At 71.6% G+C, this 451,502-nt stretch carries 436 protein-coding genes, 3 tRNA genes, 5 pseudogenes and 4 riboswitches (1 of these 448 cut by a window edge); of the genes and pseudogenes, 246 read left to right on the top strand and 198 right to left on the bottom strand.

Going from position 1 to position 451,502, the window contains the following annotated elements:
- Together BT341_RS08270 and BT341_RS08275 are read left to right on the top strand one after the other, a co-directional pair.
- On the top strand, positions 1-909 hold the 3' portion of the coding sequence (locus BT341_RS08270; RefSeq protein ID WP_072475715.1) for a glycosyltransferase family 2 protein. 114 nt of this gene lie to the left of the window's left edge; only the last 909 of its 1,023 coding nucleotides appear in the window; the start codon falls outside the window, past its left edge; its stop codon occupies positions 907-909.
- Positions 910-917: 8 nt separating this feature from the next.
- Complete coding sequence (locus tag BT341_RS08275; protein WP_072475716.1) at positions 918-2,195, top strand: polysaccharide biosynthesis protein; 1,278 nt, start codon at positions 918-920, stop codon at positions 2,193-2,195.
- Positions 2,196-2,205: 10 nt separating this feature from the next.
- On the opposite strand, the gene BT341_RS08280 is transcribed toward BT341_RS08275, so the two are convergent.
- A complete protein-coding gene (locus BT341_RS08280; RefSeq protein ID WP_072475717.1) occupies positions 2,206-4,260 on the bottom strand; it encodes a DUF6541 family protein in 2,055 nt (684 codons plus the stop codon).
- Between the two features lie 253 nt (positions 4,261-4,513).
- Here BT341_RS08280 and BT341_RS08285 point away from each other — a divergent pair, with 253 nt between their 5' ends.
- The 8 genes from BT341_RS08285 to BT341_RS08320 all read left to right on the top strand — a co-directional run bounded on the left by BT341_RS08285 (position 4,514) and on the right by BT341_RS08320 (position 12,326).
- Entirely contained in the window at positions 4,514-5,215 is a 702-nt protein-coding gene (locus BT341_RS08285; protein ID WP_084743187.1) for a glycosyltransferase family 2 protein, read from the top strand.
- 12 nt (positions 5,216-5,227) lie between these two features.
- Positions 5,228-5,662: a DUF2304 domain-containing protein gene (locus tag BT341_RS08290; RefSeq protein WP_072475718.1), complete on the top strand. Its 435-nt coding sequence runs from the start codon at positions 5,228-5,230 to the stop codon at positions 5,660-5,662.
- 52 nt (positions 5,663-5,714) lie between these two features.
- Positions 5,715-6,203 carry a uridine kinase family protein gene (locus BT341_RS08295; RefSeq protein ID WP_425426466.1) on the top strand — a complete coding sequence of 163 codons (489 nt, stop codon included), beginning with the start codon at positions 5,715-5,717 and terminating at the stop codon, positions 6,201-6,203.
- A 328-nt stretch (positions 6,204-6,531) separates the two neighbouring features.
- Positions 6,532-8,202 carry an ABC transporter substrate-binding protein gene (locus BT341_RS08300; RefSeq protein WP_245804912.1) on the top strand — a complete coding sequence of 557 codons (1,671 nt, stop codon included), beginning with the start codon at positions 6,532-6,534 and terminating at the stop codon, positions 8,200-8,202.
- An 86-nt stretch (positions 8,203-8,288) separates the two neighbouring features.
- Positions 8,289-9,290, top strand: coding sequence for an ABC transporter permease (locus BT341_RS08305; protein WP_072475721.1), 1,002 nt, complete (start codon positions 8,289-8,291; stop codon positions 9,288-9,290).
- On the top strand, positions 9,287-10,216 hold the full coding sequence (locus tag BT341_RS08310) for an ABC transporter permease (RefSeq protein ID WP_072475722.1): 930 nt from the start codon (positions 9,287-9,289) through the stop codon (positions 10,214-10,216). Before BT341_RS08305 ends, BT341_RS08310 begins: the two co-directional genes overlap by 4 nt.
- A gap of 5 nt (positions 10,217-10,221) precedes the next feature.
- Positions 10,222-11,217, top strand: a complete 996-nt coding sequence (locus BT341_RS08315) for an ABC transporter ATP-binding protein (RefSeq protein WP_072481846.1) — start codon at positions 10,222-10,224, stop codon at positions 11,215-11,217.
- On the top strand, positions 11,214-12,326 hold the full coding sequence (locus tag BT341_RS08320) for an ABC transporter ATP-binding protein (RefSeq protein WP_072475723.1): 1,113 nt from the start codon (positions 11,214-11,216) through the stop codon (positions 12,324-12,326). Before BT341_RS08315 ends, BT341_RS08320 begins: the two co-directional genes overlap by 4 nt.
- Before the next feature lie 39 nt (positions 12,327-12,365).
- Here the strand turns inward: BT341_RS08320 and BT341_RS08325 are convergent, their stop codons facing one another.
- The gene (locus BT341_RS08325; protein ID WP_072475724.1) at positions 12,366-13,559 is read right to left on the bottom strand and encodes an RNA polymerase sigma factor; all 1,194 of its coding nucleotides are present in this window, start codon (positions 13,557-13,559) and stop codon (positions 12,366-12,368) included.
- Entirely contained in the window at positions 13,556-13,927 is a 372-nt protein-coding gene (locus BT341_RS08330; RefSeq protein ID WP_072475725.1) for a YciI family protein, read from the bottom strand. Before BT341_RS08330 ends, BT341_RS08325 begins: the two co-directional genes overlap by 4 nt.
- An 82-nt stretch (positions 13,928-14,009) precedes the next feature.
- On the opposite strand from BT341_RS08330, the gene BT341_RS08335 reads away from it, so the two are divergent.
- Both BT341_RS08335 and BT341_RS08340 read left to right on the top strand, forming a co-directional pair.
- Positions 14,010-14,432, top strand: a complete 423-nt coding sequence (locus tag BT341_RS08335) for a YybH family protein (protein ID WP_072475726.1) — start codon at positions 14,010-14,012, stop codon at positions 14,430-14,432.
- Between the two features lie 174 nt (positions 14,433-14,606).
- On the top strand, positions 14,607-15,251 hold the full coding sequence (locus BT341_RS08340) for a DedA family protein (RefSeq protein ID WP_072475727.1): 645 nt from the start codon (positions 14,607-14,609) through the stop codon (positions 15,249-15,251).
- Between the two features lie 271 nt (positions 15,252-15,522).
- Here BT341_RS08340 and BT341_RS08350 read toward each other — a convergent pair whose 3' ends face one another.
- Complete coding sequence (locus BT341_RS08350) at positions 15,523-16,422, bottom strand: EamA family transporter (protein ID WP_072481847.1); 900 nt, start codon at positions 16,420-16,422, stop codon at positions 15,523-15,525.
- Positions 16,423-16,509: 87 nt separating this feature from the next.
- On the opposite strand from BT341_RS08350, the gene BT341_RS08355 reads away from it, so the two are divergent.
- Positions 16,510-17,421: a LysR family transcriptional regulator gene (locus tag BT341_RS08355; RefSeq protein WP_072475728.1), complete on the top strand. Its 912-nt coding sequence runs from the start codon at positions 16,510-16,512 to the stop codon at positions 17,419-17,421.
- Positions 17,422-17,474: 53 nt separating this feature from the next.
- Positions 17,475-18,377 (top strand): SDR family oxidoreductase, encoded by a 903-nt coding sequence (locus BT341_RS08360; RefSeq protein WP_072481848.1) that lies wholly within the window; start codon positions 17,475-17,477, stop codon positions 18,375-18,377.
- Here BT341_RS08360 and BT341_RS08365 read toward each other — a convergent pair.
- Entirely contained in the window at positions 18,368-19,345 is a 978-nt protein-coding gene (locus tag BT341_RS08365) for a helix-turn-helix transcriptional regulator (RefSeq protein WP_072475729.1), read from the bottom strand. The two genes, BT341_RS08360 and BT341_RS08365, sit on opposite strands and share 10 nt — an antisense overlap.
- Positions 19,342-21,105 carry a 2-isopropylmalate synthase gene (gene leuA / locus BT341_RS08370; RefSeq protein WP_072475730.1) on the bottom strand — a complete coding sequence of 588 codons (1,764 nt, stop codon included), beginning with the start codon at positions 21,103-21,105 and terminating at the stop codon, positions 19,342-19,344. Before leuA ends, BT341_RS08365 begins: the two co-directional genes overlap by 4 nt.
- Before the next feature lie 215 nt (positions 21,106-21,320).
- Here leuA and BT341_RS08375 point away from each other — a divergent pair, with 215 nt between their 5' ends.
- Positions 21,321-21,701 carry a hypothetical protein gene (locus BT341_RS08375; RefSeq protein WP_072475731.1) on the top strand — a complete coding sequence of 127 codons (381 nt, stop codon included), beginning with the start codon at positions 21,321-21,323 and terminating at the stop codon, positions 21,699-21,701.
- Positions 21,702-21,773: 72 nt separating this feature from the next.
- On the opposite strand, the gene BT341_RS08380 is transcribed toward BT341_RS08375, so the two are convergent.
- Positions 21,774-22,364, bottom strand: coding sequence for a nitroreductase family protein (locus BT341_RS08380; RefSeq protein WP_072475732.1), 591 nt, complete (start codon positions 22,362-22,364; stop codon positions 21,774-21,776).
- Positions 22,365-22,593: 229 nt separating this feature from the next.
- Between BT341_RS08380 and BT341_RS08385 the strand changes: the two genes are divergently transcribed.
- Together BT341_RS08385 and BT341_RS08390 are read left to right on the top strand one after the other, a co-directional pair.
- Positions 22,594-23,859: an aspartate kinase gene (locus tag BT341_RS08385; protein WP_072475733.1), complete on the top strand. Its 1,266-nt coding sequence runs from the start codon at positions 22,594-22,596 to the stop codon at positions 23,857-23,859.
- Positions 23,859-24,899: an aspartate-semialdehyde dehydrogenase gene (locus BT341_RS08390; RefSeq protein ID WP_072475734.1), complete on the top strand. Its 1,041-nt coding sequence runs from the start codon at positions 23,859-23,861 to the stop codon at positions 24,897-24,899. Before BT341_RS08385 ends, BT341_RS08390 begins: the two co-directional genes overlap by 1 nt.
- A 13-nt stretch (positions 24,900-24,912) precedes the next feature.
- On the opposite strand, the gene BT341_RS08395 is transcribed toward BT341_RS08390, so the two are convergent.
- The gene (locus BT341_RS08395) at positions 24,913-25,896 is read right to left on the bottom strand and encodes a hypothetical protein (protein ID WP_072475735.1); all 984 of its coding nucleotides are present in this window, start codon (positions 25,894-25,896) and stop codon (positions 24,913-24,915) included.
- Positions 25,897-25,949: 53 nt separating this feature from the next.
- On the opposite strand from BT341_RS08395, the gene BT341_RS08400 reads away from it, so the two are divergent.
- The 3 genes and pseudogenes from BT341_RS08400 to BT341_RS08410 all read left to right on the top strand — a co-directional run bounded on the left by BT341_RS08400 (position 25,950) and on the right by BT341_RS08410 (position 28,398).
- A complete protein-coding gene (locus tag BT341_RS08400) occupies positions 25,950-26,729 on the top strand; it encodes an arginase family protein (protein WP_072475736.1) in 780 nt (259 codons plus the stop codon).
- Positions 26,730-26,819: 90 nt separating this feature from the next.
- On the top strand, positions 26,820-28,001 hold the full coding sequence (locus BT341_RS08405) for an RtcB family protein (protein WP_072475737.1): 1,182 nt from the start codon (positions 26,820-26,822) through the stop codon (positions 27,999-28,001).
- A gap of 17 nt (positions 28,002-28,018) precedes the next feature.
- Positions 28,019-28,398: pseudogene (locus BT341_RS08410) on the top strand (hypothetical protein).
- 18 nt (positions 28,399-28,416) lie between these two features.
- On the opposite strand, the gene BT341_RS08415 reads toward BT341_RS08410, so the two are convergent.
- Entirely contained in the window at positions 28,417-29,556 is a 1,140-nt protein-coding gene (locus tag BT341_RS08415; RefSeq protein ID WP_072481849.1) for an MFS transporter, read from the bottom strand.
- A 184-nt stretch (positions 29,557-29,740) separates the two neighbouring features.
- On the opposite strand from BT341_RS08415, the gene BT341_RS08420 reads away from it, so the two are divergent.
- The 3 genes from BT341_RS08420 (at position 29,741) to BT341_RS08430 (ending at position 32,900) form a co-directional block, all read left to right on the top strand.
- Positions 29,741-31,267 carry a DHA2 family efflux MFS transporter permease subunit gene (locus BT341_RS08420; RefSeq protein ID WP_245804913.1) on the top strand — a complete coding sequence of 509 codons (1,527 nt, stop codon included), beginning with the start codon at positions 29,741-29,743 and terminating at the stop codon, positions 31,265-31,267.
- Positions 31,248-31,847, top strand: a complete 600-nt coding sequence (locus BT341_RS08425; RefSeq protein WP_177328765.1) for an acyl-CoA-like ligand-binding transcription factor — start codon at positions 31,248-31,250, stop codon at positions 31,845-31,847. The genes BT341_RS08420 and BT341_RS08425 overlap by 20 nt, the downstream gene beginning before the upstream one ends.
- A 519-nt stretch (positions 31,848-32,366) precedes the next feature.
- Positions 32,367-32,900, top strand: a complete 534-nt coding sequence (locus BT341_RS08430) for a hypothetical protein (protein WP_072475738.1) — start codon at positions 32,367-32,369, stop codon at positions 32,898-32,900.
- A gap of 66 nt (positions 32,901-32,966) precedes the next feature.
- Here the strand turns inward: BT341_RS08430 and BT341_RS08435 are convergent, their stop codons facing one another.
- Entirely contained in the window at positions 32,967-34,061 is a 1,095-nt protein-coding gene (locus BT341_RS08435) for an alpha/beta hydrolase (protein WP_072475739.1), read from the bottom strand.
- 127 nt (positions 34,062-34,188) lie between these two features.
- On the opposite strand from BT341_RS08435, the gene BT341_RS08440 reads away from it, so the two are divergent.
- From BT341_RS08440 to BT341_RS08460, 5 genes are all read left to right on the top strand, one after another.
- The gene (locus tag BT341_RS08440) at positions 34,189-34,761 is read left to right on the top strand and encodes an NADPH-dependent FMN reductase (protein ID WP_177328766.1); all 573 of its coding nucleotides are present in this window, start codon (positions 34,189-34,191) and stop codon (positions 34,759-34,761) included.
- A gap of 134 nt (positions 34,762-34,895) precedes the next feature.
- Complete coding sequence (locus BT341_RS08445) at positions 34,896-35,318, top strand: organic hydroperoxide resistance protein (RefSeq protein ID WP_072475741.1); 423 nt, start codon at positions 34,896-34,898, stop codon at positions 35,316-35,318.
- A gap of 46 nt (positions 35,319-35,364) precedes the next feature.
- The gene (locus tag BT341_RS08450) at positions 35,365-35,841 is read left to right on the top strand and encodes a Dps family protein (RefSeq protein ID WP_072475742.1); all 477 of its coding nucleotides are present in this window, start codon (positions 35,365-35,367) and stop codon (positions 35,839-35,841) included.
- Between the two features lie 73 nt (positions 35,842-35,914).
- Positions 35,915-37,303 (top strand): glutamate decarboxylase, encoded by a 1,389-nt coding sequence (gene gad, locus BT341_RS08455; protein WP_072475743.1) that lies wholly within the window; start codon positions 35,915-35,917, stop codon positions 37,301-37,303.
- A 90-nt stretch (positions 37,304-37,393) separates the two neighbouring features.
- On the top strand, positions 37,394-38,020 hold the full coding sequence (locus tag BT341_RS08460; protein WP_072475744.1) for a TIGR03085 family metal-binding protein: 627 nt from the start codon (positions 37,394-37,396) through the stop codon (positions 38,018-38,020).
- Here BT341_RS08460 and BT341_RS08465 read toward each other — a convergent pair.
- The 5 genes from BT341_RS08465 to BT341_RS08485 are packed head-to-tail and all read right to left on the bottom strand — an operon-like array spanning position 37,986 to position 43,983.
- The gene (locus BT341_RS08465; RefSeq protein ID WP_245804914.1) at positions 37,986-38,678 is read right to left on the bottom strand and encodes a hypothetical protein; all 693 of its coding nucleotides are present in this window, start codon (positions 38,676-38,678) and stop codon (positions 37,986-37,988) included. The two genes, BT341_RS08460 and BT341_RS08465, sit on opposite strands and share 35 nt — an antisense overlap.
- Positions 38,675-40,474: a carbamoyltransferase family protein gene (locus BT341_RS08470; protein ID WP_072475745.1), complete on the bottom strand. Its 1,800-nt coding sequence runs from the start codon at positions 40,472-40,474 to the stop codon at positions 38,675-38,677. The genes BT341_RS08465 and BT341_RS08470 overlap by 4 nt, the downstream gene beginning before the upstream one ends.
- 16 nt (positions 40,475-40,490) lie before the next feature.
- Positions 40,491-41,738, bottom strand: a complete 1,248-nt coding sequence (locus tag BT341_RS08475; RefSeq protein ID WP_072475746.1) for a hypothetical protein — start codon at positions 41,736-41,738, stop codon at positions 40,491-40,493.
- Positions 41,735-42,976, bottom strand: coding sequence for an ATP-grasp domain-containing protein (locus BT341_RS08480; protein WP_072475747.1), 1,242 nt, complete (start codon positions 42,974-42,976; stop codon positions 41,735-41,737). The genes BT341_RS08475 and BT341_RS08480 overlap by 4 nt, the downstream gene beginning before the upstream one ends.
- Complete coding sequence (locus tag BT341_RS08485) at positions 42,973-43,983, bottom strand: glycosyltransferase family 2 protein (RefSeq protein ID WP_072475748.1); 1,011 nt, start codon at positions 43,981-43,983, stop codon at positions 42,973-42,975. The genes BT341_RS08480 and BT341_RS08485 overlap by 4 nt, the downstream gene beginning before the upstream one ends.
- Positions 43,984-44,306: 323 nt before the next feature.
- Between BT341_RS08485 and BT341_RS08490 the strand changes: the two genes are divergently transcribed.
- From BT341_RS08490 to BT341_RS08515, 6 genes are read left to right on the top strand one after another with little or no spacing between them, the layout of a single operon-like run.
- A complete protein-coding gene (locus tag BT341_RS08490) occupies positions 44,307-45,014 on the top strand; it encodes a hypothetical protein (protein ID WP_072481853.1) in 708 nt (235 codons plus the stop codon).
- Positions 45,011-46,042 (top strand): GNAT family N-acetyltransferase, encoded by a 1,032-nt coding sequence (locus tag BT341_RS08495; RefSeq protein ID WP_072475749.1) that lies wholly within the window; start codon positions 45,011-45,013, stop codon positions 46,040-46,042. Before BT341_RS08490 ends, BT341_RS08495 begins: the two co-directional genes overlap by 4 nt.
- Entirely contained in the window at positions 46,039-47,103 is a 1,065-nt protein-coding gene (locus tag BT341_RS08500) for a hypothetical protein (protein ID WP_072475750.1), read from the top strand. Before BT341_RS08495 ends, BT341_RS08500 begins: the two co-directional genes overlap by 4 nt.
- On the top strand, positions 47,100-48,143 hold the full coding sequence (locus tag BT341_RS08505) for a GNAT family N-acetyltransferase (RefSeq protein WP_072475751.1): 1,044 nt from the start codon (positions 47,100-47,102) through the stop codon (positions 48,141-48,143). Before BT341_RS08500 ends, BT341_RS08505 begins: the two co-directional genes overlap by 4 nt.
- Positions 48,137-49,174 (top strand): GNAT family N-acetyltransferase, encoded by a 1,038-nt coding sequence (locus BT341_RS08510; protein WP_177328767.1) that lies wholly within the window; start codon positions 48,137-48,139, stop codon positions 49,172-49,174. The genes BT341_RS08505 and BT341_RS08510 overlap by 7 nt, the downstream gene beginning before the upstream one ends.
- Positions 49,175-49,189: 15 nt before the next feature.
- Positions 49,190-49,375 (top strand): tautomerase family protein, encoded by a 186-nt coding sequence (locus BT341_RS08515; protein WP_020642058.1) that lies wholly within the window; start codon positions 49,190-49,192, stop codon positions 49,373-49,375.
- Positions 49,376-49,428: 53 nt separating this feature from the next.
- Here BT341_RS08515 and BT341_RS08520 read toward each other — a convergent pair whose 3' ends face one another.
- A complete protein-coding gene (locus BT341_RS08520; RefSeq protein WP_072475752.1) occupies positions 49,429-51,279 on the bottom strand; it encodes a prolyl oligopeptidase family serine peptidase in 1,851 nt (616 codons plus the stop codon).
- 39 nt (positions 51,280-51,318) lie between these two features.
- Here BT341_RS08520 and BT341_RS08525 point away from each other — a divergent pair, with 39 nt between their 5' ends.
- On the top strand, positions 51,319-52,083 hold the full coding sequence (locus BT341_RS08525) for a methyltransferase domain-containing protein (protein ID WP_072475753.1): 765 nt from the start codon (positions 51,319-51,321) through the stop codon (positions 52,081-52,083).
- A 51-nt stretch (positions 52,084-52,134) separates the two neighbouring features.
- On the opposite strand, the gene BT341_RS08530 is transcribed toward BT341_RS08525, so the two are convergent.
- Both BT341_RS08530 and BT341_RS08535 read right to left on the bottom strand, forming a co-directional pair.
- A tRNA-Pro gene (locus BT341_RS08530) sits at positions 52,135-52,208 on the bottom strand.
- Positions 52,209-52,237: 29 nt separating this feature from the next.
- Complete coding sequence (locus BT341_RS08535; RefSeq protein WP_177328768.1) at positions 52,238-53,218, bottom strand: metallophosphoesterase; 981 nt, start codon at positions 53,216-53,218, stop codon at positions 52,238-52,240.
- 371 nt (positions 53,219-53,589) lie between these two features.
- Between BT341_RS08535 and BT341_RS08540 the strand changes: the two genes are divergently transcribed.
- Positions 53,590-55,287: a serine/threonine-protein kinase gene (locus BT341_RS08540; protein WP_072475754.1), complete on the top strand. Its 1,698-nt coding sequence runs from the start codon at positions 53,590-53,592 to the stop codon at positions 55,285-55,287.
- Between the two features lie 183 nt (positions 55,288-55,470).
- Here BT341_RS08540 and BT341_RS08545 read toward each other — a convergent pair whose 3' ends face one another.
- Complete coding sequence (locus BT341_RS08545) at positions 55,471-57,639, bottom strand: transglycosylase domain-containing protein (protein WP_177328769.1); 2,169 nt, start codon at positions 57,637-57,639, stop codon at positions 55,471-55,473.
- 344 nt (positions 57,640-57,983) lie between these two features.
- Here BT341_RS08545 and BT341_RS08550 point away from each other — a divergent pair, with 344 nt between their 5' ends.
- The gene (locus BT341_RS08550) at positions 57,984-58,280 is read left to right on the top strand and encodes a WhiB family transcriptional regulator (RefSeq protein ID WP_072475756.1); all 297 of its coding nucleotides are present in this window, start codon (positions 57,984-57,986) and stop codon (positions 58,278-58,280) included.
- Between the two features lie 69 nt (positions 58,281-58,349).
- On the opposite strand, the gene bagB is transcribed toward BT341_RS08550, so the two are convergent.
- Genes bagB through BT341_RS08565 form a run of 3 tightly spaced genes read right to left on the bottom strand, consistent with a single transcriptional unit; the run spans position 58,350 to position 60,733 of the window.
- A complete protein-coding gene (gene bagB, locus BT341_RS08555) occupies positions 58,350-59,459 on the bottom strand; it encodes an ATPase BagB (RefSeq protein WP_143168506.1) in 1,110 nt (369 codons plus the stop codon).
- A complete protein-coding gene (bagA, locus tag BT341_RS08560; protein ID WP_072475757.1) occupies positions 59,456-60,463 on the bottom strand; it encodes an ATPase BagA in 1,008 nt (335 codons plus the stop codon). The genes bagB and bagA overlap by 4 nt, the downstream gene beginning before the upstream one ends.
- Positions 60,464-60,484: 21 nt before the next feature.
- Positions 60,485-60,733, bottom strand: coding sequence for a hypothetical protein (locus tag BT341_RS08565; RefSeq protein ID WP_072481857.1), 249 nt, complete (start codon positions 60,731-60,733; stop codon positions 60,485-60,487).
- Positions 60,734-60,933: 200 nt separating this feature from the next.
- Between BT341_RS08565 and sp36 the strand changes: the two genes are divergently transcribed.
- The 7 genes from sp36 to BT341_RS08600 all read left to right on the top strand — a co-directional run bounded on the left by sp36 (position 60,934) and on the right by BT341_RS08600 (position 65,282).
- Positions 60,934-61,095, top strand: a complete 162-nt coding sequence (gene sp36, locus BT341_RS44150) for a Sp36 family protein (protein WP_003068074.1) — start codon at positions 60,934-60,936, stop codon at positions 61,093-61,095.
- Positions 61,096-61,100: 5 nt separating this feature from the next.
- Positions 61,101-61,556: a RidA family protein gene (locus tag BT341_RS08575; protein WP_072475758.1), complete on the top strand. Its 456-nt coding sequence runs from the start codon at positions 61,101-61,103 to the stop codon at positions 61,554-61,556.
- Positions 61,556-62,182: a hypothetical protein gene (locus BT341_RS08580; protein ID WP_072481858.1), complete on the top strand. Its 627-nt coding sequence runs from the start codon at positions 61,556-61,558 to the stop codon at positions 62,180-62,182. Before BT341_RS08575 ends, BT341_RS08580 begins: the two co-directional genes overlap by 1 nt.
- 36 nt (positions 62,183-62,218) lie before the next feature.
- A complete protein-coding gene (locus tag BT341_RS08585; protein WP_072475759.1) occupies positions 62,219-63,337 on the top strand; it encodes a hypothetical protein in 1,119 nt (372 codons plus the stop codon).
- A 108-nt stretch (positions 63,338-63,445) separates the two neighbouring features.
- A complete protein-coding gene (locus BT341_RS08590) occupies positions 63,446-64,264 on the top strand; it encodes an NUDIX hydrolase (protein WP_072475760.1) in 819 nt (272 codons plus the stop codon).
- Positions 64,261-65,031: an MBL fold metallo-hydrolase gene (locus tag BT341_RS08595; RefSeq protein WP_072475761.1), complete on the top strand. Its 771-nt coding sequence runs from the start codon at positions 64,261-64,263 to the stop codon at positions 65,029-65,031. Before BT341_RS08590 ends, BT341_RS08595 begins: the two co-directional genes overlap by 4 nt.
- Positions 65,028-65,282 (top strand): glutaredoxin family protein, encoded by a 255-nt coding sequence (locus BT341_RS08600; RefSeq protein ID WP_072475762.1) that lies wholly within the window; start codon positions 65,028-65,030, stop codon positions 65,280-65,282. Before BT341_RS08595 ends, BT341_RS08600 begins: the two co-directional genes overlap by 4 nt.
- On the opposite strand, the gene BT341_RS08605 is transcribed toward BT341_RS08600, so the two are convergent.
- From BT341_RS08605 to BT341_RS08625, 5 genes are all read right to left on the bottom strand, one after another.
- A complete protein-coding gene (locus BT341_RS08605) occupies positions 65,260-66,435 on the bottom strand; it encodes a carboxylesterase family protein (protein WP_072475763.1) in 1,176 nt (391 codons plus the stop codon). The genes BT341_RS08600 and BT341_RS08605 overlap by 23 nt on opposite strands.
- 82 nt (positions 66,436-66,517) lie before the next feature.
- Entirely contained in the window at positions 66,518-67,579 is a 1,062-nt protein-coding gene (locus BT341_RS08610; RefSeq protein WP_072475764.1) for a DNA polymerase III subunit beta, read from the bottom strand.
- Between the two features lie 69 nt (positions 67,580-67,648).
- A complete protein-coding gene (locus BT341_RS08615; RefSeq protein WP_072475765.1) occupies positions 67,649-68,914 on the bottom strand; it encodes an MFS transporter in 1,266 nt (421 codons plus the stop codon).
- A 390-nt stretch (positions 68,915-69,304) separates the two neighbouring features.
- Complete coding sequence (locus BT341_RS08620; RefSeq protein WP_003081747.1) at positions 69,305-69,979, bottom strand: Crp/Fnr family transcriptional regulator; 675 nt, start codon at positions 69,977-69,979, stop codon at positions 69,305-69,307.
- A 149-nt stretch (positions 69,980-70,128) separates the two neighbouring features.
- Positions 70,129-70,380, bottom strand: a complete 252-nt coding sequence (locus BT341_RS08625) for a hypothetical protein (protein ID WP_013230551.1) — start codon at positions 70,378-70,380, stop codon at positions 70,129-70,131.
- Between the two features lie 226 nt (positions 70,381-70,606).
- On the opposite strand from BT341_RS08625, the gene nth reads away from it, so the two are divergent.
- The 4 genes from nth to BT341_RS08645 are packed head-to-tail and all read left to right on the top strand — an operon-like array spanning position 70,607 to position 73,767.
- On the top strand, positions 70,607-71,290 hold the full coding sequence (gene nth / locus BT341_RS08630) for an endonuclease III (RefSeq protein WP_072475766.1): 684 nt from the start codon (positions 70,607-70,609) through the stop codon (positions 71,288-71,290).
- Entirely contained in the window at positions 71,287-71,883 is a 597-nt protein-coding gene (locus tag BT341_RS08635; protein WP_072475767.1) for a TlpA family protein disulfide reductase, read from the top strand. Before nth ends, BT341_RS08635 begins: the two co-directional genes overlap by 4 nt.
- Positions 71,880-72,578, top strand: coding sequence for an NUDIX hydrolase (locus BT341_RS08640; protein ID WP_072475768.1), 699 nt, complete (start codon positions 71,880-71,882; stop codon positions 72,576-72,578). The genes BT341_RS08635 and BT341_RS08640 overlap by 4 nt, the downstream gene beginning before the upstream one ends.
- 4 nt (positions 72,579-72,582) lie before the next feature.
- Complete coding sequence (locus tag BT341_RS08645; protein ID WP_072481859.1) at positions 72,583-73,767, top strand: MarP family serine protease; 1,185 nt, start codon at positions 72,583-72,585, stop codon at positions 73,765-73,767.
- Here the strand turns inward: BT341_RS08645 and BT341_RS08650 are convergent.
- Positions 73,764-74,645: a TetR/AcrR family transcriptional regulator gene (locus BT341_RS08650; RefSeq protein ID WP_072475769.1), complete on the bottom strand. Its 882-nt coding sequence runs from the start codon at positions 74,643-74,645 to the stop codon at positions 73,764-73,766. The genes BT341_RS08645 and BT341_RS08650 overlap by 4 nt on opposite strands.
- Before the next feature lie 109 nt (positions 74,646-74,754).
- Here BT341_RS08650 and BT341_RS08655 point away from each other — a divergent pair, with 109 nt between their 5' ends.
- Entirely contained in the window at positions 74,755-75,843 is a 1,089-nt protein-coding gene (locus tag BT341_RS08655; RefSeq protein ID WP_072475770.1) for an FAD-dependent oxidoreductase, read from the top strand.
- On the opposite strand, the gene BT341_RS08660 is transcribed toward BT341_RS08655, so the two are convergent.
- Genes BT341_RS08660 through nhaA form a run of 3 tightly spaced genes read right to left on the bottom strand, consistent with a single transcriptional unit; the run spans position 75,836 to position 78,623 of the window.
- Positions 75,836-76,756, bottom strand: a complete 921-nt coding sequence (locus BT341_RS08660) for an alpha/beta fold hydrolase (protein ID WP_072475771.1) — start codon at positions 76,754-76,756, stop codon at positions 75,836-75,838. The two genes, BT341_RS08655 and BT341_RS08660, sit on opposite strands and share 8 nt — an antisense overlap.
- A 4-nt stretch (positions 76,757-76,760) precedes the next feature.
- A complete protein-coding gene (locus tag BT341_RS08665; RefSeq protein WP_072475772.1) occupies positions 76,761-77,255 on the bottom strand; it encodes a phage holin family protein in 495 nt (164 codons plus the stop codon).
- Between the two features lie 42 nt (positions 77,256-77,297).
- A complete protein-coding gene (gene nhaA, locus BT341_RS08670; protein ID WP_245804915.1) occupies positions 77,298-78,623 on the bottom strand; it encodes a Na+/H+ antiporter NhaA in 1,326 nt (441 codons plus the stop codon).
- 190 nt (positions 78,624-78,813) lie between these two features.
- On the opposite strand from nhaA, the gene BT341_RS08675 reads away from it, so the two are divergent.
- Entirely contained in the window at positions 78,814-80,271 is a 1,458-nt protein-coding gene (locus BT341_RS08675) for a peptide MFS transporter (RefSeq protein WP_072475773.1), read from the top strand.
- Here BT341_RS08675 and BT341_RS08680 read toward each other — a convergent pair.
- On the bottom strand, positions 80,268-80,996 hold the full coding sequence (locus tag BT341_RS08680; protein ID WP_072475774.1) for a VIT1/CCC1 transporter family protein: 729 nt from the start codon (positions 80,994-80,996) through the stop codon (positions 80,268-80,270). The genes BT341_RS08675 and BT341_RS08680 overlap by 4 nt on opposite strands.
- 117 nt (positions 80,997-81,113) lie before the next feature.
- Between BT341_RS08680 and BT341_RS08685 the strand changes: the two genes are divergently transcribed.
- Positions 81,114-81,467 carry a cupin domain-containing protein gene (locus tag BT341_RS08685; protein ID WP_072475775.1) on the top strand — a complete coding sequence of 118 codons (354 nt, stop codon included), beginning with the start codon at positions 81,114-81,116 and terminating at the stop codon, positions 81,465-81,467.
- 71 nt (positions 81,468-81,538) lie between these two features.
- Here the strand turns inward: BT341_RS08685 and BT341_RS08690 are convergent, their stop codons facing one another.
- From BT341_RS08690 to BT341_RS08700, 3 genes are all read right to left on the bottom strand, one after another.
- Positions 81,539-82,003 carry a DUF6319 family protein gene (locus tag BT341_RS08690; RefSeq protein ID WP_072475776.1) on the bottom strand — a complete coding sequence of 155 codons (465 nt, stop codon included), beginning with the start codon at positions 82,001-82,003 and terminating at the stop codon, positions 81,539-81,541.
- A gap of 136 nt (positions 82,004-82,139) precedes the next feature.
- Positions 82,140-84,122, bottom strand: coding sequence for an acetate--CoA ligase (gene acs, locus BT341_RS08695; RefSeq protein ID WP_072475777.1), 1,983 nt, complete (start codon positions 84,120-84,122; stop codon positions 82,140-82,142).
- A 100-nt stretch (positions 84,123-84,222) separates the two neighbouring features.
- Positions 84,223-84,825, bottom strand: a complete 603-nt coding sequence (locus BT341_RS08700; RefSeq protein WP_072475778.1) for a GNAT family N-acetyltransferase — start codon at positions 84,823-84,825, stop codon at positions 84,223-84,225.
- A 112-nt stretch (positions 84,826-84,937) separates the two neighbouring features.
- Here BT341_RS08700 and BT341_RS08705 point away from each other — a divergent pair, with 112 nt between their 5' ends.
- From BT341_RS08705 to BT341_RS08715, 3 genes are all read left to right on the top strand, one after another.
- Positions 84,938-85,435 (top strand): phosphoribosyltransferase, encoded by a 498-nt coding sequence (locus BT341_RS08705; protein ID WP_072475779.1) that lies wholly within the window; start codon positions 84,938-84,940, stop codon positions 85,433-85,435.
- Positions 85,428-86,150 (top strand): Fic family protein, encoded by a 723-nt coding sequence (locus BT341_RS08710; RefSeq protein WP_072475780.1) that lies wholly within the window; start codon positions 85,428-85,430, stop codon positions 86,148-86,150. Before BT341_RS08705 ends, BT341_RS08710 begins: the two co-directional genes overlap by 8 nt.
- A gap of 66 nt (positions 86,151-86,216) precedes the next feature.
- The gene (locus BT341_RS08715) at positions 86,217-86,678 is read left to right on the top strand and encodes a hypothetical protein (protein WP_143168507.1); all 462 of its coding nucleotides are present in this window, start codon (positions 86,217-86,219) and stop codon (positions 86,676-86,678) included.
- On the opposite strand, the gene BT341_RS08720 is transcribed toward BT341_RS08715, so the two are convergent.
- The gene (locus tag BT341_RS08720) at positions 86,666-86,995 is read right to left on the bottom strand and encodes an ArsR/SmtB family transcription factor (protein WP_072475782.1); all 330 of its coding nucleotides are present in this window, start codon (positions 86,993-86,995) and stop codon (positions 86,666-86,668) included. The two genes, BT341_RS08715 and BT341_RS08720, sit on opposite strands and share 13 nt — an antisense overlap.
- A gap of 54 nt (positions 86,996-87,049) precedes the next feature.
- Between BT341_RS08720 and BT341_RS08725 the strand changes: the two genes are divergently transcribed.
- On the top strand, positions 87,050-88,243 hold the full coding sequence (locus BT341_RS08725) for an MFS transporter (protein ID WP_084742803.1): 1,194 nt from the start codon (positions 87,050-87,052) through the stop codon (positions 88,241-88,243).
- On the opposite strand, the gene nicT is transcribed toward BT341_RS08725, so the two are convergent.
- The 7 genes from nicT to BT341_RS08760 form a co-directional block, all read right to left on the bottom strand.
- Complete coding sequence (gene nicT, locus BT341_RS08730) at positions 88,179-89,264, bottom strand: Nickel transporter NicT (RefSeq protein ID WP_072475783.1); 1,086 nt, start codon at positions 89,262-89,264, stop codon at positions 88,179-88,181. The two genes, BT341_RS08725 and nicT, sit on opposite strands and share 65 nt — an antisense overlap.
- 61 nt (positions 89,265-89,325) lie before the next feature.
- Positions 89,326-90,255, bottom strand: coding sequence for an N-acetylmuramic acid 6-phosphate etherase (locus BT341_RS08735; protein ID WP_072475784.1), 930 nt, complete (start codon positions 90,253-90,255; stop codon positions 89,326-89,328).
- 20 nt (positions 90,256-90,275) lie between these two features.
- Positions 90,276-91,280: a MurR/RpiR family transcriptional regulator gene (locus tag BT341_RS08740; RefSeq protein WP_072475785.1), complete on the bottom strand. Its 1,005-nt coding sequence runs from the start codon at positions 91,278-91,280 to the stop codon at positions 90,276-90,278.
- A 211-nt stretch (positions 91,281-91,491) separates the two neighbouring features.
- The gene (locus BT341_RS08745) at positions 91,492-93,258 is read right to left on the bottom strand and encodes a serine hydrolase domain-containing protein (protein ID WP_072475786.1); all 1,767 of its coding nucleotides are present in this window, start codon (positions 93,256-93,258) and stop codon (positions 91,492-91,494) included.
- A 10-nt stretch (positions 93,259-93,268) separates the two neighbouring features.
- Positions 93,269-94,528, bottom strand: a complete 1,260-nt coding sequence (locus tag BT341_RS08750; protein ID WP_072481861.1) for an exo-beta-N-acetylmuramidase NamZ family protein — start codon at positions 94,526-94,528, stop codon at positions 93,269-93,271.
- Positions 94,525-96,282 (bottom strand): glycoside hydrolase family 3 protein, encoded by a 1,758-nt coding sequence (locus BT341_RS08755; RefSeq protein ID WP_072475787.1) that lies wholly within the window; start codon positions 96,280-96,282, stop codon positions 94,525-94,527. Before BT341_RS08755 ends, BT341_RS08750 begins: the two co-directional genes overlap by 4 nt.
- A 655-nt stretch (positions 96,283-96,937) precedes the next feature.
- Complete coding sequence (locus tag BT341_RS08760; protein ID WP_072475788.1) at positions 96,938-97,768, bottom strand: HAD family hydrolase; 831 nt, start codon at positions 97,766-97,768, stop codon at positions 96,938-96,940.
- Between the two features lie 607 nt (positions 97,769-98,375).
- Here BT341_RS08760 and ssd point away from each other — a divergent pair.
- From ssd to BT341_RS08800, 8 genes are all read left to right on the top strand, one after another.
- Positions 98,376-99,449, top strand: a complete 1,074-nt coding sequence (gene ssd, locus BT341_RS08765; RefSeq protein ID WP_072475789.1) for a septum site-determining protein Ssd — start codon at positions 98,376-98,378, stop codon at positions 99,447-99,449.
- A gap of 702 nt (positions 99,450-100,151) precedes the next feature.
- Entirely contained in the window at positions 100,152-101,303 is a 1,152-nt protein-coding gene (locus tag BT341_RS08770; RefSeq protein WP_072475790.1) for a TadA family conjugal transfer-associated ATPase, read from the top strand.
- Positions 101,304-101,367: 64 nt separating this feature from the next.
- A complete protein-coding gene (locus tag BT341_RS08775) occupies positions 101,368-102,126 on the top strand; it encodes a type II secretion system F family protein (RefSeq protein WP_072475791.1) in 759 nt (252 codons plus the stop codon).
- A complete protein-coding gene (locus BT341_RS08780) occupies positions 102,123-102,845 on the top strand; it encodes a type II secretion system F family protein (RefSeq protein WP_072475792.1) in 723 nt (240 codons plus the stop codon). The genes BT341_RS08775 and BT341_RS08780 overlap by 4 nt, the downstream gene beginning before the upstream one ends.
- Before the next feature lie 14 nt (positions 102,846-102,859).
- Positions 102,860-103,036, top strand: coding sequence for a DUF4244 domain-containing protein (locus BT341_RS08785; RefSeq protein WP_072475793.1), 177 nt, complete (start codon positions 102,860-102,862; stop codon positions 103,034-103,036).
- A 20-nt stretch (positions 103,037-103,056) separates the two neighbouring features.
- A complete protein-coding gene (locus BT341_RS08790; RefSeq protein WP_072475794.1) occupies positions 103,057-103,392 on the top strand; it encodes a TadE family type IV pilus minor pilin in 336 nt (111 codons plus the stop codon).
- Complete coding sequence (locus tag BT341_RS46305; RefSeq protein WP_245804916.1) at positions 103,379-103,894, top strand: Rv3654c family TadE-like protein; 516 nt, start codon at positions 103,379-103,381, stop codon at positions 103,892-103,894. Before BT341_RS08790 ends, BT341_RS46305 begins: the two co-directional genes overlap by 14 nt.
- A 778-nt stretch (positions 103,895-104,672) precedes the next feature.
- A complete protein-coding gene (locus tag BT341_RS08800) occupies positions 104,673-105,290 on the top strand; it encodes a bifunctional DNA primase/polymerase (protein WP_072475796.1) in 618 nt (205 codons plus the stop codon).
- A gap of 82 nt (positions 105,291-105,372) precedes the next feature.
- Here the strand turns inward: BT341_RS08800 and BT341_RS08805 are convergent, their stop codons facing one another.
- Positions 105,373-108,147, bottom strand: coding sequence for a DEAD/DEAH box helicase (locus BT341_RS08805; protein ID WP_425426468.1), 2,775 nt, complete (start codon positions 108,145-108,147; stop codon positions 105,373-105,375).
- 349 nt (positions 108,148-108,496) lie between these two features.
- Between BT341_RS08805 and BT341_RS08810 the strand changes: the two genes are divergently transcribed.
- From BT341_RS08810 to BT341_RS08820, 3 genes are all read left to right on the top strand, one after another.
- On the top strand, positions 108,497-110,794 hold the full coding sequence (locus BT341_RS08810) for a sodium-translocating pyrophosphatase (protein WP_072475797.1): 2,298 nt from the start codon (positions 108,497-108,499) through the stop codon (positions 110,792-110,794).
- Positions 110,795-110,940: 146 nt separating this feature from the next.
- Entirely contained in the window at positions 110,941-111,525 is a 585-nt protein-coding gene (locus BT341_RS08815) for a hypothetical protein (RefSeq protein ID WP_072475798.1), read from the top strand.
- Between the two features lie 51 nt (positions 111,526-111,576).
- Positions 111,577-112,218 carry a hypothetical protein gene (locus tag BT341_RS08820; protein WP_072475799.1) on the top strand — a complete coding sequence of 214 codons (642 nt, stop codon included), beginning with the start codon at positions 111,577-111,579 and terminating at the stop codon, positions 112,216-112,218.
- An 18-nt stretch (positions 112,219-112,236) separates the two neighbouring features.
- Here the strand turns inward: BT341_RS08820 and BT341_RS08825 are convergent, their stop codons facing one another.
- On the bottom strand, positions 112,237-113,043 hold the full coding sequence (locus BT341_RS08825; protein ID WP_072475800.1) for a S1 family peptidase: 807 nt from the start codon (positions 113,041-113,043) through the stop codon (positions 112,237-112,239).
- Positions 113,044-113,338: 295 nt separating this feature from the next.
- Between BT341_RS08825 and topA the strand changes: the two genes are divergently transcribed.
- The 6 genes from topA (at position 113,339) to BT341_RS08860 (ending at position 123,141) form a co-directional block, all read left to right on the top strand.
- Positions 113,339-116,224 carry a type I DNA topoisomerase gene (gene topA, locus BT341_RS08830; protein WP_177329051.1) on the top strand — a complete coding sequence of 962 codons (2,886 nt, stop codon included), beginning with the start codon at positions 113,339-113,341 and terminating at the stop codon, positions 116,222-116,224.
- 557 nt (positions 116,225-116,781) lie between these two features.
- Positions 116,782-117,573: an ESX secretion-associated protein EspG gene (locus tag BT341_RS08835; RefSeq protein ID WP_072475801.1), complete on the top strand. Its 792-nt coding sequence runs from the start codon at positions 116,782-116,784 to the stop codon at positions 117,571-117,573.
- A 188-nt stretch (positions 117,574-117,761) separates the two neighbouring features.
- Complete coding sequence (locus BT341_RS08845) at positions 117,762-118,553, top strand: hypothetical protein (protein WP_072475803.1); 792 nt, start codon at positions 117,762-117,764, stop codon at positions 118,551-118,553.
- 460 nt (positions 118,554-119,013) lie between these two features.
- On the top strand, positions 119,014-119,631 hold the full coding sequence (locus tag BT341_RS08850) for a hypothetical protein (protein ID WP_245804918.1): 618 nt from the start codon (positions 119,014-119,016) through the stop codon (positions 119,629-119,631).
- 148 nt (positions 119,632-119,779) lie between these two features.
- Entirely contained in the window at positions 119,780-121,939 is a 2,160-nt protein-coding gene (locus tag BT341_RS08855) for a bifunctional MFS transporter/dTMP kinase (protein WP_072475805.1), read from the top strand.
- Positions 121,936-123,141 (top strand): DNA polymerase III subunit delta', encoded by a 1,206-nt coding sequence (locus BT341_RS08860; RefSeq protein ID WP_072475806.1) that lies wholly within the window; start codon positions 121,936-121,938, stop codon positions 123,139-123,141. The genes BT341_RS08855 and BT341_RS08860 overlap by 4 nt, the downstream gene beginning before the upstream one ends.
- Before the next feature lie 52 nt (positions 123,142-123,193).
- Here BT341_RS08860 and BT341_RS08865 read toward each other — a convergent pair whose 3' ends face one another.
- Positions 123,194-124,861, bottom strand: coding sequence for a hypothetical protein (locus BT341_RS08865; RefSeq protein ID WP_072475807.1), 1,668 nt, complete (start codon positions 124,859-124,861; stop codon positions 123,194-123,196).
- A gap of 134 nt (positions 124,862-124,995) precedes the next feature.
- Here BT341_RS08865 and BT341_RS08870 point away from each other — a divergent pair.
- Positions 124,996-125,069 (top strand) — tRNA-Thr (locus BT341_RS08870).
- A 227-nt stretch (positions 125,070-125,296) separates the two neighbouring features.
- On the opposite strand, the gene BT341_RS08875 is transcribed toward BT341_RS08870, so the two are convergent.
- Entirely contained in the window at positions 125,297-125,752 is a 456-nt protein-coding gene (locus tag BT341_RS08875; protein ID WP_072481864.1) for a GreA/GreB family elongation factor, read from the bottom strand.
- 123 nt (positions 125,753-125,875) lie between these two features.
- On the opposite strand from BT341_RS08875, the gene BT341_RS08880 reads away from it, so the two are divergent.
- The 7 genes from BT341_RS08880 (at position 125,876) to BT341_RS08910 (ending at position 132,530) form a co-directional block, all read left to right on the top strand.
- Positions 125,876-126,463, top strand: a complete 588-nt coding sequence (locus BT341_RS08880) for a TetR/AcrR family transcriptional regulator (RefSeq protein WP_072475808.1) — start codon at positions 125,876-125,878, stop codon at positions 126,461-126,463.
- Positions 126,464-126,552: 89 nt separating this feature from the next.
- On the top strand, positions 126,553-127,773 hold the full coding sequence (locus tag BT341_RS08885; RefSeq protein ID WP_072475809.1) for a M14 family metallopeptidase: 1,221 nt from the start codon (positions 126,553-126,555) through the stop codon (positions 127,771-127,773).
- A gap of 151 nt (positions 127,774-127,924) precedes the next feature.
- Entirely contained in the window at positions 127,925-128,449 is a 525-nt protein-coding gene (locus BT341_RS08890) for a gamma carbonic anhydrase family protein (RefSeq protein WP_072475810.1), read from the top strand.
- A 33-nt stretch (positions 128,450-128,482) separates the two neighbouring features.
- Complete coding sequence (gene rplK, locus BT341_RS08895) at positions 128,483-128,911, top strand: 50S ribosomal protein L11 (protein ID WP_072475811.1); 429 nt, start codon at positions 128,483-128,485, stop codon at positions 128,909-128,911.
- A gap of 1 nt (position 128,912) precedes the next feature.
- Complete coding sequence (locus tag BT341_RS08900) at positions 128,913-129,317, top strand: ABATE domain-containing protein (RefSeq protein ID WP_072475812.1); 405 nt, start codon at positions 128,913-128,915, stop codon at positions 129,315-129,317.
- A 5-nt stretch (positions 129,318-129,322) separates the two neighbouring features.
- A riboswitch (ZMP/ZTP riboswitch) is annotated at positions 129,323-129,407 on the top strand.
- A gap of 21 nt (positions 129,408-129,428) precedes the next feature.
- Positions 129,429-130,697 (top strand): serine hydroxymethyltransferase, encoded by a 1,269-nt coding sequence (locus tag BT341_RS08905; protein ID WP_072475813.1) that lies wholly within the window; start codon positions 129,429-129,431, stop codon positions 130,695-130,697.
- 177 nt (positions 130,698-130,874) lie between these two features.
- Positions 130,875-132,530: an MDR family MFS transporter gene (locus tag BT341_RS08910; RefSeq protein WP_072475814.1), complete on the top strand. Its 1,656-nt coding sequence runs from the start codon at positions 130,875-130,877 to the stop codon at positions 132,528-132,530.
- A 57-nt stretch (positions 132,531-132,587) separates the two neighbouring features.
- On the opposite strand, the gene BT341_RS08915 is transcribed toward BT341_RS08910, so the two are convergent.
- The gene (locus tag BT341_RS08915; RefSeq protein WP_072475815.1) at positions 132,588-133,100 is read right to left on the bottom strand and encodes an inorganic diphosphatase; all 513 of its coding nucleotides are present in this window, start codon (positions 133,098-133,100) and stop codon (positions 132,588-132,590) included.
- A gap of 174 nt (positions 133,101-133,274) precedes the next feature.
- On the opposite strand from BT341_RS08915, the gene dacB reads away from it, so the two are divergent.
- From dacB to folK, 13 genes are all read left to right on the top strand, one after another.
- The gene (dacB, locus tag BT341_RS08920) at positions 133,275-135,896 is read left to right on the top strand and encodes a D-alanyl-D-alanine carboxypeptidase/D-alanyl-D-alanine endopeptidase (RefSeq protein WP_072475816.1); all 2,622 of its coding nucleotides are present in this window, start codon (positions 133,275-133,277) and stop codon (positions 135,894-135,896) included.
- Between the two features lie 93 nt (positions 135,897-135,989).
- A complete protein-coding gene (locus BT341_RS08925) occupies positions 135,990-137,000 on the top strand; it encodes a zinc-dependent metalloprotease (RefSeq protein WP_072475817.1) in 1,011 nt (336 codons plus the stop codon).
- Positions 136,997-137,956 (top strand): tRNA lysidine(34) synthetase TilS, encoded by a 960-nt coding sequence (gene tilS, locus BT341_RS08930; RefSeq protein WP_072475818.1) that lies wholly within the window; start codon positions 136,997-136,999, stop codon positions 137,954-137,956. Before BT341_RS08925 ends, tilS begins: the two co-directional genes overlap by 4 nt.
- A 3-nt stretch (positions 137,957-137,959) precedes the next feature.
- Positions 137,960-138,511 carry a hypoxanthine phosphoribosyltransferase gene (gene hpt, locus BT341_RS08935; protein ID WP_072475819.1) on the top strand — a complete coding sequence of 184 codons (552 nt, stop codon included), beginning with the start codon at positions 137,960-137,962 and terminating at the stop codon, positions 138,509-138,511.
- Positions 138,512-138,655: 144 nt separating this feature from the next.
- Positions 138,656-139,021: a hypothetical protein gene (locus BT341_RS08940; RefSeq protein ID WP_072475820.1), complete on the top strand. Its 366-nt coding sequence runs from the start codon at positions 138,656-138,658 to the stop codon at positions 139,019-139,021.
- A gap of 23 nt (positions 139,022-139,044) precedes the next feature.
- Complete coding sequence (locus BT341_RS08945) at positions 139,045-140,418, top strand: hypothetical protein (protein ID WP_072475821.1); 1,374 nt, start codon at positions 139,045-139,047, stop codon at positions 140,416-140,418.
- A 58-nt stretch (positions 140,419-140,476) separates the two neighbouring features.
- Complete coding sequence (locus BT341_RS08950) at positions 140,477-141,253, top strand: ESX secretion-associated protein EspG (protein WP_072475822.1); 777 nt, start codon at positions 140,477-140,479, stop codon at positions 141,251-141,253.
- Positions 141,254-141,353: 100 nt separating this feature from the next.
- Entirely contained in the window at positions 141,354-142,181 is an 828-nt protein-coding gene (locus BT341_RS08955) for an ESX secretion-associated protein EspG (protein WP_072475823.1), read from the top strand.
- A 202-nt stretch (positions 142,182-142,383) separates the two neighbouring features.
- A complete protein-coding gene (ftsH, locus tag BT341_RS08960) occupies positions 142,384-144,795 on the top strand; it encodes an ATP-dependent zinc metalloprotease FtsH (protein ID WP_072475824.1) in 2,412 nt (803 codons plus the stop codon).
- The gene (folE, locus tag BT341_RS08965; RefSeq protein WP_072475825.1) at positions 144,764-145,378 is read left to right on the top strand and encodes a GTP cyclohydrolase I FolE; all 615 of its coding nucleotides are present in this window, start codon (positions 144,764-144,766) and stop codon (positions 145,376-145,378) included. The genes ftsH and folE overlap by 32 nt, the downstream gene beginning before the upstream one ends.
- A gap of 35 nt (positions 145,379-145,413) precedes the next feature.
- Positions 145,414-146,220 carry a dihydropteroate synthase gene (gene folP, locus BT341_RS08970; RefSeq protein WP_072475826.1) on the top strand — a complete coding sequence of 269 codons (807 nt, stop codon included), beginning with the start codon at positions 145,414-145,416 and terminating at the stop codon, positions 146,218-146,220.
- Positions 146,213-146,572 (top strand): dihydroneopterin aldolase, encoded by a 360-nt coding sequence (folB, locus tag BT341_RS08975; protein ID WP_072475827.1) that lies wholly within the window; start codon positions 146,213-146,215, stop codon positions 146,570-146,572. The genes folP and folB overlap by 8 nt, the downstream gene beginning before the upstream one ends.
- Positions 146,569-147,063, top strand: coding sequence for a 2-amino-4-hydroxy-6-hydroxymethyldihydropteridine diphosphokinase (folK, locus tag BT341_RS08980; RefSeq protein WP_072475828.1), 495 nt, complete (start codon positions 146,569-146,571; stop codon positions 147,061-147,063). The genes folB and folK overlap by 4 nt, the downstream gene beginning before the upstream one ends.
- A gap of 254 nt (positions 147,064-147,317) precedes the next feature.
- On the opposite strand, the gene BT341_RS08985 is transcribed toward folK, so the two are convergent.
- Together BT341_RS08985 and BT341_RS08990 are read right to left on the bottom strand one after the other, a co-directional pair.
- The gene (locus BT341_RS08985) at positions 147,318-147,599 is read right to left on the bottom strand and encodes a hypothetical protein (protein WP_072475829.1); all 282 of its coding nucleotides are present in this window, start codon (positions 147,597-147,599) and stop codon (positions 147,318-147,320) included.
- A gap of 78 nt (positions 147,600-147,677) precedes the next feature.
- On the bottom strand, positions 147,678-148,613 hold the full coding sequence (locus BT341_RS08990) for a helix-turn-helix domain-containing protein (protein WP_072475830.1): 936 nt from the start codon (positions 148,611-148,613) through the stop codon (positions 147,678-147,680).
- A 98-nt stretch (positions 148,614-148,711) separates the two neighbouring features.
- Between BT341_RS08990 and BT341_RS08995 the strand changes: the two genes are divergently transcribed.
- The 7 genes from BT341_RS08995 (at position 148,712) to BT341_RS09025 (ending at position 156,362) form a co-directional block, all read left to right on the top strand.
- Positions 148,712-149,173 (top strand): DUF3180 domain-containing protein, encoded by a 462-nt coding sequence (locus BT341_RS08995; RefSeq protein ID WP_072475831.1) that lies wholly within the window; start codon positions 148,712-148,714, stop codon positions 149,171-149,173.
- Between the two features lie 69 nt (positions 149,174-149,242).
- On the top strand, positions 149,243-151,663 hold the full coding sequence (locus BT341_RS09000; RefSeq protein WP_072475832.1) for a DUF6779 domain-containing protein: 2,421 nt from the start codon (positions 149,243-149,245) through the stop codon (positions 151,661-151,663).
- 351 nt (positions 151,664-152,014) lie between these two features.
- Complete coding sequence (locus tag BT341_RS09005) at positions 152,015-153,118, top strand: PrsW family intramembrane metalloprotease (RefSeq protein ID WP_072475833.1); 1,104 nt, start codon at positions 152,015-152,017, stop codon at positions 153,116-153,118.
- Between the two features lie 90 nt (positions 153,119-153,208).
- The gene (locus BT341_RS09010) at positions 153,209-154,168 is read left to right on the top strand and encodes a Rossmann-like and DUF2520 domain-containing protein (RefSeq protein ID WP_425426469.1); all 960 of its coding nucleotides are present in this window, start codon (positions 153,209-153,211) and stop codon (positions 154,166-154,168) included.
- Complete coding sequence (gene panC / locus BT341_RS09015; protein ID WP_072475835.1) at positions 154,165-155,070, top strand: pantoate--beta-alanine ligase; 906 nt, start codon at positions 154,165-154,167, stop codon at positions 155,068-155,070. Before BT341_RS09010 ends, panC begins: the two co-directional genes overlap by 4 nt.
- A 9-nt stretch (positions 155,071-155,079) precedes the next feature.
- Positions 155,080-155,577 (top strand): aspartate 1-decarboxylase, encoded by a 498-nt coding sequence (gene panD, locus BT341_RS09020; RefSeq protein ID WP_072475836.1) that lies wholly within the window; start codon positions 155,080-155,082, stop codon positions 155,575-155,577.
- Positions 155,578-155,582: 5 nt separating this feature from the next.
- Positions 155,583-156,362, top strand: coding sequence for a type III pantothenate kinase (locus BT341_RS09025; RefSeq protein WP_072475837.1), 780 nt, complete (start codon positions 155,583-155,585; stop codon positions 156,360-156,362).
- A 517-nt stretch (positions 156,363-156,879) separates the two neighbouring features.
- Here the strand turns inward: BT341_RS09025 and BT341_RS09030 are convergent.
- Both BT341_RS09030 and BT341_RS09035 read right to left on the bottom strand, forming a co-directional pair.
- Positions 156,880-157,281: a DUF6640 family protein gene (locus tag BT341_RS09030; protein WP_072475838.1), complete on the bottom strand. Its 402-nt coding sequence runs from the start codon at positions 157,279-157,281 to the stop codon at positions 156,880-156,882.
- A 93-nt stretch (positions 157,282-157,374) separates the two neighbouring features.
- Positions 157,375-157,441: riboswitch (guanidine-III (ykkC-III) riboswitch) on the bottom strand.
- Positions 157,412-158,164: a class I SAM-dependent methyltransferase gene (locus tag BT341_RS09035; RefSeq protein ID WP_072475839.1), complete on the bottom strand. Its 753-nt coding sequence runs from the start codon at positions 158,162-158,164 to the stop codon at positions 157,412-157,414. (Overlaps the previous riboswitch by 30 nt.)
- Before the next feature lie 75 nt (positions 158,165-158,239).
- On the opposite strand from BT341_RS09035, the gene lysS reads away from it, so the two are divergent.
- Positions 158,240-159,751 carry a lysine--tRNA ligase gene (gene lysS, locus BT341_RS09040; protein ID WP_072475840.1) on the top strand — a complete coding sequence of 504 codons (1,512 nt, stop codon included), beginning with the start codon at positions 158,240-158,242 and terminating at the stop codon, positions 159,749-159,751.
- Positions 159,752-159,898: 147 nt separating this feature from the next.
- The gene (locus tag BT341_RS09045; RefSeq protein WP_072475841.1) at positions 159,899-160,249 is read left to right on the top strand and encodes a histone-like nucleoid-structuring protein Lsr2; all 351 of its coding nucleotides are present in this window, start codon (positions 159,899-159,901) and stop codon (positions 160,247-160,249) included.
- A gap of 106 nt (positions 160,250-160,355) precedes the next feature.
- Here BT341_RS09045 and BT341_RS09050 read toward each other — a convergent pair whose 3' ends face one another.
- A complete protein-coding gene (locus tag BT341_RS09050) occupies positions 160,356-161,219 on the bottom strand; it encodes a helix-turn-helix domain-containing protein (RefSeq protein WP_072475842.1) in 864 nt (287 codons plus the stop codon).
- Between the two features lie 35 nt (positions 161,220-161,254).
- Between BT341_RS09050 and BT341_RS09055 the strand changes: the two genes are divergently transcribed.
- Complete coding sequence (locus BT341_RS09055; protein WP_072475843.1) at positions 161,255-161,824, top strand: TIGR03086 family metal-binding protein; 570 nt, start codon at positions 161,255-161,257, stop codon at positions 161,822-161,824.
- 4 nt (positions 161,825-161,828) lie between these two features.
- On the opposite strand, the gene BT341_RS09060 is transcribed toward BT341_RS09055, so the two are convergent.
- Complete coding sequence (locus tag BT341_RS09060) at positions 161,829-162,644, bottom strand: (2Fe-2S)-binding protein (protein WP_072475844.1); 816 nt, start codon at positions 162,642-162,644, stop codon at positions 161,829-161,831.
- Between the two features lie 371 nt (positions 162,645-163,015).
- Between BT341_RS09060 and BT341_RS09065 the strand changes: the two genes are divergently transcribed.
- Both BT341_RS09065 and BT341_RS09070 read left to right on the top strand, forming a co-directional pair.
- Positions 163,016-165,574, top strand: coding sequence for an ATP-dependent Clp protease ATP-binding subunit (locus BT341_RS09065; protein WP_072475845.1), 2,559 nt, complete (start codon positions 163,016-163,018; stop codon positions 165,572-165,574).
- 89 nt (positions 165,575-165,663) lie between these two features.
- Positions 165,664-166,788 (top strand): annotated as a pseudogene (locus BT341_RS09070) (Hsp70 family protein); the annotation flags it as partial.
- Between the two features lie 30 nt (positions 166,789-166,818).
- Here the strand turns inward: BT341_RS09070 and BT341_RS09075 are convergent.
- The 3 genes from BT341_RS09075 to BT341_RS09085 are packed head-to-tail and all read right to left on the bottom strand — an operon-like array spanning position 166,819 to position 168,740.
- The gene (locus BT341_RS09075) at positions 166,819-167,292 is read right to left on the bottom strand and encodes a YbaB/EbfC family nucleoid-associated protein (protein ID WP_072475846.1); all 474 of its coding nucleotides are present in this window, start codon (positions 167,290-167,292) and stop codon (positions 166,819-166,821) included.
- Positions 167,285-168,352: a hypothetical protein gene (locus BT341_RS09080; RefSeq protein WP_072475847.1), complete on the bottom strand. Its 1,068-nt coding sequence runs from the start codon at positions 168,350-168,352 to the stop codon at positions 167,285-167,287. The genes BT341_RS09075 and BT341_RS09080 overlap by 8 nt, the downstream gene beginning before the upstream one ends.
- A 7-nt stretch (positions 168,353-168,359) precedes the next feature.
- Entirely contained in the window at positions 168,360-168,740 is a 381-nt protein-coding gene (locus BT341_RS09085) for a hypothetical protein (protein WP_072475848.1), read from the bottom strand.
- Positions 168,741-169,069: 329 nt separating this feature from the next.
- Between BT341_RS09085 and BT341_RS09090 the strand changes: the two genes are divergently transcribed.
- Entirely contained in the window at positions 169,070-169,567 is a 498-nt protein-coding gene (locus BT341_RS09090; protein ID WP_245804919.1) for a hypothetical protein, read from the top strand.
- Here the strand turns inward: BT341_RS09090 and pcp are convergent.
- A complete protein-coding gene (gene pcp, locus BT341_RS09095) occupies positions 169,564-170,202 on the bottom strand; it encodes a pyroglutamyl-peptidase I (RefSeq protein ID WP_072475849.1) in 639 nt (212 codons plus the stop codon). The genes BT341_RS09090 and pcp overlap by 4 nt on opposite strands.
- A gap of 71 nt (positions 170,203-170,273) precedes the next feature.
- Complete coding sequence (locus BT341_RS09100) at positions 170,274-171,710, bottom strand: M1 family metallopeptidase (RefSeq protein ID WP_072475850.1); 1,437 nt, start codon at positions 171,708-171,710, stop codon at positions 170,274-170,276.
- 148 nt (positions 171,711-171,858) lie between these two features.
- Between BT341_RS09100 and BT341_RS09105 the strand changes: the two genes are divergently transcribed.
- Positions 171,859-175,020: an AfsR/SARP family transcriptional regulator gene (locus BT341_RS09105; protein ID WP_072475851.1), complete on the top strand. Its 3,162-nt coding sequence runs from the start codon at positions 171,859-171,861 to the stop codon at positions 175,018-175,020.
- A gap of 74 nt (positions 175,021-175,094) precedes the next feature.
- Here the strand turns inward: BT341_RS09105 and BT341_RS09110 are convergent, their stop codons facing one another.
- Complete coding sequence (locus BT341_RS09110) at positions 175,095-175,901, bottom strand: ABC transporter permease (protein WP_072475852.1); 807 nt, start codon at positions 175,899-175,901, stop codon at positions 175,095-175,097.
- Entirely contained in the window at positions 175,898-176,875 is a 978-nt protein-coding gene (locus BT341_RS09115) for an ATP-binding cassette domain-containing protein (protein ID WP_072475853.1), read from the bottom strand. The genes BT341_RS09110 and BT341_RS09115 overlap by 4 nt, the downstream gene beginning before the upstream one ends.
- Before the next feature lie 163 nt (positions 176,876-177,038).
- Here BT341_RS09115 and BT341_RS09120 point away from each other — a divergent pair, with 163 nt between their 5' ends.
- Entirely contained in the window at positions 177,039-177,998 is a 960-nt protein-coding gene (locus BT341_RS09120) for an endonuclease/exonuclease/phosphatase family protein (protein ID WP_072475854.1), read from the top strand.
- On the opposite strand, the gene BT341_RS09125 is transcribed toward BT341_RS09120, so the two are convergent.
- Genes BT341_RS09125 through BT341_RS09135 form a run of 3 tightly spaced genes read right to left on the bottom strand, consistent with a single transcriptional unit; the run spans position 177,995 to position 180,539 of the window.
- Entirely contained in the window at positions 177,995-178,801 is an 807-nt protein-coding gene (locus BT341_RS09125) for an SIR2 family NAD-dependent protein deacylase (RefSeq protein WP_072475855.1), read from the bottom strand. The two genes, BT341_RS09120 and BT341_RS09125, sit on opposite strands and share 4 nt — an antisense overlap.
- Positions 178,794-179,105, bottom strand: a complete 312-nt coding sequence (locus BT341_RS09130; protein ID WP_072475856.1) for an antibiotic biosynthesis monooxygenase family protein — start codon at positions 179,103-179,105, stop codon at positions 178,794-178,796. The genes BT341_RS09125 and BT341_RS09130 overlap by 8 nt, the downstream gene beginning before the upstream one ends.
- Before the next feature lie 18 nt (positions 179,106-179,123).
- On the bottom strand, positions 179,124-180,539 hold the full coding sequence (locus tag BT341_RS09135) for a M1 family metallopeptidase (protein WP_072475857.1): 1,416 nt from the start codon (positions 180,537-180,539) through the stop codon (positions 179,124-179,126).
- Between the two features lie 75 nt (positions 180,540-180,614).
- On the opposite strand from BT341_RS09135, the gene BT341_RS09140 reads away from it, so the two are divergent.
- Positions 180,615-181,361 carry an alpha/beta fold hydrolase gene (locus BT341_RS09140; RefSeq protein ID WP_072475858.1) on the top strand — a complete coding sequence of 249 codons (747 nt, stop codon included), beginning with the start codon at positions 180,615-180,617 and terminating at the stop codon, positions 181,359-181,361.
- Between the two features lie 66 nt (positions 181,362-181,427).
- On the opposite strand, the gene BT341_RS09145 is transcribed toward BT341_RS09140, so the two are convergent.
- The 4 genes from BT341_RS09145 to BT341_RS09160 form a co-directional block, all read right to left on the bottom strand.
- Positions 181,428-182,384: a peptidoglycan recognition protein family protein gene (locus tag BT341_RS09145; protein ID WP_072475859.1), complete on the bottom strand. Its 957-nt coding sequence runs from the start codon at positions 182,382-182,384 to the stop codon at positions 181,428-181,430.
- Positions 182,385-182,446: 62 nt separating this feature from the next.
- Complete coding sequence (locus BT341_RS09150) at positions 182,447-183,322, bottom strand: HhH-GPD family protein (RefSeq protein WP_072475860.1); 876 nt, start codon at positions 183,320-183,322, stop codon at positions 182,447-182,449.
- Positions 183,323-183,331: 9 nt separating this feature from the next.
- Positions 183,332-183,823 (bottom strand): beta-class carbonic anhydrase, encoded by a 492-nt coding sequence (locus BT341_RS09155; protein ID WP_072475861.1) that lies wholly within the window; start codon positions 183,821-183,823, stop codon positions 183,332-183,334.
- Between the two features lie 101 nt (positions 183,824-183,924).
- Positions 183,925-185,025: a LacI family DNA-binding transcriptional regulator gene (locus tag BT341_RS09160; protein WP_072475862.1), complete on the bottom strand. Its 1,101-nt coding sequence runs from the start codon at positions 185,023-185,025 to the stop codon at positions 183,925-183,927.
- A gap of 178 nt (positions 185,026-185,203) precedes the next feature.
- Here BT341_RS09160 and BT341_RS09165 point away from each other — a divergent pair, with 178 nt between their 5' ends.
- The 3 genes from BT341_RS09165 to BT341_RS09175 are packed head-to-tail and all read left to right on the top strand — an operon-like array spanning position 185,204 to position 187,846.
- Entirely contained in the window at positions 185,204-186,112 is a 909-nt protein-coding gene (locus BT341_RS09165) for a metal ABC transporter solute-binding protein, Zn/Mn family (protein WP_072475863.1), read from the top strand.
- A gap of 2 nt (positions 186,113-186,114) precedes the next feature.
- Entirely contained in the window at positions 186,115-186,960 is an 846-nt protein-coding gene (locus BT341_RS09170; protein ID WP_072475864.1) for a metal ABC transporter ATP-binding protein, read from the top strand.
- A 4-nt stretch (positions 186,961-186,964) separates the two neighbouring features.
- The gene (locus tag BT341_RS09175) at positions 186,965-187,846 is read left to right on the top strand and encodes a metal ABC transporter permease (RefSeq protein WP_072475865.1); all 882 of its coding nucleotides are present in this window, start codon (positions 186,965-186,967) and stop codon (positions 187,844-187,846) included.
- On the opposite strand, the gene BT341_RS09180 is transcribed toward BT341_RS09175, so the two are convergent.
- Together BT341_RS09180 and BT341_RS09185 are read right to left on the bottom strand one after the other, a co-directional pair.
- Positions 187,843-189,051, bottom strand: coding sequence for a DUF445 domain-containing protein (locus tag BT341_RS09180; RefSeq protein WP_072475866.1), 1,209 nt, complete (start codon positions 189,049-189,051; stop codon positions 187,843-187,845). The genes BT341_RS09175 and BT341_RS09180 overlap by 4 nt on opposite strands.
- Before the next feature lie 41 nt (positions 189,052-189,092).
- Positions 189,093-190,268, bottom strand: coding sequence for a DUF445 domain-containing protein (locus BT341_RS09185; RefSeq protein WP_072481865.1), 1,176 nt, complete (start codon positions 190,266-190,268; stop codon positions 189,093-189,095).
- Between the two features lie 185 nt (positions 190,269-190,453).
- On the opposite strand from BT341_RS09185, the gene BT341_RS09190 reads away from it, so the two are divergent.
- Together BT341_RS09190 and BT341_RS09195 are read left to right on the top strand one after the other, a co-directional pair.
- Positions 190,454-191,323: a coiled-coil domain-containing protein gene (locus tag BT341_RS09190; protein WP_072475867.1), complete on the top strand. Its 870-nt coding sequence runs from the start codon at positions 190,454-190,456 to the stop codon at positions 191,321-191,323.
- Positions 191,324-191,416: 93 nt separating this feature from the next.
- Positions 191,417-192,067 carry a class II aldolase/adducin family protein gene (locus BT341_RS09195; RefSeq protein ID WP_072475868.1) on the top strand — a complete coding sequence of 217 codons (651 nt, stop codon included), beginning with the start codon at positions 191,417-191,419 and terminating at the stop codon, positions 192,065-192,067.
- On the opposite strand, the gene BT341_RS09200 is transcribed toward BT341_RS09195, so the two are convergent.
- The 15 genes from BT341_RS09200 to BT341_RS09270 form a co-directional block, all read right to left on the bottom strand.
- Positions 192,064-192,735: an HD domain-containing protein gene (locus tag BT341_RS09200; protein ID WP_072475869.1), complete on the bottom strand. Its 672-nt coding sequence runs from the start codon at positions 192,733-192,735 to the stop codon at positions 192,064-192,066. The genes BT341_RS09195 and BT341_RS09200 overlap by 4 nt on opposite strands.
- 73 nt (positions 192,736-192,808) lie before the next feature.
- Positions 192,809-193,447 (bottom strand): hypothetical protein, encoded by a 639-nt coding sequence (locus tag BT341_RS09205; RefSeq protein WP_072475870.1) that lies wholly within the window; start codon positions 193,445-193,447, stop codon positions 192,809-192,811.
- Between the two features lie 2 nt (positions 193,448-193,449).
- The gene (locus tag BT341_RS09210) at positions 193,450-194,463 is read right to left on the bottom strand and encodes a hypothetical protein (protein WP_072475871.1); all 1,014 of its coding nucleotides are present in this window, start codon (positions 194,461-194,463) and stop codon (positions 193,450-193,452) included.
- A gap of 183 nt (positions 194,464-194,646) precedes the next feature.
- On the bottom strand, positions 194,647-195,228 hold the full coding sequence (locus BT341_RS09215) for a transglutaminase domain-containing protein (protein WP_072475872.1): 582 nt from the start codon (positions 195,226-195,228) through the stop codon (positions 194,647-194,649).
- A gap of 73 nt (positions 195,229-195,301) precedes the next feature.
- A complete protein-coding gene (locus tag BT341_RS09220) occupies positions 195,302-195,907 on the bottom strand; it encodes a histidine phosphatase family protein (protein ID WP_072475873.1) in 606 nt (201 codons plus the stop codon).
- A gap of 3 nt (positions 195,908-195,910) precedes the next feature.
- Positions 195,911-196,273: a hypothetical protein gene (locus BT341_RS09225; protein WP_072475874.1), complete on the bottom strand. Its 363-nt coding sequence runs from the start codon at positions 196,271-196,273 to the stop codon at positions 195,911-195,913.
- Positions 196,274-196,281: 8 nt separating this feature from the next.
- On the bottom strand, positions 196,282-197,715 hold the full coding sequence (locus BT341_RS09230) for an MBOAT family O-acyltransferase (protein ID WP_072475875.1): 1,434 nt from the start codon (positions 197,713-197,715) through the stop codon (positions 196,282-196,284).
- Between the two features lie 53 nt (positions 197,716-197,768).
- Positions 197,769-198,725 (bottom strand): 23S rRNA (guanosine(2251)-2'-O)-methyltransferase RlmB, encoded by a 957-nt coding sequence (rlmB, locus tag BT341_RS09235; protein ID WP_072475876.1) that lies wholly within the window; start codon positions 198,723-198,725, stop codon positions 197,769-197,771.
- Between the two features lie 28 nt (positions 198,726-198,753).
- Positions 198,754-200,142: a cysteine--tRNA ligase gene (gene cysS / locus BT341_RS09240; RefSeq protein ID WP_072475877.1), complete on the bottom strand. Its 1,389-nt coding sequence runs from the start codon at positions 200,140-200,142 to the stop codon at positions 198,754-198,756.
- Positions 200,143-200,185: 43 nt separating this feature from the next.
- Positions 200,186-200,872, bottom strand: a complete 687-nt coding sequence (locus BT341_RS09245) for an HAD family hydrolase (RefSeq protein ID WP_072475878.1) — start codon at positions 200,870-200,872, stop codon at positions 200,186-200,188.
- 21 nt (positions 200,873-200,893) lie between these two features.
- Complete coding sequence (locus BT341_RS09250; RefSeq protein WP_072475879.1) at positions 200,894-201,289, bottom strand: PPOX class F420-dependent oxidoreductase; 396 nt, start codon at positions 201,287-201,289, stop codon at positions 200,894-200,896.
- An 11-nt stretch (positions 201,290-201,300) separates the two neighbouring features.
- Positions 201,301-201,696, bottom strand: coding sequence for a PPOX class F420-dependent oxidoreductase (locus tag BT341_RS09255; protein ID WP_072475880.1), 396 nt, complete (start codon positions 201,694-201,696; stop codon positions 201,301-201,303).
- Positions 201,697-201,724: 28 nt separating this feature from the next.
- Complete coding sequence (ispF, locus tag BT341_RS09260) at positions 201,725-202,192, bottom strand: 2-C-methyl-D-erythritol 2,4-cyclodiphosphate synthase (RefSeq protein WP_072475881.1); 468 nt, start codon at positions 202,190-202,192, stop codon at positions 201,725-201,727.
- A complete protein-coding gene (locus BT341_RS09265) occupies positions 202,189-202,803 on the bottom strand; it encodes an IspD/TarI family cytidylyltransferase (protein WP_072475882.1) in 615 nt (204 codons plus the stop codon). The genes ispF and BT341_RS09265 overlap by 4 nt, the downstream gene beginning before the upstream one ends.
- A 53-nt stretch (positions 202,804-202,856) precedes the next feature.
- A complete protein-coding gene (locus BT341_RS09270) occupies positions 202,857-203,348 on the bottom strand; it encodes a CarD family transcriptional regulator (RefSeq protein WP_004559016.1) in 492 nt (163 codons plus the stop codon).
- A 274-nt stretch (positions 203,349-203,622) separates the two neighbouring features.
- On the opposite strand from BT341_RS09270, the gene BT341_RS09275 reads away from it, so the two are divergent.
- Positions 203,623-204,318 (top strand): copper chaperone PCu(A)C domain-containing protein, encoded by a 696-nt coding sequence (locus BT341_RS09275; protein WP_072475883.1) that lies wholly within the window; start codon positions 203,623-203,625, stop codon positions 204,316-204,318.
- A 60-nt stretch (positions 204,319-204,378) separates the two neighbouring features.
- The gene (gene radA, locus BT341_RS09280) at positions 204,379-205,737 is read left to right on the top strand and encodes a DNA repair protein RadA (protein ID WP_072475884.1); all 1,359 of its coding nucleotides are present in this window, start codon (positions 204,379-204,381) and stop codon (positions 205,735-205,737) included.
- A gap of 94 nt (positions 205,738-205,831) precedes the next feature.
- Here radA and BT341_RS09285 read toward each other — a convergent pair whose 3' ends face one another.
- The 8 genes from BT341_RS09285 to BT341_RS09320 form a co-directional block, all read right to left on the bottom strand.
- Positions 205,832-206,890 carry a hypothetical protein gene (locus BT341_RS09285; RefSeq protein WP_072475885.1) on the bottom strand — a complete coding sequence of 353 codons (1,059 nt, stop codon included), beginning with the start codon at positions 206,888-206,890 and terminating at the stop codon, positions 205,832-205,834.
- Positions 206,883-207,476, bottom strand: coding sequence for an RNA polymerase sigma factor (locus BT341_RS09290; RefSeq protein WP_072475886.1), 594 nt, complete (start codon positions 207,474-207,476; stop codon positions 206,883-206,885). The genes BT341_RS09285 and BT341_RS09290 overlap by 8 nt, the downstream gene beginning before the upstream one ends.
- A 52-nt stretch (positions 207,477-207,528) precedes the next feature.
- The gene (locus tag BT341_RS09295; RefSeq protein WP_072481866.1) at positions 207,529-208,794 is read right to left on the bottom strand and encodes an alpha/beta hydrolase family protein; all 1,266 of its coding nucleotides are present in this window, start codon (positions 208,792-208,794) and stop codon (positions 207,529-207,531) included.
- Positions 208,795-208,842: 48 nt separating this feature from the next.
- Positions 208,843-209,409, bottom strand: coding sequence for an ArsR/SmtB family transcription factor (locus BT341_RS09300; RefSeq protein ID WP_072475887.1), 567 nt, complete (start codon positions 209,407-209,409; stop codon positions 208,843-208,845).
- A 109-nt stretch (positions 209,410-209,518) separates the two neighbouring features.
- Positions 209,519-210,046 (bottom strand): hypothetical protein, encoded by a 528-nt coding sequence (locus BT341_RS09305; RefSeq protein ID WP_072475888.1) that lies wholly within the window; start codon positions 210,044-210,046, stop codon positions 209,519-209,521.
- Between the two features lie 88 nt (positions 210,047-210,134).
- Positions 210,135-212,666, bottom strand: a complete 2,532-nt coding sequence (gene otsB, locus BT341_RS09310) for a trehalose-phosphatase (RefSeq protein ID WP_072475889.1) — start codon at positions 212,664-212,666, stop codon at positions 210,135-210,137.
- A 39-nt stretch (positions 212,667-212,705) separates the two neighbouring features.
- On the bottom strand, positions 212,706-214,145 hold the full coding sequence (locus BT341_RS09315) for an alpha,alpha-trehalose-phosphate synthase (UDP-forming) (RefSeq protein ID WP_072475890.1): 1,440 nt from the start codon (positions 214,143-214,145) through the stop codon (positions 212,706-212,708).
- Between the two features lie 136 nt (positions 214,146-214,281).
- On the bottom strand, positions 214,282-215,781 hold the full coding sequence (locus BT341_RS09320; protein WP_072475891.1) for a threonine/serine exporter family protein: 1,500 nt from the start codon (positions 215,779-215,781) through the stop codon (positions 214,282-214,284).
- 184 nt (positions 215,782-215,965) lie between these two features.
- Between BT341_RS09320 and BT341_RS09325 the strand changes: the two genes are divergently transcribed.
- Positions 215,966-216,038 (top strand) — tRNA-Thr (locus tag BT341_RS09325).
- Positions 216,039-216,112: 74 nt separating this feature from the next.
- Here the strand turns inward: BT341_RS09325 and BT341_RS09330 are convergent.
- Positions 216,113-216,439: a hypothetical protein gene (locus BT341_RS09330; RefSeq protein ID WP_072475892.1), complete on the bottom strand. Its 327-nt coding sequence runs from the start codon at positions 216,437-216,439 to the stop codon at positions 216,113-216,115.
- A 408-nt stretch (positions 216,440-216,847) separates the two neighbouring features.
- Between BT341_RS09330 and BT341_RS09335 the strand changes: the two genes are divergently transcribed.
- Entirely contained in the window at positions 216,848-217,528 is a 681-nt protein-coding gene (locus BT341_RS09335; protein ID WP_072475893.1) for a hypothetical protein, read from the top strand.
- 65 nt (positions 217,529-217,593) lie between these two features.
- Positions 217,594-218,310 carry a hypothetical protein gene (locus BT341_RS09340; protein WP_072475894.1) on the top strand — a complete coding sequence of 239 codons (717 nt, stop codon included), beginning with the start codon at positions 217,594-217,596 and terminating at the stop codon, positions 218,308-218,310.
- An 82-nt stretch (positions 218,311-218,392) separates the two neighbouring features.
- On the opposite strand, the gene BT341_RS09345 is transcribed toward BT341_RS09340, so the two are convergent.
- Complete coding sequence (locus BT341_RS09345) at positions 218,393-218,704, bottom strand: hypothetical protein (protein ID WP_072475895.1); 312 nt, start codon at positions 218,702-218,704, stop codon at positions 218,393-218,395.
- 305 nt (positions 218,705-219,009) lie between these two features.
- Here BT341_RS09345 and BT341_RS09350 point away from each other — a divergent pair, with 305 nt between their 5' ends.
- Positions 219,010-219,822 (top strand): CPBP family intramembrane glutamic endopeptidase, encoded by an 813-nt coding sequence (locus tag BT341_RS09350; RefSeq protein ID WP_072475896.1) that lies wholly within the window; start codon positions 219,010-219,012, stop codon positions 219,820-219,822.
- Positions 219,819-220,994, top strand: coding sequence for a sensor histidine kinase (locus tag BT341_RS09355; RefSeq protein ID WP_072475897.1), 1,176 nt, complete (start codon positions 219,819-219,821; stop codon positions 220,992-220,994). Before BT341_RS09350 ends, BT341_RS09355 begins: the two co-directional genes overlap by 4 nt.
- Here BT341_RS09355 and BT341_RS09360 read toward each other — a convergent pair.
- On the bottom strand, positions 220,956-221,198 hold the full coding sequence (locus BT341_RS09360; RefSeq protein ID WP_072475898.1) for a hypothetical protein: 243 nt from the start codon (positions 221,196-221,198) through the stop codon (positions 220,956-220,958). The two genes, BT341_RS09355 and BT341_RS09360, sit on opposite strands and share 39 nt — an antisense overlap.
- 212 nt (positions 221,199-221,410) lie before the next feature.
- Between BT341_RS09360 and BT341_RS46310 the strand changes: the two are divergent.
- The 3 genes and pseudogenes from BT341_RS46310 to BT341_RS09370 form a co-directional block, all read left to right on the top strand.
- Positions 221,411-221,491 (top strand): annotated as a pseudogene (locus BT341_RS46310) (TetR/AcrR family transcriptional regulator); the annotation flags it as partial.
- A gap of 203 nt (positions 221,492-221,694) precedes the next feature.
- Positions 221,695-221,955 (top strand): hypothetical protein, encoded by a 261-nt coding sequence (locus tag BT341_RS46315; protein WP_245805401.1) that lies wholly within the window; start codon positions 221,695-221,697, stop codon positions 221,953-221,955.
- Between the two features lie 14 nt (positions 221,956-221,969).
- Complete coding sequence (locus BT341_RS09370; RefSeq protein ID WP_072475899.1) at positions 221,970-222,836, top strand: alpha/beta fold hydrolase; 867 nt, start codon at positions 221,970-221,972, stop codon at positions 222,834-222,836.
- A 17-nt stretch (positions 222,837-222,853) separates the two neighbouring features.
- Here BT341_RS09370 and BT341_RS45210 read toward each other — a convergent pair whose 3' ends face one another.
- Entirely contained in the window at positions 222,854-223,012 is a 159-nt protein-coding gene (locus BT341_RS45210; protein ID WP_177328771.1) for a hypothetical protein, read from the bottom strand.
- A gap of 713 nt (positions 223,013-223,725) precedes the next feature.
- Between BT341_RS45210 and BT341_RS09375 the strand changes: the two genes are divergently transcribed.
- Positions 223,726-224,634 (top strand): hypothetical protein, encoded by a 909-nt coding sequence (locus BT341_RS09375; protein WP_072475900.1) that lies wholly within the window; start codon positions 223,726-223,728, stop codon positions 224,632-224,634.
- A gap of 123 nt (positions 224,635-224,757) precedes the next feature.
- The gene (locus tag BT341_RS09380; RefSeq protein ID WP_072475901.1) at positions 224,758-225,606 is read left to right on the top strand and encodes a hypothetical protein; all 849 of its coding nucleotides are present in this window, start codon (positions 224,758-224,760) and stop codon (positions 225,604-225,606) included.
- 106 nt (positions 225,607-225,712) lie between these two features.
- Here the strand turns inward: BT341_RS09380 and BT341_RS09385 are convergent, their stop codons facing one another.
- Positions 225,713-226,426: a TioE family transcriptional regulator gene (locus BT341_RS09385; protein WP_072475902.1), complete on the bottom strand. Its 714-nt coding sequence runs from the start codon at positions 226,424-226,426 to the stop codon at positions 225,713-225,715.
- Positions 226,427-226,443: 17 nt separating this feature from the next.
- Here BT341_RS09385 and BT341_RS09390 point away from each other — a divergent pair, with 17 nt between their 5' ends.
- Positions 226,444-227,448, top strand: a complete 1,005-nt coding sequence (locus BT341_RS09390) for an erythromycin esterase family protein (RefSeq protein ID WP_072475903.1) — start codon at positions 226,444-226,446, stop codon at positions 227,446-227,448.
- A gap of 52 nt (positions 227,449-227,500) precedes the next feature.
- Here BT341_RS09390 and BT341_RS09395 read toward each other — a convergent pair whose 3' ends face one another.
- Positions 227,501-229,825, bottom strand: coding sequence for a chitobiase/beta-hexosaminidase C-terminal domain-containing protein (locus BT341_RS09395; RefSeq protein WP_072475904.1), 2,325 nt, complete (start codon positions 229,823-229,825; stop codon positions 227,501-227,503).
- A gap of 269 nt (positions 229,826-230,094) precedes the next feature.
- Between BT341_RS09395 and BT341_RS09400 the strand changes: the two genes are divergently transcribed.
- Positions 230,095-231,324: a S53 family peptidase gene (locus BT341_RS09400; protein ID WP_072475905.1), complete on the top strand. Its 1,230-nt coding sequence runs from the start codon at positions 230,095-230,097 to the stop codon at positions 231,322-231,324.
- On the opposite strand, the gene BT341_RS09405 is transcribed toward BT341_RS09400, so the two are convergent.
- Positions 231,313-232,491, bottom strand: coding sequence for a DUF2716 domain-containing protein (locus BT341_RS09405; protein ID WP_072475906.1), 1,179 nt, complete (start codon positions 232,489-232,491; stop codon positions 231,313-231,315). The two genes, BT341_RS09400 and BT341_RS09405, sit on opposite strands and share 12 nt — an antisense overlap.
- A 77-nt stretch (positions 232,492-232,568) precedes the next feature.
- On the opposite strand from BT341_RS09405, the gene BT341_RS09410 reads away from it, so the two are divergent.
- On the top strand, positions 232,569-233,213 hold the full coding sequence (locus tag BT341_RS09410; RefSeq protein ID WP_072475907.1) for a hypothetical protein: 645 nt from the start codon (positions 232,569-232,571) through the stop codon (positions 233,211-233,213).
- Here BT341_RS09410 and BT341_RS09415 read toward each other — a convergent pair.
- A complete protein-coding gene (locus tag BT341_RS09415) occupies positions 233,202-236,039 on the bottom strand; it encodes an alpha-L-fucosidase (protein WP_072475908.1) in 2,838 nt (945 codons plus the stop codon). The genes BT341_RS09410 and BT341_RS09415 overlap by 12 nt on opposite strands.
- Positions 236,040-236,191: 152 nt before the next feature.
- Here BT341_RS09415 and sigJ point away from each other — a divergent pair, with 152 nt between their 5' ends.
- The gene (gene sigJ / locus BT341_RS09420) at positions 236,192-237,073 is read left to right on the top strand and encodes an RNA polymerase sigma factor SigJ (protein ID WP_072475909.1); all 882 of its coding nucleotides are present in this window, start codon (positions 236,192-236,194) and stop codon (positions 237,071-237,073) included.
- A 372-nt stretch (positions 237,074-237,445) separates the two neighbouring features.
- On the opposite strand, the gene BT341_RS09430 is transcribed toward sigJ, so the two are convergent.
- Positions 237,446-240,583: an RHS repeat domain-containing protein gene (locus BT341_RS09430; protein WP_072475910.1), complete on the bottom strand. Its 3,138-nt coding sequence runs from the start codon at positions 240,581-240,583 to the stop codon at positions 237,446-237,448.
- A gap of 181 nt (positions 240,584-240,764) precedes the next feature.
- Between BT341_RS09430 and BT341_RS09435 the strand changes: the two genes are divergently transcribed.
- From BT341_RS09435 to BT341_RS09450, 4 genes are all read left to right on the top strand, one after another.
- Complete coding sequence (locus tag BT341_RS09435; protein ID WP_072475911.1) at positions 240,765-242,372, top strand: S8 family serine peptidase; 1,608 nt, start codon at positions 240,765-240,767, stop codon at positions 242,370-242,372.
- Positions 242,369-242,944 carry an RNA polymerase sigma factor gene (locus BT341_RS09440; RefSeq protein WP_072475912.1) on the top strand — a complete coding sequence of 192 codons (576 nt, stop codon included), beginning with the start codon at positions 242,369-242,371 and terminating at the stop codon, positions 242,942-242,944. The genes BT341_RS09435 and BT341_RS09440 overlap by 4 nt, the downstream gene beginning before the upstream one ends.
- Positions 242,941-243,426, top strand: coding sequence for a hypothetical protein (locus tag BT341_RS09445; RefSeq protein WP_072475913.1), 486 nt, complete (start codon positions 242,941-242,943; stop codon positions 243,424-243,426). Before BT341_RS09440 ends, BT341_RS09445 begins: the two co-directional genes overlap by 4 nt.
- Before the next feature lie 124 nt (positions 243,427-243,550).
- Entirely contained in the window at positions 243,551-246,097 is a 2,547-nt protein-coding gene (locus BT341_RS09450) for a CHAT domain-containing protein (protein ID WP_072475914.1), read from the top strand.
- A gap of 179 nt (positions 246,098-246,276) precedes the next feature.
- Here the strand turns inward: BT341_RS09450 and BT341_RS09455 are convergent, their stop codons facing one another.
- Positions 246,277-246,870 (bottom strand): dihydrofolate reductase family protein, encoded by a 594-nt coding sequence (locus tag BT341_RS09455; protein WP_072475915.1) that lies wholly within the window; start codon positions 246,868-246,870, stop codon positions 246,277-246,279.
- Between the two features lie 21 nt (positions 246,871-246,891).
- Positions 246,892-247,872 carry a small ribosomal subunit Rsm22 family protein gene (locus tag BT341_RS09460; RefSeq protein ID WP_072475916.1) on the bottom strand — a complete coding sequence of 327 codons (981 nt, stop codon included), beginning with the start codon at positions 247,870-247,872 and terminating at the stop codon, positions 246,892-246,894.
- A gap of 145 nt (positions 247,873-248,017) precedes the next feature.
- Between BT341_RS09460 and BT341_RS09465 the strand changes: the two genes are divergently transcribed.
- From BT341_RS09465 to BT341_RS09480, 4 genes are read left to right on the top strand one after another with little or no spacing between them, the layout of a single operon-like run.
- Positions 248,018-248,452, top strand: a complete 435-nt coding sequence (locus BT341_RS09465) for a YciI family protein (RefSeq protein WP_072475917.1) — start codon at positions 248,018-248,020, stop codon at positions 248,450-248,452.
- Positions 248,452-248,802 (top strand): YciI family protein, encoded by a 351-nt coding sequence (locus tag BT341_RS09470; protein ID WP_072475918.1) that lies wholly within the window; start codon positions 248,452-248,454, stop codon positions 248,800-248,802. The genes BT341_RS09465 and BT341_RS09470 overlap by 1 nt, the downstream gene beginning before the upstream one ends.
- Positions 248,803-248,841: 39 nt before the next feature.
- Complete coding sequence (locus BT341_RS09475; RefSeq protein ID WP_072475919.1) at positions 248,842-250,107, top strand: RNA polymerase sigma factor; 1,266 nt, start codon at positions 248,842-248,844, stop codon at positions 250,105-250,107.
- Positions 250,108-250,111: 4 nt separating this feature from the next.
- Positions 250,112-250,888 (top strand): hypothetical protein, encoded by a 777-nt coding sequence (locus BT341_RS09480; RefSeq protein ID WP_072475920.1) that lies wholly within the window; start codon positions 250,112-250,114, stop codon positions 250,886-250,888.
- Here the strand turns inward: BT341_RS09480 and BT341_RS09485 are convergent.
- From BT341_RS09485 to BT341_RS09500, 4 genes are all read right to left on the bottom strand, one after another.
- Complete coding sequence (locus BT341_RS09485; RefSeq protein ID WP_072475921.1) at positions 250,885-251,436, bottom strand: HD domain-containing protein; 552 nt, start codon at positions 251,434-251,436, stop codon at positions 250,885-250,887. The genes BT341_RS09480 and BT341_RS09485 overlap by 4 nt on opposite strands.
- Before the next feature lie 10 nt (positions 251,437-251,446).
- Positions 251,447-253,132 (bottom strand): L-lactate permease, encoded by a 1,686-nt coding sequence (locus tag BT341_RS09490; protein ID WP_072475922.1) that lies wholly within the window; start codon positions 253,130-253,132, stop codon positions 251,447-251,449.
- Between the two features lie 2 nt (positions 253,133-253,134).
- The gene (locus BT341_RS09495) at positions 253,135-253,917 is read right to left on the bottom strand and encodes an IclR family transcriptional regulator (protein WP_072475923.1); all 783 of its coding nucleotides are present in this window, start codon (positions 253,915-253,917) and stop codon (positions 253,135-253,137) included.
- 294 nt (positions 253,918-254,211) lie between these two features.
- Positions 254,212-254,790, bottom strand: a complete 579-nt coding sequence (locus BT341_RS09500; RefSeq protein WP_072475924.1) for a TetR/AcrR family transcriptional regulator — start codon at positions 254,788-254,790, stop codon at positions 254,212-254,214.
- Positions 254,791-254,864: 74 nt separating this feature from the next.
- Between BT341_RS09500 and BT341_RS09505 the strand changes: the two genes are divergently transcribed.
- The 7 genes from BT341_RS09505 to BT341_RS09535 all read left to right on the top strand — a co-directional run bounded on the left by BT341_RS09505 (position 254,865) and on the right by BT341_RS09535 (position 261,666).
- Positions 254,865-255,785 carry an NADP-dependent oxidoreductase gene (locus tag BT341_RS09505; protein ID WP_072475925.1) on the top strand — a complete coding sequence of 307 codons (921 nt, stop codon included), beginning with the start codon at positions 254,865-254,867 and terminating at the stop codon, positions 255,783-255,785.
- Between the two features lie 370 nt (positions 255,786-256,155).
- Complete coding sequence (locus BT341_RS09510) at positions 256,156-257,349, top strand: Mur ligase family protein (protein WP_072475926.1); 1,194 nt, start codon at positions 256,156-256,158, stop codon at positions 257,347-257,349.
- On the top strand, positions 257,342-258,058 hold the full coding sequence (locus BT341_RS09515; protein ID WP_072475927.1) for a type 1 glutamine amidotransferase: 717 nt from the start codon (positions 257,342-257,344) through the stop codon (positions 258,056-258,058). The genes BT341_RS09510 and BT341_RS09515 overlap by 8 nt, the downstream gene beginning before the upstream one ends.
- A 60-nt stretch (positions 258,059-258,118) precedes the next feature.
- Positions 258,119-259,507 (top strand): sensor histidine kinase, encoded by a 1,389-nt coding sequence (locus BT341_RS09520; protein ID WP_245804921.1) that lies wholly within the window; start codon positions 258,119-258,121, stop codon positions 259,505-259,507.
- The gene (locus BT341_RS09525; protein WP_072475928.1) at positions 259,507-260,187 is read left to right on the top strand and encodes a response regulator transcription factor; all 681 of its coding nucleotides are present in this window, start codon (positions 259,507-259,509) and stop codon (positions 260,185-260,187) included. The genes BT341_RS09520 and BT341_RS09525 overlap by 1 nt, the downstream gene beginning before the upstream one ends.
- 316 nt (positions 260,188-260,503) lie before the next feature.
- Positions 260,504-261,064 (top strand): GvpL/GvpF family gas vesicle protein, encoded by a 561-nt coding sequence (locus BT341_RS09530; protein ID WP_072475929.1) that lies wholly within the window; start codon positions 260,504-260,506, stop codon positions 261,062-261,064.
- A gap of 74 nt (positions 261,065-261,138) precedes the next feature.
- On the top strand, positions 261,139-261,666 hold the full coding sequence (locus BT341_RS09535) for an NHL repeat-containing protein (RefSeq protein ID WP_072481868.1): 528 nt from the start codon (positions 261,139-261,141) through the stop codon (positions 261,664-261,666).
- Here the strand turns inward: BT341_RS09535 and BT341_RS09540 are convergent.
- Genes BT341_RS09540 through BT341_RS09550 form a run of 3 tightly spaced genes read right to left on the bottom strand, consistent with a single transcriptional unit; the run spans position 261,663 to position 263,220 of the window.
- Positions 261,663-262,064 (bottom strand): CoA-binding protein, encoded by a 402-nt coding sequence (locus BT341_RS09540; protein ID WP_072475930.1) that lies wholly within the window; start codon positions 262,062-262,064, stop codon positions 261,663-261,665. The genes BT341_RS09535 and BT341_RS09540 overlap by 4 nt on opposite strands.
- A gap of 23 nt (positions 262,065-262,087) precedes the next feature.
- Complete coding sequence (locus BT341_RS09545) at positions 262,088-262,660, bottom strand: hypothetical protein (RefSeq protein WP_072475931.1); 573 nt, start codon at positions 262,658-262,660, stop codon at positions 262,088-262,090.
- A 56-nt stretch (positions 262,661-262,716) separates the two neighbouring features.
- Entirely contained in the window at positions 262,717-263,220 is a 504-nt protein-coding gene (locus tag BT341_RS09550; protein ID WP_072475932.1) for a VOC family protein, read from the bottom strand.
- A 139-nt stretch (positions 263,221-263,359) separates the two neighbouring features.
- On the opposite strand from BT341_RS09550, the gene BT341_RS09555 reads away from it, so the two are divergent.
- Positions 263,360-264,151 (top strand): 2-keto-4-pentenoate hydratase, encoded by a 792-nt coding sequence (locus BT341_RS09555; RefSeq protein ID WP_072475933.1) that lies wholly within the window; start codon positions 263,360-263,362, stop codon positions 264,149-264,151.
- Positions 264,148-264,909, top strand: a complete 762-nt coding sequence (locus BT341_RS09560; RefSeq protein ID WP_177328772.1) for a 2-keto-4-pentenoate hydratase — start codon at positions 264,148-264,150, stop codon at positions 264,907-264,909. The genes BT341_RS09555 and BT341_RS09560 overlap by 4 nt, the downstream gene beginning before the upstream one ends.
- Positions 264,910-265,580: 671 nt before the next feature.
- On the opposite strand, the gene BT341_RS09565 is transcribed toward BT341_RS09560, so the two are convergent.
- Together BT341_RS09565 and BT341_RS09570 are read right to left on the bottom strand one after the other, a co-directional pair.
- A complete protein-coding gene (locus tag BT341_RS09565) occupies positions 265,581-267,506 on the bottom strand; it encodes an ATP-binding cassette domain-containing protein (protein ID WP_072481870.1) in 1,926 nt (641 codons plus the stop codon).
- A 329-nt stretch (positions 267,507-267,835) separates the two neighbouring features.
- Positions 267,836-268,339: a DUF1579 family protein gene (locus BT341_RS09570; protein WP_245804923.1), complete on the bottom strand. Its 504-nt coding sequence runs from the start codon at positions 268,337-268,339 to the stop codon at positions 267,836-267,838.
- Positions 268,340-268,388: 49 nt separating this feature from the next.
- Here BT341_RS09570 and BT341_RS09575 point away from each other — a divergent pair, with 49 nt between their 5' ends.
- Complete coding sequence (locus BT341_RS09575) at positions 268,389-268,832, top strand: MarR family winged helix-turn-helix transcriptional regulator (RefSeq protein WP_072475935.1); 444 nt, start codon at positions 268,389-268,391, stop codon at positions 268,830-268,832.
- On the opposite strand, the gene BT341_RS09580 is transcribed toward BT341_RS09575, so the two are convergent.
- Positions 268,829-269,284, bottom strand: coding sequence for a winged helix-turn-helix transcriptional regulator (locus BT341_RS09580; protein WP_072475936.1), 456 nt, complete (start codon positions 269,282-269,284; stop codon positions 268,829-268,831). The two genes, BT341_RS09575 and BT341_RS09580, sit on opposite strands and share 4 nt — an antisense overlap.
- Positions 269,285-269,371: 87 nt before the next feature.
- Here BT341_RS09580 and BT341_RS09585 point away from each other — a divergent pair, with 87 nt between their 5' ends.
- Together BT341_RS09585 and BT341_RS09590 are read left to right on the top strand one after the other, a co-directional pair.
- Entirely contained in the window at positions 269,372-269,959 is a 588-nt protein-coding gene (locus BT341_RS09585) for a dihydrofolate reductase family protein (protein ID WP_072475937.1), read from the top strand.
- Between the two features lie 25 nt (positions 269,960-269,984).
- Positions 269,985-270,368 (top strand): TIGR03618 family F420-dependent PPOX class oxidoreductase, encoded by a 384-nt coding sequence (locus BT341_RS09590; protein ID WP_072475938.1) that lies wholly within the window; start codon positions 269,985-269,987, stop codon positions 270,366-270,368.
- A gap of 81 nt (positions 270,369-270,449) precedes the next feature.
- Here the strand turns inward: BT341_RS09590 and BT341_RS09595 are convergent, their stop codons facing one another.
- The gene (locus tag BT341_RS09595) at positions 270,450-271,031 is read right to left on the bottom strand and encodes a TetR/AcrR family transcriptional regulator (protein WP_072475939.1); all 582 of its coding nucleotides are present in this window, start codon (positions 271,029-271,031) and stop codon (positions 270,450-270,452) included.
- Between the two features lie 72 nt (positions 271,032-271,103).
- Here BT341_RS09595 and BT341_RS09600 point away from each other — a divergent pair, with 72 nt between their 5' ends.
- From BT341_RS09600 to BT341_RS09635, 8 genes are all read left to right on the top strand, one after another.
- Positions 271,104-273,542, top strand: a complete 2,439-nt coding sequence (locus BT341_RS09600) for a beta-glucosidase H (RefSeq protein WP_072475940.1) — start codon at positions 271,104-271,106, stop codon at positions 273,540-273,542.
- A gap of 149 nt (positions 273,543-273,691) precedes the next feature.
- A complete protein-coding gene (locus tag BT341_RS09605; RefSeq protein ID WP_072475941.1) occupies positions 273,692-274,594 on the top strand; it encodes a GNAT family N-acetyltransferase in 903 nt (300 codons plus the stop codon).
- 80 nt (positions 274,595-274,674) lie between these two features.
- The gene (locus tag BT341_RS09610; protein ID WP_143168511.1) at positions 274,675-275,112 is read left to right on the top strand and encodes a hypothetical protein; all 438 of its coding nucleotides are present in this window, start codon (positions 274,675-274,677) and stop codon (positions 275,110-275,112) included.
- A gap of 32 nt (positions 275,113-275,144) precedes the next feature.
- A complete protein-coding gene (gene boxC, locus BT341_RS09615; RefSeq protein ID WP_072475942.1) occupies positions 275,145-276,764 on the top strand; it encodes a 2,3-epoxybenzoyl-CoA dihydrolase in 1,620 nt (539 codons plus the stop codon).
- A gap of 5 nt (positions 276,765-276,769) precedes the next feature.
- Positions 276,770-278,191 (top strand): benzoyl-CoA 2,3-epoxidase subunit BoxB, encoded by a 1,422-nt coding sequence (gene boxB, locus BT341_RS09620; RefSeq protein WP_072475943.1) that lies wholly within the window; start codon positions 276,770-276,772, stop codon positions 278,189-278,191.
- Between the two features lie 8 nt (positions 278,192-278,199).
- Positions 278,200-279,744: a benzoate-CoA ligase family protein gene (locus tag BT341_RS09625; RefSeq protein ID WP_072475944.1), complete on the top strand. Its 1,545-nt coding sequence runs from the start codon at positions 278,200-278,202 to the stop codon at positions 279,742-279,744.
- Positions 279,741-280,595, top strand: a complete 855-nt coding sequence (locus BT341_RS09630) for an amidohydrolase family protein (RefSeq protein WP_072475945.1) — start codon at positions 279,741-279,743, stop codon at positions 280,593-280,595. The genes BT341_RS09625 and BT341_RS09630 overlap by 4 nt, the downstream gene beginning before the upstream one ends.
- Positions 280,596-280,604: 9 nt before the next feature.
- Positions 280,605-281,525, top strand: a complete 921-nt coding sequence (locus BT341_RS09635; RefSeq protein ID WP_072475946.1) for a S41 family peptidase — start codon at positions 280,605-280,607, stop codon at positions 281,523-281,525.
- A gap of 24 nt (positions 281,526-281,549) precedes the next feature.
- On the opposite strand, the gene BT341_RS09640 is transcribed toward BT341_RS09635, so the two are convergent.
- Positions 281,550-281,930, bottom strand: coding sequence for a VOC family protein (locus BT341_RS09640; RefSeq protein ID WP_072475947.1), 381 nt, complete (start codon positions 281,928-281,930; stop codon positions 281,550-281,552).
- A 46-nt stretch (positions 281,931-281,976) separates the two neighbouring features.
- Positions 281,977-282,435: a MarR family winged helix-turn-helix transcriptional regulator gene (locus tag BT341_RS09645; RefSeq protein ID WP_072475948.1), complete on the bottom strand. Its 459-nt coding sequence runs from the start codon at positions 282,433-282,435 to the stop codon at positions 281,977-281,979.
- Positions 282,436-282,520: 85 nt separating this feature from the next.
- Here BT341_RS09645 and BT341_RS09650 point away from each other — a divergent pair, with 85 nt between their 5' ends.
- The 4 genes from BT341_RS09650 to BT341_RS09665 are packed head-to-tail and all read left to right on the top strand — an operon-like array spanning position 282,521 to position 285,769.
- A complete protein-coding gene (locus BT341_RS09650) occupies positions 282,521-283,486 on the top strand; it encodes a ring-cleaving dioxygenase (RefSeq protein WP_072475949.1) in 966 nt (321 codons plus the stop codon).
- Positions 283,483-284,085, top strand: coding sequence for an alpha/beta hydrolase (locus BT341_RS09655; protein WP_072475950.1), 603 nt, complete (start codon positions 283,483-283,485; stop codon positions 284,083-284,085). The genes BT341_RS09650 and BT341_RS09655 overlap by 4 nt, the downstream gene beginning before the upstream one ends.
- A 42-nt stretch (positions 284,086-284,127) precedes the next feature.
- Positions 284,128-285,267: a dipeptidase gene (locus BT341_RS09660; protein WP_072475951.1), complete on the top strand. Its 1,140-nt coding sequence runs from the start codon at positions 284,128-284,130 to the stop codon at positions 285,265-285,267.
- A gap of 46 nt (positions 285,268-285,313) precedes the next feature.
- Positions 285,314-285,769, top strand: coding sequence for a LapA family protein (locus tag BT341_RS09665; protein ID WP_072475952.1), 456 nt, complete (start codon positions 285,314-285,316; stop codon positions 285,767-285,769).
- Positions 285,770-285,772: 3 nt separating this feature from the next.
- Here the strand turns inward: BT341_RS09665 and BT341_RS09670 are convergent, their stop codons facing one another.
- Positions 285,773-286,594 carry a maleylpyruvate isomerase family mycothiol-dependent enzyme gene (locus BT341_RS09670; RefSeq protein WP_072475953.1) on the bottom strand — a complete coding sequence of 274 codons (822 nt, stop codon included), beginning with the start codon at positions 286,592-286,594 and terminating at the stop codon, positions 285,773-285,775.
- Positions 286,595-286,676: 82 nt separating this feature from the next.
- On the opposite strand from BT341_RS09670, the gene BT341_RS09675 reads away from it, so the two are divergent.
- From BT341_RS09675 to BT341_RS09710, 8 genes are all read left to right on the top strand, one after another.
- Entirely contained in the window at positions 286,677-287,468 is a 792-nt protein-coding gene (locus BT341_RS09675) for an Abi-alpha family protein (protein WP_072475954.1), read from the top strand.
- Positions 287,469-287,472: 4 nt separating this feature from the next.
- Positions 287,473-288,708: a DUF445 domain-containing protein gene (locus BT341_RS09680; protein WP_072475955.1), complete on the top strand. Its 1,236-nt coding sequence runs from the start codon at positions 287,473-287,475 to the stop codon at positions 288,706-288,708.
- A 114-nt stretch (positions 288,709-288,822) separates the two neighbouring features.
- Complete coding sequence (locus tag BT341_RS09685) at positions 288,823-291,765, top strand: patatin-like protein (RefSeq protein WP_072475956.1); 2,943 nt, start codon at positions 288,823-288,825, stop codon at positions 291,763-291,765.
- A gap of 230 nt (positions 291,766-291,995) precedes the next feature.
- Positions 291,996-292,505, top strand: a complete 510-nt coding sequence (gene ectA / locus BT341_RS09690) for a diaminobutyrate acetyltransferase (protein WP_072475957.1) — start codon at positions 291,996-291,998, stop codon at positions 292,503-292,505.
- A gap of 15 nt (positions 292,506-292,520) precedes the next feature.
- Complete coding sequence (ectB, locus tag BT341_RS09695) at positions 292,521-293,774, top strand: diaminobutyrate--2-oxoglutarate transaminase (RefSeq protein ID WP_072475958.1); 1,254 nt, start codon at positions 292,521-292,523, stop codon at positions 293,772-293,774.
- Between the two features lie 11 nt (positions 293,775-293,785).
- The gene (locus BT341_RS09700) at positions 293,786-294,178 is read left to right on the top strand and encodes an ectoine synthase (RefSeq protein ID WP_072475959.1); all 393 of its coding nucleotides are present in this window, start codon (positions 293,786-293,788) and stop codon (positions 294,176-294,178) included.
- A gap of 120 nt (positions 294,179-294,298) precedes the next feature.
- On the top strand, positions 294,299-295,201 hold the full coding sequence (thpD, locus tag BT341_RS09705; protein ID WP_072475960.1) for an ectoine hydroxylase: 903 nt from the start codon (positions 294,299-294,301) through the stop codon (positions 295,199-295,201).
- Between the two features lie 405 nt (positions 295,202-295,606).
- Positions 295,607-298,354, top strand: coding sequence for an AfsR/SARP family transcriptional regulator (locus tag BT341_RS09710; protein ID WP_072481872.1), 2,748 nt, complete (start codon positions 295,607-295,609; stop codon positions 298,352-298,354).
- A gap of 289 nt (positions 298,355-298,643) precedes the next feature.
- Here the strand turns inward: BT341_RS09710 and BT341_RS09715 are convergent, their stop codons facing one another.
- From BT341_RS09715 to BT341_RS09740, 6 genes are all read right to left on the bottom strand, one after another.
- Entirely contained in the window at positions 298,644-299,312 is a 669-nt protein-coding gene (locus BT341_RS09715; RefSeq protein WP_072475961.1) for a DUF4190 domain-containing protein, read from the bottom strand.
- A gap of 250 nt (positions 299,313-299,562) precedes the next feature.
- Positions 299,563-300,447, bottom strand: coding sequence for a hypothetical protein (locus tag BT341_RS09720; RefSeq protein ID WP_072475962.1), 885 nt, complete (start codon positions 300,445-300,447; stop codon positions 299,563-299,565).
- Positions 300,444-300,920: a DUF6932 family protein gene (locus tag BT341_RS09725; protein ID WP_072475963.1), complete on the bottom strand. Its 477-nt coding sequence runs from the start codon at positions 300,918-300,920 to the stop codon at positions 300,444-300,446. The genes BT341_RS09720 and BT341_RS09725 overlap by 4 nt, the downstream gene beginning before the upstream one ends.
- Before the next feature lie 57 nt (positions 300,921-300,977).
- Positions 300,978-301,370, bottom strand: a complete 393-nt coding sequence (locus BT341_RS09730) for a hypothetical protein (protein WP_072475964.1) — start codon at positions 301,368-301,370, stop codon at positions 300,978-300,980.
- A gap of 14 nt (positions 301,371-301,384) precedes the next feature.
- A complete protein-coding gene (locus BT341_RS09735) occupies positions 301,385-302,128 on the bottom strand; it encodes an OmpA family protein (RefSeq protein WP_245804924.1) in 744 nt (247 codons plus the stop codon).
- 316 nt (positions 302,129-302,444) lie between these two features.
- Entirely contained in the window at positions 302,445-303,257 is an 813-nt protein-coding gene (locus tag BT341_RS09740; protein WP_072475966.1) for an SGNH/GDSL hydrolase family protein, read from the bottom strand.
- Positions 303,258-303,510: 253 nt separating this feature from the next.
- Here BT341_RS09740 and BT341_RS09745 point away from each other — a divergent pair, with 253 nt between their 5' ends.
- Positions 303,511-304,173 (top strand): DUF3159 domain-containing protein, encoded by a 663-nt coding sequence (locus tag BT341_RS09745; RefSeq protein ID WP_072475967.1) that lies wholly within the window; start codon positions 303,511-303,513, stop codon positions 304,171-304,173.
- 45 nt (positions 304,174-304,218) lie between these two features.
- On the opposite strand, the gene BT341_RS09750 is transcribed toward BT341_RS09745, so the two are convergent.
- Together BT341_RS09750 and BT341_RS09755 are read right to left on the bottom strand one after the other, a co-directional pair.
- On the bottom strand, positions 304,219-305,241 hold the full coding sequence (locus BT341_RS09750; protein ID WP_072475968.1) for an N-acetylglucosamine kinase: 1,023 nt from the start codon (positions 305,239-305,241) through the stop codon (positions 304,219-304,221).
- Positions 305,238-306,284, bottom strand: a complete 1,047-nt coding sequence (locus tag BT341_RS09755; RefSeq protein ID WP_084742812.1) for an SIS domain-containing protein — start codon at positions 306,282-306,284, stop codon at positions 305,238-305,240. Before BT341_RS09755 ends, BT341_RS09750 begins: the two co-directional genes overlap by 4 nt.
- 148 nt (positions 306,285-306,432) lie before the next feature.
- Between BT341_RS09755 and BT341_RS09760 the strand changes: the two genes are divergently transcribed.
- Both BT341_RS09760 and BT341_RS09765 read left to right on the top strand, forming a co-directional pair.
- The gene (locus BT341_RS09760; RefSeq protein WP_072475970.1) at positions 306,433-307,188 is read left to right on the top strand and encodes a GntR family transcriptional regulator; all 756 of its coding nucleotides are present in this window, start codon (positions 306,433-306,435) and stop codon (positions 307,186-307,188) included.
- Between the two features lie 39 nt (positions 307,189-307,227).
- On the top strand, positions 307,228-308,751 hold the full coding sequence (locus BT341_RS09765) for an MFS transporter (protein ID WP_072475971.1): 1,524 nt from the start codon (positions 307,228-307,230) through the stop codon (positions 308,749-308,751).
- 101 nt (positions 308,752-308,852) lie between these two features.
- On the opposite strand, the gene BT341_RS09770 is transcribed toward BT341_RS09765, so the two are convergent.
- Positions 308,853-309,803, bottom strand: coding sequence for a threonine ammonia-lyase (locus BT341_RS09770; RefSeq protein WP_072475972.1), 951 nt, complete (start codon positions 309,801-309,803; stop codon positions 308,853-308,855).
- Positions 309,804-309,949: 146 nt separating this feature from the next.
- Between BT341_RS09770 and BT341_RS09775 the strand changes: the two genes are divergently transcribed.
- Positions 309,950-310,699: a hypothetical protein gene (locus BT341_RS09775; RefSeq protein ID WP_072475973.1), complete on the top strand. Its 750-nt coding sequence runs from the start codon at positions 309,950-309,952 to the stop codon at positions 310,697-310,699.
- A gap of 5 nt (positions 310,700-310,704) precedes the next feature.
- Here BT341_RS09775 and thiE read toward each other — a convergent pair whose 3' ends face one another.
- Positions 310,705-311,364 carry a thiamine phosphate synthase gene (gene thiE, locus BT341_RS09780; protein ID WP_072475974.1) on the bottom strand — a complete coding sequence of 220 codons (660 nt, stop codon included), beginning with the start codon at positions 311,362-311,364 and terminating at the stop codon, positions 310,705-310,707.
- A 31-nt stretch (positions 311,365-311,395) separates the two neighbouring features.
- Positions 311,396-311,501: riboswitch (TPP riboswitch) on the top strand.
- Here thiE and thiO point away from each other — a divergent pair.
- The 4 genes from thiO to BT341_RS09800 all read left to right on the top strand — a co-directional run bounded on the left by thiO (position 311,496) and on the right by BT341_RS09800 (position 314,058).
- Positions 311,496-312,572 (top strand): glycine oxidase ThiO, encoded by a 1,077-nt coding sequence (gene thiO / locus BT341_RS09785; RefSeq protein WP_072475975.1) that lies wholly within the window; start codon positions 311,496-311,498, stop codon positions 312,570-312,572. It overlaps the preceding riboswitch by 6 nt.
- The gene (gene thiS, locus BT341_RS09790; protein WP_072475976.1) at positions 312,572-312,772 is read left to right on the top strand and encodes a sulfur carrier protein ThiS; all 201 of its coding nucleotides are present in this window, start codon (positions 312,572-312,574) and stop codon (positions 312,770-312,772) included. Before thiO ends, thiS begins: the two co-directional genes overlap by 1 nt.
- Before the next feature lies 1 nt (position 312,773).
- A complete protein-coding gene (gene thiG, locus BT341_RS09795) occupies positions 312,774-313,532 on the top strand; it encodes a thiazole synthase (RefSeq protein WP_072475977.1) in 759 nt (252 codons plus the stop codon).
- A 97-nt stretch (positions 313,533-313,629) separates the two neighbouring features.
- Positions 313,630-314,058, top strand: coding sequence for a MarR family winged helix-turn-helix transcriptional regulator (locus tag BT341_RS09800; protein WP_003101725.1), 429 nt, complete (start codon positions 313,630-313,632; stop codon positions 314,056-314,058).
- Here the strand turns inward: BT341_RS09800 and thiD (BT341_RS09805) are convergent.
- Positions 314,055-314,882 carry a bifunctional hydroxymethylpyrimidine kinase/phosphomethylpyrimidine kinase gene (gene thiD, locus BT341_RS09805; protein ID WP_072475978.1) on the bottom strand — a complete coding sequence of 276 codons (828 nt, stop codon included), beginning with the start codon at positions 314,880-314,882 and terminating at the stop codon, positions 314,055-314,057. The genes BT341_RS09800 and thiD (BT341_RS09805) overlap by 4 nt on opposite strands.
- A gap of 160 nt (positions 314,883-315,042) precedes the next feature.
- Between thiD (BT341_RS09805) and BT341_RS09810 the strand changes: the two genes are divergently transcribed.
- A complete protein-coding gene (locus BT341_RS09810; protein ID WP_072475979.1) occupies positions 315,043-316,053 on the top strand; it encodes a phosphatidylinositol-specific phospholipase C domain-containing protein in 1,011 nt (336 codons plus the stop codon).
- 56 nt (positions 316,054-316,109) lie between these two features.
- Here the strand turns inward: BT341_RS09810 and thiD (BT341_RS09815) are convergent, their stop codons facing one another.
- The 3 genes from thiD (BT341_RS09815) to BT341_RS09825 form a co-directional block, all read right to left on the bottom strand.
- A complete protein-coding gene (thiD, locus tag BT341_RS09815) occupies positions 316,110-316,916 on the bottom strand; it encodes a bifunctional hydroxymethylpyrimidine kinase/phosphomethylpyrimidine kinase (protein WP_072475980.1) in 807 nt (268 codons plus the stop codon).
- Complete coding sequence (gene thiC, locus BT341_RS09820) at positions 316,913-318,550, bottom strand: phosphomethylpyrimidine synthase ThiC (RefSeq protein WP_072475981.1); 1,638 nt, start codon at positions 318,548-318,550, stop codon at positions 316,913-316,915. The genes thiD (BT341_RS09815) and thiC overlap by 4 nt, the downstream gene beginning before the upstream one ends.
- Positions 318,544-318,665, bottom strand: a riboswitch (TPP riboswitch). Its footprint overlaps the gene before it by 7 nt.
- A gap of 48 nt (positions 318,666-318,713) precedes the next feature.
- The gene (locus BT341_RS09825) at positions 318,714-319,625 is read right to left on the bottom strand and encodes a S1C family serine protease (protein WP_072475982.1); all 912 of its coding nucleotides are present in this window, start codon (positions 319,623-319,625) and stop codon (positions 318,714-318,716) included.
- A 203-nt stretch (positions 319,626-319,828) separates the two neighbouring features.
- Here BT341_RS09825 and BT341_RS09830 point away from each other — a divergent pair, with 203 nt between their 5' ends.
- Positions 319,829-321,994, top strand: coding sequence for a glycoside hydrolase family 15 protein (locus BT341_RS09830; RefSeq protein WP_072475983.1), 2,166 nt, complete (start codon positions 319,829-319,831; stop codon positions 321,992-321,994).
- 106 nt (positions 321,995-322,100) lie between these two features.
- On the opposite strand, the gene BT341_RS09835 is transcribed toward BT341_RS09830, so the two are convergent.
- Entirely contained in the window at positions 322,101-322,679 is a 579-nt protein-coding gene (locus BT341_RS09835; protein ID WP_072475984.1) for a peptide deformylase, read from the bottom strand.
- A 155-nt stretch (positions 322,680-322,834) separates the two neighbouring features.
- Between BT341_RS09835 and BT341_RS09840 the strand changes: the two genes are divergently transcribed.
- Together BT341_RS09840 and BT341_RS09845 are read left to right on the top strand one after the other, a co-directional pair.
- Positions 322,835-323,143: a DUF3263 domain-containing protein gene (locus tag BT341_RS09840; protein WP_003101701.1), complete on the top strand. Its 309-nt coding sequence runs from the start codon at positions 322,835-322,837 to the stop codon at positions 323,141-323,143.
- Positions 323,140-323,796, top strand: a complete 657-nt coding sequence (locus BT341_RS09845; protein WP_245804925.1) for a LytR C-terminal domain-containing protein — start codon at positions 323,140-323,142, stop codon at positions 323,794-323,796. Before BT341_RS09840 ends, BT341_RS09845 begins: the two co-directional genes overlap by 4 nt.
- Positions 323,797-323,802: 6 nt before the next feature.
- Here BT341_RS09845 and BT341_RS09850 read toward each other — a convergent pair whose 3' ends face one another.
- Positions 323,803-326,070, bottom strand: a complete 2,268-nt coding sequence (locus BT341_RS09850; RefSeq protein WP_072481874.1) for an AAA family ATPase — start codon at positions 326,068-326,070, stop codon at positions 323,803-323,805.
- Between the two features lie 5 nt (positions 326,071-326,075).
- The gene (locus BT341_RS09855; protein WP_072475985.1) at positions 326,076-326,699 is read right to left on the bottom strand and encodes a nitroreductase family protein; all 624 of its coding nucleotides are present in this window, start codon (positions 326,697-326,699) and stop codon (positions 326,076-326,078) included.
- 28 nt (positions 326,700-326,727) lie between these two features.
- On the opposite strand from BT341_RS09855, the gene BT341_RS09860 reads away from it, so the two are divergent.
- Entirely contained in the window at positions 326,728-327,372 is a 645-nt protein-coding gene (locus BT341_RS09860; protein ID WP_072475986.1) for a TetR/AcrR family transcriptional regulator C-terminal domain-containing protein, read from the top strand.
- Here the strand turns inward: BT341_RS09860 and pssA are convergent.
- Together pssA and BT341_RS09870 are read right to left on the bottom strand one after the other, a co-directional pair.
- The gene (pssA, locus tag BT341_RS09865) at positions 327,340-328,293 is read right to left on the bottom strand and encodes a CDP-diacylglycerol--serine O-phosphatidyltransferase (RefSeq protein WP_072475987.1); all 954 of its coding nucleotides are present in this window, start codon (positions 328,291-328,293) and stop codon (positions 327,340-327,342) included. The two genes, BT341_RS09860 and pssA, sit on opposite strands and share 33 nt — an antisense overlap.
- A gap of 3 nt (positions 328,294-328,296) precedes the next feature.
- Positions 328,297-329,022: a phosphatidylserine decarboxylase gene (locus BT341_RS09870; RefSeq protein WP_072475988.1), complete on the bottom strand. Its 726-nt coding sequence runs from the start codon at positions 329,020-329,022 to the stop codon at positions 328,297-328,299.
- 258 nt (positions 329,023-329,280) lie between these two features.
- On the opposite strand from BT341_RS09870, the gene BT341_RS09875 reads away from it, so the two are divergent.
- Positions 329,281-329,493 carry a hypothetical protein gene (locus BT341_RS09875; protein ID WP_072475989.1) on the top strand — a complete coding sequence of 71 codons (213 nt, stop codon included), beginning with the start codon at positions 329,281-329,283 and terminating at the stop codon, positions 329,491-329,493.
- Between the two features lie 39 nt (positions 329,494-329,532).
- Here BT341_RS09875 and BT341_RS09880 read toward each other — a convergent pair whose 3' ends face one another.
- Positions 329,533-329,817 carry a GlsB/YeaQ/YmgE family stress response membrane protein gene (locus BT341_RS09880; protein WP_072475990.1) on the bottom strand — a complete coding sequence of 95 codons (285 nt, stop codon included), beginning with the start codon at positions 329,815-329,817 and terminating at the stop codon, positions 329,533-329,535.
- Positions 329,818-329,889: 72 nt separating this feature from the next.
- Here BT341_RS09880 and BT341_RS09885 point away from each other — a divergent pair, with 72 nt between their 5' ends.
- Both BT341_RS09885 and BT341_RS09890 read left to right on the top strand, forming a co-directional pair.
- The gene (locus BT341_RS09885) at positions 329,890-330,450 is read left to right on the top strand and encodes an ArsR/SmtB family transcription factor (protein ID WP_072475991.1); all 561 of its coding nucleotides are present in this window, start codon (positions 329,890-329,892) and stop codon (positions 330,448-330,450) included.
- Positions 330,447-331,700 carry an MFS transporter gene (locus BT341_RS09890; RefSeq protein WP_072475992.1) on the top strand — a complete coding sequence of 418 codons (1,254 nt, stop codon included), beginning with the start codon at positions 330,447-330,449 and terminating at the stop codon, positions 331,698-331,700. Before BT341_RS09885 ends, BT341_RS09890 begins: the two co-directional genes overlap by 4 nt.
- Here the strand turns inward: BT341_RS09890 and moeA are convergent.
- Positions 331,654-332,847, bottom strand: a complete 1,194-nt coding sequence (moeA, locus tag BT341_RS09895) for a molybdopterin molybdotransferase MoeA (protein WP_072475993.1) — start codon at positions 332,845-332,847, stop codon at positions 331,654-331,656. The two genes, BT341_RS09890 and moeA, sit on opposite strands and share 47 nt — an antisense overlap.
- 160 nt (positions 332,848-333,007) lie before the next feature.
- On the opposite strand from moeA, the gene BT341_RS09900 reads away from it, so the two are divergent.
- The 5 genes from BT341_RS09900 to groL all read left to right on the top strand — a co-directional run bounded on the left by BT341_RS09900 (position 333,008) and on the right by groL (position 338,050).
- On the top strand, positions 333,008-333,685 hold the full coding sequence (locus BT341_RS09900; protein WP_072475994.1) for a TIGR00266 family protein: 678 nt from the start codon (positions 333,008-333,010) through the stop codon (positions 333,683-333,685).
- Positions 333,685-334,305 carry an AIM24 family protein gene (locus BT341_RS09905; RefSeq protein ID WP_072475995.1) on the top strand — a complete coding sequence of 207 codons (621 nt, stop codon included), beginning with the start codon at positions 333,685-333,687 and terminating at the stop codon, positions 334,303-334,305. The genes BT341_RS09900 and BT341_RS09905 overlap by 1 nt, the downstream gene beginning before the upstream one ends.
- A gap of 112 nt (positions 334,306-334,417) precedes the next feature.
- Positions 334,418-334,624, top strand: a complete 207-nt coding sequence (locus tag BT341_RS09910; protein WP_072475996.1) for a cold-shock protein — start codon at positions 334,418-334,420, stop codon at positions 334,622-334,624.
- A gap of 65 nt (positions 334,625-334,689) precedes the next feature.
- Complete coding sequence (locus BT341_RS09915) at positions 334,690-336,168, top strand: serine/threonine-protein kinase (RefSeq protein WP_177328773.1); 1,479 nt, start codon at positions 334,690-334,692, stop codon at positions 336,166-336,168.
- A gap of 253 nt (positions 336,169-336,421) precedes the next feature.
- Positions 336,422-338,050, top strand: coding sequence for a chaperonin GroEL (gene groL, locus BT341_RS09920; protein WP_072475998.1), 1,629 nt, complete (start codon positions 336,422-336,424; stop codon positions 338,048-338,050).
- Positions 338,051-338,110: 60 nt separating this feature from the next.
- Here groL and BT341_RS09925 read toward each other — a convergent pair whose 3' ends face one another.
- Together BT341_RS09925 and BT341_RS09930 are read right to left on the bottom strand one after the other, a co-directional pair.
- Positions 338,111-338,434, bottom strand: a complete 324-nt coding sequence (locus BT341_RS09925) for a hypothetical protein (RefSeq protein ID WP_072481875.1) — start codon at positions 338,432-338,434, stop codon at positions 338,111-338,113.
- 166 nt (positions 338,435-338,600) lie between these two features.
- Complete coding sequence (locus BT341_RS09930) at positions 338,601-338,819, bottom strand: PspC domain-containing protein (RefSeq protein WP_072475999.1); 219 nt, start codon at positions 338,817-338,819, stop codon at positions 338,601-338,603.
- 122 nt (positions 338,820-338,941) lie between these two features.
- On the opposite strand from BT341_RS09930, the gene BT341_RS09935 reads away from it, so the two are divergent.
- Entirely contained in the window at positions 338,942-339,712 is a 771-nt protein-coding gene (locus tag BT341_RS09935) for a nucleotidyltransferase domain-containing protein (RefSeq protein ID WP_072476000.1), read from the top strand.
- 14 nt (positions 339,713-339,726) lie between these two features.
- On the opposite strand, the gene BT341_RS09940 is transcribed toward BT341_RS09935, so the two are convergent.
- Entirely contained in the window at positions 339,727-340,656 is a 930-nt protein-coding gene (locus BT341_RS09940; RefSeq protein ID WP_072476001.1) for an o-succinylbenzoate synthase, read from the bottom strand.
- Between the two features lie 73 nt (positions 340,657-340,729).
- On the opposite strand from BT341_RS09940, the gene BT341_RS09945 reads away from it, so the two are divergent.
- Positions 340,730-343,543, top strand: coding sequence for an AfsR/SARP family transcriptional regulator (locus BT341_RS09945; RefSeq protein WP_072476002.1), 2,814 nt, complete (start codon positions 340,730-340,732; stop codon positions 343,541-343,543).
- A 111-nt stretch (positions 343,544-343,654) separates the two neighbouring features.
- Here the strand turns inward: BT341_RS09945 and BT341_RS09950 are convergent, their stop codons facing one another.
- From BT341_RS09950 to BT341_RS09965, 4 genes are all read right to left on the bottom strand, one after another.
- Positions 343,655-344,500, bottom strand: coding sequence for a DUF72 domain-containing protein (locus BT341_RS09950; RefSeq protein ID WP_072476003.1), 846 nt, complete (start codon positions 344,498-344,500; stop codon positions 343,655-343,657).
- Positions 344,501-345,446: 946 nt separating this feature from the next.
- Positions 345,447-346,208: a DUF4253 domain-containing protein gene (locus tag BT341_RS09955; RefSeq protein WP_072476004.1), complete on the bottom strand. Its 762-nt coding sequence runs from the start codon at positions 346,206-346,208 to the stop codon at positions 345,447-345,449.
- A 181-nt stretch (positions 346,209-346,389) separates the two neighbouring features.
- Positions 346,390-347,124, bottom strand: a complete 735-nt coding sequence (locus BT341_RS09960) for a hypothetical protein (RefSeq protein ID WP_072476005.1) — start codon at positions 347,122-347,124, stop codon at positions 346,390-346,392.
- A 94-nt stretch (positions 347,125-347,218) separates the two neighbouring features.
- Positions 347,219-348,865, bottom strand: a complete 1,647-nt coding sequence (locus BT341_RS09965; RefSeq protein WP_072476006.1) for a DNA repair helicase XPB — start codon at positions 348,863-348,865, stop codon at positions 347,219-347,221.
- A 72-nt stretch (positions 348,866-348,937) separates the two neighbouring features.
- On the opposite strand from BT341_RS09965, the gene BT341_RS09970 reads away from it, so the two are divergent.
- Positions 348,938-349,573 (top strand): LppU/SCO3897 family protein, encoded by a 636-nt coding sequence (locus BT341_RS09970; RefSeq protein ID WP_072476007.1) that lies wholly within the window; start codon positions 348,938-348,940, stop codon positions 349,571-349,573.
- On the opposite strand, the gene BT341_RS45850 is transcribed toward BT341_RS09970, so the two are convergent.
- From BT341_RS45850 to BT341_RS09980, 3 genes are read right to left on the bottom strand one after another with little or no spacing between them, the layout of a single operon-like run.
- The gene (locus BT341_RS45850; RefSeq protein WP_218177724.1) at positions 349,461-350,357 is read right to left on the bottom strand and encodes an FAD-dependent monooxygenase; all 897 of its coding nucleotides are present in this window, start codon (positions 350,355-350,357) and stop codon (positions 349,461-349,463) included. The genes BT341_RS09970 and BT341_RS45850 overlap by 113 nt on opposite strands.
- Positions 350,249-350,797, bottom strand: a complete 549-nt coding sequence (locus tag BT341_RS45855) for an FAD-dependent monooxygenase (protein WP_218177725.1) — start codon at positions 350,795-350,797, stop codon at positions 350,249-350,251. The genes BT341_RS45850 and BT341_RS45855 overlap by 109 nt, the downstream gene beginning before the upstream one ends.
- 56 nt (positions 350,798-350,853) lie before the next feature.
- Positions 350,854-351,819 carry an ABC transporter substrate-binding protein gene (locus BT341_RS09980; RefSeq protein ID WP_072476008.1) on the bottom strand — a complete coding sequence of 322 codons (966 nt, stop codon included), beginning with the start codon at positions 351,817-351,819 and terminating at the stop codon, positions 350,854-350,856.
- A gap of 185 nt (positions 351,820-352,004) precedes the next feature.
- Here BT341_RS09980 and BT341_RS09985 point away from each other — a divergent pair, with 185 nt between their 5' ends.
- The 6 genes from BT341_RS09985 (at position 352,005) to mdlC (ending at position 360,530) form a co-directional block, all read left to right on the top strand.
- On the top strand, positions 352,005-354,692 hold the full coding sequence (locus BT341_RS09985; protein ID WP_072476009.1) for a sensor histidine kinase: 2,688 nt from the start codon (positions 352,005-352,007) through the stop codon (positions 354,690-354,692).
- Positions 354,693-354,704: 12 nt separating this feature from the next.
- Entirely contained in the window at positions 354,705-355,382 is a 678-nt protein-coding gene (locus BT341_RS09990; RefSeq protein WP_072476010.1) for a copper homeostasis protein CutC, read from the top strand.
- The gene (locus BT341_RS44160; protein WP_143168513.1) at positions 355,379-355,561 is read left to right on the top strand and encodes a hypothetical protein; all 183 of its coding nucleotides are present in this window, start codon (positions 355,379-355,381) and stop codon (positions 355,559-355,561) included. Before BT341_RS09990 ends, BT341_RS44160 begins: the two co-directional genes overlap by 4 nt.
- 253 nt (positions 355,562-355,814) lie before the next feature.
- On the top strand, positions 355,815-357,017 hold the full coding sequence (locus tag BT341_RS10000; RefSeq protein WP_483860507.1) for an NsdA family TPR-like regulatory protein: 1,203 nt from the start codon (positions 355,815-355,817) through the stop codon (positions 357,015-357,017).
- A 168-nt stretch (positions 357,018-357,185) separates the two neighbouring features.
- Positions 357,186-358,829 carry a S53 family peptidase gene (locus tag BT341_RS10005; protein WP_072476012.1) on the top strand — a complete coding sequence of 548 codons (1,644 nt, stop codon included), beginning with the start codon at positions 357,186-357,188 and terminating at the stop codon, positions 358,827-358,829.
- Positions 358,830-358,943: 114 nt separating this feature from the next.
- The gene (gene mdlC / locus BT341_RS10010) at positions 358,944-360,530 is read left to right on the top strand and encodes a benzoylformate decarboxylase (RefSeq protein ID WP_072476013.1); all 1,587 of its coding nucleotides are present in this window, start codon (positions 358,944-358,946) and stop codon (positions 360,528-360,530) included.
- Positions 360,531-360,596: 66 nt separating this feature from the next.
- Here the strand turns inward: mdlC and BT341_RS10015 are convergent, their stop codons facing one another.
- The 4 genes from BT341_RS10015 to BT341_RS10030 are packed head-to-tail and all read right to left on the bottom strand — an operon-like array spanning position 360,597 to position 364,086.
- On the bottom strand, positions 360,597-361,457 hold the full coding sequence (locus BT341_RS10015; protein WP_072476014.1) for an ABC transporter ATP-binding protein: 861 nt from the start codon (positions 361,455-361,457) through the stop codon (positions 360,597-360,599).
- A gap of 19 nt (positions 361,458-361,476) precedes the next feature.
- Entirely contained in the window at positions 361,477-362,310 is an 834-nt protein-coding gene (locus tag BT341_RS10020; RefSeq protein WP_072476015.1) for an ABC transporter permease, read from the bottom strand.
- A complete protein-coding gene (locus BT341_RS10025; RefSeq protein ID WP_072476016.1) occupies positions 362,307-363,077 on the bottom strand; it encodes an ABC transporter permease in 771 nt (256 codons plus the stop codon). The genes BT341_RS10020 and BT341_RS10025 overlap by 4 nt, the downstream gene beginning before the upstream one ends.
- Before the next feature lies 1 nt (position 363,078).
- Complete coding sequence (locus BT341_RS10030) at positions 363,079-364,086, bottom strand: ABC transporter substrate-binding protein (protein ID WP_072476017.1); 1,008 nt, start codon at positions 364,084-364,086, stop codon at positions 363,079-363,081.
- A gap of 727 nt (positions 364,087-364,813) precedes the next feature.
- Between BT341_RS10030 and BT341_RS10035 the strand changes: the two genes are divergently transcribed.
- The 6 genes from BT341_RS10035 (at position 364,814) to BT341_RS10060 (ending at position 371,487) form a co-directional block, all read left to right on the top strand.
- Positions 364,814-367,936, top strand: a complete 3,123-nt coding sequence (locus tag BT341_RS10035) for a sensor histidine kinase (protein WP_072476018.1) — start codon at positions 364,814-364,816, stop codon at positions 367,934-367,936.
- A 20-nt stretch (positions 367,937-367,956) separates the two neighbouring features.
- Positions 367,957-368,418 carry a roadblock/LC7 domain-containing protein gene (locus BT341_RS10040; RefSeq protein WP_143168868.1) on the top strand — a complete coding sequence of 154 codons (462 nt, stop codon included), beginning with the start codon at positions 367,957-367,959 and terminating at the stop codon, positions 368,416-368,418.
- Between the two features lie 25 nt (positions 368,419-368,443).
- Positions 368,444-369,226: a DUF742 domain-containing protein gene (locus tag BT341_RS10045; protein WP_072476020.1), complete on the top strand. Its 783-nt coding sequence runs from the start codon at positions 368,444-368,446 to the stop codon at positions 369,224-369,226.
- A complete protein-coding gene (locus BT341_RS10050) occupies positions 369,207-369,815 on the top strand; it encodes a GTP-binding protein (RefSeq protein ID WP_003085371.1) in 609 nt (202 codons plus the stop codon). The genes BT341_RS10045 and BT341_RS10050 overlap by 20 nt, the downstream gene beginning before the upstream one ends.
- A 382-nt stretch (positions 369,816-370,197) precedes the next feature.
- Positions 370,198-370,614: a roadblock/LC7 domain-containing protein gene (locus BT341_RS10055; protein ID WP_072476021.1), complete on the top strand. Its 417-nt coding sequence runs from the start codon at positions 370,198-370,200 to the stop codon at positions 370,612-370,614.
- Positions 370,615-370,620: 6 nt separating this feature from the next.
- Positions 370,621-371,487 carry a DUF742 domain-containing protein gene (locus tag BT341_RS10060; protein WP_072476022.1) on the top strand — a complete coding sequence of 289 codons (867 nt, stop codon included), beginning with the start codon at positions 370,621-370,623 and terminating at the stop codon, positions 371,485-371,487.
- Here the strand turns inward: BT341_RS10060 and BT341_RS10065 are convergent.
- Positions 371,484-373,721: a helicase-associated domain-containing protein gene (locus BT341_RS10065; protein ID WP_072476023.1), complete on the bottom strand. Its 2,238-nt coding sequence runs from the start codon at positions 373,719-373,721 to the stop codon at positions 371,484-371,486. The genes BT341_RS10060 and BT341_RS10065 overlap by 4 nt on opposite strands.
- A gap of 137 nt (positions 373,722-373,858) precedes the next feature.
- Between BT341_RS10065 and BT341_RS10070 the strand changes: the two genes are divergently transcribed.
- The 4 genes from BT341_RS10070 (at position 373,859) to BT341_RS10085 (ending at position 377,649) form a co-directional block, all read left to right on the top strand.
- Complete coding sequence (locus tag BT341_RS10070) at positions 373,859-374,044, top strand: hypothetical protein (protein WP_072476024.1); 186 nt, start codon at positions 373,859-373,861, stop codon at positions 374,042-374,044.
- A gap of 98 nt (positions 374,045-374,142) precedes the next feature.
- The gene (locus BT341_RS10075; RefSeq protein ID WP_072476025.1) at positions 374,143-375,534 is read left to right on the top strand and encodes an NAD-dependent malic enzyme; all 1,392 of its coding nucleotides are present in this window, start codon (positions 374,143-374,145) and stop codon (positions 375,532-375,534) included.
- 727 nt (positions 375,535-376,261) lie between these two features.
- Positions 376,262-376,732: a cyclic pyranopterin monophosphate synthase MoaC gene (gene moaC / locus BT341_RS10080; protein WP_072476026.1), complete on the top strand. Its 471-nt coding sequence runs from the start codon at positions 376,262-376,264 to the stop codon at positions 376,730-376,732.
- Positions 376,729-377,649, top strand: a complete 921-nt coding sequence (locus BT341_RS10085; RefSeq protein ID WP_072476027.1) for a molybdenum cofactor biosynthesis protein MoaE — start codon at positions 376,729-376,731, stop codon at positions 377,647-377,649. The genes moaC and BT341_RS10085 overlap by 4 nt, the downstream gene beginning before the upstream one ends.
- 103 nt (positions 377,650-377,752) lie before the next feature.
- Here the strand turns inward: BT341_RS10085 and BT341_RS10090 are convergent, their stop codons facing one another.
- The 3 genes from BT341_RS10090 to moaA form a co-directional block, all read right to left on the bottom strand.
- Entirely contained in the window at positions 377,753-378,391 is a 639-nt protein-coding gene (locus tag BT341_RS10090; protein WP_072476028.1) for a transglycosylase family protein, read from the bottom strand.
- A 1,076-nt stretch (positions 378,392-379,467) separates the two neighbouring features.
- Positions 379,468-379,728: a MoaD/ThiS family protein gene (locus tag BT341_RS10095; protein ID WP_072476029.1), complete on the bottom strand. Its 261-nt coding sequence runs from the start codon at positions 379,726-379,728 to the stop codon at positions 379,468-379,470.
- 1 nt (position 379,729) lies between these two features.
- A complete protein-coding gene (gene moaA / locus BT341_RS10100) occupies positions 379,730-380,737 on the bottom strand; it encodes a GTP 3',8-cyclase MoaA (protein ID WP_143168515.1) in 1,008 nt (335 codons plus the stop codon).
- Between the two features lie 150 nt (positions 380,738-380,887).
- On the opposite strand from moaA, the gene BT341_RS10105 reads away from it, so the two are divergent.
- Genes BT341_RS10105 through BT341_RS10125 form a run of 5 tightly spaced genes read left to right on the top strand, consistent with a single transcriptional unit; the run spans position 380,888 to position 384,537 of the window.
- Positions 380,888-381,367, top strand: coding sequence for a MarR family winged helix-turn-helix transcriptional regulator (locus BT341_RS10105; RefSeq protein ID WP_072476031.1), 480 nt, complete (start codon positions 380,888-380,890; stop codon positions 381,365-381,367).
- A gap of 33 nt (positions 381,368-381,400) precedes the next feature.
- Positions 381,401-381,805 (top strand): TOBE domain-containing protein, encoded by a 405-nt coding sequence (locus tag BT341_RS10110; protein ID WP_072476032.1) that lies wholly within the window; start codon positions 381,401-381,403, stop codon positions 381,803-381,805.
- A complete protein-coding gene (gene modA, locus BT341_RS10115; RefSeq protein WP_072476033.1) occupies positions 381,802-382,647 on the top strand; it encodes a molybdate ABC transporter substrate-binding protein in 846 nt (281 codons plus the stop codon). Before BT341_RS10110 ends, modA begins: the two co-directional genes overlap by 4 nt.
- 58 nt (positions 382,648-382,705) lie before the next feature.
- The gene (locus tag BT341_RS10120) at positions 382,706-383,473 is read left to right on the top strand and encodes an ABC transporter permease (protein ID WP_072476034.1); all 768 of its coding nucleotides are present in this window, start codon (positions 382,706-382,708) and stop codon (positions 383,471-383,473) included.
- The gene (locus BT341_RS10125; protein ID WP_072476035.1) at positions 383,470-384,537 is read left to right on the top strand and encodes a sulfate/molybdate ABC transporter ATP-binding protein; all 1,068 of its coding nucleotides are present in this window, start codon (positions 383,470-383,472) and stop codon (positions 384,535-384,537) included. Before BT341_RS10120 ends, BT341_RS10125 begins: the two co-directional genes overlap by 4 nt.
- A 64-nt stretch (positions 384,538-384,601) precedes the next feature.
- On the opposite strand, the gene BT341_RS10130 is transcribed toward BT341_RS10125, so the two are convergent.
- Positions 384,602-386,374: a multicopper oxidase family protein gene (locus BT341_RS10130; RefSeq protein WP_084742814.1), complete on the bottom strand. Its 1,773-nt coding sequence runs from the start codon at positions 386,372-386,374 to the stop codon at positions 384,602-384,604.
- 191 nt (positions 386,375-386,565) lie between these two features.
- On the opposite strand from BT341_RS10130, the gene BT341_RS10135 reads away from it, so the two are divergent.
- Together BT341_RS10135 and BT341_RS10140 are read left to right on the top strand one after the other, a co-directional pair.
- A complete protein-coding gene (locus BT341_RS10135; RefSeq protein ID WP_072476036.1) occupies positions 386,566-387,360 on the top strand; it encodes an HAD-IIA family hydrolase in 795 nt (264 codons plus the stop codon).
- Between the two features lie 94 nt (positions 387,361-387,454).
- Complete coding sequence (locus BT341_RS10140) at positions 387,455-388,267, top strand: metallophosphoesterase (RefSeq protein WP_072481878.1); 813 nt, start codon at positions 387,455-387,457, stop codon at positions 388,265-388,267.
- Here the strand turns inward: BT341_RS10140 and BT341_RS10145 are convergent, their stop codons facing one another.
- The 12 genes from BT341_RS10145 to BT341_RS44165 form a co-directional block, all read right to left on the bottom strand.
- Positions 388,268-388,642, bottom strand: coding sequence for a YccF domain-containing protein (locus BT341_RS10145; RefSeq protein WP_072476037.1), 375 nt, complete (start codon positions 388,640-388,642; stop codon positions 388,268-388,270). It lies immediately after the preceding gene.
- Positions 388,642-389,397: a PhzF family phenazine biosynthesis protein gene (locus BT341_RS10150; RefSeq protein WP_072476038.1), complete on the bottom strand. Its 756-nt coding sequence runs from the start codon at positions 389,395-389,397 to the stop codon at positions 388,642-388,644. The genes BT341_RS10145 and BT341_RS10150 overlap by 1 nt, the downstream gene beginning before the upstream one ends.
- A gap of 51 nt (positions 389,398-389,448) precedes the next feature.
- The gene (locus BT341_RS10155; RefSeq protein ID WP_072476039.1) at positions 389,449-390,897 is read right to left on the bottom strand and encodes a hypothetical protein; all 1,449 of its coding nucleotides are present in this window, start codon (positions 390,895-390,897) and stop codon (positions 389,449-389,451) included.
- 14 nt (positions 390,898-390,911) lie between these two features.
- A complete protein-coding gene (locus BT341_RS10160) occupies positions 390,912-391,472 on the bottom strand; it encodes a DUF3558 family protein (protein WP_084742816.1) in 561 nt (186 codons plus the stop codon).
- Positions 391,469-391,966 (bottom strand): hypothetical protein, encoded by a 498-nt coding sequence (locus tag BT341_RS10165; protein WP_072476041.1) that lies wholly within the window; start codon positions 391,964-391,966, stop codon positions 391,469-391,471. The genes BT341_RS10160 and BT341_RS10165 overlap by 4 nt, the downstream gene beginning before the upstream one ends.
- A 71-nt stretch (positions 391,967-392,037) precedes the next feature.
- Positions 392,038-392,730, bottom strand: a complete 693-nt coding sequence (locus BT341_RS10170) for an ESX secretion-associated protein EspG (protein WP_245804926.1) — start codon at positions 392,728-392,730, stop codon at positions 392,038-392,040.
- 34 nt (positions 392,731-392,764) lie between these two features.
- Positions 392,765-394,015, bottom strand: coding sequence for a helix-hairpin-helix domain-containing protein (locus tag BT341_RS10175; protein ID WP_072476042.1), 1,251 nt, complete (start codon positions 394,013-394,015; stop codon positions 392,765-392,767).
- Positions 394,012-394,449 carry a hypothetical protein gene (locus BT341_RS10180; protein ID WP_072476043.1) on the bottom strand — a complete coding sequence of 146 codons (438 nt, stop codon included), beginning with the start codon at positions 394,447-394,449 and terminating at the stop codon, positions 394,012-394,014. The genes BT341_RS10175 and BT341_RS10180 overlap by 4 nt, the downstream gene beginning before the upstream one ends.
- Positions 394,446-395,021 carry a 4Fe-4S single cluster domain-containing protein gene (locus BT341_RS10185; protein ID WP_072476044.1) on the bottom strand — a complete coding sequence of 192 codons (576 nt, stop codon included), beginning with the start codon at positions 395,019-395,021 and terminating at the stop codon, positions 394,446-394,448. The genes BT341_RS10180 and BT341_RS10185 overlap by 4 nt, the downstream gene beginning before the upstream one ends.
- A complete protein-coding gene (locus tag BT341_RS10190; protein WP_245804927.1) occupies positions 395,009-395,212 on the bottom strand; it encodes a DUF2997 domain-containing protein in 204 nt (67 codons plus the stop codon). Before BT341_RS10190 ends, BT341_RS10185 begins: the two co-directional genes overlap by 13 nt.
- 8 nt (positions 395,213-395,220) lie before the next feature.
- Positions 395,221-396,849, bottom strand: coding sequence for an AAA family ATPase (locus BT341_RS10195; RefSeq protein WP_072476046.1), 1,629 nt, complete (start codon positions 396,847-396,849; stop codon positions 395,221-395,223).
- A gap of 30 nt (positions 396,850-396,879) precedes the next feature.
- On the bottom strand, positions 396,880-397,149 hold the full coding sequence (locus BT341_RS44165) for a hypothetical protein (RefSeq protein WP_143168516.1): 270 nt from the start codon (positions 397,147-397,149) through the stop codon (positions 396,880-396,882).
- A gap of 47 nt (positions 397,150-397,196) precedes the next feature.
- Between BT341_RS44165 and BT341_RS10200 the strand changes: the two genes are divergently transcribed.
- Positions 397,197-398,855, top strand: coding sequence for an AMP-binding protein (locus BT341_RS10200; RefSeq protein ID WP_072476047.1), 1,659 nt, complete (start codon positions 397,197-397,199; stop codon positions 398,853-398,855).
- A 14-nt stretch (positions 398,856-398,869) separates the two neighbouring features.
- Here the strand turns inward: BT341_RS10200 and BT341_RS10205 are convergent, their stop codons facing one another.
- Positions 398,870-399,838, bottom strand: coding sequence for a R2-like ligand-binding oxidase (locus tag BT341_RS10205; RefSeq protein ID WP_072476048.1), 969 nt, complete (start codon positions 399,836-399,838; stop codon positions 398,870-398,872).
- Between the two features lie 21 nt (positions 399,839-399,859).
- On the bottom strand, positions 399,860-400,444 hold the full coding sequence (locus BT341_RS10210) for a TetR/AcrR family transcriptional regulator (protein WP_072476049.1): 585 nt from the start codon (positions 400,442-400,444) through the stop codon (positions 399,860-399,862).
- 95 nt (positions 400,445-400,539) lie between these two features.
- Here BT341_RS10210 and BT341_RS10215 point away from each other — a divergent pair.
- Positions 400,540-401,151 (top strand): annotated as a pseudogene (locus tag BT341_RS10215) (HAD family hydrolase); the annotation flags it as partial.
- A gap of 2 nt (positions 401,152-401,153) precedes the next feature.
- Here BT341_RS10215 and BT341_RS10220 read toward each other — a convergent pair.
- Positions 401,154-401,390, bottom strand: a complete 237-nt coding sequence (locus tag BT341_RS10220) for a hypothetical protein (RefSeq protein WP_072476050.1) — start codon at positions 401,388-401,390, stop codon at positions 401,154-401,156.
- A gap of 131 nt (positions 401,391-401,521) precedes the next feature.
- Here BT341_RS10220 and BT341_RS10225 point away from each other — a divergent pair, with 131 nt between their 5' ends.
- Positions 401,522-401,908 carry a cold-shock protein gene (locus BT341_RS10225; protein WP_007033367.1) on the top strand — a complete coding sequence of 129 codons (387 nt, stop codon included), beginning with the start codon at positions 401,522-401,524 and terminating at the stop codon, positions 401,906-401,908.
- A 6-nt stretch (positions 401,909-401,914) separates the two neighbouring features.
- On the opposite strand, the gene BT341_RS10230 is transcribed toward BT341_RS10225, so the two are convergent.
- The 3 genes from BT341_RS10230 to BT341_RS10240 are packed head-to-tail and all read right to left on the bottom strand — an operon-like array spanning position 401,915 to position 405,088.
- Positions 401,915-402,391, bottom strand: a complete 477-nt coding sequence (locus tag BT341_RS10230; RefSeq protein ID WP_143168517.1) for a DUF2771 family protein — start codon at positions 402,389-402,391, stop codon at positions 401,915-401,917.
- A gap of 11 nt (positions 402,392-402,402) precedes the next feature.
- Complete coding sequence (locus tag BT341_RS10235) at positions 402,403-404,271, bottom strand: MFS transporter (protein ID WP_072476052.1); 1,869 nt, start codon at positions 404,269-404,271, stop codon at positions 402,403-402,405.
- Positions 404,272-404,320: 49 nt separating this feature from the next.
- Positions 404,321-405,088, bottom strand: coding sequence for a glutaminyl-peptide cyclotransferase (locus BT341_RS10240; protein WP_072476053.1), 768 nt, complete (start codon positions 405,086-405,088; stop codon positions 404,321-404,323).
- A 51-nt stretch (positions 405,089-405,139) separates the two neighbouring features.
- Between BT341_RS10240 and BT341_RS47255 the strand changes: the two genes are divergently transcribed.
- Together BT341_RS47255 and BT341_RS10250 are read left to right on the top strand one after the other, a co-directional pair.
- Positions 405,140-406,963 carry a DUF3027 domain-containing protein gene (locus BT341_RS47255; RefSeq protein WP_072481881.1) on the top strand — a complete coding sequence of 608 codons (1,824 nt, stop codon included), beginning with the start codon at positions 405,140-405,142 and terminating at the stop codon, positions 406,961-406,963.
- Positions 406,953-409,763, top strand: a complete 2,811-nt coding sequence (locus tag BT341_RS10250; protein WP_072481882.1) for a sacsin N-terminal ATP-binding-like domain-containing protein — start codon at positions 406,953-406,955, stop codon at positions 409,761-409,763. The genes BT341_RS47255 and BT341_RS10250 overlap by 11 nt, the downstream gene beginning before the upstream one ends.
- On the opposite strand, the gene BT341_RS10255 is transcribed toward BT341_RS10250, so the two are convergent.
- Positions 409,760-409,987, bottom strand: coding sequence for a DUF2530 domain-containing protein (locus BT341_RS10255; protein ID WP_072476054.1), 228 nt, complete (start codon positions 409,985-409,987; stop codon positions 409,760-409,762). The genes BT341_RS10250 and BT341_RS10255 overlap by 4 nt on opposite strands.
- Positions 409,988-410,069: 82 nt before the next feature.
- Between BT341_RS10255 and BT341_RS10260 the strand changes: the two genes are divergently transcribed.
- Entirely contained in the window at positions 410,070-411,539 is a 1,470-nt protein-coding gene (locus BT341_RS10260) for an NCS2 family permease (RefSeq protein ID WP_072476055.1), read from the top strand.
- Here BT341_RS10260 and BT341_RS10265 read toward each other — a convergent pair whose 3' ends face one another.
- Positions 411,540-412,124 (bottom strand): hypothetical protein, encoded by a 585-nt coding sequence (locus tag BT341_RS10265; protein WP_072476056.1) that lies wholly within the window; start codon positions 412,122-412,124, stop codon positions 411,540-411,542.
- Between the two features lie 104 nt (positions 412,125-412,228).
- Here BT341_RS10265 and BT341_RS10270 point away from each other — a divergent pair, with 104 nt between their 5' ends.
- Positions 412,229-412,660, top strand: a complete 432-nt coding sequence (locus tag BT341_RS10270) for a MarR family winged helix-turn-helix transcriptional regulator (protein WP_072476057.1) — start codon at positions 412,229-412,231, stop codon at positions 412,658-412,660.
- A 116-nt stretch (positions 412,661-412,776) separates the two neighbouring features.
- Entirely contained in the window at positions 412,777-414,033 is a 1,257-nt protein-coding gene (locus BT341_RS10275; protein WP_072476058.1) for an MFS transporter, read from the top strand.
- Positions 414,034-414,263: 230 nt separating this feature from the next.
- Here the strand turns inward: BT341_RS10275 and BT341_RS10280 are convergent, their stop codons facing one another.
- Positions 414,264-414,551 (bottom strand): hypothetical protein, encoded by a 288-nt coding sequence (locus BT341_RS10280; protein ID WP_072476059.1) that lies wholly within the window; start codon positions 414,549-414,551, stop codon positions 414,264-414,266.
- 129 nt (positions 414,552-414,680) lie between these two features.
- Here BT341_RS10280 and BT341_RS10285 point away from each other — a divergent pair, with 129 nt between their 5' ends.
- Entirely contained in the window at positions 414,681-414,872 is a 192-nt protein-coding gene (locus BT341_RS10285) for a hypothetical protein (RefSeq protein WP_072476060.1), read from the top strand.
- A gap of 141 nt (positions 414,873-415,013) precedes the next feature.
- Here the strand turns inward: BT341_RS10285 and BT341_RS10290 are convergent, their stop codons facing one another.
- The 6 genes from BT341_RS10290 to BT341_RS10315 form a co-directional block, all read right to left on the bottom strand.
- On the bottom strand, positions 415,014-415,244 hold the full coding sequence (locus tag BT341_RS10290) for a hypothetical protein (protein ID WP_072476061.1): 231 nt from the start codon (positions 415,242-415,244) through the stop codon (positions 415,014-415,016).
- A 154-nt stretch (positions 415,245-415,398) separates the two neighbouring features.
- Complete coding sequence (locus BT341_RS10295) at positions 415,399-416,208, bottom strand: arylamine N-acetyltransferase family protein (protein ID WP_072476062.1); 810 nt, start codon at positions 416,206-416,208, stop codon at positions 415,399-415,401.
- Positions 416,209-416,314: 106 nt separating this feature from the next.
- Entirely contained in the window at positions 416,315-416,938 is a 624-nt protein-coding gene (locus BT341_RS10300; protein WP_072476063.1) for a superoxide dismutase, read from the bottom strand.
- Between the two features lie 193 nt (positions 416,939-417,131).
- Positions 417,132-417,797: a biliverdin-producing heme oxygenase gene (locus BT341_RS10305; protein ID WP_072476064.1), complete on the bottom strand. Its 666-nt coding sequence runs from the start codon at positions 417,795-417,797 to the stop codon at positions 417,132-417,134.
- Between the two features lie 73 nt (positions 417,798-417,870).
- On the bottom strand, positions 417,871-418,467 hold the full coding sequence (locus BT341_RS10310; protein ID WP_072476065.1) for a TetR/AcrR family transcriptional regulator: 597 nt from the start codon (positions 418,465-418,467) through the stop codon (positions 417,871-417,873).
- Positions 418,468-418,491: 24 nt separating this feature from the next.
- On the bottom strand, positions 418,492-419,988 hold the full coding sequence (locus BT341_RS10315; RefSeq protein ID WP_177328775.1) for a glutamate-cysteine ligase family protein: 1,497 nt from the start codon (positions 419,986-419,988) through the stop codon (positions 418,492-418,494).
- A 210-nt stretch (positions 419,989-420,198) separates the two neighbouring features.
- Here BT341_RS10315 and BT341_RS10320 point away from each other — a divergent pair, with 210 nt between their 5' ends.
- Positions 420,199-421,005 carry a TrmH family RNA methyltransferase gene (locus tag BT341_RS10320; RefSeq protein WP_072476067.1) on the top strand — a complete coding sequence of 269 codons (807 nt, stop codon included), beginning with the start codon at positions 420,199-420,201 and terminating at the stop codon, positions 421,003-421,005.
- A gap of 47 nt (positions 421,006-421,052) precedes the next feature.
- Positions 421,053-421,664 carry a DUF2537 domain-containing protein gene (locus tag BT341_RS10325; protein WP_072476068.1) on the top strand — a complete coding sequence of 204 codons (612 nt, stop codon included), beginning with the start codon at positions 421,053-421,055 and terminating at the stop codon, positions 421,662-421,664.
- Here the strand turns inward: BT341_RS10325 and BT341_RS10330 are convergent.
- Complete coding sequence (locus BT341_RS10330; RefSeq protein ID WP_245804928.1) at positions 421,661-423,109, bottom strand: hypothetical protein; 1,449 nt, start codon at positions 423,107-423,109, stop codon at positions 421,661-421,663. The genes BT341_RS10325 and BT341_RS10330 overlap by 4 nt on opposite strands.
- Positions 423,110-423,166: 57 nt before the next feature.
- Here BT341_RS10330 and BT341_RS10335 point away from each other — a divergent pair, with 57 nt between their 5' ends.
- A complete protein-coding gene (locus BT341_RS10335; protein ID WP_072476069.1) occupies positions 423,167-423,520 on the top strand; it encodes an MmcQ/YjbR family DNA-binding protein in 354 nt (117 codons plus the stop codon).
- Here BT341_RS10335 and sepH read toward each other — a convergent pair.
- The 3 genes from sepH to BT341_RS10350 all read right to left on the bottom strand — a co-directional run bounded on the left by sepH (position 423,517) and on the right by BT341_RS10350 (position 426,359).
- Positions 423,517-424,362 (bottom strand): septation protein SepH, encoded by an 846-nt coding sequence (sepH, locus tag BT341_RS10340; protein ID WP_072476070.1) that lies wholly within the window; start codon positions 424,360-424,362, stop codon positions 423,517-423,519. The two genes, BT341_RS10335 and sepH, sit on opposite strands and share 4 nt — an antisense overlap.
- 189 nt (positions 424,363-424,551) lie before the next feature.
- Positions 424,552-425,700: a sensor histidine kinase gene (locus BT341_RS10345; protein WP_072476071.1), complete on the bottom strand. Its 1,149-nt coding sequence runs from the start codon at positions 425,698-425,700 to the stop codon at positions 424,552-424,554.
- Positions 425,697-426,359, bottom strand: a complete 663-nt coding sequence (locus tag BT341_RS10350) for a response regulator transcription factor (RefSeq protein WP_072476072.1) — start codon at positions 426,357-426,359, stop codon at positions 425,697-425,699. The genes BT341_RS10345 and BT341_RS10350 overlap by 4 nt, the downstream gene beginning before the upstream one ends.
- Positions 426,360-426,473: 114 nt before the next feature.
- Between BT341_RS10350 and BT341_RS10355 the strand changes: the two genes are divergently transcribed.
- The 6 genes from BT341_RS10355 to BT341_RS10380 all read left to right on the top strand — a co-directional run bounded on the left by BT341_RS10355 (position 426,474) and on the right by BT341_RS10380 (position 433,051).
- A complete protein-coding gene (locus tag BT341_RS10355; RefSeq protein WP_072476073.1) occupies positions 426,474-427,013 on the top strand; it encodes a hypothetical protein in 540 nt (179 codons plus the stop codon).
- On the top strand, positions 427,010-428,104 hold the full coding sequence (locus BT341_RS10360; RefSeq protein WP_177328776.1) for a peptidoglycan-binding protein: 1,095 nt from the start codon (positions 427,010-427,012) through the stop codon (positions 428,102-428,104). Before BT341_RS10355 ends, BT341_RS10360 begins: the two co-directional genes overlap by 4 nt.
- Positions 428,101-428,787, top strand: a complete 687-nt coding sequence (locus tag BT341_RS10365) for an ABC transporter ATP-binding protein (RefSeq protein ID WP_072476074.1) — start codon at positions 428,101-428,103, stop codon at positions 428,785-428,787. Before BT341_RS10360 ends, BT341_RS10365 begins: the two co-directional genes overlap by 4 nt.
- Positions 428,784-429,989 (top strand): ABC transporter permease, encoded by a 1,206-nt coding sequence (locus BT341_RS10370; protein ID WP_072476075.1) that lies wholly within the window; start codon positions 428,784-428,786, stop codon positions 429,987-429,989. Before BT341_RS10365 ends, BT341_RS10370 begins: the two co-directional genes overlap by 4 nt.
- A gap of 249 nt (positions 429,990-430,238) precedes the next feature.
- Entirely contained in the window at positions 430,239-431,765 is a 1,527-nt protein-coding gene (locus BT341_RS10375; RefSeq protein ID WP_245804929.1) for an amidohydrolase family protein, read from the top strand.
- A gap of 119 nt (positions 431,766-431,884) precedes the next feature.
- A complete protein-coding gene (locus BT341_RS10380; RefSeq protein ID WP_072481886.1) occupies positions 431,885-433,051 on the top strand; it encodes a glycosyltransferase 87 family protein in 1,167 nt (388 codons plus the stop codon).
- On the opposite strand, the gene serC is transcribed toward BT341_RS10380, so the two are convergent.
- Complete coding sequence (serC, locus tag BT341_RS10385; RefSeq protein WP_072476076.1) at positions 433,044-434,168, bottom strand: phosphoserine transaminase; 1,125 nt, start codon at positions 434,166-434,168, stop codon at positions 433,044-433,046. The two genes, BT341_RS10380 and serC, sit on opposite strands and share 8 nt — an antisense overlap.
- 68 nt (positions 434,169-434,236) lie before the next feature.
- Here serC and BT341_RS10390 point away from each other — a divergent pair, with 68 nt between their 5' ends.
- Both BT341_RS10390 and BT341_RS10395 read left to right on the top strand, forming a co-directional pair.
- Positions 434,237-434,938, top strand: a complete 702-nt coding sequence (locus BT341_RS10390) for a hypothetical protein (protein WP_084743193.1) — start codon at positions 434,237-434,239, stop codon at positions 434,936-434,938.
- A gap of 10 nt (positions 434,939-434,948) precedes the next feature.
- Positions 434,949-435,266: a hypothetical protein gene (locus BT341_RS10395; RefSeq protein WP_072476078.1), complete on the top strand. Its 318-nt coding sequence runs from the start codon at positions 434,949-434,951 to the stop codon at positions 435,264-435,266.
- A 47-nt stretch (positions 435,267-435,313) separates the two neighbouring features.
- On the opposite strand, the gene BT341_RS10400 is transcribed toward BT341_RS10395, so the two are convergent.
- Genes BT341_RS10400 through BT341_RS10420 form a run of 5 tightly spaced genes read right to left on the bottom strand, consistent with a single transcriptional unit; the run spans position 435,314 to position 440,125 of the window.
- A complete protein-coding gene (locus tag BT341_RS10400) occupies positions 435,314-436,654 on the bottom strand; it encodes a serine hydrolase domain-containing protein (RefSeq protein WP_072476079.1) in 1,341 nt (446 codons plus the stop codon).
- 45 nt (positions 436,655-436,699) lie between these two features.
- Positions 436,700-437,320: a response regulator gene (locus tag BT341_RS10405; protein WP_072476080.1), complete on the bottom strand. Its 621-nt coding sequence runs from the start codon at positions 437,318-437,320 to the stop codon at positions 436,700-436,702.
- Complete coding sequence (locus tag BT341_RS10410; RefSeq protein WP_072476081.1) at positions 437,317-438,474, bottom strand: sensor histidine kinase; 1,158 nt, start codon at positions 438,472-438,474, stop codon at positions 437,317-437,319. Before BT341_RS10410 ends, BT341_RS10405 begins: the two co-directional genes overlap by 4 nt.
- The gene (locus BT341_RS10415; RefSeq protein WP_072476082.1) at positions 438,471-439,289 is read right to left on the bottom strand and encodes an ABC transporter permease; all 819 of its coding nucleotides are present in this window, start codon (positions 439,287-439,289) and stop codon (positions 438,471-438,473) included. The genes BT341_RS10410 and BT341_RS10415 overlap by 4 nt, the downstream gene beginning before the upstream one ends.
- Positions 439,286-440,125: an ABC transporter ATP-binding protein gene (locus tag BT341_RS10420; RefSeq protein WP_143168518.1), complete on the bottom strand. Its 840-nt coding sequence runs from the start codon at positions 440,123-440,125 to the stop codon at positions 439,286-439,288. The genes BT341_RS10415 and BT341_RS10420 overlap by 4 nt, the downstream gene beginning before the upstream one ends.
- A gap of 204 nt (positions 440,126-440,329) precedes the next feature.
- Between BT341_RS10420 and BT341_RS10425 the strand changes: the two are divergent.
- Positions 440,330-441,217 (top strand): annotated as a pseudogene (locus BT341_RS10425) (alpha/beta fold hydrolase); the annotation flags it as partial.
- Between the two features lie 29 nt (positions 441,218-441,246).
- The gene (locus BT341_RS10430; RefSeq protein ID WP_072481887.1) at positions 441,247-441,843 is read left to right on the top strand and encodes a TetR/AcrR family transcriptional regulator; all 597 of its coding nucleotides are present in this window, start codon (positions 441,247-441,249) and stop codon (positions 441,841-441,843) included.
- A 6-nt stretch (positions 441,844-441,849) separates the two neighbouring features.
- Here the strand turns inward: BT341_RS10430 and BT341_RS10435 are convergent, their stop codons facing one another.
- On the bottom strand, positions 441,850-442,998 hold the full coding sequence (locus tag BT341_RS10435) for a citrate synthase 2 (RefSeq protein WP_072476085.1): 1,149 nt from the start codon (positions 442,996-442,998) through the stop codon (positions 441,850-441,852).
- A 290-nt stretch (positions 442,999-443,288) separates the two neighbouring features.
- On the opposite strand from BT341_RS10435, the gene BT341_RS10440 reads away from it, so the two are divergent.
- From BT341_RS10440 to BT341_RS10465, 6 genes are read left to right on the top strand one after another with little or no spacing between them, the layout of a single operon-like run.
- A complete protein-coding gene (locus BT341_RS10440; protein WP_020641633.1) occupies positions 443,289-443,591 on the top strand; it encodes an urease subunit gamma in 303 nt (100 codons plus the stop codon).
- A 10-nt stretch (positions 443,592-443,601) separates the two neighbouring features.
- Complete coding sequence (locus BT341_RS10445; protein ID WP_072476086.1) at positions 443,602-443,907, top strand: urease subunit beta; 306 nt, start codon at positions 443,602-443,604, stop codon at positions 443,905-443,907.
- On the top strand, positions 443,908-445,623 hold the full coding sequence (locus BT341_RS10450) for an urease subunit alpha (protein ID WP_072476087.1): 1,716 nt from the start codon (positions 443,908-443,910) through the stop codon (positions 445,621-445,623).
- Positions 445,623-446,294: an urease accessory protein UreF gene (locus BT341_RS10455; protein WP_072476088.1), complete on the top strand. Its 672-nt coding sequence runs from the start codon at positions 445,623-445,625 to the stop codon at positions 446,292-446,294. Before BT341_RS10450 ends, BT341_RS10455 begins: the two co-directional genes overlap by 1 nt.
- Positions 446,284-446,970: an urease accessory protein UreG gene (ureG, locus tag BT341_RS10460; RefSeq protein WP_072476089.1), complete on the top strand. Its 687-nt coding sequence runs from the start codon at positions 446,284-446,286 to the stop codon at positions 446,968-446,970. Before BT341_RS10455 ends, ureG begins: the two co-directional genes overlap by 11 nt.
- The gene (locus BT341_RS10465) at positions 446,967-447,659 is read left to right on the top strand and encodes an urease accessory protein UreD (RefSeq protein WP_072476090.1); all 693 of its coding nucleotides are present in this window, start codon (positions 446,967-446,969) and stop codon (positions 447,657-447,659) included. The genes ureG and BT341_RS10465 overlap by 4 nt, the downstream gene beginning before the upstream one ends.
- A gap of 48 nt (positions 447,660-447,707) precedes the next feature.
- Here BT341_RS10465 and BT341_RS10470 read toward each other — a convergent pair whose 3' ends face one another.
- Positions 447,708-448,808 (bottom strand): lipase family protein, encoded by a 1,101-nt coding sequence (locus tag BT341_RS10470; RefSeq protein ID WP_072476091.1) that lies wholly within the window; start codon positions 448,806-448,808, stop codon positions 447,708-447,710.
- 89 nt (positions 448,809-448,897) lie between these two features.
- Between BT341_RS10470 and BT341_RS10475 the strand changes: the two genes are divergently transcribed.
- Positions 448,898-449,608, top strand: coding sequence for a TetR/AcrR family transcriptional regulator (locus BT341_RS10475; RefSeq protein WP_072476092.1), 711 nt, complete (start codon positions 448,898-448,900; stop codon positions 449,606-449,608).
- A gap of 43 nt (positions 449,609-449,651) precedes the next feature.
- Here BT341_RS10475 and BT341_RS10480 read toward each other — a convergent pair whose 3' ends face one another.
- Complete coding sequence (locus tag BT341_RS10480; RefSeq protein ID WP_072476093.1) at positions 449,652-451,319, bottom strand: purine-cytosine permease family protein; 1,668 nt, start codon at positions 451,317-451,319, stop codon at positions 449,652-449,654.
- Positions 451,320-451,502: the final 183 nt, after the last annotated feature.

A 451,502-nucleotide genomic window follows, 5' to 3' on the forward strand; every position in this document is an offset into this window, starting at 1 on the left:
TGGCCGATCGAGGTCGTGGTGGTCGACGACGGCAGCACGGACGCGACCCCGGCCCGCCTCGACGAGCTGCGCGAACGCCACGGCATCACGGTGATCGGCCAGGCCAACAGCGGCCGCTTCGAGGCCCGGCGGGCGGGCATCGCGAAGGCGTCCGGGCAGCAGGTCCTGCTGCTCGACAGCCGCGTGGTGGTGGACACGGGCGCGCTGACGTTCCTGCGCGACCAGCTGGTCGACCACCCCGAGCGGACGGTCTGGAACGGGCACGTCAACGTCGCCTCCGAGAACAACCCGTACGCGGGCTTCATGGCCGGCCTGGTGAAGATCCCCTGGCGCCGCTACTGCGCGAATCCGCGCCTGATGTCCTTCGGTATCGAGGAGTTCGACCTCTTCCCGAAGGGGACCGGTTTCTTCTCGGCGCCGCGAGCCGTTCTGGAAGCGGCTTCCGACGCGTTCGTTTCGCTGTTCGACGACGTCCGCTTCGCCAGCGACGACACCGGAGTCCTGCGCTGGATCGCCGAGCGGCACCGCATCTTCCTCGCCCCCGAGTTCTCCGCGACCTACCACGGCCGCGACAGCTTCAAGAAGTTCGCCGCGCAGGCGTACTTCCGCGGGACGACTTTCGTGGACTCCTACCTCGGCTCGCCCGGCCCGGCCCGCAACGGCCTGTTCGCCGCGTTCGGCGTCGGCGTGTTCGGGCTCGGCCTGGCGCTGCGCCGCCCGAAGACGGCCGTGGTGCTCGCGGCCGCCGGGTCCGCCGCGGCGGGCGCGGCGGTGACCCGCTTCGGCGCGACGACCGCGGAGGCCAAGGCCGTCGCGAAGCTGGCCCCGGTGTTCGGCGCCGGCTTCGGCGCCGGTGCCCTCCGTGGCCTCGTGATGGCACTGCGTGCTCGCCGGCGGCGGGGACGATGAGCTCGCCGATGGCCGAAGCGGACGGGCGCAGCCTGGCGAGGGAAACCGGGCGCTCAGCCGGGAAGATCGGCTTTTCGCTGCTGGTCGCGATCGCGCTCGGGTACGTGCTGACGCTGCTGGCCACACGCTGGCTCGGGCCGCAGAACAGCAAGGTCTACCTCTCGTTCTGGGGCATCCTGATGGGCCTCGGCAGCGCGCTTTCGCCCCTCGAGCAGGAGTTGTCCCGCCAGTCGGCGGTCGCGGCACTCGACGGCGGCCGGGCGGGCAAGCCGGCACTCCGTGCCCTTACCGTCGGCGCGGTGACCGCCGCCGTGGTCGCCGCGCTGACGCTCGTCGTGCCCGTGCTGTCCGACCGGCTCTACGCCGGGAACACCGGCCTCGGCGTCATCGTGCTCTGCGGAGCTGTCGCGTTCGCCTGCCAGTTCGCCGCCCGCGGACTGCTCGTCGGGCAGCAGCGGATCAAGCCGTACTCGGGGCTCGTCGTCGCCGAGGCGGCGGTCCGCGTGCTCGTCCTGTTCGGCGTCTTCTTCGCCGGGCTGACCGGCCTGACGTCGTTCGCGATCGCCGCGGCGACCGGCTCGTTCGCCTGGCTGTTGTTCGTGCGCCCGGTGTCCAGGCTGGTCGACCCGCACGCCGACGGCGAGGGGTGGCGGCCGGTGACCGGCCGCATCCTCGTCCTGATGACCGGCGCCGCGCTGACCGCGAGCGTCATCACCGGCTACCCGGCGATGGTCAGCCTGCTCGCGCCCGGCGGGTCGGACGCCGCGGTCGGCGTCTTCTTCGCGACGCTGACCGTGTCCCGGGTGCCGCTGCTGCTGCTCTCCCCGCTGCAGGCGCTGGCCGTGCCCACCGTCGTCCGGCTCTCGGGCACCGAGGACGGCAGGCACCGGCTCCGGAAGCTGCTCGCGGCCGGCGCGCTCGGCACGGTCGTGGTCGGCGTCGTCGGCGCGCTGGCCGGCTGGCTGATCGGACCGTGGCTGGTCAAGCTGCTCTACGGCGCCGACTTCGTCGCGCAGGGCTGGTGGGTGGCCTGGATGGTGTGGGGTGCCGTGGTGCTCACCGCCCTGCAGCTGATGACCGCCGTGCTGGTGGCGCGCAAGCAGGCCAACAAGGTGCTCGTGACCTGGGCGGTCGTCGCCGTGGCGACGGCGGTGGTGCTGCTGGCCGCCCCGGGCGACCCGGTCTTCAAGGCCGTCTCCGGGCTGGCGGTGGCCCCGACGTTGGGCCTCGCCGTGGTCCTGGTCTTCGTCCTGCGCCGCCCGGCGGCCCAGTCCCAGCAGGGCTGAGCCGGGCCGGTCAGCCCTGCGGCGGGTTCCGCGGCGGCAGGTCCAGGTGGTAGACGCTCACGGTGCCCCGGCTGAACACCTTCGTCAGGCCGGGCAGGCCGTTCAGCCGCTCCAGGCCGGGGGCCAGGCTGAACGACCGCTGGCCCGTCCAGTGGTTGCCGTCGGTGCCGACCGTCGGGGCCTGCGAGTCCGCGTACACCCACTTGACGTTCTTGCGCCGCAGGATGTCCTGGACAGCGGGGTTCTCCGGGAACGAGTTGAACATCGCCAGCAGCGTCACGTTGTCGGTGATCGGGCTGTGGCCGTCCGGCACGATGTTCAGGATCGGCAGGTCGTAGTCGACGTACAGCAGCGTCGAGCCGTCGTTCGCGTTGTTGAGGATGGTTTCGCCGGGGGCGACGTGCTCGTGCAGCCACGCCGCGGCGGCGTCGTCCGACGCGTCGTAGCGGACGAACTCCGGCGTCGCGTACCGCTGGCTCAGCGAGCGTGCGCCGGTGTTCATGTAGCCGCGGAACGTCGTCACCGTCAGGGCCGCCAGCACCACCACCGCGAGCGCCGCCGCGAAGACCGGCCGCGTCCGCAGCGGGACCGGGATGCGCAGGCGCTGTGCCGCCAGCGCGAGCCCGACCAGCGCGAACAGGGCGCCGGCCAGCACCGGGATCATGAGGTAGATGTGCGTGTCGACCCGCCCGGCCGCCCGGTAGTAGTACCGCGCGACGGCCGCGCCGAAGCCCGTGTTGGGCGAGACGTGGAAGCTGACGATCACGGCGACCCAGAAGGCCCACGCCGTCACCAGCGGCCAGCACCGGCGCGACACGATCGCGACGACGGCGCCCACGAGCCCGAGCACGCCGAGCACGACCTGGCCCATCGTGCCCGTGAGGTCGAAGTAGCCGCTGTAGGGCAGCCGCACGACCACGCCCACCGCCGTGCCCAGTGACTGGGGCGGGATGGTGGCCGGCGCGTCGACGACCGTGCCGCCGCTGAGCCGCAGCAGGGCGAACACGTCCGGCAGGGCGGCCACGACGGTGACCACCCCGGCCAGCACCAGTGGCAGCAGCGCGCCGACGAACGCCGTCCGGCCCCGCCGGGTGAACAGCAGGCCGACCATGGCCGCGACCGTGGTGAGGGCCGCGGTCGTCAGCGCGCTCGGGTGCACGTTGATCGAGCCGGCGAGGGCGATGCCCACGAGCACCGCGCGGCCCCAGTGGCGGCGGCCGATCACCAGCGTCACCGCGGTCAGGCCGGGGGCGAGCGCCATCGCGGCCGCGTTGGGCAGGACACCGCCGTCGTGGGCGAAGGCGATGCCCGGCCGGTACAACTGCACGGCGACCAGCGCGGCGACGCCGGCGCCGAGCTCGACCCAGCCGCGGCCGAGCCGCGCGTGCCGCAGCACCGCCGCGGTCAGCGCGGCGGCCGAAAGCGGGAGGACGACGACCGAGAACACGACCGTGACCAGGTTCAGCGCCAGCATGGTGTCGCCGAAGACGTCGGTGAGCAGGGCCGCGAGATTGGTGAAGCCCGGCGGGTAGAACTGCACCGCGGTGTCGTGCACGACGTCCACGGGCAGCACCTGCCACGGCGCCGCCTGGCCTGTGAAGTGCGTGAACGCGGTCAGGACGGCGTGGGTGACGGTGTCGTGCTCCTGGGTCGGGGTGCGCCACGAACCCAGGCCGGTGTGCCAGGTCCGGACGCCGAGCAGCACCCCGACGACACCGATGGCCAGCCCGGCCAGCTGCACCCAGGTGCCGGTCCGCCCGGCGACCGCGCGCAGATCGGGGTCTTCTGCGGGCTGCACGACCACGCGCCGGCGCCGCAGGAGGAACCGCACGAGCACGGCGGCGGCGACCACCACCACGAGGGACACGGTGACCGAGAGCAGACCGTAGCGCAGCCCGGTGCTCCCGGTGACGAGCGAAACGAGCAGGACGAAGCCGGTGGTGAGCGGGGCGCTGAGGCCGGCCAGCCAGAGCCGTTCCCGGACGCCGAAGGCGAGCAGCACGGCGGTACCGGGGACGAACACCACCAGTACGCCGACAAGAAGCCGGAGGCCTTCGGTCAGCATCTGTCTCCGATCATCGTCACCAAGAGTCGCCGAGCACCACGGGAGCCGCGAAAAGTCTATTCAGGAGGCCGGTGCCGCCCGCAGGGGGATGAACGCCGCCACGTCAAACACCGACCCTGTGATCTGTGACATGGTCCCGCGCGGCCGGCGGCCGGGGCCACGTGCCGGGGTCCGCGGCCGGTGACGGCCGGTGAAAGGCTAAAGTGATCCCGTGTCCAGCGCCTCCGTGACCAGCCGCCGCGTGCTCATCGTGATGCCCGCGCTGAACGAGTCGGCGAGTGTCGCTTCGGTCATCGAGCAGGTGAAACGCGCCCTGCCGAGCGGTGATCTGCTGGTCGTCGACGACGGCTCGGTGGACGACACGGCCAAGCTGGCCCGCGCGGCCGGGGCCGAGGTGGCCCGGCTGGCGGTCAACCTCGGAGTCGGCGGCGCGATGCGCACCGGCTTCCGCTACGCCGCCGCCCGCGGGTACGACGTCGTCGTGCAGGTGGACGCGGACGGCCAGCACGACCCGGACGAGCTCGACGCCCTGCTGCGCGGCCTCGACGACGCGGACATCGTGATCGGCTCCCGGTTCGCCGGCAAGGGCTCGTACAAGGCCAGCGGGCCGCGCAAGTACGCCATGGTCGCGCTGTCGCTCGTGTTCTCGCGGCTGGCGAAGACCAAGCTCACCGACGTCACGTCGGGGTTCAAGGCGATGGGCCCGCGCGCGATCAAGCTGTTCGCCGGCTACTACCCGGCGGAGTACCTCGGCGACACCGTGGAGTCCCTGGTGATGGCCATCCGGGCCAAGCTGACCATCAAGGAGATCCCCGTCATCATGCGCGAGCGCGCGGGCGGCACGCCCAGCCACTCGCCCGTGAAGTCGGCCGTCTACCTGAGCCGGGCCGGCCTGGCGCTGCTGCTGGCGCTCGTGCGCCGCCGTCCCGCGGTCGACTCCTCCGACTCGGCGTAAGGGGAAGTGGAAATGGCCGGTTGGCGCATCCTCAGCATCGTCGTCGCGTGCATCGTGCTCTTCGTCGTCGTCGAGATGATGCGACGGCGGAAGCTGCGGGAGAAGTACGCCGGCGTGTGGCTCGTCGTCGCCATCGGCGTCGTCGTCCTCGCGGTGCTGCCGCAGGCGGCCGAGTTCCTCGCCAAGCACACCGGCGTCCAGACGCCGTCGAACTTCGTCTTCCTCCTCGCCGGTGTCGTGCTGGCGCTCGTCTCGCTCCACCTGTCCACCGAGGTCGGGCACCTCGAGGAAGAAGTGCGCACGTCGGTCGAGGAGATCGCCTTGCTGCGGTGTGAGCTCGAGGACGCCAAGCGGGAACTCGCCGGGCGGATCGCCGAGCTGGAGGCGCGGACCGCCGCGCCGGATGATGTCAAAGGGCTTCCCGAGGTCGAGCGCGTCACCAAGTGACCGCTTGATCGACGCCCTGCTGGCCGCGCCCGCGCGGCTCGGGCGGGTGCGGATCCTCGCCGTCGATGGTCCTTCGGGGGCCGGCAAGTCCACTTTGGCCGCTCAGGTCGCCGATCGGCTGCGTGCTCGTGGCTGCCGGACCGAGCTGGTGAGCACCGACGCCTTCGCCACGTGGGACGACCCCGTCGCGTGGTGGCCGCGGCTCGTCGACGGCGTCCTGCGGCCCCTCGCGGACGGCGTCGACGGCGCGTACCGGCGAATGGACTGGTCCACCGGGACACCCCGGCCCGGCGAGCTCGTGCGCGTGCCCGTGCCGGACGTCCTTGTGCTGGAGGGCGTTTCGAGCGGCCGCGCTTCGGTAAGACCTCTGCTTTCGCACCTCTGCTGGCTCTCCGGCGGCTCGGCGGCGCAGCGGCTGGCCCGAGCGGTGGCGCGCGACGGCGAAGCCGCGTACGCGGAACTGAGCCGGTGGCAACGCTTCGAGCGCGGCTGGTTCGCCGTCGACGGCACCCCCGAAGCCGCGGACACCCGACTTTCGTAGGGGATCGTGCGGTCACGCTGCGTATACTGTCCGATCCGGATCGATCCAGCCGACCGGTCGGCTGCAGCACGACCCGACGCGCGTGGGTACCGCCATCTGAGTTAGTGATCGGGCACCGCACGGAACGGTCTGCCCCAAATGGTCACATTCTGTCGCGATTTACGGACACATTGCGGTCAAATCGACGCCCACGTAGCGCGATCGTAACCTCACGTACTTAAGCCCGGGCCGACTTCCCGCTAGTGTCGGCGGGCACACCGATCGTCCGTCGAGTTCCTGACCGACCGGACGGTGACTTTGAACCCGAACATCTCCCAAGGGGTGCCAGATGCAGCAATTGCGGCTGACCCGAACACGCCGCGTGGCCCTGATCGGGCTCGCCGGCGCGCTCGCGGTTTCGCTGTCCGCCTGTGCGGAATCCAAGCGTGAAGAGGGCGCCGGGGGTGGTTCCGGAGGCACGATGATCTTCGGTGCGGCCGGCAACCCGAAGATGTTCGACCCCGCGTTCAACGACGAGGGCGAGACCTTCCGGATCACGCGGCAGATCTACGACACGCTGATCCAGAACAAGCCGGGCACCGCCGACCTCGAGCCCTCCCTCGCCGAGAAGTGGGAGCCGAGCAACGACGGCAAGACCTGGACGTTCACCCTCAAGTCGGGCGTGAAGTTCTCCGACGGCACCCCGATGGACGCCGCGGCGGTCTGCTTCAACTTCGACCGCTGGTACAACATGAAGGGCGCCGCGGCCCAGAGCCAGATGATCTACTACGGCGACGTCTTCGAGGGCTTCGCCAAGAACGAGGGCGACGCGGGCGGCGACCCCGTCTACAAGAGCTGCGAGGCGAAGGATCCGACGACCGCGGTCCTCAACCTGAACAAGGCCAAGGGCGCGTTCCCGGCGGCGTTCACCCTGCCGTCGTTCGCGATCCAGAGCCCGACCGCGCTCAAGCAGTACAACGCGGACCAGGTCACCCAGAGCGGTGACTCGTTCACCTACAGCGAGTACGCGAACAAGCACCCGGTCGGCACCGGCCCGTTCAAGTTCGAGAGCTGGGACCAGGGCAAGGGCGAGATCACGCTGGTCAAGAACGAGACCAGCCCGACGCCGGCGAAGCTCGACAAGCTGATCTTCAAGGTCATCCCGGACGAGAACGCCCGCAAGCAGGCCCTCAAGGCCGGCGACATCAACGGCTACGACTACCCGAACCCGGCCGACTACGGCCTGCTGCGCAACGACGGCGAGCAGGTGCTCATCCGCCCGTCGTTCAACGTGCTGTACCTGGGCATCAACCAGGCGGGCAACCCGAAGCTGCAGGACGTCAAGGTCCGCCAGGCGCTGGCCTACGGCATCAACCGCGAGCAGTTCGTGAAGAGCAAGCTGGCGGAGGGTTCCGAGGTCGCGACCGAGTTCGTCCCGAAGGTCATCTCGGGCTACACCGACGACGTCACGAAGTACCCGTACGACCCGGAGAAGGCGAAGCAGCTTCTCAAGGAAGCCGGCGCGGACAACCTGACGCTGAAGTTCTACTACCCGACCGAGGTCACCCGGCCGTACATGCCGAACCCGGCGGACACCTTCACCGCGATCTCCGAGGACCTCAAGAAGATCGGCATCAAGATCGAGGCCCACGCCGAGCCGTGGAACGGTGGCTACAAGGACGACGTGCAGAAGTTCGGCAAGCAGGACCTGCACCTGCTCGGCTGGACCGGTGACTACAACGACGCCGGCAACTTCGTCGGCACGTTCTTCGGCCGCGAGAAGAAGGAGTTCGGCTTCAACAACCCGCAGCTGTTCTCGGCGCTGGCCGCCGCGGACGCCTCGCCCGCCGGCGACGCGCACGCCAAGGCGTACCAGGAAGTGAACAAGCAGATCATGGACTACCTCCCGGCGGTCCCGATCGCGTACCCGACGCCGGCGATCGTGGTCGGCCCGAAGGTGAAGGGTCTGGTGGCGAGCCCGCTCACCGACGAGCGCTTCAACACCGTGACCGTGAGCTGATTCCGGCTTCGAGCCGGACGCAGGGGGTGGGTGCTACCGCGCCCACCCCCTGCGCCTGATCCCGGGCTGCCACCAAAGGACTGCACGTGCTCCGTTTTCTCGTGCGTCGGCTGCTACAAGCGATCCCGACGCTCCTCATCCTGTCCATCCTGGTCTTCGCATGGCTGCGTTCCCTGCCCGGCGGTCCCGCCACCGCGCTGCTGGGTGACAAGGCAACGCCCGAGAAGATCGCCGACCTCAACCACGTACTCGGGCTCGACCAGCCGATCTTCCTGCAGTACTTCAAGTTCCTCGGCCGGGCGCTGACCGGCGACTTCGGCAACTCGCTCGTCTCGGCTCAGCCGGTGATGGGCGAGATCACCACGTTCCTCCCGGCGACCATCGAGCTGGGGCTCTCGGCGATGATCATCGCCGTCGTCATCGGCATCCCGGCGGGCTACCTGTCCGCGCGGTACCGCGGTGGCGTCGTCGACAACGTGATCATCGTGCTGAGCCTGGTCGGCGTCGCCGTGCCGGTGTTCTTCCTCGGCTACATGATGCAGGACATCCTGGCCTCGCCGCTCGGCCTGCCGTCGCAGGGCCGCCAGACCGCCGGCCTCGACGCCACGTCCATCACGAACTTCGCCCTGCTCGACGGCATCATGACCCAGGAGTGGGACGCCGTCTGGGACGCGTTCAAGCACCTGATCCTCCCCGCGTTCGCGCTCGCCACCATCCCGCTCGCGGTGATCACCCGGATCACTCGCGCTTCGGTGCTCGAGGTGCTCAACGAGGACTTCATCCGCACGGCCAACTCGAAGGGCCTCACGCAGCCGGTGGTCCGCCGCCGGCACGTGCTGCGCAACGGCCTGCTGCCGGTGGTCACCACCATCGGCCTGCAGACCGGCGCGCTGCTCGGCGGCGCCGTGCTGACCGAGCGGGTGTTCAACTTCCGCGGTCTCGGCTTCCTGCTGGCCGAGGGCATCGAACGGCGTGACTACCCCCGGCTGCAGGCGCTGCTGCTCTTCGGAGCCGTGGTGTACGTGCTGGTGAACATGCTGGTCGACATCTCGTACGGGATCATCGACCCGAGGGTGCGTGTGCGATGAACACTCTGCTCAACAAGAAGAAGGAACCGATCGACAAGCTCGCGGCGGCGAGCGGGCGCAGCCTCGGCGGCGAAGCGTTCCGCCGGATGCTGCGCAACCCGGTCGCGATCACCGGTGGCGTCATCACCGGCCTGTTCCTGCTGCTGGCGATCTTCGCACCGCTGCTCGCGCCGAAGGACCCGCTCGAGCGGTCCATGCAGGACCACGTCCAGCTCGGCCGGGGCATCATCCCCGGCTCGATGCCCGGCTACCCGCTCGGCGTCGACGACTTCGGCCGCGACTTCCTCTCCCGGCTGATCGTCGGCGCGCAGCAGACACTGATCGTCGGCGTGCTGGCCACGGTGATCGGCGTGCTGCTGGGCGTGCTCATCGGCGGTCTCGCGGGCGCGTTCGGCGGCTGGGTCGACACCGTTCTCATGCGACTGGTCGACGTCATGCTGTCGTTCCCGTCGCTGCTGCTGGCGATCTCGATCGCGGCGCTGTTCGCGAAGCCGAGCCAGTGGACGGTCATCCTCGCCGTGTCGATGATCGGCGTCCCGATCTTCGCCCGGCTCCTGCGCGGTTCCATGCTGGCCCAGCGCGACGCCGACCACGTGCTGGCGGCGACGTCACTGGGCGTCAAGCGCGGGACGATCGTGTTCCGGCACATGCTGCCGAACTCGCTCGGCCCGGTCATCGTGCAGGCGACCCTGACGTTGGCGACGTCCATCCTGGAGGCCGCGGCGCTGTCGTTCCTCGGTCTGGGCGACCCGGACCCGTCGCGGGCGGAGTGGGGGCTGATGCTCGGCAAGGCCGCGCGCCAGTTCCTCGACATCCGCCCGGAGCTCGCGTACTACCCGGCCATCGCGATCATCGTGGTCGCGCTCGGGTTCACGCTGCTCGGCGAGTCACTCCGCGAAGCCCTCGACCCGAAGAACAGGCGGTGAAACCGGTGGCACTCCTTGAAGTCCGTGACCTCACGGTCCAGTTCGTCCGCCGTGGCGAGCAGCCGTTCACCGCGGTGGACAACGTCAGCTTCGACGTCGAGCCGGGCCAGACGGTCGGCCTGGTCGGCGAGTCCGGCTGCGGCAAGTCCGTGACGTCGCTGGCGATCATGCGGCTGCTGGCCAAGCGCGGCAACAAGGTCAGCGGCTCGGTGCGCTTCGAGGGCACGGACCTGCTCACGCTGTCCGACAAGGACATGCGCGACCGCCGCGGCCGCGACCTGGGCATGGTGTTCCAGGACCCGCTGTCGTCGCTGAACCCGGTCATCCCGATCGGGCTGCAGATCACCGAGGTGCTGGAGCGCCACCGCGGGATGTCGCGCAAGGCGGCGTCCGTCGAAGCGGTGGACCTGTTGGACAAGGTCGGCATCCCGGACCCGTCGCGCCGGCTTTCCGAGTACCCGCACCAGCTTTCCGGTGGGATGCGGCAGCGCGCGCTGATCGCGATCGCGCTGGCGTGCCGTCCGCGGCTGCTCATCGCCGACGAGCCGACCACCGCGCTGGACGTGACCATCCAGGCCCAGATCCTGGCGCTGCTGCGGGAACTGGTGCAGGACACCGGCACCGCGCTGATCATGATCACGCACGACCTCGGTGTCGTCGCCGGGCTGTGCGACGAGGTCAACGTGCTCTACGGCGGCAAGATCGTCGAGCGGGCGCAGCGGCACCAGCTGTTCGCCGAGCCGCGGCACCCGTACACGCACGGCCTGCTCGCTTCGATCCCGCGCCTCGACGCGGGCCGCGGCGAGAAGCTGGTCCCCATCCGCGGTTCGGTGGCCGACAACATCCCGTGGACCTCCGCGTGCGCGTTCGCGCCGCGCTGTCCCAACGCGCTGCCGGTCTGCCGCGAGGTCCAGCCGCAGCTGGAGCCCGACCAGGGCGGCCTGCTGCGCTGTCACAACCCCGTGCGGCCCGCGGTCGCCGCGGGAGGAGGAGCCCGATGACCCGTCCTGCTGGTGACGTGCTGCTCGAGGTCACCGACCTCAAGGTGCACTTCCCGATCAAGCGCGGCATCGTGATCGACCGGACGGTCGGGCACGTGTACGCGGTCGACGGCGTCGACCTGGCCATCCGCCGCGGCGAGACCTACGGCCTGGTGGGCGAGTCGGGCTGCGGCAAGTCCACGCTGGGCCGGGCGATCCTGCGGCTCAACGAGCCGACGTCGGGTCACGTGGTCTTCGACGGCACGGACGTCGCCGCGCTGAAAGGGGAGGAACTGCGGAAGGCCCGGCGCCGGATGCAGATGATCTTCCAGGACCCGCTGTCCAGTTTGGACCCCCGCCAGTCGGTCGAGTCCATCCTCGTCGAAGGCATGCACGCGCACGGCCTCGACAAGGACAAGGAGGCCACGCAGCGGCGGCTGCGGGAGCTGCTGGCGGCGGTCGGCCTGCCGGAGACGGCGCTGCGGAAGTACCCGCACGAGTTTTCGGGCGGGCAGCGCCAGCGCATCGGCATCGCGCGGGCGCTGGCCGTGGAGCCGGACCTGATCGTCGCCGACGAGCCGGTGTCCGCATTGGACGTTTCGGTGCAGGCGCAGGTGGTGAACCTGCTGGAGGAGCTGCAGGACCAGCTCGGCCTGACGTACGTGGTGATCGCGCACGACCTCGCGGTGGTGCGGCACATCTCCGACCGCATCGGCGTGATGTACCTGGGCGCGCTGGTGGAGGAGACCGACGCGGACTCGCTCTACCGGGACCCGCTGCACCCGTACACGAAGGCGCTGCTGTCGGCGATCCCGGTGCCGGACCCGCAGGTCGAGGACACCCGGGAGCAGATCCTGCTCGCCGGTGACCTGCCGTCGCCGGCGAACCCGCCGTCGGGCTGCCGCTTCCACACGCGGTGCCCGTGGCGGCAGGCGAGCCTGTGCGACACCGACCGCCCGCAGCTGCGCGAGATCGGCAGCGGGCACCGGGTGGCGTGCCACTACGCGGAGGACATCCGCGACGGGCGCATCCAGCCGCACGAGGTGGAGCCGGAGCTGGTGGAGCTCACCGGGGCGCTGAACCCCGACCTGGGTCCGCCGGACGTCGGCACGTCCGCCGAGATCCTCTGACGAGCACGGCCGGCCGGGAGCCTTCCCGGCCGGCCGTTTTCACGGCGCCAGCTCGGCGGCCCGTGACTGCAGGTAGGCCTGTTCCGGCAGGCTCAAGGTCCGCCGGGCGGCGGCCAGGTAGGCCTCGCTCGCCGCGGCGGTGTCCCCGGACAGCTCCAGCAGGTGCGCGCGCACCGCGTCCACCCGGTGGTGGCGCTCCAGCGCGGGGTCCGCGATCCCGTTCAGCTCCGCCAGCCCGGCCTGCGGGCCGTGGACCTGGGCGAACGCCACGACGCGGTTCAGCGTCACCATCGGGCCCGGCGCCACGACCCGCAGCAGGTCGTACAGCGTGAGGATCTGCGCCCAGTCCGTCTCTTCGGCCGTCGGGGCCTCGTCGTGCACCGCCGCGATCGCCGCCTGGAGCTGGTACGGGCCGACGGGCGCGGTGGCCAGCGCACGGGTGATCAGTTCGACGCCTTCCGCGATGAATTCCCTGTTCCAGCGCGTCCGGTCCTGCTCCGCCAGCGGGATCAGCGCGCCGGTCGGCCCGACCCGTGCGGGGCGGCGGGCGTCGGTCAGCAGCATCAGGGCCAGCAGGCCGGTGACCTCGCCGTCGTCCGGCAGCTCCGCGCGCAGCAGGCGGACCAGGCGGATGGCCTCGGTCGTCAGGTCGACGCGGTTGAGCGCGTCGCCCGAGCTGGCGGTGTGGCCTTCGGTGAAGATCAGGTACAGCACCTGCAGCACCGCGGGCAGCCGCTCGGCGCGGTTTTCGCCGGTGAACCGTTCGCCGCGCAGCTTCTGCTTCGCGCGGCTGATCCGCTGGCCGATCGTGGCTTCCGGGACAAGGAACGCGCGGGCGATCTCGGCGGTCGTCAGTCCGCCGACCGCGCGCAGCGTGAGCGCGACCTGTGAGGGCCGCGGGAGCGACGGGTGGCAGCAGAGCAGCAGCAGGGTCAGCGTGTCGTCGATGCCGGCGACCGGCTCGGGATCGGGCGGCTCGGCCAGCGCGACGGCCTGCTCCCGCCGCTGCCGGGCGGTCTCGCTGCGCCACTGCTCGATGCGGCGCCGGGACGCCGTGGTGATCAGCCATCCTTTCGGGTGGTCCGGAACGCCTTCGACCGGCCACTGCTGCGACGCGGCCAGCAGTGCCTCCTGGACGGCGTCCTCGCAGGTGTCGAAGCCGCCGTAGCGCCGGACGAGGGCCGCGAGCACCTGGGGCGCGAGATCGCGGAGCAGGCGTTCGACGTCGGTCACAGCTCGGGTCCGTGCAGGCCCATGACGGGCCGCACCTCGACGACCCCGAAGGCGGCCTCGGGGATCCGGGCGGCGATCTCGACGGCGCGTTCGCGGCTTTCGCAGTCGAGCAGGTAGAAGCCGGCGAGGAACTCCTTGGCCTCGGCGAACGGCCCGTCGGTGGTCGTGGCGCCGTTCTCGCCGACGCGGACCTGGGTGGTGAGTTCGGGGAAGGCGAGCCGCTCGGAGACGATGCGTTCCCCGGACGCGTCCAGCTCGTCGTTGAGCTGCTGGTAGTAGGCGAGGCCGGCCGCGCGCTGCTGGTCGCTCATGCCGGCCCAGGCCTGCCGGGACTCGGGGTTGCCGTAGATCAGGACCACGTATTTCACGAAAGCCTCCCGAGCGGTGTCGAAATCCGGCGGGCGGCGCCTACGTCCCTGCCGAAAGCACCGGCCCTTCGAGGAGGATGACATGACCGAGCAGCGAATCCGCGAACTGATGGCCGCGCGTACGACCGCGATGGCAGCGCGTGACGCGGCGGGGTTGGCGGCCCTGTACGAGCCGGCGGCGGTGGCGTTCACGCTGGCCCCGCCGTTGGTCCACCACGGCGAAGACCCGGCGGCGCGCCAGGCGTGGTTCGACGGGTTCGACGGGCCGATCGAGTACGAGGTCCGTGACCTGGAGGTCGTCGTCGGCGGCGAGGTGGCGTACACGCATTCGGTGAACCGGCTGTCGACCACACCCAAGGGGATGGCGCAGCCGTTCGAGCTGTGGTTCCGCTCGACGGTCTGCTTCCGGAAGGTGGCGGGTGACTGGCGGATCACCCACGTGCACGACTCGACGCCGTTCTACATGGACGGCACCTTCCGAGCGGCGCTGGACCTGAAGCCCTGACGTCGTCCCAGGCTTGTCCACAGGTGGTGAATCCTGTGGACAAGCCTGTGGACAACTTGGGTACCCCCGACCTGAGTCGTACGGGCGGCGATACCTGAGTAGGCCGTCCCGGGCGCCTCGCCCCCGGTACCCTGCGGGAAGCAGGAGTTTCCGAAACAGCAGGGGGTACGAGCAGTGCACGTCGACCAATGGCTGCAGGCGATACCGCCGCTCTCGGTGTACCTGATCGTCGGCGCCGTGATCATGATCGAGAGCCTCGGCATTCCCCTGCCCGGCGAAATCGTGCTGGTCAGCGCCGCCTTGCTCGCCTCGCAGCACGACACGCTGAACCCGCTGTGGATCGGCGTTCTCGCCAGCGCGGGCGCCATCGTCGGTGACAGCATCGGATATCTGATCGGCAAGACCGGCGGGCAGCGGCTGTTCGCCTGGGCGGGCCGGAAATTCCCGAAGCACTTCGGCCCGACGCACCTCGCGAACGCCGAGCGGATCTTCGACAAGCGCGGCGTGTGGGCCGTCTTCCTCGGCCGGTTCATCGCCTTCCTGCGCATCCTCGCCGGCCCGCTCGCCGGGTCGCTCAAGATGCACTACCCGAAGTTCCTGCTGGCGAACGCAGCCGGCGGCATCGTCTGGGCCGGCGGCACCACCGCCCTCGTCTACTACCTCGGCGTGGTCGCCGAGGAGTGGCTGGGCAACTTCTCCAAGTACGGCCTGCTCGCCGCCGTCGTGATCGGGGTCGTCGTCTTCTTCGTCATGAAGAAGCGCCTCGGCCGCAAGCACGAGGAAGAAGAGAAGCAGGAAGTCAACGAGCCGACGGCCTAGGAGCTGTCCGGTAAGTCATCGGAGCCAGCGCACGATCGCGGCGCTGGTGAGTTCGGCCTGGTAGTAAGCGGCGCGTTCGGCGTAGCGGGTACCTAGGTCACGGAACTGTGGTCGTTGATGACCTGGCGGTGATCCCGCCACCGCCGCCCGCCGCCTTGCTGCGGTGGCAGCAACGGCTCGATCACCGCCCACGCCTTGGCCGTCAGCTCACCACGACCAACCACCCGGCACAACTACCAAAGGTCCAGCTCAACCGCTTACCGGACACGGCCTAGACCGCGACGAGCTCGGGTTCGGGCCTGCGCGCGGGCCGCCGCAGCGAGCCGAGCAGCACGCCGGCGATCACGACCGCCGCCGCGGCGATCTCCAGCCAGGTCGGCCGCTCGCCCAGCAGCAGGAACGACGCCGTCAGCCCGACCACCGGCACGAGCAGCGAGAACGGCGAGACGACGCCGGCCGGGTTGCGTCGCATCAGCGTGGTCCACAGACCCGAGCCGACGACGGTGCCGATCAGGACGACGTAGCTGAGCCCCGCGAGCGCGGTCAGCCCGGTCGAGGTGCCGAGCGTCGTCAGGGACCGCCACTGCGCGGCAGGCCCCTCCATGACCAGCGAAAGCGCGAACATCGGCAGCGGCGGCACCACCGACATCCACAGCGTGAAGTGCAGCGGGTTGTCCGGCTCCGCCCGCCGCGTGCTGAGGTTGCCGAACGCCCAGCTCAGCGCGGCCAGGAGGGTGAGCACCATCGGCAGCAGCGCCGCGTGCCCGGACTGCTGCCACGCGATCGCGGCCATCCCGGCGACGGCCAGCGCGATCCCGGCCAGCTGGTGCGGCGTGACGCGTTCACGCAGGAAGACGGCGCCGAGCAGCACCGTGAACGGCGCCGACGCCTGCAGCACCAGCGAGGCCAGCCCGGTCGGCATCCCGGTGTCCATCGCGATGAACAGGAACGCGAACTGGCCGGTCCCGAACCCGAGCCCGTAGCCGAGCAGGTGCCGCACCTTCACCTTCGGCCACGGCACGAACAGGACCGTCGGCACGGCGATGACGGCGAACCGCAGCGCGCCCGCGAACACCGGCGGGAACTGGCCGAGCGTGGCGTGGATGGCGAGGAAGTTCAGGCCCCAGAGGACGGCGACGAGCACGGCGAGCAGACGGTCACGGGTGGGCAGGCCTCCACTTTCGCAAGGCGAACAGTGAAGGACCAGCGAGATTATCTGCACGGACCTTGTAGCCGTGCTTCAACTACGCTGTGGCGCGTGGACCTGGGTCGTCTCCGCACGTTGCGGGAGTTCGCCGACCGCGGCAGCGTCACGGCGGCCGCGCGGGCGCTGCACTGCACGCCGTCCGCGGTTTCGCAGCAGCTGCGGGCGCTGCAGAGCGAGGTCGGACTGCCGCTGACCGAACCGGCCGGGCGGGGGCTGCGGCTGACCGACGCCGGCCGCGCGCTCGTCGCCCGCGCCGACGAGGTGCTGGCGGCGCTCGAACGCGCCGAGTCCGAACTGGACACCTACCGCAGCGCGCCGCGCGGCCGGGTGCGGCTCGCGATCTTCCAGTCGGCCGGGCTGATGCTGCTACCGGGCCTGCTCACCCGCGTCGCCGGGTACGAGGGCCTGGAGGTCGACGTCCGCGACGTCGACATGACGCCGCCGGAGGTGCCCGGCCTGGTCGCGGACTACGACGTCGTCGTCGCGCACCGGGACGAGCACGCGCCGGAGTTCGACTCCGGCCGCCTCGACGTCGTGCCGCTGCTGCGCGAACCGCTCGACGTCGCGCTCCCGGCCGGGCACCGCCTGGCGAACCGGCGGCGGGTCGAGCTGGCCGACCTGGCGGACGAACGCTGGATCAGCGTCGACTTCGGCTTCCCGGTGGACGACGTCCTGCGCTCGCTGACCATCCGCACCGGCGTGCGGCCGGTGGTGGTGCAGCGGATCAACGACTTCCGGATCACCGAGCGGCTGGTCGCGGCCGGGCACGGGATCGCGCTGCTGCCGCGGTACACGATGAACACCGGTCGCGGCAGCGGGCTGGTCGGCAGGCCGCTGGCCGGGATCCGGGCGGCGCGGCTGGTGGAGGCGGTGTGCCGGACCGGCGCGCGGCAGCGCCCGGCCGTGGCCAAGGTGATCGACGAGCTGCGCGCGGAGGTCGCCGAGCTGACCGGGGAACGGTGATCCCGCGGAAACCATGACAGGAGTTGTCATGGTTGGCCGCGACCGTGGTCGGCATGAGCACACTTTCCGGAAAGACCGCCCTGGTCGCGGGCGGCACGCGCGGCGCGAGCCGGGCGATCGCGGTCGAGCTGGGCCGCGCGGGTGCCTTCGTCTACGTCACCGGCCGGTCGACCCGCGCCGGGCGGTCCGAAGTGGACCGGCCCGAGACGATCGAGGAGACCGCGGAGCTGGTCGAGAAGGCGGGCGGCCGGGCGGAGGCGATCCGCGTCGACCACCTGGTGCCGGCGGAGGTCGAGGCGCTGGCGAAGCGGATAGACCCGCTCGACATCCTGGTCGACGGCCTCTGGGGCGGCGACAAGCACCTCGGCTGGGGCAAGCCGGTGTGGGAGCACGACCTGGACGCCGGCCTGCGGATGATCCGCCTCGGCATCGACGCGCACCTGATCACCAGCCACTTCCTGCTGCCGCGGCTGATCGAGCGGCCGGGCGGGCTGCTGGTCGAGCTGACCGACGGCACGGCGGAGTACAACGCGAAGTACCGCGAAGGGACTTCGCTGCCCTTCTACGTGGCGAAGGCGTCGGCGCACCTGCTGGCGATCGGCGAGGCGGCGGAGCTGGCGGCCCACGGCGCGACGGCGGTGGCGTTCACGCCGGGCTACCTGCGTTCGGAGATGATGCTGGACATCTACGGGGTCACGGAGGACAACTGGCGCGACGCGTGCGAGCGGGTGCCGCACTTCGCGATCTCCGAGTCCCCGACGTTCTGCGGCCGCACGGTGGTGGCGCTGGCCTCGGACCCCGATCGGGCGAGGTGGTCGGGCCGGACGGTGAGCAGCGGCCAGCTGGCGAAGGAGTACGAAGTGGACGACGTGGACGGAAGCCGTCCGGACGCGTGGCGGTACATCGCGGAGGTGGCCGACGCCGGTAAACCGGCGGACACGACCGGCTACCGCTGAGCGTTGCGGGCGGCCAGCTCCGCGCCGATCGAGGCGAGGGCCGCCCGGAGTTCCGCCGGTTCCAGCACCTCCACGCCGGGGCTCAACGCCACCAGCTGGCCGAGGCCGATCTCGCCGTCTTCCAGGGCGAGCTCGGCCTCGGCCCAGCCGTCCGCGTCGGGCGAGCCGAGCGAGACCACCGTGTCCGCCAGGTGCTCACCGCCGAACACCCGGCGCAGCTCGCGGACGGCCAGGCCGCTCAGCCGGACCTTGACCCGCAACGGCCGCGCGACCTGCTCGAACGCCGACGAAGACGTCCGCCACCACTGGGCCAGGTCGAAGTCCGCCGGCCGCTCGAACGCGACGTCGCCGGCCGAAGCGCTCAAGATCCGCGACACCCGGTACGTGCGCAACGCGTCGTCCGGCACCACGCGCGCCACGAGGTACCAGACGCCCGCCTTCAACACCAGGCCGAACGGCTCCAGCTCCCGCGAGGCCACCTTGTCGCGGCGGCGGTAGGTGATCGAGAGGCGCCGCTGCGCCCAGACCGCCCGCACCACCGTCGCGAGCGCCGGAGGCTCGTCGGGACCGCCGAACCAGCCCGGCGCGTCGAGGTGGAACCGGCCGGCCACCAGGGCGGCGTGTTCGCGCAGCTCGGCCGGCATCCCGGCCGACACCTTGGCCCGCGCCGCGCTGCCCGCCGTGTCCAGGCCCAGCCCGGCGAGCGCCTCCGGCACCCCCAGCGCGAACAGCGCGACGGCCTCACGCGCGGTGAGGCCGTCGAGCCCCGATCGCCAGCCGTCGACCAGGCGGAAGCCGCCGTGGCGGCCCGGTTCCGTCCACAGTGGAACGCCCGCGTCGCGCAGGGCCGCCAGGTCGCGGTGCATCGTCCGTTCGGAGACGCCCAGTTCGGCGGCGAGCTCCGCGGCGGTCGCGCTGCGTCGCCGTTGCAGCGTGAACAACAGCGCGACCAGCCGCTCGGCTTTCACCGGTTGGCGCGGTTCACCGCCGACACGACCGCGCGCAGCGACGCCGTGACGATCGACGGGTCGATGCCGATGCCCCAGAACACCCGGTCCGAGATCGCGCACTCGATGTACGACGCCGCGCGCGCGTCGTCGCCCGGCGAGAGCGTGTGCTCGCTGTAGTCCAGCAGCCGCAGGTCGAAGCCGACCGTGCTCAACGCGTCGAAGAACGCCGCGATCGGGCCGTTGCCGCGGCCGGTGACCTCGTGCTCGTCACCTTCCACCAGCACGGTCGCGGTGATGTCGTACTCGCCGTCGCCGTTGTCGCGGATGTGCTGGCGGACCAGCTCCAGCGGCGTGTTCAGCTCCAGGTACTCGGTCGCGAACGCGTTCCACATCGTCGTCGGGTCGACCTCGCCGCCCTCGGAGTCGGTGTAGCGCTGGATGACCTTCGAGAACTCGATCTGCAGCCGACGCGGCAGGTCGAGCTGGTGCTCGGCCTTCATGATGTAGGCGACGCCGCCCTTGCCCGACTGCGAGTTCACCCGGATGACGGCCTCGTACGTCCGGCCGACGTCCTTCGGGTCGATCGGCAGGTACGGGACCTCCCACGGGTGGTCCTCGACGGGTACGCCGGCCTTGTCGGCGGCGTCTTTCAGCGCGTCGAGACCCTTGTTGATCGCGTCCTGGTGGCTGCCGGAGAACGCGGTGAACACCAGGTCGCCGCCCCACGGCGAGCGCTCGGGCACCGGCAGCTGGTTGCAGTACTCGACCGTCCGCTTGATCTCGTCCATGTCGGAGAAGTCGATCTGCGGGTCGATGCCCTGGCTGTAGAGGTTCATGCCCAGCGCGACCAGGTCGACGTTGCCGGTGCGCTCGCCGTTGCCGAACAGGCAGCCCTCGATCCGGTCCGCGCCGGCCTGGTAGCCCAGCTCGGCGGCGGCGATGCCGGTGCCGCGGTCGTTGTGCGGGTGCAGCGACAGGATCACCGAGTCGCGGCGGGCCAGGTTCCGGCTCATCCACTCGATCGAGTCGGCGTACACGTTCGGGGTCGCCATCTCGACGGTCGCCGGCAGGTTCAGGATCACCGGCTTCTCGGGCGTCGGCTGCCAGATGTCGGTGACGGCGTTGCAGACCTCGAGCGCGTACGACAGCTCGGTGCCGGTGTAGGACTCCGGCGAGTACTGGAACCGGAAGTCGGTGTCCGGCCGCTTGGCGGCCAGCTCGACGACCATTTCCGCGGCCTGCGTCGCGATCTTCTTGATGCCCTCGCGCTCCTCGCGGAACACCACGCGGCGCTGCAGGATCGACGTCGAGTTGTAGATGTGGACGATCGCCCGCGGCGCGCCGTCGAGCGACTCGAACGTCCGCTCGATCAGCTCGGGACGGCACTGGGTCAGCACCTGGATGCTGACGTCGTCCGGGATGGCGCCTTCTTCGATGATCTCGCGGACGAAGTCGAAGTCCGTCTGCGACGCGGCCGGGAAGCCGACCTCGATCTCCTTGTAGCCCATGCGGACCAGCAGGTCGAAGAACTTGCGCTTGCGCGCGGGCGACATCGGGTCGATCAGGGCCTGGTTGCCGTCACGCAGGTCGACGGCGCACCACAGCGGCGCGCGCTCGATGCGCTTGTCGGGCCAGGTGCGGTCGGGCAGGTCGATGTTCTCGACCAGCTCGTACCACGGCCGGTAGCGGTGGACCGGCATGGACGTGCCGCGCTGCGGGTTCCAGGCGGGCTGGCCGGCGGGCGCCGGGCGGGACGGTTTGCGGATGCGCGAACTCATGAAAGGGATGTCTCCAGATCGACGGGTGCGACCGGCACCACGAAGCCCCGCGACGGGGAGCCGGTCCGGTCAGGCCCCGTCGCGGCAGCGAAGCAGGAGAGCACGCGCCACAGCCTCACCATAACCACGGAACCGTGCGTGAGGGAAGCGGGGCACCTTCTCCTGAGGGTTACCTGTGGGTAGCAATTGGTTCGTCGCCGTGCGAAACTGCGGGCATGGGTGAGCACGCAGAGTCGTCGTCTTCGTCGGCATCGGAGGAGACGCGGGCGTCCCGCCGGGCGCGGGTCGACTGGCGCGGCGCAGGTGGCCGGGCGGCCTCGCTGGTGGCGTCGATCGTCCGCTGGCTCGGGTTGATCTTCGCGGCGCTGCTGGTGCTCCACGTGATCTTCACGGTGGGCTCGGCCAACCCGAACAACGGCATCGTGTCGTTCGTGAAGTCCTGGGCGGACAGCCTGGCGCTGGGCTTCAGCGATCTGTTCACACCGAGTGACGAGAAGCTGCGCGTCTTGGTGAACTACGGCATCGCGGCGGTGTTCTGGCTCGTGGTGTCGGGCATCCTGGCGAAGATCATCCGCCGGGTGGGTGGAGCTTCCTGAGGCTCGGCATCGCGCCGGCCTGCCTCGCCGGCGCGCTTCGCGTGATCGGCTTCAGTGACGCGAGTTGCACGCTCAGACCGCCGGCGTGCCCCACTCGCCGGTGAACGCGAACTCCTCCAGCGGCAGCCGCACCCGCTCGGCCTTCTCCCGTTCGATCCGCCAGTCCTCCCCGAGCACCTCCGGCGGCGCCGGCGATCCCACGGCGATGGCGACCCGGGGCACCGCGTCCTCCGGAAGGCCGAACGCCGCCCGCACCGCGTCCGGCGAGAAGCCCGCCATCTGGTGCGCGACCAGGCCCAGCTCCACCGCCTGCAGCACGAGGTTCTCCGACGCCAGTCCCAGCCCGTACTCCGCGTACGGCACCGTGCCCTTCTCGTTCGTCGTCACCATCACGCCGATCAGCAGCAGGCTCGCGCGGTGCGCCCACGCCTGGTTGCCCGAGTTGAGCGTCGCCAGGATCGCGTCGAACGACGGGGTGCCGCGCACGCCCACCAGGTAGCGCGCCGGCTGGGTGTTGCCGAACGACGGTGCCCAGCGCGCCGCCTCCAGCAGCGCTCTCACCTGGTCCGGAGTCACCGCGCCGGACGGGTCCAGCGCCCGCGGGCTCCAGCGTTCGGCCATCAGGGACGCGATCGGGACGCTCGTCACAGCCGGCTTTCGCATGATCCTGACGATAGCGAGGAGTGCGCTGCATCACTCGGAAGGAAGGGCTCCGCGCATTTCGTTGGCGTTACGGAAGATTTACTTCCGTGCCGCCCGTCCACGGGGTCCGCCCCACGTCAAGAGGGTGGCGGGCCGTCCAACCCCCGGTAAGCTCCAGGTCAAATCATGGGACGCGGGGGCTCTCCGGTGCCCACCAGGGAGCCGCCCGGCCCGTCGAGGAGGTTCGGGCGTGGCCCTCGTGGTCCAGAAGTACGGCGGATCGTCGCTGGAAAGTGCCGACCGGATCAAGCGCGTCGCGGAACGGATCGTCGCCACGAAGAAGGCGGGCAACGACGTGGTCGTGGTCTGCTCGGCGATGGGTGACACCACCGACGAGCTGCTCGACCTGGCGCAGCAGGTCAACCCGGCGCCGCCGGAGCGGGAGATGGACATGCTGCTCACCGCCGGTGAGCGCATCTCGAACGCGCTGGTCGCCATGGCGATCTCGGCACAGGGCGCCGAGGCGTGGTCGTTCACCGGTTCGCAGGCCGGCGTCGTCACGACGTCGGTGCACGGCAACGCGCGCATCATCGACGTGACCCCGAGCCGCGTCACCGAGGCGCTCGAGCAGGGGTACATCGCGCTCGTGGCGGGCTTCCAGGGCGTCGCGCAGGACACCAAGGACATCACCACGCTGGGCCGCGGCGGCTCGGACACGACCGCCGTCGCGCTGGCCGCGGCGCTGAACGCCGACGTCTGCGAGATCTACTCCGATGTGGACGGTGTGTACTCCGCCGACCCGCGGATCGTGCCGGACGCGCGCAAGCTCGACACGATCCCGTACGAGGAGATGCTGGAGCTGGCCGCGAGCGGGTCGAAGATCCTGCACCTGCGTTCGGTCGAGTACGCGCGCCGCTACGGCGTGCCGATCCGAGTCCGCTCTTCCTACAGTGACAAGCCGGGCACGACGGTGACCGGTTCTATCGAGGAGATCCCCGTGGAACAAGCCCTGATCACCGGTGTGGCGCACGACCGCTCCGAAGCCAAGATCACGGTCACCGGGGTGCCGGACCACACCGGTGCCGCGGCCCGGATCTTCCGCGTGATCGCCGACGCCGAGATCGACATCGACATGGTGCTGCAGAACGTGTCCAGCACCGTCTCGGGCCGCACCGACATCACGTTCACGCTGTCGAAGGCCAATGGCGCCAAGGCGGTCAAGGAGCTGGAGAAGGTCAAGGCGGAGATCGGCTTCGAGTCGGTGCTCTACGACGACCACGTCGGCAAGGTGTCGCTGGTCGGCGCCGGGATGCGCTCGCACCCGGGTGTCACGGCGACGTTCTGCGAGGCGCTGGCCAACGCCGGCGTCAACATCGAAATCATCAACACCTCGGAGATCCGCATCTCGGTGCTGATCCGGGACGCGCAGCTCGACGAAGCCGTGCGCGCGATCCACGAGGCGTTCGAACTCGGCGGCGACGAAGAAGCCGTCGTCTACGCGGGGAGTGGTCGCTGATGGCGGACGGGCTGCGGGTCGGAGTGGTCGGCGCGACCGGCCAGGTCGGCGCGGTGATGCGGAAGCTGCTGGCGGAGCGGGAGTTCCCGGTCGCCGAGCTGCGGTACTTCGCTTCGGCGCGCTCGGCGGGGTCGAAGCTGCCGTGGCGCGACACCGAAATCACGGTCGAGGACGCGGCGACGGCCGATCCGTCCGGTTTGGACATCGCGCTGTTCTCGGCGGGCGGGTCGACCTCGAAGGCGCAGGCGCCCCGGTTCGCCGCGGCGGGCGTCACGGTGATCGACAACTCCTCGGCGTTCCGGATGGACCCGGACGTGCCGCTGGTCGTCAGCGAGGTCAACCCGGAGGCCGTCAAGGAGGCGCGCAAGGGGATCATCGCGAACCCCAACTGCACGACGATGGCGGCGATGCCGGTGCTGAAGCCGCTGCACGACGAGGCCGGGCTGGTCCGGCTGGTGGCGTCGACGTACCAGGCGGTGTCCGGCAGCGGGCTGGCCGGCGTGGACGAGCTGGCGGGCCAGGTGAAGGCGGCGGCGGAACACGCGTCGCTGCTGACGCACGACGGCGCGGCGATCGAGTTCCCGAAGCCGGAGAAGTACGTCCGCCCGATCGCGTTCAACGTCCTGCCGATGGCCGGGTCCATTGTGGACGATGGTGAGCTGGAGACGGACGAGGAGAAGAAGTTCCGCAACGAGAGCCGCAAGATCCTGAGCATCCCGGGCCTCGGCGTGTCCTGCACGTGCGTGCGCGTGCCGGTGTTCTCGGGGCACTCGATCTCGGTGAACGCGGAGTTCGAGCGCCCGCTTTCGGTCGAGCGCGCGACGGAGCTGCTGACCCACGCGCCGGGTGTCGAGCTGTCGGAGATCCCGACCCCGCTGCAGGCGGCGGGCAACGACCCGAGCTACGTCGGCCGCATCCGGGTGGACCAGGGCGTCGAAGGCGGCCGAGGCCTGGCGCTGTTCATCTCGAACGACAACCTGCGCAAGGGCGCGGCGCTGAACGCGGTGCAGATCGCGGAGCTGGTCGCGCAACAGCTCTGACGCGCTGGAGCCGTCACGCGTCCCGGGACGCGTGACGGCACGCCTGCGCGCGCAGGGCCGCGAACTGCTTGACGGGGTCCGTGGATCGCTTGACGTCGGTCGTGAAGTGCCAGACGTACCCGTCGGCGTGGCCGCCGAGCCGCCGGAACTGCGCGACGGCTTCGTCGTGGCGGCCGTTGTGGTGCAGCGCGTAGATGGCGTAGCCGCGGTCTTCCCGGGTGCACGGGTGCTGGGCGCCTTCGCCGTCCAGCCAGGGCAACGCCGCGCCGAGGGCCTCCTGGACGTACCGGCTGCGCCAGATCGGGTTGCCCTCCATGGCCATCTCGAAAGCCGCCCGCAGGGGCATCGGCGTCAACGACGGCGCCATCGCCGCCGCCCCGGACGCGAAGTCGAGCAAGCGTTCTTCGGTGCCGTGCCACTTCGGGCACCAGTAGCGCAGGGCGCGGTCGTGGCCGGGCCGGTGGGCGGCCGCGCGGACGAGCAGGCCGGACCAGATCCCGTCGAAGGGCTGGTAGCGGACCTCGAGCCCGGTGGCGACGGAGACGAGGGTCGCCCACGGCGTCGGGTCGGCTTCGGCGAGTCCGGCCGCCTTCCAGGCCGTGTCGCGGGCGTGTTCCAGCAACTGGAAGAAGGGTCCGAACTGCTGCCTGCTGGTGAGCCGGGCGCGCGCACTGCCCCGCCGCTGCCACGCCAGGGCGACGAAGGTCTCCGCCTGCACGACGGTGGCGTCGGGATCGCCGTCCCGTTCGGCGAGCCAGTCGCGCAGCCACTGCCGTTCCGTGGTGGCGGCGGTGGCGAGCGCGCCGACCGCGGCGGTGCGCCGGTCCCAGTCCCCGTGCCGCGCGGCGACGAGCCCGGCCGCGGGGTGCCAGTCTCCGGCGAGCGCGGCGGCGACGGCAGCGGCCAGCTCGGGGTCGGCGTAGTGCGGATCGGCGGTCAGCTCGCCGTCCGGGACCATCCCCCGGGCGGCCGGTCCGGGGCCGGGCAGCAGGCGCATGGCGGCTGATTCTCCCGGAGCGCTCCGGGCGCCCGGCGGGGGATACTCGGCTGATGCCCCGGTTGATCCTCGCCCCGTCCGACTCCGGCCGCCGCGATTGGCGGATGGGCGCCGGCCCCACCGATCTGCTGCGCCACGGCGCGGACCGTCGGCTGGGGGCCGAGGTCGTCACCGTGGACGGGTCCTACGACGAGGTCCAGCGGGCGGTCGCCGACGAGGTCACGCGCGCGGTCGCGGACCGTGTCGCGCCGGTCGTGCTGGCCGGCAACTGCGGCGCGTCGGTCGGCGTCGTGGCCGGGTGGGCCGCGTCCGACGACCTGGCGGTGGTGTGGCTCGACGCGCACGGCGACCTGAACACTCCCGAGACGACGACCTCGGGTTTCGTCGACGGCATGGCGCTCGCCATGCTGACCGGCCGCTGCCCGGCGGCGCTCCCGGAGTTCCGCCCGGTCCCCGACGAACAGGTCCTGCTGGTGGGCGCGCGCGACCTCGACCCCGCGGAGCGGGCCGTGCTGGACGAGTCCGCCATCCGCCTGCTCCCGGCCCGGGCGGCGGAGGTCGCCCGCGCGGAGCTGCCCTCACGCGTGCGGCGGGTGCACCTGCACGTCGACCTGGACGTGCACGATGCCGAACGCGCCGGCCGGGCCAACGAGTTCGCGGTGCCCGGCGGTCCCGACGCGGCCGAGGTCCGCGACGTCGTCGAGGCGGTCAGCGCCCGCTGGCCGGTGGTGAGCGCGACCTTCGCGGCGTACGACCCGGCGGCGGACACCGAGGGGACGATCCGCGCGGCGGCCCTGCGGCTGATCGAGCTGGTCGGCGCCAAGCTCACCTGAGTCATCCACAGTGGACGATCCGAAAACACCTTGTCCGATCCGGCGCCGAGCGGGATCCTAAGCCCGGCAAGCAAGTCAAGGGGAGGAACCATGTACACCGCCGTCGGCGGCGCGCGCGTCCCGATCCGGATGTGGGCTGATCCCGCTTCGGTCGAAGAGCAGGCCATGCGGCAGCTGCACAACGTCGCCAACCTGCCGTGGGTGCACGGCGTCGCCGTGATGCCCGACGTCCACTACGGCAAGGGAGCGACCGTCGGCAGCGTCATCGCCATGCGCGACGCCGTCTCGCCCGCCGCCGTCGGGGTCGACATCGGGTGCGGGATGAGCGCTGTCCGGACGTCGCTCACCGCGAAGGACCTGCCGGACGACCTCGGGAAGCTGCGCCGGCGCATCGAAAGCGCCGTGCCGGTCGGATTCGGGCTGCACAAGACGCCCGTCAACCCGGCCAAGGTGCACGGCGTCGGTGGCTGGGACGCCTTCTGGGACGGCTTCCGCCACCTGCACGAGGGCGTCCAGGACCTGCACGACCGGGCCGCGCGGCAGATCGGGAGCCTCGGCGGCGGGAACCACTTCATCGAGGTGTGCCTCGACCAGGCCGACGGCCGCGTGTGGCTGATGCTGCACTCCGGCTCGCGCAACATCGGCAAGGAGCTCGCCGAGCGGCACATGGCCGTCGCGCGCAAGCTGCCGCACAACGCCGACCTGCCCGACCGGGACCTCGCCGTCTTCGTCGCCGGCACGCCCGAGATGGCGGCCTACCGGCGGGACCTGTTCTGGGCGCAGGACTACGCGGCGCGCAACCGCGCCACGATGGTCGCGCTCGTCAAGCAGGCGGTCCGGGACGAGCTGCCGCACGTCACCTTCGACGACGCCATCTCCTGCCACCACAACTACGTCGCCGAGGAGACCTACGACGGCGTCGACGTGCTCGTCACCCGCAAGGGCGCGATCCGCGCCGGATCGGGTGACCTCGGGATCATCCCGGGCAGCATGGGGACCGGTTCGTACATCGTCCGCGGGCTCGGGAACGACTCGTCGTTCCGGTCGGCGTCGCACGGCGCGGGCCGCCGGATGTCGCGTACCAAGGCGAAGAAGCTGTTCAGCGCCGAGGACCTCGCGGCGCAGACGGCCGGTGTCGAGTGCCGGAAGGACTCGGGTGTCGTCGACGAGATCCCCGCGGCCTACAAGGACATCGACGCGGTGATCCAGGCGCAGACGGACCTGGTCGAAGTGGTCGCGCACCTCAAGCAGGTGGTCTGCGTCAAGGGCTGAGGCGGTACCTTGGCGCCATGACGAGGCGGGGAACGACGGCCGCGCTGCTGGCCGCGGCCGGGCTGCTGCTGGCCGGGTGCGACCAGGTCAGCGACGCGGTCGACCAGGGCGGCCGCGCCGCGGACAAGGTGAGCGCGTGCACCGAGGCACTGGGCTTGGCCGACCTGAACCCGCTGGTCGACCCGGCCAAGCTCAAGGCACGCGCCGAAGACAGGAGAAGCGGCTGCGCGAGCTGGCCGGGAACGTCCAGGACCAGGACGTCAAGAAGGCGCTGCTCGGCATGGCCGACTCCTACGTCGAGGTGCAGAAGGAACGCATCGAGGACGCCGGCGTCGTGGCCCAGTGGATGCAGCGCAACGTCAAGAAGCTCGACGCCCTCCGCGCGGCCTGCGGCTGACCGGCCGCGGCAGGCTCGCTAGCCGCGGCCGGTCAGCGCCGGGACCGGTTCCGGGTCCGGGCGGCGGGACCGGCGGTGCAGCAGCCCGGCGGACGCGATCACCAAGCCGCCGGCCCCCGCCGCGGCGAAGCCCCACGCCGGGCTCGAGTGGTCGATCGCGAAGCCGACCACCGGGCTGCCCAGGGCCAGGCCGAGCCGCGTCGCCGCGTCCTGCAGCCCCATCGCTTCCCCGCGGACCTGCGGCGGGGCGATGCGGCTGACCGTTTCGGTGGTCGCCGCCAGCGTCGGCGCGCAGACCAGGTTCGTCGGGATCAGCACCAGCGTCAGCAGCCACCACGGCCGGTCGGCCAGCCCGACCGGGATCACGAGCAGCGCGAGCAGCAGCATCAGCACGCCCTGCGGCAGCGACCGCTTGACCGCGCCGTGCACGATGCCGCCGGTGATCGACGCCGCACACATCACCGCGATCACCAGCCCGGTCACGCCGATGTCGCCGTTCGAGCGCAACGCGGCCAGCGTCGCCAGCTCGGTGCCGACCAGCACGAACAGCGCGCCGCCGGCGACCAGCAGCGTCGCCATCAGCCGTCCGGTGAGCCAGCTGCGCAGCGGCGGCCGGGCGGCGACGACGCCGGGCTCCGCCGCTTCGCGGATCGGCGGGTCGACGAGCCAGATCAGCAACGCCGTCACGCCGAACAGGACACCGAGCGCGCTGAGCGTGAAGGTCGGGGACAGCGTCGTGATCGCCGCGATGCCGATCGCCGGGCCGACCATGAACGTCGCTTCGATGGAGATCGTGTCGAGCGAGTACGCCGCACGGCGCTCCTCGGCCGGGACGAGCGTGGCCAGGACCTGCCGGGCCAGCGAGCCGGCCGGCACGGACAGCATGCCGGCCGGGACGGCGACCGCGGCCAGTGCTTCGTAGGGCAGGTGGGGCGCGGCGACCCAGAACAGCGTCGTGCCGATCCCGCAGACGGCGACGACCGGACGCAGCCCGTACCGGTCGAGGCAGCGGCCGAGCACGGGCGCGCCGACGGCCATCCCGAGGGTGACGCCGGCGCCGACCAGGCCGGCGGCGCCGTAGCCGCGGCCGAGGCCGGTGACGATGTACAGCGTCATCAGCACGCCGTTCATGGTCATCGGCAGCCGCGCCAGGAACATCAGCGTCATCGTCGACGGGACGCGGGGAACGGCGAGGACCCGGCGGTAAGGCTGCAGCGGCACGTCGTCGATGAGAACTCAAGGTGGTACGCGCGTGCAAGTTATTTCCCGGGCTACGAGGGCTGGTGCCGGAGAATTTTGAGAGCTACTCTCATTTGGTAGTAGATATCAATTGGGGGTCGCTATGACCAAGCTCTACCCGCGCAGGTGGTGGGCGCTCGGGGCGCTCGCGGTGAGCCTGCTGACCGTCGGCCTGGACCTGACCGTGCTGAACGTCGCCGTCCCGACGCTCGCCGTCGACCTCGGCGCCACCACCACGCAGCTGCAGTGGTTCGGCAACGCGTACACGCTCACGCTGGCGGCGCTGTTGCTGCCGGCGGGCCTGCTGGGCGACCGGTGCGGCCCGAAGAAACTGCTGCTCGGCGCCCTGAGCGTGTTCGGGCTGGCCTCGCTGGGGTGTGCCTGCGCCGGCTCGCCGGCCGAGCTGATCGCCGCGCGGGTCGGCCTCGGTGCCGGGGCCGCGTTCCTCATCCCGCTCTCGCTTTCGCTGCTGAACATCCTGTTCCCGCCGGAGGAGCGGGCGAAGGCGCTCACGACGTGGGTGATGGCGACGTTCGCCGGCATCCCGCTGGGGCCGCTGCTCGGCGGCTGGCTGCTCGACCACTTCACGTGGGGCTCGGTGTTCCTGATCAACGTCCCGCTGGCGGCGGCCGGCGTGCTCGCGGTGCTGTTCCTTGTCCCGCTCACCCCCGGATCCGGCCGGGGCGCGATCGACGTCCCGGGCATCGTGTCGTCGACGGCCGGCCTGGTCGCGCTCACGTACGGCTTCGTCAACGCCGGCGAGCACGGCTGGGCCGACCCGGTGACGGACGGCCTGATCGCGCTGGGCGTGGCGTTGCTGGCGGTGTTCTGCCGGACGCAGACGCGGGTGGCCGCGCCGCTGACCGACCTCGCGCTGTTCCGCGAGCCGCGGTTCGTCTGGGGCGCGGTGCTCGCCACGATGGCGTCGTTCGCGCTGATGGGCTTGATGTTCGTGCTGCCGCAGCTGTTCCAGGCGGTGCAGGGGGCCGACGCGCTGCAGACCGGGCTGCGCTTGCTGCCGCTGATCGGCGGGATGCTCGTGTCGGCGAAGATCGCCGAGCGGCTGGTCACCGCGGTGGGTGCGCGCCTGGTCGTCACCGGCGGGTTCCTGCTGCTCGCCGCCGGGCTGGCGTGGGGCTCGGCGACCTCGCCGTCGGACGGCTACGGCGGCACGGTCGGCTGGGAGATCGTGATCGGTCTCGGGACCGGGTGCACGCTGCCGCCGCTGATGTCGATGGCGATGGGGGCGCTGACCGAGGGCCGGTCGGGCGCCGGCTCGGCGCTGATCCAGGTGCTGCGCCAGGTCGGCGGCACGATCGGCGTCGCGGTGCTGGGCACGGTGCTCAACGGCGTCTACCGCGACGGCGTGGCCGTCGCGGGCCTGCCCGCGCCGGTCGCCGATGCGGTCCGGGGCAGCGCGCCGGCCGCGGTCGCCGTCGCGGCGAAGCTGCACCTGCCCGCGCTCGCGGCGTCCGCGCGGGCCGCGTTCACCGACGGCATGGCGGCCACGCTGTGGGTGTGCGCCGGGCTCGGCGTGACCGGCGCACTGCTGGCCCTGCTGTTCCTGCCCGGCCGGACGGCCGCCGGGACGCAACCGCGAGAATCGGAGCATGACGTCGTCGCCGGGTGAGCCAACGGGGTTGCGGGAACGGAAGAAGGCCAGGACGCGCGCCGCGATCCAGCGGCACGCGTTGCGGCTGTTCCGGGAGCAGGGCTACGCGGCGACGACGGTGGACCAGATCGCGGCCGCGGCGGAGATCTCGCCCAGCACCTTCTTCCGGTACTTCCCGACGAAGGAGGAGACGGTCCTGTACGACCCGTTCGACCCGGTGCTCATCGCGGCGGCGCTGGCCCAGCCGGCCGAGCTGAGCCCGACGGCCGCCCTGCGGGCGACTGTGGACGTCATGCGCGAGCAGCTCACGGGCGAGGTGGGGGAGCAGGAACGTCAGCGCCAGCAGCTGGTGTTCCAAGAGCCGGAGCTGCGCACGGCGGTGATGGACAAGTTCGCGGAGGGCATCGACCTGCTGGCCGGCCTGGCGGCGGAGCGCACGGGCCGCGCGCGCGACGACTTCGAGGTCCGCAACTGGGCGGGCGCCGTGGTGGGCGTGATCATGGCGGCGTTCCTGGGCGCGGCGGCGGATCCGGGGGTCGACACGTTGGTGGTGCTGGATCGGGCGGTGGCGCACCTGGAGGCGGGCCTCCCGCTGTAAGGCCGGGCCGCTGGTTGGCCGGTGTCGCCGGGGTGGGTGGGTCTGCGGTGGGGCCGACACGTTGGTGGTGCTGGATCGGGCCGTGACTCACCTGGAGGCGAGCCTTCCGCTGTAGCACCGAAACGCTTTTTCCGGAATTAAACTCGCATTCCCGCCCCGAGCTGGGGGAAATCATGTGGGTGGCGGCGCGAGCGCTGCGGAGCGACCCATCTGGAGCAGTCTCGACACGCGGTCCGACGGAGTGATGAAGCCAAACGATCACCGTTTACGCCCGCGTGAGTGACCGAACTGCTCCAAAGTGGACGCTCGCTACCAGTGGTAACGATGAGGATCGGTCAAGATGATCTTCAGGGGGACGGGCAAGGTTTCGACGTTAATCACATGCGGGCGAGTTCGCCGCCTTCGGATCCGGCACGTAAGGGTTAGAAATCGTCCCTAACCGGTGATCGGCTGGCCGATCTCCGACACGGGGGGTATCGATTTATCCCGTCAGGTCTCCCGAGGCAGGAGGTACAGGAAATGAAAGGCAAGTTCGGGCGTTCCATCGCCCTGGTAGCCGCCGCCAGTCTGCTGGCGGTGGGGACGGCGGGGATCGCGTCGGCGAACCAGGACGGGGGCAAGGGTTCCTCCGGCACCCAGGCCCTCGCCGCGCAGGTGCTCCAGATGCGGGACGACCTCACCAAGGTCGCCTACGCGGGCGACGTCGGGGCCACGCGCGCCGACCTCGGGCGGCTGAGCCCGGTGCTCGCGGACATCGCGGCCGGAAAGCGCTACACGGTCCAGACCGACACCCAGCAGCTGGCCGGCCTCGCCAAGGGCCGCGCCGACGAGTCCAGCAGGCTGCTGGCCGACCCGACGGCGAAGCCGCGCCAGCTGCCGCCGTTGCCGCTGCCGCCGATCCCGGACCTGCCCGGCCCGCTGAAGATCGTCAGCGACCTCCTGAAGGCCCTGCTGGGCGCGGTCACCGGCATCCTGGGCGGCCTGCTCGGCTCGCTCCCCGTCCCGCCGCTGCCGGTCCCGCCGCTGCCGGTGCCGCCGGTTCCAGGGTCGTAACGGCCACGGGAAACAGGGGCCCGGAGCCCGGCCGCGGACATTCCTCCGCGCCGGGCTCCGGTTCCTTCAGTCCCGTTTGGACAGACCCTGCCGCAGCGCGCCCGCCGTCTCGGCCAGCGCCTCGCGGAACCGGGTGCCGACCCCGGTGAAGTTGATGAACCCGTGGATCAGGTCCTCGTGCCGGCGCAGGGCCACCTCGACCCCCGCCTCCCGCAGCTTCTCCGCGTACGCCTCGCCTTCGTCGCGCAGCGGATCGAACCCGGCCGTGACGACCAGTGCCGGCGGCAGGCCGCTCAGGTCCTCCGCGCGCAGCGGGGAGAGCCGCGGGTCGGTCAGGTCCGTGCCCTCCGGCACGTAATGGCCCTCGAACCACTTCATGTGCACGTCGGTGAGGAACAGGTCCTCGGCGAACAGGTCCTGCGACCGGTACCGCCGCGCGAAGTCCGTCGCCGGGTAGATCAGCAGCTGGAACGCCGGGACCGGCCCGCCGCGCCGCACCGCCTGCTGGGCGGTCACGGCGGCGAGGTTGCCGCCCGCGCTGTCGCCGCCGACCGCGATGCGCGCCGGGTCGGCGCCGAGGTCGCTCGCCTTCGCCACGGCGTACTCGAACGCCGCGAGCGCGTCCTCCGTCGCGGCCGGGAACGGGAACTCCGGGGCCAGCCGGTACTCGACCGACAGCACCCGCACCCCGGCGTGCTTGGCGAGGAAGCGGGCGGCGTTGTCGTGGCTCGCGCGGGTGCCGATCACCCAGCCGCCGCCGTGGAAGAACACCAGCAGCGGCGACGGCTCGGGCAGCCCCACCGGCGTGTACAACGTCGCCGGCAATCCGTCCATGCCCCCAACGGAGGCGCTGCGCTCCGCTGAACTCCTCGGATCCGGCGTCGGCACGGAAACCTCACGCACCGAAACCGGCTCGATCGGCTTGCCGCTCACCAGGTGCCTGGCCTCGTCGAGCAGCGCGCGCGACTGCTCGACCGAGCCGCGGACCAGCTCGGCGCGGGCGATCTTCTGCAGCCGCAGCAGCAGCTGGGCGTCGAGCGCGAGTTCCTGGCCGTCGCGGCGCACCGGCGGCCCCGCGAGCACCCGCCGCAGCGGCGCGGGCAGCCAGAACGCGAGCTGGGACGCCGCGGCCTGGACGCGGACCGGGAGCGTGATCGCCATCGTTGCCTCCTGAGCGTCGGTACCGCCCCGAAAGTTACTTGCGAGTAGGTAACAGGTCCAGCTGTGATGCGGGCCTCGGTCCCAAACTCTGGATATCCACTTAAGTAGAGGGGTTAGCCTGAAAGACGTGACTTCAGCCAGGACGATCAACGTGCTCGGGATCGGCGGCTCGCTGCGTGAGGGCTCCCAGTCCGAACGCGCGCTGCAGATCGCGCTCGCCGGCGCGGCGGAAGTCGGTGTCCGGGTCCGCATGCTCAGCGGGCCGGAACTGGTGCTGCCGTTCTACGACGCCGGCGAGCCGGGCCGCGACGAACGCGCGAGCACGCTCGTCGAAGCCGTGCGGCAGGCGGACGGGCTCATCGTCGTCTCGCCGGGCTACCACGGCGCGCTGTCCGGCCTGGTGAAGAACGCCCTGGACTACGTCGAGGACCTCCGTGACGACCGCCGTCCCTACCTGCACGGCCGCGCGGTCGGCCTGGCCGCCGTCGCGTACGGCTGGCAGGCGGCGGTCACGACGCTCGAACAGCTGCGCACGATCACGCACGCGCTGCGCGGCTGGGCCACCCCCCTGGGTGGTTCGATCAACTCCGCCGAGACCAAGTTCGACGAGGGTGGCGGCGCGTCGGACGAAAAGAGCGTCCGCACGCTTCGCCTGATCGGGCGGCAGGTCGCCGAATTCGCGGTGACGCACGCCGCATGACGTTTCGCCCGGTGGCGCCCGGGTAAGCCAGCCACGTGACGCCTGCCATGTGGGGGCACCGTTCCGCGGGTGCGGGATGTTGTGCTCAGTGAGACGCTCGTCGGTGAGCGTCCGCGACAGAAGGCAGGCTGAGCATGGGGCAGGCGATCTACACGGCGGTGGCGACGGCGCGCGGCGACGGCCGCAACGGCGAGGTGACCTCGTCGGACGGCGTCATCGACGAATCGCTGGCCATCCCGAAGGAGATGGGCGGCCCCGGCGGGGACAAGACCAACCCGGAGCAGCTCTTCGCCGCCGGCTATTCGGCCTGTTTCCACAGCGCGCTGCAGCTCGTCGCCCGGCAGGCCGAGGTACCGCTGCCCGACTCGACGGTGACCGCGGAGGTCAGCGTCCTCAAGCAGGACGTCGGCTTCGGCCTCGGCGTCGCGCTGAAGGTCTCGCTGCCGGGCCTCGACCAAGCCCAGGCCGACCGGCTGGTCGAGCAGGCCCACCAGGTGTGCCCCTACTCGAACGCGACCCGCGGCAACATCGAGGTCGCGCTCTCCGCCACTGTCTGAACCCCCGAAGACCGTTGGAACGAGCCCGAGGAAAGGATCACCCGAGATGAGCAAGTCTCCGATCAAGAGCCCGCTTTCCGAGGCCGACAAGGAGATCACCGGCAACGCCCTGCAGGCGACGCTGGTCGACCTCATCGACCTGTCCCTCATCGCCAAGCAGGCGCACTGGAACGTCGTCGGATCGAACTTCCGCAGCGCGCACCTGCAGCTGGACGAGCTGGTCAACACCGCGCGCCAGTACGTCGACGAGGTGGCCGAGCGCGCCAACGCCATCGGCGTCTCGCCGAACGGCAAGGCCAAGACCGTCGTCGAGAGCTCGGGCGCGCCGGACTACCCGGACAACTGGCAGTCCGTGGAGTCGACCGTCGCCGCGATCGTCGACATCCTCGCGAAGCTGATCGAGCGGCTGCGGGCCCGCATCGACGAGACCGACAAGAGCGACCTCGTCACGCAGGACCTGCTGATCGAGATCACCCGCGCGCTGGAAGAGGCGCACTGGATGTGGCAGGCCCAGCAGGCCTGATCCCGTCCCGCGAAAGGGGCCGTTCCGCGTGGACGGCCCTTTTTCGTCGGTGGTTGCCAGTACGGTCTCCGGCATGGTCCTGCATCAGGGGAAAGCCGACCGCCCGGGTCGCGTCGGCGGCACGAACCCGCTCTACGGCGGCGCGAACCCGGCTTTGGCCGCGAGCCTCGTGCCGCCGCACGATCGCCTGTCCGACGACCCGCTGCCCCCGGACACGGCGCTGCAGCTGGTGCGCGACGAGCTGATGCTCGACGGCAACGCACGGCTCAACCTCGCCACGTTCGTCACGACGTGGATGGAGCCGCAGGCGCGCGAGCTGATGGCCGAGTGCGTCGACAAGAACATGATCGACAAGGACGAGTACCCGCAGACGGCCGAGCTGGAGCGGCGCTGCGTGAACATCCTCGCCGACCTGTGGCACGCGCCCGACCCGGCGGACATCATGGGCTGCTCCACGACCGGATCGTCGGAAGCGTGCATGCTCGCCGGGATGGCGCTCAAGCGGCGGTGGTCGAAGCTCGGCCGCACCGGGAAGCCGAACCTGGTGATGGGCGTGAACGTCCAGGTCTGCTGGGAGAAGTTCTGCGAGTACTGGGAGGTCGAGCCGCGGCTGGTGCCGATGGAAGGCGACCGCTACCACCTGTCGGCGGAGGAGGCCGTCGCGCGGTGTGACGAGAACACGATCGGCGTGGTCGCGATCCTCGGCTCGACGTTCGACGGCAGCTACGAGCCGGTGGCGGAGATCGCCGCGGCGCTGGACGAACTGGCCGGGCGCACGGGCTGGGACATCCCGATGCACGTCGACGGCGCGTCGGGCGCGATGGTGGCGCCGTTCCTCGACCCGGACCTGGTGTGGGACTTCCGGCTGCCGCGGGTGGCGTCGATCAACACGTCGGGCCACAAGTACGGGCTCGTGTACCCGGGCGTCGGCTGGGTGGTCTGGCGCGACCAGGCGGCGCTGCCCGCGGAACTGGTGTTCAACGTCAACTACCTCGGTGGCGACATGCCGACGTTCGCGCTGAACTTCTCCCGCCCGGGCGCCGAGGTGGCGGCGCAGTACTACACGTTCGTCCGGCTGGGCCGCGAAGGGTTTCGCGCGGTGCAGCAGGCTTCCCGGGACGTGGCGCTGCACTTGTCGTCCGGCATCGCCGAGCTGGGCCCGTTCTCACTGCTGACCCGCGGCGACCAGCTGCCGGTGTTCGCGTTCACGACCCGCCCGGACGCGGGCTTCGACGTCTTCGACGTGTCCCGGCGGCTGCGGGAGCGCGGCTGGCTGGTGCCGGCGTACACGTTCCCGGAGAACCGGACGGACCTGGCGGTGCTGCGGATCGTGGTCCGCAACGGCTTCACGCACGACCTGGCGGACCTGCTGCTGGCGGACCTGCAGCGGCTGCTGCCGGATCTGGAGGAGTTCGGCGGCCACCCGAAGGACACGGCCAAGGCGACCGCCTTCCACCACTAGCGGGCTGGTGCCACGGCTCGGCTCACACGACACGTGCCAGAGGTCTCTTCCCGTCGCCAGCCGGGCCTACCAGCGGGTAACGTCGGCCACATGGGTGTCGCTGCTGACGAACGCCGGGCGCTGAGCGCGCTTCTCGACGACCTCGGGCCGGATGCGCCCACGTTGTGCGAAGGCTGGACCACCCGGGACCTGGCCGCGCACCTCGTCGTGCGGGAACACCGGCTCGATGCCGCGCCCGGGATTCTCGTGCCCGCCCTCGCCCGCTACACCCAGAAGGTCCAGGACCGCTACGCCGCCAAGCCGTGGGCCGGCCTGGTCGAGCAGGTCCGGAACGGGCCGTCGAAGTTCTGGCCCACCGCGCTCGGCCCGCTCGACGAGCTGACCAACACCGCCGAGTTCCTCGTCCACCACGAGGACGTCCGGCGCGCACAACCCGGCTGGCAGCCGCGGCCCGCCGATGCCACGCGGGACGCCGCCGCCTGGAATTCGGCTCGGCAGGCCGCCAAGCTCAACCTCCGGAAGTCTCCCGTCGGTGTCACCCTGCGCACCGGGGATGGCCGCGAAGCCGCCGTCAAGACCGGGCCCGACCCCGTCACCGTCGTCGGCGAGCCCGTCGACCTGCTGCTCTTCGTGTTCGGCCGCGACGCCGTCGACCTCCGCTTCGAAGGCGACGCGGCCGCCGTCACGAAACTCCGGGCCGTGAACCGCGGACTCTGAGCGAAACCCACCGCCCCACCGGCAGCGCCACCACGATCGCCGCCAGCGCCAGGTGCACGGCCATGAACGCCACCGCCGCCGGCACGCTCGGCGGGCCGCCGAGGAACACGATCATGTGCGACGCCCACTTCAGCTCGGTCGGCTTCGAACCCGCCGCCCAGACGTCGTTCAGCGCCCAGAACGTCAGGTCGTTCACGCCCGAGATCACCACGAGGATCGACGCGATCCCGACCTTGAGCACGTTCGCCGTCCGGCCGCCGCCGAGGCGGTAGGCCAGCAGCCCGAACAGCACGATGAACGTCGTCACGAACAGCTCGAACTGGTAGACCGGCTGGAAGTCGCCATCGGCGGAGCGCGCGAACGCCTGCACCCGCATCACCAGCTCGGTGTCCAAATAGGACATGTAGCCGAACACCGCGAACACGATCAGCGCCGGCCCGAACCGGCCGCGCGGGAACAGCGAGACCGTCAGCACCGCGAAGACGAACGGGCACAGCTTGAACGCCCAGTCGCCGATGTTGTCCAGCGTCTGGTCCGGCGGCAGCACCACCATGATCAGCAGCGTGGTGACCACCGCCGGAACGGCGGCGACCAGCCACAGCCACTGCCGCCGCCGGTACAGGGCGGCGACCAGGCCGGGCGATTCCAAGAGCGTCACAGTTCCTTCTCCACCCAGAACGGTCCGAGGGCCAGCGCGTCGACGTCGGTCTTCAGGTAGCACGCGATCGCGTCGGCCGGGCTGGCCACGATCGGCTCGTTGTTGTCGTTGAACGAGGTGTTGACGACCATCGGCACGCCCGTCAGCTTCTCGAACTCGCTGATCATCCGGTAGTACAGCGGGTTGTCCGCCCGGCTGACCGTCTGCACCCGCGCGGTGCCGTCGACGTGGGTGATCGCCGGGACCTCGGCCCGCTTGTCGGGCAGCACGTCGAACACCAGCAGCATCACCGGCGACGGGTAGTCGCTGACGAAGTACTCGCCCGCCCGCTCCACCAGGCACGACGGCGCGAACGGCCGGAACGCCTCGCGGTGCTTGACCTTCTCGTTCATCCGCGTCTTCGACTCCGGGTCGCGCGGGTCCGCGATCAGCGACCGGTTGCCCAGCGCTCGCGGCCCGCACTCCATCCGGCCCTGCACCCAGCCGACGATCCGCCCTTCGGCCACCTTCGCCGCGGTGTGCGCCGCGATGTCGTCGACGCGCGTGTACTCGACGCCGGCGTCCTGCAACGCCAGCTCCATCTCGGCCTCGGTGTAGTCGGGGCCGGTGTAGGTGTAGCCGTCGCGCGGGCGCGGCTTGCCGTACTTGGCGACCGACACGTCCAGTGCCGCGCCGAGCGCGCAGCCGTCGTCGGCCGCCGCGGGCTGGGCGAAGAAGTCCTCGAACGGCGTTTCCAGCAGGATCCGGCCGTTCATCACGCTGTTCAGCGCGACACCGCCGGCGACGCACAGCCGCTTCGAGCCGGTCTCGCGCTGCAGCCACCGCGCCAGGTGCAGGCCCGCTTCTTCGAGCGTCACCTGCAGCGCGTAGGCGATGTCGCGGTAGTGCTGCGGCACGGGGTTCTCCGCGGTGACGCGGGTTTTGGGCCGCGCCGGGCCGAACGTGTCGGTGAACTTCTTCGACATCACGTGCTTGCCGGTGCGGTGGTGGCCGAACCAGGACAGATCCAGCTCGAACCCGCCGTCGTCGTCGAGGTGGATGAGCTGCTTGAACGCGTCGACGTAGGTGTCCTCGCCGAACGGCGCCAGGCCCATGATCTTGCCTTCGTCGCGGGTCGGGTAGAAGCCGAGGTAGCCGGTGACGCCGGCGTACATCGCGCCGAGCGAGTGCGGGAACTTGATCCGCCGCAGGTCGACGATCCGGTTGCCGCGGCCGTGGGCGAGGTAGGTCGCCGTGCCGTCGCTGCCGATGCCGTCGAAGGTGAGCACGGCCGACTCGTCCCACGGCGAGATGAAGTAGCCGCTGGCCGCGTGCGCGCGGTGGTGGTCGACGAGGTGGGTCCGGAACTTCGTCGGCCCGGTCCAGCCGACGGCTTCCTTGACGTCCTTTTCGAGCGTGAACGACCGCTTGATGTGCGCGAGGACCGCGCCGCCGACGTGGTAGTCGTCGTGGCCCTTCCCGCCGCCGGTCAGGAAGGTGTCGACCATGCCCGCCGACTTGCCGCCTTCGTCGCCGTTGGCGTTGCGGAAGACCTCCAGCGTCCCGGGGAAGTAGCGCGCGAACACCTTGGCCGCGTGGATGCCTTCCTTCCAGCGCTGCCAGTAGTAGGCGACGTGGTCCACGTCGCCGAGGGTGATCCCGCCGCGTTCCAGGCAGAATTTGATGGCCTCGGCGGGAAAGCCGCCGTCGTGCTTCACGCGCGTGAAGCGTTCCTCCTCGGCGAAGGCGACGATCTCGCCGTCGCGCACGAGTGCCGCGGCCGAGTCGTGGACCCGGCTGATGCCCAGTACATACATGATTTCTCCCAGTGGTTCAGTGCCGGCGGACCAGGCGCCGCAGGACGGCCGCCTTCACCGCGAGGGCGAGGACGAGCGCGGCGAACCCGCCCACCGGCCCGAGGACGGGGACGAGCAGTGCCGCGGCGACGGCGGTGGCGGCCAGCGAGACGACGGCGGTGCCGGACGTCAGCGTCAGCACCTTGCTGTTGGTGTTTTCGATGAGGAAGCCCGCGTACAGGCCGGTCGCGTACAACGCCGTCTCGACGAGCACGAGCAAGCCGAGGACGACGTAGGCGTCTTCGGCGGTGAGCAGGGCGCGGGTCCCGGGGATGGCGAGACCCGCGCCGAGCAGGACGGCCACGGCGATCCCGGCGCGTTCGACCAGCCGCAGCAACGCGACCGCCCGGGTCCGCCCGGCCGCCGCGCCCGTGCCGCGCATCCGCCGTGACGCGGCCGGCTGGTGCAGCTTGAGCTGGTAGTACAGCAGCGAGCAGAACGCGCTGGACACGAGCAGCGCCAGGTAGAACGGGCCGCTGTCGGTGGTCCGGCCGGACAGCGCCAGCACGGCGAACACGACCGACGTCGAGACGACGTCGAGCAGTTCGGTCAGGCCGAGCAGGACGGTGCTGCGGCCGAACGCGGGCAGCAGCCGGTGACCTGGCAGCCCGCCGCCCCGCAGCCAGGGGCGCGGCAGCAGGGCCACCGAGGCGCCGAGGATGACGAGGATCCCGCCGAGCAGCAGCGCCAGGTGCGTCTCGGGGGACCAGCGCACCGCCCACGTCACGCAGGTCACGACGCCGACCACGATCGAGCCCGCGGTGAACGCCAGTGCGTCCAAACTGGACTTCGCACGCAGCCGGTGCAGGCCGGACACGGTCATCAGCAGCCCGCCGGAGATCGACCACGCCGCCGCCGTCAGGTACAGCGCCGCGTCCGAGCGCGGCGCCACCACCAGCGCGACGACCGTCGCGGCCAGCACCGCCAGCACCGGCACCGCGGCGAGCCGGACGGCGAGCGCCGCGACGGCGTCCCGGGTCCGGTGCAGCCGCGGCAGGCTCTTCAACGCGGACTTCTCCGCCGCGGCCGGGACGAAGTTCAGCCAGGTCATCAGGCCGAGCGCGTTCGCGAACCGCCCGTAGTCGCGGGCACCCCACGCGGTGATCAGGACCAGCCCCATCAGCTGGACCGACAGCCGGAACACGCCCCGGCCGGCGAGCAGCCGCAGCACCACCGCCGGCCGCGGCGGGGCCACGGCCGGCGCGGCGGTGGACGGCGCGGTCACGGCAGGGGTACCGCCATGTCCTGGTCGTGGAGCAGGAACTTCAGCGTGCCGCGGACGGCGTTCTCCGCCGCGAGCAGCTCCGGCGCCGAGCCGGCGGTGAGCACGACGTACCCCAGCTTGTGCCCGGCCTGCTCGTACGGCCGGACGAACGAGCCCTCGTCGGCGAACAGGTGCAGCCCGACCAGCCCCGGCATCGCGCGCACGTCGTCCACCCCGTCCACACGCGACAGGTGGCCGCCGCGGTCGGACGCCAGGATGTGCACCAGCGTCGGCTTCGGCTCGTGCAGGTCCAGCCGCACCTCGTCGCCGGTGGCGGCCGCGATGCCGGCGGCGATCAGGTCGGCGCCGTGGCAGTGCGCGATCGCCTCCGCGAGCCCGTTGCCGCCCATCCGGGCGCCCATCTCGATGAGGTACAGCCGCCCGTCGCGGCCGAGGACGGCGTCCAGGGTGAGCGGGCCGGTGCGGTAACCCAGCTCGGTGCAGATCCGGTCGAGGGCCTCGATCAGGTTCAGCTCGACGTCCGCGGGCAGCTCGGCGGGCAGTAGGTGCGACGACGTCACGAAGAATGGCGGCGGCGTGAGCGCGCGTTCGGTGACGGCGTGGAAGACGATCCGGCCGCCGACGACGAGCGCCTCGATGGTGAAGTGCGAGCCGTCGAGGTGCTCCTCCACGACCAGCCGGCCGGACGGCGAGAACGCGAGCGACTCGGTGAACGCCGTGGTCAGCCTGCCCGGGCCCGGGCAGGACACGACACCGCGGCTGCCGGAGGAGTCGACCGGTTTGACCAGCGCCGGAAACCGCAGCTGCTGCGCCGCGTGCACCAGCTCGGGCCCGGGACGGCCGTCGACACTGCGGTAGCTCGGCAGTCCCAGGTGGTCGCACAACGCGCGGAACACGGACTTGTCCGTCGACGCGCGGACCGCGTACTCGGGCAGCGGATCCGGCATGCCCCAGTGGCGGGTGAGCCACGCCAGTGCGGGCAGGCCGACGTCGCTCGCCGGGCACAGCACGCCGGCGAGATCACGGCGGCCGTCCAGCGCCGCCGCGATCTGCTCCGGCGCACGCACGCTGACCTGCAGGAACTCGTCGGCGTACGCCACGGCCGGCGCGGTGGGCCGGACGTCGACGCAGAGCGTGCGGAAGCCCAGCTCCCGCGCCCGCTCGTAGGTGCTGACCGAACCGTCCGCGCCCCCCAGGATCACCAGGGTTCTCGCGGGGTCCTTCTCCGAACTCGTCACGCTGAAACGCCTTTCCCCAGTTGCACATCGATGAGCCGGGGACCCACGGGGTCCGCCGGGGTGAAGAGCCGGTCCTCGGCGTCGACGACGACGTTCGCCTCCCGGACGTAGAACTGCCGCGGCCGCGGCTGGCCTGCGCCGACCACGACGAGGTAGCGCACGGTCAGCGACGCCACCAGCAGCAGCACGGCGAGCAGCGCGAACAGCAGCGTGGCCGTGACACCCGCGCCGAGCAGGCCGAACGCCGCCGCGCCACCCGCGAGCACCGCGATCCCCGCGGCGAACAGGGCCGTCGCGGACGCCGCCGTCGTTAACCGCCGGGTGAACCCGACGAACAGCTCGATGGCGTGCGAAGCCAGGAATCCGAAGCCCACTTTGGACTCGCCGCGCTCGCGAGCCCGGTGCGCCACCTGGACACAGGCGTACCGGCTGGTCAGCCGGGGGACCGTGGCCAGGAAGTACGGCGTGCCGAGCCGCAGGTCGACGATCTTGCGGGCCAGTTCCGCGCGGACCAGCCGGAACGCCGTGGCGCCCGGCGGGATCTCGATGCGCAGCACGCGGCGGCCGAGGAAGTGGAAGGCCGCGGTGCCCCAGCGCCGCAGCCGCGGGTCCTGGCGGTTGGTCCGTACGCCGAACACGGCGTCGTTGCCCTGCTCGGCCACCGCGACCAGCTTCTCCGCCTCGGCCGCGGGGAACTGCTGGTCGGCGTCGACGTGCAGGATCCACGGCTTCGACGCGTAGCGGTAACCGGCCGAGAAAGCGGCCTCGAAACCGAAGTTCCGGGTGAAGGACAAGTACCGCACGCGCGGGTCGGTGGCCGCGAGCGCCCGGATCTTGTCGAGTGTTCCGTCGATGCTCCCGTCATCGACGTAAAACAGCTCCAGTGAATAGTGGCCTAGTTCGTTGGTTATTTCCCGATAGGACGGTTCGACGTTCTCGACTTCGTTGAAGCACGGAATGACTACGCTGAGTCCACTGTGCGCCGGCCCGGGAAACGGGCTGGTCATCTGCCGCGCCGGAGGTGCGACAGCGATCTCGTGTTCGGTCGGTCACCGACAGTGCGAATACTGCTCATGAATCCCCCAGACGGATCCGGTAAGGCTGCTTGCCGTTCTGCGGCGTGGCGGAGTTATAAGCAGACGGATCGTGGTCGGGGGACGGAATTCCTACGAATTCCTCCGTTCAGACCCAGACCAAAGTATTAACCCATCCGGCATTCGGGGTGACCTGCCGGTGAACTTCTTCCCCTCGGCCGGTCCATGACGCAGACTCCCCGGCCATGTGGAAACTGGGGGCGGGGGTTGTCTGGCGCGCCGCGTACGCCCGGGCGGTGCGCTCGGCGTTCGCGACGGTGCCGTTCTACCGCGAGCGCTGGGCGCTCGACGGCCGGGAAGACCCGGTGCTGGTGCCCGGGCGCACCGGGACGAACGGCGGCGCGGTACCCCTCGCGGAAGCGGTGCACAAGTCGGTCGACCTCGTCCCGCTCGCCGGCGGTGCGTCGCGCGGTGAACCCGCGCGTGGACTCGGCCGGGTGCTGCGGATGGCGCGTGAGCCCGGGCCCGGCAGCCTGGTCGTCCTGCTCGGGCCGGACGGCCTGCGCCCGCCGGCCGACCTGCCGAAGGGCGTGCGCGGGTGCGTCGCCGACCCGGACGCGCCGAGCGCGCCGGTGCTGCGCGAGGTGACGGTCAGGCTGGAGCGCGGCCACCGCGTACTGGCCGTCGGCGACGACAAGGCGATCACGACGTTCACCGGGGACCACCGCGTCGAAGCCGTGCCGCACCGCGAACTCGACTCGCTGGACGGCGGCCCGTACGGCGTCCTGCACGACCCGGTGCTGGGATACCTCGGCGCGCTGGGCGGCTGCGGGCGCTGGCACCTCGACTGGCCGCACGTCTACGCGCGGCCGACGGCCGGCGGGCTCGCGTTCACGCTGCTGCGGCAGGCGTCCCCGCGGTTCGTGGACGTCATCCCGGCCGGCGGGGTGCACGGCGAGATCGCGCCCTGCCCGCGGCACGGCACCCCGGTCGTCCTGGCATGAGGTTCGCGTTCCACGATCCGCGCGTCGACCCGGCACCCGCGGGCTGGACGGCGTTCGCGCGGGCCGCGCGGCTGCACCCGGTGTGGGACTACGAGCTGATGGGCCTGGAAGCCTGGGGTGCCCGCAACCCGCAGCTGCTGGCCGTCGCCGTCGAAGGCGGCGAGATCGTCGCCGCGATGTCCGTGCTGGTCTGCCACCCGCGGCTGGCTCCCCGGTTCGCGCCCCGGCCGGGAAAGCGGTCGCTGCGGCCGTTCTGGGCCGAGGTCTGCCAGCCGTGGCTGAGCGGCTATCCGGGCATCGTGTTCGCCCCGGGCTTCCGGGACGGGCCCGCACTGACGCGGGAGTTCGAGCGGACGCTCGGCCGCCGCCTCGGCGTGGGCCTGCTCGGCGTGGTCTACCGGGCGATCGGCGCGGACCTCGCGACCGGGCTCGAGGGCCGCGGCCGGCTCGTCAAGCGCGTGGACCCGGTGGCCGTGCTGGAGAACCGGTTCGAGTCCGAAGAGGACTGGCTGGCGACGCTGCCGAGCTCGCGGCGCTCCGGCCTGCGCCGCCGCCGTCGCCGGCTCGCCGAGGACCCGACGCTGGTGGTGCGCGGCGGACCGGGCCGCGCCGACCTCGACGGCGCCGAGCTGGCCCGGCTGATCCGGGCGCACCGCGAGCGCTACGGAAAGCTCAAGCTGGACACGCGCACGCCGCCGTCGGCCGGGTTCCTGGACCGGTTCGTCCGGCGGCCGGACGTGCACACGCTCACCTATGCCGACACCGACGGCAGGCTGCTCGCGGTGAACACGCTGCTCGACCACCCGGACAGTCCCAGCCTGCAGCACTGGGCGGCGCTGCCGCTGAGCGAGCGTGGCCGGTCGGGACTGTACTTCGATTCCTACGTCCGGGCGGTGCGGTTCCTCGCGCGGCGCGGGGCGAAGGAGCTGACCGCGGGCCGCGGCATGATCGAGCTCAAGCAGGAACTGGGGTTCCGCGCGCGGCCGGTGTACACGGCCGCGGTGCCGAGGCCGGTGCTGGGCCGATGAGCGCGCCGACGACGACCGCGGTTTCGCAAGTGGACGTGCACGACCCCCGCGTCGACCCGCCCCCGGAGGGCTGGGCCGCGTTCCGCGCCCGGTGCCTGCCGCCGGTGTGGGACTACGAACTGCTGCGCCGCGAGGCGTGGCTCGCGAAGAACCCGCCGGTGCTCGCCGTCGTCCGGCGGGGCTCGCGGATCGCCGGCGCGCTGTCGGTGATGGTGTGCCGGAGCTGGCGGGCGGTGGACTTCGGGCCGGTCTCCCGGGGCCGGGTGCGACCGCGCTGGGCGGAGGTCTACCTGCCGCTGCTGAGCGGCTATCCGGCGTGCGTGTTCGACGAGGACTTCGCGGACCGCCGGGCGGCCGTGCGGGAGTTCGAACGCGCCCTGCGGGCGTACGTCGGGCCCGGCCTGCTCGGCGTGATCTACCGGGCGATGAACCCGGAGCTGGTGCCCGCGCTGGACGGCCGTGGCCGCCTGAGCCGCGAGATCGATCCGGCCGCCGTGCTGGTCAACCGCTACTCCACTGTGGACGAATGGACCGCCGGACTGGCCCCAGAGGTCCGGCAGTACCTGGATCCCGGCGTCGCCACCGAAGCGGCGTTCGGCCGGACCGACCTCGACCCGCACGAACTGGCCGTGCTGCTCAACGCCCACCGGGCACGTCAGGACGAGCGGGCGTGGGCGAGCGGGCAGCGCTCGCGGATCGGCGGGCTGCACATGGACACGCGCAGCCCGGTCGCGCCCGCGTACCTCGACGCGCTCGTCCGGCGGCCGGACGTGCTGACCCGCACCTACCGCGACGAAACCGGACGGCTGCTGGCCTTCAACACGATGCTCGACGAGGAACGCGGCTGCGCGGTCCACCACTGGGCGGCGCGGCCGAGCGCGGACGGCGGCCGGAAGGGTCTCTATGTCGACTGTTACGCCCGGTGCGTGGCCCACATGATCGCCGAAGGACGCCCGGAGCTGACGGCGGGCCGCGCGATGCTGCCGGAGAAGACCGCGCTGGGCTTCGTGACCCGGAGCCTGTTCTCGGTGGCCGTGCCCCGGCCGGTGCTGGGCCGATGACCTGGACCGTCCGGGTGCTCGACCCGCGCACCGATCCCGAGCCGGCCGGCTGGGCCGCGTTCCTCGCCGCCCAGCAGGCCCCGCTGACCTGGGACTACAGCCTGCTGTGCACGGAGTCGCGGCACTCCCGCAGCCCGTACCTGCTGACCGTGGTCACCGACGGCGGCGAACTGGTCGCCGCCGTGCTCGCGATGGTCTGCCGGCCCGGCGGCTCGCCCGAGCCGGGCGCCGTGGACGGCGTCGCGCGGTGGACGCCGCGGTGGCTGGAGGTCCAGCACGCCTGGCTTTCGTGCTACCCGGCGTGGCTGTTCGCCGAAGCGCTCGACGCGGCCGCGCGCCGCGAGATCCTGCGCCGGTTCGAGCGGGCGGCGTGCCGGCGCACCGGGCCCGGCTGCCTCGGCGTGGTCTACCGCGCGGTCACCCCGGACACCACCGGGTTGGTTGCCGGGCGCGGCCGGCTCGTCCGGGACATCCAGCCCGCCCTGGTACTGGAAAACACCTTCACCGATCTCGACGGCTGGCTCGCGTCGCTGAGCCGGAACCGGCGCTCCAGCCTGCGCGGCCAGATCCGCAAGATCGCCGCCGACCCCGGGGTGGTCGTGCGCGAGGGGACCGCCCGCGCCGACGTCGATCCCGAGGAGCTGGCAGCGATGCTGCGTGCGCACCGCGAAGCCAAGGGGCCGGTGAAGTTCGACCAGCGCGGCCCGGTCACCACCGAGTACCTCGGCGAGCTCGTCCGCCGCCCCGACGTCGTCACCACGACCTACCACGACGACCAGGGGCGCCTGCTGGCCTTCACGGACCTGCTCGACCACCCGGTGATGCCGTTGCACCAGCACTGGGCCGCGTTGCCGCCCGCAGCCGGGCGGCCGAAGCACCTCTATTTCGACGTCGTCGTCCGCGGGGTCCGGCACATGATCGAGCACAACCGGAAGTTCCTGTCGCTGGGCCGCGGGGTCACCGACCTCAAGGCGTCGCTCGGATTCACGCCCAGCCCGATGGTCGGCGTCGTCGTGCCGAGGCCGGTGACGCGATGGTGATCGACGTCCTGGACCCGCGCCACGACGCGGAACCGGTGTACTGGACGGTGTTGCGCGAGCGGGCCGGGCTGCGCGCGGACTGGAGCTGGGAGGTGCTGAAGACCCAGGCCTGGGCGGCACGGACGCCGCAGCCGGTGACCGTGCTGCGGGACGGCACCGAACCGCGCGGGGTGGTCAGTGCCGCGTGGGTCACCGGCCGGACGCGGCGGCACCGGTTCGCGGGTCCGGGCCGGGGCTGGTTCGGCGGCCTCGACGTCCGGGGCCCCGGCGCGAGCGCGCAGCCTGGCTGGTGGTTCGCGGACGCGGGCGACGACGGCGGCGTCACCCAGGTGCTCGAGACGTACGTCCCGGCCATGCGCGCCGAGCTCGGGCCCGGGTTCCGCGCGATGCTGCTGCGGCAGGTCGGCGAGCCGGGCGTGCCCGCGGTCAGCGGCCGGTTCCGGCTGGTGCGGCGGACCGAGGACATCGCGGTGCTCGACGTCTCGGCGTTCGGGTCCCGCGACGACTGGATGAACTCGCTGGCCCGGAAGCGGAAGCAGAACCTGCGCAAGATCTTCCGGACCTTCGACGCCGACCCGTCGATCGCCGTCCGGTGCGTGCCGGGCAAGGAGGCCGACCCGGTCGCCGTCGCCGAGGTGCTGCGGCACAACGAGCGCAAGCACCACGACGTGCCGATCGTGCCGTTGCCCCACTTCGTCGGCTACCTGACGGTGCTGCTGCGGCAGCCGGACGTCCGGGTGATCGAGTACCACGACACGCGCACCGGGCGGCTGGTCGCGGTCGCGACCCTGCTCGACCACCCGCGGCTGCCGATCGCCCGGCACTGGGGAGCGCTCGGGCCGCGGGACGGCGGCCGGCCGAACCTGTACTTCCACTTCTACGGCGAGGCGGTGCGCTGGGCGATCGCGAACGGACGCGAGTCGGTGGTGTTCGGCAAGAAGATGACGGAGATGAAGGCGACGCTCGGCGCGCGGCTCGTCCCGCAGTACGCGGCGGCGGTCCCGGTGCTAGCTTCGCGGCGTCCCACCTAGCAGCAGGAGCCCGTCATGCCGATGATCAGCGTTGCCATGTTCCCCGGCCGCACGCCCGCCCAGAAGAGCGCACTGGTCCGCGAGCTGACCGACGCGTTCGTCCGCACCTGCGGCGGCAAGCCGGAGGGCGTCCAGGTGACGCTCGTCGAGGTCGGCGCCGACCACTGGGCCACCGGCGGGGTCCTGCACTCCGAGCGCTGAGCGGTCCGTGAATGCCACATCCACGGCTCGATGTGGCATTCACGGACTTCGGGTCAGCGCAGGCCCAGGGCACGCAGGGCGAAGTGGACCTCGATCGCCGTCTGCTTGATCGTCTCGGCGATCACGAGCGAGCCGTGGCCCGCGTCGTAGCGGTAGAACTCGTGGTGCAGCTCGCGGCCGGCGAGGCGGTCGAGGTAGTTCTCGATCTGCCGGATCGGGCAGCGCGGGTCGTTGTCCCCGGCCAGCACGAGCACCGGCGCCTTGACCGCGTCGACGTACGTGATCGGCGAGCACTCCCGGTACACCGCGGGCACGTCCTCCGGCGAGCCGCCGAAGAGCGCGCGGTCGAACGAGCGCAGCTGCTCCATCTCGTCCTCGTACGCGGCGACGTAGTCCGCCACCGGCACCCCGGCGATGCCCGCCGCCCACCGCGCCGGCTGGGTGCCGAGCGCGAGCAGGGACAGGTAGCCGCCCCACGAGGCGCCGTTCACGACGCACTTCTCCGGGTCGGCGAGTCCGGTTTGGACGGCCCAGTCGTGCACCGAGGCGACGTCCTCCAGCTCGGTGAGGCCCGGGCGGCCCTCGATGGCGTCGCGCCACGCCGAGCCGTAGCCAGTCGAGCCGCGGTAGTTGACCTCGACCACGGCGAACCCGGCGTCGAGCCAGGTCGCGCGGTAGGCGGAGAAGCGGTCCTCGTCCGCGGCGTGCGGGCCGCCGTGCAGGGAGAACACCGTGGGCAGCGGGCCCTCCGGCGCTCCGGCCGGGCGCGAGACCAGCGCGTGGATCCGCCCGCCGACGCCCTCGACGAACGCGTCGGTCACCGGCTCCGACCCCGGCGCCCGCTCGCCCGGCGGTTCGAGCAGCACGGAGTCGGTGCCGTCCGGCGTCCGCGCCCGGACCGCGGCCGGCTCGGCGGCGCTGGACCACGAGTACTCGACCGTGCCGTCGGGCCGCACGCCGGCGCCGCCGATGCGGCCGGCCGGAGTGTCCACTGAGGACAGCTCGGCCGTGTCGAGGTCGTAGCGGTACAGCGAGCTGCGGCCCTGGTGGAAGTGGACGACGAGCAGCGCGCGGGCGTCCGGATACCAGCCCGCGACGACCTCGCCGGGCAGGTCGAGCTCGATTTCCGTCTCGGTGCCGGCGCGGACGTCCCAGACGAGCAGCTCCTCGCGGCCACGGCGTTCGTGCAGCACGAGCAGCCGCTGGTCGCCGGGCAGCGGCGAGAACTCCAGCGCGCTCAGGCCCTTGCCTTCGCCGTCCCACTTCTCGGCGACGGTGGCGAACCCGTCGGCGGCGAGGACGCGCAGTGCGGGGTGGCGCGAGTCGCCGTGTTCGGAGTGCGAGATCGCGATCAGGCTCTCGTCGCGGGAGAGCGACGCGATGCCGGCGTCGTCCGGGTGGCTGTAGAAGCGGTGCGTCTCGCCGCCGATCCGGGCGAACAGCTCGCTGCCGTCGTCGGTCGAGACGCCGACCGCGACGAGCTTCGTGCCGATCTCGAGGCCGGCGGGGTAGCCGTCGTGGACGTCCGGCACGGCCTTCTCGGGCTTGCTGCCCTCGGTGGCGGCGAACGGCTCGCGCACCCACGAGCCGAACTCGTCGCCGTCGGTGTCGTCGAACCACCAGATCCACTCGCCGTCCGGGGACGGCGTGGCGTGCAGGGTGCCGTTGGGCCGGTCGGTGACGCGGCGGTGCTCGTCCGTCGCCCGGTTCCAGGCGTAGACCTCCCAGACACCGCTGGCGTTGGAGACGTAGACGTTGGCGTCGGGGGCGTCGCGGGCCCAGTCGGGCACGGAGATGCGCGGGGCGTGGAAGCGGGCGCGCCAGCGGGCTTCGGCTTCGGCGTCGTCGAACAGCCGGTCCGGGACCACCGCGGGCGGATACTGCTTGGCTGACTGCGTGCTCACCCCTCGATCCTGCCACCTTCTGGCCGTACTGTGTGCGGGGTGCTGGAGGGTTACGCGCCGGGCTACGGGCGAGACGCGGTTTCGATGCTGTCCGCGCGCACGGCGGCCGAGCGGGCGACGTTCGCCCAGCCCCTGCTGCGGCCGGGCACATGGGTGGTCGACCTCGGCTGCGGCCCCGGCTCGATCACGCTCGGCCTGGCGCCGGAGTCCCGGGTGACCGGCGTCGACCGCGACCTGGGCCAGGTGGCCGCGGCCCGCGCGGCCGCCCGGCGCGCCGGAAGGTCCACAGTGGACTTCGTGGTGGCGTCGGCGTACGACCTGCCGTTCGCTTCCGGCAGCGTCGACGTGGCGTTCGCGCACGCGCTGTTCGAGCACCTGGCCCGTCCGCTGGACGCGCTGGCGGAGCTGCGCCGGGTGCTCCGCCCCGGTGGCAGGCTGGCCTTGTCCACATCGGACTGGAGCAAGGCGCGCCTGCGCCCGAAGACGGCGAACGTCGACGCGGCCCTGCGCGGCCACTACCTGTTGCGCCGCCGTGCGGGCGGCGACCCGTTCGCGGGCGGCAAGATGGCGCAGCTGTGCGCGGCGGCGGGTTTCACGGAGGTGGTCGCGCGCGCCCGCTACCGCGCGGACATGACGTACCGCGACCTGGCGCAGTACGTGGAGAGGCGGCTGGAGGCGGCGAGCGCGGAGCCGGGCCGCGACCGCGACCAGCTGGCGAGCGCGGCCCGTTCGGCCCGCGTCTGGACCCGCGGCGGCGACGGCGACTTCAGCCAGTGCTGGGTCGAGGTGACGGCGACCCGCTGAAAAACGCTGAAACCAGAAGAGCCGGTGTCCGAAGACACCGGCTCTTACTCGTCGGGGTGGCGGGATTTGAACCCACGACCTCCTCGACCCGAACGAGGCACGCTACCAAGCTGCGCCACACCCCGAGGTACTGCTTAACGGGTCGTGGAGAAGTCTAGCGGACGCTGTTGCGGGCTTTTCGGGGGGCCAGCTTTCGCGACTCCGGGGGCTCGGATCCGCGCGGGACCAGCGTCAACAGGCTGGCCTCTGGCGGGCAGGCGAACCGGGCGGGCGCCCACGGCGACGTCCCCAGCCCGGCCGAGACGTGCAGCCACATGTGCGCCCCCCACCGCGACGCGCCCCGGGCCCGGCTGCGATCCAGGTCACAGTTGGTGACGATGGCGCCGTAGCCCGGCAGCCGGAGCTGGCCGCCGTGGGTGTGGCCGGCCAGGACGAGGTCGTAACCGTCCGTGGCGAACGTGTCGAGGACCCGCGGCTCGGGCGAGTGCGTCACGCCGATGCGGACCGCGGCGCCGCTGTCGGCCGGGCCGGCGATGTCGGGGTAGCGGTCGCGGCGCAGGTGCGGGTCGTCGACGCCGGCCGCGAACACGCGCTGGCCGCCGACGTCGATCGTGCGGCGGACGTGCGTCAGGTCGGTCCAGCCGTGCTCGACGAAGGCCGCGCGCAGGTCGCGCCAGGGCAGCTGGACGCCGTGGATGCGCTTCTTCTTGCCCTGCGGCATCAGGTACCGGGCGGGGTTCTTCGGCTTGGGCGCGTAGTAGTCGTTGCTGCCGAAGACGAACAGTCCCGGCCGGTCGAGCAGCGGGCCCAGCGCCCGCAGCACGGAGGGGACGGCCTGCCGGTGCGACAGGTTGTCGCCGGTGTTGACGACCAGGTCCGGGTTCAGCTCGTCGAGCGCCGCGACCCAGCGCTGCTTGCTGTGGTGGCCGGGCAGCATGTGCAGGTCGGAGACGTGCAGGATGGTGAACGGCCGCGACCCGGGCGCGAGCACCGGCAGCTCGGCGGTGCGGAGGGTCCAGTGGCGCCGTTCGATGCCGACGGCGTAACCGAGGGTCGCGACGCCGAGCGCCAGCGTCCCCGCGGCGAGGCGCTTCGCGGTCGCCCCCGACGTGCTTGTGTTACTGAGCGTGCTCACAAGGTCCAGGATACGTGCTCAACAGTTGGATGACTTCGCCGCCGTTACGGGGAACCTGCGGCTTAGCATCTGCGTCGGCCCGACTGACGGTTTTCGGGGGTTCCGGGTGGCGGAGCTCCCGGTCCGCGGCGAAGCCGCGGTTGTCACACTGACGGTTTTCGGGGGTTCCGGGTGGCGGAGCTCCCGGTCCGCGGCGCAGCCGCGGTTGTCACACTGACGGTTTTCGGGGGTTCCGGGTGGCGGAGCTCCCGGTCCGCGGCGCAGCCGCGGTTGTCACACTGACGGTTTTCGGGGGTTCCGGGTGGCGGAGCCCCCGGCCCGCGGCGAAGCCGCGGTTGTCACAGATCAGGCCGGGGGGCTTGGGGAGAGCGATGGAGCAGTTCGGGCCGTACCGGATCGAAGGCCTGCTCGGCCGCGGCGGCATGGGCGAGGTCCACCGCGCCTACGACACCGCGCACGATCGGGTCGTCGCGCTGAAGCTGTTGTCCGATCCGTTCGGGGCGGATGAGGCGTTCCGCGCGCGGTTCCGCCGCGAGTCGCAGATCGTGGCGCGGCTGCGGGAGCCGCACGTGATCCCGATCCACGCCTACGGCGAGATCGACGGCCGTCTCTACCTCGACATGCGGCTCGTCGAGGGCCGTGACCTCAAGGAGCTGCTCGCGGACGGGCCGCTCGAGCCGGTTCGGGCCGCCGGCATCGTCGAGCAGGTCGCCGGCGCGCTCGACGCCGCGCACGCGGATGGCCTGGTGCACCGCGACGTCAAGCCGTCCAATGTGCTCGTCACGAGCGCGGACTTCGTCTATCTCGTGGACTTCGGCATCGCGCGGTCGATGACCGCCGAAGGGACGTCCATCACGGGCACCGGGAACGTGATCGGCACGCTCGACTACATGGCGCCGGAACGCTTCGGCGACGCCCCGATCACCGGGCTCGTCGACGTCTACGCGCTCGCCTGCGTGTTCTTCGAATGCCTGACCGGGCGGCGCCCGTTCCCGGCCGAGGGTGCGGCCGCGCAGATGGGCGCACACCTGACGGCGCCGCCGCCGGTGCCGTCCCGTGAACGGCCCGGGCTGCCACCGGCGCTGGACGCGGTTGTGGCGCGCGGGATGGCGAAGAACCCGGCCGAGCGCTACCCGACGGCGGGCGCGTTCGCCGAGGCCGTCCGGGCCGCGTTGACGGCGCCGGTGCCGCCGGTCCCGACGTGGCAGAAGACGCTCCCGGGCCCGGTGACCCCGCCGCGAGCGATCCCGATCCCGGCGGCGCCGTACGCGGGACCGCCGACCGGGCCGTACCCCGGGCCCGCGCGGTTCACGGGGCCGTCGGGCAAGGTCGCCCCGGCGTCGCCGCCCCGCCAGACGCAGCGGAACCGGTGGATCGCGTTGTGCGTGGCGCTGGCCGGGGTCGTCGTGGTCGCGCTCCTGGTGACGTATCTGGTGACGCGGGACAAGACGGCGCAGACCGGCGGTCCCGGCCCGAGCACGCCGATGATGGAGACCAGCAGCCCGCCGACGAGTCCCGAGCCGACGAAGTCGGCGCAGCGACCGACGATAACGGCCCCGAAGCCGGTACACGACACGAGGCTGTATGACGCGATCCCGGCGGCGTACAAGGGAAACGCGAGCTGCGGCGACGCAACCCCGGACGCGGGTGCGGAGGCGGCGGTGGAGTGCGCGGACTCGAACGTCGGCGACACCCCATCGGGCAATGTGGTGTTGAAGCAGCCGACGGGCGCCCGGTTCCTGCGTTTCCCGAACGCGGCCGCAATGGATGCGTTCTTCCAGGAGATAGTCCGAACCCAGGGCCTGACCCGAAACGACGCGCTGGGGGCGTGCCGTCCGTTGAAGGCCCCGAAGATCTGGGGAACGTACTACCGCGCGGAGACCCGCCACCCGGTCGACGGCGAGTATCTGACGTGCTTCCTGGGCGACCCGGCGATGTTGGTGTGGACGGACAAGCAGAACCTCATGGCGGGCGTGCTGAAGTCGACGAAGGCCACCAACGCCGACGAGCTGGACCAGCTCTATTACTGGTGGAACGAGCAGATCCTGTCCACCATGCCGGGCGGCTGAACCAGGGGAAGGTTGAGCCGGCGAGCTTGACCACTTCGTCGAGCCTGGGAACGAAGAACACATCCGGCGGGCACAGGCGGTCCACCGCGCGCCAGTTCTTCGGCGCCGGGGCCAGCACCGCGGTGCAGCAAAACGGGCGGGCCAAGTCGGTACTCGTCTTGGCCCGCCCGGTCGATTCCAGCGCTAGCGGCCGCCGCCCATGTACTGCGGGTCGGGCTGGGGCAGGTCCGCCGGAGGCTGGCCGTCCATGATGTTCTTCATCGCGCCGAACCATGTCCGCGCCGGGGCCTTGCCACCGAAGATGTTGCCGCTGCCGCACACCCGGACGTTGCCCGGGCCCGCGTCGCAGATGCCGCCCTGGCCGCCGCCGAACTTGAACGTCATCGCCGCGCCCGCCAGTTGCGGTGTGCCGCCCACGAACGTTGCCGAGACGTTGCCCTGGGTCGTTCCGGTTTTGCCGATCATCGGCCGGTCCCAGCCGACGCCGTTCGCCGCCTGGAACGACGTGCCGCCCGGCTGGTCGTCCTTGCTCATGCCGACCGCGAGCGTGTTCGCCAGCGGCTCGGGCACCGCCTGCTCGCACGGCGCTTCCTTGACCGGGATCGCCTGGCCGTTGCGGTCGGTCACGGCCGCGATCGGTGTCGGCGGGCACCAGACGCCGCCGGAGAGGATCGTCGCCGCGACGTTGCCCAGCTCCAGGCCGCTGAGCGGGCTGAAGCCCAGCGTGAACGCGCCGAAGCCCGGCCAGTTGCCCCTCGGGCCGTAGAACTCGGCCTGGCTCAGGCGCTTTTCGTCCTTGTCCGCCTTCGGGTCGACGGTCCCGCCGCCCGCGTTGCTCGCCATCGTGTCGCGCATACCCAGCCGCCGGGCCATGTCGATGCCCGGCGCCGTGCTGCCGAGCCGGTCCTCGAGCTCGACGAACGTGGTGTTCGGCGACGTCGCCAGCGCCGTCTGGATCGTCGCGCCTTCGGCGATCCGGCTGTAGTCGCCGGCGTTGCCGACGCAGTACCAGCGCGAACGCAGTGGCGGCCCGGTCGGCGGGCAGTTGTTGCCGCCACCGGAGAACACGTGCGAGACGTAGGTGTCCGGCACCTGCACCGGCGAGAAGATCCCCGCGATGCCCTTCTCCATGGCCGCGGCCGTGGTGAAGATCTTGTACGTCGACCCCGCGCCACCGGTGTTGTAGACGCCGGTGGGCAGCGCGTACGTCGTCTGGCCGTCATCCTGGTTCTGGCCGTAGTCGCGATTCGCTGCCAGCGCGACCACCTCGTGCCGGTTCTTGCCCGGTTTGACCAGCGACAACGTGTTCGCCACGTACTTCTGGGTCTTGTTGACCTGCGTCTCGGCGGAAACCTTCGCTTCGTGGTTCGCCTTCTCGTCCAGCGTGCTCTTGATCGTGTAGCCGCCGGTGTAGAGCTGGTCCTTGGTGAACCCGGCCTTGATCAGGTAGTCCTCGACGTACTGGCAGAAGAACCCGGACTCCGGGCCCGCGCCGATGCAGTTGGCCGCCGGCTTGGCCGGGAAGTCCGGCACCACGCCCAGCGGCTCGCCCTTGAAGCGGTCCGCGTCGGCCTTGGCCAGCTTCTTGTTGTCCACCATCCGGTCGAGGACCAGGTTGCGGCGCTGGGTGGCCTTGTCCGGGTGCTTCCACGGGTCGTTGTTGATCGGGTTGTTCACCAGACCGGCCAGCAGCGCCGCCTGCGGCACCGTGAGCTTCTCCGGCGTCGTGTTGAAGTAGGCGTGCGCGGCGGCGCCGATCCCGTAGATCTGGCGGGAGAACTCGACGATGTTCAGGTAGCCGGCGAGGATCTGCTGCTTGGACAGCTTCGTCTCGAGCTGGATCGCGATCCGCGCTTCCTTGAGCTTGCGGGCGATCGACTGCTCCTGGGCCTTCTTCTGGCCGACCTGGTCGTTGCGGTAGACAACGTTGATCAGGTAGTTCTTCACGTACTGCTGGGTCAGCGTCGAGGCACCCTGGGTGTCGGCGCCGGTGCTGTTGCTGACGGCCGCGCGCAGCGTGCCCTGCCAGTCGACGCCGTGGTGCTCGTAGAAGCGCTTGTCCTCGACCGAGACGAGTGCCCACTTCATGGCCTCGTTGATCTGGTCCGGGGTGATCGGCAGCCGGTACTGGTCGTACAGCGTCGCGATCGGCTTGCCGGTGCTGTCGGTGACCGTCGTGACCAGCGGCGGCGGGATGTCGGCGAGGTCGGATGAAGTCTTCTCCACCGTCTCGCTCGCCTGGTTGGACATGACACCGGCGGCCCCCACCACCGGGAAGAGCATGCCGGCGACGAGCACCCCCGCGAGCAGGCAGAGGCCGATGAGCTTGAACAAACCATCCGCTTTTCGCACGAGGGCCAGGCTACCCGGAGTGAGTCGGGCGCCGGTGACGCCGTGTCTCCGAGGGTGTGAATTCAGTGACAAAACCGACCCCCTTCGGTGACATCTGGTAACGGAAGGCATCCTGGGTCTCGACGGGGGGAACCGAGGGCCCCTACAGTCCGTCAACGTCTCACGAAGAAAAGCCGACGGATGGATCAACGCGGGTGGGAGCTCGTCTGGTCCGAACGGCGGCACCGGCACCGGGGAGGTGCCCGGGTAACCGACGTGAGCAGAGGGAGACACGCTCGCGGGGGCAAGGGAGCGCATGCCTTTCCCCGCTGGTGCGTCGATCACCAGGGTAGGGAGCTGGGGGTATGGAAACCAACCAGTCGAGCTGGCGAATCAACGCGTCCTGCCGGGACGCCGACCCGGACGGCCTGTTCGTCCGGGGCGCGGAACAGAACCGGGCCAAAGCGGTCTGCATGGGCTGCCCGGTCCGGACCGAATGCCTCGCCGAAGCACTCGACGGCCGGATCAACTTCGGCGTGTGGGGAGGCATGACCGAACGGGAGCGGCGGGCGTTGCTGCGCCGCCGCCCCGACGTGGTGAGCTGGGCGGACCTGCTCGAAGCGGCCAAGCGGGACGCGCAGGAGCGGGTCGAGGTCGGCTGAGAAGCCACAGCCGGTCGTGAGTGAGAAACAGGGTTAGAACACTGTTTCTCACTCACGACGGATGGACTGTCAACCGGCGAGCTTCGTGCCGATGTCGCGCAGGCCGTCGAGGTCGTGCACGTCGCCGGCCAGCGCGGGCACCCGGGCCAGCGCCACCTCGGGGTGCGCCCGGGTGAACCGCGCGAGCAGGCGCTCCTCGCGGGCGGCCAGGTCCACGCGGTCCGCGTGCAGCCGCAGCACGGCCTCGGCCAGGGGCGCGTTCTGCAGGGACTCGGCCGCGGCGCGCGCCTCCGCGCCGGACAGCTTCGCGAGCACCGGGTGCGTCCGGTTCGCGATCAGCCCGGCCAGCGGCATCGACTCCGCGGACAGCCGCTCCACGAAGTAGGACGCCTCGCGCAGCGCGTCCGGCTCCGGCGCGGCCACGACCAGGAACGACGTCCCGGACGAGCGCAGCAGCTCCGCCGTCTTGCGGGCACGCTCGCGGAAGCCGCCGAACATGCTGTCGAAGGCCTGCATGAACGCCGACGCGTCGGTCAGCAGCTGGCCGCCGATGATCGTCGACACGGCCTTGGCGAACATCGAGAACCCGGCGTTGACGACCTTGCGCAGGCCCCAGCCGCCTGCCTTCGCCGGGCCGGTGAGCAGCCGGATCATCCGGCCGTCCAAAGCGGACGAGAGCCGGGTCGGCGCGTCCAGGAAGTCCAGCGCGGACCGGCTCGGCGGGGTGTCGACGACGATCAGGTCCCAGTCGCCGGTGGCCGCGAGCTGGCCCAGCTTCTCCATCGCCATGTACTCCTGCGTGCCGGAGAACGACGTGGAAATCGTCTGGTAGAAGGGGTTCTGCAGGAGCGCTTCCGCGCGTTCCGGGCCGGCGTGCACGCGCACCATGTCGTCGAAGGTGCGGCGCATGTCGAGCATCATCGCCCACAGCTCGCCCTTGGGCTCGAACCCTTCGACCTGCACCTGCTTCGGGTGGTTGCCCAGTTCGCGCAGGCCGAGCGCCTGCGCCAGCCGCCGCGCGGGGTCGATCGTCAGCACCACGGTCTGGCGGCCACGCTCGGCCGCGCGCAACGCCAGTGCCGCCGCCGTCGTCGTCTTGCCGACGCCGCCGGAACCGCAGCAGACGATCACGCGGCTCTCCGGGTCGTCGAGCATCGCGTCGATGTCGATGGTCGTCACAACCGCACCCCCTGGTCGGTCAGGGCCTCGGCCAGGTCGTACAGGGCCGCGACGTCGACGCCGTCGGTCACGTCCGGCAGCTCGAGGGTCGGCAGGTCGGCCTCGGCGAGCTGCTCGCGCGCCCGCTGCTCGGCCGCGACCCGCACGGCGTGCTCGACGGTCTCCTCGACCAGTGCTTCCAGGGTGTCCTCCGGCAGCTTGAGCCCGGCGGAAGCGAGCCCGGCGCGCACGCGGGAGGCGTCGACGCGCCCGTCCGCGGCGGCGGTCACCGAGCGGGCGGGCAGCCGCGGCGGCCGGACCCGGTTGACCAGCACCGCGCCCGGGCGCAGGTCGGCGCCGTCCAGTTCGGCGACGGCCTCGACGGTCTCGCGGACCGGCATCTCCTCCAGCAGCGTGGCCAGGTGGATCACGGTTTCGCCGGAGTGCAGCAGCCGCACCACGCCTTCGGCCTGGCCGCGGATCGGGCCGGTCTTCGCGAGGTCGGTGAGGGCCTTGGTGACGTCGAGGAACTTGACGACCCGGCCGGTCGGCGGCGAGTCGACGACGACGGCGTCGTAGGTGTGCCGCCCGTCGGACTCGGTGCGGCCGACGCACTCCTTGATCTTCCCGGTGAGCAGGACGTCACGCAGGCCCGGCGCGAGCGTGGTCGCGAACTCGATCGCGCCCATCCGCCGCAGCGTCCGGCCGGCGAAGCCGAGGTTGTAGAACATCTCGAAGTACTCGAGCAGCGCGGCTTCGACGTCGACGTGCAGCGCGCGCAGCTCCCCGCCACCCGGGACGGCGGCGATGCGCTGCTCGGCGTAGGGCAGCGGCTCGGTGTCGAAGAGCTGGGCGATGCCCTGGCGGCCCTCGACCTCGATGAGCAGCACGCGACGGCCGTCACGGGCGAGCGCGAGCCCGAGCGCGGCGGCCAGCGTCGTCTTGCCGGTCCCGCCCTTGCCGGTGACGAAGTGCAGCCGGGCACGGGCAAGCTCGTCGGTCCAGCCGGCATGGGGAGTGGTCACTTCTTCACCCTAAATCAGCGTTCAGCTGGCCAGCAGCATGACGCTGACCGCAGCCGCGACCGCCGCGACCAGCACCCAGGCGACGAGCCCCGGCAGCACGGTGAGGGTGAGCACGCCGAGCACGACCAGCAGCGTGAAGGTGATCACCCCGCCGACGGCGACCTGCCCGGAACTCTGCGTCCGGTCCCGCACCTTGGCCATCACGACGAGCACCATGGGCAGCCCGGCCGCCGCGAGCAGCACGGTCGCGATCACGCGCCACGTTTCCACGAAACGCACGCTAGCGGGGTCCCGAGCGCCCCAATGCGGCCTTGGTTGCGTCTGACGCACCGAAGGCCGCCTTGGTTGCGTCACACGCACCGAAGGCCGCCTTGGGGCGCTCGTGAAATGGGCCACACTCCGGCGCGTCGCGGCCCGAAACCCGGCGGCCGTCCCCGGCGGCCTTGCCCGCTTGGCTACGCTCCCGGTTCATGAGCGCCACCAAGTGGGAGTACGCGACCGTCCCTCTGCTGATCCACGCCACCAAGCAGATCCTCGACCAGTGGGGCGAGGACGGCTGGGAGCTGGTGACCGTGCTGCCGAACCCGAGCGGCGAGCAGCACGTCGCGTACCTCAAGCGTCCGAAGGGCTGATCCGCGTGAGCTGGAGCGAACGGCTGAAGGAACTCGGCGTCGAGCTGCCCGGCGTGGCCGCTCCGCTGGCCGCCTACGTCCCCGCCGTCCAGAGCGGCAAGCACGTCTACACCTCCGGCCAGCTGCCGTTCGTCGAGGGCGTGCTCGCCGCGACCGGCAAGGTCGGTGCCGAGATCAGCCCCGAAGAGGCGAAGGGCCACGCCCGCACCGCGGCACTCAACGCGCTCGCGGCCGTGCACGCGCTGGTCGGCATTGACAACGTCACCCGGATCGTCAAGGTTGTCGGCTTCGTGGCTTCCGCGGAGGGCTTCACCGGCCAGCCCGCGGTCGTCAACGGCGCGTCCGAGCTGCTCGGTGAGGTCTTCGGCGACGCGGGGGTCCACGCCCGCTCGGCCGTCGGCGTCGCGGAGCTGCCGATCGGCTCGCCGGTGGAGGTCGAACTCATCGTGGAGGTGCAGTGATGGACCCGGACATCGAGCAGTCCACCCACGAGCTGCTGCTCCGGCTGGCCGGGCGGCTTCCCGACCAGCTGCTGTGGCGGTTCCGCGACTGGCTCGGCGAAGGCGCCATGGGCACGCTCGCCCGGACCCTGCCGAGGTCTTTGCTTAAGCACAGGATCGACCTGGACCAGACGGAGTACCGCCTGCTCGTAGCCGGTCTCATCCCGCACGGCGCGGACTGGCACCAGGTCAGTTCGACGCTGGGGGTAGACGACGTCAGCGAGAACCGGTACACATTCACGTCGAGTGCGCCCGAATGGGTTAACTCGGTCGACTCCGTGTCCGTTCTGATCCACGCAACGTTGCGGGGTCGCCCGGACGTCGGGGAAGTGCGGCAGAGCTGGCGACACGTCGGTGTGGTCGGGCAGGGGACCGCCAAGCGCGTCCTGCTGATCACCGCGCAGGCGGGGCTGCCGAGGTTGACCGGCGAACTGCAGCGGGTGTTGCGGGTGCTGGGCGACGAAGAGCCCAGCGTCGAGGTCATCCCGCCGCGCTTCGACCTGCCGGGGTACCACCGGGCCGCGCTGGCCGACTCAGAGCTGGTCTGCGTGGGCGCGGTGGCGGGGAACCGGCTCGTAGCCGCATAACGCTCGCCCGCCAGCGAGCTGGGAGGGAGCAAGGCAATGGTGGAGGTTCACGACGGCCCGCCCATGGACGGGTTCTCGGTGCCCCTGCGCCTGCACAACCTGTTGCTGGCCCTGGCGGGCCGGATCGACGACAGCGCGCTCACCGAAGCGCGTGAGCTGATCGCCCGTGCGCACATCGACGAGGCGGTCGAGCTGACCACCGGCACGCTCATCGCGGGCCGGATCCCGGTCAGCTCCGCCGAGCAGCGCGAGCTGGCGCTGGTCCTCGAGATGAGCCGGTCGGACGCGACGCTGGCGAACGACCTGCTGGTCGACGAGTCCGAGCCGGTGAACACGCACCGGTTCAGCGGCGAGAACTCCCCGGAGTTCGGCATCGCCGAGGCGCTCGACCGGACGCTGCAGGTGCTGCCGGACGTCCGCTCGGTGCACGCGGTGTGGCGCAACACCCCGGCCGGCAGCGTGCCGGGCGCGCTGCCGCAGCGCGTGGTGCTCGTCGAGCTGGGGCCGGAGGGCAACCCGCCGGCCGTGGCGTTCCGCGTCGACACGGCGCTGCGCCGGGCCGGGATCCACTCGGTCGTCGAGGTCAGCGGTCCCGGTGTCGCGCACTCGGAGTACCACCAGGCCGCTTCGGCGGCCGCGTCGCCGGCGTGGGTGACCGGGAGCTCGACTTCGAGCGCGTCGTCGTACCGGCCGGAGCCGGCCAAGCCGTCGTCGCCGGTGACGCCGGAGCCGGTCGCGGAGTCGGGTAGCAGGCACAGCATGCGGTCGAGCGCGACCGCGTCGGCCGAGCCGGTCGCCCCGGTGGTGCCGATCGTGTCGCCGCCCGCCGCCGAGACGCCCCGCAAGGCGCGGTCCGAGACGCGCGCCGAGCGCACCGCCGACCTGACGCCGGCGGAGGTCGCGCAGCTGCGGCAGGCGCTGGCCGAAGACCCGGAGAAGGGCCGCGAGATCGCCGCGGGCAAGCCGTCGATGCACGAGGTCGTCGAGCTGCCCGCGCTCGACCTGGACGACCCGAGCCTCAGCGAGCGCGACCGGGCGCTGCTGCGCGAGCTGCACGCCGAGCTGGCCGAGCGCGAGCGGGCCGAGGCGGCGAAGATGCGGCTCAACGGTGCTTCGCGCTCCGGCGGCGACCAGCGCGGCTGGACCGCCCCCTAGGTTCGTCACCGCGAAAGGCGCCACTTCCGCCGGAAGTGGCGCCTTTCCGCTGTCTGGGACGCCACAACTGCGCGACGGAACGCCGGGTGGCAGAGGTATGTTGCCCGGGTGGAGCAGCCAACGGAGTTTGTTTTCGACATCCCGGTCGGCGCCGGGGTGGCGACCCGCGCCAACGCCGACGGCCCGCCGGCGAAGCCGAAGAACGCGGCCACCGTGATCCTGGTCCGGGACGGCGCCGACGGTGTCGAGGTCTTCCTGCAGCACCGGGTCAAGGGCATGCCGTTCGCGGGCGGCATGACGGTCTTCCCCGGCGGTGGCGTCGACCAGCGCGACGCCGACGCGTCGGTGGCGTGGGCCGGGCCGGAGCCGTCGTGGTGGGCCTCGCGGTTCGGCTGCGACGAGGCCCTCGCCCGGGCGCTGACCTGCGCCGCCGTGCGCGAGACGTTCGAGGAGTCCGGCGTCCTGCTCGCGGGCGGCGCGGACACCGTGCTCACCGACGTCACGCCGTACGCGGCCGCCCGCCAGGCCCTGGAGACGCGCGAGGTGTCGCTGGCCGGATTCCTCGCCGACGCCGGCCTGACGCTGCGCGCCGACCTGCTGCGGCCGTGGGCGCACTGGATCACGCCCGAGCAGGAGCCGCGCCGGTACGACACCCGCTTCTACGTCGCCAAGCTGCCGGACGGCCAGCAGGCCGACGGCGCGACGTCGGAGGCGTCGGGTTCCGGCTGGCAGCGTCCCGAGGAGGCGATCGCCGACGCGCGCGAAGGCCGCCGGATGCTCATGCCGCCGACGTGGCTCACGCTGAGCGAGCTGGCCGAGTTCGCGACGGCCGACGACATCCTGAACGCGCCGCGCGAGATCGTCCGCATCGCGCCGACGCTCGTCCGCGACAACGACCAGGTCCGCGTCGTGCTGGAGAAGCGATGACCGCCCCCGCGTACGGCGTGCTCCGCCAGGTGTCCGAGACGGCTTCGGTGCTGCTGGAGAACAACCCGTCGTCGATGACGCTCGAAGGCACGAACAGCTGGGTGCTGCGGGCGACGCCGGAGACGCCGGCCGTCGTCGTCGACCCGGGCTACCGCGACCTCGAGCACCTGGAGCTGCTGGCCGGGGCCGGCGCGGTCGAGCTGGTCCTGCTGACGCACTTCCACCCCGACCACGCCGAGGGCGCGCCGTGGTTCGCCGAGCGCGTGGGCGCGCCGGTGCGGGCGTTCGACCCGGCGCTCTGCGTCGCTGCGTCGTCCTTTGTGGACGGTGAAGTGATTTCCGCGGGCGGCCTGTCGATCCGGGTCCTGCACACGCCGGGGCACACGGACGACTCGGTGTCGCTGGTTCTAGACGGCCAGGTGCTGACCGGCGACACCGTGCTCGGCCGCGGCACCACGGTGCTGCACGACCTCGGTGACTACCTGCGCTCGCTGCGCAAGCTGATCGAGCTGCCGGCGAGCACGCTGGGCCTGCCCGGGCACGGTCCGGAGCTGCCCGATCTGCCCGCGACCGCCCGCGAGTACCTCGCCCACCGGGAACAGCGGCTCGACCAGGTGCGTTCGGCCTTGGAGACGCTCGGGGCGGACGCCACGCCGCGCCAGGTCGTCGAGGTCGTGTACGCCGACGTCGACCGGGCGCTGTGGGCGCCCGCCGAGCTGAGCGTGCAGGCGCAGCTGGACTACTTGCGGTCGGAGGAGCAGGGATGAGCAACGTCGAGGTCGAGTTCTACTGGCGGCCGGGGTGCGGGTTCTGCGCGGCGCTGGACCGGCCGCTGTCGAAGAGCGGCTTCAACATCCGGAAGATCAACATCTGGGAGGACCCGGCGGCCGCCGCGCGGGTGCGCGAGGTCGCGAACGGCAACGAGACCGTCCCGACGGTGATCGTCGGGTCGAAGGCCATGGTCAACCCCTCGTTCGCCGAGGTCGAGGCGGCGGTCAAGGCCGCGTCCGCGGACTGATCGCGTCCCACTCCGGGCTGGGCCGCTTTCCGTGCAGGAAGGCGGCCCAGACGTCCCGTAGCCCGGTTTCCTCCTCAAGGCCCTTCGGGGCGCCTTCGAGCATCGGCGCGTCCCAGACGTCATGGGTGCCGAAGAGGAACGGGATGTCGATGCAGTGGCAGGCACCGAACCGGTTGCCGGGCGCCTGCCAGTCGAAGCGGTAGGCGAAGGCGCCGAGCTTCGTGGCCAGCGCGCTGCCGTCGAAGAAGCTGTTGGCGGCTTCGACGGCTTCCGCCGGCGCGTCGGGGACGAACGCGCGCAGCTCCTCGCGGGTCCAGCTGATCAGCGCCGGTCCCGGTGGCGCGGCCTCGACGAGGTCCGCCGCGACGAGGTCGTCGTCGGCGACGAGCTGGAACGGCGGCTCGATCGAGCCGGGCTTCCCGGGCACGGAAACCTGAGCGGCCAGCAGCCGGCCCACCGGCGCGGTCCGGATGTCGTCCCCGAGGTTGCGCTGCAGCAGCAGCGCGTTCCGGTGCGCATCGTTCCATGTGGACGGAGCCATGCCGAGCGGCGCGCTCTGCAGGGCGATCCGCTTGACGAGCCCGTTGGCACGCGGAGACGACCACAGGGCGAGCGTCGACTGCGCACCGGCCGACTGCCCGCTGAGCATGACCTCGCCGGGATCCCCGCCGAACGCGGCGATGTTGTCCCGGACCCATTCGAGCGCGGCGAGCTGGTCGGCGATCCCGAGGTTGGGCGGAACACCGTCGAGGGCGGCGAACCCGAGAACGCCGAGCCGGTAGTTGAGCGTCACGACGACGACGTCGGCTTCGCGGGCCAGGCGCGTGCCGGTGTACCAGACCTGCCCGCCGGAACCGCTGGAGAACCCACCGCCGTGGATCCACACGAGCACGGGCCGGCTCCCGGCGGTCGACGGCGTGAAGACGTTGAGCGAAAGGCAGTCCTCGCTCTGCGGCAGCGGCATGGGCCCGAGGGCGTGTTCCAGCCGTGACGGCGGTTGCGGCGCCGCGGGGCCTGGTTCCAGGGCGTCGCGGACTCCGGTCCACGGCTGGGGTGGCTTCGGTGGTTCGAAGCGTTTCGCCGTGGCGTACGGAATGCCTTTGAAGGCGCCGTGGGCCCCGCGGATCCGGCCGCTGCCGGTCTCGACGATCATGGTGCTCCTCGAAGGGTCGGGAGGTGCTGCCAGACCAGCTTGCGCGCTCCCCCCGAATCCGCAACGGCGACTTCAAGCTGCCTCAGCGGGCCAGCATCGGCATCAGGTAGTACGTCAGCTCCACCTCCCCGGGCTGGGCGGCGCGCAGGACGCACGCCCGCATTCCCGGCTGGATCGACAGCTCCACCCGCTCGCCCGCGAAGGCGTGCAGGGCGTCCAGCAGGTACCTCGCCTGGAACGACGGGGACGTCCGGCCTCCGCTGACGTCCGCCTTCAGCGTCTCCTCCGCTTCGCCCGTGTCCTGGCGGGCGCTCGCCAGGCGGACCTGGGTGTCGCCCACTTCCAGCGTCAGGACGCGGCGGTCCTCCGCGTACACCCCGACGCGGCGGACCGCTGCCGCCAACGCGTCCGCGTTCAGGGTGACCGTCGTGTCCACCGAGCGCGTGGGGATCGCGTCCGGGGACAGGAAGCCCGCGTCGAGGACCGCCGTGCCGATCAGGCCGCCTTGCCAGCTCAGGCCGAAGCGGCCCGGGCCCGCGTGCAGCCCGACGACGCCCTTCGCCTGGCGGGCGGCTTCCGTCAGCAGCGCCGCCGGTACCAGCACGTCCAGCGCGCCCGGTGACCGCAACGGCAGCCGGGCCACCGCCATCCGGTAGCGGTCCGACGCGGTCAGGGTGAGGTGCTCGCCCGCCTGCAGGCGGACGCCGGTGAACAGCGGGAGCGGGTCGTCCTTCGCCGCCGTTCCCGCGACGATCCGCAACGCCGACGCGAACGTCGTGCCGTCCACTTCGGACACGCGGGGCGGCTCGGCGTCCGGTGGCGCCGAGCCGGCGGAGAGGAGTGGCAGCGCGAAGCGGGCGTTGTCCAGCCGCAGCGCCAGGCGCGTGCCTTCGACGACCAGGCGCACCACGTCGGTGTCGAGCATCTTGAGCGTCTCGGCGAGGGGCGCCGCCGGGACGGCGACCGAGCCGTCGGTGTGGGTGGTCGCCGGGCAGCCGAACCGGACGGTGAGATCCGGATCGCTCCCGGCCACCGTCAGCCCGCCGGCGTCGGCACGCAGCCGCAGCGCGGCGCGGGCGGGCAGCAGCCGGCCAGCAGCGGAGACGGCCGCCGAGAGGCGGTGGGCAGGCGCGGTGACGTCCATGCCCCGCAAGCTAGCGGCCGGCACCGACAAAACCGCGCCGCAAGCCGCTGACCAGGGGGCGTGGCAGGCCTACCGGCCCGCGCCCACGAGCGAAGGCGACTCCGCCGCCGAACCCGGCGAGGCCGGCCGCACCGTTCCGCGCAGCGCCCAGACGACCGCGGCCAACACCAGGCCCGCCGCGCTCGCCGCCAGGAACGCCGCTCCGGGGCCCGCGTGCTCCACCACGTACCCGCTCACCGACTGGCCCGCCGCCAGGCCCAGCGTCACCGCCGTCAGCACCCAGCCGAACGCCTCGGCCGCCGTGCCCTCCGGTGCCACGACTTCGATCGCCGTCGAGTGGGTCGTCGATTGCGGGGTGATCAACGCCCCCGCCAGCAGCATCATCAGCGCCAGGCCCCACAGCGACGACGGCCACGCGAGCAGCGCCACCAGCGCGCCGAACCCGCCGAGCAGCGCCGGCAGCCGCAGGCCCAGCCGGCGCGGCCACGGCCGGAGGCTGTAGGCCACGCCGAACGCCACCGAGCTCAGCGACCACGCCGACAGCAGCAGGCCACCCACCGACGCGTGACCCGCCTCGGTCGCCGACGCCGGCACCGCGACCTCCACGAACCCGATCACCACGCCGAAGCCGAGCGCCGCGAGCGCCAGGGTCCGCATGCCCGGGCTCGCCAGCGCGCCCAGCAGCGAGCCGTGCGAGCCCGAAGCCGGGCCCCACGCCCGGACGGCCGGGCTCAGCGCGAACAGCACCGCGCCGACGAACTGCAGCGCGACGCCCAGTACCAGGCCGGTGCCGGCCCACGGCGCCATCACCAGCAGCCCGGCGACGCCGGGACCGAGGATGAAGAACACCTCCATGCTGATCGCCTCGTACGAGAAGGCCGCGTTGCGCGCGCCGCCCGGGGGCAGCAGCCGCGTCCACAACGCACGGGATGCCGAGCCGACCATCGGTTCCGACAGCCCGGTGGCGCCCGCGAACGCGACCAGCACCGCCGTCGGGGCGTGCGACTCGATCGCCGTCACCAGCGCGGTCATCGAGAGCGCCAGCAGCAGCGCGACGACCAGCAGCGGCCGCGTCGGCCCGAACCGGTCGATCAGCCTGCCCTGGATCACCGCGCCCACCGACACCCCGACGAGTGAACCGGCCGAGACGAGCCCGGCCGCGGCGAAGGACCCGGTCTCGCGCTGGACGTAGAGCAGCGCGGAGATGCCGATCATCGCGATCGGCAGGCGAGCCAGCACCGACGCGACCGCGGGCCGGCGAGCGGCGCGGGTCGTCAGAGCGGCGCGGTAGTCGGCGAGGGACGTACGGCTTTCGTGGGAGACAGACTGGGACACGCGTACCAGTATGCCGGAGAGTGGTACGTGAGTACCAGTAATTTACGGGTCAGCTGCGTCACCAGGTCTCGATCGGATAACACTCACGATATTCTCCGTGGACTCGTGCAACGAAACGCCCGGCACGGCGTCCTTGAGAGTGAATGGCCTTGAATTCGTGGGTATGGGCCGTGATGGTTGAACAACAGCACAGAACCCAGCTCCCTCCGGCACACGGGTCGGGGCCTGGCCCGGAGGGCGGGGAGCGCGGATCGTCGGGGGATGGTCCGCGCGACAAACGAAGAGCCGGTGCGCCACGTCGGGGGTGGCGCCCGGCTCTTCGTTTTGGGTTCCGGGACAGTCGAAGGCCTCTTCACCCGCGCGGGTGAAGAGGCCTTCGGCGTCGGAAGCTCAGCGGGCCCGGCGGGCGAGCCGCTCCGGGTCCAGGATCAGCACGCTCTTGCCCTCCAGCCGCAGCCAGCCGCGGTGGGCGAAGTCGGCGAGTGCCTTGTTGACGGTCTCGCGCGACGCGCCGACGTACTGGGCGATCTCTTCCTGCGTCAGGTCGTGCGTGACTCGCAGCAGGCCCGCCTCCTGGCTGCCGAACCGCTGCGCGAGCTGCAGCAGCGCCCGCGCCACGCGGCCCGGGACGTCGGTGAAGATCAGCTCCGCGACCATGTTGTTCGTCCGGCGCAGGCGCCGCGCGACCACGCGCAGCAGCTGCTCGGCGATCTCCGGGCGGGTCGAGATCCACTGCCGCAGGGCCGGGCGGTCCATGGTGACCGCGCGGACCTCGGTGACCGTGGTCGCGCTCGACGTCCGGGGGCCGGGGTCGAAGATGGACAGCTCGCCGAACATGTCGGACGGGCCGAAGATGCCCAGCAGGTTCTCGCGGCCGTCCGGGGACTTGCGGCCGATCTTCACCTTGCCGGACTGGATGATGTACAGCTTGTCGCCGGGCTCGCCCTCGTTGAAGATGACATGGCCGCGGGGGAACTCCACGGATTCCAAGGTCTGGGCCAGCGCCTCCGCCGCTGCCGGCTCCACACCCTGGAAAATGCCCGCACGGGCCAGGGTTTCGTCCACCTCGGGTGCCTCCTCGTCGAGAAACGTTCACGCCCTCCCGTGTGTGGAAGAGCGTGACGCCGATCACTTGCGCGTCAGTCTAGGGCGTACTCCCGAGATCGCCCGTCGGACGCGCGCGCTCGCCGGATGATCTCGTTCGAACGTGGAGCCTAACTCCGCACGCGGCGCGCGCGTAGCCTGGCTGCCCGTCCGCCCAGCCTACGCAGCCGGAACAGCTCCAGCGCGCGGCCGATGCCGTGCCCGTAGAGCGCCCTGACCTCGTTGGGCTGCGCCTGCTCGAGGAACTCTTCGACCTCGTTCTCCTGCACCGCGACGTGCTTGAGCCTGCTCTCCACGCGCTCCATGAACAGCGCGAAGAACATGATGACCAGCGGGACCAGGATGACGAACCAGACAGTCATGACCGGACCCCGAAACACTCGATGAAAAGCATCTACTCCAGATCCTCGCTCATGGCGGCCGGAAAACGCGCCGAGGTGGTGCTCTGGCGTGTCGGTCGTCCACCGGTGCACTGACCGGCTCGTCCGACGGCGCCCGTAGGCTATCGGGGTGCCTCCTGCCACCACGAACGCCCCCCGTGCGGGCGCTGGTGAAAGCCGATTGGCTCTGGTGAGACGTGCCAGGCGGATGAAGCGTTGCTTGGACGACGTGTATCCGGGCGCCCACTGCGAGCTCGACTTCACCACGCCACTGGAACTGCTGGTCGCGGTCGTGCTGTCCGCGCAGACCACCGACGTCCGGGTGAATCTCGTCACCCCCGCGCTGTTCAAGCGCTACCGGACCGCCGCCGACTACGCGGGCGCCGACCGCGCCGAGCTGGAGGAGTACCTCCGCAGCACCGGCTTCTACCGCGCCAAGGCCAACTCCGTGATGGGGCTCGGCGCGGCGCTGGTCGAGCGCTTCGGCGGCGAAGTGCCGAACAAGCTGGAAGACCTCGTCACGCTGCCCGGCGTCGGCCGCAAGACGGCGAACGTCGTGCTCGGCAACGCCTTCGACATCCCGGGCATCACCGTCGACACCCACTTCGGCAGGCTGGTCCGCCGCTGGGGCTGGACGGCCGAGGAGGACCCGGTCAAGGTCGAGCACGCGGTCGGCGAGCTGATCCCGCGCAAGGACTGGACGATGCTGTCCCACCGGGTGATCTTCCACGGGCGGCGCGTCTGCCACGCCAAGAAGCCCGCCTGCGGCGCCTGCCCGCTGGCGAAGGACTGCCCCTCCTACGGCACCGGCCCCACTGGCTTCGAGGAAGCCGCGAAGCTGGTCAAGGGGGAGGAAAAGGACCACATCCTGGCCATGGCGGCGCCCCGGTGACGAGAGTCACCAAGTGGGCGCTGGCGGCCGCCGTCCTGGCGGTGGCGCTCATCGTCGCGCTCCTGCCGCGCGGGTCGGACAGCACCGCGAAGCCGTCCGAAGACCTGGCGTCCGCCCGGTCCGCGGCGGCGCTCCAGCCGTGTCCCGCGCCCGGCCCCGGGCAGCCGGTGAAGCAGCTCGACGGGGTCACGGCGGACTGCCTCGGCGACGGCTCGAACGTCGACGTCGGACGTGCCCTCGCCGGTGCTCCGGTGCTGGTCAACGTGTGGGCGTCGTGGTGCGAGCCGTGCCGCACCGAGCTGCCCGTGCTCCAGGAGTACGCCCGGCAGCCGGGGGCCGTGCGGGTCCTCGGCGTGCAGGTGCAGAGCCCGGCGAAGGACGGCTTGAACCTCCTCGCCCAGCTCGGCGTGCACCTGCCGTCGGTGTACGACGGCGACGGGCAGAGCGGCCCCGTCCGCGCCGCGCTCAAGGTGCCGTCGTCGCTCCCGGCGTCCTACTTGGTCACCCGCGGCGGGGAGGTGCGGTTCATCGCGAACCCACGGGTCTTCGGGAACACTGACCAGGTGCGCGCGGCAGTGGGAGAAGCTTCATGATCGGACCGCTGGTCGACCCGGAGTCCGTCCCCGAGTGGCTCCGGCCGCTGGTCAAGGTCAGCGGCGAGGTCGACTCGAAGACGTTCACGCGGTTCAGCCCGCCCGAGGACGCCTACACGCGGCCGGCCGCCGTCCTGATCCTCTTCGGCGAGCGCGAGTCCGACGGCGAGCCGGACGTGCTGCTGCAGCGCCGCGCCGACACGCTGGGCTCGCACGCCGGCCAGGTCGCGTTCCCCGGCGGCGGCGCCGAAGCGGGCGACGACGGCCCGGTCGGCACCGCGCTGCGCGAGGCCGAAGAGGAGACCGGGGTCGTGCCGTCGGGTGTCCGGCCGGTCGCGATCCTGCCGGAGCTGTTCGTCCCGGTGTCGAAGTTCGCGGTGACGCCGGTGCTGGCGCACTGGGAGACCCCGTCGCCGGTGCACGCGGTCGACCCGGCCGAGACGGCGTCGGTGGCCCGCGTGCCGCTCGCCGACCTCGCCGACCCGGCCAACCGGTTCACGGTCCGGAAGGCCGGCGCGCCCTGGAAGGGCCCCGCCTTCGAGGTCTCGGGCCTGTTCGTCTGGGGGTTCACCGCCGGTTTGCTGTCGGTCCTGCTCGGCCTGGGAGGCTGGGAGCGCGAATGGGACTCGGGCGACGTCCGGGACCTCGACGAGGCGCTGGCCGCGTACCAGGCGCGGCTGGCCGGGGAAAGGTGACGTGGTGAACTGGGTCGATGTGCTGGTCGTGCTGCTGGCCCTGCTGGCGGCGGTGTCCGGCGCGTACCAGGGCGTGATCATCGCGCTGCCGTCGCTGGTCGGCGTCGTGCTCGGCGCGGTCGTGGGCATCAAGCTCGCGCCGCTGGTGGTTTCGTTCTTCGACGACGCGGTGTGGAAGGTCGCCGTCGCCGTCGCGACCGTGGTGTTCCTGGTCGCCTTCGGCGAGGCCATCGGCGTGTACGTGGGCCGACGGCTGCGGCAGAAGATCAACCCGGTCAAGCTCTCCGGCATCGACAAGACGCTCGGCGCGGTCGTGCAGGCCCTGGTCGTGTTCGTGGTGGCGTGGCTGATCGCGACGCCGCTGACCACCGTGTCCGGCCTGCCGGGGCTGGCCAAGGCGATCAACAACTCCGTGGTGCTCGGCAAGGTCAACGACGCCATGCCGGAGGCCGCGCAGGGCTTCCCGAGCCAGCTGCGCAAGCTGCTCGACGCGTCCGGCTTCCCGTCCATCGTGGACCCGTTCCAGAAGGCCCCGACGGCGGACACGTCACCGCCGGACCCGGCGCTGCAGAGCAGCGGGGTCGTGCAGCAGCTGCACGGCAGCGTCGTCAAGATCCGCGGCAGCGCCAGCTCGTGTTCGCGGTCGCTGGAAGGCAGCGGGTTCGTGATCGCGCCGCAGCGGGTGCTGACGAACGCGCACGTCGTGGCCGGCACCGACACCGTCGGCATCGAGACCACGCAGGGCGACTACCCGGCGCGCGTCGTCTACTTCGACCCGGAGGTCGACATCGCGGTGCTCGCCGTGCCGCGGCTGCGGGCCCCGGCCCTGCGGTTCGCGTCGGAGACCGCTCGCGCCGGCGACAGCGCGATCGTGCTCGGCTACCCGCTCGACGGGCCGTACCGGGCGACGCCGGCCCGCGTGCGTGGCCGGATCAACCTCCGCGGCCCGGACATCTACGACGCCAACACCGTGCAGCGGGACGTCTTCACCGTCCGCGCCGAGATCCGCAGCGGCAACTCCGGCGGCCCGATGGTGACCCCGGAGGGCCAGGTCATCGGCGTCGTGTTCGGCGCGGCGGTCGAGGACCCGGAAACGGGCTTCACCCTGACGGCCGAGCAGGTACGGGCCGAGGTCGACGCGGCGCCGTCGCAGACGACGAACGTGTCCACCGGCTCCTGCGCGGCCTAACGCCCGAACCGCAGCGCCAGCCCGTCCAGCAGCGCCCGCATCCCCGACTCGAAGATGTCGTCCAGCACGAGGTCGTAGCCGGTTTCGGCCAGCTCGCCGAGCATCCGCGCGAACGTCGGGTATCCGCTGGTCACCGCGGCCATCGCGGGGGCCTGCCGGTCCATCCAGTCGTCTTCGGAGAGCCCGGACGACGCCAGTGCGCTCTGCTCGCGCTCCAGGTGGATGGCCACTCCCTGGATGTGGCTGAAGAACACCACGTGCAGGTCGCACAGGGTCGCCGCGTCGACGCCCAGCTGCGTCAGCGCCGACAGCGCTCGTTCGCCGTGGGCCGCCAGGTTCCGCAGCGGCAGCGGCCGCGTGATCGGGGTGAGCTGGGCCAGCCACGGGTGCCGCCGGAAGAGCGCCCAGAGGGTGCGGCCGACGAGCAGCAGCCGTTCCCGCCAGCCAGGCGGCAGCTGCGCGGGGTACGTCCCCTCGCCGTAGGCCGCGTCGGCCATGAGCAGGACGAGTTCGTCCTTGCCGGTCACGTACTTGTACGGCGCCATGGCCGCGACGCCGAGGCGGGCCGCCACGCCGCGCATCGACACCGCGCCGAGTCCTTCGGCGTCGGCGATGTCGATCGCCGTCCGCACGATCCGGTCGCGGGTCAGCCCGCGGTGGCCGCCGCGGCGGTCCCGGCCGGCGACGACCGTGCCGGACCGCGGCTCGGCGCGCACCAGCCCTTCCTGGCCGAGCAGCGCCAGCGCCTTGGCCGCGGTCGCCATCGCGACGCCGTGGTCGGCCGCGAGCCGCCGGGTCGAGGGCACGCGAGCCCCGGCGGGCAGCTCACCGCGTGCGATCCTGCCTCGCAGCTCCTCGGCGATCGCCACGTACTTCACGGCTCCTCCTGACCTAGTGCAGCTGACGATCTGTACTAGCACAGATGTCGCCGTTGAACTGCGATTACTCCAGTGTTGTGCGCAGGTAGCGTACGACTCTGGAGGCACAATGCGAAACGTCCTGATCTCCGGCGCGGGGGTCGCCGGCGCCACCCTCGCCTGGTTCCTGGCCCGCGACGGCTGGGCGGTGACCGTGGTGGAGCGGGCGCCCGGTCCGCGCACCGGCGGGCAGGCGATCGACGTGCGCGGGGCCGCGCTCGACGTCGTCGGCCGGATGGACCTCGGTGACCGGATGCGCGCGGTGCGCACCCGGATGCGCGGGATGTCCGTGGTGGATGGCGACGGCCAGGAGCTGTTCCGCTCCGAGGAGCGCACCTTCAGCAGCGGACGGCTCGACAGCGCCGACTTCGAGCTGCTGCGTGACGACGTCGTCGCGATGCTGCTCGAGGCGGCCGATGTCGAGTACGTCTTCGGTGACGCGATCACGGCGCTGACCGAAGAGGCGCAGGGCGTGCGCGTCGAGTTCGCCGGCGGCGGCTCGCGGACCTTCGACGTGGTGGTCGGCGCGGACGGGCTGCACTCGGCCGTGCGGCGGCTGGCCTTCGGGCCGGAAGAGCGGTTCGTCCGGCACCTCGGGCAGTACCTGGCGATCTTCCCGGCACCCAACTTCCTCGGGCTCGAGGACTGGCAGGTGTGGTTCCGGCACGAGGACACCGGCGGCGCCGTCTACCCGGTCCGGGACAACACCGAACTGCGCGTCACCCTCGGCTTCGGGTCCGGGCCGCTGCCCCGGCTGACGGTCCCGGAGCAGAAACGGCTGATCACCGAACGGCTCGGCGGCGTCGGCTGGGAGGTGCCGAAGCTGCTCGAAGCGATGGCCGCCGCGGACGTCTTCTACTTCGACGCGATGGCCCAGATCCACCTCGACCGCTGGTCGGCGGGCCGGATCGCGCTGGTCGGCGACGCGGGCTACTGCGCTTCGGCGTTGTCCGGCCAGGGGACGAGCCTCGCGCTCGTCGGCGCGTACGTCCTCGCGCAGGAACTCGGCCGGGCTGAACACGAAGCGGCCTTCGCGGCCTACGAGCGTCGGATGCGGCCGTTCGTCGCGCTCAACCAGGCGCTGGCCACCGAGAACCCGCAGGGCCCGGCGGCGGAGGAGTCGGTCGAGCGGGCGAAGAACGCCATCGACCTCACTTGAGGAAGCCGACCAGGGCCGCCGACGTGCGGTCCGGCGCCTCGAGGTGCGGGAAGTGCCCGACGCCCGGCCAGAGCTCCGGCTCGGCGTGCGGGCCCGCCCAGCGTACCGACGACGTCGCCGTCTCGGGCAGGATGCAGGTGTCGTCGGTGCCGTGCAGCTGCAGCGTCGGCGCCGCGATCCGGGTGCCGACGGCGTCGGTGAACCGCCGGCCTTCGCCGCGGAACTGGGCGCGGAAGGCCCACCGGTAGTACTCGAGCGCGCTGTGCGCGACGCCGGGCACGAGCATCGCCCGCCGGAACGTCCCGACGCTCTCCGTGAAGTCCGATGTGGACCGCCAGCGGCGGCCGGCCCAGCCGCCGAACAGGTCTTCGACGGCCTGTGCGTCGTTCTTCACGAGCCATTTCTCCGGCGCCATCGGCACCTGGAAGCGGAACAGGTGCCCGGCCGCGCGGCCCGGGCCGCGCCACGGGCGGGCCACCGCCGACCGCAGCGCGAGGGGGTGGGCGGCGCCGATGGCCGTCACCGACGCGACGAGCCGCGGGTGCAGCGCCGCGACCGTCCAGGCGAGCATGCCGCCCCACGCGTGGCCGACCAGGTGGGCGCGGCGCGCCCCGAGGGACTTGATCAGGCCGCCGACGTCACCGGCGAGCGTCCACGCGTCGTAGCCGCGGGGCGGCTTGTCCGAGTCGCCGTAGCCGCGCAGGTCGACGGCGACCGCGCGGAACCCCGCGTCGGCCAGTGCGGTCAGCTGGTGGTGCCAGGTCCACCAGAACTCGGCGAACCCGTGCAGCAGCACCACGACGGGTCCTTCGCCGAGCTCGGCGACGTGCAGCCGGATGCCGTTCGCGGACACGTCGCGGTGGACCCACGGGCCGTCGAGCCGGACGCTCGACGGGTCGGGGGACGCGGGCAACGCCTCAGTCGCGCGTGCTGGTCAGGTCGGCGTCGGCCGCCTTGTGCGGCTTGAGCGCGGCGGCGGTCTCCTTGACGCTGGCGATCGTCCGCTCCGGCGCCCGGAACTTCTTCACCTTGCGGTAGCCGAGGAACCCGGCTGCGCCCGCGACCAGCAGCATCAGGACGAACACGATGCCGAACGCGATCCACCGGTAGCGCAGCCACTGCGCCAGGCCTTCGGCCGCGAAGAAGAACAGGAAGAACGTGCTGTACAGGAAGACCGTCAGCGCGATCAGGAAGTAGACGGCCCCCTTGAGGCCCTTCTTCACCTCGCCGACCAGCTCGGACTTCGCGAGTTCCATCTCGGCCCGGACCAGGGTCGAGATGTGCTGGGTCGCGTCGCCGACGAGCCGGCCGATCGACTGGTCGCCGGGGACGTCGGTGTCGGAGGACAGCGGGAGGTAAGGCACGGCCCCCACGCCGTCGGGGCCGGTGCGTTCGTGTTTGGGGCTGCTCACCGGGTCATCGTGCCATGTGTCCGGAAACCGGGCGCGGCGGACTCACAGTGTGTCGGGGTTTGGGGGTCCAGGGGGCTTGCCCCCGGCTGGGGTCTGGGGCTCGGTCCCAGGTGACACTGTGTCGGGGTTTGGGGGTCCAGGGGGCTTGCCCCCGGCTGGGGTCTGGGGCTCGGCCCCAGCAGACACTGTGTCCGAGATTCTCGCGTGCACTTTGCTGCGACGGAGCAGCAAGGCCGCCGCCAGCAGGGACGCCGTGGCCGATGCGATCAGCACCGCCGCCTTGGCCAGCTCGCTCGCTTCCGCGGGCAACGCGAGTTCGGCGATCAGCAGGCTCACCGTGAAGCCGACCCCGCCGAGCACGGACAACGCGGTCATGTCGCGCCAGCCCGTCCCGCGCGGCTTCTCCGCCACGCGCAGCTTCACCGCGAGCAGGCTCGCCCCGAGGATGCCGATGACCTTGCCGCCGAGCAGCCCGGCCAGCACCGCCAGCGGCAACGCCGTCGTGAACACCGCGCCGAGCGCGTCGCCGTCGACCGAGATCCCGGCCGCGAACAGCGCGAACACCGGCACGGCGACCGCCGCCGACCACGGCTGGAGGCGGTGTTCGAGCCGCAGCGCCGGCGCTTCGGCCTCACCTTCGTCGGCGCGGACACGGGTCAGCAGGCCCAGTGCGACGCCGGCGATCGTCGCGTGGATGCCCGCCGAGTGGACCGCGACCCAGGTGACCAGCGCGAGCGGCACGTACAGCCACGGCGTCCGGACCCGCTTGTGCTGCAGGAACGCGTACAGCGCGAGCGCCACGACGGCGACGGCCGCCGCGACCAGGTCGAAGCCGGTCGTGAACAGCACGGCGATGACGACGATCGCGCCCAGGTCGTCCACCACGGCCAGCGACAGCAGGAACACCCGGGCACTAGAGGGCAGGTTCGACGCGGTCAGCGCGAGCACGCCGAGCGCGAACGCGATGTCCGTGGCGACCGGGACGGCCCAGGCCCGCTCGATGCCCGGCGTCCCCCAGCCGACGCTCAGCGCGACGAGGGCGGGCACGACCATGCCGCCGAGCGCGGCGACGACCGGCAGCACCGCCTGCTTGACCCGGGACAGTTCGCCGATGACGAGCTCCCGCTTGAGCTCGAGCCCGGCGACGAAGAAGAACAGCGCGAGCAGGCCGTCCTTCGCCCAGTCGCCGACTGTCAGGTTCAGGTGCAGCAAATCCGGGCCGAGCCGGAACTCGCGCAGCGCGTGGTAGCTGTCGCGCAGCGGCGAGTTCGCCCAGAGCAGGGCGACCGCGGTCGCGCCGAGCAGGATCAGCCCGCCGGTGGTCTCGGTGCGCAGGTAGCGCGCGAACTCGCTCAACGGACGGGACATCGGGCGGCTCCTGGGGTCGCTGATCACTGTTGCCGACCAGACTTCCCGGCGCACCTTTGCCGGTATTTTAATGCGTCTTTGTCACGGACCGTTATGGCGGTCGCCACAACGGGTGTCGGTGGTGGGTCACCAGGTGGGGTCATAGCATGCCAAACGACAACGAAGTCCCGAGACAAAGGAAGACGTAGTTGTGAGCACCTCCACCGAGGTCCAGCAGGACACGAGGTTCTTCGGGCACCCACGAGGGCTGGCGAACCTCTTCGGCGTCGAGATGTGGGAACGCTTCTCGTTCTACGGGATGCTGGGCATCCTGCCGATCTACCTCTACTACAAGGCGGACCAGGGTGGCCTGGGCCTCGCGCAGGAGTCGGCGCTCGGCATCGTCGGCGCGTACGGCGGGCTGGTGTACCTGTCGGCCGTCGTCGGCGCGTGGGTGGCCGACCGGCTGCTCGGCTCGGAACGCACGTTGTTCTACAGCGCGGTGCTGATCATGATCGGCCACATCAGCTTGGCGCTGCTGCCGGGCCTGGCCGGGATCGGCGTGGGCCTGGTGTGCGTCGCGGTGGGCAGCGGCGGCCTGAAGTCCAACGCGACGGCCATCGTCGGCACGCTCTACGCCGAAGGCGACGAGCGGCGCGACGCCGGTTTCACGATCTTCTACATGGGCGTCAACCTCGGTGCGTTCGTCGGCCCGCTGCTGACCGGGCTCGCGCAGACCGAGGTCGGCTTCCACCTGGGCTTCGGCCTCGCCGCGATCGGCATGGCGCTCGGCCTGGTCCAGTACACGCTCGGCCGCGGGAACCTCGGCGAGAAGGCCAAGGAGGTGCCGAACCCGCTGCCGGCGTCGCGGCGGCTACTGGCCGTCGGGGCCGCCGTCGTGCTGGTCGCCGTGATCCTGGCCCTGGTGCTGACCGGTGTCGTGCACCCGGGCAACCTCGCCGACGTCGTGGTCTGGGCGGTCGCCGCGATCTCGGTGGTCTACTTCCTCGTCATCCTGACCAGCCGCAAGATCACCGGCGTCGAGCGCAGCCGGGTGTTCTCGTTCATCCCCATGTTCATCGCCAGCGCCGCGTTCTTCTCGCTTTACCAGCAGCAGTTCACGGTCGTCTCGGCCTACACCGACCAGCGGCTGAACCGGGACCTGTTCGGCTGGGAGATGCCGGTGTCCTGGGTCAACTCGATCAACCCGGTGTTCATCATCGTGTTCGCGCCGATCCTCGCGGCGCTGTGGACGAAGCTGGGCGAGCGCCAGCCGTCGACGCCGATGAAGTTCGTGCTCGGCACGGTCCTGATGGGTGTCGCGTTCCTGCTGTTCCTGCCGATGGTGGGCAGCGGCAAGAACGCCAGCCCGCTCCTGGCGATGGTCGGCATCCTGTTCGTCTTCACGATCGCCGAGCTGTGCCTCTCACCGGTCGGGCTGTCGCTGTCGACGAAGCTCGCGCCGGAGGCCTTCCGGACGCAGATGGTGGCGCTGAACTTCCTCTCGATCTCCCTCGGCACGGCGATGTCCGGCAAGCTCGCCGAGTACTACTCGGTGGACGACGAAGCGCCGTACTTCAGCACGGTCGGCGGCGTCGCCATCGGCATCGGCGTGCTGCTGTTCCTGGGCATTCCCTTCATCCGCAAGCTGATGAAGGGCGTGCACTAACCGACGGTGACGCCGAAGAGCACCCCGACGTAGTACGTGACGACCATGGTGAGGGCGCCGACGCCGACGTTGCGGAGGATCGCGCGCCCCACCTTGGCGTCGCCGAGCCGCGCGCTGACCCACCCGGTGAGCGTCAGGCCGACGACGACCGCGGCGGCGCACGCCCACACCCGCAGCGAAACGCCGGCCCAGGCGATCGACAGGATCGGCAGCAGCGCGCCGACGGAGAACGCGAGCAGCGACGCCCACGCGGCCTGCCACGGGCTGGTGAGGTTGTCCGGGTCGATGCCCAGCTCGGCTTCGGCGTGCGCCTGCAGGGCGTCCTTTTCGGTCAGTTCGCGGGCGACGCGGCTGGCCAGCTCGGGCGAAAGCCCTTTCCCCTCGTAGATCTCGGCGAGCTCGCGCTCTTCGGCCTCCGGCATCGTCTTGAGCTCCTGCTTTTCCAGCCGGAGCAAGGCCTGTTCGGTGTCGCGCTGCGTGCTCACCGAAACGTATTCCCCGCCGGCCATGGAAAACGCGCCGGCGACGAGCCCGGCGATCCCGGCGGTGAGGATGGTCGTGGCTTCGGTGGTCGCGCCGGCCACCCCGACGACGATGCCGGCGACGGACACGATCCCGTCGTTCGCCCCGAGAACCCCGGCCCGCAGCCAGTTCAGTTTCCCGCCGACACCCTGGTGCGGTTCGTGGGTGTGCTCCACGGCGTCACCGTCAATCGTTTCGGTCACCGGACCAGTGAAACACGAACCGGGAATCGTGGCGAGACCTGGGCTTTCGCTCAGGTTGGCCTAAATAACTCTTGCCTTACCTAAGCCGGTCCTGTGTGGACTCAGCGGTTTTGGGACATGATGGGCGGCATGGAGGAGCAGGTGTGGCAGCCGCTGGTGACGGTGGAGGGCCTCCCGCTGGAAGGCGGCGAGGGCCGGTTCCGGCTGCTGGAGACGGCGTCGAGCGGTCTGGCGTACTTGATCCACTACCCGGCGGGAGTGGCGTCGCCGACGCACGCGCACGACCACGACAGCATCGTGTACGTCCTGTCCGGCCGGATACGGGGAGCGGTCGACGGCGTGGAGGCGGTGCTGGAGCCGGGTGACTCGGTGCTGCACCCGCGTGGAGTGGCCCACCACGTGGAGGCGCTGACGGACTCCATGTGGGTGGAGTTCAAGTCCCCGCTGCCGGAACGCCCGCCGATCGCCTGACGTCGTCGCCTCGAGAAGCGGAAACGCCCGGCCCCGCCAAGCGCGGACCCGGGCGTTTCCTGGGATGAAGCTCAGACGTCCAGCTCGGCGAGGGCCTGCTTGGCCTTCTCGAGCTCGGCCTCCAGCGCCGCGACCTTCGCCGCCTGCGCCTCGCGGGCCTGGTTGATCACCTCGTCGATCGGGCCGGACAGGTCGCTGTGCAGCTCCTTCGCCGCCCGCGAGACCGCCGCGGCGGGGATCTCGAGGCCCTTCGCGACCCACTTGCTGCCGTTCTTCAGCTCGGCCTGCCACTCGCCGTCGGCGGTGCCGGTGACCGTCAGGGTCAGCTCGACCGTGCGGGTCTTCTTCGCCGTCGAGGCCGTCGCGCCCTTCGGGCGGCCTCGCTTCGGCTTGGGGGCCTCCTCGGCGGCCGGCTCGGCGGAGTCGTCCGAAGGGGCCGGGGACGCGGACTCGGTGACGGCCGCCTCGGTGGTGGAGACTTCCGGAGCCGGGGCCTCGGCCGTTTCCTCGTCGTGCGTCAGGACATCCACGGTCATCGTCGTGTCGTCTCCTTGCCCAGGGTGTGGTTCGCGGCACAGCGTAGAACATGCGTTCGAGCCGTGCCACTCGGGGGTGCCATGACAGAGCCCTCCCGGCGTGCAGCCGGAAGGGCCCTGGCGGAAGAACGCTAGCTCACTCCTCGGACTTGCCGGACTTCAGGCCCGACGAGATCAGCTCCATCACCGACGAGTCGGCCAGCGTGGTGACGTCGCCGATCTGGCGGTTCTCGGCGACGTCGCGCAGCAGGCGGCGCATGATCTTGCCCGAGCGCGTCTTCGGCAGCTCCGGCACGACCATGATCTGGCGCGGCTTCGCGATCGGCCCGATCTCCTTCGCGACGTGGTTGCGCAGCTCCTGCACGGCCTCTTCGCCACCGTCGGCCGCATTGCCGCGCAGGATGACGAACGCGACGATGCCCTGGCCGGTGGTCGGGTCCGTCGCGCCGACGACCGCGGCCTCGGCCACCGTCGGGTGCGAGACGAGCGCCGACTCGACCTCGGTGGTCGAGATGCGGTGGCCGGACACGTTCATCACGTCGTCGACGCGGCCCAGCAGCCAGACGTCGCCGTCGTTGTCGTACTTCGCGCCGTCGCCGGCGAAGTAGTAGCCCTGCTCGCTGAACCGCGACCAGTACGTCTCCTTGAAGCGTTCCTCGTCGCCCCAGACGCCGCGCAGCATCGACGGCCACGGCTTGTCGAGCACCAGGTACCCGCCGCCGCCCGGGCCGACCTCGTTGCCCTGGTCGTCGACGACCTTCGCGGAGATGCCCGGCAGCGCCTTCTGCGCCGAGCCCGGCTTCGCCGCGGTGACGCCCGGCAGCGGCGAGATCATGATCGCGCCCGTCTCGGTCTGCCACCACGTGTCGACGACCGGCGTCTTGCCGGCGCCGATCGTTTCGCGGTACCAGATCCACGCCTCGGGGTTGATCGGCTCGCCGACCGAGCCGAGCACCCGCAGCGACGAAAGGTCGTACTTCTCCGGGATCTCCGCGCCCCACTTCATGAACGTGCGGATCAGCGTCGGCGCGGTGTAGTAGATGGAGACCTTGTACTTCTGGATGATCTCCCAGTGCCGTCCTTCGTGCGGGGTGTTCGGCGTGCCTTCGTAGACGACCTGCGTGACGCGGTTGGCCAGCGGGCCGTAGACGATGTAGCTGTGGCCGGTGATCCAGCCGATGTCCGCGGTGCACCAGTAGACGTCTTCGCCGGCCTTGTGGTCGAAGACGTTGTGGTGCGTGTAGGCCGTCTGCGTCAGGTAGCCGCCGGAGGTGTGCAGGATGCCCTTCGGCTTCCCGGTCGTGCCGGACGTGTAGAGGATGAACAGCGGGTGCTCGCTGTCGAACGCCTCGGGAGTGTGCTCTTCGGACTGTCCGTCGACGAGGTCGTGCCACCACAGGTCGCGCGCGTCGTTCCACGGGACGTCGCCCTCGAGCTTGTCGCCCGTGCGCTTCACGACGATGACCTTCTCGACGGTTTCGGCACCTTCGAGCGCTTCGTCGACATTGGCCTTCATCGGCGCGGCCTTGCCGCGGCGGAACTGGCCGTCGGAGGTGATGACGATCTTCGCGGCGGCGTCGTCGACGCGGGCTCGCAGCGCCGTCGGGGAGAAGCCACCGAAGACGACGCTGTGCAGCGCGCCGATCCGTGCGCACGCGAGCATGGCGAAGATGGCCTCGGGGACCATCTGCAGCTGGATCGCCACGACGTCGCCGGCACCGACGCCGAGGGACGTGAGTGCGTTGGCGGCCTTGGAAACCTCGGTCTTCAGCTCGGCGTAGGTGATGTCCCGCGTGTCGCCCGGCTCGCCGACCCAGTGGATCGCGACCTGGTCGCCGTGCCCCGACTCGACGTGCCGGTCGACGCAGTTGTACGCGACGTTCAGCTTGCCGCCGACGAACCACTTCGCGAAGGGCGCATTGGTCCAGTCCAGTACCGTGGTCCACTTCGTGTCCCACGTCAGCCGCTCCGCCTGCTTGGCCCAGAACGCTTCGCGATCGGCATCCGCCTCGGCGTAGAGATCGGCCTTCGCGTTCGCCTGAGCAGCGAAATCATCGCTGGGCGGGAAGGTGCGGCTCTCGGTGAGCAGGTTGTCCAGTGCGGGGGACTGCTCGGTCATGGTTGCAAGGCCTCCTGTAGTGCGCCGAAACGACGGCTAGCGGCACGCTAGCGACGTTAGTCCGCCTTGTAAAAGGTTGCACCCACGTTGCCCTGTCGTTTCACCGAGGCAGGCGAGCGGCGGTGACTAAGCGTTCGCTCAGCCGCGCCTTCGCCGCCGGCCACTCCGGCGCCAGCATCGAGTACGTGACGGTGTCGCGCGACGAGCCGTCCGGCCGGATCCGGTGCGCCCGCAGCACACCTTCGCGAAGCGCGCCAAGCCGTTCGATGGCGCGTTGCGAGCGGAGGTTGCGGATGTCGGTCTCCCAGGCGACCCGTTGCGCGCCAAGGGTTTCGAACGCGTACTCGAGCAGCAGCAGCTTCGACTCCGTGTTCAGCCCGGTGCGCTGCCAGTCCGCGCCGATCCACGTGTGCCCGATCGACAGGATCCGGTGCTTCTCGGCGACCTGGTAGTACGACGTCGTCCCGGCGACGCGGCCGGAGGCGACGTCGAGCTGCGCGAATGGCCGCCGGTCGGGGTCGGCGATCGCCTGCTCGACGAACCGTTCCATGGCGGGCAGGTCGGCGGGCTGCCGGACACTCAGCCACGTCCAGACGCCCGGGTCGGTGCCGGCCTCGAACAGGCCCTTGGCGTGCTCGGGCGTCAGCGGCTCCAGGCGGACGTGCTCGCCGGACAGGGTCGGCTGCGTGTTCCAGTCGGTCACGTCCTCACCGTAGAGACGGCAATGGCTGTCCCGGATAGCCAGTTTCCGAGCATTTCCAGAGGCCACTTGGTCGTTGCCTATGCTCGGCTGACCACGACGAAGGGCGAGATCGATGGCCGAAGAGCGGGAAGAGCTGAGCTGGGAGCTGTTCGGCACGGCGAGCCGTGAACTGGCTCACACCATTGCCGGAGACGGCTTCGCGCCGGACCTCATCCTGTCCATCGCCCGCGGCGGGCTGTTCGTCGCCGGCGCGCTCGGCTACGCGCTCGACGTGAAGAACCTGCACGTGATGAACGTCGAGTTCTACACCGGCGTCGACCAGCGCCTCGACCTGCCGGTGATGCTGCCGCCGGTGCCCAACGTCGTCGACCTGACGAGCAAGAAGGTGCTGATCGCCGACGACGTCGCCGACACCGGCGCGACGCTCAAGCTGGTCCGCGACTTCTGCCTCGAGCACGTCGCCGAGGTGCGCTCGGCCGTCGTCTACCAGAAGCCGCACTCGACGGTGAAGTGCGAGTACGTCTGGCGGCACACGGACAAGTGGATCAACTTCCCGTGGTCGGTGCTGCCGCCCGTGGTTTCCCGTGAAGGCCAGGTGCTCGATGCCTGATCCGCTAAAGCCCCTCCTCGACCTGGAAGGCGTAGCGGCGGCCGCGAAGTCCGCGCAGGACGCGGTGTTCGCGGTCCACCGCCTCCCGGCGAACCTCCGCGGCGGCGCGGCGACGGCGGCGGAAGCGTCGGTGCGGGCCGCCCGCGCGTCCGCCGGCATCGAGGGCGCGAACCCGGAGCTGCCCGCGGACGGCGCGGTCGCCGACCCGGTCCTGGCGGGCGCGCTGCGCGTGGCGGAGACGCTGGAGTCGCTGCTGCCGACGTGGCGCCGCGCGCCGATGCAGGCGTTGGCGCGCCTGCACGTCCTGGCGGCGGCGGACCTCGTCGAGGACCCGGACGCGCTGGGCCGCCCGAGCTCCGGCGGCGGCCGCCTCGAGCTGCTGGCCCAGCTGGTGACGGGAGCGACGTCGGTACCGGGCCCGGTCCTGACGGCGGTCGTGCACGGAGAGCTGCTGGCGCTCAAGCCGTTCGCCACGGCGAACGGAGTGGTGGCCCGAGCGGCCGCGCGGCTGACGATGGTCGCGACGGGCCTGGACCCGAAGGCGCTGAGCGTGCCGGAGGTGGCGTTCTTCCGCCGGGTACCGCGGTATCTCGAAGCGGCGGAAGGCTTCGCGGGCGGGACGCCGGAGGGCGTGCGCGCGTGGCTGCTGTTCTGCTGCGAAGCATTCGAGGCGGGTGCGCGCGAGGCGAAGAGCATCTCGGACGCGGCTTCCTGACGCGGCGGTCCGAAATGCCGGAACGGCGGTAGTCCACGGGTCCTCGCACGTGGTCTGTTTACCGCCATGAACCGGTGGCGGAAGTGCGGTGCTTTCCTGGCGGCAGTGCTCGCCGCGGCGGTGACGGTGCCGGCGGCCGCCGGGCCGGCGAACGCCGAAACCGCCATCCAGTCCTGCACCGGTACCTGGGCGGTCACCTACGACCCGCCGATCACGAACACGCCGCGGCTCGTGACCGGTGTCCTCACCGGCACGTTCCCCGTCTGCACCGATCCCCAGGCGTTCAACGCGTCCTACACGCAGGCGTTCACGGACACCGTCTCGTGCACGACGCTGCTCAATGCGGGCTCGACGTCCCGCACGTACGTGTGGGGCAACCCGTCGGCCGCGCCGACCACGTTCACCTACAACTTCACGACCACCGCGGTCGGCGCTCAGGTCGTGGTCACGCCGAACGCCCTCGCGTGCGCCGGATCGGGCGTCGGGAGCCTCACCGGCCCGACGACGCTCACCATCTACGCGCCCTGAGCTGACGGCTGCTGCGCGAGGACGGCGTCGAGCAGGCCGGGGAACCGCGCCTGGATGTCGTCGCGGCGCAGCACGATCCAGCGGCGCCTGCCTTCGACGGTCGTTGTCGTCAGGCCGGCTTCGCGCAGTACGCGCCAGTGGTGGGACAGCGTCGCCGCCGTGATGTCGAGGTCGTACTCCTCCAGCGCGCAGCTGCGCGGCTCGGTCTCCGCCGCCAGCTCGCGCACGATTTCCAGGCGCACCGGGTCGGCGAGCGCCTGCAGCACGGTCACGATCTCGATCGCTTCGCGCGCCGGCTGGGGCAGTGTGCGGGCCACGGCCTTCCCTTCGACTATTTGACAACGATCTAAGTATAACTCCATCATGACCTTATGACGATTCGACGATCATCTAATGATCGGGTGGGGGTCCTCCTCGTCCTCGCGGTGGGCACGTTCACCGTCGGCACCGACGGGTTCGTGCTCAACGGCCTGCTGCCCGCCATCGCCGCCGACCTGCGCGTGACGGAGTCCGTCGCGGGCCAGCTCACCACCGTCTTCGCCCTGACCTACGCGCTCGCTTCGCCGCTCATCGCCGCGTTCACCGGCGGCTGGGACCGCCGGTGGCTGCTGGCCGGCGGCATGGCGCTGTTCACCGCAGGCATGGCCGGGCAGGCGCTCGGCACGTCGTTCGCCGTCGTCGCCGGGGCCCGGCTGCTCGCGGCCGTCGGCGCGGCCGCCTTCCAGTCCACCGCCTACGTCCTCGCGGGCGCGTTGTCGTCCGACGAACGCCGCGGCCGCGCGCTGGCGACCGTCGCCGGCGGGATGAGCGTGTCGATGGTGCTCGGCGTCCCGATCGGCGTGCTCGCCGGGACCTGGCTCGGCTGGCGCGCGGTGATGTGGGGCATCGGGGTGGTCGCCGTAGTCGTCGCCGTGCTGATCCCGATCATCCCCGAGGTGCGCATGCCCGCGGTGGGGCTGCGCACGCGGCTCGCCGTCCTCGGGCGGCGGCCGGTCGTCCGGGTGCTGCTGGTGACGGTGTTCGGCACGATCGCCGCCTTCACCGTGTTCGTCTACCTGCCGGTGCTGGTCGCGCCGGTCGCGAGCGGCGCGGTGCTGTCCTGGGTCCTGGTCGGCTCCGGCGTCGGCCAGGTCGTCGGCACCACCGTCGCGGGCCGCGCCACCGACCACCTCGGTCCCGGCCGGGTCCGCGCGCTTTCCCTGGCCGGCACGGCGATCGTCCTCGCGGTACTCGACGTGGCGGTGCTGTCGCTGCCGGGCGCGCTGCTGCTCGCGCTGTGCTCGGGCGTCTTCGGTGGCATGTTGATGGTGCCGCAGCAGCACCGGCTCTTCACCGTCGCGCCGGACGTCGCGACCGTCGCATTGGGACTGAACGGCTCGGCGATCTACGTCGGGGGCGCGCTGGGTTCGGCGCTCGGCGGCGCCGTGCTGGCCGGCGCGGGACCGGCATGGGTCGGTCCGGCCGCCGCCGTCGCCTCTCTCACGGCGCTCGCCCTCTGCGTCACGAGAGCTTTGCCGACCACTTTTCTTCGATCCGCCCGAACCGCCACACCGCCAGTGCGATGACCCAGGTCAGCACGAACAGCCCGACGATCCCGAAGCCGACGTAGTCCAGGTTCACCGACGCGATCGCGGCCAGCGGACCCGAGGTGATGTCCAGCTTCTCGGTGAGGATGGAGACGAGCTCGATCGTGCCGATCACGAACGCGACGGCGACCGACAACGACGTCACCGTGATGTTGTAGAAGATCTTGCGGACCGGCTTCGCGAACGCCCAGCCGTAGGCGAAGTTCATGAAGCAGCCGTCCACGGTGTCGAACAGGCTCATGCCGGCGGCGAAGAGGATCGGCAGCACGAGGATCGCGTACCAGGGCAGGGCGAAGGTCGCCGCGCCGGCGGCGAGCACGAGCAGGCCGATCTCGGTCGCGGTGTCGAAGCCCAGCCCGAACAGCAGCCCGACCGGGTAGATGTGCCACGGCTTGCGCACGGCCTTCGTCGCGCCGCGAAGCAGCCGGTTCAGCGCGCCGCGGTTGTCCAGCTGGCGTTCGAGTGCGGCTTCGTCGAACTCACCGTGGCGCATCCGCCGGAACACCCGCAGGATGCCGACCAGCACGACGAGGTTCAGGATGGCGATGACGTAGAGGAACACACCGGACACCGACGTCCCGATCAGGCCGGTGGCTTCGTGCAACGCCGACGAGCCGTTCTCGACCTGCCCGGCCAGCGCGCGCACGCCCAGCGACAGCAGCAGGCACAGCGCGAAGACGATCGTCGAGTGCCCGAGCGAGAACCAGAACCCGACCGACAGCGGCCGCTTGCCGTCGGCCATCAGCTTGCGGGTGGTGTTGTCGATGGCGGCGATGTGGTCGGCGTCGAACGCGTGCCGCATGCCGAGGGTGAACGCCGTGACGCCCAGCCCGATCCCGAACACGCCGGACGTGCCCAGCGCGTAGTGCCGGGGCGCGACGAAGGCCGCCAGCACCACCCAGCCCACGACGTTGAGCAGCAGGACGAACCCGGCCATCCCGCCGATCGACACCCACTCGCGGCGCGACAGCCCGCGCCGCGAGTCCTCGGTCGTGCTCATGCCCACCCGCCTTCCCTCATCTGAGAGGTTAGGCAGGTGAACAGATGATCGGCAACGGGTTCTAGCTGGCGCGCACCCGCACCAGGTCCAGCGCCTTCCGGACGTGCCCCTCCGCGGTGTGCAACGCCTTCGCGGCGGTCTGGACGTCCACCCCGGAGAGCAGGTGCACCAGCGCCACCTTGAGGTCGCCCCCGGCCTCGGTCAGCGCGTCCGAGCAGTCGGCCATCGTCATGCCGGTGGCCTCCTGCAGGATCCGGATGGTCCGGCCGCGCAGCTTCGCGTTGGTGGCCCGCATGCTGACCATCAGGTTGGAGTAGGTCCGGCCCAGCTTGATCATCGTCGCGGTGGAGAACGACGTCAGGATCATCTTCTGCGCCGTGCCCGCCTTCATCCGGGTCGAGCCGGCGATCGCCTCCGGGCCGGTGTCGACGGCGATGAGCACGTCGACACCCGCGGGCTTGGCGGCCTTCGGGTTGCCGGAGACCAGGCCGGTGCGGGCGCCCTTGCGCGACGCCGCGGCCAGCGCGCCGAGGACGTACGGCGTCCTGCCCGACGCCGTCAGCCCCAGCACGAAGTCGCCGGGCTGGACCATGGCGGCCATCTCGGCCGCGCCGGCCTCGTCGTCGTCCTCCGCGTTTTCGACGGCCTGGCGCAGGGCCCGCTCGCCACCGGCGTGATGCGCGATGAACCAGTCCGCCGGCACGTTGAACGTCGGCACCAGCTCGGCCGCGTCCAGCGTGGCCAGGCGTCCCGAGGTGCCCGCGCCGACGTAGTGCACCCGCCCGCCGGCCCGCAGGGCCTCCACCGCGTAGTCCACCGCGCGCGCCACCTGGGGCAGCACCGCGGCGACCGCGCCGGGGACCGTCCGGTCCTCGGCGTTGATCGCGCCCAGGATCCCCGCGGTGGACATCAGGTCGATGTCCGTGGTGCGGGGATTGCGAGTCTCGGTCGGCGAATCGACGTGCACCGCCTGCACGGGGACGGTCATCATGCGCCTCACATTTTCTCCGGTCATTGCTTGCCGGTTTCCCGCGGACGGCGACGACCGTCCGGCCTGACCCCCAGGCGGTGCGAGCCGACCGCGTCCCTGGTGGCGTCCAGGGCGCTGACCGACGCGTCCATGTGCCGCTGCGCGACGCCGATGAACAGGCAGTCGATGACGGTGAGCTGGGCGATGCGGCTCGCCGTCGCTCCCGAACGGAAGGTGGTTTCCCGCGCCGCGGTGGTCAAAACGTAGTCGGCGACCTCGGTGATCGGCGACCGCGGGAAGTTCGTCACGGCGATGGTGACCGCGCCGTGCTCGCGGGCGACCCGCAGCGCTTCGACGGTGTCGGTGGTCGCGCCGGTGTGCGAGACGCCGATCGCGACGTCACCGGGGCTGAGCACCGCGGCCGAGGTCAGCATGATGTGCGTGTCGGACCACGAGAAGCAGACCCGGCCGATGCGGTGCAGCTTCTGCTGCAGGTCGGCGGCGACGAACGCGCTGGCACCGACGCCGTAGACGTCCACCCGGCCGGCGTTCGCGACGACCTCGATCACGCGTTCCAGCGTGGCGACGTCGAGCTGGTCCGCCGTCTCCTCGACGGCCCGCGCGTCGGCGAAGCTGACCTTGCCGATCACCGCGGCCAGGTCGTCCTCCGGCCCGATCTCGCCGCCGAGGTTGCGCGTGGTGCGCGCCTCGGTACGGGCGGTGTCCGCGGCCAGCGCGATGCGCAGCTGGGGGTAGCCGCCGACGCCCACGGCCTTGCAGAACCGCGTGACGGTGGTCTCGCTGGTGTTGGCGGCCAAGGCCACCTCGGTGATGCTGCGCCTCGCGACCGACGCGGGATCCTCCAGCACCACCTTCGCCACGCGCTGCTCGGCGCGGGCCAGGCCGGGGAGCAGGGACCGGATCCGCACCAGCGGGCTCGCGTCGGCGTCCCGCACGGCCGTCTGGACCGATACGGGCTCGGACGGTGCCGCTTCGACTACGGATTCGGTATCACTCACCGTCGGAAAGTTACTAACCGTTGGCATTTGCGACAAGGCTACCCACACCCTTCGGTAGGATCGCAACCCGTCCGTGTCTGCGGATCTAGATTTGCGATTAATCGTTGACCAGAAAGTCGCCAACAGGGTCGACCTTGTTAACGAGGTCAAGCTAACGACTTGGCAACTTAGTGTCGCGGTGCAAACGGCAAGAAGATGGTTAATTCGGCCGAAAAGTTAACGACGAGCGACAGAGTCGTCACCGTGCGCTCAACTGCCAACCCTCTGCGACGAAGGCGGCGGGGTTCCGCTCACCGTCGAGGAGTGATCGGCCGCTCTCGGTGACTTTCACACCGTCGACCGAAACGCCCCGCCCCGTGTAGTTCGGGTCAGTGCTGTAACGCCAGCGGAGGCGCACGGAGGGGCCCTGCGGCACCACGCCGCTCGCCTTCCACCAGGCACGGTGGCCGTGTCCGGAGAGCGACGTCACATCTCCGGAGGGTGCGCCCGGACCGGAAACCGATACGGCGATCGGTTGCCAGTTCACTCCGTCGGTGGACGCCTGCAGCTCTAGTGGATCGGTCGGGCCCTCGGTGTCCACGAAGGCATAGAACGACACGCGCGCGTGATCACTTTGGGTAGTGAACGGCTGAGTACTCAGCGTGGCGACGCTCGCGTTACCCAGCGTGCTCGTCCAAGCATCCTTCCCGACCATCGGCCGCACGGCCATGGCCCTCGCCAGCGACGTCGCCCACACCTGGCGCGCGGGGTTGATCGAGCCCCAGCTCCGGCTCGGGTGCACGCGGTTGGTCAGCAGGATCGCGAACGACCGCGACTCGGGGTCGATGACCAGCGTCGTCCCGGTGAAGCCGGTGTGCCCGGCGGTCACCGGCGAGGCCAGCGCACCCATGTACCAGGGCTGGTCCAGCTCGAAGCCCAGGCCGTGCGAGTCGTCCGGGAACTGCTGGTTGTAGTTCGTCAGCATCTGCCGCACGGTCTCGGCGCCGAGGATCCGGTGCCCGCGGTAGCTGCCGCCGTTGAGGATCGTCTGGGCGAGCACGGCCATGTCGCCGGCGGTGCTGAACACCCCGGCGTGCCCGGCGACACCACCGAGCGACCACGCGTTCTCGTCGTGCACGCTGCCGCGCACCATCCCGCGCGGCGGGTTCGCCTCGAACTCCGTCGCGGCGATCCGGTCCAGCTTCGACGCGGGCGGGTTGTACCCCGTGTCGGCCATGCCGAGCGGCGCGGTGATCCGGTCGTGGACCACCCTGTCGAGGGTCTGGCCGGTCAGCTTCTCGACGATGAAGCCGAGGGTGAGCAGGTTGATGTCGGAGTACAGGTAGGTCGTGCCCGGCTTGTTCTTCAGCGGGCTGTCGAGCACGGCCTGCCGGCGCGCGGGGATGTCCGGGTAGCCCGCCCACAGCGACGGGACCGGGTCGGCGTCGAACCCGGACGTGTGCGTCAGCAGCATCTTGACGGTGACCGCGGCCTTGTCGCCGGTGGCGAACTCCGGGAAGAAGCGGCTCACCGGCGTGTCGATCGTGAGCTGCCCGCGTTCGGCCAGCTGCAGCACGGCGATCGAGGTGAACAGCTTAGAGATCGACGCCATGTCGAAGATCGTGTCGTTCTTCATGGGGACCTGCTGGTCCGCGGGTAGCTCGGTGCCCTTCGCGTCGGCGTAGCGCAGCGCGCCGCCGGCCGCGTACCGGTCGACGACCACACCGTCGTGCGCGAGCAGGCCCACCGCGCCGGAGAAGTGCGGGTGCCCGGACGCGTCCGGCCTCGTCCAGCTCGCCAGGAAGTCCTCGGCGGCCTTGATCGGCGCCGGGTCGAGGCCGACGTCCTGCGGCTTGCCGTCCCGCAGCGTCGTCCACGGCGGCGCGAAGCCGTGCTGCGGCCGGTCGAAGCGGCCGGCCGCGGAGTCGTGGCTGGTGATGGCGCCGGCTCCCGGGTTCGACACGGTCAACGTGGTCAGCGCGACCAGTACTCCGGCGGCCGCGACAAGGACCTTCCTAGCACGCACGAGTTCCCCCTCAGCGGTACAGCAGGTAGTGGCGGCGTCTCCGGTCGAACTCGGCGAGCTCGGCCCGCCAGGCCCCGGTGACCTCGTCGACGCCCGCACCGCCGTCGACCATGGTCCGCAGGCGATCGGACCCGGAGAGCTTGTCGATGTAGTTGTCGGGGCGCCAGGCGAAGACGTCCGGGTGCAGCGCCTTCGCCGTGACGAGCATGGCGACCGCGGTCCGGATCGCGTCGAACGCCCGCGGGTCCTCGACGCTCACCTGCACGCCACCGCAGGTCTGGTTGACGAACTTGCTGAACGTCGGCACGAAGTAGACCTCCCGGAACTTCGCCCCGGGCAGCCGCAGGTCCTCGAGCTTCTCGCGCCAGCGCCAGTCGAGCCCGGGCGCGCCGATGATCTCGAACGGCCGGGTCGTCCCGCGGCCCTCGGAGAACACCGTGCCTTCGAACATGCCGGTGCCCGGGTAGACGAGCGCCGTGTCCGGGGTCGGCATGTTCGGGCTCGGCAGCACCCAGTTCAGGCCGGTCTGCGCGAAGAGCGTGTCACGCTGCCAGCCGCGTACCTGGACGACGTCGAGGTGCTCGAGCTCCACCCCTTCGCCGGGCAAGAACTCCTCGGCGAAGAAGCGGGCCAGCTCGCCGACGGTCATCCCGTGCTGCTGTGCGATCGGCTTCCGCCCGATCCCGGACGCGAACTTCGGGTCCAGCACGGGACCAGCCACCCGGCCGCCGATCGGGTTCGGGCGGTCGAGCACGACGAAGGCGGCGTTCACCTTCGCCGCGGCAACCATCGCCGTGTAGAGCGACCAGATGTAGGTGTAGAAGCGCGCGCCGACGTCCGCGATGTCGAACACGACGGTGTCGACGCCTGCCTTGGTGAACAGCGACGCGAGCTTCGTCACGTCGACGCCGTACGCGTCGTACACCGGCACGCCGGTGCGCGGGTCGGTGTAGTCGCCTTCGGAGCCACCGGCCTGCGCGCTGCCGCGGAAGCCGTGTTCCGGCCCGAAGGCCGCGACCGGCTTGACGCCGGCCGCGACCATCGAGTCGACGATGTGGTCGCCGTTCAGCAGAACCCCGGTCGGGTTGGACAGGACGCCGACCTTGCGGCCCTTCAGCGGCCGCCAGCCCTGCGCGGCCCATTGCTCGGCGCCGGTGAGGACCCGGCCAGGGCGGCTCTCCGGCTCGGCCCCCGCCACGGCGGAGCCGCCCGCCAGCGCCGGGACCGCGAGCGCGCTCGCGCCGAGGAACCGGCGCCGGTCGAGGTTCACCACGTCAGCCCGTGGCCGAACGGGTACTTCACGGTCTGCATGTCGGTCCCGGCGGGGATGTCGACCGGCAGCTTCCCGACCGGCGCCGTCTCGCCGAGGATCACCTTGGCCAGCGCCTCCAGCGTCGGCCCGATGTAGCCGTAGGTGGCGAGCCAGGTCGTGACGCTGGTCGGGTAACCGGCGTCGTACGGGATCTGCGCGGCCACCGCGACGACCGGCTTGCCGGTGGCCTGCAGGGCGTCGAGCAGCTGGGTCTGCCGCGGGAACCCGCCGATGTTGTTGGTGAGCACGACGACCAGGTCGGCGTTCCGGGCGTTCGCGACCGCCTGCGCGATCTGGGCGTCCGTCGGGGCCTGGCCGGTCTGGTACGCCGTCGCGGCCGTGCCGTGCGCGGTCAGCTTCTGGGCGAGCGACGCCGTCGTCGAGACGCCCCAGCCGGTGACCAGCGTCGTCGCGGGCTTCTGCTTGAGCGGCAGCAGGCCGGCGTCGTTCGCGATCGCCGTGATGCCGCGGTCGGCGATGTCCTGCGCGGTGGCCAGGTTCGCCGGCGTGCCGACGACCTTCATCACCCGGTTCGGGTCGACGAACGGCGAGAACAGGATGCCGCGCTCGAACTTCAGCTTCAGCACGCGCAGCACGCTCTGGTCGATCCGCTGCATGGGGATCTCGCCGGACTTCACGGCGTTCAGCACCGAGTTGATGGCGACGTCGAGGTGCACCGGCATGAGCAGCTGGTCGACACCGGCCTTCAGCGCGAGAACCGGGATTTCGGCGTCGCTGTGCAGCTGGCGGACGCCCTGCATCTCGAGCGAGTCGGTGATCACCACGCCGTTGTAGCCCAGCTCGTTGCGCAGCTTGCCGGTGATGATCGGCTTCGACAGCGTCGCCGGCTCCAGCGACGGGTCGAGGCTGGGGAACTGGATGTGCGCGCTCATGATCGAGTCGATGCCGGCCGCGATCGCGGCCTTGAACGGCGGCACGTCCGTGGCCCGCCACTGCGCCTCGGTGCTGTCGATCCGCGGCAGGCCGGTGTGGCTGTCGGTCGGCGCGGCGCCGTGCCCGGGGAAGTGCTTGGCCGTCGCGGCGACGGTCTTCGGCGGGAAGTCCGAGTCCTGGAAGCCCTTGACCTCGGCGGTGACGAAGTCGCTGGCCAGGCCGGGCTGCCCGGAGAACGACCGGACGCCGATGACCGGGTTCACCGGGTTGGAGTTGACGTCGGAGTCGGGCGCGAAGTCCTGGTTGATGCCGACGGCACGCAGCTCGTGGCCGAGGATCGTGGCGGCCTTCGTCGCGCGCCCGGTGTCCCGGCCGGCCGCGATGGCCATCGCGTTCGGGAACTCCGTGGCCGGCGCGCCCATCCGGGTCACCGTGCCGCCCTCCTGGTCGGCGGCGATCTGCAGCGGGATGTGCGCGCCGCTCGTGACGGCGGCCTGCTGGAGGCCGTTGGACAGCTTCGCGACCTGCACGGGGTCGTCGAAGTTGTCGCGCGTGTCGTTGTTGAAGTAGATGACGCCGCCCAGGTGGTACTTCCGGATCACCTGGGCCGGGGTGTCGACCCCGAAGTCGGCCTGGTTCTTCGGGTTCACCTCGTCGGCGGACTTGCCGTTCACCCACGTGACGAACAGCTGCCCGACCTTCTGCTCGAGCGTCAGCCCGCGCAGCGCCTGTGTCGCCGCGGCCTCCGCCTGCGCCTCCGCGCTCACCCGCGGTGCGCTCGCCGCGGTCGCGACACCCACACCGGTGAGGGCGAGCACCCCCGCGACGGGCAGGGCGAGCGCATGGAACCTCCGATTTCGGGTCGTCACGACCAGCCTCCCAGAAAGTTGCGGGCGCCCGGCGGACGTGAGAAGTCCACTCGGAGGCGCCGGTATCGGGAAGCTACTCACCGAATCCGTCGATGTCCATCGGCCGACGGCACCAACGGAGGTATTCGTACCCGGATCGGTAGGAAGTCGCCGTGCGCGTGAAGCGAACGGGTGGCGGCCGGTCGGCCGCATAGACGAGGCGGCGCCCGTGACCCCGGAGGGTCGACGGGCGCCGCCTGCAAGCGCGAACTTCTCGGGCGACCAAGCGTGCAACTCTGGTCGTACCTACATGGACTCGGCGTGTGGCGTCCCACTACGCAGTCCCTAGACGACGAGCCTCCCGCGGCGCGCTGCGCGTGGGTACCCGGAGTCCGCGCACGGAGGTTTGCCGGGGTGGAACAGGCTTCTCTTCTACCTGTTCCCTGGCCGACCGAACGTCCGCACCTACTTTCTACGCCGTGAGCCGGGTCACTTCAAGTGCGCGGATGGGTGCACCGGTACAGAGGCTGGATCGGGTGACACCGGCACCGTGCGCGACGGACAATTCGGGGCTGGGCCAAGCAAAAGCGCAGGCCGTGCGGCCGTGTGGGTGGGCCCGTTCCCGCTAGCGCAACCGACGGCGACGGCTGAGGCCGTACCAGGTCGCGCCGGCGGCCACCGCGCCGACGCCGAGGGCCACCACGCCCGCCGAGCGCGTCGGGATCCGGCTGCGCAGGGACATGGGCCGCTCGAAGGCCAGGATCGGCCAGCCGCGTTCGAGCGCCTCGCGCCGCAAGAGCTTGTCGGGGTTGACCGCGTGCGGGTGCCCGACGACCTCCAGCAGCGGGATGTCGGTGCTCGAATCGGTGTAGGCGAAGCACTCGGCGAGGTCGTAGCCGTGGGTCGCGGCGAGCTGCTTCGCGGCGACGGCCTTGTTGGCGCCGTAGCAGTAGAAGTCGACCTCGCCGGAGTAGCGGCCGTCGACGATCTGCATGCGCGTGGCGACGCTCCGGGTCGCGCCGAGCATCTCCGCCACGGGCGCGACGACCTCCTCGCCGGTCGCCGACAGGACGATGACGTCGTGCCCGTCCTCGCGGTGCCGCGCGATCAGCTCGGCCGCCTCGACGTACACGAGCGGGTCGACGACGTCGTGCAGCGTCTCGCGGACGATCGCCGACACCTGGGCGACGTCCCAGCCCGCGCACAGCCGGGAAACCTCGGCGCGCAGCCGTTCGGTCTTGTTTTCGTCGGCGCCGGCGAGTGAGAACACCAGCTGCGCGTAGGCGCTGCGCAACGCGGCGCGCCGGTTGATCAATCCCTCTTTGAGCAACGGTTTGCTGAACGCCAGCGCGCTCGACGAGGCGATGATCGTCTTGTCCAGGTCGAAGAACGCGGCCACCGCGTGCTCCGGGCCCGGCTTCCGGATGCGCGACGGCGCACTGCTCGGTTCGGCCACCCGCCCAGGATAGGAGCTTGATCGCGACGCGTCCCGTTGATCCACCACGCGCGCGTCGCGGCGGGCGGAAAATCCATGACAGGAAGGCACTTCCGGCGCGCCGTGCCGTTACCGAACTGTGTGCCTCGCCCGGCGCGCGAACCGGCCACCGGCGGAGTTACAGTGAGGAAGCCCGGTGTCCAACCGGGCCGGTTCAGTCCGACCCCCCGGGGCTGAACCCACGGCGGCCCCCGTCCCTCCCCCCTGGCGGGGGCCGCCCTCTTACTTCTCGCTTACCTTTTTCGATTCCGCTCGTCGTGGCTCGTCGGTGTTTTGCCTTCCGCTTACCTTTTTTCGCGTTCGTTTACCTCGGCCGTCGATTCCCGAATCGGCAGGCGTCGGATGCGGGTATTCGTGCCGGTTTCCGCCGCACGTGCGTCGCGGGCGGGCGCGACCCTGCCACAGCCCACCGACAGAACCGGCCCGCGAGCGGTCCCCGGACGGAAGTTGTCCACAACACCCCGGTTGTCCACAGCCGGCCGCCCGCCCCGTTGTGCCCCCGAGTCCCCGAGCGCGACGGTGGAAGCCGGGCCACCCACGGCCCGCACCGACGACGGGGGAGGAACGCATGACAGGGGACCGGCCACTGGTGGTCGCCGCGGACGAAACCGTGCTCGACGAGATCCTGCGGGTGGCCGCGGTCGCGGGCTGTGAGCTCGACCGGGCACCGGACCTGACGGCGGCGAGCGGCCACTGGGCCAGGGCACCGCTGGTGGTGCTGGACGAGGAAGCCGTGCGGCTGCCACCTGCCCTGCCCCGGCGACGCGGAGTGCTCCTGGTCTGCAAAGGCAGCCCGGGGCCACGGACGTGGGAGCACGCGTTCCGCGTCGGCGTCGAGCGGGTGATCTCGCTGCCGGACGAGGAAACGGAGCTGGCGGGAGCGTTCGCCGACGTCGTGGAGACACCGGCGGAGGAAGCGGGCTTGGTACTGGGCGTGGTCGGCGGCCGCGGCGGCGCGGGCGCATCGGTCTTCGCGGCGGCACTGGCACTGGCGGCCGACCGTGAACCGGGCGGCGCGCTGCTGGTGGACTGCGACCCACTGGGCGGCGGCCTGGACCTGTTGCTGGGCCTGGAAAAGGTACCGGGCCCCCGCTGGTCGGAGGTACGGCTGAGCGGCCGCGTATCGGCACCGGCACTGGCGGCGGCGTTGCCGCAAAGAAAGCATCGCGGCGGCAGCCTCCCGGTACTGGCGTGCGGCCGGGAGGGAGAAGGCCCGGAGGTGGAGAGCCTGTCGGCGGTGATAGCGGCGGGCAGGCGCTCAGGCCGCACGGTGGTCTGCGACTTACCCCGGACGTTGGGCGACGCAGCAACGGAAGCGGTGGCGGTGGCCGACCTGGTGACGCTGCTGGTACCGGTGGAGTTCCGAGCATGCATGGCGGCAAAGCAGGTCCAGCGACGGCTGTCGGAACTGACGGCGCGCCTGGGCGTTGTCGCATGTGGACGATCGAGGGCAGGAGTACCACCCACCCAGACGGCAGCCCTCCTCGGCCCGCCACTGCTGGCGTCGATGCCCCCGGAGAGGGGCCTCGAGGCGACGATCGAGCGAGGAGAGTTCCCGGCAAAGCCCTCAGGCCCACTGGCAACAGCGGCGACCGAGGTGCTGGCGGTAGCCCGCCGCGAAGCCAGAGCAGCGGCCCGATGAGCATGGAGTTACGCACCGGAGGCCGCCCGATGAGCGTGGCGGAGCTGCTGTGGCCAACGGTCCTGAGCCTGGCATCCCGAGGCCCGGTAAGCGCGGAGAACTTCCTGACGCTGCTGGCAGCCCCGAGCGAGCTCCAGACCCCAAACCGCAAGGAGAGCCCCCGATGACGCCCGACAAACCCCCTGCAGGCACCCGAGTGACCGCCCACCAAGGCCGGGCGGTGCTCTCATTCCGCGTGGCGGCCACCATGCAGCGACCGGGCACCCGAGTCAGGGCCTGCCGTGGCAGAGCCGCGCTTCCACCCCGCCCGGCAGCCCTTCGGAGCCAGCCGGTCCCGTCGGCAGGCACCCGCGTGACCGCCTCCCACAGCCGGGCGGTGCTCCCATCGCGCCCGGCCGCCAACCCGCAGCAGCCTGGCACTCGAGTCACGGCCTGCCACAGCCGAGCCGCGCTCCCCTCCTGCCTGGCGGCCGCCCCGCAGCCATCCGGCACCCGAGTGACCGCCCGCGACGGCCGAGCCACGATTCCATCCCGTCTGGCGGCCAGCCCGCAGCCGCGGGGCGCCCGAGTGACCGCCCACCAAGGCCGGGCGGTGCTCCCATCCCGCGTGGCGGCCGACCCGCCTCCACCCGGCACTCGAGTCACCACCGCCTACATCCCCTCAACTCCGCGACCCACCCCGGCACCCGAGGCGGTAACCCCATGACCACCGACTTCGTGGACCGCGTCCGCAACCGCCTGGCGGGCGACCGCCGTCAGGCGGACCCGGTCGCCGTAGCCACGGCGGTCCGCGCCGAAGCCGGCGGCGCCCTCGGCCACGTCGCCGTGCTCGACGCGGCCCGCCAAGCCCGCGACGAGTTCGTCGGCGCCGGCCCGCTGGCCCCGCTCCTCGACAATCCCGCGACCACCGACGTGCTCGTCACCGGCCCGGAGGAAGTCTGGATCGACGGCCCCGAAGGCCTCACCCACACGGGTATCCGCTTCAAGGACGAAGAAGCCGTCCGCCGTCTCGCCCAGCGTCTCGCCCTCGCGGCCGGCCGCCGGCTCGACGACGCCCAGCCCTACGTGGACGGCTGGCTCCCCGGCTCCGGCGCCCACGGCCGCATCCGCATGCACGCCGTCCTCCCGCCGGTGGCGGCCAACGGCACCTGCCTGTCCCTGCGCGTCCTCCGCCCGGCCACTCACGACCTCACAAAGCTGCGCGAACTCGGGGCGTTCGACGAGAACGGTGCGAACCTGCTGCGGACGGTCGTCTCGAAACGCATGGCGTTCCTCGTCACCGGCGGCACCGGCGCAGGCAAGACAACGCTCCTGGCAGCGCTGCTCGGCGCGGTAGACCCGGCCGAGCGCATCGTCTGCGTGGAAGACGCCGCCGAGCTGCAGCCCGAGCACCCGCAGTTCGTCAGCCTCGTCGCCCGACCGGCCAATGTGGAGGGTGCGGGCGCGGTCGGCCTGCCGGAGCTGGTCCGCCAGGCGCTGCGCATGCGCCCCGACCGGCTCGTGGTCGGCGAGGTCCGCGGCGCCGAGGTCGGCGCCCTGCTCACGGCGCTGAACACCGGCCACGACGGCGGCGCCTGCACCGTCCACGCCAATTCGCCTGCAGAGGTACCCGCCCGCATCGAGGCACTCGCCGCCCTCGGCGGTCTCGGTCGCGACGCGGTGCACAGCCAGCTCGTCGCCGCGATCCGCGTGGTCCTCCACATGCGGCGCGAACCGGGCGGTCACCGGCGCCTCGCCGAAGTCGGCGTCCTCCGCGCCGAACACGGCCGGGCGCGGGTCGTGCCGGTGTGGCGCGCGGGCCGCTGGACGGTCGACCGCCACCTGTTCGCCGCGACGGGAGCGATCGCGTGCTGAGCCTCCTCCTCGTCCGTCTTTCCTTACTGGTGACCATCTTCCCGCGCCGGCGAAGGAGACCGAGATGATCACGGCGTGGGTCCTGCTGTGCGCCGGCGCGGCCTTGGCGTGCTGGCCCGCGGCACCGACCCGCCTCCAGGCCATGGTCGAGCGGCCGACGACGGTCCGCCTACCTGACGTGTGGGCCGCGGTCAGGTGGCTGCTGCCGACCGCGCTGGCCGGCCTGCTGACGGGAGTGGGTGGCGCGATCGCGGCCGCCGCCCTGACGCTGGCGTGGCGCCAGGAGTGGCAAGCCCACCGCCGCGCCGCCGCCGACGTGGCGATGGTGGCCCACACGGCGACGGCGCTTCGCACGATGGTGGCCGAACTCCGCTCCGGCGCCCACCCGGTGACCGCCGCGGAAGCAGCAGCCGAGGCCGTCCCCGCGGTGGCCGACGAACTCCACGCCCTGGCTGCGTCGGCCCGCCTCGACGGCGAACTGGACGCACCAACGCTCCCGGCGCTGGCGGGAGCGTGGACGTTGGGCAAGCGCTACGGCCTGCCGATGGCCGACGTCTTGGACGCCACGCGCCGCGACGCCGAAGCAAGCCTGGCGTTCGCCCGCCGGATGCGCGCGAAACTGGCCGGTCCACGAGCGAGCGCGGCGGTGCTCACCGGCCTTCCGGTCCTCTGCTTGCTGCTCGGGCAGGCCATGGGCGCGTCGCCGGTGTCGGTTCTGACCGGCAGCGTGCCGGGCCAGCTGCTGCTGGTCGCCGGCAGCGTCCTGCTCTGGGCCGGGACGGCCTGGTGCCGCGCCTTGACAGGACGGGTACGCGTCCGATGAACGCAACGGCCCTCCTTCTCTTCGCCGGCGCTCTCGTCGTATGGCCGGGAGACAACGCCGCAGCGCGGCGCTTCACCTGGCTACAGGACCGAAAACCGCCTGATCCCCGCAATTGGCCCCGGGCACTCACGCCTATCGCGACGACGCTGGGCGGCGTCTCGACGGCGGTGTTGATCGGCGGAGTGCCCGGAGTGGTCGTGGGCGCGCTGGTGACGGCGGTGGGCTGGTGGGCGATCCGCCGCACCCGACGGCCACGAGTACCGACCATCGACGTAGCCGCCAAGCTGCGGCTCGCCGGGACACTGGACCTGCTGGCCGCGTGCCTGCGGGCGGGACTGCCGGTCTCATCGGCGCTCGATGCGGTAGCCGACACGGCTCCGCCCGAGGTGGGCGAGGCGCTGCGCTCGACCGCCGGCCTGCTCGCGCTCGGCTCCGGCCCGGAGCGGGCGTGGTCCCCGGTGCGGTCGATTCCTGGCCTCGGCGAGCTGGCGGCAGCGGCGATCAGGACATCCCGCTCGGGAGCCGCATTCGCCACGGCGGCCGCCAACCTGGCCGAACTGTTGCGTGACGAGCTGGCCACCGAAGCGGAAGAACGCGCGGAGCGAGCCGGGGTGGCGCTGGCGCTGCCAGTCGGCCTGTGTTTCCTGCCGGCGTTCTTCTGCCTGGGGGTGCTGCCGATCGTCCTGGGCCTGGCGGCACGCCTCGGCCCGCTCTTCTGATGAAAGGAAAACGCATGCGCACTCCCACCCGCCGCCCCGGCTCGGACGACGGTTCGACGACGGTCGAGTACGCCGTCGTCACGGTCGCGGTAGCGGCCTTCGCGGCGGTCCTCTACACCCTGCTGACGGGCGACTCGGTCGTGTCGTGGCTGACGAACCTGGTCATGAAGGCCTTGACGGTGCCGTCGTGAGAAGCAGAGAAGAAGGCTCGGTGACGGTCGAGGCAGCGCTCGGCCTGGCGGGCCTGACAGTGGTGACGGTCCTGCTGCTGGCGGGTGTGGCGGTACTGACAAGCCAGCTGCGCTGCACAGACGCAGCCCGCGAGGCGGCAAGACTGCTGGCAAGAGGCCAACCGACCGAAGCGGCGGCAGCGGTACACAGGATCGCTCCACCGGACGCCAGCCTGGAGATAGAGCAGGCAGGCGACGACATAACGGTCAAGGTGAAGGCCAAGGAATCAACGGGCCTGCTCCCAGAGATCAAGCTGAGCGCAACGGCCTACGCGGTAGCAGAACCAGGCACGGAGACGACCGGTGCACCAGGCTGAACCAAGCCGAGCAGCCAAGCAAGCCCGCGGAGTCGACGGCAGTTCCGGCGGCCGAGTCGAGCACCTCGGCGATTCCAGCAGGGCAGACCGCGTAAGCGGCCGGGCCGACTTCCGCTCGGAAGGTGCAGGCGAGCGGTTCCGCAGCCGCGACCGCCACCCGGACAGTGGTGCGGCCACCATCTGGACCGCGATGGCGGTCGCCGCACTGGCCGGTGTGGCGGTCCTCGTGTGCTGGCTGGCGGCAGCGGTCGATGCCCGGCACCGGGTGGAGGCCGCCGCCGATCTGGGGGCTCTCGCCGCCGCATCGCATGCTCGGGAAGGGCCTGACCGAGCGTGCCAGCACGCCAGGTGGATCGCCGATCGGATGGGCGTGACCCTGCTGACCTGCCGATGGCAGCGGCTCGATGCTTTCGTCGAAGTCCGGGGCCCGAGCCCCGGCCTGGGCGGGCTGCCCGGCCCGGCAGCCCGAGCCCGCGCCGGACCGACGGACCGGCCACCGTGACCGGGCCACCACCGACCGGCCACCTCGATCAGGCCCACACTGACCCGCACCCTGATCGGGCCAGCACTGGCTGGCCACCGCGACCGGCCCGCACTGACCGGCCACCTCGATCAGGCCCACACTGACCCGCACCGTGATCGGGCCAGCACTGACCGGCCACCGTGACCGGGCCTCGCGCCGACCGGCCGTCGTGACCAGGCGCGTGGTCGATGGGCCGCATGCGTGACTGGGTCGAAGCTGACCGGGCCGCGGTGAATCGGGCCGCAGTGCACCGATCGCGGCGAGCTGTCCACCACCGGCCGGTCACCGCGACGATTCGCCCCGCCGGGCGCCCCTGTCCGCTCACCGGGACCCTGCCGACCAGCCGCTCGCCGGACGCCGACCGGTCGGTATGCCACGGTGACCGGCTGATCCGTCCGGCCGGGCGATGAGCGGCCCGTCGTCACGTGCAGCGGTCGCTGGTGTACGGCGAGCGGTCGGATCCGCTGCTCACCTGCGCCGAAGGCACGTGCTTCGGCAACCGTGCGCGCCGTCTGGGACCTGTCGATCCTGCGGTTTCGCACGACGAACGGTCCGTGGGCGGCTGCCGTTCACCGTCGATCCGCGCCCGCGGGTTCAGCCCGGCCGTACGGACTACTGGGCGTTCATCGCCGCGTAACCACCGGTTGTCGCGCGGGGGTTCCGGGCGATGTGCAACTTGCCGTTTAGTGAGATGTGCGACACCACGACAGGGTTTAGCGGGGTCGTGGAGAACCGGAACTTGAAGGCAGGAAAGACAATGTTGGACGCGAATTGGCCGGACAGCTGGCGGGGCGCCTTCCGCATCGAACTGCGCGCGGAGGCGATCGGTCTCGCCTGGCGTGGTTGGCCGGTGCTCCCGGGCGTCGACCCCGCTCCGCTGACCGAGGGCGACGACCTCACCTGGCGCCGCCCCATCCCGGCCAGTGACACCTGGCGCGAGCAGATCGGCACCCACGCCCACGAGGTCGCCACCTGGTTCTCCGACCGCACGCACAGCCTCCTCGTCGCCACCGGCACGGTCCTCGACGCGATCGAGGTCGACGACGAGCTCGGCAAGCGTGCCTGCCGCCTGCTCCGCTCTCTCGGCCACCCCGCGCCCATCGTCGCGATGCCGAACGGCCGCTGGCTCTTCCTCACCACCGTCGCCGACAGCATCCCGGCCGAACTCGCCTCCCGCGCCTCCGTCCAGTGGCACGGCAAGGACAGCTACATCCCGCTGCCCCCGTCGCCGTTCCAGCACGGGGTCGTCCACTGGCGCGTCAAGCCCGAGGTCTGCGGCTGGCAGCTGCCGGACGCCGCCGAGGTGCACGACGTCCTCGTCCGCGCGCTGGCCGGTGCCGAAGCTCCGCAGCTGGTCCAGTCCACCGCGGCCTGACCTTCCGGCCACCGCCGCCGGCCGGTCCCAGCCCGGCCGAGGCGGAGCACGACACAACTCCATGAACCACCAAGTGGCCGTCCTAGGCGCCGTGTTGACGCAACGCCCCGAGCACGGTTTCCAGAACGGCCACCGCCCCCGCCTTGTCCAGCGGATCGTTGCCGTTCCCGCACTTCGGCGACTGGACGCAGGACGGGCATCCCGTCGGGCACTCGCAGGAGACGATCGCCTCCCGCGTTGCGGCCAGCCACGGGACAATCGCGGCATAACCGCGTTCGGCGAATCCCGCACCCCCGGGATGGCCGTCATGCACGAACACCGTCGCCTCCCCGGTGTCTTCGTGCCACGCGGTGCTCACCCCGCCGATGTCCCACCGGTCGCACGTAGCGAACAGCGGTAGCAGGCCGATCGCCGCGTGCTCGGCGGCATGCAGGGCACCGGGGACCCGTGCCGGAACCAAACCGGCACCCCCCGGTGCCCTGCCACCCTCGTGAGCGGGCCCCCGACCGCTCGCCAGGGACTCCTCTCCGGTCCCCGCCGGCTCCACGGATTCGGTCCCCACCCGATGGCCCCCGGTCCCCGCCTCGCCATCGGCCGCACCCCCGGTCCCGGTCGCAGCGCCGCAGGATCCGGCACGCCGCCCGCGCGTGCCCTCGGTCCCGAGCAGCTCCGCCGAGATCGTGTACCAGACCGCGCGCGTGCGCAGGCTCTGCTCCGGCAGGTCCAGCGGCGTGTGGTCCAGCACCTCACCGGACGGACGTCGCCGCAGGTAGCCGACCACCTGGGACGTCACCGCCACCTCGCCAAGGCACACGCTCACCCCGCCGAAGTCCTGCTTTTCCTGCGTGCTCAGCACGGAGATGTCGACGATCTCGCGCGGTGTCGTCGTCCAGTCCGGGTTCTCCGCGTGCACCAGCGCCAGCCCCGTCTCCAGGTCCAGCTCGTCGACGACGTACGACGCCCCCTGGTGCAGGTACACCGCGCCGGGGTGCACCGCGAAGCACGCCGACCCCGGATCGACCGTCCCCAGCATCCGGCCGGAGTCCGACTCGACCACCGCGATCTGCTCGCCGCCGGTCCCGCGGATCCCCACCTCGGCGTGCGGCCGGTCGCGTGACGTCCAGTACCAGCCGCTCGACCGCCGCCGCAGCAGCTTCTGCTCCGCCAGCTCGGCCAGCACTTCCTGGGCCGCCGAACCACCGAACACCTCCAGCTCGGGCAGCGTCAGCGGCAGCTCGGCCACGGCGCACGCGAGCTGCGGCGCCAGCACGTACGGGTTCGCCGGGTCGAGCACCGCCGTCTCCACCGGCCGCGAAAGCAACGCCTCCGGGTGGTGTACCAGGTACGTGTCGAGCGGGTCGTCCCGCGCGACGAACACCACGAGCGCCGAATCACCGGCGCGCCCGGCGCGCCCCGCCTGCTGCCAGAACGACGCGAGCGTCCCCGGGTAGCCCGCCAGCACCACGGCGTCGAGCCCCGCGATGTCGACGCCGAGTTCCAGCGCGTTCGTCGTCGCGACCCCCAGCAGCCGCCCTGACAGCAACGCCGCCTCCAACGCGCGCCGCTCCTCCGGCAGGTAACCAGACCTGTACGCCGCAACGGTTTCCGTCAGCGCCGGGTCCACTTCGGACAGTATGCGACGCGCACCCAGGGCGGCCAGTTCCGCGCCCCGCCGCGACCGGACGAACGCCAGCGACCGCGCGCCTTCGACCACCAGGTCGGCCAGGATCCGCGACGTCTCCGCGCCTGCCGAGCGCCGGACCGGCGCGCCGTTCTCCCCGGTCAGCTCGTCCAGCAACGGCGGCTCCCACAACACCACCGTCCGGGCGCCGCGTGGCGACGCGTCTTCCGTCACGGCTTGACACGGAACACCGGTAAGCCGCGAAGCGAAAGAGGCAGGCGAAGCCGTTGTCGCCGAAGCGAGGACGAACACCGGCGAAGCACCGTAATGCTCGGCCACGCGCCGAAGCCGGCGAAGCAGCAACGCGACATGCGACCCGAAGACGCCGCGGTAGCTGTGGCACTCGTCGACCACCACACAGCTGAGCCGCCGGAAGAACGTCGCCCACCGGCCGTGCGCCGACAGGATCCCGCGGTGCAGCATGTCCGGGTTGGTGAACACCCAGTTGGCGTGCGCGCGCACCCAGTCGCGCTCCACCATCGGGGTGTCGCCGTCGAACGACGCCGCCCGGACGCCCGGAACGTCCAAAGAGGACACCGACCGCAGCTGGTCGGCGCCCAGCGCCTTCGTCGGCGACAGGTACAGCGCGTTCGCCTTCTCGCCCGCGGCCAGCCGCGACAGCACCGGCAGCTGGTAGGCCAGCGACTTGCCCGACGCCGTGCCGGTCGAGATCACGACGTGCCGGCCCTCGTACGCGTGCGAAGCCGCCTCGATCTGGTGCGCCCAAGGAGCCGAGACGCCGCAGTCACGGAGCGCGTCCACCACCGCCGGGTGGGCCCACGACGGCCACGGCACGCAGCGCGCGGCCCGGCCCGGCAGGTCCGTGACGTGCGTGACCGGGTTCTCGCGCGACGGGATGCCGGCGGTCACCCGCCCCAGCAGCCGCCGCCCACGTGAGTCGTCCACCCGCCGAGCTTGGCACAGGGGTCCGACATTTCCCGGCGACCCCGCTCTCCCAGACGCCGTGCCGGTCGAGATCACGACGTGCCGGCCCTCGTACGCGTGCGAAGCCGCCTCGATCTGGTGCGCCCAAGGAGCCGACACGCCGCAGTCACGGAGCGCGTCCACCACCGCCGGGTGGGCCCACGACGGCCACGGCACGCAGCGCGCGGCCCGGCCCGGCAGGTCCGTGACGTGCGTGACCGGGTTCTCGCGCGACGGGATGCCGGCGGTCACCCGCCCCAGCAGCCGCCGCCCACGTGAGTCGTCCACCCGCCGAGCTTGGCACAGGGGTCCGACATTTCCCGGCGACCCCGCTCTCCCAACGGAATCGGGCCAGAGGGATCGATCAAGTGAGGAGCCTCACAAGGTAACGGAACGTGCCGTCACGGGGACGCCCTAAACGCGCTGGTTGCGATACCAATACACTCCGGCAATCCACACCCTCTGTGGTGAGTGTCATGAGAGACGTGCATCGCTGCACGGCTAGCGTGTCGCTCGGTACAGGGTCCATGCCAGCGCCGGCCGTGTCGAACCCTCGGCTTGCCGTCGACGCTGGCGCACGGCGACGTCTCCTGGAGGACGAATGTCACGGCAGTTCCTCGCGGAGGGCGGGTCCATCACGCTCTCCGGAGGTGGCTACACGATTGTCGGTGTAGTCGCCGTGGTCGCGCTTGCCGCACTCGTCATCGGCTACGTCCTGCTCAAGGAGGTGCTGGCCGCAGGCCAGGGCACCGCCAAGATGCAGGACATCGCCAAGGCGGTGCAGGAAGGCGCGGCCGCATACCTGAAGCGGCAGCGGAACACCCTCGCGATCTTCGGCGTGATCGTGTTCCTCCTGCTCTTCGTGCTTCCCGCCGACGACTGGAACGAGAAGATCGGCCGGTCGATCTTCTTCCTGGTCGGTGCGGGCTTCTCGTTCGCGATCGGCTACCTCGGCATGTGGCTGGCCACGCAGGCGAACCTGCGGGTCGCGGCCGCGTCGCGGGAGGAGGGCGGCCGCGAGAAGGCGATGCGCGTCGCGTTCCGCACCGGTGGCGTGGTCGGCATGATCACCGTCGGCCTCGGCCTCTTCGGTGCCGCGGTCGTCGTGCTCGTCTACACCGGCCAGGCGCCCAAGGTGCTCGAGGGCTTCGGCTTCGGCGCCGCGCTGATCGCGATGTTCATGCGTGTCGGCGGCGGCATCTTCACCAAGGCCGCCGACGTCGGCGCGGACCTGGTCGGCAAGGTCGAGCAGGGCATCCCGGAGGACGACCCGCGCAACGCCGCGACCATCGCGGACAACGTGGGCGACAACGTCGGTGACTGCGCAGGCATGGCCGCGGACCTCTTCGAGTCCTACGCCGTCATGCTGGTCGCCGCGCTGATCCTGGGCAGCACCGCCTTCGGCGTGCACGGCCTGATCTTCCCGCTGATCGTGCCGGCCATCGGTGTCGTCACCGCGGTCATCGGTGTCTACATCACGCGGGCGCGCGCCGGCGAGGGCGGCCTGGTCACGATCAACCGCTCCTTCTACATCTCCGCGGTCATCTCCGCGGTGCTGTCGGCGATCGCGGCGTTCGTGTACCTGCCGAGCAGCTTCTCCGACTTCGGCGGGGACTTCGCCAAGACGTCGGGCAACCCGGCGGTCATCGCGACCGTCGCGGTGATCATCGGCATCGTGCTCGCGGCGATCATCCTGAAGCTGACCGGCTACTACACCGGCACCGAGTACAAGCCGGTCAAGGACGTCGGCAAGACGTCGGAAACCGGCCCGGCGACGGTGATCCTGTCCGGCATCTCGGTCGGGTTCGAGTCCGCTGTGTACACGGCGCTCGTGATCGGCGCGGCGGTCTTCGGCGCCTACCTGCTCGGCGGCGGCGTCGCGCTCTTCGCCGTGGCGCTGGCCGGCACCGGCCTGCTGACCACCGTCGGCGTCATCGTCGCGATGGACACCTTCGGCCCGGTTTCGGACAACGCGCAGGGCATCGCGGAGATGTCCGGCGACGTCGACGAGAAGGCCGCGCAGATCCTCACCGAGCTCGACGCGGTCGGCAACACCACCAAGGCGATCACCAAGGGCATCGCGATCGCCACGGCGGTCCTCGCGGCGACGGCGCTGTTCGGGTCCTACTCGGACGCGATCACCAAGGCGCTGTCGGGCATGGGCACCGGGGTGGCCACCGGTGTCGACGCGGCGAAGTCGTTCATCAACGAGGTCGTCAGCCCGAACACGCTCGTCGGCGTGATCGTCGGCGCGGCCGTGGTGTTCCTCTTCTCCGGTCTCGCGGTGAACGCGGTGTCCCGCGCCGCCGGCGCGGTCGTGTTCGAGGTGCGCCGCCAGTTCCGCGACATCCCGGGGATCATGGAGGGCACCACCCGTCCCGAGTACGGCAAGGTCGTCGACATCGTCACGCGCGACTCGCTGCGTGAGCTGACGACGCCGGGTCTGCTGGCGGTCTTCGCCCCGATCGCGGTCGGCTTCGGCCTCGGCACCGGCGCGCTCGCCGGCTACCTGGCCGGCGCGATCGCCTGCGGCACCCTGATGGCGATCTTCCTCGCCAACTCCGGTGGCGCGTGGGACAACGCGAAGAAGCTGGTCGAGGACGGCAACCACGGCGGCAAGGGCTCGTCCGCGCACGAGGCCACCGTCATCGGTGACACCGTCGGTGACCCGTTCAAGGACACCGCCGGCCCGGCGATCAACCCGCTGATCAAGGTCATGAACCTGGTCTCCGTGCTGATCGCGCCCGCCGTCGTGCAGTTCTCGATCGGCCCGGACGCCAACACCGCGGTCCGCATCATCATCTCGCTGGTCGCGGTCGCCGTGATCGTGGCCGCGATCGTGGTGTCGAAGCGGCGGGGCACCGTCATTTCGGACACGCCGGCCGAGGTCAAGGCCTGACACCGGCAGCCAACCACCCCGGGCCCGGCACGCAGCGTCGCGTGCCGGGCCCGGGGCGTCCCACCGTTGGCACGGCGACTTGCGACACGGCACCGAGCCGGTACCGTCGGGCGTTGCCGGGACGTCGTCGGGCAGGAGGTGCGCAGGTGCGGCCGCGGTCAACCGTTTTCGCCGCCCTGACCACGATGATCGCGATCGGCCTCGCCGGCTGCGGGCAGGCCCCGCCGGCGCCGCCGCGGGACCAGGGTCTGCCGGTGACGACCGTGGCGCCGCAGGCCGATCCCGCGGCGAGATGGGCGGACGCCTACTGCGACGCCGTGACCCACCTGGTCCGCACGCTGGCGCAACTGCCCGCCGTCGACCCCAGCACGCCGCAGCAGGCGTCCCGGACGTCGAGCGACCTGCTTTCCTCCGTGGTCGCCGGGCTCGACCGGAGTCTCGCCGGGCTGAACGCGCTGGGTGCCCCGCCGGTGCCGTCGGCGGATGGCGGCCGCGAGGACGTCATCGGGCAGTTCACCGGCATCCGGCAGCAGGCCGAGAGCGCACGTCAGCGCATCGACGCCGTCCGGGGCGACGCCGCGGCCACCAAGGCGGCTCTGGGCGAGGCCAAGGCCACGCTGGACCGCCTCGACGCACTCGACTACCTCAAGGGACTCCGGGCGGCTCCGGCCCTGGCCGCGGCGGAACAACGCGCCCCGGCCTGCCGGCAGCTCGGTCAGCCGCCTCGGTGAAGATCCGCGTGAGTCTCGCCACCTATCGAACTTGTGTTCTAGTATGGCGCGGTGGATCGGACGATCTCGCTCTTCTCCGCCGAGGCCAGCGGGCCGGGTCTGGGCGACCTGGCCGGCCTGCTGTGCTGCCACGGCCAGATCACCGGCTTCGGGCGCACCGCCGCGCGGCTGTCGGTGGTCGTCGAGGAGCCGTGGCGGGCGCACGTCCTGGCGCGTGAGTTCCGGTGCCGCGGCGCGGACGCGCAGGTCTCGAAGGCCGATTGCGGTCGCCCGCAGGTGCGCACGTCGTTCCGCGTCGACCTGCTCCCGCTGGCGCTGCGGTGGCTGCGCGAGGGCGCGGCCGGGGACGGGTCGGGCAAGACCGTCCCGGAGGGCTTCCGGTTGAGCGGCGCGATGCTGCGGATGTGGGCGCTGGCCGGCGGCCGTCCCGGCACGCAGGGCTACCTGCTCGGCGTCGACCCGCTGGCGCCGGGCACGCACGAACGGCTGGTCGAGGCGCTGACGCCGCTGGGCGTTCCGGCGAAGCTGACCGGCCCGAAGGCCGAGGTCCCGGCGGTCAAGGTCACCGGGAAACGCCGGTTGGAGGCGCTGCTGGAGCTGATCGGAGAGCCACCGCCGGGCGCCGAAGCGGCGTGGCCCGGTGCGGAGCCACTGCCGGTCCCGCACCCGGAGGCCGCGACGAGCACGGCCTGACCGGGCGCGGGCGGCGCGTCAGGGCCGGGGGAGTGTGCAGCCGGCCTGGGAGAGGGCGATTTCGCTGGCCGCGGTGAGGCAGGCCGGAATACCGTAGGTCTCCTGGCCGTAGTTCGTCTTGTAGTGCACGGTCACGGTGCCGGCCTGGTCGACCTCACACGGGTTGTTCTCGGTGCAGCGCTCACCGTCCTCGTTGCCGGTGTTGTTGACGCCGACGACCTTGCCGCCGGAGACGATCGGCGAGCCCGACGTGCCGCCGATGGTCTGGCAGGCGGAGGTGTAGCGGATGGAGTCCTTCCAGGTCCAGCTGCCCTCCTTCAGCCGGTACACGAACCCGTCGATGGAGCAGGAGTAGATGCGCTTCCAGTACCCGGAGACGACGTCGATCGCGGCGCCGGCGGCCGGGTGGGCGCTGGACAGCTCCAGCGGCGAGATCCCGTAGCTGGACTTGATCTGCGCGTAGGTGGTGGTGAGCTGGTAGAGCGACACGTCGGTGTCGGTCATCGTCGCGTACACGATCTTCCTGGCGCGCAGCGTCGCCTTGCTGCCGCCGCTGGCCGTGAGGAGCGTGAACGTCCGGCTCGACGCGCGGTTGGTGATCACCTCACCCGGGCCGGGGAACCCGGTCTCGAGGCAGTGCCCGTTGGACATGACGAGCGCGGGCGCGGTGTCCGGGGTCGACGCGGGCTTGACCACCGAACCCGAGCAGTTGGACAGCGCCACGGTGCCGGCGAAGTCGGCCGCCGCCGCATTCGCCGGAGTGACTCCTAGTAATACTGTGGCGGTCACGGCGGTGAACAGGGCGCCGAGCAGGCGTCGGGTCATGGCGGATCCTTTCGGCCGGGCGGGGAAACCAGTGAAGCGGTGACGTCCCCGCGCCCACCACCGTCGAACGGAGGGTATCCGGACGGTCACGCGCTAGGCTGCGCGGGACGTGGCCGAAATCACGTGACAGGTACGTTGGGGAAACATCGTCGAGGTCAGCGGCGATGCGCTGGACACAGGACCGGCGGCGTGTTGGGTCACCTCCGCGCCGTCCGGCCGGGGAGAGCGTGCACACTGGCAGGTCGAGACGCGGGCCCTGGGTAGGGACGTGGTGCAGTCCCGGCGGCGGGACGAGATGAGCGGAGAGCAGGACAGCGTGGCAGGAGCACGGACCAAGAAGAACGGAGCCTCGGCGGACAACGGCGCCGGGCACCGGCGGCTGGTCATCGTCGAGTCGCCGACGAAGGCCCGCAAGATCGCCCCCTACCTGGGCGGCGGCTACGTCGTCGAGTCCTCCGTCGGGCACATCCGCGACCTGCCGCGTGGCGCTGCCGACGTGCCCGCCCAGTACAAGGGCGAGTCCTGGGCACGCCTCGGCGTGGACGTCGACAACGGCTTCAAGGCCCTCTACGTCGTCACGCCGGACAAGAAGTCCAAGGTCACCGAGCTCAAGGGCCTGCTCAAGGACGTCGACGAGCTCTACCTCGCCACGGACCCCGACCGCGAGGGCGAGGCCATCGCGTGGCACCTGCTCGAGACGCTGAAGCCGAAGGTCCCGGTTCGCCGGATGGTCTTCCACGAGGTCACCGAGCAGGCCATCCGCGCGGCCGCCGACTCGACCCGTGAGCTGGACGCCGACCTCGTCGACGCCCAGGAGACCCGCCGCATCCTCGACCGGCTCTACGGCTACGAGGTTTCGCCGGTGCTGTGGAAGAAGGTCATGCCGAAGCTTTCGGCGGGCCGTGTGCAGTCGGTGGCCACCCGGATCGTGGTCGAGCGCGAGCGCGAGCGGATGCGCTTCAAGTCGGCGTCGTACTGGGACATCTCGGCGACGATGGACGCCGGAGAAGCGGCGTCCCCGCGAAACTTTCCCGCCCGGCTCGTCGCCGTCGACGGCGCGCGCCTGGCCACCGGCCGTGACTTCGGCTCGGACGGGCAGCTCAAGGCGTCGAACAACGAGGTCCGCGTGCTCGCGGAGGCGGACGCCCGCCGGCTGGCCGAAGCGCTGAAGCAGCGTGACTTCAAGGTCGCCAGCGTCGAAGAGAAGCCATACACGCGTAAGCCGTACGCGCCCTTCATGACGTCGACGCTGCAGCAGGAGGCGGGCCGCAAGATGCGGTTCACCTCGGAGCGCACCATGCGGATCGCGCAGAAGCTGTACGAGAACGGCTACATCACTTATATGCGTACCGACTCCACGACGCTGTCGGAGTCGGCGATCTCGGCCGCGCGCAGCCAGGCCACGCAGCTGTACGGCAAGGAGTACGTCTCGCCGACGCCGCGCCAGTACACGCGCAAGGTCAAGAACGCGCAGGAGGCGCACGAGGCGATCCGGCCGTCGGGCGAGGTCTTCCGCACGCCGGGCCAGGTCGCGGGCGAGCTGGACACCGACGAGTTCCGGCTCTACGAGATGATCTGGCAGCGCACGATCGCGTCGCAGATGGCGGACGCCAAGGGCACCACGATGTCCGTGCGCATCGTCGGCAACGCGGCCTCGGGTGAGGAGTGCACCTTCGCCGCTTCGGGTCGCACGATCACCTTCGCGGGCTTCCTCAAGGCGTACGTCGAAGCGGTCGACACCGAGACCGGCGGCGAAGCGGACGACAAGCAGAGCCGCCTGCCGGTGCTGGAGAAGGACCAGGCACTCACCGCGTCCGAGCTGAACCCGGACGGCCACACGACGTCGCCGCCGGCGCGGTACTCGGAGCCGAGCCTGGTCAGCAAGCTGGAAGAGCTGGGCATCGGCCGCCCGTCGACGTACGCGTCGATCATCAAGACCATCCAGGATCGCGGGTACGTCTGGAAAAAGGGCTCCGCGCTCGTTCCGTCGTGGGTCGCGTTCGCCGTGATCGGCCTGATGGAACGCCACTTCGAGCGACTGGTCGACTACGACTTCACCGCCGGCATGGAGGACGAGCTCGACCGCATCGCGGCGGGCGACGAGCAACGCGCGCAGTGGCTGTCGAAGTTCTACTTCGGCGGCGACATGGGCGTCGACGGCTCGATCGGCCGCCTGGGCGGGCTGAAGAAGCTGGTCGAAGGCAGCGTCGAGGACATCGACGCACGCGAGATCAACTCGATTCCGCTGTTCAGCGACGAGAACGGGCACAAGGTCGTGGTCCGCGTCGGCCGCTACGGGCCGTACCTGGAGCGCGAGGTCGACGGCGAGTCGCAGCGCGCCAACCTGCCTGAGGACCTGCCGCCGGACGAGCTCACGCAGGAGATCGCGGAGAAGCTGTTCGCGACCCCGCAGGAAGGCCGTGTGCTGGGCACCGACCCGGTGAGCGGGCACGAGATCGTCGCGAAGGAAGGCCGCTTCGGGCCGTACGTCACCGAGGTGCTGCCGGAGCCGGAGCTGCCCGAGGACGCCACGGCCGCGCAGAAGAAGGCCGCGAAGGCCAAGGCGCCGAAGCCGCGGACGGGCTCGCTGTTCAAGTCGATGGACATCGAGACGATCACGCTGGACGACGCGCTGAAGCTGCTTTCGCTGCCGCGCGTGGTCGGCAAGGACCCGGAGTCCGGCGACGAGATCACGGCGCAGAACGGCCGCTACGGGCCGTACCTGAAGAAGGGCACGGACTCGCGTTCGCTCGCGACCGAGGACCAGCTCTTCTCGATCACGCTCGAGGAAGCGCTGAAGATCTACTCCGAGCCGAAGCAGCGCGGCCGGTCGGCCACGGCCAAGCCGCCGCTCAAGGAGCTCGGCGAGGACCCGGTGTCGGGCAAGCCGATGGTGGTCAAGGACGGCCGCTTCGGGCCGTACGTGACCGACGGCGAGTACAACGCGACGCTGCGGAAGGGCGACGACATCGAGTCGCTGACCGCGGAACGGGCGTCCGAACTGCTGGCCGAGAAGCGTGCGAAGGGCCCGGCGCCAAAGCGGAAGGCACCGGCGCGGAAGCCGGCGTCGACGACGGCGAAGACGGTCAAGGCAGGCACGAGCAAGAAGGCCACGGCCGCGAAGTCGGCTGGGACGAAGACGGCCGCGAAGCGCTCCTCCACGGCGACGAAGGCGAAGTAAAGCGCTGGTCGAAGGCCCTTGGGATGGTTCCCGGGGGCCTTCGCCACGCCTTCGGGTGACACCTCGAACGGATGTTCGGGAAATTGTCGGTGGTCCCGGGTTTCATGGACGCGTGACCACGACACCACGCACCGTACGCACGGTGACCATCAAGATCCCCAAGCCGGTTCGGGCCGCGGCCGCGGCCAGTTTCGCCGTCGTGCACCTCATCCGGTCGCTGGCGGGCATCCCCGGTACTGGCGGCGACGGCCTGAGCCTGTCGGGGCCGTCGCCGGGCTCGGTCGCGGCCCTGCTCCGGATGGTCTTCGCGCGGCCGCCGTCCCGTCCACCGGCGCTCCTCGACGACGACCGCGGCCGTCGCCTGGCGGCACTGGGCAGGCGACGGGGCGGCCACCGCCGGTTCTGGTGGCCGCCCGGCGGCGTGGACCGGCTCGCGGAGTTCGTCGAAGGGTGGGCGTCGGGCCGCGCTGAGCCGCTCGACGACCGCTCACCGACGGGTCTCACCCGTTCGAACAAGTGTGCGAGAAATTGTCGGTGCCAGGGTGTTCAATCGAGGGGTGAACAACTCAGTCGCCGTCTTCGACGTCATCGACGAGGTCATCGCCCCGCTGTCGGCCGAGGTGCCGGAGCGGCCCTCCGTGATGGAGTTCTACGACCCCGAGTTCGAGATTCCGCCGGTGCTGGCGGAGACCTCGCCGCTGCCGGGCCGTCGCTCATCACCGCCGCCGACCCTGGCCGACGAGGTGGAGCAGTACACGCGGTTCGTCGCCGGGATGTCCGCGATCGGGCTCGCCCCGGGCGGGGAGGTCACGGCGGAAGCCGTCGGGCTGTACCGCGCGCTGCGCGGCGGGTTCATCCGCGGCGTGGTCACCGGCGTCTTCCCGGCGCGGCGCGAGCCGTGGGAGGTCCGCTTCTTCGGCGACGAGGACTACACCACGGTGCTGCACAAGCTGGGCAGCCGCGCGCGCCTGCGTTCCGGCTTCCTCTCCGAGCTGCCGGGCTGGGTGTTCGACGGGCTGCCCGACCGGCCGCCGGGCCCGGGGCCTCACCTGCGCATCGAGACCGACGAGCGCGGCCTGATCCCGCGCGACTGCGGAGCGGAGGTCGAGCAGATCCGCGAGTGCGCGGCCCGGCCCCGGCTGGGCACGGTGCTGGTGGACCTCGCGGTCCGCGACGCGATCCTGGCGGAGTACCCGCACGGCGCGTTCGGGCTGGTGGACAACGACCTGGGCCGCTACCAGTTCAGCGCGGCGGTCGGCCGCAACGGCCGCTGGACGGTCACGTGGGGTCCGGCCTCCCGCCGGACGGCGGAGCAGTGGATCGTCGAGGCGGTGCAGAGCCATGCGTGAGGAGGCAACGGCAGCGGTGCGGACGACCGTGGGGGAGGGAGTCGACCGGGTGGTGCCGGCGGCCCCGAGAGACCTGACGGTCCGAGAGGCGATCTTGGCGGCGGCCGAGCTGAACAGCGGAGTGCCGGCACAGCGGGACAGGGACACGGCCGGGGAGCCGGCTGCGGGACCGGAGGGAGCGCGGGGTGATGGCTGAACGCACGGCGGCGCGTGAGCTGCTGGAGCTGGCGGCCGGCCCGGTGCTGGCCGCGATGCCGGACCGCGACCCCGTGGACCGGCTGTACAACCCCGACGTCAGCGATCACGACATCCTGGTGCACGGTCCGGTCTCGGACGATCCGGCGGACCTCGTCGAAGAGGTGGAACGGCACGTGGCGTGGGCCGCGTGGATCGACGGCACGCCGTTCGGCCAGGATGGCGAGCTCAACGAGCTGGGCTTCGAGGTCGTGTCGCTGATGCTGCGCGGTTCCGTCCGGGCGGCACTGTGCGGCGTGTTCGACGGCGGCCCGGAGACGGCGGACATCCGGTGCTACGCCGACGGCGAGCGGGCGTTCATGATGGGCTCGCTGCCCGGCCGCACGGCCATCCACCTTGCCGACTTCGACGAGCTGCCGGAGATGCTGGTGGCGGAGCTGCCGGAGGTGGCGTTCGGCGCGGCGCCCCGGGCGATCTGGCTGTCGGTGGACGACGACGGCCTGGTCCACAACGGCCAGGAAGCGGACGTCTGGGCCATGCGCGAGCTGCTCGCCCGGCCCCGTTCAGGTACGGCGGTCCTGGACATGCTCGCGTTCGGCGGCCTGTGCGCGGAGTTCCCGGACCACGGGTTCGTACTGGTGGACACGGATCTGGGCCGCTACGCATTGGCATCCCTGGACCGCGGCGACGGCCGCCGCCAGCTGGTACTGAGCCCCTTCAGCCGAGGCATGCTTCGCGACTGGTGCCGGAAGATGATCGACCTTGGTCAGGAGGAGATGCCCTGAGCGGCGGGCCGGAGTCCGGCGGAGGGTGCGGGTGCTGATGGGCTGCAGGCGGGCACGCGGGGTCCGGCGGGAAGGCTGGCAGGACCGGCGCGGTCACGTGCGGCAGCGGTCGGCCGGGCCGCGCTTGGGGAGGACGCGAGCAACCGCGGCAACCTGCGCTCGAGCCGCCCGTTCCGGCCGCGGGGCCGCACCCGTCGGTCCCGGCAACCTTCCGGAACTGGCCATCCCTGGCCACCCGCTGGCCAGCCCGCACCAGCCCACGCTGTGAGCGGTGTCACTACGATCCGTCACCATTGGCGGTCGACCGGGGCACCCTGGGACTGGACACTGCAAGGGTTCGGGCACGGGCTTGCGCTGCGTGACCGACCCTCCAATTCAGACAGAGCCATTGGGCGGATGCGTTATCCGCCATCGTCGCTACCCTGGAAAGGCGAGGACATTCAGTAGTGAGGTGGTCACCATGAGCGCGAACGGTGAGGCTCCCTTCTTCAATGCCCCCGAGCTCACTCAGCGCGACGGCACTCTGTCCGAAGCACCCGGCGAAATGTTCGCCGACCCCGTCTCGGGACTCGTCACGGCGGATCCCGAGCCACGCGCCGCGGTCGCCGATGGCCAAGAGCCGCTCGCCATTCCGGTGGCGGGGCCCGTGAAGCACGACGAAGAAGCCGTGCGCCGGATGGTCGAGGAGACCCTCCGGGAGGACGACGCCCGGATCCCGGACGCCATCCCGCCCGCCGGCACCACCAGCACGGTCGGCGAACACGTGGCGCCGCCGCTCGGGGTGCTGCCGCGGCAGCGGAACCGGCAACGCACCTGGCCGACCCGGCCGCCGCTGCTGCAGCGGCCTGTCCGGCAGGACCTGCCGGACGGGGACGTCCTCGACGACGACCTCGAGCTGGTGCCCGTCAAGCGGCGGAGGCTGCCGCGGATTCCGTCGATGTCGATGCCGGCCTTCAACCGGCCGTCGTCGAGCGCCGCGGGGGTCATGCTCGCCGTCGCCTTGCTGATCGTGTTCGGTTTCGTCGCCATCGAGATGGTTTCCAGCCTGGTCAGCAGCGTGACCGGGCTGTTCGACTAGCGTTCTCCCGCTGTTCGCGACCCCACGGGCACCTCGGGGCAGTCCGCGAGGCAAGGGCCGATCGGGCTACCCTGACTTCACGGTCGGGCGACCTCACCAGGGCGTCCGGCACCGCGGTGACTAGTGGGGTGGGCGTATCAGCGAGGGCGTGCGATCGGTACCCGGGGCCGGCCCGGGCGGATCGTCGGGCGCCGAGGCGTCCACGATCAACCGGGTCCGGCGGGTACTGGCGATCAAACCTTTCCGGCGCCTCTGGGGCGTCACGTACCTGTGCAGCGTGGCCGACTGGCTGAACATCCTCGCCCTCACCGGCCTGGCCACGAAGCTCACGGACAACTACTTCGCCCAGAACTTCGCGTTCGTCGGCGTCGTCCTGACCGGCCTCGCGCCGGGGCTGCTGTTCGCCCCCATCGGCGGGCTGCTCGCCGACCGCTTCGACCGGCGCAAGGTGATGGTCGTCGCCGACCTGCTGCGGTGCGGGTTCCTGCTGTCCATCGCGATCGTCGGCGCGCCGTGGTGGCTGCTCGTCGGCAACTTCCTCGTCGGCTCCGCGTCGAGCATGTGGATCCCCTCCAAAGAGGCGGCCGTACCCAACCTGCTCCGCCGTCCCGACCAGGTCGAGACGGCGAACCAGCTCGGCATGGTGATGACCTACGGCCTGGCCGTCATCACCGCGGCCGGCGCGAACGCGATCATCACCGGCGTCAACACCACGTTCCACTTCTTCCCCAACGACAACGCCAGCCTCAGCATCGCGAAACTGGTCGTCATCATCACCGGCCTGCTCTACCTGGCCAGCGCGATCCTCATCGCCACCCGGATCCCCGAGCTTTCGCTGCGCAACGTCCACGCGCTGCCGGAGCAGAAGGTCAAGGCGGCCGACGAGGAGAAGCTCGGCATCGGCGCGATGATCGCCGACGGCTTCCGGTTCATCCGCAGCACGCCGCTCGTGCGCGGGCTGCTGGTCGGCGCGTTCGGCGCGTTCGTCGCCGGTGGCGCCGTGATCGGCTCCGCCAAGCCGTACTCGTCGAGCCTGCTGGCCGGTGACTCCGCGTTCAGCCTGCTCGTCCTCGCCGTCTTCCTCGGCCTCGCCACCGGCATGGTCTTCGCGCCCAAGCTCGCTCGGCGGCTGCCGCACGACCGGCTGTTCGGCCTCTCGATCGTCGCGGCCGCGATCTCGCTCGGCCTGGTGGCGTTGTCGCCGCACCTGACCATCTCGCTGATCGCCGTGGTGCTGGTCGGCATCTGCGCCGGGACCGCGTTCCTCACCGGCGTGACGATCATCGGCTCGCGCGTCGAAGACGCCATCCGCGGCCGGATCAACGCGATCTACCAGCTGATGATGAAGCTGGTGCTGTTCGGCACCACGGTCACCGTGCCGCTGCTCGTCGGCGCGGTGCAGCGCCACACGATCACCGTCTGGGGCAGTCCGCTCACCATCGACGGCACCCGCCCGGTGATGCTCGGCGGCGCCGCGATCGCGCTGGTCGCCGGGCTCTTCGCCTACCGGCAGATGGACGACCGCCGCACCGAGCCGATCCTCGCCGACCTGCGCAACGCGCTGCGCCGCACGCCGCGGCGGGTCAACGGCTTCCTCATCGCCGTCGAGGGCACCACCGCGATCAACACCGCGATCCAGGCCGTGAACCTCGCCGACTGGATGCGCGGCGGCACCCGGCCCGTCGTGGTCGCCGCCGACCCGGCGCTCGACGACAAGCGGCTGACCGCGCTGGTTTCCGGCGCCTCCCTGACCGGCGCGCGCGCCCAGGCGCTGGCCGCCGCCGCGGTCCGGGCCGACATCGTCGAGCGGCACGTCCAGCCGGCGCTGGACGCCGGTTCGGTCGTGGTGATGGAACGCTTCGTCGACTCGCCGCTCGCGCACCTGTCCGCCGTCGCCGGGCTCGACAGCGACGAACTGGAAGGCCTCGCCGACTGGGCGACCGGGCGGCTGCGCCCGGACCTGACGGTCCTGCTGGACTCCGCGCCGAACGGCGCGCCGCGCGACAAGTCCACCGCGATGAACGACCAGTGGCGCGTCCAGCACCTGCTCACCGAGATGGCCGCGGCCGACCCGGACCGGTACGTCGTGATCGACGCCGACGGGACCGACGCCGAGGTCGCCGAACGCATCCGCACCGCGCTGCGCGCCGTGTTCGTCGGACGGCTGGCGGGGCTGGCCCCGGCGGCCGACGCGCCTGCCGTCGAACACCCGGCGACCACCGGCGGACCGGCCACGGACCGGCCGTCGACCCTGCCGCTCGACCTCGAAGACACGGTCCAGGGAGAGCCTCGCGTGGAGGTGAAGTGACGACGACCGAGCGCATCGGCGTCTGGAACCAGCTGGTCGGCCAGGAGCCCGCGGTCGAGACGCTGGCCGCGGCCGCCGCGGCGGCGGCCAAGATCGTCGCCGGCGAGCCCGCCCCGGCCGGCGCGATGACGCACGCCTGGCTGCTCACCGGCCCGCCCGGGTCCGGCCGCTCGGTCGCCGCGCGGACGTTCGCCGCGGCCCTGCAGTGCAGCACCGGCACCGGCTGCGACGCCTGCCCCGGCTGCCACACGACGATGGCGGGCACCCACGCCGACGTCCGGCTCGTCGTGCCGGAAGGCCTGTCCATCTCGGTCGCCGAGATGCGCGCCCTGGTGCAGGCCGCCGCGCGGCGCCCGACGACCGGGAACTGGCAGGTCGTGATCATCGAAGACGCCGACAGGCTCACCGAAGGCGCGTCGAACGCGCTGCTGAAAGCCGTCGAGGAGCCGCCGGACCGCACGGTGTTCCTGCTCTGCGCGCCGTCGGACCACCCCGAAGACGTCTCGGTGACGATCCGTTCGCGCTGCCGTCTCGTCACGCTGCGGACGCCGCCGCCGGAGGCGATCGCCGACGTGCTGATGCGCCGCGACCACGTCGACCCCGAGCGGGCGCAGTGGGCCGCCTCGGTGTGCGGCGGACACGTCGGACGCGCGCGCCGGCTCGCCACCGACGAAGCCGCGCGGCAGCGGCGGGCCACCGTCCTGCGGATCCCGCTGGGCCTGCGCCGCGCCGCCGACGTCTTCACCTGCGCCGACCAGCTGATCAGCGCGGCGGAGGCCGACGCGGGCGAGGCCAGCAAGGCCCGCGACGAGAACGAGCGCAACGAGCTGCGGACCGCAATGGGCGGCGACGGCGTCGGCAAGGGCGTCGCAGGCGCCAAGCGCGCCGCGGAAGCCGCCGTCAAGCAGCTGGAGAAGAAGCAGAAGTCCCGCGCGACCCGCACCCAGCGCGACACGCTCGACCTGGCGCTGATCGACCTGGCCGGCTTCTACCGCGACGTCCTGGTGACGGCGACCCGCTCCGGCGCGACGCTCAACCACCCCGACCACGCCGACCAGATCCGCGAGGCCGCGCACGCGTGGACACCCGAGTCGGCACTCCGCCGCCTCGAAGCGGTGCTGGAATGCCGCGAGGCGATCGAGCTGAACGTGAAACCGCGCATCGCGATCGAGGCGATGGTCACGACGCTCCGCCAGGGCTGAACACGAAGGAACCCGCCAGGCCAGCCTGACGGGTTCCTTCACACCCCTCGGGTCACTCGCGCGGCCGAGGCGACGGCTTGAACGGCTTCTCCTCGATCGCGACGGCCAGCGGACGCCGCCGCGTCCCGGGCATCGCCGCCACCATCACGACGCCGAGCAGCAGCATCGCGGTACCCGTCCAGAACAGCGGCACGGTGTCGTACGCGCCGCCGGTGTAGGCGAGGTTCTTCACCGGCCCCTTCGGAGCCTCACCACCACCCGCGGGCGGCGTGGAAGTGGTGCCGCACACCACGCCGTCGGTCGGCGCGTAGGCCCGCGCGACCTGCTCACCCAGCGACAGCTGGGCCAGCGACGACGGCAGGTTCTTCGCCTGGTCGTCCGGCAGCAGGCTCTTGAGCTTCGTCGTCGGCAGCAGCTGCAGGTCGAACAGCCGCGCCGACGCGCCCAGCTGGAACCCCTTGAACGGCGTCGTCATCTGCGCCGACTTCTGGTCCAGACCCGCGATGCTCAGCCGCAGCACGCCCAGGTCGAGCACGGTCCCCGCGGTGTTGCCGACCTGCTGGATGCCGTTGGTGAGCGTCGACACCAGCCCGCCGACCACCGGAATGTCGTTGACCTGCCCGAACTGGTCGCTCAGGCCCTTCAGCGGCAGCCCGATCGGAATGTCCTTCGTCGGGTGCGCCGCGTCGAGCGTGTACAGCGTCTTGCCGGCCGCCTCGATGGTCAGCACCGGCGCGGTGTACTCGACCTTCGACGTCTTCGCGTCGCCGGTGGAGGTCACCGTGAGCGTCGGCTGGCTCGCCACCTTGATGCTCAGCGCCAGCGGCGTGCCCTTGAGCACCTCGATGTCCGCGGCCTGCAGCGTCGACGTCGACTGCACGGCCTTGTTCTGCGAACCCGGGATGTCGACCAGCTTCACCTGCGACCGCGACGACAGCGTGTTCGGCAGGCTCAGCAGCGACCCGGTGCCGTCCGCCGCGGTCTGCCCGCCGCCCTGCAGCAGGCCACCCAGGCTCTGCAACCCCTTGGAGAGGTCGAAACCGCTGGCCAGCGCGTTCGGGTCCAGCTTCGGCTTCAGCGCGTCCAGACCCAGGTTCGGCATCGACGGGATCACGTTCAACAGCGACAGGCTTGCCACCGACGTGCTCGCGTCCGCGATCGTGTCGACGCACGGCCCCAGCGTCGGGCTCCACCGCGCGTGCGCGCTCCCGTTCAGCAAGCCCACGTTCAACAGCGGATTCGACGGCGCGTTCAACCCGCCGCTGATCGGCTGCGGATTGTCCGGCAACGCCGTCTGCACCACGCTGCCCGGCGTCTGCGGCGCGTTTCCGCCCACGGACAACCCGAACGGCGACGCCTGCGCGATCGCCTTCTCATAGCTCAGGTAGGCATCCGAGTTCGCCGACGCGCTCGACAGACCCATCCCGGCCTCGAGCGCCGACTGCTTCGGCAACGTGGCCCCGAACCCCGGCAGGATCGTGCTCGTCGGCACGGCATTCGGCAGCAACCGGATGATCCCCAGCGCCGTCCCCGCATCCCCGACCGCCTGCCCCAGCGGCTGCGGCCCCACCGGAGCCGAGATCGGCGCCTGCCCCGGATTCGCCGGCTGCGGAATCGGCGTCGTCGGATAAGTCGGGTCGGCATTCGCCGGCGCCGCGCTGAACAGCAACAACGCCGCAGCCGCCGGCAACGCCACCGAACGGGGCAGTCTTCGCCGCATGTGCCAGAGCCTCCAGACAGAGTCGACCGGTGAGTGAGACCGACGTCATAGAGCCCTAACGACGGTCCCCCCGGAAAGTGACGCCAACAGCCTCCGCTACACTTGACGACGTCGCCAGCGCGAGCCGGAGACGCGCCGCCTTAGCTCAGTCGGCCAGAGCGATTCACTCGTAATGAATAGGTCGGGGGTTCGATTCCCCCAGGCGGCTCAGCCAAGTGGTCGGCCCCTGCCCCTCGAGGGCAGGGGCCTTTTTTGGCTTCGCTTGTCTTGTGGGGGCGCAGCCTCCACACCCCGCCCGTGGGCGCGTCCCCGGACCTCCGTGTGTGGTCCGGTTGGAGCGGCGGCTGCCGGTTTTTCTGTGAGAACCACACTTTTGGGTCAATGTGTGGATGCCGAAGGCCCCCCGGCGCTGCCGAGGGGCCTTCGTGGGGGCTTTTACTTCGGGGGGCTTACCTTCACCACCGTTGCCGTCGCGTCGCCTCGGGGGGTTCGGTACGTGATCTCGTCTCCTGCCTTCGCCCCCACCAGTGCCAGGCCCAGGGGACTGTCCGACGTGATCGCGTCCGCGTCCTCGCCCGGGACCGTCACCACCTGGAACGTCTCTTCGTCGCCGTCCGGGAAGCGGAGGGACACCACCGTTCCGTCCGGGAGCTGGTCGTTGCCGTAGCCGCCGTGCTCCATCTTCGCGGCCAAGTCGGCGATCTGGCGGTCCAGCCGGGCAGCCGCCTCCGCCCGGTCGATCACGTCCGCCTGGTCCGCCGCGTCCCCCGTGCGCTCCTGCTCGCCCGGCTGCGGCGCCAAGGCAGCCCGCTGCGCGCGCAAGCTCGCGATTTCCTTCTCCAGCTGGCTGCGCGCCGCCGAGCTGAGCCCCTTGTCCCCTGAGATCACCATGCCGGGCATTGTCCGCCGCGCGGAGCGGGGTGGCCAATCCGGTTTTTCACCCCCCGGCCACCCACGGGACGTCTGCCCTAGGATTCGGGGCTGCCGTCCAGGAAGAAGGTAACGAGAATCACCGTGAGCGCCGTCCCCGGTCGCAGCGACCGGCTCTCCCCCAACCAGCTGGCCAAGCAGGAACAGATCGTCGAAGCCGCCCGCGTCGTCCTCGCCCGCGACGGCCTCGCCGGCTGCACCGTCCGAGCCATCGCCGACGCCGGACCGCTCACCAAGAGCGCCATCCACTACTACTTCGCCGACATCGACGTCCTCATCGACCGCGCCATGGCCGCGCACATCACCGCCTTCGCCGCCCAGCTGCGCGAAGTCGCCGCGAAGCACGACGAGCCACGCGAACGCCTCTTCGCCGTCCTCGAGGAGTACCTGAGCGTCTTCGCCGCCAACCCCAACGCGGCCTTCCTCTGGTTCGAGTACTGGATCGCCGCCGGACGCGCACAGCACCCGCAGGCCATCGACGTCATGCTCACCTCCCTCACCGAGCTGCTGGCCGAACTGCTCGCCCCACTCGACGTCGACGACCCCCGGGCCCGAGCCCGCGCGCTGCTGTCGTACCTGCTCGGCACGGTCGTCCAGCAGCGGGTCCGCCCGCGGCCGTTCGCCACGCTGCGCGCCGACATCGAGGCGCTCTGCTTCGCCAACTACGGCTAACAACGCCCTTTGGATCCGTACTCGTACGGATTGCGCCGTACGTCCGGCTCCCGCCAAGGTCGGGAAACCCCCCGAGAGCAGGAGACGCGATGCGCACACGAACGTGCACGGCGGCGGCCGCGGCCGTCCTCTTGATGCTCCCCACCGGCGGCCAGGCCGTCGCCCAGCCCATCGGCCCGCAGGTCTACGAGATCACCGGCACCGGCACGGCCCAGCAGCGCACCGAGGTCGCGAACGCCGGTGCCGACATCCTCGACAGCACGAACGGCACGACCACGGTCATCGCCAACCCCGGCGAAGCGGCCCAGCTGCGCGCGCTCGGCTTCGGCGTCAAGACGCTCGGAGCGGTGAACCGGCCGCAGGGCACCGCGACGGTCGAAGACTTCCCGGCCGGCTACACCGGCTACCACACCTACGCCGAAACGCAGACCGAGCTGCAGAAGACCGTCGCGAACTACCCGTCGCTGACGAAGCTCGGCAGCGCCGGCACGTCGTACGAGGGCCGCGCGCTGTCGCTGATCAAGATCTCCGACAACGCCGCCATCGACGAGAACGAGCCCGAGGTGCTCTTCACCTGCAACCAGCACGCCCGCGAGCACCTCACCACCGAGATGTGCCTGCACATCGTCCAGCGGCTGACCAGCGGATACGCCACGGACCCCGCCATCAGACGGCTGGTCGACAGCACCGAGATCTGGGTCATCCCGAGCGTCAACCCGGACGGCTCCGAGTACGACATCTCCGGCGGCACGTTCCACAGCTGGCGCAAGAACCGCCAGGGCAGCGGCACCGACACCAACCGGAACTGGGGTTACCAGTGGGGCTGCTGCGGCGGCTCCTCGGGTTCGCCGTCGAGCGAGACCTACCGCGGCACGGCGGCGTTCTCCGCGCCCGAGACCAGGGCCGTCGCGAACTGGGTGAACTCGCGCGTGGTCGGCGGTGTCCAGCAGATCAAGACGCACATCGACTTCCACACCTACTCAGAGCTGGTGCTCTGGCCGTTCGGCTACACCTACGCCGACACCGCGCCGGGCCTGTCCGCGGCCGAGGCGCAGAAGTTCCAGACGCTCGGCAAGCAGATGGCCGCGACCAACGGCTACACGCCCGAGCAGTCCAGCGACCTCTACATCACCGACGGCAGCGTCAACGACTGGATGTGGGCGACCCACAAGATCTGGAGCTTCACGTTCGAGATGTACCCGAAGGGCTCCAGCCCCGGCTTCTACCCGCGGGACACCCAGATCGTGCCGCAGACCACGCGCAACGACCAGGCCGTCGACATCATCATCAACGCGGCGATCACCGGCTGACTCCACGGTGCTTTCCGGGGGTTCCGGGTGGCGGAGCCCCCGGGCCGAGGCGGAGCCTCGGATGTCACAGGGTGCTTTCCGGGGGTTCCGGGTGGCGGAGCCCCCGGCGAAGCCTCGGATGTCACAGCGCGGGGCGGTCTAGGGTGCGGGCATGCCTCAGTTCTCGTTCGAAGGGCGCAGCCCGCAGGTCCACCCGGACGCCTTCATCGCTCCCACCGCCACGCTCATCGGCGACGTCGTCGTCGAGAAGGACGCCTCGATCTGGTACGGCGCCGTGCTGCGCGCCGACTTCGGCCGGATCGTCGTCCGGGAGGGCGCGAACGTCCAGGACAACTCGGTCGTGCACGTCAACGTCGGCAAGGTGTGCGAGATCGGGAAGAACGTGACCGTCGGCCACCAGTGCCTGGTGCACGACTGCACGGTCGGCGAGCAGGCCCTGATCGGGAACGGCTCCACCGTCCTGGACGACGCGAAGATCGGCGAGCGGACGCTGGTCGCGGCGGGTGCCACCGTGACGCCGGGCACGGAGGTGCCGTCCGAGGTGGTCGCGATGGGCAGCCCGGCGAAGAAGTTCGTCCCGCTGACCGACTCCGCGCGGCTGTGGGTCGAGCACAACGCGGCCGTCTACCAGGACCTCGCGAAACGGCACAAGACCGGCGTCGAGCCGCTGGATTGACTCTCCAGTAACTGGAGACTCTAGCTTCGGGGCATGGCTCCGAAGACGAAGAAGCAAACCCACCAGGTCACCCTGGAACTCACCGCGGGCAACGCCCCGGTCGTCGACCTCGGCAAGATGCTCGGGCAGACCGGGGTCAACCTCGTCGAGGTCAAGAAGGCCTACGACGCGGCGACGGCGGCCCAGCGCGGCGACATCGTGCCGGTGGTCGTCTCGGTGTTCGAAGACCGCTCGTTCGCGTTGCGGCTCAAGACGCCGCCGACGTCGTTCCTCATCAAGAAGGCGCTGGGGGACAAGGGTTCGGCCCGGCCCGGGCACGAGGTCGCCGGCAAGCTCACGCGGGAGCAGCTGCGCGAGATCGCCGAGCGCAAGCTGCCGGACCTCAACACCTCCGACGTCGAGGCGGCGATGCGCACGATCGCGGGCACGGCCCGGTCCATGGGCGTCGAGATCGTCGGCTGAGGTGCGCAAGCACGCGGTCGTGCCGCCGTTCCGCGCGCTGGACCCTGAACTCGGGGTCGCGGAACGGTTGCTGCGCAAGGAGAATCCGCAGCTGTGCGCCATCGTCGCGCAGCTGCCCGACGAACACGCGGCCGCGCGCCGCCTCAACGCCGTGCTGGCGGCGGCCGGGGCGCGGCCGCGGCTCGTCGACACGGGCGCGGCCTGGCGGATCGTCTACGTGACGCCGCGGCCCGGTGAAAGCGAGCTGGCCGCGGCCGCCGCGGGCCTGGCCGAACTGGTGACCGTCGGCGGCTGGCGGCGGGTGAAGCGCTGCGCGGTCTGCGCCCGGCCGTTCTGCGACCGCACGTCGGGCTGCACCCGCAAGTGGTGCGCCGAACACCGTCGCGCCCCGCGCGGGGTGGACTAGGCTCTTTCCGCAGCAGCGACTGGCGCCATCGAGGTGGAGCACCACCGGGAAGCGACGACGAGGCCGGCACCGCGCGCCTGGGTGAAGGCCATTCCAGAGCCGGAGCACGCCATGACACACCAGCCGAAACTGAACGCACTCGCCGCCGCCGACCCCGCGATCGCCGGGCTGGTCGAGGACGAAGCCAAGCGCCAGCACGACAAGATCCGCCTGATCGCGTCGGAGAACTACGTCTCGCAGGCCGTGCTCGAAGCGACCGGCACCGTGCTCACCAACAAGTACTCCGAGGGGTACGCGGGCAAGCGGTACTACGAGGGCCAGCAGTTCATCGACCAGGTCGAACAGCTCGCCATCGACCGGGCGAAGGCCGTGTTCGGCGTGGACCACGCGAACGTCCAGCCGTACTCCGGTTCGCCGGCGAACCTGGCCGTGTACCTGGCCTTCGCGCAGCCGGGGGACACCGTCCTCGGCATGGCCCTGCCGGACGGCGGCCACCTCACGCACGGCTGGAGCGTCTCGGCGACCGGCAAGTGGTTCACGCCGGTGCGCTACGGCGTCGCCAAGGAGACCGGCCGCGTCGACCTCGACCAGGTCCGCGACCTCGCCCGGCAGCACCGGCCGAAGCTGATCTTCGCCGGCGGCACGGCCATCCCGCGGGTCATCGACTTCCCGGCGTTCGCCGAGATCGCCCGCGAGGTGGACGCGGTGCTCGTCGCCGACATCGCCCACATCGCCGGCCTGGTCGCGGGCGGCGCGCACCCGTCGCCGGTCGGGCACGCCCAGGTCATCACGACGACGACGCACAAGACGCTGCGCGGCCCGCGCGGCGCGATGATCCTTTCCGACGCCGACCACGCGAAGGCCGTCGACAAGGCGGTGTTCCCCGGCCTGCAGGGCGGCCCGCACAACCACACGACCGCGGCGATCGCCGTCGCGCTGGGTGAGGCGCAGCAGCCGTCGTTCAGCGACTACGCGCACACGATCGTCGCGAACGCCCGCTCGCTGGCCGACGCGCTGCTCGCCTGCGGCTACGACCTCGTCTCGGGTGGCACCGACAACCACCTGCTGCTGATCGACCTGACGAACAAGGGTGTCCCGGGCAAGCGGGCGGCGCAGGCCTTGGACCGCGCCGGCATCGAGCTGAACTACAACACGGTGCCCTTCGACCCGCGCAAGCCGTTCGACCCGTCCGGCATCCGGCTCGGCACGTCCGCGATCACCACCCGCGGCCTCCGGCCGGAGCACCAGGTCCAGGTGGCCGAGTGGATCGACCGCACGATCACCGCCGTGGCGGCCGACGACGAGACCGTGCTGGACACGATCGCCGCGGAGATCCGCGAGTTCCTGGCGCCGTTCCCGATCCCCGGTTACTCCGCCTGACCTCACGTTCGCGGAGGCCTCCTCGTCTACTGGATGAGGAGGCCTCCGCCGTGTCCGGTGCCGGGAGACAGGCATCACAGAATATTTGGTTGCTCCATACAAGCTTCTGGGGAATAGTTGGTCGAAGCAAGTAGTTGAGCGATACAAGCAACTGCGAAGACTTCGAGGGAGACCACCATGAGCGACACCACCACGGCGGAAGGAGCAGCCGCGACGAACGGCAAACTGACTCACCGCCAGATCCTGACCGTGCTGTCCGGGCTGATGCTCGGCATGTTCCTCGCCGCGCTCGACCAGACGATCGTCTCGTCGTCGATGCGCACCATCGCCGACGAGCTGCACGGCCTGTCCCTGCAGGCCTGGGCCACCACGGCGTACCTGATCACCGCGACGCTCTCGACGCCGCTGTACGGCAAGCTCTCCGACCTCTACGGCCGCAAGCCCATGTACCTGACGGCGATCTCGCTGTTCCTGGTCGGCTCGCTGGCCAGCGGCATGGCGACGTCGATGTACGAGCTGGCCGCGTTCCGCGCCTTCCAGGGCCTCGGCGCCGGTGGCCTGATGTCCCTGGCGCTGGCGATCATCACCGACATCACCGCGCCGCGTGAGCGCAGCAAGTACCAGGGCTACTTCATGGCGGTGTTCGGCATCTCGAGCGTCGCCGGCCCGGTCGTCGGCGGGTTCTTCGCCGGCATCGACACCTTCGCCGGCATCACCGGCTGGCGCTGGGTCTTCCTGGTCAACGTGCCGATCGCGCTCGCCGCGCTGGTCGTCGTGACGAAGGTGCTGAACCTGCCGCACACCCGCGTGGACCAGAAGGTCGACTACTGGGGTGCCGTGGCGCTGGCCGTCGGCCTGGTGCCGCTGCTGATCGTCGCCGAGCAGGGCCGCGAGTGGGGCTGGGGCTCCGCCGCTTCGATCGCCATGTACGTCGTCGGCGCGCTGGGTGTCGCCGCGTTCGTGGGCATCGAACGCCGGATGGGCGACGCCGCCCTGCTGCCGCTGCGCCTGTTCCGCCGCCCGGTGTTCCGGATGTCGACGATCGTCACGGTCGTGCAGGGTGCCGGCATGTTCGGCGCGATGATGTCGCTGCCGCTGTACCTGCAGATCGTCAAGGGCGCGACGCCGACCCAGGCCGGCCTGCAGATGCTCCCGCTGACGCTCGGCATCATGGTCGCCAGCATGGGCAGCGGCCGGATCATCTCGGCCACCGGCCGGTACAAGATGTTCGCGGTGGCCGGGCTCGGCCTGATGGCGGCGGCGCTGTTCGCGCTGTCGACGATCACCGTCGACACCTCGCTGGCCCTGGTCATGGTGATCGCCTTCGTGATCGGCCTCGGCCTCGGCGCCTCGATGCAGACGCTGGTGCTGGCCGCGACCAACGACGTCCGCCCGCAGGACATCGGCGTCGCCACCTCGGCGGCGACGTTCTTCCGGCAGATCGGCGGCACGGCGGGCACCGCGGTGTTCCTGTCGATCCTGTTCGGCACGGTCGGCGACCGGATCGCGAACGCCGTCCGCGCGGCGATGACCACGCCGGCCTACGCGGCGGCGCTGGCGCAGCACCCGGAGTTCGCGCAGCGGATGAAGGGCGGCCTCGACGTCAACGACACGTCGTTCCTGTCGACGCTCGACCCGACGCTGGCCCGGCCGATCCTGCAGGGCTTCGCCGAGTCGATGAGCACGGTGTTCCTGGTCGGCGGGATCGTCCTGACCGTCGGGTTCGCGCTCGTGTGGTTCCTCAAGGAGAAGCCGCTGTCGGACAAGTCGGCGATGCAGCAGCGTGCGGAGGCCGAGGAGGACGGCGTCCCCGCGCTCGCGCTGGCGCACTGATCGGGTGAAGAAAAGGGCCCCTCGGGAGTGTGATTCCCGAGGGGCCTTTTCGTCGGCTCAGTGGCCGCCGTTGGCCTCTTCCTTGGCCAGGCGGTCCTTCTCACGCTCGTACGAGCGGGCGATCTCGCTCTCGGCCTCGGTGCGGCCGACCCAGGTCGAGCCCTCGACGCTCTTGCCGGGCTCGAGGTCCTTGTAGACCTCGAAGAAGTGCTGGATCTCCAGCTTGTGGAACTCGTTCAGGTGATGGATGTCGCGCAGGTGCTCCAGGCGCGGGTCGTTCGTCGGGACCGCGAGGACCTTGTCGTCCGGGCCCTTCTCGTCGGTCATCCGGAACATGCCGATCGCGCGGCAGCGGATCAGGCAGCCCGGGAACGTCGGCTCCTGCACGAGGACCAGCACGTCGAGCGGGTCGCCGTCCTGGCCGAGCGTGTCGTCGATGAAGCCGTAGTCGGCCGGGTACTGCGTGGCCGTGAACAGGGTCCGGTCCAGCTTGATGCGGCCGGTCTTGTGGTCGACCTCGTACTTGTTGCGCTCCCCCTTGGGGATTTCGATCGTGACGTCGAACTCCACGCCTGTCCTCACTGCTTCTTCGGGTGCGGGCATGCCCCGCGTCGCGGGCGGCAACCTTCATGACTGTCTTGACGTCTCCTAGTGTGGACTACGCCCTGCCGCCGGGCCGCATCGATGTCGGCCTCGCGGCATGTGACCTTGGCCCCTTCCGGGGCAGGTGAGAAGGAGTGGTGGGTGCCGGAAAACGACCAGCCGATGTGGCCTTCGTCGGACGAAGACCGCTCGTCGTCCGGCGCGCGGAGCACCACGCCGGCGTCCTCGTCCGACGCGTCGGAGAGCGTCGGGGAACAGTCCGGCGTGCCCAAGGTCACAGGCAGCGAGGCCCCGAAAGGCTCGTGGTTCGCGCCGAACGTCCCACCTGAGCCGATCCCGGGGCTCAACGCGCCCGCGGAGAAACCGTCGCCCCCGCCGGCGCCGGCGAAGCAGGACCTGGCGGACCGGCTGGGGTCGCGCGAGCCGAAGCCCGCGCCGGTGACGGAGAGCACCCAGTACATCGAGGTGAAGCAGCAGCCGGCGGCCAAGCCCGAGGCGGACGCGCAGCGCACCCAGCACATGGCGCCGCAGCAGCAGGCGCCGTGGGTGCCGGTGGAACGCAACGTCTGGCCGGCCGAGCAGCAGGATCGCCAGGACGAGCCGCAGCAGGAGAAGGCCGGGTCGCAGCCGTGGCGGGAGGAGCTGCAGCAGTGGCGCGAGGAGCAGCAGCGCCGCGAAGAGCAGCTGAAGAGCGCCGAGGCGCAGCGCCGGGACGACGGTCAGCAGCGCGCCGACGCGTCCGCGACCCAGCGCGGGGAGCAGCCCGAGGCGCCCTGGGTTGAGCGCCGGGAGGGCGCCCAGCAGCAGGAGCAGCGCCAGGGCGACGCCCAGCAAGAGCAGCGAGCGGAGGCGCCCTGGGCCCAGCGCCGGGACGGTGCCCAGCAGCAGGAGCAGCCCCGGGACGCCCAGCCGGAACAACGAGCCGACGCGCCCCAGATCCAGCGCCGGGAGGGCGCGCAGGAGCAGCGAGCCGAGGCGCCCTGGGCCCAGCGCCAGGACGGTGCCCAGCAGCCGCAGGAGCAGCGCCGGGACGATGCCCAGCAGCAAGACCAGCGGGCCGACGCGCCCTGGACCCAGCGCATCGAGCTGCGGGAGGACCGGACGGGCGACCGTCCGGCGGAACCGGCCGACCGCCGTCCCGCGCTCCCGCCGGAGCCGCCGCGCGGGGTCGTCCCGCCCGCGTCGGGTGGCTCGCTGGCCCGGCCGCAGCGGATCGAGCCGGACGGGCAGCGGTTCGACGCCGAGGCGACCGTCGGGATCGAACGGCCCACCCAGTTCCCCGGCGCGTTCCAGCAGCAGCCTCAGCCTCGCTCCGAGCCGCCCGCCGAAGCCCCGCCCGCCGAGCCCGCGGCCGGCGGCGAGCCGCCGAAGAAGCGCCGCAAGGGCAAGATCATCGCGCTCGTCGTGGTCGTCCTGCTGGTGCTGGCCGGCGCCGGCGTCGCGGCCGCGACGCCGAAGGTGGCGAACCGCCTCGGCCTGCCGTGGGCGCCGAACGCCCCGAAGGGTGACAGCCCGGAGCCGGCGGCCGCGACGCGGCAGCTGCAGGGCCCGGACACGGCCGGCCAGGCGCCGACCGCGAACGGCGTCAAGTCGGCACTGGCCGCCGCGGCAGGCAACAGCGCGCTCGGGCAGCTCACCGGCAGCGTCGTCGACCCGGTGAGCAGCACGACGCTGTGGGACCACAACTCCGCGACCGCGGTGACACCCGCGTCGACGACGAAGGTGCTGACCTCCGCGGCCGCACTGCTCGCGATGGACCCGAACACGCGGCTGTCGACGAAGATCGTGGAGGGCGCCGACCCGGGCACGGTCATCCTCGTCGGCGGCGGCGATGTCACGCTCACCGCGCTGCCGCTGGGCACCGAATCGCCGCTGTACCCGGGCGCCGCGCACGTCGACGAGCTCGTCGCGCAGGTCAAGAAGGCCAAGCCGAACGTGAAGAAGGTGCAGGTCGACCTGAGCCTCTTCAAGGGCGCGACGACCGCGCCGGGCTGGGCCGCGGGCGACGCGCCGTCGACGTTCGCCACGCAGATCGGGTCGGTGATGGCCGACGCGGGCCGGATGGACCCGAAGAACAACGGCTCACAGCGCGTGGCCAACGCGGGCAGCGTGCTCGCCGCGACGATCGCGTCGAAGCTCAGCGCGTCGGCCGGTGGCCAGGCGACCGCGCCGAAGGACGCGAAGGTCGTCGCCGAGGTCAAGTCGGCGCCGCTGACCGAGCTGGTCTCCGACACGATGGAGCTGTCCGACGACGTGCTCGCCGAGGCCCTCGCGCGGCAGGTCGCGCTGGCCGCCGGCCAGGAGGCGAGCTTCGCCGGTGGCGCGGCGGCCACCATCAAGGTGCTGAAGGACCACGGCTTCGACACCTCGGGCGTCAAGCTGTCCGACGGCAGCGGCATCTCGACGGAGAACAAGATCCCGGCGAAGCTGCTGACCCAGCTCCTGGCGGCCGCGGCGGCGCCGGAGGGCAAGAACCCGAACACCGCGAAGCTGCGCCCGATGCTGGCCGGCCTGCCGGTGGCGGGCGGCTCCGGCACCCTCGCCGACAAGCGGTTCGAGACGCCCGCGTCGCAAGCCGGGCGTGGCTGGGTCCGGGCGAAGACGGGCACGCTGACCGGCGTCAACACGCTCGCCGGGCTGGTGCTCGACCAGGACGGCCGGGTGCTGGTGTTCGCGTTCATGTCCAACGGCTCGGACCAGCAGCCGGGCCGTGACGCCATCGACGCGCTGGCGACGAGCCTCCGCAAGTGCGGGTGCTCGTAGCGGCGGACGCCGAACCGTGCGGAGATCGTGGCCGGAAACCCGTCCGGGGCAGGTAGCGTCGGAAGGGTGAGTCAGGAAACCGGGACCCGGCCCATGGTCGACTGGGCGCTCGCCGCGCAGACCGGCGCGCTGCTCGTGCGCGGCGGGCCGCAGGTGCCCCGCGAAGAGGCCGAGACGGCCGTCACCGACCTGCGCGAGCTCACCGTCGTGGCCGAAGGGCACGTCCGGGAGCTGACGAACCTGGGCCTCGACCTGCCGCTGCTGCCCGGCGAGGTCGTCGACCGCCCCGGCTGGGTGCGCTCGGCCGCGGCCGGGCTGGACGCGCTGACCGGGCGCGCGCTGCCGCGTCAGGGCGGGCCGCTGGGGCCGCTGCTCGCCGGGGGCGCCGGCGTGCAGACCGGCTTGGTGCTCGCGTTCCTCGCCAGCCGCGTCCTCGGCCAGTACGACCCCTTCGGCGGCGAAGGCAAGGAAGGACAGCTGCTGCTCGTCGCGCCGAACGTCGTCGCCGCCGAGCAGGCGATGGACGTGCCCGGCCGCGACTTCCGGCTCTGGGTCTGCCTGCACGAGTGCACGCACCGGCTCCAGTTCACCGCGGTCCGGTGGCTGCGCGACTACTTCGCCGACGAGGTCGAACGGCTCGTCTCGGGCCTCGCCGGCGGCGGCACCGACAGCCTCGCCGACCTGTTCGGCCGGCTCCCCGAGGCGATCAAGCAGGGCCCGAAGCTGAACCTCGCCGAGCTGCTGCAGTCGCCGAAGGAACGGGCGGTGTTCGACCGCCTGCTGGCGCTCTCGACGCTGCTGGAGGGCCACGCCGACTACGTGATGGACGCCGTCGGCCCGCAGGTCGTGCCGAGCGTCGACACGATCCGCGCGCGGTTCACCGCCCGGCGCAAGGGCGGCGGCGTCTTCGACCGGCTGCTGCGCGCGCTCCTCGGCGTCGACGCGAAGATCCGCCAGTACGAGGAAGGCGCGAAGTTCACGAAGCACGTCGTGGACGCGGTCGGCATGGACGGCTTCAACGCCGTGTGGCGGTCGCCGAACACGCTGCCGTCGCGCGCCGAGATCAGCGATCCCGCCGCGTGGGTCCGGCGTCTGCACGGATGACCGGGCCGTCCGTCGCGGCCGTCCGCCGGGCGGTCCGCGCGTTCCTGGACACCGTCGAGGCACCGCCCGAGCTGTGCGTCGCGGTCTCCGGCGGCGCCGACTCGCTCGCGCTGGCCGAAGCCACGGCCCACGAAGGCCGGCGGCGTGGTCACCGGGTCCGTGCGCTGGTCGTCGACCACGGCCTGCAGGAGGGCTCGGCGAAGATCGCGCGTGACGCGGCCGCCGCGGCCGAGTCGCTCGGCGTCGACGAAGCCGAGGTGCGCCGCGTCGACGTCACCGGTCCCGGCGGTCCCGAAGCGGCCGCGCGCAAGGCCCGCTACCGCGCACTGGCCGGACACGACCTGGTCCTGCTCGGCCACACCCTCGACGACCAGGCGGAAACGGTCCTGCTCGGCCTCGGCCGCGGCTCCGGCCCCCGCAGCGTCGCCGGGATGCGGCCGCACGACCCGCCGTGGGGCCGTCCACTGCTCGCCGTCCCGCGCGCCACCACGCGGCAGGCCTGCGCGGAGCTCGGTGTCGAGCCGTGGGAGGACCCGCACAACGCCGAGCCGCGCTTCACCCGCGTCCGGTTGCGCACCGAAGTCCTGCCGTTGCTGGAGGACGTCCTCAACGGCGGCGTCGCCGGCGCGCTCGCCCGCACGGCCGCGCAGCTGCGTGAGGACAGCGAGGCGTTGGACACACTGGCGGACAGGATCTTCACCCGCGCGGGCGGCCCCGAAGGGCTGGACGTCGCCACGCTCGAGCCGGAACCGGCGGCCGTGCGGCGGCGGGTTCTCCGCAGGTGGCTGCTGGCCTCAGGCGTGCGGGAGCTCACCGACGCGCACCTGCGCGCGGTCGACGAGCTGGTCGCCCGGTGGCGTGGTCAGGGCGGCGTGTGGTTGCCGGGCAACTTGGAGGCGCGCCGGGCACATGGCAGGCTCTGCCTCACCTCCCAACCCACCACACGAGGAGAATGACCCGTGTACGAGGGCGAAATCGCCTCCGTGCTCGTCACCGAGCAGCAGATCAAGGACAAGATCACGGAGCTGTCGGCGCAGATCGCCGCCGACTATCCGGCCAACGGGCAGGGCGAACTCCTGCTGGTGGGCGTCCTGAAGGGCGCGGTCATGTTCATGACCGACTTCGCCCGCGCGCTGCCGCTGCCGACGCAGCTGGAGTTCATGGCCGTGTCCTCGTACGGCTCCTCGACGTCGTCGTCCGGCGTCGTGCGCATCCTCAAGGACCTCGACCGCGACATCGCGGGCCGGGACGTGCTGATCGTCGAGGACATCGTCGACTCCGGCCTGACGCTGTCGTGGCTGCTGAAGAACCTCGCGAGCCGCAACCCGGCGTCGCTCGAGGTGGTTTCGCTGCTGCGCAAGCCGGAAGCGGTGAAGGTGGACGTGCCGGTGAAGTACATCGGCTTCGACATCCCCAACGAGTTCGTCGTCGGCTACGGCCTGGACTACGCCGAGCGCTACCGGGACCTGCCCTACATCGGGACGCTGGACCCGAAGGTCTACACGTCCTAGTTCACCGACCGTTCACCGCAACCACCGGATTCGCGGAACCCCGGCTTCGCCGATTGCGTCATAGGCTCTGATCACGTGCGTTAACCTATGCGAAGACCAATCGTGCCCGCGGTGACCGGGTCGGGGGAACGGGAGAGAGCTCAGATGGGGAACAGCAGCGCTGCCGACGCGAACGCGTTCAAGGCCGCCGCCGCGGCGGGCCAGGTCGGGATCGACCCCGACGCCGCGCAGACCGTGCTGAACAAGATCCGCACCGGCAAGGACGCGGTCGAGGCCCTCCTGGCGGGCGCGGCCACGCTCGCGCAGCCGCCGAAGCTCGGCGACAACCCGGTCGGCAACGCGATGGCCGCCAAGTTCGTCCAGCGCGCGGACGGCGGGAACGACTCCTACTCCGCCGCGCTACAGAACCTGCTCGACCAGTACACCGCCGCCGAGGAGGGCATCGTCACGGCGATGGCCCGGTACCACGAGATCGACCAGGCCGCGGCCGACCCGTTCCGCAACGCCTGAGTCCAGAGGGGGATTTCGAAGTCATGGCTCCGAACCACACCGACCAGCAGCCGACGACCGAACCCGGCTCGCTCGTCCCGCTCGGCGACAACTCGGCGTCGCAGAACATCGTCGAAAGCGCCCGTGGCCGCTCCGACGGCTTCGACATGGGCAGCGACCGCGCGATCGCGAACCCGCCGAACTGGAACGCGCAGGGCAGCCAGCAGCTGTACAACGGCGCGGTCAACAACAACGACCCCGGCACGGCGGAAGCGACCGGCCAGGCGTGGGCCCACCACGGCAGCGAGCTGAAGCAGGCGTCCGACCACCTGTACAACGCGATCGCCGAGCTGGGCAACGCGTGGGTCGGCCGGGGTGCCGCGGGCGCGCAGGGCGCGCTGGTGGCCATCGCCAACTCCGGTTCGCAGGCGTCCGAAGCCGCGCACACGATGTCCGACCGGCTCGCCCGGCAGGCCGCGGCGGCCGCCGAGGTCAAGAAGATGCCGGCGCCGAAGGAGTACGACCCCAAGCAGGCCATGGCGGCGGCGCTGGCCGGCGGCCCGGCGGCGCTGATCGCCGACCAGAAGGCGCAGGCCGACGCGGCGAACGACGTCAAGGCGCAGCAGGTCGCGTTCTTCAACGCCTACACGAAGGCGATGAGCGAGGTCGACAGCTCGACCCCGAGCTTCGGCCCGGAGTCGCTCGGCATGAAGCCGACGGCGTCGCACAACTCCGTGTCCTTCAACGCGGTCAACACCGTCGGCAGCACGGGTCCCGTGGAGGGCCTGTCCAGCCCGGGCGGCGCGGTGTTCGCCTCCGGTGGCTCGGCCTTCGGCGGCCACGGCGCCTACGGCGCGCAGCACGCGGCGGTCGGCGGCCCGAACGGGGCCAACGGCGGTGTCGCGGGCTTCGGCCAGGACGCGACGCTGGGCAGTGACGGCGCCGGCGGCACCCTCACCGGCACGGGCGCGGGGCACGTCGCCCCGGGCGCCGCGCAGACCGGCGGGAGCAACCCGCTCGGCAAGATCGGCATGGGGCTCGGCATCGGCGGCGTCGCCGGCGGTCTCGGCGCGCTGGCGTCGCGGGCGCTCGGTGCCGGCAGCAAGTCGGGTGCGAAGGCCCAGAACGACACGACGCTGGCATCGGCCGAGGGTCAGGGCCAGAGCGCGGCTTCGGCACAGGCGCCGCAGCAGGGCGTCGTCTCGCCGACGGGCACCATCGGCGGGCAGACGCCGCCGCCGATGAACCCGGCGGGCATGGGCGGCATGGCCCCGCACGGCGGCCAGGGCGAGCAGGACGAGGAGCACACGCACGCGTCGTTCCTCATCGAAGCCGACCCGGACGCGGCGTTCGGCGCGAACCAGGCGACCCCGCCGCCGGTGATCGGCGCGTGGTCGGAGGACGAAGAGGACCGCTGATCCGAGGCCGGGCGCGCGCGGCGCGCCCGGCTCGTCCGTTCCTGGGGGGATGGCTCCGATGCCGAACGCCGAGCTGCTCACCCCGGTCGAGGTGGACTTCCTGTGGGAGTCCGCCGGGCTGGGCGAGCTGCCGTACCCGCTGCGCATCCGCTCGCACGGCGCGACCGTGGACGAGCGGGAGATGCTGCGCAGGCGCACGCTGGAGGGCCTGGCCGCGCGCGGGCTGGCCGACGGCCGCGGCCGTCCGGAACCGCACGTCGAGGACTGCTTCGGCGTGCTGGCGCAGCCCGAGCTGAGCCTGGACGCGGTCCAGCTCATCGCCCCGGAAGCCGAGCCGCTGCTGGCGATCGCCGGCGTGCTGGGCGGGCTGGGGCTGCTGGCCGTGCAGGACACCCGTGGCCTGCACCTGCAGCCGTGCCCGCCGGACGGGCTGGCGAGCGCGATCGTCTCGCTGCTGCCCGGTGCGCCGCGCGGGTCCGAGAAGTCGATCACGGTCCCGCTGGAGCAGCTGACCGGCGGCGATTTCCTGGCCCGCCGCGGCGGCGGGGACGAACGCGCGTCGGCGGACGAGGACCGCAAGGCGCTGGCCCGCCTGCAGGCCCAGCCGCGGCTGCGCGGCGGCCAGATCGCGGCCAACGCACGTTCCCGGATGGGCGGCCGGACGCGTACACCCGTGCTGAGCTGGTTCGACACCGAGTCGGGCCGGTACTTCACACAGGCCACCCGCGGCCGTGACGGCCGTGACTGGGTCACGATCGCTCCCGCCGACGCGGCGACCCTGCGGCACCGGCTCGGGGAGATGCTCGCGGGAGCGGCGCAGACCAGCACGGTCTGACGTCGCTCGCCGCTGCCAGAATCGGGCTGCGGCAATCCCGGCGATCGTTTTCTGTCGGTGGCGCGGGCTACGCTGAGCAAGAGTCCGATCCGGGAGAGTAGTGATGCAAGAGTTCTTCTCGCCGTTGGCGTTCGACTTCCTCTGGGAGTCGGCGCAGGCAGGCGAGCTGCCGTACCCGCTGCTGGTCCGGTCGCACGGCGCGACCGAGGACGAGCGCGTCTCGCTGCGCCACCGCGTCGACGTCGAGCTGAAGGCCCGAGGGATCCGCGAGCCACGCGGCAGGCTCGCACCGCCGATCGAGGACGCGCTGCAGCTGCTGGCCTTCGCCCCGCTGACCATCGACGCGCTGCACATCCCGCAGTTCGAGGCGCCGACGGTCGGCGTGCTCGCGGCGGCCGACGACACCAAGGGCGTCATGGCGGTCCAGGACGCCGACGGCATCTGGCTGCGCGATGTCCCGCCGGACGGCCTGGTCTCCGCCGTCATCGGCGTGCTGCCCGCCGGGCCACGCGGGACCGAGGCATCGGTCACACTCCCGCTGGACGACGCGCTGCGCACGCCGCCGATCCGGGTGCCCGTCTCGCTGCCGTCGCACCAGGGTGAGGAAGACGACACGCGTCGCGGGAAGAGCCGCCGCACGCCGCTGAGCGAGCGCATCACCACCGACCCGCGCGAGGCGTACGGCCGCATCGCGGGCCAGCCGCGGCAGCGCGGCGGTCAGCTGGCGGCGAACAGCCGTTCGCAGGTCGGAGCCAAGCAACGGTCCCGCGTGCTGGCCTGGTTCGACACCGCGACCGGCCGCTACCTGAGCGTCTCCCGCGCGGGTACGGACGGCCGCGAGTGGGTCACGGTGGCCCCCGCCGACGCGGCGACGCTGCGGACCAGGCTGGGCGAGATGGTGAGCAGTGTGTCCGACGGCACGCGTTAGCGTGAGCTGTGCGGATGTCCGTCGGGAACCCGGGCGCGGTATCGCCCGTTGACCTGCGAGAGGCTCACAGGGGATGAACGCGGCGGCGGACGGTACCCTGATGGGACGGGTGTCCAGGCACCGCGGGTTGTCAAGATCGTGATGGCGGGTATCACAGGAGCCGCCCAACCAGGGAGGGTCGAGGCCACCAGGGCCGAGTCGTATGAACCGGAAGAGCGTGCTCAGGAACCCACTGCTGTGGATCGTCGCGGGGTTGCTGGCGTTGTTCGCGTACAACACGATCTTCGACAGTGATCGTGGGTACACCCAGGCACCCATCTCGGTGGCGAACTCCCAGATCTCCTCGAACAACGTCAAGGAAGCCAACCTCGAGGACAAGGAACAGCAGCTCAAGCTGCTGCTGGCGAAACCGATCGACGTCGACGGCCAGCAGGTCACCCAGATCATTTCGCAGTATCCGGCGGACGCCACCCGCCCGATCTACGACTCGCTGATCGCGGCGAAGACCGACGGCCAGCCGATCAAGTTCACCACCAAGGTGACCCAGCAGGGCGTGCTGACCCAGATCCTCATCTTCGCCATCCCGCTGGCCCTGGTCCTGGGCCTGCTGATGTGGATGATGAACAACGCCCAGGGCGGCGGCAACCGCGTCCTCAACTTCGGCAAGTCCAAGGCCAAGCAGCTGAACAAGGACATGCCCAAGACAACGTTCGGTGACGTCGCGGGCGCCGACGAGGCCGTCGAAGAGCTGTACGAGATCAAGGACTTCCTGCAGAACCCGGCCCGCTACCAGGCGCTGGGTGCGAAGATCCCGAAGGGCGTGCTGCTCTACGGGCCGCCGGGTACCGGTAAGACGCTGCTCGCGCGAGCCGTCGCCGGTGAGGCGGGCGTGCCGTTCTACACGATCTCCGGCTCGGACTTCGTCGAGATGTTCGTCGGTGTCGGCGCCTCCCGCGTCCGTGACCTGTTCGAGCAGGCCAAGCAGAACGCGCCGTGCATCATCTTCGTCGACGAGATCGACGCGGTCGGCCGCCAGCGCGGCGCCGGCCTCGGCGGCGGACACGACGAGCGCGAGCAGACCCTGAACCAGCTGCTCGTCGAGATGGACGGCTTCGACGCCCGCGGCGGCATCATCCTGATCGCGGCCACCAACCGGCCCGACATCCTCGACCCGGCGCTGCTGCGTCCCGGCCGGTTCGACCGGCAGATCCCGGTGTCCGCGCCCGACCTGCGCGGTCGCAAGGCGATCCTCGAGGTGCACGCCAAGGGCAAGCCGATCGCGCAGGGCACCGACTTGACCAGCCTGGCCAAGCGGACCGTCGGCATGTCCGGCGCGGACCTGGCGAACGTGCTGAACGAGGCCGCGCTGCTCACCGCCCGTCAGAACGGGCACGTGATCACCGACGCGGCGCTGGAGGAGTCGGTCGACCGCGTCGTCGGCGGTCCCGCGCGCAAGAGCCGGATCATCTCCGAGAAGGAGAAGAAGATCACGGCCTACCACGAGGGCGGGCACGCGCTCGCCGCGTGGGCGATGCCGGACATCGAGCCGGTCTACAAGCTGACCATCCTGCCGCGCGGTCGCACGGGCGGGCACGCGCTGCTCGTCCCCGAGGACGACAAGGACCTGATGACCCGGTCGGAGATGATCGGCCGGCTGGTCTTCGCGATGGGTGGCCGCACGGCGGAGGAGCTGGTCTTCCACGAGCCGACCACGGGCGCGTCGTCCGACATCGAGCAGGCGACGAAGATCGCCCGCGCGATGGTGATGGAGTACGGCATGAGCGCCCGCCTCGGCGCGGTGAAGTACGGCCAGGAGCAGGGCGACCCGTTCCTCGGCCGGTCGGCCGGGCGGCAGGCGGACTACTCGCTCGAGGTGGCGCACGAGATCGACGAGGAGGTGCGCAAGCTCATCGAGACGGCGCACACCGAGGCGTGGCACGTGCTGAACACCTACCGCGACGTCCTCGACGAGCTGGTCATCGAGCTCCTGGAGAAGGAGACGCTGCAGCGCAAGGACCTCGAGCGGATCTTCGCGACCGTCGAGAAGCGCCCGCACATCACCGTCTTCAACGAGTTCGGCGAGCGGACGCCGTCCGACAAGCCGCCGATCAAGACCCCGGGCGAGCTGGCGATGGAGCGCGGCGAGCCGTGGCCGCCGCCGGAGAAGGAGAAGAAGCCGGTCCTGAAGCCGGAGCCGACCCCGGTCGGCACGGCACCGGGCGCGGGCGACCTGCCCGGCGGCCCGCCGTACCCGGCCCCGACCCCGGCCGACCCGAACGCCAACCCGTACGCCCCACCGCAGCCGGGCGCCTACCCGAACGGCGGCCGTCCGTACGGCGGCCCGAACGGCGGCCCCAACGGCACGTCGCACTGGCCGCAGACGTACGGCGGCCAGCAGCCCGGCAGCTATCCGCCGGGCCAGGCCGGCCCGCCGAACTACGGTGCCCCCCCGGGCTGGACGCCCGCGACCTCGCCGGGCGGTCAGCCGGGCCAGTCGTGGCGGCCCGGTGGTGAAGAACGCCCTCGTGAGCACGGCTGGTTCGCCGACCAAGCCGGCAACCAGCAGAGCGAGGGGGAGCGTCGTGACGTGGACGGACCAGAGAAGTCCCAGTGACGCCGACCGCCCGGTCTTCGACCAGGACCGGGCGGAGAAGGCGATCCGCGAGCTCCTCCTGGCCTGCGGCGAAGACCCGGAGCGGGACGGTCTGAAGGACACCCCCGCCCGGGTCGCCCGCGCGTACCGCGAAATGTTCGCGGGCCTGTACACGGAACCGGACGCGGTGCTGGACCGCACCTTCGACGAGTCGCACGAAGAGCTGGTGCTGGTCACGGACATCCCGATGTTCAGCCAGTGTGAACACCACCTGGTGCCGTTCCACGGGGTCGCGCACGTCGGGTACATCCCGAACGCCGCCGGAAAGGTCACCGGGCTTTCGAAGCTGGCCCGGCTCGTCGACCTCTACGCCAAGCGGCCGCAGGTCCAGGAACGCCTGACGTCCCAGGTCGCCGACGCGATCGTGCGCAAGCTCGAGCCGCGCGGCGTCATCGTGGTCATCGAGGCGGAGCACCTCTGCATGGCCATGCGCGGCATCCGCAAGCCCGGCGCCCGCACGACCACGTCGGCCGTGCGCGGGCAGCTGAAGAACTCGGCGTCGTCGCGGGCGGAGGCGCTCGACCTGATCAAGGCGCGCCGGTGAGCGTGGGGCTTCCCGCTCCCGGCCGGTGCGTCGTGATGGGCGTGCTGAACGTGACGCCCGATTCCTTTTCGGACGGTGGCCGGTACCTCGGGCTCGACCAGGCGCTGGAGCACGCGCGCGCGATGTGGGCGCGTGGCGCGGACCTGATCGACGTCGGCGGCGAGTCGACGCGGCCGGGTGCGTCCCGGGTGGACGCCGAGACCGAGATGAACCGGATCCTGCCGGTCATCCGGACTCTGGCCGCCGAAGGCATCGAGCTGTCCGTCGACACGACCCGCGCGGCCGTCGCCGCGGCGGCGCTCGAGGCCGGCGCGAAGGTGATCAACGACGTCTCCGGCGGTTTGGCCGACCAGGACATGGCGCGCGTCGCCGCCGACAGCGGAGCGCCGTGGGTGCTGATGCACTGGCGTGGGCACAGCAAGGACATGCAGGCCCTCGCGAAGTACGACGACGTGGTGGCCGACGTCCGCGCCGAGCTGCTGTCCAGAGTGGACGAAGCGCTGGCGGCCGGTGTCGCCGAAAGCGCGATCGTGCTGGACCCCGGGCTGGGCTTCGCGAAGAACGCGGAGCACGACTGGGCGTTGCTGCGCGGGCTGGACTCGCTGCTCTCGCTGGGTTTCCCCGTGCTGGTCGGCGCTTCGCGCAAACGCTTCCTCGGCCGTCTGCTGTCCGAAAAGGACGGCACGCCGCGTCCGCCGGACGGCCGTGAGGACGCCACCGCGGCGATCTCCGCGCTGGCCGCGGCCGCGGGCGCGTGGGGAGTGCGGGTGCACGAGGTGGGGGCGTCGCTGGACGCGGTCACGGTGGCCGCTGCATGGTGGAAGGGTTCGCCGGATGTCTGATCGGATCACGCTGACCGGGCTGCGCGTGTTCGGGCGCCACGGCGTGTTCGAGCACGAGAAGCGCGACGGCCAGGAGTTCGTCGTCGACATCACGGCGTGGCTCGACCTCGGCCCGGCGGCGGCGTCGGACGACCTGACGAAGACCCTCCACTACGGCGAGCTGGCGGAGCTGGCGGCGGGGATCGTCGCGGGCGAGCCGTACGACCTGATCGAGAGCGTCGCGGGCAAGATCGCGGACGAGGTCATGCGCGATGAGCGGCTGAGCGCGGTGGAAGTGACGGTGCACAAGCCGTCGGCACCGATCCCGCTGACGTTCGACGACGTCGCGGTGACAATCCGGCGCGCCAGGTGAGCCGGGCGGTCCTCTCGCTGGGATCGAACCTCGGCGACCGGCTCGGCTTTTTGCGGCTGGCACTGGACGCTGTGCGGCCGGCGCTGGTGGCCGTGTCGAGCGTGTACGAGACGAAGGCATGGGGAGTGGAGGACCAGCCGGACTTCCTGAACGCGGTGTGCGTAGTCGACGACCCGGCGCGCGACCACTGGGCCTGGTTGCGCACGGGCCAGGCGGCGGAGCAGGCGGCAGGCCGGGTACGAGAACTGCGCTGGGGCCCCCGGACCCTGGACGTCGACGTAGTGACGGTGGACGGCGTGCGGTCGGACGACCCGGAGCTGCTGCTACCGCACCCGGGAACACCGGACAGGGCCAGCGTGCTGATCCCCTGGGCAGAGATCGACCCGACGGCGGTACTCCCAGGCCACGGCCCGATCGCGGAACTGCTGGCAGCACGCCCGGAGTCGGAGATCGCAACGGTCCGCCGCCGCCCGGACCTCAATCTGGCCTGACGCCGCCGAGCCGCGGGTCTCGGCTGGCTTGGCCGAGCCGGGTGGGCGCGGTGAGTGGCCAAGCTGGAGCTGGCTCGCCGACCCGGCCCAGCCGGCCCAGCTTGCCGACCCGCCGGGCCGGCTTGCCGGCCGGGCCGCACCCGCCAACTGCCAGGCCGAGTCCGGCCAGCGTGCCAACGGTGGGGCTGGTCCGCGCCGGGCCAGGTCGCCGACCGGCCGGGTTAGCGCCCGCAAACTGCCGGGCCGGGGCCAGCTCACCGGTCCGGCCGGCTCGGTGAGCGCCGACTTGCCGAGGCCGCCGAGCCCGCCAAGCCGGGCAGGCCCGCCAAGCCGGGCAGGGCCGCCAGGCCGGGCAGGGCCGCCAGGCCGGGCAGGGCCGCCAGGCCGGGCAGGCCCGCCAGGCCGGGCAGGCCCGCCAGGCCGGGCAGGCCCGCCAAGCCCGCCAAGCCCGCCAGGCCGGCCAAGCCCGCCAAGCCCGCCAAGCCCGCCAAGCCCGCCAAGCCCGCCAAGCCCGCCAAGCCCGCCAAGCCCGCCAAGCCGCGCGTAATCGGCGAACCGGCAATACCCGTTACGGCCCACCGCCGACCGATCGGTGAGCTGTCGCCGACCGGCGGTCAGCCGCGCAGGGCCGCGATCATGAAGTCCACCGCCGGGCGGGTCGTCGGGAACGGGGGCCAGCCGTTGATGATCCCCAGCAGCTCCCAGTACCGCTCGGCGCGCGGGTCGCCGCCCGCGGCGAAGCGGTCCGCCAGCTCTGCGCGGAACTCTGCCGAGGACGGGTCCTGGTCCGGCCGAGCCGAAGCCGCCGCGATCTCCGCCGCAAGCGTTTGCCCCGACTCCGACGTCGGGCTTTGCCCCGCGTCAAGCGCTTCCTGGGCGCGGGCCATCCACGCGTTCCAGTTGTCGCGCCAGGCGTCCGCCGGCTGCTTGAACTCGCCCGACTTGATCTGGGCCGACTGCTGCTCGCTCATTCCGCGGATCAGCGCGCGGAAGTCCGCGTCCTGGATCAGCTCCGCGAACTCGATCCAGGCCTCCAGCTGCTCCGGCGACGGGTCGTCCGGCAGCTCCGGCTTCCCCGCGCGCATCCGGCGGTAGAACTCCTCGTCCACCTCCAGGCCGGAGACGATCTCGTCCCAGAACTCGTCGACCAGCCGCTTGCGCTCTTCGTCCGACATCGACGCCAGTCGGTTCATCAGTTTCACTTCCTCCAGCTCGGAACCACGCTTGGCCACCGCGCGCAGCACCGCCCGGCGCAGCCGGAGCCGCCGGATCTGCTCGTCCAGCGCCTCGACGTGCCGGGTCGCCAGCTCGCCGACGGTCGTCGCCTTCGTCAATGCCGCCGAGACGTCCGCGAGGCCCAGCCCCAGCTCCCGCAGCGTGCGGACCAGCTCGAGCCGGGCCATCGCCGCCGCGTCGTAGAGGCGGTAGCCGGCGTCCGTCCGCTCGGTCGGCGGCAGCAGGCCTTCGTCCGAATAGAAGCGGATCGTCTTGACCGGCAGGCCGGTCCGCCGGGCCAGCTCGCCGATGGTGAAGGTCGCGGTGGTGCCCACAAGACGCATGGTGAACTCTCCAGTCGGGGGAGAGTCAAGCTTACTTCCCGCGCGGGTGGCGGCGCCCCGGCGCGCAGCCGGCTCGGTACGGTTGAGTCATGCACTTCACCCGGCCCCGCGACCTGGTGGTGGCCGGGCTGCTCGGCCTGGCCCTCGGTTACTTGCTGTTCCTCGTGGCCTACGGCGACCTGCCGCAGCTGCCGTTGCTCGCCGGCGTCACCTTCGCCGTCCTCGCCGTGATCGAGGTCGTGCTCGCGTTCTCCATCCGGTCGCGGATCAAGAACGGCCGCGTCGTCGCCGCGATCGGGGTCGCCCGGTCGGTGGCGCTGGCGAAGGCTTCGTCACTCGCCGGAGCGTTCATGGCCGGCGCCTGGCTGGCCGCGCTCGCCTATCTTTTCCCGCGACGTGACGAACTCGTCGCCGCGGTGCTCGACACGCGCGCCGGGATCGTCGGTGCCGCGTCGTCGGCGGCCCTGGTAGCAGCGGGTTTGTGGCTTGAGCACTGCTGCCGGACCCCGCGGGACCAGGATCGGGAGCACACCGGCGGGACGACCGGTTAGCGCTGGAATCCCACCGCTCGCGGGACCGAGTAGGTCTCGTTCGGATTACGAGCAGGTACGGTGTCAGGCATGACCGGCGTGGGTGACGACTCGCGCGGCCGCCTCCTGGGCAGGCCGTGGCTTGTCGTCGGCTTTGTCCTCGCCATCGGAGCCACCCTCGCACTGGTGCTCAGCGATGACCTCCGCTATCTCCGGCTGGGGATCGTCGCTGCCCTCTGGGCTGCCCTGATCGGCGCTTTCCTCGCCGTGAAGTACCGCAAGCACGCGGCACAGAGCGAGGACGCGGTCGCCGAGGCGCAGGCCGTGTACGAGTTGGAGCTGGAACGCGAGATCGCGGCCCGGCGCGAGTACGAGCTGGAGATGGAGGCGGAGACCCGCAACGCGGCCGAATCCAAGGGCCGCGAGGAGCTGGAGGCGCTGCGCGCCGAAGTGTCCGCGCTGCGCGAAAGCCTCCAGTCGCTGTTCGGCGGCGAGGTGCTGCTCGAACGCGTCGCGCTCACCGCGCAGGCGACCCGGATGCGCAAGGTCACCGACGAGAACCGCCTGGTCACCGACGGCGTCCCGAAGAAGAAGCCCGCCCAGCTGATGGCCGGCAAGAAGGCGGTCGAGCCGGGCGACCGGCCGACGGAGCTGATCGACCGCGTGCTCGACGAGCGCCGCCGCAAGGCGTCGAACGGCAAGCCCGCCAACGGCAAGGGCCTCGGCAAGAGCAAGGGCTTCGGCGGCAAGCCCGTCCCGAAGACGCCGGCCACGGTCTCCGTGCCGAGCACCCAGCAGCTGGCGCGGCCGAAGCCGTTGAGCGAACGCCGCCCGCCGGTGCCGCCGGTCGACCCGGCGCTGAACGCCGCGCAGCGCGAGCTGAAGGCCGCCGAGCTGCGGGCCGAGGCGGCACGTCGCCAGGCGGAGTCGCAGCCGATGCGGCTGCCGAAGCCGGACGAGGTCAACCAGCCCGAGCGCCGTCCGGACGCGGTCGCCGCCGAGCCGACGCGCCGCGACGTCCCGCGGCCGGAGCCCAAGACCGAAATCCGCCGGCCGGCCACGCCGGAGCCGAAGACGGAGATCCGCCGTCCCGAGCCGCCGCCCGCGCGACGGGCCGAGATGTCTCGCCCGGATTTGCCGCGGGTGGAGCGGCCGAGGCCTGCGGAGGTTTCCCGTCCGGACATTCCGCGGGTGGAGCGGCCGCGGCCGGCCGAGGTTTCGCGACCGGATTTGCCGCGGGTGGAGCGGCCGCGTCCGGCCGAGGTCTCGCGTCCGGATATTCCGCGGGTCGAGATGTCGCGTCCGGACATTCCGCGGGTGGAAATGTCGCGGCCGGACCTGCCCCGCGTGGAGCGGCCGCGGCCTGGCGAGGTCTCGCGTCCGGACATTCCGCGGGTGGAAATGTCGCGGCCGGACCTGCCCCGCGTGGAGCGGCCGCGGCCTGGCGAGGTCTCGCGTCCGGACATTCCGCGGGTGGAAATGTCGCGGCCGGACCTGCCCCGCGTGGAGCGGCCGCGGCCTGGCGAGGTCTCGCGTCCGGACATTCCGCGGGTGGAAATGTCGCGGCCGGACCTGCCCCGCGTGGAACGGCCGCGGCCTGGCGAGGTCTCGCGTCCGGATATCCCGCGAGTCGAGATGTCGCGGCCGGACCTGCCTCGGGTCGGCCAGCCGAACGGCGTGCGCAAGGGGCCCGAGCCGCCGCGGGGCGGGCCGGTTCCTCCGGTGAAGCCGTCCGAAATGTCGCGTTCGGACATCCGGCCGGTCAAGGACCTCAGCGCGGCTTTCCAGAAACGCGACGACTTCGCCGAGCGGCAGCGCCCGAACCGGCCGAAGCCGCCCGAGCCGAAGACCCCGCCGACGCCGCGGGACGCCTCGCGCACCGACCTCCCGGTCGTCCCGCCGACGACGCCCGTGCCGAGCAAGAGCCCGCAGTCGCGCACCGACCTGCCCCCGGCCGTGCCGCCGACCACGCCGGTCCCGGCCGCCGATGGCCGCCCGCCGTCGCGGCTCGAGCAGTTCTCGCGGGCCGACATGTCGCCGATCCTCGACGAGCCGCCGTCCCGGCACGGTTCGCACCGCGCGCCTGTCGAGGCCGAGCAGGCCGACGCGCCCCTGGTGAACCCGACGCTTCCGGAGTCCGTGCGCAACTTCCAGGGCCGCTCGGGTGGCCGCCGCCGCAAGCCGGACGACTCGCAGCAGCTGCCCGCGGTCCCCGCGCCGGAGCCTTCGGGCGGTGGGCGGCGCCGTCGTCCGGACGGTGAACCGCCGGCGTGGGAGGGCATGGTCGCCGAGCGGGCGTCGATGTCGCGCCGCAACATGACACCGGTCGACCCGGCGGAAGCAGAGCAGAACGGCAACGGCACGAACGGCCACGCCCGCAACGGCGGCCGCCGTTCGGCGGACACCCCGGGCAGCGGCTCCCACACGGCGGGCCGCTCGGTGAGCGAACTGCTGGCCGCCAACGGCGGCACGGCGGCAACCCCGCGCCGACGCCGCCGCGCAGAGGACTGACACCGGCGCCGGCCCACCCTCAACGCACCGAAGGCCACCTTGGTTGCGTCTCGCGCACCGAAGGCCGCCTTGGTTGCGTGTGACGCACCGAAGGCCGCATTGGGGCGCTCGGGCCGTGGTCAAGGCCGTCTTGGTTGCTCCTTCCCCGCCCGCGCTACCGTCGTCAGCGGAGGCGCCGCGCGCCGCTTGCCGACTCAGCGCATTGCAGAACCGGGGGGTGGCCGTGGCCGTCGTCCAGGGCAGAGGTGCCGTTTCTCTTCCTGTCCGGTCTGCGTAGGGTGACCCGCTGTGAGCGGAACCCTCTCGCCCGCGACCGGTCTCGACCGCGGACGGCGGCCTCGCCGGATCACCGTGCTGTTGCCGGTGCTCGGGCTCATCGTGGTGGCCCTCTGCGGCCTGTTCCTCTTCGGCCTGGCCACCGCGCGGGTCGGGCCGCTCGCCGTCACCATCGGGGTGCTCGCCGCGCTCGTGCCCGTCGCCGGGGTCGTCGCCGGGTTCCTCTGGGTCGACCGGTGGGAGCCCGAACCCGCCAAATTCCTGCTGCTCGCCTTCGCCTGGGGCGCCTGCATCGCGACCGTCACCGCGCTGCTCATCAACACCACCGCCGAGGCCGTCGGCGACGAGCTGCTCGGCAAGGGCAGCGGCAACACCGTCGCCGCGCTCGTGTCCGCGCCCATCGTCGAGGAGGCCGCGAAAGCCCTCTTCGTCGTGCTCATCCTCTGGCGCCGCTCCAGCGAGTTCGACGGCGTGGTGGACGGCGTCGTCTACGCCGGGTTCAGCGCCGCCGGCTTCGCGTTCACCGAGAACATCTACTACTTCGGGCGCGCCTTCTACGACCACGGCTTCGGTGACGGGCACAGCCAGGGCGTCATCACGGCGTTCTTCCTGCGTGGCGTCCTGGCGCCGTTCACGCACCCGCTGTTCGCCGTGCTCACCGGCATCGGGATCGGCATCGCCGCGCGCACGGCCACGAAGGCGATGAAGGTCGTCGCCCCCGTCGCGGGCTACCTCGCCGCCGTCTGCCTGCACGCCCTGTGGAACAGCGCCGCGCTGCTCGGTGGGTCGAAGTTCCTCACCGTCTACTTCCTGATCATGCTGCCGCTGTTCCTCGGCGTGGTCTACCTGGTCGTCCTGCAACGACGGCGCGAGCAGCGGATCATCGCCGCCGCCCTGCCGCACATGGCCGCGGCGCGCTGGATCGCGCCGTCGGAGGTCGACCTGCTCGCCAGCCTGCCTGGCCGCCGCGCGTGGCGCCGCCAGGCGAAACGCCAGTCCGGCAAGCGCGCCGCGAGAGCCGTCGCCGTGTACCAGGCGAGCGTGACGGAGCTCGCGTTCCTGGACCGGCGGGAGATCACCACCGACGCCGACCGGGAGCGCCAGCAGGAGCTGCTGCGCACGTTGAAGGCCGCCAGAGCCGAGGCGACGCGCCTCGCCGACGAGGCCGCCCGCGGGTGACCCGGTCCGGGTGAAGCTGGTCACCCGGGCTCAACGGTTCGCGCTTAATCGAGTTAGTCTCGCGCCGTTCGTCCGGTACCCGGAGCGGGACTGGAACGAGAGCAGAGGGAGTCTGCCAACCATGAGCGTCCACAGGCGCACGCCATGATGAGGCCCGCTCGCCTCGCGGTCGGCGTCGTGTCCGCCGGCCGGGTGGGCAGTGTGCTCGGCGCCGCGCTCGCCCGGGCGGGACACACCGTGGTCGCCGCGTCGGGACTGTCCGCCGCGTCGCTGGCCCGCGCCGAACGCCTCCTTCCCGACGTGCCCCTGCTGCCGCCCGACGAAACCGTCCGCCGGGCGGACCTGGTGCTGCTCGCGATTCCCGACGACGCGCTGGCCGGCACGGTCCGCGGGCTCGTCGCCACCGGGTCGCTGCGGGCGGGCCAGATCGTCGTGCACACCTCCGGCGCGCACGGCGTCGACGTGCTGGCGCCCGCGGCCGAGGCCGGGGCGCTGCCGCTCGCGCTGCACCCGGTGATGACGTTCACCGGCCGCGAGGAGGACCTCGAGCGGCTGACGGCGTGCAGCATCGGCATCACCGCGGCCGCCGACGACGACGCGGCGTGGAACGTCGGCGAAGCGCTGGCCGTCGAGATGGGCGCCGAACCGGTGCGCGTTCCCGACTCGGCGCGAGCGCTCTACCACGCTGCGTTGACCCACGGCGCGAACCACCTGATGACGCTCGTCGCCGACTGCGCGGAAGTCTTGCGGGAAGCGGGAATCGGGCATTCCGAACGCCTGGTCGCTCCGCTGCTTTCGGCGGCGTTGGATAATGTGCTGCGGCACGGCGACCGCGCGCTCACCGGTCCGGTCGCCCGTGGCGACGCCGGCACCGTCCGCAAGCACCTCGCGGTGCTGGCGGAGCGGGCGCCGGACGTGGCGCCGGCCTACCGCGCGCTGGCCAAGCGCACGGTGGCGCGTTCGTCGGCGGCCGGGCTGCTGGACACCGCGGCCGCCAAAGACCTCACCGAACTCCTCGACGATCCCGCCGAAGGGCACCAAGACCAGTGACCACACCGAAATTCAGCCGCGGCACCCTGAACACGTTCGCGCCGCCCGAGCACGTGAGCCAGGTCAGCCGGGCGCTGCGCGGCGTCGGCCGCAAGCTGGCGCTCGTGCCGACCATGGGCGCGCTGCACGCCGGGCACCGTGAGCTGATCCGCCGCGCCAAGCGGTTGCCGAACACCGTCGTGGCCACCTCGATCTTCGTCAACCCGCTGCAGTTCGGCGCGGGCGAGGACTTCGAGGCGTACCCGCGGCCCCTGGAGGCCGACCTCGACGTACTGCGTGAGGACGGCGTCGAAATCGCGTTCACCCCGAGCGCCGACGCCCTCTACGCCGAAGGCGCTTCGGTGACCGTGCACCCGGGCCCGCTCGGTGACGAGCTGGAAGGCGCTGCCCGGCCCGGGCACTTCGCCGGCGTCCTGACGGTCGTCGCGAAGCTGTTCAACCTGCTGCGTCCGGACTACGCGTTCTTCGGCGAGAAGGACTACCAGCAGCTGGTGCTGATCAAGCGGATGGTGCGGGACCTGAACTTCGACACGCGCGTCATCGGCGTGCCGACAGTGCGGGAGCGCGACGGGCTGGCGCTGTCGTCGCGCAACGTCTACCTGACGCCTGAGCAGCGCGAAGACGCCATCGTCCTGTCGGCCGCCCTCACCGCGGGGGCGTTCGTCGGCCGTGACGGTGCCGAAGCGGTCCTCGAGACCGCGTGGAAGACCCTCGCCGCGCGTCCCGCGGTCGAGGTGGATTACCTGGAGTTGAGGGGAACCGACCTCGGGCCCGCGCCCGTCGACGGTGAGGCACGACTGTTGATCGCCGCGCGGGTGGGGAGCACCCGGCTGATCGACAACGTTCCGGTGCTGCTCGGCAAGGCCGTCGAGCACCCGGAGCGGCTGGACGCAGGGGAATAGGAGTCCACGATGTACCGCACGATGCTCAAGTCGAAGATCCACCGGGCCACCGTGACCCAGGCCGACCTGCACTACGTCGGCTCGGTGACGGTCGACGAGGACCTGATGGAGGCGGCGGACCTGCTGCCGGGGGAACAGGTGTCCATTGTGGACGTCACCAACGGGGCGCGGCTGGAGACCTACGTCATCAAGGGTGAGCGCGGCAGCGGCGTGCTCGGCATCAACGGCGCCGCGGCGCACCTGGTGCACCCGGGTGACCTGGTCATCCTCATTGCCTACGGCCAGATGGACGACGCCGAGGCCGCGACGTACCAGCCCCGCGTGGTGTTCGTCGACGCGGACAACCGGATCGTCCACCGGCACTCCGACCCCGGCCACGCGCCGGAGGGGTCCGGGCTGCTGTCCGGCACGGTGACCCTGCCGCCGGAGGAGGAGACGGCGGTGTTCCCGGTCGCCGAAACGGCGGACGCCCGCCGCCTCGACGCGCTGCTGCACGCGGAAAGCTGACCCGCTTGCTGCTCACCGTCGACGTCGGCAACACGAACATCGTGCTGGGCCTGTGGTCCGGCAGTGCGCTGGTCGGCGACTGGCGGATGCGCACGGACGCGCGCATGACGGCCGACGAGCTGGCGCTGACGGTCCGCGGCCTGCTCGGCCCGCACGCGGACGCCGTCACGGGGATCAGCGCGCTGTCGACGGTGCCGGCGGTGCTGCGCGAGCTGCGAGTGATGCTTTCGCGGTACTACGCGGCGGTTCCGAAGATCGTGGTGGAGCCGGGAGTGCGCACGGGCGTGCCGCTGCTGGTGGACAACCCGAAGGAGGTGGGCGCGGACCGGCTGGCGAACACGCTGGCCGCGCACCACCTCCACAACGGAACGGCGTGCGTGGTGGTGGACTTCGGCACGTCGACGAACGTGGACGCGATCTCGGCCCGCGGCGAGTTCCTCGGCGGCGCGTTCGCCCCGGGAATCGAGATTTCGGTCGACGCGCTGGCGTTGCGCGCGGCGGCGCTGCGGAAGGTGGAGCTGGTTCCGCCGCGGTCGGTGATCGGCAAGAACACGGTCGAGTGCTTGCAGTCGGGGATTCTGTACGGGTTTGCCGGGCAGGTCGACGGGTTGGTCCGGCGGATCGTGCGTGAGCTGTCTCCGGGTGGGACGGAGCGGGTGGCGGTGCTCGCGACCGGAGGGCTGGCGCCGCTGGTGATCGGTGAGTCGGAGACGATCACTGATCATGTGCCGGATTTGACTTTGTTGGGGTTGCGGTTGGTTTATGAGCGGAACATCCGGTCCTGAGGGGTTCTGGTCGGTGTTCTTTTCGCCGGCTTGCTCGGCCCGGATCGCTCCGCCGTTTCACCGGTTTCGGTCCGCCTCGGCCGGTCCGGTTGTTTCCGGCTCGGCTCGGGTCTGGCTGGCGCCTTTTCGGCGGTTGAGTTGCTTTCGGCGGGTCCGGTTGTCCTTGTGCCGCGTGGATGGGCCTGGCTGGCGCGCTTTGGGCGGTTTGAGTTGGTCCGGCGGGTCCGGTTGTTCCCGGCCGCGCGGATTGGCCTCGCGGGCGCCCTTTCACCGGTCTCGGGCCGCCTCAGCGGGTCCGGTCGCTCGTGGCCGTGCGGATCTTGCCTGGTTGACCCCGCACCTGGTCGTGACCTGCTCCTGCCCAGGGTGACCGGCGCCGATCGGCCTGGTTGTCCACAGGATGGCCGTGATGTGGACAACCAGGCCCGTCCGGCGGCCTTTCGCGGCTTTTCGTCGGTCAGCCCCGATACGCTGGAAGCGGGGCAGCCCCCCAGGGAAGGGCGGGGGTGTCGCTTCGTCAGGCGCGGGCCAGGCGGCGCCGCTCCAGCAGGTACCCGAGCGCCGTCACCGCCAAGGCCGGGAACGCGATCTTCGCCTGCGGGAACCGGGCCGTTCCCGGCGGGTCCACCGCCTTCGAGCCCGGGTACGCCAGTGCCGAAATCTGCGTCACCCAATACAGGGACGCCAGCACCGCCCCGGCGTCGAGGCCCGCCCTCGTCGGGCGGCGCCACAGCTGCCACAGGCTCGTCGCGCCCAGTGCCAGACCCAAGCTCATCGTCTGGCCGTTGTGGAACTTCGCGTGCGGTGGCCACGCCGGGTTGTGCACGTGCGTTTCGTTCCAGTCGGCGCGGTACGGGCCCACCGCCGTCACCAGCGAGGTCAGCGAGATCAGTGCCCGCCCCCAGGATTTGCTCTGCATCGGTGATCCTTTCGTCCGCCTCCACCGCAGTATCGGACCTCCAGTTCGATCGAGGTCAAGCCGGCAGTTTCAGCGCCAAGCGCGTGTTCAGGCAGTGCGTCGTCTTGTCCTGACCGGGTACGACGCGCTCTCAGCGGCGGCGGGCGCGGAGCGCCAGCGTGATCAGCGGCAGGTCGAACTCGCCCTCCGCCGTCTCCGGATTCGACGCCAGGAACTCGCGCAGCCGCGTCAGCAACGCCGCCGATTCCGCCGGTGACGACACGATCACCATCGAATACGTCGCGATCGTTTCCAGCAGGCTCTCCGCCGTCCGGCGGTGCGTGTGGTGAAACCGGTCGCTTTCGAACGGCTCGAACTCCGCGTGCGCCGACTGCCGCAAATCGTCCGTGCTCGCCGGGCGGCGGGCGCCGTCGCGGCCCAGGCGGGTGAACTCCGCGACCCACGGCACCGATTCGTCTTCGTAGTTCCACATCGGCACCAGCACGCCACCCGGGCGCAACACCCGCGCGATCTCCGTCATCGCGGCCGGCACGTCGAACCAATGGAACGCCTGACCGACGAAAACCGCGTCGACGTCGGCATCGGGCAACGGGATCCGTTCCGCCTGACCCGCCAGTGCGGTCGCCGACGGCACCGCCCGCGCCAGTTCGGCGCGCATTTCCGGGTCGGGTTCGACCGCGGTGACGTCGAGCCCCAGTCCGGCGAGGCCGAGGGTGAGCTTGCCCGTTCCGGCACCCAGATCGAGCACCCGGCGCGGGGTGGCGGCCGCGCCCGAAAGGCCCCATTCGATCGCCTGCCGCGGGTAATCGGGCCGATGCCGCGCGTACGCGGCTGCCCGGCTGCCGAAGGACGAAGCCCGCTGCGCGCGCGTGGGATCGCTCACGACCCCAGGTTAATCGAGGAAAGGAAAGGTAATCCGGTTGGCGTAGCGCGCGAGCGGGTTCGTACCCTATGGGCCATGACCGAAAACCCCGCTTCCACCAGCGAGCCCGCCGAAGACGAACTGCCCGAGCAGATGCGGGTGCGCCGGGAGAAGCGCGACCGGATCCTCGCCGAGGGTGTCGATCCTTACCCGGTCGAGGTACCTCGGACGCACACGCTCGCCGAGGTCCGGGCCGCGCACGAGGGGCTGCCCGCCGACACCGCCACCGGCGACGTCGTCGGCGTCACCGGCCGGGTGATGTTCCTGCGCAACACGGGCAAGCTGTGCTTCGCCAGCCTCCGGGAGGGTGACGGCACCGAGCTGCAGGCCATGATCAGCCTGGCGAAGGTCGGCGAGGACGCGCTGGCGGCCTGGAAGTCCGACGTCGACCTGGGCGACCACGTCTTCGTGCACGGCGAGGTCATCACGTCCAAGCGCGGCGAGCTGTCCGTGATGGCCGACTCCTGGCGCATCACGTCGAAGGCGCTGCGCCCGCTGCCGAACGCGTTCAAGGACCTGGCCGAGGAGACGCGGATCCGGCAGCGGTACGTCGACCTCATCATGCGCCCGCGGGCGCGGGACGTCGTGCGCACGCGCGCCGGCGTCGTCCGGTCGCTGCGGGAGTCGTTCCACCGCCGCGGGTTCACCGAGGTCGAGACGCCGATGCTGCAGACGCTGCACGGCGGCGCCGCGGCCCGGCCGTTCGTCACGCACTCGAACGCGTTCGACATGGAGCTGTTCCTGCGGATCGCGCCGGAGCTCTACCTCAAGCGCTGCGTCGTCGGCGGCATCGAAAAGGTCTTCGAGATCAACCGCAACTTCCGCAACGAGGGCAGCGACTCCTCGCACTCGCCGGAGTTCGCGATGCTCGAGTACTACGAGGCCTACGCCACGTACGACACCAATGCGGTGATGACGCGGGAGCTGATCCAGGAGGCCGCGCAGTCCGTGCTGGACACCCTGGTCGTCACGCTGCCCGACGGTTCGGAGTACGACCTGTCCGGCGAATGGACCACGCTCGGAATGTACGAGTCGTTGTCCGATTCGCTCGGCGAAGAGGTGACGCCGGAGACGCCCGCCGCCAAACTGCACGGATTCGCGCAGGCCAGGGGCCTGGAACTGGATCCGAAGCTCGGGCACGGCAAGCTGGTCGAGGAACTGTGGGAACACCTCGTCGGAGATCACCTGCACGCACCGACGTTCGTCCGTGATTTTCCGCTCGAGACCTCGCCATTGACGCGGCAGCACCGCTCGCGGCCCGGCGTGGCTGAGAAGTGGGACCTCTACGTGCGCGGATTCGAACTGGCCACCGGATACTCCGAGCTGGTCGATCCGGTCGTCGAACGGGAACGGCTCACCGAACAGTCCCGGCTGGCCGCGCAGGGCGATAGCGAAGCCATGCGGCTGGACGAGGATTTCCTCCGTGCGCTGGAGTACGGAATGCCCCCGAGCGGCGGTGTCGGAATGGGGATCGACCGGCTGCTCATGGCGCTGACCGGTCTCGGTATCCGGGAGACGATCCTCTTCCCGCTCGTGCGGCCTGAATAACCCGGCCGTGTGAGGATAGCCGTCAGTTATCCATATGAGATTTGCGCTGCCCTCCTGAAGCGGGTACTAATGTTCTAGACAAAGTCTTCTGTCCCGGGGCTCGCCCCGTAACCAGATCATTGAGCAAGTCCCCGCAGGAGGAATCGGATGGCACAGAAGGTGCTCGTCTCGCTGGTCGACGACCTGGACGGCAGTGAGGCGGAAGAGACCGTCGAGTTCGGTTTGGACGGCGTCAGCTACCAGATCGACCTCTCTTCGGAAAACGCCGAGGAGCTGCGGGACGCCCTCGCCCAGTATGTCGAGCACGCCCGCCGCGCGGGTGGCCGCAAGCGCGCTTCCGCGCGCCCGGTCGCGGGTAAGGGTTCCGCCCGGCCCGCCGCCGTCGACCGCGAGCAGAACCAGGCCATTCGGGCCTGGGCGCGCAAGAACGGGTACGCCGTTTCGGACCGGGGCCGGATCCCGTCCGAGGTCGTCGAGGCCTACCACAAGAAGAACTGAGGATCTTTCCTGACCGCCCCGGTCTCCGCAGGTCACCGGGGCGGCCGGGAATCCTCGACGCGGGGTTCCAGCCGAAGCCGCCGGGCAATTCGCCCGGCGGCTTTTGTCATGTCCGATCGTTGTCCGGTACCCGTTCGGTATGCGCACGCGCCGAGCGTGCGTACTCGGCGGGCGACTGACCGGTCACCGCGCGGAAATCACGGATGAAGTGGGACTGGTCGCTATAGCCCAGCCGAACCGCCAGTCCGGCGTAATCCGGGTCGGCTTCCGCGGCGATCCGCTGTGCCGCGTCGTTGAGGCGGTATATCCGGATCGCCCACTTGGGCGGGCAGCCGACGTGTTCGGCGAACAACCGCTGTACGGACCGGGTGGTCAGTCCAGTATCGGCGCACAGTTGCGCCACCCGGGTAATTCCCGGATCCCGCGCGATTGATTCCACCGCCTCGGCCGCCTGCCGCGCGGCCGGCGTCAGCTCGGCCTGTTTTGCGATCAGCAAGTTGTCGATCGCACCGACCATTTGCGCGTCTACCGCCGCGGTCCGCACCGATTCCGCGGCCGCGGTCGCCGCCGGTCCGAAAACAGCCGTGAGCGGGACAGCGCGGCCGGCGATGTCACTCACCGGGGCGCCGAGGAACGCGCGGAAGCAGCCGGGCCGGAAACGCACGCCCAAGCCCTGGACCCGGCCCTCGAGGCGGTGGGAAAAGACGTCGCGGGCCGGGCCGTAGACGCCGGAGGCGCCGGGGAAGAAGGTCACGTGCACGGCGAGGTTCGGCAGGACGCGTTGTTCGTGGGCGGGCCTGCCGCGCAGGTCCCAGCGCAGCACCCAGTGGTAGTCGACGAACTCCGCCAGCTCGGGGGCCGGCGGGTGCCGGGTCAGCGTGAACATCGTGCGCGCGGTCGCCTCGGCCACGATGCCGCGCGGGATCCGGTGCTCGCCCACGCGCTCACGGTAGCTGTCGCGTTCCTTCAAGACGGCCGGGTGCCCGCCGGTTTTGGATCACCGGCATGAACGCCGAGCTGACGCGCCCCGCCGGGGCGGAGTTCCTCCGGATCGCCCACGCCGTGACCGACCTGACCGCGCCGACGCCGTGCACCGGGTACGACGTCCGCGGGCTGCTCAACCACCTCCTGTACTGGGGGCCGTGGCTGATCGCCGCGGGACGGCGCGAGGCCCCGCCGGCCCCGGCGACCGGCGAGGCCGAGGCGGCGCTGGTGACGGACGACTGGCGGGCGGACCTGGAGAAGCAGACGGAAACGCTGGTGGAGGTCTTCACGAGCCCGTCGGCGTGGACGGGCACCACGAAGCTGGGCACGGCGGAGATGCCGGCCTCGGTGGTGGGCGACATGGTGCTGGGCGAGTTCGTCCTGCACGGCTGGGACTTGGCCCGATCGGGTGGCGGAACGCTGGTGTGCGCCCCGGACGTGGCCACGGCGGTGTACGAGTCCGCGGTGGCGATGGGTGAGCAGGCGCGGTCGATGGGTGTTTACGGCCCGGAGGTGGCGGTGCCTTCGGACGCTTCGCCGCTGGAGCGGGCGCTGGGCGCTTCGGGGCGGGACCCGCGCTGGACGCCCTGACCGCTCAGCGGGCGCAGGTGCGCGGGCACCCTTCGCACTCCGGTTCCCCCGGAAGCAGGTACGAAAAGCAGCAGCTCTCGCGCCGGCGCGTCCACTCGCGGTGCCCCTCCGCCAGCCGCAACGTCGACGCCGACGTCAGTGGCGGATAACGCTGGTCGAGGACCAACGCCGCGTCCGCGACGCCCGCGCCCTCCGCCTCGGGGGTGCCGCACTGGCGGCCCGCCCACCACAGCGAGTTCTCCAGTGCGTCCGTCGCCGCCGCCCAGAGGGTGCGGCGGCCCAGTCCGCTGCCCGCCGCGTACGCCTGGACGAACCGGGTCGCGTGTGCCAGGTAGCGGGCTCGCAGGACCGCCGCCAGTGCCCGCTCGTCGCGGACCACCGTCGCCTCCGGGCGGGCCGAGCCCGGGTCGGTCGGGAGGCAGTGGAACGCGTCACCCAGCAGCGCCATGCCGTCCGGGTGCGGGCGGTCGTCCGCGAGGCGGAACGCCAGCTCCGCCGGCTTCAGCGACGGCACCCGCCGCTCGTGGTGCCACAACAGCGCGCCGACGTACGCCGGGACGTGCAGGTACCACGTCATCACCCAGCTGGCCGTCGTGCGGGCCGGTGCCGCGCCGTGCGAACGCCGGAGCCAGTCGCCGAGCAGCGCCCGCCACTCACCGAAGTACGCGGGCGTCTCCAGCAGCTCCGAGCAGCGGATCCAGCCCGCCGGGACGTCGCGGCGCAGCTCACCGCGGTCCTGGCGGCCCGCCACCCGCCGGAGTGACGACGCGAGGCCGTCGCCGACCTCGCGCGCGTCACGGAAGGACCGCTGCTGGTTCAACCGCGGCCTCCTCGGCAGCCGGGAACGAATTAGGCGTGCCTAACCTTACAGGTCGGGGCGGACTGCGCCAATCGGGTGGTGGTCACCGCGGGTACTCCCAGCTTGCGGACTGTTCGCGGTGAGCGGACAGCGCGCGGACGGCGGAATCCGGACGGCCGCCCGCACGTTGTCCCTGACGTAAAGACGCAGGGCAACCTGATGACGGGAGCACCCGGCCGGCACCACGTCCGGGTGCGGAAAAGACCACGAAGAGCCGTAGTGGTACGCCAGCGCGACGGCTTGGCTACTAGAGTGGTCTCACGGTGCTGAATCCATCGCGGGTGAAAGCACGATGGAAACGGGCCGCCGGCGCAGCAGTCGAGGGAGTGCACATGTTTGAGAGGTTCACCGACCGCGCGAGGCGGGTGGTCGTCCTGGCTCAAGAAGAGGCCAGGATGCTCAACCACAACTACATCGGCACCGAGCACATCCTCCTGGGTCTGATCCACGAGGGTGAGGGTGTCGCCGCCAAGGCGCTCGAGTCGCTGGGCATCGCGCTTGAAGGCGTCCGCCAGCAGGTCGAGGAGATCATCGGCCAGGGGCAGCAGGCCCCGAGCGGGCACATCCCCTTCACGCCGCGGGCCAAGAAGGTGCTGGAGCTGTCCCTGCGCGAGGCGCTGCAGCTCGGCCACAACTACATCGGCACCGAGCACATCCTGCTGGGCCTGATCCGCGAGGGCGAGGGCGTCGCCGCGCAGGTGCTGGTCAAGCTGGGTGCGGACCTGAACCGGGTCCGCCAGCAGGTGCTGCAGCTGCTCTCGGGCTACCAGGGCAAGGAGTCCACCGAGACCGGCTCCGGCGGCCGCGGTGAGGGCACTCCGTCCTCGTCGCTGGTGCTGGACCAGTTCGGCCGCAACATGACCGTGCTGGCCCGCGAGGGCAAGCTCGACCCGGTCATCGGGCGCGGCAAGGAGATCGAGCGGGTCATGCAGGTGCTGTCCCGCCGGACCAAGAACAACCCGGTGCTCATCGGCGAGCCCGGCGTCGGCAAGACCGCCGTCGTCGAGGGCCTCGCGCAGAGCATCGTCAAGGGCGAGGTGCCCGAGACGCTCAAGGACAAGCAGCTCTACACGCTGGACCTGGGCTCCCTGGTCGCCGGTTCCCGCTACCGCGGTGACTTCGAAGAGCGCCTGAAGAAGGTGCTCAAGGAGATCAAGACCCGCGGCGACATCATCCTGTTCATCGACGAGCTGCACACGCTGGTCGGGGCGGGTGCCGCCGAGGGCGCGATCGACGCGGCTTCGATCCTGAAGCCGATGCTCGCCCGCGGTGAGCTGCAGACGATCGGCGCGACCACCCTCGAGGAGTACCGCAAGTACATCGAGAAGGACGCCGCCCTCGAGCGCCGGTTCCAGCCGATCCAGGTCGGCGAGCCGTCGCTGGAGCACACGATCGAGATCCTCAAGGGCCTGCGCGACCGGTACGAGGCGCACCACCGCGTCTCGATCACCGACTCGGCGCTGGTCGCCGCCGCGACCCTGGCGGACCGGTACATCAACGACCGGTTCCTCCCGGACAAGGCGATCGACCTGATCGACGAGGCCGGCGCCCGGATGCGCATCCGCCGGATGACCGCGCCGCCGGACCTGCGCGAGTTCGACGAGAAGATCGCGAACGTCCGCCGCGACAAGGAGTCCGCGATCGACGCGCAGGACTTCGAGCGTGCCGCCCGCCTGCGTGACGAGGAGAAGACCCTCCTCGGCCAGAAGGGCGAGCGGGAGAAGCAGTGGAAGGACGGCGACCTCGACGTCGTCGCCGAGGTCGACGACGAGCAGATCGCGGAGGTGCTGGCCAACTGGACCGGCATCCCGGTGTTCAAGCTGACCGAGGAGGAGACCACCCGGCTGCTGCGCATGGAGGACGAGCTCCACAAGCGCATCATCGGCCAGGAGGACGCGGTCAAGGCCGTCTCGCAGGCGATCCGCCGTACGCGTGCCGGTCTGAAGGACCCGAAGCGCCCGTCGGGCTCGTTCATCTTCGCCGGCCCGTCCGGTGTCGGTAAGACCGAGCTGTCCAAGGCGCTGGCCTCGTTCCTGTTCGGCGAGGACGACGCGCTCATCCAGATCGACATGGGTGAGTTCCACGACCGCTACACCGCTTCGCGGCTCTTCGGTGCCCCTCCGGGCTACGTCGGCTACGAAGAGGGCGGCCAGCTGACCGAGAAGGTCCGCCGCAAGCCGTTCTCGGTGGTCCTGTTCGACGAGATCGAGAAGGCGCACCAGGAGATCTACAACACGCTCCTGCAGGTGCTGGAGGACGGCCGCCTGACCGACGGTCAGGGCCGCACGGTCGACTTCAAGAACACGGTCCTCATCTTCACGTCCAACCTGGGCACCTCGGACATCTCGAAGTCCGTCTCGCTCGGGTTCGCCGGGTCCAACGACACCGGCACCCGGTACGAGAAGATGAAGCAGAAGGTCAACGAGGAAATGAAGAAGCATTTCCGCCCGGAGTTCCTGAACCGGATCGATGACATCATCGTGTTCCACCAGCTGACGCAGGAACAGATCATCCAGATGGTCGACCTGATGATCGGGCGCGTGGAGACGCAGCTCAAGGCCAAGGACATGGAGCTGGAGCTCACGCCGAAGGCCAAGGCTCTGCTGGCCAAGCGCGGGTTCGACCCCGTGCTCGGCGCCCGGCCGCTGCGTCGCACGATCCAGCGCGAGATCGAGGACCAGCTGTCGGAGAAGATCCTCTTCGGCGAGGTCGAGCCCGGCCAGATCATCCTGGTCGACGTCGAAGGCTGGAGCGGCAACCCCGAGGACAAGGACGACCAGGCCCGGTTCACCTTCCGCGGTGAGCGCAAGCCGTCGTCGGTCCCGGACGCCCCGCCGGTCAGCATCGGCGCCGGCCACGAGGAGCAGGGCGGCGAAGCCGAGAACGACTGATCCCGGTTCGAGAAGGGCGGTTCCCCGGCAGGGGAGCCGCCCTTCCCGCGTTCCGGGGCATGAGACGATGCCCCGGGGAGGGAACCGCCGTGGATGTGCTGTCGATCGACTTCGGGACTTCCAGCACCGTCGGGGTGCTGTCGGCGGCCGGCCGGGCGCCGCGGGCCGTCGAGGTCGACGGGTCGGTCACCCTGTCCTCCGCTGTCTTCGCGGAGGAAGACGGGCGGCTCGTCGTCGGGCGGGATGCCGAACGGCGTGCCCGGCTCGATCCCAGCCGGTTCGAACCCCACCCCAAGCGGCGCATCGACGAAGGCGCCCTGCGGCTCGGGACGACCGAAGTCGCCATTGCCGACGCCTTCGCCGCCATCCTGCGCCGGATGGGCGAGGAAGCCGAACGGCAGCTGGGGCGCCCGCCCGCGCAGACGCGGATCTCCCACCCCGCCGGCTGGGGCGCGAGCCGCCAGGACGTCCTTCGCACCGCGGCCGCGAAGGCCGGGTTCCGGGACGTCCGGCTGATCCCCGAACCGGTGGCCGCCGCCGCGCACTACGCGAGCCTCGGCGGCCGGCACACCGGCCCGATCGGGGTCTACGACCTCGGCGCCGGCACCTTCGACTGCGCCGTCGTCGGCGGCACGTCCCGCGGCTTCACCGTGCTCGCCGAAGACGGCCTGCCCGACCTCGGCAGCCTCGACATCGACGAGGCACTGCTCGTGCACGTCGGCCGGGCCGTGTCGCACACCGATCCGGCGCAGTGGCAACGGCTGCTGCGCCCCCAGTCCACCGCCGACCGCCGCACCCGGCGCGCGCTGCTGCAGGACGTCCGCGACGCCAAGGAAAGCCTCTCCCGCCACGCGCAGACCCACGTGCCGATGCCCGAGCCGTTCGGCGACGTCCTCGTCAGCCGGGACGAGCTCGAAGCACTCGTGCGGCCCAGCCTGCTGCGCAGCGCCGAACTGCTCGGCGCGACGATCCGGCGTGCCGGGCTGACCCCCGCGCGGCTCGCCGGCGTCCACCTCGTCGGCGGGCCGAGCCGGATGCCGCTGCTGGCCACGCTCCTCGCCCGCCAGCTCGGCGTCGTCCCCACCATCCAGGACCAGCCGGAGACGGCCGTCGCGTTCGGCCTGCACCACGTCCCGCCGGTCGTCGCCGACGACCGCACCGTGCCCGCGTTCGCGCCGGTCCGCCCGCCCTGGCCCGCGGCCCGCTGTGGCCCGCCAGGCCGGTGGCCCGGCCGGTAGCCGGGCTCACCAGGCCTGTTCGAGCCGCATTCCCTTGTCGTACCAGTCGTCGTCGCCCACCGGCCCGGACGGCGGCGCGGAGGCCGGGGCGTCCGACGACCGGTCCTTCAGCACCGCGTCGTCCCGCTCCGCGGGTGGCGCGGCAGGAGCCGGAGCCGCGGCAGGTGGGGACGCAGGCTCGAACTGCACCCGCCAGCGCAGCCGTTCCATCAGGTAGCCGCCGGTACCCAGCGGCGCCAGCAGCTGCCCGGTCCGCTTCGCCGAATCCCGCTGCGCCTCGACGTACGTCCGCAGCACGGCGTCCGCGATCTCGGACGGCGACATGCGCGAGACGGCGTCGGAGAGCCGCAGCCGGGTCAGCACGCCGTCGGTGTTGACCGACAGCGAGACGGCGCCGTCGGCGGACGTCGCCGTCGCCGACAGGGCGGACAGCTCGGCCAGCAGCGCTTCGCGGTCCGGCTTCGCCGGGCGGTCAGCCACCCATCCTCCCGGCGTGGGTGGCGCCGCTCGACACCTCGCCGTCCGGGGCGATGTCGACGTTCGCGTCGCGGACGTTCTGCTCGGTCTGCCGCGAGGTGTGGTCGGTCTCGAAGTTCGACGGGTCGAAGCTCGAGCCGGGGCTGACGTCCGGCGGGTCCGGGATCTTCGGCAGGTCGACGGCCTCGTCGGCGATGCGGTTCGCCAGCGTCTGGGCCGCTTCGGCGGCGCAGTCGCGGATCTTGCCCGCGCTGTCCATGAAACTCTGGAACAGGTCGAAGGAGTTGTCGCCGGCGATCTCCGCCTTGTTCGCCACCACCGCGCTGATCGCGCCGCCCGCCGCGTTGCCGGCGACCAGCGCGCCGTTGGCCGCGGTGAAGATCGCGGCGCCCGCCGGGGCGGCGACGCCGGCGCTGGCCACGGTGAGCAGGCCGGCCACCGCACCGGCGAACGTCGCCGCCAGCACCTTCGACATCGCCGCTTCGCGCTGGCGGGACTGGTCTTCCTGGTACTTCTTCGCGGTGTCGAGGAAGGTGCTGCCGAGGTTGCTCAGGTCCTGCCGGGCCGAGGCGATGGCTTCGCGCGCCGCGACGACGTCGCTCTCCAGCACGGTGATCTTGGTTTCGACCTCGGTGAAGGCGTCGGCCAGCTCGTTGAGGTAGGCCTTGACCGCGTTCGCGGCCGCGCCGCGCCACACGTCGAGGAACTGCCGGGCGTCGTCCAGCTTCGGCTTCGAGTCGCGCTGCAGCTCCTTCCAGACGGCGTCGTGCTTCATGATCAGGTGCTGCAGGCCGCCGGGCGAATCGTGGTCGATGTCGGCGTCGGAGAACTCGCGGTAGACGGCGGCGACGTCGTCCTGCATCTTCCGGTAGTCGAGGTTCCCGCCGCCGCCGAGGCCGAGCGCCCACATGTCCGTCACCCGCAGGTACTCGAGCGCGTCGAGGGCGTCGTTCGCGCCGTCCTTCAGGTCCTCGGAGACGCCTTCGAGCAGCTCCGCGCGGCGGTCGTCGCCGCCGCTGGACATCGGTTCGGCGTCGAGGCCGGTGTCGAAGTAGCCGTCCATGGTTCCCTCAGTTCGCTTCCAGGCCCGCGGCCGCGCGGTTGACGTGCTGCTTGGAGTCCTGGTCGGCCTGTTCGTACAGCTCCGCGACCCGCCGCAGGGCGTGGCTGGTGTCCGCGGTGGTCGCGTGCAGCTGGGCCACGAGCTTCTGGATCTTCTGCAGGTGGTCGTTGTAGGCCTTCGCGACAGCGGGCATGCCGAGCGTGCGGCCGAAAGCGTTGTAGGTCGGCAGCATCCCGCCGATCCCGCCGAAGAGCCCGCCGCCGTCCGGCGTGACGGCGACGTCGGTTCCGCGCAGGCCACTGGACGCCGTTTCCGCGGCGTCGGCGGCTCCCTGCAGGGCTCCGGCCGAGTCCCGCAGGTCCTGCAGGTCGGTCTCGAATCCGATCATCACTCACCTCTTCTTCGGCTGCGCGTCCGGACATGTAAACACCGTTCGGCCGACCGGCAAGGTCGTTTGCCCGCGGTGTGCGTCAGATCACGAGGGCGGTGGCGTACCGCCGAACGGGCGATCCTGGTACCTGTCCGGCGCAACCGGTGCTCTTACCTGCATGAGCACAGTCACGAAGCCTAGGGCGCCGACCGTGCGGAGGCAGTTGCGCGAGGCGAAACGCTTTTCCTGGACGGGTTTCGGCGTCACCGTCGCCGCGTCCGCTGCTCGGCACGCTCGTCCCGGCCGCGATCGGCGCCGGCCCGACCGCGACGCTCGTTTCGACGCTGGTGACGACGGTGCTGGCGGCCGGCGGGTGCACGGCCAAGGACGGCAGTGCCCGTGGCATCAAGGCGATCGCGATCGTGCTGCTGGCCGCGGGCGCACTGGTGCTGACGGTGACCGGGGTGACGGTGCTCGACCTGGTCCGTGGCCGTCCGGCGACGTTCCCGGTGGTGCCCGACGCGAGCGAGACGGCGCCGCGGGTGCTCGTCCCGGAGTCGGTGGCCTGCCCGCCGGCGCCGGTGCACACAACGACGACCTGCACGGTGGCGGTCCGCAGCGTCGGCGCCGGCGTGCTGCGAGTCAGCGGAACCGAGCTGGACAGCACGGAGTTCGCGGTGGACGCGAGCGCGTGCGTGGGGCACGACGTGGCTCCCGGACGGCGGTGCACGCTGGTGGTCACCTTCACCCCGGCCTGGACCGGCGACCGGGTGGCCGATCTGACGGTGCACCACAACGTCCCGGGCCCACCGGCGTTCGTGGAGCTCACCGGCCGCGGCGGCTAGTGCTCCGCGCCCGCGCTCACGACCAGGTCCTCGGTCGTCTTCACGGCCGTGTCCGCCAGTGCTTCCAGCGCGTCGGCGATCCGGTCCACGCTCAGCGACGGCGCGGCCTTGCCGGACGCCGCCACCTGCTCCGGGCTGAACGGCACGTGCACGAACCCGCCGCGGACGCCCGGGAACTCCGGCAGCAGGTGCATCAGCCCGTAGAACACCTGATTGCACACGTACGTCCCCGCTGTGTGGGACACCGACGCCGGCACGCCCGCCTCGCGGATCGCCGCCACGCACGCCTTCACCGGCAGCGTCGTGAAGTACGCGGCCGGTCCGCCGGGAACCACCGGGACGTCCACCGGCTGCTCGCCCGCGTTGTCCGGGATGCGGGCGTCGATCAGGTTGACGGCGACGCGCTCCGGCGTCACCTCGGCCCGTCCGCCCGCTTGGCCCACGCACACCACCAGCGACGGCCGGTGCTCCTCGATCGCCGCTCGCAACGCCGGCAGCGACGTCGAGAACTCGCACGGCAGCTCGACCGCGGCGACGTCGGCCCGGCGCGCGGCCACCCGCGAAACCGCCTGCCACGACGGGTTCACCGACTCGCCGCCGAACGGCGCGAACCCCGTCATCAGGACCCTGGCCATGCCACCTCCGAAAGCCGTGAATGCCACATCGAGAGACCTTAGGTCCCGCGATGTGGCAGTCACGGACGGACTCAGGCGGCGGGCTTCAGCCCACCCGGGTAGAGGTACTGGTCGGCGGGCTTGCCGGTGCCGTACACCCACGCGTCGAAGAAGCCCTGCAGGCTCCGGTGCGCGACGAGCTCGGTGTACCGCTGGAACTCCTGCATGCTCGCGTTCCCGTTCCGGTGCAGCGACGGCCAGGTCTTCAGCACGAAGTCGAACGCGTCCTGCCCGATGTAGTTGCGCAGCGCGTGCAGCATCATCGGGCCCTTCGAGTACACGTACGTGAACTCGTGGCCGGCGCCCATGTCGTACAGCTTGCCGTTCCAGAACGCCGTCGTCGCCTTCTTGACGTTGTCCGCGTACTGCTTGTTCAGGTCGGCGCCTTCCTTGGCTTCTTTCCACAGCCAGGTCGCGTACGACGCGAAGCACTCGTTGAGGCAGACGTCGCGCCAGTGCTCGACCGCCACCGAGTCGCCGTACCACTGGTGGGCGTTCTCGTGGACGATCGTCGGCACCGTGCCCGCCCAGCCCGCGGAGTAGATCGGCCGGCTCATGGTCTCCAGCGAGAAGCCGATCTGCTCGTTGAGGAAGATCCCGCCCGCCGCGTCGATCGGGTACGGGCCGAACTTCGATTCGAGGAAGTCCAGGATCTCCGGTAGCCGGCCCTCGGCCTGCTTCGTCGAGTCCGGCGTGCCCGGGGCGAACGCGCTGACGATCGGGGTGCCGTCCCGGCGCGTCTGCCGGTCGAAGGTCCACTTGTCGATCGCGACCGTCGTCATGTACGGCACGATCGGCGTTTCCTCGGCCCACACGTGCGTGACGCCGCCGCCCGGCGCCGGGTGGGTGCCGCGCTCGCGGCCGTTGGCGATCACGCCCCATTCGGCGGGGACGGTGATCGCGAGGTGGAACGTCGCCTTGTCGAGCGGGGTGTCGTTGACCGGGTACCAGGTGGTGGCCGACTTCGGTTCGCCGGCGACGAACGCGCCGCCCGCCTTCGCGTACTGCCAGCCGTTGTCGCCGAGCGCCGGATCGCTGATCGGCGCGGGCACGCCGTGGTAGGCGATCTGCACGTGGAACCGCTCGCCGCGCCACAGCGGCCGCGACGGCGTGATGACCAGCTCGTGGTCCCCGGTCCGGTCGAACTTCGCGGGTCGGCCACCGACCTGCACGGAGTCGACTGTCAGGCCGCGCAGGTCGAGGTCGAACGAGCTGAGCGACTGCGTCGCCCGCGCCGAGATGTCCTGGACCCCGGTGAGCTGGTGCGACGCCGGGTCGTAGCCGACCTTGAGGTTGTAGTCGGCGACGTCGTAGCCGCCGTTGCCGTCCTGTGGGTAGTAGCTGTCGCCGGCGCCGTCGCTCCCGGGCTTCGGCGCGCCCCAGCCGTCACCCGCCGCGGCCACACCGGTGCCGAGGCACAGGGCGGCCACCACGGCGGCCGCGACCACGACCGGTTTCTGTCCCCTCATGAACACTCCTGTCCGTGTCAGGTGGACCTCGTTCCGCAACGTATCGCCAGGACCGCGTACCTCGAAGGTGTCTGTCTGGTTTGTCCGGATAATCAGCACTTCCGTCGGCCCGGCCCGGCGCCGCTCCGCCGTCTGGAAAGCTGGACGCATGCGCGTCGCGCTGCTGGGCCCGCTGCGGGTGACCGACGACGAAGGCACGCCGATCGACATCGGCGGCGCCCGCCTCCGCATGCTCCTGGCCCGGCTCGCGCTGGACGCCGGCCGCGCCGTCCCGGCCGACGCGCTCATCGACGGGCTCTGGGGCGCCGGACCGCCGGCCGACGCGGCGAACGCCCTGCAGTCGCTGGTCTCCCGGCTGCGCAAGGCGCTGCCCGGGCCGGTCGAATCGGGCCCCGGCGGCTACCGGCTCGCCGTGACGCCGGACGACGTCGACGCCGAGCGGTTCGAACGGCTCGCCGCCGACGGCCGCCGCGAGCTGGCCGCGGGCCGGGACGCCCGCGCGGCCGAGCTGCTCACCGAGGCGCTGGAGCTGTGGCAGGGAGACGCGCTCGCCGACGTGCTCGACGCGCCGTTCGCGCCGGCCCCCGCCCGCCGGCTCACCGAGCTGCGGGCGGAGGCGGCCGAGGACCGGTTCGAAGTCCTGATCCGGCTGGGCGAGCACGCGGGCGTCCTCGCCGACCTGGCCGCCGCGGCCGACGCCGACCCGCTGCGCGAGCGGCTCGCCGGGCTGCGGATCCGCGCGCTCTGCGCGGCCGGGCGGCAGTCGGAGGCGCTCGCGGTCTACTCGGGCATCCGGCGCACGCTCGCCGACCAGCTCGGCGTCGACCCGTCGGCCGAGCTGCAGGAGATCCACCTCGCCGCGCTGCGCGGGGAGTTCGCGCCGCCGTCGCCGGTGACCGACCGGCTGCCGACCCGGCTGACCACGTTCGTCGGCCGCGACGACGAGCTCAAGCTGCTGGCCGAGCTGCTCGGCGGCGCCCGGCTCGTGACGCTGACCGGCCCGGGCGGGGCGGGCAAGACGCGGCTGGCCACCGAGGCGGCGTCCCGGCACCCCGCGCACCAGCAGGGCCGCGTCTGGTTCGCGCCGCTGGCCGGCGTCCGCGACCCCGACGACGTCGTCGGCGCGTTGCTGGGTGCGCTGGAGGTCCGGGACATCCGCAGCGCCGAGGCCGAGGTCCACCGGCGTCCGGCGGATCCGCTCGCGCAGGCTGTCGAAGTGCTCGGCGGCGCGGAAGCGCTGCTGGTGCTGGACAACTGCGAACACGTCGTCGACGCCGCCGCCCGGCTGGCCGACGAGCTGCTGCACCGGGCGCCCCGGCTGCGGATCCTGGCCACCAGCCGCGAGCCGCTGGCCATCACCGGGGAGGCACTCTGCCCGCTCGGCCCGCTGCCGGTGCCGGCGGAGCGGGCCGCGCCGGCGGAAGCCGCCGAGCTGGACTCGGCCCGGCTGTTCCTCGACCGGGCGGCCGCCGTCCGCCCCGACTTCGAGCTCGACGAGTCCACTGTGGACCATGTCGGCGAGATCTGCCGCCGGCTCGACGGAATGCCGCTCGCGCTGGAGCTGGCGGCGGCGCGGCTGCGATCGATGACCGTGGCCCAGATCGCCGGGCGGCTCGGCGACCGCTTCCGGCTGCTCACCTCGGGCAGCCGCACCGCGCTGCCGCGGCAGCGGACGCTGCGCGCGGTCGTCGAGTGGAGCTGGGACCTGCTGACCGAGGCCGAGCTCGTGCTGGCCCGGCGGTTCGCGGTGTTCGCCGGCGGCGCCGAACTCGACGCGATCGAGGCCGTCTGCGCCGACGAGCTGCTGGTCGCCGCCGACGTGCCGTACGTGCTCGGCAGCCTGGTCGAGAAGTCCATTGTGGACACCATGGACGGCGGTGAGCGGTACCGGATGCTGGAGACGCTGCGCGCGTACGCCACCGAGCGGCTGGCGGAGTCCGGCGAGCGCGACCGGACGCGCCGGGCGATGGCGGCCTACTACGCGGAGCTCGCGCAGCGGCTCGAGCCGACGCTGCGCACGGCCGGCCAGCTGAAGGCGATCGACCGGTACGAGGCCGAGAACGCCAACATGATCGCGGGCCTGCGCGGCGCGATCGAGATGTCCGATGTGGACAACGCCGTCGCGCTGCTGGACGGGATGTTCTGGTATCTCACCATTCTCGGCCAGGGTGGCCGCATCGGCTCGCTGATCCGCGAGACGCTCGAGTTCGGTGACCGGCTGCCGCCGGCGGTCTCGGCCGCCTACCAGGCGCTCTGCTACCTCATGGACGCGATTCCCGCCCGGTCGGACCGGGGCGAAATCCTCCGGCTGGTCGACGACTGCGTGCGCACCGAAGCCGTGGACCGGTATCCGGGACTGGCGGTGGCCCTGCCGATGCTGGCCTTCCTCGGCGGCGACCGCGAGGTGGCGCTGCGCGAGGTGCGCCGGGCCGAGCGGCACGCGGACCCGTGGACGCGGGCCGGCGGGTACTGGGTGGAGAGCTTCCTGCTCGACGACGAAGGCGACGTCGCGGGCGCCGACCGGGCCCGTGACCTGGCCCATGCCGGGTTCGAGTCGGTCGGCGACCGCTGGGGCATCGCGATGACGCTGAGCTTCAAGGCCTTCGCCCTGTCCCAGGACGGCCAGAGCGACAAGGCCATCGAGATCTACGAGCAGGGCCTGGCCCTGTCGATGGAGCTGCGCTCGCACGAAGACGTGGTGCAGCACTGGTGGCGGCTGGCCGTCGAGCGGGCACGGGCCGGCGACATCGAGGGCGCCTGGCGTGACCAGGAAGCCGCGGAGCGCTACGGCGTGAACATCACGAACCTGCAGCACAAGGCGATCGTCATGTTCGGCAGGCTGGAACTGCTGCTGCGCACCGGCCGGCTGGCCGAAGCGCGGGCGCTGCTCGACCGCGTCGCCGTGTTCGACGGCGAAGACTGGTTCCCCGGCGGGATCGGCGACGAGTTCATCCACGCGTTCGAGGCGCGGATCCTGCTCGCCGAGGACCGTCCCGACGAGGCCGAGCCGCACGCGGCGGTCGCGATCCGGGCGACGAACCGGCGTGGCGACATGCCGGACCTGGCCGGCGCGGTGGAGCTGCTGGCGATGGTCCGCGCGCGCCAGGGCCGGCCCGAGACGGCGGCCCGGGTGCTGGCGGCGTCGGCCGTCATCCGCGGACGGCTCGACCTCGGCAGTCCGGAGCTGCAGGCGCTGATCGAAGAACTGCGTGCCGCACTGCCCGGCTACGACGCGCGGTACGCCGAATGGCGCGCGATGTCCAAACCGGACACGATCGCCTGGCTCCTCGACGAAATCGGCCGTGAGTGAGAAACAGTGTTCTAACCCTGTTTCTCACTCACGACCTCCCCCCGGCGCGGGGCACCCCCGTGACCGCGCGCCTTTCACACCCGCCGGCGGTAGGCCCAGGTGGCCAGCGGGAAGAACACGACGACCGCGCCTGCCATCCAGGCCAGCGCCCCGGCCAGCGGACCGGCGACCGGGCCGCCGTTCATCAGGCCGCGCAGGGCGTTCGCCATCAGGCTCACCGGGCTGATGTCGGCCCACGCCCGCAGCCAGCCCGGCATCGTGGACGTCTGGACGAACACGTTGCTGCCGAACGTCAGCGGCATGATGAAGACGAACATCAGCGCCTGCGCCGAGCCCGGCGACTTCATCACCATGCCGACGAACACCGAGCCCCAGCAGAAGCACAGCCCGAACGCCAGCGCCAGCAGGATCGCCACGGCGAACTCGCCCGGGCTGGTCGCGATCCGGTAGCCCATCAGCGTCGCGACGACCATCAGCACCGTCAGGCACACGACGTACCGCACGACGTCGGCGAGCACCGCGCCGATCAGGGGCGCCGAGCGGGCGATCGGCATGCTGCGGAACCGGTCGAACACGCCCTTGGTGACGTCGGTGTTGAGCTGCGTCCCCACCGTGAGGCACGCCTGCAGGATGTTCATCACGATGATGCCGGGCACGACCATCTGCAGGTAGGCGTCGGTCGAGCCGGACAGCGCGCCGCCGAACAGGTACACGAACATCACCAGGAAGATGATCGGCATCAGGGTGACGTCGGCGAGCTGCTCGGGGTTCTTGCGGATCTTCAGGATACCGCGCCAGGCCAGCGAAAGCGCGTGGCCGAGGCCCTTGGCGGGGCTGATGTGCCGCGGCGGGGCCGGGCGGTCTAGGGCCAGCGTCGTCATGCCAGGCTCCCTTCGAGAGTCTTGTCCTCCGTGGACTGTTCGGCGGTGTGCCCGGTGAGGGCGAGGAACACCTCGTCGAGACTGGGCAGCCGCAGCGCCAGCTCGTCGGCGGTGATCCCGGCCTCGTCCAGCTTGCGGACCAAGGTGGACAGCAGCACCGGGTCGTCGACCGGCGCGGTCAGCAGCCCGGTCGCGTCGTCACGGGTCGGCCGGACACCGGCGAGGTCGCCGAGGATCCGGTTGACCGAGTCCATGTCGGACAGCCGGGTGGGCCGCACCTGCAGCGTCTGCCCGCCGACACGGCGCTTGAGCTCGTCGGCCCGGCCGTCGGCGACGACCCGGCCGTGGTCGAACACGGTGATCTTGTCGGCCAGCTGGTCGGCCTCCTCCAGGTACTGCGTGGTCAGCAGCACCGTGGCGCCCTCGGCGACGAGGCCGCGGACGACGTCCCAGACCTCGTTGCGGGCGTGCGGGTCGAGCCCGGTGGTCGGCTCGTCGAGGTAGAGCACCTCGGGGCGGCCGACGAGGCTGGCCGCGAGGTCGAGCCGCCGCCGCATGCCGCCGGAGTAGGTCCGGATCGGCCGCTTGGCCGCGCCGGTCAGCTCGAACCGCTCGATCAGCTCGGCGGCGCGCTTCTTGGCGTCGACGCGGGAGTAGCCGTACAACCGTCCGATGAGGACGAGGTTCTCGGTGCCGTTGAGGTCCTCGTCGACCGACGCGTACTGCCCGGTCAGCCCGATCAGGCCGCGGACCCGCACCGGGTCGGCGACGACGTCGTAACCCCCGACGGTGGCTCGGCCGGCGTCCGGTTTCATCAGCGTGGCCAGGATCCGGACGGCGGTCGTCTTGCCGGCGCCGTTCGGGCCGAGCACGCCGACGACCTGCCCGAACGGGACCTCGAGGTCCACCCCGTCCAGCGCCTTGGTCTCCCCGAAGTGCTTGACCAGGCCCTCGGCCTGGATCGCGTGCGACATGGGCGTTCCTCCTTCGCTGTCGCTGTCGGGTGCCACTGTGGACGCCGTCGCTGGCAGCACGCGCACAGCGCGCTGGCACGCGCTGGCAGCCGCTGGTGGAGATCTTGTGGAGGAGTTGCCGGCACCCGAGCCGGGACGGCGTCCGCTGGGCATACTCGGCACCATGACCGTTGCGGAACAGATGCGCGTCCGGCGGAAGAACCCGCTGGTCACGGCCCTGCTGGTGGTGCCGCTGGTGCCGTTGGCAGCGCTGGCCGCGCTGCGCCTGATCGGCTACGACGGCGACTGGTACACCCTCGCGGCACTGGCGCTGACGCCGTTCGCGACGGCCGCCGGCGCGCTGCTCGGCGTACTCGCACTGGCGCTGCGGCGGTGGTGGATCGGCGGGCTCGCGCTGGTCCTGGCGGTCGTGCTGGCCGTGCTCGTGCTGCCGCGGCTGTCAGCGAGCGACCAGCGCGACGTGCACGGCAAGACACTGCGCGTGCTCGCGTCGAACCTGCTCTACGGCCAGGCGGATCCCAAGGCCGTCGTCGATCTCGTGCGCGAGCAGCGGATCGACGTGCTGAACCTGGTGGAGATGACGCCCCGCGCGGTCGACGGGCTGACCGCCGCCGGACTGTTCCAGCTGCTGCCGTACCGGGTGCTGCACCCGGCGCCCGGCGCGTTCGGCTCGGGGATCGTGTCGCGCTTTCCGCTGAAGGAGGTCAACCTGACGGGTGATTCCGCGGCCAAGCAGCCGGGCGCGCAGGCCGACCTCGGCGACGGCGTCGTGGCGGAGATCGTCGCCGTCCACCCGATCTCCCCGGACGTCGACACCCCGCAGTGGGAGCGCGAGATCAAGGACCTCTCCCGCGCGGCGGGTGAGCACGGCCTGCGCATCCTGGCGGGCGACTTCAACGCGACACTGGACCACGCGGCGTTCCGGACGGTCCTGTCCCGCGGCTACAACGACGCGGCGGAGGAGCACGGCTCGGCGCTGACCCCGACGTGGCCGTCGTCGCTGCCGGTGGTGACGATCGACCACGTCGTGGTGGACAACCGGGCGGCGGTGACCGACTACCGGGTGTTCGACGTCCCGGGCAGCGATCACAGGGCCGTTTTCGCCGAGGTCCGGCTGCCTTAGGCCAGGAGCGCGGTCAGCGTTTCCAGCGCGCCGGCCGCGACGGAGACGCCGCGGCCGTGCCGGATCTCCGGTTCCCGCGGGTTGATCCGGATCAGCGCGCCCGTCGCCGCGCTGGCCAGTTCGCTGTAGCGGCGGACCGTCGGGACCGCCTGGCCCGCGCCCAGCTCCACCACCACCAGGTCACGCGCGGTGCGGCGCCACGCCGTCAGCTCGTCGAGCTGGGCCTGGCTGCGGTGCGGCACCCACGAGAAGTCGCCGAACATCAGGATGTTGGGCCGGGCGAGGCCGCCGCAGCGGGGGCACGACGGCAGTGGCGGCACCGCGCGCATCGTCTCCTCGTCGATGACGACTTCGACGGCGTCGGCGGCCCAGATGTCGTCCGTGCAGCCGGACAGGCACTGCAGGTGGTGGATCGAGCCGTGCGCCTCGGCGACGTGCCCGAAGCCCGCCTTCTGGAACTGGCCGTCCACATTGGACGTGAAGACGCGTACGCCGCCGGGCAACCGCGAGCCGAGTCCGAGCAGCAGCCGGAACCCCTCGTGCGGCACGGTAGCGCGGTACAGCGCCAGCCGGTGACCGTAGAAACCCCACGCCAGCTCGGGGTCGCCGGCGAAGTGGCGCGGGTCGGCGAGCTCCTCGAACCGCAGCCCCAGCCGGGCGTACGGCGGGTACGCGCGCCAGAACCCTTCGCCGCCGCGGAAGTCCGGCAGGCCGGAGTCGACGCCCATCCCGGCGCCGGCGCAGATCAGCAGCGCGCCGGCGCTCTCCAGCAGCTCCGCGGCCCGGTCGAGGGCGTCACTCACCCGGCTTCGAGCCGAGGACGACCTCGAACTCCAGCAGGTTCGCCCCGGTGGACACGGGCTTGGCGCGCTCGCCCGAGTGCGCCGCCGCGGCCGGGCCGCCCTTCGCCCACGCCTGATACGCCTCTTCGGTTTCCCACTTCGTGTACACGAAGTAGCGCGTCTCGCCGGAGACCGGGCGCAGCAGCTCGAACCCGAGGAAGCCCGGCTGCCGGTCGACGGCGTGCATCCGCGCGGCGAACCGCTTCTCCAGCTCGGGGCCGGCGCCCTCCGGGACCTCGATCGCATTGATCTTCACGACACTCATGCGCCCAGCCTACTGACGTCAGCTGCGCAGCGAGCCGGGGAAGAGGTCGGCGTCCGCGGGCAGCTTCGTGCCGCGGAACCACTCGTCGAAGAACGGGCGCAGGTTCTGGCCGCTGTCCCGCGCCGCCATCGCCTCGAAGTCGGCCCAGGTCGCGTTGCCGTGGCGGTAGCGGGACGGCCAGTCGTGCAGCAGCCGGTCGAACGCCGGGTCGCCGATCTGGCGGCGCAGGGCGTGCACCGCGAGGATGCCCTTGTTGTAGACGCCCTCGAACTCGTGGCCGTGACCCATGGCGACCAGCTTCTGCCCCCAGAAGTCCGTGCTGCCCCGGGTGATCTCGATGGCCGCGCGGTAGCGGTCGTCCAGGCTCTGGCCCTCGCGCTCGGCCCACAGCCACTGCGAGTACGACGCGAAGCACTCGTTCAGGCAGATGTCGGACCAATCGCGCAAGGACACCGAATCGCCGAACCACTGGTGGGCGTTTTCGTGGACGAGCGTCGGCAGGTCGGCCCACTTCGCGTACGTCGGCCGGGTCTGCGTCTCGAGTGAGAACGGCACGTTCTCGTCGAGGTAGATCCCGCCGGCGGCCGACTGCGGGTACGGCCCGAACTTGCTCGTCAGGAACCCGAGCACCTCCGGCAGCCTGCCACCGATCGCGCGCCGGGCGTCGGCACCCGGCGCGTACGCCGAAACCACCGGCGTGCCGTCCGGCAGGGTCGAGCGGTCGACGCTGAACTTGCCGATCGCGATCGTCGTCAGGTAGCTCGCGACCGGGTTCGGCTCGGTCCAGGTGCCGGGCGGGCCCTCGCGGCCGTTCGAGATCACCGTCCACCCCGCCGGGACGTGCGCGGTGAGCGTGAAGGTGGCCTTGTCCCGCGGGGTCTCGTTCACCGGGTACCAGAACGACGCCGAGTGCGGCTCGCCGACCATGTACGCGCCGCCGTCGGCCGAGTGCTGCCAGCCGTTCTCGCTCCCGCCGTCGTGCGGGGTCTTGGCCGGGTCACCGCCGTAGCGGACACGCGTGCGGAACGTCGTCCCGGCGCGGATCGGCGACGGCGGCGTGATGACCAGCTCGAACGCCTTCTCCCGGCTGAAGCGCGCCGGCTGCCCGTCGACCTGGACGTCGTGGACGTCCAGGCCGCGCAGGTCGAGGTCGAAGCGGCTGAGGTCCTGGGTGGCCTTCGCGGTGACCGTCGTGTCGCCGTCGAGGTGCCCGCTCGGCGGGTCGTAGGTGACGCCGACCTGGTAGCCGAGGGCGTCGTAGCCGCCGTTGCCGTCGTCGGGGTAGTACGGGTCACCGGCCCCGGAGGCGCCCGGCAGCGGGTGCATGGGCGGGGGCGGCGGCGGAGGTGGCGGCGCCGTGACGGCGTCACCGGTGCACGCCGCGGCGAAGACCACCGCGGCGCAGACGGCGAGGGCGGTGAGTCGGCGGCGCATGCACCCCACCATAGGTGATGCAGCGCGACGGTTTGGTCACGTTCCGCACCAGGGCTTTTGTGGTTAGGTGGCCGCGTGCTCTGTTTCGGCGGCAGCGGCGTGCCGATCGTTCTGCTCCACGGCCTGATGGGCCGGGCGCGGACGTGGTGGCGGGTCGCGGAGTGGCTCCGGCCCTACGGTGCGGTGTACGGCCTCGACGCGCGCGGTCACGGCAGCGCGCCACGGGTCGGGCCGTGGACGACCGAGCGGTTCGCCGAGGACGTCGCCGCCGCCCTGCGGACGCTCGACGCCGGCCCGGCCGTGCTGATCGGCCACTCGATGGGCGGGCTGCACGCGTGGGCGACCGCCGCGCGGTACCCGGAGCTGGTGCGCGCGGTCGTGTCCGAGGACTTCGCGCCGGACCAGCGCGGCCGGACCGTCGAGACGTGGCGCGGGTACTTCGAGAGCTGGCCGGTGCCGTTCGAGTCGCTCGGCCACGTCCGCGAGTTCTTCGGCGACGCCGGCGAGTACTTCGCGGACTGCGTCGAGGAGCGCGAGGACGGCTTCCACCTGGTCGCCGACCTCGAGGACCTGTACGTCATCGCCGCCGAGTGGGGCCGCCGGGACTACTGGGACGTGGTCGAAGCGATCCGCTGCCCGTTGCTGCTGGTCGAGGGCGAGCACACGGCGATGCCGCCCGGCCAGCAGGCCGCCGTCGCGGCCCGGGTGCCGGGCGCGAAGCACCTGGTGGTGCCGGGCTCGGCCCACCTGCCGCACGACGAGGCCCCGGAGACCTACCGGGGCGCGGTCGAGGCGTTCCTCAGCCAGGTGCTCAACCGGTGAAACCGCGCGTGACCTGGGGGACGGCACACCGAACGCGCCGTTGAGCCCGGCGCGCCGACCGCCTGGTCACGCGCGCGACAGGTCCGCGCGCCAGGCCGCGGTGGAGCGATCGGATGGCACGATCAACGGCCAGACGTCCGCGCCGAGGAAGCCGGTTTCGTCGGAGACCATCGCCGCGGTGCAGGTGTCGCGGCGCAGCCCGGCCTGCGCCGCCAGTGCCGCCACGGCGTCCTTTGTGGACTGCCCGAAGACGCCGTCGGTCGGGACGCCGAACCCGGAGGCCCGCAGGAACCGCTGCGCCAGCTGGACCTTCCGGCCCGTGTCACCCGGCTTGAGCAGGGGCCACCCGGCTTCGGCGCGGGCCACCGAGACACCCAGGACGCGCCCGACTGCGGTCCGCAGCTCGGGCAGCCGGTCGTAGAGCACCTGGCCGGGGCACTCGGTCGAGTTGAAGTCGCGGTGGCCCTTGATGAACTCCGGCGAGATGCCGTACTGGTGGGCGATGTAGGCGATGAGGTTCACGAGGGAGTCCCACAGCGCCTGCGGCACGTCGACCGTGCTGTACATGCCCTCGTTCTCGATGCCGAGGCACTCGCTGTTGTGGTTGGCGACGTTGGCGCCCTGCACGTGCTGGGTGCCGCCGCGCAGCACTTCCAGGCTGCGGTGCCTGCCTTCGGTGACGAACCCGCCCCGGCTGTTCGTGAACTGCTGGCCGCTGTCGATCCAGCCGTTCTTGTCCATGTGGAGGTTCTGGATGAACCGCGCGACGTAGAACGCGCGGGCCAGCGAGAAGTCGTTGTTGGCCGGCGGATCGACGGCGTGGTGCACGACGATGTAGGTCGGCTTGTGGTTCTCCACCACGATGGTGCCGGCGGCGGGCCGGGCGCCCCATTCGGACGTCGGGTGGATCGTCGGTGTCGGCACGGCCGCGGCGGCCGTCCCCGTGGTCGTCATCCCCAGTGCGCCGGCCGCGGTCGCGGTCGCCCCCGCCTTGAGCAGGGTCCGGCGGTCAACAGTGACCATGCGGGAACGGTAACCCCGTACCGCGCCGAAGACAACTATTGACCAACTTTGGTCGTAGTGCGTCAGTGTTCACCCGGAAGTGCGAAAAGACCGTCGCGGGTCTGCTCGAGCAGGCCGTCGACCAGCAGGGAGTCCAGGCAGCGGTCGCGCTGGCCGCCGTCGTGCCACACCAGGTCCAGGCGCGCCTTCTCGACCGGCCCCTCGCTGCCGCGCAGCACGTCCAGCAGCCGTCCGCGGACGTACCGGTCGGTGCCGGCGTACCGCTGCACCGGCTTGGCCGGGCCGGTGTACTCCGGCCGGCCGGCGAGCTGCCAGGCGCACTCGGCGAAGATCGGGCAGTCCGCGCACTTCGGGGCGCGTGCGGTGCAGATCAGGGCGCCCAGCTCCATGATCGCGGCCGAAAACCGGGCGGCGGGCGCGTCCTCGGCGGGCAGCAGCGCCTCGACGTCGGCCATGTCCCGCGTGTTCGACGCGGGCCCGGCGTCCCCGGCGCCGTGCACGGCCCGCGCGACGACCCGCCGCACGTTCGTGTCGACGACCGGCGCGCGCCGCCCGTAGGCGAAGGCGGCGACGGCACGGGCGGTGTAGGCCCCGATGCCGGGCAGCGCGAGCAGAGTGTCCACATCGGACGGAACGACGTCACCGTGCCGCGCGGCGATGACCCCGGCGGCCTCGTGCAGCCGCAGCGCGCGACGCGGGTAGCCGAGCTTGCCCCAGGCCCGCACGACCTCGCCTTGCGACGACGCGGCCAGCGCGGAGGGAACGGGCCACCGCGCCATCCACTCGTGCCAGATCGGCTCCACGCGCGCGACAGGCGTCTGCTGCAGCATGATCTCGCTGACCAGGACGCCCCAGGCCGAGCAGTCGGGCCGGCGCCACGGCAGGTCCCGGCCGTGCGCGGAGAACCAGTCGAGCAGTACGTCAGCGTCCACAGCCACGCCGGGAGGCTACTTCACCTCGGTGAGGCGCCCGGTCTTGACGTCGTAGACGAAGCCGCGGACGTTGTCCGTGTGCGGCAGGTACGCGCTGCGCCGGACCCGCTCCACCGAGGTCCGGACGCTGTTTTCGACGTTGCGGAACGCCTCCACCGACCACGTCGGCCGCAGGCCGGTGTCGTGTTCCAGCTCGTCCTTGAAGTCGTCCTCGGTGACCATCGAGAGGCCGCACTCCGTGTGCTGCACGATCAGCACCTCGCGCGTGCCCAGCTTGCGCTGCGACAGGGCCAGCGAGCGGATCACGTCGTCGGTCACCACGCCGCCCGCGTTGCGCAGGACGTGGGACTCGCCCTGCAGCAGGCCGAAGATCTCGAAGACCCGGATCCGGGCGTCCATGCAGGTCAGCACGGCCACCTGGAGGGACGGCCGCGGGGTCGACCGGTCACCGGGGGTGATCTCGCCGAGTTCCTGGTTGCGCTTGAGGAGTACGTCGATCGAGGTCATCGGTCACCTTCCGGCCAGTGGCCCCGCGGCGCGGGCCGACGTCCATTCCACCGGCAGGCGAGCGCCCGGGCAATGCACTACGAGCTATGTCACGGCGCGCGTCAGCCGCCGAACCACGGCTCCTCGATCGTGCGCGGCGGCGCCGACGTCCGCCCGACGCGCAGCTCGGTCGGCAGCGTGATCACCTTCGGTGCGCTCCGCTCGCCCGAGCTGAGCAGCAGCCGCCCGGCCGTCTTGCCCTTCTCCAGCACCGGCTGGTGGACCGTGGTGAGGCCGATCCGCTCGGCTTCGGCGATGCCGTCGAAACCGGTCACGGTCAGGTCCTGCGGCACCCGCAGCCCGCGCCGCTCGGCCTCGGCCATGGCGCCGAGCGCGAGGATGTCCGAGGTACAGATCACGGCCGTGATCTGCGGATACGCGTCGAGCAGCTGGCGGGCCGCGGACGCGCCGTCGTCCACCGTGTGGTCGAACCGCTCGACCACCGGGACACCCGCCCAGTCGACGCCCGCGGCCGAGAACGCCACGGCGAGCGCCTCCAGCCGGGTGCGCTGGACGTGGAAGTGGGCACCGCTCTGGCGGGCGGCCGACACGAAGTCGTCGTTGCGCTCGCGGGCCAGCCGCATGCAGATCACGCCGACCTGCCGGTGGCCCAGCGTCACGAGGTGCTCGGCGATCTTGCCGACCGCGGCCGCGTCGTCCGGGCCGACGCGGTCGATCCCTTCGAGGCTCGGCTGGTCGATGATCACCGTCGGCACCGGCCGCTCCAGCACGGCGGCCAGGTGCGGGTCGTCGTCCGGCACGGAGTAGACGACGAACCCGTCGACACCCGCGCGGTGCACCGCGGCCACGTCTTCGCGGCCCGGGCTGGCCGGGACCAGGTGCAGGCCGACGCCGGCGTCTTCGCAGGCCAGCGCCAGTCCTTCGAGCACGCCGACGGCGGCCGGGTCGCGGAAGGCGTAGGAGAGGTTCTCGGTGAGCAGCAGCCCGACCGCGCCCGCCTTGCGGGTGCGCAGCGAGCGGGCGACGGGGTCGGGTCCGGGGTAGCCCAGCCGCCGCGCGGTCTCGAGGACGCGGCGGCGCAGTTCGGGGGACAGCTGGTCCGGCCGGTTGTAGGCGTTGGACACCGTGGTCCTGGACACACCGAGCTCCGCCGCGAGCGACGCCAGTGTCGCCTGCCTCCGGGTGCGAATAGGACGGCCCATCAGCAAACCGTAACGGTTCAGATCGTTTTCCTGAAGAGACACCCCGCGTGGTCGATGTCTCGATCCGCATGCACGAAGACGCATACACCAAACCGGGATCGGATGACCAGGAAGTCATCCGGATGGGGTAAGGTGAATCTGACAACGGTTTCCATTAGCGTCTGCAGGAGAGTCCTCGATGAGATGCCGCACCAGGAGTGTGCTCGCCGCCGCTTCGGCCCTGTCCGTGTTCGCTCTGGCCGCGTGCTCCGGCGGGACGTCCGGCTCCGACGGCGGCGCGCAGCCCGGCGGCTCGGACCGGATCAAGGTCGTCGCCTCGACCGACGTCTGGGGCAGCGTGGTCAGCGCCGTCGGCGGGGACAAGGTCGAGGTCAAGTCGATCATCCACGACCCGTCGGCCGACCCGCACTCGTACGAGACGACGGCGGACGACGCGCTCGCGGCCAAGGACGCGAAGCTGCTGCTGTCCAACGGCGGCGGCTACGACGAGTTCTTCGGCAAGCTCACCGCGCAGGCCGGTGACGCCAAGAAGCTGGTCGCCTACGACATCGCCGCGACCGGCGACGAGAACGAGCACGTCTGGTACGACCTGCCCGGCGTCGCGAAGGTCGCCGACCAGCTCGCGGCGCAGCTCGGCGAGCTGCAGCCGGCGTCGAAGCAGGTGTTCGCCGACAACGCGGCGGCCTTCAAGGCGAAGGCCGGCGCGCTGGAGAAGCGGCTCGGCGAGCTGGGCGCCACCCACCCCGGCACGAAGGTCGTCGTCACCGAGCCGGTCGCGCACTACCTGCTGGAGAGCGCGAAGATCACCGACGCGACGCCGAAGGCGTTCTCCGACGCCGTCGAGAACGACACCGACGTCCCGGCCGGCGCGGTGAACGAGTACAAGCAGCTCATCGCGACCAAGCAGGTCAAGGCGCTGATCAACAACGCGCAGACGGTGACCCCGCTCACCCAGGACGTCGTCGCGCAGGCGAAGGCGGCCGGGATCGGGGTCGTCGACGTGACCGAGACGCTGCCCCAGGGTGTGACGGACTACATTGGCTGGATGACCGGGGAAGTCGACGAGCTGGCTGGGGCGTTGAAGTAGCCATGGCGCTCGTATCCGACGACGTACGCCCCGCGGTCCGGGTCCGCGGGGCGGGGCTGGCCTTCGGTCCCCGGACCCTCTGGTCGGGGCTGGACCTCGTCGTCGAGCCGGGCGAGTTCCTGGCCGTGCTCGGCCCCAACGGCTCCGGCAAGAGCAGCCTGCTCAAGGCGTTGCTCGGCATGCAGGACCTGTCGGCGGGCACGGTCGAGATCGCCGGCGGCCGCCCGGGTGGCGCGAACCGCAAGGTCGGCTACATCCCGCAGCAGCGCGCCATCGACGAGGCGCTGACCCTGCGCGGCGTCGACCTGGTCGGGCTGGGGCTCGACGGCCACCGCTGGGGGCCGGGCCTCTTCGGCATGGCGGCCCGGCGGCGCCGGGTCGCCGCGGCGGTCGCCGAAGTCGGGGCGACGGCGTACGCCAAGGAGCCGGTCGGACGGCTGTCCGGCGGCGAACAGCAGCGGCTGCGCGTGGCGCAGGCCCTGGTCGGGGACCCCGAGGTGCTGCTCTGCGACGAGCCGCTGCTGTCCCTGGACCTGGCGCACCAGCGCGCGATCAGCGAGCTGATCGACGCCCGGCGGCGTTCGGCGGGGACCGCGGTGCTGTTCGTGACGCACGAGATCAACCCGGTGCTGCCGTTCGTCGACCGCGTGCTGTACCTGGTCAACGGCCAGTTCCGGGTCGGCAAGCCGGACGAGGTCATGACCACCGAGACGCTGTCGCAGCTGTACGGCACCCGCGTCGAGGTGCTGAAGGTGGGTGGGCAGATCCACATCGCGGGCGCGCAGAGCGCGTTGTGCGAGGCCGAGCCGCACCACCACGAAGAAGACGTCGAAGAGCAAGTGGGCTGAAAGCGTGGACCTGTTCGACTTCGGCAAGACCTGGGACCTGGTCACGCAGCTCCCCGGCGTCCAGACGGCACTGCTGGCCGCGGCGGTCCTCGGCCTGGTGGCCGGGGTGATGGGGCCGCTGATCGTGACGCGGCGGATGTCGTTCGCGGTGCACGGGACGTCGGAGCTGGCCTTCACCGGCGGCGCGGCGGCCCTCCTGCTGGGCATCGGCGTCGAGTACGGCGCGCTGATCGGCGCGGTGGCGGCGGCGCTGCTGCTGGGCATCCTGGGCGCCCGCGACGCCGACCGCGACTCGGTGATCGGCGTGATCCTGTCCTTCGGGCTCGGCATGGGCGTCCTGTTCCTGTCCTTCTACAAGGGACGGTCCGGGAACAAGTTCGGGATCCTCACCGGCCAGATCATCACGATCGACTCGACGAACCTGACGTTGTTCGTCGTGTCGTCGGCTGTGGTGCTGGCGGTGCTGGCGCTGGTGTACCGGCCGCTGCTGTTCGCCTCGGTGGACCGGAACGTGGCCGTGGCGCGCGGGGTGCCGGTCAAGACCCTGACCGTGGTGTTCGCTCTTCTGGTCGGTGTTTCGACGGCGCTGAGCGTGAAGGTGGTCGGCTCGCTGCTGGTGGTGGCGTTGATGGTGACGCCGGCGGCCGCGGCGGCGCGCGTGACGGCGTCCCCCTGGAAGGCGACGGTGCTGTCGGTCGTGTTCGCCGAGGTGGCGGCGCTGGGCGGGATCGTGCTCTCGCTGGCCCCCGGCCTGCCGGTGAGCGCGTTCGTGACGGCGATTTCGTTCCTGATCTACGTGGTGTGCCGGCTGATCGCGTGGCGGCGCGACCGCCGGACGCGGGTCCGTGCTCCGGCCCCGGCCCCGGACCTGGTCGCGGCGGTCTAACCCAGCATCAGCAGGACCTGCAGCTCGCCGACGACGAATCCGATCACGCCGCCGACCGCGATCAGCTTCCACTCGTCCTGCCGGAACGCCGGCCGCAGCAGGCCTTCGAACTCCAGCGGGGTCAGGGCGAGCATCCGCTGCTCGATCACCTTCGCGACGTCCATCGCCTCGGTCAGGTAGCCCTCGGCGTACCGGGCCGTGTCCGGCAGCTGCTCCAGCGCCTTCCGGGCCGCCGCGCGCTTCAGCTCGCGCAGCCGTGTCGCGCCCACCGTCCGGGCCAGTGGCAGCTGCGTGTCGACGGCTTCCGAGACCAGGTGCTCGACGATGGCCGCCAGCCGGTCGGCGCGCGGGCCGCGCAGGACGGCGTCGAGGAGGTTCTGGACGGTCAGCACCTCGTTGGCGATCAGCTCGCCGTACTGGCGCGCCACCTCCGCGCGCCGCCGCTGGAACTTGCCCTGGAAGATCACCCGGCCGACGCGGACCGGCTCGCGCGGCACGAAGATCAGCTTGATCGCCAGCCAGTCGGTGAACAGCCCGATCGCGCCGCCGAAGATCGGCAGCACCCACGGCTCGCGCGTCAGCGCCCACACCACCGTCTGGACCACGCCGAGCCCGAAGCCGAAGTAGACGCCCATCCGGGCGATGAACGCCATCTCCGGCCGGGACGTCTCGCGGATCAGCCGGACCAGCAGCGCACGGTCGCGGGTGAGCCGCTGGACCGTCATGTGCTGGACGTCGAGCACTTCGTCGAGGTTTTCGCGGACGTCGTCGACGAACTCCCGCACCAGCCGCGGCGCCGACGCCTGGACCTGCTTGATCAGCATCTCCTGCGCGAGCGTCGGCAGGACCTCCCACAGCCGCGGGTGGTGCTCGGCGAGCACCTCGCGGGCGATGTGGTCGACCGCGCGCAGCAGCGGCTGCTCCAGCTCGCTCGTGATGATCACCGGGTCGATGCGGTCGAAGATCTCGCGCACGTCGAGGAGGTTGGCCGTCAGCAGCTCGGTCGCGACCGCGGCCATGCGCCCGCCGTGCTTGGGGACGACGCCCTGCCAGCCCAGCAGCGGCGGGATGCCGACGAAGTCCAGCGGCCGGAACATCATCTCGATGGCGACGCGCTTGGTGACGTACCCGATCAGCGCGGCGACGAACGGCATCGCCGCGTAGAGCGGCCAGTGCAGCGCGAGGTCGGCCAGGACCGCGTCCATGCCGACCTCCCCTCGCAGTGCCGAAAGCGAAACCGTACCGGCTACCCGAGCAGGGCGAGCACCTGCAGTTCCCCGACGAGCCCGCCGATCACCGCGCCCACGGCGATCAGCTTCCACTCGTCCTGGCGGAACGCCGGCCGCAGCAGCTGCTCGAATTCGAGCGCGCTCAGCCGCCGCATCCGGTCGACGATCGTGTTGCGCACGTCGAGGGCGTTGACCGCGTAGTCCTCGGCGTACCGGATCGTCTCCGGGACGCGCTCCGCGGCCTTCGCCGCCGCCGTCCGCTTCATCTCCTGGAACTTCTTCGTGCCGACGGCGATGGCGACGAACGGCTTGACGACGCTCGCCTGCGCGTCGATCGTCTTCTGCACCTCGCGGGTGATCATCGCGAACAGCCGGTCGGACTTCGGCCCGCGCAGCACGGCTTCGAGCAGGTTCGGGATGGTGATGATCTCGCGCGCGATCATGTCGCCGTAGTCGGCGGCGACCTGGTGGCGGCGCTTCTGGAAGATGCCCTGCCAGGTGTAGAGGCCGAAGAACCGGCGCGGCTCGCGCGGCAGGAAGATCATCTTCAGCGCCAGCCAGTCGGTGAACCAGCCGATGCCGAGGCCGAACAGCGGCAGCACGATCGGTGAGCGCGTCAGCGTCCACACGACCAGCTGCACGCAGCCCAGGACGAACCCGAACCAGATGCCCGAGCGGGCGATGAACCGCATCTCGGGCCGCGAGATGTCCCGGATCAGCCGGTTGAGCAGCGCCTTGTCGCGGACGAGGTTCGTCACGACCATGTGCTTGAGGTCGAGGACGTCCTCGATGTGGTCGGCGATCTCGCGCATGATCTTGGTGATCGCCTTCGGCGCCTCGGCCTGGACGCGCTTGAGCAGCAGCTGCTGGGCGCCGTTCGGCAGGACCTCCCACAGCCGCGGCTGGTAGGTCTCCATGACCTCGCGGGTGACGTCCTCGACGACCCGCAGCAGCGGCTGCTCGATCTCCTTCGCGACCTGCGCCGGGTCGAGCCGGGCGAAGATCTCCTTCGGGTCGACGAGGTTGGTCGTCAGCATCTCGGTGGCGGTCGCGGCCATGCGCTCGGCGTTCGCCGGCAGCACGCCCTGCCAGCCGAGGAACGGCTTGATCCCGACGAACTCGAGCGGCCGGAACATCATCTCGATGGCGACGCGCTTGGTGACGTAGCCGATGAGCGCCGCGATGAACGGCATGGTGACGTACACCTGCCAGTGCGTGCCGAAGTCCACTCGGCGGCCTCCCCGTGTCGCTTGCCGCGAACGTTAGCCGCTCGGTCCGGACCAGCGCGGAATGCCATGCGTCACGGGGGGTTGCCGAAATCGTGATGCATCCTTTTGGCGGTACGTCTGCCCGGTCCCCGGCTCATTAAGGTGGCCCGATGGTCGCGCCTGAGAAGCCCCAGCCCGCCCCCAAAACCGCCCAGTTCGCCGTGGGTGTCCGCGGCTACAACCAGCGTCAGGTCGACGAACGCCTCGCCGAGCTGACCAAGGAGCTGCGCGAGACGTCCCGAAGCCGCGACGAATCCGTCGCGACGGCCGCGGACCTCTCGAAGGCTCTCGCGTACGCGCAGAAGGAGCTGTCCGAGACGAAGGCCGCCCTGGCCAGGATGAGTTCGAGCCCGTCCGGCGCGGGCGCGATGGCCGAGCGCGTCCGGATGATGATGCAGCTGGCGGAGGAGGAGATCGCCGACCTGCGGGCGGCGGCGGAAGCCGACGCGGCGTCGACCCGCGAGCAGGCCGACAAGTACGCGCACGAGACCCGCCGCACGGCCGACAAGCTGGCGAAGGACGCGGAGGAGGAGCGCGCCCGCCTGCTGCAGGACGCGAAGGCCGAGATCGAGAAGCTGAACGCGGCGGCGGGCGCGAAACGCGTCGAGCTGGCGGCGGCGGCCGAGCGGGCCCGCAAGGAAGCGGACGCGAAGGCCGAAGCCGAGGCGGCGGCCGCGCGGGCCGAAGCGGACCGGGCGGCTTCGGCGGAGCTGGCCCGCCGCAAGAAGGAGTTCGAAGAGGAGTTCGCCCGCAAGAAGCAGGAGACGGAGGCGGCACTGGCGGACGCCCGCGCCAAGCAGGCCTCGGCGGAGCAGAACCGCAAGCTGGCCCTGGACCTGCGGACGAAGGTGGCCGAGCGGATAGCGGCAACGGACGCGGCGGTCCAGGAGGCGATGCGGCTGCTGGCCCCGATCGAGGAGGGTCCGGCCGACGGGGACCGCAAGCCGGCCCCGGCGCCGAAGACTCCGGCGAAGGCGTAGCTCACCCGGCCGGGGAGGTGGCCGAAGCTCGTGGGTGGCTGGCAGTCTGCACAGCAGCCGCCTGATCACTCACGAGACGAAACGGGACCCGCCATGATCCTCGAGACCGAGCGGGCCGCCGTGTGCGCCTACGCTCGCCGGATGGCCGGGGACGGCCTCGTCGTCGGGACCTCCGGGAACGTCTCCGTGCGTGCCGGTGATCTCGTCGCCGTCACCCCCACCGGGGTCGCCTACTCCGCGATGACGCCCGCCGACATCCCGGTCGTCGACCTCGGCGGCCAGGTCGTCGACGGCTCGCTCAAGCCGACCAGCGAGCTGCCCATGCACCTTTCCGTGTACTGGGACGCGCGTGACCCCGACGGTGAACCCGTCACCGCCGTCGTCCACACGCATGCGCCGCACGCCACCGCCGTCTCGACGCTCGTGCGGGAGGTTCCGCCCGTCCACTACGTCCTCGCCACGATCGGCCCCTCGGTGCGCGTCGCCCGCTACGCGACCTACGGCACGCCCGACCTCGCCGCCGCCGTGCTCGAGGCGCTCGACGGGCGCCGTGGCTGTCTCATGGCCAACCACGGCACCCTGACCTACGGCGACGGCCTCGAGGCCGCCTACCACCGGGCCCAGCAGCTCGAGTGGGCGTGCCGCGTCTGGCTGCTCGCGCAGAGCGCCGGGCGGCCCGCCCTGCTGCCGCCGTCCGAGATCGCCGACGTCGTCGACCGGCTGCGCGGCTACGGTCAGGACTAGGACGCCAGCGCGTCGACCGCGTGCACCGCGTCCAGCAGCTCCGCCACCGTCGGGTCGTCGACGGCCTCCTTGATGCACTGCCACAGCTGCAGGTTCGCCATCGCCCAGCGCGAGTACGTCGCCGCGGCCTCCGGGTTGTAGAAGTAGTAGCCCTCGTCGTGGACGTCGCACTGCTCGCCGACGATCTTGTGCGCCAGCTCGCGCAGGCTCAGCCCGTTCTCGCGCAGGTACCGGTGCGCGAGCACCACCGGCGTCACCGGCAGCGCCTTGAACAGCGTGTCGGCGTCGCTCAGCGCCTGCGCTTCCAGCGAAATGTCACGGCCGCGCGTGGCCATTTCGGCCTCGTCGACGATTTCGTCGATCCAGCGCGCGACGTCCGAAGGCACGCCGCACTCCGCGAGGATCTCCAGGCGCAGGCTCTGCCCCGCCGCGGCCGGCGAGTTGCGGAGCACCAGGTAGTTGACGTCGTGCACCAGCGCCGCCACTTCGACCACGGCGCGGTCTGCCCCGTTGTGCTGGGCGAAGCCGACCGCTTTCGCGCGGACGAAGCTCACGTGGTGCCAGCCGTGGAACTGCAGCCGTTCCGCGTGGCGGCGGCAGAGCCGGTGCACCCGGTTTTCGACGGCGTCGACGATCCCCTGGTCGATCGTGCTTTCCTGCGTGCGCATACACCTCTCCCATCCCGGCCGTGGTGTTCAGACGGGTGGAGTAATGGTAAGCGCCGCTGACGCCGGTGTGTAGCTAGATGCGGTCGGCCAATTCCCCCAATCGGGCCTCTACCGGAACGTGACGATGGCCGATTCCGCTGGCCGGGTCGAATGAAAGGCTGAAACTGCTCACCGGACGTGATTTCACGAGGAAGGTCATCGTCCCGGCCGCGGCTTCGGGGATGCGGTGGAATTCGTCGGCCAGCATGGTGGCGCAGGCCCCGGCCTGGCACAGCGTCCGGCGGCGCAGGCGCGCGGACGCGATCAGCCCGGTGCCGGCGTCGATCGTCGTCTCGTACCTTTCGTGCAGGTAGTCACCGCGGAGAATGGTGGTGCAGAAGTGGTACCTGTGGTTGTGCACGGAATCGGCGTACCCCTCCCGCCAGTCCTCCTGCGCCTTGTATTCGTGCAGCCAGAAGGAAAACGGGTCGGACGGCGAATCCAGCAGGCACCAGGCGAAGTGCGTGGTCGTTTCACGGGACGACCGAAGCACCTTCGCCGCCTGCGCGGACGAAAGCGCGCGCAGCCGGCTTCTCAGCTCGTCGCGCAGGCCGGGCTGCGCGGCCCACGGCCGGAACCAGCCGTCGACCGCGCGCCAGTCCGCGGCGAGCGGGAATCCGGCCGTGCGCAGGCGTGTGGCCAGTTCGGAAAGCGGGGACAGGCGGGTGAGCAAGGTCAGCTCCCTAGCTCGGCGACTTCGGAGAACTCCGCGCGGAAGGCGTGGAACTTGCCCTCCAGCTCGCGGAACTGCTCCTCGGACAAGGGGGATCCGGTGATCTTTTCGAACAGCGCCAGGAAATCCGTCCGCGTCGTCGCGGACGTGATGCGGAAGTGGCGGCCGGTCCGGGACTGCGAGACGCGCACGAACTCGGCGCGCTCCATGTTGTAGAGGAAGGAACCCTCGGTGAACCGCAGGGACCGCGGGTACAGCTTCGTGGCGCCGCGGACGTCGCTGTAGAGCGACACCCACACGCTGTCGTCGAACATTTCGAGCCGGTCCAGCGGCGGGTCGGCGACCACGGTGATGTCGACCGACGCGCAGCGGCTGCGCGCCAGGAAGAGGCCGACGAGACCGATCCGGATCTCTTCGTGGAGCCGGGTCTGGATCTGCTCGTAGTCGACGTCGCCGGCCTCGCGGCGCAACAGGTAGCGGGCGCGCCCGCTGATCGAGTTGGCGTCGCGCGGGTCGGCGATGACGGCCCGAAGTTCTCGTTCGGTGCGGGAAAGCAGCAGGCGGGCGGCCGCGTGCCGCCCGGAGAAGCCGCGGAAGAAGTACTGGCGGGTCGCGTTGAGGTCGGCCATCAGCGCGCGGTTGAACGCGGGGTCGGGATCGGTGGTCGCCTCGAACACGTCGGTGGGGAAGAACTCCTTGTTCAGCGCGCGGTATTCGGCGCTCAGGTCCTCCAGCGCGCGCCTGCTTTCCTCGATCACCGGTGTCACCAGTGCCCGCTGCGAAGCGCTGGCGGTGATCAACGTCGTGCCGAACCCGACGATGGCCGAGATCAGCGTGCCGGTGCCGAGCGACGTCACCAGGTTCTTCCCGGTGCCGGGATCCATCAGGCCGGCGATCCACAGGCTGAGACCGGCGACCACGACGAGCACCGTGAGCAGCAGGCTCGTCCTCGTCCAGAAGATCTCCTGCAGTGGGGTACGGCGGAGGCGCCCGCCTTCCGCGGCCACGTGCTTCACCTCCCTCGAGCCACCCGAACGGACGAATGCGCAAAGTGTCTGTTCGAGCGCGGGGAGTCACTTTACGCGCCTGGCGGAGCGCGCGAAATAAGAAGTTCGGGGGACAACGCTGACGGACGGACGTCACTCTCGGCAATAATTAACCAGGTTGCCCAGTTTTCCGAAAACGGCGGAAAACCATGGTCAAAGTGTGCCGGGCAGGCCCCTTTCGTACCAGCCGGGGCCCGGTTCGGCGGCCATCAGGAAATCGACGACGACCGGTGCCGGGGCCGGGTGGATCTCGGGGTGATCGCGTTCGCCGCGTGCGAAGTCCACGGGCCAGGCCAGTTTTTCCTCGTCGAGCGAAAACTCGCCGCGCGCGCCCGTGCGATTGCCGCGGGCGTCGAGGCGTGCCCACTTGCCGCGCAGGTGCACGGCATTCAGCCCGTGCAGCGCGGACAGTTCCTGGTAGCAGAACCCGGCCGGAATCCCTTGTGCGCGCAGCAAAGCGGCGAGCAAGTGGGCCTTCGCGTGGCAGATCCCGACGCGCTCGCGCAGGACGTCCGACGCCCGCCAGGTGACCCGCGGATCGGCGGCGTCGATGACGTGGTCGACCTCGTCGCGCACGAACCGGAACGCGGCTTCGGCGCTCTTGACCGGGTCGCCGTCCGCGGCCCGGAGCGCGCCGGCCAGCGCGCGGATCGACGGGTGCCCGTGGTCGACGACGGCATCGGCGGCGAGGTAGTCGCTCAGCCGATCGGAGGTGGGAACCGGAACGGGCCTCATCCGGCCATCCTGACAGCTGCGGCCATTCGGGCGAGAGCATTTTCGCCTGGCGGCCACGCTCCGCGTTCCCCGATTACGGAAGGTAAAACTCGGGCGAGAAGCCCGTCCAGCGCAGTGCCGCCGGCAGGTGCCCGACGTCGTTGTAGGTCAGCAGCGCGGCCGGGCGCCCCGGCGAGTAGCGGATCACGGTGAGCGCCGCGTGCGCGTGGTCGAGGGCGAGCCACCGCCACGGCGGCGCGTCCTGCGAGGCGCGCACGAGCCAGGCGGCGACGGAGGTGTGCGTGACGAGCACCTCGTACCGCGGCTCGGTGCCGGGCACGGGCCCGGTGAACCGCCGTTCGGCTTCGGCGGCGAGTTCTTCGTCCGCGGGCGGCAGCTGCCGGGCGAAGGCGTGCACCAGGTCGCCGGACGTCTCGGGCAGCTCTTCGCGCATCGGCGTGTAGGGGACGAAGTCGTCAGCCGCTTTGTCGACATAGACGGGAACGCCGGGCAACTGAGTCGCGACGAGTGCGGCGGTCTGCGCGGCGCGCGGGAGCGGACCGTGGTGGACCGCGGTGACGGGAACTTCGCGGAGCCGTCGGCCGAGCAGGAAGGCCTGCCGGCGGCCGGCTTCGGTGAGATCGCCGGCCGGCGTGGCTTCGCCGTGGCGGGTGAGGAAGAGGTACCGCGTCGCGAGCATTCGTCAGCCGACGGGGATGAGCGCGCCCTCGGGACCGTGGCTGGGCACGAACTGCGCGACCAGCCGCACCGGCGCGGGATGCGGCGGCAGGACGGTCGAGGCGAACGGCGTGATCGCGTAGTCGCTGCCGCTGTTGGTGTGCAGGTGGACGCTGACGTGCACGTTCCGGTCGGCGGGGATTTCGAAGCTCACGGAACCCCAGGAGACGACGTATTGACGTCCGTCGATGCTCGCGATCGGCGCGTAGGCGCGGACCGTGTGGCCGAGGTGGGGGATCTCCACGGTGAGCAGCCTGCGGGGGCCGGTGTGGGCGTCGACGTACGGGATCACGCCCGGCGTGCTGGCCAGGTCGGTTGGGCCGGTCATCGGGCTCCTCAGAACTGGTAGTACAGGAACGGGCTGAACGTTCCCGTCGCGATCAGGATCGCCGCGTACACCAGGCCCACCGTCATCACGCCGATGCGCAACGCCGTTGCCGGGCGGCTGCGGGACGACTCCAGCAGCGGGCCCGTCACCGGGTGGGCCGGGAGCAGGAACACCGCTGCCGCCGCCAGGAGCAGGACCAGGCGCTGGTTCGTGAATGCCTGCTCCACTCCCGTGCCCAGGCCCGCGAAGTCCGGGATCAGCATGTGGCCGATCATCGACAGCGCGTGCGGCAGGTCCGCCGAGCGGAAGAACACCCAGCCGAACACCACCAGCAGCATCGTCAACGCCCGGCGTCCCACGCGTCCCCAGTGCGATGCCGGGTCCAGGTCGAAGCCGAACCGGCGCTCGATCACCAGCAGCGCTCCGTGGTAACAGCCCCACACCAGGAACGTCCACTGCGCGCCGTGCCAGAAACCCGTCAGCACGAACACGATGCACAGGTTGCGGTACGTGTGCGCCGCTCCGTTGCGGTTGCCGCCCAGTGGGATGTACACGTAGTCGCGGAACCAGCGGCTCAAGCTCATGTGCCAGCGGCGCCAGAACTCCGTGATCGTCACCGACGAGTACGGCCGCGCGAAGTTCTCCGGCAGGCGGAACCCCAGCATGCGGCCCAGGCCGATCGCCATGTCCGAATAACCCGAGAAGTCGAAGAACAGCTGCAGCGTGTAGCCGATCGCGCCGAGCCACGCCGTCGCGAACGTCATCTGGTCCGGTGGCACCTTGAAGCACGCCTCGACCAGCGGGCTCAGCGAGTCCGCGATGATCGTCTTCTTGCACAGGCCCAGCGCGAACCGCGGGAAGCCGGCCGCGATGTCGTCGAGCCGGTGGGAACGCAGCTGCGGCAGCTGGTCGGCGATCTCGCGGTACCGCACGATCGGGCCCGCCACCAGCTGCGGGAACATCGCGATGTACGCGGCGAACGACACCGGGTTCCGCAGCGCCTGCCGCTCGCCGCGGTAGATGTCGACCACGTACGAAATGTGGTGGAACGTGTAGAACGAGATGCCGATCGGCACCACCAGGCTCGCCACCGGCACGCTGCCGCCGAACCAGTGCGCGACCGCCGCGATCTGCTGCGTCGCGAACCCGGCGTACTTCCAGACCAGCAGCACCGCGACGTCGAGCGTGACGACGGCGACGAGGATCTTCCGCCGCCGTCCGCCGTCGACGTCGAACGGGTTCGGCGCGAGCAGCGGCCCGGCCAGGAAGTTGACCACCATGCAGCCGAGCAGCAGGAACACGAACGGCCCGGCGCCGATCGTGTAGAACAGCAGGCTGCCGACGGCGACGATGCCGTTTCGCCAGCTCCGCGGGCACACCAGCACGGCGACGAGCACCGCAGGCATGAAGTACCACAGGAACAGTGGCGAAACGAACGACATCGGGTCCCCTCGGTTTTATCCGACGGTGACCTTAACCCGACCGGGTGGTGGTGTCAGACCCGCCCGGCGGCACGGCGGCGTCGCGCCACCTCCGCGAGCAGCACACCCGCCGCCACGGACGCGTTCAGCGACTCCACGCCCGCCGCCATCGGGATCGACACCGTCGCGTCGCACGTCTCACGCACGAGGCGCGACAGCCCGCGGCCCTCCGAGCCCAGCACGATGACCAGCGGGTCGGCCGCGAGCTCGAGCTCGTCGATGTCCACCGAGCCGTCCGCGTCCAGGCCGACCAGCATCAGGCCCTCGTTCGCCCACGCCTTGAGCTGGCGGGTGAGGTTGGTCGCCACCGCGATCGGCAGCTTCGCCGCCGTGCCGGCGCTCGTGCGCCACGCCACCGCCGTCATGCCCGCGCTGCGCCGCTCGGGCAGCAGCACGCCGTGGGCGCCGAACGCGGCCGCCGAGCGGATCACCGCGCCCAGGTTCCGCGGGTCGGTGACGCCGTCGAGCGCGACGAACAGCGGGACCTCGCCCGAGTTGCGCGCCACCGCCATCAGGTCGTCCGGGTGCGCGTACTCGAACGGCGGGACCTGCAGGCCCAGGCCCTGGTGCACGGCCCGGTTCGTCTTGCGGTCCAGCTCCTCGCGCGGGATCTCCAGGATGGAGATGCCCTTGTCGCCGGCCAGCCGGACGGCGTCGTTCACCCGGTCGTCGATCTCGATGTTCAGCGCGACGTACAGGGCCGTCGCCGGGACGTTCGCGCGCAGCGCCTCCACCACCGGGTTGCGCCCGGCGATCAGCTCCGGCTTGTCGGCCTTCTTCTGCCGCGCCTGATCGCGCTTCGTCGCCGCATTGGCCGCCCGGTAGGCCTTGTGCCCGGGGCGGTCCTCCGCTTTCGGGGTCGGGCCCTTGCCTTCGAGGGCCTTGCGGCGCTGACCGCCCGAGCCGACGACGGCGCCCTTCTTCGTGCCCGCCTTGCGGATCGCGCCCTGGCGCCGCGAATTGCCTGCCATCGTGAAAGTTCCTTGCGTAGAAAGCGGTTCAGTCGGACTTCACAGTCCACTGCGGACCGTTGGGGGTGTCCTCCACCACGATGCCCGCCTGCTGGAGGCGGTCCCGGGCGGCGTCCGCGCGGGCGAAGTCCTTCTCGGCCCTGGCCTGCTGGCGCTCGGCCAGCAGCCCTTCGACGAGCCGGGACAGCGCCTCCTTGGTGGGCGTGTCGGAACCGCCCGCCGCCGACCAGCGCGCGGACAGCGGGTCGAGGCCGAGCACGTCGGTCATCGCGCGGACGGCCGCGGCGAATTCGAGTGCCTTGGAGGTGTCGCCCGCGTCGAGGGCGGCGTTACCGTCCCGCACCGTGTTGTGGACCACGGCGAACGCCTGCGGGGTGGCCAGGTCGTCGTCGAGCGCCTTGACGAACTCCGCGGGCAGCGAACCGATCGTGACCTCGCCGCTGCCGGCGGCCCGGCGCAGGAACGTCTCGATCCGCCGGTAGCCCTGCGCGGCCTCGGAGACCGCGCCGTCGGAGTACTCGATGACCGAGCGGTAGTGCGGCTGGACCAGGTAGTACCGCAGTTCCGGCGCCCGGTAGCGCTCCAGCATCGCCGGGATCGACACGGTGTTGCCGAGCGATTTCGACATCTTCTCGCCGGACATGGTCACCCACGCGTTGTGCAGCCAGAACCGCGCGAAGGCGTCGCCGGCCGCGTTCGACTGGGCGCGCTCGTTCTCGTGGTGCGGGAAGGCCAGGTCGATGCCGCCGCCGTGGATGTCGAACTCCGCGCCGAGGTAGGCCGTCGCCATCGCCGAGCACTCCAGGTGCCAGCCCGGCCGGCCGCGGCCCCACGGGGTCGGCCACGACGGCTCGCCCGGCTTCGCGCTCTTCCACATGGTGAAGTCACGCGGGTCGCGCTTGCCGCGGGTCGGTGTCTCGCCCTGCTGGACGTCCTCGAGAACCCGGCCGGACAGCTGGCCGTAGTCGTCGAACGACTTGACCGAGAAGTAGACGTCGCCGTCCGCGACGTAGCCGTGGCCACTGTCGATGAGGCGTTCCATCAGCTCGACCATCTGGGTGATGTGGCCGGTCGCGCGCGGGTTGATCGACGGCGGCAGGCAGCCCAGCTGCTCGTACGCGGCCTCGAAGGCGCGCTCGTGCGTCGCGCCCCACTCCCACCAGGGGCGGCCCGCTTCGGCGGCCTTGGTGAGGATCTTGTCGTCGATGTCGGTGACGTTGCGGACCAGCAGCACGTCCAGTCCACTGTGGACGAGCCAGCGGCGCAGGACGTCGTAGTTCACGACGCCGCGGACGTGCCCGATGTGCGGCAAGCCCTGCACGGTGGCACCGCACACGTAGATCGACGCCGTTCCGCTACGGACGGGGTGGAACTCCCGTACGCTCCGGGTCGCTGTGTCGAAAAGGTGAAGGGCCACCCTCAAAGGGTACGGGGTCGGGCGTGAGCGACGTCTCTGGCCCTCAGGCCACGCCGAAGCCGCGCAGCGCCGTGAGCAGGGCGTCCGGCCGGTCGGCCGTGGGCAGCGGGTCCACCAGCGCGAACTCGCAGCCCAGCGCACGGGCGCCGCCGTCGGCCTCCTCGCTGTCGCCGACCATCAGCGTCTCGGTCGCCGGGACGCCGAGGGCCTGGACCGCCTTGCGGAAGATCTCCAGCTCCGGCTTGACCGCGCCGACCTCGAAGGACAGCACGAACTCGTCGACGTAGGCGTCCCACCCGCGCGCGGTGAAGGCCGGCCGGATGTCGAAGGCGATGTTGCTCAGGACACCCACCTTGAGCCCCCGCTCGGCGGCGGCCTTCAGCGCGGCCTCGGTGTCCGGGTACGGCGTCCACTGGCTGGGATCGATCAGCCGGTCGTACAGCGCTTCGGCCTGCTCCGGCCGTGGCACGCCGGACTTCTTCAGCACCTCGAGGTAGACCTTGCGGTGCAGCACGGGGTCGCGGTCGCGGTGCTGCCACGCGTGCAGGTGCTCGGCGTCGAGCTCCACGACCTGCCCGACCGGGGCGGTCATCCGGCGCATCAGCTCGGCCTGCGCCTCGATGTCGAGCGGCGAGCCGGAGTGGTCGGTCAGCTCGGCGAGCCAGGACTCGTCCTGCTCGAGCCGGAAAAGCGTGCCGGAGAAGTCGAACAACACCGCCCTGATCGTCATGGTTTCAGCCTATCGGGACGGTCAGGCCGAATGCCCTGTGACGTGTTCGGGCACGACGCGCACGAGCACGCGCACGACCTCCGGCGGCTCGGGCGGGAAGTCCTCGCCGACGTACTTGCGGGACAGCTCGTCGATCAGCTCCCGTCCGCCTTCGACGCTGATCTCGGCGCGGCCGCGGATCTCGACGTAGTTCTCGGGGTCGGCCATGTCGAAGACCGAGACGGACACACGCGGGTCGCGCCGGAGGTTCCGTTCCTTCCGGCGGCCCTGGACGGTGGCGAAGACGACGGTGTCGCCGTCGCGACGCGCCCAGACGACGGAGCTCTGCGGCGAGCCGTCGGCGTTGGTGGTGGCGACGACCGGGAAGTTCTTGCCGTCGAGGAGGGCCTTGGTTGCGTCGTTGAATGTCACGCTCATGGTCGCCGACCCTATTTCACGTTGCCGGCGATCTTCTCGACTTTCAGCCGCACGACGACGCGTTCGACGTCCGGCCCTTCCGGCGGCGGGTCCTGGGCGAGGTACTTGTGGCTCAGGATCTTGGGCAGCGTCTTGCCGGGGTCGGGCGTGATGATGGCGGTGCCGCGCAGCTGGGTGTGGCGGTACGGGTCGCTCGCGTCGGTGATCGAGACGCTGAGCCGCGGGTCGCGGCGCAGGTTCCGCACCTTCCGGCGGTCCTCGGTGGCGCTGAAGACGAGGTCGCCGTCGTCGAGGCCGATCCAGACGACGGAGGTCTGCGGCCCGCCATCGGGATCGAGGGTGGCGACGGTGGCGAAGTTCTTCCCGTCGATGAGTGCGCGGACGCCGGCCGAGAGAGTGAGGGACATATCACGCCGAACCGGCGGCGGCGGGCGCCTATTCCGCGGCGAGGAGCAGGGCCGTCGCGAAGGCGGCGATGCCTTCGCCGCGGCCGGTGAGGCCGAGGCCGTCGGACGTGGTGCCGGACACGCTGACCGGGCCGCCCACGGCGTCCGACAGCACCTTCTGTGCCTCTTCGCGGCGCTTTCCCACGCGGGGCGCGTTGCCCACGATCTGGACCGTCGCGTTCGCCACCCGCCAGCCCGCCGCCTCGATCAGGCCCCTGACCTCGGCCAGCATGTCCACTCCGTGGGCGCCGTCCATCCGGGGGTCGCCGGTGCCGAACACCGCGCCGAGGTCGCCCAGGCCCGCCGCCGACAGCAGGGCGTCGCACAGGGCGTGCGATGCCACGTCGCCGTCCGAGTGGCCCGCGCAGCCGTCCACGCCTTCCCACCGCAGGCCCGCCATCCAGCACTCACGACCCGGCTCGACCGGGTGGACGTCGACCCCGTTGCCGATCCTCACAGCGTCTCCTCGTTCTTGGGTGCCGCCGCGATCGCCTCGGCCAGGGACAGTTCGAAACCCGTCGTCACGCGCATCGCGTCCGGATGTCCCGGCACCGTCGCCGCGCCCGTGGGGGCCAGGTCCGGCCGGAACGCCGCCAGCGCGTACCCGACCGGCGTCTGCAGGGTGCGCAGGCGCGTCCGGTCCTGCGTGCCGATGATCAGCGACTCCTCGTCGATCACCTTCACCGTGTCCGCCATCGGCAGGACCGGCACGACGACCGGAGTGGTGTCACTGACGGCGTTGATCACATCACGCACTGTTTCCGCAGGAATGAAGGCCCGCAGCGCGTCGTGGAGGAGTACAACTGAGTCACGGGGAAGATCGGGCTCGACGGCGGCGAAGGCCTGCCGGAGCGAGCCGGGGACGACCCGGCAGCCGAGGCCGCGGAGTGCCTCGGAAAACGACGACGCACACCGCTGGGGGGCCGCCACGAGCACCGAAGAGATTTCCGGCACGCCGAGCAGCCCCCGCACGGTGTGCGTGAGCAGCGCCTCACCATGGACCGGCGTGAGAGCGAGCTCCCCGTCGGAGGCATGATGTGCGACGGTCACGATCGCGACGACCTTCATCGGTTCGCGATCGTAGAGGCACCCGCCCGCCCGTCGAGCAGGATGCCCTGGGCTCAGACCGTCGCGGTTTCCAGAACTTCGTCAAGGAGGACTTCGGCCTTGTCCTCGTCGGTGCCCTCCGCGAGCGCGAGCTCGCTGACCAGGATTTGCCGGGCCTTGGCGAGCATGCGCTTCTCGCCTGCCGAAAGCCCGCGGTCCTTCTCTCGCCGCCAGAGGTCGCGCACCACTTCGGCCACCTTGTTCACATCGCCGGAGGCGAGCTTCTCGAGGTTGGCCTTGTACCGACGAGACCAGTTGGTTGGCTCCTCGGTGTGCGGCGCACGCAGAACGTCGAAGACCTTGTCCAGTCCTTCTTGCCCGACGACATCGCGGACGCCCACGATCTCGGCGTTGTCAGCGGGCACGCGAACCGTGAGATCCCCTTGCGCGACCTTGAGGACGAGGTACTTCTTTTCCTCGCCCTTGATCACGCGGGTCTCGATGGCTTCGATGAGTGCGGCACCGTGGTGCGGGTAGACGACGGTCTCTCCGACCTTGAAAACCATGTGTCCTCTGCCCCTTTCGCTGACTCCATCCTAGCACGGTCCGCCAGTGCCCACCTAGCGGGCCGGACTCGTCCTCGCAGGTCAGCGGCCTGAGCGGGGGTTGACAAACGTCCGGAGCCCGTGCTCACGCAGGTGGCCGGGACGGGGTCGGCGGGCACATCGGATTCCTTTGTGGACGGTTGATCTTGGGCGCAACGCACACCGGTTCTGCCACGGAGATCGCCCCCGGCTAGTCTTCGGGGCGACGAGGCCGTGAAAAGGGAAGGACTGCGACGTGAGGCTGCAGAATCGTCGCGTGCTCGGCGCGGGCGTGCTGGCGCTCGGTGCCGCGCTCGTGCTCGCCGGGTGCGGGGCCGGCCAGATCACTCAGACCGACTCGCAGCAGCCCGCGGTCAACGGCACGTACGCGCAGGTCAAGACCATCGTGCTGCGTGACGCCGCGGTGCAGTACCCGACGTCCGGCCCTGGCTACCCGGCCGGCGCGACCCCGGCGCTGGCGCTGACCATCGTGAACATCGGCACCCAGGACGACTCGCTCGTCTCGGTGACGACCGAGGACGGCGGCCAGGCCACCATCGCCGGCTCGAAGGACGTCGTCGCCGCGCACTCGCTGGTGATCGGCCCGGACGACGCGGTCGAGTCCACCAACGAGGTGAAGACCACGACGCCGGCCGCGCCGTCGTCGTCGGCTTCCGCCCCGTCGTCGAGCGGCGCGAGCGCGACGCCGACGAAGTCCGAGACCAACACCCCGGGCCACCTGACCGCGACGTCGACTTCCGAGGTCCCGTCGAGCGGCCCGGCCGCGACGCCGACGGCGCCCGAGAAGGTGGGCCAGGCCACGGTGACGCTGCCCGCGCTGAAGCAGCCGCTCTGGCCGGGCCAGGTCATCAAGGTCACATTCGTGTTCAAGAACGCCGGACCGGTCACCGTCGAGCTGCCCGTGGCGGCTCCGGCGCACGTCAAGCAGTAGGTCACGGCGCCTGGGCCGGGCGTCCCCGGTTTTGTCGGTGGTCGCCGATAGCCTCGCGGGGTGAAGAAGGGGACCACCTACCGCTGCGGGAGCTGCGGGTACGAAGCGGCCAAGTGGCTGGGCCGATGTCCGGAGTGCCAGGAGTGGGGCTCGTTCGAGGAGCGCGGGGCGCCGGTCAAGCCGGCGATCCAGCGCGTGGCGGCCGGGGCGCCGAGCGCGCCGGCCCGGCCGATCGGCGAGGTCGACGTCGAGGCGGCCCGGGCGCGTCGCACCGGCGTCTCGGAGCTGGACCGGGTGCTCGGCGGCGGACTGGTGCCGGGTGCGGTCGTGCTGCTCGCGGGCGAGCCGGGTGTCGGCAAGTCGACCCTGCTCCTCGAGGTGGCCTACCAGTGGGCGAAGACGGTCGACCGGTCCCTGTACGTCACGGGCGAGGAGTCCGCGGGCCAGGTCCGGTTGCGCGCCGAGCGAACAGGCAACGTCCACGAGCGGATGTACCTGGCCGCCGAGAGTGACCTCGCGGCCATCCTCGGGCACGTCGACGACGTCAAGCCGGGCGTGCTCATCGTCGACTCGGTGCAGACGATGGCGTCCCCGCAGGTCGACGGCTCACCGGGCGGGGTGACGCAGGTCCGGGCGGTGACGTCCGGGCTGGTCGCGCTGGCCAAGGAGCGCGGGCTGCCGGTGGTGCTGGTGGGGCACGTCACGAAGGACGGCACGGTGGCGGGCCCGCGCGTGCTGGAGCACCTGGTGGACGTGGTGCTGCAGTTCGAGGGCGACAAGCATTCGACGCTGCGGATGGTCCGCGGCATCAAGAACCGCTTCGGCGCGGCCGACGAGATCGGCTGCTTCGAGCTGCAGGAAGAGGGCATCGTCGGGGTGCCGGACCCGTCGGGGCTGTTCATCAGCCGCACGACGGAACCGGTCCCGGGCACGGCGATCACGGTGTCGCTGGAGGGCAAGCGGCCGCTGCTGGGCGAGGTCCAGGCGCTGGTGTCGTCGACGTCGGCACCGCAGCCGCGCCGGGCGGTGAGCGGGTTGGACTCGGCGCGGGTGGCGATGGTCCTGGCCGTGCTGGAGAAGCGCGGCGGGCTGAAGCTGGGCGACAAGGACGTGTACACGGCGACAGTCGGCGGCATGAAGATCACCGAGCCGGGCATCGACCTGGCGGTGGTGCTGGCGTTGACGTCCTCGTTCGGTGACGTCGCGTTGTCGCCGCGGCTGGTGTCGGTGGGGGAAGTCGGGCTGGCGGGCGAGATCCGGCGGGTGCCGAGCGTGGGACGGCGGCTGGCCGAGGCCGCCCGGCTCGGCTTCACGCACGCGCTCGTGCCGCCGGATTCCGGTAAGCCGCCGGCGGGCATCCGGGTTTTGGAGGTGTCGAACGTCGCCGATGCGCTGAATGCGGCTGGTCACGCTCGGTGAGTTGGGTTGCGGGCGCTCCGGGGCGGGGCCGGGGGGAGGGATTGTGGGGAAGTACTGGCCTTGCTCTTCGGCGCACTCCGGCCCAGCTTGCAGATCAGCCCGAGGACCGGGTGATCGCGTACGAATACACCGCCTCCGGCTCGGTGAACTTCTCCGGTCGCGGCGGGAACACCGGGACCGGTGCGTTCGTCGTCGTCCTCGGTTCTGATGTTGAGCTTGGTTGCATCGGGGACGTGCTCACTGGGGCCTCCGTGTTCGCCGGTGATGCCCCGCCGTCCGTTGTCGCCAGCAGTCTTGCCGTTGCTGGGTCCAGGTACAGGCGTCTGTCCGTGTCCGCCGCGCTGATCACCGTTGCCGGGCGGCCGTCCGGTGTCAGGGATGGCTCGGCCTTGACTCCCGGGAATGCGATCAGCGTGTCGCGTAGCGCGAGCCGGACGTCCGAGCGGACCAGGCCCAGGGCCAGCACGTTCCGCACCGAAGCCAGCGCCGCGCCGGCGAGTGTTCCCGATGGTGTGTGGATGTCGCGGCTCAGCGCCTTCGCCAGCTGTGCTCGGTCCGGGGTCAGTGAGGCGACGAACGCCGCGTCCGGGGTCAGCCAGTTCGCCGGTGGCTGGCCGGGGAAGACGCCTCCCGGGCCGTACTCGTCGAACGCCGCCCGGCTGATCTCGTACCGTCCCCACTCGGGGCTCCAGTCGCGGATCGCGCCCGTCCACTTCGAACGGCGGTGCCAGACGCCGGCCGGGTCGGCCGGGATCCACAGCTCCACTTCCTGCTGCAGCCGGAAGTTCCTGCCCACTCCGGGCTGGAGCACCCAGGCCAGCTTCTGCGTGTAGTGGAACTCACCCGGCACGAGCGGGCGGTCGAGCTCCACCGGCTGCACGGCGGGCCCGGCCGGGTCCGGTGCCGGCGGACGCAGCGAAACCACCACCGCCAGCCCGCCCACCAGCGTGACGACCGCCGCGGCCACCGCGATCCAGCGCCAGCTCCCGCGCCGGCGCCGTTGTGGCGGCGCCTCGGGGGTTCCGGCCGCCGTCATCAGGGACGCGCGGGCGAACGCGAGGCCGTCGTCTTCACCGGCGTCGTCGTGCAGGTCCGCGAGCGCCGCGTCGAGTTCGGCGTCGGACCAGATCTTCCGGACGTTGTCTTCACGCAAGGTCCCGCACCTCCTCCTGAGCCGGGGCGTTCGTCCTGAGCCAGCGTCTGATCCGGTGCAGCCGGGACCGGACGGTACCCGGCGGGATGCCGAGCGCTTCGGCGACCTCCGCCGGCTCCAGCCCGCCCCACGACACGAGCAGGAGCGTGTCGCGGTCGGCGGGGCTGAGCTTGGCCAGCGCCCCGGCGAGCTGGGCCGCGCGGACCTGGGCATCGACCTGCTCGGCGACGCGGCCGTCGTGCCCGGCGTGGCTGTTGTCGCCGGTGCGGGCCAGCCGCGCGGTGGCCTGCAGCGCCCGCAACTCGGACCGGACGTGGTGACGCAGCAGGTTGGTCGCGATGCCGTACAGCCACGACCGTGCGGTGCCGAGCTCCGGCCGGTAGCTGTCCCGGCGCCGCAACGCGACGAGGAACGTCTCGGCGACGAGGTCGTTCGCCGGCTCGGGGCCGACGCGCCGGGCGAGGTACCGGCGCAGCGCCGCGGCGTGGGCGTCGAACAGCCGCCCGAACGCCGGCCCGGGCTCGGGTCCGCCCAGGTCCGGGCGGTCGGGTCCGCCGACCTCCGATCCCTCGTGGATCACCTGCATGCCCCCAGTTGCCCGCAGGCGCCGCGAGCGTTCACGGGCGAACCTACCTCGGCTAGAGACCCAGCAAGCCCCAGTAGACGGCCCACGGCACGAACGCCACGCCCCCGGCGAGCGCTACGCCCAGCCGGGCGCTCCGGTGCCGCCACCACGCCACCGCCGTGCCGATGGTGGCGGCCACCACGCCCAGCGAGAGCAGCTGCACCGCCAGCCACGGCAGCGGACGGCCCACCACCACCGGGCCAAGCCCCTTGCCCATGCCGAGCTGGATCACCACGTCGATGACCAGGAAGCCCAGCACGGCGAGCAGCCCGGTCGCCGTCAGCCAGCGGGCCGGGCGCGCCGACGGGCCTCGCCGGACCAGCGGGTACCAGGCGAACGCCACCAGCAGGAACACCAGAACGGCCAGCTGCAGCCACGTCGGCTCGTACCAGGCGAGCGGGGTCACCGCCACGCTCGGCCGGTCCTGCGGTGGCGGCGCGTCGGCGCTCGACGTCGTGGGCGGGTGGTTCACCCAGCTGCCCACCAGCTCGAGGTAGCCCGGCGCGTAGCCGGGCAGCTTGTCGAAGCCGTCCGTCGTCCGGCGCAGCTGGTGCTGCGCGTCCGGGAAGACCCGCAGCGTGTGGTGCGCCAGCGAGTCGCGGAAGATCCGCACGGCCTCACCCGGCGGCGTCAGGACGTCCTTCGCGCCCCACAGGCCGAGCACTGGCTGCCACAGGCTCTTCAGCACCGGTACCGGGTCGTACCGCGGCTCCGGGAACGCGCCGCCGCCGACGAGCTGGCGCAACATCGTCGACGACGCCGTCCGCACGAGCGAACCGTCCATCCCCAGCCGCCGCAGCTGGTTCTCGACCGCCCACGCCTGCTGCCGCGCCGGCTGGACGCCGTTCGCCCCGAGCGTGACCACGAAAGCGACGTGCGAAGACCGCGAAGCCGCCAGCGGTGCCACCCAGCCGCCTTCGCTCAACCCCCAGACGCCGACCCGCGCCGGATCGACCTCCGGCCGTTTCCGCAACGCCTCGACCGCCGCCAGCGCGTCGTCGGCGAGTGTCGAGTAGGAGCGCGAGAACTGCGAATACCCCTCGGTGCGCTTGTCGTAGATGAGGGTCGCGATCCCTTGCCGCGCAAAGGCTTCCGCCTGATCGCGGTAGTCCTCCCGGCTGTGCGCCCCCGAGCCGTGGACCATCACCAGGCCCGGCAGCTTCGTACCGCCGGGCGGTGCGACGACGGTGCCGTGCAAGGTCACCCCGCCGTTCTGGAAAGTCACTTCGCCGTCCGCGGCCGAAGCCGGTGGCGCCGGCGCCGTGACGGCCAGGATCACCCCGGCCAGCAGAGCCACTTTTCGCATCCGAAACCCCCTGGTGTCATGTCATTCCCCTGGATCAGGGAACGCGAGCCAGCGCACGAGCACGCGCCGCGCTTCCGGTGACCGGTCTTCCTCCGTGCGCCAGTACCGGCGGAACAGCTCCATGTAGTCGTGCCGGAGCTGCTGCAGCTCCTCGGCGGTGAGCCAGGTGGCGCCGCGGGCGAAGAGCAGCGCGTCCGGCCAGTCGCCGGGCAGCTCGTCGCGCTTGTCCGCGAACCGGTTGAGCTTTTCGAGGTCGTCCTCGAACCCCTGGCGCTGCATGTCGTCGAACAGCACCCGGGATTCGGCGCTTTGGGAGCTGCGGCGCGGCCAGCGGATGTCCCGCGGCCGCGTCCGCCACCACCGTTCCTTGCCCCGCGCGAGCTCGGGAGCGTCCTCGACGAACCCGAACCGGGCCAGCTCACGCAGGTGGTAGCTGGTCGCCCCGGTGTTCTCGCCCAGTTCCTTGGCGAGCTTCGTGGCCGTCGCCGGTCCGGCCGACAACACGCCGAGAATCCGGCGGCGCAGCGGGTGCGTGACGGCCTTGAGGGCGTCCGGATCGAGCTCTTCCGGTGGTGGAGCGCTGGTCATGAGGCCACCGTAGCTGTGCAGAGAAAATTATGCAAAGAAAACTCTGCATCTCGGCGCGGACGGGTACCCGGCCGGAACCTGACTGTCTACTGTGGACCTTAGGCGTGGTTCACCAGATCGGGTGGTCGCTGAACTTGCTCAGCGTCCGCACGGTCGGCCGCAGGTAGAACATGCCCGCGAGGAAGCCCATGGTGGCGAAGGCGAGCGTCGAGAATGTCGTGAGCAGGTCCGGCGCCTCGAACTCCGGTCCCTCGCGCCACACCCGGAACACGATCGGCACCGCGAACGACCCGAGGATCAGCGCCAGCGTCAGGACGTAGGTGACCACCAGCGCGCTGCGGGCGGACGCGGCGCTCGCGACCACCAGGTAGTCACCGCGCAGGCAGCGGCGGCTGCCCAGCACCAGCACCGCGATCGCCAGCACGCCCAGCGGCGGCAGCGCCGTCGCGGCCTTCCCGGCCAGCGTGTCGGGGAAGGCGTGGCCGTGCACGACGCCCTGCAGGAACGTCGTGAGGCCGAACAGCAGCACCATCCCGGCGATCATCGAGCACCCGACGACCACCGAGCCCCACCGCACGCGGTCGGCGAAGCGGGGCGGCAGCGGTAGGAACTCGGCCTGCCCGAACGTGTCCTGCACCCACCTCACCTCCGAAACCCGTGAAGGCCACCATAAGGACCCCGGGGTTCCTCGTGGTGGCCTTCACGGCGGATTCGGACCGAAAGGGCTAACTCGCCGCCAGCAAGTTGGCGCAGCGGATCAGCCCGATGTGGGAATAGGCCTGCGGGTGATTGCCGAGGGACCGTTCGGCGATCGGGTCGTACTGCTCGGGCAGCAGACCGGTCGGGCCGGCCGCCGCGACGATCTGGTCGAACAGCTCCTGCGCTTCGGTGCGCCGCCCGGTGAGCAGGTACGCCTCGATCAGCCAGGCCGCGCAGATGTGGAAACCGCCCTCGCCGCCGGGAAGGCCGTCGTCGCGGCGGTAGCGGTACACAGTGGATCCGCTGCGCAGTTCCGCCTCGATCGCGGTCACCGTCTGCTGGAAGCGCTCGTCGGCCGGGTCGATCAGGCCGGTCAGCCCGACGAACAGCGACGCCGCGTCCAGGTCCGTGCCGTCGTAGGCCGTGGTGAACGCCTGGACCTCGTCGTTCCAGCCGTGCGTGAGGACGTCGTGCTTGATCTCCTCGCGCAGGCCGGGCCAGTTGCCCGGGATCTCCCGGCCGTACTGCTCGCCCAGCTTGATCGCGCGGTCGATCGTCACCCAGCACATGACGCGCGAGTAGACCCGGTGGCGCGGCACGTGCCGCTCCTCCCAGATCCCGTGGTCCGGCTCGTTCCAGCGGCGCGTCACGGCTTCGGCCATCGCGCGCACCATCTGCCAGTCCTCGTCACGCAGCTCGCCGCGCGCCGACGCGAGCGTCTGCACCAGCTCGACGACCGGGCCGAAGACGTCCAGCTGGACCTGGTGGTTCGCCAGGTTGCCGACGCGGACCGGGCGCGAACCGGCGTAACCGGGCAGGGACTCGATGACCGCTTCGGCACCGATCACGCTGCCCGCCAGCGTGTACAGCGGGTGCAGCCGCTCCGGGCCGGCCAGCGTCGCCAGGACGCCGTGCAGCCAGCGCAGGTAGCCCTCGGCCTCCTCGAGCGACCCGAGGTGCACCAGCTCACGCACGGTCATCGCCGCGTCGCGGATCCAGCAGTAGCGGTAGTCCCAGTTGCGGACGCCGCCGATCTCCTCCGGCAGCGACGACGTCGCCGCCGCGAGCACGCCGCCGGTGTCGGTGTTGACCAGCCCGCGCAGGGTCAGCGCCGAGCGCAGTACCAGGTCGGTCTGCACCTTCGGCAGCTGCAGCTTCGACGTCCACTCGCTCCAGTAGCGGCCCGCGCGGTCCCGGCGTTCCACTTCGGACAGTTCGTGCGGGCCGAGGTCGGTCGTGCCGCAGCGCAGCTCCAGCACCACCGGCCGGGTCGGCGTCGGCTGCACCAGCGCGGTCGCCGTGTCGTGCAGGCCGTCGGAGGTGATGGTCCACTCGACGCCCGGCGAGTACAGCACGAACGGCTCCGACGTGCCGAGCACCCGCACGCCGCCCTCGGTGACCTCCAGCTTCACCGGCACGCCGCCGAACTCGGGCCGCGGCGCGAACGTGACGTCCGCCTGCGCCTCCCCGGAGATCACGCGGACCAGGTCGGTGCGGTGCTGCGGGCTCTCCGGCTCGAGGTAGTCGGTGACGAGCAGCCGCGACCAGCGCGTCTCGACCGTCATCGTGCTCGGCAGGTACCGCTGGCCGAGCGGGAGGCCGTTGCGGTGCGGCTTGATGGAGAAGTGGCCCGCGCCCTCACCGCCGAGCAGGTCGGCGAACACCGCCGGCGCGTCCGGGCCGGGGTGGCAGAGCCAGGTCAGCTTGGCGTCCGGGGTGAGCAGCGCGACCGACCGCTCGTTGGCCAGCATCGACAGCCGCTCGATCGGCGGCGCCGACTCGCCGTAGAGCCAGTTGCGCCGCTCCTCCAGCATGAACGCGAGCACCAGCGCGACGTCCACGGTGTCGGGCACGCGGAAGCCGGCGAGGGTTTCGCCCTCGCCGACCTTGATGCCCACGTCCGGGCCGGACAGCCGGGCGAAGGCCTTCTCGTCGGTGACGTCGTCGCCGAGGAAGATGGCCGCGGTGGCGCCGACCTGGTGGCGCAGGATGTCGAGCGCGCGGCCCTTGTCCGTCTGGACGACCGCGAGCTCGACCACCTCCTTGCCGTCGGTGGTCGACACGCCCTCCCACTTGGACGGTCCGTTGTGGACGGCCGCGAGCACGCGGCGGCCCGCCTCGTGCTCGGCGCGGCGCACGTGCACCGCGATGCTGGCCGGCTTGACCTCGAGCGACACGCCCGGCACGTCGAGGACGAGTTGTTCGAGCTCGGCCTCCAGCCGCCGGTGCAGCTCCCGCGCCTTCTCGTCGAGGGCGTGGATGAAGCCGATGTCGAACTCCGAGCCGTGGCTGCCGACGAGGTTCACCTCGGACGGCAGCCGCGAGAGCGTGGCGAGGTCACGCAGCGCGCGGCCGGAGATGACCGCGGTGGTGGTCTCGTGCAGGCCGGCGAGCGATCTGAGGGCCCCGACGGACTCCGGCAGCGGGCGTGCCTCGTCCGGGTTGAGCGTGATGGGTGCCAGCGTGCCGTCGTAGTCGCAGGCGACCAGCAGACGCGGAGTACGGGCGATCTGGACGATCGCACGCCGTAGCTCGGCGGGCAGGGCCTCGGCAGTCAACACTCCTCCTCAGGAGCTCGTGCATGGTCAAAGACTGTGTCAGTCGACCGCTTCGGCACCCAACGCTTGCAGGAACGAGCGCGCCCATCGGTCAACGTCATGAGTGAGGACCTGGCGACGCATGGCGCGCATCCGGCGACGGCCCTCTGCCGGGTCGAGCGTAATGGCAGCCACCAAGGCGTCCTTCACCCCGTCCAGGTCATGAGGGTTCACGAGGAATGCGCTAGAGAGCTCGGCGGCCGCGCCGGCGAACTCGCTGAGCACGAGAGCGCCCCCGAGGTCGTGCCGGGCGGCGACGTACTCCTTGCAGACGAGGTTCATGCCGTCACGCAGCGGCGTCACGACCATCACGTCGGCGGCGGAGAAGAAGGCGGCCAGCTCGGTGCGGTCGACCGACTGGTGCAGGTAGTGCACGACGGGGTGGCCGACGCGGGAGAACTCGCCGTTGATCCGCCCGACCATCTGCTCGATCTCGCCGCGCATCCGCTGGTAGTGCTCGACGCGCTCGCGGCTGGGGGTCGCCAGCTGGACGAACGTGACGTCGTCCGGCTGCAGCCTGCCCTCGTGCAGCAGCTCGTGCAGGGCCTGCAGCCGCAGGTCGATGCCCTTGGTGTAGTCGAGCCGGTCGACGCCCAGCAGGACCGTCTTCGGGTTGCCCAGGTCACGCCGCAGCTGCGCGGCCCGCTCCTGGACGCCCTTGGAGCGCGCGAGGCTGTCGAGCCCGGCGGCGTCGATCGAGATGGGGAAGGCGCCGACCCGCACGGTCCGGTCGCCGACCTGCATGGTGCCCGGCCGCGACCGGACGCCGACCGCGCCGCGCGTCGACTCGAGGCCGATCAGCTGGCGGCACAGCCAGAGGAAATTCTGCGCCCCGCCGGGCCGGTGGAACCCGACGAGGTCGGCGCCGGTGAGGCCGCGGATGATCGCCGCGCGCCACGGCATCTGCATGAACAGCTCGACCGGCGGGAAGGGGATGTGCAGGAAGAAGCCGATGCGCAGGTCCGGTCTGAGCTCGCGCAGCATCGCCGGCACCAGCTGCAGCTGGTAGTCCTGGATCCACACGGTGGCGCCGGGCGCCGCGACGTCGGCGCTGGCCTGGGCGAAGCGGCGGTTCACCTTTACGTAGCTGTTCCACCACGCGCGGTCGAACACCGGGCGCTCGACGACGTCGTGGTAGAGCGGCCAGAGCGTCGCGTTGGAGAAGCCTTCGTAGTAGTCGCGGACCTCGTCGGCGCTGAGCGAGACGGGGTGCAGGACGAGGCCGTCGTCGTCGAACTCGTCCACGTCGACGTCGGGAACGCCGGGCCAGCCCACCCAGGCACCCTTCCGCGACCGCAGGAACGGCTCCAGGGCGGAGACGAGCCCGCCCGGGCTGGCCGTCCAGCGGCGCTCGCCGTCCGCCGTGCGTTCGAGGTCGACCGGTAGCCGGTTCGCCACCACGACGAAATCGGCCTGGTTTCCTTGCTCCCGTTCAGTCACGTGCCTGCTCCTCGCGTCCTGGGTCGCGGCCCCAGAGTGAAACCCTATCGCGTGAGCGATGAACAGCCGGTGACCGCCGAGTTACTCCACCGATACCCCCACCGCCACCCTCAACGGAGGCACTTCGTGCCGCTCTCTATTCAAGACTTCGTTCGGTCGGTTCGAGGGGCCCGGCCATGCGCGGCCCGGCGAACCGCCGCTCCAGCCTGCCCAGGCCGGTCCGTACCGGCTGGGCGAGCCATTCCCCGAGTACCACGCCAGCTGCCAGCGCAAGCCCGATTGCGACGGCCGTCATGAGCGTCGAGATGTCGCCACTGGGCTCGACCCCGATCTGGTACAGACCACGGTAGGTCGACAGGCCCGGGAGCAGCGGAGTGATCCCGGACACGGCGACGACGAGTGGAGTAACGCCGAGCCGCCGGGCGAGCACGCCACCGCAGAACCCGACCAGCGTCGCCGCCACCGCGGACGAGCTGACGCCGTCGAGCCGCGCCAGCGTGAGCGAGCCGTAGACGGCGGCGCCGATGCCCCCGGCGGCCGCCGCGACCAGCATGGCGCGCATCTTGGCGTAGCTGGCGAGGGCGAAGCAGGCGGCGGCACCGGCCCCGCCCAGCACGACCAGCGGCAGCTGCTGCGGCGTCGAGCCGGTGACCTCGGGCAGCGGCGTCCGCGGCAGCCCGAGCATGACGGCGATCCGCAGGGCCAGCACGACCCCGGAGATCAGCCCCGCCGACATGAGGACGGTCTCCATGGTCCGGCCGGCGGCGGTGACGTTGTAGCCGGTGATGGCGTCCTGCACCGCCGAGACGGTGGACAGCCCGGACAGCAGCACGGTGACGGCGGCGGCCACCACCAGCGTCGGCCGGTCGGTGGTCAGGACGTCGCTGCTCACGATGGCCATCGCCGACAGCGTCGCGACCAGCCCGCCGATCACCTGCTGGAAGAAGAACGGCAGCGAGTACCGGTTGAGCAGCCTGCCCACCCGGTCGATGACGGCACTGATGACGAAGGCGACGAGGGCGATGTCGATGCCGCCGCCGAGCAGGATGGTGATGAAGCCGGCGAGGCCGCCCCAGGCCAGCGTCGCGGTCCAGCGCGGGTAGGGGTGCGGCGCCGACGTGATGCGCTCGAGCTCGGTCTGCGCCTGCTCGGCACCCATGTGCCCGCGGACGATCTTGCGCACCAGCTTCTCGGTCTCGGTCAGCCGCGTGTAGTCGAGGCTCCGGCTCCGGACGACGCGCAGCGCGGTGACCGGCGACAGGTCGGTGCCGCGGTGGCAGGTGACGGTGATCGAGGTGAAGATGACGTCCACCTCGCAGTGCGGCAGCCCGAGCGCCCCGGCGATGGCCAGGATGGTCGCGGTGACGTCGGACGCGCCGGCGCCGCTGGCCATCTGGACCTCGCCGATGCGCAGCGAAAGGTCGAGCACGAAGTTGACGGTCGCCTCGTCGGGCAGCTGCGGCCCCATGGCCTCTTCGGCGTCGACGGCGGGCAGCTCACCGGTCGGGGCCTCGAGGACGTGCCAGGGGCGCCGCTTGAGGAGGTTGGGGCGGTGGACCTTCGGCCGTTGCTCGGGCGGCTCCAGGAGGGGCCATCTGGCCGACCGGCCCCCGTTGGTGCGCTCGTTGATCTTCAAAGATCCACCTCCTCGCTCTGCTCGTCCTTCCGTCCGGACCATCGACGCGGGTACTCCGACCGTTGCACGGATCATGCAGTGGCGTCCACCACGTCGGGAGGAAGTGGCCGCGAGCCGCGGAGCGTGCCTCTCGGCGGGATCGGGGGCCCGGGCCGATACACTGTTTCCGGCGCCCGGGCGCCAGGCCGGTATAGCTCAGCTGGTAGAGCATCTGTCTTGTAAACAGAAGGTCAGGGGTTCGAGCCCCCTTGCCGGCTCCGTTCGCATCGCGAAACGGGGCGGACACCCTCGATGGGTGCCCGCCCCGAAATGGCGGTCCTGCTGGTGGCCGTCAGTTGCCCTGGCTCGTGCCGCCGTCCGCGATGGCGCCCGCGGCGCAGTTGCCCGGGTTCTCTCCCTCGGCCTCGTGCTCGCCGGGCGACAGGATCGGCACGCCGATGCCGTTGAGCGAGTCATGGATGGGCACCTGGACGCCGAGGACGTTGACCTCGTTGTCGCAGATGCCCGGCGTGACGTTCACGTTGTGCAGGACGTCGGTGTCGTTGAGGTTGACCAGGCCGGCCTGATCGTCGCCGGGGGTGGCGGCGGAGGCGACCCCGCCGGTCAGGAACGCGCCGGCGGCGAGGGCGGCGGTGATCAGGCCGATCTTCTTCAGCATGGGGCTCTCCTCGGATGAGAAAGAAACGGGAACGGTGCGGAGGGTGCACACTACGGCCGCGATTCACGCACAGGCCGCCCGATCGTGTCGCGAGAAGCGGGCGAAATCCCATGGAATTGTAGCCATATCGGGTGAATCTGCGACGTTGCCCGCGACGTGTGTTTTGTGCGGCTCGGCGGCTGGGTTTCCGCTGGTCGCCCGGCACGGCTGTGGTACTCGAATCACGCCGATTCGGATTTGTGCCGGGGTAAGCCGGGGGCGGTGAATGGCGTGCGGTTATGGTGGAGCGGCCGACTCGGCGTGATTGATCGCCGTCGGCGGAACAGCCGGGGAACGAGCGGGCGGATCGCGATCGTGACGAGTGCGACGAGACGGGGTGACGACACGGTGAATGCCGGTCGTGTCCTGATGCGCGCACTGGTCGTGCTCGGCGGCGCTGCTGCGGCCTGCGCGATCGCGTGGCTGACCGCCACGGCGTCGGCCAGCACCGCCGATCAGCTCGCGGACGGCCCGGACGCCCCGGCCATCGGGAACCTGCAGCAGCCAGTGCTTTCGCCGGTGGTCGACACCGTCACGCCCGTCCTTGCCCGTGACCTGGCGGGAACGGCCACGCGACTGGCCGGCGTCGTCGAAACCGACGCGACCTCCGCGGTTCCCGCCCCCATCGACGCGGTCGGGCACCTTGCCGTCGCGGCGACCGACCACGCGCAGACCACCGAGCCGGCCGCTGAACCGCCCCCGGCTGTTCTCGATACCGCGCGAAAAATCCGCGCCCCGCGCACACCGGTGAGCAGCGGCCCGGGGAACCGACCGGCGGAATTCTCGCCGGCGGTGATTCCCGTTCGCGCTGTCGCGGCCGCGGAACAGCCACACGCCGACCACCAACCCGAGCACGGCGCGGGTGATTTCACCGGGCACTCGTGGCTGCCATCCTGCACGGTTTCGGCCAGTGCCGGGTTCGACCACTGTTTCGGTGAAGCGTGGCAGCCCGCGGCCGCGGAAGATCCGCAACCGGCGCACCGCCGGGACGACGTGCTACGCCTGGGCGTGCAGGCAGCGGAAATCCAGCCGGGCATCACCCCGGACTGAGCCGGCAGGCCACCGTTCCGCAAGCAATTCTTTTTTCCGTTTTCCTGAACCGAGGAGTATTTGTCATGCGCATTCGAACGAAGCGGACCCTGCAGATCGCGCTGGTCAGCGGTGGCCTGTTGATGGTGGGTGCGGGAAGCGCCTCCGCGGCCGAGCCGGCCACCGACCCCGGGCTGCCCGGCCTCACGGACACCACCGGCGACCTGGCCCAGGTCCTCGACACGGTGCTGCCGGCCACCACCCAGCAGCCCACGGCGGTGCTGCACACGGTGCCGGTGCACCTGCTCCAGCAGGAGCCGGCGCCGAGCGCCGAGGTCGACGGCGATCTGCCGGAGCAGGACCTCAACGCGCCACTGGGCAGTGAGCTGGCGGCGACCGACCTGCCCGCGCTCCCGGCCATCGTGCCGCTGACCGCGACGCCGGACACGGTTCCGGACCGGGCCACGATCACGCCGGTCGACGGAGAGCTGCCGGAGGTGCCGCTGCACGGAACCGTCTCCACCCAGCCCCTCGACCCGAGCGCCGGTACCCGGGTCACCGGCCTGCACACCTCCGACGTCCCGGCTGCCGCCGACCAGCGCGCGGACATGCCGGCGCTTCCGCTGGTCGGCGGGCTGCTGCCGAGCACGGGACTGCTCCCGGCGCTGAGCGGGGTACCCGACCTGAGCCGGCTGACCTCGCTCGGCGGGCTGACCCAGCTGGCCGGGAGCACGCCGCTGACCCACGGCGGCCGCTACAACACCGGGGCGCTCACCGCGCCGCTGAGCCAGCCGCGCAACTAGCGGGACACCGCACGAAAACGTTCAGGGTCGGAAGCGTGTGCTTCCGGCCCTGAACGTTTTCGATCACCGCCGGCTGGCTCGCTCAGTCGCCTTGACCGGAACCGCCGTCGGCTTGGCCAGTGCCCGCGCAGTTCTCCGGGGCCTGGCCTTCGCCCACGCCGACGCCGTTCGCGACGTCGTGCAGCGGCACCTGGACGGCCAGGACGTTCACGTCGTTGTCGCAAACCCCGGCCGTGCCGTCGACGGTGTGCAGCGCGTTGGTGTTTTCCAGGTTGAGCAGGCTGAACTGGCTGGTCGAGTCGTAGTCGTCCACGGGGTCGGCGGCGGCGACGCCACCGGCCAGGAACGCGCCGGCGCCCAGCGCGGTCGTCACGACAAAGAACTTCTTCAGCATGCGGGAGACTCCTCGGATTCGCGAAATGCATGACGAGGCGACTGCGACAGTGTTCCGTCGCGCGCGAGCAGAAATTATTGGGACGCGCATTCGGTGTTCCACCTCGGAACACCATCGTGTGAGTACCGCGGGCCGCCAACCGCGGTCCGGTTGACTCGTTCGTGGGCATGGTGCCGGTCACCGCGTTGTCCCCCTTGCGAGCTACGCGGAACTGTCCACCGCGCGGTGACGTTTCCCGCCGCCGGAATCCCTAGCGTTCGTCACAGCCGCGGCACCCCGGTCGCGGACCTCTCGAAGGAGACGTCATGCGACTGTTCCTGCAGCTCGTCACCGTGGCGGTGGTCGCGTTCGGCGGCAGCCTCTGCACCGGCGCCGTGGACTGGAACACCCCGCTCACGCTGGTTTTCGGCCTCGCCACCGCGGTGCTGTCCGTGCTCGCCTACCGGTGGATCGTGCGGCGGACCGAGCACCGCGCGCCCGCCGAGATCGCGCGGAACAACGCCGCGCTCGGGCGGGGATTGCTGACCGGCACCGCGATGTTCACCGCCGTCATCGCGCTCATCGCCCTGTCCGGCGGCTACCACGTCCTCGGCTGGGGCTCGGTCTCCGGGGCGATCGCGCTGTTCGGGTTCACCGCGGCCGCCGCCGTCACCGAAGAGCTGCTGTTCCGCGGGGTCCTGTTCCGGATCGTCGAGGGGTGGATCGGCACGTGGGCCGCGTTGGCGCTGACCGCGGTGCTGTTCGGCATGGCCCACCTCTTCAACGCGCACGCCACGCTCTGGGGCGCGCTGGCCATCGCCGTCGAGGCCGGGGGCATGCTCGCCGCCGCGTACGCCGCCACCCGGACCCTCTGGCTGCCGATCGGGCTGCACTTCGCGTGGAACTTCGCCGAGGGCGGGATCTTCGGCACCGACGTCTCCGGCACGAACGCCCCCGAGGGCCTGCTCCACGGCGTCATGTCCGGCCCGGCCGCGGTCAGCGGCGGCGAGTTCGGCCCGGAGGCGAGCCTGTACTCGCTGCTGGCCGGCGTGGTCGTGATGACCGGCTTCCTGTGGCTGGCCCGCCGTCGCGGCACCATCGTCCCTCGCCGGCGTCGCGCCGCCGCCGTCGCGGCGTGATCGACCTCCGGCACGTCCCGGACCGGTGGCGGCGGCTCGACGTCACGGTCCGGGACCTCGCGTTCGCGCTGGTGCTCGCCGCGGTGGCGCTGCTGCCGGGCCTGCGCGGCTACGGAACCCAGCTCGGCGAACTGCCGACGCGGCCCATGGACGCCGTGGCGTACGCGGTGGTCGCGGTCTCGTGCCTGGCGTTGGCCGGGCGACGTCGGTGGCCGGCCGCGTGCCTCGCACTCGTGTCGCTCGGGTTCGCTGTCGACCAGCTTCTCGGCTACCACACGGCTTCCGCCTGCGCGCTGCCGATCGCGTTGCTGAGCGCGGCCGCACACCTGGAGCGTCACCGGTGGACGGTCATCGTCGCGGTGTCGGCGGCGTACGTCGCGCTGGCCGTCGCTCTCACCGGGCGCGGGTCGGCGGAAGGCGTGACCGGCTTCGTCACGTTCTACCTGGCGCTGGCTCTCGCGTGGGGCGTCGGAGCGTGGCTGCGGCAGTCCCGCGCGGCCGAGGCGGAGCGTCGCCGCCACGTCGCCGAGACGACCCGCGCCGCCGAACGCACCCGCATCGCGCGCGAACTCCACGACGTCGTGACGCACCACGTGACGGCGATGGTCGTGCAGACCGAGGCGGCGCGTTACCTGACGGCCGCCCCGGCGCGTCTCGACGAGGCGCTGAGCGTGATCACGGAGTCCGGCCGGCTGGCCATCGCCGACCTGCGGCACCTGCTGGACCTGCTGGACCCCGGCCGCGGCGCGGAGCCGCGGAGCCCGTCGGCGGGCTCGCTGCGGGCGCTCGTCGAGCAGACCCGCCGCGCCGGCCAGCCGGTGGAGTTCGCCGAGGAGGGCGGCCCGCGGTCGACGGCGGGCAGCGCCGAGGCCGCGGCGTACCGCGTGGTGCAGGAGGCGTTGACGAACGCGCTCAAGCACGCGCGCGGCAGCCGCACCGACGTCCGGGTCCACCACGGAGAAGGAGAGATAACGGTGGCGGTCACGACCGAGGCCGCAAACGAGACACGCCTGCCGGGAAGCGGCCGCGGCCTGGCCGGCCTGCGCGAGCGGGTGGACGTCCTGGGCGGCGAGTTCACGGCGGGTCATCGCGACGGCGGCGGGTTCGTGGTGCGAGCCCGGATCCCGGCGGGCTCACCGGTTCGCGTAAGCGGCGAGCACGTGGTCCGGTGAGCCGCTCGTGTGCACGCGGCCTTCGTCCATCCAGACGGCGGTGGTACACAGAGCCCGCACGAGTTCGTCGGCGTGCGAAGCGAAGACGAGGACCCCGGAATGGCGGGCGAGGTCGACCAGCCCGACGAGACCGACTCGGTCGCCTTCGCCCCGGAGAGCCTCGATGACCGGGATCTTTGCCGCCGTGCCCACCTGGCCCAGCACGCGTTTCTACAGTGGCCGGGTCTTGGCGTCGAAGATCGGGAAGTCGACGCAGGCGCCCTGGACCTCGATGCGCACCACGAAGACTTCCTCGATTGCCATGCGCGTCCGGTCGAGGATCGGACCCACGCCGGTCGGCGTAACGTCCGGCCGGTGAGTCAGTCCGTCGAGCCGGGCTTGCGCCCGCCGCAGCAAGCCCGGAGTCCCTGCAGAAGATGCTCGCCGCCGCGGAGTCCGTGCTGGCCGGCGGTGGTGTCGAGGAGTTCACCGTCGCGGCGGTCGCCGAGCAGGCGGGGATGTCGGCCGGCGCGATCTACCGCCGGTTCTCCGGCAAGGACCAGCTGCTGTTCGCCGTGAAGGACCAGCTGCTCGGGGAGCTGGAAACCAGCGTCACCGAAGCACGCGCGCGTTGGCGGACACCTAAACCCGCCACGGCCGGATCTTTCCCGAACTGCTCGACGCCCAGCGTGCCGAAGGACGCGAGCGTGGCCTCCGGGGTTTGGCCGCGATCCAGGACGCCTTCGTCGAAGCCGTCGGGCCGTGTCTCGGGGAGATCCGCCGTCCCGACCGCGGGCAGGCGGTCCGGACGGCCGCGCGGACCGTCATCGGCTCCTGCGTGCGCCGGGCCGCCACCTGCCGGTTCTGGCCCGACGAGCTGACCTGGACCGCGTGGGCTGCCGAGACGTCCGGAATGGTGCTCGCCTACCTCGCGGATCCCGGAATTGTCGGTGCCCCCGGTTACGCTGCGCGCGAGTCCTGAACCGGGGAGGCACCATGACCACCACGCACACGCTGCAAACGCCCGAGGCCGACATCGTCTACGACGTCCACGGCCCGGCGCCCGCCGAAAGTCCGCGGCCGCCGCTTCTCATGGTCGGGCAACCCATGGAAGCCGCCGGTTTCGGCACGCTCGCTTCGCACTTCCCGGACCGGACCGTCGTCACCTACGACCCGCGGGGGCTCGGGCGCAGCGTCCGCAAGGACGGTCGCGAGGACCACGTGCCCGCGGTGCAGGCGGAGGACCTGCACGGCGTCATCCAGGCGCTCGGCGTCGGCGCGGTCGAGGTGTTCGGCAGCAGCGGGGGTGCGGTCGCCGCGCTGGCGCTCGTCACCGCGCATCCCGGCGACGTCAGCACGCTGGTGGCGCACGAGCCGCCGCTCGTCGGCGTGCTGCCCGATGCCGCGGCGGCCGAGCGGGCCGGGAAGGCCGTCCGGGATGCCTACCAGGCGCGCGGCTTCGGCGCCGGCATGGCGGCTTTCATCGCGATGACGTCGTGGCAGGGCGAGTTCACCGACGAGTATTTCGCGCGCCCACCGGCGGACCCCGCCCAGTTCGGCTTGCCGGCGGAAGACGACGGCCGCCGCGACGACCCGCTGCTGACCGAGCGGTCGTTGGCGGTCACCACCTACCGGCTGGACGTCGACGCACTGACCGCGGCACCGACGCGGATCGTCATCGCGGAGGCCGAGGAGTCGAAGGACGCCCTCACCGGACGCACAGCCCGCGCGACGGCGGAGCGCCTGGGCCGGCAGGCGACGGTGTTTCCCAGCCACCACGGCGGTTTTCTCGGCGGTGAGTTCGGCTACGCCGGTCAACCGGAGGCTTTCGCGCGGAAGCTGCGGGAGGTTCTCGAGGGCTGAGCGGACGCTCCGGCGCATCAGTGGTCGACCGGCTCGGTGGTGGAGACGGCCGGTGCGTGACCGGGTGTGCTCGTGGGCGCGGCGGGCGTCGCGAGGGCCAGCCCGGCGACCAGCGCCAGGGTGACGAGGAACAGCGCGGTGCGGAAGAGCGCGGAAACGGAACAGACGACCATCATGGCAGGCTCCTGAGGTTTTCCCGGACCAGCGGGGACGTTTCCGCGGTGACGCGCGGAATTTCGGACTGGGTTGATGGTGCGCGCCGCGGGATCTGCGTGACAAGGCGTTTCCGTTGCCGGAAACCGCCGGGCTGGGAAACTCGCGGTGCGGGGAGCGGTTGGCGCGGGGAACAGGCGGTGCGGGCGACGGCCAGCGCGGGGAAGGGGCGGTGCGAGGAGCAGTTGGCTCGGAAAGCCTGGCGGGGAGCAGTTGGCACGAGGAACAGCCGGTGCAGCGAACGCCTGCGCCGGAGACCTCCCGGCTGGGAACCGCCGAGCCGAACCAGCTCGACGTGACCCGCTCGTCGTGCATGACCAGGCGGGCGCCGTCCCGCCGGTTGGATCCGCGGCCCGCGAAACGGCATCGGCCGATCGATGCATGGGGGAAGGACGGCCGGCGGCCCGGGCCCGCCGGCCTGCTCCCGGTCAGCCCAGCAGGGCGACCAGCTGGCCGAGCACGATGATCAAGTGCGTGTGCATCGCGTTCCCCTTTCCGGATCGTTCCTCGTTCGCCGAAGGATTTCGGCGGAATGAGCGTCGCCCGGCAAATTCGGTGGCGAAAGGCGTTTCCCGTTGCCAGTCATGAGGAAACCGCCGGAAACGGAAGACGGTTTCGTGGCCGACGGGGGTGAAAGGTAGACTTCCCCGGAGGCGGACGAGACGGAGGTGACGGTTTGGCTCAGCGGCCGGCTGAAGCGAAGATCGCCGCGCTCACCGCGGAGCTGAAACTGCTTCGCAAAGGCCTCGGTGTCCAAGCGAAGAACCTGCCGCGGGGCGTCGGCGAAGAACTGCGTGCGGTCTGTGGCGTCCACGAGGACGACAGCCCGGGAACGGTTCGCGCGAAGGTCGTCGGCACGCTTCGCGCGTTGATCGGGAAGCTGCCGGACGCGCAGCAGGAAACGGCCCGGATCGTGCTCGGCTTCAGCGCCGGCGCGAACGAGCGCTACACCGCGCGGCTCGAACTGCTCGGTACCGGCGCCGACCGCAACGTCCGGACGATGCAGCGTCGCGCCGACGACGTCCTCTACCTCATCGCCGAGGCCGCGTACGAGCAGCCGGCGGCGTTCGGGGCGGCCACCGGCGGCGCCGGTCCGTGGCACACGTCGGCTCTGGCGGTGCGGCTCACGCTCGACGGCGGTGCCGCCGAGGTCTTCGAAACGCGCCGGATCGTCAGCCACGTCGCCGGGCTCGCCGAGATCGAGCACGGCGTCTCCCTCGCGCGGCCCGCCAGCACCACCGGACGGCCGGACCTGTCCAAGCTCGGCATCGACGTCGTCTCGGGCGGCGAGGTGCATTCCGTGCGGATGGTTTCGGCCACCCGGGTCGCCTTCCGCCTGCGCCCGCCGCACGCGCTCGACGCCGGTGACGAGCACGAGTTCTTCTTCCGCGTCAAGCTCCCGGAGCTGCCCGCGCCCTTCTACTGCTGCACGCCGGAGTTCCCGTGCGACAGGCTTCGACCTCAACATCCGGTTCGACCGGCAGGCGCCGCCCCAGCGCGTCTGGCGCATCGACGGCGACTTCTCCCGGGAGGCGGAGGACCCGACGCCGGCCCGCAAGCCGCTGTTCCTCGACAACGCGGGTGAGGTGCGGGTCGCCTTCCAGGGGCTCCAGCCGGCGAGGTCCTACGGCGTCGGCTGGCAGCCTGCCGGCTGACCGGCCGGGGCGGCGGACCGGCTGATCAGCGCCGTGCGTGCCATCATCGGGCCATGGTCACCCTTCGCGACGCCCGCGAGCCGGAGCTCAACAGCGGGATCCTGCCCGGGAACGTGCGGGCCGACGACTGGATCATGCTCGTCCTCGCCGCCGGGTCGGTCGGGCTGCTGGGCTTCATGCTGCTCAGCCCGCCGGCGCGGGACGCCGGACTGGTGATCTTCTACGTCGACTGCGGGATCTGCGGGATGTTCTTCCTGGAGTTCCTGTGGCGGTGGCGCAAACGCCGGTGGGCCAGGAAGTTCCTGGTGCGCAACTGGTACGAGCTGTTCGCCATGATCCCGGTCGCGCACCCGGCGATGGCCGCGCACAAGTTCGTCAGCGTCGTCCTGCTGCTCGTGCGGATCGGGCGGGCCGCGGACCGGGCCGTCGGGGAGCAGTTCACCTACCGGCTCGTCGACAAGCTGTCCGAGCCGATCGTGAAGGCGATCAAGAAGCCGGTGACCATCGCGGTGCTCGACGAGGTCGTCAAGGTGCTGGAAACGGGCAACTACCCGGAAAACCTCGCCAAGTCGCTCGGCGCCAACAAGGAGGAGCTGCGCGCCATCATCACCGAGAAGATCGCCGCCGACCCGCAGCTCGGGAAGCTCAAGCGGCTCCCGTTCCACGACGAGATCGTCCGGACCGTCGTCGACACGTCGTTCCGGGTGCTGCTCGAAGTGCTCCTCGACCCGCGGATCGACGACTTCTTCTCGGCCGTGGTGCGCGACAACCGCGAGCAGATCCGGCTGGCCGTGCAGCTGGGGCTCAACGAGATCGGCGACGAGGAGAAGGAGAAGTCCCTGCGCGTCCGCACCCAGCACTCGGCGGCACTGGAGTACGACCGGCTGCACCGCGGGCGCTGATCCGCCGAACGCGGCCACGACCTCGCCGGCGAGCAGCCGCGCGCTCCCCGGATGATCGACGCCGCCGAGCGGGACGCCGGTCTCGCCCGGGTGCCGGCCGAGTTCATCAAGCGGGTCGTGGCGGCCGCGCTCGCAGGTACTCGCTGAGCCGGGCCGCCGCGTCGAGCATCGCGACGCCTCGCGCCGTGAGCTTCTCCTGCCACGTCCGCAGCGCGTCGGCCAGCGACTCCATGCCGCCCGCCGTGCGGACCTGCTCGACGACCGTCGCGATGTACGCCAGCGGGTAGCCGCCGCGGCGCAGCAGGTGGGTCAGCTCCGCGTCGCGGATGTCGGCCGCCCGGAACACCCGGTAGCCGGTCGCCGGGTTGCGGGCCGGGACGAGGATGCCCGCGCGTTCCCACGCCCGGATGGTCGCCGCCGTGACGTCCAGGCGGTGGGCCAGCTCGCCGATCGACCAGCCGGCCCCGGCCGGGCGCGGGGCCGGCTCGGCGGTCACGTGGCCGATGGCCTTCCGCACCGCGTCGAGGGTTTCGCGGTCGCGCAGCAGCTGCAGGTGCCCGCGGTCGACGAGCGTCAAGGCTCGGCCGAGGTCGTCGTCGTGGACGGCGTGCATGATCCCGCCGGCTGTCGCGTGCCCGTACGCGGGGACCAGCGCCAGGAACGCCCGCAATGCTGCCGCGTGCACCGCGGTGTAAACCCGGTAGCCGCTCGCCGTGCGCGACGCGGGCGGCAGGAAGCCGTCCCGCTCGTAGTTGCGGACGGCCTGCGTGGAGATGCCGTGCTCACGGGCCAGATCGGCAGGTCTCAACCGAGTGTTCAAGGATACGATTCAACCACATGGACCTCACCGACTGCGCCGCCGACCTGCTCGCCCTGGGCGAGCCCACGCACTTCGAACCCGCCTTCGCGCGACTCCGGAACGACCTCTTCGCCCAGCTCGCCGAGCACGGTTTCCGGTCGATCGCGCTGGAGACCGACCGCGTCGCCGCGCTCGACGGCGGCTTTTCGCACGACCTCGGCGAGGTGGACGCCAACCGGCAGCTGCTCGCGTGGCTGGAGGAGTACGACGAACCGCTGACCTTCCACGGTTTCGACCCGCCGACCGAGATGTTCAGCGCCCCCAGCCCGCGGACCTACCTCGAGCACGCCCGCGACTACCTGGGCCTCGACGCCGACATCGCGGCGCTGGCCGGCGACGATGAGCGGTGGAGCCGGTCCGAGGCGATCCTCGACCCGGCCGCGTCGCCGGGTGCGTCACCCGAAGCCCGCGAGCTGCGGGTGGTCGCCGACGACCTGCTCACCGCGCTGCTCGCGCATGCACCCCGGCGCAGCGCGGACCGCGCCGCGTGGGAGCGGGCCAAGGTGCACGCCATCGCGGGCCGCGGCCTGCTGCGCTACCACGCGGCGTCGGCCCAGCCCGGCGACCGGGACACGCGGATCGCGCGTCTCGCGGGTGTGCGCGCGGTGCTCATGGCCGAGAACCTGCTGGACATCCGTGCCGTCGAAGCCGGCCGCGGCCCGACGCTGGTGTTCGCGCACAACAGTCACCTGCAACGCTCGGGGTCCGGCGCGGGCGCGATCGTCTCGGCACTGCTGGGCGACCGGTACGCCTTCGTCGCCGGCAGCCTCGGCCGCAGCGAAGACCTCGGTCTCGGGGAACCCGCCCCCGACACGTACGAAGGCGTCCTGCAGCGCGGCACGAAGACGTGGAAGCTGACCGCGGACCTGCCGTCCGGCCGCAAGCGAGCCGACACCAAGCCCGAACGGGGTTACTTCGGGCTGGACCGAGACGTCCTCGACGGCGCCACCGCGGTGTGGCACATCGCGCGAGGTCGTGAGTGAGAACCAGGGTTCTAAGCCTGCTTCTCACTCACGACCAGCCGCGGCGGACCGGTTACGGGTAGCTGACCACGTTCACCGGCACCGTGCCCGAAGGTGTGGTGCCGCCGGTGTCGTTGATGACGTGCGTGATCGTGCCGCGGTAGTTGAGCGACACCGTCAGCAGGCTGTGGAACCGGACACCGGTGGTGTTCGGCACCTCGAACGCGTGGTAGCTGGACACCGCCGGATTGGTGTCGAAGAAGCAGTAGCTCCCGAGACCCCACGCCTCATGCGACGTCACGTTCACCCCGACCTTGTAGGCGGCATACCCCGCGACACCCGACGGCGCGTTCCACGACGCCTGGTCCGGCACGTCGTAGGGCATCTCGTTCTGGAAGAAGATCGTCCGGCCGCCCTGGCCGTTCCAGATCACCTGGTACTTCTGGTAGTGCTCGACGAACAGGCCGGTGGCCAGCACGTTCGCCCCGTTCACCAGCAGGCCGGTGTCGGCGGTGTTGGTGTTCCAGCCGACCGTGCCCGCGTTGCCGTGGTCGGCCCGCCACGCCCAGATGTGGTCGATGATCGTGTCGGCGCTGTTGACGACCAGGCTGTTCGTCGCCTTGCCCGCGATCTCGCCGCCGATCCGGAAGAAGACGTCCTGGACCGTCGTCGGGTTCGCCGCGTGCGACGCCGACGACCCGGACTGGCCGACCGTCAGCAGCGCCTGCGAGTTCGTCGTGCCCGCGTCGAAGAGCAGGCCCTTGAGCCGTACTCCGTCCACATCGGACACCTGCATGGCGTTGACGCCGTTGTCGGGCACCAGCGTCGGGTAGCCGATGCCGAGGATCGTCGTGTTCGCGCGGGTCACGTTGAGCGTCTGGTTGAGGTGGTAGATGCCCGGCGTGAAGAACAGGTTGCAGCCCGCGGCGAGTGCGTTGTTGATCGACGCGGCGGTGTCGCCCGCCTTGACGACGTAGAACTGGCTCATCGGCACCGACGAGCCCGGCGTGCTGCCGTTCGCCCAGCTCGGCCCGGACGCGTTCGTGCGCAGCGAAGGCAGGAACACGCGGTACTTGCCGCTGCTGTCGACGTAGAGGTAGGGCACGTCACGCGAGACCGGCGTGGTCGCCAGCGTGGTTTCCGGCGGGTTCGGGAACGTGTTCGCCGGCGCGCCGCTGGTGCCGGAGAAGACCATGTTCCACACGCCGCCGTTCCAGCTGCCCAGCGCGGAGTCGCGGGTGTACCACTGCTGCTGCGACACCGACGCGGCCTGGCCGGACACCTTCGTGTCGGCGATGTAGCCGCCGCTGGCGTAGCCGTAGCTCGCCGGGTACAGCTGGAGCCCGCCGCGGATGTCCATCCGGCGGAACGGCGCAGCCTGCGCCACCGCCCACCGGTCGTTGCCGCTGGAGGGGTTGACCGCCATGTTCTCGGCCGAGCGCCAGAAGTTCTGCAGCGCGACGCCGTTGTCGGAGGCGTTGAAGGCGTCCACGGTGATGTCGCCGTTGATCACGACGTCACCGGGGTTCTGGCCGAGACCGGCCACCGACGTGTAGAAACCGACGTTGTCGTGCACGTTGTACGTGCCCGGCTTGAACAGGTGCGCCACCCGGCGTTCGGCGAACTGCGCGGTGAGCGTGTCCTTCTGGTTGTTGAAGTCCGTGTCCAGCTGCGCCTGGATGGTCGCCGCGGACATACCGGGGTCGAAGATCCGCACGTTCGGCCCGAAGCTGGGGGTGTCGGACTGGGTCGGGCAGCCGGCCTGGGTGCCGATCGTGTAGGTCGCGCTCGACACCGCCGAGTCGGCCGAGCCCGGCTTCGTCGCGATCGCGTTGACCGTGCGCGACGCCGTGACACTGATCGGTCCGCTGTAGACCGGTGACGACGGCGTGGGCGTCGATCCGTCCACTGTGTACCGGATGGTCGCGCCCGCGGTGGCACTGCTGATGGTCACCGTCTGCGCGGACGAGTACGTGCCGCCGGGCGGGCTGAACGTCGGCGCCGCGACCGTGGTCGTCCCGCCGCCGCCGACGGTGTAGCTGAAGTGCGGGGTGTCGTACTGCGGGCCGTTCTTCTCGTAGGTGAACCAGTAGTCGAGGACGTTCCCGCTGCTCAGCCCGCCGACGGTGGTCCGCCAGGTGCCGGAGCCGTTGGTCATCCGGACGTTCTGCTGGCCGAGGCCGGGGACGCCGGTGTAGTGGACGTCCACGTAGAGCGCCGGGGTGGTGGGGGTGAAGCTGATCTGCACCTGCGTCGAGCTGAGCTGGCTGACGCTCTGCGTGTAGTCGTCCGCGGCGAGCGCGGCGGGGGCACTGAGCCCGGCCGCCACCAGCAGCGCGGATGCGACGAGCGCGAGCCCCGGGCCGCGTCGTCGTAACTTTTCCAAGGTCCGGTTCACGCCGTGACACCTCCGCCGTTGGGGATCCACGAGTGCATTTGTTGCGAGTCACAACAAAGTAGCTCCCGGTCAGCGGTGCTTCGATCACTTTTCGATAACAGTTGTCTGGACCAATAACTCGCGTGGGTGTCCCGCCGCGGACGGTTGGTCCGGTTCGTCGCGCACTGGGCGAATGACTGAACCGAGAAACATCCGTCAGGCGGGTGACCTCGAACGAGTGACATGCGACCATCTCGTGCCACACCTCGTCCCCTACCGAGGAGTAGGCAATGGCGCCTCCACGGCTGTTCCGGTCCCTCGTCGTCCTCTCCCTCATCGCGGCCCCGCTCACGGTGGCCACGTCGACCGCCGAAGCCGCACCGCTGCAAAGCGGCGGCGTGGTCAGCTTCGGCTGCGCCACCTCCGGCAAGTTCCACTGCCTCGGCAAGGCGATCCGCTCGCCGAAGGGCGCCGGCCCGTTGCTCACCTCCACCCCGGTCGGCTACGGCCCGGCCGAGATCCAGGCCGCCTACCGCCTCGGCGGGCTGCACGCGAACGGCCGCACGGTCGCCATCGTCGACGCCATGGACGCGCCGACCGCGGAGGCGGACCTGGCGAAGTTCCGGTCCGCGCGCGGCCTTTCGCCGTGCACGACGGCCAACGGCTGCTTCAAGAAGGTCAACCAGAACGGCGCGGCGAGCCCGCTCCCGGCGCCGGACTACGGCTGGGCGATGGAGATCAGCCTCGACCTCGACGCCGTGTCGGCAACCTGCCCCGACTGCCACATCCTGCTGATGGAGGCCAATTCCCCGGACACGGACCCGCTGATGACGGCGGTCGACACGGCCGCGGCGACACCGGGCGTGGTCGCGATCTCCAACAGCTACGGCGGCACGGAGGATTCGACGATCCTCGCCGCGGACGCGCACCTGAACCACCCGGGCATCGCGGTCACGGCGTCCTCGGGCGACTCCGGGTACGGCGTCAGCTGGCCGGCGTCCTCACCGTACGTCACGGCGGTCGGCGGCACGACGTTGACGAAGTCGACGAGCACCGCGCGCGGCTGGACCGAGACGGCGTGGAAGGGCAGCGGCAGCGGGTGCTCGGCGCTGGAGGCGAAACCCGCGTGGCAGCACGACACGGGGTGCGCGAAGCGGACGGTCGCGGACGTCTCGGCGGTCGCGGACCCGGCCACCGGGCTCGGCGTCTACGACACGTACAACAGCTGCGGCAGCTCGTCGTGGTGCGATCTGCTGCTGTCGCTGGGCGTGGCCCAGGGCGCGGACGGCTGGGTGCAGGTCGGCGGCACGAGCCTGTCCTCGCCGGTGATCGCGAGCGTGTACGCGCTGGCGGGCAACTCGGTGACGTCGGGGTCGTACCCGTACGCCCACACCGACGGGCTCTACGACGTGACGTCGGGTTCGAACGGCAGCTGCGGCGGGACCTACCTCTGCACGGCCGGGCCCGGGTACGACGGGCCGACCGGGCTGGGCACGCCGAACGGCACCTCAGCCTTCTGAGCGCCGGATCGGCTCGCCGAGCGCCGCGGTCAGCTCCGCGTCGATCCGCGTGAGCAGGTCGCCGAAGACGCAGACCGTCGCCTCCCACGGGTGCCCGAAGGTGCCCAGGCGGAGGTCGTGCGTCAGGTGGAGGTGGTAGTCCCCGTCCGGGAAGACGGCGCCGGGCCGGCGTGGCCCGGCGCCGTCGACCCGTGCCGGGTCGAAGCGGTAGCCGACGTGCTGCCAGTCGAGCCAGTACAGCTGCTCGCCCGGGGCCACGCACGCCCGCAGTCCCTTGTGGACGATGAGGTCCATGGCGTCCAGCCGGGTGCCGTCGAGGTCGCCGACGTGCCAGGTCGCCGAGCCCGCCGGTTCGGCGATGCCGGGGAACCGCCGGGTGTGCGGGCGAAAGGCGAACTGCTCGGCGAAGCGGGTCCAGATCTCGTCGTGCTCCGGCTCGGAGGACAGCACGCGAACCGGACGTGTCCTCGCGGGTTCGCGGGGTGACGGCAGGTGGTACCGGGTGACCGTGGTGAGCACGCTCATCCCGGCGGCCTCGAACGCCTCGCACAGTGCGCCGGTCGCTTCCGCGAGCAGGAACCGGACGCCCCGGTGCGGTCCCGCGACCCGCCAGTCCTGGGCGACGAGCGTCGCGGCGAAGCCGGGGCCGGTCACGCCGCCGACGACCATGACGTCGCCGATCGCCTCCAGCCAGGCCGCCCGGTCGCCGTCGAGAATCACCTCGGAGGACTGGCGGAGGTGAGCCGCGTCGGCGAGGAATTCCGGAAAGGGACGGCGGTGCGGACCGGACTCGGCGGCCAGTCCCGCGACGCGCCGGAGCCACGGCCAGTGGTGGCCGGCTCGGGGAAGCCGGATGGTGTCCGTCCCGATCGGACAGCCGAGGACCGCGCGCTCCGGCTCCGCCGTGAAGCCCGCGGCGCGCAGCCTGCCGGCCAGTCCGGCGTCGGTGCCGTACACCGGCCACACCGCCGGTTCGTTGTGGCGCGCGAACGCCTCGGCCTGGCGGGCGACCAGCGCGTCGAGATCAACCTCCGGCAGCGGCCCGTGGGCGGCTTCGCCGTGCGTGCCGTAGTGGGTCCGGACGATCGGACCGTCCCGTTCGATGACCGCGCCGGCCGGCGGGATCACCGGTACGGCGCCGCGCAGGCGGTCCAGTGCTTCCTCCATGCCCGCGATCTTCCCCGGTCGGGTGACGTTCGCGCACTGCGTTTTCGCTGGTCGTGGTGCGGGGTAAGGATGTCTGCATGCTGGACACCGAGGTCCTCTCGCGGACGCCGCCGCGGGTGCTCGACGTCGTCACCCCGCTCGGGGACGTGCGGTTCGCCGTCCGCCTCGGTGGCTGGGACGTGCCCGCGAGACCGGAGCTGACCTGGCGCCTGGACTCCGGGGCGTGGTTGTGCCGGTGGCGGCACCCGTCCGTGCGCCTCGACGTGGTGTCCGGGCGAAGCGTGCCCCGGCTGCCCGCCGGCTATCCCGCCGTCACCAGGGAAGTCACCATCATCCGCGTGCTGGCCAGGGAAACCGTCGGCGAGTTCGTCGTCCAGGCAGAGCTGGCCGGCGCGCCGGCCGACGGCGGCAGCACCTGGGAAAGCGCCTTCACGGCCGAAACCGCCGACGCGGTGGTGAGCGTCGGCGGGCCCGGTGCCGAGAAGCTGCGGCGGTGTTCGCGCGCCGGCCAGCACGTGCCGCCGTACTGGTCGCGGCTGCTCGCCGGCGACGCCGTCGAGCGGACCGGCGGCCGGCTCACCTGGCGGCTGCCGGTCGTCGAGCGCGGCGACTACGCCGAGCTGTGGGTCTCCGTCGCGTGGAGCGAGCCGAGCGAGCACCCGGGCACGTGGTCGGCCGTCGACATCGACCCGGCCCGGGTGCTGCGCGAGCTAACCCAGTGAAATCCGGTCCAGATCCGGGGCGCCGGCGCGGTCGTTGCCGATCCGGATCGTATTGGCGCCCGCGTTCAGCGTCACCGGGACCGAAGTGGTGTACGGCGTGTTGTTCCCGGCGCCGCTGACCTTGACCTCCGCCGGCGCGCCGCCGTTCACCGACACGAAGTACGACCGGTCGCCGTTGACGGTGAAGTCCAGGTACAGCCGGTACTGCCCGGCCGCGGCCACCGTGACGTCCGGGAACGTCACCGCCGCTCCCGCGCTGCCGCCGATGTTGCGCACCTTCTGCCCGCCGGAGCACGCCGCGCAGCTCGTGACGCCGGCGTCGCCGATGTCGTTGGCCGAGTCCTCCGCCTCACGCATGAACACGCGGTCCGCCGGGCGCTGCTTCACCTGCACCGGCTTGCTGACCGACTTCGCCCGCCCGAGCGTCTGGAAGGACGCCGTGACCGGGATGGTCACGTCCTGGGCCGCCGGGGCGGTCACCGTCCACGAGCCGCTCAGCACCTGGCCCAGCCGCAGGCTCGACGCCGTCACGGGATCGCCCTGGACCGTCCAGCCCGCCGGGACGACCGGGGCCAGGGACACCTGGTCGATCGGGTCGTCGACGTCGAGCCGCAGGGACGCGGTGACCCGCAGGGACTGCTGACCGGGTGACACCCATTGCACGCCTGCCGGTTGCACGGTCAACGTCGTCCTCGGGGTGTACGACTCGGGTGGCAGCGGCGCCACCGCGATCCGGTCGAGGCCGGCCGTGCCGGACACCTTGATCGTGTTGGCCCCGGCGTTGAGCGGCACCGCGACCGCCGTCGGCGTCACCACGCCGGGCGCGGTCGGCGGGACGGTCACCGTGATCGGCGCGGCCCCGTTCACGCTCACGGCGAGCGTGCCCGAACCGGTGGTGTCGAGCTGCAGCCGGGACGGGCCGCCGGCCTGGACGTCCCGGAAGACGACCGCGCCGCGGTCCAGCCCGGTGACTTCGTTCGTGCCCGAGCACGCCTCGCACCACACCGGCGACGCCTTGCCTTCGAAGCCGTTGCGCCACGACTCCGCCTCCAGCGGCACCTCGCCGCGCGGGTCGGGGTAGCCGTACGCGACGTCGATCTCGTCGAGCGCGAGCTGGTGGAAGAACGCCTTGGCCTGCGGGCCGGCCCACGTGTTCAGCACCTCGAGCTTGAGGTAGCGCGCGTGCACCTCGCCGACGTCGATGAACTGCACGCCCCGGGTGCTCGGGAGGGCGCCGGTGCGCACGGTGCGCCAGTTCTGCCCGTCGTCGCTCGCGTAGACGCGGTAGTCCTTGATCCGCGCGGAATCTTCGGGGCGGCCGAAGGATTCCCGCGCGTACGTCGGCGACGACTCGCGCTCGTGCACCGCGAGGTAGGCCGTCGACCGCTTCCGGCCGAGGTCCAGCGTCACGGACACCGGCAGCTGCCCGCCCGCGTCCCAGTAGTTCAGGTAGCTGCCGTCGACGAGGTTCGCCGCCGAAGCCCCGTTCGCCGACGCGGTGGCCTTGATCGTGCCCTTGTCGTAGAAGTACTGCTGTCCCGCGGTGTCCACTTTGAACACCGTGTCGTAGGTGTCCCAGTCCTGGATGTCCAGGATGGACAGATAGCCGCCGGACTGGGCGAACCGCATCGGCTTGCCGGTGCGCAGGTCGGACACGCCGGTGACGCGGTAGCCGTTGTCGCGCAGGCGAACCAGGTTCGTCGACGGCCGCGTGACCACGTGCACGTACTGCGTCTTCGCGCCGGGCTTGACGGTGATCACGCCGTGCGCGCCGTCGTTCCAGAAGCCCGGCTGCATGCCGCCGTACATGTAGCCGCCGCCTTCGGTGCCCTGCAGCGACTCCTTGATCGGCTGGGTCCAGGACGCCATGAAGTTGTTGAACGCCTCCTGCTGCGGCGGGAACTTCCCGTTCAGCATGGCGGTTTCGGCCATCAGCGACTTGATCGACGAGCCCGCGTTCGTGATGTAGCGGCCGGTGGAGAGCCGGAAGTCGACGGCCTGGTCGCCGCCGCTGTACCACCAGTCGCCGTTGGTCGGCAGCTTGTAGTCGGCCTCGGTCAGCCGCGGCATCGGCGTCCAGACCGCCTGCGGGTAGTCGTACGACGGCGTCATGCCGGTCTTCTGCTCGTTGCTGACCGTGTCCATGATCGGCGTGTCCTCGTTGTTGTTGCTCAACAACATCGAAGGCCGCTTCTCGCGGATGTGCTCGTAGAGCCCGTGTTGCTCCCAGTACTCGTTGTCGTTGTCGATCCAGAACCCGGCGAGGTCGCTGTAGCGGTCCATGACCTCGTCGAACAGGTCGTAGCCGAACTCGCCGAAGCCCTGGCGGGTGGTCAGGTCGACCGGCTTGCCCTTGTACGCGGAGTAGGCGGCGGAGTCGAGTGACTCGTGGCCGGTTTCGTTGTGCCACTGGGGGTCGTCGGTCATGTAGAGCATGACGCGCACGCCCTTGGCCTTGCCCGCGGCGATCAGCTCGCCCAGGAAGTCACGCTGCGTCGCGCAGCTGCCGGGGATCTTCGACGGCCACGGCCGCGCGTAGCCCAGCCGGCTGTGGAAGGTGGTGAGGACGACGTAGGACGCGCCCAGCTTCTTCGCCTCGTCGATCCAGTAGTCCGGCGTCCAGCCGCCGGCCGTGACGTCGTGTTCCCAGGCGGCGCAGTCGGTGTGCCGCGGCGCGGTGAACATGCCCCAGTGCAGGAACAGCCCGGCCGTCGAGGCCCGCAGCCAGTCCTGGCGCGGGTTGTACAGTTCGGCGTTCGCGGGGCTGACCAGGCTCGCCACCAGCGCGAGCGCGGCGGCGAGGCAGGTGAGCAGTCGGATTCTCAAGGGACCTCCTCGTCCGGAGAGATCCGATGATTAGCCGCTCATATATCGTACGTCAAGGGTAGATGCCGCTCATCGGCACACAGTGGTCCGATCTGTCACAAACGCGCGGCCGCGTACGTCAAGGTGGTGATCGACCCGCGAAAGGACGCACCGTGAACGACGACCTGCTGGCCCGCAGCTTCGAGACCCACCGCGACCACCTCCGGTCCGTCGCCTACCGCATGCTGGGCTCGCTGACCGAGGCCGAGGACGCCGTGCAGGAGTCGTGGCTGCGGCTGAGCCGCACTGACACGGCCGCCGTCGAGAACCTGGGTGGCTGGCTGACAACGGTCGTCGGCCGCGTCTGCCTCGACATGCTGCGCTCGCGCAAGGCCCGGCGCGAGGAACCGTTCGACGCGCTGGTGCCCGACCCGATCGTCAGCCGTGAGGACGCGGGCCCCGAGCACGAGGCGTTGATGGCGGACTCGGTCGGCCTCGCGCTGCTGGTCGTGCTCGACACGCTGACCCCGGCCGAGCGGCTGGCGTTCGTGCTGCGGGACATGTTCGCGATGCCGTTCGAGGAGATCGCGCCGATCGTCGGCCGGTCCGAGGCGGCGACCCGCCAGCTGGCCAGCCGCGCGCGGCGGCGGGTGCAGGGCGCCCCGGTGGCCCCGGACCCCGACCTCGGCCGGCAGCGCGAGGTGGTGAACGCGTTCCTGGCGGCGGCCCGCAGCGGCGACTTCGACGCGCTGGTCTCGGTCCTCGACCCCCAGGTCGTGCTGCGCGCGGACCGCGGCCCGGCACTGGGCGGCTCGGTGGAGGTGCGCGGCGCGGACCAGGTGGCGAACCAGGCGCTGACGTTCTCCCGCCTGGGCGCGGGCGGCGGAGTGGTCCACCGCGCCCTGGTCAATGGCGCGGCGGGAGTGGTGGCGACGCGCGAAGGCCGCCCGTTCTCGGTACTGGGCTTCACGGTGGCCGGCGGCCGCATCGTGGAGATCGACATCCTCGCCGACCCGGCCCGCCTCGAACGGCTGGACCTGGCGGTCCTGGACTGAGGAGCGCCCCAAGGCGGCCTTGGGTGCGTCTGACGCACCGAAGGCCGCCTTGGGGCGCTTCTGCGGCAACGGCCCTGCTGGCCGAGGTCGCGAAATCCGGTGGAACGGTTCCCGCCCGGTGGCTAAGTTGGCCCTTCGACTGTCTGGAGGTCCTGCCATGTACCGCGATCACGACGCCGAAGCGTCCTTTTGAGCCGACGAGCAAGCGCCGCCGGGGGTTCCCTCTAGCGAGACCCGGGTCAAGCGCGGCGACCGTGTCGTCGGCGAAGACACCGAACTCGTCGAGAAGCTCGGTGGCAACGACCCGTGCCCCTGTGGTTCCGGGCGGAGGTTTCCGCCGATGCTGCCGCAGCGGTGGCCGGTACGACGGCGTCAACGGCCACTACTACGCACGGGACTGACCGCGCCGGAGTCGTCGGTGATCAGGGCGACCTCGTCCTCGTCGTCGAAGTGCAGGTACTCGCGGCGGCCGTCCGCGTACTGGCGGATCGTGCCCGCCACCACGACCACCAGCTCGCCGTCCTCGACGGCGTACAGGTCGTCGGGGGTCAGTACTTCGTGGATGCGTGTGCCGTTCGTGATCAGCGTGCGGACGCGGCGGCCCGTGTGGTCGTAGCCGTACAGCGCGTTCACGCCGTCGCCGTGCACCCCGCGCAGGCGGCCGAACGCGTCCCGGATCTCCGTGCCCCGCAGCGGCTCCCGGGACGTCCGGGACGTGACTTCGCGCAGCAGCCCGCCCGGACCAGTGATGACGTGCACCGGCCCGAACAGCTCGCTGACGCCGTTCGCGTAGTGCACCGCCGTGCGGCGGCCGCGCAGGTCGTACTGGATCGCGTCGACGAAGCCCGGCACGCTCACCAGCCGCCCGACCTCGTCGTACTGGTGGTGGACGGTCAACCGCCCGTCGCCGGCGTCCGGGTAGACCACTTCGGACAGCCGGCCGTCCGCGCGGCGCACGACGTCCAGCCGGTACTCGACCGCGACGTGCGCCGGGCGCCAGCGCCGCTCCACCGGGTGGCCGAGCGCGTCGTAGCCGAACAGCGTCACGCCCGATTCGTCGGCGACGCGCACCAGCCGCCCGCAGCTGTGCGGCCCCGCTTCGAGCGGCACCGGCAGGCCGCCGTCGTGGTAGGTGAACGTCGTGACCGGGGTGCCGCCCGGGTCGTCGACCAGCACCGCGACCACCCGGCCCGCCGCGTCGTGCACGCGGTACAGCGTGTGCCCGTCCGCGGTCCGCGTCTCGACCGGGTTCCCGGCGGCGTCCCGGACGTGCACGGCGCCGTCCGCGTCCCGCAGTTCCCGGCCGAGCAGGTCGCGGACGACCGCCGCGGAATCGTCCGATGTGGACGTTCCGAGCCGGCGGCCGAGTGCGTCGTAGCGGAACTCCTCCGGCGCGGGCGGCGGCTCACCGTCGCGGAACGCCCGGCTCGTCCGGCAGACGAACCCGCGCGCGCAGTACTCGTGGTGCTCGTCGACGACGTCGCCGAGCAGTTCGGCGTGCCGGCGCCGCAGCAGCCGTCCGGCGCCGTCGCGCAGCTCGGCCGTCACGATCACCTCCGCCTCGCCGGACACCGCGCGCTGTTCGGTGGTCACCAGCGTCCCGTCGTAGCGGTACCGGACGGTCGGCAGGTCCGCGGAGTCGCCCGGCCGCACGACGGTTTCGGGACGGCCCAGCGGATCGTGCGTCACCGTGGTCACCGCGCCCGCCGGATCGGTCACCTCGCACACGCGCGCTGTGCGGACGTCGTACCGCGTGACCGTCACGTTGCCGAGCGGGTCCGCGGCCACCTCGGGAAAGCACCGGTCGGCGGAGTAGCGCACCTCGCGGGTGTGGCCGTCCGGCCCGGTCGTCGTGGTGCGCAGGCCGGTGACCGTGTCGAGCCGCCCGTGGGACGTCGTCACCCACCAGCCGTCCTCGCCGGGACGGCGGTGGTAGCCGTGGTGGCGGAAGTCGGGCGGGCGCGTGCCGTAGACGTCGGCGGCGAGCGCGTCGGTGAGCGCCAGCTCCTCCCGCGCGGTCAGCAGGCCGTGCGAACCGGCGTGGCCGTCGGGTTGCTCGTCGTACCGGAAAAGCCGGTCGGACACCACCTTTCCGGCGCCGTCCAGCTCGCGGACCCGCGCGGGCAGGGCGGTGAACCGCTGTTCGGGGGCGGTCGCGTACGTCGTGCGCCGCTCTCGGACGACGGCGGCGTGACCCGGCCGTTCGGTCGTCTCCACCTCGCGGACCGGGTTCCCGGCGGCGTCGAAGCTCGTCTCGTTCGTGGTGACCGAGACCGGGGTCCGCCGCCGCTCGAACACGGTCGTCACCGTTCTAGTCCATCGTGGACGCCGAGTGTGCTCCACCCGGCGGTACGGCCGGTCCGCCTCGGGCGAGCCGTCGAGGCCGTAGGTCTCCTCCCGGCCGAGCCGGCCGTCGCCGCCGTACCAGCGCACGGTCCGCAGCGTGGGCGCGTACTCGTCGCCCAGCTCGTCCTGGACCACCCGGCCGAAGCCGGCCGGACGGTGGTCGTGGTACTCGAACTCCGTGACGCCGGTGTGCCCGGTGACCGCTTCCCGGACCTCGACGCGCCGGACGACCGGCAGCGCTTCGACCGTCGTGTACTCGATCGCGGTGTGCAGCCCGATGCCGTTGTCGATCTCGTTGAGCCGCCCGGCGCGCGGCAGGTCTTCCGGCGCCAGGGAGTAGTAGGACACGGCGTCCTCGACCACCAGCACCCCGCCGCCGGACCGGGCGTTGGCGGCGGCCGGCTGGATCCGGCGCGGGACCGGCGGCTCGGTGCGGGCGTAGGCGAGCCGCAGCACCGGCGCGGCGGCCTCGGCACCGTGCGCGTCGAACCCGGTCAGCGTGACCGAGGTCAGCAGGGACGCGCCGGTGACGTCGTCTTCGGCGTAGCCGAGCCGCCACCGCCGGACGAGCGGCCGCGCGTCGCCCGGCACCCGCAGGTCGATCCGGGCGCACCGCAGCTCCGTCGTGACGAGGGTGCCGCCCTGGCCCCAGCGCAGCACGTCCGGCCGCGGCTCGTACGTGAAGTCCACTTCGTACGGTCCGTAGGACACGCGCGCGAGGTAGGCCTGCCCGCTGTGGTGCGCCCAGCCGAACACCGCGGTGTCGCCGAACGGGTTCTCGGTCCGTTCGAGGTACCAGGCCGGGCCGCCCGACCGGCCGTCGCCGGTGGTGCCGAAGACGTGCCGGATCCCCGATCGGGTGGTCAGCTCGAAGCCGTCGTCCCGGCGGGCGAGCCTGCCCCCGGCGCCGGACCGCGCGCGGCCGTCGTCGAGTTGGACGTGCGGCAGCGGCAGCGCGAACCCGCCGCCGAACGGGCCGTTCGGCGCACCGGTCGTGTACCGCAGTGCCAGCGCCGGCGCGATGCCGCCGGGGCCGGGCGGCAGGTCGAGCGGGACGGCGAAGCGGCCACGACCGGTGGCGGGTTCCGGGGTGAACGTCCCGCCCAGCCCGCGGACCGGCGCCGGCCGATCCGCTTCCCGCACGCTCGACCGGAGCAGAACCATGCTGATCTCCCCGCCTGGATTCGTGACTTCCGGAGGCCAGGTGGGTGAGGCGGGGCCGCCAGATACGTCTTCACCCGTTTGCCGTCTTCGTTACGCCTTCGTGACGTGGGTGTCGTATCCCAGTGGCGGCCCGCGGGTCTTTCCCGGGTGCCATCAGTGATCAATGGCGGAGGGTGGACCCATGGTCGTCAAGTTCGTGCGGGAGACCGCGGAAGCGCCGGCGGAGGACGCGAGCACGCTCAACGAGCTCCCGACCCCGCCGAGACAGGTGCTCGACCGGCACGGCGCGCGAGTGCTCGACCCGGCGACGGCGGTCGTCGCGCCCGGGCAGCCCGTCCCGCGGACGACCGTGTACCGGCCGGGCACCTTCCTCTTACGCACCCGCTACCTGCGTGACCAGGCGACCATGGAGGCGATCAACGGCGTCCTCGCGCGCATCGGCCTCCACGCCACCCCGGGCGACCGCGGCGGTGACGCGCGCACCCGGCAGCTCGACGACCTGCCCGCCCGGGCGCTGCTGCACGTCCGCGAGGACGCCGAACCGGTCGTCGTCGACTGCTGGAAGGCCCTGCAGCTGCTGCGGGCGGCCGCGTCCGGCGAGAAGCCCGAGATCGACCCGGAGATGGTCCGGGAGATGTCGGTCGAGCACCTGCTGTTCACCTCGCCGGTGTTCGGCGGGGTGCCGTGGGAGACCAGCGGCTTCGGCGGCACACCCTGGGAGACCAGCGGATTCGGCGCGGGCAGCTCGTACGGGCGCACCCACGGCGCCAACCGGATCCCGGTGACGCTCGCCGCCGACCCGCCCTACCGCGGCGAGCAGCCCGGACGGCGGCGGCCGGTCGTCGCCGTGCTCGACACCGGCATCGGCCCGCACCGCTGGTTCGGGCTGGCCGACCGCAGCGGCCCGCCGCCCGCCGGATCCGGCCTCGCCGTCGCGCCGGACATCCAGGACGCCATCCTGCAGGCCGAGCTGGCCTCCGGCACCGTGCCGACCCAGCTGCTCGACGGCTACTGGGACGCGCCGACCACCGGCCAGCCGCTGATCGGCGACATCGACACCGACACCGGGCACGGCCTGTTCATCGCCGGCATCATCCGGCAGGCCTGCCCCGAAGCCGACACGCTCGCGATCCGCGTCGTGCACAGCGACGGCGTCGCCTACGAGGGCGACGTGCTGCTGGCGCTGCACCTGCTCGCCGACCGCGTCCGGAACGCGCAGGCGGGCAATCGGCCGGAGGACATGGTCGACGTCATTTCGCTGTCGCTGGGCTACTACGCCGAAGACCCGGTGGACGTCGCCTTCACCGGCCAGTTCGGCTCGATCATCGCGGAGCTGCTCGGCCTCGGCGTGCTCGTCGTCGCCGCCGCGGGCAACGACGCCACCACCCGCCGGTTCTACCCGGCCGCCTTCGCCGACCAGCCGCTCGGCGACGGCTGCGGCCCGCAGGTGATCAGCGTCGGCGCGCTGAACCCGGACGTCCAGGCCAGCAAGGCGCTGTTCTCCAACGAGGGCCCGTGGGTGCGCTGCTGGGCGACCGGCGCCGGCGTCGTCAGCACGTACCCGGCGGACGTGCGCGGCACCGCGGCCGCCGACCACGAGATGCCCGGCCGGAACTCCTTCGACCCGGACGACTACAGCGCCGGCTTCGCGGTCTGGGACGGGACGTCGTTCGCCGCGCCGCTCGCCGCGGCGGAGCTGGCCAAGGCCCTGGCCGAGTCCGGTGACCTGGCCGCGGTCGACCGCGAGACGGTCGTCAAGCGTGCCTGGACCGCGCTGGGTTCGCTGTGAACGTGGCCAAGACCGACCACGGCCGGGTAGCGGTGCTGTTCGACGCCGCGCGGGCGGGCGACCGCGCGGCGCTGGACGAGCTGGTTTCCCTGCTCACGCCGCTGCTCTGGCAGGTCGCGCGTGACCAGGGGCTGGACGTCGACCAGGCCGCCGACGTCGTGCAGACGACGTGGCTGCGGCTGCTGGGGTCGTTCGCGGAGATCCGCTCGCCGGTCGCGCTGACCGGCTGGCTGATCACCGTCACCAGGCGCGAGGCCTGGCGGACTGGGGAAAAACGCCAGGCCGAGCGGCCGCTGCCGGAGCTGCCGGAGCGGCTGTCCGAAACGGCACCGGCACCCGAGGAGAGGGTGCTGCGCGACGACCAGCGCGCCCGGCTGTGGCGCGCGGTCGACACCTTGCCCGAACGCTGCCGCAGCCTGCTGCGGATCGTGGCGTTCGTGCACCGGCCGGACTACGCCGAAGTCGGCGCCCGGCTGGGCATGCCGAGGGGGAGTATCGGCCCGACCAGGGGACGCTGCCTCGCGCGCCTGCGCGAGCAGCTACTCGCCAACGGCGAAGGAGATTGGCTGTGACCACCGTCGAACCACCCGGCGCGAACGAGCCCTTGGACGAGCTCGATTTCCGGCTGCTGGCCGGGCTGCGCGAGCTGTGGGAAGACGCCGACCCGATGCCCGCCACGCTCGTGGAGCAGATCCGCTTCGCGATCCAGCTGGAGGACGTCGACCTGGAAGTGATGCGGATCCGCGAGCAGGAAGGCTTGGTGGACGCGCGAAGCGCCGCCGAGCAGGGCCGGCTCATCACGTTCGACAGCGAAAGCCTGACGATCATGGTGAACGTCAGTCCCGAGCCGGGGGGAACGATCCGGCTCGACGGGTGGCTGACCCCGCCCGCCGAGCACCCGATCGAGGTCCGGACGGCCACCGGCCCGCTGACGACGACGTCCGACGCCGAGGGGCGGTTCGCGGTCAACGGGGTGCCGCACGGGATGGTCCAGGTCCTGGTCCGCACAGTCGGCCGGTCGAGGACGGTGAGCACACCGGCCATGGAGCTCTAGCCCGTCGTCAGTGAGGAACAGGGTCAGAACACTGTTTCTCACTCACGACAGCGACCCCGGCCGGAGGTACGATCCGGGACGTCCTTCTCGGCCGAGGGGGACGGCCCGGCCGGAAGGGCTGCCCGTGGTCGCGTCCCCCGAGGTCGAAGACCGGGTCCGCGACCTGCACCGCCGCGCGGTCGCGGCGACCAACGACGGCCAGCCCGTGGTCGGTGGCCGCCTGATCCGCTCCGCCGCACGGCTGCTCGGCCTGCCCGCGGCCGCGCCGCCGGCGGACTGGCCGGCCTGGCCCGAACTCGCGACGCGCGTGCTCGGCACGTACGCGGCGGTCGAAACGGCGCTGGGCAACAGCACCCGCGGGCTCGCGCTGCTCGACGAAGCCGAAGTCCTCGTGCCGGACGCCGGACGCGGGATCCTGCGCCAGCAACGCGGTCTCGTGCTCATCCTGATCGGCCGGATGGACGACGCGCTGAAGTGCTTCGACGAAGCGATCCCGCTGCTGCGGCAGGCCGGCGAGCACGTCGTCCTCGCCCGGACGCTGCTCAACCGCGCGATGCTGCACCAGTACACCGGGCGCGTCCGGCTCGCCCTCGCCGACCTCGACCAGTGCGAGCAGGTCGGCGCCGGGCAGGCGTCGGAAGAGGGCTTGGCGCGGATCTTCGCCAAGGCCGCGCACGGCCGCGGCCAAGCGCGCGTGCTCACCGGCGACATCCCGGGCGCGCTGCGGGACTTCGACGCCGCAAGCCGGTTCTACGCGGAGCAGAGCGTCGGGATGCTGCCCGTGCTGGCCGTCGACAAGGCCCGCGCGCTGCTCGCCGCCGGCCTGCCGCAGGAGGCGGCCGCCGAGCTGGACGCGGCCCTCGAGCAGTTCCCGCGGCTGCGGATGAACCAGGAGCACGCCGAAGCCGAGCTGACCAGGGCACTGGCCGCGCTCGCCGGCGGCGAGCCGTCGGCCGCGCGCAGCTGGGCCGGCCGCGCCGAACGGCGGTTTCGCCGTCGCGGCAACGAAACCTGGGCCGCGGTCGCGCAGCTGACCGCCCTGCGCGCGGACTTCGCGGCCGGCCGCCGGATCGCCCGCGTCGCCGCGGAGGCGACCGCACTCGCGGTCCGCCTCACCGAGCTGGGCCTGCGCAACGACGCCGAGATCGCCGGCCTGCTGGCCGCCCGCGCCCGGATCGTCCTCGGGGACCTCGACGGCGCCCGCGCCGGCATCGCCCCGCGCGACAGCCGGGCCGCGCCGCTGGAGAACCGCCTGGTGCGGCGGCTCGCGTTGGCCGAGCTGGGGGCCGCGAGTGGCGATCCGCGCGTGACCTTCGCGAACGCGCGTGCCGGGCTGACGCAGCTGGAGCGCCACCGCGGCCGGTTCGGCAGCGTCGACCTGCAGACCGGGACGACGTCGCTCGGCAAGGAACTCGCCGACGCGGGGCTCGCCGCCGCCCTCGCCCAGCGCTCGCCCGGCGTCGTGTTCCGGTGGCTCGACCGCTCGCGCGCCCAGGCGTTCCGGTTCCGGCCGGTGCGCCCGCCCGCGCACCCGCAGACCGTGGACGCCGTCGCCGAGCTGCGGTTTCTCTCGATGCAGATCCGCACGGGCGAGCTGTCCGGCAAGCCGGACGCCCAGGCCGTGAAGCGCTGTGCCGCGCTGGAACGCGAAATCCGCGCCAGGGGCTGGCAGGCCGAGGGCGCCGACGCCGACCACCCGGAGGCGGAGCTGCGGGAAGCCGGCGACGAGCTCGCCGAAACCGGCAGCGCGATGGTCTGCTTCCTCGCCGACCGCGGCACGTTGTGCGCGCAGGTGATCGCGAACCACCGGGTGGCGCTGGTGGAGCTGGGCCCGGTGTCGGCGGTGGCCGAGCCGGTCGCGCGGCTGCACAGCGACCTCGACGCGTTGTGCGGGCGCCGGCTGCCGTCGCAGCTCGACCAGGTCATCCGCCGCTCGGTCCGGACGCAGGTGACGGCCTTGGACGCGATCCTGCTGGCGCCACTGGCTGCCCGGCTCGGCGACCTCGACGTGGTGGTCGTGCCGACCGGCGCGCTGTCGGCCGTCCCGTGGGGCCTGCTGCCGACGTTGCGCAGCCGCCCGGTGACGGTCACGCCGTCGTCGTCGGCCTGGCTCGACGCGGGCCGCCGTCCGCGCCGGGCGTGCGGGGCGCCGCTGCTGGTCGCGGGCTCGGACCTCACCCACGCCGAGGCCGAGGTGGCGCGGCTGGCGCCGCTCTACCCGGACGCCGCGGTGCTGACCGGCCCGGACGCGACGGTCGCGGCGACGCTCAAGGCGTTCGACGGCTGCCGCCTGGCGCACTTCGCCGCGCACGGCCACCACGAGCAGGAGAACGTGCTGTTCTCGCGGCTCAACCTGGCCGACGGGCCGTTGATGGCCTACGACGTCCAGCAGCTTTCGACGGCACCGGAGCACGTGGTGCTGTCGTCGTGCGACGTCGGCCAGGCGGTGGTCCGGGCGGGCGACGAGGTACTGGGCTTCACCGCGGCGTTGCTCTACGGCGGCAGCCGGACGGTGGTGTCGAGCGTGGCGCGGGTCGACGACCGGACGGCGGGCGGAGTGATGCTGGCCTACCACCGGGCACTGTCGGCGGGCACACCCCCGGCCCGCGCACTGGCCGACGCGGCCCAGGCGGAACCCCTGATGCCGTTCGTCTGCTTCGGCCGCGGCTGACGGGTGGAAGCGGCAGCGTGCGGGCCCACCGCGGGTCCGTCCGCCGAGGTCGTCCGCGCCGACGCGGGCCATCTCTTCACTCGATCGGGTGAAGCCGGGGGCCGCGCGTCATTCCTGGGGTGGGTCGCCCTCTTCTTCGGTGCGGCGGTAACCGGCCGGCACGCCCCCCGACTGGCCGGTTACCGCTGCGGTGTTCCCGGGCGCAGGACGCGGAAGGTCAGGTGCGTCGCGTTCGGCGTTTCCGCCACGGCGGTGCGTTCCAGCTCGACGTGCGCGCCCGTCTCGGCGTCGAAGAGCCGGACGCCCGAGCCGAACAGCAGCGGGACGACGTGCAGGCGCAGCTCGTCGACCAGCCCGGCCAGCAGGAACTGCCGCAGGGTCGTGCCGCCGCCCATCAGCACCACGTCGTCCTCGCCCGCCGCGGCCTTCGCCTGGCGGAGCGCGCTTTCCGGGCCGTCGGTGACGAACGTGAACGTCGTCGGGCCCTTCACCACCGGCTCGTGCGGCCGGTGCGTCACGACGAAGACCGGCTTCTTGAACGTGCCGTCGTCGCCCCACGGATCGACGCCCACGTCGAACATCGTCCGGCCGACCACGAACGCGCCCGTGCCGTCGAAGAGCCGGGCGCCCACCGCCGCGTCGGCGTCCGTGCCCTCGAACATCCACTGGTGGAGCAGGTCGCCGTCCCGGCCGAGCCGGTGTTCGGTGCTGGTGTCCGGACCGGCGACGATCCCGTCGGCCGACATGCTGATCTCCGCGATGACTCTCCCCATGGGGGCCACCCTCCCACCGGATCAGGCGGAAGACCAGCCGTCACCCCATTCGGCGGCGCGGGCGGCGCGGTACCGCGGTCCTTGCTTCTTCGAGACGGCGACGCCGGGCTTGAGGCCTTCGGTCGTGCAGAGGTCGAGCGCGACCCAGCCCTTGTGCTTCTTCGGGTGCCGGATGATCCGCGCGTCCGGCCGCTCGGGCGCCGACCGCGCCGCGACGACGTAGGCGAACTTCTCGTCTTCGAAGCCGAGCGTGCCCGCCTTCAGCCGCCGGTGCAGCCCCGACCGCGGGAGCCGCGCGGCGAAGTGGCACCAGTCCTCGCCGGGCACGATCGGGCAGGCGCCGTCGTGCGGGCACGGCGCGACGACGTGCAGGCCCAGCTCGATGAGCTGCGCGCGGGCGGCGCGGATCCGCTCGTAGCCGGCGGGCGTGCCGGGCTCGATCAGCGCGACCGTCCCGGCCTTCGCGGCCAGCCAGCGCACGACGTCGGCGCGCGTGGCTTCGGGCAGCTCGCCGAGCACGTACGACAGGGTCACCAGATCGGCGTCCGGCGCCGGGGCGGCGGGGTCGGCGAACCCGCGCCGCCACTCGGCGTCCCGGACGGCGGGCAGCGCGGCACCGGCGGCGAGCCGCTTGCCGAGCCCGATGGCCCCGGCGACCTGCTCGACCACCGTGCACCGGGTGAGCGACGGCCAGACCGCGGCGGCCGCCCAGACCCCGGCACCGGTACCGCCTCCGACGTCGATCTGCGTACGCGGCTCGAAGCCAGGAGCGCGTGAAGCGGCTTCGGCAAGCACAGCGCGTACGGCGGCGTAGGTGGCAGGCATCCGGTAACCGGCGTACGCGGCGATGTCGGCTTCGGAGCTGAGGATGGGCGAAGTCGCCGCGTCACCCTGGCGGTAGCGCGTGCTGAGCCGGTCGACGGACTGGGTGAGCCACGCCAGCGGGTGCCGGGCCAGCTCGTCGTCGAGCGCGGAGGAGAGATCGTCGGGAAGGACCGCCACGGCTGTCGATTCTCCCTTGTCCGGATTGTCCCGCCGGAGCCGCCCTGAGCTGCTACTTTTCCCGCGCCAAAAGTTTTTCGGGCGGGGTGTCGATCCGGCGGGCGGCCGTTCGACGCGTAGGCAGGACGAACGAGAGGAGACCGCGGTGCGGTTCATGGTGATCGTCAAGGCGAACGAGGACTCCGAGGCGGGCAAGGGCCCGAGCGCCGAGCTGCTGGCCGAGATGGGGAAGTTCAACGAGGCGCTGGTCAAGGCCGGGGTGCTGCTCGCCGGCGAAGGGCTCACGCCGAGTTCGCAGGGCGCGCGGGTCGTGTTCTCCGGTACCGAGGAGCCCAAGGTCGTCGACGGCCCGTTCGCCGAGACCAAGGAGCTGGTCGGCGGCTTCTGGATCCTGCAGTGCCGCGACCGCGAAGAGTGCATCGAGTGGATCAAGCGGATGCCCAACCCCGAGGGCCGGGACGGCGTCGTCGAGATCCGGCGCGTCGCCGAAGCCGCCGACTTCGAGAACCTGACGCCCGAGGTCGAAGAGCTCGAGGGACGGCTCCGCGCCCAGAGCGCCCAACGCTCCGGGGAGGCGTGATGCGGTTCCTGGTGATGGTCAAGGCCAGCCCCGAGTCCGAGGCGCCCGGCTTCCAGCCCGGCGCCGAGGAGCTGGCCGAGATGGCGAAGTTCAACGACCGGCTCTTCAAGGAGGGCCGGATCGTGCTCGCCGAGGGGCTGACGTCGAGCGCGGAAGGCGTGCGCGTCGTCTTCGAAGGCGACGCCGAGCCGAAGCTCATCGACGGGCCCTTCGCCGAGACGAAGGAACTCGTCGCCGGCTTCTGGGTGCTCAACGGCGAATCGCTCGAAGACGTCGTCGAGCTGATGAAGCAGGCACCGAACCCCGAAGCCAAGGGCGGGGTGATGGAGATCCGCCCGATCGCCGGCTAGCGGGTTGCGCCGCGCCCGATCACCCGGTCTGATGGCCGGGTGACGGTTGCGGACACCCGGAGCACGGTAGAGGCGGTCTGGCGCATCGAATCGCCGCGGCTCATCGCGGGCCTGGCCCGGATGGCCCGCGGCGACGTCGGGCTGGCGGAGGAGCTGGCGCAGGACGCGCTCGTCGCCGCGCTGGAGCAGTGGCCGGAGTCCGGTGTGCCGCGCAACCCCGGCGCGTGGCTGATGACCATCGCCAAGCGCCGCGCGATCGACCAGTTCCGCCGCAACGAGCGGTACGCCGAGAAGCTCGAAGAGGTCGGCCGCGGCGAGCGCGTCGGCGAGGGCGTGCTGCCGGACTTCGACGCGGGCCTCGACGACCACATCGAGGACGACCTGCTGCGCCTGCTGTTCGTCGCCTGCCACCCGGTGCTGAACACGCAGGCGCGGGTGGCGCTGACGCTGCGGATGCTCGGCGGCCTGACCACCGACGAGATCGCGCGCGCGTTCCTGGTCCGCGAATCGACCATCGCGCAGCGGATCGTCCGGGCGAAGAAGGCGCTCGCCGCGGCGAAGGTCCCGTTCGAGGTGCCCGAAGGCGACGAGCGCGTCGCGCGGCTGTCGTCCGTGCTCGAGGTCATCTACCTGGTGTTCAACGAGGGCTATTCGGCCACCCGCGGCGACGACTGGATGCGGCCGGCGCTGTGCGAGGAGGCGATGCGGCTCGGGCGCGTCCTGGCCGGGCTGATGCCGGGCGAGTCCGAGGTGCACGGCCTGGTCGCGCTGATGGAACTGCAGTCGTCGCGGGCGAAGGCCCGCACCGGCCCGAACGGCGAACCGGTGCTGCTGCTGGACCAGGACCGCTCCCGCTGGGACCGCACGCTGATCCAGCACGGCCTCGCCGCGCTGGCCCTGTCCGAGCAGATCGCCGAAGGCGCGTACGGGCCGTACTCGGCGCAGGCGGCGATCGCGGCTTGCCACGCCCGCGCCCGGACGGCCGAAGAGACGGACTGGGTGCGCATCGCGGCGTTGTACGAAGGCCTCGGCAAGCTCCAGCCGTCACCGGTGATCGAGCTGAACCGCGGGGTCGCGGTGGCGATGGCCCACGGTCCGGCGGCGGGCTTGGCGATCGTCGACGCGGTGGCGGCCGAGCCGGCGCTGAAGGACTACCACCTGCTCCCGAGCGTCCGGGGCGACCTGCTGCAGAAGCTGGGCCGGCTGGCCGAGGCGGAGCAGGAATTCCGGCGAGCGGCGGAGATGACGGAGAACGCCCGCGAGCGAGCACTGCTCCTGGACCGCGCGGCGGCGGTGAGCCGCTGACGTCGTGCTCGCCGCGTTGCTGCCCGGCTTCCGGGACGTCCGCAGTGCGCTGGTCGCGGGCTACATGTGGTTCTGCGCCGGCTGGCTGCTGGTCGGTCACTACCACCCGCCGCCGGCGGGCCTGCTCGGGAAACCGGCGCTGGAGCTGCTGGAGCTCTTCGGCACCGGCGGCAGGCTCGCTGCGATCAGCGTGCTGTGCCTGCTGATCGGCGAGGTGACCGGCACGCTCGCGCAGTCGGTGTGCTTCCGGCTGAGCGTCGCCTACCTGCGGCGGCTCGCCCCGGACGACCTCGTGCGACGGCCGGGCGGGCCGCTTTCGGTGTTCCGGCCGCTCAGCACGCGGGCCCTGGTCCGCGTCCGCGACCGGATCCGCCTGGACTACCGGCGCCACCAGGACAGCACGACGTCCGACGCCACCCCGCGCGGCGACGACCGGCACGAGGTCGACCGGCTCACCCTCGAGACGGTGCACGAGGTGCTGTTCATGTCACCGCGGCTGATCGTCGCGAAACCGGAGCTGTACGCCGAGTTCAGCCGCATCAAGGGGGAGAGCGAGTTCCGTGACGCGCTCTTCCTGCCGCTGCCCGTGCTCGCCGTCGCGGTCTGCGCCGAACTGTCGGTGCCGGCGTGGGCCAAGGCGGTCCTGCTGGTGGTGACCGTGGTCGCCGACGGCTACCTGTTCGTCCAGAGCCGTCAGAGGTTCCGGCAGGCGCACAGCCTCATCTCGCACAGCATCGCCGACGGGACGGTCAAGTCCGCGGCACTGGGCGACCGGGACTAGCGATCCCGCCACGAAAGCGGCGACACCGTCAACGCCGCTTCGGCGATCTTCCGCGCCGTCTCCGTCGTGAGCCCGTTCCGGGCCGACTCGATCCACTCGCCGACCCGCTGGACGCCGATGTCGCGGTACTCCAGGGCCTGCAGCAGCATCTCCAGCTTGTCCGCGTCCTTCGCGCACAACGCCTCGGCGGACGAACGGGTCTCGTACTCGTCCACCGCCGCGCGCACCAGGTCTCGGGAGCGGCCGGGCAACGCCGCCGTCTGGTCGGCCGTGATCTGCCGGGGCTCCGGCTTCTTCAGGTAGTCCGCCGCCGTCAGCGGCAGGTCGCCCGTGCGCGTCTCCTGCGTGTCGTGCCACAGCGCGAGGAACGCCGCCCGTTCGGGGTTCGCGCCCTCCTCCGCCGCGATCAGCGCCGCCAGCTGGGCCGCGCGCAGGCTGTGCTCGCCGACCGACTCCGGGTCGCGGACGCCCGCGTGCCACCAGCCCGACCGGCGGACGCGTTTCAGCAGGCCCAGCTCGTAGGCGAACGACGCCAGCGGCTCACTCATGCCGCCCAGCCTAGGGCGACGGGATCATCGCCGTCAGGATCGTCGCCTGCAGGAGGGAGATCACGCCGACCACCGCGGTCAGCAGCAGCGACCACAGGAACGTCTGCCGCAGCAGCGAGCCCTCCTTGCCGCTCTGGCCGATCGCCGTCGCGCCGATGGAGAGGTTCTGCGGCGAGATCATCTTGCCCATCACGCCGCCCGACGTGTTCGTCGCGCCCGCCAGTACCGGGTTCAGGTTCAGCTGCTGGGCCGAGATCACCTGCATCGGGCCGAAGAGGCTGTTCGTCGACGCGTCCGAGCCGGTCAGGAAGACACCCAGCCAGCCGATGTACGCCGAGAAGAGCGGGAAGACCGCGCCGGTCGTCGCCAGTGCGAGACCCAGCGTCTGCGTCGCGCCCGAGTAGTTCATCACGAACGCGATCGCCAGGATCATGAAGATCGTCGCGAGCGCCCAGCGCATCTGGACGAGCGTCCGGCGGTAGGTCGCCACCAGCACGCCCGGCCGGGCGCCCATCGCGAACCCGGCGACGACGGCCGCGATCAGCGCGACCGTGCCCGGCGAGAACAGGAAGTCCACCGTGAGCGTCGCCGCGTACGGCGTGTTCTTCGCCGTGATCGGCGGGTGCTGGACGACGTGGTTGTGCAGGCCCGGCCACGCGAAGACCCAGTCGGCCTTGTGCAGCAGCTTCGTCAGGTCCAGCCAGGCGGGGAGGTTCTTGAAGATCGTGCCGATCCGGGACAGGAAGATCGCCAGGATCAGGATGATGTAGGGCAGCCACGCGTACAGCGCGCCGCGTCCGGCCTGCGCGGCGCCGAGGCTCTTCGCGGGCGCTTCCTCGCCTTCGAAGCGCCACACCGACGCGGGCTGCCAGAACCGGGTCAGGACCCACAGCGCGGCCATCGCGGTGAGCGCGGCGAGGACGTCGACCAGGCTGGCGCTGATGTAGTTGGACGCGACGAACTGCATGGCCGCGAACGCGAGCCCCGCCGTCAGCACCGCCGGCCACACCTCGAGCATGCGCTTCCAGCCGGCCAGCACCACGACGAGGAACGCCGGGATGATCAACGCCAGCACGGGAACCTGGCGGCCGACCATCGCCGAGAACAGATCCGTCGCCTGGTCCTGCTTGAGGTGCATGATCGGCGCGGTCAGCCTGCCGAGCACGATCAGCGGGTTGCCGAGGCCGCCGAACGCCACCGGCGCGGTGTTCGCCAGCAGCGCCAGCACGACGGCCTTCACCGGCGGAAACCCGAGCGCGGCCATCATCGCCGCGGTGATCGCGATCGGCGACCCGCCGCCCGCGACGCCTTCGAGCAGCGCGCCGAAGGCGAACGCGATGAGCAGCGCCTGCAGCCGCCGGTCCTCGCTGAACCCGGCGAGCACGCGCTTGATGCTGTCGAACCGGCCGGTGGCGACCGTGACGTTGTGGAAGTACACGGCGTGGAACGCGATCCACGCCACCGACCACACGCCGAACACCACGCCCATCGCCGCGGAGCCGAACGCCGGCCCGGCCGGCATCCGGTACAGCAGCAGCGCGACGCCGAGCGCGGTGACCAGCGCGAGCGCCGCGGACAGGTGCGCGGACAGGCGGACCACGCCGAGCGCGGCCAGCAGCACGATGACGGGGAGCGCGGCGAGCAGCGCGGAAAGCCACAGCCCGCCGGCCGGCTGGTAGTCCTGAAGCCACGTCACGGTCAGCCCCGTTGCCCGCGGACGTACCCGAGCCGCAGCGAGAGGGCGGCGGCGGTCCCGGCCACGGACGCGCCGAGCTCGTCGAGCCGCCGCAGCACGCGCGGCGCCGGTCCGGCGATGCTGATGGCGGCGATCGGCCGCCCGGAGTGGTCGCGCACCGCGGCGGCGACGCATCCGACGTCCGGCTCGTTCTCGACCTCGTCGACCGCCCAGCCGCGCCTGCTGGTCCGCGCGAGCTCGTCGAGCAGCCGGTGCGGGTCGTTGATCGTCTTGAGGGTCAGCGAATCCAGCTTCATCCGCCGGACGCGCTCGGCGCGGTCGGCTTCCGGCAGCGCGGCGAGCCAGGCCTTGCCCAGCGATGTCGCGTGCTGCGGGCGGCGCGTGCCCAGCCGGCAGGCCAGCGTGACGGCGCTGGCGCTGCGTTCGGTGGCGACGTAGACCATGGTGTCGTTGTCCGGCACGGCGAGGTAGGTCGTCTCGCCGGAGCGTTCGGCCAGCGACGCGAGGTAGCGCGGCGCGCAGCGGTGCAGATCGGTCGCCGCCATGGCACGGGCGCCGAGCTCGACCAGCCGCGTCCCCAGCCGCACGCGGCCGGTCACCTGGTCGGCTTCGAGGTAGTCGAGGTTCTTCAGGGTGCCGACGATGCGGTAGGCGGCACTGCGGGAAAGCCCCAGTTGCCGCGCGATCGCGTTGGTGGAAATCTCCTGGTGCCTGCCCACGTGCTCCAGCACCGCGAGCCCGCGTTCGAGAGTTCCGCTGTTTTCCAGCCCACGCTCCGGTCCCACGTTGCCCTCCGTTGGACGTTCCCGGTTCCGCTCAGCGGTACGCCTTTCCGCTGGATGGGGTTGGACGGTAACACCTCCGATGTATCGACGGAAGATCTTGTGCTGACCCGCAATCAAGCTGGGTAGTTGCGCATGCTAATTGGTACAACCTCCGATGGTTAAGTTTCCTACCTATGGCGGTTGCGGGCTCTTGATCAGCGGCGTTCGACGAGTTCGATAGTCGTCGCGTTCATGTTCTTGAATGGCGCGTGAAGGTATCCGGGCCCTTTCGGAAATGCCGGGCTTGCGACTTCGCTAATGCCGTTGCGAAGCGCGTTCGGCTGCTGCTTGAACCTCGGTGAGCGCGAGCCGGGCGGCTTCGCCGAAGTCCCCGTCGGGCGTTTTGCTCCAGCGCGCGTAGGCGATCTCCGACGCGAGCGCGCCCAGTTCCGCCGCCACGCGGGCGGTCAGATCCGGGACGCCGCGCCGCTTGAGCGCTTCGGTCGTCCTGGCGGTGAGCCGCAGGCCCTTCAGCGCTTCCCGCTCCTGCAGTTCCGGGTTGGCGGCGATCACCGCGCGCCGCCGGGTGCTGAACTCACGGCGTTCGGGCGTGAAGGCGTGCCGGCCGACCGCGTCGAGGGCGTGGGCCACCGCTTCGAGCGGGGTGGCGGTGCCGGGCGCCTCGGCGATCGCCTTGGCGAGCAGGTCGCTCAGCGTGTCGCCGCCGAAGAGCACTTCGCGCTTGTCCTGGAAGTGCCGGAAGAACGTGCTCTTCGTCAGGCCCGCGCGCTGGGCGATGTCGATCACCGTCGTGTTCTCGTAGCCGCGCTCGGCGAACAGTTCGAGGGCGGCTTGGGCCAGCCGCTCGGGTGCGTTCGGTTGCCAGCGGGCCATGGCGGCAGTTTACGGCACTTGGTCCCGTCGCGGGTGTACAGTGATGGCACTTGGTCTCATCACTGGAGGTTCCCATGAGCAGAGCGGTCGGGTACGAGACGTTCGGCGGTCCGGAAGTGCTGGAGCTGCGCGAGGTCCCGGAGCCGCACGCGGGTCCGGGCGAGGTGCGCGTGCGCGTGGCGGCGGCCGGGCTGAACCCGATAGATTGGGGCCTGGTCTCCCGGCCCGAGGCGGCGGCGCGGTTCGGCATCACGCTGCCGTCCGGCTTCGGCTACGACTTCGCCGGCGTGGTCGACGAGGTGGGCCCGGGCGTCACGGGCTACGCGGCGGGGGACCGCGTCCATGGCGGCGCGCTGGCGCGGGCGGTGGCGGACTTCGTCGTGGTCAAGGCGCCGGCGGAGGCACCCGACGGGCTGTTCCACACGCCGGACGGCATCAGTGACGAGGTGGCGAGCACGCTCCCGGTGGCAGGCTCATCGGCGACGGCCGCCCTGGCGGCGATCGGCCTGCGGCCGGGCGACACGGTCCTGATCGGCGGAGCGGCGGGCGGAGTGGGCGTGTTCGCGGTCCAGCTGGCGAGACTGGCCGGCGCGAAGGTGCTGGGCACGGCGTCGGAGGGGACGTTCGGGTTCCTGCGCGAGCTGGGCGCGGAGCCGGTGGCCTACGGACCGGGACTGGCGGACCGGGTCCGAGCGAGAGGAGTGACGGCGGCGGCGGACCTGTTCGGCACGGAGACGGCGGAGGCGGCCCTGGAGCTGGGCATCCCACCGGAGCGCATCGCGACGATAGCGGCGGGCCCCAACCCGCCGGGCGGAGTCCGCGCGACGGGTGGAGCGGACGCGGAGCCGGGCGCGATGGCCCGGATCACGGACGCGATCCTGGCGGGCGAGCTGACGGTCCCGATCGCGGCGGTGTTCCCGGTGGAGCGGATCCGCGACGCGGTGAGTCTGCAGGCGGGGCGCCACGTGCACGGCAAGGTGGTGGTCACGCTCTGAGGTGAGCGGGGTGAGCTCCGCTGCTGCGGCGGCGCCGGGTGGCGGCCGCGGGGTTTGAGGTGGGCGGGGCGCGACTCCCGCCCCCCGGCCGGCGGTGCGAGGCGGCCGCGCGCACGCTGCGGCGCCGCCGGGCGATGGCCGCAGGTCTGCGGTGGCCGGTGCCCCCGCGCCCGCCAAGCAGCCGTTGCGGAGGCGGCGAAGGCTGAGCGCGCCCACCCCACCCGGCAGCGTCCCCGCACCTCACCCACCCCGACCTGCCGCTGACCAGCGCGCGTGCGTGGTCCGGGTCACCCACTCAGCAAACTCACAGCGCCCGGCGAGCACCATCCAGCCGGTGACTGCCCGAAGCCCTCTCCGTACTCGCGCGTCCGTGGCCGCCGGGCGGCTGACCGCCTGGCTGTCGCGTAGCTCGGGCCTCGGCCGCGGTGGCATGATCGGGGGGCGCGTCACCCTCGCCCTCGATCCGCGGGCCCTGCGGCGGCTCGGGCAGGACCGGACCGTCGTGCTCGTCACCGGCACCAACGGCAAGACCACCACCGCCCTGATGCTGACCCGCGCCCTCGAAGCGCTCGCCGAGGTCGCCGCCAACAGCGACGGGGCCAACATGCCCGACGGTGTCCTCGCCGCGCTCGCCGCCCGGCCCGACGCGCCGTACGCCGTGCTCGAAGTCGACGAAACCTACGTTCCCTGGGTTGCCCAGCAGCTGGAACCCGCGATGCTGGTCCTGCTCAACCTCAGCCGGGACCAGCTCGACCGCGTCGGCGAGGTCCGCTCGACCGAACGTGACCTGCGGGCCGCCGTGGCGGCCATGGACAAGACCGTCGTCGTCGCCAACTGTGACGACGTGCTCGTCACCTCCGCCGCGAGCGCCGCCGCCAAGCCGCTGTGGGTCGGGACCGGGCGGCGCTGGACCGGCGACTCGACCGCCTGTCCCCGCTGCGACGGCCAGATCCAGAACCACGACGGGCACTGGAGCTGCGGCTGCGGTCTTGCCCGGCCGGAGCCCGCCTGGGCGCTCGACGGCGATCTCGTCCGCACGCCTGGCGGCAGGCACGTCGACCTGGACCTGCGGCTGCCGGGGGACGCGAACCGGGCGAACGCCGCGCTCGCCCTCGCCGCCGCGCAACGGCTCGGCGTACCGCCGCACACCGCCGCCGCCCGGCTGCGGACCATCACCGACATCGGCGGCCGCTACCGCACGATCCGCCGGTCCCGGCACTCCGTGCGGCTGATGCTGGCGAAGAACCCCGCCGGCTGGATGGAAACGCTGCGCGTGCTGGACGAGGACACCCCGGTCGTCGTCGCGGTCAACGCGCAGGAGGCCGACGGGCGCGACCTGTCGTGGCTGTGGGACGTGCACTTCGAGCGGCTGCGCGGCCGCCAGGTCGTCGTCACCGGCGAGCGCGGCGCCGACCTGGCCGTCCGGCTCTGCTACGCCGAGGTACCGCACTGGGCCGAACCGGACCCGGTCGCCGCGATCGACGCGTTGCCGCCCGGCGGGGTCGAGCTGGTCGCCAACTACACCGCGTTCCGCGACCTGGTGGGCAGGTTGCGCGGTGGCTGACTCGATCGTCCGCATCGGACTGCTGCTGCCGGAGGTGCTCGGCACCTACGGCGACACCGGCAACGCGCAGGTGCTCTGCCGCCGCCTGCAGTGGCGGGGGATGGAAGCCGAGGTGGTGCCGGTCGGGCTCGGTGACCCGGTGCCGTCCGCGTTGGACATCTACCTGCTCGGCGGCGGCGAGGACGGCGCGCAGGCGCTGGCCGCCGCCCACCTGCGGAAGTACCCGGGCCTGCGGCGGGCCGTGTCCGGTGGCGCGGTCGTCTTCGGCGTCTGCGCGGGCTTGCAGGTGCTCGGGACCCGCTTCCGCGGCTTCGACGGCATCGACCACGACGGGCTCGGCCTGCTCGACGTCACCACCGAACCCGGCGAGCGGCGAGCCGTCGCGGAACTGGTCGCGACCTCGTCGGAGCTGCTGGACAACGCGCCGCTCACGGGGTTCGAGAACCACCTCGGCGTGAGCAAGCTGGGCGCGGCCAGCGAGCCGCTCGGGCACGTCGTGCGCGGCACCGGCAACGGCGACGGCACCGAAGGCGCGGTGACCGACCGGGTCGTCGGCACGTACCTGCACGGCCCGGCGCTGGCCCGCAACCCGGCGCTGGCGGACCTCCTGCTGACCTGGACGGCCGGGCACCCGCTGCCGCCGCTGGACCTGCCCGAGGTCGACCGCCTGCGCGCGGAGCGGCTGGCCGCCGCACGCCGGCGACGGTGAGCCGTGGCCGTGTCGCTGCCGGGGCCGCGGGAGCTCGTGCCCCGCGGTTACGCTGCGTTGGTGAAGCTGGGCAGGGTGATCGCCGCGACCGGCGTGCGGATGCGGACCACCGCGGTGGCGGTGCTCGCGCTCGCCCTGGCCATCGCCGCCGCGGGCGTCGTCGTGGTGCTGCTGCTCGAGGAGTCGCTCGACCGCAGCGTGACCGAGAGCGCGCGCAGCACCGGCCGCCAGGTCGCCATCCAGCTCGTCCGCGAAGGCGCGCGTGACCTCAGCGCGTCCGACGTGGCCAGCACCGGCGACACCGAGGCGGTCACCCAGGTGCTCAACGCGCGGGGCAGGCCGATCGCGAGCGACCCGGCGATCGTCGGGCACCCGCCGCTGACCGGCACCCGCCCGCCCGTCGGGCAGGAAGCCATCGAGACGCTGCCGCTCGGGCTCAACGGCGACAGCGCCGACTACCGGGTCGTGTCGCAGCAGGTCAACGGGCCGGGCGGGCCGTACACGGTGATCTCCGCGCGGTCGCTGGAGCCGGTGACCGAGGCGTCGACGCGGCTGACGCTGCTGCTCGGGCTCATCGCCGTCCCGCTGCTGGCCATCTCCGGGCTGGCGGTCTACCGCGCGGTCGGCTCGGCGCTGCGGCCGGTGGAGCGGATGCGCCGGACCGTCGCCGAGATCTCCACGCGTGACCTGGCCGCCCGCGTGCCGCTGCCGCCGGGCGGTGACGAGGTCCACCGGCTGGCCGTGACGCTCAACGAAATGCTCGGCCGCCTCGCGTCGGCGCAGGCGGCGCAACGCCGGTTCGTCGCGGACGCCAGCCACGAGCTGCGGTCGCCGTTGTCCACGATCAGCACCGCGCTCGACGTCTCCGGCAGGCACCCGGAGAGCGCCCAGGACCTGGTGCCGGTGATCGCCAGGGAAACCGCGCGGCTGCGCGAGCTCGTCGACGACCTGCTCATGCTCGCCCGCACCGACGACACGACCGACCGGCCGTCGCGCACCGAGGTCGACCTCGACGACATCGTCCGCGCCGAAGCCGAGCGCGTCCGCGGCGAGTGCGCGCTCGACGTCGAGGTGCGGGCCGGGCCGGCGAAGGTGCGGGGCAGCGAGGCCCAGCTGCGGCGGGCGGTGCGGAACCTGGTCGACAACGCCCGCGGGCACGCGCGCTCGCACATCCGCGTCGCCAGCTCGGTGCGCGGCGGCCTCGCCGTCGTCGAGGTGAGCGACGACGGCCCCGGGGTCGAGGAGCCCGACCGCGAACGGATCTTCGAGCGGTTCGTCCGGCTCGACGCGTCACGGCAGCGCGGCCACGGCGGCACCGGGCTGGGCCTGCCGATCGTCGCGGGCATCGCGGCGCGCCACGGCGGCCGGGCCCGTTACGCGGAGTCGGACGAGCCGGGCGCGCGGTTCCTGCTGGAGCTGCCGGTGCTCGAACTGCCGGAGGAGGAGTGATGCGGCTGCTGATCGTGGAGGACGAACGCGAGTTCGCGGAGACGCTGCGGCGCGGGCTGGTCGCCGAGGGGTTCACCGTCGACGTCGCGCACACCGGCGCGGAAGGGCTGTGGCGGGCGACCGAGCAGGAGTACGACGTCGTCGTCCTGGACATCATGCTGCCCGAGCTGTCCGGCTACGAGGTGCTGAAACGCCTGCGTGCGGCGGAGAACTGGACGCCGGTGCTGATGCTCACCGCGAAGGACGGCGAGTACGACGAAGCCGACGCGTTCGATCTCGGCGCCGATGACTACCTGTCGAAGCCGTTCTCGTTCGTCGTGCTCATCGCGCGCCTGCGCGCGTTGCTGCGCCGCGGCGCGCCGGCCCGTCCCGCCGTGCTGGAGGCGGGCGACCTGCGGCTCGACCCGTCCGCCCGGACCGTCCACAGAGGACAAACGCGGATCGAGCTGACCGCGCGCGAGTTCGGGCTGCTGGAATTCCTGTTGCGGCGCCCCGGCACGGCGCTGACGAAGAACGAGATCCTCAACCACGTCTGGGACGCGCACTACGACGGCGACGAGAACGTCGTCGAGGTGTACATCGGATACCTGCGACGCAAGATCGACGCGCCGTTCGGCACCCGGACCATCGAAACGGTCCGCGGTGTCGGGTACCGATTGGTGGACGTTACCCGATCGTGATCCCCCGGGGAAATCCGGGAATTGGTTCAGCCGGGTGTTCCGGCGTTGCGCCGTTCGCCGCCGCCGGTTGCCGCGGATCGCCCAGCCGTTGCAGCGAACCGGTGAAAAACGCCGTGGCGAACCTCATCATCGGATGGTTGTGCACGTTGCTACGGTGAGCTTTCCTCTGCCATGAGGAAACCGCGGCGGAATAACAGCGGCCGTTCTCGCCCGAATTCCGGCCGGAAAGGGGAACATTTTCGGTGAGCATCCGGAATCGGCTGTGCGCATACGCCGGGAACCGCGTTCGGCCGTCCATTCCGGGGAGCGTGCGGCGGTGACCCTGCAGCTCTACGGGATCGTTCGCGCCGGGCACCCGCGGGCGCCGCGGACCGTGTGCTGGGAGGACCTCGCCATGGTCGTCGGCGAGCCCGAGCCCGACCCCGCCGCGCACCTGGCGATCGTGTCCGCGCTCGTCGAAGGCGGCCCGGTGCTGCCCGTCCGCTTCGGCGCCGTGGCCGCGGACGAGGACGCCGTCCGCACCCGGGTGCTCGCCCCGGACGCCGGCCGCTTCCGCGCCGACCTCGATCGGCTCGACGGCCTGGCTGAGGTGCACGTCTGCCTGCGGTTCAGCGGACCCGGCTCGGCGTGGCGGGCGGCCCGCTCGGACGGGTTGCTCGCCGAAGTCGCCCAGCGGGCCCGCGACTCGGTGTCGCTGCCGGCGGGCGAGTCCGCCGACGAGCGGTGGGCGTTCCTGGTCGGGCTGGGCGACCTGCTCGTCATCCGCGACGCTGTGGCCGGCCTCGGCCGCGCCGGCGGGGTCCAGGCGGACTGGCTCGGCCCGCTGCCGGCGTACAGCTTCCTCGACCGGCGCACGTGCTCGCGGTGGACCTGGTGAGCGACCGCGGAACAGTCGCTGAACACTCGTTCCGGTACTGGCCGTCGCGGCCCGCGGTCGGCGATCCTGGCGCCGTGACCACCAGCGAAGCCGCGGCGCTCCCGCGCGCGTTCGGCGGCCCCGGCGCCGGGCCCGGCCAGTTCCGCGCGCCGTCGGGCATCGCCGTCGACGCGCACGGGCGCGTGTGGGTGGCCGACACCGGCAACGACCGCGTACAGGCGTTCACCCGCGACGGCGCACTCGTGCGCGTCATCGCCGGGCGGCTCAAGGCGCCGGAAGGGATCGCGGTCGACGCGGCGGGCAACGTCTACGTCGCCGACACGGGCAACCGCCGGGTGGTGCAGTACTCGTGGTGGGGCGGGTTCGTGCGCGAGTTCGGGAACCTCGTGCGGCCACGCGCGGTGGCGCTCGACGCCGCCGGACGGCTCCTGGTCGACGACACCGGCCGCGTGGCCCGGTTCGACACGCGCACGGGCGCCGCGCTGCCCGGCACCGCCGAGCCGATCAGCTCACCGCGTGACACCGCGGGCGACGGCTCGGGTGGCGTGTGGGTCGCCGAAACCGGCAACCACCGCATCGTCCACTTCGGACCGTTCGCCTAGTTCTTCGAGATCGCGGCCGTCGCGCGGACCACGGCGGTGCAGCGGTTCTCGACGTAGGCGAGCCCGGCCTCTTCGGCGATGCGGCGCGCTTCGGCCGAGACGATGCCCTGCTGCAGCCACAACGCCTTGGCGCCGATCTGGGCGGCTTCGCGGGCGATGCCGGGTGCTTCGGCGGCCGGCCGGAAGACGTCGACGAGGTCGACCGGCTCCGGGATGTCCTTCAGCGACCGGTACACCTTCTCGCCGAGCAGCTCGGTCGCGCTCGGGTGTACGGGGATGATGCGGAAGCCGTGCGCCTGCAGCACCGCCGGGACACCGTGCGCGGCCTTGGCCGGATCGCGGCTCAGGCCCACCACGGCGATCGTGTTCGCGCCGGCGAGGATCTCCTCTGCGTTCATACCGGTGGAACGCGCAACGGGCGTCAAAGCTTCCAGAGCCGCAGGCCGCGGACGCGGTAGACGGGCCACAGCACGTGCCACGGCTTCCGGCGGGCGAAGGTGGCGGCGCAGGTCAGGATGTTGCGAGCGGCCGTCGTCGCGACCTCGTGCCGGTCGGCCCAGACCGCGCCCTTGGCCCCGATCGCGATGCGGAACACGGTCAGCAGGCCCCGGCCCTGGAGGTCGTACTTCGCGCCGGTGTCGCCGGAGCCGGGGGCGAGCTCGGCGATCTCGGCGCCGAACGCGCGCGCCGCCTGCGGGGCGACCGCCGCGGGCACCACGCCGACACTGCGCGTGATCGCCTTGCCGTGCATGCGCCGGGCGTACCGGAACAGCAGCGAGCGCTCCCACCACGGCAACAGCCGGTGGTGCGCGAGCAACGCGGCGCATTCGCCGTGCCCGATCGCGAAGATGCTGGTCAGCTCGTCGTAGGCACCATTCGTCGCCGGTTCGTTCAGGTGCAGCCGAACCTCGAAGCGGATGCGCGCGGTGAGTTCGTCGAGCCGCTCGCGGTGGTCGAGCCGTGCCTTCGCGCGGGAAAGTGACCAGTCGGACATCGCACCTCCAGACGTCGCGCACAGGCTAAACGGCGCGCGGCGCCCGAGGCAGGAGTTCAGCCGATCTTCTCGCCGTACATCTCGCCGAGCGGGTCGGAGATCAGCTCGATGCGGGCACCGTCCGGGTCGGACAGGTAGATGGACGTGCGGCTCTCCAGCAGGTACGGCACGCCGGCCTCGTCGAGCTTGTCCTTGATGACGCTCCACCGTTCCGGCTCGACCGACAGCGCCAGGTGGTGCAGGCCACCGAGGACTTCCGCGTACGGGCCGAGGTCGAGGCCGGGCAGGTCGAAGAAGGCGACGGCGTTGCCGTTGCCGACGTCGAAGAAGAAGTGGCTGGAGCCGGGGTAGTCCCGGTTCTCGATCAGCTCGGTGAGCGGGAAGCCGAGGAGGTCCTGGTAGAACCGGATGGTCCGCTCGACGTCGCTGGAGATCAGCGCGGTGTGGTGGATGCCGCGTCCGTTGGTCGCCGGTCGCTCGGCGGCCGGGCGCAGGTGGCGCTCGCGCAGCTCGTCGCGGATTTCGGCGAGTTCGGCAACCTCGGCCTGGGTCGGTGCCATGTCCCTCACGTCCCTTCCTGGTGGTCCTTCGGACGGTACGCTCCATTTATCTTGCGCGCAAGAGATTGCCTGGCGAGAGTTCCGCTGAACGGAACGTCCTGGCTTGTGCCGGGGTTGGGCGCACGGCAGAGTCCCGGGGGTGGACGTCAGCAAGGTGCAGGAGGCCGCCGCCCTACTGGCGCGGGCCTACGCGACGCGCGAGCCGATCGAACCGCTGATCAAGACTTATCCGGACGCGGGGGTCGAGGACGCGTACCGGATCCAGCAGGAGCAGGTGCGGCGCTGGGTCGAGGGCGGCGACGCCGTCCGGGGGCACAAGGTCGGGCTCGCGTCGGCCGCCATGCAGCGGCAGATGGGCGTCGACCAGCCCGACTACGGGCACCTCACCGGCGGCATGTTCCACCTGGAGCACCAGCCGATCCCCACGACGGCGTTCCTGCAGCCGCGCATCGAGCCCGAGATCGCCTTCGTGCTCGGGTCGGCGTTGCGCGGCCCCGGCGTCACGGTCGCCGACGCGGTGCGCGCGGTCGACTTCGTGCTGCCGTCGCTGGAGATCGTCGACTCGCGGATCCAGGACTGGAAGATCTCGCTGTTCGACACGATCGCCGACAACGCGTCCTCCGGCGGCGTGGTGCTGGGCAGCAGCCCGACGGCGTTGCGCGACGCCGACCTGCGGCTGGCCGGCTGCGTGCTGTACCGGAACGGCGTGGTGGCGGCGACCGGCGCGGGCGGCGCGGTGCTCGGGTCGCCGCTGAACTCGCTGGTGTGGCTGGCGAACACGGTGGGGCCGCTGGGCGTCACCCTGGAGCCGGGGCACGTCGTGCTGCCGGGGTCGATGACCCGGGCGATCCCGGTGTCGCCGGGTGACACGATCGTCACGACCATCGCCGGCATCGGCAGCGTCACCGCGGTCTTCTCGGAGGAAGCATGAACGTGCGCGAGGCAGCCGCCGCGCTGCTCGGGACGGTCTCGGAGCGAGCCCCGCTCTCGGCCGACTGGCCGGACCTGGACGTCGAGACGGCGTACGCGATCCAGGACGAGGCCCTGCGGCTGCGGCGGGCCCGTGGCGAGACGCTGGTCGGGCTGAAGCTGGGCCTGACCTCGCGGGCGAAGCAGGAGCGGATGGGCATCGACGCGCCGCTGCTGGCGTGGCTGACCGACGCGATGGTGCTCCCGGCGGGCGCGCCGGTACCGCACGACGAGCTGATCCACCCGCGCGCCGAGCCGGAGCTGGTCTTCGTGCTGGGCCGTGAGCTGGCGGGCCCGGGCGTCACGGCGGCAACGGCACTGGCGGCGGTCGACCGCGTGTACGGCGGGATCGAGGTCATCGACAGCCGGTACGCGGACTACCGGTTCACGCTCCCGGACGCGGTCGCGGACAACGGCTCGTCGGCGTACTTCGGCGTGGGCCCGGTGGGCCTGCCGCCGGCCGCGCTGGACTTGTCACTGGAGGCGGCCCTGCTGGAGGTGGACGGCCAGATAGTGGACACGGCAACGGGCGCGGCGGTCCAGGGCCACCCGGCGGAGGCACTGGCACTGGCGGCGAACGCACTGGGCGCGCGCGGACTGGCGCTGGAGCAGGGCTGGCTGATCCTGACGGGCGGCATGACGGACGCGGTCCCCCTCCGCCGCGGCTCCCGTGTCGCGGCCCACTTTTCTCATTTGGGCTCGATCACCCTGGCCTGCTGACGTCTTGTCGAAGCGCGGACCGGATGGCGCGAGTTCCGGCCGGTGCAGGCGAGTTCCGGCTTGGGGCACGCGAGGTTGGCGCCGGGTCGCGTAGGTACGCGGCTTCGCGCGCACCGGACTCGGCCGGGTGGCGCGGCTTCCGGTCCGGTCGGGCGAGGCCGGTGCTCGATCCACGCGGGTTCCGGCTCCGGTCACACCGGACTCGGACGGGTGGCGCGGCTTCCGGTCCGGTCGGGCGAGGCCGGTGCTCGATCCACGCGGGTTCCGGCTTCGCGCACCGGACTCGGCCGGGTCGCGCGCGTTTCCGGCTCCGGTCGCGCGAGGCCGGTACCAAGTCCACGCGAGTTCCGGCTTCCCCACTCCACTGCGAGGCCGAGTTGCGCAGGTTCCGGCTCCGGTCACGGGAGATCGTGCCCGAGCACGCCGGTTCCGGCTTCGCGCACACCGGACTCGGCCGGGTGGCGCGAGGCCGGAACCCAACACGCGCGAGTTCCGGCTTCCCTCACCCCAGCTCGGGCCGGGTCGCTGAACTCCGGCCTCCCGCACGCCGATCAGGGCGGAATCATGAGTTCCGGCCGGTGCAGGCCAACCCGCCCGCTGGACGCCCGGCCCGCAGCCGGGCGGTCTCCCGCACCCCAGATCGGCGTCCAGCGCCCCGGCGATGAGCCACCTCAGTCGGTCCGGGCCGGGCTCACCTCCTCCTCCGCGTCTTCCGCCCGCGGTTGCGGTATCGCCGCCTCGCTCGCGCGGTATGCGCGCGCCTGGATTTCGTACAGCTCGTGGTAGAGCCCGCCCGCGCGGATCAGCTCCTCGTGCGTTCCCTGCTCGATCAGCCTTCCCTTCTCCAGCACCAGGATCCGGTCCGCCGACCGGATGTTGGCCAGCCGGTGCGTGACCAGGATCGTCGTGCGGCGGCCGCCGCGGAGGGAGGTGCTCGCGTGCTGGAGGCCGGCGAACACGCGGGCCTCCGCTCGGGCGTCGAGCGCCGCCGTCGGCTCGTCGGCCACCAGGACCGAGGCGTCGCGGTAGATGCCCCGCGCGATGCCCATGCGCTGCCACTGGCCGCCGGACAGGTCCTGGCCTTCGTCGAACTTCTTCGACAACACCGTGTTCTCCTTGGCCGGCAACGAGTCGATCACCTCGTCCGCGCCCGAGCAGCCCACCGCTTCGCGCCACGCCCGGCGGTCCGGGTCCGGGCGGCCGAGCCGGCCCACCGTGACGTTGTTCGCCGCCGTCATCGGCCATTCCGCCGGTTCCTGCGCGATCACCGCGATGTTCGCGTGCACCGTCGCCGGGTCGGCCTGCGCCAGGTCGACGCCGTCCCAGCGCACCACGCCTTCGTCCGGTGGGTACAGGCCGGTCAGCAGCTTGCCGAGGGTCGTCTTGCCCGAACCGTTCTCGCCGACGAGCGCGACCACCTCGCCGCGCCGGATCGTCAGCGAGATGTCCCGCAGCGCCGGGCTCGGCCGGCCCGGGTAGGTGAACGTGACGCCCTCCAGCCGGATCTCGGCCGGGTCGGCGGGCGCGGCCAGCGTCGTCGCCGGTGGCCGCCGCTTCCGCGACTCGGCGAGCAGCTGGTTGTAGAACCCGATGTAGAACGAGTCTTCGTAGAGCGAGTTGACCGCGCGCGTGGTGCTGGACAGCGCCGTCGACGCCGTGCGCATCGCCAGGACCGCCGTGCCGGCCAGCGCCAGCTCCATCGCGCCGGAGTAGAGCAGCCAGCCGAGCACCAGGTACGCGACGGCGGTGCCGGCCCCGGCCGCCGCCCGGCCGGTGGTCCGCACCAGGTTGCTGCGGTGCGCCAGCCGGACCTCCTCCCGCACCAGGCTGCGCGAAATGCGCCGGTACTCGCCGAGCAACGGCTCCTGCAGCGTCAGCGCGTGCCGTTCGAGGGCCATCGTGCGCCAGGTGGCGACCTCTTCGACGACCGTCTTGCGGATGTTCCGCGAGACCGTGTCGATGTAGTGCCGGTAGTTCAGCTTCGCGACGCGGGCGGCCGCCCAGCCGTCGGCGGCCGCGGCGAGCAGCAGCACGGGCGCCAGCCACGGATTGAGCAGGCCCGCGGTGACCATCGCCGCCGCGAGCGAGATGGCCGACGACGTCAGGTCGGCCAGCCGGCGCAGGCTGGTCTCGATGGCGCGGACGCCGTACCGGGCGCCCTGCCGGGCCAGCTCGCGGAAGTCGGCGTCCTCGAACGCGATCAGCCCGACGCGCACGACCGCCGCCGTCACCGCGTCGTCCGCCGCCGCGGTGACCCGTGGCCGCAGCGCCCCCTCGACGGCCGCGACCGCCGAATCGAGCGCCGCGCGCGCCGCGTACGAGCCGGTGACGACCAAGATCGCGGGCAGCGACTCAAGGACCCGCTCCGGGGTCGGGCCTTGCTGGAGCAGGGCGGTGAAGACGTTCGCGGTGGCCAGCAGCCCGAACGCCGTGACCGTGCCGGACACGACGTGCACGAACCCGGCCAGCAGCGTCAGCCGCGGCGACGTCCGCCAGGCCAGCCGCACGACGACGGTGACCGCGGTGGGCAGCGCGCGGACGGCCTGGCCGAACCCGGCGGCGGCCACCCGTTCGTCGACGCGCGCCCATTCGGGCATCTTCAGGTTCTCGACCCCGATCAGCGGGGGCGAGTCCGTGGTGTCCTGGGTCGTTCCGGCAGGTCTGCGCACCCCTTCATCTCTACTCCGGGGGTCCGACAATTCCGGGCGGCCGCGTCGCGGGCAACCAGCCCCGACGCTACGCCGTTCGGGTGAATGTAATCGTTTTCCATGGGCGTCCGGCGACATTGGCGACACACTCGCAGCAGGGCGCGGAATCAAGCAAAACCGAATAACTCACCATTGTTGTTTAATTGCAGCGGCGCGCCGGACCGTCCGAGCGGCGGGTTCGTGGATGCGCTGGCAGAGACCGGAAACAGGTGACGTCCTCACAGCAAGGGGGGAGGGGCGTCACCTGTTTCCTCCTGTCCGTTTTCGCGCGTGTACCGCCCGCGCAGAAATGGGCGGAATTCGTCGTCGTCGCCCATCCGGACGTCGATTTCGTGGGTCAGCGTGTCACCGTCCCGGGTGAGCCGGTGCCGGGCCACCCCGCGGGCGGTCTTCTTCTCGAGGACCAGCGTGGCGCCGGTCCACCCGCCGCGGGCCGCCGGTTCGGGCGGGAAGCCGTAGCTGTCGAAGCCGTACCAGAGCGTCTCGCCGGTCCGCGGGTCGACGGTGAACACGTTGTGCCCCAGGAACTCCGAGCCGTCTTCGCGGCGCTGCCGGTAGTTCTGGATCACCGCGAAGCCGTTGAGTGCCCGGCGGTATTCGCAGTCAACGTGCGCGGTCGAGGCCGGCGCCCACGGCGCCGCGGCGAGGTCTTCGGTTCCGGCCCAGCGGCCGACGAGAGCTTGCAAGGCGTCGTGCGCGGGGCCCAGGGTGGGCATGTCCATGATCGTCTCCATTTCGACAGGCACCTGTCGATGTGCGAGACTAGCACGCATGCGGTCCCTTCGAGCCGAGACGTTCACCCGGGTGATCGACGCGGTCTTCGCGTGCAACGGCGGTTTCCTCGCGGCGGGTGACGCGCTGACGGAACCGGTCGGGCTCACCGCGGCGCAGTGGCAGGTGCTCGGCTTCCTCGAAGACGGCCCGGCGACCGCGGCGGAGGTCGCGCGCCGGCGTGGCCTGCGCCGCCAGAGCGTGCAGGAGACGGTAAACCGGTTGCTGCGCAATGGAATGCTCGACCGGCTCCCGAACCCGGCCGACGCGCGGGCGCCGCTGCTGGCGCTGACACGGCGGGCGAAGACGGCGCTGCGTTCGCTCGGGGCGGCGCAGGAGGAGTGGGCGGAGGACGTGGCGCAGTCCGTGTCGCAGGAGGACCTGGAGACGACGTTGCGCACGTTGCGGCGGCTGCGGGAAGTGGTGGCGCCGCCGCGTGACTAGCGGGCCGCGCCGGGGCCGGGAAGCGGGTCGACGTCGCCGGCGTGCATCGGCTCGCCGCAGTGGGTACAGCGCAGGTCGACGGTGGCGATTTCGCCGCAGGCGTGGTGGCGGTAGAGCACCGGCGGCCCGGGCTCGCCGGCGAGCCACTTGTCGCCCCAGCGGGTCATGACCATGAGCATGTCGACCAGCTCGCTGCCCTTTTCAGTCAGCACGTACTCGTAGCGCGGACGGCGGTCGTACGGCCGCCGCTCGAGGACGCCCTGGTCGACGAGGTGGTTGAGGCGCTCGGTGAGGACCTTGCGCGAGATGCCGAGGTCCGCCTGGAGCTGCTCGAACCGGCTGATGCCGACCCACACGTCCCGCAGGATCAGCGGCGACCACGGCTCGCCGACGACGTCGAGCGTGCGCGCGATCGAGCACGCGGCCAGTTCGCTGAAGTTCGTTCGCTGCATGCGGCCAGTTTAACACTCGGGGTTCCCTTAAGGAACTCAAGCTGCTACGTTGAGTCTCCTGAAGGAACTCAGAAAGGACGGTGGCAGATGAGCAAGGTGTTCAGCGCCCTCGCGGTGTCGGTCGACGGCTACATCACCGGCCGGGAGCCCGGCCCCGGACGCGGGCTCGGCGACGGCGGCACGCTCTTCGACTGGTACACCGACGGCGACACGCAGAGCCGCGTCTTCGGCTTCTTCAAGCTGAGCGAGCCGAGTGCCCGCGTCTTCGACAGCCTGGCCGGGCGCGTCGGCGCCGTCGTGGCGGGCCGCAACACCTACGAGGACTCCGAGCACTTCGGTGGCGGCAGCCCGCACCCGGGCGCACCGCTGTTCCTCGTGAGCCACCGGCCGGCGCCGGAGCTGACCGATCAGCAGACGCTGGTGGGGAACATCGAGGAAGCGGTCGAAGCCGCTCGCGCGGCGGCGGGCGGCAAGGACGTCGGCCTGATGGGTGGCGGCGTGCTGGCGTCGGCGCTGGCGGCGGGGCTGGTCGACGAGATCGTCCTGCACCAGGTGCCGGTGCTGCTCGGGGGCGGGCGGTCGTTCTTCCGGGAGCTGCCTTCGCACGTCCGGCTGAGCCTGGTCGAAGCGGTCGCCGCGCCCGGCGTCACGCACCTGCACTACGCGGTCAATTGAGAAACCATCGACTGAGGAGAAGACCATGCTGAACGAAGACGTCCGCCGCATCCTCGCGACCACGGCGATCGGCCACCTGGCGACCACGCTCCCCGACGGCGCGCCGCATTCGGTGCCGGTGTGGGTCGACCCGGAAGGCGACCGCATCGCGATCATGACGGGCCCCGACTCGCGCAAGGCCCGCAACCTGCGCCGCGACCCGCGAGTGGCGTTGTCGCTGACACCGCGGGACAACCCGTTCGAGCCGGTGATCATCCGCGGCCGGCTGGTGGAGTGGATCGAGGGGGACGCGGGGTGGGAGATCGTGGACCGGATCGCGACCAAGTACATCGGCCGGCCGTATCCGCGGGAGCAGGAACGGGTGGCCGGGCTGATCGAGGTCGAGCGGCAGAGTGTGGGGATGGGCTGAGGGCACGGGGTTCGGAGACTCTCCTGGCCTACGGCGCTCGACGCCGGATGACATCGCGCCCGGCGCAAGGCCGCCGGTGTGTCAGTCCGGCTTGATGCCCAGCAGGGTCAGGAACGTGCGGAAGCCCGCCGGCATGTCGACCTCTTCCGGGTCCAGCAGCCATTGCAGCTGCAGGCCGTCCAGTACCGCTATCGCTATCGGAGCCAGCTGTTCCGGTGTCGTCCCCGGTGGCAGCTCCTCCCGGTGGCGCTCCAGCATCTGCGTCATGCCCGCGCGGACCCGCGCGTACCGGTCGTGGAAGTACTCCCGCGCCGGATGGTCCTCCGTGACGCTGTCCGCCGACAGCACCGTGTACGTCTGGACGATCCCCGGCCGCGTCGCGTTGTAGTCCACCAGATCCGCCAGCTGGTTCACCGTCATCGCCGACTCGTCGCCCGGTGGGGCGTGGCCGAAGTGCAGCAGGTCCCACTCGTCGCGGGTTTCCAGCACCGCCGTCAGCAAGTCCTCCTTCGTGGGGAAGTAGTGCATCAAACCCTGCTGGGTCAGCCCGACGCGCTCGGCCACCGCCGCCAGCGAAGTGCCGCGATACCCCCGTTCGGCGATCACCTCGAACGCCGCCCGGACGATGCTCGCCCGGCGGTCGGTGCCCCTGGCCCGCGTCATGCTGCCGAGCCTACGGGACAACCCGTCACGGAAAGGTAACTTTCACTACTCACCACCAGGTAGAGTGTCGGCATGAGCTTCGACGTCGACGCGCTGCTGGCCGAGCTCGACCTGGACACGAAGGCGAGCCTGCTCGCCGGCCAGGACGTCTGGACCCTGCCCGCGCTCCCGCGGATCGGCCTGGACTCCCTCGTGCTCTCCGACGGCCCGGTCGGCGTCCGCGGGACGCGGTGGAGCCCGGACGATCCCTCGGTGACGCTCCCCAGCCCGACCGCGCTCGCCGCGAGCTGGGACCCGCGCCTGGCGGTCGAAGCCGGACGGCTGCTCGCCCAGGAGGCCCGCCGCAAGGGCGTGCACGTGCTGCTCGCCCCCACGGTGAACCTCCAGCGCTCGCCGCTGGGCGGCCGCCACTTCGAGTGCTACTCGGAAGATCCCCTCCTCACCGGGATGATCGGCGCCGGTTACGTGACCGGCGTGCAGGACGGCGGGGTCGCCGTCACGGTCAAGCACTTCGTCGCCAACGACTTCGAGACCGAACGCTTCACCGCCGACGTCCACGTCAGCGAGCGCGCGCTGCGCGAGCTCTACCTCGCGCCGTTCGAACTCATCGTCCGGCGCGCGAAGCCGTGGGGGATCATGGCCGCCTACAACAGCGTCAACGGCACCACGATGACCCAGCACGCCGAGCTGCTCAACGGCGTGCTGCGCCACGAATGGGGCTTCGACGGCTTCGTGGTCTCCGACTGGCTGGCCGCGCGCGACACCGTCGCCTCCGCCAACGGCGGACTCGACGTCGCCATGCCCGGCCCGCGCACGGTTTTCGGGGACCGGCTCGCGGAAGCCGTGCGCGGTGGCGAAGTCGACGAAGAAGTCGTCGACGACATGGTCCGCCGGGTGCTCCTGCTGGCCCACCGGACCGGCGCGCTCGGCGGCACCCCGCCCGTCACAGAATCCCGTGTGGACGGTGACGCGGTCGCGCGCGAGATCGCGCACCGGTCGTTCGTGTTGCTCCGCAACGAAACCGGCCTCCTGCCGCTGCGCGAACCGCAGCGCGAACCCCGGAGCATCGCGCTCATCGGCGCGCTGGCCGAAGACCCGAAAATCCTCGGCGGCGGCAGCGCCACGGTGTTCCCCGATCACGTCGTCTCCCCTCTCGACGGCCTCCGGAAGGCCCTTCCGCCCGGCACCGAGCTGACGTTCGCCACCGGTGCCGATCCGCGCACGACGCTACCGCCGGCCACCGACAATTTCCGGCTCCGCGCGACCGCCCGAGCCGCGGACGGCACCCGATTGGCTGAATTTCCGCTCAGGGAAGCCAAAATCGACTGGATCGGGGAACTCCCGGACGGCCTCGACCTGGCCACGCTCGCGTCCGTCGAAATCGAAGGCACGTACCTGCCGGAGCAGACCGGCGTCCACACCTTCGGCCTCACCGGCCCCGGCGACCTCCGCCTGACCGTCGACGGCGAAACGCTCTTCGACGGCGTGAACCTGCCGGAAGGCGGTGACGTCTTCACGTCGGTCATGCAGGTGATCGAGCAGCGCCGGGAGATCGAGCTGACCGCGGGCGAGCCGGTGGACGTCAGCCTGACGTACTGGATCCCGTCGGAGATGGCCGAGTTCGCCCGCGGCACCTTCGCCTGGGTCACCTTCGCGCTGGGTCACCGCGGCCCGGTGCTCGACCCCGACGCCGCGCTCGAGGAAGCCGTTGCCCTGGCAGGGAAATCCGATGTCGCCGTCGTCGTGGTCGGCACCACCGCCGAGGTCGAGAGCGAGGGCTTCGACCGGACGACCCTCGCCCTGCCCGGCCGTCAGGACGAACTCGTGCGCCGGGTCGCCGAAGCCAATCCCGACACGGTGGTCGTCGTCAACGCCGGTTCGCCGGTGGAGATGCCGTGGCGCGACGACGTCGCCGCGATCCTGCTCACGTGGTTCCCGGGCCAGGCCGGTGGCGACGCGCTCGCCGACGTCCTCTTCGGCCGCGAAGAGCCCGGCGGCCGCCTGCCGGTGACCTGGCCGGCGCAACTCGAAGACGCGCCGGTCACGAACGTGACGCCGGAAGACGGCGTGCTCGAGTACGACGAAGGCGTCTACGTCGGCTACAGCGCCTGGGCCCGCGCGGACCGCAAACCCGCTTACTGGTTCGGCCACGGCCTGGGCTACACGACCTGGGTGTACGAAGAGCTGGACGCGTATGCGGACGACGAAGGCGGCGCGCGCGTCCGAGTCCGCGTACGCAACACAGGAAAGCGCAGGGGCCGCGAAGTCGTCCAGCTCTACCTGGCGCCCACCGAACGCGGCGACCGCCCGCAACGCTGGCTCGCCGGCTTCGCGAGCGTCGAAGCCGATCCCGGCGAGGCCGTCGAGACCGACATCGCCGTCACGCCGAGGTCGGCCGAAGTGTGGCGTGACGGCTGGCAGCACATCGCCGGCGAGTACGTCCTCGAGGCTTCGCACTCCTACGCGGAGCCGAGGCTGAGCACCCGCGTCGTGCTCCAGAAAATCCGTTGACGCGCCGGCGAGCCGCCCCTAACTTGACGGGCACCCGTGACCGGCGAAAGGAGGTGGGACCGATGATCACGCAACCGATCACGCGCTCCCACTCCGCCGCGAGGGTGCCGGCCTGCTGACCGGGAGCGCGCTCTCCCGGAAGGATTTCCATGACCGACCTGGTCGTGCGCCCGCTAGAAGCGGGCGAAGAAGCACTGTTCACCTCCCTGCCCGATCGCGGTCTCGTCGGCCGCAAGCTGTTCGGCGACGACTTCGCCGAGATGGCGAAGCGGGGCGAATACCGGTCCGAGTGGACGTGGGTCGCCCTCCGCGACGGCGTCGTCGTGGCGCGCGCCGCCTGGTGGGGCACGCCGAAGGACGAAACGCCGATCGCGCTGGACTGGTTCGACTTCACCGACTTCGACGCGGGCGTCCACCTGCTGAAGACGGCGCCGCTGCGGGCGGAGTTCTCCCTGACCACGCCACCCGCGTGGCAGGACGACCCGGACGTCGCGCACGAGGTGCGGATCCGGGTCGAGGCGGCCGGGCAGGCCGGCTACCGCAAGCTCGTCGAGCGCTACCGGTTCTCCTGGACGCCGGAGAGCGGCCTGCCGGAAAGGCCCGGCAGGCTCGAGTTCCGGCCGGAGCCGGACGACGACGTCATCCTGGACGTCTTCAGGCGCGTGCACGTCGGCAGCCTCGACGCGCACGTGCGGAAGACGGTCGAAGAGCACGGCCTCGACGCGGCCGCGCGGGAGGACCTCGACATCATGCGGTGGATGCCGGCGCCGCGGGACTGGTGGCGGTTGGCGTACACGCGCGATGGCGACCTGGTCGGGCTCACGCTGCCGAGCCGCAACGCCTACGACCCGGTGGTCGGCTACATCGGCGTGGTACCCGGGCACCGCGGCCGCGGCTACGCGTACGACCTGCTGGCCGAGGCCACGCACGACCTCGCCGGGTACGGCGCGGAGAAGATCGTCGCGGGCACCGACGTCGGGAACGTCCCGATGGCCAAGGCGTTCGCGAAGGCGGGTTACGCGGTGACGCAGCACCGCATCGACCTCGTGTGACACCGCGGCGGCCGCGTCTTGCCCGGCGCGGCCGCCGCGCGGTACCGTCGCTAGAGCGATCTATCAAATCGGGGGCTCAGATGGACGTCCTGCAGCAAAAGGGGCTGACGCCGCTTCGGGTGATCCTCGGCTTCTCGCTGGTCAGCACCGCGTTGCACTACGCGCACAACGTGGTCCGGGCGGCGGACTACCCGCAGATCCCCGGCATCTCCGTGCTTGTCACGCAGATCGTCGTGGCGTCCTCATGGGTGCTGTTCACGGCGTCCGGCTGGCTCGGCTACCGCGCCTACGAAGGTGGGCGGTACCCGCGGGCGCTGGCGTTTCTGCTGGTCTACTCGCTGTCCGGGCTGGCCAGCGCCGGGCACTTCCTGGTCGGCGTGCCGCGGATCCCGGCGTTCTGGTTCGCGACGATCGTCACCGACTCGGCGGCAGCCGTGGCCCTGTGGGTCTTCGTAACCTGGGCGTGGTCGGTGCTCAACCGGGTGACCGCGCGAGATCAAGTTTCTACACAACATTGACGTTCGTCTGGCTCATGTAGACAATCGGGAGAGTGACCACCACCACACCGGTTGCCTTCGAACGCCGTCCCGACGAGTACCGCCACTGGCGCCTGCGGGTCGACGGGGAGGTGGCCTGGCTCGAGATGGACGTCGACGAGCAGGGTGGGCTGGTCCCGGGCTACGAGCTCAAGCTCAACTCCTACGACCTCGGCGTCGACATCGAGCTGTACGACGCCACCCAGCGGCTGCGGTTCGAGCACCCCGAGGTCCGCGTGGTCATCGTGACCAGCGCGAAGGACAAGGTCTTCTGCGCCGGGGCGAACATCCGGATGCTGGCCGCGTCCGAGCACCACTGGAAGGTGAACTTCTGCAAGTTCACCAACGAGACCCGCAACGGCATGGAGGACGCCACCGAGCACTCCGGCCAGATCTACCTGGCCGCGGTGAACGGCACCTGCGCCGGCGGCGGCTACGAGATCGCGCTGGCCTGCGAAAAGATCTTCCTGATCGACGACAACTCCTCGACCGTCGCGCTGCCGGAGGTCCCGCTGCTCGGCGTGCTCCCCGGCACCGGCGGGCTGACCCGGGTGGTCGACAAGCGGCGGGTGCGCCGCGACCTCGCCGACGTCTTCGCGACGCGTCCCGACGGCGTCAAGGGCAAGACGGCGGTCGACTGGCGGCTGGTCGACGAGCTGGTCCCGCGCCAGGAGTTCCGCGAAACCGTGCTCGAGCGGGCCCGCGAGATCGCGCGGGAGTCGGACCGGACCGGCGAGGGCGGCATCGAGCTGACCCCGCTGGAACATCGCTATGTCGACACCGAAGTGGCGAAGGACCGGGTCACGATCACCGTCAAGGGCCCCGGAAGCGGCCCCGGCGACCTGCACGAAGAGGGCGCGGGCGGCTGGTTCCTCGCGATGACCCGCGAGCTGGACGACGCCATCCTGCGGCTGCGCACCAACGAGGTCGAAGCGGGCACCTGGATCCTGAAGACGCAGGGCGACCCCGCGAAGGTCGAAGCGCACGAACAGGCCGTGCTCGGGCAGAAGGACTGGCTGGCCAACGAGATCGCGCACTACTTCAAGCGCACGCTGAAACGCCTGGACGTCACCAGCCGCAGCCTGATCGCGCTCATCGAACCCGGCAGCTGCTTCACCGGCGCGCTGCTGGAGCTCGCGCTGGCCGCCGACCGCCAGTACATCCTGGACGGGCCGCCGATCGACGACGAAGACAGTGCCGAACGCGCCACCATCCGGCTGACCGACGCCAACTTCGGCGCCTTCCCGATGGGCAACGGCCTGACCCGCCTGCAGGCGCGGTTCTACGGCGACGACGACCACCTCGCCTGGCTCGCGCGCGAGAAGAACCGCGAGCTGAGCGCGGCCGAAGCCCTCGAACTCGGGCTGGTCACCGACGCGCCGGACGACCTCGACTGGGAGGACGAGATCCGGATCGCGCTCGAAGGCCGGGCGTCGCTGTCGCCGGACGCCCTGACGGGCATGGAGGCCAACCACCGGTTCGTCGGCCCCGAGACCGTCGAGACCAAGATCTTCGGCCGGCTGGCGGCGTGGCAGAACTGGATTTTCACCCGGCCGAACGCATCCGGCCCGGAAGGCGCCCTGCGCCGATACGGTACCGGTCAGAAGGCCGTCTTCGACAGGAAGCGGGTCTAGCGCAGATGCCCGAGAAGATCGACTACGACGCCAAGATCCCCAACAACGTCAACCTCGCCGAGGACCGGCGGCTGCAGCGCGCGCTCGAAGGCTGGCAGCCGAAGTTCATGCACTGGTGGGCCGAAATGGGCCCGACGCTGGAGACCCACGGCGTCTACCTGCGCACCGCGGTCAGCGTCGGCCGCGAGGGGTGGGCGCACTTCGACCACGTCAACGTGCCGGACTACCGCTGGGGCATCTTCCTTGCCGAGCGCGACCCCGACCGGCGGATCGCCTTCGGGGAGCACCAGGGCGAGCCGGTCTGGCAGCAGGTGCCCGGCGAGTACCGCGCCGACCTGCAGCGGCTGATCGTCATCCAGGGCGACACCGAGCCGGCGTCGGTCGAGCAGCAGAAGCTACTCGGCCTCACCGCGCCGAGCCTCTACGACCTGCGCAACCTCTTCCAGGTCAACGTCGAAGAGGGCCGTCACCTGTGGGCGATGGTGTACCTGCTGCACGCCTACTTCGGCCGCGAAGGCCGGGACGAGGCCGAAGGACTGCTGCTGCGCAACTCCGGCAGCCCCGACGCGCCGCGCATCCTCGGCGCGTTCAACGAGGAGACCGCCGACTGGCTGGCCTTCTACATGTTCACCTACTTCACCGACCGCGACGGGAAGTACCAGCTCGGCACGCTCAAGGAAAGCTCCTTCGACCCGCTCTCGCGCACCTGCGAATTCATGCTGAAGGAGGAAGCGCACCACATGATGGTCGGCACCACCGGCGTCGACCGCGTGGTGACCCGCAGCGCCGAGCTGATCCGCGAGCACGACACGTTCGACATCGGCCCGCACGGCGGCATCCCGCTGGACGTCATCCAGCGGTACCTCAACTTCCACTACACCGTCTCGCTCGACCTGTTCGGCAGCGAGACGTCGACGAACGCGGCGAACTACTACACCGCCGGGCTCAAGGGCCGCTGGCAGGAGACCCGCCGCAAGGACGACCACAAGCTCACCGAGGACGCCCGCACCATCGAGCGGCCGAACGACGACGGCACGTGGACGACCGAGGAGATGCAGGCGATCCTGTTGCTCAACCTCGACCTGCGCGGCGAGTACGTGGCCGACTGCCAGACCGGCGTCAACCGGTGGAACAAGATCCTCGCCGAAGCCGGCATCGACTACGCGTTCCGCCTGCCGCACCCTGGCTTCAACCGGGAAGTGGGCATAAACTCCGGCCACCACATCACTCCCGACGGCACCATCGTCGACGAGGCGACGTGGCAGGCCGGCAGGAGCAAGTGGCTGCCCACCACCGAGGACCTCACGTTCGTCCGCTCGCTGATGCACCCGGTGTACGAGCGGGGGAAGATCGCGAGCTGGGTGGCCCCGCCGCGGCAGGGCATCAACGGGAAGCCCTTCGACTACGAGTACGTGTACCTCACGTAGGAGGTCTGGTGGCGACAGGGTTCAATGCCGCGGAGTACCTGCTCTCGGCCGGGCACCCGGACGCGACCGCGGTCGTGTCGCCCCGCCGTTCGCTGACCTACGCCGAGCTGGCGGCGGAGACCGGGCGGGTCGCCGCCGGACTCACCGGACTCGGCGTGCGGCCCGAAGAACGCGTCATGTTCTGCATGGTCGACGACGTCGAGCTGCTCACCGGCATCCTCGGCGCGATGCTGGCGGGCGCGGTCGCGGTGCCCGTCTCGACGATGGTCACCGGGCTGGAGCTGGGCAAGATGCTCGCCGACTCGCGGGCGCGCGTGCTGTGCGTGTCCGGCGAGTTCGCCGAGCAGGCCGTGACCGCGCTCGGGCTCGCCCCCGAGGTCACCGACGTCGTGCTCGACCGCGCCGACGCGGCCGGGTTCCCGGTCCGGACCCACGAGTGGACCGCGCTGGACGGAACGTTCCACAGTGGACTGACGTGGGAGGACTCGCCCGCGTTGTGGCTCTACACGTCGGGTACGACGGGCGAGCCCAAAGGCGCCATGCACCGCCACGCGAGCGTCCGCGCGGTCTGCGAGACGTACGCGCGCGGTGTGCTGGCGACGACGCCGGTGGACCGGTTCCTGTCCGTGCCGAAGCTCTTCTTCGCCTACGGCCTGGGGAATTCCTGCTTCTTCCCGCTCGGCGCCGGCGGCACGACCTTGCTCGAGCCTTCGCGCCCGACACCCTCGTTGTTCGCCAGACGCGCTCGCGAAGAGCAGCCGACGTTGTTCTTCGCCGTCCCGACGTTCTACGCCGCGTTGCTCGCCAGTGACGTCCCGGACGACTCGTTCGCTTCGGTGCGCCACGCGGTTTCGGCCGGGGAGCCGCTGCCCGCGTCCCTGTTCGAACGCTTCCGGGCGCGGTTCGGGCTGGAGATCCTCGACGGCATCGGGTCGACCGAGGCATTGCACATCTTCCTGTCGAACCGGCCCGGCGCGGTGCGGCCGGGCAGCACCGGCGTCCCGGTGCCGGGGTACGAAGTCCAGATCCGCGACGAAGCCGGCGGGGTGGTCGACGCCGCCGGCCGGCCGGGCGAGCTGTTCGTGGCCGGGCCGTCGACGGCGACCGGCTACTGGGCCCGCTACGACGCGACGAAGCTCGTGTTCCAGGGCCGGTGGCTGCGGACCGGCGACAGCTACGTCCGCAACGAGGACGGCACGTACAGCTGTCTCGGCCGGTTCGGGGACATGCTGAAAGCGGGCGGGATCTGGGTGTCACCGTCCGAAGTGGAGGAGCGGCTGCGGCAGCACCCGGCGGTGGCGGAGGTCGCGGTGGTGGCCGCGCCGGACGCCGACGGCCTCGACAAGCCGGTGGCGTGCGTGGTCGCCGCGCCCGGCACGACGGTGGACCCGGCCGAGCTGATCGAGTTCTGCCGCGAGGGTCTCGCCGCGTTCAAGCGCCCGCGTGGCGTGGTCGAACTGGCCGAGCTGCCGAAGACGGCGACCGGCAAGATCCGCCGCAACGTGATCCGCGAGCAGGTCCGCGACGTGCTGCGGGTGGTGCCGAGCACGTGATCGAGGGGCACTTCGTGGTGGACGCGCACGTCCACACCCCGCGGCTGCCGACGCTCAAGCCCGCCTGGCTGCAGTGGGCGCACGACTTCGCGGGGACCTACCCGTGGCGGTCGGTGTATTCCGAAGACGGTTCGGTGGTCCCGGCGGCGATGGACGAGCTGATGGAGTCCGAGGGCGTCGACCGGGTGCTGCTGTTCTGCGAGTACAGCCCGCGTGCGACGGGGATTCAGCCGATCGAGGACAACCTGCCGCTCGTGGAGTTCAACCCGGACCGCTTCCGGCTCGTGGCGAACGTCAACCCGTACCTGCACCACCCGGCGGTCTCGGAGGTTTCGCGTCAGCTGGACCTGGGTGCCGTGGCGTTGAAGATCCACCCGGTGCACGGCGCGTTTTCCCCGGCGGACAAGGAGCTTTACCCGGTCTACCAGCTCTGCGCCGAACGCGGTGTGCCGGTGATCCTCCACTCGGGAACGTCGAGCTTTCCCGGCTCCCGGACCAGTTTCGGCAACCCGGAGCTGATGTCCGACGTGGTCGAGGACTTCCCCGCGCTGCAGTTCGTCTTCGCCCACGGCGGCCGGGGCTGGTGGTACGACGTGGCGGCGTTCCTCGCGCTGGCCCGCGAGAACGTCTGGCTCGACCTCGCCGGGCTGCCGCCGAAGAAGCTGCCGGAGTACTACCGGCGGTTCGACCTCGCCCGGCTGGCAGGCAAGTTCGTGTTCGGCACCGACTGGCCGGGAGTGCCTTCGGTGGCGGGGAACGTCCGCACGCTGCTGGGGCTGGGCCTGCCGGACGAGGTGCTCACCGGCGTGCTGTCGGGCAACGCGATCAAGCTGATGCCGTCGCTGGCGTAGCCTGGCCTGGTGGGGGGACGGATTTCGCTGCTGGTCACGTCGGTGGTGCTGCTGTTCGCCGCCGGTGCCGCACCAGTTCGCCCGCACACGCCGGCGGAGTTCCTGAACCGGACGATCGCGTTGATTCGGGCGCAGTCCATCGACTCGGCCGGCGTGGACTGGCCACGCGTCCAGGCACACGCGGCGTACCTCGCGCGGGGCGCGAGAGCCGACATCGGGACGCTGAAAGCACTCGAGTACGTGATCGGCGAGCTCCACGACCCGCACACGATGCTGGTATTCCCCGGACAGGCGAGGACATCGGAAGCCGAGGTCCCCACGGTGCGGACCGAAGGCGGTATCGCGACTCTCCGCCTTCCCGGGTTGGACCCGCGCGAAGCCGGCGAAGGCCGCTATCTCGACGCGGGGTTCGCGGCACTGGCCGCTGTGCCGCCGGTCTGCGGCTGGATCGTCGACCTGCGGGGAAACACCGGAGGCACGATGTTCCCGATGCTCACGGTGCTCGTCCCGCTGCTCGGCGACGGCCCCGCCGGTGCGTTCGTCGGCCGGGGTGGCGAGCGGACGCCGTGGGAGATCCACGACGGGCAGTTCTGGCTGGACGGGCGATCCATGTCGCCACGGCCCAACCCCGTGCGCCTGCCGCGGCGGCCGATCGCCGTGCTGACGTCCGGTGACACCGCCAGTTCGGGGGAAGCGTCGCTGGTCGCGCTACGCGGGATCGCGCGCTCGTTCGGCGCACCGACCGCGGGGGCCGCGACCGGCAACGACGTCGTCGATCTCGGCGGGGGTGTCATGCTGCTGCTGACCGTGGCCCGCGACGTCGACCGGACCGGCCGGGTCCACGGCAACACGCCGATCCCGCCCGACCAGCCGGCCGCCGATGCCGAGGGCGCGGCGAAGGAGTGGCTGCGCACGCGGGGGTGCCCGTGAAGGCACCCCCGCGCCCCCAGCAGGTCAGCCCCGCACCTCGTGCAGGCAGAGCACGTTGCCTTCGGAGTCGTTGAACCACGCCGCCCGCTCGTTGCCCAGCTCAGCGATGTGGTGGACGGTCTTCAGGCCCTCCAGCTCGAAGTCCTGGAACCGCACCCCGCGTCCCGCCAAGGCCGAAACCTCGCCCTCGAGGTCGCTGACTTCGAAGCTCAACGCCGTGTGCTCGCTCTGCGCACCGGCGGGCATCGGGCGGAGGCCGATGGCTCCCGCGCCCGCCGCGAAGTACAGCGTTCCGTCTTCGCCCTTCCCCGTCTGCTTCAGGCCCAGGGCATCCGCGTAGAAGTGGCCGGCGCGTTCGGTGTCGGTCACCGGGAGCATCGTCGTGATGGTCGAGTCGGTCAGCATGGCTCCCATGGTGCGCCGGTCCGGGCGCCCCGGTGACCTCGGCTTTTCACCGCTCGGCGTTGAACGCGCGCAGGGTCCGCATGGCTTCGGCGAGTGCCGCCGCGTCGTCACCCAGCGGGGTCAGCACGATGCGCCGCAGGATCTCCGCCGCCGCGGCGCGGGCCTTCTTCGCCATGTCGAGCCCGTGGTCGGTGAGCGCGGCGAACGTGACGCGGCGGTCGTCCGGGCTGGGGACGCGGCAGATCAGGTCCGCCGCCACCAGCCGGTCCGCCACCTTCGTGAAGCCGCCGCTGGACAGCGCCGCCTCCGTGGCCAGCTTGGTCATCGGCATCCGGTGGTCGGGCGAGCGGACCAGCCGCAGCAGGATGTCGAAGGACGCGGGCGCGAGCCCTAAGCGGTCGGCGATCTCGCCCATCAGCCTGTCCTGCGTGGCCAGGTAGCCCTCGATGACCAGGCCCCACCACGTGACGATCTCGTCGTCGTCGGTCTTCGGATCCGGGATCACGTGATCAGCCTACCGCAAACCCTCGCCGGAATATATCTTGCACGCGAGAGGTTGTCGCGTTACCTTGACCTCCCAGGAGGCAACCATGTCGATCAAGACGTCCGGCCTGCACCACGTCACCGCGATCGGCGGCGACCCGCAGCGCAACGCCGACTTCTACCTGCGGACACTGGGCCTGCGGCTGGTGAAGACCACCGTGAACTTCGACGACCCGGGCACCTACCACCTCTACTACGGCGACAGCTCGGGCAAGCCGGGCTCGCTGATGACGTTCTTCCCCTGGCCCGACGCGCCCAGCGGCCGCCACGGCACCGGGCAGGCGACGACCACGTCGTTCTCCGTCCCCGAGTCCTCGATCGGCTGGTGGCAGCGGCACCTGGCCGCCCAGGGCATCGAGACCGGCGAGATCCGCAACGCCGACGAAGAGGACACGCTCACCTTCCGCGACCCCGACGGGCTCAAGCTCGCGCTCGTCGCGCACCCGCAGGGCGACCCGCGCGACCCGTGGGACACCGAGCTGGTGCCGGCCGAGCACGCGATCCGCGGCCTGCACTCGGTGACGCTCTCCGTGACGAAGGAGGACGCCACCGCGGGCATGCTCACCGACGGGCTCGGCCTCACCTTCGCCCACCAGGACAGCAACCGTCTGCGCTTCGCCGCCGGCGAGGGCGGGCCGGGCGCGCTGGTCGACGTTCTCGTGACGCCGGACGCGCCGCGCGGGCTGGTCGCCGCGGGCACCGTGCACCACGTCGCCTGGCGCGCGCCGGACGAGCGGACCCAGCAGGCCTGGCGGGAGGAACTCGTCGGCAAGGGCGTGCCCGTGACGTCCATTTTGGACCGCCAGTACTTCCGCTCGATCTACTTCCGCGAACCGGGTGGCACGCTCCTGGAGGTCGCGACCGACGAGCCCGGCTTCGCGATCGACGAGCCGCTGCTGGAACTGGGCCGCGCGCTCAAGCTGCCGCCGTGGCTGGAGCCGCGCCGCGAAGAGATCGAGCACATGCTGCCGAAGCTCGACCTGCCCGCCGAGAACAACCCGGAGCTGTCATGACGCTGACGCACAAGTACGTCGAGGGTGCGCCGGACGCGCCCGTCCTGCTCCTGCTGCACGGCACGGGCGGCGGCCCCGGCGACCTGCTCCCGCTGGCGCGCGAGCTGAGCCCGGACTCCGCCGTGCTGGCCCCGGCCGGTCCGGTGTCGGAGCACGGCGCGGCGCGCTGGTTCCGGCGGCTGGCCGAGGGCGTGTTCGACCACGAAGACGTCGTCAAGCGCGCGAACCAGCTCGCGGACTTCGTCGTCGAAGCCCGGGAGAAGTACGGCCTGGGCGGCCGGCGGCTGGTCGCGGTGGGCTTCTCCAACGGCGCGAACATCGCGGCGGCCGTGCTCCTGCTGCGGCCGGACGTCCTGCGGGAAGCAGCGCTGTTCGCGGCGATGTCGCCGGTCCCGGACCCGCCGTCGCACGACCTCGGCGGCTCCCGCGTCATCCTGGCCAACGGCGAACGCGACCCGATGGCGCCACTGGCGTCCACGGAGGAGCTGATCGGGTTCCTGCGCGAACGCGGCGCCGACGTCGTCACCCAGCGTCACTCAGGTGGGCACCAGATCACGCCGGACGGCGTCCGCGCCGCGGCGCAGTGGATCAAGCCCTGACGTTTGTACGGAGCGTATACCGGCTCGCCCTACGATCGGGCGATGACTAACGAGGCACTACAGCGTGCTACCGAATTGCTGGACGCGGTCATCCTCGCCGACGGGCACAACGACCTGCCGTGGGAGCTCCGGCAGCACGGTGGCCCGAACCCGGTGACGGCGGCCGCGTCCCTCGACCTGACCGTCCGGCAGCCGGCCCTGCACACCGACTTCCCGAAGCTCGCCGACGGGAAGCTCGGCATGCAGTTCTGGTCGGTGTACGTGCCGTGCGAGTTCGAGGGCCACAGCGCCGTGACCGCCGTCCTCGAGCAGATCGAACTCGTCCACCAGCTGGCCGAGCGCTACCCCGACCGGCTCCGCCTGGCCGACACCGCCGACGAGGCCGAAGCGGCGTTCGCCGACGGCCGGATCGCGTCACTGCTCGGCGCCGAAGGCGGCCACTGCATCGCCGAGTCGCTCGGCGTGCTGCGGGTGCTGCGCCGCCTCGGCGTCCGCTACCTGACGCTGACGCACAACTACAACACGACCTGGGCCGATTCGGGCACCGACGAGCCGGTCCACGGCGGGCTCACCGAGTTCGGCCGCGACGTCGTGCGCGAGATGAACAAGATCGGCATGATGGTCGACCTCTCGCACGTCGCGCCGTCGACCATGCGCGACGCGATCGAGGTCAGCTCGGTGCCGGTGATCTTCAGCCACTCCTCGTGCCTCGCGGTCAACGACCACCCGCGCAACATCCCGGACGACGTCCTCGCGCTGCTGCCCGGCAACGGCGGCGTCGCGATGACCACGTTCGTGCCGGCGTTCGTCTCACCGAAGGTCACCGCCTGGGATCAGGAGCTGAAGGCCGCCATGGAGGCGGCCGGGCAGGACTACCGGAACCTCGGGCAGCGCGGGCGGTTCGTGAAGGAGTGGGACGGCCCGCCCAAGCCGAAGGCCACCGTCGACGACGTGGTCGCGCACGTCGAGCACGCCCGCGAGGTCGCCGGGATCGACCACATCGGCCTCGGCGGCGACTACGACGGCGTCGGCTCGCTGCCGGAGGGGCTGGAGGACACGTCCAAGTACCCGGTGCTGTTCGCGGCCCTGCTCGAGCGCGGCTGGAGTGAGGAAGACTGCGCGAAACTGGCCGGGAAGAACACGCTCCGCGTGCTTCGCGAGGTCGACGGCTTCGCCCGTTAGGGGGTTTGACACAGCGCTCCCCGCGCGCCGGACGGACACTGAGGACATGACGCACGCGCGCGGGGGCGCGGCCGACCGCCCCACCGGCCCGACCGACCACGACCTGCCCGGAACCGGCGGCCCCGGCCGCCACGAACTGGACGAGAGCGAGGTGCCCGAGGGCGCGCTCGAGCCCGCCGAGCTGCGGGCCGGCGACGTCCGGCCCGGCGCCGAGGAGGTCACGCCGGTCCGGCCGGCACCCGCCAAACCGGCCGCCAAGATCAAGCGGACCCGGATCAGCGGCACCTGGGTCGCGGTGATCGCCGGGCTGCTCGTGCTCGTCGTCCTGCTGGTCTTCATCCTGCAGAACCTGGACTCGGTGACCGTGCACTTCTTCGGCGCCGAAGGCAGCCTGCCGCTGGCCATCGCGATGCTGTTCTCGGCCATCGGCGGGGCGGCGCTCGTCGCGCTCATCGGCGGCGCCCGGATCCTGCAGCTGCGCAAGCAGGCCCGGCGGCGCTGACCCTCAGACGATGATCGACGTCATCGTCAGCACCTGGGCGCAAACGTTTTCGTCCCCGGTCGCGCGGACGCGGCCGAGGTCGGCGGCGTTGCGCGTGCAGAGGCGCCAGAACGTGTCGAAGTCCGTGGTCACGGCGGCCAGCGGGGTGCGCGACGGCGGCGCGCCGCGGTCCAGCGTCCAGCCGTCACGCTCGCGCCGGGCGTACCACTTGCCCACGCCGGTCACGGTGTAGCCGACCTGCTTGCCGACGCGCGCCTCGACGTTCCGCAGCGTGTGCGGCAGCGCCCGGACGAACGTGTCGGCGATCGGCTCGGCGTACTCGGCTTCGAGCGGCGTGTGCTCCAGTGCTTCGCGGATCTGCACGTGGTGGACCCAGAACTCCGAATAGTCGCGGGCCGCGTCGAGCCAGCGGGGCGCCGGCTCGGCACCCGCCCAGCTCACGGGTTCGCCGGGGACGTCGAGGTCCAGCTTGGCCCAGTAGTCGGTCGTCTGGCCCATGAACTCGTACAGCATCGTCAGCAGCACGTCGGTCGAGAGACGGCGGCACGCGACGACCCACTCCTCGTTGATCCGGTCGACGAACCGCGCGAACGGCTCACCCGCACGGGGGGATTCCGCCCGGTGCCCGTCGCGGCCGCGGGACAGCCGGCCGACCTTGTCACCCAGCAGGTGGGCGGCGACGTCCTTGACGGACCAGCCGGCGCACATCGTCGGCCGCTGCCAGTCTTCGTCGGTCAACGCGCCGAGCAGCGTCATCAGCGCCTGCTCCTCTTTCGCGAAGTACGGGAGGACGTCGATCGGCGGGCCCCAGCGCGTCGGACTCATGCGCCCCATAATGCCGGTCATCACACGCCCATCCGGCCTACCCGCAGGTAGCATCAGCCCGAACGCAGAGGGGAGTCCGCCGGTGAACGCAGAGCGACCGAACGGCCGGGGCACCGCCGACGAGGTGGCCGACTTCGCGCGCCGCGCCGGGCAGCTGGCGGGCTGGGCCGCGCGCACCGGCTTCGCGCTCGGCCGGAAGCTCCCGGGCGTCGAGACCGCCGAGCGCACCGTCCGGCAGGTCGAGCACCAGCTGCTGGCCGAGCTGCGGCGCCGGCTCGACGAGGTCGACGACCCGTACCACGCGGCGCTCACCGCGGCCTCGGCGATGAACCGCCCGGCCGTGCCGGGGAAGGTCGAAGCCACCGTCACGCTCGTGCCCGCGCGCGACAACCACGCCGAGCCGCTGCGCGCCGCGATGGCCGAGCTGCTCAACCACTCGATCGGCTTCGGCCGCGACCGGGCCCGCGAATACTTCTACGCGATCATCCTCCGCCAGCTGACCCCGGACGAGGCCCGCATCCTGTCCGCGCTCTCGGACGGCTCGCCGTTCCCGGTGGTCGACGTCGTCGAGCGGACCGGCCTCGGCGGCAACGGCCGGGTCGCGCTGCGCAACGCCTCGACGGTCGGCAAGGCGGCCGGGGTGTCGCTGCCCGACCAGGTGCCCGGCTACGTCACGCGGCTGATCGGGCTCGGCCTCGTCGACCTCGACGAAGAGGTGCCGGCGCTGGAGACGCAGTACGAGATCCTGCTGACCGACGAGACGGTGCGCGAGGCGGAGAAGCTGGTCAAGCGCCCGAAGTTCGTCCGGCGGACGATCCACATCTCGCGCCTGGGGGCGCAGTTCTGGCAGGCCTGCGACCCGAGCTTCGGATAGCGGGATGGGGGCCTTCCTCGGCGGCATCGTCGCCGACTTCGCGCGGCACTGGCCCCTCTACGTCTCGATCCCGGTCGTGGCCGCGCTGATCGGCTACGGCACCAAGCTCGTCGCGATCCGGATGATGTTCCAGCCGGTGGAGTTCCTCGGCGTCAAGCCGTTCTTCGGCTGGCAGGGCATCGTGCCGAAGCGCGCGGCGCGGATGGCGAGCATCGCCTGCGACACGATGACCGAGCAGCTGATCAAGCCGGCGGAGGTCGTGGCCCGGCTGGACGCGGGCCGGATCGCGAAGGAGATCGAGAAACCGCTGCTCTCGGCGGTCGAGGACATCGTGCGCGAGGTGGCGGCGGCCTACCAGCCGGGGCTGTGGGAGTCCCTGCCGGTGCGCGTGCAGCGGCTGGTGATCGAGCGCGTCCAGCACGAGTCGCCGCGGATGGTCGCGGCCGTGCTCGACCTGATCAAGTCCGATGTGGACAGCGTGTTCGACCTCAAGGGCATGGTGGTCACCAGCCTGGTCAAGGACAAGCGGCTGCTCAACCGGATCTTCCAGGAGGCGGGTGCGCGAGAGTTCAAGTTCATCGCCCGCTCGGGCCTGGTGTTCGGCGGCGCGATCGGCGTCATCCAGATGGTGGCCTGGGTGCTGTTCAAGTTCCCGCCGATCATGCCGGTGTTCGGCCTGTTCACCGGCTGGTTCACCGACTGGCTGGCGTTGCGGATGATCTTCTACCCGATCGAGCCGCGCAAGTACTTCGGCGTGACGTGGCAGGGCCTGTTCCTGAAGCGGCGCGCGGAGGTCGCGGAGGCGTACGGGTCGTTGATCGCCAAGGAGATCATCACCCCGCACAACGTCATCGAGGCCATCCTGCACGGCCCGCTGTCGGACCGGGTGCTGGCGCTGATCCAGCGCCAGCTCGACCGCGAGCTCGGCCGCCGGATGAAGCCGCTGCTGGTGTTCGCGGTGGGCAGCCGGAAGTACCAGGACATGAAACTGGCGATCGCGTCGCAGATCATGTCCCGCCTGCCGGAGACGATGCGCTACATCGAGGACTACGCGACCGACGCGATGGACATCCGCAACGTGCTGGTGTCGAAGATGAAGCAGCTGACCCCGCGTGAGTTCGAGCGGCTGCTGCGGCCGGCGTTCGAGCAGGACGAGTGGATCCTGATCGCGACGGGCGCGGTGCTCGGGTTCGCGGTCGGTGAGGCGCAGGTCCTGCTGCTGGAGCACCTGGCGGGCTAGCGGACTGGCCGTCCGGGCGAGCAAGTCCACCCGATCGGCCGTACCCGCGGACGTATCCCCGCCCGCCCCCCGCGCCTCTACTCTGCGGCAGGACGACGACGGGCGGGGGAGCCCATGACCGCAGAACCGTGGCCGCAGGAAATCCGGCTGGCGATGACGATGGTCGGCGGCGCCAGCCTGGCCGTCTGGATGGGCGGTGTCGCCAGTGAGACGTCGCAGCTGCTGCGCGAGTCCCGGGGTGACGCCGCGCCCGGGCTCTACCGCAGGCTCCTCGACCTGCTGCGCGCGTCCGTCTCCATCGACGTGCTGACCGGGACCAGCGCCGGTGGGATCAACGCCGCCTGCCTCGGCCTCGCCGAGGCCTTCGGCTCCACGCCGGAGGTGCTGCGTGACACCTGGATCGAGATCGGCTCGCTGGACAACCTCGTCCGCGATCCGGCCGAAGCGCAGCCGCGGTCGGTGCTCGACGGCGACCGCGTGCTGCTCGGCGACCTCGAACGGGCACTGCACCGGATCACCGATCCCGGCACCCCGCCGCCGGCGGCGCCGGACATCACCGTGCTGCTCACCGGCACCATGATCGACGGCGAGACCACCCGGTTCGACGACGCGCTCGGCAACCTCGTGCGCGACACCGAGCACCGGATGCTCTTCCGCTTCGAGGGTCCACTGTGGACAGAAGGTGTGCAGGGGCCGCTCGCGCTCGCCGCGCGGTCCACCGCGTCCTTCCCCGGTGCCTTCGAGCTGTCGCGGCTGCCCATCGGCACGGCGGCCGCCGACGAGCTGCACCCCGACATGACCGCCTACACCGACCTCACCCGGTCGCACTGGCTGACCGACGGCGGCGTGCTGCTCAACAAACCGCTGAGGCCGGCGCTGCGGGAGATCTTCGAGCGCCCGTCCCACGCGGACGTCCGGCGGCTGCTGCTCTACGTCGTGCCGACCGGCGAGCGGGACGCCGCCGGGATCGCGTGCGACGCCGCAGATCCGCCGCTGCTGTCCAACGCGCTGAGCAAGGTCGTCTCCACGGTGATGAGCCAGTCGATCAGCGCCGAGCTCGATGACCTGACCCGGCACAACGACGCCGTCGTCCGGACCCGCGACACCCGCGTCTCGCTCGCGGCGCTCGGCCTGCGCGGCGGCCCGGACTGCCTGATCGACCGGCGCATCTCCGCCGCCTACCTGGAGCGGCGGACGGCCGAGGACGCGGCCGAGCTGGTCCGCGTCGCCGCCCGCCGGTACGCACTGTCCGGTGTGGACACCGAAGCTCGCGAGTGGGCCTCCGGCATGTCGCAGCAGCTGCGGGCGGTCGCCGTCGCCGGACTGAGCAGCGGCATCCCGCCCGAGCCGCCGTCGACGACCATGACCGTGGCGGATCTCGTGGCCTACCGCACGAGCGCGCTCGACGACGCCGTGGCGACCGGGCTGCAGCTGATCAACGCCGGCTTCCGGCTCGGCCCGGACGCCACGCAGGCCAAGGAGCTCAACGACGCACGGGCCGGCCTGCACGCGGCGCGCCGGAAGTCCGCCAGGGGCGTGCGGCTGGCGGCGTGGATCGCCGGGCACGACGGGCCCGGCGCGAGCAGCACACTTGCGGGCTGGATCCGCGAACTGGCCGAGGAGTGGGCCGGTCTCGGTCGGTCGGACGCGGTCGCGCAGGCCTGGCCGATGGTCGTGACGGCGCTGCGGGCCGCGACGCCGACATTGCGTGCGCTGTCCGGAGAAGCGCCCGGCGGCACGGTCGAAACCCTGCTCGACTGGCTCGAACCCGGATCCACCGACGACGTCGTCCAAGCCCGGCTGCTGGCCCTGCACGTCGCGACGCGGGGCCTGCTCGCGCAGGCGCCGTCGGTCGACCAGCGCGTCGAGCTGGTGCAGGTCAGCGCGGATTCCCGGACGTTGCTGGACCTCAAGCGGCGCCGGTCGCGGGACAAGCTGACCGGGATGCAGGCCGGCTACTTCGGCGCGTTCTACAAGTCGTCGTGGCGCGCCAGCGACTGGATGTGGGGCCGCGTCGACGGCGCCGGCTGGCTGGTGCAGTGCCTGCTCGACCCGGTGCGGCTGGAGACCCTCCGCGACCTCCTCGGCGCGGAGGCGTTCCGCGAGGAACTCGTCGCGGCCTTGACGCCGGTCTGGCGCGCACCCGACCGCGACGACAACGCCGAACCCGCCGAGGTCGGGCAGCTGACCGCGCAGCTCGACGCCGAACTGGCGTTCCTCGGCCTCGACGCGGGACTGCGCCCGGTCGCGTTCGGCGCCGCCCGCCCGGTCAGCATGCCGGTGACGGCGATGGTGCTGGCCCGCTCGCGGCAGGCGGAGATCGCCGCGGAGGAGCTGCCGGTCGTGGCGAAGCAGGCCGCCGCCGACGTCGAGGTGAGCGGGTGCAGCGGCCGGGCGTCGGCGGGGTTCCGGGCGCGGGCCGCGCAGCCGATCGACGGGCCGGCCGCCGCGCAGCGCGTGTTCCAGGCGTGCCAGGTCTCGGCGGAGAGGTTCGCGGGTGAGCAGGGCACCGCGCAGCTGACGCGCACGCTGGTCAAGCTCGGGGCCGCGACGGTCAACGCGGGGACGGTGGCGTTCCGCCTGCCCGGCGGCTGGCCGCGGACGGTCGCGGGCATCCTGCGGACGGTGGCCAGGAGCACGGCGAAGGTCACGCAGAGCGCGTCCCGGCTGGGCACGCCCGGTTCCCTGGTGGCCGGCGTGCTGGCGCTGCTGGCCGGGCTGGTGATCGGCGGCAACGGCGGCGCGGTCCTGCAGTGGGTCGGCCTCCCGGTGCTGGCCGGCGCGGTCGTCTACCTCGCGACGGCGTTGCTGACCATGGGCCGCGCGCCGCGGCGCGCGTTCGCCGTGCTGGGCGTGCTGGCCGTGGCGGCCTTGCTGCTGGCCGCGTTCCTGCCCCCGATCGCGCGGCCGTTCTTCGGCTGGCTGGGCAACGTCGTGGCCGGCTGGCGCCGCGGTGACGGCGCGGTGTGGTGGCTGGTGGTGTCCGGGTTGCTGATCCTGCCCGCCGTCGTGATGCCGGTGAGCGGGCTCTGGCGCCGGCTGCGGCACCGGGCCTGACGCCGTCCCCCGTCCGGCCCGTCGCCTTGCGATCACCGGGGTTTGGGGTCATGGTTCGGGGAGACCGCGAACCACGGGTGCGCGGCCCAGGCGCGCGTGTGCCCAATGATCGCCACCTTCAAACATGTTTGTGGGACTGCTCACCGGGTACTCCGCGTCGCCGCAGGTCATGGCGGGGTCGTGAGCCACGTCGCTGGCGGGCGGAAAATTCTCTGTTACGTTTCCTGAGTATGTCCGTAACGCACTTGATCGAATCCCCGACCAAGGCGGACGGCGCGCAGCTGTGGCGAATCGCGCGTGATTCCGCCAAGCTCGATCTCAACTCGCCGTACGCATACATGCTGTGGTGCCGCGATTTCGCCGGGTCTTCGGTCGTCGCGCGCGAAGACGGCGAGGCCGTCGGATTCGTCATCGCCTACCGCAGGCCGGACGACCCGGCGACGGCGCTCGTCTGGCAGGTCGCGGTCGACGCGTCCCAGCGCGGGAAAGGCCTGGCCGGAGCGCTGCTCGATGCCCTGTACACGCGTCTGGTCGGCGAGGGGGTGCGTTACCTCGAGACCACCATCACCCCGGACAACGAGGCGTCCATCCGGCTGTTCACGTCGTTCGCCAAGCGCTGGAACGCCGCGGTGGAAACCAGCGTGCTGTTCGGCGGGGAGGATTTCCCCGAAGCCGGGCACCTGCCCGAAGAGCTTTACCGCATCGGTCCGCTCACGACACGCACAGATCCGGGCGAGTAGGAGAAAAGAAACGTCATGAGCATCTTCGAAGAGCTCGAATCCGAGGTTCGCAGCTACAGCCGCGGCTGGCCGGTCGTGTTCGACCGCGCCCAGGGCAGCTGGCTGTACGACGAAAGCGGAAAGCCCTATCTCGACTTCTTCGCCGGGGCCGGCGCGCTGAACTACGGGCACAACAACCCGAAGCTGAAGCAGGCGCTCATCGACTACATCCAGCGTGACGGCGTCACCCACGCGCTCGACATGTTCACCGTGGCCAAGCGCGACTTCCTGCAGACCTTCCGCGACAAGATCCTCGACCCGCGCGGCCTCGGCTACAAGGTCGTGTTCCCCGGGCCGGGCGGCGCGAACGCCGTCGAGGCGGCGCTGAAGCTGGCGCGCAAGGTGACCGGCAAGGAAGCGGTCATCAACTTCACCAACGCCTTCCACGGCATGACACTGGGCGCGCTGTCGGTCACCGGCAACTCGATGAAGCGCGGCGGCGCCGGCGTTCCGCTGGTGCACGCCACCCCGATGCCCTACGACAAGTACTTCGACGGCGCGATGCCGGACTTCCTCTACTTCGAGAAGCTCCTGGAGGATTCCGGCAGCGGGCTCAACGAGCCGGCCGCGGTCATCGTCGAAGGCGTCCAGGGCGAGGGCGGCATCAACGCCGCGCGCCTGGAGTGGCTGAAGGGGCTCGACGACCTCTGCAAGCGCCACAACATCCTGCTGATCCTCGACGACGTCCAGATGGGCTGCGGCCGCACCGGGCCGTTCTTCAGCTTCGAGGACGCCGGGATCAAGCCGGACATCGTCTGCCTGTCGAAGTCGATCGGCGGCTACGGCATCCCGATGGCGCTGACGCTGATCAAGCCCGAGCTGGACGTCTGGGAGCCGGGCGAGCACAACGGCACCTTCCGCGGCATCAGCCCGGCGTTCGTCACCGCGAAGGAAGCGATCGACGTCTACTGGAGCGACGACGAGCTGGAGAAGTCGACGAAGGCGAAGGGCGAGCGCATCGCCGCCGCGTTCTCCGGCATCGTCGAGGCCTACCCCGAGGCGAACCTGATCGCCAAGGGCCGCGGTCTCGCGCGCGGCATCGAGTTCGCCGACGGCGAGCTGGCCGGCCGGGTCTGCGCGGAAGCGTTTGCGCGCGGCCTGCTGATGGAAACCTCCGGTCCGGACGGCGAAGTGATGAAGCTGCTGCCGCCGCTGACCCTGACCGACGACGAGCTGACGCAGGGCCTGTCGATCATCGACGAGTCCGTCAAGGCCGTCCTGAAGAAGTAAGGAGTTCGCCCGTGCTCGTCCGCACGCTCGACGAGATCACCGACACCGACGCCGACATCAAGACGGAGAACTGGCGCAGCAAGCGGATCATCCTCGCCAAGGAGGGCGTCGGCTTCTCGGTGCACGAGACCACGCTGTACGCGGGGACGGTCAACGACTTCTGGTACGCCAACCACATCGAGGCGGTGTTCATCACCTCCGGCGAGGGCGAGATCGAAGACCTGGCGACCGGCAAGGTGTACGAGCTCAAGCCCGGCACGCTCTACCTGCTCAACGACCACGACAAGCACCAGGTCCGGCCGAAGACCGAGATCAAGTGTGTCTGCGTGTTCAACCCCCCGGTGACCGGTCGCGAGGTGCACGACGAGAACGGCGTGTACCCGCTGATCACCGAGGACCAGTGAGGCTTATTCAGCCGTCGGCCGCCACATGACTTTGCCCTGATCAGCGGTGTGCGAGCGGGGCGTGGCGGCCTGACCAGAATAAGCCTCAGTAAACCGGAGAGGAAACAGGAGGCGAAGCCCGTGACGCTGACGGACACCCGGGTCGACGACGGTTACCCGACCCGGATCACCGGTACGCCGGCCCACCTGCCGCGCGTGCACCCCACCGTGTGGGGTACCGGAGCCGACGGCCCGATCGACGCCGCCACGCTGGCGAACCACGACGCCAAGGGCTACACCGTCGTCGAGGACATGCTGTCCGTCGGCGAGGTGCAGACGTACTGGCAGGAGCTGGTGCGGCTGGCCGGCGACAAGGCGCTCGCCGGCGACGAGCGCGTGATCACCGAGGCGAAGACCGGTGAGGTCCGGTCGATCTTCGACGTCCACGAGATTTCGGACCTGATCGCCGAGCTGGTGCGCGACCCGCGCGTGCTGGACCGGGCCCGGCAGCTGCTCGGCTCCGAGGTGTACATCCACCAGAGCCGCGTCAACTACATGCCCGGATTCAAGGGCACCGGGTTCTACTGGCACTCGGACTTCGAAACCTGGCACGCGGAGGACGGCATGCCGACCCCGCGCGCGGTCAGCTGCTCGATCGCGCTGACCGACAACTACCCCTTCAACGGCGGCCTGATGATCATGCCGGGCTCGCACCGGACGTTCGTCCAGTGCGCCGGCGAGACGCCGGAGGACAACTACAAGAGCTCGCTCAAGGACCAGCGGGTGGGCGTGCCGACCGAGGACGACATCACGAAGATGGCGGCCGAGTACGGCATCGACCAGTTCACCGGCCAGGCGGGCTCGGCGCTGTGGTTCGACTCGAACATCATGCACGGCTCCGGGAACAACATCACGCCGTACCCGCGCTCGAACATCTTCCTGGTGTTCAACAGCGTGGAGAACGCGCTGCAGGAGCCGTTCGCGGCGACCACGCCGCGGCCGGCCTTCATCGCGGGCCGCGACTCGACGCCGATCAGGCGGTAGTTGCCCGACCCGCCGGTGACCGGCCCGGTGCGCTTTGTTACCGTGTCGCCACCGCGCGGGTATGTGGCCCGCGCAACACGTCTTCGCGGACGACCGGCGGCGGGTGCTTCGCTCGGGGTGAGCACACCTGCCCGGTGGCCCTCGGTGGCGGACGGGCGGACCGCACCCCCTGGCGGCCTGGCCGGAGATCCACCACGACCCCGCACCAGCGGATCGGGACCGCTGGTGCGGGGTCGTGTCACGTCCGGCGCCGGTGGATGTCGCACGGCTCTCCTGCTCCGCCTGCGGAATCCGCAGAACCGCCAAAACACCTGGTACCGGCCCTGCGGCACAGCCGGTGACCACGGTAGGTTGACTTTTCCGGCGAGGGAGACGCCGGAAGACCCCGGGGAGGTGGGCGCGAGCATGGCCGAAATCCGGCTCCAGCTGCTCGGGCCCGTCCAGCTGTTCGACGGCGACGTCGCGATCCCCATCGGCGGGCCCGGCGTCCGCGGCCTGCTCGCCCTCCTCGCCCTCAAGCCCGGCAAGGTCGTCGGGCTCGACGAGATCATCGACGCGCTCTGGGGCCACGACCCGCCGGCCACCGCGCGCACCATCGTCCACGGCAACGTCTCGCACCTGCGGCGGATCCTGCGTGACGTCGGCGGCCCGCGCATCCTGACCACGCCGCCGGGCTACCGCCTGGAGATCGAACCCGAGCGCATCGACGTCCACCGGGCGCGCGGCCTCCTGGACCGCGCGTCGGTGGCCACCCCGGAGACCGCCGCCGCGCTGCTGGCCGAGGCGCTTTCGCTGTGGCAAGGCCCGGCGCTCGGTGGCGTGCCGGACTCGCTGCGAGCGCCCGAGCTGGAGGACCTGCGCCGCGCCGTGCACGGCGCCCGCGTCGACGCGGACCTCGACCTCGGCCGGCACGCCGAGCTGATCGTCGAGCTCAGCCCGATCGTGCGGGCCGACCCGCTGGCCGAGCGGACCGCCGGGCAGCTGATGCGGGCGCTCTACCACGCCGGGCGCCGCGGGGACGCGCTCGAGCTGTACCGGACCGTCTCCCGCGCGACCCTGCGCACCCTCGGCGTCGAGCCGGGCGCGGAGCTGCGGTGGCTGCACGAGCGCGTGCTCAACGACGACCTCCCGGCGCGCGACGTCGCCGCCCCGGCCGCCGTCGACGGGCCGGGCAAGGCCATCTCGCAGCTGCCCGCCGCCGTGCCGAGCCTGGCCGGGCGCGAGGAAGAGCTGGCTTGGCTCGACAGCCTGGTCACGCGCGCCGAAGCGGGCGAGACGACGATCGCCGTCGTCACCGGGACCGCCGGGGTCGGCAAGAGCACGCTGGTCGTGTGGTGGGCGCACCGCGTCGCGCCGCGGTTCCCGGACGGCGTGCTGTTCGCGTCGCTGCGCGGCTTCGACCCGCACCACCCGCCGCTGGACCCGGCGGAGCTGCTCACGCAGTTCCTGCTCGGCCTGGGCGTCGAAACCGCGAAGATCCCGGAGCTGCTGCACGAACGGGTCGCGCTCTACCGGTCGCTGATCGCCGGACGGCGGATGCTGGTGCTGCTCGACGACGCCCGCACCGCCGAGCAGGTGCGTCCGCTGCTGCCGCCGAGCGCGCGGACGATGACGGTCGTGACCAGCCGGTCCCGCCTCGACGGGTTGGCGGTCTCGAACGCGGCCAAGCAGCGCGTGCTCGGCACGCTGGCGCCGGACGACGCCGTGCGGCTCATCGAGGAGCTGGCCGGTCCGGCGAGCCTCAACCACGCCCTCGCGCGGCTCTGCGGCTACCTCCCGCTCGCGCTGCGGATCGCCGGCGCCCGGCTCTCGGCGAGCGCGCAGCGGACCGTGGAGGAACTGGTCGGCGAACTCGGCAACGAGCGCACCCGGCTGGCCGGGCTGCAGGTCGACGGCGCCGACGACGGCGTGCGCGCGGCCTTCGACGTCTCCTTCCGCGGCCTGCCCGCCGAGATCGCGGAGACGTTCCTGCAGCTGGGCGCGGTGCCCGGGGTGATGGTCGGCCCGCACCTGATGGCGGCGGTCGCGCAAATCCCGGTGACCGAGGCGCGACGGCGGCTGCGCGCGCTGGCCGCGCACAACCTCATCGACGAGACCGCGCGAGACGTCTTCGTCCCGCACGACCTCGTCTGGCTCTACCTGCGTGAACTCGCGGAGCAGGAGCTGGCCGAGAAGGAGCGGGAAGCGGCGCTCGGCTGGACGGTCCGCTACTACCAGGCGGCGGCCGACCGGGCGCGGCGCCGGCTCGGTCCCGTCGCCGATCCGCTCGACTTCACCGGCGTGCTCGACGGCGACTCGACGCCGCCGTTGCCCGGCGCGGCCGAGGCGCGGGACTGGTTCGCGGCCGAGTGGCCGAACCTCTTGGCGGTCCTCGACGCCGGGTACGCCGCGGGCCGCCACGACGAGGTGTGGCGGCTGGCGCGGGTCGTCCACAGCTACCGGGTCGTCTGCCCGCTGCTGGACGAATGGACGCGGATGGCGGATCTGGGCGTCGCCGCCGCGGAAGCCGCGGGCGACGTCGCCGGCCAGTGCTGGCTGCGGCTCGCGCGGTGCGAGATCGCGCTGACGTTCGAGCTGCCGGGCGCGGGCCTCGCCGACGCCGAACGGGCACTGGAGCTGGCCGCCGGATCGGCCGACGCGCGGCTGGTGACGTCGGCGGACCTGCACCTGGGCCGCGCGCTGAGCCGGCTCGGCGAGCACCGGCGGGCCATCGACCGGCTGGCCAAAGCCGTCGCGGAGGCCCCGGATGTCACCTTGCGCGGCCAGGCGCTCAGCAGCTGCGCGCAGGCGGAGAAACGCGCGGGCCGCCTGGCGGAGGCGATCGCCCACCAGCGGGCGGGGCTGGCCATCGACCGAGAACTCGGCGACGACGAGCGGGTGGTGGCCTCGCTGGGCAAGCTCGCCGAGCTCGCGTTGCGCGCGGGCGACCTCCCGGCGGCGGAGCGGTACGTGTGGGAGGCGATCGACCTGGCGATCAGCCGCGAGCTGGTGATCCGCGAGGGCGCCCTGCGGCTGACGCTGGGCCGCGTGCTGCGCGCGCGGGGCGACCTGGACGGCGCCCGGGAGCAGCTGGCGTTGTCGGTCCGCGTTTACGAGCGGGTGCATCCGAAGCTGGTCGGTGAAGTCCGCACGGAACTCGCGCAACTGGAGTGAGACTTTGGCGCGACAACTCTTCGGCGATGATCCACATTTGTGGAGAGAATGACGGTTGCGAATAGGTCACGGCCCGGTGCCCGCGGTCAATCCTTAGTGGATTCTTAGTGTCGCCGGGCCGTGTCCGCGTAGGTTCGGCAGTGCCGGCAGAGCCCTAGGGGAGGGGCAGGCTGAGAAGCCGGCGCCAAGCCCCGCGCGGGAAAACCCGCCGGGGCCGGGAGCCGCCAGGAGCGGCTCGTGGCGGCCCGGCCGGCCGAAGTGGGGGTAGGCCGGCCGGTCGCCAGGCGGCTCAGCCCACGTTCGCCGTGCATAGCGCGATCGTCGTCCCGCTGTTTTCGGCGACCTTCCGGCCGTCGACCAGAATGGCGCAGCGGATTTCGTTGTTCACGTTCGAATTGCGCGTGTCCGCGGTCAGCGTCAGCAGGTACGAGCCACTGTTGTAGGACGCCTTGCCCTCCCACGCGTCGGTGCTCGCGGGCGCGTTTTCCGTCCGCTGGTCCGACAGGCTGCCGTAGCGGACGGTGGCACCGCCGGCCGAGGTCACCTGGAACGTCACGGAGTGCTTGTCCCCGGCCACCGCGGGCAGGTGCAGCCCGGTCTCGCCGCCGCCGAGGAACGTCCCGTACAGCAGCACCCCGGCCGTCGAGAGCAGCGCGGCGACCGAGACCACGGTGGCGGTGATCGCCAGCCCGCGGCCGCCCACCGCACCCCGCCTGGCCTGGACCAACCCGACGATCGCCAGGACCAGCCCGATCCCGGCCAGCGGCCACGCGACGTACCCGATGTCCGGGACGAAGGCGACGACCAGCGCGGCCGCGCCGAGCACCAGGCCCGCGGCGGCGAGGACGTTCCGCCCGCGCTTCGCGTTGGCTTGACGACGCTCCGTGGCCGTCACCGGTGGCGCGGGCCGTCCGTGGCGCGCGGTGGTCGGCGGCGGGTACTGCGGGTCGGTCATCATGCGAGCCCCTTCGGGTGCGAGTGCGACGACGTTAACCCATAAGAGTGCCCGCGAACGAAATTGTTACATTCTGGAAAAAGTCATTGTCCCACCATTTCGCGCGAGGTATCGGTATTTCCTGACATCGCGCGCAGGGTGTGGCCCGGTGATCAATGCGAAGAATATCGGGATTCCCACTGTTTTCGTGGCCGTTCGGCCCACGACGACCGTCGGTACCGGCGGTCAAGACGAAAGTCGCAAGCCAGACTTCTCAGTCGAAAAGGCTCACTTCGGGAGTGATTTCGAGCAGCTCGAAAACGGGACGGCCGCGCCGGCCGTCAATGGTCGTCGTGCGCACGACGCGCAGCCGGGCGGTCACCGGCCGGTCGAGGTTCTCCTTGATCTGGTCGAGCAGGTCCGGCGCCACCGCGCCCTGGATCGTCCCACCCGACTCGCGGTCGAGGTAGAAGATGCGGCGCCGGGTGCGGACACCGTCGAGCCGTCCGCGGACGGTCTCGTAGCCGACCTCCTCGCGGGACTCGCGGAGGCTGCCCTGCAGGATCCGCGCCTGCTCGGTCGTCATGCTGCGGGTGACCTGCTCGCCGGAGGTCGGCGTCAGCGCCATCCCGATGCCGGCGTTCTTCGCGACGGCGTTGACGATGTCGCTGACGGCGTTGCGGACGGTGTCGCGCTGGAGCAGCACGGCGTCGAGCGCGCCGTCGTCGGACCCGTTCGCCGGCAGGAAGTCGCACAGCTCCTTGACCGCGCGCTCGGACAGCGTCTCGATACCGTCGATGATCAGCGCGTCGTCGGTGACGTCGAGTTCCGGGAAGCCGAAGAAGATCGCGTTGCCCGCCTGGCCGCGCTGGATCAGCGGCGCCTTGTCGCGATCGGCCTGCTGGACGATCGTGACCTCGCCGGCGGGGTTCCGGATGATGTGCCCGATCTTGGCCGTCGCGTCCTGCAGGGCGCGGCTGATGTCGGAGAAGGTGTAGGCGTCGATGGTCTGCTCACCGATCACCGACACGTGCAGCAGCGGCGAGCGGGACGTCCGCTCGAACTTGGCGTTGGCCGCCATCGCGGAGGCACGCGCCAGGTCGTCGAGCCACGTGCCGCCGGGGATCTCGTCGGCGATGCGCCGGAACTCGTTCCTCACCAGATCATCTCCGGGTAGCCCCTGCCGCCGTCGGCCCAGACCTCGGCCCAGGTGTCCTCGTCGCCGGGACGGCACAGGAAGCCGTCCAGCATGCCCCCGACCGGTTGCACCTGGTCGAGGTACATCGCGGGCTGGCCGACGATGACCCCGCGCAGCGTGAGCAGGCCGTACAGCGCCGACCGGCCCGCGTCGTCGAGCCGCTTCAGCGCGCCCCACTCGTCCGGGATGAGGACGACGTCGAGGCCGCGCGGCGGGTGGGCGCTGCGGACGATCAGCTCGCCGCCGATCCAGGCCCGGCCGGACGGGATGATCCGCCGGGCCACGCCGAGGTAGCTGTTGAGCGCGCTGAAGAGGATCTCGCGCTCGTTCTGGTGCGGGGCGTCGAACACCAGGCGTTCGTAGACGTCGGCGAGGTCGCAGGCGTGGCGGCCCGGTGGCAGGACCTGCTGCGACGTCCAATGGGGGAGCGCCACGCCACCCCCTCCTCAGGCTTCGCTCACAGTGCGTAGCCGAATTTACCAGGATGGGTGTCAGCCGCCGCGCCCAGGCTGGTGCGGCCACGGCGGGGCGGCCTCTTCGCTCTCCGGCCAGGCCGGTTCGTCCTCGGTGGGCCAGTCCTCGGCCTCGGCCCCGCGCTGCGGCGGCAGCGGGAGATGCCCTTCGCGGTGGCCGACCGGCTCAGGCTCTTCGTCGTCGTGGGCGTGCTCGATCCGGGACGGCTCGTGCTGCGCCCAGGCGGCCGGGATGAACTGGGTCTGCTCGGCGGCGAGTGGCTCCGGCTCGGGTTCGTGGCGGGCCTCCTCGACGGGCTCCGGCCGGGCCTGCGGGCGGCGGGCACCGCGCAGGACGAGCCACGAGGTGAGCGCGCCGAGGAGGAACGCGACGATCAGCCACAGCCAGATCTGCCCGAACAGCCACAACATCTGCTACTCACCCCTCAAACGACGGTGATCTCGACGCGCCGGTCCTCTTCGCCGCCGGTGGCCGGCCGGGTGTCGCCCAGCCCCCGGTAGGTGACGCGCTTGGCGGCCAGGCCGCTGGTGGTGAGGATCCGCACGACGGCCCGCGCGCGGTCCCGGGACAGCTGCAGCGCGGCGCTCTCGCTGCCGGGTCCCTGGGCGGCGTGGCCGGTGACGCGGTACCGGAAGGTGTCCGGCGACTTGGCGAGCGCGACGGCGACGGCGCGGGCGGCCTGCTCCCCTTCGGGAGTGAGCCGGGCGGTGTCCGGTACGAAGGTGATCGGCGTCTCGGCGAGCATCCGGTCGATCTCGGCCTGCACCCCGGCCTTGTCGGTGGGCGGCGGCGGAGCGGTGGCGGACGTGGTCGGCGGCGGGCTGCTGGTGGCGGGAGCGGTCGTGCTGGGGACCGGGGTCGGGGCGGGGCCGGGGGCGACGGGAGTGACGTCGCCCTGCAGCTGAGCGGCCCGCACCCCATCGACGTGCTGGACGACTTCGAGGGCGCGTAGGGCTTGATCGGGCGGGAAGCCGCTGAGGGTGGCGTCCCGGCCGTCGAAGCTGACGTGGCCTTGCGCGAGCCCGGCGTCGGCGAGGGCGGCCTGCGCGGCGGTGGTGAGGTCCCGCTGGATGTTCCCGGCCTGCGCCCAGGTGACGATCCCCGCGAGCACCGCGGTGACCAGCACCGCGATCAGGACCACGAGGATCCAGCGACGACCACCGGACATAAGGGGACTGTAAGCCGGGCGACGCGGGTTGGCGAGCCGGGGAAGAGTGGTAGTCCACAAGTTGTCCCCAGCCGAGTCGACATGTGGACAACTGGCGGCGGAGTGATCGCACGGGCACTTTCCGTCGGAGGCGCCGAGCGAACCGGGCTGTGGGTCACGGAGCCCACCGCGCCGGGCGGGCCGCGGAGCCAACCCGGCAAGCCGAGCTGGCCGAAGCCGACGAGGCGGCCAGCCAGGCCGCCGGCGGTCAAGCCCTGCACAGCAAGAAGGCCACCACCGGCACCCCCGGCAGTGGCCTCCGAGACCGAAAGACCCGTCAGCTGGCCTGCTGCCGAGGAGTCTCCGGCACCTCGAGCATGTCCAACGGCACGAACGGCGCCAGCTCCGGCCGCTTCGGGGAGAGGCCGTCGCCCATCGACTCGCCGCGCAGCTGCCTGCGGATCCACGGCAGCAAGTGCACCTTCGTCCACGTCAGGTCCGATCGCCGCGAGTCGATCCAGCGGCTCTGGACCGCCTCCGGCGGCCATGGCTCGCGCCAGTCGCCCGCCACCGGGACGCCCAGTACCTCCGCCGACTTCAACGCGATGCGGCGGTGGGCCTCCGGGGAAAAGTGCAGGCGGTCGTCGCTCCAGGCCCGGCGGTCGTGGAGGGGGCCCATTGCCCACAGGTCGACCACGCGGGCTCCGTGGCGCTCCGCGATCGCCCACAGGTGCGTGTTGTAGATCGCCACCTTGCCGCGCAGGACCGACATCACCGACAGGACCTTCGTGTCCGGGCCGTTGAAGATCAGCACCGGGATGCCCGCCTCGCGCAGCTTGGCGACGCCCTCTTCGAAGCGCTCCGCCACCGCGTCGACGTCCGCGCCCGGGACGATGATGTCGTTGCCGCCCGCGCAGAGCGTCACCAAATCTGGCTTGAGCTCCAGCGCGATCGGGAGCTGCTCGTCCATGATCTCGTCGATCATCTTGCCGCGAAGCGCCAGGTTCGCGTACTGGAAGCCGGGGCGGCCCGCCGCCAGGATCTCCGCCAGCCGGTCGGCCCAGCCGCGGAAGGAGCCGTCCGGTAATTCGTCGTTGAGGCCCTCGGTGAAGCTGTCACCGAGCGCCACGTAGCTGTCGAATCCGTACACGTTGGGTCCCCTTCCCATCCTGCGCCGACGTCCCCGACAGCTAGTTGTACACCACAACTAACCAGCTGGGCCCCACCGGTGTTCAGCCTGCGGTCACAGTGTCTTATCTTGTCGGCCTTCCCCGCCTCTCTATTACGTAGTCTTCACCTTCCGCATGCCGTGACACAGCACACTCGAAGGCGAATACCACACCCGGTGTGGCGAAAATCTCCCCTCTTGGAGCCCGCGCGGCGCGTTCGGGCAGGCTGGAGGCGTGTCCCCAGAACCCCGTGAGTCGCTCGCGCAGATCCTCGGCGGCCGCCGGGGCGCGCTCGACGCCAGCATCCCGCCCGTCGGCTTCGTCGCCGGCTGGCTCGCGGCCGGGCAGTCCATCGCCTGGGGGGCCGGCGCCGCCATCGCCGTCGCCGTGGCGCTCGGGATCTACCGGATCACCCGCGGCGGGAAGGTCCGGGCGCTGGTCGTCAGCCTCGCCGCCGTCGTCGCGGCCGCGCTGATCGCCCTGCACACCGGACGCGCGCAGGACTTCTTCCTCCTCCAGCTGATGTCCAATGTGGCCAGCGCGCTGCTCTGGGCGGCCAGCATCGTGGTCCGCTGGCCGCTGCTCGGCGTCGTCGTCGGGCTGGTGCTCGGCCAGAAGACGCGCTGGCGCCGCGACCCGGTGCTGCTGAAGGCGTACTCGCGCGCCAGCTGGGTCTGGGTGTTCGGGCAGTACACGCTCAGGGTCGTCGTCTACGGCCTGCTCTGGTGGTCCGGCCAGGTGATCGCGCTCGGCGTGGCCCGGACGGTGCTGTCGTGGCCGCTGGTCGCGCTGACCGTCGCGGTGAGCGGCTGGGTCCTCTACCGGGCGCTGCCGCCGGAGCATCCCGGCCTGCGCCTGGCTCCGGAAACCCGGCCGGACGACCTACCCAGGACATAAGGCGGCCCCCGGCGAGGGGGGAGGGTCCGGGGGCCACTGCCTACGTTACCCGGAATCCCCGGGTTCAGTCGACGTTTTGGCGTCTTCGCGCCATGTTTTGCTCGATTTCTGGGGAAATACTGGTCTAACCACCCCTTCGCCGAAGGCGTCGACGGCGGCGAGCCAGGCCGCCCCGAGCACCCCATCGGAGCTGGTCAGCACCTCCAGACCGGACAATCCGCGGCGCACGAGGTCGCCCACCGGGCTCTTTCCGGTGAGCACCGAGCCGACGAGCACGACCGGGGTCGACTCGCCGGGCTCGCGCGCGGCGAGGGCGTTGGCGACGAGGAGCTCCGCCGCGCGGGCGACGATCGCGCGCGCCGCGGGCTCGCCGGCGTCGTGCGCCGCGCTCACCAACGGGGCGAAGCGGGCGAGCCGGACCGGTGCCTCGGCGTTGGCCGCCGTGATCAGCGCCCGTGACGCGGCGAGCCGCCCGGCGTCGGTCCGGACGTCCAAACCGGACGGTCCGAGCGCGGCGGCGAGCACCGCCGACGGGAGCCCGTCGAGCGGCAGGCCGCGGCCGAGAGCCTCCAAAGTGGATCGGACGGCCTCGCGGCCGAGCCAGAACGCCGAGCCCTCGTCGCCGAGCAGCCAGCCGTAGCCGCCCGCGGTGCCGGCCAGCCGCCGCTTGCGGATCCGGCCCGCGATCGACCCGGTGCCCGCCACCAGCACGGTTCCGTCCGGTGCCGACGTCGCCGACGCGTACGCCACTTCGGCGTCGGCCACGACCCGGACGACCCCGGCCAGGCCGATCCGCGCCCACGCCGCGTCGAACACCGCCGCGATCTCCGGGTCGCTCAGCTTGCTGATCCCGGCCATGCCGACGACGCAGGCCCGCACTTCACCCGGGTCACGCGAGCCCAGCGCCTCGGTGATCGCGCCGGCGATCCGGCTCGCGGCGACCTCGGGCGCGTGTGCGTTGGGGTTGGCGCCTTCGCCGCGCCCGGTGCCCAGTACCGCGCCGGCGGCGTCGACCAGTGCGGCCCTGGTCGACGTCCCGCCGGCGTCCACGCCGATCGCGAAGCTCACCGCGTCTTGGTCACCTTCAGCAGGCCGCGCGGGCTGTCCGGGTCGCCGCCGCGGGCGAGCGAGAGGCCCAGCGCGATCCGCTGGATGGGCAGGATCTCCAGGATCGGCGCCAGCTCCTCGGCCGTCGGCGCGACGTCGATGCGCAGCGCCGCGGGCACCTCGGCGGCGGCCGAGCCGACCGCGAGGACGTCCGCGCCGCGCTTGCCGACCGCCTCGAGGACCTCGTGCATCGCGCGGCCGCCGTGGCCGGCGCTGGTGACCGCGAGCACCGCGGTCTCGCCGTCGACCGCCGCGACCGGGCCGTGCAGCAGGTCCGCGCCGCTGTACGCGCGGGCGGCGAGGTAGCTGGTCTCGGCGAGCTTGAGCGAGCCTTCGAGCGCGGTGGCGTAGGAGTAGCCGCGGCCGGTGGTGAGGACCCGGTCCACGAAGCGGTACCGGTCGACCGCGCGCTGCACGCCCTCGGCGGCGCCGTCCAGGGTCTGCTGCGCCAGCTCGCCGATCTTCTCGGCGTCGGCCGCCTTGCCGCCGCGGACGGCGTCGATGAGCAGGTAGAGCGCCATCAGCGTCGCGGAATACGTCTTGGTCGCGGCGACGGCCTGCTCGACGCCGGCGCCGATGTCGACGCCGAGCTCCGACGCCGCCCGCAGCGGCGAGTCCGGCGTGTTGGTCACCGAGACCGTCAGCGCGCCCTGGCGCCGCGCCGTTTCGGTGACCTCGATCAGGTCAGGCGAGCCACCGCTCTGGCTGACCGTGACGAACAGCACGTCCCGCAGGTCCGGCCGGGCGCCGTAGAGCGTCGCCGTGGACGGCGAAACGAGACCGGCCGGAAGGCCGAGGAGTACCTCGATCAGGTACTTCGCGTACAACGCTGCGTGGTCGCTCGATCCACGCGCGGCGAGGAGGGCGAAGCGCGGCGGACGTTGTGAGATCTTTTCCGCCACCTGGGCGATTTCCGCCTGACGCGCCACCAGTCCCGCCAGGACGTCCGGCTGCTGGGCGATCTCCGCGGCCATGTGCTCGCCGGGCCGTTGTTCGGTCATCATTTTCCTCTCCACCTCCGGCATTATGTACCGGACTCAGGCGGCGTCGGTCAGGTCTAGACCAATGTTAGTGGGGCGGCGCTGATGGGGAAAAGGGTACGTTTCTTACGGGGACGTGGCGTGCGATGAGGGAAGACATAGGGAGTCGGGCATGTTGGAGACCACCACCACGGGCGAGGCGGGCGCCGTCGCCGGGATGCGCGGGCAGCGCGAGCCCAAGTACTGGGCACTGAAGCAGCACCTCCTCGATCTCCTGGACGTGCTCCCGCCCGGGTCGCCGATCCCGACCGAACGCGCGCTCGCCGGCGAGTTCACGGTCTCCCGCACCACCGTGCGCCAGGCGCTGGCCGACCTGACCGCCGAGGGCCGCCTGCACCGCGTGCAGGGCAAGGGCACCTTCGCGGCCGAGCCGAAGCTCGCGCAGCGGCTGCAGCTGTCCTCCTACACCGAGGACATGCGGCGCCAGGGTCTCAAGCCGTCGTCGAAGCTGCTGGAGCTCGAGGAGCTGCCGGCCGAGGGCGACCTCGCGAAGCTGCTCGGCATCCGCACCGGTGCGAAAATTCTTCGCCTTCGACGGCTTCGACTGGCCGATTCGCAGCCGATGGCACTGGAGACGTCGCACCTGCCCGCCGGCCGCTTCCGCGGGCTGCGCAAGCACATCTCGGCGGGCGGCTCGTTGTACGCCGTTCTGCGCGAGCACTACGGCGTCGAGCTGGAACGCGCCGAGGAGTCGATCGAGACGTCGCTCGCCGGCCCGGAGGAGGCGGAGATGCTCGGCGCCGACGTCGGCATGCCGGTGCTGCGGCTGACCCGGCACTCGTTCGCCACCGACGGCAAGCCGGTCGAGTACGCCCGCTCGGTCTACCGCGGCGACCGGTACAAGTTCGTCACCACGCTGCTGCCGTGAGCAGTTGACGGGGCTGTCCCGGCGCGGTGGAGTGGCGGGGTGACTGCCACTGAGGACACCGGGATCCGGTGGGGCACCCACGCCGCGCGGGGCGTGCTCGCCACCACGATCCTCGGGTCGGGCATGGCGATGCTCGACGGCACCATCGTCAACGTCGCCCTGCCCCGCATCGGCGCCGAGCTGAACGCGTCCGTCGCCGGGCTCCAGTGGATCCTCGACGGCTACCTGCTGGCGCTCGCCGCGCTGATCCTGGTCGCCGGCTCGCTGGGCGACCGGTACGGCAGGCGCCGGATGTACCTCATCGGCGTGGTCTGGTTCGGCGTCGCCTCCGGGTTGTGCGCGGCCGCCGTGTCGACCGAGATGCTCGTCGCGATGCGGATCCTGCAGGGCATCGGCGGCGCGCTGCTGACCCCGGGGTCGCTGGCGATCCTCCAGTCGTCGTTCGCGCACGACGCCCGCGCCCGCGCGATCGGCGCCTGGTCCGGCCTCGGCGGCATCGCGGCGGCCGCGGGTCCGCTGCTCGGCGGCTTCCTCGTCCAGGTCTGGTCGTGGCGGCTGGCGTTCCTCATCAACGTGCCGATCGCGCTCGCCGTCGTGCTGCTGGCCCGGCGGTTCGTCCCCGAGTCCCGCGACCCGGACGCGACCGGGCACCCGGACTTCGGAGCCGCCGCGCTCGGCGCGATCGGCCTCGCCGGGGTGACCGGAGCGCTGGTGGAGGCGCCGGGACGCGGCGTCGGCGACCCGATCGTGCTGGTCGCGGGGTTGCTCGGCCTCGCGGGACTGACCGCGTTCGTCATCATCCAGCACCGCTCGGCCGAGCCGCTGGTGCCGCCGTCGCTGTTCCGCGACCGGACCTTCACGCTCTCGAACGCGCTGACGTTCGTCGTCTACGCGGCACTCGGCGGCGTGATGATGCTGATGGTGATGCAGCTGCAGGTGTCGCTGCACTACTCGCCGACGGCGTCCGGGCTGGCCGGCCTGCCGCTGACGGTGATCATGCTGCTGCTGTCGGGCCGCTCCGGCGCGCTGGCCCAGCGCATCGGCCCGCGGACACAGCTGGTGGTGGGCCCGATCGTCGTCGGCATCGGGATGCTGCTGATGCTGCGGATCGCGCCGGGCGCGTCGTACCTCGGCGCGGTGCTGCCCGCGGTGGTGGTGTTCGGGCTCGGCCTGGCGACGGTGGTGGCCCCGGTGACCGCGACGGTGCTCGCCGCGGCCCCGGACCGCTACGCCGGCGTCGCGTCCGGCGTCAACAACGCGATCGCCCGCTCGGGCGGGCTGCTGGCGGTCGCGGTGCTGCCCGCCGCGGCGGGGCTGACGGGCGAGTCGTACGCGGACCCGGCGGCGTTGACGGCGGGCTGGCGGACGGCGCTGGTCATCTGCGCGGCACTGGCGATCGCGGGCGGCCTGATCGCGCTGGGCATCCACAACGGCGTGCTGGCCCCGCCGGCGGAGCCGCCCAAGGCCGAGGACGAGTGCCCGCACCTGGGCGAGTGCTACCACTGCGGAGTGGAGGGCCCGCCGACCCACATCCGCGGCGGCACCCCGGTCGCGGGCTCCTGACCCGAGCGCCCCAAGGCGGCCTTGGTTGCGTGTGACGCACCGAAGGCCGCCTTGGTTGCGTCTCACGCACCGAAGGCCACATTGGGGCGCTTCGGGCCTCGCTAGCCCGCCAGGATCTCCGCGAACATCGCCGGGTCGGCGTTGCCGCCCGAGACGAGCGCGACCGTGCGTCCCGGTGGCAGCTCGCCCGCGTGGGACAGGTACGCCGCCGTCGTCACCGCGCCGCTCGGCTCCGCCACCAGGCGGGCCTTGCGCGCCAGGGTGCGCATCGCCTCGCGGATCTCGTCCTCGGTCACCGTGACCATGTCGTCGACGACTTTCCGCAGGTGGGCGAAGGTCAGCTCGGACGGCTGCGCGCGCAGGCCGTCGGCGATCGTGCGGGCGCGGTCGGCCTGCGGCCAGTCCACCTGGCGGCCCAGCCGCAGCCCCTCGGCCGTGTCCGCCGCCAGCGCCGGCTCGACGCCGATCACCCGGGCCCGCGGGGCGCGGGCCTTGATCGCGGTGCCGACGCCCGCGGCCAGCCCGCCGCCGCTCACCGGCACCAGCACGACCTCGACGTCCGGGAGGTCCTCGGCGATTTCGAGCCCCGCCGTGCCCTGGCCGGCGATGATGGCCGCGTCGTCGTAGGGCGGCACGAGGGTCAGCCCGCGTTCGGTGGCCAGTTCGTGCGCTTTGGCCTCGTGTTCGCCGATCGGCACCTCGATCACCTCGGCGCCGTAGGAACGGGTGGCCTCGACCTTGATCCGCGGCGCGACATCCGGCACGACGATCACCGCCGGCACCCCGTACCGCTGCGCGGCGTACGCGACTGCCTGCGCGTGGTTGCCGCTCGAGTAGGCGATGACACCGCGGGTACGCCGTTCCTCGTCGAGGGTGGCGATCGCGTTGAACGCGCCCCGCACCTTGAACGCGCCGACCGGTTGGAGGCTTTCGGGTTTGAGCCACAGGGTTCCGCGGGGATCCCACGTCTGGAGCAACAGGGGCGTGCGCACGGCGACATCTCGGACGCGCTCCGCGGCGGCCTCGATGTCAGAGATCGTCACCAGTTCCATGTGCCGAGTATGTCAAGAAAACGCCCGCCGCGGAGTGTCTAAAATGGACAGTTGGAGTGGTGCTCCTCACGCTCCGGCAACGCGGGGAGTGCTTCGCACGCCTTACACGTTGAACAGGGGAGAACACGGACTACCAGATCGGGATCATGACGAAGGAGAACGCAGCGGCTTCCGAAGCGAAGGAAGAGAAGTCCGGCCTGAGGATCGCGCAGGTGCTGGCGGCGGCGCTCGCGGCGGTGACGGCGGCGCTGCTGGGCTCGACGCTCGGTGTGGCGGGCACGGTGGTCGGCGCCGGCGTGGCGAGCGTGGTGTCGACGGTCGGCAGCGAACTGTACCTGCGCTCGTTGCAGCGCACCCGCGAGGCGGCGCTCAAGGCGCGCCAGCTGGCGACGTCCGGCATCCGGCGGCGGGTGCCCGAGGTGCCGTCGGCGGCGGAGGTGCCGATCACGGACCAGCCGACGGTCCGGCTGAAGCCACCTGAGGAGACCCCCGCACGGCTGTCCGACCGGCTGCGGAAACTGCGCTGGCCGTTGATCATCGGCACGAGCGTGGTCGCGTTCGCGGTGGCGATCGTGGCGATGGTGGGCGTGGACGCGGCCACCGACGGCAAGGTGGCGGGCGGAACGGGCACGGGCATCGGCAAGATCTTCGGCGGCGGCGGAAGCGGCCGGCCGGACCCCACCCCGTCGAAGACCCCGCCGACGTCGACGGACGACACCCAGGTGTCCCCGACGGGGACGACCACCACCCCGACGCAGACGTCGACGGCCCCGACGACGTCGACGGAGTCCCCGACGCCGACCCCGAGCACGACGACGCAGCAGCCGTCGACCTCCGCCCCGGCGACGACGACCGCGCCGACCAGCAAGGCCGCCGCCCCGACGCCGACTCCGTGACCGGGTCAGGGCAGGCAGGCCCGCAGCGCCCGGGCCGCGGCGGCCGGGTCCTCGGCTTCGGTGATCGCCCGGACCACCACGATGCGTGACGCCCCGGCGTCGAGGACCTCCGGCAGCCGGGGCTGATCGATTCCGCCGATCGCGAACCAGGGGCGGGTCACCGCCGACGCCGCCACCGAGCGGACCAGGTCCAGGCCCGGCGCCGGGCGTCCCGGCTTCGTCGGCGTCGGCCAGCACGGGCCCGTGCAGAAGTAGTCCACTCCCGGCTCCCCGGCGGCCGCCAGTGCCTGCTCGACCGAGTGCGTCGACCGGCCGATCACCACCTCGTCGCCGAGGATCCGGCGGGCCAGTGGCACCGGGATGTCGTCCTGGCCGAGGTGGAGCACGTCGGCGCCGACCGCCAGCGCCACGTCCGCCCGGTCGTTCACCGACAGCAGCGCGCCGTGCCGCGCGCACGCCTCCGCCAGCACCTCCAGCGCCGCTATCTCGCCCTTCGCCTCCAAGGCGCCGGTCTTGTCGCGCAGCTGGATGACGTCGACGCCGCCGGCCAGCGCCGCGTCGGCGAAGGAGGCCAGGTCGCCGCGGTCGGTTCGGGCGTCCGTGCACAGGTACAGGCGCGCGGCGTCGAGCCGGGCGCGGATCTTGTCACCGGAAAGGGCGGGCATAGCGGCGACCGTACCCCGCGCGTTAGGGTGGAGGCGTCCGCACGGGAGCCCGGGGCACGGGCTGAGAGGGAGCTGCCGCTCCGACCGTGGAACCTGATCCGGGTCATGCCGGCGCAGGGAGCGTGATTCCCATGACGAACAACCTGGCAGTGGTCGGCGGCGGCGTGATCGGCCTGTCCGCGGCGTGGCGCGCGGCGCGCACCGGCCGCGAAGTCACCCTGTACGACCCCGAACCCGTCCGCGGCGGCGCGTCCTGGCTCGCCGGCGGCATGCTCGCCCCCGTCACCGAGGCCTGGCCGGGCGAGGAGGACGTGCTCCGCCTCGGCGAGGAGTCCCTGCGCCGCTGGCCCGGCTTCGCCCGCGACCTCGGGAAAGAAGGCGTCGACCCCGGCCTGGCCGAGCACGGGACGCTGGTGGTCGCCTTCGACAGCGCCGACGCCGGCCACCTCGACATCCTCGCCGGCTACCTGCACTCGATCGGCCGCGCGGCCGAACGCCTCACCGGCCGGGAGGCCAAGCGGCTGGAACCGGGCGCCGGATCCGTCCGAAGTGGACTGCATGTGCCCGGCGACCTGGCCGTGGACAACCGGAAGCTGCTCGAGGCGCTGCACGCCGCCTGTGTGCGGCACGGCGTCCGGTTCGTCCGCGAACGCGTCGAGACCCTGCCGGACGCCGGTGCCGTCGTGCTCGCCGCGGGCGCGTGGACCGGGCGGCTGCACCCGCGGCTGGCCGGCGCCGTCCGCCCGCTCAAGGGCGAAATCCTCCGGCTCCGGCCGCGTCGCGGCTGCCTGCCGCCGCCGGCGCGCACGATCCGGGCCGTCGTCGAGGGCCGCCCGATCTACCTCGTCCCGCGCGGCGCCTCCGAGCTCGTCCTCGGCGCCACCCAGTACGAGGCCGGGTTCGACCAGTCCGTCACCGCCCGCGGTGTGCGCGAGCTGCTCGAAGGCGCCGAACGCGTCTTCCCCGCGATCACCGAGTACGAGCTGGTCGAGACCGCCGCCGGCCTGCGGGCCGGCAGCCGGGACGTCCTGCCCTACATCGGCGTCCTGGACGACGGCGTCTTCGCCGCGACCGGGCACCACCGCAACGGCCTGCTGATGGCCCCGGTGACCGCGGACGCCGTGGTCGCCTGGCTCGAGGGGGAGGAACCGCCCGAAGGCGTCGACGCGGCGTCCCCCGCCCGCCTGCACCAGAAGGAGCACGTGTGATGGAGATCAAGCTCAACGGCCAGTGGACGGAGTTCCCGGACGGCGCGACCGTCGCCGACGTCCTGGACGCCTCGGGCGGGCAGCGGCCCGGCATCGCCGTCGCGGTCGACGGCGTCGTCGTCCGCCGCACCGACTGGCCGACGACCACCGTGCCCAAGGGCGCGGGCGTCGACGTGCTCACCGCGGTCCAGGGAGGCTGAAATGTCCGAAGAACCGCTGGTCATCGGGTCCTGCAAGCTGTCGTCCCGGCTGATCATCGGCACCGGCGGCGCGGCCAACCTCGCCGTGCTCGAACGCGCGCTGGTCGCCTCCGGCACCGAGCTGACCACCGTCGCCATGCGCCGCGCCGACGCCGAAGGCGGCTCGGGCGTCCTCGAGCTGCTGCGCCGGCTCGGCATCGAGCTGCTGCCGAACACCGCGGGCTGCCGCACCGCCGCCGAGGCCGTCCTCACCGCGCAGCTCGCGCGGGAGGCGCTGGAAACCGACCTGATCAAGCTCGAGGTGCACGCCGACGACCGCACGCTGCTGCCGGACCCGATCGAGACGCTCGACGCCGCCGAACGGCTGGCCGCCGACGGGTTCACCGTGTTCGCCTACACGAACGACGACCCGGTGCTCGCGCTGCGCCTGGAGGAGGCCGGCTGCGCGGCGGTGATGCCGCTGGGCGCGCCGATCGGCACCGGCCTCGGCATCCGGAATCCGCACAACATCGAGCTGATCGTCGCGCGGGCGGGCGTCCCGGTGATCCTGGACGCCGGAATCGGTACGGCCTCGGACGCGACGCTGGCGATGGAGCTGGGCTGCGACGCCGTCCTGCTGTCCACCGCCGTCACCCGGGCGGCGGACCCCGAACGGATGGCCGCGGCCATGCGCGCGGCCGTCGTCGCCGGTCACCTGGCCAGGGGCGCGGGGCGGGTGCCGCAGCGGTTCTGGGCCCAGGCGTCGAGTCCACCCCGGTGAACGCGGGTGGCTTAACGCCGAACGTGCACGGCGAGCACGTAAGGTGGACGGCACTTTCCGGCGCATCCGCGGCGGGGCAGGGCAGAAGGAGCCAGCCGTGACCAGCACCTCGGTCCAGGACGTCTCGGGCAGGTTGTACCTCGCCGTGGGCAGGCTGTCCCGGTCACTGCGCCAGGCCGGCGTGCCCGGCCCCGGCCACGGCGCCATCTCGGCGCTCGCGACGCTGGTGCACGCGGGCCAGCTCCGGCTCGGCGACCTCGCGGCCAAGGAAGGCGTCGCGGCGGCCACGATGTCGCGGATCATCGCGTCCCTGGTCGAGGCGGGGTACGTCAGCCGCGAATCCGACCCGGTCGACCGCCGGGCGTGGCTGGCGAAGGCGACGGAGGAGGGCGAGCGGCTCGTCTCGGGCGTCCGGTCGACGCGGGTGCAGGAGCTGAACCGGCGCCTCGACCGCCTTTCGCCGGAGCACCGCGAAGCCCTGACGGCGGCGATCCCGGCGCTGGAAGCCCTGATCGCGGACGACTAACGGTCCTCCGGAGCCAGCCGCCAGAACGCCGAGACCGGGCCGACCTTCGCGCCCATCGGGTAGGCGTGCTCGACGGCGTGCGAGACGAACCACTTGCCGTAGCGGGCCGCGTCCTCGACGGACATCCCCTTCGCGAGGCCGGCCGTCAGCGCCGAAGCCATCGTGTCGCCCGCGCCGTGGGTGTGCGGGGTCGCGTAGCGCTGTCCCGGTAGCTCCACGAACGTGGAGCCGTCGAAGAGCAGGTCGACGCACTCCGGGTCGGCCTGCAGGTGGCCGCTCTTGACCAGCACGTAGCGCGGGCCCATCCGGTGCAGCACCACCGCGGCCGTGTGCATGCCTTCGCGGTCGGTCACCGTCATGCCGGTGAGCAGGCGGACTTCGTCGAGGTTCGGCGTCAGGACCGTCGCGCGCGGCAGCAGCTCGTCGCGCAGGGCCACCAGGCCGGCTTCGTCGAACAGCGGGTGCCCGTGCATCGACGCCGCGACCGGGTCGACGACGAACGGGATCTTCTCGTCGCGTCCGATCCCGGCCTTGTCACACGCGGCCGCGACGGCGTGGATGATCCCGGCCGACGCCAGCATGCCCGTCTTCGCCGCGCCGACACCCATGTCCGCCGCGACGGCTTCGATCTGCCCGGCCACGATGTGCGGCGGCAGGTCGGCGCGGTCGTGCACGCCCAGGGTGTTCTGGACGGTGACGGCGGTGACCGCGACCAAGCCGTGCACGCCGCAGGTCAGGAAGGTGCGCAGGTCCGCCTGCAGCCCGGCGGCGCCGCCGGAGTCCGACCCCGCGATGGTGAGCGCGGAGGGAGGGCTCGAGGTCATCTTCTACCCGACTTCTGGTCTAGTCCATCCATGCCGCCGCCACCACCCGCAACGGGGACGCTTCGCGTCACAGTATTGGATCAGCGGCCGCTTTTGCTTCACCGACAGTCAACCACGGTGGCACATTGTGGGGGCTACTCACCAGTTCGAAGGAGCCTGGATGAAGCTCTTCTCGGTGGCACTCCTCACGGCGGCGCTCACGCTCTCCGGGGCCACGGCCGCGAACGCCGACAGCCCGAAGCTTTCCCACGTCACGACGGTCGGCGTGCACAACACGTACGACCCGGCGGCCTACGACTACCTCGCCCGCGCGCTCGACGCGGGTTCGTCGCTGATCGAGCTGGACGTCTGGCCGGACTTCTTCACGCACGAGTGGAAGGTCAGCCACTCGAACCCGCTGGGGAACCAGAACAACTGCGTCGCGGCGACGTCGGCGTCGCAGCTGTACTCCGGTGGCACGAACAAGAACCTCGAATACTGCCTCGACGACATCCGGATCTGGCTCGCCGCCCACCCCGGGCACACGCCGCTCACGCTCAAGATCGAGATGAAAACCGGCTTCTCGGACAACACCGGCCTGGGTCCGGACGAGCTGGACGCCACGTTCCGCGCGCACCTCGGCAGCGTCGCGTTCCGCCCGGCGGAACTGCTGGGCGGCTACGGCACGCTCGACGACGCGGCGAAGGCGGACAACTGGCCGTCCGTGGACGCGTTGCGCGGCCGGGTGATCACGGAGATCATCCCGGGCACGGTCGAGGAGGGGAACCCGACCGACACGCTGCACACCGACGTCGAGTACGCGCGGTACCTGGTGGGCCTCAAGAACGCGGGCCGGCTGGGTGAGGCGAACATCTTCCCGACCGTCCACGGCGCGGCGGCGGGAGATCCGCGGGACAAGTACACGGCCGACTTGAAGCCGTGGTTCGTGGTGTTCGACGGCGACGCGAGCGCGTGGGTGACGCAGACGGGCCCGTGGTGGTACGACGCCGATCACTACTACCTGGTGATGACGGACGCGCAGAACGTGGCCCCGGCGATCGACGCCCACAACCCGACGGTGGACCAGGCCAACCAGCGCGTCGCGGAACTGGCGAAGCAGCACGCGTCGGTGGTCACGGCGGACTGGACCGGGTTGACGACGGTGCTGCCCCAGGTGCTGAACCGCGGCTAGGCCGGTCCGCCGTGGCTGTCGTGAGTGAGAAACAGGGTCCTACCCCGGTTTCTCACTCACGACGACTGCGGGAGGACCCAGAACGGCGACACCGGGCCGACCCCCGCGCCCAGCGGGTAGGCCTCCGCCACGCAACGCTCGATGAACTTCTTGCCCGCCGCGACCGCGTCCGGCACCGAGGCGCCCTTCGCCAGTGACGCCGTGATCGCCGACGCCAGGGTGTCACCGCCGCCGTGGGTGTTCTGCGTCTCGTAGCGCGGGCCGGTCAGGGAGATGAACTCGCGGCCGTCCGAGAGCAGGTCCACGCACTCGGGCGTGCCCGTCATGTGGCCGCCCTTCACCAGGACCCACCGGGAGCCGAACGCCAGCAGCGCCTCGGCCGCCGCTCGCTGAGAAGCCGTGTCCACCACCGAAATCCCGGTCAGCAGCCGCACCTCGTCCAGGTTCGGCGTGATCAGCGTGGCCCGGGGGAACAGCTCCGTGCGGATCGCCTCCAGCGCGTCTTCGCGCAGCAGTGCGTGTCCCGTCATCGACGCCGCCACCGGGTCGACCACGAGCGGGAAGGCCGAGCCCAGCTCGTCGAGCGTCTTCGCGACCGCGCGGATGATCTCCGCCGACGCCAGCATGCCCGTCTTCGCCGCGTTCACGCCCATGTCGGACGCCACCGCCTTGATCTGCGCGGTGACGACGTCCGGGGGGAGCTCCGTGAAACCCTGCACGCCCAACGAGTTCTGCACGGTGACGGCGGTCAGCGCGACCAGCCCGTGCACGCCGTGCGCGAAGAACGTCCGCAGGTCCGCCTGGATGCCCGCACCACCGCCGGAGTCGGATCCGGCGATGGTGAGGGCCGTCCGTGGCGTCATGGCCCCACCACGGGCAGGTACACCTTGCCGCCCGATTCGGTGAACTCCGCGGACTTCGAAGCCATGCCGGCCTCGATGGCTTCCACAGTGGACAGTCCGTGCTCCTCGGCGTACTTGCGGACATCCTGGGTGATCCGCATCGAGCAGAACTTCGGCCCGCACATCGAGCAGAAGTGCGCGGTCTTGGCCGGCTCGGCGGGCAGCGTCTCGTCGTGGAACGAGCGCGCCGTGTCCGGGTCGAGCGAGAGGTTGAACTGGTCGTTCCAGCGGAACTCGAACCGCGCCTTCGACAGCTCGTCGTCCCACTCCTGCGCGTACTTGTGCCCCTTGGCCAGGTCCGCGGCGTGCGCGGCGATCTTGTACGTGATCACGCCGGTCTTGACGTCGTCGCGGTTCGGCAGGCCGAGGTGCTCCTTCGGCGTGACGTAGCACAGCATCGCCGTGCCGTACCAGCCGATCTGCGCCGCGCCGATGGCCGACGTGATGTGGTCGTACGCCGGCGCGATGTCCGTCGCGAGTGGACCGAGCGTGTAGAACGGTGCCTCGCCGCAGAGCTTCTCCTCCAGCTCCACGTTCTCCTTGATCTTGTGCATCGGCACGTGGCCGGGGCCCTCGATCATCACCTGCACGTCGTGCGAACGCGCGATGTGCGTCAGCTCGCCGAGCGTCTCCAGCTCGGCGAACTGCGCGCGGTCGTTGGCGTCGGCGATCGAACCCGGGCGCAGGCCGTCACCGAGGGAGAACGTGACGTCGTACTGCCGGAGGATCTCGCAGAGCTCCTCGAAGTGCGTGTACAAAAAGGACTCCTTGTGGTGCGCCAGGCACCACGCGGCCATGATCGAGCCGCCGCGGCTGACGATCCCGGTGACGCGCCGGGCGGTCAGCGGGATGTAGCGCAGCAGCACGCCGGCGTGCACGGTGACGTAGTCGACGCCCTGCTCGCACTGCTCGACGATCGTGTCGCGGTAGACCTCCCACGACAGCTTTTCGGGCTCCCCGTCGACTTTCTCGAGCGCCTGGTAGATCGGCACCGTGCCGACCGGGACGGGCGAGTTGCGGATGATCCACTCCCGCGTCTCGTGGATCCGCTTGCCGGTGGACAGGTCCATGATCGTGTCGGCGCCCCAGCGGGTCGCCCACACCATCTTGTCGACCTCTTCCTCGACCGACGACCAGACCGCCGAGTTGCCCATGTTGGCGTTGATCTTCACGAGGAAGTTCTTGCCGATGATCATCGGCTCGGACTCGGGGTGCTTCCGGTTGGCCGGGATCACCGCGCGCCCGCTGGCCACTTCGTCGCGCACGAACTCGGGGGAAACCCGTTCCCGCGCGGCGACGTACTCCATCTCGCGCGTGATGACACCCTGCTTGGCCCAGCCGAGCTGCGTGTTGTGCGCACGGCCGTCGGCCCAGCCCGCCCGCAGCCGGTGCAGTCCATTGTGGACGTCGATCGAAGCGTCCGGATCGGTGTACGGGCCCGAAGTGTCGTAAACGTCGAAGTGTTCCCCGTTGGACAGATCGATCCGCCGCGCGGGCACGCGAAGCCCGGATTCGGTCTGGTGGTACACCTTGCGCGAGCCGGTGATCGGCCCGGTCGTCACGGAAACGGCGGCGTTGTTCTCCAGCGTCGTCAACGACTTTCACTCCCTACGCCGGCATTACCCGGTCAGGTTCATGCGGTCGGCGACGCCTGCGTGACGCAAGTCGCCCTCTCAGCCCGCCATGGCGCGAGCTCCCGCGTTGGTGTTGTGCCCCCGACCATGCCACGCCGGCGGCGCAGACTCAAGTCCGCTCACCTCACCCGACCAACTCGGCGGGCGTCGCGTAGACGTCGACCATGGCGCCGTTGCGCAGCACGGTGATCGGCAGTGCGGTGCCGATCACTTCCGCGAACAGCTGCCGCTGGATGCCTTGTGCGTCCGAAACACGGGTTCGCCCGACGGTCAGCACGAGGTCGCCGGCGCGCAGCCCGGCCCGGTCGGCGGGGCCGCCGGCGACGACTTCGCGCACGCGCAGCCCGGCGCGCTGCCCGGTGCGCTCGGCGACATCGTCCGGCAGCGGCGCGGGCACGCCGACGACACCGAGGTACGCCCGCCGGACCCGGCCCTCGACCACGAGCGTGTCGATGATCCGCCGGGTCGTCGCGTTGATCGGCACGGCGAGCCCGAGCCCGACGCCGGCGACGGCGGTGTTGACGCCGACGACCCGGCCGGCGGAGTCGGCGAGCGCGCCACCGGAATTGCCGGGGTTGAGGGCGGCGTCGGTCTGGATGACGTCTTCGATGACCCGCGTGGCGCGCCCCTGCCGCACGGGCAGCGCGCGGCCGAGTGCGCTGACGACACCGGCGGTGACGGTGCCGGAGAAACCGAGCGGGCTCCCGATGGCGACGACGAGCTGCCCGACGACGAGCCGGTCGGCGTCCCCGAGCTCGGCGGCCGACGGTGTCTCGCCGCGGGCGCGCAGCACGGCGAGATCGGACAGCGGATCGGCTCCGACGACGTCGAAGGGCACCTCGCTGCCGTCGGCGAAGGTCGCGACACCCCGCCGGTGATCGTCGACGACGTGGGCGTTGGTGAGCAGGTGGCCGTCGTCGGCGAAGACGACGGCCGAGCCGCCGCCGCGCGCGAGCTGGACCCCGGCGACGTGCGGGGTGACGGTCTTCGCGACCGTGCTGACCGCGCGGGAATAGGCGTCCATCGCCTCGTCCATCGATGCACCTCGATTACACCGTTGCAGGTACTGCAAGTCTGCGCCGGTGCGCGCGGGAAGTCCGTTCGCTGTCCGTGAACCGGTTCACCGGACCAGTGACGGTCGGTGGTTCACCGGTTCGGACCATGCGCCGGTGAAGGATCGGCGGCAGACTGCCAGGCGCTTCTGTAACGGTGCAGAAGCGACCTTTCTGTGGGGTTGATATGCGCAAACTCATGTTCGGCGCCCTCGCCGGGCTGCTGGTCACCGGGCTGATCCCGGCGACCGCCGTGGCCGCGGAGGAGGCACCCGGCGCGCCCGGGGCCCACCCGAGCTGGCTGCCCGCGAACAAGACCGGCTTCGGCACCGCCCGCGACCGGTCCTCCAACGTCTGGTTCACCCTTCAGGGTGGCCAGCTGTCCGAGGTGTACTACCCGGACCTGTCGACGCCGAGCGTCCGCTCGCTCAACTTCGTCGTCACGGACGGCCGCAGCTTCGCCGTCACCGACTACTCGGCGAAGTCGCAGCAGGTCCGGCGGACCGACGACGACAGCCTGACCTACGAGCAGACCGTCACCGACGACCAGCACCGCTGGCGCCTCCGCAAGACCTACGTCACCGACCCGGCCGCCACGACGGTGCTGGTGGACGTCGACTTCCAGTCGCTCACCGGGCGGCCCTACCAGCTCTACGCGGTCGCCGACCCGGACCTCACCAACGACGGCTCCGACGACTCGGCCGCCCGTCAGGGTGACGCCGTCACCGCGCAGGACGCCACGAACGCCGCCGCGCTCACCGCGAAGCCCGCCTTCACGAAGACCAGCGTCGGCTACGCGGGTGCGTCCGACGGGAACACGCAACTGGCCAAGACCTTCCAGCTGAAGCAGTACGACACCGCGAGCAAGGGCAACGTCGTGCTGACCGGCCAGACGAACGCCGACGGCCTCCGCGACCGGCACGTCACCCTCGCGCTCGGCCTGGGTGCGAAGGCCGCCGACGCGCTCGGCAGCGCCCAGGCGTCGCAGCGACGCGGTGTCCGTGACATCACGCGCGCGTACGACCGCGGCTGGGCGCAGTACCTGCGTGAGGTGAGCAAGCCGCCGTCGTCGCTGAAGACCGATGCCGAGCGCGACCTCTACAAGGCGTCGATGCTGACGCTCGCCGCGAGCGAGGACAAGCACCACCCGGGCGCCTTCATCGCGTCGCCGAGCATGCCGTGGCGGTTCGGGAACAACGACCCGGAGTGGTCGCCGTCCGGCACCTACCACCTCGTCTGGCCGCGTGACCTCTACCAGATCGCGACCGGCCTGGCCGCCGGCGGCGACAAGGCGGCCGCGAACCGCGCCGTGTCCTACATGTTCGGCACGCAGCAGCAGGCCGACGGGCACCTGCCGCAGAACAGCCGCGTCGACGGCGTGCCGTACTGGACCTCGGTCCAGCTCGACGAGACCGCGTTCCCGATCGTCCTGGCCCAGCAGCTCGGCCGGAACGACCTGTGGCCGGGCGTCCGCAAGGCCGCCGACTTCATCCTCGGGTACAAGGGGCCGAACGGGCAGCCGTCGCCGTACACCCAGCAGGAACGCTGGGAGGAGCAGGACGGCTGGTCCCCGTCGACCATCGCCTCGGTGATCGCCGGGCTCGTCTGCGCGGCCGACCTCGCGTCGCACAACGGCGCCGCGGCGGACGCGGCCCGCTACCTGGCCGCGGCCGACAAGATGAAGGCCGACCTGCCGAAGCAGACGATCACCACGAACGGGCCGCTGTCGAAGGACCCGTACTTCGTCCGGCTCACCAAGGACGGCAACGCGAACGCCGGCACGACGTACAACCTGGGCAACTCGAGCGTCACGATGGACCAGCGCGCGGTCACCGACGCGGGTTTCCTCGACCTGGTCCGGCTGGGCGTCTACCGCGCCGACGACCCGGTGATCCGCAACAGCATCCGGGTGACCGACGCCGACATCGCGTTCACCACGCCGACCGGCCAGTTCTGGCACCGCTACACGAAGGACGGCTACGGCGAGCAGGCCGACGGCTCGCCGTGGGACTACACGTTCCCGGCGGGCAGCCGCACGACGTTCGGGCGGCTGTGGCCGCTGCTGGCCGGCGAGCGGGGCGAGTACGAGCTGACGCTCGGCGACCCGGCCTCGGCGGCGCGGCGGCTGCGTGACCTCGGCCGGGTGAGCAGCTCGGCGGAGACCATGCCGGAGCAGGTGTGGGACGAAAACCCGCCGTCGGGGCAGACCGGCTTCCCGGCCGGCACGCCGAACACGTCGGCGACCCCGCTGGCCTGGACGCACGCGCAGTACGTCCGGCTGGCCTGGGACGTCAGGGCGGGCTCGGTCCTGGAGACGCCGGCGGTGGTCCGCTGCCACTTCCTCGGCTGCTGAGTCTCAAGCGCCCCAATGTGGCCTTCGGTGCGTGTGACGCACCGAAGGCCGCCTTGGGTGCGTCTGACGCAACCAAGGCCGCCTTGGGGCGCTTGGGGCCGGGCGGTCAGATGACGGCGCCGTCGTCCTCGGGGGTCTTCGGTGGCAGCCACGAGTTGCCCGGGACGCCCCACTTGTTGTGCTTCAGCATCTTCTTCGCCGCGCGCGCGTGCCGGCCGACCAGGCGGTCGAGGTAGATGTACCCGTCCAGGTGGTCGGTCTCGTGCTGCAGGCAGCGCGCGAAGTAGCCGGTGCCCTCGACCTCGATCGGGTTGCCTTCGACGTCGAAGCCCGTCACCTTCGCCCACTTCGCGCGACCTGTCGGGTACGACTCGCCGGGCGCCGACAGACAGCCCTCCCAGTCGTCGTCCGGGTCCGGCATCGTCTCCGGGATCTCCGACGTCTCCAGCTTCGGGTTGACGACGACACCCTTGTGCCGCACGCCCTCGTCGTCCGGGCAGTCGTAGACGAACACCCGCAGGTCGAGGCCGATCTGGTTGGCCGCGAGGCCGACGCCTTCGGCGGCGTACATCGTCTCGAACATGTCGTCCACGAGCGTGCGCAGCTTCTCGTCGAACTCGGTGATCTCCCGGGTCGGCTGGTGCAGCACGGGCTCGCCCGCGATCACGATGCGGTGGATGGTCACGACGACGCAGTTTAGTCGTACCCCTCTGGTAGACCTGCATCAGACCGTGACGCGCCGACGCGGATGCCCACGTCGGCGCGGGCTTCCGTGGTTGAATGGCGCCCGCGGAAGAGCTAGGTCTGATTCGCCATGACGCCCGATTGAGAGGGACTCGGATGGACGCCGCGGAGTCGATGGCTGAGCCGCAGCCGTCGCCGCCGAAGCCCGTGCCCGGCCTGACCGAACGCGAGGTCGAGATCCTCGCCTTCGAGCGCCAGTGGTGGCGACACGCCGGGGCGAAGGAGAACGCCATCCGCGAGCGCTTCGACCTCTCGGCCACGCGCTACTACCAGCTGCTCAACAAGCTGCTGGAGAAGCCGGAGGCGATCGAAGCGGACCCGATGCTGGTGAAGCGGCTGCGCAAGACGCGTGCCGCCCGCCAGCGCAAGCGAGGCGCCCGGCGACTGGGGATCGAGCTGAAATGAGCGTGTTTTCGGGAATGTCCCGGCCGATGAAAGCGGCGGGCGTCGCCCTGATCGGCGTGGCCATCGTCGCCGCGGTGATCGGCGGGATCTCCGCGCTGAGCGGCGGCGAAGGGTCGAACGAAGCCGGGCCGAGCGGCACGTCTTCGCAGCCGGGCACGTCCGGTGGCCCCAGCAGCCCGTCCGCCCCGTCCGGCACGTCGTCGCCGTCCTCGCCGACGTCGCCCACGGCTTCGCCCACCCCGCCGTCGCCGTCCGCACCGGCGTCCGGCCAGCCGGGCCAGTCCGGGCAACCGGGCCAGCCCGGGCAACCGGGCCAGCCCGGCCAGCCGGGCGGTGACCAGCAGGCGTCCAACAAGTGGGTGACGCTGCGGGTGTTCAACAACTCGACGATCAAGGGCCTCGCCGCCCGCGCGGCGGACGACTTCCGCGGGGCGGGCTGGAACGTCGTCGACGTCAGCAACTACTCGCAGGGCATCATCCCGGCGACGACGGCGTACTACCGCCCGGGCACCGACGAGGAAGCCGCGGCCAAGCAGCTCGCGCAGGAATTCGGGTTCAAGGCCGAGCCGCGCTTCGAAGGCATCAAGGACGCGAGCCCGGGCGTGATCGTCATCGTGACGAACAACTACGAATCGGGCCACAAGGGCAGCTGACGGCGGCTATTCGCCGGCCTGCGTCTTCGCGTACGCCTCCAGAGCCGCGAGCTGAGCCGGGTCGAGGCTGGGCCGCACGGTCTTTCGCGCCGTTTCGACGTGTGCCGCCGTGACTTCGCGGGCTTCGAGGGACTCGCGCATCGCCGTCAACGCCGCTTCGCGGATCAGCGCCGCGCAGTCGGCGGCCGAGTAACCGTCCAGAGTGGACGCCACTTCGGCGAGGTCCACATCGGCGGCCAGCGGCGTGTTCTTCGAGCTGGCCGCCAGGATCGCCGCGCGAGCCTCGGCGTCCGGCGGCGGCACGTAGACGCGGCGCTCCAGCCGTCCCGGCCGCAGCAGGGCGGGGTCGACCAGCTCCGGCCGGTTCGTCGCGCCCAGCACGACGACCTCGCGCATCGGCTCGACGCCGTCGAGCTCGGTCAGCAGCGCCGCGACCACCCGGTCGGCGACACCGGAGTCCGACGACTGGCCGCGGCGCGGGGCCAGCGCGTCGATCTCGTCGAGGAAGATCAGCGACGGCGCCGCCTCCGCGGCCCGGCGGAACAGCTCCCGCACCGCGCGTTCGGACTCGCCGACCCACTTGTCCATCAGCTCGGCGCCCTTGACCGCGAAGACGTTCAGCGCGCCGGTGCCGGCCAGCGCCCGCACGAGGAACGTCTTGCCGCCGCCGGGCGGTCCGTACAGCAGCACCCCGCGCGGCGGTTCGACACCGAGCCGCGCGAACGAGTCCGGGTACCGCAGTGGCCACAGCACGGCCTCGGTGAGCGACTGCTTGACCTCGGTCATGTCGCCGACGTCGTCCAGGGTCAGCCCACCGGTGGCCAGGTTGTCCGAAGTGGACATCGACACCGGCCGGACGGTGGCCAGCGCGTCCAGCAGGTCCTGCTGCGAGATGCGCGGCTCGTCCGCGTCACGCTGGCGCAGGGCCGCCCGCAAGGCGGCGTCGCGCCGCAGGGCGATGAGGTCCGCGGCGACGAAGCCCGGCGTCCGCTCGGCGAGGACACCGCAGTCGATGCCGGTGTCCAGCGGGACGTCGCGGAGCAGGACGTTCAGCAGCTCCCGGCGCGTCTTCGCGTCCGGCAAGGCGAGGCTCAGCTCCCGGTCCAGCAGGTCGGCGGCCCGCAGCCGCGGGTCGGCCGATTCCGCGCGGGCCGTCGTCGCGACGACGGCGAACCCCTCACGCCGCAACGCCGTCCGCAGCTCTTCGAGCACGACCGTCGCGACCGGCGGCGGCGTGGTCGCCGGCAACAGCGCGTCGACGTCGGTGAGCAGCAGCACCGCCGGTCCTTCGGCCGCGCGGACGGCCTCGCGCAGGCGTGAAACGGCGACGTTCGGGTCCAGCACCGCGAGGTTCGGCGCGGCCACCGGCACCACGCGGATGCCGGCCTCGCGCGCGACCGACCGGACGAGCGTCGCCTTGCCGACCCCTTCGGGGCCGGACAGCAGGACACCCAGGTGCGCCGGCGCACCCAGCCGGGCCAGCAGCTCGGGCCGGTGGAACGCGAGGTCGAACCATTCGCCGAGCTTGCGCGCGGCCGCTTCGGCGCCGATCAGGTCGGCCAGCGGCACGACCGGTTCGGCCGTCTCCGCGACCGCCACCTCGTCCTCGACGATCTCGGCGTCGATCCACTCTTCGGCCGCGGTGACGGCGGAGGTGCGCACCAGCGCGGTCGCCGTCCGGGGCGCGGCGGGCTCGGCGGCGGGCCGCGCGCCGTCGCGCCAGGTGACCACTGTGGACGGTCCAACCGCGACGGTGCCGGACGGCTCGGTGGCGGTGACGGTGAGCAGCTCGTTCGTCCAGGTCGCGCCGATCGCCCGCGAAAGCTGGCCGCGCAGGCCGGCCGGGTCGGAGCCCGGCTGCGGCGCGAGGTCCTGCGGGAGCAGCGAAACGGCGTCGCCGACGGTGAGCACCTTGCCGATCAGGGCCAGCCGCAGCATGTGCGGGCTCACCGAGACGCTGGCCAGCCGCGACCCCGCGACGGTCACCGTCCTGGCCGCGGCGACCTCGGCCGGCGCGACCACGACTTCGGCGCCTTCGGTGACGCCGAGGTTCGACATCGTGACGTCGTCGGTGAGCACCACCCCGGGCACGTCGGCCTCGTCGGCGGGCGCGGCGATCGCGGCGCTGACCCGGGCGCCGGTGAGGTGCACGGCGTCCCAGGCCCGCAGGCCGAGCGCGTCGAGGACTTCGGGGTGCAGCCGGACGACGCCGCGGCGGGTGTCCAGCGCCGACGGCGTGTGCCGGACGGTCAGCGTGATCTGCGGGTGGCTCACGCCGTTCACCCTAGCGAGCCGGTGCGCTCCCAGGCGTCGAAGTAGGTGATGTCGGCGAGCGCCGGACGCGTGGCGGGCCGGAAGTCGCGCTGCGTGGTGTACGCGACGGCCAGCAGGCTGATCTGCATGACGTCGTCCGGGATGCCGAGCAGGGCGGCGACGTCGGCTTCGTGGTCTTGGAGGTGGTACCCGCAGATCGAGCTGCCGAGGCCGCGGTCGCGCAGGGCCAGCTGGAAGCTCCAGATCGCGGGGTAGGCGGAGCCGAAGTACGCGGACTGCGTGAACGCGTCCGCCGGTGGGCGGCCGATCATGCACGGGATGGCCAGCACGGGCACGCGTTCCAGGTTGCGGACGAAGTGCTGGGCAGAGGCGAGGGCGCGCGCCTCGACGAGATGGCCGTACTTGGCCCAGGACGCCTCGGCGGTCTCGCGGTTGTAGGCGGCGATCGCGGCTTTGGTGGCGGCGTCCCGGACGAGCAGCCAGCGGAATTGCGCGGCCATGCTGCCCGCGGCGGGAGCCTGCTGCGCGATGCGGAGGCAGCCGTCCAGCACGTCCTGGGGCACGTCGCGGTCGAAGTCCAGCTTGCGGCGGACGGATCGGGTGGTGGTCAGCACGGTCTCGGCGTCCATACTTACAGTGTATGCGTACAGTGTAAGCATGGTCCTGAACCGTGAGAAAGTCCTGGAAGCGGCCCTCCGGCTGGCCGACGAACAGGGCCTGGCGGCGTTGTCGATGCGCAAGGTCGCGGCCGCGGTGGGCGTCGAGGCGATGTCGCTGTACAACCACGTCGAGAACAAGGGCGATCTGCTCGACGGGCTCACCGCCCGGGTCTTCGAAGAGGTGCCGCTGCCGGATCCCGCGTTGCCGTGGGACACGCGTCTGCGGTCGCTGGCCGCCGGGCTGCATGCGAGCTTCACCCGGCACCCGGTGGTCGTCCGGGCCTTGGCGGCGCAGGACGCGAACCCGCGCTCGGCGGGGGCGTTGCGGGTGATCGACGCGCTGCTGCGCGCGTTGCTCGACGCGGGCCTGTCCGCGGAAGCCGCGGCCCGGAGCTACCGGTCGCTGCTCGGGATGCTGTTCGGCTCGGTGCTCACCGGCACGGCCGGAACCGGCGACGTGCGGGCCGAGCGCGCGGAGCCGGTGGTCGCGTACTTCCGCCGGATGGTGACGGCCGAGGACCTGCCGAGCCTGCACCGCGTGCTGCCCGCGTTGGAGACGGGCGACTGCGTGCAGGACTTCGGCTACCAGCTGGACCTGCTGATCGGCGGGCTACTTGCGGCGGAGGCCGATCTGGCGCCATGAGCGGCGCCGCGGGCCTTGGCCGTTTTCGCTGCCCCGGGGCGTCCGGACCGTCTCGCCGGCGCGGGGCAGGCGGACCGCGCGCATCGCCGCGCCCGCGACCCGGCGGCGCAGCGGCGGGCGCAGGCCAAGGCGGCGGGACGAGCGGGCCCGGCGGATCGCGCGGCGCTCGCGCGGCGGGACCGTCCAGGCCTCCGGGTGCGCGGCCAGCCAGCGGTGCCGCTTGATCGAGTACGGGATGTGCGCCAGGTACAGGATCATCGCCACGACCAGCGCGACCAGGGGGAACTGGATGATCGCCGCGGCCAGCAGCGCGACGCCGATCAGCAGCGGCGCGATCGCCTTCGCCGGCGCCTTGACCGTCTTCAGCGACAGCGTCGGGATGCGGCTGATCAGCAGCGCCGCGATCGCGATCGTCCACGCCCACACGACGTACTGCGAGGACCACCACCCGGAACCCCACTGCAGCGAAGCCACCAGCGGCAGCATCGCCAGCAGGCCGCCCGCCGGCGCGGGGACGCCGACGAAGAACTCGCTCGCGTACGGCGGCTGCTCGGTGTCGTCCAGCAGCGTGTTGAACCGGGCCAGCCGCAGGATCATGCAGACGGCGAAGATCAGCGACGCCACCCAGCCGATCCGGTCGGCGCCCGTCTGCCACACGTAGATGACCAGCGCCGGCGCCACGCCGAACGAGATGCCGTCGGACAGCGAGTCCAGCTCCGCGCCCATCTTCGACGTCGCGTCGAGCAGGCGGGCGATCCGGCCGTCGAGGCTGTCGAGCACCGCCGCGATGCCGATCGACGCGATCGCCATCGCGTAGTTCCTGGTCAGCGCGAACTGCACGGCCGACAGGCCCGCGCACAGCGCGAGCACGGTGATCGCGTTCGGCAGCAGCCGGACGCCCGGGGTGGTCACGCGGACCATCGATCAGCCTTCCGAATGCGCGGCCGGCAGTTCGGCGATCACCGTCTCGCCGCCGACCGTGCGCTGGCCCTTGGCCACGAGCACGCGCGAACCCGGCGGAAGGTAGAGGTCGACCCGCGAGCCGAAGCGGATGATGCCGTAGGTCTCACCCGCGGCGACCTTGTCGCCCTCGCGGATCTCGCAGAGGATGCGGCGCGCGACCAGCCCGGCGATCTGCACGACGACGAGCTCGTGGCCGTCTTCGGTGCGCAGCAGCACGGAGTTGCGTTCGTTGTCGTCGCTGGCCTTGTCGAGGTCGGCGGACAGGAACTTGCCCGGCCGGTAGGCGACCCGCTCGATCACGCCGTTCGCCGGCACGCGCTGGACGTGCACGTCGAACACCGACAGGAACACCGACACGCGCATCCGCGGCTCGGCGGGCAGGCCCAGCTCGGCCGGCGGGACGGCTTCCTCGATCAGCGACACGATGCCGTCGGCGGACGCGAGCGCGACGCCGGCACGCGGTGGCGGGACCCGTTTCGGCTCGCGGAAGAACGCGGCGGTCGCCACGGTCGCGAGCGCGCCGACGAGCCCGAGCCGCTTGGAGAACCGGCGGGCGAGCAGCGTGGCGGCGATCCCGCCCGCCACGAACGGCCGGCCGGCGTGGTGCATCGGCGGCAGCGTTTCGCGGGCGAGCTGGAGGGCGTGCGCGACGGGATTGCCGGCGGGCTCCGGCCGGGTGCCGCTCATGGTCGGGTCCCCTGGTTTCGTGTCGGAAGGACGGTCGGCGCCGGGGTCCGGCGGCCGCGGATGGGCGCCCCCACGCTACCGCTGCGCCGGGCCGGGCCTTCCGCATGCCCCTCGTCGGCTCCTCCGCGAGGGTGTCCCCACGGCGGGTGGGCCGGGCCACATCGCGGTAACGCAAAGTCGAATTCGGCGACAACACCGAGTAGTCGACGCCGTTCGGGGCGCTGCCGGACGCATCCCGCGAGACAGGTGAGGGGACGGATGACCGACCACCGCGATCCCGTCGGAGCTCGCCTCGACGAGCTGCTGAGCGCGTGGTCGCGGGAGATCGACGAAGTGCCGCTGCCGTTGCTGGTGGACCCGGTGCGGGCGGTCGACGTGGTCATCGCGGCCAAGACGCGCGGCCGGGTGCATGCGCCCCCCGACGGCGCAGGCACCCGGCCGCCGGGAAATGCGCGTGAGGAGAGATTTTAGCCGCGGAGCGGCGTTGACCACGGATCGCTGGGGCAAACGTTACAAACGGTCGCCCGGACGACGGCCGAGACCGCTCACGAGCCGCAGGATCGCCAGCAGCACGACGGCGCCGAGGATGGCCACGCCGAAGCTCGGGAAGTCGAAGCCGAACGTCATCTGCTGCCCGGTGGCGAACCGGTAGAGCAGGCCGCCGAGGGTCGCGCCGACCACCCCGACCAGCACGCTGACCAGGCAACCCTGCCGGCGTCGCGCCCGGCCGCCGACGACGAGGTTCGCGGCCCAGCCGACGATGGCGCCGAAGATCACCCATGCCACGAATTCCATGGCCGGAGCTTACGGGAGCCAAAGTACAAGAGTTATTGCACAAGAGCTCTTGTACAACTACTCTTGTGCACCATGAGCGACGAGGTCCGGGACATCCGGGATTCGAAGGTGCTCGCGGCGGTGTCCCATCCGCTGCGTCGGCGGCTGATGGAACTGCTCCACCTGGACGGCCCGGCCACGGTGTCGGTGCTGGCGGGAAAGACCGACCAGGCGGTCGGCAACGTCAGCCACCACATGAAGGTGCTGGCCGCCGCCAAACTGGTCGAGGAAGCTCCCGAACTCGCCCGTGACCAGCGGGAACGGTGGTGGAAGCGCAGCGTGAAGACCATCCGGTGGGCTTCCGCGGACTTCCCCGACGACCCGATCGCCGAGGCCGCCGAGGTCCTCACCCTCGACCACCAGACCGCGATCGCCCGCGAGTGGATCGCGACGCGCGAGACGTACCCGCCGCAGTGGCGCGGCGTGGCGTTCAGCACGGACACCTGGATGCGCCTTTCCGCCGCCGAGCTGGAAGAGCTGAACGAACGGGTCATGTTGCTGCTGGCCGACTTCGAGAACCGCACCGAGCCCGGTGACGGGGTCGAGCGGCGTCCGGTCTTCTTCGTCGCACGAGCCTCGCTGGGCCAGCCGTGAAGGGGCTCTGGGGGAACGGGGATTTCCGGCTGCTCTGGACCGGCGAGACCACGAGCATGCTCGGCAGCATGGTCGCGAGCACGGCGTTGCCGCTGGTCGCGGTGGTCACGCTGCAGGCGAGCACGTTCGAGGTCGCGTTGCTGACGGCGGTCGCCTGGCTGCCCTGGCTGCTCGTCGGGCTGCCCGCCGGCGCCTGGGTCGACCGGCTGCCGAAGCGCCCGGTCATGCTGACCTGCAACACGGTGTCGACGGCGGTGTTCGGCAGCGTTCCGGTCGCGGCCGCGCTCGGCGCGCTGACCCTGCCGTACCTGCTGGGCGCGGCTCTGCTCGGCGGGGTCGCGAAGGTGTTCTTCACGCTCGCCTACCGGGCCTACCTGCCCGTCCTGCTCGGCCGGGACGACCTCCTGGAAGCCAACGCGAAGCTGCAGGGCAGCGAGTCCGCGACGCAGGTCGCCGGGCCGGGCCTGGCCGGGTTGCTGGCGCAGGCGTTCGGCCCGGTCAGCGGCATCCTCGCGGACGCGGTGAGCTTCGGCGTCTCCGTGCTGTGCGTGCGGGCGATCCGGGTGCGCGAGACCGTGGTCCCGGCGGCGCGGACGCCGTTGCGCAGCCAGATCGCCGAAGGCCTGGGATTCGTCTTCGGCGACCGCTACCTGCGGTCGCTGATGGTGTTCGGCGCGGTCTCGAACCTCGCGCTGACCGGCTACAGCTCCATCCAGATCGTCTTCCTGTCCCGCACGCTCGGCGCCGCGCCCGGCCTGGTCGGCCTGGTGCTGGCGCTCGCCGCGACGGGCGGGGTGCTCGGCGCGGCGCTGGCCGGACGGCTCGGCGCGCGGTTCGGCACCGCCCGCGCGTTCCTGCTGTGCGAGGTGGCCGCCGCGCCGATGATGCTGCTCGGGCCGCTGAGCGGCCCGGGCTGGGGACTGGCGCCGTTCGTCGCCGGCGTGTTCGGCGTCTGCGCCGGTGTGGTGGCCTCGAACGTGCTGACCACGACGTTCCGGCAGGAGTACTGCCCACCGGAGCTGTTCAGCCGGATCACCTCGAGCGCCTCGCTCACCGCCTACGGCACGATCCCGCTGGCCGGCGTTCTCGGCGGCGCGCTCGGCGAGGCGATCGGCGTCCGGGAGACGCTGTGGGTGGCGTCCGCCTTGCTGGTCGCCGCGCTCCCGATCCTCGCGCCCTTCCGGAAGCTGCGGGAGTTCCCGGTCAGAGGAGCAGAACGTCCACCTCGTCGCCTTCCGCAGCCGACGTGACGTCTTCCGGCAGCACGATCAGGCAGTTGGCTTGCGTGAACGCGGCCAGCAGGTGCGAGCCCGGCCCGCCGCGCGGCCCGACGACCCCGGTGACCTCGCGGTCCGACGGCGTGAACACACCACGGCGGTACTGGCGGCGGCCGGCCGGCGAGGACATCGCCTCCAGCAGCCGGGCCCGCACGCGCCGCCGCGAGACGTCGGTGTGGCCCAGGGCCGTCAGCAGCGCCGGGCGCAGGAACGCCTCGAAGGACACGAGGACGCTGACGGGGTTGCCGGGCAGCGTCACGACCGGCACGCCCTGCCAGCGTCCGCAGCCCTGCGGCCCGCCCGGCTGCATCGCGACCTTCGCGAATTCGACGCCCTGGCCGGACAACGCGTCCTTCACGACTTCGTACGCGCCCGCGCTGACGCCGCCGGACGTCACCAGCAAGTCGGCGCCCGCCAGCTTCGGCTCGATGACCTTCCGGAACTCCTCGACGTCGTCGACGACGCTGCGGACCACCTCGACCTCGCAGCCGAGGCCGCGGATCGCCGCGGCGAGCATCACGCTGTTGGACTCGTAGATCTGGCCGTGCCGCAGCGGGGCCGGCGCGTCGATCAGCTCGGTGCCGGTGGAGGCGACCACGACCCGCAGCGGCCGGTGCACCCGCACCTCGGCGAGCCCGACCGCGGCCGCCAGGCCCAGCTGGGAGTGGCCCAGCACGGTTCCGGCGGGCAGCGCGATGCTTCCGGAGACGACGTCCTCGCCGCTGCGCCGGATGTGCGCGCCCGCCTTGGCGGGGGCGGAGATCGTCACCGTCGACGTGCCGGCGTCGGTGTCCTCGACCATCACGACGGCGTCCGCGCCGGGTGGCAGCGGCGCGCCGGTCATGATCCGGTGCGCGGTGCCCGGCTCGAGCGGCCGGACGTCGACGCGGCCCGCCGGGATGTCGTCGGCGACCGGCAGCGTCACCGGCACGTCGGTGACGTCCGCGGCGCGGACCGCGTAGCCGTCCATCGCGGAGTTGTCGAAGGGCGGGAGGGAAACGCCGGCCCGCACGTCCTCGGCCAGGACGAGGCCGGCCGCGGCGGCGAGGGGCAGCGAGGTCGCGGGGGCGGTGCCGAGCAGCGCGGCGACGCGGTCGCGGTAGTCGTCGACGGAGATCACCGGACCATCCTCCCCGTCGTCGGGGCTCGTGCAAGACCGAGGCCCATTCGGATCAGCCCGGCGCAGCTCGCCGCGGGGGCACGGCTACGGTTGCTCGCGCCGGGCGACGTCTGAACGGGTCTCGCCCGGCCCGTCACAGGCACGCCTTTGGGGAGCACGCATGCAGGTCGGAGTCCGTCAACAGCCCTCGTTCGCCGTCGCCCGGTTGATGCTGGCGCCCGGCGAGCCGTGCCAGGTCGAGTCCGGCGCGATGATGGCCACCAGCTACGGCGTGCAGGTCCAGTCCCAGGCGCAGGGCGGGATCATGAAGGGCCTCGGCCGCGCGTTCCTCTCCGGCGAGTCCTTCTTCATCTCCACCTTCACCGCGCCGCAGAACGGCGGCTGGGTCGACGTCGCGGCCAACCTGCCCGGCGACATCCAGGTGATCACCCTCGACGGCCGCACCGGCTGGGCCGTCACCCGCGGCTGCTGGCTCGCGTCGTCGCACGGCGTGCAGACCGAGACCAAGTGGGGCGGGCTGAAGAACCTGATGGGCGGCGAAGGCGGCTTCCTCACGCACGCGACGGGTCAGGGCCAGCTGCTCGTCAGCTGCTACGGCGCCGTCGAGACCATCACCCTGCAGCCCGGCGAGATGGTCACCATCGACACGGGGCACGTCGTCGCGTACGCCGACACCGTGCAGTACCAGATCCGCAAGGTCGCGACCGGCATCATCCAGTCGATGAAGAGCGGTGAAGGTCTCGTGTTCGACTTCGCCGGTCCCGGCCAGATCATGACCCAGACGCGCAACCCGTCCGCGTTGGTCAGCTGGCTCGTCTCGCACGTCCCGTCCCGCTGATGCGCGTCCAGACCCGGCACACGCCCGGCTTCGGCGTCGCCCGCGTCCTGCTCGACCCGGGCGAAGCCGTGCAGGCCGCGCCCGAGACGCTGCTCGCCAGCCGCTTCGGCGTCACCGAGGCGGCGGCCGGCCGCGGCGGTGTCCGCGCCGGCAAGTCGACGACGGCGGTCTACACCGCACCGGCCGACGGCGGCTGGATCGACTTCGCGCCGCTGCGCCCCGGCGACGTCTACCCCCTGGAACTGGGCGGCACGGGCTGGTCGGTGCACCGCGACGCCGTGCTGGTGCGGCCGTCCTCGGTCCGGCACGACGCGAACTGGCTGCCGTTGCAGCAGCTCTTCGGCGCCGACTCGGGGTTTCTCGAGCACTACAGCGGAACCGGCCCGCTCGTGCTGGCCGCGCCCGGCCCGGTGGACGCGTTCGAGCTCGGCCAGGGCGAGCTGGTCACCGTGCGGCCGGACTACCTGCTGGCCTACCCGGACACCGTGCAGTGCCGGCTGCGGGCGCTCGACCCCGGCGGGCCGCAGTCGCTGCGCACCGGGGAAGGATTGGCGGTCGACTTCGCGGGTCCCGGGACGGTGCTCGTGCAAGCGCGGAACAGACGCCTTTCGGGCAGGTGATCTTCGGACGAATTGCCCATTGCCGCGGACAATAATTCCGGTAGCGTGATTGCTACTCGCACCGCTGGCATCCGCTCGGGCCAGCGGATCCTTTGTGCTGAGGGAGGGCGCCGTGGCTGTCGGCACCGTCAAATGGTTCAACTCGGAAAAGGGCTACGGGTTCATCGAATCCGCCGACGGGCCGGACGTGTTCGTCCACTATTCGGCCATCCAGGCCGACGGATTCCGCACTCTGGACGAGGGCGACCGCGTGGAGTTCGAAGTCCAGTCCGGGCGTGACGGCCGGAGTCAGGCAGCCGACGTGCGCAAGGTGTCGTAACCACACGCATCACCCGATTGGCGAACCCTCGTCGGCGGCCGAACCAGGGACGTTAGGCTGCGGGCGTGACAGGCGATGTGTCGGGGGACCTCACCGGTCGCCGGCTGGGCAACTACCGCATCGACGGGGTGCTCGGCAAGGGCGGCATGAGCGTGACCTACAAGGCCACGGACGTGCGGCTCGGCCGCAAGGTCGCCTTGAAGGTCATCGGTGACCACCTCGGGACCGACGCCGAGTTCCGCGAGCGGTTCGTCGACGAGGCGCGCAACACGTCGGCGATCGACCACGCCAACGTCGTGCCGCTGTACGACTTCGGCGAGCTCGACGGCATGCTCTACATCGCCATGCGCATGGTCGACGGCGGCGATCTCGCCGGGCTGATCTCCGGCGGCCCGATCGCACCCGCCCGCGCCCTGACGATGCTCGACCAGGTCGCGGACGCGCTCGACACGCTGCACAACCGCGGTCTGGTGCACCTCGACGTCAAGCCGGCCAACGTGCTCGTGACGAAGAAGGAGACGTCGCGGGAGCACGTGTACGTCGCCGACTTCGGGCTGACCCGGCGCGGCGCCACGGGCCACCGCACGCGCGGTGGCGACTTCCTCGGGTCGCCGACGTACGCCGCTCCCGAGCACCTGCGTGGCGAGCCGCTGGACGGGCGCACCGACCAGTACGCGCTGACCTGCGTCCTCTACGCGTGCCTCACCGGCAGCCCGCCGTTCAAGGGCGACGTGCCGACGGTGATCAAAGGCCACCTCAACGGCGACCCGCCGTCGATCTCCCGGGTGGTCGCGCTGCCGCCGGCGATCGACGAGGTGATCCGCCGCGGCATGGCGAAGAACCCGGCCGACCGCTACCCCAGTTGCGTCGAGATGGTCGCGGCCGCGCGCCGCGCGCTCGGCCCGCTGGCGGCGTCGGACACCCCACCGGGTCCGCCCGGGTCCAATTCGGGTGGAGTTCCCGCGCCGCACCGTCCTGGTCAGGTACAACAGGGGCCGCACCAGAACAGCGCACCGCAGGGAGAGGGGGCCCCCGTGCATCCGTACGGAGGACAGCAGCAGCCCGGCTACGGTCCGGGCCCGCAGGGGCCGCAGGGCCCCGGAGGTCCACACGGGATGCCGCCGCAGGGCCCGCCGCCGCAGGGTCCGCCGCCCGGCTACGGCTATCCGCAGCAGCCGGGCATGCCGCCGCAGGGCCCACCGCCGGGGTACGGCTACCCGCAGCAGCAGGGCATGCCGGGCCCGCCGCCGGGCTACGGCCAGGACCCGATGCGGCTGCGCCCGCCGATGCCCGCGGGTGGTGCCGGTGCCTTCCAGCAGCCGAAGAGCGGCGGCGGCAAAAAATGGATCTTCATCACTCTCGGCGTCCTCGTGCTGGCGGGCTTGATCGTGGGCGCGATCTTCCTCTTCTCCGACGGCGGCAGCGGCGGCGGCGGGACGACGACGGCCCCGAACATCCCGGTCGGCCCCGGTGACTCGCAGAGCAACGCGCCGTCGTCGCTGAAGACGCCGCCGCCGTCGATCTCCATCAAGCCGAGTTCCTGAGCCGGGGAACCATCGGATCGTGCGGCGCTGAGCAGGTCTTCTTGCACTCTCCCCCCGAGAGTGCTAAACACGGTCTTGGCACTCGACGCCGTCGAGTGCCAAAGGTCGGGACGGTGAGGCTGGCCCCCACCCGGGTCCAGTCGTCCGTCGCGGGCACCGAGCCTGGCCGAGGAAGAGTCCTGCTGCCGCCGCTGCACGTCGAACCGAGGACGCAGCGCGGCGGTGGCGCCCAATACCGGAGGACCACACCGCAATGGCCAAACTGATCGCGTTCGACGAGGACGCCCGCCGCGGTCTTGAGCGCGGCTTGAACACCCTCGCCGAAGCCGTCAAGGTGACCCTCGGCCCGCGGGGCCGGAACGTCGTGCTCGAAAAGAAGTGGGGCGCGCCGACCATCACCAACGACGGTGTCTCCATCGCCAAGGAGATCGAGCTCGAGGACCCGTGGGAGAAGATCGGGGCCGAGCTCGTCAAGGAAGTTGCCAAGAAGACCGACGACGTCGCGGGTGACGGCACCACCACCGCCACCGTGCTCGCCCAGGCCCTGGTCAAGGAAGGCCTGCGCAACGTCGCGGCCGGCGCCGACCCGATCAGCCTGAAGCGCGGCATCGAGGCGGCCGTCGAGGCCATCACCGAGCAGCTGCACAAGGCCGCCGTCCAGATCGAGACCAAGGAGCAGATCGCTGCCACCGCCTCGATCTCGGCCGCTGACCGCACCATCGGCGAGCTGATCGCCGAGGCGCTGGACAAGGTCGGCAAGGAAGGCGTCGTCACCGTCGAGGAGAGCAACACCTTCGGCCTCGAGCTCGAGCTCACCGAGGGTATGCGCTTCGACAAGGGCTACATCTCCGGTTACTTCGTGACCGACCCGGAGCGTCAGGAAGCCGAGCTGGAGGACCCGTACATCCTCCTCTTCGGTTCCAAGATCTCCACCGTCAAGGACGTGCTGCCGCTGCTGGAGAAGGTCATCCAGTCCGGCAAGCCGCTGCTGATCATCGCCGAGGACGTCGAGGGCGAGGCGCTGGCCACCCTCATCGTCAACAAGATGCGCGGCACCTTCAAGTCCGTCGCCGTCAAGGCGCCGGGCTTCGGTGACCGCCGCAAGGCGATCCTGCAGGACATCGCGATCCTGACCGGTGGCCAGGTCATCTCCGAGGACGTCGGCCTCAAGCTGGAGAACGCGGACCTGTCCCTGCTGGGCAAGGCCCGCAAGGCCGTCATCACCAAGGACGAGACGACCATCGTCGAGGGTGCGGGCGACGCCGACCAGATCCAGGGTCGCGTCAACCAGATCCGCGCCGAGATCGAGAACTCGGACTCGGACTACGACCGCGAGAAGCTGCAGGAGCGGCTCGCGAAGCTGGCCGGCGGCGTGGCCGTCATCAAGGCCGGTGCCGCGACCGAGGTCGAGCTGAAGGAGCGCAAGCACCGCATCGAGGACGCGGTGCGCAACGCGAAGGCCGCCGTGGAAGAGGGCATCGTCGCCGGTGGTGGCGTGGCCCTGATCCAGGCCGCCGAGGCCGCGTTCGCGGGCCTGAAGCTCGAGGGCGACGAGGCCACTGGTGCCAACATCGTCAAGGTGGCCGTCGAGGCCCCGCTCAAGCAGATCGCGATCAACGCCGGCCTCGAGGGCGGCGTCGTGGTGGAGAAGGTCAAGGGCCTGCCGCAGGGTCACGGCCTCAACGCCGCCACGGGTGTCTACGAGGACCTGCTCGCCGCCGGCGTGCCGGACCCGACGAAGGTCACCCGCTCCGCGCTGCAGAACGCCGCGTCCATCGCGGCGCTGTTCCTGACCACCGAGGCTGTCGTGGCGGACAAGCCGGAGAAGGCTGCTGCCGCTCCGGCCGACCCGTCCGGTGGCATGGGTGGCATGGACTTCTGAGCCACGCACGGAAAGCCCGGTCCGCTTCGGCGGGCCGGGCTTTTCTTTTGCGGGCGCGGTCTACGGCTTGGTGAAGAACCAGACCGCGTACGCGCCGAGGATGACTATGCCGAGGGACAGGACGCCCAAGCCCCCGATCCAGGCGGTGCTGGCCTCTTCGGCCTCCAGAGCGACGACGATCGCGCCGATCCCGGTGAGCAGGATCCAGATCGCCAGGGCCGCGGCGGTGTAGAGCACCGTCTTCGTGACGGTCGCACTGCCGGTGTCGTTGAACGCGAGCGCGAAGAAAGCGGAGAAAGCGGTCAGGCCCAGCCCGGCGATCAGGTACAGGCCGCCGAGGATCCCGACGACGACCTTCGCGGCCGTTCTGCTCCCTTGATCCACGAGCGCGAACCCTAACGCCTCGGCCGGGTTGCGCGCCGCGCTTTTCGGCTGCCCGGAGTAGCGCTCTCGGCCGAACGGCCCGGACGTCCCCTCCTCGTCCGGGCCGCTCGGCCGGCACACCCCCGGCGGGCACCGGCTCCCCCTGCGAACCGGCACCCGCCCCCGTTCAGGACTCCTCTTCCGGAGTCAGGATGGCGGCGGCGACGTAGACCGGGATGGCGACGCCGACGGAGAGGAACACGGCGGCGACCATGCCGATGCGCAGGACGCTCGCGTCGATGCCGAGGTAGGTGGCCCAGCCACCGCAGACGCCGGTGAGCATCTTGTCGGTCTTGCTGCGGCGGAGCTTCTTGGTGGTTTCCGGGGTGTACACGCTGTTCGTCATGGCTCAATGGTGGCTCCCGGCGGCCACCGGCCACATCCGGAACGGCCCGGATCCCGACCCTGAATCCGGCATCCGGGAAATCCGGGTGCTTCGCCCCCGGCTCGCCGGTACAACTTCGGGGCATGAAACACGACACGCCCGAGTTCGCCGCGATCGCCGAGGGAGGCACCATCCTGCGCTGCCAGGTCGGTTCCGGTCTGCACGGCACCGCTGTCGACGGTCAGGACGACCGCGACGAGATGGGCCTGTGCGTGGAGCCCGCCGAGTACGTCACCGGGCTGCGGCCGTTCGAGCAGTACATCTTCCGCACCCAGCCGGAAGGCGTGCGGTCCGGCCCCGGCGACCTGGACCTGATCGTCTATTCGCTGCGCAAGTGGATGCGCCTCGCGCTCACCGGGAACCCGACGATCCTGCTGCCGCTCTTCGTGCCGGACGCGGAGATCGTGCGGATCACCGGCCTCGGCCACGACCTGCGCGCCAACGCCGACCGGATCGTGTCGCGCGCGGCCGGCCTGCGGTTCGCCGGCTACCTGCGGACGCAGCGGCGGCGGATGCTCGAAGGAACGCTCAAGGTCAACCGGCCGGAGCTCATCGAGAAGTACGGCTTCGACACGAAGTACGCGATGCACATGGTGCGCCTGGGCGTCCAGGGTGTCGAACTGCTCGAGACCGGCCGGATGACGCTGCCCATCGCCGAGCCGTGGCTGAGCTGGCTGCGTGACCTGCGGCGCGGGAAGCACAGCCAGGAGGAAGCCATCGCGGCCGCGGCCGAGCTGGAGGACCGGCTCGACCGGCTGGTCCGGGGCGAGTCGCCGGTGCCGGAGCAGCCCGACCGTGACTGGGCGAACCGCTGGCTGGTCCACGCCTACCAGTCGGCCTGGCAGGCGGCTTGACACCGGGTCCGCGCTCAGGACAGGGCGCGGACCCGGGCCAGCCGGTCTACCCAGGCCGCCGCGACCGCCGGCGACGCCGGATACGCGTCCGTCGGTTCCGGCGCCCGGCGCGGCACCGGCAAGTAACCGTCCACAGGGGACAGCGAGTCTGCGCAGACGTCCCCTTCCAGCAACGAAAGCGTGCCCAGCCCGCACGCGAAATCCAGCTCGGGCAACGCGCCCGCCAACGCGAGCCCGGCCGCCAGCCCGACGCTCGTCTCGACCGCCGAGGACACCACGCACGGCAGCCCGCACGCCTGCGCGACCTCCAGCGCCCGGCGCACCCCGCCCAGCGGTGCCACCTTCAGCACCGCGACGTCCGCCGCTCCCGCGACCGCCACCTTCAGCGGGTCCTCGGCCCGCCGGATCGACTCGTCGGCCGCGATGCGGACCGAGACGCGCCGGCGGACGGCCGCCAGGTCGTCGATGGTCGGGCACGGCTGCTCCGCGTACTCGAGGCCGCCGGCCGCCTTGTCGAGGTCGGTGATCGCGCGGACCGCCGTGTCGACGTCCCAGGCCATGTTCGCGTCGACGCGGACGGCGCCGGACGGGCCGAGCGCGTCGCGGACCGCCGCCACCCGCTCGCAGTCGTCGGCCAGTGCCGACCGCGGGTCGGCCACTTTCACCTTCGCCGTGCGGCAGCCGGAGGCGCGGACCAGCTCGTACGCCTTCTCCGGGGAGACCACCGGCACCGTCGTGTTCACCTCGACGCGGTCGCGGACCGGCGCCGGCCACCCTGCTTCGCTCGCCTCCCGCGCCGCCTGCAGCCACGGCACGCTTCCGGCGTCCGAGTAGTCGGCGAACGGGCAGAACTCGCCCCAGCCCGCCGGGCCGGGCAGCAGCACGCCCTCCCGGACCGTGATGCCGCGGAACCGGTTGCGCAGGGGGATCGCGTAGACCTTCATCGGCACCGATCATGCCACCGGCGAGGTTGGCCGAACGCGTGCCGGACAGCGCGTTTCCGGTCAGAATGACTCCGTGGTCCTCGATTTCCGCGTGCTGGGTCCGGCCGAGGTCACGGCAGACGGCCACCCGGTGCCGCTCGGGGGCAGCCGGCCGCTGATCGTGCTGGCCGGGCTTCTGCTGCGCGCGAACCGGGTCGTGCCGGTCGACGAGCTGGGCCGCTGGCTCTGGGACGACGACCGCCGCCGCTCCAAGGGCGCGCTCCAGACGTACGTGCTGCGCCTGCGGCGAGCGCTCGGCGACCAGGTCACGATCCGGACCGAAAGCGGCGGCTACCTGATCGAGCTCGACGACGACCTGCTCGATCTGTCCCGGTTCCGGGCTCGCGCCACCCAGGGCAAGGCGGCGATGGACCGCGGCGAAAGCCGCCGGGCGGCCGCGTACTTCGCCGAGGCGCTCGCGCAGTGGCGCGGCCCGGCGCTGCTGAACGTCGAGTCCGACGCGCTGCACCGCGACGAGGTGGGCCAGCTGGCCGAGGAACGGCTGCGCGTGCGCGAACAGTGGGCGGACGCCCTGCTCGACGTCGGCGAGTACGGCACGGTCGTGCCCGAACTGACCCGGCTGACCAGGGAAAACCCGCTGCGGGAGCGGCTGCACGAGCAGCTGATGGTCGCGCTCTACCGGTCGGGCCGCCAGGCCGAGGCGCTCGAGGTCTACCGGCGGATCAGCGGCGTGCTGGCCGAGGAGCTGGGACTCGACCCCGGGCCGTCGCTGCAGCGCACCCGCCAGGCGATCCTCACCGGCGCCGCCGGCGAAGACGTGACCGGTGCTGCCCGGCCGGCGCGCTACCGGCTCGGCGTCGAGCCGCAGGTGCCGCACCAACTGCCCGCCGACCTGCCGACCTTCTCGGGGCGCGAGTGCGACCTCAAGGCGTTGCACGCGCTGCTGCCGGAAGCGATCGAGGCCGACACGTCGACGCCGATCGCGTCCGTCGAGGGCATGGGCGGCATCGGCAAGACGACGCTGGCCGTGCACTTCGCCCACGAGGTCGCCGACCGGTTCCCCGGCGGGCAGGTCTACCTCAACCTGCGGGGTTACGGGCCCGGCGAGCCGGTGGAGCCGTCGGCCGCGCTGGAAGCGATGCTCACGGCGCTCGGCGTGCCGTGCGAGGCGATCCCGGCCGACCTCGACGGCCGCGCGGCGAGCTGGCGGACGCACACCGCGGGGCGGCGGCTGCTGGTCCTGCTCGACAACGCCAACCGGACCGAGCAGGTGCGCCCGCTGCTGCCGGGGCCGGGCTGCCTGGTCGTGATCACCAGCCGCTGGCAGCTGCGGGCGCTGGCCGCGACGCACGGCGCGCGGCGGATCGCGCTGGAGGAGCTCGGGGAGGAGGACGCCGTCGAGCTGCTCGCGTCCACGATCGGCCTCGAGCGGGTGGCCCGCGACCCGGCGGCGACCGAGCGGTTCGTGCGCCACTGCGGCGGGTTGCCGCTGGCCATCCGGATCCTCGCCGTGCGGGCGGCGCAGTTCCCCGACCTGCCGCTCGACGAGTTCGTCGACTCGCTGCCGGCGGACCTGCTCGGCTCGTTCGATCTCGCCGACGGCGAAGGGACGAACATCCGTTCGGTGTTTTCGTACTCCTACCAGGCGCTGGAGCCGTCGACAGCGCGGCTGCTGCGGCTGCTCGGGCTGCCCACCGGCGTCGACTTCACCGCGCCGGCGGCGGCCGCGGTCGCCGGGCAGGACCTCGCGGCGACCCGGCCGATGCTGGAGACGCTGGCCGCGGCGCACCTGCTCGCCCAGCCGCGGCCGGGCCGCTACCAGTTCCACGACTTGATCCGGGCCTACGCCGGCGAAGTCGCTTCGCAGGTCGATTCGCCTTCGGAGCGCGACGCCGCGTTGGACCGGCTGCTGGACTGGTACCTGGCGTCGGCGCTGAACGCTTCACGCCGAATGCGGCCGGAGCGGTACTACCGGCTGCTGGAGCTGGACGGGTTGTCCGGCGGACAGACGTTCTCGACGTACCACGACGCGCTCGACTGGTTCGGTGACGAGTCCGGCAACCTGATCGCGGCGGTGCACCTGGCGCGGCGGCGGCGGGACGACGTCTGCTGGAAGCTGGCGTGGCTGCTGCAGAGCTATTTCGTGACGCGCTCGCGCCTCGACGACTGGCGTTCGGTGTTCGAGGTCGCGCTGGAAGCGGCGCGGGCCATCGGTCACCGTCCCGGCGAAGCGGGCATCCTGAGCGGACTGGGTGTGGTCAACGGCGTCGCGCGGCAGTACGACGAGTCCCGGCGGTACCTGGAGCAGGTGCTGACGATCCAGCGCGAGCTCGGCGCGCGCGAAGGCGAGGCGCGGGCGCAGTACAACCTGTCGATGGTGGCGCACAACCTGGACGACTACGCCTGGGCGTACGAGCACGGCATGCAGGCGCTGGAGATCGTCCGCGAGCTGGGGCTGGGCGCGTTCGAGGCGAGCGTGCTGCGGGCACTGGGCGACATCTGCACGTCGATGGGCGACCACGAGCAGGCACTGCGGCTGGCCGACGCCGCGCTGGCGATCCTGGGCCCGGACGGCGAGCCGGTCGACACGCGGTTCACGCTGCACACGCGCGGCCTGGCGCTGGTGGGGCTGGGCCGGGTGGCGGAGGGCATCGAGGCCATCCGCGAGTCGGTGTCGATGTTCTTCGCGATGGGCGAGCACTACGAAGCGGCGGACGTGCTGGCGCAGCTGGGCACGATCCACGTGCGTCACGGCGAGCCGGCGTTGGCGCGGGAGTGCTGGTTGCGTTCGGTCCGGCTGCTGACGGAGCTGGGCCACCCGGACGCGGACGACGTCCGGGCCAAGCTGGCGGCGTTGGTGGGCTCGGGCTCGGGTTCGCCGAGCTGAGGCGGTGTGCCGAGGCCGGGTGCCGGACCGCTCGCGTGCCGACCCCCAGCGACAGCACGCAAGCCGGTCCGGCCCGCGTGGTCACTCAAGCCGATCGCGCTCACTGTCCGCTCACTGTCTCGCCGGCGGAGTCACGCCGAGCAGGTCGGCGAGCGTCTCGGCGTTGCGCGGGGCTTCGACCTTGACGTCGTTGTCGAAGTAGACGTGCACGTTCCGCCGGCCGCCGTCGTGCCAGGCGCGGATCTTGTCGGCCCACATCCGCAGCGCGCGGTCCGAGTAACCGCTGACGTAGAGCTCTTCGTCGCCGTGGAGGCGGATGTAGGCGAAGTCGGCGGTCTGGTCCTCCAGGAAGGGGAACTTCCCGGCGGTGTCGGCGACGACCAGGGCGATGCCGTGTTCGCGGAGCAGGTCCATCGCCGCGGGCTGCGCGAAGCTGGGGTGCCGGACTTCGAGCGCGTGCTGCAGCGGCTTGCGCGGTCCGGGGTCCAGGTGGGGGGTGCCCTTGAGCTTGTCGTCGTGCTTGGTGGCGAGCTGGGCGGCATCGGTGGTGGTGCGGGGCAGGAGGGCGAAGAAGTCGGCGAGCCGATCGGGATCGAACGCCAGCCGCGGCGGCAGCTGCCAGAGGAAGGGGCCGAGCTTGGCGCCGAGCGCGAGGACGCCGGAGGCGTAGAAGTTGGCGAGCGCGGTCTCGACGTCACGCAGCTGCTTCATGTGCGTGATGAAGCGGCCGCCTTTGACGGCGAAGAGGAAGTCGGCAGGGGTTTCGTCGAACCAGGCGCGGTACCGCTCGGGGCGCTGCAGGGAGTAGAAGGAGCCGTTGATTTCGACGGCGTTCATCCGCCGCGAGAGGTATTCGAGTTCCCGCCGCTGCGCGAGCCCGGGCGGATAGAACACCCCGCGCCACGGCGGATAGCGCCACCCAGAAGTCCCGATCCGGATTTCGGCGATCGTCCTCACCGCCTTCCCGCGAAAGGTGATGCCCGCCGGCGGCGGCCTCCAAACGCGACGCCGCCACGGCGATCCGGACGAGTGGACCAAAGGACGGGACAGCCGACCCAATCTGGCGGACGCTCGTCTGACGGGTCCTTTGGAGCGTTTGCTCATGGCACCTCCGAGGCGGGTCCGAGGACGGGCGATGACCGGCGGGCTGGGTTGGGGCCCGCGCGGTGTTGTGGGCTGGGGTGCTGGAGAGGATGCGCCGCGCGGGGCGGGCGGGTGCGGGTTGGCCGCCGGTCTGGCGGCTTTGGCCGCGCAGGGATCGGCGGTGCGGGGTGGTCGCCGCCTTGGCGGCGGTGGCCGCGCGGGATCCGCGGTGCGCGGGTTGGGGGGGTGCGGGTTGGCCGCCGGCCTGGCGGTGGGTCGGCGCGGGATCGGCGGCGCGGGTTCCGTTGGCGTGGTTCTGCCGCGAAGGTGGTGCGGGTCTGGCGGCGGTGGGCGCGCGGGGTTCGCGGTGCGGGTTGGGGGGTGCGGGTTGGCCGCCGGCCTGGCGGTGGGTCGGCGCGGGATCGGCGGCGCGGGTTCCGTTGGCGTGGTTCTGCCGCGAAGGTGGTGCGGGTCTGGCGGCGGTGGGCGCGCGGGGTTCGCGGTGTGGGGTGGTCGGGTGCGGTCTGGCAGCGGTGGCCGCGCGGGGTTCGCCGTGCGAGGTGGTCGGGTGCGGGTTTGGCCGCTGGCCTGGCGGCGGTGGCCGTGCAGGGCCCGCCGTGCGGGTGGGCGGATGCGGGTTGGCCACCGACCTCGCGGCGGTGGCCGCGCAGGATCCGCCGTGCGGGGTGGCTGGGTGCGGGTTGGCCACCGCCCTCGCGGCGAATGCCGCGCAGGAGCCGCGGCGCGGATCGGCTCGCTGCGATCCGCCATTCCCCGCCGACCTCCCCCCAACCGCCCCCCCGGCCCCGCCCACACAACCTCACGCCCAGGAAAACCGCCAAAGCCGCGACTGAACCAACCCCGACGCGTACTCCCGCAGATTCCCGGGCTGCCCAGCAAAAGTCGGCAGGCTGAACGCGCGATGCTCCGCTGCCACCGTCAACGCCCGCGCCTGATTGCGCGGCGGGGCCGCCACCGACAGCTCCAGCGTGTCGAACCCCAGCACCACCAGCGTTGCGCCGAAGCGGTCCTCCCAGCTGCGCAGCACCGCCGACAGCTCCGCCACCTGGTCCGTGCACTTGATCATCCCCGTCCAGCCGAGCAGGGCCGGGATGTCCGCCGGCCGCTCGGTCTGGACCAGTCCCAGCCGGTGCGGGGCGCGCGTTGCCAGGATCGAGCCCGTGTTGCCCGCCTCCGCCAGCGGGTCCGACCTGCGGGGGCTGCGCTTCGCCAGCCCCGGGAACCGGGCGCCGAACGGGCGCAGGCAGGCGCCGTCGCAGCACGAGCCGTCCCACCAGCGGGCCAATGCTCCCGCCGCGTCGGCCGTTGCCACGCGGTGGCCTGCCGGGGCCAGCCTGCCGCGGTCGTCGATCCAGTCCTCGCCGTTCGCCGCGAAGCGCTGGTCGTGCGGGATCAGCACCGGCCACAGTCCCGACCGCTCGAACTCGGCCACGCAGCCGAGGTAACGCTCGGGCCGGGTCAGCGGCAGGTCGGACACCCACAGCCGGCCGTGCCACGACCCCGGTGGCAGGGTCTGGACCGGCGGCGCGGGCGTACCGGGGCGGAGCGGTGCGATCGTCATGGACGTCCCCTCGAACTTGTGTTCGGCTGGTGCATGTCGAACAGTAGTTCGAGGGTCCGACAATTTCCAGCGATTCGCCCGCTCATCCGTTCGAGTGAATCAACAAATTCGCAGGTCAGCGCACCGGAGAAAACTCCTGGGACGCAAGTTGCTCCTGTGACGATTCGCTAGGCCGAAGGAGTCAACGCGGCAACAGCCGTCCTCGGACGAACAGGCCGACGCACGTCACGGCGGCCAGGAAGCACACCAGGGCGCCGAGGGTGGCGAACACGGCCAGCCCGTCGAACGGCGCGTCGTCGCCTCGGGTGGCGAGGAAGGCCACGGCGCCCGCGGTCACCGCCAGGCACAGGCCGGCGAGCGCGAGCAGCAGGCCGCCTCGCTCGCGCTGCCACTCGTCCCCGGTCCGGCGCTCGGCGGCCGGGCACCGGGCGAGCACGACCCGGCCGAGCCCGGCGTGGTCTCGGGTCAGGCCGTCGAACCGCACCCGGCCGCCACCCTCGAACCGCAGCTCGGCGCGGTAGCCCGAGCCCAGCTGCCGCGACAGGCCGGTTTCGATGCCGCGCGTGACGATGGTGATCCGGGTGACCTTGTCCCACGACCACCCGGAGATCTCGCGCCGGCTCGCGTGCACGAGCCCGTGCTCGCGCACCTCGAAGTATTCGGTCGAGCCGCCGCGGACCAGCGCCACGACCTGCCGGGCGCCGATGACCAGGCCGACCAGCGTGATCCCGAGGACCACGCCGACGAGCCTGGCGTGGGCGCGGGAACCGTCGGAGCCGCCGGACAGTGCCCACCAGCCGAGCGCGCCGGTCAGGGCCGCGATCGTCAGCGACCAGGCCGCGTTGGGGACGCGCCGGGCGTTGTCGACGCGGTGGGTGGTGAGCACGGGTCCGAGATCGGCGAACGCATCGGTCATGCGGCGAGCAAATCACCGCCGACGCCGTGGGACAGCGGCAAAAACGCCGCCGTGACGGCGACATCAGAGCTCGCGCGCTCTTCGCGGGAACCGGCTAGAGCGGCCGGAGCAGGTCGTCCGCGTCGACGATGTGGTACGCGTACCCCTGCTCGGCCAGGAACCGCTGCCGGTGCGCCGCGTACTCCGTGTCGACCGTGTCCCGCGACACGATCGAGTAGAAGTGCGCCTGCCGTCCGTCGCCCTTGGGACGCAGGAGCCGCCCGAGGCGCTGGGCCTCCTCCTGCCGCGAGCCGAACGTGCCCGAGATCTGGATCGCCACCGACGCCTCGGGCAGGTCGATCGAGAAGTTCGCCACCTTGGACACCACGAGCGTCCGGATTTCGCCGCGGCGGAAGCGGTCGAACAGCTCCTCGCGCTCCTTGTTGCGCGTCGCGCCCTGGATCACCGGCGCGTCCAGTTCGTCGCCCAGCATCTCCAGCTGGTCGAGGTACGCGCCGATCACCAGCGTCGGCTCGCCCGCGTGACGCTCCACAATGGACTTGATCACGGGGGTCTTCGTCTGCGCCGTCGCCGCCAGCTTGTACCGCTCGTCCGCCTCGGCCGTCGCGTACTCGAGCCGTTCCGCGTCGGTCAGCGTCACGCGGACCTCGGTGCACTGCGCCGGCGCGATCCAGCCCTGCGCCTCGATGTCGCGCCACGGCACGTCGTAGCGCTTCGGCCCGATCAGGGAGAAGACGTCGCCCTCCCGTCCGTCCTCGCGCACCAGCGTGGCGGTGAGCCCCAGCCGCCGCCGCGACTGCAGGTCCGCCGTCATCCGGAACACCGGCGCGGGCAGCAGGTGCACCTCGTCGTAGACGACCAGGCCCCAGTCGCGCGAGTCGAACAGCTCCAGGTGCTTGTACTCGCCCTTGGTCTTGCGCGTGATCACCTGGTAGGTCGCGATGGTGACCGGCCGGATCTCCTTCTTCTCCCCGGAGTACTCGCCGATCTCCTCCTCGGTCAGCGACGTCCGCGCCACCAGCTCGCGCTTCCACTGCCGCCCGGCGACCGTGTTCGTCACCAGGATCAGTGTCGTCGCCGCCGCCTTGGCCATCGCCGCCGCGCCGACCATCGTCTTGCCCGCGCCGCACGGCAGCACGACGACGCCGGAGCCACCCGCCCAGAACGCCTCCGCGGCCTGCCGCTGGTAGTCGCGCAGCTGCCAGTCCGTCTCATCCAGCGCGATCGGGTGCGCCTCGCCGTCGACGTAGCCGGCGAGGTCTTCGGCGGGCCAGCCGACCTTCAGCAGCGCCTGCTTGAGCCGTCCGCGTTCCGACGGGTGCACGACGACGGTGTCCTCGTCGATCCGCGCGCCGAGCATCGGGCTGATCTTCTTGTTCCGGACGACCTCGGCCAGCACCGCGCGGTCGGTGGTCGACATCACCAGCCCGTGCGCCGGGTGGTTGGCGATCTGCAGCCGCCCGAACCGGCCCATCACGTCGACGACGTCGATCAGCAGCGGCTGCGGCACCGGGAAGCGCGAGTACGTCGTCAGCGCGTCGACGACCTGCTCGGCGTCGTGGCCCGCGGCGCGCGCGTTCCACAAGGCCAGCGGCGTGATCCGGTAGGTGTGCACGTGCTCCGGCGCCCGTTCGAGCTCGGCGAACGGCGCGATGGCGATCCGCGCGTCGTCGGCCTGGGGGTGGTCGACCTCCAGGAGCACGGTCTTGTCGGACTGGACGATCAGCGGGCCATCGGTCACAACTACTGTTATACGTGGCTCGCTCCGGTCCGCCGGTGGGACGGGGTGCCGAGGGGACCACTGGAGGGCACGTTGAGCACACCACCGACCGACGACAACCCGTTCCGGACCCCGGACTACGCGACGGCCCCCGCGCCGATGCCGCCCCCGGCGATGGCCCCGGCACCGGGCTACCGGCCGATCCCGCACTGGTTCACGACGAAGGTCCGGATCACCCTCGCCGCCTGCGTCGTGCTGGCGCTGGGCCTCGGCGCGCTCGGCGCGCTGGGCATCGCCCGGCTCGGCCGCAGCGGCACGCCGTCCTCCGGCGACTGCCTGTACCTGACGCGCGAATCCGGCGGCAAGCTCGCCTACCACCGGGTCTCCTGCGGTTCGGGCAACGCGACCTACAAGGTCGACGACAGCCACCGCGGGACGTCCCGGTGCGCTTCCGGCGACTACGTGCGGTTCCAGATCTCCGGCAGCGGCTCCGGCGCGCAGACGCTCTGCCTGGCCCTCAACGTCAGCACCGGCGACTGCTTGCGTGACGTCGACGACCAGGCCACGGTGGCCAAGGTCGCCTGCACCGACCCGGCGGCGAAGGAACGCGCGGAGGTCATCGCCGGCTACCGCGGCGAAGACTCCTGCGCGGACGCCGACCACGTGCTGAGCTACCCCGGACCGCCGCGGCGGACGGTGTGCCTCGCGCCGCCGGGCGAGAACATCTAGCCGAACCACCGCGCCAGGTCCGCGGGGCCGGCGGCGTACCCGTCCGGCCGGACCAGCAGCAGCCGGCCGCGGTACTCCGCGTCCGCGGTGGCCGCGCGCACGACGTCGACCTGCCCGGTGAAGCCGCCGGGCAGCGGGTGGTCGCGAGGTCGAGCAGCAGCCCGCGGCCGCCGTGCAGCAGCGTCGAAAGCCGGGTGGGGCCGTCCGCCGTCGTCAGGTCGAGGTCCGGGACGCGCCGCGCGCCCGGGTACTCCAACGCGAGCCCGGACAGCAGGCCGCTGAAGTAGCGGTTGCCGTCCGCGGTCCGCATCAGGTCGATGACGATCTCGCGCAGCGCCTCGACGTTCTCGCCGCGGCCCGGCGCCGTGAACACGCGCTGGGCCGCCGTGTGCCGCAGGACCCGCTCGGCGGCCGGGTGGCGCTCGTCGTGGTAGCTGTCGAGCAGGCCGCCGGGCGCGGTGCCGCGGACCGTCGCCGCGAGCTTCCAGCCGAGGTTCATCGCGTCCTGGACGCCCAGATTGCGCCCTTGGCCGCCGAGCGGAGGGTGGATGTGCGCGGCGTCACCGGCGAACAGGACCCGCCCGTGCCGGTAGCGCTCCAGCTGCCGCGTCGCGTCGTTGAACCGCGAAGCGCCGTACACCTCTCCCAAACGCGTTTCGGGGCCGTACAGGGCTGTCAGCGCTTCGGACACTTCGCTGTCCGACACCGGTGCGTCGCGGCCCGGCTGCGTCGTCGTGGAGCCGAACACGAAGCGGTGGGCGCCGTCGCCGAGTGGCGTGAGCATCGACCAGTCGCCGTTCGCCTGCCGAGCCAGCGCGCCCGGAGCCCGTCGACCGTGACGCCGTCCGCGCCGGCTTCGGCCGCACGCACCTCGTGGCCGCGCCGCAGCACCGCGCCGTGCTTGACCGCGTGATCCGCGAGCAGCGCCTCGACGTCGTCCTGCGTGCGGTTGCGGACGCGGGGGTGCCGGGTCCGCCAGACGCTGGGGTCCAGGGCGACCGGCAGGCCGGCGAAGTGCCCGCTCGGGCCGTCCAGCTCCACGTCCGCGGGTTTCAGGCCGCGCAGGTCGAGCAGCTCCGCGGTGCGCGGCTGGAGGCCGACGGGCCGGGGCAGGCCCGGGCCGTCCCGGCGGTTGAGCACCGTCACTTCGACCCCGGCCACGGCGAGTTCGCCGGCGAGCAGCAGCCCGGTGGGCCCGGCTCCGGCGATCAGGACGTCGGTCATCGCACTCCTGAAGTAGACTGAGTGCGAAACTAGACCAAGTGCAAATTTGCGGCCGGCTAATTACCGGCCCGGTCGGGGAGCAGCGCCTGGACGTCGAGACGCGTCCCGAGTAGCCCGGAGTTGTGCATGAGGTCGGCGACGCGCTGCAGGCGGATGCCGTTGAGCGACGCGGGGTACGAGCCGAGCGAGATCAGCGCGGCCGTCGTCGTGTCGATGTCCGAGAACTTCGGCAGCGCGTCGCGGACGACCGCCGGATCGGTGGCGCTCTGCTGCGCCGCGCCGAGCGCCGTGCGGAACGCGGCGAGCGTGCGCGGGTTGGCCTGGGCGAACAGCTTGGCCGACGCGTACGCCGACAGCGGGAAGTCGAGCGTCGCGCCGCGGGCGCCGTCGGCGAGGATGTGGGCGCCGAGGTCCTTTTCAGCGCGGGTGATGTACGGCTCGACCATCAGCGCCGCGTCCGCGTCGCCCGCCTGCAGCGCCTCCGGCATGCGGTCGAAGGCGACCTGCTTGAACTTGATCTTCGTGACGTCGACGCCCGCGGTGCCGAGCACCGAGCGCGCGGCCAGCGCGCCGACGTCGTCGAGCATGTTCACCGCGATCTCGGGCGACTTCTTCGCCGTCGGCACGGTGTAGTCGGAACCGGGCAGGGTGACCAGCGCCATCGTGTCGGGGCCGGACGTGTACGCCTCGCCCTGCAGCTGCAGGGCCGTCCCGCCGGCCGCGGCGCGGAAGATCGCGATGTCGGAACCGAAGGTGACGTCGAGGTCACCCGCGGCCACCTTGGCCAGCCCGTCGCCGGTGCCGAGCTCGACGAGCTGCACGTTCAGCCCGGCGGCGCCGAACTTCCCGGCGGCGACGGCGATCCGCAGCGGGGCCGTGTCGATGGCGTTGCCGACGCCGACACGGAGGGTGGTCCGTTCCAGCGGCGGTGGCGGGCTCGGTGAACCGGACGCGAACACGCTGCAGCCCGCGGTCGCCAGCAGCGCCGCTACCAGCGGAATCGTCAGTCCGCGTCTGATCATGAACCTTCACCTACCGCGAGAATCTGGTTCTCGTGCTGGATCGTATGGTCCGGGACCCATACGATCGCGGGCAGGGCCGGATCGTGCCAGCGCGGCTTTCGGATCTCCATCGGGCGGGCTACCGTTCAGTAGGTTCGAGTTTGTCAGATCCGCGGGTTCCCGCCCGCGGTGGAAAAGGAAACCAGGTGACCCGTCGCGACAAGCGTCCCCGCAAGGGCGGCGACGCGGCGGATCCACGTGCGGCCGGTGGCCGGTGGCGCCTGCGGAACTGGCGTCTCGGCACGAAGCTCTTCGCCGTCCTCCTCATCCCCGCGCTCGCCGTGATCGCGCTCGTCGGCCTGCGGATCAGCTCGGATCTGCGCGAGGCGCAGCAGCTCGCCGAGTTCGCCACCCGCGGCCGCGTCGACAGCACGGTCGCCGAAGCGATCCACGAGCTGCAGCGCGAGCGTGACCTCACAGTCCGCTTCGTCGCCCAGAACCGCCAAGGCGACACCGCCGACCTGACCACCCAGCGCAAACGCGTCGACCAGGCCATCGGGACGTTCGAACGGACGCTCGCCGACAGCAAGCCCCGGCTCGACACCAAGGCCGCGGAAAGCCTGCAGCAGACCGACGACCGGCTGCGCGTGCTCGGTGGCCTCCGGTTCTCCGCCGAGCATTCGGCGTTCCCCGCCGACGCCGTCCTGCGCTCCTACAGCGAGCTGATCTCCGGCCTGCTCGACATCAGCGACTCGGCCGCCGCCGACGTCTCGGACCCGGAGCTGGCGCGGATGCGCCTGGCGGGCAACGCGCTGGCCAGGGTCAAGGACCAGATGTCGGTCAAGCGCGCGGTGCTGGCCGAGGCGCTCGCCGCGGGCGGCCTCGACCGCGACCGCACGCGCGCGCTGCTCGGTGCCGAAGCCGAGCTGGCCGCCGCGCGCAACGACTACCGCACGTTCGCCACCCCCGAGCAGCAGCGGATGTTCGACGACACGGTGATCGGGCTGGTCGTCGACATCGGCAACAACATGGTCGAGTCCGCGCTCACCCGCACCGAGAACGGCCAGAACCTGTCGGGCCTCGACCCGAACCAGTGGGACGTCTCGGCGACGCACACGGTGAACCTCGCCCACCAGGTGCAGCAGGCCCTGCTGGTCCAGTTGCAGGAACGCACGGACGCGCTGGCGGCACAGGCCCGCACGGCCGCCATCTGGGACGGCGGGGTCGTGCTCGGCGTCCTGCTCGTCGCCGGCGTGCTCTCGGTCGTGATCGCGCGGTCCCTGTTGCGCCCCTTGCGGATCCTGCGCCGGACCGCGCTCGAGGTGGCCGAGCACCGGCTGCCCGCGGCCGTGCAGAACCTGCTCACCGATCCCGAGCCCGCGCCGGAGAACCTGCGCAACCGGCTCGCCGTCGCGCCCGTGCCGGTGTTCACGCGCGAGGAAGTCGGCCAGGTGGCGCGCGCGTTCGACGCGGTGCACGGCGAAGCGGTCCGGCTGGCCGGCGAGCAGGCGATGCTGCGCGAGAACGTCAACGCGATGTTCGTCAACCTTTCCCAGCGCAGCCAGGACCTCGTCGAGCGGCAGCTGTCGGTGCTCGACCGGATGGAAGCCGACGAGCAGGACCCGGACACCCTCGCCGGGCTGTTCGAACTCGACCACCTCGCGACGCGGATGCGGCGCAACAGCGAAAACCTGCTCGTGCTGTCGGGCCACGACTCGGCGCGGGAGGACGCGGGCGCGGTCTCGGCCGACGAGATCATCGGTGCCGCGCTCTCCGAGGTCGAGCACTACCAGCGGGTCGAGCTGGGGCCGGCGCCGCAGGTCGCGGTGCGCGGGGAAGCCGTCAACGACCTCGTGCACGTCATCTCGGAGCTGCTGGAGAACGCGACGCGCTACTCCGGCGACGAGCCGGTCACCGTGGCGAGCGCCGAAACCCACGACGGCGACTGGCAGATCGAGATCATCGACCGCGGCGCCGGCATGCCGCAGGCCGAGATCGACCGGACCAACGCCCGGCTCGCGCACCCGCCGGACGTCGACGTCGAGGTCTCGCGGCGGATGGGCCTGTTCGTCGTCGCGACGCTGGCCACGCGCCACCGCATCGACGTCAGCCTGAGCGCGGGCCGCGACGGCGGCCTGGTGGCCACCGTGCTCGTGCCGGCCGCGCTGATCGTCGAACTGCCGCCGATGCCCGCGCCGCCGCCCGCCGAGCCGCCCGCGGCGCCCGAGCCGGAGCTGCTGGCGCCGCTGGCCCCGCTCACGCCGCCGGAACCCGAGCCGGAACCGGAGGAGCTGACCCCGCCGTCGATCGAGGCGGGCCCGCCGCGCCGGGCGCCGGTGGTGGCGCGCGAGCAGGCCCCGGCGTGGCCGTCCGCCGACGACGAGTCCCACCACCTCGACCTCGACGCGCCGACCGAGCAGATGCCCGCCTACCGCGACGTCCTGTCGCGCTGGTTCGACGCGGCCGCCGCGCCCGAACCGCCGCGCAAGCCCGTGGCCCCGCAGCCGGTCGCCGAAGAGCGGCTCCCGCCCGCACCCCAGCCGCGGCACGCGCTGGCCGCGTCCCCGCCGCCTTCCCGGGAAGCGGCCGTCGCGGCCGAGCCGAACCCGGACGACGAGGACACCGATCCGCAGTTCCCGCCCGTCTCGCCGCCGCCCGCGATCGAGCCCGACTACCAGTGGCCGACCCCCGCCCAGCTGGAGCAGGAAGACGGCGCCGAGGACACCTGGCCCTTCCTGCAACCACTGGATTCGGCGACCGGCCCCGCCGCGGTGCCGGAGCAGCGGCCGATACTCTCTCTTTCCCCGGAAGCGGTGCGCGAGCGGATGACGAGCCTTCAAGGCGGCTTCCGGCGAGGGCGGCACGCGAGGGGAGACGACACCCGGAACCAGTGAACGGATTGAGGCATGAGCTCGAAGACGCCCCTGCTGGAAGTGATCGCGCTGGACGCGGCGGACGCCGAAGGCGCGCAGGCGGGCGGGGCCGACCGCCTCGAACTGGTGACGGACATGGCGCAGGACGGCCTGACGCCGTCGGTGCGGACCCTGCGTGACGTGCTTTCGGCGACCGACCTCCCGGTGCGGGTCATGCTGCGCGACAACGGTTCCTTCGCCGTCGGCGACCTCGAAGGGCTGCGTGCGGACACCGCCCGGCTGATCGACGCGGGCGCGCGCGAGTTCGTCTTCGGCTTCCTCGACATCGACAGCGAGATCGACCTGGACGCGTGCGAAGCGCTGATCAAGGAGATCGACGGCCTGCCGTGGACGTTCCACCGCGCCATCGACCGCACCCGGGATCCGCTGCGCGCCTACGACCAGCTGGCCGCGCTCGGGTGTGACACCGTGCTCGCGGCCGGACACCCGGACGGCGTAGCGAGTGGGCTCTCGGTGCTGCAGCGGCTCGCGCGGCGCGAGCAGGGGCCGGAGCTGCTCGTCGGCGGTGGCCTGCGTGCGCAGCAGGTGCACCTCTTGCGCGCGGGCGGGGTGCGGGGGTTCCATGTCGGCGGGGCGGTCCGGCCCGGTGGCTGGCAGACGCCGGTGTCCGCGGAATCGGTGCGCACCTGGGTTGATCTCGTGAAATCTTGATCGAATTCCGGAATCCCGCGTTCCCGTGGCGCACGGAAACGGTTTTCGTCGACGGTCCGGCGATTCGCTCGATCATGCTTCCGCGTACCGGATTTGCATTCGCCGCGTGCAGCGCCGGCAAGCGGGTCGAGCGTGCGGATGCACGCGCAATTCCGGGCTTTGACCTGGTTGGTGGCTGATTTCTGGCGGATCGGCTGACTACCGTGGAGTCGCATTTCGCGATCTGGAGGACCTTCGAAGAATCGAGCTGCGGAGCGGGAGGCGGCGCCGTGGGCGCGCGTATTCAGTTCGAGAACTCGTCGCGTGGGCAACGGGAAACCAGGATGCCGACGACCCGGTGGATTTCTGTCGCGTGGGAGCGGCTGATTCCCCGCGGATATCGGCCCGGCCCGTCCGCAACGAGCCGGAAGGCCGAATCGTGACCGGCGCGATATCGCGGCAACGCGGGACCGGGACGTCGGACGAGTTCGCCGGGCTGGGGCTCGGCGGCTCACTCGCCCTCACCGGCCTGCTGGCCGCCGTCAAGATCGCGGAAACCGCCACAGGCGTGGTGCTGACCGCCGCCGGAGTGCTGCCCGGCGCCACCTCCGCGAAGGAGCGGGCCCCGGCCTGGCCCGGCGGGGAATGAGCGGGGCTGCCCGGCCGGCAGCTCCCGATGGACGGAGGGCTGCCATGACCGGCAGTGAAGAGCCGGGCGGCCGGCGTGGCACCCGCGTGGGCATCGCCGACGTCCGGCGGCTCGAAGACGTCGTCGCCGCGTACCGGGCCCTCGACTACCGCTACGGCGGCGGGGCCTGCCGGGTGGCCGTCGAGGCGCGGCTGCCGGGTGCGGTGGCGTTGCTGTCGGACGTGACCAAGACCGTCGTGCTGGCCCGGCTGTGCACCGCCGTCGCCGACCTGTACAACCTGGCCGGCTGGACCAACTTCGACCAGGACCGCCCGGCCGCCGCGCTGGTCGCGTTCGGGCGGGCGCTGGAGCTGGCCGTCGAAGCCGGGAACGACGACCTGCAGGCCAACATCCGCTACCGCGTCGGACGGCTGCACCTGCACTACGGCGCCGTCGACGCGGCGCTGGCGGAGTTCGCGCGGGGCCGGGAGGCGGCGCTGCTGGCGCACTCCAAGCTCGCGCAGGCGATCCTGTCGGCCAACCAGGCGTGGGCGCACGCCAAGAAAGCCGACGTCACCGAAGCCCTCGCCGCCCTGCGCCGGGCCCGCGAGGAGTTCGCGGAAGCCGAAGGGTGCGAGCCGTCGCCGTGGGCCGCCTTCTTCGGGCGCACCGACATGGCGGCGATGATCGGGACGGTGCACGCCGAGCTGGCCCAGGTGGTCGACGTCCGGCACGGCCGCGACGGCATCCCCGCGCTCGCCGAAGCGGTCGCGGGGTATCCCGAGCGCATGACGCGCAGCCGGTCGCTGACGCTGATCTGGCTGGCCACCGTGCACGCGCTGGACGGCGACCTCGACGTCGCCACCGCGGTCGGCGCGGAGGCGATCGAGCTGGCGGGGGCGCTGCGGTCCCCGCGGACGCGGCAACGGCTGCACTCGCTGTCGGCGGCCGCGCGGCGGTTCCCGGGCAACCCGGCCGCGCGGGAGATCGCCGACCGCATCGACGATCTCGAGCAGCGCGGGCGATAATCGAATGACCATTGGCTGGTAAACGTTTCGGAAAATGAAAATGGGATCCGCGGAAGCCCAGACAAAAGTAGGTTCCTCGGCGTGATCATGGGTTCTTATGCTGCTCGGCAACCTGCGATCAATAGTGCAACGCAGGCCCGGTCCCCACCGCCGAGAGGAAATTCCCCCATGCGCTTGCGCAAGCTCGTCGCGGCCGCCGTGCCGCTGCCGGCGTTGCTCGGCCTCGCCGTGGCCGTCCCCGCCGCCGCGGCGACGGAACCCCTGGTCACGCTGGCCGACAACGCCGCTCCGCTGATCGACAGCGCCCGCACCGGCGACGTCGCGGCGGACCGGCCGATCGCCGCGGCGCTGTCGCTGAAACTGCACAACCAGCAGGCGCTGGAAAAATTCCTCGCCGACGTGCAGAACCCGGCGTCGCCGCAATACCACCACTTTTTGACCCCGGCGCAGTTCAATGCCGAGTTCGGACCTACTCAGGCCGAGGTCGGCAAGGTCGTCTCATTCCTCGAGAAATCCGGCGCCACCGGGATCGAGGTTTCGGGCAACCGCCAGGCCATCACCTTCACCGGCTCGGCGGCCCGGCTGGAGTCGGCGTTCCACACCCGGATCGGGACCTACCACGACCGCGTGTCGGGCCGGGACTTCTTCGCCAACGACGCCGCGCCGGCCGTGCCCGCGGACGTCTCGGGTGTCGTGGCCAGCGTCGTCGGCCTCGACAACCACGCCGTGCGGACGCATTCGGCGAGCGTGCGGCCGAACGTCGTCAAGTCCGTGACCCCGCCGGTGCTCAAGACCGCTCACGGCACCAGCGGCCTGTCGGCGACCGGCAGCGGCGTCAAGGTCGGCTTCGTCGAGTTCGACGGCTACCAGAAATCCGACATCGGCAAGTACGACAGCACCTACGGCCTTTCCGCGGGCCCGGTGACGACCGTCCCGGTCAGCGGCGCGAACTACGACTCGTCCCCGGGCGACGGCCAGGTCGAGGTCGAGCTGGACATCGAGGTCGTGCACGCGCTGGCCGCCGCGGCGAGCGACTACGTCTACGAGGCACCGAACTCGAGCGCCGGTGAGCTGGCGATGTACCAGAAGATCGCGTCGGACCACACGGTGAACGTCGTCTCGATCTCCTGGGGCGCTTGCGAATCCGCAGAGGGCGCGAGCGCGGCGAAGAGCGTCAGCAACGCGATCGCGACGGGCACCGCGGAGGGCATCTCGTACTTCGCGGCCGCGGGCGACGACGGCACGACCGACTGCTACCGCCAGACGGGTTCGACGGCGAAGTCCGTGGACTTCCCGGCGTCGAGCCCGAACGTGACGGGTGTCGGCGGGACGAAGCTGAGCGTGACGTCGTCCAACGGCTACAGCAGCGAAACGACCTGGAACGACGGCAACAGCGGCGGTTCGACGGGCGGCGGGATCTCGACGGTGTTCGCGGCACCTTCGTGGCAGTCGGCCCAGAGCACGACGTACCGCAAGGTCCCGGACGTCGCGGCGGACGCGTCCCCGACGTCGGGCTACTACATCTACAGCGCGGGAACGTGGGAGACGGTGGGCGGCACGTCGGGCGCGGCCCCGCTGTGGGCGGCGTTCGCGACGCTGCAGAACCAGATCCACGGCGGCGGCCTCGGAAACCTGAACCCGAAGTTCTACGCGATCGGCAACGGGTCTTCGTACGGAACGGGCTTCCACGACGTGACGACGGGCACCAACAGCCTCAACGGGACGACCGGCTTCAGCGCCGGGACCGGGTACGACCAGGTCACGGGCTGGGGTTCGTTCAAGGGCAGCGGGCTGTCGGGCCTGATCGGCTGAGCGCGGGAAGCCGGGGCTGTCGCGAGGTTCGCGGCGGTCCCGGCTTCCGGGCTTCGGCTCAGTGCGGCCGCTTGGGGGGCTTTCCTTCGCAAAACTAAGCATTAGTCTGGGGGCATGATCAAGCGCACGGTGCTGGACGCCACCCGCGAACTCCTCCGCGAACTCGGTCTCACCACGGTGTTCGGCAACCCCGGCACCACCGAGGTCCCCTTCCTCACCGACTGGCCCGACGACTTCTACTACATCCTCGGCCTGCACGAGTCCGCCGTCGTGGCGATGGCCGATGCCTACTCGCAGGCCTCGCGGCAGGCCGTCCTCGTCAACCTGCACTCCGCCGGCGGCGTCGGGCACGGGCTCGGCAACCTCTTCAACGCCTACCGCAACCGGACGCCCTTGATCATCGTCGCCGGGCAGCAGAACCGGGCCCTGCTGCCGCACGATCCGTTCCTCGGCGCCATGGAAGCTCCCGAGTTCCCGAAGCCGTACGTCAAGTGGTCGATCGAGCCCGCCTGCGCCGAGGATGTGCCGGCCGCGCTGGCCCGCGCCTACCACGTTGCGACGCAGGCGCCGTCCGGGCCGGTTTTCGTCTCCGTGCCCGCCGATGACTGGACCGTCGCCACCGAACGGCCCGTCATCTCCCGGCCGCGCATCCGGGGCTTCGCGCCCGATCCCGAAGCCATCGACGAACTGGCCGCCGCGCTGGCGGCCGCCGAACGGCCGGCGCTCGTCGTCGGCGGTGCCGTCGACCACGACGGCGCCGTCGTGGAAACCGTCGCGCTCGCCGAACGGCTCAACGCCGGTGTCTGGGTCGCGCCGATGTCGTACCGCTGCTCGTTCCCCGAGAACCACCCGCTGTTCCAAGGCTTTCTCGACCCGGAGCGCGGCGCCGTCTCCGACCGGCTCGCGCGGCACGACCTCGTCGTGGTCCTCGGCGCGCCCGCGTTCACCTACCACGTCGACCGCGGGCGCGGGGAAGCTCCGCTGCCGCCGTTGTTCATCGTCAGCGACGACGAGCAGATCCTCGCGCGGGCGTTCGAAGGCACGGGCATCCGGGCGACGCCGAAGCTGGGCATCCGCGCGATCCTCAACGCGGTCGAGCGCAGCACCCGGCCCGCGCCCGCACCCCGCGAGCGTCCGGCCAAGCCGGCGGGGGACAGGCTCACCGGCGAGTACGTGTACGCGACGCTGGCGGACCTGTTGCCGGACAACGCCTTGGTCGTCGAAGAGGCGCCGAGCCACCGCGGCGTGCTGCACGACCACCTGCCGATCACGGCGACCGACACCGGCTTCCTGACCATGGCCAGCGGGACGCTCGGCTACGGCGTCCCGGGCGCGGTCGGCGCGGCGCTCGCCCGCCCGGACCGCACGGTGGTCGGCGTGGTCGGCGACGGCTCGAGCATGTACGGCATCCAGGCCCTCTGGACGGCGGCGCGCCAGGACCTCCCGGTGACGATCGTGATCCTGGACAACTCGGAGTACGCGGCGGTCCGCATCCTCGGCGACGCGATCGGCGGCGAGAAGCTGCCGGGCACCGCACTGGGCGGCATCGACTTCGCGGCACTGGCCGCGAGCATGGGCTGCGAAGGCGTGCAGGTCACCGAACCCTCAGGGCTGGCACCGGCCCTGACGACGGCGCTGGCCGACAAGCGCCCGACGCTGGTCCACGTCCGGGTGGTCGCGGCGGGGGAGAAGATCTACTGACCAAAGCGCCCCAAGGCGGCCTTCGGTGCGTCAGACGCACCGAAGGCCACATTGGGGCGCTTGGGGTCAGCTGCTGGTCTTGCTTTCCGTCACGTCCGAAGCCTGCTCGGCCAGCTCCCACTCCGCGGCGTCGGACGCGGCCGTGGCCGCTTCCTCCGGCGTCCCGCCGTGCAGCAGGCGGGCCACTTCGCCGCGCAGCGTCACGAACTCCGCCGACTCGCGCGTGGTGATCTGGTCCCGTTCCGCGGGCAGCGCGACGGGCAGGTCCGCCACGATCGACGCCGGCGACTTCGACAGCACCAGCACCCGGTCGGACAGGTAGACGCTTTCGTCGATGTCGTGGGTGACGACCAGGATCGTGCTGCCCTGCTCGCGCTGCACGCGCCGGGTCAGGTCCTCGAGCTCGAAGCGCGTCTGGGCGTCGACGGACGCGAACGGCTCGTCCATCAGCAGCAGCGCCGGGCGGCTGGCCAGCGCGCGGGCGATCGACACGCGCTGCTGCATGCCGCCGGACAGCTGCCACGGGAACTTCCCGCCGACACCGGACAGCCCGACCTGCTCCAGCGCTTCGGTCGCCCGCGTCCGCCGCTCCGCCTTGGAAACCGGCCGCCACCGCAGCGGGAACTCGACGTTCTTCTGCACCGACAGCCACGGGAACAGCGAACGGCTGTAGTCCTGGAACACGACGGCGAGGTCGTCCGGCACGCCAGAGACGCGGTCGCCGTGCAGGCTCACCGTGCCTTCGGTCGGCGGGGTCAGCCCGGCGATGCAGCGCAGCAGCGTCGACTTACCGCAGCCCGACGGGCCCACGATGCTGGCGAGCTGCCCGGCTTCGACGGTGAACGTCAGCTCCCGCACCGCGGTGTGCGCCTTCTCGCCGGAGCCGTAGGTGTGACTGAGGCCGGACACTTCGAGCATGGTTGACATGGGAGAGGCCTTTCCAGCGTCAGTCGCGGCCGAGACGGGTCGGCTGCCAGGCCAGCACCCGCCGTTCCGCGGCCAGGAAGATCGTGTTGAAGGCGTAGCCGAGGATGCCGAGCAGCACCAGCCACGACCACATGGTCGGGAAGTCGAAGTCCTGCTGGGCGTTCATCAGCGACCTGCCGATGCCGTGGTAGGCGCCGACCAGCTCGGAGACGACCATGAGCAGCAGGGAGATGGACAGGCTCACCCGCAGCCCGGCGAAGATCTTGGGCGCCGCCGCGGGCAGCACCACCATGCCGACCCAGTAGCCCTTCGGCGTGCGGAACGACCGTGCGGTCTCCACCTTGACCTGGTCGACCGAGCGGACGCCGTCGACCGTGTTGAGCAGCACCGGCCACACCGCGCCGAAGATGATCGACCCGATCTGCATGCCGGAGCTCAGCCCGAACAGCACCGCGAACACCGGGATGAGCGTCGGCGGCGGGATCGAGCGGAAGAACGCGAAGAGCGGGCCGAGGTAGTCCATCGCCGTCGCCGACCGGCCGAGCAGCACACCGAGGACGATGCCGGCGACCGCGGCCAGCGCCCAGCCGCCGAGCGTCCGGCCGAGGCTCGGGAACACGTTGTCGAACACCGCGTCGGTGAGGAACAGGTGCGACGCGGGCCCGGTGAACCACAGCTTCGCCGCGGCGGCCGCGATCTCCGTCGGCGGCGGGAAGAACTTGCTGCCGCCGGCCCGGGCGGCGAACTCCCACCCCACGACGAGGATCGCGAAGAGCAGCCAGTTGCGGACGACGGTCGCGGCCCCGCGCGCGGCACGCCGGCCCACCCGGCCGGACAGAGTCGCCGTGCTCACGCGATCGCCTCCCGATCCACCGTGCTCCACCGGAACAGCCGCTTGCCGAGCTGCTCGAGCCCTTCGTTGATCAGGTACCCCAGTACCCCGGCCACGACGGTGCCGGCCAGCACCAGGTCGAACCGGATGGAACCGGTGCTCGCGACGAGGATGAAGCTGCCGAGGCCGACCTCCGAGCCGGCCAGGAACTCGACGCTGACGACGGCGATCAGGGCGATGGTCGCCGACAGCCGGACGCCGGTGAAGACGAACGGCGCGGTCTGCGGCAGCGCGACCGACGACAGGATGCGGAACTTGCTGGTCCCGCACGCGCGGGCGGTCTCCATCAGCACGGGGTCGATCTCGCCCATGCCGTAGATGGTGTTGAACATGATCGGCCACAGCGACGCGTACACCGCGAGGGTGATCTTCGCTTCGGGGCCGGAGCCGATCACCAGCAGCACCAGCGGGATCAGCGCGGTGACCGGGATCGGGCGGAGGAACTCGACGATCGCGGCGGTGGCCGTGCGCAGCACCGGGACGCTGCCCAGCAGCAGCCCGGCGGGGACGCCGATGGCGATCGCGATGGCGATGGCGATCAGCCACGCCAGCATGGTGGCGATGATGTCGCGGACGAAGGCGGGGTCACCCAGCAGGTGCCCGACGGTGACCAGGACGACGCTCGGGGGCGGGGTGAACGTCTTACTGACCAGGCCGGCCTGCACGACGACCTCCCAGAGCAGGAGGAAGCCGACCAGGCCGGCGAGGCCGCGGAGCAGTTTCGACACGTCAGCTGGTCGCCTGCGGGGCGATCATCGGCGCGGCGTCGACCTTGCTGGTGATGACGCCCATCTGCAGCAGCAGGTCGGGCACCCGCTGGAGGCGCCGGGCGTCGAGGGTGGAGCCGTACCCGGGCAGGGTGAGCAGCTTGGCCGTGTCTTCGTCGATCTTCGCGTACTTGACCAGCAGCGGCTCGACCTTGGAGCGGTCGTTGATCGCGTCGAGGGTGGCCTTCTTCATCGCGCGCTGGAACGCCGCGAGGGTCTTCGGGTTGGCCTGGACCCACTTCGTCGCCGCGCCGTAGCCGGTCAGCGGGAAGTCCTGGGTGGCGCCGGTGTTGATGTCGATGACCGGGATCGCCCCCGCGATCTTCGCCGCCTGGGACAGCTGCGGCTCCGGCATGTAGGCCGCGTCCACCTGGCCCTGCTGCAGCGCCGCGGCCATGTTCGGCAGCGGCATCGTGACCCAGTTGACCTTGCTGAAGTCGACGCCGTGGTCCTTCATGACCGACTTGGTGAGGATGTCGGAGGCGGTGTTCACGGCCGTGATCGCGATGCGCCGGCCCGCCAGGTCGTTGACCGTCTTCACCGGCGAGGTCGGGACGGTGACGATCGCGTTGCTCTTCGCGTTCACCGACGTGCCGTCGGCGACCAGCTGCACGTCCGCGGCGCCCTTGCTCTTGGCGACGAAGAACGGCGTGTAGGTCGAGAGCGCGATGTCCACTTCCCCGGAGATCGCCTTCGTCATCGACGCCTGCCCGCTGTTGGCGATGACCTGCTCGACCTCGAGGCCCTCGGCCTTGAAGTAACCGCCGTCCTGGGCCAGCCAGAACGGGGCCAGGTCGGTGGTGGGCATGATCGAGACCTTGATCTTCGACTTCTCCAGGCCGCCCCCGTTCGACGAGGCGTTCGAGTCGTCCGAGCCGAGCGCACTGCAGCCGGTGAGGGCCGTGGCGGCTGCGACGGTGAGGGCGAGCCCGAGCGCGGCGCGGCGAGTGCGAACCCGGCCACTGCTCATGGCGTTTCCAAGCAAGGCCTGCTCCTTGAAGAAAGTGACGGTTCGTGAACCGAATCCGGTGGGAGTGCGTGACTCATTCTCGGAAGAGCCACGCGGGTCACTGTAGAGAACGTGACAGCTCGCTCACAACGGGTGGAATCACTACCCAAGAGGGTGGCGCACGTCACTCTTTCGGCCTCTGGTCTAGACCCACTGCTCCACTCGCCGTAACCGTTCACCCAGCGTAGGACCCAGTTCCGGAATTCACGATCACGAGCTGTCTGTCGACTGAGCGAACGCTGTGCAACATCGCGGTGGAAGAGTCGGGAGGGTTACATCTTCCCCGGCCGTTCGCTACCCTCTGCACCTGCGGGGAGGTATCAACCTCCGATGTAGTGAGAGAGAGTGCCTGGATGGCCGATCAAGACGATCCACTTCGGTGTACCAGGGCACGCTGTGCTTTTCCTGAGAGATTCTCCCCCGCGAAGACCACTGCCTGGCCGTGCTCGGCCGCCGCGCCGGTGGGTTAGGCCGAACAAACAGACCATGCAAGACCAGCGCAGGGACCCGACCGTGATGCTCGAGCTGAACCGATTCCGTCCGGCCGGACGGGGTTCAGGAACCCCCAACGCCGACACTGAAGACGATCTTTTCACCCGTACGGGTAGCGTCTCGCGCTGGGCTCCTCACGACCGGCCGGTGCGCCGGAGCGCCGGGAGCGTGCAGACGAGTGGCTGAGGAGAACGCGATGCGCCCTGGCGGGCGCAGGACCGACCAGGGCTTTACGGGCACGAACGATGATGGTGGTGCGGCGGTGCCGAACGAAGACACCGCGGGGGTAGGAGGGACCCCTGCGCAGCTGTCCGGGGATTCTCCGGGCCGGAAGGCCGGGCTGTTCTCCGGCATGCGCGACTGGCGGCTGCGCTCCAAGCTGGCCGCGGTCCTGATCATCCCGACGCTGACCGCGCTGGCGCTGGGGGCGCTGCGCGTGGTCGACGACGCCCGCGAGGCGGCCGAGTTCCAGCGGACGGCCGACCAGGTCGCGTTCGCCGTCAAGGTCACCACGGTCGTCCACGAGCTGCAGAACGAGCGCTCGCTGGCCGTCGCGCGGATCGCGTCGAACAACCCGCTGCTGCAGACCGGGCTGGACGCGCAGATCGCCAAGGTCGACCGGGAGGTCGCCGACCTGCGCAACGCGGCGGGCACCCTGAACTACGACGACCAGGCGACGAAGGACCGCTACACCCGCGGTATCCAGCGCCTGGACGCCCTCCGCCCGCTGCGCGCGGCGTTCAACGCGCAGAACGGCCTGCCCGACATCACGGTGATGACGGCCTACTCGGGCATCCTCGACTCGCTCATCGAGCTCGGCCGCGAGGTCACCACCGCGGTCACCGACCGGGACGTGCTGCGCCTCGGCACGAGCACGCAGGCGATCAGCGAGGCCAAGGAGTTCACCACCCGCTCCGACGCCCAGCTCCAGATCGCCGCGTTCCGCGGCAACTTCCCCGGCGACCTCCTCGACCAGACGCACGCGTCGGCGTCCAGCGCGGACGCCTCCATCGCCGCGTTCCTCGCGAACGCCGACGACGACCAGCGCCAGCTCTACAACGACACCTACTCCGGCCCGGATGTCGACGACCGCCGGCGGATCCAGACCGCGGCGTTCGCGCTGGCCCAGCAGAACGAGGCGCCGAGCATCGACACCACGGCGCTCGGCAAGGACAGCACCGTCTCCGCCGACAAGCTGCACGCGGTCGAGTCGAACCTGCTGGCCCAGCTCAAGACCCGCGCCGACGACCTCGCCACGGCGGCGGTCAACTCGGCCTGGGTCGGCGGTGCGGTCGTGCTCGCCGCGCTGGCCGCCGCGATCGCGCTGATGCTCATCGTCGCCCGCCTGATGCTGCGCCCGCTGCGGGTGCTGCGGCGCAGCGCGCTGGACGTCGCCTACACCCGGCTGCCCGAGACCGTGCAGGCGATCCTCGACGACCCGGACCCGGTCGGCGCCTCGAAGAAGGCCGTCCAGCCGGTGCCGGTCACCTCCCGCGACGAGATCGGCGAGGTCGCGCGGTCGTTCGACATCGTCCACGAACAGGCCGTCAAGATGGCCGCCGAGCAGGCCCTCCTGCGCGAGAACGTCAACGGCATCTTCGTGAACCTCTCCCGGCGCTCGCAGCGGCTGGTGGAACGCCAGCTCGGCGTCATCGACCGGCTCGAGGCCGACGAGCAGGACCCGGACCACTTGGCCAGCCTGTTCGAGCTCGACCACCTGGCCACGCGGCTGCGGCGCAACGGTGAGTCGCTGCTGGTGCTCTCCGGCGCCGGCCTGGCGAAGTCGGTGCCCAAGCCGGTGCCCGCGGCCGACGTCATCGGCGCCGCGGTGTCGGAAATCGAGCAGTACGCCCGGATCGAGGTCGGCGTCGTGCCCGACGTCGCGGTCCAGGGCCTGGCGATCCACGACCTCGTGCACGTCCTCGCCGAGCTGCTCGACAACGCGACCTACTTCTCCGAGCCGGAGACGAAGGTCATCGTGCGGGCCGTGGTGACCCGCCGGAAGGCGCTCGCCATCCAGGTCACCGACCACGGTGTCGGCATGAGCGAGGAACGGCTGGCCGAGGTCAACGCGCGCCTGGCCGACCCGCCGGACCTGGACGTGTCGGTGACCCGCCGGATGGGCCTGTACGTGGTCTCGCGGCTGGCCAAGCGCCACGGCATCGAGGTCCGGCTGCGCGAGAACGAGGACATCGAGGGTGGCGTGATCGCCCGCGTCGTCGTCCCGGCCGAGCTGCTGACCCCGCTGCGCCCCGGCATGCAGCGGCAGACCCCGCCGCCGGCGAACCGGTCCGAGACGTCGATGTCCCTGCCGAGCATCCCGATCCCGGCCGCGCGCACGGGCTTCGACCAGACGCAGGCGCACACCCCGGTGCCGCCGTCGGCCCCGCCGCCCCCGCCGGCCCCGAAGCCGGCCGAACCGGTGGCCAACCAGGGCGGGCTGGTCCCGCTCGACCAGCCGATCAGCCTGGACGACCTGGTCAGCGGCGGCCGCGCGGCGGGCCCGTTCCTGTCGCCCGATCTGCCGAAGTCCGAGACGCCGGCCTGGCCGACCGCCGAGGACCTGGCCCCGCTGACGCCGTCGGCGAACGGCGAGGGCGCCAGCTCGCACGCCGGCGACACGCAGTTCGCGCCGCTGGTGCTGCCCAAGCGCGAGCCCAAGTTCGTGCCGCCGGAGGAGCCTGCCGCGGCACCACCGCCCGCGGAGGAAGCCGGTTCGTCGGCCCTCGAGGACGATGTACCCACCCGGCGGCTGCCCATCTACCAGTCGGTGCTGTCACGCTGGTTCAGTGAGGGCGACGACTCGGCTGCCGACCCGGTGCCGCCGCAGAGCGAGGGCGAGGACCCGAACCTGCCGCCGCTCACCGGCTCTGACGACACCGCGTCCGCCGACACCGCGTCCGCCGACGCCCCGGCCGACGAGCTGCGGCCGACCGCGGCGACCCGGCACCCGCTCCTGCCCGCGGACGACGGCTGGCACAGCGCCTCCGACGACGGGTGGCAGGCGGCGCAGTCGCTGCTGGAGTCCAAGAACGAGGAGATCACCCCGGCCGGGCTGCCCAAGCGCATCCCGAACGCCTACCTGGTGCCGGGGTCGATCAGCAGCCAGTCACCCGCGGACGCGCCGGCGCAGAGCAGCTTCGCGGATGCCGGAGCGGGCATGCCCGGAACGGGTGCGATCACCCGCTCGGCGTCCGCGGCGCGGAGCCGGATGGCAAGCTTCCAGCGGGGCTACACCTCGGGACGCCACGCGCTGAAGGAGCGTCCGGGCGCCGAGGTTCCGGTGAGTGGCAACACCACAGACAGCAGTGAGGAGTGAAAGTGACACGGGCGGGTGCAATGCAGCCGGGTGGCGCCGCGCAGCCGAACGGCCAGGCGCAGGCGAAGGCGGGTAGTGCCGGCAGCTTCGCTTGGCTGATCACGGATTTCGTGCACCGGGTGCCCGGCGCGGCCCACGCGGTCGTGGTGTCGGCCGACGGCCTGCTCCTGGCGGCTTCGCGAGGGCTGCCGAAGGACCGGGCGGACCAGCTGGCGGCGGTGGCGTCGGGGCTGACCAGCCTCGCGCGCGGCGCCGCGAAGGTGTTCGAAGGTGGTCCGGTCGCGCAGACCGTGGTCGAGATGGCCAACGGCTTCCTCTTCCTCATGTCGGTTTCCGACGGTTCGTGCCTGGCGGTCCTGGGATCGCCGGAGAGCGACATCGGCCTGGTCGTCTACGAGATGACCCTGCTGGTGGAGCGGGTCGGCCAGCAGCTGACCCCGGAGATGCGGGCACAACTGCAGGGCGCGGCTGTCCGCCGCTGAGGACCCGGGAACCGAGGAGAGAGCCGTGGACGACGGGCGCTTGAGGGGCGATGGCCGGCTCGGTGACGACTTCTCCGGCGGGTGGTCCGAGCAACCGGACGACGGCCGGGAGGACTGGCAGTCGTTCCGGGAGCGGGTGGACCGGGAATGGCGGTCGCGCCGGGTGCAGGCTTCCGACAGCGACCCCGTGCGGGAACCCCCGAACTGGCTGACCGACAGCAACGCGGGCCAGGAGCCGATCCGGCCGATCCAGGCCGGTGGCGCCGACTACCGCGACCGGCTGCTCGGCGGGCCGGGGGCGGAGCTGTTCGGCGGCGGGAGCGGGCCGCTGTACGACGCGCGCGACTTCGCCGCGTACAGCACCGAGCGTGACTTCTCGCCGGGGCCGGACTCCGGTGAGTTCCCGGCGGCGCTGCCGCAGCAGGCCCACCAGGAGTACGTCGACGCGCCGCCACCGACCGAGATGGAGACCTCGGGCCTGGTCCGGCCGTACTTCCGGACGCGGGGCCGGACGAAGGCGACGCTCGACCTGGCGATCGAGGCGTTGGTGTCGACCAGCGAACAGGGCCGGATGCTCGACCGGGTCCGGGTGCCCGAGCACCGGTCGATCTGCGACCTGTGCCTCGACACGCGGTCGGTGGCCGAGGTGGCGGCGCTGCTGCGGCTGCCGCTCGGCGTGGTGCGGGTGTTGATTGGTGACGTGGCGGGCCTCGGGCTGGTGCTGGTGCACTCCAGCAACCAGACGGTGGGCGACCGCCCGAGTATCGAGTTCATGGAAAGGGTGCTCAGTGGGCTTCGGAGAATTTGACTCCGACGCGAACGCGCCGCAGGTGACGGGTCCGACCTCGTCGGCCAAGATCGTGGTCGCCGGCGGGTTCGGTTCGGGGAAGACAACGCTGGTCGGGGCGATCTCCGAGATCGACCCGCTGACCACCGAGGCCATGATGACCGAGGCGAGCGTCGGGCACGACGACACCTCGGCCACGCCCAACAAGACCACCACCACCGTGGCGATGGACTTCGGGCGCATCTCGCTGGACTCGGACCTGGTGCTGTACGTCTTCGGCACGCCGGGGCAGCACCGGTTCTGGTTCATGTGGGACGACCTCGCGGTCGGCGCCATCGGGGCGGTCGTGCTGGTGGACACGCGGCGGCTCGCCGACGCGTTCCCGTCGATCGACTTCTTCGAGAACCGGAAGCTGCCCTACGTCGTGGCCATCAACTGCTTCGACCGGCTCCTGCACCACCAGATCGAGGACGTCCGGCACGCGCTCACCATCGCGCCGTCGGTGCCGATCATGGCGTGTGACGCGCGTGAGCGCGAATCCGCCAAGCAGGTGCTGATCTCGGTCGTCCAGCACGCGATCGCGCACGATACGGCCCTGCGCGCGGGCTGAGGGTATGACACCCCGGTCCGGATGCGGCCGTTGGAGTGAACTCCGCGTGCTTCACCCACTTCGGGGAGTGCTGCCGCCGTCCGGAGGAGAAACCGGCCGCTCCGGTTCGGTAGCGTCGGGGACGGCGCCGCGGTCCCGCGCCGTCGCCAACCGGGCTGACCTGCGTGGACACCCCTCGATCGGGGGTAGCCGGGCGCGGTCGGCCCCGCCCGGCCCGGCGCGGAACGCGGCCGGGCGCACACGTAGGGTGCGCAGCGGCCGGCCGGTGGCGGACTCGACACCACCGGCGCGGCGAATACGCTTTACCGTGGCGTCGTCGACCGGCCGTGCCGGCCACTCCGGGGTGCGGCGTGCGGCGCCGCGGGAGCGAGGAGGGGCAGTAGTGACGGCATCCGGCCAGGGCACATTCGGCTGGCTCATCACGGACTTCGTGCGCCGGGTCCCCGGTGCCGCGCACGCCGTTCTGGTGTCCGCGGACGGGCTGCTCCTGGCGCCGTCGGAAGGGCTGCCGCAGGAGCGTGCCGAGCAGCTGTCCGCGGTCGCGTCCGGGCTGATCAGCCTGACGCAGGGCGCGGCGCGCTGCTTCGAGGCCGGCGGCGTCAACCAGACCGTGGTGGAGATGGAGCGCGGTTACTTGTTCCTGATGTCCGTTTCCGACGGCTCGTCGCTCGCGGTGCTGGCCGCGCCGACGTGCGACATCGGCACGGTCGCCTACGAGATGACGCTGCTCGTCGAGCGGGTCGGCCAGCAGATCACCCCCGAGCTGCGCGCGCAGCTCCAGGGCGGCGTGCGTGGGTAGGACGAGATGAGGATTTCGGGATTCGACGATCCGGACTCCAGCGGCTGGGACGCACTGCACCGCGGCACCGAGCGCGAGAGTTTCGATTCGCCCAGCAAGTTCGACATGTCGACGCTGTCGATGATCATGCCCAAGCGCAAGCCGGTCCGGCCGCAGCCGGACCCGCAGGGCTACACCGACGAGGACACCCGCGAGTGGGGCTCGTCCGACGACTCGGATCACGACGACGGGTACGACGACCGTTACGCACCGGGCGAGCCCGAGTGGCAGGACGAGGAGCGTTACGAGCCGGAGCCGCCGCCGCTGGAGCCCGCGTGGACGCCACCGCGCGGCGTGCGCCCGCCGGCGCCCCGGCACCCGGCTCCGCGGCCGGTGCAGACCACCCCGCCGTCCCGGTCGCAGCCGTCGTGGGCGCCGCCGGTCGACCCGCACGCCGGCTGGACGCCCCCGCCCGACCCGGAGACGCGCTGGATCCCCCAGCCGGAGCCGTGGGAGGAACCGGCCAGGGTGCCCACGGCCGTGCCGGTCGCGTCGGTGAACTCGCGGGTCCGCCCGTACACGCGCACCGGCGGCCGCACGCGCTCCGACCACAACCTCGCGCTGGAGGCGCTGGTCTCGACGTCCGACGACGGGCGCCGGTACCGCGGCGTCCGCTCGGTCGAGCACCGCCGGATCTGCGACCTGTGCCTGGACACGCGGTCGGTGGCGGAGATCGCCGCACATCTGCGGCTGCCGCTGGGCGTGGTGAAGGTGCTGGTCGGCGACATGGCCGACATCGGCCTCGTGCTGATCCACCAGACCGAGCTGATCCTCGGCGACCGTTCGTCGCGGGAGTTCATGGAGCGGGTGCTGGCGGGCCTGCGCGCCCTCTAGTCCTCGACGAGGGCGGCGGACGTGATGCGGTGCAGCGAGTACCGCTCGTTGTTGTCGCCTTCGAGGACCCCGCCGCCGACGCGGATCGGCCGGACGACGCGCTGGCTGGCGGTGCCGCGCGAGTCCACGAACCCGATCCACACCTCACGCCGTTCCAGGGTCGCGCGGGACAGCAGCTCCAGCGTCGCCGACGTGTCCGCGCCGCCCCCGACCGGCGCCCGCACGGCCGAACCGCGGCGCCGGGCCGAAGCCGCGTCACCGGCCCGCAGGTTCGAGACGATCCGCGCGGCCTGGTCCTCGGTCAGCACCGCCTGCTCACCCGGGCTGCGCCGGGCCGCCCTCGCCTTGGCGGGCAGCCGCCGTCCGCCGGGCCGGAGGTCGACGACCCGGCCGTCCGGGCCCTCCGCGGCGGGCGCGAACCCGGCCGCGCGCAGCCCGGCCAGCACCTCGTGCAGCGGGTCCGGGCTGACCACGACCGTCGGCGCGATCAGCCGCAGGTCGTGCTCGGCCGCGACCGGGTTGGCCAGCACCTCGGCCAGCAAGGCCTCGTCGTCGCAGCGCAGGAACGATGCGGCGACGCCGCCGCGGAGCCGTCCGTGGCGGCGGGCGACGTCGTCGATCAGGTAGCTCAGGCCCTGCGGCACCGGTGTCGCGGACTTCGCCTTGAACAGCGCGTGCAGCTCGTCCGCCGTCCGGCCGGTGTCCAGCGCGCGGCGGACCGACGCCTCGGTGACCCGGTAGACCGTCGCGTGGCCCGCCGACTCGACGTTCGCCACCGCGTCCATCTCGGCGGCCAGCTCCGGCTCCAGCGGGCCCGGCGCGACGACCGTCAGGTCGGCCTGCACCAGGACGTGGTCCACCGGCGCGGGCAGCGCGGCCAGGATGGCCTCGACCGCGCCCGGCCGGTCGTCCGCCAGCAGCGCGCGCGTCGCCGTCGTGACGCCGCCGAGGCCGACGAGCCCCAGCGCGCTCGCTTCGGCCATCGTCCAGCGGACGGTCTCGTCCCGCAGCCGCCCGCCGCGCCGCGGGGCTCGCCAGGCCAGCACCGCGACCAGCTCGTCGACGCTCTTCACGCCGGCGCCTACGGGCAGGTCGGCCAGCGCGGACAGGACCCGGCGCCGCGCGACCGGGGCCAGCGGCCGGCGCAGGTCCTCCGACAGCGGCGCGATCGGCTTGTCCTTCGCGTCGCGCCCGCCGGCCAGTCCGGGCAGCCGCGGCAGCTCCAGCCAGGCCTGGGCCAGCGTCATCCAGCGCTGCGCGGTCGGGGACGCGAGCCACGAGTCGGTCAGCGTCGTCGGCACCCACTCGGCCACGGACGCCTCGCTGTCCGCGACGAGCCCGGCGCCGACGACCAGCTCGGCCAGCAGAGTCGCCTGTGCCTCGTCGATGTCCAGGTCCTTGGCCAGCTTCTTCAGCTCGCGCACGCCGAGGCCGCCCGACTTGAGCACCGGCGGCGGCGCCGCGGACCACGAGCGCAGCAGGGCTTCGGTGTGGCGCAGGAACTCCATCGCCTCGCCGGCCGCGGCCTCGTCCACCGTGGACGGCTGGTGCGGGTGCACCGGCAGGTCGGGCTCGGTGAGCGTGCCGGGGGCGAAGACGCCGCCGCGCACGGCGATGCCGAGCTCGCGCGGCAGCTCGACGGTCTGGTCGTCGCGGCGCAGCAGCAGGCCGCGGGCGAGCAGCTTCTGCACCGGCGTTGTCGCCTTCTCGAGCGACAGGTCCAACCCGGCATCACGGGTGCGGCCGATGGGAGGTCCGGCGGCGAGGGCGTTCAGGACGCCGCGTTCGTCGTCGGACAGCTCGGCCAGACGCGCCTCGAGGTCTTCGCCCTCGAGCGCCGGCGACGACGCGCCCAGCCCGGCCGGGAACGGCCCGAGCGCCTCCCTGGCCGCGGGCGGCACGCGCAGCGCGTCGTCCGGGCCCCAGGCCAGTACCCGCGCTCGCAGCCGGGCGAGCGGCGCGGCGATGTCGGCGCCCACGAGGCCGGCGACGGCGGCCACGGGCACGGGATCGCGGTCCGCACCGGCCACCAGGCACGCTTCGAGCACGGCCAGGGTGAAGGTGTCGAGGTCTTCGCAGGCGCGCGCGACCGAGCCCGGCGTGCCGGCGCGGGTGGCCAGCACCGTGCTGTCGGAGGGCGGCGGCGTGGACAGGTCGCGTCGCGTGCGGAGCAGCTCTTCGAGCGCGCTGTCGGGCGCCGCGCGCAGCCAGTCCGCCAAGGAGGTCGCGGGCATAGAAGGCCAGGATACCGGGCGGTTGCCGGTGGCTGCCCGGGCTGAGGCAGACTGTCCACCGAGAGCTTTCGGGGGTCCGCGTGCGGCACCCCCGGCCGAGTGGTTCCGGAAGACCGAGCACGGCTGTGGAGGACGTTGTGGCCAAGGGTGAGAAGAAGCACAAGGGCATCGACCCGACCTGGCCGGGCGAGGACGGCGAGCACCCGGTGACCGAGCTCGCGTCCGACCGCCAGGGTGCGCTGTCGCCGTTCGGCGACGTGACCTTCCCGCTCGAGTCGGTGCCCTACGTGCACCCCGAGACCGAGATCAACCGCCAGCCGTAACGTTACTGGTCAGTACCGGTATCGGCCCCTCGTGAGGGCGGTCACGGGAGTAGGTTCGCTCCCGTCCCAGCCACCTTTCCCATGCGGGGGTAAGTGCCATGCCGGTTCCCGGTCCCGGATATTCGATCACCGTCCGGGTAGAGGCCCCGGCCTCGTCCACCGCGGCCGGTGACCTCACCACCGCCGTCGGGCGCGTGGGCGGCGTCCTGACCGCGTTCGACGTCGTCGAGTCGCACTCCGACTCGATCGTGGTCGACATCAGCGCCAACGCGCTGTCGGAGAACCACGCGAACGACATCACGCAGACCCTGGACTCGCTGCCGGGTGTCAAGGTCCGCAAGGTCTCCGACCGGACGTTCCTGATTCACCTCGGCGGCAAGATCGAGGTCACGCCCAAGGTCGCGCTCCGCAACCGTGACGACCTCTCCCGCGCGTACACGCCCGGCGTCGCCCGCGTCTGCCAGGCGATCGCGAACAACCCCGAGGACGCGCGCCGCCTGACGATCAAGCGCAACACGGTCGCGGTGCTCACCGACGGCTCCGCGGTGCTCGGCCTCGGCAACATCGGCCCGGCCGCCGCGCTGCCGGTGATGGAGGGCAAGGCGGCGCTGTTCAAGAAGTTCGCCGACGTCGACGCGTGGCCGGTCTGCCTCGACACCCAGGACACCGAAGAGATCATCCTGATCGCGAAGGCGCTGGCCCCGGTGTACGCGGGCATCAACCTCGAGGACATCGCCGCGCCGCGCTGCTTCGAGATCGAGAAGCGGCTGCGCGAGCAGCTCGACATCCCGGTGTTCCACGACGACCAGCACGGCACGGCGATCGTCGTCGTGGCCGCGTTGCGCAACGCCCTGCGCGTGGTCGGGAAGAACATCGAGGACTGCAAGATCGTGGTCAGCGGCGTCGGCGCGGCCGGCTCGGCGATCATCCGCCTGCTGCTGCACAAGAACCCGGGCGACATCGTCGCCGCGGACATCGACGGCATCGTCCACTCCGCCCGCGGCAACCTCGACGACAACCTGGCCTGGATCGCGTCGCACACGAACAAGCAGCAGGTCAGCGGCACCCTGCACGAGGCGCTGAACGGCGCGGACGTGTTCATCGGGGTCTCGGCGCCCAACCTGTTCGGCGCCGAGCAGGTCGCCACGATGAACAAGGACGCGGTGGTCTTCGCGCTGGCCAACCCGGACCCGGAGGTCGACCCGCTGGAGGCGCAGAAGCACGCCGCCGTCGTCGCGACCGGCCGCAGCGACTTCCCGAACCAGATCAACAACGTGCTGGCGTTCCCGGGCGTCTTCCGCGGCCTGCTCGACGCGCACGCGCACAACATCGACGACACGATGCTGCTGGCGGCGGCCGACGCGATCGCCGACGTCGTGGACAACGGCAAGCTCAACGCGTCGTTCATCGTGCCGAGCGTGTTCGACAGCGCGGTGGCGCCCGCGGTCGCCGAGGCCGTCCGGAAGGCCGTGCGGGCCGAGCAGGGCTGAGCGCTTCGGCGGACCCCGAAATCGTTCTTTCGACGGACGACCGGGGTCCCCGCCATCCCTACGCTGGGTTTCAGCTCACTTGGGGAGGCGCGAAATGCCGGCCCTCGACCGCCGTGGCGTTCCTCGCGACCGCGCCGCGGGGATGACCTTGCCGTGGCGCTGTTGGCCGTGGTCCTCGATCTGCCGTGGCACTCCTCGCGCCGCGCCGAGGCGCTGTGGGCCGTGGCCCTTGATCCGCGGCGGCTCTCCTCGCGCCGCGCCGCCGGGGCGACCTCGTCGTGGCGCTGGTGGCCGTGGTCCCGGACCTGGGCGGCATCCCTCGCGACCGCACGCACCGCCGAGGTGCCCCGAAGCCCACTCGGCCATGGCCAGGGATCGGCGGCGGAACTTCCCACGCCGCGCCGCCGACGGGACCTCGTCGAGGTCCTAGCGGCCCTGGTCCTCGACCCGCCGAGGCATCCCTCGTACCCGCACCGCCGAGGCGACCCTCCGAGGCCCAGCCGGCCATGGCCCCCGCCCCGCCGCAGCACCCCCGCGACCGCACCGCCGAGGCCACCTCGCCGAGGCCCAGCCGGCCATGGCCCCCGTCCCGCCGCAGCACTCCCGCGACCGCGCCGCCGAGGCCACCTCGCCGAGGCCTAGCCGGCCATGGCCCCCGTCCCGCCGCAGCACTCCCGCGACCGCGCCGCCGAGGCCACCTCGCCGAGGCCGGAAGTAGCCTCGTGCTGTGAGTGAACTCAGCCACGTCGACGAGACCGGTGCCGCCCGGATGGTCGATGTCTCCGGCAAGACCGCCACCGCCCGCACCGCCCTCGCGGCCGGCACCGTCCGCACCACTGCCGAGGTGCTGCGGCTCCTCGCCGCCGATGGCCTGCCCAAGGGGGATGCCCTCGCCACCGCCCGGATCGCCGGGATCATGGCCGCCAAGCGCGTGCCCGAGCTGATCCCGCTGTGCCACCAGATCGCGCTGTCCGGGGTCAAGGTCGAATTCACCCTGGGCGAGACCGAGATCGGCATCCGCGCGACCGCTAAGACCACCGACGTCACCGGTGTCGAGATGGAGGCGCTCACCGCCGTCGCCGTGGCCGGGCTGACCCTGCACGACATGATCAAGGCCGTCGATCCGGCGGCGACACTCGACGAGGTCCGCCTGCTCCGCAAGGACGGCGGCAAGACCGGAACCTGGGAGCGGCCGTGAAGCGCACCGCGCGGGTCATCGTGGCGTCCAACCGCGCCGCGAAGGGCGTCTACGAGGACAAAACGGGCCCGGTGATCGTCGCCTGGCTCGCCGATCGCGGTTATGACGTGCCCGCGCCGGTCGTCGTCGAGGACGGTGAGCCGGTGGGCGTCGCCCTGCGGGCCGCGCTGGCCGACGGGGTCGCCGTGGTGCTCACCACCGGCGGCACCGGCATCTCGCCGACCGACCGCACCCCCGACGTCACGCGCGCGGTCCTGGACCACGAGCTGCCGGGCGTCGCGGACGCGATCCGGGCGGCCGGGCTGCCGAAGGTCCCCACAGCGGTGCTCTCGCGCGGCGTGGCGGGCGTGGCTGGGCGGACCCTGGTCGTCAACCTCCCGGGCTCCACCGGCGGCGTGAAGGACGGCCTGGGGGTCCTCGACGGCATCCTCGACCACGCCGTCGACCAGCTGGCCGGCGGCGACCACCCGCGCACCCCGGCGCCGGCCTCGGCGGTCCGCGTGGCACGGGCCCTGGTGACCGAGGACGTGCTCTCGGTCGAGGAGCACGCCCGCCTGGTCGAGGACGACGCGGCGGGCGCGGTGGTGACGTTCGCGGGCGTGGTCCGCGACCACGACGGCGGCAAGGGCGTCCGCGACCTGACGTACGAGGGCCACCCGAGCGCGGGCCAGGTGATCGCCGAGGTCGTCGAGGACCTGGCGAGCCGCTGGACCGGCGTCCGGGCGGTGGCGGTCAGCCACCGCGTCGGCCCCCTGACCATCGGCGACGTCGCGCTGGCCTGCGCCGTCGCGGCCGAACACCGTGGTCAGGCGTTCTCGGCGTGCTCGGACCTCGTGGACGAGGTCAAGGCGCGCCTGCCGGTCTGGAAGCACCAGCACTTCACCGACGGCACGGACGAGTGGGTCAACTCGCCCTGAGCCGCGCGGGAAACGCGCAAGCCCTCCACCGCCCGGGGGATCGGCGGTGGAGGGCTTGAGCTGTCACGGCTCGAGGCCGGACATACGCATCACTGCGCGATCGTCACTTGGTGGCGATCTTCTGGCCGACGAGGATCAGGTCCGCGTTCGGGATGTACTTCGCGTTCAGCTCCTGCAGCTTCTGGTAGCCGCCCTGGACGTTGAACTTCTGGGCGATCTTCGACAGCGTGTCGCCCGCCACGACGGTGTAGTCACCGGCCGGGTTGGAGCTGCTCACGCCGGTCACCGCGGGGGCCGGAGCCGCCGCCTGCTTGGGGGCGGTGTCCTTCTTCGGCGCCGTGGTCGACTTCTTGGGCGCGGTCGTGGTCTTGTGCGTGGCCTTCGGGGCCGACGAGCCGCCGCCCTTCTTGCCACAGACCGGCCACGCGCCGATGCCCTGACCCTGCAGGACGCGCTCGGCCACGGCGATCTGCTGCTCGCGGGACGCGCCCTGCGGGCTGCCGGTGCCGCCGTAGGCCTTCCAGGTGCTCTGCGTGAACTGCAGGCCGCCGTAGTAGCCGTTGCCGGTGTTGGTGTTCCAGTTGCCGCCGCTCTCGCACTGCGCGATCGCGTCCCAGTTGGTCGCCGACGCGGGGGTCGCGGCGATCGCGAGGGGAGCGCCGACCGCGATGCCCGCGATGGCGACGCGAGCGACGGTGCGGGTGGCAGCGGACATCTTGCGGTGCTTGCCTCGGTAAGACATTTGGATGCTTCTCGGTTTTCCTGCGCCTACGAGCCGGTGCTGAGGGTCAGGATCGGGGTCCTGGCGCCGGCCCTCTCAGGCCGGCAGACGAGTCCGACGCACGGCGCGTCTTCGTCGTCCCCTCGTCCCTGTCCGGAAATGCTTTCGCTCGGGGTATGGGTCCGGGGATCCGTCGGACAGGGCTAGGCGCTACGGATTCCCGGTGTTGCTCGGCTGGTCGGGGCCAACCGAAAAGCGACGGTACGTAACGAGAGCCGTGATCGGAAATTATTCGGGGCGTGACCTACGTCACAGTAACGGCACGCAACCCCCGTCGATACCGGTGTTTCCGCAGGTCAGCGGGCCGTTATCTGGCCGTTTCCTGGCCGAGATAAAACACGCATCGTGAGGCTTGCATCACGTGTTTTGCGTAGCGAATGGACCATTCGCGTCGCCCGGCCGGCGATTGAAGCGCGCATCTTAAGACGGGTCGCGGCACTTCGCCAGACTTGACAACTGTGCCCCAGATGCCCCATCAGTCACAGCAGTCCCACCTCTTCGTGGGGTTTGGTGCCACCTCCGAAGCCATCATGGGGCCGGTCGCTGCCGATATGTGGCAACACACCGCAACGGACCAGGAGAAATGGGTCACTGGATGGCGTGGGGAAGGACGGCGATCAGCTTCTCGCGAACGCCCCGAGTAGGGGACGCGCCACGCCGAGGGCCGGTTGGGCGGTCGGCGAGCGGCGGGTGGCGGTACACGAACGGTCGGCGGGTGTACAGACGAGGCGAACTGGCGTCCCCGGACGGGCGGTTCACGCGCCGGGCCGTCGGCCGGCGTGTCGGGGTGTTCGCTGGCGTGTCGCGAGGCTGGGCTGGCGTGCTCGAAGCTGCGGGCTCGCGGCTCGGCGGCCGGCTCGCGTGTCCGAGGTCCGGCCGGCGCACTGGCCGGTCGGCTCGCGCGCGGAGGGCGCCTGGCGGGGGTGGGCTCGCGGGCCCCGGCGGTCGGCCCGCGTACCTGTGCGGACCACATAGACGCCAGGCGGACTCAACGTGATCAGGTGAGCACGATCCGTCACCGGACGCGCGGCCGTCCCTCAGCCGCCGGCGAAGGGCGGCAGCACGTCCAGCTCCGCGCCATCCGTCAGCGGGCGCGTGAGGTTGCGGACCGCCACACCGTCGAGCAGGTAGCTGGCCGCGTCGAGGACGCGCGGCAGGCCCTCGGGGTGCAGCCGGCGCAGCTCGGCCACCGCGTCTGCGACCGTCGCGCCCGATGGCAGCTGGACCTTCTCCTCCTCCGCGCCCGCCGCGGCTCGGGCCGACGCGAAGTACCGCACCACGATGGTCAGCGTTGCCATCTCAACCGCCGATCGCGCTCATCGGCCGGATCGGCTGTGCGAACCCGGCGTCGTTGATCTCGTGTCCCGCGAGCTTGCCCCACATCGTCGCGCGCCAGGCGTCGGCAATCTCTTCATCGCGCGCGCCCGCGCGCGCGAGGGAGCGCAGGTCCGTCTCGTCGTTGCTGAACAGGCAGGAACGCACCGCGCCGTCCGCCGTCAGCCGGGTGCGCTCGCACGCCGCGCAGAACGGGCGCGTCACCGACGCGATCACGCCCACGTCTCCCGGGCCGCCGTCGACCAGCCAGCGCTCCGCCGGTGCCCCGCCCCGCGCCGCCGGGAACGGCGTCAGCGTGAACGACTCGCCCAGCATCTCCAGGATCTCCGCCGCCGTGATCATCTCGCCGCGGTTCCAGCCGTGCTGGGCGTCCAGCGGCATCTGCTCGATGAACCGCAGGTGGTAGCCCTCGTCGAGGCAGAACTTCAGCAGTGGCACGGCATCGGTCTCGTTGAGCCCGCGGATCAGCACGGCGTTGACCTTCACCGGCGACATGCCCGCGTCGCGCGCCGCCGCCAGGCCCGCCAGCACGTGCGAAAGCCGGTCGCGGCGGGTGATCTTGACGAACGTCCCGGGGTCGACCGTGTCGAGCGAGACGTTGATCCGGGCCAGGCCCGCCGCCGCCAGCCCGGCCGCGCGCTTGGCGAGGCCGATCCCGTTGGTGGTCATGGACAGCCGGGGCCGCGGTGTCAACGCCGTGATCCGCGCGACGAGGTCCTCGAGACCCGGGCGCAGCAGCGGTTCCCCGCCGGTGAGCCGGATGTCGGTGACACCGAGCATCTCGACGGCGATCCGCATCAGCCGGACCAGCTCGTCGTCGGTCAGCACCTGCTCGCCCGGCATCCAGTCGAGGCCCTCCGCGGGCATGCAGTACGTGCAGCGCAGGTTGCACCGGTCCGTGAGGGAAACCCGCAGATCGGTGGCGACCCGGCCGAAGGTGTCGATGAGGTGCGGGTTCTCGGGCCGGGGCACGCGAGACGAACCTCGTGTGCCGGGAACACGAGGAAACCCGAGATCCACTGCAGTCATTACGCACAGGGTAGCTCCGGAACGCGCGAAGTAACCCTGCCCAGTAGGATCGTTTGCCGAGTGAGTGGTTCAGTTGCCGAACTAAGAGGGCCTGTGACGGAAAAGACTTACCCGGTCACCGAAGAGGAGCTCTTCCGCTTCGCGGAATTGGGTCGCGCGGGTAGCACGTTCACCGTCCTCCGGCACGCCAGGATCGCCGAGCGGATGGGCCTGTCCGGTACCGACCACAAGGCGTTCGACCTGGTCATCCAGGCCGGAGAACCGCTGACGGCCGGCCGGATCGCCGAGCTGACCGGCCTGTCGACCGGCGCGGTCACCGGGGTCATCGACCGGCTGGAGAAGGTCGGGCTGGTCCGCCGGGTCCGCGATCGCGAGGACCGCCGCAAGGTCCTCGTCGAGGTCGTGCCCGGGGCCGAAGAGCGCTTCCGGCCGCTCTTCCAGTCGGCCTTCGACGCGCTGCGCGAGACACTCGCGCAGTTCTCCCCGGCCGAGCGAAAAGCCATCGAGCGTTATCAGAATGTCATCCTCGAACAGCTGCGCGCCGAAGTCATGGACAATTCGCGCCCCGCGTAGCTTTTCCTCAACTGCGGAGATAATGTCTGCGGCATGCCGCAATTTCGGTTGTCCGAGGCCGCGCGCCTGCTCGGCGTCAGCGACGACACGGTCCGGAGGTGGGTGCGCGCGGGGCAGCTGACCGCGACCGACGACGCCGCCGGCCGCAAGGTCGTCGACGGTGCCCAGCTGGCGGGGTTCGCCAGGGCGCAGGCCACCGGCCCCGACGACCCGTCGACGGTGGGGCGCTCGGCTCGCAACAGGTTCGTCGGCCTGGTCACCGAGGTCATCGCCGACAAGGTGATGGCGCAGGTGGAACTGCAGTGCGGGGCACACCGCGTGGTGTCCCTGATGAGTACGGAAGCCGTCCGCGAGCTGGGGCTGCGCCCGGGGGTGCTCGCGGTCGCGGTGGTCAAGGCGACCACTGTCGTGGTGGAAACACCGGAAGGAAGTCGATGAAGAAGCTCGGTTTTCGGGGGTTCGGGTGGCGAAGCCCCCGGCTCGCTCTCGCCGTCGCGGCCGTCGCCCTGTTCGCGGGCGCGTGCAGCAGCTCGGACGAGCCCAGCACGCAGCCCGGTGCGTCGGTCACCGCGCCTGCGCCCAAGGGGGCAGGCAACTCCGGCACCGGCACGCTCACCGTGTTCGCCGCCGCGTCCCTCACCGAGTCGTTCACCGCGCTCGGCAAGGAGTTCGAGGCCCAGCACCCCGGCGTCGCCGTGAAGTTCAGCTTCGCGGGCTCGTCCGGCCTGGTCCAGCAGCTGACCAACGGCGCGAAGGCCGACGTCTTCGCCTCGGCCGACCAGGCCACCATGGACAAGGCCGTCCAGGGCGGCGTGATCGACGGCCAGCCGACGGTGTTCGCGACCAACAAGCTCGCCATCGCCGTCGCGCCCGGCAATCCGAAGGGCATCAAGTCCTTCGCCGACCTGAACAAGCCCGGCCTGACCGTGGTCACCTGCGCACCGCAGGTGCCGTGCGGCGCGGCCACGCAGAAGGTCGAGCAGAGCACCGGCGTCACGCTCAAGCCGAAGAGCGAGGAGCAGGACGTCAAGCAGGTGCTGAACAAGGTCGCCTCCGGTGACGCCGACGCGGGCCTGGTGTACGTCACCGACACGACCTCCGCGGCGGGCAAGGTCGACAAGGTCGACTTCCCCGAGGCCGGGCAGGCGGTCAACAGCTACCCGATCGCCGCGGTCAAGGGCGGGCAGGCCGCGCTGGCGCACCAGTTCGAGGAGTTCGTCCTCGGCAGCGAAGGCAAGACCGAGCTGGCGAAGGCCGGGTTCGGCGCTGCGCAGCAGTAGGCGGGTCGCGAGCGGCCGTCCGGGTGCGCGCCCGGCCGGCCGCTCGCGCGTCCCGTGGGTGCTCGCCGTCCCCGCGACGCTCGCGCTGGCCCTGGTGGTCCTGCCGGTCGTCGGGCTGCTGGTGCGCACCGACCTCACGCGGCTGCCGGGCCTGATCGGCACGCCGTCGTCGTGGCACGCGCTGCGCCTGTCGCTCGTCACCGCGGCGCTGTCCACGCTGGCCTGCGTGCTGCTCGGCGTGCCGCTGGCCGTCGTGCTCGCGCGGGCCCGGTTCCGCGGGGTGCGGCTCCTGCGGTCGATCGTGCTGCTCCCGCTCGTGCTGCCGCCGGTCGTCGGCGGCCTCGCGCTGCTCTACCTCCTCGGCCGCAAGGGCTTCCTCGGCATCCTGATCACCACCCTGACCGGCGAATCGGTGCCGTTCACCACGACGGCGGTCGTGATCGCGCAGACGTTCGTCGCGATGCCGTTCCTCGTGGTCAGCCTCGAAGGCGCGCTGCGCGGCGCCGGCGACCGCTACGAGCAGGTCGCCGCGACACTCGGCGCGCGCCCCTGGACGGTCTTCCGGCGCGTCACGCTGCCGCTGCTGCTGCCCGCGCTCGGCTCCGGCGTCGTCCTCAGCTTCGCCCGCGCGCTCGGCGAGTTCGGCGCGACGATCACCTTCGCCGGCAGCCTCGAAGACGTCACCCGCACCCTGCCGCTCGAGGTCTACACGCAGGCCGAAGTGGACGTCGACAGCGCGGTGGCGCTCGCGTTGCTGCTGATCGTCGTCGCGATCGTCGTCATCGCCGTCGCCCGGCCGCGGTCGTGGGAAGGCGGCCTGCGGTGAGCCTGGCCGCCCGGATCGAGGCCGTCCGCGGCTCGTTCCACCTCGACGTGGACCTCGACGTGCCGTCCGGGACGGTCCTGGCGCTGCTGGGCCCGAACGGCTCGGGCAAGTCGACGGTGCTGGGCTGCCTCGCCGGGCTCGTCACGCCGTCGTCGGCGGAGATCACCGTGGCCGGGCGCGCGCTGGCCGGCGTGCCGCCACACCGCCGCGGGATCGGGCTGCTGTCGCAGGACGCGCTGCTCTTCCCGCACCTGTCGGCGGCGGAGAACGTCGCGTTCGCGCCGCGCTCGACCGGCGCCGGCCGCCGTGCCGCGCGGGAGCGTGCCTACTACTGGCTGGCCGAAGTGGACGCCGTCGCGCTGGCCGACCGGCGGCCGGGACAGCTCTCCGGCGGGCAGGCCCAGCGCGTCGCCATCGCCAGGGCGCTGGCCGCCGAGCCGGACCTGCTGCTGCTCGACGAGCCGTTCGCCGCGCTCGACGTCGACGCCGCCCCGGCGATCCGCGGCCTGCTGCGGCGGGTGCTCAAGACCGGCCCGACAACCGTGCTCGTCACCCACGACCCCCTGGACGCGCTCGCCCTCGCCGACCACGTCGCGGTGCTGAACGACGGCCGGATCGTCGAACGCGGCCCGACCCGCGAAGTGCTGGCCACCCCGCGGACGGCGTTCACCGCGCGGATCGCCGGGCTCAACCTCGTCGCCGGCACCGCGGTGCCGACGGGCCTGCGGACGGCGTCCGGCGAGGTGGTGGCGGGCATCCCGGCGGCCGACGTGGTGCCGGGGGAGCCCGCGGTGGCGGTGTTCCCGCCGAACGCGGTCGCCGTCTACCCGCACGACGGCGAGCACCGCGGCAGCCCGCGCAACACCGCCGACGGCGTCGTCGCGGCCCTGGAACCGCACGGGCCGGTGATCCGCCTGCGAGCCGAGGGCGACGGCTGGGCGCACGGCCTGACCGCCGACCTCACCCCGGCCGCCGTGGCCGAGCTCGCCCTGGAGCCCGGCTCGGCGGTGACGCTGTCGGTGAAGGCCGCGACCGTGGCGATCCACCCGGCCGCGGCCTCCTGACCCCAGACCCGTCGTGAGTGAGAAACAGGGTTAGAACACTGTTTCTCACTCACGAGCCGGTGGGTCAGCCGTCGTGGTGGTGGCCGCCGCCCGGGTGGACGTGGAACTTCGCCACCTCCGGCGGGTGCACCACGAACGGGCGCATCATGCCCTCGTCCTCGTGGTCGAGGATGTGGCAGTGGAACATGAACTCGCCGGTTCCGCCGCCGAACTGCCCGGCGACGCTCACCCACTGGCCCGGGTTCACGATGATCGTGTCCTTCCAGCCTTCCTCGTACTTCTCCAGCGGGACGTCGGTGAAGCCGTCGAGCGGCGTCGTGGTCCGCCCGGCGGCCTGGTCGAACGTCGTGGTGAAGCTCCGCCGGAACAGCGCCTGGAACTCCGTCAGGTGGATGTGGATCGGGTGCGCCGGGCCGCCGTTCGCGACGTGCACGATGTTCCACACCGCCCACCGGTCGTGGTCGATGAAGATGCCCGTGGTGTCGTCGAAGAGCCGCCCGTTCATCCGGAACGTCTTCAGCCCGCCGTTCGGGTCCCGCAGCTGGATGATCCCCGCGCCGCCCGGGTCCGCGTCGACCTCCTCGAGGTCCCACATCTCCGGGTGCCCGTCGGCGTTGAGCAGCAGCGCGACCCAGACGTGGTCGTGGTCTTCCGGCAGCGTCGTGCCGTGCTGCAGCCGGACGTAGGACGACGAGACCTTCTCGGGAAGCCGGAACGAATCGTGCTTCGCGCGGCCGTCCACCCGGAACTGCAGCACGTCCGGCTCGACCGTGCCCAGCCGCGGGTCGGCGTTGCGGAGCTTCAGCTGCTGCCCCCTGAAGCGGCTGAAGTCGATCAGCACGTCGAACCGCTCGGCCGGCGCGACGGTCAGCCCGCCACCCGGCAGCCGGGCCGGCGCGGGCAGCAGGCCGCCGTCCGTGCCGATCAGGCGGACGGCGTCGTTCTGCGGCACGTTGTCCTCGTCGACCAGGTTCAGCGTGTAGAACCGCGAGTTGGACGCGTTGAGCAGGCGGAAGCGGTACCACCGGGCGTCGACGTCCACGTGCGGCCAGATCACGCCGTTGACCAGCGTGAACGGTCCGGAGAACGGGATCATCGGGCCGTTCGGCACGTACGGGAACTTGTAGAGCAGCTGCCCGGTCAGCGCGCCGGTCGCCGGGTCGATGTCGAAGTTGCGGTCGCTGATGACCAGCGGGATCTCGCGGTCGCCGTGCGGCAGGCCGAGCGCGTCCTCCTCGTCGTCGCGGACCAGGTACATCCCGGCCAGGCCCGTGTGGACGTTGAACCGCGTGATCGCCATGGCGTGGTCGTGGTACCAGAGCGGCATCGCCTGCTGGCGGTTCGGGTACTCCGCCAGCTGCGACGTGCCCTTCAGGCCCGCGTTGTGCGCCCAGCCGTCGTTGCCCGCGTTGGTCCGCGCGCCGTGCAGGTGGACGACCGTCCACGCCGGCAGGTCGGCGACGCCGTCGACGATCGAGTAGCCCGGCCGGTCCAGCTCCCGGCCCGGACGGCTGGTGGGCGCGTCGCCGACCGGGCCCTGAACGGCGACCAACGGGAACACGCCGTCGATTTCGTTCGACCACGAAATCCGCAGCTCCTTGCCGCTGCGCACTTCGATCGTCGGACCCGGGAAATGTCCCGCGTACGTCCACAACGTGCTCGGCGGCAATTCCGAGTGCAGCTTCTGCTGTTTGGTGATCATCGGAATGGTGATCGTTTCCCGGCCGCGCGGCCGGAACACGGGTGGCACCGGCAGTGGGTCCAAGAACTTGGTGAGTCCCCAGTTCGGCGCGGTGATCGGCCCGGTCGTCGCCGGGCGCTCGATGATTTCGGTCATGCGGTTTCCCCCTTCATGTCCGGGGGCAGGACGAATTGCGCCACGGCGATTACGCCGACGACGTCGAAAAGTATTCCCCCGAACCCCCTCGGTGACCGGAAGCGCGACTCCCCTCGCACTACCGGCAATTCCCACTGTAGCCCTTTCCGGCGTGCACCGCAGGCACTTCGCGCGCGTGATAGGTTCCGCGCATGAGCGAACGCCGGTGGACGTACCTCTCCGACATGGACGGCGTCCTGGTGAAGGAGGAGCACCTCGTCCCGGGGGCCGACGAGTTCCTCGCCGAGCTGAAGGCGAACGGCACCGACTTCCTGGTGCTCACCAACAACTCGATCTACACCCCGCGTGACCTGCGGGCCCGGCTGGAGCGCACCGGGCTCGACATCCCGGAGGAGTCGATCTGGACCTCGGCGCTGGCGACCGCGAAGTTCCTCTCGTCGCAGCGGCCCAACGGCTCGGCGTACGTCATCGGCGAAGCGGGCCTCACCACGGCGCTGCACGAGGTCGGTTACGTGCTCACCGAGCGCGACCCGGACTACGTCGTGCTCGGCGAGACCCGCACGTACAGCTTCAGCGCCATCACGCGCGCGATCCGGCTCATCGAGGGCGGCGCCAAGTTCATCGCGACCAACCCCGACGCGACCGGCCCGAGCCTGGAAGGCTCGATGCCGGCCACCGGGTCCGTCGCGGCATTGATCGAAAAGGCCACCGGGCGCTCGCCGTACTACGTCGGCAAGCCGAACCCGCTGATGATGCGCTCGGCGCTGCGGCGGCTCGGCGCGCACTCGGAATCGACGCTGATGATCGGCGACCGGATGGACACCGACGTCCACTCGGGCATCGAGGCCGGGCTGCAGACCATCCTCGTGCTCACCGGCATATCCACCCGGGAGTCGGCCGAACGCTATCCGTATCGGCCCACACTGGTGATCGACTCGATCGCTGACCTGATCGGGCGGACCCAGGACCCGTTCGGCGAAGGCTGACCGTGGGCTGGGCGCCGGCAGGGCTTATCGTCACCGGATGAGCAACTCCGCTGTGCCCGGCGGGGGCCAAGCCCCCACACCCCTGCCGGAGGCTCTGCCCCCGGACCCCCGGGGAGCTGTTTATGTCGTAGGCGACGTGCACGGCCACCGCGACGAGCTGGTCGACGCACTGCGCGCCGAGGGGCTGGTGGACGACGAAGGCAACTGGTCCGGGGGCGAGGACCAGCTGTGGTTCCTGGGGGACTTCGTCGACCGCGGACCGGACGGCGTCGGCGCGATCGACCTGGTCATGCGGCTCGAACAGCAGGCCGCGGAGGCCGGCGGCCAGGTCCAGACGCTGCTGGGCAACCACGAGATCCTCGCGCTGGGCATGTTCCACTTCGGCGACGAGCCGGTGCCGTCCGACTTCGGCCCGCGCAGCTTCGCCCGCAGCTGGGAGATCAACGGCGGCCTGCTCTCGGACCAGGACCGCCTGACACCCGAGCACATCGAGTGGCTGACGGCGCGCCCGCTCGCCGCGCTGGCGGCCGACCACCTGCTGCTGCACTCGGACACGCTCGAGTACCTGGACTGGGGCTCCTCGGTCGAGGAGATCAACGAAACGGCGGGCGAGATCCTGGCGGGCTCGGACATCGAGGCCTGGTGGGACGTCTGGCGCCGGATGACCACGCGGTACGCGTTCCGCGGCCCCGACGGCGAAGAGAACGCGCAGAAGCTGATGGACGCGCTCGGCGGGTCGCGGATCGTGCACGGGCACAGCGTGATCGCCGACCAGCTGGGGATCCACCCGACGCAGATCGAGGGCCCGTTCCTGTATGCGGGCGGCAAGGCGCTGGGCGTCGACGGCGGCCTGTTCGTCGGCGGGCCGTGCCTGGTGGTGCGGCTGCCGTACGAGCCGGAGTCCTGATCAGCCGATCTCGACGATCTCCTTGCCGAGCGGCATCAGCGACACCGGGATCATCTTGAAGTTCGCCACGCCCAGCGGGATGCCGATGATCGTCAGGCACAGCGCGACGCCGGTGAAGACGTGCCCGATCGCCAGCCACAGCCCGGCGCACACGAACCAGATGACGTTGCCGAGGCAGGACGCGGCCCCGGCGTCGCGGCGCTCGACGACCGTGCGGCCGAACGGCCAGAGCGCGTAGTGCGCGATGCGGAACGACGCGAGCCCGAACGGGATCGTGACGATCAGGACGCAGCAGATCACGCCCGCGACCAGGTAGCCCAGCGCCATCCAGAAGCCGCACAGCACGAGCCAGATGATGTTCAGCAGCGTGCGCATCAGACGTGCAGCTCCGCGCTCAGGACCGTCACGGCCTGGCCGGCGATGCGGACCCGGTCGCCGTCCTGGCGGGTCCGGACGATGCCGCCGCGGGCCGAGACCTGGTGGCCGGTGAGGGTGTCGCTCCCCAGGCGCTCGGACCAGTACGGCGACAGGACGCAGTGCGCGGACCCGGTGACGGGGTCTTCGTCGACGCCGACACCCGGCCCGAAGAAGCGGCTGACGTAGTCGGTGTCGTCACCCTTCGCGGTGACCAGCAGCCGTCCGGTCCAGGTGGTCTTGAGCTTGGCGAGGTCGGGTTCGAGTGTCCGGACGGCCTTCTCGCCGGGCAGGACGGCGAAGAGGTTCTCGACACCGCGGCCGACGTATTCGATCTCGGTGCCGGGGAGGATCTCGGACAGATCGTCCTCGGTGGGCTTCGGCGGGTCGGACGGGAAGTCCAGTTCGACCCAGCCGTCTTCGGCCTTGGCCCGAAGTTCACCGCTGAGGGTGGTGTACACCTGCTCGCCGCCGAGGATGTGGGTGGTGGCGAGGGTGGCGTGGCCGCACAGCGCGACCTCGACCTCGGGCGTGAACCACCTGAGCGGCTTGGCACCCGGCGCGGCGGTGACGACGAAGGCGGTCTCGGCGTGCTTCATCTCGGCGGCGACAGCCTGCATCCAGGCCGGGTCGGCGGGCTCGTCGAGCAGGACCACTCCGGCGGGGTTCCCGGCGAAGGCACGGTCGGTGAAGGCGTCGACGACGAAGAGGCGCATGGCACCAATGTAGCCGCCGACCTGGGCGGGGCCCCGATTTCTCCGGGGGATTTACGGGTTGCCCTTACGGGGGCTTTCCGGTGCCTCGCCGATGACGGGCTTGACGAGCTTCTCGCCGTCCGGGCCGCGTTCGGGCTGGAGGTCGAAGACGTCTTCCTCGACGGCGTACCGGTTCTTGTGCTCTTTGTCGTCTTCCTTCTTCTTGCCCGCGCTGGCACCACCGGCGGCCCCGGCCGCCCCCTTGCCCTTGGCCGCCGCAGCGGCGGTTGCGCCGCGTTCGAGCCGTTCGCCGGGAGCCTTCCCGCCGGTCTTGCCGCCCGCACCGGGGGTTTCCTTCGGGCCACCGGTGTAGCCACCCCCGGAAACGCGCGAGCCGGCGAACCCGGTACCGGCCCGGCCGGAGCCGATGCCGGGCTTGCCGCGCGTGATGTCGCCGCCTCCGGCGCCGGTGCCACCGGGCGTGCCGGGCATGGCGAGCCCGTCGGGAGTCATGCGCGTGAAGGAGCTGGCGGCGGGCGCGGCGCGGAAGCCGCTGTTGCCCCCACCGAAGTTGGGTCCGACCCCGCTGGTGGTGCCGGGCTGGACGTAGGAGGGCGGAGTGGCCCCGGGCGGCACGTAGCCGCTGCCGGTCCCGACGGTGGTGCCGCCGGGCGCGGTGGTCGTCCCGCCGCCGATACCGGGGGTGCCGGTGAAGCCGGTGCCCGTGGTACCGGTCGTGCCGGTGGTGCCGCTTGTGCCGTGGAACCCGGAGACGGAGGTGGCGTCCCCGTTCCCGAGCTGCGGCGGCGGCGCGTAGGTGGGCTGGGAGCTGGCGGTCTCGTGGTAGGTGGAGTCGAGGCCCTGAAGGACCTGAACGGCCTGCTGGTGCGCGGCGTCGGCCTGCTGCTGCTTGGCCTGGATGCCGGCCATGGTGGTGCCCATGCCGATGAGGTCGCCGGATTCGTACTGCTGCCGGGCCTTGTCCATCTCGGCCTGCTGGTTGAAGCCGGTGGGCTCGGGCATGTTGGTCTTGGCGTAGTACGCGGCGGCGGACTGCTGGGAGTAGTGGTTGGACATGAGCTGCATGGCATTGCCGGTTTGTTCGGTGTGCCCGGCGGTGCTCTGGAAGAAGCTGTTGGCCTGCTCGGCGGCGGGACCCTGCCACGAGCCCCCGGCGGCCGTGGCGGCGTCGCGGAATTGGTTGGAGGCGTCGGCCAGCCAGTTGCCGTAGACGTTGGCCACGCGGCTGCGGTCGTTGATGCCTTCGATGTCGAGGTCCTTGTGGACCATGTCGTAGAGCACTTCGTGCGGGCTGTTGGCGTAGTTTTCGCCGGGGGCCGGTGAGTCGCCGCGCAGGTTCTGGCCCTGCTGCAGGAGCTTCCCTTGCGCAACCGAGTAGTCGGACGCGGCCTTCTCGGTCAGCCGCTGTCCGTCCTGCCCGTGACCTTGGAGCTTGCGGGCGGTTTCCGCGTAGTAGTCACCCTCGGACAGGTGGTGCTGCGCCCGGTGCGGCTGACTCATGACTGGACTCCGTCTCAGTTCTTGGGCAGAAGCGGCTCGACCTTGGCGGCGATTTCTTGGACCATCTGGCAGGCCCTTGCGGTGTCCGAGCCCGAAGCCAGCAGGACGAACGCTCGGGAGTTGGGTTTCACTTCCAACCACACGTCGCACTGCCCGGGCGAGTTCTCCGGTTCGCGCTCCAAAACCGCAGGACGCCCGTTGACGTTTCCTTCACTGGCCTGGTTGGGATTGCCGACATTTTCCTTGTATCCGCGGCCCGGGTTCAAGGACAGCCCCACGTCCACGCCTGGTGTGTCTCCGGACGCCGGCTTGGTGGTTCGGCATCCCTGCTTCGGATTCGCCACCAGTGGCTCCGCCTTGGGATAACCCTGACCGACGAGCGCCTGGTCGAGGATGGCGCAAGAACTCATAGCCGCGAAGGGGTTGTCCGGTTCGGCGGTTGCGCTGCCTGAGCTGGGAGCAGTCGAGCCGGCCGGCTGCGAGCTGGGAGTCGCCTGGCCACCGACCTGACTAGTGCAGGCAGTCAAGGCGAATGCCAACGTGGCGAACACGACCACGATGCGTCGTGCGCTCACTGTTCCTGCAGCCCCTTGTTGAGCTGACTGAAAGTCATAGTGTGCGCATCCTCGGTCTCGCGGTAGTTCTTGCGTGCGATCACCATCGCTTCACGAGCTTGCTGGATCCCGTCACGCATCCGGAGCAGGTTGGGGATCAGGGATTGCTCGTCGCCGTCGGCCACCTTGACGTTGAAAGCGGCGACTGCCTTGGCGTATTCGCTGCCGCCCATCTTGGCCTGAGCTGCCAGTTCGCGAACATCGACGATCATCCGGTTGTAGCCGTCGAGAAAGAAGTCGCAGGCCTTCATGTACGCCTGGAAGCCTTCTTCGTTCACCGCGAACTGGCCGTTCTCGGCCAGCGACTTCAGGTGGTGACCACCCTCGCTGACCCGCTGTGCGGCCTCCGAGTCGGTAGGTCCGTCCAGCAACCCGGACAGGAAGTTCGCCCCCGCGTCACCCGCGGCCGGTGGGGGTGTGAACGAGCCCGGTGCGCCGAACTGTGAACCGCCCATGACGCCCTCCCCGTCGTCTCGGCACCACCCTGCGTGGTCTCTCGCACTGTACTAGTGACGAACTTGCCGCGTCAGTGGTTCCGGCCACGCTCGTGGAGCCAGCGGCGCAGGTCGGAACCATCCGATGGGATGAACCGAACCCGGGTCGAGCCGTCCGGGAGGGGGTCGTTGAACATCAGGAAGCGGCCGCCTTCGTTGTCCACGAACGTTGCCGTTCCCGCCGGCTTCAACGCTCCCGACTGGCGGACCGACAGCTCGAACGTGCCGTACCTGTGCAACGGCCATGCCGAGAACTCCGCCGCCGCCTCGGTGTCGGCGCGTGAACCAGGAGTGGTGAACGTCAGCTCCGCCAGCGGTACCGGCCGGTACGCCGGGAGCATGCCGACCACCAGGTCGACCAGCCGGTCCGGGCGGGTCTGGGCGAACAGGATCTCCTCGCTCGCCAGCTCCGAAAACACGCCAAGGCCGTGGCCGATCGCCGCGCGGTAGAACACCCGGCGGTCCTGCTCCGCCGCGCGGACGATGATCAGCACGTCCGGCTGCGTCCACGCCCGCAGCGTCTGCTCCACCTCGATGTCCAGCTTGTCCGGGCCCGCCAGCCCGCGCGCCCGCATCGATTCCCACGACGCCGCCGCGATGCGGTCGTGCTCGGCCAGGGTCCGGCCGGGGCTGCGGATCTCGAACGGGTGCCAGTTCGCCGGGAGCCCGCTGCGGCGGACCGCCGTGTCGACCTCCGCCAGGCCCAGTGAGAATTCCTCCGGCACGTCCCCGAGGGTAGCGGACCCGCCACCGCCCGCTTCAGATGTCGAGCTGCCGCACACCCGTCTCGCGCAACGCCACCCGCCCGGCCGTCGCCCGCGCGCGCAGCCGGACGATCTCGTGCGGCTGCAACCCGATCGCGACGCCGAACGCCTCCACGTCCGGGAACCCGCCCTGCCGCCGCCGCATGTCCACCGCTGTGGCGACTCTTTCGGGTGACATTCCCGGCAGGCCGGCCAGCTCGGCCTCCGACGCCGCGTTGACGTCCACCAGCGCAGCGGGAACCGGCGGAACAGGAACCGGCGCAGCGGCAACCGGCAAAACCGGCGGAGGCGCCAGCGGCGCCACATCGGCCGGGACGTAAGCCTCGATCCGGTCGTTCGGCCGCAGGTCCCGGAACGCCAGCCCGACGGTGAACGTCCGCGCCCCGCCGTTCGTCCGCACCGCCACGCCGTCCCGGGCCAGCGACAGGATCCGCAGGTCGGTCGCGACGACCGTGCTCTGCTCGTTGAACGTCGTCCCCATCGGCCGCAGCACCCGCGCCCGCGTGCCGACCGTGAACACCGACCCCAGGCCCTCCGGCACCTCGACCGCCGCCACCACGGTGCCGTTGCCGAGGTCGTTCAGGCCGTGCACCGCCGCCGTGCCCTCCCGCCGCTCCAGGAAGTCCCGCGGGGGCTCGTGGAACGCCGTCAGCGCGTCGCCGGCCAGTGGCGGCACGGCGCACTGGAAGCCGAGCAGCACGGTGCCCGGCTGCCCGGCCGGCAGCTCCTCGAGCGGCCCGGCCGGGCCGAACAGCCCGAGCACCCGCATCGGCTCGCCGACCGGACGGCCGCCGCGCGTCAGCCCGCAGAGGGCGCCGAACCGCAGGATCCCGTGCTCCTGCCGCACCTGCACGTGGAACCCGGTCAACTGGTCGTAGGCGGGCGCGAACACCGACGCGACACCGTCCTGGCGGCTCAGGTCCGGGCCGACCGCTTCGTCGGTGTACAGCTCCAGCGAGTCCCCGTTGCCGATGTCCCGCCGCCCGGCGGCCACGAAGACGTCCTTGAGGAACCCGGCGTCGGTCACCGGCTCGACGCCGCTCGAGAAGAACTTCTTCCGCACCATGATCCCGAGGCGCAGGTTGTCCGCCAGGACGCGGTCACCCCGGCGGAGGCGCGCGCGGGCGCCGCGGACCGCGCGGCCGGCGCTCACCTGCCCGCCCGGCAGCTCCCCGAGGCCCGGGAGGGTGACCGAGTCGTTGAGCGCCTTGCCGAACTCGATCAGCCCGACCCTGACCTCGGTCACGACGTGGCGGCCAGCGTGACGCTGACCGACTGGTCGGCGTTGACCCGCTCGGATTCGACGACCATGCCCGCCTGTGCCGCGCGCGCCTTGAGCCGGGCGAGCACCGACCGCTGCACCTCGGCGGCGTAGGCCTCGTCGACCGACACGACCAGCCGGGCGGCTTCGGCTTCGGTGAGGCCGGGCCCGTCGACGTGCGCGAGCTGGACGCCGTCCGGGCCGTAGCCGAACGTGATCCGCCGTCCCTCCCACGCGGCGACGACGGACGTGCCGTCGTCGGTCACCTGGGCCCGCAGCCCGCTGAGCGCGCGGGCCAGCAGGTCGCGGTGCCGCATCCGCGTCCGGACGGTGACGACACCGGGCTGCGCGTGCGCGGCGATGGTCGCCGCGTTCAGCTGGGCCAGCGCTTCACTGCGCAGCTTGAGCGTGACACTCATCGGTGCTCCCCTTCGAGCAGCGCTTCCAGTACTTCGGTGGTGGCGAACCCGTTCAGCTCGATCCCGCCGTCCGGGGCGATCCGCAGCTCGAGCCGGTTCGGGGTGGTGAAGATCGACTCGTCGTAGCGGTCGGTGAGGAAGTGGAACCGCTGGTTGGCCGACCCCACCCACGGCCGGGAGGTCTCCGGCCGGTCGGCGCGGAACGGCCCGTCGACCAGCAGGTCCGTCGAGTCGAGCAGCTTCGACGGCGGCAGGTCCTCGATCACGTGCCCGGTGAACGTCATGACCGAGAGGCCCGCCGCGCGGACGGCTTCGGCGAAGCGGCCCAACGGCGCGGCCTGGTCGAACGGCTCTCCACCCAGAAGTGTGACGCCTTCGATGCCCTCGACGGCCAGCACGTGCGAAACCAGCTCGGGCCACGGCAGCGCAAAGCCGCCGCGCGTGGTCCACGTCTGCGGGTTGAAGCAGCCGGGGCAGCGGACCGAGCAGCCCTGCGTCCACACCGCGCACCGCAGGCCCGGGCCTTCGGCGGCCGTGACGTCGACGATCCGGTGCAGGTTCAGCAGTTCCATTGCGACTGCTGCTGCGTGGCGGTGTTCTCCGCGGAGGCCGACGTGCGCCGGTAGTCCTCGGTGAATTCCGACGTGACCGTCTCCGCGCCGAGCAGGTCCTCCAGCAGCGGGATGTAGTCGAGGCACTTCGAGCCGGTGACGCCGTGCGTCTCGGCGCTGATCGAGCCGTCCTTGCCGATCGTGACGGTCACGCGGTGCGTCATACGTCGATCGTCCTTCCGCTCGGGGAGTCCGCCGGTGCGGCCGGCGGCACCGTGACGGGCTCGGGAGCCGCGGTGCCGGTGTCCGTCGCGGCCACGGCCCGGGTCTGCGCCCAGTTCCGGATGGCCAGGATCTCGTCGGCCTGCGTGACCGAAAGCGGGACGGTCGACTTGACCGCCCGCACGAGGTCGTCGCGGCGCAGCGGCCGCTGCTCGGCGAACGCGTCGACCAGCCCGGCCAGCACGGCCTGCTCGATCTCGGCGCCGCTGTAGCCCGCGCTGACGTCGGCGAGCTCGGCGAACAGCGCGTCGTCCAGCCGCAGCTCGCTGCCCACGAACGGGTCCGTGACGCGCTTGTGCAGGTGGATCCGCCAGATCGCGGCGCGCTCGGGCGCCGACGGGAGGTCGACGAAGAAGATCTCGTCGAACCGGCCCTTGCGGAGGAACTCCGGCGGCAGCGAGTCGACCTGGTTGGCGGTGGCCATCACGAACACCGGCGCGGACTTTTCCTGCATCCAGGACAGGAACGTGCCGAACACGCGCCGTGCGGTGCCGCCGTCACCCCCGCCGCCGGCGCCGGCGAGGCCCTTCTCGATCTCGTCGACCCACAGCACGCACGGCGCGATGCCCTCCGCCGTCCGGATGACCGTGCGGATGTTCTTTTCGCTGGACCCGACCAGGCCGGCGAAGACGCGGCCGAGGTCCAGCCGCAGCAGCGGCAGCCGCCACATGTTCGCCACGCACACCGCGGACAGGCTCTTGCCGCAGCCGGGGACGCCGGTGAGCAGCAAGCCCTTCGGCGCCGCGAGGTTGTACGCCGACGCGGCGGGCGTCCACGTGCCGGTGCGCTTGGTGAGCCAGCGCTTGAGCCGGTCGAGGCCGCCGACGGCGTCGAAGCTCGTTTCCGCCGGCACGATGTCGAGCATCCCGGACCGCCGCACGGCCTGGCGCTTCTCGGCGAGGATCAGCTCCAGGTCGCTCGGGTCCAGCCCGCCGCCCTCGACCAGGGCGCGCGCGAACGCGTTCTCGGCCTCCGGCAGCGTCAGCCCGCGTGCCGCCGCGACGATCCGGTCGCGGTCCTCGCGGCCGATGCTGATCCGGACGTTCTGCCGGTGCGCGGCGACCATGCTGTCCAGCAGCTCGCCGATCTGGCGCTGGTCGGGCAGCGGGAAGTCGACGACCGTCGCGTCGTGTTCCAGCTCCGGCGGCACCGGCAGCGACGGCGACACGAGGACGAGGCTCAGCGGCACCGGACGCGTCTTGAACGCGGCGGCGAGCTCGCGCAGCCGCCGCACGACGTCGGGATCGGGCCGGTGACCGCCCTCGGAAACCAGGGACGGGTGCAGGTCCACGAAGACGAACACGGCGGGCTCGCCCCAGCCGTGCACCCGCTCGAGCGCGGCGGCCGCGGCGCGGGTCTCGCTGATCGGCGGGCCGCCCGCCGGGGCCAGGCCGGTGGTGGAGGACCAGACGTAGACGCGTCGCGGCGTCCGCAGCCGCTGGGGATCCTCCGCGACGGCGCGGATCTCCCGCAGCACCCGCTGCTCTTCGTGCGTCTCGACGACCAGCAGCGGGTAGCGCGCCTGCAGCAACTGGGTCAGCTCGTCGCGAAACCCCTGGCCGGCCATCGATCGCCCCCTGAAAAGTCCGTCCGGACCCTACCAGTCACGCGCCGACGGCAGGACCTCGTAAGCCGGGCGGGTGGCCGCTGTGGAACAGCGGGCCGGTGATCGTGCCGTGGTGTTCCCGGCGTCGTAGACGGAGGCCTTGCCGCCGTTGCCGTCCGCGACGAACAGCAGGTCGTGACGCCGGTCCAGGTCCAGCCCGGCCGCCATCGCGCCGGGCGGTGCCTCGATGTAGGGCTCGGCCGTGCCCCGCGTCGGGTCTTCGCGGAAAGGATCCTGCCGCCGCGCTGGCTGACCAGGCACGTGGTTCTTAGACTCGGCGCAAGTCACCGCCGACTTCAGGAGGCACCATGCCTGACGCGCCCGCCTTGCCCAGCTACGCCTCGGGAATCTCCGAGGTCCCGCTGCTCGGGGACACCATCGGCGACAACTTCGATCGGACGGTCGCCGCGTTCGGGGACCGGGACGCCCTGGTCGACCGGGCCGCCGGGCGGCGGTGGACCTACCGGGAGCTGGCCGCCGAAGTGGACGCGCTGGCGCTGGGGCTCGTCGCGCAGGGCATCGGCAAGGGCGACCGGGTCGGGATCTGGTCGCCGAACCGTGCGGAGTGGACGTTCCTGCAGTACGCGACGGCGAAGATCGGCGCGATCCTGGTCAACATCAACCCGGCCTACCGGTCGCACGAGCTGGAGTACGTGCTCAACCAGGCCGGCATCCGGATGCTGGTGGCCTCGGACAAGTTCAAGACGTCGGACTACCCGGCGATGGTCGACGAGGTGCGGGAGAAGTGCGCCGCGCTGGAGCACGTCGTGATCCTGGGCGGCGACGGCTGGCAGGCGCTGGTCGACGCCGGACGGCGGGGTGACCCGGGGCAGCTGGCGCACCTGCAGGCCGGGCTGTCGGCCGACGACCCGATCAACATCCAGTACACGTCCGGGACCACGGGTTTCCCCAAGGGCGCCACGCTGTCCCACCACAACATCCTCAACAACGGCTTCTTCGTCGGCGAGCTGTGCAACTACACCGAGCAGGACAAGGTCTGCATCCCCGTGCCCTTCTACCACTGCTTCGGCATGGTGATGGGCAACCTGGCCTGCACGAGCCACGGCGCCTGCATGGTGATCCCGGCGCCGGCGTTCGACCCGCGCGCGACGCTCGAAGCGGTGGCGGCCGAGCGGTGCACGTCGCTCTACGGCGTGCCGACGATGTTCATCGCCGAGCTGAACCACCCCGGCTTCGGCGAGTTCGACCTGTCGTCGCTGCGGACCGGGATCATGGCGGGCTCGCCGTGCCCGGTCGAGGTGATGAAGCAGGTCATCGACCGGATGGGGATGAGCGAGGTGTCGATCTGCTACGGCATGACCGAGACGTCGCCGGTGTCCACGCAGACCCGTGCCGACGACTCGATCGAGCGGCGCGTGTCGACGGTCGGTCGGGTCGGGCCGCACCTGGAGGTCAAGGTCGTCGACCCGGAGACCGGGCTGACCGTGCCGCGCGGCGAGCCGGGCGAGCTGTGCACGCGCGGGTATTCGGTGATGCTCGGCTACTGGGAGCAGCCGGACAAGACGGCGGAGGCGATCGACGCGGCCCGCTGGATGCACACCGGCGACCTGGCGGTGATGGACGCCGACGGCTACGTCAACATCACCGGCCGGATCAAGGACATGGTCATCCGCGGCGGTGAAAACCTGTACCCGCGCGAGATCGAGGAGTTCCTCTACACGCACCCGGACATCCTCGACGCGCAGGTCATCGGCGTCCCCGACGAGAAGTACGGCGAAGAGCTGATGGCCTGGATCCGGATGCGCGAAGGTGCCGAGCCGCTGACCGCGGAGAAGGTGCGCGAGTTCTGCGAAGGCAAGCTGGCGCGCTACAAGATCCCGCGGTACGTCCACGTCGTCGACGAGTTCCCGATGACCGTCACGGGCAAGGTCCGCAAGGTCGAGATGCGCGAGAAGTCGATCAGCCTGCTCGGCCTGGAAAAAGCCGCCGCGACCAAGCACGCCTGACCCGGGGAACGGCCTCAGCCGACGGCCGCGGCGGCCTCCGCGATCGCCTTCGCGTCTTCCTCGCCGAAGGTGTCCTCCAGCTGTTCGGGTGAATAGTCCAGGTCGATCTGCTCCACCGGCATGCCGCGGGCCGACTCGATCGCGCCCAGCCGCCGCTGCGCGCGGTCGGCCGCGTACTGGACGATCTCCTGCGGGTCGTTGTCGAAGGGCAGTTCCTCGAACTGGTCCTGCACCCACTGGATCATGTTCAGCGCGTGCGGCAGCAGCTCGCCCATCCGCTGCTGCACGGCGTCCCACAGCGAGTCGTCCGCGGCGACGTGCCGGCGGCAGGTGAACGTGCCCCACGCCATGTGGCGGCGCTCGTCGTCGCCGATGCGGCGGACCAGCTCCTGCATGCCCGGGAGGATGTCGTGCTGGGTGCAGATCAGCTGCCACGAGTAGTAGCCGGTCAGCGCGAGGCTGCCCTCGATCACGTGGTTGTACGTCACGCTCGCGCGGATCTGGTTGAGCGGGCTGGGATCGTCCTCCAGCGCGCGCAGCGACTGCGGCAGCTCCTCGTAGAACAGCTTGCGGTAGTGCGGGTTCTCGGCCACGTACGGGTGCAGGTCCTCGGTCAGCCCGACGGCGTCCATCCAGCGGCGGAACACCTCCGTGTGCTTGGCTTCCTCGAAGCAGAACTGCGTCAGGTACATCTCGTCGCCGAACCGGCCGGTCGCCGACATCGCGCGCATGAACGGCTGGATGTCCTCGGTGACGGCCTCTTCGCCCGCGATGAACTGCGCGACCAGGTACGTCGTGCTCCGCTGCTGCTCGGGGTTGAGCGTGTCCCAGCCTTCGCGTTCGCGGCTGAAGTCGATGTCGGCCGGGTTCCAGAACTTCTTGTTGCCCTTGACGAACAGGCGCAGCGGGAACGAGTCCCAGTTCAGCCCGCCCTTGCGCAGCGAGGAAAAGCCGGTTCGCAGTTCGGGCAGCGTGTCGGTCATCGTGTCACTCCGGTAGACGATTCAGTGGGCGAATTGGCGGATGGCGGGGGCGAGGACCGCGGTGACGGCGTCGGCCGCCTCCGCTGCCGAGTGCGTCGGAAGCACCAGGTGGGACAGGGAAAGCCGCACCGCGGTCTCGGCGAGCAGGGCGGCGGCTTCGGCGGACAGCCCGGGCTCGAGTTCCCGGTACTGCTCCGCGGCGAGGCCGGCGGCCGCGGTCAGGATCGGCTCGCCCTTGGTCGTCAGCAGGGGCAGCAGGTCCTCGGCCGCTTCGGTGCCGAGCGCCGCCGCGACCAGGCGGTTCTCCCGCGCGTGCTCGATCGTGTAGACGACGGCGTGGTGGATGCCCGCGAGGAGCCCGTCCGCCGTTTCGAACCGCTGCCGGATCCCGTCGAGGAACTCCGACGCGGTGCGCAGCGCCACCGCCTGGGTCAGCGCCGCCTTGTTGCCGAACTCGTTGTAGACGGTCTGCCTGCTCACGCCGGCCTTCGCGGCGACGTCGGCCATCCGCAGGCCCGCGTAGCCGGCTTCCGCCAGCAGGTCCGCGGCGGCGTCCAGGAGGGCCTCCCGGAGCGACGCCTTGGTCCGGTCAGTGAAGCTGGTCACACCACCACCTTGACACAGATCACTCCGCTGTCAAGACGCTGTACATGATCAGGCGATGTGTAAATTCGTCGGTGGTGGTCGCTACCGTGGTGAGCGTGGGCATCACCGTGGGGTTCGACCTCGACATGACACTGATCGACGCGCGGCCGGGCATGGCCGCGGCGATGAACGCGCTCGGCGCCGAGTCCGGCCTGCCGCTGGACGGCGACGCGTTCGCGGCCAACCTCGGCCCGCCGCTCGACGACATCCTGCGTGGCTTCGAGGCGCCCGAGGAGCGCATCCCCGGGCTCGTCGACCGGTTCCGCGCGCTCTACCCGGACATGGTCGTGCCGAGCACGGTCGCGCTGCCGGGCGCGGTCGAGGCGCTGCGCGCGGTGCGGGCCGCGGGCGGGCGCACGCTGGTCGTCACCGGGAAGTACGGGCCCAACGCGCAGCTGCACGTCGACGCGCTCGGCCTGGAGGTCGACGAAGTCGTCGGCGAGCTGTGGTCGACCCGGAAGGCCGAGGCGCTCCTGGCGCACGACGCGCGTGCGTATGTCGGAGATCACGCGGGTGACATCCGGGGCGCGCTGGCCGCCGGTGCGATCGCGGTCGGCGTCACGACCGGGCCGTGTGACCGCACCCTCCTGTTGAGTGAAGGAGCGGAGGTGGTGTTCGACTCGCTGACGGAGTTCCCGGCCTGGTTCGAGAAGACGTTCGCGGCCGTGCCTTAGTTCTTGGCGCGAGCCTCGCGGACCAGCGCGATCAGGCCGAGCAGCAGACCCAGCGGAGTGATGATCCCGGCGGCGGCCGACAGCCACACGGGCAGGTTCTCCAAGCCGGCGGCGAACATGATGAACACCGCCAGCACAGCGAGCATGCCGAGGCCGAACAAGCCGATGCCGACACGCATCAGGAACGGTTTGCCGGGGGCGGACACAGCGGCCTCCTTCTTGGCGGTCTCCATGACGCAAGAGGGTATCCGCAGGTATCGACTTCTCCCCAGGGCCTGTGGCGAGATACCCTTTACCCAGCGCGCCCTGGGTACGCCCCGGGCGCGTTCGTCGTGAGCGGACAGCAGAAGGATTGGTGAGGGAAGTGCCGACCGGCAAGGTCAAGTGGTACGACGCGGAGAAGGGGTTCGGCTTCGTCACCCAGGACGGTGGCGCCGACGTCTACATCCGCAAGGCCGCGCTGCCGCAGGGCGTCGAGGGGCTCAAGGCCGGGCAGCGGCTCGAGTTCGGCGTCGCCGACGGCCGTCGCGGGCCGCAGGCCCTCTCCGTCCGCCTGCTCGACCCGCCGCCGTCCGTCGCCGAGGCGCGCCGCCGTCCCGCCGAGGAGCTGCACGGCCTGATCGAGGACATGATCAAGCTGCTGGAGCTGAAGGTGCAGCCGGACCTTCGGCGCAACCGCTACCCCGACCGCAAGCACACCAAGCAGATCGCCGAGATCATGCGCGCGGTCGCCCGGGACCTCGATCCCTAAAGAGGACTAGCCCTCCAGCTGGAGGCCCCAGACGTCGCTGGGCAGCAGGCCCGACTCGCCGGTGCCCGTGTTGAGCACGGCGGTGAACTTCTGCACGTCCACCGCCGAGATGCGGTCGGCCGGGGTGGGCGGGGTGACCGTGTAGGCGTAGCGGTCCAGCGACGTGAACGGGATCGGTTCGCTCTGCTTGAACTCGCCCTGCGGGGTGACGTACTCGAAGACGATCTGCCACGGCGCGTCCGCGACCTCGCCGGGCACGGAGATCTGCACGGGTTTGCCCGCGCGCACCTTCAGCGTCTCCGGCGCGCCCACGGCCTGGCACGGCTTCTCGAGCTTCTGCGAGTAGTCGCACTTGAGCACGGGCGTCGAGCTGATCGTGTGGCCGTCGGCGTAGAACGTGACCTCGGCCGGGCCGGGGGCCGAGCAGCCGGCCACCGCGAACCCACCGGCCGCAAGCAGGGCCACCACCCGGGAACGTCGCATGGGCTCAGACCCTACCGGCGGGCCCTCGGGTCGCCGGGCACGCCCTGGGCCGGGAAGCTGCCGGTCGGCTCGGGGCGCAGCGGCCGGTCGCCGCCGAGGCCCGGCACGAGCGAGCCGCCGCGGCGCACGAGGTAGGTCTGCGCCAGGCCGATCGCCAGCACGACCGTGATCACCAGGAAGCCGATCCAGTACGTCGGCGGCAGCAGCAGGCCGACCGCGCCGCCGAGGCACCAGGCCAGCTGCAGCACGGTTTCCGACCGGCCGAACGCCGACGCGCGCGACTCCTCGGGCAGGTCCTCCTGGATGACGGCGTCGAGGCTGATCTTCGCCAGCGCGCTGGCCGTCGCGCCGATCAGGCCGACGATCGCGGCCGTGGCCAGGCCGGGCAGCAGCGTCGCGACCAGCGCGGCCAGCACGCAACCCGCGACGCACCCGACGATCACCTGGTCCGGGCTGCCGAAGTGCAGGCGCGAGCCCAGCGCGTTGCCGAGGAACCCGCCCGCGCCCGCCGCGGCGCCGATGATCCCGAGCAGCAGCAGCTGCATGAACGGGCTGTGTCCGCTGTTCTCGGTCTGCGCCTTCACCGCGAACGCGGCGAACATCATGAGGAAGCCGGTGAGCACGCGCACCGAGCCGTTGCCCCACAGCGCGACGACGATGTGCCGGCCCATCGGCTGACGGCGCTTCTTCTCCTTCGGGTGCGCCGAAAGCGACGTCGGGACCTCGCCCTCGGTCGCCTCCACCCACGACGGGATCCGCATCGACTGCACCGCGGCGGCGACGCAGATCAGCGCCGTGAACCACAGCGCGCCCGCCGATCCGGTGATCGCGTTGACGCCGCTGGCGAGCGCGCCGAACACGCCCGCGGCGACCAGGCCGAACGTGGTGAGCCGGGCGTTCGTCTTGGACAGCGTGATCTCCGACGGGAGCACCCGCGGGGTCACGGCGGCCTTGAGCACGGTGAACGACTTGGACAGGACCATCATCCCGAGCGCGGCCGGGTAGAGCAGCCAGTCGTCGAAGTGCAGCGCCATCACGACGGCCATCAGGCCCTGGCCGATCGACGACGCGCACATCGCCAGCCGCCTGCCGCGCTGCACCTTGTCGAGCGCGGGCCCGATCACCGGCGCGACCAGCGCGAACGGCGCGATCGTGATGAGCAGGTAGAGCGCGACCTTGCCCTTGCTCTCGCCGCTGGTCGCGGCGAAGAACAGCGTGTTGGCCAGCGCGATCGCCATCGCCGCGTCGCTGGCGTAGTTCAGCATCACGGCGTAGGTCAGCGAGGTGAGCCCGGACTTCTCGGCGCCGTCGGCCTTCGTCGCACGCTGGAAGGCATCGACGGCCTGGCCGGTCAGCTGACGACTGCGCATCGCCGCCACACGCGTGACGGTGATCTTCTTCGGCAGCTTCGGCGTGCTGCCCGGCGTCCGCGGCTCCTCCCGCGGCGGCGCGGGTTCCGGCTCGGGCGGACGCGGTTCGCCCGCGTAGCCGCCGGTGTCGTAGTGCTCGTACTCGCCGCTGCCGGGACGGCGGTCGCCCTGGTAGAAGCCGGGCGGCTCGCGGCGCAGGGGCTCGGTGCGGTTCGGGTCGGGCGGCGGATACGGCCGCGCGCCCCGCGGGGGCGGTGGCCGGTGCCCCATCGGCGCGGCGGCGGTCGGGGCCTCGTTCGCGTCGTAGTACGCGCCGCGCGGCGGCGCGGGCCGCTCCACGCGAGTGGGCGGCGGCGCGCTCCGGTGCTCGGCGCGGGCGGGCGGCGGGGCGACCGCTTCCCGCCACGGCTTGGCGTGCGCGGCGCCCGGCTCCGGCGTCCAGCGTCGCTTCGACTTCCGGCCGCGCTGCTGCGAGCCGGAGCCGTCGGAGCGGGAGCCGAAGAGTGCCACGTCTCAATCCTGCCTTACCGGGGGCCGGTTCCGCCTGCTCATCCGTGCTTCAGGCGTGCTTCGGGACGAACCTCACCCGGAACGTGACCGGCCACTGCTTCCCCGTGAGCAGGAAGTCGCCGCTGCCGGGCACGGCCGCGATGCCGTTGAGCACCTCCTCGCTGCTGGTCGTGTTCACCTGCGCACGCAGCGGACCTGCGTCGATCGTGCCGGTGACGCGCCCGGTGGCGGCGTCGATCCGCAGGATCGTGTCGCTGTGCCAAACGTTTGCGTAGACGTCGCCGCCGACGCACTCGAGTTCGTTGAGCTGGTCGCGGCCGACGTCCACGCTGCCGGTGACGGCGAAGGTCCGCGGGTCGCGGAAGGTCAGCCACGACGAGCCGTTGCTCATCACGAGCCGTCCGCCGTCCTGGTGGCAGAGGCCCCAGCCTTCGCCCTGGTAAGGCACGCGGCGCAGCTCGGCGAGGGTCTTGGCGTCGCGTTCGATGGCGAAGCCGTCCTGCCAGGTGAGCTGCCACAGCGTCGGGCCAAGCACGGTGACGCCCTCGCCGAAGAGCGGCGCGGGGAGCGCGACCTTCGTGGTGGGCGGCCCGCCGGCCGGGCCGGCGGTGAGCGTCGACTGCCCGGCGAGACCGGTGCTCTCGTAGAGCGTGTCGCCGGCGAACTCGAGACCTTCGGTGAAGGCGGCGGGGTCGTGCGGCAGGGTCGAGACGACCTGGACGGTGAGCTGTTCGGGGCCGGTCTCCTGGGCGGGCGCGCCGGCGCAGCCCCCGAGGGCGGCGGCCAGCAGCAGCGTGGTGAGGATCGGCGTGCGCACGAGGAACAGCCTGGCACGGGCGCCGCGGATGCGTGCGGCACAATTGGCCGCATGACGCTGCTGCTGACCCTCGACGACGGTTCCGTGCAGCGCAAGCTCGCCGATGCGGTGGAGTTCGCGCGCGCGGCGGTGCTCGAAGACGCCCCGGAGGAGCAGATCGGTGCTCACGTGGGTGTCACCCGCGAGGACGCGGTCACGGCGAGTCACCTGTTCGAGGCGCAGGTACCGGGTTACGGCGGCTGGCGCTGGTCGGTGACGGTGGCACTGGCGGGCGACGACGAGCCGGTGACGGTCAGTGAAGTCGTGCTGGTGCCGGGCCCGTCGGCGCTGGTGGCCCCGGCATGGGTGCCGTGGGAGCGCCGGGTGCGCGCGGGCGACCTGGGCGTCGGCGACATCTTCCCGACGGACGAGAACGACCCCCGCCTGGTCCCGGCGTACCTCCAGTCGGACGACCCGGCGGTGGAGGAGGTGGCGCGCGAAGCGGGCCTGGGCCGGGTCCACGTGCTGTCCCGGTTGGGCCGCACGGAGGCGGCGGCACGTTGGCACGGCGGCGAGTTCGGCCCCCGGTCGGACATGGCCCGCAGCGCCCCGGACGTGTGCGGGACGTGCGGGTTCTTCGTGCCGCTGGCGGGTTCGCTGCGCGGGATGTTCGGAGTGTGCGGCAACGAGATAGCCCCGGCGGACGGCCACGTGGTGGACGTGGAGTACGGCTGCGGCGCGCACTCGGAGGTGGAGGTCGAGCTGACGTCCTCGGTGCCGGTGGCGGAGCTCGTGTACGACGATTCGCTGCTGGATTTCGCGCCGACGCCGGAGCTGGAGCAGCCGGGGGTAGCGGAGGCGGCGAAGGCGGAGCGGGAGGCGGTGGAGACGGCCGCGGCGGAGCCGGAGGCGGTGGAGACGCCTGCGGCGGAGCCGGTGGAGACGGCGGCAGCGGAGACGCCTGCGGCGGAGCCGGTGGAGACGGCGGCAGCGGAGAGGCCTGCAGCGGAGCCGGTGGAGCCAGGGGCGGTGGAGACGCCCGCGGCGGAGCCGGAGACGGGGATCGCGGAGTCGGACGTTTCGTCGGCGGAGGTGGAGCCGGAAGTAGCGGAGGTTGCCGCGGAGTCGGTGGCCGAGCCGGTGGTGGCCGAGGTGCCGGAGCCCGCCGAGGCGGAGCCGACCCAGGCCGAGGTAACGGATGCAGCGGCCGAGCCGCAGGCGGAGCCTGCGGCGACTGAGCCGACCCCGGCCGAGATGACTGATGCAGCGGCCGAGCCGCAGGCGGACCCTGCGACGGCCGAGCCGGCCCAGGCCAATGCGGCTGCGGAGCCGCGAGCCGACGAGGTCGCGGCCGAGGTGCCGGAGCCCGCCGAGGCGGAGCCAACTCAGGTCGAGGTGACCGATGCAGTCGCCGAGCCGCAGGCGGAGCCTGCGGCCGATGCTGAGCTAGCCGGTGTTGAGCCGCATGAGGCTGCCGAGCAGCAGGCCGCGGAGGCTGTGACTGAGGTGCCGGAGCCCGCCGAGGCGGAGTCGACTCCGGCCGAGGTCACCGATGCAGCCGCGGAGCCTGCGGTGGCTGAGTCGGAAGCAGCGCCGCTGAAGGCGACCGGGGCTGAAGTGTCTGATGTGGCCGCCGAGCCGCAGGCGGAGCCTGCGGCCGATGCTGAGCTAGCCGGTGTTGAGCCGCATGAGGCTGCCGAGCAGCAGGCCGCGGAGGCTGTGACTGAGGTGCCGGAGCCCGTCGAGGTGGAGCCCACCCAGGCTGAGGCTCCCGGCGACGAGCTGCCCCAGGCCGCTCTCACCGGCACCGTCGTCACCCAGGCCGGCCACCCCGACGAAGCCCAAGCCGAGGTCGACACCCCCGACGAAGCCGCCCGTGAGCAGCGTGGGCTCTGAACCCTCCGGGGCCGACCCCTTCGGTACCGCGCTGCTTCGCGACTCCACCCTGCGCTCCTGGCGGGACTCGCCCACCCGGCTGCTCGAGGACACCAACGTCGAGCGCGACCTGCGTGTCGGCGCCTACCGGGATCGGCTCTTCGTCGAACTCGCGCAGAACGCCGCCGATGCCGCCATGGCCGCCGGGACACCCGGGTGTGTCCGGGTGTCCCTTGTGGACCGTGAACTCCGCTTTGCCAACACCGGCGCGCCGCTCGACGCGCGTGGTGTTGCCTCGCTCGCGTCGCTTCGGGCTTCCGGGAAGACCGGCGACACCGTCGGGCGCTTCGGTGTCGGCTTCGCCGCCGTCCGCACCGTTTCCGACGCTCCCAGTGTCGTCTCCACCACCGGCGGTGTCGCCTTCTCCGCCGAACGCACCCGCGCCGCCGCCGGGATTCAGGGCGATGTGCCCGTCCTTCGGCTGCCGTGGCCCGTCGACGCCGACGTTCCTCCCGGCTTCGACACCGAGGTCCGCCTGCCGCTTCGGGACGACGTCGATGGGCGCGCGCTCGTCGATCAGCTCGCCGGCGATATCGGGGACCTGCTGCTCGCCCTTCCGTGGCTCGCCGAGGCCGACATCGAAGGTCGCGTTTGGACACGGCGAGCCGAAGGTGACGTCGTCGAAATCCGGGGCCCCGAAGGGGAAAGCCGCTGGCTGGCTCACCGTGGCGACGTCGTGTGGGCCGTGCCGGTCGACGCCGACGGCGTGCCCGAGCCGCTCCAGGAAGACGTCCTGCACGCGCCGACTCCCACCGACGACGGGCTGTCGCTGCCCGCTCGGCTGCTCGCGCCCGTGCCCGTCGAACCGTCGCGACGCCGGGCGCTGCCGGGCCCCGAGTTGACGCAGGCGCTGGAGAACGCGGCCAACGAGTACGTCAAGCTCGTTCGGTTGCTGCCGCCCGAACACAGGTTCGCGCTCGTGCCGGCGCCAGGTTTTCCGAAGTCCACTGTAGACGCCAAGTTGCGTGACGAAGTCCTGGCCGACCTCGCCACCGAACCATGGTTGTCCACTCAGGACGGTCGTGAAGTCGCCGGGCGGCAGGCGAAAGTCCTCGACGTGGACGTTCCAGGGCTATCCGCGTTGATCGCCGACGTCGTTCCGGGACTGCTCGAGGGATCCGCCTCCGCGAGTGTGCTGAAAGCCGTTTCAGTGCAGGTCGTCAGCATCGAAGAAGTCCTGGAAACGCTTACCGGCGTGGCTCGCGAACCGAGCTGGTGGCGCGACGTCTACGCGGCCTTGTCGATCGGCGTCGAGTCCCACACGCTCGCCGGCGAACGGCTCGACGGCCTGCCCGTCCCGCTCTCGGACGGCCGGACGCTCCCCGGTGCTCGTGGCTGCCTGCTCGTCGAAGGCTCGGCGGAGCTGCTCGACCTGCTGTCCGATGTAGATATTCCAGGGCTGCGGCTCGTGCACCCCGCCGCATCGCACCCGTTGCTGGAACGCTTGGGCGCCAAGCACGCTGACGCCCGCGAGCTGCTCAACGCCGACCAGTTGCGTGACGCCGTCGAGCGCAGCGTCGAAGACGTACGATCCGGTTTGGACGGTACGACCCTCGCCGGCGCGGTCCTCCGGCTGATCGCCGACTGCGGGGACGACGCGCCGCGCTGGGCCGGCGCCCTCGCCCTGCCCGCCACCGACACGTGGCGACGCGCCGACGAGCTGGTGCTTCCGGCGTCGCCGCTGCTGGACATCTTCGACGAAGAGGTCTTCGACGAGGACGGCGCGCTCGACGTCCTCGACGAGGACTTCGCCGGGGACTGGCCGGCCGAAACCCTGGTGGCCGCCGGCGTCCTCGACTCCTTCGCGCTGGTCGTCGACGACGAACCGCACGAGCCGGACCACGACCTGCCCGATGAGGAAGCCTGGTGGGACTCGCTGCCGGAACCACCGTCGACGCTCGTGGCCGTCCGTGACCTGGACCTCGTCGCCGACGACGCGTGGCCCGCCGCGCTGCGGCTGCTCGCCGCCCGGCCGGAGACCTGGCACGCCCTGCGCACGCCCCGAGGCCATGCGCGCTGGTGGATCGCGCAGTACGCGCTGCTCGGCGGCCTCGCGCCGAACGAGTGGCGGCTGCCCGGAGCCGACCTGGCCGGGCTCTACGACGAGGTCCCCGAACTCGGCCTGAACGAAGAACTCCTCGAAGTCGCGGGCGTGCGGACCGACCTCACGCTGTCCAGCGTGGACGAAGCCGACGACGTGCTCAAGCGGCTCGCCGACCCCCGGCGCACCGTCTCACCGGGACTGACCACGCGCGCCTACGACGCTGTCGTCGCGTCCGGGTTCGAACCCGAGCCGCCGGACGCCGTCCGCGCCGCCGACGGGTCCGTCGTGGACGACGCGCTGGTGCTCGACGTGCCGTGGGTGGCCGGGGCGCTCGAACCGGACCGGTACGTGGTCGCTCCCGAGGACCCCGAGCGGCTCGCGGACCTGCTCGACCTGCCGCTCGCGAGCACCACGCCCGCCGAGGTGACCAGCGAAGGCGAGTACGCGCCGTGGGACGGCCTGCCCGCGCTGAAGCTCGTCGCGGACCAGCTCGGCATCCGGCTCCCGGAGGGCGGCGTGCTGGTCCATGATCCACTGACCGTGCGCGTCGAAGGCGCCGTGCACGACGTCCCGTGGTGGTCCGACGACCGGCTGCATGCGGCCGACACCTCGGCAGGCCTCGCCCGCGCGTTCGCCTGGGCCGCCGGACGCTGGCCCGACCGGTACCTCATCGCGGCGCTGCTCGACGACCCCTCGCCGCGGACGTTGCTGGCCTAAAGGCGCTGCGCGGACTTCGAGCCGCGGCGGGCGGCGGCACGTTGCCAGCCGATGATCGCCATGCCGATGAACCCGAGCACGAACCCGGACAGCGCCGTCTGCACCCACAGCCCCGAAGTCGTGAAGAAGAGCACCACCAGCGCGACAGCCCAGGCCGAGGTGCCTACGATCACCACCGGCGTCAGGTCGGTCAGCCTCTTGGGCAGCTCCGGCGTGTGCCGCAACGAGCCCGTAACCTCCGGTGGATTGATCGGTTCACTCACGAGGTGAAGGCTACTCCGCAGCAGCGACAGAATGGGCAGGCGAATGGCGGAGCAGGAGACGACCCGCACCGGGACGTCCACACTGGACCGGTTCTTCAAGATCACCGAACGGGGTTCGACCGTGCCGCGCGAACTGCGCGGCGGCCTGGTCACCTTCGTCACGATGGCCTACATCGTGGTGCTGAACCCGCTGATCATCGGCAGTTTCTCGGCCGGCGACGCGGGCGCGCACAAGGACCTCCTCGGCGGCATCCTGCCCGTACCGCAGGTCGCCGCGGTGACGGCGCTGGTCGCCGGGGTGATGACCATCCTCATGGGCCTGGTCGCGAACTACCCGTTCGCCATCGCCACGGGTTTGGGCATCAACAGCCTGGTCGCGGTCACCATCGCGCCGCAGATGACCTGGCCGGAGGCGATGGGCCTGGTCGTCATCGAGGGCGTGATCATCGTCCTGCTCGTGCTCACCGGGTTCCGCACCGCGGTGTTCCGGGCCGTGCCCGCCGCGCTGAAGTCGGCGATCGCGGTCGGCATCGGCGTGTTCATCTGCCTGATCGGCCTGGTCGACGCCGGGTTCGTGCGCCGGCTGCCGGACGCCGCGCACACGACCGTGCCGGTGGGCCTGGGCATCAACGGCTCGATCGCCTCCTGGCCGACCGCGGTGTTCGTCGTCGGCCTGCTGGTCACCGGCATCCTCGTCGTCCGCAAGGTCAAGGGCGCGATCCTGATCGGCGTGCTGTCCTCGACGGTGCTCGCGATCATCGTCGAAGCGATCGTCAAGGCCGGGCCGTCGCAGGGCACGAACCCGAAGGGCTGGAACCTCGGTTACCCGGCGCTGCCGGACCAGGTCGTCGGCCTGCCGAACCTCTCCCTGGTCGGCGACGTCTCGTTCGGCGCCTGGACGCGGCTGCCGATCATCACCGTCGTGCTGCTGGTGTTCACGCTGGTGCTCGCCGACTTCTTCGACGCGATGGGCACCATGACCGGGCTCGCGAAGGAAGCCGACCTGCTGCCGGCCGACGGCCAGCTGCCCAACGTCGGCAAGGCGCTGTTCGTCGAGGGTCTCGCGGGCGCGGCCGGCGGGTTCGGCTCGGCCAGCTCGAACACCGTGTTCGTCGAGTCCGCGTCCGGCATCGCCGAGGGCGCCCGGACCGGCCTGGCCAACATCGTGACCGGCCTGCTGTTCATCGCCGCGATGTTCCTGACCCCGCTGTACCAGGTCGTGCCGGTCGAGGCGGCCGCGCCGGCGCTGGTCGTCGTCGGCGCGATGCTGATGTCGCAGGTCCGCGACATCGACTTCACCGACTTCTCGATCGCGCTGCCGGCGTTCCTGACGATCGTCGTCATGCCGTTCACGTACTCGATCGCCAACGGCATCGGCGCCGGGTTCGTCAGCTACGTCGTGATCCGCGCGGCCACGGGCAAGGCCCGCCAAGTGCACCCGCTCATGTGGGTGATCGCCGTGGCGTTCGTGGCCTACTTCGCGGTCGGTCCGCTCCAGGCGGCGTTCCGGTGATCAGCCGGCGTCGGGCACCTTGAGCGCCTCGGTCAGGACGGGCAGGTTGGCCGCGAAGCCGGCCTGCGGAGCGTCGTAGCGGATGGTGATCAGGACCTCGCCGACGCCCAGGCCGACCTCCCGCACCTGCCGCGTTTCGCCCTGCCGCTGGTAGGTGTAGTCCCACTCGGCCGTGTCGTACGAGTCGACCGGGTCGTGCTCGGCGAAGGAGGTCAGCCGGTAGCCCGGGTCGTGGTTCGCCTTCGCCAGCGCCTTCAGGCCGCTCAGCGGGTCCTCCTGCTCGAGCGGCACGCGGTCGGTCTCCAGGGCGAAACGCCCGGTCGGGTCGGTGTAGGTCGCGTGGTCGCCGACGTGGTCCGACGCCCACGGCGGCACCGGGATCGACACGGTCGAGCCGCGACCGCCCGCCGACTCCGGGAACCGGTAGACCTCCAGGTGTCCCGGCTGGATACCCGGCGCGGGCGCGGCCGTCGTCGACGGTGGCGGGGCGGCGGCGGGCGCGTCGCCGCCTCCCACGATCAGCGCCGCCACGACCGCCAGGACCGCCGCGCCGACCACAGCCGAGCCCACCAGCTTCTTGTTCATCCGACCCCCAGGGTTTCGCTGGTGAAGACGCGCGGGCGTATTCCGGGTTGCCGGTTGACAGAGATCACCCGTTCGCCTGAAGTTTCGTAAGGTATGCTAACTATATGTCCGGCGACACGCACGAACGCTCCTTGGCGAGCCGTCTGCGTCTCGCGGTGGTCCGGCTCAACCGCCGGCTGCGGGCACAGCGCGTCGGGGACGACCTCTCGCTGACGCAGGTCGCCGCGCTGTCCACCCTGCACAAGTGCGGTGCGCTGACCCCCGGTCAGCTCGCCGCGAAGGAAGGCGTCCAGCCACCTTCGATGACGAGGGTGATCGCCGCGCTCGAGGAGATGGGGTTCGTCGAGCGGCGCCCGCACCCGACCGATGGCAGGCAGGCCATCGTCGAGCTGTCCGAGAGCGGGCTGGCCTACGTGAAGAAGGCCATCTCCGTCCGGGAGGCGTGGCTGGACCGGCAATTGGCGGAACTCGGCGACGAAGAGCGTGAAGTGCTCTCCAAAGCCGCCGAAATCATCGACAGGATGGCGGGGAACTAACCACGGTGACGGCCACGGGTAGCGAAACGAAGCGTTCGATCGAGACCACTGCTACCCGGGACACGGCGCCACCGCCGTCCGCCTCGCCACCGTCCCCGGCGTCCCAGCGCCGCAGCATGTTCGCGTCGCTGCGGGTGCGCAACTACCGGCTGTTCTTCACCGGCCAGGTGATCTCGAACATCGGCACCTGGATGCAGCGCATCGCCCAGGACTGGCTGGTGTTCACCCTCAGCGGCAACAACCCGATCGCGCTCGGCGTCGCGGTCGCGCTGCAGTTCGCGCCGACGCTGTTCCTTTCGCTGTGGGCGGGCGTGCTCGCCGACCGGGTCGACAAGCGGCGCCTGCTGACCTGGATCCAGGCGGCGGCCTGTGCGCAGGCGGTCGTGCTCGGCGTCCTCGACCTCAGCGGGATCGCCGCGCTGTGGCACGTCTACGTCCTGTGCTTCACCCTCGGCGTGACGGCCGCGCTGGAAGTCCCGACGCGGCAGTCGTTCGTCGCCGAGATGGTGGGCCGCGACCAGGTGGCGAACGCCGTCGCGCTGAACTCGTCGATCTTCAACATGGCCCGGATCGTCGGCCCGGCGATCGCGGGGTTCGCGATCACCTGGATCGGCACGGGCTGGCTGTTCATCGCGAACGCGCTGAGCACGGTCGCGGTGATCATCGGGCTGATCCTGATGAACCCGGACAAGCTGTTCCGCGTGGCAGCGGTGCCGCGCGAGAAGGGCCAGCTGGCGGAGGGCCTGCGCTACGTCCGGCGGCGCTCCGACCTGGTCACCGTGATGGTGCTGGTGCTGTTCGTGAGCACGTTCGGCATCACGTACTTCAGCTCACTGCCGATCGTCGCGGCGAACGTGTTCCACACGGCGGCCGACGGCTACGGGCTGCTGTCGACGCTGGTCGCGGTGGGCACGTTCACGGGCGCGGTGATGTCCGCCCGCCGCGGCACGAAGGGCAGGCCGCGGGTGCGGCTGATGCTCGTGTCGGCGTTCTTCCTGGGCGTGTTCGAGCTGGTCACGGCGTTCATGCCGACGTACCTGACGTTCGGCATCGGCCTGATCCCGCTCGGCTTCGCGACGATGACGTTCCTGAACACGGCCAACGCGCTGGTGCAGACGTCGGTGAGCCCGGAGATGCGGGGCCGGGTGATGGGCCTGTACGTGCTCGTCCTGATCGGCGGCAACCCGATCGGCGGCCCGATGGTGGGCTGGATGGCCGACGCGTTCGGCGGACGGTCTCCGTTCTACATCGGCGGCGCGGTTTCGGCGGTGGCCGCCGTGGTGTGCGCGGTGGTGCTCATCCGGCGGGGCGGGATTTCGTGGCCGGTGCAGCGGCGGTTCGGGCTGCGGGTGCTGAAGCGGGAGAGGGTTTAGCGGGCGCAGGCGCGCTGGGTTTGCTGACTGGCCCGGCGGGCTGTGGGCCGGCGGTCGCGCAGCCGCGGCAGCGCCTTCCGGGCGAGGGTGGGTTCGTGGCTGGCCGGTGGGCGAGGACCAGCGGCGGTAGCCCGGCGGGGCCGCTTGGCGGCTGGCCGGTGGGCGAGGCCCTGGCGGCCGACCGACCGCGGTAGCCAGGCTGGGCATACTCGTGGCCGGTGGGCGAGCGGCTAACGGCCGACCAACGGCGGTACCACCTTCCCGGCGAAGGCCCGGACTCCCGGGGTGGTGCTGTGGAAGTCGTAATAGGAGATGACGAGCGTCTGGGTGGAGCCGTCCACGAGCTGCACTTCGACGGCTCCGCCCCGCTCGTCCACGTCCGCCGGGCGGCCGGCGAGGCGGTCGGCGAAAGACCTCTTCGTGCTGTTGGCGTTGTGCCCCAGCCGTACCTCGAGACTGTCCGCCTTGGGCTTGCACGTGGCCGGCCAGTTCCGGCTCGACTTCGTCGAGCGGCACACCCAGGCCGCGGGACAGCTCGGTGCACAACTGACCCATGTTCAACGGGTAAGCCGCGTCGGCGACGCAGGTTCCCGTCACCGGGAGCAGTTCTCGCGGCCGTTCGTCCGGGCCCGGCAGCGGAGGTCCCGGTGGTGATCGCCGCGAGCATCGCCGCGCCCAGCGTCTGCGCCACCTGCCGGAAGTCGCGCTCGACGTGGACGCCCGGCTGCGGGCCCACCCTCAGCTGGAACACCGGGGCGGCCCACTTCGCGCTCGTCTCGGCGAGCCGGGCCGTCAGCACGGCATCAGCGCCCCCGGTGGTCGACATCGTGCCTTGGTGACCGGCCACCGTGACCTCCGCCGGCTCGACCCCCGTCGAGCGGCACGCGGTCGTACGTGCCTGCCGTGACCTCCAGGTCCGGCGTGACGTGGCACGACCCGAACCGCGCCTCCCGCAGGACCGGGCCGCCCAGCACCCGCGACTACGTGTCCTCCGGGACCGCCGTGCACAGGACATGCCCGCGCGTCGGCGGTGGGAGCGCCGCCGCCATTCCGCCGGTCGGCATCGGGACCGGCCGGATCGGCTCGCCACCCGCGGTCGGCCACCTCGATGGCAGTGACCTCGGCGTTTCCGCCGGCGAGTCGCGCGTCAGCAGCCAGGCCGCGGTGGTCAGCAGGCTCACCACGGCCAGGACCGACAGTGCGATCAGCACTCGAACGGGTGAGATGGGCTTCTCTCCGAGGAGACCCTTGCCCGCATAGCTGAGGTTAGGCTAACCTCATACATGTCCGCTTCGTGGTGGGAGCGGCAGTCAGTTCGGGAACGGACGGAGCCCCGGCCCTGGGAACCCCAGGCCGGGGCTCCGTTCACTGCACGGCAGTGTCCGGCTGGAGCGCGCCGGGCGTCAAGGGACTCTCGCCCGGTGGAGTGGGCAGGCGGTTCAGCGAAATCCCGAAGTAGACGCGGTACGCCGTGCGGATCGCGGCTTCCGTCGGCAGCACGACCTCGTTCCGGACGCCGTCGACCGTCTCGATCAGCTTGTCGCCCGACAACGTCACCCGGCCCTGGGAGGTCGGCCGCGAACACGTCAGCGAGCGGGTGAAGTGCGACTCGGGTGACGTCGACTGCCACCACGCCATCGGGACGAAGTCCGACAGCGGCCGCGGCCGGCGCTCCAGCCGGTACTGCGGCTTGCCGTCCAGCAGGACGTCGACGTCGCCGTGGGGTGCGTCCAGCAGCAGGAACTCGCCGTCCGGGTCGGGCTGGGCGTCCACTCCGGACAGCCGCAGCGGATACCGGGAGAACCGGCCGAACCCGACGTCGACCAGCCATGGCTCGTCCAGCGTGACGACGATCGCCGCGTGGTCCAGTGGCGGGCCGGGCGTCCCGTCCGCGTGGAAGACCTGCGCCGCGTGCAGCGACGCGCGGTAGCCCAGCTCGCGCAGCAACGCGGCGAACAGGCCGTTCAGCTCGTAGCAGAATCCGCCGCGCCGCCGGCGCACGATCTTGTCGAACAACGCGTCCTCGGCGAGCACGACGTGCTCGCCGAGGTGGATGCTCAGGTTCTCGAACGGGACCGTGGCCAGGTGGCGTTCCTGCAGGTGACGCAGGGTCGCGAGGTCCGCGGCCGCGGGCCGCGCCACGCCCAGCCGGTCCAGATACGCGTCGACGTCCATGCGTCCACTGAAACACCTCGACCGCGCTCGAGGTCAAGCGTTTTTCACCCGCCGACGAAAAACGGGGCCCTCCCGCGAAGGAGGACCCCGTTGATCCGGGCTGGGCTCAGCCGAGCAGCAGGCCGTTGCCGCCGGCGACGGCGTTGTCGAAGCGCTTGCTGATCTCGGCCCAGTTGAAGATGTTCCACAGGGCCTTGACGTAGTCCGGCTTCACGTTCTTGTAGTCCAGGTAGAACGCGTGCTCCCAGACGTCGACCAGCAGGATCGGCACGGTCGGCAGGATCAGGTTGTTGTGGTGGTCGCGCAGCTGCTGGGTGATCAGCGTCTTGCCGATCGGGTCCCAGGAGAGCGCGCCCCAGCCGTTGCCCTGGATCGTCGTCGAGACGGCGGTGAACTGCGCCTTGAACTTGTCGAAGGAGCCGAACGCCTCGTCGATCGCCGCGGCCAGCTCGCCGGTCGGCTTGTCGCCGCCTTCCGGCGACAGGATCTTCCACCACACGACGTGGTTGGCGTGGCCGGCCAGGTTGAAGGCCAGCGTGGTCTCCAGGCCGACGATCGAGCCGAAGTCGTTCGCTTCGCGGGCGGCTTCGAGCTTCTCGAGCGTGTCGTTCGCGCCCTTGACGTAGGTCGCGTGGTGCTTGCTGTGGTGCAGCTCGTTGATCTCGCCGGAGATGTGCGGCGCGAGGGCGCCGTAGTCGTAGTCGAGATCGGGCAGCTCGTAGCGGGCCATTGGCCCTCCTTCTGTCTTCGACACAAGTTTCCGGTAACGAACCTAGTAGCACACGCCCCTCCACGGCGAGCGGGGGCGGGTGGCCGTCACAGCGTGAGACGGCGGTTCGTCAGTGGCGTACCCCGCGGGTGCACCACCCGAAACCGAGCCTGCAACTTGGACTTAACTGGAGGTCAACGAGCTGTGACGGCGATCATGCGGGCCGCCGGAACTCGTCGAGCCGCGAAGCCAGCTCGTCGAAGACGGCGACGTTGCACTCGAACGCCACCAGCGTCTCGTCGATCACCCGGGCGCGCTCGCTCTCGTCCCACGGCGCGTTGTCCAGCTTCGTGCGGTACTCGTCGCGGAAGCGGGGGGCGCTGCCGATCCGGTCGAAGTGGTAGAACAGCGCGCCGGCCTCGGTCAGGCCGTACTCGCGCTCCAGCAGCCGCCGGATGGCCTGACCGCCCGCGATGTCGCCGAGGTACCGCGTGTAGTGGTGCGCGACGTACCCGCCGGCCCACGAAGACGCTTCGCGGATACGCGAGACGTACGCCTGCGTCGAGGCGAGGGGCGCGATCGTCGAACGCCAGCCCGGGCCGACCAGGTGGGCCAGGTCGCGCTCCAGGTTGGGCAGCCGCCGCAGCTCGTCGAAGACGAACTCGCCGCCGACCGGGTGGCCGGCCATCGCGTCGCTCGCCGCTTCGATCGCGCCGTAGACGAAGTAGTACTGGATCGCCAGCTGCGTGTAGCCCTCCCGCGTCAGCTCGCCGCCGAGCAGGGCCCGCATGTACGTCGAGTAGTTCGCCTTTTCGTGTACTTCGAGCGTCGACGCGCGCAGGGTCGCCGAGAACGGGCGAGCGTCCGTGGTCACCGACATGGGCAGGCCTCCCGGCGATCGATCTGACACGCTGTCAGAAAGATCGTAGGGCATCCCGGCGGGTTAGGCCACCCTAAATCGTGGCGCCCACCGCCCGCAGCACGAACCGCACGGCCGCCTCCACGACGTCGTCAAGCTGCTCCGGCGGCCCGTCGACCAGCGTCCGGTTGCCCAGCGCCGCGGTGATCATCGGGATCAGGACGTCCGGGTCTTCGGCGGGCCAGCGGCCCAGGTCGACGCCGCCGGCGAGGATCGCGCGCAGCCGGTCGGTGATCGGGTCGGCGTGCGCGCTGATCCGCCGGTACGCCGCGGGCGCCAGCGCGGACGCGAGCGCCGTGCCCGGCGGCATGTGGTACTCGGCCAGCACGCGCAGCTGCAGCCGGACGAACGTGGCCAGCTGGTCGGCCGGGTCCGCCTGCGCCTCGACGGCGTCGGTCAGCCGCGTGACGTACCGGGCCGCCTCCTCTTCGACGAAGGCGACGAGCAGGCTTTCCTTGTCGGGGAAGTGGTTGTAGAGCGCGGTCCGGCCAACCCCGGCCGCCGCGGCGACCCCGGCGAGCGTGATCGCGTCGAAGCCGCGCTCGTAGAGCTGGACGCGCAGGACTTCGAAGACCCGCGTGCGGACCTCACGCCGGTGCGCCTGCAGGGACTCACCGAGAATCTTCGGCATCGGCCCAGGCTAGCCCCCGCCGGCTCAGTCGCTCAGCGGCCAGGTGTGTACCGGCTCGCCCGTCTCCGACAGCTCCAGGTAGCGGCCGAGCATCCGGTTCAGCGCCGTCTCGCGGTCCATGCCGCGTTCCTGCGCGCGCACGACGTAGTCACGCTGCCACGTCGCCCCCGTCCGCCGCGCGAGGCAGCGGCGTTCGATGATCCCGAGGTAGCGCTCGCGGGCTTCGTCCGAGACGTCGGAGCGGCGCAGTCCTTCGTGGGCCAGCGGCAGCAGGACGCGCAGCGCCAGCTCGTCCGGCGGGATCCAGCCGATGCCCGGCCAGTACAGCTGCGCGTCGAAGCCGCGCCGCGCGCCGGCGTAGAGGTTTTCTTCCGCCGCCTGGAACGACATCTGGCTCCACACCGGGCGTTCCGCTTCGGCGAGCGCGCGCTGGGCGCCGTAGAAGAACGCCGCGTTCGCCACCGTGTCGACGACCGTCGGCCCGGCCGGCAGGACGCGGTTCTCCACGCGCAGGTGCGGCAGGCCGTCGACGACGTCGTACACCGGGCGGTTCCACCGCCAGATGGTGCCGTTGTGCATGCGCAGCTCGGTGAGCTTCGGCGCCTGGCCGGCGTCGAGCGCTTCGATCGGGTCCTCGGCGTCGGTTTCCGGGAGCAGGCCGGGGAAGTAGCGGACGTTCTCCTCGAACAGGTCGAAGATCGACGTGATCCAGCGTTCGCCGAACCAGACGCGCGGCCGCACGCCCTGGTTCTTCAGCTCCTCGGGCCGGGTGTCGGTCGCCTGCAGGAACAACGGGATCCGCGTCTCGTGCCACAGCGCCTTTCCCAGCAGGAACGGCGAATTCGAGGCGAGCGCGATCTGCGGGCCCGCCAGGCACTGCGCCGCGTTCCAGTGGGCGGCGAACTCCTCGGGCGCGACCTGCAGGTGCAGCTGCACGCTCGTGCACGCGGCTTCCGGCAGGATGGATTCGGCGTAGCTGCGCAGGCGTTCGGGCTGCTGGCCGGCCAGCGGCGCGCCTTCCATGGCGAGCACCGTGCGTTCGCCGCGCGCGGCGAAGATCTGGTCGTTGAGCGTGGCGTACCGGGTCTTGTTGGTCAGCCACTTCTGGTCGAAGTGCTCGTGCTTCAACGTCGGCAGGATGCCGATCATGGCCAGCGTCGACCCGGTGTCGCGGGCCTTCGACGCCGCCGTGCCGAGGTACGCGCGCAGGTCGTCTTCCAGCTGCAGGGCCGAATCGCCGGCCAGCGGCCGCGGCGGCACGTTCAGCTCGATGTTGTGCTGGCCCAGCTCGGTGGTGAACGACGGGTCGTCGAGCGCCTCCAGCACGGCGGTGTTCGTCATCGACGGGCGCAGCTCGCGGTCGACGAGGTTCAGCTCGACCTCGAGCCCGATGTTCTTGCGGGGGAACGAAAAGCTGCCGTCGGTGAGCATGCGGGCCAACGTGTCGAGACAGCGCTGCACCTTGCGGCGGTACCGTCCGCGGTCCAGCGTGTTCGGTTGAGCCGCGAGGTCCATCCCCATGACCATCCCTGCTTTGTGTCGGCGTGGACTAGGACGTGTTTCAGGCCCTGGCGGACAACCGTTACACAGCCGATGCACCCGGGCTAGCGGCCAAACTGGTGCTCTCCGTCACGGGGGGTTAACCGACAGCAAAAAGAGCCCGTTCGTACCACGCCCGGCGTGTCGTTCGGTCCAGCCGGGCGCCGGGCAAGCGGATGACAGACTGAGCGGATGGGCGTGATCCACATCGACGACCGCGACGATCCCCGCGTCGACGACTTCCGTGACCTGTCCACAGCGGACCGCCGCCCGGACCGTCCGGGCGGCAAGGGACTCGTCATCGCCGAGGGCACCGTCGTGGTGTCCCGGCTGCTGGCCTCCCGCTACCCGGTGCGGGCGCTGCTGGGCGTCGAACGGCGGTTCGCCGAGCTGGCGGCCGAGCTCGACGGCGTCGGCGCACCCCAGTACGTCGCTTCCGCGGAAACCATGGCCGAGATCGTCGGGTTCCACCTCAACCGCGGGATCCTCGCCGTCGCGGACCGGCCGGCGCCGTTGACGGTTTCCGACGTCGTCGCGGACGCGCGCACGATCGCCGTCCTCGAAGGCGTGGGAGACCACGAAAACCTCGGTGCGCTCTTCCGCAACGCGGCCGCGCTCGGCGTCGGCGGCGTGCTGCTCGGCCCCGGCTGCTCCGACCCGCTGTACCGGCGCAGCGTGCGCGTTTCGATGGGGCACGTCCTGCGCGTGCCGTTCGGGCACCTCACGGACTGGCCGGGCGGGCTCGACGACCTGCGGGCGCGCGGGTTCGCCGTCGCGGCGTTCACGCCGAGGCCGGGCTCGGTCCCGCTGCGCGAACTGCGGGAACACGCGCCGGGCCGGGTCGCGCTGGTGTTCGGCGCGGAAGGTCCCGGGCTGACCGAAACGGCACTCGCGGCGGCTGATCATGCCGTGCGGATACCCATGACGGCGGGCGTCGACTCACTGAACATCGCGACGGCCGCGGCCGTCGCCTTCTACGAACTGGCCTCGGGTGACTAAGGTGCGTCTGGAGTGTTCGGGGGAGTCGGGCGGCGTGAAGGGGCACCATGGAGCTGCGGATCCGCGGTGAGCGCGCGGTGCTGGCCGGACCCGGCGGTGAGCACGCCCGCGAGGTCGACCCGCACAAGCTGGCGATCGGCGCGGACCTGGCGCAGGCGCTGCACGAGTGGGCGCGCGTCGCGTCAGCCGTCGCGGCGGGTTCCGGGGCCGAGGCCGGCGCGGTCGTCTCGCAGCGCGGGCGTCAGCTGGCCGGCCGGCTGGCCGCGGTGATGGGCACGACCGTGCGGTTCGTCGACCCGGTGACCGGCGCCGACACCGTCGTCGAGCCCCCGCCGCGGGCCGGCGAACCGGGCCACCGCTTCGTCCGGGCGGTGCTCGGGCCGCCCGGTCCGCCCGGCGAACCGACGCCGTGGCTGACGGGCCTGACCGTCTCGGCGTTCATCGCGGCCGTGGTCGTGGTGGCGATGCTCGCGCTGGCCACGACGCTGGCCCGCGAGACGAGCGGCTGGCTGGCCCTGGTGGCGTCGGTCGTCGTGACGGCCGGGATCACACCCTCGCTGTGGCTGATCCGCCGCACGCCGATCCTGCGCTGGGCGGCGTACGGCGCGGCGGCCGGCGTCGTGATCGCGTGGGTCGGCGTGCTGGTGATCGCCTTCTAGCCCCGCTTGACGTAGGTGACGAGCGTGCCCTGCGCCCGGGTGGAGGTCTGGCTGCCGAAGAAGTAGCCGTGGTAGCCGGCGATCTGGCGGACCAGCTCGGGAGAGATGTCGAACTGGCCGGAGAAGAAGGTCACGCCGGGCTTGCCGGTGAACTCCCCGGCGAGCCAGCCGACGCGGGTCGAGCGGGGAAAGGCCCGCAGCACCCACAGCAACGGCGGCACCCCCAGCACGGTGAGGCCGAAGCCGATCGTGAAGATCCGCGGGTCGCCGGTGAGCGCGCTCGTCAGGCCGCTGCCGCCGAAGCACAGCACGATCCAGGCGGCCGGTGCGAGAAAGCCGACGAAGGACATCCGGAACCGGTGCGTCGACGGCGGTGCGGACGGGCGGCGCAGCAGCAGGATCCGGTCGGTGGTGTCGGCGAATTCGGCGACCGGGACCAGGCCGTCGCGCCCGGCTATTTCGGCGATCCGGGCCGGCGAGAGTTTGGCGTGCCGGACGCTCACCCACAGCTCGTCGCGGCCGTCGAGGTGGTTGCGCAGCCACTGCTCCCGCCCGGGGGATTCGGCCGGGAGGTCGAACGCGGGCGCGGCGGCCGGTGCGGGATGCCCGAACACGAGGCCGGGACGGCACTTCACGAAGAGGAACGACTCGCCGCTGCGGCCGGCGACGAACGGGCCGCCGTAGAAGTAGCCGTACAGGGAGGCGACTTCGCCGAGCAGCTCGGTGGACAGCGATGCCGGGAACGGCACCGGAACCTCCGGCGTGCCGTCGAACGGCGCGTCCAGCCACGGCAGGCGCGGCGACCGGCCGGCCACGACCCGCATCACCAGCGCGGCGGCGGCCACGAAGACTCCGGCGCCGGCGATCAGCAGCATCGGCCCGAGCGCCTGCTGGGTGAGCTTCACCCAGAGCACTCCGCCGGCGATGCAGGTGGCGAAGACCCCGGCAATGACGTACGAGACGTGCCGGCGGGTGATCCGCTGCGTGCTGCGCGGGCGCAGCTCCTCGTCCGGCAGCCCGGGCCGGCGCAGGAGCACGAGCCGGTCGGTGGGGTCGGCGACCTCGGCCACCACGGCCATCCCCGCGGCGGCCGCGACCGCGCCGACGTCCGCGCGGCTCAGCCGCAGCCGCCGCAGGCTCGCCCAGAACTGGTCCTCGCGGGCGAGCAGCGCGGCGAGCCGGCGCCGGTCGGCGTCCGTGCCGGGGCCCGGGTGGAACGGCGGCGGGAAGAAGCCCGGCGCGAACTCGAACCGCAGGGTTCCGGCCTGCGCCGACGGGACTTCGCGGTACCGGCGCCCGGCCGCGGCCTGCCGGACCGTCGCGGCGTCGAGGCCCCACTGCTCCGGGGAAACCTCGACGACCGGGACGCCGGAGAAGACGCGGAACCGCAGCTCACCGAGGCGCAGCAGCCAGGCGCGCTGGGCCGGCGGAGCCATGGTGGTCATCGGACGTCACCCTGCATGATCGATCCCTCCCTCAGCGTGACATCGTAGCCTGGCGGGATGGAGCAGCTCGACGCGTTGCGGAAGTTGTGCCTGGCCCTGCCGGAAGCCACCGAGCGGCTCAGTCACGGCTCGCCGGCCTGGTTCGTGCGCGGCAAGAAGACGTTCGTCATGTTCGCCGACGACCACCACGGTGACGGGCGGCTCGCCTTCTGGTGCCCGGCGCCGCCCGGGGTGCAGGAAGAGCTGGTGCGGACCGAGCCGGAACGGTTCTTCCGGCCCGCGTACGTCGGGCACCGCGGGTGGCTTGGCGTGCGGCTGGACGTCGACGTCGACTGGGACGAGGTCGAGCGGATCGTGCGGGAGGCCTACCGGCTCGTCGCGCCCAAGACGCTCGCCGCTCAGGTGCGCTAGCCCCGCTGGGAGCGGACGCCGAGCAGCACGTCCTCCCAGGACGGCACGATCGGGTGATTCTTCTTCGCCTTCGGGCGCGGCTGGCCTGCCGCCGCGTCTTCGTCCGGGTCCGTCGGGACGCGGGGGATCTCGCGCGTGTCGTCGTCCGGGTCCGGCTCGGCCGACGGCAGCTCCGCGCGCTCCGGCTCCACCGAGTCCAGCGTCGGCTGGAACTCCGCGTCGCGGGCCGGGTCGAGGGCGCGGACCGTGCGGGGTGCGCGGTAGGCGTTCGGGTCGAGCAGGACCTCGGCGTTCTCGTCCAGCGCGGTCACCGTGCCGCCGTGCGCGCCCGGCGAAAACGCCCAGTGCGCGCGGTTGTCCGACCGCCCGGCCTTCCACTGCAGCACGACGACCCAGCGGCCGTCGTCGCCCTTCCAGGAGTCCCAGGTGGCCTGCGAGTAGTCGTGCCCGCGGACGCCGAAGCTGTGCGCGACCACCTCGCCGAGCGTCTGCACGTCGGGGCCGTCCTCGCGGACCGGGTGGGCCCGCTGCGCGAGCTCCGCGGTGCGCGAGCGCTCCAGCAGCACGGGGTAGGCGAAGCGTTCGACGCGCTGCACCGAGACGCCGGCGCTGCTCGCGACCTGCTCGACGGACTCGCCGGCCCGGATTCGCGCCTGGATCTCGCGTGGCCGCATCTGGCTCTCCAACTCGATTTCGATCTGGCCGAGGCGGGTGATGTCCCCCCGCGCCGCCGCGCGCAGTCTCTCATCGGCCGGGAGGAGGAAACGCGTACGGCTCGCCGGGTCTTCGCACACGATGGACTTACCGTCCTCGTGCAACCCGACCACTCGCAGCGTGCGCATTGTTCGCCTTCCCCGATGCTTCACCGTTGTGGGTGCCCACGTTAGAACGGCGCGTCGGCTTGACGTGCGAGGCGCGCCGAGTCCGCACGGAACTGCCCACTGTTCACTTCGCGACACCCGCATCATCGGTCACCCAGGTCGGCGGCCTCCGTGTGACACGCCGGACACACAAAGTCACGATCGAGTGGATCACGACGGTGGCAGGCGGACGGTCACCGTGAGCCCGCCACGCCGCCCGGGCTGGGCTTCGGCGTACCCGCCGTGTGCCTGGGCGACCGACCGCACGATCGACAACCCGAGACCCGCGTTGCGCGTGTCGCCGGTCCGCTCCGAGCCCACCCGCCGGAACGGCTCGAACAACGACGGCACCGCCTCGGGCGGCACGACCGGCCCCGAGTTCCGCACTTCCAGCGCCGGGTCCCCGCGGACCTCGACGTACACCCAGCCGCCCGCCGCGTTGTACGTGATCGCGTTGACGACGAGGTTCGTCACCAGCCGCTCGAGCAGCACCGGGTCGCCCGAGACGGTCCGCGGCCGCAGCCGGGTCTCGACCTCGACGCCGGCCGCCGACGCCGCCGCGGCCGTCGCCCGGACCACCGACGCCGTGACTTCGTCGAGCCGGACCGGGGTCCGCGCGTGCAGGCCGCGGTCGCTGCGGGCCAGCACGAGCAGACCCTCGATCATCCGCTCGCTGCGCTCGTTGGTGTGCAGCAGGTGCGTGCCGAGCTTCCGCAGCTCCGGCGTCACTTCCGGGTCGGCCATCGCCACCTCGATCAGCGTCCGCTGCACCGCCAGCGGGGTCCGCAGCTCGTGGGACGCGTTCGCGACGAACCGCTTCTGGCTGTCGAACGACTCCGCCAGCCGGTCGAGCATGCCGTCGAACGTGTCCGCCAGCTCCTTCAGCTCGTCGGGCGGCCCCTCCAGGTTGATCCGCCGGTCGAGCTTGCCCGCCTCCAGCCGTCGCGCCGCCGAGGTGATGTCGTGCAGCGGTCGCAGCGCGCGGCCGGCCATCAGCCAGCCGAACAGCACCGCCAGCGCCGCCGTCGCGACCAGCGCGATCGCCGAGCCGACCACCAGGGTCGACAGCGTCGAGGAGCGGTACTCGTCGAGCGAGCCGCTGAGCAGCCGGACGGCGACGCCCGGGGATCCCACGACCGTGCCCGCCTGGACGCCGTAGAGCGCGTCCGCCGAGCCGACCGTCGTCGAGGCGACGCGCGCCGGGTCCGGCAGCGTGCTCTGCACCAGCAGGTAGTTGATCACCACGAGGACCAGGCCGGCGAGCAGGAACAGCCCGCCGTACCAGGCGGTGAGCTTCGTCCGGACGGACAGGCCGGTCACGGCGTGCCGAACCGGTAGCCGGCGCCGGGCACCGTCTCGATCACCGGCGGGTCGCCCAGCTTCCGGCGCAACGTCATCACCGCGACGCGGACCGCGTTGGTGAACGGGTCCGCGTGCTCGTCCCACGCCTTCTCCAGCAGCTCTTCGGCGCTGACCACCGCGCCCTCCGCCCGCATGAGCACCTCCAGCACGGCGAACTCCTTCGGCGAGAGCAGCAGGAACCGGCCGTCGCGGGCGGCCTGGTGCCGCGGCAGGTCGAGCACGACGCCGTCGCGTTCCAGCACTGGCGGCAACGCGGGCCGGGTGCGCCGCGACAGCGCCTGGACGCGGGCGACCAGCTCGGCGAACGCGAACGGCTTCGTCAGGTAGTCGTCGGCGCCGAGGCCGAGCCCGGCGACCCGGTCGGTGACGTCGGCGGCCGCGGTCAGCATCAGCACGCGCGCCTCCCCGCCCGCGCGGACCACGGCGGCGCACACGGCGTCGCCGTGCACCTTCGGCAGGTCGCGGTCGAGGACCACGACGTCGTAGCCGTGCACGCCGACGCGTTCCAGGGCCTGCTCGCCGTCGTAGCAGACGTCGACGGCCATCGAAAACCGCCGCAGTCCCTCCGCGACCGAGTCGGCCAGCAGCCGTTCGTCCTCCACCACCAGCACCCGCACCCGCCCAGTCTGCGCAGGCGGGCCATAAGGACCGCATAAGCGGCTTCGCTTAGCGCGCCGGAATGCCCCGGTCCGTAGACCTGGCACCCAACCGGAACCGAAAGGAGCGAGCCGATGCGGACACGGATCTTCGCCGCGGCGCTCGGGGCGGCCCTGCTGCTCGGGGGGTGTGGCGCGAAGCCCGACGACGGGTCGAAGGTGGCTTCGATCTCGACGCCGCCGAAATCGGGCGGCCCCACCGCGGCCGACAACAGCGGCAAGAGCGACGAGGACAAGATGCGCGACTTCGCCAAGTGCATGCGCGAGCACGGCGTCGACATGCCCGACCCGAAGCCGGCGGGCGACGGGAAGGGCATGTCGATCGCGATCCAGGGCGACGGCGCCGACAAGGGCAAGATCGACGCCGCGCAGAGCGCGTGCAAGCACCTCATGCCCAACGGCGGTGAGCTGAAGCCGCCGAGCGCCGAGGAGCTCGACAAGATGCGCAAGGACGCCAAGTGCATGCGCGAGCACGGCGTCGACATGCCGGACCCCGACCCGAGCGGCAAGGGCACGATGCGGATCGGCGGCGAAGGCCAGGACCCGAAGAAGCTCGAAGAGGCCGCGAAGGCGTGCGGCATGGGCATGTCCTTCCACTCCGAGGCGGCCAAGTGAACGAAGTGACGCACCTGAAGCCGCGTCGCCGGAGCCGGACGCGCTGGTTCGTCGCCGGCGCCGTCCTCGTCGTGGTGCTCGGCACCAGCTCGGTCGTGATCCTGACGCGCGTGTCGAGCGCGACGCCGGTGCCGGCGGCCGCTCCGCCGCCGGTCGAGACCGCGGAGGTGGTCAAGACCGATCTGAGCGAGGAGGAGGAAGCCGACGGCACCCTCGGCTACGGCGACGAGGACACCGTCCAGGGCCGCAAGCCCGGCACGGTCACGTCGCTGCCCGCCGCCGGCGCCACGATCACCCGCTGCCGGCCGGTGTACGGCGTGGACGCCAAGCCGGTGCCGCTGTTCTACGGCACGTTGCCGTTCTACCGCGACCTCGCCACGGGCGTGGCCGACGGCGCCGACGTCAAGGAGCTGGAGGAGAACCTCAAGGCCTGCGGCTTCGGCGGCTTCGGCACGCCGGACACGAAGTTCACGGCGGCGACGGCGGCCGCGCTGAAGAAGTGGCAGAAGTCCCTCGGCCTGGCGGAGACCGGCACGTTCGGCCAGGGCGACGTCGTGCTGGCGCCGGGCGAGGTCCGCGTGTCGGCGCTGTCGGCCAAGCTCGGCTCGCCGTCCCAGGGCGAAGTGCTGAAGACGACCGGGACCGTCCGGTCGGTGCAGGTCAAGCTCGACGCGGCGAAGCAGGATCTCGCCCAGCAGGGCGCGAAGGCGTCGGTGACGATCAACGGGAAGACGACGACCGGCACGGTCACCGACGTCGGGCGGACCGCCGTCGAGGGCAAGGACGCGGCCGGGCAGGACGACGGCAAGCCCAAGATCACGGTGACCGTCCGGCTCGACGACCCGGCCGTCGCCGGCTCGCTCGATTCGGCGCCGGCGACCGTCCGGTTCACCAAGGACGTCCACCAGGGCGTGCTCGCGGTCCCGGTCGGCGCACTGCTCGCGCTCGCCGAAGGCGGGTACGCGGTCGAGGTCGACGAGCACGGCGAGCGGCGGCTCGTGGCTGTCCGGACCGGACTGTTCAGCGGCGGCAAGGTCGAGGTCAGCGGTTCCGGCCTGGCCGCGGGCATGCGGGTGGTGACGACGTCGTGACACCCGTGCTGCGCGCCCACGAGGTCACGCGCACCTACCCCGGCGGGGTCACCGCCCTCGACGGCGTGTCCCTGAGCCTCGAAGACGGCGAGATGGTGGCGATCGTCGGGCCGTCCGGGTCCGGGAAATCCACGCTGCTGCACCTGATGGGCACGCTCGACCGGCCGTCGTCGGGCCGGGTCGAGCTGCGCGGCCACGACGTCGCCGCGCTGCCGGACCGGAAAGTGTCGGCGCTGCGGTCGCGCTGGATCGGGTTCGTGTTCCAGCAGTTCTTCCTCGACGAAGGGATGAGCGCGGTGGACAACGTGTGCACCGGCCTGCTCTACGCCGGGGTGCCGCGGCGACGGCGGCGCGCGCGGGCGCTGGCGGCGCTCGAGCGCGTGCGGCTCGGGCACCGGGCGTGGCACCGGCCGGGCGAGCTGTCCGGCGGGGAACGCCAGCGCGTCGCCATCGCGCGGGCCGTGGTCAACGACCCGGCGATCCTGCTGGCCGACGAGCCGACCGGCAACCTCGACACCGGCACCGGCGCGTCCGTGCTCTCGCTGCTGGGCGAGCTGTCCACCGGCGGCACCACGATCGTCGTGATCACCCACGACCGGGAGATCGCCGCGGGCATGCCGCGCCGGATCGAGCTGCTCGACGGGCACCTGCGGCTGGACACCGGCCTGGTGGGTGCGCGATGACGGCGGTGCTGCTGCCGGAACCGGCCCGGCTCGGGCCGCCGGACGTCGTCGCGCTCGGTGCCCACGGCATGCGCACGCGGCCGGTGCGCGCGGTGCTTTCGGCACTGGGCATCGCGATCGGCGTCGCGGCGATGGTGGCGGTGCTGGCGATCCCGGCGTCCGGCGCGCAGGCCCTGCACGACCGGCTGGCCGCGCTCGGCACGAACCTGCTCACCGCCGGGCCGGGCAAGACGCTGTTCGGCGACAACGCGACCCTGCCGGACGAGGCCGTCCCGATGGCCAAGCGGATCGGGCCGGTGCGGGCGGCGGCCGGAACGGGGACGACGTCGGCGAACGTGCGGCGCAGCGACCGGATCCCGCCGGACGACACGTCCGGGCTCGCGGTCTACGCGGCCCGGCCGGACCTGCTGAGCGTGCTGGGCGGCAAGGTCCGCGCGGGCGCGTTCCTGGCGGCCGGCGACCAGGACTACCCGGTGACGGTGCTGGGCGCGCAGGCCGCGGCCCGGCTCGGCATCGACCACGTCGACCCGGCCCGGCCACCGCAGGTGCTGATCGGGACGCGGTGGTTCACCGTGGCCGGCATCCTGGCGCCGATGCCACTGGCCCCGGAGATCGAGCGCTCGGCGCTGGTCGGCTGGGACGTCGCGAAGCGGCTGCTCGGCTTCGACGGTCATCCGTCCACTGTGTACGTACGGGCGGAGGAGTCCCAAGTGGACAGTGTGCGGTCGGTGCTGGCGGCGACGCTGAACCCGAAGGCGCCGAACGAGGTGGAGGTCCGCCGCCCGTCGGACGCGCTCGCGGCCCAGAAGCTCACGGACACGACCTACAGCGCGCTGTTCCTGGGGCTGGGTGGCGTGGCGCTGCTGGTCGGCGGGGTCGGGGTGGCGAACACGATGGTGATTTCGGTGCTGGAGCGCAGACGCGAGATCGGCCTGCGCCGCGCGCTGGGCGCGACGAAGCGGCAGATCCGCGGGCAGTTCCTGGCGGAGTCGGTGCTGCTGTCGGGTCTCGGCGGCTTGGCGGGCGTGCTGGCGGGCGTGCTGGTGACGGCGGGGTATGCGCTGAGCCAGGGCTGGCCGGCGGTGCTGCCGTGGGCGGCACTGGCGGGCGGAGTGGGCGTCGCGGCGTTGGTGGGCGCGGTGGCGGGCGCGTACCCGGCCATCCGGGCGGCCCGGCTGGCGCCGACGCAGGCGCTGGCCTGACGCCGCGCTGCCTGCGCGCTGCGGTGGGGCGGGCGGTCCGGCCGGCGCCGGCCTGGCGGGCTGTCCACGCGCCGCGGCGAAACGCCCGATCCGCGGCGCGATGCCGCCGTGGGCCGCGCCCGCTCGAGGATGGCACGCCGTGCGGAATGCCGGGTTACGAGTCACCCGGCATTCCGCACGGTGGAAGATCTCCCACCCCTTCCGCGCGCGTTGAATGGGCACCGGGGCCGCGAGCGAAGGGTGGGTGCCGTGGTGCGAGTCGAAGCCAACCGGCGGGATTTCCTCAGGTGGCTGGTCACCGCCGGCGCCGGGCTCGCCGCCGCCGGGGTCGCGCCGGCCGTCTTCGCGCAGGAGGCCGCCGCGGCCGGTAGCGACATCGTCGTGCTGCGCGGTGTCACCGTCGTCGACGGTACCGACGGCCCGGCCCGGCCGGGCTCCGCCGTCGTGCTCGTCGGGGACCGGATCGCCTGGGTCGGGCCGTCCGCCGAGGTGCCGCGCTGCGGGACCGCCCGGGTCGTCGACGGCCGCGGCCGTCACCTCGTGCCCGGCCTCTGGGACATGCACACCCACGGCCTCGACTACGAACAGCTGTGGCCGCCGCTGTTCCTCGCCAACGGCGTCACCGGCATCCGCGAGATGCAGGGCTACGCCGAAAACCGCGCCACCCGCGACAAGATCGCGCGCGGCGAGCTGCTCGGCCCGCGCGTCGTGCTGGCCAGCGCGATCATCGACGGCCCGGTGTCCCTGCTCGGCCCGCCGGCCGTCCAGGTGGCCGACGCCGGGCAGGCACGGGCGGCCGTCCGGACCGCCGCCGCCCAGGGCGCGGACTTCGTCAAGGTCTACTCCTACCTGCCCCTGGAGTGCTTCGCCGCGGTCGCCGACGAGTGCCGCCGCCACGGCCTGACCTTCGCCGGGCACTGGCCCTACCGGGTCCGCCAGCTCGACGCCGCCAAGGCCGGGCAGCGCAGCTTCGAGCACCTCTTCGGGCTGCCGATCGCCACGTCGAGCCGCCGCGACGAGTTCCTCGCCCGGCTCGACGCGACGCCGTTCGACCCGGACGCCAAACGCGCCTTCTTCAACCTCGCCCGCGAACTCGACCGGCAGGCCGCCCTGGCCTACGACCCGGCGACGGCGGAACGCCACTTCGCGGGGCTCAAGGCCCTCGGCAGCCGGCTGAGCCCGACGTTCGCGGTCAACCGGGTCATCTCACGGTCCGCCGACGCCTACGCGCACGACCCCCGGCTCAAGTACGTCTCCCCGGACATCCGCGGCTTCTGGGCCGACCGGCTCCCGTTGTTCGCGCCGGACTCGCCGCGGAAGATCGCCCAGCAGGAGGCCTACTTCGAGGCGCAGCTTCGGCTCGTCGGGGAGGCGCACCGGGCCGGGGTCGGGCTCCTCGGCGGGACCGACTGCCTGAACCCGTACGTCTTCCCGGGCTTCAGCCTGCACGACGAGCTGGACTTCCTGGTCGAGGCCGGGCTGAGCCCCCGGCAGGCGCTGCAGGCCGTCACCCGCGACGCGGCGCGGTTCCTCGGCCGGTCGGCGACGACGGGCACGATCACCCCGGGCAAGGTCGCGGACCTGGTGCTGCTGGACGCCGACCCGCTCGCCGACATCCGCGCGGTCCGGCGGATCGACACCGTCGTCACCGCGGGCCGGGTGCTCGACCGCGGCACGCTGGACCGGATGCTCGCGGACGCCGAGACCGCGGCGAACCAGCCGGCGCCGCCGGGGAACGCCAGGTCAGTGCGGTTGCCGGTGCACGGCTGCTGCTGAGCGCCCGGTAATCTCGCCCGGTCGGACAGCGGGCTGAGTGGGGGTAGGGCGTGTCACCCTGGCATTTCGGCGGCTCCGGGTGGCAGCGGTCCCGGTGGCAGCTCGGGGCGGGGCTCGCCGTGCTCGAGGTCGCCGCCGTCGTCCTCGTCCTCGTGCTCAAGCGGTTCGACGGTCTCGACCTGGAGGTCTACCTCGGCGGCGCCAAGGCGCTGGCCGAGCAGGGCTCGCCGTACGACGCCTGGGTGCCGACCACCCACCGGATCCAGCTGCCGTTCACCTACACGCCGTTCGCCGCGGCGGCGTTCCTGCCCGGCACGCTGCTGCCGTTCGCGGTGACGATGAAGCTGGTCAGCATCGCGTCCATCGTCGCGACCGGCGTCGTCGCCTACCTCTACGTCGCGACGCTCAACGGCTCACTCACCGACGCCTCGAAGGTCACCGGGCGCGTGGCCGCGGCGCTGGTGGCCATCGGCGCGCAGCTGGCCGGGGCGCTGCTGGAGCCGGTGCGCTCGACGCTCGGCTTCGGCCAGATCAACGCGCTGCTCATGGTCATGGTGGTGCTCGACGTGCTGCTGCCCGGCGACCGCAAGCGCACGAAAGGCCTGCTCATCGGCATCGCGGCGGCGATCAAGCTGACGCCTGCCGTCTTCGTCGTGTACTTCCTGGTCCGCCGCGACTTCCGCTCGGCCGCGCGCGTCGTCGCCGGGTTCGTCGCGGCCGGGGCGCTGCTGTGGCTGATCCGGCCGTCGGCGTCGGTCACCTACTGGACGAAGCTCGTGTTCGACGCGGGCCGCATCGGCGGCGTCGACTACGTCGGCAACCAATCGCTGCACGGCCTCGTCACGCGCGCGGGCCTGCCGGAGATCGTCTGGCTGCTGGCCGCGCTCGCCGTGATGGCACTGGTCGTGGTGATCATCGCCCGCTCCGAGCCGGTGCTCGCGCTCACCGCGTGCGCGCTCGGCGGGCTGCTGGTTTCGCCGATCTCGTGGACCCACCACTGGACGTGGTGCGTGCCGGTCCTCGTGCTGGCCGGGTGGTACGCGTGGCGCTTCGACCGGGCGGTCCGCTGGGTGGCGGCCGCGGTCGTCGTCACGGGACTGACGCTGTTCATCGTCGGCCCGATGTGGTTCGCGCCGCGGCCGGCACCGTCGGCGGGGTGGTGGCTCGCCACCGAGTCCTACGAGCTGTTCGGCCTGGTCCTGCTGATCAGCGCCGCCGGCGCGGCCCGGCGACTGGACAGGAGGACCTTGCCCGCTGTGGCGGACAAGGTCCCCCAGGTCAGCTGAGGCGCTCGACCACGTACTCGATGCACTGCGTGAGCTTCGAGACGTCGTCCGGGTCGATGGCCGGGAACAGGCCCACGCGCAGCTGGTTGCGGCCCAGCTTGCGGTACGGCTCGGTGTCGACGATCCCGTTGGCGCGCAGCACCTTCGCCACCGCGGCGGCGTCGACGTCGTCGCTGAAGTCCACCGTGCCGACGACCTGCGAGCGCAGGTCCGGGTCCTTCACGAACGGCGTGGTGTAGCTCGTCTTCTCGGCCCACTCGTACAGCCGCGACGACGAGTCCTTCGTGCGCGCGGTCGTCCACTCCAGGCCGCCCTGGCCGTTCATCCACTCGATCTGCTCGGCGAGCAGGAACAGCGTGGCCACGGCCGGCGTGTTGTACGTCTGGTCCTTGCGGGAGTTGTCCAGCGCGGTGGTCAGCGACAGGAACTCCGGGATCCAGCGGTCGCTCCCGCCGATCTCGCCGATCCGCTCGACGGCGGCCGGGGAGGCCAGCGCGATCCACAGCCCGCCGTCCGCGGCGAACGACTTCTGCGGCGCGAAGTAGTAGACGTCGAAGTCCTCGGCCTTGACCGGGAGACCGCCGGCGCCGGAGGTGGCGTCGATCGCCACCAGCGCGCCTTCACTGCCTTCAGGACGGCGGACCGGCACCGCGACACCGGTGGACGTCTCGTTGTGCGCCCAGCCGACCAGGTCCGCGCCGGCTTCGTAGGCGATGTCCGGCGCGCTGCCCGGCTCGGCCTTGACGACGATCGGGTCGGCCAGGAACGGCGCGCCCTTGGTCACCGTGGCGAACTTCGAGGAGAACTCGCCGTAGGTGAAGTGCTGCGCGCGCTCGCGGACCAGCCCGAACGCGGCCGCGTCCCAGAACGCCGTGGTGCCGCCGTTGCCGAGGATCACCTCGTAGCCCTCGGGCAGGGAGAACAGCTCGGACAGGCCCGCCCGGACGCGCCCGACGAGGGACTTGACCGGCTTCTGCCGGTGCGACGTGCCGAGGTAGGTGGAGCCGGACTCCGCCAGTGCACTCAGCTGCTCGGCGCGGACCTTCGACGGTCCGCAGCCGAAGCGGCCGTCGGCCGGCTTGAGGTCTGCGGGGATGGTCAACTCAGCGTCGGTCATGTGGCCAGTCTCTCAGGTCGGGATCGGGCAGGTAACACGGGCTTGCGGGTGTCCGACATGTGGAATCGATGACTGATCGGCCGCGTTGGCGCTTCTTCGCGTGGTTCGCCGTGCTGGCCGCGGCGCACCTCGCGGTGCAAGGCTGGACGGACACCACCGCCGTCGGGCTGCCGGTCGGGTTCGCCGCGACGCTGGTCCTGGTCTTCGTCCGCCGGCTGCCGTGGTGGGTGACCGGGCAGGAACGGCCCGGCCGGGTCCGCCGCGTCCGGCCGCGACGGCGCTCAACGCTGGGGTGGCGGCTCCTGGCGAGGACCGTGACGGTCTGGGTGGCCGCCGCCTGCGCCGTGGGTGGCGAGGTCGCGGCCGTCGTCTTCGACGGCGGCTGGCTGCCGTGGCTCGTGCCGGTGCCGGGCGTGCTGGTCGTGCTGGCCGCGGTCGGGTGGCGATCGGACGTCGCGGCGGTCGCGCGCTGCCTGACCAGCGACGTCTGGACGCCGATCCCGGCCGCGGCGTTCGACGTGCGCCCCGGCGAGCCGGTCGACGGCTGGGCCGTGCTGCCGAACGACGTCCGGATCCGGTTCCACCTGCCCGTCACCCCGCCGGACGTCGCCGCCGAGCTGGCGGGCCGTCGCCGGCTCTGGCTGGCCGGGTGGCCGTCGGAGCAGCTCGTCGTGGGCCTCCCGGACGGGGACAGCTACGCCGTCGGCGCCGTCGGGCACCGGCGCGGTGGGGGTAAAAACACGGTTACCGGCGGGGCCGGCCGCCGGTAGCGTGCCCGCCATGGCCACTGTGCAGCAAAGTTTCCCGGCGCCGCCCGAGGCGCTGTGGAACGCGCTCCCCGCCGGGGTCGCGGCGATCGGCGGGCAGGGCCCGTTCTACGACGGGCAGCGGGGGTTCGTCTCGTTCCGGACCGGGATGAGCCTGCTCAGCTGGGGGCAGGAGATCACCGCGACCGTGGTGCCGTCCGCCGGTGGCTCGACGCTCACGGTCCTGACGAACCTGAAGTTCGGCCTGTTCGACTGGGGCGAGGGCAAGCGCATCGCCACCCGGTTCGCCGCCGCCGTCGCCTACGCGGCCGGCACCGCCGCCCTGACCTGAGGGCCCCGCTCACCACCGCACTGGGGGTGTGAGCGGGGCCCGGCCGGTCAGCGCCAGCTCTCGACGCCGCCCGGCACCGGCGCGGCCGGGTCGTACGGCGTGCGGGTGAAGATGAACGTCGCGAGGTCGAGGTGCGTGGCGACGCCGTCGGCGTCGCGGCCCACCTGGAGCGTCTCGCCGGAGTAGTAGCCGTCGAGGCCGACGTAGGTGTCGCGGCCGGTGGCGCGGAACCGTGAGCTGCGCCCGGCGCCCTCGACCGGCGCCAGCAGGAGCAGCCCGTCGCCCTGGACGCGCAGGTGGTAGGGCGTCGGGCCCCAGTGCCAGAGCCCGGTGAGCGCCAGCAGCGCGGGGTCGACGGGCGTCGGCTCCCACTCGGCGGGCAGGCGCGGCTCCAGCTCGTCGGTCATGGTGATCAGGTCGAGGCAGAGCTGGGTGATGCCGACGCCGGACGTCGAGTTGGCGAGCACGAGCGCCCCGGTCTGGGCGGCCGGGTCGACCAGCGTCACGGCGAGGAAACCGGGCATGGAGCCGGTGTGCCCGGCCAGCCGCCGTCCCCGGTAGCGCACGAGCATCAGGCCGAGGCCGAACCCGGTCGTCCAGACGTCGGTGTCGTCGACGGTGACCATGGTCCGCATCTGCTCGATGGTCTCCGGGGCGAGCACGCCGCCGCCGTGGCCGCCGAGGAACGCCGTCCAGCGGCCGAGGTCGGTGGCGGTCGACCACAGCTGCCCGGCCGGGGCCATCGCGCCGGCGTCGGGGCTCGGCTCCGGCAGCAGGACGTCGGCGAAGGGGTGCACGGCGAAGCCCTCGGCGTGCGCGCCGACCGGGTGCGGGGTGGTGCGGGTCATCCCGAGCGGGCCGAGGATCTCCTCTTCGAGCACCGACAGCCAGCCCTTGCCGCGGTGGCGCGAGACGAGCTCGCCGAGGACGCCGTAGCCGACGTTCGAGTAGTGGAACTTCGCGCCCGGCCGGTGCTTGGTGGCGCCCTCGGCGAGGCTGCCGACGAGCGCGTCCCAGTCGGCGCCCGGCGTGCGCTCCCACCAGAGGCCGGGCGACTCGGAGGTCAGGCCGGAGGTGTGGGACAGCAGCTGGGCGACGGTCGCGGTGCCGAACGACGTACCCGGAACGTGCTTTTCGAGCGGGTCGTTGAGGTCGAGCAGCCCTTCGTCGCGCAGCCGCATGACGGCGGTGGCGACGAGCGTCTTGGTGATCGAGCCCAGCCGGTACTGGGTGTCGGTCCCCGGCCGGTCGCCGCCGACGCGTCCCCGGCTCCCGGACCAGGCGATCTCCCCGTCCCGCACGACGGCGGCGACGAGCGACGGCGCCCGGCAGGTGGCCTGCTCGTGGGCGATCCGGCGGAGCAGGGCGTGTTCGGTCGAGGCAAGCATGCAGGCATTCTGCCGCGCGATGGCGGACGCAGCAGGTCCCGGGGCTCAGCCGAGCAGGTTCCTCGCCATGGCCGTCGTGACCGCGGCCGTGCGGTCGGAGACGCCGAGCTTGGCGAACACCCGCAGCAGGTGGGTCTTCACCGTCGCCTCGCTGATGTGCAGTGCGCGGCCGATGTCGGCGTTCGTGCCGCCCTTCGCGACCAGCCGCAGCACCTCGACCTCGCGGGCCGACAGCGGCTGCGGTTCCGGGTTGCGGACCCGGTTGACCAGCTTCCCGGCCACCGACGGCGCCAGCACCGTCTCGCCGCGGGCCGCCGCGCGGATCGCGTTCGCCAGCTCCGCGCGGGACGCGTCCTTCAGCAGGTAGCCCGACGCGCCCGCCTCCACCGCGCGCAGGATGTCGGCGTCCGTTTCGTACGTCGTGAGCACCACGATCCGCCGCGCCGGCTGCGCGCGCAGGATCCGTCTCGTCGCGCCGACGCCGTCGAGGCCCGGCATCCGCAGGTCCATCAGCACGACGTCCGGCCGCGCGACGCGGTCTAGCGCGACGGCTTCGTCGCCCGAGCCCGCTTCACCGACCACCGTCAGGTCGGGCTCGGCTTCGAGCATGCCGCGCAGGCCCTCGCGGACGACCGGGTGGTCGTCGACGAGCATGATGCGGATCAAGCCGGCACCTCCAGGGTGAGTTCGGTGCCGCTGCGGCCGCTCCGGACGCTCAGTCTGCCACCCACCTGCTCGGCGCGGGACCGCATGCCGCGCAGGCCGAACCCGTCGGCCCGGTCCGGGTCGAAGCCGGCGCCGTCGTCGCGGACGGACAGCCGGACCGCGTCGTCCACAACGGACAGCCGCACCGACACCGACGACGCGGCCGCGTGCCGCCGGACGTTCGCCAGTGCCTCCTGCGCCCCGCGCAGCAGCACCACTTCGCTCGCCATCGCGAGCGCGGGCAGTGAACCGCCCACTTCGTACCGGACCGCGAGGCCGGTCTCGTCGGCGAGCCGGTCGGCCTGGCGGCGGACGGCGTCGACGAGCGATCCCGCGGTCAGGTCGGCCGGGGCCAGCGCGGCGACCATCGCGCGCGCCTCGGTGAGGTTGTCGCGCGCGGTACGGGCGGCCAGCCCGGCGTGCCGCCGCGCCGCGGCCGGGTCGCTGTCCACTTCGGACTCGATGGCCTGCGCCAGCGTGACGATGCTGGTGAACCCCTGCGCGAGCGTGTCGTGGATCTCGCGCGCGAGCCGCTCGCGCTCGGCCGCGGTGCCCGCCTCCCTGGACAGCCGCGCGACCTCGGCCTGGCTGGCCTCCAGCTCGGCGATCAGGCCGGCCCGCGCCCGGCTCTCGTCGATGACGTGCATGATGAACTTGCCCGCCAGGATGCCGAACACGACGAGGATCGCCGTCATCGGCAGCAGGATGTGCAGCGTCGGGCCGGTGAACCCGTTGGTGACCGCCGACGAGAGCGGGCTCAGCAGGATCGCCACCGTGGTGCACACCGCGGCCGGGCGGAACTCGAGCGTCGAGAACAGCAGCGGGCACACCATGAAGAGGATGAAGCTGGCCGCCGTGTTGGCGAACACCGCGACGGCGACCAGTGCCAGCACCACCACCGCGAGCGCCCACCGCTGCCGGACGTGCCCGTCGTCGCGCACGATCCGCCGGCCCCAGCCCAGGTAGGCCAGCGCGAGCGCGGTCAGCGCCCCGGCCGCGACGCCGGCGCGCAGCGGGTCGGGCTCGTCCAGCAGCACCAGCGTGGTCGTGGCCAGGTAGGCCACGGCGAAGAGGATCTCCCAGAGCCAGTTGAACCGGTCCCAGGCGTCGCTCACTTCGCGTCGGTCCACCGGAACGTCAGCCGCGCGAGCACCGCGCCCGCCACGCACCAGATCCCCAGCACCAGCGCCACCCGCGGAAGTTCCCATGCCCCGGCCATCTCCATCCTCACGGCGCCGTCCGGCAGGAACACCGACCGGAACCCCTGGCAGATCCACTTCAGCGGGAAGAACGACGCGACGTCCACCATAACTTTCGGCAGGTTCGTGATGGGGGAGACGAACACGCCGGAGATGAACTGCAGCACCAGGTACAGCATCTGGACGATGGCCACGGCGCCGTTCGTCGACTTCGCCAGCGAGCTGACCGCGATGCCGAGCAGCGTGCACGAGACGATCCCGAGCGTGAACACCCACAGCAGCGTCAGCCACTTCGCCGGGTCGCTCGGCAGCTTCAGCCCGAACAGCAGCACGGCGACCGCGGCCATCAGCACGGTCTGCGCGAGGCTGGACACGGCGACCAGGACCATCTTCCCGACGAAGTACGACGCGGGCGGCATCGGCGTGCCGCGGAGGCGTTTGAGCGCCCCGGTCTCCCGGTCGCCCGCCACGCCGGTGGCGATGCTGTTGAACGACGTCGAGACGATGCCGGAGCCGATCATCCCGGCCGCCAGCAGCTGCCCGGACGTGACGCCGGCCAGCGCCGTCGGACCGTCCAGGATGGACCCGAGCAGGATCATCAGGACCGCGGGCAGCGAGAAGGTGAAGACCACCTGTTCCTTGTGGCGGAAGAACTGCCGCAGCTCGGCGCCACCGCGGGCGAGCCCGAGCGCCGGCGGGCCAGGGAGGGCCACGGGTGCCGCAGTGGTCATGCCTTGTCTCCGATCAGGTCCAGGTAGACGTCCTCCAGGCTCGGCCGGGTCACCGTGAGCCCGCCCAGCTCCCGGCCACCGGCGGACAGCTCGTTGACGAGCTTGGTCGGGTAGGCCGTGCGTTCGACGTGCTCGCCGCGTTCGTCGGACCAGCGGACGGTGGCTTCGGCGGCGGCCCGGCCGCCGAGGTTCCGCGGCGTGTCCTGCGCGACGATCTCGCCGCGCGCGATCACCGCGACGCGGTCGGCGAGCGCTTCGGCCTCGTCGAGGTAGTGGGTGGTCAGCAGGATCGTGGTGCCTTCGGCGGCGAGGTCGCTGATGAGGGTCCAGAACTGCCGCCGCGCCTCGGGGTCGAAGCCGGTGGTCGGCTCGTCGAGGAAGAGCAGTTCGGGCCGGCCGATGATGCCGAGCGCGACGTCGACACGGCGGCGCTGGCCGCCGGAAAGCGACTTGACCCGCGCCCTGGCCTTCTCGGTGAGCCCGACCTTCTCGATGACTTCGTCGGGGTCGCGCGGGTCGGGGTAGTAGTTAGCGAAGTGCCGGACGGTCTCGGCGACGCTCAGCTCGGCGGCGTCGTTGGCGGTCTGCAGGACGATCCCGATGCGGGACCGCCAGGCGCGCCCGGCCTTCCCCGGGTCCGCCCCGAGCACGGTGACCTCACCGGACGTGCGCTGCCGGTGTCCTTCGAGGATCTCGACGGTGGTGGTCTTGCCGGCGCCGTTCGGGCCGAGCAGGGAGAACACTTCGCCCGGCGCGATGTCCAGGTCCAGCCCGGCCACCGCGAGGTGGCCGGGGTACTGCTTGCGCAGGCCGCGCACGCTCACTGCTGTGGTCATGGCTCCAGCCTGGCCGTCCGGGAGACCGAACGGGAGCGACGCTCAGCTGAATCCCGGTGTCCACCGTTCGATGGACAGGCGCGGCCGTGGTTTCCCGTGGAACCACGAAAACGGTGTCATACAAGCGAAAACCTGAACATCGGGCGGCGCGGAACCGCCGCGCGGGTGAACCGGAGCTGTTGACAGACTGTCTAATATGACAGAATGTCTCACAAGTGGGTCACCGCCACCGACGGCGTCCGGCTCTCCGTCACCGTCGAAGGCCGCGATGAGGGACCGACGGTCGTGCTCGTGCACGGCTACCCCGACAACAGCTCGATGTGGGCCGGGGTAGCCGCCGAGCTGGCCGCGAAACACCGCGTCGTCACCTACGACGTCCGCGGCGCGGGACGGTCGGGCAAGCCGCCGGGACGCGCGTCCTACCGGCTGGACCAGCTGGCCGACGACCTGCGGGCGGTCGTCGACGAGGTGCGCCCGGAGGGCAAGGTCCACCTCGTCGCCCACGACTGGGGATCGATCCAGGCCTGGCACGCCGTGACCGGCGACGGCCTGCGCGGCCGGATCGCCTCCTACACGTCGATCTCCGGCCCGAGTCTCGACCACGCCGGCGCGTGGTTCCGCGCGCAGCTGCGCCACCCGACGCCGCGACGGCTCAAGAACGCGCTGAGCCAGTTCCTGCACTCGTGGTACATCCTCGCGTTCCAGGTGCCGCTGATCCCGGATCTGCTGTGGCGCACCGGCCTGATGGGCAAGCAGATCCAGCGGATGGAACCGGACGCGGCGCCGCCGGAGCGTTCCGACGGCCTGTACGGGCTCCAGCTCTACCGCGCGAACATGTTCACCCGGCTCTCGCGCCCCGCGCCCCGCCCGGCGGACGTCCCGGTGCAGGTGCTGGCCCCGGCAGGCGACGCCTACGTCACCGCCCCGCTGCAGACGGAGATCGCCCGCTGGGTGCCGGACCTGCGGATCCGCCGGATCGCCGGGACGCACTGGGTGACCCGCGCCCGCCCGGCGGTCGTGGCCCAGGCGGCCGCGGAGCTGATCGAGTACGCCGAAACCGGCGTCGAGAGCGAAGCGCTGCGCGCCGGCCGGCCGTCGTGACCGAGCGCCGTCCGCGCCGGATGTCGCCGCAGGCGCGCCGCGACGACCTGATCCGCGCCGCGCTCGACCTGTTCGGCTCGCGGGCGCCGGAGCTGGTGACGGTGGACGACATCGTCGCGCGCGCCGAGGTGTCGCGGCCGTTGTTCTACCGGTACTTCCCGAGCCTGCGCGAGCTGCAGGTCCAGGCCCTGCGCACGGTCACCGACGGGCTCATCGACGGCTTGGCCGGGCTGGCGGAGGGGCCGCCGGAGGCGCGGCTGCGCGCGGCCGTCCGCGGCCTGGTCGACGTCGCCGGCCACTACCGGGCGGGCTACATCGCCTTGCTGCGCAGCGGATCCGTCATCGCCACGTCGGAAACGGACGCGGCGATCGACGAGGTCCGCAACCACGCGGTGGCCCTGATCCTGGACGCGCTGGGCGTCACGGACCCGTCGCCGCTGCTGTCGCTGACCCTGCGCTGCTGGACGGCGGTCGTCGAAGGAGCACTGCTGAGCTGGCTGCAGGAACGCGGCATCGCGCGCGAGGACCTGGACGGCTGGCTCGTCGACCAGCTCACCGCCATGCTCGCCGCGACCGCGCGCCACGAGCCGGCCGGTCCCGTGCCGGCCGGCTCGTGACCGGCGTCAGTGCTTGGTGACCAGCTCCCAGCCCTCGACGTCCTCGGGGCTGCGCGGCGCCGGGCCGACGTACTTGGCCGACGGCCGCACCAGGCGTCCGGTCTTCTTCTGCTCCAGGATGTGCGCGGCCCAGCCCGCCGTGCGGGCCGAGCTGAACATCGCGGGCATCATGTGCGGCGGGACCTGCGCGAAGTCCAGGATCACCGCGGCCCAGAACTCGACGTTCGTCTCGATCGGGTGGTCCGGACGCCGCTCGCGCAGCTCCTTCAGCGCCGCCTGCTCCAGCGCGGCGGCCGCCTCGTAGCGGGTCGCGCCCAGCTCCTGGCAGGTCCGGCGCAGCACGCGCGCCCGCGGGTCCTCGGCCCGGTAGACGCGGTGACCGAAGCCCATCAGGCGCTCCTTGCGGTCGAGGATGCCCTTGACCAGGCCCTCGGGGTCACCCGTGCGTTCGACCTCTTCGATCATCGGCAGCACCCGGGCTGGGGCGCCGCCGTGCAGCGGGCCCGACATCGCGCCGATGGCGCCCGACAGCGCGGCCGCCACGTCGGCGCCGGTGGACGCGATGACGCGAGCGGTGAACGTGGACGCGTTGAGGCCGTGCTCGGCGGCCGACACCCAGTAGGCGTCCAGCGCCTTGACGTGCGCCGGGTCCGGCTCGCCGCGCCAGCGGACGAGGAACCGCTCGGTGATCGACCGGGCCTCGTCGACGCGGGCCTGCGGCACGGCCGGCTGGCCGATGCCCCGCGCCGACTGCGCGACGTAGGACAGGGCCATCACCGAGGCGCGGGCCAGCTGCTCGCGGGCCTCTTCGTCGGTGATGTCGAGCAGCGGCCGGTAGCCCCAGATCGGCGCGAGCATGGCCAGCGCGGCCTGGACGTCGACCCGCACGTCCCCGGTGTGCACCGGCAGCGGGAACGGCTCGGCGGGCGGCAGGCCGTGACCGAACCGGCCGTCCACGAGAAGGCCCCATACGTCACCGAAGGTCACCTTGCCGGCGAGGTCCTCGATGTCGACACCGCGATAGCGCAGCGCGCCGCCGTCGCGGTCGGGCTCGGCGATTTCGGTGTGGAAGGCGACGACGCCCTCCAGACCCGGTCGGAAGCCGTCGTCGGGTTGGCCGGACGGCTGTGGCTTGCTGATCGTGGAGGTAGTCACTGTTTCGCGGAACCTTTCGGTGCGCTTTTTTTCCCCGTCTTGGTGGTGGTGCTCGCGCGGACGGAATAGCGCACGGAAAGCGCGCACCATCGCACGGATGGATAGACCTTGCTCCCTCGGCCGCCGGGGGGCAATCGAAAGAAGCGGTGGTTTCGGTCACGATTACGAGAACGATTCAGTCACCGAGGCCGACGAACAGGAGAATCTTCACCACGCAGTGTGACGAGGCCCAGGTAAAACCTGTGTTTCCGAACCGGGCGGCGGCGTGGTCCGGGTGATAGACCTAGCGGATGCACCTCAGCCCGCAGGAGCGCGACAAGCTGCTCATCCACGTGGCGGCCGACGTCGCGCGGAAGCGGCTGGACCGCGGCGTCCGGCTCAACTACCCGGAGGCGGTGGCGCTGATCACCGACCACGTCCTCGAAGGTGCCCGTGACGGGCGGACGGTGAGCGAGCTGGTCGCGAGCGGCCGGACCGTGCTCTCGCGGGCGCAGGTACTCGACGGCGTGCCGGAGATGGTCGACTCCGTGCAGGTCGAAGCCACTTTCCCGGACGGCACGAAGCTCGTCACCGTGCACGACCCGATCGTCTGAGAGGTCCCGGATGCGCCCTGGCGAAATCATCCCCGGCGACGAGCCGGTCGAGCTGAACCCCGGCCGCGCGCGCGTCCGGCTCCTGGTCCGCAACCTCGGCGATCGGCCGGTGCAGGTCGGCTCGCACTACCATTTCGCGGCCGTCAACCCGGGTCTCGAGTTCGACCGGGACGCCGCCCGCGGCCACCGGCTGGACGTCCCGGCGGGGACGTCGGTGCGGTTCGAGCCCGGCGTGGAGCGGGAAGTCGATCTCGTTCCGCTCGTCGGCGCCCGCCGCGTGCCGGGCCTGCGGTCCGAGTTCGCCGGGGAGTTCTAGATGCCGCAGATCGACCGTGAGCGCTACGCCGAGCTGTTCGGCCCGACCACCGGCGACCGGATCCGGCTCGCCGACACCGACCTGCTCATCGAAGTCACCGAGGACCGTTCGATGGGGCCCGGCGGCTCCGGCGACGAAGTGCTCTTCGGCGGCGGCAAGGTCATTCGCGAGTCCATGGGCCAGGGCACGGCCACCCGCGCCGAGGGCGCGCCCGACCTGGTCATCACCGGCGCGGTGATCCTCGACCACTGGGGCGTGGTCAAGGCCGACGTCGGCGTGCGCGACGGCCGGATCGCCGGCATCGGCAAGGCGGGCAACCCGGACACGATGGACGGCGTCGACCCCGCACTCGTCATCGGCCCGTCGACGGAGGTGCTGTCCGGCAACGGCAAGATCCTCACCGCCGGCGGCATCGACTGCCACGTCCACTTCATCTGCCCGCAGCTCGTCGACACGGCGCTGGCCGCCGGGCTGACCACTTTGGTCGGTGGCGGTACCGGTCCGAACGAGGGCACGAAGGCCACCACCGTCACACCCGGCGCGTGGAACCTCGGCCGGATGCTGTCCGCCATGGACGGTTATCCGGTCAACGTCCTGTTGCTGGGCAAGGGAAACACCGTCCGGCACGACGCGTTGCGCGAGCAGCTCGCGGCGGGCGCGGGCGGGTTCAAGCTCCACGAGGACTGGGGCAGCACACCCGCGGCGATCGACGCCTGCCTGACGGTGGCCGACGAAGCCGGCGTCCAGGTGGCTATCCACACCGACACGCTGAACGAAGCGGGCTTCCTGGAGTCCACCGTGGACGCGATCGGCGGGCGCTCGATCAACGCGTACCACACCGAAGGTGCCGGTGGCGGGCACGCGCCGGACATCATCGAGGTCGTCTCGTTGCCGAACGTGCTGCCGTCCTCGACCAACCCGACGCGGCCGCACACCGCCAACACGCTCGACGAGCACCTCGACATGCTGGTCGTCTGCCACCACCTCAACCCGTCGGTGCCCGAGGACCTCGCCTTCGCCGAGAGCCGGATCCGGCCGTCGACGATCGCCGCCGAGGACGTGCTGCACGACATGGGCGCGATTTCGATGATGAGCTCGGACTCGCAGGCGATGGGCCGGATCGGCGAGGTCATCATCCGGACGTGGCAGACCGCGCACGTGATGAAACGCCGTCGCGGCGCGCTGCCCGGCGACGGCGCGGCCGACAACCTGCGCGCTCGTCGTTACGTCGCCAAGTACACGATCAACCCGGCCATCGCGCACGGCATGGAGACCGAGATCGGCTCGGTCGAGGTCGGCAAGCTCGCCGACCTGGTGCTGTGGGAGCCGAAGTTCTTCGGCGTCCGCCCGCACGTCGTGCTGAAGGGCGGATTCCCGGCGTGGGCGGCGATGGGCGACGCGAACGCGTCCATCCCGACGCCGCAGCCGGTGCTCGCCCGGCCGATGTTCGGCGCGTCGATCGGGTCCGCGCTGAGCCTGCACTTCGTCGCACCATCCGCTTTGGACAGTGGGTTGCGCGAGACGTTCGGCATCACGCGGCCGCTCGTCGCGGTGTCGGACATGCGCGCGCGGACCAAGGCCGACATGGTGCTCAACGACGCCACTCCGGACGTCCGCGTCGAGCCGGACAGTTTCGCCGTGCACGTCGACGGCGAGCTGATCGAGCCGCAGCCGGTGACGGAACTGCCGATGGCGCAAAGGTACTTCCTGTTCTGATGGACCTCTCGGCGCTGATCCTCGCGGACTCCCGCTTCCCCGGCGGCGGCCACGTCCACAGTGGCGGGCTGGAGGAGGTCGTCGCCCGCCGCATCGTGACCTCCGTGCGCGACCTGCCGGGGTTCCTTTCCGGACGGTTGCGGACGGCGGGTTCCCTGGCGGCGGTTTTCGCGTCGGCTTCGGCGCACGCGGCTGTCACGGAGGGGAACTGGTCGCTGTTGGACAGTGAGCTGGATGCGCGCACTCCTTCGCTTGCGCAACGAGAGGCTTCCCGGGCGCAGGGCCGCGGGACCGCGCGGGCCGGGCGGATCGCGTGGCCGTCACCGGTGCTCGACGCGTTGCTGACCGAGACTCCACGGCCGCACCACCCGATCGTGCTGGGCGCGCTGGTCGGCGTCGCGGGCGGCTCGCCGTACGACGCCGCGATGGCCGCGGCCTACCTGTCGGTCAGCGGACCCGCGAGCGCGGCCGTGCGGCTGCTGGGGCTGGATCCCTTCGCCGTCAACGCGGTCGTGGCCCGGCTCGACCTGCACTCGGTTTGTGCGGAGGCCGCCGCTGTCGCGGGAGACGATCCGGCGGCGCTGCCGTCGCCGGGGTCGCCCGCGTTGGATCTGTTCGCCGAGGCACACGCCCGGCACCACCAGGAAGAGGTGCGTCTCTTTGCCAGCTGAACACGGTCACGGCCACTTCCACGAGGTCAGCTTCGACCCCACGGCCGCCGAACCCGACCACTACGACGCGGCGCCGACCGCGGGCCGCGCGTACCGGATCGGCATCGGCGGCCCGGTCGGCTCCGGCAAGACGGCGCTGACCGCGGCGCTCTGCCGGGCGCTGGGCGACGAGGTCGACCTCGCCGTCGTCACCAATGACATCTACACGACCGAGGACGCGGACTTCCTGCGCCGCGCGGGCGTGCTCGACCCGGCGCGGATCGAGGCGGTGCAGACCGGCGCGTGCCCGCACACCGCGATCCGCGACGACATCACCGCCAACCTCGACGCCGTCGAGCGGCTGGAGGAGAAGTTCCCCGGGCTGGACCTGGTGATCATCGAAAGCGGCGGCGACAACCTGACGGCGGTGTTCAGCCGCGGGCTGGCCGACAGCCAGATCTTCGTGGTGGACGTCGCCGGCGGGGACAAGGTGCCGCGCAAAGGCGGCCCCGGCGTCACGACCGCCGACCTGCTGGTGATCAACAAGACCGACATCGCCCACCTGGTCGGCGCGGACATGGCCGTGATGACGTCGGACGCGCACCGGATGCGGGGCTCGCTGCCGGTGATCACCCAGTCCCTTGTGGACACTCCGGACGCGCCGGCGGTCGCGGACTGGGTCCGCTCCCTGCTGTGAAGGCTCACGCGCGGCTGACGGCGTGCTTCGACGGCTCACGCACGGTGCTGCGGGAGCTGCGGTCGATGGCGCCGTTGACGCTGTTCCCGCGGCGTGGCCGCGGCTCGACGGCGGTGGTGCACCTGGTCAACTCGGCGACCTCGCCGCTGGGCGGCGACGAGCTGCTGCTGTCCGTGCACGTCGGCCCGGGTGCTTCGCTGCGCCTCTCCGGCGTCGCGGCGACGCTGGCCCTGCCCGGCCTGCACGGCGAACCGTCCGTGTCCACTGTGGACGTCACGGTGGAGGCGGGCGGCTCGCTGGAGTTCCTGCCCGAGCCGACGGTGGTCACGGCACGAGCCCGGCACACGGCGGTCTTCCGGGCCGCGCTGGCGTCGGACGCCTTCCTGCACACGCGGGAAGTGCTGGTGCTGGGACGGGCCGGGGAACGGCCGGGCTCGCTGACGACTTCCCTGTCGGTCACGCGGGGTTCGGTGCCGGTGCTGCGCCAGACACTGCCGATCGGGTCGGCCCTGGACGGGAGTGCGGCGGTGCTGGCGGGCCGCCGGGTGCTGGCGACGGACCTGGTGGTCGGCGGCCCGGAGCTGCCGGCGGCCTCCGGTGAGTGGTGGTCCCGCAGCCCCCTCGCCGCGGGCGGCACCCTCACCACATCCCTGGCCCCGGACGCGGTCACGGCGCTGGCCCCGTTCTGAGCAGCCCCCGTTTTCCACGCTACCGGGGGGCACCGACAGTTCCGGCCTTCAGAACTTCGTGCCCAGCCAGGTCATCGCCGCCGGGCCGCCGATCGACACCCCAGCGATGTGCTCCAGCAGCGGGAACTCCTGCCACGTCACGTCCGCGCCCAGTGACTTCCAGCGGTCACGCAGGCCCGCGCCGACGCTGAACGGGATCAGCTCGTCCAGCGTCCCGTGGTACAGGTACACCGGGACCTTCGGGGCCACCGTGCCCAGGTAGTTCTCCGTCAGCCGGGCCTGCCAGTGCGGCTCGTGGATCGGGTCGGGCACCGTCACGAAGTCCCGCAGGTGCGCGAACGGCGCCGCCGCGCCCAGCTCGATCGTGCACGCCTGGGACACCTTCGCCACCGCCGCCCGGCCGCGGTCGTTCAGGATCGACGCGAACGGCACGTCGTCGTACGCCGCCGCGAAGCCCGTCGCCGCGCCGAGGACCAGGCCGAACGCCGGCCCGCCGTCGTTGGCGCGGAACACCGTCTCCAGATCCGCCGGCACCCCGCCCGCCGCGACGCCGACCACGTGCACCGAAGGGGCGTACGTCGCCTGCAGCTCGGCCGCCCACGCCGCGGCCTGGCCACCCTGCGAGTACCCGAACACGCCCACCGGACCGGACGGCGACAGGCCGGCGCCGGGCACCTGGACCGCGGCACGCGCCGCGTCGAGCACCGCCCGGCCTTCCGACTGCCCGACCGCGTACGTGTGCGTCCCCGGCGTGCCGAGCCCTTCGTAGTCCGTGACGACGACCGCCCAGCCCTGCGACAACGCCTGGGCCAGCAGCGCGCTCTCGTTTTCGACGCCGTGCGCGAGGAGGTTCGATGGCGCGCACCGGTCGCCGAGCCCGTGCGTGCCCACCGCGTACGAGACCAGCGGGCGCGGGCCGCCGCGCAGCCACGGTGCCGGTGGCACCAGCAGCGTCCCGGAGACCGTGTCCGGCGTGCCGGTCGCCGACGTCGAGCGGTACAGCAGGTGCCACGCCCTGACCGGCGCCGGGAACGGGCCGACGAACACCGTCGCCGGCTGCTGTTCCAGCAGTGTTCCGGGATCCGCGTGCGCCGCGGGGGCGGTCACCACGGAAAGCAGGGCGACGGCGACCAGTAACCGACGAAGCATCGTTGCCTCCGGCTGTGTGGTAATCGAAGTTTTCACAACGTAGCCAGCCCGGTAGGATCTGGCAATCCCTCAGGAGGAGGAGACAACCGGTGGCTCGCACCTACGGCGGCGTCGCACCCGAGCAGCGCCGCGCCGACCGGCGGGAGCGGCTGCTCGCGGCCGGCCTCGAGCTGTTCACCTCGGCTGGGTTCCGGCACACGAAGATCACCGAGGTGTGCGCCCGCGCCGGGGTGTCGACGCGCAACTTCTACGAGGAGTTCACCGGGAAGGAGGACGTGCTCCGCACCCTCCACGACCGGATCAACAGCCTCGCGCTGGAGCAGGTCACCGCCGCGCTCGACAAGGTCGCCGACGCCGACGCCATGACCCGCATCGCCACCCTGCTGGACGTCTTCATCGACACGGTCACCGTCGACCCCCGGCTGCCGCGCCTCAACTACGTCGAAGCCGTCGGCGTCAGCGCGGAGCTGGAGCAGCAGCACCAGGTGTGGGTCGACCGGTGGGCGACGTTCATCGCGACCGAGGCGCGCCGCGCGGCCGCGCGCGGCGTCGCCCCCGACCGGGACTACCGGCTGACGGCGATCGCCCTGGTCGGCGCGGCCACCGGGCTGCTGCGCGAGTGGCAGGCGCACGAGCCGCCGCTGCCGGTGGAGGACGTCGGCGCGGAGCTGCGCGCGCTGATGCTGGCGGCCGTCATGCGGCCGGAAAAGATCTCGGAAATCCCGGGCAACCCCGGCGCGCTCCCGGACGTGAAGGAGTCGAGCCGGGAGGGGGACCAGGGGGGAGGCCGGCTCGCGTGAAGGCCCTTTCCCGGCGGGCGCCGGGAAAGGGTCTTCACGGACGTCACGCGGTGCGGACCGCCGGCAACCCGAGCTCGACCGGGCCTGACTCCTGGCACATGTCGTGGCAGGTCCTGTCGAGGGTGCAGCACAGCGAGCAGATCGGGCCGTCCTGCTTCGCGCAGTCCGCGACGTCCGGCAGCTCGTACGGGTCGCCGCAGGCCGAGCAGGTGTGCGTCGCGCGGAGATCGGCCCCCGGGACGGCGACCGTGTTCGGCCGGGCCAGGTAGTACTTGCCGCGCGTGGCCACGGCGAGCGCCGGCACGCCCACGATCGCGATGACCAGCGCCAGCAGCGGGCTGAACGCGGCCAGGACCGGACCGAACGCGCCGAAGTACGCCACGATCGACACCGCCGAGGCGACCAGCATCGAGCCGAACCCGACCGGGTTGATCTTGTGCAGGTAGGCCCGCTTGAACTCGATGTGGCGCGGCGAGAGCCCGAGCGGCTTCGCGATCACCAGGTCCGCGCAGACCGCGCCGATCCACGCGATCGCGACGTTCGAGTAGAAGCCGAGGATCTTGTTCAGGAAGCCGAACGCGCCGAACTCCATCAGCGCGAGCGCGATCCCGCAGTTGACCAGCACGTACCAGGCCCGGCCCGGATGGCGGTGCAGCACGCGGGAGAAGAAGTTCGCGAACGACAGCGATCCGGAGTACGCGTTCGTCGTGTTGATCTTGATCTGCGAGACGACGACGAACAGCGCGGCGAACGTCAGCGCCGCCGGCCCGAGCGCGGGTTTCACCGCTTCGAGGTACGGCGCGATCGGCTCGAGCGCGTGCGTCTTCCCGACCACGCCGAGCGCGAGGAAGGCCAGCAGCGCGCCGCCGAGCTGCTTCGCGGCGCCGAGGATCACCCAGCCGGGGCCGGCGGCGAGCACCGCGGCCCACCACGACCGCTTGTTCGCCGCCGTCTTCTCCGGCATGAACCGCAGGTAGTCGGCCTGCTCGCCGATCTGCCCGATCAGCGACAGCGCGACACCCATCCCGAAGCCGAACCCGACCGCGGAGAACCCGGCGCCGGCGCCGTCGGTACCCCCGAAGTGGGTGAATTCCGCGAACTTGCCCGGCTCCCGCACCAGCACGACGACGAACGGCAGCACCAGGCCGGCGATCCACAGCGGCTGCGTCCAGGTCTGCATCTTCGCCACCGCGCCCATGCCGTAGAGCGCGAACGGCAGCACGATCAGCGTGGCCAGCAGGTAACCGACCGGCAGCGGGATGCCGAGGGCCAGCTCGAAGGCCTGGCCCATGATCGAGCCTTCGAGCGAGAAGAAGATGACGGTGAAGCTGGCGTACACGAGCGACGTCAGCGTCGACCCGAAGTAGCCGAAGCCGGCCCCGCGGGTCAGCAGGTCCATGTCCACTCCGGACTTCGCGCAGGCGGCCGCGATGGGCACGCCGGTCACGAAGATGACGACGGCCGCGGCGAGGATCGCGAGCAGGCCGGAGGTGAAGCCGTAGGAGAGGACGATGCTGGCGCCGATCGCGAAGTCGGCGAGGTAGGCGATGCCGCCCAGCGCCGTCGTCGCGACCACGAACGGCGACCATTTCCGGAACGAATGGGCGGCGAAGCGCAGCGAGTAGTCCTCGCGGTTTTCGTTCGCCGCGAGCGGGGCGTACCGGCGTTTCGGCGGAGCGCTTTCTCCGGCGTTGGACAGGGTCTCGGTCATGCCTGCCTCCGGGGTGGTGGGGAACGGGCCGAAGGTAGGTGCGTCCTGTATCGATCCTGGTCCGGCGGGTAACGCGCGGGTTACGGCTTGTTGTCCAGCGGTTACGGCCCGGTGGCGGCGAAGGGGTGGCGGGTGTCACCGTTCAGTGGGTTCCGCCGCAGCTCGGAAGGCCCTAACGTGCCT

Source organism: Amycolatopsis australiensis (assembly GCF_900119165.1).
Lineage (GTDB): Bacteria > Actinomycetota > Actinomycetes > Mycobacteriales > Pseudonocardiaceae > Amycolatopsis > Amycolatopsis australiensis.

Excerpts from the sequence above, each read along its gene's own strand:
- BT341_RS09665 (WP_072475952.1), top strand. The coding sequence starts at position 285,314 with ATGACGCACGCGCGCGGGGGCGCGGCCGACCGCCCCACCGGCCCGACC.
- ftsH (WP_072475824.1), top strand. The coding sequence starts at position 142,384 with ATGAACCGGAAGAGCGTGCTCAGGAACCCACTGCTGTGGATCGTCGCG.
- BT341_RS09300 (WP_072475887.1), bottom strand. The coding sequence starts at position 209,409 with ATGACCAGCGCTCCACCACCGGAAGAGCTCGATCCGGACGCCCTCAAG.
- BT341_RS08360 (WP_072481848.1), top strand. The coding sequence starts at position 17,475 with ATGAGCACACTTTCCGGAAAGACCGCCCTGGTCGCGGGCGGCACGCGC.
- BT341_RS08540 (WP_072475754.1), top strand. The coding sequence starts at position 53,590 with ATGGAGCAGTTCGGGCCGTACCGGATCGAAGGCCTGCTCGGCCGCGGC.
- BT341_RS45855 (WP_218177725.1), bottom strand. The coding sequence starts at position 350,797 with ATGACCGACGTCCTGATCGCCGGAGCCGGGCCCACCGGGCTGCTGCTC.
- BT341_RS08940 (WP_072475820.1), top strand. The coding sequence starts at position 138,656 with ATGGGGAACAGCAGCGCTGCCGACGCGAACGCGTTCAAGGCCGCCGCC.
- boxB (WP_072475943.1), top strand. The coding sequence starts at position 276,770 with ATGCCCGAGAAGATCGACTACGACGCCAAGATCCCCAACAACGTCAAC.
- BT341_RS08580 (WP_072481858.1), top strand. The coding sequence starts at position 61,556 with ATGGACCCGGACATCGAGCAGTCCACCCACGAGCTGCTGCTCCGGCTG.
- BT341_RS09180 (WP_072475866.1), bottom strand. The coding sequence starts at position 189,051 with ATGGACGCGGTCCTGGCCGACCTCGCGCTGCACTGGCCGCTCTACGCG.
- BT341_RS09250 (WP_072475879.1), bottom strand. The coding sequence starts at position 201,289 with ATGAGCGTGACATTCAACGACGCAACCAAGGCCCTCCTCGACGGCAAG.
- BT341_RS09065 (WP_072475845.1), top strand. The coding sequence starts at position 163,016 with ATGTTTGAGAGGTTCACCGACCGCGCGAGGCGGGTGGTCGTCCTGGCT.
- BT341_RS10470 (WP_072476091.1), bottom strand. The coding sequence starts at position 448,808 with ATGCTTCGTCGGTTACTGGTCGCCGTCGCCCTGCTTTCCGTGGTGACC.
- BT341_RS09900 (WP_072475994.1), top strand. The coding sequence starts at position 333,008 with ATGCAGGTCGGAGTCCGTCAACAGCCCTCGTTCGCCGTCGCCCGGTTG.
- BT341_RS08585 (WP_072475759.1), top strand. The coding sequence starts at position 62,219 with ATGGTGGAGGTTCACGACGGCCCGCCCATGGACGGGTTCTCGGTGCCC.
- BT341_RS08995 (WP_072475831.1), top strand. The coding sequence starts at position 148,712 with ATGCACTTCACCCGGCCCCGCGACCTGGTGGTGGCCGGGCTGCTCGGC.
- BT341_RS09345 (WP_072475895.1), bottom strand. The coding sequence starts at position 218,704 with ATGCTGAAGAAGTTCTTTGTCGTGACGACCGCGCTGGGCGCCGGCGCG.
- rplK (WP_072475811.1), top strand. The coding sequence starts at position 128,483 with ATGGCTCCGAAGACGAAGAAGCAAACCCACCAGGTCACCCTGGAACTC.
- BT341_RS09380 (WP_072475901.1), top strand. The coding sequence starts at position 224,758 with ATGGTCACCCTTCGCGACGCCCGCGAGCCGGAGCTCAACAGCGGGATC.
- BT341_RS08460 (WP_072475744.1), top strand. The coding sequence starts at position 37,394 with ATGGGTGTCGCTGCTGACGAACGCCGGGCGCTGAGCGCGCTTCTCGAC.
- BT341_RS10480 (WP_072476093.1), bottom strand. The coding sequence starts at position 451,319 with ATGACCGAGACCCTGTCCAACGCCGGAGAAAGCGCTCCGCCGAAACGC.
- BT341_RS10320 (WP_072476067.1), top strand. The coding sequence starts at position 420,199 with ATGGGCGTGATCCACATCGACGACCGCGACGATCCCCGCGTCGACGAC.
- BT341_RS10015 (WP_072476014.1), bottom strand. The coding sequence starts at position 361,457 with ATGTCAACCATGCTCGAAGTGTCCGGCCTCAGTCACACCTACGGCTCC.
- BT341_RS10325 (WP_072476068.1), top strand. The coding sequence starts at position 421,053 with ATGGAGCTGCGGATCCGCGGTGAGCGCGCGGTGCTGGCCGGACCCGGC.
- groL (WP_072475998.1), top strand. The coding sequence starts at position 336,422 with ATGGCCAAACTGATCGCGTTCGACGAGGACGCCCGCCGCGGTCTTGAG.
- BT341_RS08640 (WP_072475768.1), top strand. The coding sequence starts at position 71,880 with ATGATCGGACCGCTGGTCGACCCGGAGTCCGTCCCCGAGTGGCTCCGG.
- BT341_RS10335 (WP_072476069.1), top strand. The coding sequence starts at position 423,167 with ATGGAGCAGCTCGACGCGTTGCGGAAGTTGTGCCTGGCCCTGCCGGAA.
- BT341_RS08710 (WP_072475780.1), top strand. The coding sequence starts at position 85,428 with ATGCCTGATCCGCTAAAGCCCCTCCTCGACCTGGAAGGCGTAGCGGCG.
- BT341_RS09610 (WP_143168511.1), top strand. The coding sequence starts at position 274,675 with ATGGACGTCCTGCAGCAAAAGGGGCTGACGCCGCTTCGGGTGATCCTC.
- BT341_RS10040 (WP_143168868.1), top strand. The coding sequence starts at position 367,957 with ATGCAGCCGGGTGGCGCCGCGCAGCCGAACGGCCAGGCGCAGGCGAAG.
- BT341_RS08435 (WP_072475739.1), bottom strand. The coding sequence starts at position 34,061 with ATGGCGATCACGCTCCCGGTCCGCGTCCAGGCCGCGGCGTCCCAGCTC.
- thiO (WP_072475975.1), top strand. The coding sequence starts at position 311,496 with ATGACGAACAACCTGGCAGTGGTCGGCGGCGGCGTGATCGGCCTGTCC.
- BT341_RS09990 (WP_072476010.1), top strand. The coding sequence starts at position 354,705 with ATGAGCTCGAAGACGCCCCTGCTGGAAGTGATCGCGCTGGACGCGGCG.
- BT341_RS08600 (WP_072475762.1), top strand. The coding sequence starts at position 65,028 with ATGAGCAACGTCGAGGTCGAGTTCTACTGGCGGCCGGGGTGCGGGTTC.
- BT341_RS10295 (WP_072476062.1), bottom strand. The coding sequence starts at position 416,208 with ATGGACGTCGACGCGTATCTGGACCGGCTGGGCGTGGCGCGGCCCGCG.
- BT341_RS10415 (WP_072476082.1), bottom strand. The coding sequence starts at position 439,289 with ATGACCACTGCGGCACCCGTGGCCCTCCCTGGCCCGCCGGCGCTCGGG.
- BT341_RS10390 (WP_084743193.1), top strand. The coding sequence starts at position 434,237 with ATGACTGATCGGCCGCGTTGGCGCTTCTTCGCGTGGTTCGCCGTGCTG.
- BT341_RS09370 (WP_072475899.1), top strand. The coding sequence starts at position 221,970 with ATGACCACCACGCACACGCTGCAAACGCCCGAGGCCGACATCGTCTAC.
- mdlC (WP_072476013.1), top strand. The coding sequence starts at position 358,944 with ATGATCAAGCGCACGGTGCTGGACGCCACCCGCGAACTCCTCCGCGAA.
- BT341_RS10200 (WP_072476047.1), top strand. The coding sequence starts at position 397,197 with ATGCCTGACGCGCCCGCCTTGCCCAGCTACGCCTCGGGAATCTCCGAG.
- BT341_RS09580 (WP_072475936.1), bottom strand. The coding sequence starts at position 269,284 with ATGCAGCGAACGAACTTCAGCGAACTGGCCGCGTGCTCGATCGCGCGC.
- BT341_RS10305 (WP_072476064.1), bottom strand. The coding sequence starts at position 417,797 with ATGTCGGTGACCACGGACGCTCGCCCGTTCTCGGCGACCCTGCGCGCG.
- BT341_RS09000 (WP_072475832.1), top strand. The coding sequence starts at position 149,243 with ATGACCGGCGTGGGTGACGACTCGCGCGGCCGCCTCCTGGGCAGGCCG.
- BT341_RS10155 (WP_072476039.1), bottom strand. The coding sequence starts at position 390,897 with ATGAGTCAGCCGCACCGGGCGCAGCACCACCTGTCCGAGGGTGACTAC.
- BT341_RS09550 (WP_072475932.1), bottom strand. The coding sequence starts at position 263,220 with ATGGCACCGACCCAGGCCGAGGTTGCCGAACTCGCCGAAATCCGCGAC.
- BT341_RS09105 (WP_072475851.1), top strand. The coding sequence starts at position 171,859 with ATGCGCGTCGCGCTGCTGGGCCCGCTGCGGGTGACCGACGACGAAGGC.
- BT341_RS09660 (WP_072475951.1), top strand. The coding sequence starts at position 284,128 with ATGACTAACGAGGCACTACAGCGTGCTACCGAATTGCTGGACGCGGTC.
- BT341_RS09540 (WP_072475930.1), bottom strand. The coding sequence starts at position 262,064 with ATGAACGCAGAGGAGATCCTCGCCGGCGCGAACACGATCGCCGTGGTG.
- ssd (WP_072475789.1), top strand. The coding sequence starts at position 98,376 with ATGACAGGGGACCGGCCACTGGTGGTCGCCGCGGACGAAACCGTGCTC.
- BT341_RS09160 (WP_072475862.1), bottom strand. The coding sequence starts at position 185,025 with ATGGGCCGTCCTATTCGCACCCGGAGGCAGGCGACACTGGCGTCGCTC.
- BT341_RS10005 (WP_072476012.1), top strand. The coding sequence starts at position 357,186 with ATGCGCTTGCGCAAGCTCGTCGCGGCCGCCGTGCCGCTGCCGGCGTTG.
- BT341_RS08500 (WP_072475750.1), top strand. The coding sequence starts at position 46,039 with ATGAGCGCGCCGACGACGACCGCGGTTTCGCAAGTGGACGTGCACGAC.
- BT341_RS09770 (WP_072475972.1), bottom strand. The coding sequence starts at position 309,803 with ATGGAACTGGTGACGATCTCTGACATCGAGGCCGCCGCGGAGCGCGTC.
- BT341_RS09860 (WP_072475986.1), top strand. The coding sequence starts at position 326,728 with ATGGTCCTGAACCGTGAGAAAGTCCTGGAAGCGGCCCTCCGGCTGGCC.
- BT341_RS10145 (WP_072476037.1), bottom strand. The coding sequence starts at position 388,642 with ATGCGCACGCTGCTGAACATCATCTGGCTCGTGCTGTGCGGCTTCTGG.
- BT341_RS10185 (WP_072476044.1), bottom strand. The coding sequence starts at position 395,021 with ATGGAACTGCTGAACCTGCACCGGATCGTCGACGTCACGGCCGCCGAA.
- BT341_RS08400 (WP_072475736.1), top strand. The coding sequence starts at position 25,950 with ATGCCCCGGTTGATCCTCGCCCCGTCCGACTCCGGCCGCCGCGATTGG.
- BT341_RS45210 (WP_177328771.1), bottom strand. The coding sequence starts at position 223,012 with ATGATGGTCGTCTGTTCCGTTTCCGCGCTCTTCCGCACCGCGCTGTTC.
- BT341_RS08505 (WP_072475751.1), top strand. The coding sequence starts at position 47,100 with ATGACCTGGACCGTCCGGGTGCTCGACCCGCGCACCGATCCCGAGCCG.
- BT341_RS09600 (WP_072475940.1), top strand. The coding sequence starts at position 271,104 with ATGAGCTTCGACGTCGACGCGCTGCTGGCCGAGCTCGACCTGGACACG.
- nth (WP_072475766.1), top strand. The coding sequence starts at position 70,607 with ATGAAGCGTTGCTTGGACGACGTGTATCCGGGCGCCCACTGCGAGCTC.
- BT341_RS09290 (WP_072475886.1), bottom strand. The coding sequence starts at position 207,476 with ATGCAGGTGATCCACGAGGGATCGGAGGTCGGCGGACCCGACCGCCCG.
- BT341_RS10430 (WP_072481887.1), top strand. The coding sequence starts at position 441,247 with ATGTCGCCGCAGGCGCGCCGCGACGACCTGATCCGCGCCGCGCTCGAC.
- thiD (WP_072475980.1), bottom strand. The coding sequence starts at position 316,916 with ATGACGCCACGGACGGCCCTCACCATCGCCGGATCCGACTCCGGCGGT.
- BT341_RS09775 (WP_072475973.1), top strand. The coding sequence starts at position 309,950 with ATGACGAAGGAGAACGCAGCGGCTTCCGAAGCGAAGGAAGAGAAGTCC.
- BT341_RS09960 (WP_072476005.1), bottom strand. The coding sequence starts at position 347,124 with ATGACCGATGCGTTCGCCGATCTCGGACCCGTGCTCACCACCCACCGC.
- BT341_RS08845 (WP_072475803.1), top strand. The coding sequence starts at position 117,762 with ATGGCTGAACGCACGGCGGCGCGTGAGCTGCTGGAGCTGGCGGCCGGC.
- BT341_RS08925 (WP_072475817.1), top strand. The coding sequence starts at position 135,990 with ATGGTCGACTGGGCGCTCGCCGCGCAGACCGGCGCGCTGCTCGTGCGC.
- BT341_RS09255 (WP_072475880.1), bottom strand. The coding sequence starts at position 201,696 with ATGTCCCTCACTCTCTCGGCCGGCGTCCGCGCACTCATCGACGGGAAG.
- BT341_RS08945 (WP_072475821.1), top strand. The coding sequence starts at position 139,045 with ATGGCTCCGAACCACACCGACCAGCAGCCGACGACCGAACCCGGCTCG.
- BT341_RS08310 (WP_072475722.1), top strand. The coding sequence starts at position 9,287 with ATGAACACTCTGCTCAACAAGAAGAAGGAACCGATCGACAAGCTCGCG.
- BT341_RS08715 (WP_143168507.1), top strand. The coding sequence starts at position 86,217 with ATGAACCGGTGGCGGAAGTGCGGTGCTTTCCTGGCGGCAGTGCTCGCC.
- BT341_RS08725 (WP_084742803.1), top strand. The coding sequence starts at position 87,050 with ATGACGATTCGACGATCATCTAATGATCGGGTGGGGGTCCTCCTCGTC.
- BT341_RS08450 (WP_072475742.1), top strand. The coding sequence starts at position 35,365 with ATGAGCAAGTCTCCGATCAAGAGCCCGCTTTCCGAGGCCGACAAGGAG.
- BT341_RS08625 (WP_013230551.1), bottom strand. The coding sequence starts at position 70,380 with ATGACTGTCTGGTTCGTCATCCTGGTCCCGCTGGTCATCATGTTCTTC.
- thiD (WP_072475978.1), bottom strand. The coding sequence starts at position 314,882 with ATGACCTCGAGCCCTCCCTCCGCGCTCACCATCGCGGGGTCGGACTCC.
- BT341_RS09220 (WP_072475873.1), bottom strand. The coding sequence starts at position 195,907 with ATGCTCGCGACGCGGTACCTCTTCCTCACCCGCCACGGCGAAGCCACG.
- BT341_RS09145 (WP_072475859.1), bottom strand. The coding sequence starts at position 182,384 with ATGGTCACTGTTGACCGCCGGACCCTGCTCAAGGCGGGGGCGACCGCG.
- BT341_RS08515 (WP_020642058.1), top strand. The coding sequence starts at position 49,190 with ATGCCGATGATCAGCGTTGCCATGTTCCCCGGCCGCACGCCCGCCCAG.
- BT341_RS09935 (WP_072476000.1), top strand. The coding sequence starts at position 338,942 with ATGAAACACGACACGCCCGAGTTCGCCGCGATCGCCGAGGGAGGCACC.
- BT341_RS09245 (WP_072475878.1), bottom strand. The coding sequence starts at position 200,872 with ATGACGATCAGGGCGGTGTTGTTCGACTTCTCCGGCACGCTTTTCCGG.
- BT341_RS09215 (WP_072475872.1), bottom strand. The coding sequence starts at position 195,228 with ATGAGGCCCGTTCCGGTTCCCACCTCCGATCGGCTGAGCGACTACCTC.
- BT341_RS09840 (WP_003101701.1), top strand. The coding sequence starts at position 322,835 with ATGGACGCCGCGGAGTCGATGGCTGAGCCGCAGCCGTCGCCGCCGAAG.
- BT341_RS09875 (WP_072475989.1), top strand. The coding sequence starts at position 329,281 with ATGACCGACCACCGCGATCCCGTCGGAGCTCGCCTCGACGAGCTGCTG.
- BT341_RS08405 (WP_072475737.1), top strand. The coding sequence starts at position 26,820 with ATGTACACCGCCGTCGGCGGCGCGCGCGTCCCGATCCGGATGTGGGCT.
- BT341_RS10355 (WP_072476073.1), top strand. The coding sequence starts at position 426,474 with ATGCGGACACGGATCTTCGCCGCGGCGCTCGGGGCGGCCCTGCTGCTC.
- BT341_RS08780 (WP_072475792.1), top strand. The coding sequence starts at position 102,123 with ATGAACGCAACGGCCCTCCTTCTCTTCGCCGGCGCTCTCGTCGTATGG.
- BT341_RS09045 (WP_072475841.1), top strand. The coding sequence starts at position 159,899 with ATGGCACAGAAGGTGCTCGTCTCGCTGGTCGACGACCTGGACGGCAGT.
- BT341_RS09135 (WP_072475857.1), bottom strand. The coding sequence starts at position 180,539 with ATGCGCCGCCGACTCACCGCCCTCGCCGTCTGCGCCGCGGTGGTCTTC.
- BT341_RS10370 (WP_072476075.1), top strand. The coding sequence starts at position 428,784 with ATGACGGCGGTGCTGCTGCCGGAACCGGCCCGGCTCGGGCCGCCGGAC.
- BT341_RS08705 (WP_072475779.1), top strand. The coding sequence starts at position 84,938 with ATGGCCGAAGAGCGGGAAGAGCTGAGCTGGGAGCTGTTCGGCACGGCG.
- BT341_RS10165 (WP_072476041.1), bottom strand. The coding sequence starts at position 391,966 with ATGGGCGGTTCACAGTTCGGCGCACCGGGCTCGTTCACACCCCCACCG.
- BT341_RS09525 (WP_072475928.1), top strand. The coding sequence starts at position 259,507 with ATGCGGCTGCTGATCGTGGAGGACGAACGCGAGTTCGCGGAGACGCTG.
- BT341_RS08280 (WP_072475717.1), bottom strand. The coding sequence starts at position 4,260 with ATGCTGACCGAAGGCCTCCGGCTTCTTGTCGGCGTACTGGTGGTGTTC.
- BT341_RS09085 (WP_072475848.1), bottom strand. The coding sequence starts at position 168,740 with ATGATCGGATTCGAGACCGACCTGCAGGACCTGCGGGACTCGGCCGGA.
- BT341_RS09825 (WP_072475982.1), bottom strand. The coding sequence starts at position 319,625 with ATGGACGAGGCGATGGACGCCTATTCCCGCGCGGTCAGCACGGTCGCG.
- BT341_RS45850 (WP_218177724.1), bottom strand. The coding sequence starts at position 350,357 with ATGCTCACGCCACTCGGCGACGGCGCCCACCGCTTCGTGTTCGGCTCC.
- gad (WP_072475743.1), top strand. The coding sequence starts at position 35,915 with ATGGTCCTGCATCAGGGGAAAGCCGACCGCCCGGGTCGCGTCGGCGGC.
- BT341_RS10455 (WP_072476088.1), top strand. The coding sequence starts at position 445,623 with ATGGACCTCTCGGCGCTGATCCTCGCGGACTCCCGCTTCCCCGGCGGC.
- BT341_RS08775 (WP_072475791.1), top strand. The coding sequence starts at position 101,368 with ATGATCACGGCGTGGGTCCTGCTGTGCGCCGGCGCGGCCTTGGCGTGC.
- BT341_RS08890 (WP_072475810.1), top strand. The coding sequence starts at position 127,925 with ATGCCTCAGTTCTCGTTCGAAGGGCGCAGCCCGCAGGTCCACCCGGAC.
- BT341_RS09330 (WP_072475892.1), bottom strand. The coding sequence starts at position 216,439 with ATGCTGAAGAAGATCGGCCTGATCACCGCCGCCCTCGCCGCCGGCGCG.
- BT341_RS10180 (WP_072476043.1), bottom strand. The coding sequence starts at position 394,449 with ATGAGTGTCACGCTCAAGCTGCGCAGTGAAGCGCTGGCCCAGCTGAAC.
- BT341_RS08430 (WP_072475738.1), top strand. The coding sequence starts at position 32,367 with ATGAAAGGCAAGTTCGGGCGTTCCATCGCCCTGGTAGCCGCCGCCAGT.
- BT341_RS08395 (WP_072475735.1), bottom strand. The coding sequence starts at position 25,896 with ATGCGCCTGCTGCCCGGCCCCGGACCGGCCGCCCGGGGGATGGTCCCG.
- BT341_RS08275 (WP_072475716.1), top strand. The coding sequence starts at position 918 with ATGGCCGAAGCGGACGGGCGCAGCCTGGCGAGGGAAACCGGGCGCTCA.
- BT341_RS09470 (WP_072475918.1), top strand. The coding sequence starts at position 248,452 with ATGCGGTTCCTGGTGATGGTCAAGGCCAGCCCCGAGTCCGAGGCGCCC.
- BT341_RS09575 (WP_072475935.1), top strand. The coding sequence starts at position 268,389 with ATGCGGTCCCTTCGAGCCGAGACGTTCACCCGGGTGATCGACGCGGTC.
- nhaA (WP_245804915.1), bottom strand. The coding sequence starts at position 78,623 with ATGTCCCGTCCGTTGAGCGAGTTCGCGCGCTACCTGCGCACCGAGACC.
- BT341_RS09940 (WP_072476001.1), bottom strand. The coding sequence starts at position 340,656 with ATGAAGGTCTACGCGATCCCCCTGCGCAACCGGTTCCGCGGCATCACG.
- BT341_RS10400 (WP_072476079.1), bottom strand. The coding sequence starts at position 436,654 with ATGCTTGCCTCGACCGAACACGCCCTGCTCCGCCGGATCGCCCACGAG.
- BT341_RS09650 (WP_072475949.1), top strand. The coding sequence starts at position 282,521 with ATGTCGATCAAGACGTCCGGCCTGCACCACGTCACCGCGATCGGCGGC.
- BT341_RS08785 (WP_072475793.1), top strand. The coding sequence starts at position 102,860 with ATGCGCACTCCCACCCGCCGCCCCGGCTCGGACGACGGTTCGACGACG.
- BT341_RS09455 (WP_072475915.1), bottom strand. The coding sequence starts at position 246,870 with ATGGGGAGAGTCATCGCGGAGATCAGCATGTCGGCCGACGGGATCGTC.
- BT341_RS08850 (WP_245804918.1), top strand. The coding sequence starts at position 119,014 with ATGAGCGCGAACGGTGAGGCTCCCTTCTTCAATGCCCCCGAGCTCACT.
- BT341_RS09100 (WP_072475850.1), bottom strand. The coding sequence starts at position 171,710 with ATGAGGGGACAGAAACCGGTCGTGGTCGCGGCCGCCGTGGTGGCCGCC.
- BT341_RS08390 (WP_072475734.1), top strand. The coding sequence starts at position 23,859 with ATGGCGGACGGGCTGCGGGTCGGAGTGGTCGGCGCGACCGGCCAGGTC.
- BT341_RS10300 (WP_072476063.1), bottom strand. The coding sequence starts at position 416,938 with ATGGCCCGCTACGAGCTGCCCGATCTCGACTACGACTACGGCGCCCTC.
- BT341_RS08550 (WP_072475756.1), top strand. The coding sequence starts at position 57,984 with ATGGAAACCAACCAGTCGAGCTGGCGAATCAACGCGTCCTGCCGGGAC.
- BT341_RS10440 (WP_020641633.1), top strand. The coding sequence starts at position 443,289 with ATGCACCTCAGCCCGCAGGAGCGCGACAAGCTGCTCATCCACGTGGCG.
- BT341_RS09225 (WP_072475874.1), bottom strand. The coding sequence starts at position 196,273 with ATGACCGGCCCAACCGACCTGGCCAGCACGCCGGGCGTGATCCCGTAC.
- BT341_RS09165 (WP_072475863.1), top strand. The coding sequence starts at position 185,204 with ATGAGATGCCGCACCAGGAGTGTGCTCGCCGCCGCTTCGGCCCTGTCC.
- BT341_RS09410 (WP_072475907.1), top strand. The coding sequence starts at position 232,569 with ATGCTGGACACCGAGGTCCTCTCGCGGACGCCGCCGCGGGTGCTCGAC.
- BT341_RS09080 (WP_072475847.1), bottom strand. The coding sequence starts at position 168,352 with ATGGACGGCTACTTCGACACCGGCCTCGACGCCGAACCGATGTCCAGC.
- BT341_RS08470 (WP_072475745.1), bottom strand. The coding sequence starts at position 40,474 with ATGTATGTACTGGGCATCAGCCGGGTCCACGACTCGGCCGCGGCACTC.
- sp36 (WP_003068074.1), top strand. The coding sequence starts at position 60,934 with ATGAGCGCCACCAAGTGGGAGTACGCGACCGTCCCTCTGCTGATCCAC.
- folB (WP_072475827.1), top strand. The coding sequence starts at position 146,213 with ATGTCTGATCGGATCACGCTGACCGGGCTGCGCGTGTTCGGGCGCCAC.
- BT341_RS09110 (WP_072475852.1), bottom strand. The coding sequence starts at position 175,901 with ATGACGACGCTGGCCCTAGACCGCCCGGCCCCGCCGCGGCACATCAGC.
- BT341_RS10205 (WP_072476048.1), bottom strand. The coding sequence starts at position 399,838 with ATGACCGACACGCTGCCCGAACTGCGAACCGGCTTTTCCTCGCTGCGC.
- BT341_RS08685 (WP_072475775.1), top strand. The coding sequence starts at position 81,114 with ATGATGGGCGGCATGGAGGAGCAGGTGTGGCAGCCGCTGGTGACGGTG.
- BT341_RS08875 (WP_072481864.1), bottom strand. The coding sequence starts at position 125,752 with ATGGTGATCTCAGGGGACAAGGGGCTCAGCTCGGCGGCGCGCAGCCAG.
- BT341_RS10395 (WP_072476078.1), top strand. The coding sequence starts at position 434,949 with ATGGCCACTGTGCAGCAAAGTTTCCCGGCGCCGCCCGAGGCGCTGTGG.
- BT341_RS09405 (WP_072475906.1), bottom strand. The coding sequence starts at position 232,491 with ATGGAGGAAGCACTGGACCGCCTGCGCGGCGCCGTACCGGTGATCCCG.
- BT341_RS10420 (WP_143168518.1), bottom strand. The coding sequence starts at position 440,125 with ATGACCACAGCAGTGAGCGTGCGCGGCCTGCGCAAGCAGTACCCCGGC.
- BT341_RS09930 (WP_072475999.1), bottom strand. The coding sequence starts at position 338,819 with ATGACGAACAGCGTGTACACCCCGGAAACCACCAAGAAGCTCCGCCGC.
- BT341_RS09680 (WP_072475955.1), top strand. The coding sequence starts at position 287,473 with ATGGGGGCCTTCCTCGGCGGCATCGTCGCCGACTTCGCGCGGCACTGG.
- BT341_RS08810 (WP_072475797.1), top strand. The coding sequence starts at position 108,497 with ATGTCACGGCAGTTCCTCGCGGAGGGCGGGTCCATCACGCTCTCCGGA.
- BT341_RS09430 (WP_072475910.1), bottom strand. The coding sequence starts at position 240,583 with ATGGTTCTGCTCCGGTCGAGCGTGCGGGAAGCGGATCGGCCGGCGCCG.
- BT341_RS09905 (WP_072475995.1), top strand. The coding sequence starts at position 333,685 with ATGCGCGTCCAGACCCGGCACACGCCCGGCTTCGGCGTCGCCCGCGTC.
- ectA (WP_072475957.1), top strand. The coding sequence starts at position 291,996 with ATGTCCGTAACGCACTTGATCGAATCCCCGACCAAGGCGGACGGCGCG.
- BT341_RS09560 (WP_177328772.1), top strand. The coding sequence starts at position 264,148 with ATGAACGTGCGCGAGGCAGCCGCCGCGCTGCTCGGGACGGTCTCGGAG.
- BT341_RS09185 (WP_072481865.1), bottom strand. The coding sequence starts at position 190,268 with ATGCCGTTCATCGCGGCGCTCATCGGCTACGTCACCAAGCGCGTCGCC.
- pssA (WP_072475987.1), bottom strand. The coding sequence starts at position 328,293 with ATGGTCCGCGTGACCACCCCGGGCGTCCGGCTGCTGCCGAACGCGATC.
- BT341_RS09400 (WP_072475905.1), top strand. The coding sequence starts at position 230,095 with ATGGCGCCTCCACGGCTGTTCCGGTCCCTCGTCGTCCTCTCCCTCATC.
- BT341_RS10135 (WP_072476036.1), top strand. The coding sequence starts at position 386,566 with ATGAGCGAACGCCGGTGGACGTACCTCTCCGACATGGACGGCGTCCTG.
- BT341_RS10130 (WP_084742814.1), bottom strand. The coding sequence starts at position 386,374 with ATGACCGAAATCATCGAGCGCCCGGCGACGACCGGGCCGATCACCGCG.
- BT341_RS08735 (WP_072475784.1), bottom strand. The coding sequence starts at position 90,255 with ATGATGACCGTCCCCGTGCAGGCGGTGCACGTCGATTCGCCGACCGAG.
- BT341_RS09545 (WP_072475931.1), bottom strand. The coding sequence starts at position 262,660 with ATGTCCGACTGGTCACTTTCCCGCGCGAAGGCACGGCTCGACCACCGC.
- BT341_RS10270 (WP_072476057.1), top strand. The coding sequence starts at position 412,229 with ATGTCCGGCGACACGCACGAACGCTCCTTGGCGAGCCGTCTGCGTCTC.
- modA (WP_072476033.1), top strand. The coding sequence starts at position 381,802 with ATGAAGAAGCTCGGTTTTCGGGGGTTCGGGTGGCGAAGCCCCCGGCTC.
- BT341_RS08425 (WP_177328765.1), top strand. The coding sequence starts at position 31,248 with ATGACGTCGTCGCCGGGTGAGCCAACGGGGTTGCGGGAACGGAAGAAG.
- BT341_RS10445 (WP_072476086.1), top strand. The coding sequence starts at position 443,602 with ATGCGCCCTGGCGAAATCATCCCCGGCGACGAGCCGGTCGAGCTGAAC.
- BT341_RS10450 (WP_072476087.1), top strand. The coding sequence starts at position 443,908 with ATGCCGCAGATCGACCGTGAGCGCTACGCCGAGCTGTTCGGCCCGACC.
- BT341_RS09885 (WP_072475991.1), top strand. The coding sequence starts at position 329,890 with ATGAGCGACGAGGTCCGGGACATCCGGGATTCGAAGGTGCTCGCGGCG.
- BT341_RS09155 (WP_072475861.1), bottom strand. The coding sequence starts at position 183,823 with ATGACCTCGATCGACGTACTCCTCAAGCGCAACCAGGAACTCGGCGAG.
- BT341_RS10030 (WP_072476017.1), bottom strand. The coding sequence starts at position 364,086 with ATGAGCAGTGGCCGGGTTCGCACTCGCCGCGCCGCGCTCGGGCTCGCC.
- BT341_RS08950 (WP_072475822.1), top strand. The coding sequence starts at position 140,477 with ATGCCGAACGCCGAGCTGCTCACCCCGGTCGAGGTGGACTTCCTGTGG.
- serC (WP_072476076.1), bottom strand. The coding sequence starts at position 434,168 with ATGACCGACGCTGAGTTGACCATCCCCGCAGACCTCAAGCCGGCCGAC.
- BT341_RS08415 (WP_072481849.1), bottom strand. The coding sequence starts at position 29,556 with ATGTTCCTGGCGCGGCTGCCGATGACCATGAACGGCGTGCTGATGACG.
- BT341_RS08910 (WP_072475814.1), top strand. The coding sequence starts at position 130,875 with ATGAGCGACACCACCACGGCGGAAGGAGCAGCCGCGACGAACGGCAAA.
- BT341_RS08445 (WP_072475741.1), top strand. The coding sequence starts at position 34,896 with ATGGGGCAGGCGATCTACACGGCGGTGGCGACGGCGCGCGGCGACGGC.
- BT341_RS08885 (WP_072475809.1), top strand. The coding sequence starts at position 126,553 with ATGCGCACACGAACGTGCACGGCGGCGGCCGCGGCCGTCCTCTTGATG.
- BT341_RS08510 (WP_177328767.1), top strand. The coding sequence starts at position 48,137 with ATGGTGATCGACGTCCTGGACCCGCGCCACGACGCGGAACCGGTGTAC.
- BT341_RS09500 (WP_072475924.1), bottom strand. The coding sequence starts at position 254,790 with ATGGCCCGCTGGCAACCGAACGCACCCGAGCGGCTGGCCCAAGCCGCC.
- BT341_RS09565 (WP_072481870.1), bottom strand. The coding sequence starts at position 267,506 with ATGCCCGAATGGGCGCGCGTCGACGAACGGGTGGCCGCCGCCGGGTTC.
- BT341_RS08905 (WP_072475813.1), top strand. The coding sequence starts at position 129,429 with ATGACACACCAGCCGAAACTGAACGCACTCGCCGCCGCCGACCCCGCG.
- BT341_RS09735 (WP_245804924.1), bottom strand. The coding sequence starts at position 302,128 with ATGTCCGGTGGTCGTCGCTGGATCCTCGTGGTCCTGATCGCGGTGCTG.
- BT341_RS08770 (WP_072475790.1), top strand. The coding sequence starts at position 100,152 with ATGACCACCGACTTCGTGGACCGCGTCCGCAACCGCCTGGCGGGCGAC.
- BT341_RS09350 (WP_072475896.1), top strand. The coding sequence starts at position 219,010 with ATGCGACTGTTCCTGCAGCTCGTCACCGTGGCGGTGGTCGCGTTCGGC.
- BT341_RS08380 (WP_072475732.1), bottom strand. The coding sequence starts at position 22,364 with ATGCGAAAGCCGGCTGTGACGAGCGTCCCGATCGCGTCCCTGATGGCC.
- BT341_RS10075 (WP_072476025.1), top strand. The coding sequence starts at position 374,143 with ATGCCGGTTCCCGGTCCCGGATATTCGATCACCGTCCGGGTAGAGGCC.
- BT341_RS09505 (WP_072475925.1), top strand. The coding sequence starts at position 254,865 with ATGAGCAGAGCGGTCGGGTACGAGACGTTCGGCGGTCCGGAAGTGCTG.
- BT341_RS09335 (WP_072475893.1), top strand. The coding sequence starts at position 216,848 with ATGCGCGCACTGGTCGTGCTCGGCGGCGCTGCTGCGGCCTGCGCGATC.
- BT341_RS10310 (WP_072476065.1), bottom strand. The coding sequence starts at position 418,467 with ATGCCGAAGATTCTCGGTGAGTCCCTGCAGGCGCACCGGCGTGAGGTC.
- lysS (WP_072475840.1), top strand. The coding sequence starts at position 158,240 with ATGACCGAAAACCCCGCTTCCACCAGCGAGCCCGCCGAAGACGAACTG.
- BT341_RS09115 (WP_072475853.1), bottom strand. The coding sequence starts at position 176,875 with ATGTCGCACGCGATCCAGGCCGAGGGCCTGGTCAAGCACTTCGGGGAG.
- BT341_RS08300 (WP_245804912.1), top strand. The coding sequence starts at position 6,532 with ATGCAGCAATTGCGGCTGACCCGAACACGCCGCGTGGCCCTGATCGGG.
- BT341_RS09710 (WP_072481872.1), top strand. The coding sequence starts at position 295,607 with ATGGCCGAAATCCGGCTCCAGCTGCTCGGGCCCGTCCAGCTGTTCGAC.
- thiG (WP_072475977.1), top strand. The coding sequence starts at position 312,774 with ATGTCCGAAGAACCGCTGGTCATCGGGTCCTGCAAGCTGTCGTCCCGG.
- BT341_RS10065 (WP_072476023.1), bottom strand. The coding sequence starts at position 373,721 with ATGCCCGCGACCTCCTTGGCGGACTGGCTGCGCGCGGCGCCCGACAGC.
- BT341_RS09855 (WP_072475985.1), bottom strand. The coding sequence starts at position 326,699 with ATGGACGCCGAGACCGTGCTGACCACCACCCGATCCGTCCGCCGCAAG.
- leuA (WP_072475730.1), bottom strand. The coding sequence starts at position 21,105 with ATGAGTTCGCGCATCCGCAAACCGTCCCGCCCGGCGCCCGCCGGCCAG.
- BT341_RS09605 (WP_072475941.1), top strand. The coding sequence starts at position 273,692 with ATGACCGACCTGGTCGTGCGCCCGCTAGAAGCGGGCGAAGAAGCACTG.
- BT341_RS09755 (WP_084742812.1), bottom strand. The coding sequence starts at position 306,284 with ATGATGACCGAACAACGGCCCGGCGAGCACATGGCCGCGGAGATCGCC.
- BT341_RS10090 (WP_072476028.1), bottom strand. The coding sequence starts at position 378,391 with ATGTCTTACCGAGGCAAGCACCGCAAGATGTCCGCTGCCACCCGCACC.
- BT341_RS09270 (WP_004559016.1), bottom strand. The coding sequence starts at position 203,348 with ATGGTTTTCAAGGTCGGAGAGACCGTCGTCTACCCGCACCACGGTGCC.
- rlmB (WP_072475876.1), bottom strand. The coding sequence starts at position 198,725 with ATGGCAGGCAATTCGCGGCGCCAGGGCGCGATCCGCAAGGCGGGCACG.
- nicT (WP_072475783.1), bottom strand. The coding sequence starts at position 89,264 with ATGAGCACGACCGAGGACTCGCGGCGCGGGCTGTCGCGCCGCGAGTGG.
- BT341_RS08825 (WP_072475800.1), bottom strand. The coding sequence starts at position 113,043 with ATGACCCGACGCCTGCTCGGCGCCCTGTTCACCGCCGTGACCGCCACA.
- BT341_RS08595 (WP_072475761.1), top strand. The coding sequence starts at position 64,261 with ATGACCGCCCCCGCGTACGGCGTGCTCCGCCAGGTGTCCGAGACGGCT.
- BT341_RS09590 (WP_072475938.1), top strand. The coding sequence starts at position 269,985 with ATGCTGAACGAAGACGTCCGCCGCATCCTCGCGACCACGGCGATCGGC.
- BT341_RS10220 (WP_072476050.1), bottom strand. The coding sequence starts at position 401,390 with ATGGAGACCGCCAAGAAGGAGGCCGCTGTGTCCGCCCCCGGCAAACCG.
- BT341_RS09230 (WP_072475875.1), bottom strand. The coding sequence starts at position 197,715 with ATGTCGTTCGTTTCGCCACTGTTCCTGTGGTACTTCATGCCTGCGGTG.
- BT341_RS09655 (WP_072475950.1), top strand. The coding sequence starts at position 283,483 with ATGACGCTGACGCACAAGTACGTCGAGGGTGCGCCGGACGCGCCCGTC.
- BT341_RS09870 (WP_072475988.1), bottom strand. The coding sequence starts at position 329,022 with ATGAGCGGCACCCGGCCGGAGCCCGCCGGCAATCCCGTCGCGCACGCC.
- BT341_RS09715 (WP_072475961.1), bottom strand. The coding sequence starts at position 299,312 with ATGATGACCGACCCGCAGTACCCGCCGCCGACCACCGCGCGCCACGGA.
- BT341_RS08605 (WP_072475763.1), bottom strand. The coding sequence starts at position 66,435 with ATGATCGTCGAGACCGGCAGCGGCCGGATCCGCGGGGCCCACGGCGCC.
- BT341_RS09030 (WP_072475838.1), bottom strand. The coding sequence starts at position 157,281 with ATGCAGAGCAAATCCTGGGGGCGGGCACTGATCTCGCTGACCTCGCTG.
- BT341_RS09390 (WP_072475903.1), top strand. The coding sequence starts at position 226,444 with ATGGACCTCACCGACTGCGCCGCCGACCTGCTCGCCCTGGGCGAGCCC.
- BT341_RS09200 (WP_072475869.1), bottom strand. The coding sequence starts at position 192,735 with ATGCGCACGCAGGAAAGCACGATCGACCAGGGGATCGTCGACGCCGTC.
- BT341_RS09640 (WP_072475947.1), bottom strand. The coding sequence starts at position 281,930 with ATGCTGACCGACTCGACCATCACGACGATGCTCCCGGTGACCGACACC.
- BT341_RS08495 (WP_072475749.1), top strand. The coding sequence starts at position 45,011 with ATGAGGTTCGCGTTCCACGATCCGCGCGTCGACCCGGCACCCGCGGGC.
- BT341_RS08800 (WP_072475796.1), top strand. The coding sequence starts at position 104,673 with ATGTTGGACGCGAATTGGCCGGACAGCTGGCGGGGCGCCTTCCGCATC.
- BT341_RS09845 (WP_245804925.1), top strand. The coding sequence starts at position 323,140 with ATGAGCGTGTTTTCGGGAATGTCCCGGCCGATGAAAGCGGCGGGCGTC.
- BT341_RS09435 (WP_072475911.1), top strand. The coding sequence starts at position 240,765 with ATGGTCGTCAAGTTCGTGCGGGAGACCGCGGAAGCGCCGGCGGAGGAC.
- pcp (WP_072475849.1), bottom strand. The coding sequence starts at position 170,202 with ATGGCCAGGGTCCTGATGACGGGGTTCGCGCCGTTCGGCGGCGAGTCG.
- BT341_RS47255 (WP_072481881.1), top strand. The coding sequence starts at position 405,140 with ATGACGCTGCTGCTGACCCTCGACGACGGTTCCGTGCAGCGCAAGCTC.
- BT341_RS10260 (WP_072476055.1), top strand. The coding sequence starts at position 410,070 with ATGGCGGAGCAGGAGACGACCCGCACCGGGACGTCCACACTGGACCGG.
- thiS (WP_072475976.1), top strand. The coding sequence starts at position 312,572 with ATGGAGATCAAGCTCAACGGCCAGTGGACGGAGTTCCCGGACGGCGCG.
- BT341_RS09760 (WP_072475970.1), top strand. The coding sequence starts at position 306,433 with ATGTTGGAGACCACCACCACGGGCGAGGCGGGCGCCGTCGCCGGGATG.
- BT341_RS10275 (WP_072476058.1), top strand. The coding sequence starts at position 412,777 with ATGTTCGCGTCGCTGCGGGTGCGCAACTACCGGCTGTTCTTCACCGGC.
- BT341_RS09880 (WP_072475990.1), bottom strand. The coding sequence starts at position 329,817 with ATGGAATTCGTGGCATGGGTGATCTTCGGCGCCATCGTCGGCTGGGCC.
- BT341_RS10060 (WP_072476022.1), top strand. The coding sequence starts at position 370,621 with ATGAGGATTTCGGGATTCGACGATCCGGACTCCAGCGGCTGGGACGCA.
- BT341_RS09055 (WP_072475843.1), top strand. The coding sequence starts at position 161,255 with ATGAACGCCGAGCTGACGCGCCCCGCCGGGGCGGAGTTCCTCCGGATC.
- BT341_RS09170 (WP_072475864.1), top strand. The coding sequence starts at position 186,115 with ATGGCGCTCGTATCCGACGACGTACGCCCCGCGGTCCGGGTCCGCGGG.
- BT341_RS09810 (WP_072475979.1), top strand. The coding sequence starts at position 315,043 with ATGAAGCTCTTCTCGGTGGCACTCCTCACGGCGGCGCTCACGCTCTCC.
- BT341_RS09830 (WP_072475983.1), top strand. The coding sequence starts at position 319,829 with ATGCGCAAACTCATGTTCGGCGCCCTCGCCGGGCTGCTGGTCACCGGG.
- BT341_RS09730 (WP_072475964.1), bottom strand. The coding sequence starts at position 301,370 with ATGTTGTGGCTGTTCGGGCAGATCTGGCTGTGGCTGATCGTCGCGTTC.
- BT341_RS08655 (WP_072475770.1), top strand. The coding sequence starts at position 74,755 with ATGCGAAACGTCCTGATCTCCGGCGCGGGGGTCGCCGGCGCCACCCTC.
- BT341_RS08375 (WP_072475731.1), top strand. The coding sequence starts at position 21,321 with ATGGGTGAGCACGCAGAGTCGTCGTCTTCGTCGGCATCGGAGGAGACG.
- topA (WP_177329051.1), top strand. The coding sequence starts at position 113,339 with ATGAGCGGAGAGCAGGACAGCGTGGCAGGAGCACGGACCAAGAAGAAC.
- BT341_RS10265 (WP_072476056.1), bottom strand. The coding sequence starts at position 412,124 with ATGAACAAGAAGCTGGTGGGCTCGGCTGTGGTCGGCGCGGCGGTCCTG.
- ectB (WP_072475958.1), top strand. The coding sequence starts at position 292,521 with ATGAGCATCTTCGAAGAGCTCGAATCCGAGGTTCGCAGCTACAGCCGC.
- BT341_RS08610 (WP_072475764.1), bottom strand. The coding sequence starts at position 67,579 with ATGGACGTCACCGCGCCTGCCCACCGCCTCTCGGCGGCCGTCTCCGCT.
- BT341_RS10150 (WP_072476038.1), bottom strand. The coding sequence starts at position 389,397 with ATGCGCCTCTTCGTCGTCGACGCCTTCACCGACCGTGCCTTCGCCGGG.
- BT341_RS08320 (WP_072475723.1), top strand. The coding sequence starts at position 11,214 with ATGACCCGTCCTGCTGGTGACGTGCTGCTCGAGGTCACCGACCTCAAG.
- BT341_RS09265 (WP_072475882.1), bottom strand. The coding sequence starts at position 202,803 with ATGAAGGTCGTCGCGATCGTGACCGTCGCACATCATGCCTCCGACGGG.
- BT341_RS08420 (WP_245804913.1), top strand. The coding sequence starts at position 29,741 with ATGACCAAGCTCTACCCGCGCAGGTGGTGGGCGCTCGGGGCGCTCGCG.
- BT341_RS09955 (WP_072476004.1), bottom strand. The coding sequence starts at position 346,208 with ATGACGATCGCACCGCTCCGCCCCGGTACGCCCGCGCCGCCGGTCCAG.
- folP (WP_072475826.1), top strand. The coding sequence starts at position 145,414 with ATGGGCGTGCTGAACGTGACGCCCGATTCCTTTTCGGACGGTGGCCGG.
- BT341_RS08740 (WP_072475785.1), bottom strand. The coding sequence starts at position 91,280 with ATGCCAACGGTTAGTAACTTTCCGACGGTGAGTGATACCGAATCCGTA.
- BT341_RS10230 (WP_143168517.1), bottom strand. The coding sequence starts at position 402,391 with ATGCGACGTTCCCGGGTGGTGGCCCTGCTTGCGGCCGGTGGGTTCGCG.
- thiE (WP_072475974.1), bottom strand. The coding sequence starts at position 311,364 with ATGCCCGCCCTTTCCGGTGACAAGATCCGCGCCCGGCTCGACGCCGCG.
- BT341_RS09120 (WP_072475854.1), top strand. The coding sequence starts at position 177,039 with ATGACCGTTGCGGAACAGATGCGCGTCCGGCGGAAGAACCCGCTGGTC.
- BT341_RS10330 (WP_245804928.1), bottom strand. The coding sequence starts at position 423,109 with ATGACCACCATGGCTCCGCCGGCCCAGCGCGCCTGGCTGCTGCGCCTC.
- BT341_RS10035 (WP_072476018.1), top strand. The coding sequence starts at position 364,814 with ATGCGCCCTGGCGGGCGCAGGACCGACCAGGGCTTTACGGGCACGAAC.
- BT341_RS08865 (WP_072475807.1), bottom strand. The coding sequence starts at position 124,861 with ATGCGGCGAAGACTGCCCCGTTCGGTGGCGTTGCCGGCGGCTGCGGCG.
- BT341_RS09190 (WP_072475867.1), top strand. The coding sequence starts at position 190,454 with ATGGTCGCGCCTGAGAAGCCCCAGCCCGCCCCCAAAACCGCCCAGTTC.
- BT341_RS08690 (WP_072475776.1), bottom strand. The coding sequence starts at position 82,003 with ATGACCGTGGATGTCCTGACGCACGACGAGGAAACGGCCGAGGCCCCG.
- BT341_RS08285 (WP_084743187.1), top strand. The coding sequence starts at position 4,514 with ATGCCCGCGCTGAACGAGTCGGCGAGTGTCGCTTCGGTCATCGAGCAG.
- BT341_RS09595 (WP_072475939.1), bottom strand. The coding sequence starts at position 271,031 with ATGACGCGGGCCAGGGGCACCGACCGCCGGGCGAGCATCGTCCGGGCG.
- BT341_RS08335 (WP_072475726.1), top strand. The coding sequence starts at position 14,010 with ATGACCGAGCAGCGAATCCGCGAACTGATGGCCGCGCGTACGACCGCG.
- BT341_RS09195 (WP_072475868.1), top strand. The coding sequence starts at position 191,417 with ATGATCCTCGAGACCGAGCGGGCCGCCGTGTGCGCCTACGCTCGCCGG.
- BT341_RS08485 (WP_072475748.1), bottom strand. The coding sequence starts at position 43,983 with ATGACCAGCCCGTTTCCCGGGCCGGCGCACAGTGGACTCAGCGTAGTC.
- acs (WP_072475777.1), bottom strand. The coding sequence starts at position 84,122 with ATGACCGAGCAGTCCCCCGCACTGGACAACCTGCTCACCGAGAGCCGC.
- BT341_RS09570 (WP_245804923.1), bottom strand. The coding sequence starts at position 268,339 with ATGGACATGCCCACCCTGGGCCCCGCGCACGACGCCTTGCAAGCTCTC.
- BT341_RS09485 (WP_072475921.1), bottom strand. The coding sequence starts at position 251,436 with ATGAGTGAGCCGCTGGCGTCGTTCGCCTACGAGCTGGGCCTGCTGAAA.
- BT341_RS09685 (WP_072475956.1), top strand. The coding sequence starts at position 288,823 with ATGACCGCAGAACCGTGGCCGCAGGAAATCCGGCTGGCGATGACGATG.
- BT341_RS10110 (WP_072476032.1), top strand. The coding sequence starts at position 381,401 with ATGCCGCAATTTCGGTTGTCCGAGGCCGCGCGCCTGCTCGGCGTCAGC.
- BT341_RS09130 (WP_072475856.1), bottom strand. The coding sequence starts at position 179,105 with ATGAGTGTCGTGAAGATCAATGCGATCGAGGTCCCGGAGGGCGCCGGC.
- BT341_RS09980 (WP_072476008.1), bottom strand. The coding sequence starts at position 351,819 with ATGATCAGACGCGGACTGACGATTCCGCTGGTAGCGGCGCTGCTGGCG.
- BT341_RS09585 (WP_072475937.1), top strand. The coding sequence starts at position 269,372 with ATGAGCAAGGTGTTCAGCGCCCTCGCGGTGTCGGTCGACGGCTACATC.
- BT341_RS10195 (WP_072476046.1), bottom strand. The coding sequence starts at position 396,849 with ATGGCCGGCCAGGGGTTTCGCGACGAGCTGACCCAGTTGCTGCAGGCG.
- tilS (WP_072475818.1), top strand. The coding sequence starts at position 136,997 with ATGACCGGGCCGTCCGTCGCGGCCGTCCGCCGGGCGGTCCGCGCGTTC.
- BT341_RS09340 (WP_072475894.1), top strand. The coding sequence starts at position 217,594 with ATGCGCATTCGAACGAAGCGGACCCTGCAGATCGCGCTGGTCAGCGGT.
- sepH (WP_072476070.1), bottom strand. The coding sequence starts at position 424,362 with ATGCGCACGCTGCGAGTGGTCGGGTTGCACGAGGACGGTAAGTCCATC.
- BT341_RS09670 (WP_072475953.1), bottom strand. The coding sequence starts at position 286,594 with ATGAGTCCGACGCGCTGGGGCCCGCCGATCGACGTCCTCCCGTACTTC.
- BT341_RS10315 (WP_177328775.1), bottom strand. The coding sequence starts at position 419,988 with ATGGGGATGGACCTCGCGGCTCAACCGAACACGCTGGACCGCGGACGG.
- panD (WP_072475836.1), top strand. The coding sequence starts at position 155,080 with ATGTACCGCACGATGCTCAAGTCGAAGATCCACCGGGCCACCGTGACC.
- BT341_RS08290 (WP_072475718.1), top strand. The coding sequence starts at position 5,228 with ATGGCCGGTTGGCGCATCCTCAGCATCGTCGTCGCGTGCATCGTGCTC.
- BT341_RS10095 (WP_072476029.1), bottom strand. The coding sequence starts at position 379,728 with ATGGCAACGCTGACCATCGTGGTGCGGTACTTCGCGTCGGCCCGAGCC.